This window comes from Streptomyces sp. NBC_01264 (assembly GCF_026340675.1).
Taxonomy (GTDB): domain Bacteria; phylum Actinomycetota; class Actinomycetes; order Streptomycetales; family Streptomycetaceae; genus Streptomyces.
In genome coordinates, this window is the sequence record NZ_JAPEOX010000002.1 from 114474 (window position 1) to 574738 (window position 460265).

Annotated in this window: 413 protein-coding genes, 1 tRNA gene and 32 pseudogenes (1 of these 446 only partly in view); 222 read left to right on the plus strand and 224 right to left on the minus strand. The window is 70.3% G+C overall.

What is annotated here, in order from left to right:
* Positions 1-43: 43 nt before the first annotated feature.
* Genes OG435_RS33310 through OG435_RS33320 form a run of 3 tightly spaced genes read right to left on the minus strand, consistent with a single transcriptional unit; the run spans position 44 to position 2045 of the window.
* On the minus strand, positions 44-274 hold the full coding sequence (locus tag OG435_RS33310) for a hypothetical protein (protein WP_266882576.1): 231 nt from the start codon (positions 272-274) through the stop codon (positions 44-46).
* On the minus strand, positions 271-951 hold the full coding sequence (locus tag OG435_RS33315; protein WP_266882578.1) for a helix-turn-helix domain-containing protein: 681 nt from the start codon (positions 949-951) through the stop codon (positions 271-273). The genes OG435_RS33310 and OG435_RS33315 overlap by 4 nt, the downstream gene beginning before the upstream one ends.
* 5 nt (positions 952-956) lie before the next feature.
* The gene (locus tag OG435_RS33320) at positions 957-2045 is read right to left on the minus strand and encodes a zinc-dependent alcohol dehydrogenase family protein (protein WP_266882580.1); all 1089 of its coding nucleotides are present in this window, start codon (positions 2043-2045) and stop codon (positions 957-959) included.
* A gap of 179 nt (positions 2046-2224) precedes the next feature.
* On the opposite strand from OG435_RS33320, the gene OG435_RS33325 reads away from it, so the two are divergent.
* The 3 genes from OG435_RS33325 to OG435_RS33335 all read left to right on the plus strand — a co-directional run bounded on the left by OG435_RS33325 (position 2225) and on the right by OG435_RS33335 (position 4636).
* Positions 2225-3652 carry an MBL fold metallo-hydrolase RNA specificity domain-containing protein gene (locus tag OG435_RS33325; protein WP_266882582.1) on the plus strand — a complete coding sequence of 476 codons (1428 nt, stop codon included), beginning with the start codon at positions 2225-2227 and terminating at the stop codon, positions 3650-3652.
* A 178-nt stretch (positions 3653-3830) separates the two neighbouring features.
* Positions 3831-3971, plus strand: coding sequence for a hypothetical protein (locus OG435_RS33330; protein ID WP_266882584.1), 141 nt, complete (start codon positions 3831-3833; stop codon positions 3969-3971).
* Positions 3968-4636, plus strand: coding sequence for a CBS domain-containing protein (locus OG435_RS33335; protein ID WP_266882586.1), 669 nt, complete (start codon positions 3968-3970; stop codon positions 4634-4636). The genes OG435_RS33330 and OG435_RS33335 overlap by 4 nt, the downstream gene beginning before the upstream one ends.
* Here the strand turns inward: OG435_RS33335 and OG435_RS33340 are convergent.
* Both OG435_RS33340 and OG435_RS33345 read right to left on the minus strand, forming a co-directional pair.
* Positions 4633-5403, minus strand: a complete 771-nt coding sequence (locus OG435_RS33340) for an ABC transporter permease subunit (protein ID WP_266882588.1) — start codon at positions 5401-5403, stop codon at positions 4633-4635. The genes OG435_RS33335 and OG435_RS33340 overlap by 4 nt on opposite strands.
* A 47-nt stretch (positions 5404-5450) precedes the next feature.
* On the minus strand, positions 5451-6359 hold the full coding sequence (locus OG435_RS33345; RefSeq protein WP_266882590.1) for an ABC transporter ATP-binding protein: 909 nt from the start codon (positions 6357-6359) through the stop codon (positions 5451-5453).
* Positions 6360-6903: 544 nt separating this feature from the next.
* On the opposite strand from OG435_RS33345, the gene OG435_RS33350 reads away from it, so the two are divergent.
* Positions 6904-7779, plus strand: coding sequence for a slipin family protein (locus tag OG435_RS33350; protein WP_266882592.1), 876 nt, complete (start codon positions 6904-6906; stop codon positions 7777-7779).
* Positions 7780-7874: 95 nt separating this feature from the next.
* Positions 7875-8150 (plus strand): isoamylase early set domain-containing protein, encoded by a 276-nt coding sequence (locus OG435_RS33355; RefSeq protein ID WP_266882594.1) that lies wholly within the window; start codon positions 7875-7877, stop codon positions 8148-8150.
* Between the two features lie 268 nt (positions 8151-8418).
* Here the strand turns inward: OG435_RS33355 and OG435_RS33360 are convergent.
* Positions 8419-8907: pseudogene (locus tag OG435_RS33360) on the minus strand (transposase); the annotation flags it as partial.
* Between the two features lie 51 nt (positions 8908-8958).
* Here OG435_RS33360 and OG435_RS33365 point away from each other — a divergent pair.
* Positions 8959-10154, plus strand: a protein-coding gene (locus tag OG435_RS33365; protein ID WP_266874684.1) for an IS3 family transposase whose coding sequence is annotated in 2 segments (ribosomal slippage) — positions 8959-9238 and positions 9238-10154 — 1197 coding nt in all. Because the reading frame shifts where the segments join, the coding sequence is not laid out codon by codon here.
* A gap of 38 nt (positions 10155-10192) precedes the next feature.
* Here the strand turns inward: OG435_RS33365 and OG435_RS33370 are convergent.
* A pseudogene (locus tag OG435_RS33370) lies at positions 10193-10480 on the minus strand (helix-turn-helix domain-containing protein); the annotation flags it as partial.
* 113 nt (positions 10481-10593) lie between these two features.
* Here OG435_RS33370 and OG435_RS33375 point away from each other — a divergent pair.
* Positions 10594-10947, plus strand: a complete 354-nt coding sequence (locus OG435_RS33375) for a DUF5655 domain-containing protein (RefSeq protein ID WP_266882596.1) — start codon at positions 10594-10596, stop codon at positions 10945-10947.
* Positions 10948-11205: 258 nt separating this feature from the next.
* A protein-coding gene (locus tag OG435_RS50790; protein ID WP_430625547.1) for an IS630 family transposase occupies positions 11206-12284 on the plus strand; the annotation gives its coding sequence in 2 pieces (ribosomal slippage) (positions 11206-11707 and positions 11707-12284; 1080 coding nt in all).
* Positions 12285-12519: 235 nt separating this feature from the next.
* Here the strand turns inward: OG435_RS50790 and OG435_RS33390 are convergent.
* Positions 12520-12792: a hypothetical protein gene (locus OG435_RS33390; RefSeq protein ID WP_266886331.1), complete on the minus strand. Its 273-nt coding sequence runs from the start codon at positions 12790-12792 to the stop codon at positions 12520-12522.
* Here OG435_RS33390 and OG435_RS33395 point away from each other — a divergent pair.
* A complete protein-coding gene (locus tag OG435_RS33395) occupies positions 12730-12891 on the plus strand; it encodes a hypothetical protein (protein ID WP_266886588.1) in 162 nt (53 codons plus the stop codon). The genes OG435_RS33390 and OG435_RS33395 overlap by 63 nt on opposite strands.
* Before the next feature lie 103 nt (positions 12892-12994).
* Here the strand turns inward: OG435_RS33395 and OG435_RS33400 are convergent, their stop codons facing one another.
* Positions 12995-13837, minus strand: coding sequence for a CBS domain-containing protein (locus tag OG435_RS33400; RefSeq protein ID WP_266882598.1), 843 nt, complete (start codon positions 13835-13837; stop codon positions 12995-12997).
* Positions 13838-13916: 79 nt separating this feature from the next.
* Here OG435_RS33400 and OG435_RS33405 point away from each other — a divergent pair, with 79 nt between their 5' ends.
* Both OG435_RS33405 and OG435_RS33410 read left to right on the plus strand, forming a co-directional pair.
* The gene (locus OG435_RS33405; protein ID WP_266874686.1) at positions 13917-14225 is read left to right on the plus strand and encodes a transposase; all 309 of its coding nucleotides are present in this window, start codon (positions 13917-13919) and stop codon (positions 14223-14225) included.
* A complete protein-coding gene (locus OG435_RS33410) occupies positions 14222-15139 on the plus strand; it encodes an IS3 family transposase (protein ID WP_266874687.1) in 918 nt (305 codons plus the stop codon). The genes OG435_RS33405 and OG435_RS33410 overlap by 4 nt, the downstream gene beginning before the upstream one ends.
* Here the strand turns inward: OG435_RS33410 and OG435_RS33415 are convergent, their stop codons facing one another.
* Positions 15140-15496 (minus strand): hypothetical protein, encoded by a 357-nt coding sequence (locus tag OG435_RS33415; RefSeq protein WP_266882600.1) that lies wholly within the window; start codon positions 15494-15496, stop codon positions 15140-15142.
* A 500-nt stretch (positions 15497-15996) separates the two neighbouring features.
* Between OG435_RS33415 and OG435_RS33420 the strand changes: the two genes are divergently transcribed.
* On the plus strand, positions 15997-16188 hold the full coding sequence (locus OG435_RS33420) for a hypothetical protein (RefSeq protein WP_266882602.1): 192 nt from the start codon (positions 15997-15999) through the stop codon (positions 16186-16188).
* A gap of 554 nt (positions 16189-16742) precedes the next feature.
* On the opposite strand, the pseudogene OG435_RS33425 reads toward OG435_RS33420, so the two are convergent.
* Positions 16743-18155 (minus strand): annotated as a pseudogene (locus OG435_RS33425) (hydantoinase B/oxoprolinase family protein); the annotation flags it as partial.
* Positions 18156-18244: 89 nt separating this feature from the next.
* On the opposite strand from OG435_RS33425, the gene OG435_RS33430 reads away from it, so the two are divergent.
* The gene (locus OG435_RS33430) at positions 18245-18709 is read left to right on the plus strand and encodes a cyclic nucleotide-binding domain-containing protein (RefSeq protein ID WP_266882604.1); all 465 of its coding nucleotides are present in this window, start codon (positions 18245-18247) and stop codon (positions 18707-18709) included.
* Between the two features lie 40 nt (positions 18710-18749).
* The gene (locus tag OG435_RS33435) at positions 18750-19394 is read left to right on the plus strand and encodes a CBS domain-containing protein (protein WP_266882606.1); all 645 of its coding nucleotides are present in this window, start codon (positions 18750-18752) and stop codon (positions 19392-19394) included.
* Positions 19395-19470: 76 nt separating this feature from the next.
* Here the strand turns inward: OG435_RS33435 and OG435_RS33440 are convergent, their stop codons facing one another.
* The 7 genes from OG435_RS33440 to OG435_RS33470 form a co-directional block, all read right to left on the minus strand.
* A complete protein-coding gene (locus OG435_RS33440; protein ID WP_266882608.1) occupies positions 19471-20364 on the minus strand; it encodes a universal stress protein in 894 nt (297 codons plus the stop codon).
* A gap of 981 nt (positions 20365-21345) precedes the next feature.
* Positions 21346-22221, minus strand: coding sequence for a potassium channel family protein (locus tag OG435_RS33445; protein ID WP_266882610.1), 876 nt, complete (start codon positions 22219-22221; stop codon positions 21346-21348).
* A gap of 237 nt (positions 22222-22458) precedes the next feature.
* Positions 22459-22749, minus strand: a complete 291-nt coding sequence (locus tag OG435_RS33450) for a DF family (seleno)protein (protein WP_266882612.1) — start codon at positions 22747-22749, stop codon at positions 22459-22461.
* 113 nt (positions 22750-22862) lie between these two features.
* Positions 22863-23486: a DUF305 domain-containing protein gene (locus OG435_RS33455; RefSeq protein ID WP_266882614.1), complete on the minus strand. Its 624-nt coding sequence runs from the start codon at positions 23484-23486 to the stop codon at positions 22863-22865.
* Between the two features lie 78 nt (positions 23487-23564).
* A complete protein-coding gene (locus OG435_RS33460; protein ID WP_266882616.1) occupies positions 23565-23987 on the minus strand; it encodes a DUF6153 family protein in 423 nt (140 codons plus the stop codon).
* A 52-nt stretch (positions 23988-24039) separates the two neighbouring features.
* Entirely contained in the window at positions 24040-24756 is a 717-nt protein-coding gene (locus tag OG435_RS33465) for an HAD-IC family P-type ATPase (RefSeq protein ID WP_266882618.1), read from the minus strand.
* A gap of 134 nt (positions 24757-24890) precedes the next feature.
* Complete coding sequence (locus OG435_RS33470; RefSeq protein ID WP_266882620.1) at positions 24891-25286, minus strand: DUF302 domain-containing protein; 396 nt, start codon at positions 25284-25286, stop codon at positions 24891-24893.
* Between the two features lie 158 nt (positions 25287-25444).
* Here OG435_RS33470 and OG435_RS33475 point away from each other — a divergent pair, with 158 nt between their 5' ends.
* From OG435_RS33475 to OG435_RS33500, 6 genes and pseudogenes are all read left to right on the plus strand, one after another.
* The gene (locus OG435_RS33475; protein WP_266882622.1) at positions 25445-26824 is read left to right on the plus strand and encodes an MBL fold metallo-hydrolase; all 1380 of its coding nucleotides are present in this window, start codon (positions 25445-25447) and stop codon (positions 26822-26824) included.
* 41 nt (positions 26825-26865) lie between these two features.
* Entirely contained in the window at positions 26866-27225 is a 360-nt protein-coding gene (locus tag OG435_RS33480; protein WP_266882624.1) for a rhodanese-like domain-containing protein, read from the plus strand.
* Positions 27222-27962: pseudogene (locus tag OG435_RS33485) on the plus strand (sulfite exporter TauE/SafE family protein); the annotation flags it as partial. The gene OG435_RS33480 and the pseudogene OG435_RS33485, both read left to right, overlap by 4 nt.
* 91 nt (positions 27963-28053) lie before the next feature.
* On the plus strand, positions 28054-28626 hold the full coding sequence (locus OG435_RS33490; protein WP_266882626.1) for a rhodanese-like domain-containing protein: 573 nt from the start codon (positions 28054-28056) through the stop codon (positions 28624-28626).
* Positions 28627-28686: 60 nt separating this feature from the next.
* Positions 28687-28953, plus strand: coding sequence for a metal-sensitive transcriptional regulator (locus OG435_RS33495; protein WP_112446465.1), 267 nt, complete (start codon positions 28687-28689; stop codon positions 28951-28953).
* Between the two features lie 114 nt (positions 28954-29067).
* Positions 29068-29514, plus strand: a complete 447-nt coding sequence (locus tag OG435_RS33500; protein WP_266882630.1) for a hypothetical protein — start codon at positions 29068-29070, stop codon at positions 29512-29514.
* On the opposite strand, the gene OG435_RS33505 is transcribed toward OG435_RS33500, so the two are convergent.
* Together OG435_RS33505 and OG435_RS33510 are read right to left on the minus strand one after the other, a co-directional pair.
* Positions 29495-30421: an IS5 family transposase gene (locus OG435_RS33505; protein WP_266882632.1), complete on the minus strand. Its 927-nt coding sequence runs from the start codon at positions 30419-30421 to the stop codon at positions 29495-29497. The genes OG435_RS33500 and OG435_RS33505 overlap by 20 nt on opposite strands.
* A gap of 287 nt (positions 30422-30708) precedes the next feature.
* Positions 30709-31899 (minus strand): IS110 family transposase, encoded by a 1191-nt coding sequence (locus OG435_RS33510; protein WP_266882634.1) that lies wholly within the window; start codon positions 31897-31899, stop codon positions 30709-30711.
* Between the two features lie 534 nt (positions 31900-32433).
* Between OG435_RS33510 and OG435_RS33515 the strand changes: the two are divergent.
* From OG435_RS33515 to OG435_RS33525, 3 genes and pseudogenes are all read left to right on the plus strand, one after another.
* Positions 32434-33662, plus strand: a pseudogene (locus tag OG435_RS33515) (IS110 family transposase).
* A gap of 289 nt (positions 33663-33951) precedes the next feature.
* Positions 33952-35147 (plus strand): IS3 family transposase gene (locus tag OG435_RS33520; protein ID WP_266874684.1). Its coding sequence is split into 2 segments (ribosomal slippage): positions 33952-34231 and positions 34231-35147, totalling 1197 coding nucleotides; the frame shifts between segments, so codons are not numbered across the junction.
* Between the two features lie 367 nt (positions 35148-35514).
* On the plus strand, positions 35515-36405 hold the full coding sequence (locus OG435_RS33525) for a hypothetical protein (protein ID WP_266882636.1): 891 nt from the start codon (positions 35515-35517) through the stop codon (positions 36403-36405).
* Between the two features lie 180 nt (positions 36406-36585).
* Here the strand turns inward: OG435_RS33525 and OG435_RS33530 are convergent.
* A pseudogene (locus OG435_RS33530) lies at positions 36586-36711 on the minus strand (carbonic anhydrase); the annotation flags it as partial.
* A 54-nt stretch (positions 36712-36765) separates the two neighbouring features.
* Positions 36766-36963, minus strand: coding sequence for a hypothetical protein (locus tag OG435_RS33535; RefSeq protein WP_266882638.1), 198 nt, complete (start codon positions 36961-36963; stop codon positions 36766-36768).
* 102 nt (positions 36964-37065) lie between these two features.
* Here OG435_RS33535 and OG435_RS33540 point away from each other — a divergent pair, with 102 nt between their 5' ends.
* Positions 37066-38109: a 1-phosphofructokinase family hexose kinase gene (locus OG435_RS33540; protein WP_266882640.1), complete on the plus strand. Its 1044-nt coding sequence runs from the start codon at positions 37066-37068 to the stop codon at positions 38107-38109.
* A 176-nt stretch (positions 38110-38285) separates the two neighbouring features.
* Positions 38286-38486, plus strand: a complete 201-nt coding sequence (locus OG435_RS33545) for a DUF5988 family protein (protein ID WP_266882642.1) — start codon at positions 38286-38288, stop codon at positions 38484-38486.
* Positions 38487-38736: 250 nt separating this feature from the next.
* Here OG435_RS33545 and OG435_RS50795 read toward each other — a convergent pair whose 3' ends face one another.
* Positions 38737-38949, minus strand: a complete 213-nt coding sequence (locus OG435_RS50795) for a hypothetical protein (protein WP_430625792.1) — start codon at positions 38947-38949, stop codon at positions 38737-38739.
* A 1595-nt stretch (positions 38950-40544) separates the two neighbouring features.
* On the opposite strand from OG435_RS50795, the gene OG435_RS33555 reads away from it, so the two are divergent.
* Positions 40545-40724, plus strand: coding sequence for a hypothetical protein (locus OG435_RS33555; protein ID WP_266882644.1), 180 nt, complete (start codon positions 40545-40547; stop codon positions 40722-40724).
* Between the two features lie 10 nt (positions 40725-40734).
* Here OG435_RS33555 and OG435_RS33560 read toward each other — a convergent pair whose 3' ends face one another.
* The 4 genes from OG435_RS33560 to OG435_RS33575 all read right to left on the minus strand — a co-directional run bounded on the left by OG435_RS33560 (position 40735) and on the right by OG435_RS33575 (position 44270).
* Complete coding sequence (locus OG435_RS33560) at positions 40735-41226, minus strand: cupin domain-containing protein (RefSeq protein ID WP_266886333.1); 492 nt, start codon at positions 41224-41226, stop codon at positions 40735-40737.
* 257 nt (positions 41227-41483) lie between these two features.
* Positions 41484-43418 (minus strand): hypothetical protein, encoded by a 1935-nt coding sequence (locus OG435_RS33565; RefSeq protein ID WP_266882646.1) that lies wholly within the window; start codon positions 43416-43418, stop codon positions 41484-41486.
* A 1-nt stretch (position 43419) separates the two neighbouring features.
* Complete coding sequence (locus OG435_RS33570; RefSeq protein ID WP_266882648.1) at positions 43420-43992, minus strand: hypothetical protein; 573 nt, start codon at positions 43990-43992, stop codon at positions 43420-43422.
* Complete coding sequence (locus tag OG435_RS33575; RefSeq protein ID WP_266882650.1) at positions 43989-44270, minus strand: hypothetical protein; 282 nt, start codon at positions 44268-44270, stop codon at positions 43989-43991. Before OG435_RS33575 ends, OG435_RS33570 begins: the two co-directional genes overlap by 4 nt.
* Positions 44271-44468: 198 nt before the next feature.
* Between OG435_RS33575 and OG435_RS33580 the strand changes: the two genes are divergently transcribed.
* Together OG435_RS33580 and OG435_RS33585 are read left to right on the plus strand one after the other, a co-directional pair.
* The gene (locus OG435_RS33580) at positions 44469-44777 is read left to right on the plus strand and encodes a transposase (protein WP_266874686.1); all 309 of its coding nucleotides are present in this window, start codon (positions 44469-44471) and stop codon (positions 44775-44777) included.
* On the plus strand, positions 44774-45691 hold the full coding sequence (locus OG435_RS33585) for an IS3 family transposase (protein ID WP_266874687.1): 918 nt from the start codon (positions 44774-44776) through the stop codon (positions 45689-45691). The genes OG435_RS33580 and OG435_RS33585 overlap by 4 nt, the downstream gene beginning before the upstream one ends.
* Positions 45692-45721: 30 nt before the next feature.
* On the opposite strand, the pseudogene OG435_RS33590 reads toward OG435_RS33585, so the two are convergent.
* A pseudogene (locus OG435_RS33590) lies at positions 45722-46131 on the minus strand (transposase); the annotation flags it as partial.
* Positions 46132-46601: 470 nt separating this feature from the next.
* A pseudogene (locus tag OG435_RS33595) lies at positions 46602-47537 on the minus strand (ABC transporter transmembrane domain-containing protein); the annotation flags it as partial.
* A 377-nt stretch (positions 47538-47914) separates the two neighbouring features.
* On the opposite strand from OG435_RS33595, the gene OG435_RS33600 reads away from it, so the two are divergent.
* The gene (locus tag OG435_RS33600; RefSeq protein ID WP_266882652.1) at positions 47915-49123 is read left to right on the plus strand and encodes an MFS transporter; all 1209 of its coding nucleotides are present in this window, start codon (positions 47915-47917) and stop codon (positions 49121-49123) included.
* Positions 49124-49479: 356 nt separating this feature from the next.
* Here OG435_RS33600 and OG435_RS33610 read toward each other — a convergent pair whose 3' ends face one another.
* Together OG435_RS33610 and OG435_RS33620 are read right to left on the minus strand one after the other, a co-directional pair.
* On the minus strand, positions 49480-50778 hold the full coding sequence (locus OG435_RS33610; protein WP_266882654.1) for a hypothetical protein: 1299 nt from the start codon (positions 50776-50778) through the stop codon (positions 49480-49482).
* Positions 50779-51617: 839 nt separating this feature from the next.
* Complete coding sequence (locus OG435_RS33620; protein WP_266882656.1) at positions 51618-52997, minus strand: MFS transporter; 1380 nt, start codon at positions 52995-52997, stop codon at positions 51618-51620.
* A gap of 802 nt (positions 52998-53799) precedes the next feature.
* Here OG435_RS33620 and OG435_RS33625 point away from each other — a divergent pair.
* Positions 53800-55209: a DHA2 family efflux MFS transporter permease subunit gene (locus OG435_RS33625; protein ID WP_266882658.1), complete on the plus strand. Its 1410-nt coding sequence runs from the start codon at positions 53800-53802 to the stop codon at positions 55207-55209.
* 129 nt (positions 55210-55338) lie between these two features.
* Here the strand turns inward: OG435_RS33625 and OG435_RS33630 are convergent, their stop codons facing one another.
* Entirely contained in the window at positions 55339-55788 is a 450-nt protein-coding gene (locus tag OG435_RS33630; RefSeq protein ID WP_266882660.1) for a MarR family winged helix-turn-helix transcriptional regulator, read from the minus strand.
* A gap of 45 nt (positions 55789-55833) precedes the next feature.
* Here OG435_RS33630 and OG435_RS33635 point away from each other — a divergent pair, with 45 nt between their 5' ends.
* The 3 genes from OG435_RS33635 to OG435_RS33645 all read left to right on the plus strand — a co-directional run bounded on the left by OG435_RS33635 (position 55834) and on the right by OG435_RS33645 (position 58346).
* Positions 55834-57144 (plus strand): MFS transporter, encoded by a 1311-nt coding sequence (locus OG435_RS33635; protein ID WP_266882662.1) that lies wholly within the window; start codon positions 55834-55836, stop codon positions 57142-57144.
* Between the two features lie 35 nt (positions 57145-57179).
* Complete coding sequence (locus OG435_RS33640; protein WP_266882664.1) at positions 57180-57944, plus strand: SDR family oxidoreductase; 765 nt, start codon at positions 57180-57182, stop codon at positions 57942-57944.
* 141 nt (positions 57945-58085) lie between these two features.
* Positions 58086-58346 carry a DUF4404 family protein gene (locus OG435_RS33645; RefSeq protein WP_266882666.1) on the plus strand — a complete coding sequence of 87 codons (261 nt, stop codon included), beginning with the start codon at positions 58086-58088 and terminating at the stop codon, positions 58344-58346.
* 68 nt (positions 58347-58414) lie between these two features.
* Here OG435_RS33645 and OG435_RS33650 read toward each other — a convergent pair whose 3' ends face one another.
* On the minus strand, positions 58415-61030 hold the full coding sequence (locus OG435_RS33650; protein WP_266882668.1) for a CehA/McbA family metallohydrolase: 2616 nt from the start codon (positions 61028-61030) through the stop codon (positions 58415-58417).
* A gap of 972 nt (positions 61031-62002) precedes the next feature.
* On the opposite strand from OG435_RS33650, the gene OG435_RS33655 reads away from it, so the two are divergent.
* The 5 genes from OG435_RS33655 (at position 62003) to OG435_RS33675 (ending at position 63859) form a co-directional block, all read left to right on the plus strand.
* Complete coding sequence (locus tag OG435_RS33655; protein ID WP_266882670.1) at positions 62003-62170, plus strand: hypothetical protein; 168 nt, start codon at positions 62003-62005, stop codon at positions 62168-62170.
* A 287-nt stretch (positions 62171-62457) separates the two neighbouring features.
* Positions 62458-62616: a hypothetical protein gene (locus OG435_RS33660; protein ID WP_266882672.1), complete on the plus strand. Its 159-nt coding sequence runs from the start codon at positions 62458-62460 to the stop codon at positions 62614-62616.
* 98 nt (positions 62617-62714) lie between these two features.
* A complete protein-coding gene (locus OG435_RS33665; protein ID WP_266882674.1) occupies positions 62715-62900 on the plus strand; it encodes a hypothetical protein in 186 nt (61 codons plus the stop codon).
* 155 nt (positions 62901-63055) lie between these two features.
* Positions 63056-63418 (plus strand): transposase, encoded by a 363-nt coding sequence (locus OG435_RS33670; protein WP_266882676.1) that lies wholly within the window; start codon positions 63056-63058, stop codon positions 63416-63418.
* 153 nt (positions 63419-63571) lie between these two features.
* A complete protein-coding gene (locus tag OG435_RS33675; RefSeq protein ID WP_266882678.1) occupies positions 63572-63859 on the plus strand; it encodes a hypothetical protein in 288 nt (95 codons plus the stop codon).
* A gap of 31 nt (positions 63860-63890) precedes the next feature.
* On the opposite strand, the gene OG435_RS33680 is transcribed toward OG435_RS33675, so the two are convergent.
* From OG435_RS33680 to OG435_RS50430, 3 genes and pseudogenes are all read right to left on the minus strand, one after another.
* Positions 63891-64382: a DUF4265 domain-containing protein gene (locus OG435_RS33680; RefSeq protein WP_266882680.1), complete on the minus strand. Its 492-nt coding sequence runs from the start codon at positions 64380-64382 to the stop codon at positions 63891-63893.
* A gap of 240 nt (positions 64383-64622) precedes the next feature.
* Positions 64623-65693: an SDR family oxidoreductase gene (locus OG435_RS33685; protein WP_266882682.1), complete on the minus strand. Its 1071-nt coding sequence runs from the start codon at positions 65691-65693 to the stop codon at positions 64623-64625.
* 138 nt (positions 65694-65831) lie between these two features.
* Positions 65832-66092 (minus strand): annotated as a pseudogene (locus OG435_RS50430) (hypothetical protein); the annotation flags it as partial.
* A gap of 1259 nt (positions 66093-67351) precedes the next feature.
* On the opposite strand from OG435_RS50430, the gene OG435_RS33690 reads away from it, so the two are divergent.
* The 6 genes and pseudogenes from OG435_RS33690 to OG435_RS33710 all read left to right on the plus strand — a co-directional run bounded on the left by OG435_RS33690 (position 67352) and on the right by OG435_RS33710 (position 72232).
* Complete coding sequence (locus OG435_RS33690) at positions 67352-67861, plus strand: hypothetical protein (protein WP_266882684.1); 510 nt, start codon at positions 67352-67354, stop codon at positions 67859-67861.
* Positions 67862-67936: 75 nt separating this feature from the next.
* Positions 67937-68468: pseudogene (locus OG435_RS33695) on the plus strand (IS6 family transposase); the annotation flags it as partial.
* 57 nt (positions 68469-68525) lie between these two features.
* Positions 68526-68831, plus strand: a complete 306-nt coding sequence (locus OG435_RS33700) for a transposase (RefSeq protein WP_266882433.1) — start codon at positions 68526-68528, stop codon at positions 68829-68831.
* 35 nt (positions 68832-68866) lie between these two features.
* A pseudogene (locus tag OG435_RS50435) lies at positions 68867-69442 on the plus strand (IS3 family transposase); the annotation flags it as partial.
* Between the two features lie 61 nt (positions 69443-69503).
* Positions 69504-70898 (plus strand): IS30 family transposase, encoded by a 1395-nt coding sequence (locus OG435_RS33705; protein ID WP_430625793.1) that lies wholly within the window; start codon positions 69504-69506, stop codon positions 70896-70898.
* A gap of 129 nt (positions 70899-71027) precedes the next feature.
* A protein-coding gene (locus OG435_RS33710) for an IS3 family transposase (protein WP_266875513.1) occupies positions 71028-72232 on the plus strand; the annotation gives its coding sequence in 2 pieces (ribosomal slippage) (positions 71028-71319 and positions 71319-72232; 1206 coding nt in all).
* 498 nt (positions 72233-72730) lie between these two features.
* On the opposite strand, the gene OG435_RS33720 is transcribed toward OG435_RS33710, so the two are convergent.
* Positions 72731-74626 (minus strand): ISAs1 family transposase, encoded by a 1896-nt coding sequence (locus tag OG435_RS33720; protein WP_266882686.1) that lies wholly within the window; start codon positions 74624-74626, stop codon positions 72731-72733.
* Between the two features lie 344 nt (positions 74627-74970).
* On the opposite strand from OG435_RS33720, the gene OG435_RS33725 reads away from it, so the two are divergent.
* The 3 genes and pseudogenes from OG435_RS33725 to OG435_RS33735 form a co-directional block, all read left to right on the plus strand.
* Positions 74971-75822 (plus strand): IS5 family transposase, encoded by an 852-nt coding sequence (locus OG435_RS33725; protein WP_266875534.1) that lies wholly within the window; start codon positions 74971-74973, stop codon positions 75820-75822.
* A gap of 90 nt (positions 75823-75912) precedes the next feature.
* Positions 75913-76721, plus strand: a protein-coding gene (locus OG435_RS33730; RefSeq protein WP_266874839.1) for an IS5 family transposase whose coding sequence is annotated in 2 segments (ribosomal slippage) — positions 75913-76252 and positions 76252-76721 — 810 coding nt in all. Because the reading frame shifts where the segments join, the coding sequence is not laid out codon by codon here.
* Between the two features lie 10 nt (positions 76722-76731).
* A pseudogene (locus OG435_RS33735) lies at positions 76732-77224 on the plus strand (IS6 family transposase); the annotation flags it as partial.
* A 984-nt stretch (positions 77225-78208) separates the two neighbouring features.
* Here OG435_RS33735 and OG435_RS50800 read toward each other — a convergent pair.
* From OG435_RS50800 to OG435_RS33760, 4 genes and pseudogenes are all read right to left on the minus strand, one after another.
* Positions 78209-78497, minus strand: a pseudogene (locus OG435_RS50800) (DDE-type integrase/transposase/recombinase); the annotation flags it as partial.
* Positions 78498-78677: pseudogene (locus tag OG435_RS33750) on the minus strand (ISL3 family transposase); the annotation flags it as partial.
* A gap of 8 nt (positions 78678-78685) precedes the next feature.
* Positions 78686-79084: a hypothetical protein gene (locus OG435_RS33755; RefSeq protein WP_266886593.1), complete on the minus strand. Its 399-nt coding sequence runs from the start codon at positions 79082-79084 to the stop codon at positions 78686-78688.
* Positions 79081-79935, minus strand: coding sequence for an IS5 family transposase (locus OG435_RS33760; RefSeq protein ID WP_430625544.1), 855 nt, complete (start codon positions 79933-79935; stop codon positions 79081-79083). The genes OG435_RS33755 and OG435_RS33760 overlap by 4 nt, the downstream gene beginning before the upstream one ends.
* Positions 79936-80347: 412 nt before the next feature.
* Here OG435_RS33760 and OG435_RS33765 point away from each other — a divergent pair, with 412 nt between their 5' ends.
* From OG435_RS33765 to OG435_RS33825, 13 genes and pseudogenes are all read left to right on the plus strand, one after another.
* Positions 80348-81304 (plus strand): asparaginase, encoded by a 957-nt coding sequence (locus OG435_RS33765; RefSeq protein ID WP_266882688.1) that lies wholly within the window; start codon positions 80348-80350, stop codon positions 81302-81304.
* Between the two features lie 83 nt (positions 81305-81387).
* Entirely contained in the window at positions 81388-81540 is a 153-nt protein-coding gene (locus OG435_RS33770) for a hypothetical protein (RefSeq protein ID WP_266882690.1), read from the plus strand.
* Positions 81541-82120: 580 nt separating this feature from the next.
* Positions 82121-82660: a cyclase gene (locus OG435_RS33775; protein ID WP_266882692.1), complete on the plus strand. Its 540-nt coding sequence runs from the start codon at positions 82121-82123 to the stop codon at positions 82658-82660.
* A 1260-nt stretch (positions 82661-83920) separates the two neighbouring features.
* Positions 83921-85000 (plus strand): phosphatidylinositol-specific phospholipase C, encoded by a 1080-nt coding sequence (locus tag OG435_RS33780; RefSeq protein WP_266882694.1) that lies wholly within the window; start codon positions 83921-83923, stop codon positions 84998-85000.
* 149 nt (positions 85001-85149) lie between these two features.
* Positions 85150-85870: pseudogene (locus OG435_RS33785) on the plus strand (IS5 family transposase).
* Positions 85871-86034: 164 nt separating this feature from the next.
* The gene (locus OG435_RS33790) at positions 86035-86508 is read left to right on the plus strand and encodes a hypothetical protein (RefSeq protein ID WP_266882696.1); all 474 of its coding nucleotides are present in this window, start codon (positions 86035-86037) and stop codon (positions 86506-86508) included.
* 261 nt (positions 86509-86769) lie between these two features.
* The gene (locus tag OG435_RS33795; RefSeq protein WP_430625794.1) at positions 86770-87069 is read left to right on the plus strand and encodes a helix-turn-helix domain-containing protein; all 300 of its coding nucleotides are present in this window, start codon (positions 86770-86772) and stop codon (positions 87067-87069) included.
* Between the two features lie 290 nt (positions 87070-87359).
* Positions 87360-87599, plus strand: coding sequence for a cold-shock protein (locus OG435_RS33800; RefSeq protein WP_266882698.1), 240 nt, complete (start codon positions 87360-87362; stop codon positions 87597-87599).
* 1355 nt (positions 87600-88954) lie between these two features.
* On the plus strand, positions 88955-90007 hold the full coding sequence (locus OG435_RS33805) for an FUSC family protein (protein WP_266882700.1): 1053 nt from the start codon (positions 88955-88957) through the stop codon (positions 90005-90007).
* 515 nt (positions 90008-90522) lie between these two features.
* Positions 90523-90783 carry a hypothetical protein gene (locus OG435_RS33810; RefSeq protein WP_266882702.1) on the plus strand — a complete coding sequence of 87 codons (261 nt, stop codon included), beginning with the start codon at positions 90523-90525 and terminating at the stop codon, positions 90781-90783.
* Between the two features lie 137 nt (positions 90784-90920).
* Positions 90921-92116 (plus strand): IS3 family transposase gene (locus tag OG435_RS33815; RefSeq protein ID WP_266874684.1). Its coding sequence is split into 2 segments (ribosomal slippage): positions 90921-91200 and positions 91200-92116, totalling 1197 coding nucleotides; the frame shifts between segments, so codons are not numbered across the junction.
* Positions 92117-92170: 54 nt separating this feature from the next.
* Positions 92171-92365 carry a YncE family protein gene (locus OG435_RS33820; protein ID WP_266882704.1) on the plus strand — a complete coding sequence of 65 codons (195 nt, stop codon included), beginning with the start codon at positions 92171-92173 and terminating at the stop codon, positions 92363-92365.
* Complete coding sequence (locus OG435_RS33825) at positions 92366-92500, plus strand: hypothetical protein (protein ID WP_266882706.1); 135 nt, start codon at positions 92366-92368, stop codon at positions 92498-92500. It abuts the gene before it with no gap.
* Between the two features lie 301 nt (positions 92501-92801).
* Here OG435_RS33825 and OG435_RS33830 read toward each other — a convergent pair whose 3' ends face one another.
* Positions 92802-93245, minus strand: a complete 444-nt coding sequence (locus OG435_RS33830) for an acyl-CoA thioesterase (RefSeq protein WP_266882708.1) — start codon at positions 93243-93245, stop codon at positions 92802-92804.
* A gap of 306 nt (positions 93246-93551) precedes the next feature.
* On the opposite strand from OG435_RS33830, the gene OG435_RS33835 reads away from it, so the two are divergent.
* Positions 93552-94490 carry an NADP-dependent oxidoreductase gene (locus OG435_RS33835; RefSeq protein ID WP_266882710.1) on the plus strand — a complete coding sequence of 313 codons (939 nt, stop codon included), beginning with the start codon at positions 93552-93554 and terminating at the stop codon, positions 94488-94490.
* 835 nt (positions 94491-95325) lie between these two features.
* On the opposite strand, the gene OG435_RS33840 is transcribed toward OG435_RS33835, so the two are convergent.
* Together OG435_RS33840 and OG435_RS33845 are read right to left on the minus strand one after the other, a co-directional pair.
* A complete protein-coding gene (locus OG435_RS33840; protein ID WP_266882712.1) occupies positions 95326-97065 on the minus strand; it encodes an NAD-dependent malic enzyme in 1740 nt (579 codons plus the stop codon).
* A gap of 237 nt (positions 97066-97302) precedes the next feature.
* Entirely contained in the window at positions 97303-98406 is a 1104-nt protein-coding gene (locus OG435_RS33845) for a hypothetical protein (RefSeq protein ID WP_266882714.1), read from the minus strand.
* A gap of 395 nt (positions 98407-98801) precedes the next feature.
* Here OG435_RS33845 and OG435_RS33850 point away from each other — a divergent pair, with 395 nt between their 5' ends.
* The 4 genes and pseudogenes from OG435_RS33850 to OG435_RS33865 all read left to right on the plus strand — a co-directional run.
* Positions 98802-99212, plus strand: a complete 411-nt coding sequence (locus OG435_RS33850; protein WP_266882716.1) for a hypothetical protein — start codon at positions 98802-98804, stop codon at positions 99210-99212.
* A 65-nt stretch (positions 99213-99277) separates the two neighbouring features.
* A pseudogene (locus tag OG435_RS33855) lies at positions 99278-100079 on the plus strand (IS5 family transposase).
* A gap of 50 nt (positions 100080-100129) precedes the next feature.
* Positions 100130-100945, plus strand: a pseudogene (locus OG435_RS33860) (IS5 family transposase); the annotation flags it as partial.
* A gap of 131 nt (positions 100946-101076) precedes the next feature.
* Positions 101077-101812, plus strand: a pseudogene (locus tag OG435_RS33865) (IS5 family transposase); the annotation flags it as partial.
* Positions 101813-102372: 560 nt separating this feature from the next.
* On the opposite strand, the gene OG435_RS33870 reads toward OG435_RS33865, so the two are convergent.
* On the minus strand, positions 102373-102672 hold the full coding sequence (locus tag OG435_RS33870; protein WP_266882718.1) for a transposase family protein: 300 nt from the start codon (positions 102670-102672) through the stop codon (positions 102373-102375).
* Between the two features lie 168 nt (positions 102673-102840).
* Here OG435_RS33870 and OG435_RS33875 point away from each other — a divergent pair, with 168 nt between their 5' ends.
* Positions 102841-104493 carry an ISAzo13 family transposase gene (locus OG435_RS33875; protein WP_430625795.1) on the plus strand — a complete coding sequence of 551 codons (1653 nt, stop codon included), beginning with the start codon at positions 102841-102843 and terminating at the stop codon, positions 104491-104493.
* Between the two features lie 100 nt (positions 104494-104593).
* Positions 104594-106246: an ISAzo13 family transposase gene (locus OG435_RS33880; protein WP_430625795.1), complete on the plus strand. Its 1653-nt coding sequence runs from the start codon at positions 104594-104596 to the stop codon at positions 106244-106246.
* Positions 106247-106299: 53 nt separating this feature from the next.
* Here the strand turns inward: OG435_RS33880 and OG435_RS33885 are convergent, their stop codons facing one another.
* Entirely contained in the window at positions 106300-108102 is a 1803-nt protein-coding gene (locus OG435_RS33885; RefSeq protein WP_266882720.1) for a M35 family metallo-endopeptidase, read from the minus strand.
* A gap of 437 nt (positions 108103-108539) precedes the next feature.
* On the opposite strand from OG435_RS33885, the gene OG435_RS33890 reads away from it, so the two are divergent.
* The 5 genes from OG435_RS33890 to OG435_RS33910 all read left to right on the plus strand — a co-directional run bounded on the left by OG435_RS33890 (position 108540) and on the right by OG435_RS33910 (position 112663).
* Entirely contained in the window at positions 108540-108707 is a 168-nt protein-coding gene (locus OG435_RS33890) for a hypothetical protein (protein ID WP_266886595.1), read from the plus strand.
* A 312-nt stretch (positions 108708-109019) separates the two neighbouring features.
* Positions 109020-110114, plus strand: a complete 1095-nt coding sequence (locus OG435_RS33895; protein ID WP_430625548.1) for an IS5 family transposase — start codon at positions 109020-109022, stop codon at positions 110112-110114.
* 465 nt (positions 110115-110579) lie between these two features.
* Positions 110580-111413, plus strand: coding sequence for a hypothetical protein (locus OG435_RS33900; RefSeq protein WP_266882722.1), 834 nt, complete (start codon positions 110580-110582; stop codon positions 111411-111413).
* The gene (locus OG435_RS33905) at positions 111410-111547 is read left to right on the plus strand and encodes a hypothetical protein (protein ID WP_266882724.1); all 138 of its coding nucleotides are present in this window, start codon (positions 111410-111412) and stop codon (positions 111545-111547) included. Before OG435_RS33900 ends, OG435_RS33905 begins: the two co-directional genes overlap by 4 nt.
* A gap of 117 nt (positions 111548-111664) precedes the next feature.
* The gene (locus tag OG435_RS33910) at positions 111665-112663 is read left to right on the plus strand and encodes an amidase family protein (protein WP_266882726.1); all 999 of its coding nucleotides are present in this window, start codon (positions 111665-111667) and stop codon (positions 112661-112663) included.
* Between the two features lie 44 nt (positions 112664-112707).
* On the opposite strand, the gene OG435_RS33915 is transcribed toward OG435_RS33910, so the two are convergent.
* Positions 112708-113748, minus strand: a complete 1041-nt coding sequence (locus OG435_RS33915) for an FUSC family protein (RefSeq protein WP_266882728.1) — start codon at positions 113746-113748, stop codon at positions 112708-112710.
* The gene (locus OG435_RS33920) at positions 113745-114419 is read right to left on the minus strand and encodes a hypothetical protein (protein ID WP_266882730.1); all 675 of its coding nucleotides are present in this window, start codon (positions 114417-114419) and stop codon (positions 113745-113747) included. The genes OG435_RS33915 and OG435_RS33920 overlap by 4 nt, the downstream gene beginning before the upstream one ends.
* 562 nt (positions 114420-114981) lie before the next feature.
* Between OG435_RS33920 and OG435_RS33925 the strand changes: the two genes are divergently transcribed.
* From OG435_RS33925 to OG435_RS33935, 3 genes are all read left to right on the plus strand, one after another.
* Entirely contained in the window at positions 114982-116193 is a 1212-nt protein-coding gene (locus OG435_RS33925) for a Kelch repeat-containing protein (protein WP_266882732.1), read from the plus strand.
* A gap of 670 nt (positions 116194-116863) precedes the next feature.
* Positions 116864-117508, plus strand: coding sequence for a DUF4360 domain-containing protein (locus OG435_RS33930; RefSeq protein ID WP_266882734.1), 645 nt, complete (start codon positions 116864-116866; stop codon positions 117506-117508).
* A 65-nt stretch (positions 117509-117573) separates the two neighbouring features.
* A complete protein-coding gene (locus tag OG435_RS33935) occupies positions 117574-118236 on the plus strand; it encodes a DUF4360 domain-containing protein (RefSeq protein WP_266882736.1) in 663 nt (220 codons plus the stop codon).
* 205 nt (positions 118237-118441) lie between these two features.
* Here OG435_RS33935 and OG435_RS33940 read toward each other — a convergent pair whose 3' ends face one another.
* On the minus strand, positions 118442-120208 hold the full coding sequence (locus OG435_RS33940) for a putative adhesin (RefSeq protein ID WP_266882738.1): 1767 nt from the start codon (positions 120206-120208) through the stop codon (positions 118442-118444).
* Between the two features lie 310 nt (positions 120209-120518).
* On the opposite strand from OG435_RS33940, the gene OG435_RS33945 reads away from it, so the two are divergent.
* The 4 genes from OG435_RS33945 (at position 120519) to OG435_RS33960 (ending at position 124730) form a co-directional block, all read left to right on the plus strand.
* Positions 120519-121619 (plus strand): LLM class flavin-dependent oxidoreductase, encoded by a 1101-nt coding sequence (locus OG435_RS33945; protein ID WP_266882739.1) that lies wholly within the window; start codon positions 120519-120521, stop codon positions 121617-121619.
* Positions 121616-122272: an FMN reductase gene (locus OG435_RS33950; RefSeq protein WP_266882741.1), complete on the plus strand. Its 657-nt coding sequence runs from the start codon at positions 121616-121618 to the stop codon at positions 122270-122272. Before OG435_RS33945 ends, OG435_RS33950 begins: the two co-directional genes overlap by 4 nt.
* A gap of 203 nt (positions 122273-122475) precedes the next feature.
* A complete protein-coding gene (locus OG435_RS33955; RefSeq protein WP_266882743.1) occupies positions 122476-122946 on the plus strand; it encodes a universal stress protein in 471 nt (156 codons plus the stop codon).
* A 332-nt stretch (positions 122947-123278) separates the two neighbouring features.
* Positions 123279-124730: a hypothetical protein gene (locus tag OG435_RS33960; protein ID WP_266882745.1), complete on the plus strand. Its 1452-nt coding sequence runs from the start codon at positions 123279-123281 to the stop codon at positions 124728-124730.
* A gap of 59 nt (positions 124731-124789) precedes the next feature.
* Here the strand turns inward: OG435_RS33960 and OG435_RS50805 are convergent.
* The 5 genes and pseudogenes from OG435_RS50805 to OG435_RS33980 all read right to left on the minus strand — a co-directional run.
* A pseudogene (locus OG435_RS50805) lies at positions 124790-124924 on the minus strand (IS30 family transposase); the annotation flags it as partial.
* Between the two features lie 13 nt (positions 124925-124937).
* On the minus strand, positions 124938-125918 hold the full coding sequence (locus OG435_RS33965; protein WP_266886339.1) for an IS110 family transposase: 981 nt from the start codon (positions 125916-125918) through the stop codon (positions 124938-124940).
* Positions 125892-126083, minus strand: a pseudogene (locus tag OG435_RS33970) (IS30 family transposase); the annotation flags it as partial. The gene OG435_RS33965 and the pseudogene OG435_RS33970, both read right to left, overlap by 27 nt.
* Before the next feature lie 22 nt (positions 126084-126105).
* A complete protein-coding gene (locus OG435_RS33975) occupies positions 126106-126291 on the minus strand; it encodes a helix-turn-helix domain-containing protein (protein WP_323188022.1) in 186 nt (61 codons plus the stop codon).
* A 228-nt stretch (positions 126292-126519) separates the two neighbouring features.
* Positions 126520-126741, minus strand: a complete 222-nt coding sequence (locus tag OG435_RS33980; protein ID WP_266882747.1) for a hypothetical protein — start codon at positions 126739-126741, stop codon at positions 126520-126522.
* A gap of 578 nt (positions 126742-127319) precedes the next feature.
* On the opposite strand from OG435_RS33980, the gene OG435_RS33985 reads away from it, so the two are divergent.
* Genes OG435_RS33985 through OG435_RS34000 form a run of 4 tightly spaced genes read left to right on the plus strand, consistent with a single transcriptional unit; the run spans position 127320 to position 131273 of the window.
* Entirely contained in the window at positions 127320-129212 is a 1893-nt protein-coding gene (locus OG435_RS33985) for an amidohydrolase (protein ID WP_266886343.1), read from the plus strand.
* Between the two features lie 47 nt (positions 129213-129259).
* Positions 129260-129922: a hydrolase gene (locus OG435_RS33990; protein WP_266882749.1), complete on the plus strand. Its 663-nt coding sequence runs from the start codon at positions 129260-129262 to the stop codon at positions 129920-129922.
* 48 nt (positions 129923-129970) lie between these two features.
* Positions 129971-130495, plus strand: coding sequence for a DoxX family protein (locus OG435_RS33995; RefSeq protein WP_266882751.1), 525 nt, complete (start codon positions 129971-129973; stop codon positions 130493-130495).
* Complete coding sequence (locus OG435_RS34000) at positions 130476-131273, plus strand: YoaK family protein (protein WP_266882753.1); 798 nt, start codon at positions 130476-130478, stop codon at positions 131271-131273. Before OG435_RS33995 ends, OG435_RS34000 begins: the two co-directional genes overlap by 20 nt.
* A gap of 18 nt (positions 131274-131291) precedes the next feature.
* Here the strand turns inward: OG435_RS34000 and OG435_RS34005 are convergent, their stop codons facing one another.
* On the minus strand, positions 131292-132506 hold the full coding sequence (locus OG435_RS34005) for a hypothetical protein (protein WP_266882755.1): 1215 nt from the start codon (positions 132504-132506) through the stop codon (positions 131292-131294).
* A gap of 284 nt (positions 132507-132790) precedes the next feature.
* Here OG435_RS34005 and OG435_RS34010 point away from each other — a divergent pair, with 284 nt between their 5' ends.
* Both OG435_RS34010 and OG435_RS34015 read left to right on the plus strand, forming a co-directional pair.
* Positions 132791-133609: a class I SAM-dependent methyltransferase gene (locus OG435_RS34010; RefSeq protein WP_266882757.1), complete on the plus strand. Its 819-nt coding sequence runs from the start codon at positions 132791-132793 to the stop codon at positions 133607-133609.
* A gap of 31 nt (positions 133610-133640) precedes the next feature.
* Positions 133641-134075, plus strand: a complete 435-nt coding sequence (locus OG435_RS34015; protein WP_266882759.1) for a VOC family protein — start codon at positions 133641-133643, stop codon at positions 134073-134075.
* A 24-nt stretch (positions 134076-134099) separates the two neighbouring features.
* On the opposite strand, the gene OG435_RS34020 is transcribed toward OG435_RS34015, so the two are convergent.
* From OG435_RS34020 to OG435_RS34030, 3 genes are all read right to left on the minus strand, one after another.
* Entirely contained in the window at positions 134100-134861 is a 762-nt protein-coding gene (locus tag OG435_RS34020; protein ID WP_266882761.1) for an SDR family NAD(P)-dependent oxidoreductase, read from the minus strand.
* Between the two features lie 39 nt (positions 134862-134900).
* A complete protein-coding gene (locus OG435_RS34025; RefSeq protein ID WP_266882763.1) occupies positions 134901-136058 on the minus strand; it encodes a serine hydrolase domain-containing protein in 1158 nt (385 codons plus the stop codon).
* 354 nt (positions 136059-136412) lie between these two features.
* Complete coding sequence (locus OG435_RS34030; protein WP_266882765.1) at positions 136413-137894, minus strand: MFS transporter; 1482 nt, start codon at positions 137892-137894, stop codon at positions 136413-136415.
* A 208-nt stretch (positions 137895-138102) separates the two neighbouring features.
* Between OG435_RS34030 and OG435_RS34035 the strand changes: the two genes are divergently transcribed.
* The 3 genes from OG435_RS34035 (at position 138103) to OG435_RS34045 (ending at position 140290) form a co-directional block, all read left to right on the plus strand.
* The gene (locus tag OG435_RS34035; protein ID WP_266882767.1) at positions 138103-138978 is read left to right on the plus strand and encodes a helix-turn-helix domain-containing protein; all 876 of its coding nucleotides are present in this window, start codon (positions 138103-138105) and stop codon (positions 138976-138978) included.
* Positions 138979-139119: 141 nt separating this feature from the next.
* A complete protein-coding gene (locus tag OG435_RS34040) occupies positions 139120-139356 on the plus strand; it encodes a hypothetical protein (RefSeq protein ID WP_266882769.1) in 237 nt (78 codons plus the stop codon).
* Between the two features lie 205 nt (positions 139357-139561).
* The gene (locus OG435_RS34045) at positions 139562-140290 is read left to right on the plus strand and encodes an enoyl-CoA hydratase/isomerase family protein (protein ID WP_266882771.1); all 729 of its coding nucleotides are present in this window, start codon (positions 139562-139564) and stop codon (positions 140288-140290) included.
* A 54-nt stretch (positions 140291-140344) separates the two neighbouring features.
* On the opposite strand, the gene OG435_RS34050 is transcribed toward OG435_RS34045, so the two are convergent.
* Positions 140345-141073, minus strand: a complete 729-nt coding sequence (locus OG435_RS34050) for an SDR family NAD(P)-dependent oxidoreductase (RefSeq protein WP_266882773.1) — start codon at positions 141071-141073, stop codon at positions 140345-140347.
* Positions 141074-141477: 404 nt separating this feature from the next.
* Here OG435_RS34050 and OG435_RS34055 point away from each other — a divergent pair, with 404 nt between their 5' ends.
* The 3 genes from OG435_RS34055 to OG435_RS34065 all read left to right on the plus strand — a co-directional run bounded on the left by OG435_RS34055 (position 141478) and on the right by OG435_RS34065 (position 144360).
* On the plus strand, positions 141478-141852 hold the full coding sequence (locus tag OG435_RS34055; RefSeq protein ID WP_266882775.1) for a hypothetical protein: 375 nt from the start codon (positions 141478-141480) through the stop codon (positions 141850-141852).
* 153 nt (positions 141853-142005) lie between these two features.
* Entirely contained in the window at positions 142006-144054 is a 2049-nt protein-coding gene (locus OG435_RS34060) for a PIG-L family deacetylase (RefSeq protein WP_266882777.1), read from the plus strand.
* Between the two features lie 159 nt (positions 144055-144213).
* Positions 144214-144360, plus strand: coding sequence for a hypothetical protein (locus tag OG435_RS34065; RefSeq protein WP_266882779.1), 147 nt, complete (start codon positions 144214-144216; stop codon positions 144358-144360).
* 5 nt (positions 144361-144365) lie between these two features.
* On the opposite strand, the gene OG435_RS34070 is transcribed toward OG435_RS34065, so the two are convergent.
* Positions 144366-145241, minus strand: a complete 876-nt coding sequence (locus OG435_RS34070; RefSeq protein ID WP_266882781.1) for a hypothetical protein — start codon at positions 145239-145241, stop codon at positions 144366-144368.
* Between the two features lie 180 nt (positions 145242-145421).
* On the opposite strand from OG435_RS34070, the gene OG435_RS34075 reads away from it, so the two are divergent.
* Positions 145422-146738 (plus strand): sensor histidine kinase, encoded by a 1317-nt coding sequence (locus OG435_RS34075; RefSeq protein WP_266882783.1) that lies wholly within the window; start codon positions 145422-145424, stop codon positions 146736-146738.
* A gap of 591 nt (positions 146739-147329) precedes the next feature.
* Here OG435_RS34075 and OG435_RS34080 read toward each other — a convergent pair.
* The 8 genes from OG435_RS34080 to OG435_RS34115 form a co-directional block, all read right to left on the minus strand.
* Positions 147330-148496 (minus strand): hypothetical protein, encoded by a 1167-nt coding sequence (locus OG435_RS34080; protein WP_266882785.1) that lies wholly within the window; start codon positions 148494-148496, stop codon positions 147330-147332.
* Positions 148497-148610: 114 nt separating this feature from the next.
* Entirely contained in the window at positions 148611-150140 is a 1530-nt protein-coding gene (locus OG435_RS34085; RefSeq protein ID WP_266882787.1) for a class I adenylate-forming enzyme family protein, read from the minus strand.
* A gap of 3 nt (positions 150141-150143) precedes the next feature.
* Positions 150144-150467 (minus strand): hypothetical protein, encoded by a 324-nt coding sequence (locus tag OG435_RS34090; RefSeq protein ID WP_266882789.1) that lies wholly within the window; start codon positions 150465-150467, stop codon positions 150144-150146.
* Positions 150468-150484: 17 nt separating this feature from the next.
* The gene (locus tag OG435_RS34095) at positions 150485-151483 is read right to left on the minus strand and encodes a D-2-hydroxyacid dehydrogenase (RefSeq protein ID WP_266882791.1); all 999 of its coding nucleotides are present in this window, start codon (positions 151481-151483) and stop codon (positions 150485-150487) included.
* A complete protein-coding gene (locus OG435_RS34100) occupies positions 151483-152322 on the minus strand; it encodes a thiamine pyrophosphate-dependent enzyme (protein WP_266882793.1) in 840 nt (279 codons plus the stop codon). Before OG435_RS34100 ends, OG435_RS34095 begins: the two co-directional genes overlap by 1 nt.
* The gene (locus OG435_RS34105) at positions 152319-153422 is read right to left on the minus strand and encodes a hypothetical protein (RefSeq protein WP_266882795.1); all 1104 of its coding nucleotides are present in this window, start codon (positions 153420-153422) and stop codon (positions 152319-152321) included. The genes OG435_RS34100 and OG435_RS34105 overlap by 4 nt, the downstream gene beginning before the upstream one ends.
* Complete coding sequence (locus OG435_RS34110; RefSeq protein WP_266882797.1) at positions 153419-153652, minus strand: 4Fe-4S binding protein; 234 nt, start codon at positions 153650-153652, stop codon at positions 153419-153421. Before OG435_RS34110 ends, OG435_RS34105 begins: the two co-directional genes overlap by 4 nt.
* The gene (locus tag OG435_RS34115; RefSeq protein ID WP_266882799.1) at positions 153649-154275 is read right to left on the minus strand and encodes a 2-oxoacid:acceptor oxidoreductase family protein; all 627 of its coding nucleotides are present in this window, start codon (positions 154273-154275) and stop codon (positions 153649-153651) included. The genes OG435_RS34110 and OG435_RS34115 overlap by 4 nt, the downstream gene beginning before the upstream one ends.
* Positions 154276-154367: 92 nt before the next feature.
* Between OG435_RS34115 and OG435_RS34120 the strand changes: the two genes are divergently transcribed.
* From OG435_RS34120 to OG435_RS34130, 3 genes are all read left to right on the plus strand, one after another.
* Complete coding sequence (locus tag OG435_RS34120; RefSeq protein WP_266882801.1) at positions 154368-155063, plus strand: TetR/AcrR family transcriptional regulator; 696 nt, start codon at positions 154368-154370, stop codon at positions 155061-155063.
* Between the two features lie 846 nt (positions 155064-155909).
* Complete coding sequence (locus tag OG435_RS34125; protein ID WP_266882803.1) at positions 155910-157772, plus strand: hypothetical protein; 1863 nt, start codon at positions 155910-155912, stop codon at positions 157770-157772.
* Between the two features lie 145 nt (positions 157773-157917).
* Entirely contained in the window at positions 157918-159321 is a 1404-nt protein-coding gene (locus OG435_RS34130) for a PIG-L family deacetylase (RefSeq protein ID WP_266882805.1), read from the plus strand.
* On the opposite strand, the gene OG435_RS34135 is transcribed toward OG435_RS34130, so the two are convergent.
* Positions 159291-159491: a hypothetical protein gene (locus OG435_RS34135; protein ID WP_266882807.1), complete on the minus strand. Its 201-nt coding sequence runs from the start codon at positions 159489-159491 to the stop codon at positions 159291-159293. The genes OG435_RS34130 and OG435_RS34135 overlap by 31 nt on opposite strands.
* Positions 159492-160058: 567 nt before the next feature.
* Between OG435_RS34135 and OG435_RS34140 the strand changes: the two genes are divergently transcribed.
* The 4 genes from OG435_RS34140 (at position 160059) to OG435_RS34155 (ending at position 163019) form a co-directional block, all read left to right on the plus strand.
* Positions 160059-160379, plus strand: coding sequence for a GYD domain-containing protein (locus OG435_RS34140; protein WP_266882809.1), 321 nt, complete (start codon positions 160059-160061; stop codon positions 160377-160379).
* A 255-nt stretch (positions 160380-160634) separates the two neighbouring features.
* Positions 160635-161378 (plus strand): isochorismatase family protein, encoded by a 744-nt coding sequence (locus OG435_RS34145; protein WP_266882811.1) that lies wholly within the window; start codon positions 160635-160637, stop codon positions 161376-161378.
* Positions 161379-161571: 193 nt separating this feature from the next.
* Positions 161572-162348 carry a hypothetical protein gene (locus OG435_RS34150; RefSeq protein WP_266882813.1) on the plus strand — a complete coding sequence of 259 codons (777 nt, stop codon included), beginning with the start codon at positions 161572-161574 and terminating at the stop codon, positions 162346-162348.
* A complete protein-coding gene (locus tag OG435_RS34155; RefSeq protein ID WP_266882815.1) occupies positions 162345-163019 on the plus strand; it encodes a class F sortase in 675 nt (224 codons plus the stop codon). Before OG435_RS34150 ends, OG435_RS34155 begins: the two co-directional genes overlap by 4 nt.
* Before the next feature lie 130 nt (positions 163020-163149).
* Here the strand turns inward: OG435_RS34155 and OG435_RS34160 are convergent, their stop codons facing one another.
* Complete coding sequence (locus OG435_RS34160; protein ID WP_266882817.1) at positions 163150-164871, minus strand: FG-GAP-like repeat-containing protein; 1722 nt, start codon at positions 164869-164871, stop codon at positions 163150-163152.
* 386 nt (positions 164872-165257) lie between these two features.
* Here OG435_RS34160 and OG435_RS34165 point away from each other — a divergent pair, with 386 nt between their 5' ends.
* Entirely contained in the window at positions 165258-166205 is a 948-nt protein-coding gene (locus tag OG435_RS34165) for an NADP-dependent oxidoreductase (RefSeq protein ID WP_323187969.1), read from the plus strand.
* Positions 166206-166407: 202 nt separating this feature from the next.
* Positions 166408-166701 carry a putative quinol monooxygenase gene (locus OG435_RS34170; protein WP_266882819.1) on the plus strand — a complete coding sequence of 98 codons (294 nt, stop codon included), beginning with the start codon at positions 166408-166410 and terminating at the stop codon, positions 166699-166701.
* 48 nt (positions 166702-166749) lie between these two features.
* Here the strand turns inward: OG435_RS34170 and OG435_RS34175 are convergent, their stop codons facing one another.
* From OG435_RS34175 to OG435_RS34220, 10 genes are all read right to left on the minus strand, one after another.
* Positions 166750-167217, minus strand: a complete 468-nt coding sequence (locus tag OG435_RS34175; protein WP_266882821.1) for a hypothetical protein — start codon at positions 167215-167217, stop codon at positions 166750-166752.
* A complete protein-coding gene (locus OG435_RS34180) occupies positions 167202-167690 on the minus strand; it encodes a hypothetical protein (protein ID WP_266882823.1) in 489 nt (162 codons plus the stop codon). The genes OG435_RS34175 and OG435_RS34180 overlap by 16 nt, the downstream gene beginning before the upstream one ends.
* Before the next feature lie 283 nt (positions 167691-167973).
* The gene (locus tag OG435_RS34185; protein ID WP_266882825.1) at positions 167974-168432 is read right to left on the minus strand and encodes a YbhB/YbcL family Raf kinase inhibitor-like protein; all 459 of its coding nucleotides are present in this window, start codon (positions 168430-168432) and stop codon (positions 167974-167976) included.
* Between the two features lie 50 nt (positions 168433-168482).
* Positions 168483-170666 (minus strand): FUSC family protein, encoded by a 2184-nt coding sequence (locus OG435_RS34190; protein ID WP_266882827.1) that lies wholly within the window; start codon positions 170664-170666, stop codon positions 168483-168485.
* Positions 170667-170821: 155 nt separating this feature from the next.
* The gene (locus tag OG435_RS34195; RefSeq protein ID WP_266882829.1) at positions 170822-171142 is read right to left on the minus strand and encodes a hypothetical protein; all 321 of its coding nucleotides are present in this window, start codon (positions 171140-171142) and stop codon (positions 170822-170824) included.
* 349 nt (positions 171143-171491) lie between these two features.
* Positions 171492-171857 (minus strand): transposase, encoded by a 366-nt coding sequence (locus OG435_RS34200; protein WP_266882831.1) that lies wholly within the window; start codon positions 171855-171857, stop codon positions 171492-171494.
* Positions 171854-172018: a hypothetical protein gene (locus tag OG435_RS34205; RefSeq protein ID WP_266882833.1), complete on the minus strand. Its 165-nt coding sequence runs from the start codon at positions 172016-172018 to the stop codon at positions 171854-171856. Before OG435_RS34205 ends, OG435_RS34200 begins: the two co-directional genes overlap by 4 nt.
* A 235-nt stretch (positions 172019-172253) precedes the next feature.
* Positions 172254-172811, minus strand: a complete 558-nt coding sequence (locus OG435_RS34210) for a transposase family protein (RefSeq protein WP_323187970.1) — start codon at positions 172809-172811, stop codon at positions 172254-172256.
* A gap of 72 nt (positions 172812-172883) precedes the next feature.
* Positions 172884-174656: a hypothetical protein gene (locus OG435_RS34215; protein ID WP_266882836.1), complete on the minus strand. Its 1773-nt coding sequence runs from the start codon at positions 174654-174656 to the stop codon at positions 172884-172886.
* A gap of 30 nt (positions 174657-174686) precedes the next feature.
* Positions 174687-175427: a hypothetical protein gene (locus OG435_RS34220; RefSeq protein WP_266882837.1), complete on the minus strand. Its 741-nt coding sequence runs from the start codon at positions 175425-175427 to the stop codon at positions 174687-174689.
* A 310-nt stretch (positions 175428-175737) separates the two neighbouring features.
* Here OG435_RS34220 and OG435_RS34225 point away from each other — a divergent pair, with 310 nt between their 5' ends.
* Both OG435_RS34225 and OG435_RS34230 read left to right on the plus strand, forming a co-directional pair.
* Positions 175738-176277 carry a transposase family protein gene (locus OG435_RS34225; protein WP_266882838.1) on the plus strand — a complete coding sequence of 180 codons (540 nt, stop codon included), beginning with the start codon at positions 175738-175740 and terminating at the stop codon, positions 176275-176277.
* Between the two features lie 144 nt (positions 176278-176421).
* On the plus strand, positions 176422-177069 hold the full coding sequence (locus tag OG435_RS34230; protein WP_430625837.1) for an ISAs1 family transposase: 648 nt from the start codon (positions 176422-176424) through the stop codon (positions 177067-177069).
* 193 nt (positions 177070-177262) lie between these two features.
* Here OG435_RS34230 and OG435_RS34235 read toward each other — a convergent pair whose 3' ends face one another.
* The 4 genes from OG435_RS34235 to OG435_RS34250 all read right to left on the minus strand — a co-directional run bounded on the left by OG435_RS34235 (position 177263) and on the right by OG435_RS34250 (position 180656).
* Positions 177263-178168 (minus strand): amino acid ABC transporter permease, encoded by a 906-nt coding sequence (locus OG435_RS34235; RefSeq protein WP_266882842.1) that lies wholly within the window; start codon positions 178166-178168, stop codon positions 177263-177265.
* Positions 178165-178839, minus strand: coding sequence for an amino acid ABC transporter permease (locus OG435_RS34240; RefSeq protein WP_266882844.1), 675 nt, complete (start codon positions 178837-178839; stop codon positions 178165-178167). The genes OG435_RS34235 and OG435_RS34240 overlap by 4 nt, the downstream gene beginning before the upstream one ends.
* Positions 178840-178920: 81 nt before the next feature.
* Positions 178921-179769, minus strand: a complete 849-nt coding sequence (locus OG435_RS34245; RefSeq protein ID WP_266882846.1) for a glutamate ABC transporter substrate-binding protein — start codon at positions 179767-179769, stop codon at positions 178921-178923.
* Between the two features lie 116 nt (positions 179770-179885).
* Complete coding sequence (locus OG435_RS34250; protein WP_430625796.1) at positions 179886-180656, minus strand: amino acid ABC transporter ATP-binding protein; 771 nt, start codon at positions 180654-180656, stop codon at positions 179886-179888.
* Between the two features lie 533 nt (positions 180657-181189).
* On the opposite strand from OG435_RS34250, the gene OG435_RS34255 reads away from it, so the two are divergent.
* The 4 genes and pseudogenes from OG435_RS34255 (at position 181190) to OG435_RS34275 (ending at position 186947) form a co-directional block, all read left to right on the plus strand.
* Entirely contained in the window at positions 181190-183505 is a 2316-nt protein-coding gene (locus OG435_RS34255) for a hypothetical protein (protein WP_266882848.1), read from the plus strand.
* 57 nt (positions 183506-183562) lie between these two features.
* Positions 183563-184664: pseudogene (locus tag OG435_RS50810) on the plus strand (IS630 family transposase).
* A 161-nt stretch (positions 184665-184825) separates the two neighbouring features.
* On the plus strand, positions 184826-186097 hold the full coding sequence (locus OG435_RS34270) for a sensor histidine kinase (RefSeq protein WP_266882852.1): 1272 nt from the start codon (positions 184826-184828) through the stop codon (positions 186095-186097).
* A 136-nt stretch (positions 186098-186233) separates the two neighbouring features.
* The gene (locus OG435_RS34275) at positions 186234-186947 is read left to right on the plus strand and encodes an alpha/beta fold hydrolase (RefSeq protein ID WP_266882854.1); all 714 of its coding nucleotides are present in this window, start codon (positions 186234-186236) and stop codon (positions 186945-186947) included.
* A gap of 78 nt (positions 186948-187025) precedes the next feature.
* Here OG435_RS34275 and OG435_RS34280 read toward each other — a convergent pair whose 3' ends face one another.
* The 5 genes and pseudogenes from OG435_RS34280 to OG435_RS34300 form a co-directional block, all read right to left on the minus strand.
* A complete protein-coding gene (locus OG435_RS34280) occupies positions 187026-188432 on the minus strand; it encodes an MFS transporter (protein ID WP_323187972.1) in 1407 nt (468 codons plus the stop codon).
* Positions 188433-188578: 146 nt separating this feature from the next.
* Entirely contained in the window at positions 188579-189100 is a 522-nt protein-coding gene (locus OG435_RS34285) for a hypothetical protein (RefSeq protein WP_266882856.1), read from the minus strand.
* Positions 189101-189287: 187 nt separating this feature from the next.
* A pseudogene (locus OG435_RS34290) lies at positions 189288-189572 on the minus strand (integrase core domain-containing protein); the annotation flags it as partial.
* 55 nt (positions 189573-189627) lie between these two features.
* Positions 189628-190479, minus strand: coding sequence for an IS5 family transposase (locus OG435_RS34295; RefSeq protein ID WP_266875534.1), 852 nt, complete (start codon positions 190477-190479; stop codon positions 189628-189630).
* A gap of 117 nt (positions 190480-190596) precedes the next feature.
* Positions 190597-191114: pseudogene (locus tag OG435_RS34300) on the minus strand (helix-turn-helix domain-containing protein); the annotation flags it as partial.
* A 288-nt stretch (positions 191115-191402) separates the two neighbouring features.
* Here OG435_RS34300 and leuE point away from each other — a divergent pair.
* Together leuE and OG435_RS34310 are read left to right on the plus strand one after the other, a co-directional pair.
* On the plus strand, positions 191403-192053 hold the full coding sequence (gene leuE, locus OG435_RS34305; RefSeq protein ID WP_266882858.1) for a leucine efflux protein LeuE: 651 nt from the start codon (positions 191403-191405) through the stop codon (positions 192051-192053).
* A 230-nt stretch (positions 192054-192283) separates the two neighbouring features.
* On the plus strand, positions 192284-193714 hold the full coding sequence (locus OG435_RS34310) for a sugar porter family MFS transporter (protein ID WP_266882859.1): 1431 nt from the start codon (positions 192284-192286) through the stop codon (positions 193712-193714).
* A gap of 307 nt (positions 193715-194021) precedes the next feature.
* Here the strand turns inward: OG435_RS34310 and OG435_RS34315 are convergent, their stop codons facing one another.
* Entirely contained in the window at positions 194022-195875 is a 1854-nt protein-coding gene (locus OG435_RS34315) for a beta-1,3-glucanase family protein (protein ID WP_266882861.1), read from the minus strand.
* Between the two features lie 347 nt (positions 195876-196222).
* Positions 196223-197017, minus strand: coding sequence for an SDR family NAD(P)-dependent oxidoreductase (locus OG435_RS34320; protein WP_266882863.1), 795 nt, complete (start codon positions 197015-197017; stop codon positions 196223-196225).
* A gap of 147 nt (positions 197018-197164) precedes the next feature.
* On the opposite strand from OG435_RS34320, the gene OG435_RS34325 reads away from it, so the two are divergent.
* The gene (locus tag OG435_RS34325) at positions 197165-197914 is read left to right on the plus strand and encodes an amidohydrolase family protein (RefSeq protein ID WP_266882865.1); all 750 of its coding nucleotides are present in this window, start codon (positions 197165-197167) and stop codon (positions 197912-197914) included.
* On the opposite strand, the gene OG435_RS34330 is transcribed toward OG435_RS34325, so the two are convergent.
* Positions 197902-198660: a lysoplasmalogenase family protein gene (locus tag OG435_RS34330; RefSeq protein WP_266882867.1), complete on the minus strand. Its 759-nt coding sequence runs from the start codon at positions 198658-198660 to the stop codon at positions 197902-197904. The genes OG435_RS34325 and OG435_RS34330 overlap by 13 nt on opposite strands.
* 572 nt (positions 198661-199232) lie before the next feature.
* On the opposite strand from OG435_RS34330, the gene OG435_RS34335 reads away from it, so the two are divergent.
* From OG435_RS34335 to OG435_RS34380, 10 genes are all read left to right on the plus strand, one after another.
* The gene (locus OG435_RS34335) at positions 199233-200240 is read left to right on the plus strand and encodes a LysM peptidoglycan-binding domain-containing protein (protein WP_266882869.1); all 1008 of its coding nucleotides are present in this window, start codon (positions 199233-199235) and stop codon (positions 200238-200240) included.
* A 306-nt stretch (positions 200241-200546) separates the two neighbouring features.
* The gene (locus OG435_RS34340) at positions 200547-201272 is read left to right on the plus strand and encodes a CAP domain-containing protein (protein ID WP_266882871.1); all 726 of its coding nucleotides are present in this window, start codon (positions 200547-200549) and stop codon (positions 201270-201272) included.
* Positions 201273-201594: 322 nt separating this feature from the next.
* On the plus strand, positions 201595-204204 hold the full coding sequence (locus tag OG435_RS34345) for a sensor histidine kinase (protein WP_266882873.1): 2610 nt from the start codon (positions 201595-201597) through the stop codon (positions 204202-204204).
* The gene (locus tag OG435_RS34350; protein WP_266882875.1) at positions 204201-204680 is read left to right on the plus strand and encodes a roadblock/LC7 domain-containing protein; all 480 of its coding nucleotides are present in this window, start codon (positions 204201-204203) and stop codon (positions 204678-204680) included. The genes OG435_RS34345 and OG435_RS34350 overlap by 4 nt, the downstream gene beginning before the upstream one ends.
* Positions 204677-205048 carry a DUF742 domain-containing protein gene (locus tag OG435_RS34355; protein ID WP_266882877.1) on the plus strand — a complete coding sequence of 124 codons (372 nt, stop codon included), beginning with the start codon at positions 204677-204679 and terminating at the stop codon, positions 205046-205048. Before OG435_RS34350 ends, OG435_RS34355 begins: the two co-directional genes overlap by 4 nt.
* On the plus strand, positions 205048-205647 hold the full coding sequence (locus OG435_RS34360; protein ID WP_266882879.1) for a GTP-binding protein: 600 nt from the start codon (positions 205048-205050) through the stop codon (positions 205645-205647). Before OG435_RS34355 ends, OG435_RS34360 begins: the two co-directional genes overlap by 1 nt.
* 58 nt (positions 205648-205705) lie before the next feature.
* The gene (locus OG435_RS34365; RefSeq protein WP_266882881.1) at positions 205706-206083 is read left to right on the plus strand and encodes a roadblock/LC7 domain-containing protein; all 378 of its coding nucleotides are present in this window, start codon (positions 205706-205708) and stop codon (positions 206081-206083) included.
* Between the two features lie 452 nt (positions 206084-206535).
* Positions 206536-208791, plus strand: coding sequence for a M4 family metallopeptidase (locus OG435_RS34370; protein WP_266882883.1), 2256 nt, complete (start codon positions 206536-206538; stop codon positions 208789-208791).
* Positions 208792-208872: 81 nt separating this feature from the next.
* Complete coding sequence (locus tag OG435_RS34375; RefSeq protein WP_266882885.1) at positions 208873-209499, plus strand: hypothetical protein; 627 nt, start codon at positions 208873-208875, stop codon at positions 209497-209499.
* 81 nt (positions 209500-209580) lie between these two features.
* On the plus strand, positions 209581-210135 hold the full coding sequence (locus tag OG435_RS34380; protein ID WP_266882887.1) for an SRPBCC domain-containing protein: 555 nt from the start codon (positions 209581-209583) through the stop codon (positions 210133-210135).
* Between the two features lie 9 nt (positions 210136-210144).
* Here OG435_RS34380 and OG435_RS34385 read toward each other — a convergent pair whose 3' ends face one another.
* The 3 genes from OG435_RS34385 to OG435_RS34395 form a co-directional block, all read right to left on the minus strand.
* On the minus strand, positions 210145-210885 hold the full coding sequence (locus tag OG435_RS34385; protein ID WP_266882889.1) for a hypothetical protein: 741 nt from the start codon (positions 210883-210885) through the stop codon (positions 210145-210147).
* A gap of 211 nt (positions 210886-211096) precedes the next feature.
* Entirely contained in the window at positions 211097-211507 is a 411-nt protein-coding gene (locus OG435_RS34390; protein ID WP_266882891.1) for a PAAR domain-containing protein, read from the minus strand.
* A 44-nt stretch (positions 211508-211551) separates the two neighbouring features.
* A complete protein-coding gene (locus OG435_RS34395) occupies positions 211552-212946 on the minus strand; it encodes a hypothetical protein (protein ID WP_266882893.1) in 1395 nt (464 codons plus the stop codon).
* A gap of 134 nt (positions 212947-213080) precedes the next feature.
* On the opposite strand from OG435_RS34395, the gene OG435_RS34400 reads away from it, so the two are divergent.
* Both OG435_RS34400 and OG435_RS34405 read left to right on the plus strand, forming a co-directional pair.
* On the plus strand, positions 213081-213476 hold the full coding sequence (locus OG435_RS34400) for a hypothetical protein (protein ID WP_266882895.1): 396 nt from the start codon (positions 213081-213083) through the stop codon (positions 213474-213476).
* Positions 213477-213649: 173 nt separating this feature from the next.
* Positions 213650-214279 carry a helix-turn-helix transcriptional regulator gene (locus OG435_RS34405; RefSeq protein ID WP_266882897.1) on the plus strand — a complete coding sequence of 210 codons (630 nt, stop codon included), beginning with the start codon at positions 213650-213652 and terminating at the stop codon, positions 214277-214279.
* Positions 214280-214538: 259 nt separating this feature from the next.
* On the opposite strand, the gene OG435_RS34410 is transcribed toward OG435_RS34405, so the two are convergent.
* The 19 genes from OG435_RS34410 to OG435_RS34500 all read right to left on the minus strand — a co-directional run bounded on the left by OG435_RS34410 (position 214539) and on the right by OG435_RS34500 (position 233023).
* Positions 214539-215861 carry a sensor histidine kinase gene (locus OG435_RS34410; protein ID WP_266882899.1) on the minus strand — a complete coding sequence of 441 codons (1323 nt, stop codon included), beginning with the start codon at positions 215859-215861 and terminating at the stop codon, positions 214539-214541.
* A gap of 1 nt (position 215862) precedes the next feature.
* Complete coding sequence (locus OG435_RS34415; RefSeq protein WP_266882901.1) at positions 215863-216555, minus strand: response regulator transcription factor; 693 nt, start codon at positions 216553-216555, stop codon at positions 215863-215865.
* 298 nt (positions 216556-216853) lie between these two features.
* On the minus strand, positions 216854-217492 hold the full coding sequence (locus tag OG435_RS34420) for a response regulator (protein ID WP_266882903.1): 639 nt from the start codon (positions 217490-217492) through the stop codon (positions 216854-216856).
* Positions 217493-217596: 104 nt separating this feature from the next.
* Entirely contained in the window at positions 217597-217914 is a 318-nt protein-coding gene (locus OG435_RS34425) for a WhiB family transcriptional regulator (RefSeq protein WP_323187973.1), read from the minus strand.
* Between the two features lie 97 nt (positions 217915-218011).
* Complete coding sequence (locus tag OG435_RS34430) at positions 218012-218251, minus strand: hypothetical protein (protein ID WP_266882905.1); 240 nt, start codon at positions 218249-218251, stop codon at positions 218012-218014.
* Positions 218252-218269: 18 nt separating this feature from the next.
* A complete protein-coding gene (locus OG435_RS34435; protein ID WP_266882907.1) occupies positions 218270-218899 on the minus strand; it encodes a transglycosylase family protein in 630 nt (209 codons plus the stop codon).
* Positions 218900-219062: 163 nt separating this feature from the next.
* Positions 219063-221003: a zinc ribbon domain-containing protein gene (locus OG435_RS34440; protein ID WP_266882909.1), complete on the minus strand. Its 1941-nt coding sequence runs from the start codon at positions 221001-221003 to the stop codon at positions 219063-219065.
* Positions 220987-221532, minus strand: a complete 546-nt coding sequence (locus OG435_RS34445; protein WP_266882911.1) for a phage tail protein — start codon at positions 221530-221532, stop codon at positions 220987-220989. The genes OG435_RS34440 and OG435_RS34445 overlap by 17 nt, the downstream gene beginning before the upstream one ends.
* Entirely contained in the window at positions 221529-223490 is a 1962-nt protein-coding gene (locus tag OG435_RS34450; RefSeq protein WP_266882913.1) for a putative baseplate assembly protein, read from the minus strand. The genes OG435_RS34445 and OG435_RS34450 overlap by 4 nt, the downstream gene beginning before the upstream one ends.
* On the minus strand, positions 223490-223903 hold the full coding sequence (locus tag OG435_RS34455; protein WP_266882915.1) for a GPW/gp25 family protein: 414 nt from the start codon (positions 223901-223903) through the stop codon (positions 223490-223492). Before OG435_RS34455 ends, OG435_RS34450 begins: the two co-directional genes overlap by 1 nt.
* Before the next feature lie 25 nt (positions 223904-223928).
* On the minus strand, positions 223929-225860 hold the full coding sequence (locus OG435_RS34460) for a VgrG-related protein (RefSeq protein WP_266882917.1): 1932 nt from the start codon (positions 225858-225860) through the stop codon (positions 223929-223931).
* A gap of 20 nt (positions 225861-225880) precedes the next feature.
* Positions 225881-226597 carry a LysM peptidoglycan-binding domain-containing protein gene (locus OG435_RS34465; protein ID WP_266882919.1) on the minus strand — a complete coding sequence of 239 codons (717 nt, stop codon included), beginning with the start codon at positions 226595-226597 and terminating at the stop codon, positions 225881-225883.
* An 8-nt stretch (positions 226598-226605) separates the two neighbouring features.
* Complete coding sequence (locus tag OG435_RS34470) at positions 226606-227139, minus strand: phage tail protein (protein ID WP_266882921.1); 534 nt, start codon at positions 227137-227139, stop codon at positions 226606-226608.
* Positions 227140-227141: 2 nt separating this feature from the next.
* Entirely contained in the window at positions 227142-227585 is a 444-nt protein-coding gene (locus OG435_RS34475; RefSeq protein ID WP_266882923.1) for a phage tail protein, read from the minus strand.
* Between the two features lie 11 nt (positions 227586-227596).
* A complete protein-coding gene (locus tag OG435_RS34480) occupies positions 227597-230350 on the minus strand; it encodes a DUF4157 domain-containing protein (RefSeq protein ID WP_266882925.1) in 2754 nt (917 codons plus the stop codon).
* 85 nt (positions 230351-230435) lie between these two features.
* Complete coding sequence (locus OG435_RS34485; RefSeq protein WP_266886597.1) at positions 230436-230594, minus strand: DUF6760 family protein; 159 nt, start codon at positions 230592-230594, stop codon at positions 230436-230438.
* The gene (locus OG435_RS34490; RefSeq protein WP_266882927.1) at positions 230588-230968 is read right to left on the minus strand and encodes a hypothetical protein; all 381 of its coding nucleotides are present in this window, start codon (positions 230966-230968) and stop codon (positions 230588-230590) included. Before OG435_RS34490 ends, OG435_RS34485 begins: the two co-directional genes overlap by 7 nt.
* Entirely contained in the window at positions 230965-231417 is a 453-nt protein-coding gene (locus OG435_RS34495) for a phage tail protein (RefSeq protein WP_266882929.1), read from the minus strand. Before OG435_RS34495 ends, OG435_RS34490 begins: the two co-directional genes overlap by 4 nt.
* Positions 231418-231508: 91 nt before the next feature.
* Complete coding sequence (locus OG435_RS34500; protein WP_266882931.1) at positions 231509-233023, minus strand: phage tail sheath family protein; 1515 nt, start codon at positions 233021-233023, stop codon at positions 231509-231511.
* 202 nt (positions 233024-233225) lie between these two features.
* Between OG435_RS34500 and OG435_RS34505 the strand changes: the two genes are divergently transcribed.
* From OG435_RS34505 to OG435_RS34515, 3 genes and pseudogenes are all read left to right on the plus strand, one after another.
* Positions 233226-233843, plus strand: a complete 618-nt coding sequence (locus tag OG435_RS34505) for a Pvc16 family protein (protein ID WP_266882933.1) — start codon at positions 233226-233228, stop codon at positions 233841-233843.
* Positions 233840-235387 carry a hypothetical protein gene (locus tag OG435_RS34510; RefSeq protein ID WP_266882935.1) on the plus strand — a complete coding sequence of 516 codons (1548 nt, stop codon included), beginning with the start codon at positions 233840-233842 and terminating at the stop codon, positions 235385-235387. The genes OG435_RS34505 and OG435_RS34510 overlap by 4 nt, the downstream gene beginning before the upstream one ends.
* An 11-nt stretch (positions 235388-235398) precedes the next feature.
* A pseudogene (locus OG435_RS34515) lies at positions 235399-235524 on the plus strand (transposase); the annotation flags it as partial.
* A gap of 25 nt (positions 235525-235549) precedes the next feature.
* Here the strand turns inward: OG435_RS34515 and OG435_RS34520 are convergent.
* From OG435_RS34520 to OG435_RS34535, 4 genes and pseudogenes are all read right to left on the minus strand, one after another.
* Positions 235550-235720 (minus strand): annotated as a pseudogene (locus tag OG435_RS34520) (transposase); the annotation flags it as partial.
* Between the two features lie 105 nt (positions 235721-235825).
* A complete protein-coding gene (locus OG435_RS34525; RefSeq protein ID WP_266882937.1) occupies positions 235826-236287 on the minus strand; it encodes a hypothetical protein in 462 nt (153 codons plus the stop codon).
* Between the two features lie 207 nt (positions 236288-236494).
* Entirely contained in the window at positions 236495-236905 is a 411-nt protein-coding gene (locus tag OG435_RS34530; protein WP_266882939.1) for a transglycosylase SLT domain-containing protein, read from the minus strand.
* Between the two features lie 663 nt (positions 236906-237568).
* Entirely contained in the window at positions 237569-237841 is a 273-nt protein-coding gene (locus OG435_RS34535) for a hypothetical protein (protein WP_266882941.1), read from the minus strand.
* Between the two features lie 311 nt (positions 237842-238152).
* Between OG435_RS34535 and OG435_RS34540 the strand changes: the two genes are divergently transcribed.
* Positions 238153-239043 carry a C40 family peptidase gene (locus OG435_RS34540; RefSeq protein WP_266882943.1) on the plus strand — a complete coding sequence of 297 codons (891 nt, stop codon included), beginning with the start codon at positions 238153-238155 and terminating at the stop codon, positions 239041-239043.
* A 106-nt stretch (positions 239044-239149) separates the two neighbouring features.
* On the opposite strand, the gene OG435_RS34545 is transcribed toward OG435_RS34540, so the two are convergent.
* Both OG435_RS34545 and OG435_RS34550 read right to left on the minus strand, forming a co-directional pair.
* On the minus strand, positions 239150-239596 hold the full coding sequence (locus OG435_RS34545; protein WP_266882945.1) for a cupin domain-containing protein: 447 nt from the start codon (positions 239594-239596) through the stop codon (positions 239150-239152).
* A gap of 130 nt (positions 239597-239726) precedes the next feature.
* Positions 239727-240152 (minus strand): ATP-binding protein, encoded by a 426-nt coding sequence (locus OG435_RS34550; protein WP_266882947.1) that lies wholly within the window; start codon positions 240150-240152, stop codon positions 239727-239729.
* 383 nt (positions 240153-240535) lie between these two features.
* Here OG435_RS34550 and OG435_RS34555 point away from each other — a divergent pair, with 383 nt between their 5' ends.
* The 6 genes from OG435_RS34555 to OG435_RS34580 all read left to right on the plus strand — a co-directional run bounded on the left by OG435_RS34555 (position 240536) and on the right by OG435_RS34580 (position 247400).
* Positions 240536-241987, plus strand: coding sequence for a penicillin-binding transpeptidase domain-containing protein (locus OG435_RS34555; protein ID WP_266882949.1), 1452 nt, complete (start codon positions 240536-240538; stop codon positions 241985-241987).
* 253 nt (positions 241988-242240) lie between these two features.
* Positions 242241-243035 carry a class E sortase gene (locus OG435_RS34560; RefSeq protein WP_266882951.1) on the plus strand — a complete coding sequence of 265 codons (795 nt, stop codon included), beginning with the start codon at positions 242241-242243 and terminating at the stop codon, positions 243033-243035.
* Positions 243032-243430, plus strand: coding sequence for a hypothetical protein (locus tag OG435_RS34565; protein ID WP_266882953.1), 399 nt, complete (start codon positions 243032-243034; stop codon positions 243428-243430). The genes OG435_RS34560 and OG435_RS34565 overlap by 4 nt, the downstream gene beginning before the upstream one ends.
* 246 nt (positions 243431-243676) lie before the next feature.
* Positions 243677-245203: a peptide MFS transporter gene (locus OG435_RS34570; protein ID WP_266882955.1), complete on the plus strand. Its 1527-nt coding sequence runs from the start codon at positions 243677-243679 to the stop codon at positions 245201-245203.
* A gap of 72 nt (positions 245204-245275) precedes the next feature.
* Positions 245276-246478 carry an MFS transporter gene (locus OG435_RS34575; RefSeq protein WP_266882957.1) on the plus strand — a complete coding sequence of 401 codons (1203 nt, stop codon included), beginning with the start codon at positions 245276-245278 and terminating at the stop codon, positions 246476-246478.
* A gap of 19 nt (positions 246479-246497) precedes the next feature.
* The gene (locus tag OG435_RS34580; RefSeq protein WP_266882959.1) at positions 246498-247400 is read left to right on the plus strand and encodes a putative adhesin; all 903 of its coding nucleotides are present in this window, start codon (positions 246498-246500) and stop codon (positions 247398-247400) included.
* A 71-nt stretch (positions 247401-247471) separates the two neighbouring features.
* Here OG435_RS34580 and OG435_RS34585 read toward each other — a convergent pair whose 3' ends face one another.
* Complete coding sequence (locus tag OG435_RS34585) at positions 247472-248017, minus strand: ATP/GTP-binding protein (protein WP_266882961.1); 546 nt, start codon at positions 248015-248017, stop codon at positions 247472-247474.
* A gap of 405 nt (positions 248018-248422) precedes the next feature.
* Here OG435_RS34585 and OG435_RS34590 point away from each other — a divergent pair, with 405 nt between their 5' ends.
* The gene (locus tag OG435_RS34590; RefSeq protein WP_266882963.1) at positions 248423-249235 is read left to right on the plus strand and encodes a thioredoxin family protein; all 813 of its coding nucleotides are present in this window, start codon (positions 248423-248425) and stop codon (positions 249233-249235) included.
* A 147-nt stretch (positions 249236-249382) separates the two neighbouring features.
* The gene (locus tag OG435_RS34595; protein ID WP_266882965.1) at positions 249383-249994 is read left to right on the plus strand and encodes a protein-disulfide reductase DsbD family protein; all 612 of its coding nucleotides are present in this window, start codon (positions 249383-249385) and stop codon (positions 249992-249994) included.
* 27 nt (positions 249995-250021) lie between these two features.
* Here the strand turns inward: OG435_RS34595 and OG435_RS34600 are convergent, their stop codons facing one another.
* Complete coding sequence (locus tag OG435_RS34600; protein ID WP_266882967.1) at positions 250022-250627, minus strand: chorismate mutase; 606 nt, start codon at positions 250625-250627, stop codon at positions 250022-250024.
* Positions 250628-250829: 202 nt separating this feature from the next.
* Here OG435_RS34600 and OG435_RS34605 point away from each other — a divergent pair, with 202 nt between their 5' ends.
* Together OG435_RS34605 and OG435_RS34610 are read left to right on the plus strand one after the other, a co-directional pair.
* Complete coding sequence (locus tag OG435_RS34605) at positions 250830-251102, plus strand: hypothetical protein (RefSeq protein WP_266882969.1); 273 nt, start codon at positions 250830-250832, stop codon at positions 251100-251102.
* Between the two features lie 195 nt (positions 251103-251297).
* Positions 251298-251885 (plus strand): hypothetical protein, encoded by a 588-nt coding sequence (locus tag OG435_RS34610; RefSeq protein WP_266882971.1) that lies wholly within the window; start codon positions 251298-251300, stop codon positions 251883-251885.
* Positions 251886-251943: 58 nt separating this feature from the next.
* Here the strand turns inward: OG435_RS34610 and OG435_RS34615 are convergent, their stop codons facing one another.
* From OG435_RS34615 to OG435_RS34625, 3 genes are all read right to left on the minus strand, one after another.
* Complete coding sequence (locus OG435_RS34615) at positions 251944-252180, minus strand: hypothetical protein (protein WP_266882973.1); 237 nt, start codon at positions 252178-252180, stop codon at positions 251944-251946.
* A gap of 133 nt (positions 252181-252313) precedes the next feature.
* The gene (locus tag OG435_RS34620; protein ID WP_266882975.1) at positions 252314-254002 is read right to left on the minus strand and encodes a S1C family serine protease; all 1689 of its coding nucleotides are present in this window, start codon (positions 254000-254002) and stop codon (positions 252314-252316) included.
* A 132-nt stretch (positions 254003-254134) separates the two neighbouring features.
* On the minus strand, positions 254135-255016 hold the full coding sequence (locus OG435_RS34625; protein ID WP_266882977.1) for a methyltransferase domain-containing protein: 882 nt from the start codon (positions 255014-255016) through the stop codon (positions 254135-254137).
* A 165-nt stretch (positions 255017-255181) separates the two neighbouring features.
* Between OG435_RS34625 and OG435_RS34630 the strand changes: the two genes are divergently transcribed.
* Positions 255182-255254 (plus strand) — tRNA-Arg (locus OG435_RS34630).
* 38 nt (positions 255255-255292) lie between these two features.
* Here OG435_RS34630 and OG435_RS34635 read toward each other — a convergent pair.
* Positions 255293-255856: a hypothetical protein gene (locus tag OG435_RS34635; RefSeq protein ID WP_266882979.1), complete on the minus strand. Its 564-nt coding sequence runs from the start codon at positions 255854-255856 to the stop codon at positions 255293-255295.
* A 203-nt stretch (positions 255857-256059) separates the two neighbouring features.
* On the opposite strand from OG435_RS34635, the gene OG435_RS34640 reads away from it, so the two are divergent.
* Entirely contained in the window at positions 256060-256851 is a 792-nt protein-coding gene (locus OG435_RS34640; protein WP_266882981.1) for a polysaccharide deacetylase family protein, read from the plus strand.
* Positions 256852-256917: 66 nt separating this feature from the next.
* Complete coding sequence (locus tag OG435_RS34645) at positions 256918-258156, plus strand: L,D-transpeptidase (RefSeq protein ID WP_266882983.1); 1239 nt, start codon at positions 256918-256920, stop codon at positions 258154-258156.
* A 107-nt stretch (positions 258157-258263) separates the two neighbouring features.
* On the opposite strand, the gene OG435_RS34650 is transcribed toward OG435_RS34645, so the two are convergent.
* A complete protein-coding gene (locus OG435_RS34650) occupies positions 258264-261461 on the minus strand; it encodes a hypothetical protein (RefSeq protein WP_266882985.1) in 3198 nt (1065 codons plus the stop codon).
* A gap of 407 nt (positions 261462-261868) precedes the next feature.
* On the opposite strand from OG435_RS34650, the gene OG435_RS34655 reads away from it, so the two are divergent.
* The 5 genes from OG435_RS34655 (at position 261869) to OG435_RS34675 (ending at position 267362) form a co-directional block, all read left to right on the plus strand.
* Complete coding sequence (locus OG435_RS34655; RefSeq protein WP_266882987.1) at positions 261869-262519, plus strand: response regulator; 651 nt, start codon at positions 261869-261871, stop codon at positions 262517-262519.
* 133 nt (positions 262520-262652) lie between these two features.
* Positions 262653-263981: a sensor histidine kinase gene (locus OG435_RS34660; protein WP_266882989.1), complete on the plus strand. Its 1329-nt coding sequence runs from the start codon at positions 262653-262655 to the stop codon at positions 263979-263981.
* A gap of 285 nt (positions 263982-264266) precedes the next feature.
* Complete coding sequence (lepB, locus tag OG435_RS34665) at positions 264267-264902, plus strand: signal peptidase I (protein WP_266882991.1); 636 nt, start codon at positions 264267-264269, stop codon at positions 264900-264902.
* Between the two features lie 197 nt (positions 264903-265099).
* Positions 265100-266287 (plus strand): carboxylate-amine ligase, encoded by a 1188-nt coding sequence (locus OG435_RS34670; protein WP_266882993.1) that lies wholly within the window; start codon positions 265100-265102, stop codon positions 266285-266287.
* A gap of 163 nt (positions 266288-266450) precedes the next feature.
* Positions 266451-267362 carry a hypothetical protein gene (locus OG435_RS34675; protein ID WP_266882995.1) on the plus strand — a complete coding sequence of 304 codons (912 nt, stop codon included), beginning with the start codon at positions 266451-266453 and terminating at the stop codon, positions 267360-267362.
* Positions 267363-267368: 6 nt separating this feature from the next.
* On the opposite strand, the gene OG435_RS34680 is transcribed toward OG435_RS34675, so the two are convergent.
* Positions 267369-269426: a hypothetical protein gene (locus OG435_RS34680; RefSeq protein WP_266882997.1), complete on the minus strand. Its 2058-nt coding sequence runs from the start codon at positions 269424-269426 to the stop codon at positions 267369-267371.
* Between the two features lie 134 nt (positions 269427-269560).
* A complete protein-coding gene (locus OG435_RS34685; RefSeq protein ID WP_266882999.1) occupies positions 269561-269941 on the minus strand; it encodes a hypothetical protein in 381 nt (126 codons plus the stop codon).
* Between the two features lie 334 nt (positions 269942-270275).
* Here OG435_RS34685 and OG435_RS34690 point away from each other — a divergent pair, with 334 nt between their 5' ends.
* The 3 genes from OG435_RS34690 (at position 270276) to OG435_RS34700 (ending at position 273277) form a co-directional block, all read left to right on the plus strand.
* Complete coding sequence (locus OG435_RS34690; protein ID WP_266883001.1) at positions 270276-270836, plus strand: GNAT family N-acetyltransferase; 561 nt, start codon at positions 270276-270278, stop codon at positions 270834-270836.
* A 67-nt stretch (positions 270837-270903) separates the two neighbouring features.
* Complete coding sequence (locus OG435_RS34695) at positions 270904-271413, plus strand: deaminase (protein ID WP_266883003.1); 510 nt, start codon at positions 270904-270906, stop codon at positions 271411-271413.
* 406 nt (positions 271414-271819) lie between these two features.
* Complete coding sequence (locus tag OG435_RS34700) at positions 271820-273277, plus strand: LCP family protein (RefSeq protein WP_266883005.1); 1458 nt, start codon at positions 271820-271822, stop codon at positions 273275-273277.
* A gap of 110 nt (positions 273278-273387) precedes the next feature.
* Here the strand turns inward: OG435_RS34700 and OG435_RS34705 are convergent, their stop codons facing one another.
* Positions 273388-273621 (minus strand): cold-shock protein, encoded by a 234-nt coding sequence (locus OG435_RS34705; protein ID WP_266883007.1) that lies wholly within the window; start codon positions 273619-273621, stop codon positions 273388-273390.
* 115 nt (positions 273622-273736) lie between these two features.
* Positions 273737-274900: a serine hydrolase gene (locus tag OG435_RS34710; RefSeq protein ID WP_266883034.1), complete on the minus strand. Its 1164-nt coding sequence runs from the start codon at positions 274898-274900 to the stop codon at positions 273737-273739.
* A 312-nt stretch (positions 274901-275212) separates the two neighbouring features.
* Here OG435_RS34710 and OG435_RS34715 point away from each other — a divergent pair, with 312 nt between their 5' ends.
* Positions 275213-276037 carry an alpha/beta fold hydrolase gene (locus OG435_RS34715; protein WP_266883036.1) on the plus strand — a complete coding sequence of 275 codons (825 nt, stop codon included), beginning with the start codon at positions 275213-275215 and terminating at the stop codon, positions 276035-276037.
* A 40-nt stretch (positions 276038-276077) separates the two neighbouring features.
* On the opposite strand, the gene OG435_RS34720 is transcribed toward OG435_RS34715, so the two are convergent.
* The gene (locus OG435_RS34720) at positions 276078-277133 is read right to left on the minus strand and encodes an EAL domain-containing protein (RefSeq protein WP_266883038.1); all 1056 of its coding nucleotides are present in this window, start codon (positions 277131-277133) and stop codon (positions 276078-276080) included.
* A gap of 364 nt (positions 277134-277497) precedes the next feature.
* On the opposite strand from OG435_RS34720, the gene OG435_RS34725 reads away from it, so the two are divergent.
* Positions 277498-278064, plus strand: coding sequence for a TetR/AcrR family transcriptional regulator (locus OG435_RS34725; RefSeq protein ID WP_266883040.1), 567 nt, complete (start codon positions 277498-277500; stop codon positions 278062-278064).
* On the opposite strand, the gene OG435_RS34730 is transcribed toward OG435_RS34725, so the two are convergent.
* Positions 278039-279697 (minus strand): beta-N-acetylhexosaminidase, encoded by a 1659-nt coding sequence (locus OG435_RS34730; protein ID WP_266886353.1) that lies wholly within the window; start codon positions 279695-279697, stop codon positions 278039-278041. The two genes, OG435_RS34725 and OG435_RS34730, sit on opposite strands and share 26 nt — an antisense overlap.
* Positions 279698-280186: 489 nt before the next feature.
* Between OG435_RS34730 and OG435_RS34735 the strand changes: the two genes are divergently transcribed.
* The 3 genes from OG435_RS34735 (at position 280187) to OG435_RS34745 (ending at position 284515) form a co-directional block, all read left to right on the plus strand.
* Entirely contained in the window at positions 280187-282313 is a 2127-nt protein-coding gene (locus OG435_RS34735; RefSeq protein WP_266883042.1) for an aminotransferase class I/II-fold pyridoxal phosphate-dependent enzyme, read from the plus strand.
* A gap of 102 nt (positions 282314-282415) precedes the next feature.
* Positions 282416-283228 (plus strand): SDR family NAD(P)-dependent oxidoreductase, encoded by an 813-nt coding sequence (locus tag OG435_RS34740; RefSeq protein WP_266883044.1) that lies wholly within the window; start codon positions 282416-282418, stop codon positions 283226-283228.
* Between the two features lie 12 nt (positions 283229-283240).
* Positions 283241-284515, plus strand: coding sequence for an enoyl-[acyl-carrier-protein] reductase FabV (locus OG435_RS34745; protein WP_266883046.1), 1275 nt, complete (start codon positions 283241-283243; stop codon positions 284513-284515).
* On the opposite strand, the gene OG435_RS34750 is transcribed toward OG435_RS34745, so the two are convergent.
* A complete protein-coding gene (locus OG435_RS34750) occupies positions 284505-285782 on the minus strand; it encodes a YhgE/Pip domain-containing protein (protein ID WP_266883048.1) in 1278 nt (425 codons plus the stop codon). The two genes, OG435_RS34745 and OG435_RS34750, sit on opposite strands and share 11 nt — an antisense overlap.
* 174 nt (positions 285783-285956) lie before the next feature.
* Positions 285957-287582, minus strand: a complete 1626-nt coding sequence (locus tag OG435_RS34755) for a Na+/H+ antiporter (protein WP_266883050.1) — start codon at positions 287580-287582, stop codon at positions 285957-285959.
* Between the two features lie 326 nt (positions 287583-287908).
* On the opposite strand from OG435_RS34755, the pseudogene OG435_RS34760 reads away from it, so the two are divergent.
* A pseudogene (locus OG435_RS34760) lies at positions 287909-288983 on the plus strand (hypothetical protein).
* A gap of 71 nt (positions 288984-289054) precedes the next feature.
* Here the strand turns inward: OG435_RS34760 and OG435_RS34765 are convergent.
* Positions 289055-289762 (minus strand): response regulator, encoded by a 708-nt coding sequence (locus tag OG435_RS34765; RefSeq protein ID WP_266883052.1) that lies wholly within the window; start codon positions 289760-289762, stop codon positions 289055-289057.
* On the minus strand, positions 289759-290919 hold the full coding sequence (locus OG435_RS34770; protein WP_266883054.1) for a sensor histidine kinase: 1161 nt from the start codon (positions 290917-290919) through the stop codon (positions 289759-289761). Before OG435_RS34770 ends, OG435_RS34765 begins: the two co-directional genes overlap by 4 nt.
* Positions 290920-291205: 286 nt before the next feature.
* Here OG435_RS34770 and OG435_RS34775 point away from each other — a divergent pair, with 286 nt between their 5' ends.
* A complete protein-coding gene (locus tag OG435_RS34775) occupies positions 291206-292129 on the plus strand; it encodes a hypothetical protein (protein ID WP_266883056.1) in 924 nt (307 codons plus the stop codon).
* Positions 292130-292138: 9 nt separating this feature from the next.
* Here OG435_RS34775 and OG435_RS34780 read toward each other — a convergent pair whose 3' ends face one another.
* Complete coding sequence (locus OG435_RS34780) at positions 292139-293596, minus strand: MFS transporter (RefSeq protein ID WP_266883058.1); 1458 nt, start codon at positions 293594-293596, stop codon at positions 292139-292141.
* 160 nt (positions 293597-293756) lie between these two features.
* Between OG435_RS34780 and OG435_RS34785 the strand changes: the two genes are divergently transcribed.
* On the plus strand, positions 293757-294404 hold the full coding sequence (locus tag OG435_RS34785) for a TetR/AcrR family transcriptional regulator (RefSeq protein WP_266886356.1): 648 nt from the start codon (positions 293757-293759) through the stop codon (positions 294402-294404).
* A gap of 61 nt (positions 294405-294465) precedes the next feature.
* On the opposite strand, the gene OG435_RS34790 is transcribed toward OG435_RS34785, so the two are convergent.
* The 4 genes from OG435_RS34790 to OG435_RS34805 form a co-directional block, all read right to left on the minus strand.
* A complete protein-coding gene (locus OG435_RS34790; protein WP_266883060.1) occupies positions 294466-295977 on the minus strand; it encodes an oxygenase MpaB family protein in 1512 nt (503 codons plus the stop codon).
* Positions 295974-296660, minus strand: coding sequence for a polyprenyl diphosphate synthase (gene uppS / locus OG435_RS34795; protein ID WP_430625838.1), 687 nt, complete (start codon positions 296658-296660; stop codon positions 295974-295976). The genes OG435_RS34790 and uppS overlap by 4 nt, the downstream gene beginning before the upstream one ends.
* Positions 296661-297091: 431 nt before the next feature.
* Positions 297092-297493 (minus strand): hypothetical protein, encoded by a 402-nt coding sequence (locus tag OG435_RS34800; protein ID WP_266883064.1) that lies wholly within the window; start codon positions 297491-297493, stop codon positions 297092-297094.
* Positions 297494-297862: 369 nt separating this feature from the next.
* Complete coding sequence (locus OG435_RS34805; protein ID WP_266883066.1) at positions 297863-298258, minus strand: PPOX class F420-dependent oxidoreductase; 396 nt, start codon at positions 298256-298258, stop codon at positions 297863-297865.
* 172 nt (positions 298259-298430) lie between these two features.
* On the opposite strand from OG435_RS34805, the gene OG435_RS34810 reads away from it, so the two are divergent.
* Positions 298431-300620 carry an FG-GAP repeat domain-containing protein gene (locus OG435_RS34810; RefSeq protein WP_266883068.1) on the plus strand — a complete coding sequence of 730 codons (2190 nt, stop codon included), beginning with the start codon at positions 298431-298433 and terminating at the stop codon, positions 300618-300620.
* Positions 300621-300709: 89 nt separating this feature from the next.
* Here OG435_RS34810 and OG435_RS34815 read toward each other — a convergent pair whose 3' ends face one another.
* Positions 300710-301285 (minus strand): helix-turn-helix domain-containing protein, encoded by a 576-nt coding sequence (locus OG435_RS34815; protein ID WP_266883070.1) that lies wholly within the window; start codon positions 301283-301285, stop codon positions 300710-300712.
* Between the two features lie 799 nt (positions 301286-302084).
* On the opposite strand from OG435_RS34815, the gene OG435_RS34820 reads away from it, so the two are divergent.
* Together OG435_RS34820 and OG435_RS34825 are read left to right on the plus strand one after the other, a co-directional pair.
* Positions 302085-302732, plus strand: a complete 648-nt coding sequence (locus tag OG435_RS34820; RefSeq protein ID WP_266883072.1) for an FMN-binding negative transcriptional regulator — start codon at positions 302085-302087, stop codon at positions 302730-302732.
* A gap of 44 nt (positions 302733-302776) precedes the next feature.
* Entirely contained in the window at positions 302777-303484 is a 708-nt protein-coding gene (locus OG435_RS34825) for a B3/B4 domain-containing protein (protein ID WP_266883074.1), read from the plus strand.
* 71 nt (positions 303485-303555) lie between these two features.
* On the opposite strand, the gene OG435_RS34830 is transcribed toward OG435_RS34825, so the two are convergent.
* A complete protein-coding gene (locus tag OG435_RS34830) occupies positions 303556-304098 on the minus strand; it encodes a DUF3291 domain-containing protein (RefSeq protein WP_266883076.1) in 543 nt (180 codons plus the stop codon).
* A 32-nt stretch (positions 304099-304130) separates the two neighbouring features.
* Positions 304131-304820: a helix-turn-helix transcriptional regulator gene (locus tag OG435_RS34835; RefSeq protein ID WP_266883078.1), complete on the minus strand. Its 690-nt coding sequence runs from the start codon at positions 304818-304820 to the stop codon at positions 304131-304133.
* Positions 304821-305108: 288 nt separating this feature from the next.
* On the opposite strand from OG435_RS34835, the gene OG435_RS34840 reads away from it, so the two are divergent.
* Entirely contained in the window at positions 305109-305282 is a 174-nt protein-coding gene (locus tag OG435_RS34840) for a hypothetical protein (RefSeq protein WP_266883080.1), read from the plus strand.
* Here the strand turns inward: OG435_RS34840 and OG435_RS34845 are convergent.
* Complete coding sequence (locus tag OG435_RS34845) at positions 305272-308562, minus strand: hypothetical protein (protein WP_266883082.1); 3291 nt, start codon at positions 308560-308562, stop codon at positions 305272-305274. The genes OG435_RS34840 and OG435_RS34845 overlap by 11 nt on opposite strands.
* A 324-nt stretch (positions 308563-308886) precedes the next feature.
* Here OG435_RS34845 and OG435_RS34850 point away from each other — a divergent pair, with 324 nt between their 5' ends.
* The gene (locus OG435_RS34850; protein WP_266883084.1) at positions 308887-311229 is read left to right on the plus strand and encodes a M9 family metallopeptidase; all 2343 of its coding nucleotides are present in this window, start codon (positions 308887-308889) and stop codon (positions 311227-311229) included.
* Positions 311230-311313: 84 nt separating this feature from the next.
* Here the strand turns inward: OG435_RS34850 and OG435_RS34855 are convergent, their stop codons facing one another.
* Positions 311314-312915: a hypothetical protein gene (locus OG435_RS34855; protein WP_266883086.1), complete on the minus strand. Its 1602-nt coding sequence runs from the start codon at positions 312913-312915 to the stop codon at positions 311314-311316.
* Positions 312916-313150: 235 nt separating this feature from the next.
* On the opposite strand from OG435_RS34855, the gene OG435_RS34860 reads away from it, so the two are divergent.
* From OG435_RS34860 to OG435_RS34875, 4 genes are all read left to right on the plus strand, one after another.
* Positions 313151-313621, plus strand: a complete 471-nt coding sequence (locus OG435_RS34860) for a cation:proton antiporter regulatory subunit (RefSeq protein ID WP_266883088.1) — start codon at positions 313151-313153, stop codon at positions 313619-313621.
* Positions 313622-313626: 5 nt separating this feature from the next.
* A complete protein-coding gene (locus OG435_RS34865) occupies positions 313627-314880 on the plus strand; it encodes a cation:proton antiporter (RefSeq protein WP_266883090.1) in 1254 nt (417 codons plus the stop codon).
* A gap of 165 nt (positions 314881-315045) precedes the next feature.
* Positions 315046-315243, plus strand: coding sequence for a hypothetical protein (locus OG435_RS34870; RefSeq protein ID WP_266883092.1), 198 nt, complete (start codon positions 315046-315048; stop codon positions 315241-315243).
* A 212-nt stretch (positions 315244-315455) separates the two neighbouring features.
* The gene (locus OG435_RS34875) at positions 315456-316202 is read left to right on the plus strand and encodes an alpha/beta hydrolase (protein WP_266883094.1); all 747 of its coding nucleotides are present in this window, start codon (positions 315456-315458) and stop codon (positions 316200-316202) included.
* A 77-nt stretch (positions 316203-316279) separates the two neighbouring features.
* On the opposite strand, the gene OG435_RS34880 is transcribed toward OG435_RS34875, so the two are convergent.
* From OG435_RS34880 to OG435_RS34895, 4 genes are all read right to left on the minus strand, one after another.
* A complete protein-coding gene (locus OG435_RS34880) occupies positions 316280-317131 on the minus strand; it encodes a PRD domain-containing protein (protein ID WP_266883096.1) in 852 nt (283 codons plus the stop codon).
* A 164-nt stretch (positions 317132-317295) separates the two neighbouring features.
* On the minus strand, positions 317296-319410 hold the full coding sequence (locus OG435_RS34885; RefSeq protein ID WP_266883098.1) for a glucose PTS transporter subunit IIA: 2115 nt from the start codon (positions 319408-319410) through the stop codon (positions 317296-317298).
* A 273-nt stretch (positions 319411-319683) separates the two neighbouring features.
* On the minus strand, positions 319684-320313 hold the full coding sequence (locus OG435_RS34890) for a class I SAM-dependent methyltransferase (protein WP_266883100.1): 630 nt from the start codon (positions 320311-320313) through the stop codon (positions 319684-319686).
* A 99-nt stretch (positions 320314-320412) separates the two neighbouring features.
* Positions 320413-321447: a helix-turn-helix domain-containing protein gene (locus tag OG435_RS34895; protein ID WP_430625797.1), complete on the minus strand. Its 1035-nt coding sequence runs from the start codon at positions 321445-321447 to the stop codon at positions 320413-320415.
* A 165-nt stretch (positions 321448-321612) separates the two neighbouring features.
* Here OG435_RS34895 and OG435_RS34900 point away from each other — a divergent pair, with 165 nt between their 5' ends.
* On the plus strand, positions 321613-321987 hold the full coding sequence (locus OG435_RS34900; protein WP_266883104.1) for a PadR family transcriptional regulator: 375 nt from the start codon (positions 321613-321615) through the stop codon (positions 321985-321987).
* Positions 321984-322583 (plus strand): HAAS signaling domain-containing protein, encoded by a 600-nt coding sequence (locus OG435_RS34905; RefSeq protein WP_266883106.1) that lies wholly within the window; start codon positions 321984-321986, stop codon positions 322581-322583. Before OG435_RS34900 ends, OG435_RS34905 begins: the two co-directional genes overlap by 4 nt.
* A gap of 50 nt (positions 322584-322633) precedes the next feature.
* Here the strand turns inward: OG435_RS34905 and OG435_RS34910 are convergent, their stop codons facing one another.
* Positions 322634-323026 (minus strand): TOBE domain-containing protein, encoded by a 393-nt coding sequence (locus OG435_RS34910; protein ID WP_266883108.1) that lies wholly within the window; start codon positions 323024-323026, stop codon positions 322634-322636.
* 272 nt (positions 323027-323298) lie between these two features.
* Between OG435_RS34910 and OG435_RS34915 the strand changes: the two genes are divergently transcribed.
* Together OG435_RS34915 and OG435_RS34920 are read left to right on the plus strand one after the other, a co-directional pair.
* Complete coding sequence (locus OG435_RS34915; protein WP_243336897.1) at positions 323299-323502, plus strand: cold-shock protein; 204 nt, start codon at positions 323299-323301, stop codon at positions 323500-323502.
* Positions 323503-323638: 136 nt separating this feature from the next.
* On the plus strand, positions 323639-324427 hold the full coding sequence (locus OG435_RS34920; protein ID WP_266883111.1) for a GNAT family N-acetyltransferase: 789 nt from the start codon (positions 323639-323641) through the stop codon (positions 324425-324427).
* A gap of 434 nt (positions 324428-324861) precedes the next feature.
* On the opposite strand, the gene OG435_RS34925 is transcribed toward OG435_RS34920, so the two are convergent.
* Genes OG435_RS34925 through OG435_RS34945 form a run of 5 tightly spaced genes read right to left on the minus strand, consistent with a single transcriptional unit; the run spans position 324862 to position 329746 of the window.
* A complete protein-coding gene (locus OG435_RS34925) occupies positions 324862-326124 on the minus strand; it encodes an ABC transporter substrate-binding protein (RefSeq protein WP_266883113.1) in 1263 nt (420 codons plus the stop codon).
* A complete protein-coding gene (locus tag OG435_RS34930) occupies positions 326121-327212 on the minus strand; it encodes a branched-chain amino acid ABC transporter permease (RefSeq protein ID WP_266886358.1) in 1092 nt (363 codons plus the stop codon). The genes OG435_RS34925 and OG435_RS34930 overlap by 4 nt, the downstream gene beginning before the upstream one ends.
* A 43-nt stretch (positions 327213-327255) precedes the next feature.
* A complete protein-coding gene (locus OG435_RS34935; protein WP_266883115.1) occupies positions 327256-328146 on the minus strand; it encodes a branched-chain amino acid ABC transporter permease in 891 nt (296 codons plus the stop codon).
* Positions 328143-328952: an ABC transporter ATP-binding protein gene (locus tag OG435_RS34940; protein WP_266883117.1), complete on the minus strand. Its 810-nt coding sequence runs from the start codon at positions 328950-328952 to the stop codon at positions 328143-328145. The genes OG435_RS34935 and OG435_RS34940 overlap by 4 nt, the downstream gene beginning before the upstream one ends.
* Positions 328949-329746, minus strand: coding sequence for an ABC transporter ATP-binding protein (locus OG435_RS34945; protein WP_266883119.1), 798 nt, complete (start codon positions 329744-329746; stop codon positions 328949-328951). The genes OG435_RS34940 and OG435_RS34945 overlap by 4 nt, the downstream gene beginning before the upstream one ends.
* Before the next feature lie 187 nt (positions 329747-329933).
* On the opposite strand from OG435_RS34945, the gene OG435_RS34950 reads away from it, so the two are divergent.
* Positions 329934-331121: a PucR family transcriptional regulator gene (locus tag OG435_RS34950; protein WP_266883121.1), complete on the plus strand. Its 1188-nt coding sequence runs from the start codon at positions 329934-329936 to the stop codon at positions 331119-331121.
* Between the two features lie 127 nt (positions 331122-331248).
* Here OG435_RS34950 and OG435_RS34955 read toward each other — a convergent pair whose 3' ends face one another.
* Both OG435_RS34955 and OG435_RS34960 read right to left on the minus strand, forming a co-directional pair.
* A complete protein-coding gene (locus tag OG435_RS34955; protein WP_266883123.1) occupies positions 331249-331653 on the minus strand; it encodes a transglycosylase SLT domain-containing protein in 405 nt (134 codons plus the stop codon).
* Between the two features lie 483 nt (positions 331654-332136).
* On the minus strand, positions 332137-332484 hold the full coding sequence (locus tag OG435_RS34960; RefSeq protein ID WP_266883125.1) for a hypothetical protein: 348 nt from the start codon (positions 332482-332484) through the stop codon (positions 332137-332139).
* A gap of 160 nt (positions 332485-332644) precedes the next feature.
* On the opposite strand from OG435_RS34960, the gene OG435_RS34965 reads away from it, so the two are divergent.
* The 5 genes from OG435_RS34965 to OG435_RS34985 all read left to right on the plus strand — a co-directional run bounded on the left by OG435_RS34965 (position 332645) and on the right by OG435_RS34985 (position 337983).
* Positions 332645-333328, plus strand: a complete 684-nt coding sequence (locus OG435_RS34965; protein ID WP_266883127.1) for a GNAT family N-acetyltransferase — start codon at positions 332645-332647, stop codon at positions 333326-333328.
* A 75-nt stretch (positions 333329-333403) separates the two neighbouring features.
* Positions 333404-333853 (plus strand): SRPBCC family protein, encoded by a 450-nt coding sequence (locus tag OG435_RS34970; protein ID WP_266883129.1) that lies wholly within the window; start codon positions 333404-333406, stop codon positions 333851-333853.
* Between the two features lie 189 nt (positions 333854-334042).
* The gene (locus tag OG435_RS34975) at positions 334043-336481 is read left to right on the plus strand and encodes a bifunctional serine/threonine-protein kinase/ABC transporter substrate-binding protein (protein ID WP_266883131.1); all 2439 of its coding nucleotides are present in this window, start codon (positions 334043-334045) and stop codon (positions 336479-336481) included.
* A gap of 122 nt (positions 336482-336603) precedes the next feature.
* Positions 336604-336765, plus strand: coding sequence for a carbohydrate-binding protein (locus tag OG435_RS34980; RefSeq protein WP_243337014.1), 162 nt, complete (start codon positions 336604-336606; stop codon positions 336763-336765).
* A 180-nt stretch (positions 336766-336945) separates the two neighbouring features.
* Complete coding sequence (locus OG435_RS34985; RefSeq protein ID WP_266883134.1) at positions 336946-337983, plus strand: LacI family DNA-binding transcriptional regulator; 1038 nt, start codon at positions 336946-336948, stop codon at positions 337981-337983.
* Between the two features lie 94 nt (positions 337984-338077).
* Here OG435_RS34985 and OG435_RS34990 read toward each other — a convergent pair whose 3' ends face one another.
* Positions 338078-340831: a glycosyl hydrolase gene (locus OG435_RS34990; protein ID WP_430625839.1), complete on the minus strand. Its 2754-nt coding sequence runs from the start codon at positions 340829-340831 to the stop codon at positions 338078-338080.
* A 269-nt stretch (positions 340832-341100) separates the two neighbouring features.
* Here OG435_RS34990 and OG435_RS34995 point away from each other — a divergent pair, with 269 nt between their 5' ends.
* The 6 genes from OG435_RS34995 (at position 341101) to OG435_RS35020 (ending at position 347027) form a co-directional block, all read left to right on the plus strand.
* Entirely contained in the window at positions 341101-342405 is a 1305-nt protein-coding gene (locus OG435_RS34995) for an ABC transporter substrate-binding protein (RefSeq protein ID WP_266883138.1), read from the plus strand.
* A gap of 145 nt (positions 342406-342550) precedes the next feature.
* Entirely contained in the window at positions 342551-343552 is a 1002-nt protein-coding gene (locus OG435_RS35000; protein ID WP_266883140.1) for a carbohydrate ABC transporter permease, read from the plus strand.
* The gene (locus OG435_RS35005) at positions 343549-344469 is read left to right on the plus strand and encodes a carbohydrate ABC transporter permease (RefSeq protein WP_266883142.1); all 921 of its coding nucleotides are present in this window, start codon (positions 343549-343551) and stop codon (positions 344467-344469) included. Before OG435_RS35000 ends, OG435_RS35005 begins: the two co-directional genes overlap by 4 nt.
* A gap of 103 nt (positions 344470-344572) precedes the next feature.
* A complete protein-coding gene (locus tag OG435_RS35010; protein WP_266883144.1) occupies positions 344573-346000 on the plus strand; it encodes a GH1 family beta-glucosidase in 1428 nt (475 codons plus the stop codon).
* Between the two features lie 56 nt (positions 346001-346056).
* The gene (locus tag OG435_RS35015; RefSeq protein WP_266883146.1) at positions 346057-346386 is read left to right on the plus strand and encodes a hypothetical protein; all 330 of its coding nucleotides are present in this window, start codon (positions 346057-346059) and stop codon (positions 346384-346386) included.
* A 209-nt stretch (positions 346387-346595) separates the two neighbouring features.
* Positions 346596-347027 carry a VOC family protein gene (locus tag OG435_RS35020; RefSeq protein WP_266883148.1) on the plus strand — a complete coding sequence of 144 codons (432 nt, stop codon included), beginning with the start codon at positions 346596-346598 and terminating at the stop codon, positions 347025-347027.
* 66 nt (positions 347028-347093) lie between these two features.
* Here the strand turns inward: OG435_RS35020 and OG435_RS35025 are convergent, their stop codons facing one another.
* Positions 347094-348350 carry a saccharopine dehydrogenase family protein gene (locus tag OG435_RS35025; protein WP_266883150.1) on the minus strand — a complete coding sequence of 419 codons (1257 nt, stop codon included), beginning with the start codon at positions 348348-348350 and terminating at the stop codon, positions 347094-347096.
* Between the two features lie 117 nt (positions 348351-348467).
* Between OG435_RS35025 and OG435_RS35030 the strand changes: the two genes are divergently transcribed.
* Positions 348468-349220, plus strand: a complete 753-nt coding sequence (locus tag OG435_RS35030; protein ID WP_266883152.1) for a TetR/AcrR family transcriptional regulator — start codon at positions 348468-348470, stop codon at positions 349218-349220.
* A 50-nt stretch (positions 349221-349270) separates the two neighbouring features.
* On the opposite strand, the gene OG435_RS35035 is transcribed toward OG435_RS35030, so the two are convergent.
* Positions 349271-350275 carry an ArsR/SmtB family transcription factor gene (locus tag OG435_RS35035; RefSeq protein WP_266883154.1) on the minus strand — a complete coding sequence of 335 codons (1005 nt, stop codon included), beginning with the start codon at positions 350273-350275 and terminating at the stop codon, positions 349271-349273.
* 263 nt (positions 350276-350538) lie between these two features.
* Positions 350539-351756: a hypothetical protein gene (locus OG435_RS35040; RefSeq protein WP_266883156.1), complete on the minus strand. Its 1218-nt coding sequence runs from the start codon at positions 351754-351756 to the stop codon at positions 350539-350541.
* A 587-nt stretch (positions 351757-352343) separates the two neighbouring features.
* On the opposite strand from OG435_RS35040, the gene OG435_RS35045 reads away from it, so the two are divergent.
* The gene (locus tag OG435_RS35045) at positions 352344-353468 is read left to right on the plus strand and encodes an acyltransferase family protein (protein WP_266883158.1); all 1125 of its coding nucleotides are present in this window, start codon (positions 352344-352346) and stop codon (positions 353466-353468) included.
* Positions 353469-353531: 63 nt separating this feature from the next.
* Here OG435_RS35045 and OG435_RS35050 read toward each other — a convergent pair whose 3' ends face one another.
* On the minus strand, positions 353532-357536 hold the full coding sequence (locus OG435_RS35050; RefSeq protein WP_266883160.1) for a DNA-binding protein: 4005 nt from the start codon (positions 357534-357536) through the stop codon (positions 353532-353534).
* 365 nt (positions 357537-357901) lie between these two features.
* Between OG435_RS35050 and OG435_RS35055 the strand changes: the two genes are divergently transcribed.
* Entirely contained in the window at positions 357902-361282 is a 3381-nt protein-coding gene (locus OG435_RS35055; protein WP_266886360.1) for a S8 family peptidase, read from the plus strand.
* Here OG435_RS35055 and OG435_RS35060 read toward each other — a convergent pair.
* A complete protein-coding gene (locus OG435_RS35060) occupies positions 361267-362325 on the minus strand; it encodes a GlxA family transcriptional regulator (protein ID WP_266883163.1) in 1059 nt (352 codons plus the stop codon). The two genes, OG435_RS35055 and OG435_RS35060, sit on opposite strands and share 16 nt — an antisense overlap.
* A gap of 70 nt (positions 362326-362395) precedes the next feature.
* Between OG435_RS35060 and OG435_RS35065 the strand changes: the two genes are divergently transcribed.
* The 5 genes from OG435_RS35065 (at position 362396) to OG435_RS35085 (ending at position 370373) form a co-directional block, all read left to right on the plus strand.
* A complete protein-coding gene (locus tag OG435_RS35065; protein ID WP_266883165.1) occupies positions 362396-363748 on the plus strand; it encodes an MFS transporter in 1353 nt (450 codons plus the stop codon).
* Between the two features lie 644 nt (positions 363749-364392).
* A complete protein-coding gene (locus OG435_RS35070) occupies positions 364393-364884 on the plus strand; it encodes a hypothetical protein (protein WP_266883167.1) in 492 nt (163 codons plus the stop codon).
* A gap of 502 nt (positions 364885-365386) precedes the next feature.
* A complete protein-coding gene (locus OG435_RS35075; RefSeq protein WP_266883169.1) occupies positions 365387-366589 on the plus strand; it encodes an IS110 family transposase in 1203 nt (400 codons plus the stop codon).
* A gap of 152 nt (positions 366590-366741) precedes the next feature.
* Positions 366742-369687, plus strand: a complete 2946-nt coding sequence (locus OG435_RS35080) for a discoidin domain-containing protein (RefSeq protein WP_266883171.1) — start codon at positions 366742-366744, stop codon at positions 369685-369687.
* Positions 369688-369830: 143 nt separating this feature from the next.
* Positions 369831-370373 carry a DapH/DapD/GlmU-related protein gene (locus tag OG435_RS35085; RefSeq protein ID WP_266883173.1) on the plus strand — a complete coding sequence of 181 codons (543 nt, stop codon included), beginning with the start codon at positions 369831-369833 and terminating at the stop codon, positions 370371-370373.
* 52 nt (positions 370374-370425) lie between these two features.
* Here OG435_RS35085 and OG435_RS35090 read toward each other — a convergent pair whose 3' ends face one another.
* From OG435_RS35090 to OG435_RS35145, 12 genes are all read right to left on the minus strand, one after another.
* The gene (locus OG435_RS35090) at positions 370426-371529 is read right to left on the minus strand and encodes a hypothetical protein (RefSeq protein ID WP_266886362.1); all 1104 of its coding nucleotides are present in this window, start codon (positions 371527-371529) and stop codon (positions 370426-370428) included.
* Between the two features lie 188 nt (positions 371530-371717).
* Positions 371718-372143, minus strand: a complete 426-nt coding sequence (locus OG435_RS35095; protein WP_266883175.1) for a hypothetical protein — start codon at positions 372141-372143, stop codon at positions 371718-371720.
* Positions 372140-372463 carry a hypothetical protein gene (locus tag OG435_RS35100; protein ID WP_266883177.1) on the minus strand — a complete coding sequence of 108 codons (324 nt, stop codon included), beginning with the start codon at positions 372461-372463 and terminating at the stop codon, positions 372140-372142. The genes OG435_RS35095 and OG435_RS35100 overlap by 4 nt, the downstream gene beginning before the upstream one ends.
* A complete protein-coding gene (locus tag OG435_RS35105; RefSeq protein ID WP_266883179.1) occupies positions 372460-373518 on the minus strand; it encodes a GTPase family protein in 1059 nt (352 codons plus the stop codon). Before OG435_RS35105 ends, OG435_RS35100 begins: the two co-directional genes overlap by 4 nt.
* Before the next feature lie 152 nt (positions 373519-373670).
* Positions 373671-376019, minus strand: a complete 2349-nt coding sequence (locus OG435_RS35110; RefSeq protein WP_266883181.1) for an ATP-binding protein — start codon at positions 376017-376019, stop codon at positions 373671-373673.
* Positions 376016-376699: a response regulator transcription factor gene (locus OG435_RS35115; RefSeq protein WP_266883183.1), complete on the minus strand. Its 684-nt coding sequence runs from the start codon at positions 376697-376699 to the stop codon at positions 376016-376018. Before OG435_RS35115 ends, OG435_RS35110 begins: the two co-directional genes overlap by 4 nt.
* Before the next feature lie 193 nt (positions 376700-376892).
* A complete protein-coding gene (locus tag OG435_RS35120; RefSeq protein WP_266883185.1) occupies positions 376893-377969 on the minus strand; it encodes a hypothetical protein in 1077 nt (358 codons plus the stop codon).
* Between the two features lie 94 nt (positions 377970-378063).
* Positions 378064-378504, minus strand: coding sequence for a hypothetical protein (locus tag OG435_RS35125; RefSeq protein ID WP_266883187.1), 441 nt, complete (start codon positions 378502-378504; stop codon positions 378064-378066).
* A 62-nt stretch (positions 378505-378566) separates the two neighbouring features.
* Complete coding sequence (locus tag OG435_RS35130; RefSeq protein ID WP_266883189.1) at positions 378567-378785, minus strand: hypothetical protein; 219 nt, start codon at positions 378783-378785, stop codon at positions 378567-378569.
* Positions 378786-379244: 459 nt separating this feature from the next.
* Complete coding sequence (locus OG435_RS35135) at positions 379245-381908, minus strand: DUF6493 family protein (protein WP_266883191.1); 2664 nt, start codon at positions 381906-381908, stop codon at positions 379245-379247.
* Positions 381905-383317, minus strand: coding sequence for an SWIM zinc finger family protein (locus OG435_RS35140; protein ID WP_266883193.1), 1413 nt, complete (start codon positions 383315-383317; stop codon positions 381905-381907). Before OG435_RS35140 ends, OG435_RS35135 begins: the two co-directional genes overlap by 4 nt.
* Positions 383318-383428: 111 nt before the next feature.
* Positions 383429-383761, minus strand: a complete 333-nt coding sequence (locus OG435_RS35145; protein WP_266883195.1) for a hypothetical protein — start codon at positions 383759-383761, stop codon at positions 383429-383431.
* A gap of 207 nt (positions 383762-383968) precedes the next feature.
* Here OG435_RS35145 and OG435_RS35150 point away from each other — a divergent pair, with 207 nt between their 5' ends.
* Complete coding sequence (locus OG435_RS35150; RefSeq protein ID WP_266883197.1) at positions 383969-385231, plus strand: FAD-dependent oxidoreductase; 1263 nt, start codon at positions 383969-383971, stop codon at positions 385229-385231.
* 172 nt (positions 385232-385403) lie between these two features.
* Entirely contained in the window at positions 385404-386873 is a 1470-nt protein-coding gene (locus OG435_RS35155) for an amidohydrolase family protein (RefSeq protein ID WP_266883199.1), read from the plus strand.
* Between the two features lie 55 nt (positions 386874-386928).
* Here the strand turns inward: OG435_RS35155 and OG435_RS35160 are convergent, their stop codons facing one another.
* From OG435_RS35160 to OG435_RS35180, 5 genes are all read right to left on the minus strand, one after another.
* Positions 386929-388626, minus strand: coding sequence for a carbohydrate binding domain-containing protein (locus OG435_RS35160; RefSeq protein WP_430625798.1), 1698 nt, complete (start codon positions 388624-388626; stop codon positions 386929-386931).
* A 176-nt stretch (positions 388627-388802) separates the two neighbouring features.
* A complete protein-coding gene (locus tag OG435_RS35165; protein WP_266883203.1) occupies positions 388803-390299 on the minus strand; it encodes a UDP-N-acetylmuramoyl-L-alanyl-D-glutamate--2,6-diaminopimelate ligase in 1497 nt (498 codons plus the stop codon).
* A 227-nt stretch (positions 390300-390526) separates the two neighbouring features.
* Positions 390527-390682, minus strand: coding sequence for a hypothetical protein (locus OG435_RS35170; protein ID WP_266883205.1), 156 nt, complete (start codon positions 390680-390682; stop codon positions 390527-390529).
* 97 nt (positions 390683-390779) lie between these two features.
* Positions 390780-390977 (minus strand): hypothetical protein, encoded by a 198-nt coding sequence (locus tag OG435_RS35175; protein ID WP_266883207.1) that lies wholly within the window; start codon positions 390975-390977, stop codon positions 390780-390782.
* A gap of 155 nt (positions 390978-391132) precedes the next feature.
* Positions 391133-391795, minus strand: a complete 663-nt coding sequence (locus tag OG435_RS35180) for a deoxynucleoside kinase (RefSeq protein ID WP_266883209.1) — start codon at positions 391793-391795, stop codon at positions 391133-391135.
* A gap of 473 nt (positions 391796-392268) precedes the next feature.
* Between OG435_RS35180 and OG435_RS35185 the strand changes: the two genes are divergently transcribed.
* Positions 392269-393684 (plus strand): amidase, encoded by a 1416-nt coding sequence (locus OG435_RS35185; protein WP_266883211.1) that lies wholly within the window; start codon positions 392269-392271, stop codon positions 393682-393684.
* Between the two features lie 47 nt (positions 393685-393731).
* Here the strand turns inward: OG435_RS35185 and OG435_RS35190 are convergent, their stop codons facing one another.
* From OG435_RS35190 to OG435_RS35200, 3 genes are all read right to left on the minus strand, one after another.
* On the minus strand, positions 393732-395678 hold the full coding sequence (locus tag OG435_RS35190) for a DUF2264 domain-containing protein (RefSeq protein ID WP_266883213.1): 1947 nt from the start codon (positions 395676-395678) through the stop codon (positions 393732-393734).
* 74 nt (positions 395679-395752) lie between these two features.
* Positions 395753-396484, minus strand: coding sequence for a hypothetical protein (locus tag OG435_RS35195; protein WP_266883215.1), 732 nt, complete (start codon positions 396482-396484; stop codon positions 395753-395755).
* A 225-nt stretch (positions 396485-396709) separates the two neighbouring features.
* Complete coding sequence (locus tag OG435_RS35200) at positions 396710-397378, minus strand: TetR/AcrR family transcriptional regulator (protein WP_266883217.1); 669 nt, start codon at positions 397376-397378, stop codon at positions 396710-396712.
* A 104-nt stretch (positions 397379-397482) separates the two neighbouring features.
* Here OG435_RS35200 and OG435_RS35205 point away from each other — a divergent pair, with 104 nt between their 5' ends.
* Positions 397483-398517, plus strand: coding sequence for an aldo/keto reductase (locus OG435_RS35205; protein WP_266883219.1), 1035 nt, complete (start codon positions 397483-397485; stop codon positions 398515-398517).
* Positions 398518-398575: 58 nt separating this feature from the next.
* Here the strand turns inward: OG435_RS35205 and OG435_RS35210 are convergent, their stop codons facing one another.
* The 6 genes from OG435_RS35210 to OG435_RS35235 all read right to left on the minus strand — a co-directional run bounded on the left by OG435_RS35210 (position 398576) and on the right by OG435_RS35235 (position 401497).
* Complete coding sequence (locus OG435_RS35210; RefSeq protein WP_266883221.1) at positions 398576-398836, minus strand: hypothetical protein; 261 nt, start codon at positions 398834-398836, stop codon at positions 398576-398578.
* Entirely contained in the window at positions 398833-399138 is a 306-nt protein-coding gene (locus tag OG435_RS35215) for a DUF6247 family protein (RefSeq protein WP_266883223.1), read from the minus strand. The genes OG435_RS35210 and OG435_RS35215 overlap by 4 nt, the downstream gene beginning before the upstream one ends.
* Positions 399139-399202: 64 nt before the next feature.
* Positions 399203-399478, minus strand: a complete 276-nt coding sequence (locus tag OG435_RS35220; RefSeq protein WP_266883225.1) for a hypothetical protein — start codon at positions 399476-399478, stop codon at positions 399203-399205.
* A 5-nt stretch (positions 399479-399483) separates the two neighbouring features.
* Positions 399484-399828, minus strand: coding sequence for a hypothetical protein (locus OG435_RS35225; protein WP_266883227.1), 345 nt, complete (start codon positions 399826-399828; stop codon positions 399484-399486).
* Complete coding sequence (locus OG435_RS35230; RefSeq protein WP_266883229.1) at positions 399825-400448, minus strand: TetR/AcrR family transcriptional regulator; 624 nt, start codon at positions 400446-400448, stop codon at positions 399825-399827. The genes OG435_RS35225 and OG435_RS35230 overlap by 4 nt, the downstream gene beginning before the upstream one ends.
* On the minus strand, positions 400445-401497 hold the full coding sequence (locus OG435_RS35235; protein WP_266883231.1) for a TlpA disulfide reductase family protein: 1053 nt from the start codon (positions 401495-401497) through the stop codon (positions 400445-400447). Before OG435_RS35235 ends, OG435_RS35230 begins: the two co-directional genes overlap by 4 nt.
* On the opposite strand from OG435_RS35235, the gene OG435_RS35240 reads away from it, so the two are divergent.
* Positions 401496-402290 (plus strand): NAD-dependent protein deacetylase, encoded by a 795-nt coding sequence (locus OG435_RS35240; protein ID WP_266886364.1) that lies wholly within the window; start codon positions 401496-401498, stop codon positions 402288-402290. The two genes, OG435_RS35235 and OG435_RS35240, sit on opposite strands and share 2 nt — an antisense overlap.
* Positions 402291-402378: 88 nt before the next feature.
* Entirely contained in the window at positions 402379-402930 is a 552-nt protein-coding gene (locus OG435_RS35245; protein WP_266883233.1) for an EF-hand domain-containing protein, read from the plus strand.
* A 13-nt stretch (positions 402931-402943) separates the two neighbouring features.
* Here OG435_RS35245 and OG435_RS35250 read toward each other — a convergent pair.
* Positions 402944-404004 (minus strand): annotated as a pseudogene (locus tag OG435_RS35250) (oxygenase MpaB family protein).
* A gap of 97 nt (positions 404005-404101) precedes the next feature.
* Here OG435_RS35250 and OG435_RS35260 point away from each other — a divergent pair.
* From OG435_RS35260 to OG435_RS35310, 11 genes and pseudogenes are all read left to right on the plus strand, one after another.
* Positions 404102-404743 carry a TetR/AcrR family transcriptional regulator gene (locus OG435_RS35260; RefSeq protein ID WP_266883237.1) on the plus strand — a complete coding sequence of 214 codons (642 nt, stop codon included), beginning with the start codon at positions 404102-404104 and terminating at the stop codon, positions 404741-404743.
* Between the two features lie 55 nt (positions 404744-404798).
* Positions 404799-405008, plus strand: a complete 210-nt coding sequence (locus tag OG435_RS50440) for a helix-turn-helix domain-containing protein (RefSeq protein WP_353962791.1) — start codon at positions 404799-404801, stop codon at positions 405006-405008.
* Positions 405005-405592 (plus strand): transposase, encoded by a 588-nt coding sequence (locus tag OG435_RS35265; protein WP_266883239.1) that lies wholly within the window; start codon positions 405005-405007, stop codon positions 405590-405592. The genes OG435_RS50440 and OG435_RS35265 overlap by 4 nt, the downstream gene beginning before the upstream one ends.
* Before the next feature lie 9 nt (positions 405593-405601).
* Positions 405602-406946 (plus strand): annotated as a pseudogene (locus tag OG435_RS50815) (IS701 family transposase); the annotation flags it as partial.
* 319 nt (positions 406947-407265) lie between these two features.
* Positions 407266-407736, plus strand: coding sequence for a hypothetical protein (locus OG435_RS35285; RefSeq protein ID WP_266883247.1), 471 nt, complete (start codon positions 407266-407268; stop codon positions 407734-407736).
* 2 nt (positions 407737-407738) lie between these two features.
* Positions 407739-408983, plus strand: a complete 1245-nt coding sequence (locus OG435_RS35290; protein ID WP_266883249.1) for a hypothetical protein — start codon at positions 407739-407741, stop codon at positions 408981-408983.
* 382 nt (positions 408984-409365) lie between these two features.
* Positions 409366-410149 (plus strand): annotated as a pseudogene (locus tag OG435_RS35295) (IS30 family transposase); the annotation flags it as partial.
* A gap of 200 nt (positions 410150-410349) precedes the next feature.
* Entirely contained in the window at positions 410350-410715 is a 366-nt protein-coding gene (locus tag OG435_RS50450) for a helix-turn-helix domain-containing protein (protein WP_353962792.1), read from the plus strand.
* Positions 410673-411032, plus strand: a pseudogene (locus OG435_RS35300) (transposase); the annotation flags it as partial. The gene OG435_RS50450 and the pseudogene OG435_RS35300, both read left to right, overlap by 43 nt.
* A 149-nt stretch (positions 411033-411181) precedes the next feature.
* Positions 411182-411316: a hypothetical protein gene (locus OG435_RS35305; RefSeq protein WP_266883251.1), complete on the plus strand. Its 135-nt coding sequence runs from the start codon at positions 411182-411184 to the stop codon at positions 411314-411316.
* A gap of 8 nt (positions 411317-411324) precedes the next feature.
* Positions 411325-412611 (plus strand): MFS transporter, encoded by a 1287-nt coding sequence (locus tag OG435_RS35310; RefSeq protein WP_266883253.1) that lies wholly within the window; start codon positions 411325-411327, stop codon positions 412609-412611.
* Between the two features lie 51 nt (positions 412612-412662).
* On the opposite strand, the gene OG435_RS35315 is transcribed toward OG435_RS35310, so the two are convergent.
* The gene (locus OG435_RS35315; protein ID WP_266883255.1) at positions 412663-414300 is read right to left on the minus strand and encodes a glycoside hydrolase family 13 protein; all 1638 of its coding nucleotides are present in this window, start codon (positions 414298-414300) and stop codon (positions 412663-412665) included.
* Positions 414301-414340: 40 nt separating this feature from the next.
* Positions 414341-415363 (minus strand): helix-turn-helix domain-containing protein, encoded by a 1023-nt coding sequence (locus tag OG435_RS35320; protein WP_266883257.1) that lies wholly within the window; start codon positions 415361-415363, stop codon positions 414341-414343.
* 143 nt (positions 415364-415506) lie between these two features.
* Here OG435_RS35320 and OG435_RS35325 point away from each other — a divergent pair, with 143 nt between their 5' ends.
* A complete protein-coding gene (locus OG435_RS35325) occupies positions 415507-416535 on the plus strand; it encodes a saccharopine dehydrogenase family protein (RefSeq protein WP_266883259.1) in 1029 nt (342 codons plus the stop codon).
* A 47-nt stretch (positions 416536-416582) separates the two neighbouring features.
* Here the strand turns inward: OG435_RS35325 and OG435_RS35330 are convergent, their stop codons facing one another.
* Both OG435_RS35330 and OG435_RS35335 read right to left on the minus strand, forming a co-directional pair.
* Entirely contained in the window at positions 416583-417164 is a 582-nt protein-coding gene (locus OG435_RS35330; RefSeq protein WP_266883261.1) for a hydrolase, read from the minus strand.
* A gap of 40 nt (positions 417165-417204) precedes the next feature.
* A complete protein-coding gene (locus OG435_RS35335) occupies positions 417205-417642 on the minus strand; it encodes a MarR family winged helix-turn-helix transcriptional regulator (protein WP_266883263.1) in 438 nt (145 codons plus the stop codon).
* Between the two features lie 186 nt (positions 417643-417828).
* On the opposite strand from OG435_RS35335, the gene OG435_RS35340 reads away from it, so the two are divergent.
* Positions 417829-418446: a GOLPH3/VPS74 family protein gene (locus OG435_RS35340; protein ID WP_266883265.1), complete on the plus strand. Its 618-nt coding sequence runs from the start codon at positions 417829-417831 to the stop codon at positions 418444-418446.
* Between the two features lie 39 nt (positions 418447-418485).
* Here the strand turns inward: OG435_RS35340 and OG435_RS35345 are convergent, their stop codons facing one another.
* Entirely contained in the window at positions 418486-419583 is a 1098-nt protein-coding gene (locus tag OG435_RS35345) for a terpene synthase family protein (protein ID WP_266883267.1), read from the minus strand.
* 206 nt (positions 419584-419789) lie between these two features.
* Here OG435_RS35345 and OG435_RS35350 point away from each other — a divergent pair, with 206 nt between their 5' ends.
* A complete protein-coding gene (locus OG435_RS35350; RefSeq protein ID WP_266883269.1) occupies positions 419790-420770 on the plus strand; it encodes a hypothetical protein in 981 nt (326 codons plus the stop codon).
* Positions 420771-420836: 66 nt separating this feature from the next.
* Positions 420837-420971, plus strand: coding sequence for a hypothetical protein (locus OG435_RS35355; RefSeq protein ID WP_266883271.1), 135 nt, complete (start codon positions 420837-420839; stop codon positions 420969-420971).
* 98 nt (positions 420972-421069) lie between these two features.
* On the opposite strand, the gene OG435_RS35360 is transcribed toward OG435_RS35355, so the two are convergent.
* Entirely contained in the window at positions 421070-421312 is a 243-nt protein-coding gene (locus OG435_RS35360; RefSeq protein ID WP_266883273.1) for a hypothetical protein, read from the minus strand.
* A 258-nt stretch (positions 421313-421570) separates the two neighbouring features.
* Between OG435_RS35360 and OG435_RS35365 the strand changes: the two genes are divergently transcribed.
* The gene (locus OG435_RS35365) at positions 421571-422611 is read left to right on the plus strand and encodes a vWA domain-containing protein (protein ID WP_266883275.1); all 1041 of its coding nucleotides are present in this window, start codon (positions 421571-421573) and stop codon (positions 422609-422611) included.
* A 108-nt stretch (positions 422612-422719) separates the two neighbouring features.
* Here the strand turns inward: OG435_RS35365 and OG435_RS35370 are convergent, their stop codons facing one another.
* Both OG435_RS35370 and OG435_RS35375 read right to left on the minus strand, forming a co-directional pair.
* Entirely contained in the window at positions 422720-423112 is a 393-nt protein-coding gene (locus tag OG435_RS35370; protein WP_266883277.1) for a YciI family protein, read from the minus strand.
* A 161-nt stretch (positions 423113-423273) separates the two neighbouring features.
* A complete protein-coding gene (locus OG435_RS35375) occupies positions 423274-423810 on the minus strand; it encodes a hypothetical protein (RefSeq protein WP_266883279.1) in 537 nt (178 codons plus the stop codon).
* Between the two features lie 179 nt (positions 423811-423989).
* Here OG435_RS35375 and OG435_RS35380 point away from each other — a divergent pair, with 179 nt between their 5' ends.
* Positions 423990-424604, plus strand: a complete 615-nt coding sequence (locus OG435_RS35380) for a hypothetical protein (protein WP_266883281.1) — start codon at positions 423990-423992, stop codon at positions 424602-424604.
* 233 nt (positions 424605-424837) lie between these two features.
* Entirely contained in the window at positions 424838-425101 is a 264-nt protein-coding gene (locus tag OG435_RS35385) for a hypothetical protein (RefSeq protein WP_266883282.1), read from the plus strand.
* On the opposite strand, the gene OG435_RS35390 is transcribed toward OG435_RS35385, so the two are convergent.
* The 6 genes from OG435_RS35390 to OG435_RS35415 form a co-directional block, all read right to left on the minus strand.
* Positions 425098-425838 (minus strand): class I SAM-dependent DNA methyltransferase, encoded by a 741-nt coding sequence (locus tag OG435_RS35390; protein WP_266886366.1) that lies wholly within the window; start codon positions 425836-425838, stop codon positions 425098-425100. The genes OG435_RS35385 and OG435_RS35390 overlap by 4 nt on opposite strands.
* Before the next feature lie 330 nt (positions 425839-426168).
* The gene (locus tag OG435_RS35395; protein ID WP_266883284.1) at positions 426169-427731 is read right to left on the minus strand and encodes a multicopper oxidase family protein; all 1563 of its coding nucleotides are present in this window, start codon (positions 427729-427731) and stop codon (positions 426169-426171) included.
* 81 nt (positions 427732-427812) lie between these two features.
* Complete coding sequence (locus OG435_RS35400; protein ID WP_266886368.1) at positions 427813-428208, minus strand: 2'-5' RNA ligase family protein; 396 nt, start codon at positions 428206-428208, stop codon at positions 427813-427815.
* A gap of 31 nt (positions 428209-428239) precedes the next feature.
* A complete protein-coding gene (locus OG435_RS35405; RefSeq protein ID WP_266883286.1) occupies positions 428240-429631 on the minus strand; it encodes a M1 family metallopeptidase in 1392 nt (463 codons plus the stop codon).
* A 114-nt stretch (positions 429632-429745) separates the two neighbouring features.
* The gene (locus OG435_RS35410) at positions 429746-430225 is read right to left on the minus strand and encodes a DUF3515 family protein (RefSeq protein ID WP_266883288.1); all 480 of its coding nucleotides are present in this window, start codon (positions 430223-430225) and stop codon (positions 429746-429748) included.
* Positions 430226-430279: 54 nt separating this feature from the next.
* Positions 430280-430945, minus strand: coding sequence for a lysophospholipid acyltransferase family protein (locus OG435_RS35415; protein WP_266883290.1), 666 nt, complete (start codon positions 430943-430945; stop codon positions 430280-430282).
* Positions 430946-431120: 175 nt separating this feature from the next.
* Here OG435_RS35415 and OG435_RS35420 point away from each other — a divergent pair, with 175 nt between their 5' ends.
* Complete coding sequence (locus tag OG435_RS35420) at positions 431121-431558, plus strand: DUF2809 domain-containing protein (protein WP_266883292.1); 438 nt, start codon at positions 431121-431123, stop codon at positions 431556-431558.
* Between the two features lie 15 nt (positions 431559-431573).
* On the opposite strand, the gene OG435_RS35425 is transcribed toward OG435_RS35420, so the two are convergent.
* The 9 genes and pseudogenes from OG435_RS35425 to OG435_RS35465 all read right to left on the minus strand — a co-directional run bounded on the left by OG435_RS35425 (position 431574) and on the right by OG435_RS35465 (position 441869).
* The gene (locus OG435_RS35425) at positions 431574-433133 is read right to left on the minus strand and encodes a serine/threonine-protein kinase (protein WP_266883294.1); all 1560 of its coding nucleotides are present in this window, start codon (positions 433131-433133) and stop codon (positions 431574-431576) included.
* A gap of 104 nt (positions 433134-433237) precedes the next feature.
* The gene (locus tag OG435_RS35430; RefSeq protein ID WP_266883296.1) at positions 433238-433957 is read right to left on the minus strand and encodes a DUF4232 domain-containing protein; all 720 of its coding nucleotides are present in this window, start codon (positions 433955-433957) and stop codon (positions 433238-433240) included.
* 325 nt (positions 433958-434282) lie between these two features.
* Positions 434283-435110 (minus strand): ribulose-bisphosphate carboxylase, encoded by an 828-nt coding sequence (locus OG435_RS35435; RefSeq protein WP_266886370.1) that lies wholly within the window; start codon positions 435108-435110, stop codon positions 434283-434285.
* The gene (locus OG435_RS35440) at positions 435038-435664 is read right to left on the minus strand and encodes a hypothetical protein (RefSeq protein ID WP_266883298.1); all 627 of its coding nucleotides are present in this window, start codon (positions 435662-435664) and stop codon (positions 435038-435040) included. The genes OG435_RS35435 and OG435_RS35440 overlap by 73 nt, the downstream gene beginning before the upstream one ends.
* Positions 435665-435716: 52 nt before the next feature.
* Positions 435717-436754 carry a 2-hydroxyacid dehydrogenase gene (locus OG435_RS35445; protein ID WP_266883300.1) on the minus strand — a complete coding sequence of 346 codons (1038 nt, stop codon included), beginning with the start codon at positions 436752-436754 and terminating at the stop codon, positions 435717-435719.
* 66 nt (positions 436755-436820) lie between these two features.
* The gene (locus tag OG435_RS35450; RefSeq protein WP_323187981.1) at positions 436821-437543 is read right to left on the minus strand and encodes a histidine phosphatase family protein; all 723 of its coding nucleotides are present in this window, start codon (positions 437541-437543) and stop codon (positions 436821-436823) included.
* Positions 437540-438907: pseudogene (locus OG435_RS35455) on the minus strand (FGGY-family carbohydrate kinase). The gene OG435_RS35450 and the pseudogene OG435_RS35455 overlap by 4 nt, the downstream one beginning before the upstream one ends.
* Positions 438900-440477 (minus strand): FGGY-family carbohydrate kinase, encoded by a 1578-nt coding sequence (locus OG435_RS35460; protein WP_266883304.1) that lies wholly within the window; start codon positions 440475-440477, stop codon positions 438900-438902. Before OG435_RS35460 ends, OG435_RS35455 begins: the two are co-directional and overlap by 8 nt.
* 6 nt (positions 440478-440483) lie before the next feature.
* On the minus strand, positions 440484-441869 hold the full coding sequence (locus OG435_RS35465; protein WP_266883306.1) for an MFS transporter: 1386 nt from the start codon (positions 441867-441869) through the stop codon (positions 440484-440486).
* 284 nt (positions 441870-442153) lie between these two features.
* Between OG435_RS35465 and OG435_RS35470 the strand changes: the two genes are divergently transcribed.
* Positions 442154-442951 carry a DeoR/GlpR family DNA-binding transcription regulator gene (locus OG435_RS35470; protein ID WP_266883308.1) on the plus strand — a complete coding sequence of 266 codons (798 nt, stop codon included), beginning with the start codon at positions 442154-442156 and terminating at the stop codon, positions 442949-442951.
* Between the two features lie 45 nt (positions 442952-442996).
* Here OG435_RS35470 and OG435_RS35475 read toward each other — a convergent pair whose 3' ends face one another.
* Positions 442997-443539 (minus strand): hypothetical protein, encoded by a 543-nt coding sequence (locus tag OG435_RS35475; protein WP_266883309.1) that lies wholly within the window; start codon positions 443537-443539, stop codon positions 442997-442999.
* Between OG435_RS35475 and OG435_RS35480 the strand changes: the two genes are divergently transcribed.
* Complete coding sequence (locus tag OG435_RS35480; RefSeq protein ID WP_430625799.1) at positions 443538-444191, plus strand: sensor histidine kinase; 654 nt, start codon at positions 443538-443540, stop codon at positions 444189-444191. The genes OG435_RS35475 and OG435_RS35480 overlap by 2 nt on opposite strands.
* Positions 444192-444195: 4 nt before the next feature.
* Positions 444196-444734, plus strand: a pseudogene (locus OG435_RS35485) (response regulator transcription factor).
* Here the strand turns inward: OG435_RS35485 and OG435_RS35490 are convergent.
* The 3 genes from OG435_RS35490 to OG435_RS35500 all read right to left on the minus strand — a co-directional run bounded on the left by OG435_RS35490 (position 444723) and on the right by OG435_RS35500 (position 448890).
* A complete protein-coding gene (locus OG435_RS35490; protein ID WP_266883311.1) occupies positions 444723-445886 on the minus strand; it encodes a zinc-binding dehydrogenase in 1164 nt (387 codons plus the stop codon). The pseudogene OG435_RS35485 and the gene OG435_RS35490 overlap by 12 nt on opposite strands.
* Positions 445887-445891: 5 nt before the next feature.
* On the minus strand, positions 445892-447397 hold the full coding sequence (locus OG435_RS35495; RefSeq protein ID WP_266883313.1) for a flavin-containing monooxygenase: 1506 nt from the start codon (positions 447395-447397) through the stop codon (positions 445892-445894).
* A 146-nt stretch (positions 447398-447543) separates the two neighbouring features.
* The gene (locus tag OG435_RS35500; protein ID WP_266883315.1) at positions 447544-448890 is read right to left on the minus strand and encodes a spinster family MFS transporter; all 1347 of its coding nucleotides are present in this window, start codon (positions 448888-448890) and stop codon (positions 447544-447546) included.
* Between the two features lie 169 nt (positions 448891-449059).
* On the opposite strand from OG435_RS35500, the gene OG435_RS35505 reads away from it, so the two are divergent.
* Both OG435_RS35505 and OG435_RS35510 read left to right on the plus strand, forming a co-directional pair.
* Positions 449060-450262 (plus strand): PucR family transcriptional regulator, encoded by a 1203-nt coding sequence (locus OG435_RS35505; RefSeq protein ID WP_266883317.1) that lies wholly within the window; start codon positions 449060-449062, stop codon positions 450260-450262.
* Positions 450263-450391: 129 nt separating this feature from the next.
* Positions 450392-450961, plus strand: a complete 570-nt coding sequence (locus OG435_RS35510; RefSeq protein ID WP_266883319.1) for a MarR family transcriptional regulator — start codon at positions 450392-450394, stop codon at positions 450959-450961.
* Here OG435_RS35510 and OG435_RS35515 read toward each other — a convergent pair.
* The gene (locus tag OG435_RS35515) at positions 450949-451197 is read right to left on the minus strand and encodes a hypothetical protein (RefSeq protein ID WP_266883321.1); all 249 of its coding nucleotides are present in this window, start codon (positions 451195-451197) and stop codon (positions 450949-450951) included. The two genes, OG435_RS35510 and OG435_RS35515, sit on opposite strands and share 13 nt — an antisense overlap.
* Before the next feature lie 92 nt (positions 451198-451289).
* Between OG435_RS35515 and OG435_RS35520 the strand changes: the two genes are divergently transcribed.
* On the plus strand, positions 451290-452471 hold the full coding sequence (locus OG435_RS35520; protein ID WP_323188024.1) for a DHA2 family efflux MFS transporter permease subunit: 1182 nt from the start codon (positions 451290-451292) through the stop codon (positions 452469-452471).
* A 79-nt stretch (positions 452472-452550) separates the two neighbouring features.
* Positions 452551-453123 (plus strand): YbhB/YbcL family Raf kinase inhibitor-like protein, encoded by a 573-nt coding sequence (locus tag OG435_RS35525; protein ID WP_266883325.1) that lies wholly within the window; start codon positions 452551-452553, stop codon positions 453121-453123.
* Between the two features lie 76 nt (positions 453124-453199).
* Here OG435_RS35525 and OG435_RS35530 read toward each other — a convergent pair whose 3' ends face one another.
* The 4 genes from OG435_RS35530 to OG435_RS35545 form a co-directional block, all read right to left on the minus strand.
* The gene (locus OG435_RS35530; protein WP_266883327.1) at positions 453200-454045 is read right to left on the minus strand and encodes a helix-turn-helix domain-containing protein; all 846 of its coding nucleotides are present in this window, start codon (positions 454043-454045) and stop codon (positions 453200-453202) included.
* A 355-nt stretch (positions 454046-454400) separates the two neighbouring features.
* A complete protein-coding gene (locus tag OG435_RS35535; RefSeq protein WP_266883329.1) occupies positions 454401-454997 on the minus strand; it encodes an NADPH-dependent F420 reductase in 597 nt (198 codons plus the stop codon).
* A 43-nt stretch (positions 454998-455040) separates the two neighbouring features.
* Positions 455041-455859 (minus strand): inositol monophosphatase family protein, encoded by an 819-nt coding sequence (locus OG435_RS35540; protein WP_266883331.1) that lies wholly within the window; start codon positions 455857-455859, stop codon positions 455041-455043.
* Positions 455860-455975: 116 nt separating this feature from the next.
* Complete coding sequence (locus tag OG435_RS35545) at positions 455976-457481, minus strand: GMC family oxidoreductase (protein WP_266886373.1); 1506 nt, start codon at positions 457479-457481, stop codon at positions 455976-455978.
* A gap of 224 nt (positions 457482-457705) precedes the next feature.
* Here OG435_RS35545 and OG435_RS35550 point away from each other — a divergent pair, with 224 nt between their 5' ends.
* Positions 457706-459181 carry an NF041680 family putative transposase gene (locus OG435_RS35550; RefSeq protein ID WP_266881490.1) on the plus strand — a complete coding sequence of 492 codons (1476 nt, stop codon included), beginning with the start codon at positions 457706-457708 and terminating at the stop codon, positions 459179-459181.
* A gap of 445 nt (positions 459182-459626) precedes the next feature.
* Positions 459627-460265 carry the 5' portion of an AraC family transcriptional regulator gene (locus OG435_RS35555; protein WP_266883333.1) on the plus strand. It continues 417 nt past the right edge of the window, so only the first 639 of its 1056 coding nucleotides appear in the window; the start codon lies at positions 459627-459629; its stop codon lies beyond the right edge, outside the window.

Below are 460265 nucleotides of genomic sequence, written 5' to 3' on the forward strand. Positions count from 1 at the left end.
GCCACGCCCGCCGCCAGTCGGAACCATCGCTTCGCGGCCACGGTCACGATCCGTTTGCCGGCCAGGCATATCCCAACGCACCGTCATGGCGAGGCAGGCCGTCGACCAGGTCCCGGTACTCCCGTTCGGCGTCGAAGGGCCGCTGCCTCCCCCCATCCGATGCCCAGGTGTCCAGGCAGCCGTCGAATGCCGTCTTCCAGGCGGCTGCGTGAAGTGCCGCCGAGTCGAGCAGCACCCCGTCGGTGTCGAAGATGACCGTGCGGAGTGTGCTCACCAGTGCACCACACGGCGTCCGGTGATCCGGATCGGTGTGACCTTCATCCAGTGGGACCGCTTGCCTCCGGCCCAGGGCATCGAGCGCGCAACGGCATCGAGCCGCTGCTTGCCCGCCGCATCCGTGACGCCTTCGGCCTCGCCCACGGCCATGACGCTCCAGCCTTGTTTCATGGCGTCGTCGATGTGGTCGACCTCGAAGGCCACCTCCGTCCCCGCGGCCCGCGCGAGAACCGCCTCTTCAGACGTGCGGAACGCGATCTCGCTACCGGCCATGACGTAGTTGACCGGGAAGATCGCAGGTCCCTCGGGAGTGAAGACCGCGACTCTGCCGACGCCGTGGGTGGACAGCAGGCGTCGGCACTCGTCGTCGGTGAGCGCCATCAGTTCCGCGTTCCGAAGAGCTGTGCCCCGACCGGGCGGATACTCGGTGGTCGCGCCGGTCAGTTCCGCCACGGTCGTTCCCAGCGCGTCGGCGATGCGGGCGAGGGAGCCGATGGCGGGTGCCGCGGCGTGTTCTTCCAGGTAGGCGACGTACGTGGCATCCGCCCCGCAACGCTTGCCCACCTGTTCCCTGGTGAGGCCGAGTTCCTGACGGCGCGCGGCGATCCGGCGCCCCAGGTCGGTACGACCGGCGGGCACCTCGGTGGAGGCGGGTCCGGACTTGTTCCTGCTCATGACCTTCACGTCCTCTCGGCTTCGCGTTGGGTCGCCTCGGCGACCACGTCGTGCCGGGGGCCACCCAGCACCACCTTCAGTGCACCGGTGTCGCCGGCGCGGGCGAACACGTCGTACGCCTCTTCCATCTGTCCCAGCTCGAAGCGGTGGGTGACCAGCGCGCTCCCCGGCAGGCGGCCGGCCGCCATCATCCGGAGCAGCATCGGCGTGGAGTAGGTGTCCACCAGCCCCGTGGTGATGGTGATGTCCTTGATCCACAGGTCTTCGAGGTGCAGGGTGGCGGGCTTGCCGTGCACGCCGATGTTGGCTACCCGGCCGCCGGGGCGCACCATGCGCGTGCACATCTCGAAGGCTTCCGGAACGCCGACGGCCTCGATGACCACGTCGGCGCCGAGCCCGTCGGTGAGGTCGGCGACCAGCTGTTCCGGTTCCTCGGTAGCGCTGGCGGTTGCGTCCGCGCCGAGTGCACGGGCCGCCGCCAGCCTCGAGTCCGCGAGGTCTACGGCGACGATCCGCCCGGGACTGTACAGACCGGCGGTGGCGATCGCCGCGAGGCCGATCGGGCCCGCTCCGACCACCACGACCGTGTCGCCCGGCTGCACGTTCCCATTGAGCACGCCGACCTCGTACGAGGTGGGGAAGATGTCCGCCAGCAGCACCGCGTCGTGGCTGTCCACGGCGCTCGGAAGCGGGTGCACGGAGAGATCGGCGAAGGGGACACGGACGTACTCGGCCTGGGTGCCGTCGATGGTGTGGCCGAGCACCCAGCCGCCGCCTCCGCGGCACTGTCCGTAGTGGCCTTCGCGGCAGAAGCGGCACCGGCCGCACGAGGAGATGCAGGAGATGAGGACCCGGTCCCCGGGTCGGACGGTGCGGACGTCGCCGCCGGTCTCCACCACGGTCCCGACGGCCTCATGGCCCAGTACGCGGCCGGGCGTCACCTCGGGCACGTCGCCCTTGATGATGTGCAGGTCGGTGCCGCAGATGGTCACCGCGTCTACGCGGACGATCGCGTCGGCGGCGTCCTTGATGCTCGGATCGGGTACGTCCTGCCAGGCGGTCTGCCCCGGTCCGTGGAAGACGAGTGCCTTCATGGCTTCGCCCTTCTTCCTGCTCTCTCTTCGAGTAGGGGACAGTGCCAGGTTGGCCCGATCTCCGTTTCGGGCGCATGGGCCGGTCGGTCCCGTCCTGGACCCTGTCGGCCCCCTCGCCGCCCCCTGCGGCGAATGCGATGGTGAAGACCGGTACCCGCCTCGAAAGGAGGGCTGCCGCCATGGCCGAGACAGCCCCGATACCCCTGCCCTCACCCTCCCGCCCAGCTCTGCTGCGGTTCCTCGGGGGCGTACGGACCGTGACCGGAAGCAAGTTCCTGATCGAGAGCGACCACGCCCGGATCCTCGTCGACTGCGGTCTCTTCCAGGGTTTCGCGGACCTGCGACGGCGCAACTGGGAGAAGCTGGCTTGCGATGCCGCCGACATCCACGCCGTGGTCGTCACCCACGCCCACCTGGACCACTGCGGCTACCTGCCACGCCTGGTCCGGCACGGCTTCCGGGGACCCATCCTGACCAGCGCGTACACCGCCCGCCTCGCCGAGATCGTCCTGCGGGACAGCGCGAAACTGCAGATGGAGGCAGCCCGGCACGCCAACGAGCACGGCTGGTCCAAGCACCGGCCCGCCTCGCCGCTCTACGACGACAACGACGTGGACCAGACGATCAAGTACTTCGACCCCGTGCCGGTGGGCGAGGAGGTCGAGATCATGGCCGGGACGAAGCTGAAACTGCACCACGGCGGCCACATCCTCGGCTCCGCCTGGGTTCACCTCACGCTGGAGGACGGCCACACGTTCGCGGCCAGCGGCGACCTTGGCCGTCCCGGACACCCCCTGCTCCTGCCGCCGGAACCGTTCTCCGGTGCCGACGTGCTGTTGATGGAGTCCACGTACGGGGACCGGCACCACGATCACGAGACTGCTCAGCGAGAGTTCGCCTCCGTGATCACACGAACCCTCGCACGGGGTGGAACCGTCGTGATCCCGGCCTTCGCGATCGACCGCACCGAGGTAGTGCTCCACGAGCTCTCCGGCCTGCGCCGCGAGGGCGTCCTGCCGCAGAACGTCCCCGTGTATGTGGACAGCCCGATGGCCCTCGCGGCTCTGGACGTCTACCGCGACGCACTTCGTTCCCGCTCACCCGAGCTGCGCCCGGAGGCCCTGGCGCGGGGCGAGCAGGCGATCAGCCCGGACCCCTTCCTGGCCGCCCGGACGGTGCAGGAATCCATCGACATCAACAACGCCGAAGGTCCGGCCGTCATCGTCTCCTCCGCCGGCATGGCGACGGGCGGGCGTGTCCTGCACCACCTGAGCAGGGTCCTCCCCGACCCGCGCAGCGCCGTGGTCATCGTCGGCTTCGCCGCCGCCGGCACCCGCGCCCGCGACCTGGTGGACGGCGCCCGCACGCTCAAGATGTTCGGCGAGTACATCCCCGTACGAGCCGAGATCGCCGACGTCCCCCACTTCTCAGCTCACGCCGACGCCGGCCAGATCATCGACTGGCTGCGCAACGCACCCGCACCCCACACCACCTACCTCGTCCACGGCGAGGAGGCCGCGGCCGAGACACTTCGGGACCGGATCGACCGCGAGCTGGGTTGGACGGCCGTCGTACCCAAGTCCGGGGAGGCCGTCCTGGTCCGCTGACCGGGGCCGCATGGCCCCAAGGTCGGTCCCACGAGGCCCTTCCGGAGCCCAGTACCGGGCGCGAGTCTGTGGGAAAGGCCGGAGGCACCCCATGAGGACCAAGAGGGCTCTCCTGAACGACACGGCATCCGAAGCCCGGATGCCCTGCTCGCTCGCTCCCGTTGGGTAGGAGGATTCCTTGGTCGGACGCGGCGCCTCGGTCACCATCGCGGCCGTTGCAGCACAGCGCCTCTCCTCCGCAGGCATGCGGACCCTCGACCTGTTCGCGGCCACGGCAGCGGTCAGCCGCTCGCCTACGCCCGCTAAGGACCAGCCATGACCTCCACCCCGTACACCGTCAACGACGTCATGACGAAGCCCGTCACCACCGTCGCCCCCACCACCGATTTCAAGGAGATCGTCGCTGCGATGGAGCGTTGGCAGGTCACCGCGGTCCCCGTCATAGAGGGAGAAGGCCGTGTCGTCGGCGTCGTCTCCGAAGCCGACCTCCTCCCGAAGGAGGAGTTCCACGAGCACCGCCCGGGCCTCATCGAGCAGATGCGCCGCCTCGGCGACACCTCCAAGGCCGGCTCCGTCCGGGCCGAGGAACTGATGACCAGTCCCGCCGTCACCATCCGCCCCGAGGCCACACTCCCCCAGGCCGCCCGCCTGATGGCTGAGCGCCGCATCAAGCGCCTCCCGGTCGTCGACGCCAACGGCACCCTCAAGGGCATCGTCAGCCGCGCCGACCTCCTCAAGGTCTTTCTCCGCACCGACGATGAACTCGCCGCCGAGATCCGCCACGAAGTCGTCGAGCAGCTCTTCCCCGTATCACGGAGGGCAGTCAAGGTCGGCGTCACGCACGGAATCGTCACGCTCACCGGCCAGGTACGCGACGCACACCGCATCCCCGTGGCCACGCGCCTCGCTCAGGCCGTCGAGGGAGTCGTCAGCGTGCGCAATCGCCTGGAATTGCTCGAGTCCGCCTCGGATGACGGAGCCTAGGGAGCCAGATCCCGCCTCATCAGCAACGTATGGGCCGCGAAGAGTCCGAGCACTCCGACGCCTACGAGAACTCCCAATTGCGGCCAGAGCACATGCCCTTGGGCTAGCGCGTCACCGGGTGTGTAGTAGTGGAACGGGCTGATGAAGCGCAGCGGCGCTGCCTTCGACCACGCCAGGGCGATGAAGTTCAGCGCAAAGCCCACTGCCCCGATCGCGATGGTCGCCCCGACCACCTGGGCCCGCCTGCGGCCCCACGCCGACACGGCAAGAGCCGGTCCCATCAGGCACAACGCAAAGCCGCAGCCCATCACCCCGGCGGCGAAAACTCCGCCGAGCGATACCTGCTGATGGATGTCGGGCGACAGCACAACGCCGACCGCCACCGTCAGCGTGGCCGCCGCGTTCAAGGCCAGCGCGGCGAGTCCCAGCGCCACCGTACGTTCGGCCAGGAGGCGGTGCCGGGACACCGGGCGCACCATGAGCAGCTCGATCGTCCCCGACTCCACATCGGCGGCGACGGCCGCAGCCGCGAGCGAGCCAATGGCGGTGAGCTGCATGGCGATCCAGAACGGATGCACCAGTCCGGCTCCCAGCAGGCCCGGATAACTCGCGAGCGACACGTCGCCGCTCGATCCGCTGAAGGCCCGGTACGCCGACGGCGGCCCCTTCCCGTTCCCGGAGAACAGCTGCCCCGGCGGGATCGTATTGGCCACGACGACGATCAGCGCTTCGAAGACCATCATCCCCACCACCAGGGCCACCAGCATCCGGCGACGCCGGTGCAGTGCCAGCCACAACAGGGGCCACCGAGCCTTCATGGTCCTTCCCCCTCGTCGCTCTCCCGGTAGAGGTCCAGGAACGCCTCGTCCAGCCCGGCCTCTTCCACGGTCACGTCGGCCACCGCCAGCTCCAGCAGCCCCCTCAGCGCGCCCACCACCGCACTGGGCGGTACGAGCAGTTCCACCCGGTCGCCGTCCCACTGCGGTGACCACTGGTCGGCACGTCCCAAGGGCCGAGGGCCCGCACCGTCGCCGAAGGCGAGCCGGATCTTCCGGGCCCGGGCCTCGCGCAGAGCCGCCACTCGTTCGACGGTGACCAGCCTCCCGTCCCGCACGATCGCGACGCGCCCGCAGGCCCGCTGGACCTCAGGCAGTACATGACTGGACAGCAACACGGTCCGCCCTCCTGCTTCGGCCTCCCTCAGCAGCTCGAAAAATGTCTCCTGCACCAAGGGATCCAGCCCCTCGGTCGGCTCATCCAGCACCACCAACTGCGGATCGTGCTGCAGCGCCTGCACCAGTCCGATCTTCTGTTTCATGCCCCGGGAGTACTCACCCACTGTCCGCCGCAAAACCGCCGGAGTAAGCCCCAACCGCTCACACAACTCCTCCTGCCGACGCGCGGGGACGTCCTGCAGATCCGACAGCAACCGCAGGGTCTGCTCCCCGGTGAGCTCGGGGTACAGCCGCAGCTCTCCGGGCAGGTACCCCAAGCTCGGAGCCACCCGCCGGTGATCGGTGAACGGGTCCATCCCCAGCACCTGAACCCGGCCCGCCGTCGGCCGTAGCAACCCGGTCAGACACCGCAGCGTGGTCGTCTTGCCGGCCCCGTTCGGCCCGAGGAATCCGAACACCTCCCCCGCCTGCACAGTCAGGGTCAGTCCTTCCACGCCGACCACACGCCCGAATTTCTTGGTCAACCCGCTGAATTCGATGGCGTGCACAGATCCCATAGAACCAGTCTGTCCGCACCGGCACCGTTCACCCTTGACTGTCACGAACAGCCTGCCCTCTACCGCCCAAAGGGACCAAAGAACGGCCATGAACAACGGCACGGATCTCCGGTGGGTCTGCGCTATCCACCCACCGGATCCCTCATCCCTCCGGCTTCGGCCAGCCCTCAGGGTGGGCGCGGCATCGAGTCGGCCGAGGTCATGCGTTGGAAGTGCCAGGCGGCCGCGGCAGTGAAGGTGACGGCCCGGAACGAGGGACTCCCCGGATGCGGCCGTAGGCCGCGCTGAAGGCCCTTCCCAAAGGGTGGTGGGCATACGGCCAGCGCTCCCGTTCTTCTTCCCCGTCCGGGTGGGAATGTGGACCGTTCGGCCCCTGCCGGGCACATGAACCGCGCGCAATGCTGGAAGGCGGCAGGGCTCGTCGGCACCGCCAGACCCGCGCGGCCCTGCGGTCGGAACAGCTCTGCTTGGGGTTCCGCCGCCGCTCAGGGACCCGCGCGGGCACGACGTGGTCCTCGTTCTGAGGAGCATTGCCGTGGGAGTTCTGGTCTTCGTTCTGATCGTCATTGCCGTCGTGGCCCTGGTGGGGCTGGCGATGGCCATCAAGGTCGTCAGGCAGTACGAGAAGGGGGTCCTGTTCCGGTTCGGCCGGCTAATCGGCACCCGGGAACCGGGCCTGCGGGTCATCGTGCCGTTCGTGGACATCCTGCACCGCGTGTCGCTGCGGATCGTCACCATGCCCATCCAGTCCCAGGGCATCATCACCCGGGACAACGTCAGCGTCGACGTCTCCGCGGTCGCCTACTTCCGCGTCGTCGACGCCACCAAGTCGGTCATCGCCATCGAGAACGTCGGCGCCGCCATCAACCAGATCGCGCAGACCACCCTGCGCAAGGTCGTCGGCCAGCACACCCTCGACGAAACCCTGTCGGAAACCGACCGCATCAACATCGACATCCGCGAGATCCTCGACATCACGACCACCGACTGGGGCGTCGAGGTCACCTTGGTCGAGCTGAAGGACATCCAGCTGCCCGACAGCATGAAGCGCGCGATGGCCCGCCAGGCAGAAGCCGAGCGCGAGAAGAGGGCGAAGATCATCAGCGCCGAGGGCGAATCGATGGCCGCCGCCGCACTCGGCGACGCCTCCGACACCATGATGGCCCACCCCCTCGCCCTCCAACTGCGCAACCTGCAGAGCCTCGTTGAAATCGGGGTCGACAAGAACAGCACCGTCGTCTTCCCCGCACCGCTCATGAGCACCATCGGCGAACTCGGCGCCTTCCTCGCCCGCGAAACGGCCGCCGCTGCACGCCAGACCACCACACCGGTGGACATCGGCAAGACAGTTCCCGTCCCGCCCCTCAGGAACGGAGCTGCCAAGTCGTCACTGAACGTGGCGGGCGAGTGACGCCGCGGCCGCGCTGGCCGGGTCGGCGTGCGACCCGCGCGTTCACCACCGACGATGGGCGGCGTACCCATCCACTGCCGCTGTCAGGAGCACCGATGCTGGAGCGCACGCTACACAAGGACCGTACCGAGGTCACCTTCGTCCTCCCCGCCGACACCCCGCCCGGCCCGGTGAGCGTGGTCGGCGATTTCAACGACTGGCGGCCTGGCGTCCACGCCCTCAAGCCCCGCAAGGACGGCAAGCGGGCGGTCACGGTCGCGCTACCCAGCGCGAGCACCCACACGTTCCGGTACCTGGCCGCGGGGGACTACTGGTTCAACGACGCGAGCGCCGGAGACCAGGATGGCCCCAACAGCCGCCTCCACACCTGAGGCCTCCGTCGGCGTGCCCCCGCCTCGGGATTGGCCGTTGCACCGGCGCCACGATCCCCCGCGCCTGCTGGCCAACGCACGGGGTACCGTCACCTCCGAGGGTGACTCAAGGTTTGCGGCACGAGGCCGACGACCTGCTGTGTCTGCCGGCGCCACGTGCCTTCGCCTCCGTGAGCGAGTGGTACGAGGTTTTCGCTTCCTAAGGGCTGTCCCGTAAATGATCTTTTGGTTGGCGCAGACGCGGCTGTTCGTCGTGCGGCCTGCCGCCCTATCCCGCGAGGACCAGGTTGTGCAAGCGCGCGATGCCGAGCATGGCGTGGTGGACACCGTCGCTTTTGAGGCGGCAGTCGCGGAGGATTTTCCAGGTCTTCATGCAGGCGAAGACGTGCTCCACGCGCGCACGGACCTGCTTGTGGGACTTGTTGTGCGCCTGTTTCCACTTCGCAAGCTGTTCTCCCTTGCAGCGACGGTGGGGCATGGCGAGTCCGGTGCCCGGATAGCCGCCATCGGCGATCGTGAGCGTCTGACCGACGGCGGCTTTCGCGCCGGACTCGTCCCATGCCTTGCAGTCGTTGCGGTTTCCGGCGAGCGGCTGACCCACCACGACGACCAGCCGGGTGTCGGCGTCGATGACGACCTGGTGGTTGGTGGAGTAACGGTAGTTCGACTGCGCAGCCACCGAGTGGTCGCGGGTCGGGATCAGGGTGCCGTCCACGATCAGCACGGTGTCCTTGGCAAACCGCTTGCGGGGCCTGAGGTGCCCCGAAGTTCTCGGACAGGGGCCCAATAGGGTTGTCCTGTCAAGGGAATGAGGAAGCACGAAGTGGCACCGCCCAGCAAGTACACCCCGGAGTTCCGCGAGGAAGCAGTCCAGATCGCGCTCCGCTCCAGCAAGACCGTCTCGGAGACAGCCCGAGAGCTTGAATTGAACCCGGAGACACTCCGGGGCTGGGTGAAAAAGTTCCAGAAACGGCGTGAGCCGGCCGCTGACGCTGAGCTGACGGTGAGTGAACGCGCCCGGTTGAAGGAACTCGAACGCCGCATTCGCGAAGTCGAGATGGAGAACGCCTTCCTGAAAAAATGCGCGGCGTACTTCGCGAAGGATCCCCGGTAGCACGCAAGTACGAGTTCATCGAAACGATGCGACTCGACACCGCGGAGTACGTATTTTCTGTCGAGTTCATGTGTGAGCGGCTCGACGTGTCCAAGTCCGGCTACTACGACTGGCGACGCCGTCCTGATTCTGCGACGGCTCAGCGGCGCGAGGAATTGAAACTGCTCGTCAAGAAAGCCTTCGAGGTGTCCGACAGTACGTACGGATACCGGCGCATCCGCGCCCAGCTGGCGCGCTGGGGGCACGCCGCCGGCCTGGAGCTCGTGCGCCAGCTCATGCGTGAACTGGGCCTGATGCCCTGCCAGCCCCGCCCGAAGCGGTTCAGCCTGACCCAGGCTGCGGCGGGCGCAGTGCCCGACCTCGTCGGCCGGAACTTCACCGCCGACACCCCGGGTGAAAAGCTCGTCGGAGACATAACCTACATTCCGACTGGCGAGGGCTGGCTTTATCTCGCGACGGTCATCGACTGCTGCACGAAGGAAGTCATCGGGTATGCGATGGACGACCACTACCAGACGCCTTTGATATCCCGGGCCATACGCAACGCAGCCCGCAACAGGAAGCTCACCAAGGGGGCAATTTTTCACTCCGATCGCGGAAGTAACTATATGTCAGCCGAGTTCGGGAAGGCGCTGAACCGGCTCGGCCTCCGCAGATCGTCTGGGCGCACCGGGATCTGTTTCGACAACGCGATGGCCGAATCGTTCTTCGGAACTCTGAAGAACGAGCGTGTCTCACGTGTGACTTACCTGACCCTCGAGGCCGCCCGGCAGGACATCACTCGCTACATCGAATTCTGGTACAATCGCAAACGCCTTCACTCGGCTGTCGGTTACCGGCCTCCGCAGGAAGTCCACGCCGAGTATGCAAGGTTGCGAATAGCCGCGTGAAATGAACGGTCAGATCCCTGTCCGAAAAACGCGAGGCCCCTCAGCCGGAGCGCGAGCATCGGCCCAAGATGATCGATGATGCGGTCCGCCGCCGACTTCGACACCCCGAACAGCGGAGCGAGCTGCCGCATGGTCAGGTTCGTGCGCCAGAACGCCACGACCAGCAGGGCCCGGTCCTCCAGCGGAAGGCTCCACGGCCGGCCCTTGCGCACCGCGTCCGCACCCTTGCGCCGCAGAAGCCTCACCAGCTTCCCGAAGGCACGCGGAGTCAGCCCGGCGAACGGGGCGATCCAGGACGGGTCAGATGCCGTGATCACACCAGCCATAGCAAGATCATTACATCGCCATCAATTACCCAAGTATTCCTGCGTCCTGCTCAGCCTTCGAGGACGCCCGCTCAACGGCACAATGGCTGGACCGTCCCGGCCATGATGGCCGGGTGACAACTGCCGAAGAGTTCTTTGGGAGCGACAGCCTCGGCTTGGCGGTCTTCGAGCGAATGAGCTCCTTGCTGGAAGAACCAATCGAAGTCCGGGTGTCGAGAAGCCAGGTCGCGTTCCGGCGCAGACACGGTTTTGCCTACCTCTGGATGCCCGGACGGTACCTTCACGCCCCGACCGCCGAGGTGGTGCTGTCGATCGCCCTCGGCAGACACGACCCCTCACCACGCTTCAAGGAAGTCTCCCACCCCACCCCCCGACACTGGATGCATCATCTGGAAGTGCATTCACTGGACGACATCGACGAACAGGTGACCGCATGGCTCATCGAGGCCGCCGCGCGCGCGACTTGAGCGGTGCACACGGCCGGGAGCGTTCGACGTCGCCGTGCGCCCGCCGCCCTGGCACCTGGCACCTGGCACCTGGCACCTGGCACCTGGCACCTGGCGAACCCGACCTCGCGTGGTGACGAGCACAGCACTTATTGGCCAGCCGTACCGGACACGCCTCCCATGGATCTTTACGGGACAGCCCTTACTGACTTCAGCTCTTTGGGGTGAATGTTTGCGAAGTCCCTGATGGGTCTGGGTGGGTGGCTGTATCCGTGGTGTGTGAAATATGCGGATGGGGGCGGGCTGACTCCTGCGGGACGTCGGCGCCGGGAGACGGTTCGTATGCAGGCGGCTGAGCTGTTCGAGCAGAAGATCAATCCGTCGGAGGTCGCACGGCGGCTTCGGGTGAGCGTGAAGTCGGCTTATCAATGGCATCAGTTGTGGCGGGATGGTGGTGTTCAGGCTCTGGCCTCCCGCGGTCCGAGCGGTCCACGGTGCCGTCTGTCCCCGCGGTGTCTGGAGAAGCTGGCCGCGTATCTGGAGCAGGGCCCGGCCGCTCATGGCTGGGTGGAGGACCAGGTGTGGACCGCGTCGAGGGTGGCCACGCTGATCGGCCGGAAGTTCCACGTCACCTACAGCGTCTCGGGCGCTACCCGGTTGATGCACCGGCTCGGCTTCAGCCCGCAGGTCCCCGCCCGGCGGGTCGCCGAACGCGATGAGCAGGCCGTGAGTATGTGGCGGGAGGCGACCTGGCCGGAGGTAAAAGGGCGAGGGCGGCCTGCGGGGGCTACGTCTGCTTCGAAGACGAAGCCGGGTTCACCCGCAGGCCGCCCCGGGGGCGTACCTGGGGCCGGCGAGGAGTGACTCCGGTCGTCACCATCAGCGGCCGGCGGTCGGGACGGCTGTCGGTGGCCGGGCTGATCGCGATGCGGCCAGGCTCGAGGACCCGGCTGTGTCACCGCCTACGGACCCATCCCGCGGGCAAGGGAACACGTCGCAGCATGAGCGAGCGGGACTTCATCGCGCTCGTCGACGGAGTCCACCAGCTGGTCAGGGCACCGATCGTGCTGGTCTGGGACCGGCTGAACACCCACGTCTCCCGCAGGATGCGCGACTTCGTCGCCGAGCGTGAATGGCTGACCGTGTTCCTGTTGCCCGCCTACTCACCCGAACTCAACCCAGTCGAGTGGGTATGGGCCCACGTCAAACGCAGCCTCGCCAACCTCGCCGTCATGGCCCTCGACCGCCTCGAAGCCCTCGTCCGCAACCGCCTCAAACGCCTTCAATACCGGCCCCACACCCTCGACGGCTTCATAGCCGGCACCGGCCTGACCCTCGACGCACCACCCTCACCCTGAAAAGCCGAAGTCAGTAGGCGGCCGTCCGGGCCGCGGGCCCGAAGCCGTCTTCTGAGGGCGGCCGTAGCCGGACACGGCGCTCCGATTCCCGAAGGGGCCGGATCAGCCGAAGAGATCAAGCACGCGGATCGTGTGTACGGGACGCAGCCCGGGTTGGGCCCTCCCCTGCTCCCGGGGAGGAGGTGTCAACGTCGTGCGCGTGGGCAGCTTGCCGCTCGGGCCACGCCCAACTGGTTCATCGTGGGCTACCACGAGTTCCCTGCGTGGGGTCGCATGCGCCGTCACGATCTCCTCCTATCGATGGTTCTGGGGGTCCGCCGGCGGGCCGCCTGGCGTAGCACGTGAGCAACCGGTCGGCCGGGCCCCAGACCCACTGCTGCCTGCACAGGGCTTCAGTGGGCGGCGCAGACACCCTCGACGAAGTGCCCACCTGATCCTCGGACAGATGACGTACCAGGTCGGCTTCGCTGATCGTGCCGACGAGCCGGTGGTCTTCGATGACGGGCAGTCGTCGGACGCGGTGCTCGGGCAGGAACTGCAGGACCTGTCCGCTGCGGCGACCGTGAACGGCTTGTCCTGGGCCGGCATGCCTGCCGTCATGTGGTGAGGGTCCTTCCCCTTGGCCAGGTACTTGAAGGAGGCCTGTGGACATACGGGTGCCTCGGAACTGCCCCAGGCCGGTCCACGGGCCGACATCAAGGCGCTGCCTGTCAGGTTGTGTCGGCGGGGCCGCTGCCGGAGTCGCGGCGGCCCTCCGGCGTAGCGGTCATCAGCCACGACACCGTGCGGCTGATGTCGGAGGACGCGACGATGCCCACGAGCGTGCCGTCCTCGTCGAGCACGAGAGCGCGCTGCCCGGTCGCGGCCAACATCCGCGGAAGGATTTCGACCAGCTGATCGTCCGGGCCGACGACGATGACCTGCGACAACGGGATCATCACCTCCCGAACGCCCACCGCCTCACGTTGCTCCTCGGGCACCCGCCCTGCTGTCTTGAGAGTCACCAGACCCTCCGGAGAGTGACCGTCGTCGCCGGTGACGGGGAAAGCAGAATGGCGGTAGCGATAGCGAGGATCGGCCAGAAACGCCGCGACACTCAGCTCGGCGGGCACGGTGACCGGCCCGAACGTCATGGCCTGGCGCACCGGGACACCGCGGAGCACGGCCCGAAGTTCTGCCTGCTGCCCCTCTGCGGTCGCCGCGGCGATCAGGAACCAGGCGATCATAGCCAGCCACAGCCCACCGACCACATCACCTCGCGCGAACAGCAGCAGACCCCCAAGGAGAAGGAACCAGCCGAACCCGCGGCCCGCCGCCGCCGCTCCGGCAGTCGCCCGTGCCCGGTCCCCGGTCCGCCACCACAGGAACGCGCGCAAGAGCCGTCCGCCGTCCAGCGGAGCGGCCGGCACAGAGTTGAACACGGCCAGCAAGAGGTTGATCACCGCCAGCCAGACCAACGCCTCACTGGCCAGCCCCGGCCCCACGGCGCTGTCGACCAGCCATGCGGCCAACGCAAAGCATCCGCCCAGGCACAGGCTCACCAGCGGTCCCACGCCCGCGATATGAGGTTCCCCCGGGATGCGGAGAGTGTTGACATCGGGTCAGATGGGACTCATGAGAGGACCAGTGGCCATGGCTGCACCCCGGAAATACTCGCTCGAGTTGCGTGAGCGTGCGGTACGGATGTATCGCACCGCGGAGCCGAAGCCCCAGATCAAGAAGCTGGCTGTCGACTTCGGCGTGCATCCCGAGGCCCTGCGCGGGTGGATCCGCCAGGCGGAGGCGGATGCCGGCGAACGCGATGACCGGCTCACCACCGACGAACGCGCCGAGCTCGCGGCCCTGCGCAAGGAGAATGTCCAGCTCAAGCGGGCCAACGACGTACTGCGGACGGCCTCGGCGTTTTTCGCGGCGCAACTCGACCCGACCCGGCCCAGGTGACGGCGCTCGTTGACGAGCACCCGTGCCTGGGAGTCGAGTGCGTACTTCGGGAACTGCACATCCCCTCCTCCACCTACTACCGCTGGCGCCGTGCAGAGGCCGAGCCGTGCGAGCGAAGGCGCCGTGACGTCGAGCTGACCGAGCGGATCAAAGAGATCCACGCGGATTCCGGCGGCAACTACGGCTCGCCGCGGGTACACGCCGTCCTCAAGCGTGAGGGTGTCCACGTGGGCCGCAAGCGGGTCGAGCGCCTGATGCGCGAGGCCGACATCGCGGGGGTCAGCCCACGGCGCAAGGGCTTCACGCGCCGGGACCCGAAGGCCACCCTGGCCCCGGACCTGGTCAACAGGGACTTCACCGCACCGGCTCCGAACCGGTTGTGGGTCACCGACCTCACCATGATCTCCACCGGTGAGGGGCCTCTGTGGCTCTCGGCGATCCGCGACGCCTTCTCCCGCCGGGTGGTCGCCTGGGAGACTTCCGCCCGCGCGGACGCCGACCTGGTGCTGACCACCCTGGAGTACGCCCTCGCGTCCCGCGAGGTCGAGCCCGGCCAGCTGATTCATCACGCGGACCACGGCTGTCAATACACGTCTATCAAGCTCACAACCCGGCTAATGAGAGCTGGAGTTGAAGCGTCCATGGGCTCGATCGGCGACTCATACGATAACGCTCTCGCGGAGAACCTCTGGATGCTCATCAAAACCGAGGGCCTCCGTGGCCGGACCTTCACCACCCGGGCTGAGGCGAACCTCGCGCTCTTCGAGTACATCGATGGCTTCTACAACTCCCGTCGCATCCAGGAACGGCTCGGCTTCCTCAGCCCGATCGAGTACGAAGAGAAGCACTACGCCAACCAGGCGACGGCCGAACCAGCGAACCTGAACACCCGTCAACCCCTCCTGACCAGCTAATCAGCAACTCCCGAACAACGGGGGAACCTCAATACGCAGTTCCGCAGCGGGCGTGGACGCCTCTGACCTGAGCCTGGCCACGCCGCCCAGGAGCCACAGCACGATGTCGTCCACCGCGACGTTGTTGCGACGGGCCACGACGGCGTGTGCCAACTCGTGAGCGAGCAGGGAGGCGAAGAACACCGTGGCGGTGATCAGCCCGATCAGCCAATAGCTCCACCAGGACCGTCCCGGATACACGTCCGGCAACCGTCCCTCGGCCAGCCCCAGCGCGATGAGGGTGAAGATGATCAGGATGCTCCAGTGCACCCCGACCCGTACCCCTGCGATCCGTCCCAGTGTGAATGTCGCCCTCACGGCTCCTCCAGATGTCGCGGCCCCGCGGGGCCCGCGAAGCGGGGATTCGCCGGTTTCTGCGGTCCGTTACGGCGGCGGCAATCAGCCGCGTTCCGCCGCCCCACGCGGACCCAACGACCGGCTGGATCCGTAGGAGCTGTGCCTGCCCAGCCGAGCCGACCGGGCCTCCGTAGCCGATTCGCAGGCCTTTCACCAGCGTAGACACCCTCCCACTTCCATGGAGGGGCCGCATGGTCCACACCTCGCCCGGACGGTCCTACGAGCCGGGCGCTCGTCGGCGCACGACCGTGCCGAGCACCCTGGCTCCGGCGGCAGTGGCGCGAGGCGGGCGAAGCCCCGTATGTAGTCGTCCGTTATGCCCTCGACCAGGCCCATCACCAGGGGCGGGAAGACGCCGCCGCCTACCTCCAAGCGAGCGGGTCCGGTGGACCGTCACCTTGCCGTGACGCATGGTGACAGGTGACGCCGCATACTCGCCGTCTTGATCACGGAGGCTTGCCATGACACAGAGCACCCCCTCTGAGCACGACCGTTTGTCCCTCGTCGAAGCACAGGTGCAGACGCTCGCCCAGGCGGTCCGGGCACTGGCCGAAGGCCTGGAGGCCAACCCCGCACAGGACACGGACGCGTCGACCCACGCGGCGCGCGGTGCGCGGCTCGCTCACGAACTCCTCCTGGCCCAGGGCTTGTAGCGCCACAGCCGAGGACCGGTTGACAGAACCCAAGCTCGCGCAGTTCGGCAGGCGAGGATTCCGCCGAGGCAGGTGACCTCAGGTCGCTGACCTGGGGCTTTGCCGCAGAGCGGACGGTGGGAATCGAGCTTGAGGAACGCCAGGAGCCAGGTCGTCGGCATCCGCCATGTGGACCTGGCGCCCGCGCAGGCATCGACGTGGTCGCTCGTTCCGATCTGTCCGGCAGGAGCATCCGGGCCGCCAAGGCGTACACGGCCGGTGCGGCGGCGGCCAGGTCGAAGGGGAAGCTGCGCCCTGCCGCGTCGGCCAGCCGTTGTCAACGACGACAGCGCGGTGTCACGGTGCCGATGCCTTGAATTCCGCCCCGGCGGTCGGTGAGAGCGCGGAGGAGGATGCGGCCGAGCGAGCCCCGATGACCGGTACGGCAACGACCAGGACTGCTGGAACGACCCGAGATGCAGATCATCGCGGAACGCCGGCCCGAGAGGCGCCAGCAGAGCCCACGCCCAGAACCAGATCCCCAACAGGATCCCCAGGCCTGTCGGCGTCCCGCATCACCGCTCTCCCTTACGGCCCTGCCCGCCATAGCCACCGCCTCCTGGCGTCTCCACCACGAGCACATCGCCGGGCTGGACCTCGACGGAGTCGCAGCCCGCCATCGGCAGGGAGGTTCCGTCGGCCCGCTCCACGTGGTTGACGCCCAGCGCGCCCGGGGCTCCGCCGGCCATGCCGTAGGGCGGGACCCTGCGGTGGCCGGAGAGGGTGCTGACCGTCATCGGTTCGCGGAAGCGGATCTTGCGTACGGTCCCGTCGCCGCCCCGCCATCGGCCCTCGCCACCAGTGCCAGTACGTACGGAGAACTCTCCAGCAGCACCGAAAGGCGCCACTCGAGAACCTCGGGATCGGTGAGCCTGGAATTGGTCATGTGGGTCTGCACCGCTGACGCCCCGTCGAACCCCGGTCCCGCACCGGAGCCGGAGGCGATGGTTTCGTAATACTGGTGGCGTTCGTTGCCGAAGGTGAGGTTGTTCATCGTGCCGCTGCCCTCGGCCTGGGCGCCCAGGGCGGCGTAGAGGGCCCCGGTGGTCGCCTGGGAGGTCTCGACGTTCCCAGCGACGATGGCCGCGGGGTAGACCGGCGCGAGCATCGATCCGGCCGGGACGATGATGCGCAAGCCAGTTGTCGAAAAGGACTCCCTCCTCGTCGATCTCGTGGCTGTTCGCCGGCATGGATCCCGGTGTCAGGCCGCCGATCTCCGCGTGGTGGCCGCGTGAGGCGACGAAGAACAGGATCTCCGCGCCGGGCGCCTCGCCCCGCTCGTCGAAGACCGGGGTGACCACGGTGATGTCGGGCAGGTGAGTGCCGCCGTGGTACGGATCGTTGACCGCATAGGCGTCGCCCGGCCGCATCGCACCGGGGCGGCGGCGGATCACTTCCCTGACGGCAGTGCCCATCGAGCCCAGGTGCACCGGGATGTGCGGGGCGTTGGCGACGAGACTGCCCTCCGGGTCGAACAGCGCGCAGGAGAAGTCCAGTCGTTCCTTGATGTTGACGGACTGGGCCGTCGCCTCCAGCCGGCCGCCCATCTGCTCGGCGATCGACACGAAGAGGCTGTTGAAGATCTCCAGCATGACCGGGTCCACCCTGGTCTCGACCCCGGCCTCGGAGGGCCCGGCCACGCGTTCGAGGCGCAGGTGCCCCATGGCGGTCGGGGTCGCCCGCCAGCCGGGGTCGACGACGGTGGTGGCGTCGGCCTCGGCGATGACGGCCGGGCCGGTCACGACGGCGCCCGGTCCCAGTCGCTCCCGCTGCCACAGGGGGACATCGCGCCACGCTCCGCCGGTATGGAGCGGGACGGTGTCCGCCGGTACGCCGTGGTCAGCGGTTCCGGTCGGGGCGAGGCGGCCGAGATCGGGCTGCGGGGTCAGCCCCGTCGCCTCCACCGAGAGGGCGTCGACGATGACGGGGCTTATCGGGCCCACCGGGGGGCCGGTCGGCCCATGCCCCGCGTGGGGCCGCAGGACCAGACTGGTAGCGGACTCGAACGGAGGCCGCCATGAGCACCCCTTCCCCCATCCGGATGAGCGCCGCCCTCTCGGCGGAGCACCGCGCACGGCTGATGAGCATGGCCCAGGAGGTGAACTTCGCGGAGGGAAAGCGGATCTTCAACGAGGGCGGTCGTGCGGACCGGTTCTGGATCGTGCGGACCGGCACCGTCACCCTCGACGTTCACGTACCCGGCAGGCAGCCTGCGGTGATCGAGAATCTCGGTCCCGGCGAACTGGTCGGCTGGTCCTGGCTGTTCCGCCCCTATACCTGGCACTTCGGCGCCGAGGCGATGACTCCCGTGCGCACCCACGAATTCGAGGCCGCGGCCGTACGGATGATGATGGACGCCGACCCGGCCTTCGGATCCGCGATCGGGCACTGGGTGGGCCAGGTGCTCGCCCACCGGCTTCTCGCAGCCCGGATCCGCCTGCTCGATCTGTACGCCCCCCACGGGAGCGGCGGCACGTTGTGAGCCGCCCCACCGACTGAGAGAAGTACCGAAGGAGCCGGTCATGCCCGCAATCCGCTACACCGTCAGCGACGTGATGACGCATACGGCCATCGCCGTGGGCCGCGAGGCCCCGTACAAGGAGATCGTCGAGCTGATGCACCAGTGGAAGGTCAGCGCCCTCCCGGTCCTGGAGGGCGAGGGGCGCGTCGTGGGCGTGGTCTCCGAGGCCGATCTGCTGCCCAAGGAGGAGTTCCGGCAGGACGATCCGAGTTTGCCGGAGCAGCTGACGGAGGCGTCGAAGGCCGGCGGGGTGCTCGCCGAGGAGCTCATGTCCAGCCCTGCCGTCACCGTCCACCCGGACTCCACGATCGCCGAGGCCGCCCGCATCATGGCCAGGAAGGGCGTGAAGCGGCTGCCCGTCGTGAACGGCATCGGCCTGCTGGAGGGCATCGTCAGCCGCAGTGATCTACTGAAAGTGTTCCTGCGGCCGGACGAGGAGATCGAGGAGGAGATTCGCGACGCCGTCCTGGCGGAGCTGGCGCCGCCGGTTCGCCTGGACTGCTCTGTCGAGGAGGGTGTGGTGACTCTCCGGGGCAGCCTCCACAACCATGCCCTGGTCCCTCTGGTCGCGCGCGCCGCCCGCGCCGTCGAAGGAGTCGTGGACGTGCGAATGGAGCTCACAGGAGCTGCGGGGGCCGCCGCCTGACGGACCTACCGCGGCCAACCCGAAGGCGTTTCTCGACACCGACGGCCGATGCAGCGACCTTCCTGGATGGCCAAGCCTATCGGCCCTCGTCGTCCTGCTTGCCACGGCGCGGAATGAGCTCCACGGGGCAGTGTGAGTGGTGCAGGAGGCTGTGCGTCGCCCAGCTAAGGGTGGGGCCGAAGTATCCGGGGGTGCGGCGGCCGCCCATCACCAACAAGTCCGCATGACGTGACGCCTCCACCATCACCCCTGCGACCGATGAACCCTTCTCGGTGTCCACGTGCACGTTCAGAGCCGGGAACTCGTCACGGACCCGGTGTGCCACCGACGTCAGCCTTCGTACGTGCACCTGCACCACTTCGTCCACGTCGTCGAGCATGGTCACGACCTCCCCCACGGACTCCAGCACATTCCAGACGTGCAACAGCCGCAGTGACGACTTACGCAGCTCCGCCTCACTCGCCGCGTACCTCGCGCACTCCACATCGTGTTCGTCGCGGATGGCGGCCAGGACGATCCCCACTTCGGCGGTGTTCTCGTCTCCCCGGACCACGACCACGGGCGTCTTGGCGCCCGCGGCGACCTTCAGACCGACCGAACCCAACATCAGCGACTCGAACCCTCCGAGGCCTCGACTACCGACCACGATGGTGTCGGAGGCCGCAGCCGCAGCGTGCAGGCCGGCGACCGGTTCGTGGGGGCTGAGTTCGGTCGACACGTGCAGCCCCGGATGGCGTTCGGCGACCTTGGCGGCGGTCTCCTCGAGCAGGTCCCGGCCCGCCTGTCGTATCCGCTCGATGGCGTACATGGACGCATACAGCATCCGGCTGTCGGTGTCCGCGCCGTGCACGAGGTGCAAGGAGCCCTCCCGCCGTACGGCCTCCACTGCGGCCCAGAACACCGCCCGCTCCGTAGGCAGGGACCCGTCCACTCCCGCCACCACCGTGCCGAGTTCAGGACCGTGCGTCATACCTGCTTCCATGAATCCTCCTCACCGAGCGCCATCGAGGGGTCATCCATCACACCTCAGACCGGACCGACCCTGGAGAGCTGGGCAGACCGAAGGTGCCCGTAGGAAGCACATCAAGGTCAGAAACCTGATGGCGAACGAGGTCGCCCCGGTGGATCCCGTCGCCCCCTTCAGGATGTCGCGAAGCTGCACGCCGCGCACGACATCACCGGGCTTTCCCTGGTGGCCGGGCAGGAGCGACGACGCCCGACCCGATGACAGCGCTGCGGTCGGACATCGCCCGCGTCGTGCCGTGGCTTGAGACAACTGGCTGATGCCATCCAGTCCCGTCCCGGCCGCATGACAAACCAGGTGACGGCCTCGACGGCTGCGGCGCGAGCAACGCCGCGGCCCACCGGCCCGCGCGCGGGGCCGAGCTCAGGAACACGGCACTGGAGCTGGTCCGCTCCACGGAATGGCTGGATCAGCCGCCGAGCAGTGGCGGCCGGCGTGGACACCCGTCGGCCCCATGACGTGAAGAATTCCCCTCGGTCGAGGCCAAGGCGCGTGCACCCGTCGGGCAGGCCGCGATCCAGCTCGTGGAGGCCGGCTCCGACGCGGCTCTTCCCGTCGTCGGCCGCCGGATCCGCAGCTCCACCCTCGGCCCCCGCGTCGGACCGGTCACCACGCGGCACTGCGTCACTCCACCGCACCGGTCGCCGTCGTGGCCCACGGCTGAACGGTTCCGCCGTTCGTCCGCCTCCCCGCGCAGGAACGAGCAGCACGCTGGGGATGGGGCTGACGATCTCCTCGTACGCAATCCTGGGCCTCGCTCTGGTTTCGGTCCCCTGGATCTGTCCGGCTGGCGGCCGCCACCAATCTCGTCTTCTCCCTACCGTTGCTGGCCTGGCGTCGTGGGGGGCGACTGACTCTCCGGGAAGCGGCGGGGCGCGGCCATATGCTCCCTGGGTGGCACGAAGCATTCCTCGGGACGACGTGCCCTCAGACACCAGCATGGCGTCCGTGGTCACGGGCAAAGGCATCGAAGACCGTTCGCGTCACGCCACGGGTGTGAAGGAAGCGCTGGTCGAGGATGACGGCGAGGTCCTCCAGAGCGGCGCTGAGCACGGCGGCCGCGAGGCGGACATCAGGATGGCGGGCGAAGGCCGCCTGATCGGCCAGGTCGTCGGCGTACATGATGTGGAATGCCAGGGACGTCCGGTCTTCACCGTCGTAGAAGTAGTAGGACTCGGCGTACTGCATGAAGTCGACTGAGATCACCGAGATCGCGGCGGCCAGGCTGTCGAGGACCGCCGCCGCCGCGTCCGTGTCGATCTGCTCCGTCGTGGGGTGTGTGCGAGAGAGATGGGAGAGGCGCAGCGCCAGCGCGCGGCGGCGGGCCAGGGCCGGGTAGATGCCGAGGGTCCACGAGACGGTCGCTGTCAGGAGGGCGAAGCCGACCAGGGCCTCCAGCGGGGCGAGGATCCGCAGCCACCCTTCGGTGGGCGCGATGTCGCCGAGACCGAGGGTGGACACGTTGACCAGGGAGATGTACAGCGCGTCGACGAATGAAGCGTGGTCAGCGGGCCTCAGTCCGGCGGTGTACGTGAACGCCTCCGGCATGTGCGGCCAGTAGATCAGCGCCCAGCCCACGACCACGGTCAGGGCCCACACCGCGACCACGGCCACCATGGCCACGGGGCCTGCCAGACCGGCGGCCCGACGCTGTGCCGTCATGAAGGAGGACAGCCGCCACAGACCGGTCATGACCAGTCGACTCAAGCCACCGTGGCGCGTGGGATGCCAAAGTGTGTGGAACACGTCCCTGAGGACGAACAGCACCAGGGCCGCACCCGCGATGTTGAACAGCCAGATCATCCGGCTCCCCTTCCTTCGTCAGCCACTCACCCTTCCGCACGGGAGCGCCGGTCGGCCGGAGCCGCGCACAGGATCGAACCATTCGCCGCAGGGGTATGCGTCTCTGGTCCGGCGCCGGCCAAGGTGTTCAGCAACCTGGCCATGGCGTCTGCGGTGACCGGCGCCCTGCACGTGTTCCTCAGCTCCTCTGTACCCGAGCGGGGGGGCGATTCGCAGGTCAGTCTGGAGGGGTGTCGGTCAGGGCCCGGTGCAGCTGGTCACGGCTGGGGAAGCGACCGGGCCGTCCGAGGTCTGGTACATCCGGCAGGCCAGCCCGGCGGGGCGTCCCGGTTCGGGGAAGGGGTCGCGGCCGTTGATGAGGACGGTCGGGGAGCCGATGAAGCCGATCCGTTCCGCCTCGGCCTGGTCGTTGATGACCCTTGTGGCGATCGTGGTGCTGCTCCCGATGTCCTCGAGCACACGCCGCAGCAGCTCGGCTGCGGGCTTGTGGTGCGGGCAGTCAGGCACGACGAGGAGGTGGATCCGCATGTCTTCAGGATCCCCCTACCCGGCCTAGAGCCCGTACGTCCCGCGGTCCGTGCCGGCCGGTGCGGCTTGCCCATGAAGCCAGGACGCCGCACCAGACCGGGCTCGGTTGGCGTTCAGCCGGCAAGCATCGTCCGCATGAGGGCGATCTCGGCGGTCTGGGAGGTGATGATGCTGTCGGCGAGGGCCTTCGCGGGACCGTAGGCGCCTTGCTCTTTCTCCGTCTTGGCCATGTCGATCGCGCCCTCATGGTGCTCGATCATCATGGTCAGGAACATCGTGTCGAAGGCATTGCCCTTGGCGTTCCCGAGCCGGTTGATGTCCAGGTCACCCATCATCCCGGGCATGCCGGAGTCGTCGTCGCCGTGCCCCATCCCGATGCCGGTGGGGACCTTCTCGCCCCATGCCTTGAGCCAGCCGGTCATGGTGTCGATCTCGGGCTTCTGCGCCTTCTTGATCTTTTCCGCGAGTTCCTTGACCTCGTTGGAGGCGCCATGGGATTCGACCATGTCGGACATGACGATGGCCTGCCGGTGGTGGGGGATCATTCCTTGCGCGAAGGTGATGTCCGCCTGGTTGTGCCGGTCGGCCTCCGTGGAAGCCGGGGCGGTGGTGGTCGCGGCGGTCGTGCCGGGCGTGCTCGTGCTGTCGCTGCTGCCGCAGGCGGCCAGGACCAGGCCGGCAGCGGCCGCGGTGGCCGCCAGGGCCGCGCGACGCGGCAGGGATCGGTTCGTGTTCATTTCGCTGAGCTCCAGTGATCGGATGCGAACAGGAAGCGCGGTGTGCGGCACCGTGGGGGCGGGCCGCAGACGGGGCTCCTATATCCGCAGGAGCTGCAGTCCGGCGAGTGAGGGCGGTGCCCGCCCTCCAGCCGGCTCGTAGGCCAGCGCGATCGGCCACGGGACCGGGGCATAAACGCCATGCGCCGTGGTGGTGACCGACTCGGTGTCTGCTGCGGCGATACCGGGGGAACCCGGCACGGCAGCAGACGCGCACATCTGGTCCGTGTGGACGACATGGCGACCCGTGTCGCGATCGTCGTCGGGGCAGCGGTACTGCGAGCCGGGGTCGGCGGGGGCTGCCGCCACGTGGTGGGAGGTGTGCTCGGTGGCGCCTGCCGGCGGCAGGGCGGCGGCGCCCAAGGCGTGCATGCCGAGCAGCCCGACGATGACGGCGAGGACGAGCAGCGTGGTGAGCCGCAGCAGGGGCTGCGGCTGCGTGCGGGGCTCGCGGCCGGTCACATTTCCCACGGTAGGACGCACCCGGGTACTGCGCAGCGCGGCCCGGGCCGCACTACGTGCCACCTCGAACGCCTCCCTCGGCCGGGCCCGTGGGGGCTGGGCGGGGCAGGCGCAGGCGCTTGAGGGCGAGCGCGTTCAGGGCGACGATGACGCTGGATCCGGACATGGAGAGGGCAGCGATCTCGGGGCGGAGGATCAGGCCGGTGGCGGGTTCGAAGACGCCTGCGGCGATGGGCAGGGCGATGGCGTTGTAGCCGATGGCCCAGCCGAGGTTCTGGCGCATCGTGCGCAGAGTGCCGCGGCCGATGCGCAGGGCGGTGGGGACGTCGAGGGGGTCGGAGCGCATCAGGACGAGGTCGGCGGTCTCGATGGCGACGTCGGTGCCGGCGCCGATGGCGATGGCGATGCCGAGCTCGGCCTGGGCGAGGGCCGGGGCGTCGTTGATGCCGTCGCCGACCATGGCGACCTTGCGGCCGCCGCGCTGGAGCTCGGCGATGGTGGCGGCTTTGTCGCCGGGAAGGACCTCGGCGATGAGGGTGTCGATGCCCAGGCGCTGCGCGATCCGTTCGGCGGTGGCCTGGTTGTCGCCGGTGAGCATGACGACCTCGACGCCCAGGGCGTGCAGTTCACTCACGGCGGCGGAGGAGGTCTCCCGGGGTGCGTCGGCGATGCCGATCAGGGCCGCCGCCCGGCCGTCGATGGCGGCGATGGCGACGGTGCGGCCGGTGGCGGCTAGCCAAGCCGAGCGCCCGCCTGCCGCCGCACTCACCGAACGCACCGCCCTCGTCTCAGCCGACCAGTAGATGACCGCCCCGTCGGGGGCCGAGCGGGCGGCTTTGGGTTACGGACGCCGCCCACGCCGACGCCCACCCCAATGGACGGGGAGCGACTGGAGCGAAGAGCTCAGACACCGTCGCGCAGAGCGGCCAGGGCGGCATCCAGGCGGCGGCCGGCCTCTTCGGCGACCGGCTGGAGGGCGGGCAGGCCGGTGAGGGTGACCATCGTGTCCGGGTCGAGCGCCTGGACCACGGTCTCGCCCCCGTCGGCGCGGACGACGACGTTGCACGGCAGGAGCAGTCCGATGGTGCGGTCGACATCCAGGGCCTGGTGGGCGAGCGGCGGGTTGCAGGCTCCGAGGATGAGGTAGCCCTCCATGTCGTGGCCGAGTTTGGCCTTCAGGGTGGCGGTGACGTCGATCTCGGTGAGGATCCCGAAGCCCTGCGCAGCCAAGGCCTCTCGGACGGCGGCCACGGTGGTGGCGAAGTCACCGGTGAGGCGGACGGTGCGGTCGTAGCGCATTGGTTCATCCCTTTCATGGCGGTTGCGGCCTTGCTCGTAAGCAGGCCCACCCACGGGCCTCCAACGGGTCGAGACTCCGCCAAAAATACCCCCGGGGGTACTAATGCTACGCTCGAGATATACCCCCGGGGGTAATTCTCGCGAGAAGGAGCGACAGCGTGTTCTTCATCGACACCCTTGACCTGGAAGGGCTCGGCAACCGCAGCTACCTGGCAGGCGGTGCCCACAAAGCCGTGGCGGTGGACCCGCCGCGCGACATCGACCAGGTGCTCGCCGCCGCGGCCCGGCGAGGGGTGCGGATCTCCCATGTACTGGAGACCCACATCCACAACGACTACGTCACCGGCGGTCTGGATCTGGCACGCCTCACCGGCGCGGAGTACCTGGTGCCGGCCGCGGCCCGGGTGTCCTTCGCCCGCACCCCCGTCCATGACGGCGACACCGTCACGGTGGACGAGGGCATCACATTGCGGGCGCTGGCCACCCCCGGGCACACCCCGCATCACACCTCCTACGTCTTGGAGGAGCAGGGCGCGGCCGTCGCGGTGTTCACCGGGGGTTCCCTGCTGATAGGGACGGTCGGGCGGCCCGACCTGGTCGAACCTCGACTGACCGAGGAGCTGGCCCGCGCCCAGCACGCCTCCGCATACCGGCTGGCCGCCGAACTCCCGGACGAAACCGAGGTGCTGCCCACCCACGGGTTCGGAAGCTTCTGCTCCTCCGCCCAGGCCGACGGGGACACCAGCACCATCGGCAAGGAGAAGGCGGGCAACGACGCCCTCGTCCAGGACGTCGACGCCTTCGTCTCCGCCCTGCTGGCCGGGCTCGACGACGTGCCCGCGTACTACGCCCACATGGGACCGGCCAACGCCGCGGGCCCGGCTCCGGTAGACCTCACCGCACCTCCCGTGGCGGACGCCGCCGACATCGCGGCCCGTCTGGCAGCCGGGGAATGGGTGGTCGACCTGCGCAACCGCATCGCATTCGCCCAGGGGCATGTCGCAGGTGCCTTCAACTTCGAGGCCGACGGGAAGCTCGCCACCTACCTCGCGTGGCTGATCCCCTGGGGCAAGCCCGTCACCCTCCTCGCCGAATCCCCCGAGCTGCTGGCGAAGGCACAGCGTGAACTGGCCCGGGTCGGTATCGACCGGCCGGCCGCCGCGGCCACCGGAGAGCCCGCCGACTGGCTTCCGGAGGGCGAGGATCCGCGGAGCTTCCCGCGGGCCACGTTCGCCGACCTCGCCGCCCTGGACCCGTACGAGCACAGGATCGTGCTGGACGTACGGCGGGACTCCGAGCGAGCGGAGGGCTGGATCAAGGGCTCCGTACACATCCCCGTCCACCAGCTCCACCGGCGCCAGGACGAAGTACCGGGCGGAGTGGTCTGGGTGCACTGCGCGGGCGGAATGCGCGCGGGAATCGCAGCCTCCTTGCTCGACGCCGCCGGACGCGATGTCGTGGCCGTCGACGACTCCTTCGACGCCGCCCGGAGCGCAGGTCTCCAGGTAGTCAGCGGGCCCGGCCGCCTGGGCAGTTGACGACTCGTCCTCCCCCATTCCGCCGAGAGAAAGACCCACAGATGTTCCTCTTCCGGCGCGGCCCCGCCCGCGTGACTCCGACCCAGGCCCATCAGCGCACGCGCGACGAGGGCGCCGTCCTGCTCGACGTACGCGAGCGCGCCGAGTGGAGCGCCGGACACGCACCCGGGGCCGTACACGCCCCGCTCTCCGCCCTGACGACCAGTGACGGCCTGCCCCCGACCGCCCAGGGCCGGCCACTGGTGGTGATCTGCCGCTCCGGGCACCGCTCCCGGCAGGCCGTGAAGATCCTGACCGCGCGCGGGTCGGACGCCGCCGACGTCAAGGGCGGCATGAGCGCCTGGGCAGCGGCCGGGCTACCTGTTGTCGACGACCGTGGAAACAGCGGCTCGATAGCGTGAGCACGCTCCTCCTCGCCCTGATCGCAGGAGCAGTCATCGGCCTCGCACTCGGAGCTCTCGGCGGCGGCGGCAGCGTGCTCGCGGTCCCGGCCCTGATCTACCTGCTCGACTTCAGCCCGGCCGCCGCGACCACGGCGTCGCTGATCATCGTCACCGCCACATCCGCCACCGCTCTCTACGCCCACGCCACCTCCGGCAACGTCCGCTGGAAAACCGGCGCCCTCTTCGCAGCCGCCGGCATACTCCCCGCCATGGCGGCGGCCACCCTCGCCGCACGACTGCCCGAACAGGTGCTGACCGCCGCGTTCGCGGCCATCGCGGGCCTCGCCGCCCTGCGCATGCTCAAACCCCCCAAAGCCGAGAAGGAGTTCCGCCCGGCACAGCCGCTCCGGGCAGCCGGAGCCGGCGCGGGCCTCGGCGCGATCACCGGATTCCTGGGCGTCGGCGGCGGATTCCTCGCCGTCCCCGCCCTCGTGGGAGTCCTGGGCCTGCGCATGCGGACAGCCGTCGGCACCAGCCTGCTCGTCATCACCGTCAACTCACTCGCCGCGCTCACCGCCCGCACCGCCACCCCCGCACCTCTGCACTGGGCGGTCATCGCACCCTTCACCGGCTCCGCGATCCTCGGCGCCTGGGACGGGAAGCGCCTCGCCGCCAAGATCACGGACCCCACCCTGCAACGGATCTTCGCCGTCACACTGCTGGCCGTCGCGGCCTTCATGCTCACCGACGCGATCCGCTGCCCCCCCCCCCCCCCCACGGCACACCCCAAGCTCACCCGGCGCCCGCCCCCGGCCCCCGCCGCCACCCAGGAAGGACTACTCCGCCATGACCACCCGTCACACCCTCGACTCCGCCCAGGCCCGCACCCGGCTACACGAGCTCACCGTCCTCGACGTCCGCACCCCCGGTGAATACGCCGCAGGCCACCTGCCCGGCGCCCTGAACATCCCCCTCGACCAGCTCTCACGCGCCCTGCCCGACATCCGTCACGCCGCCGACCGCGGCGACATCCTCGTCGTCTGCGCCTCCGGAGCGCGATCTGACCGCGCCTGCACGACGCTCGCCGAGCACGGCATCAGCACCGCCACCCTCGCCGGGGGCACCGGCGCGTGGACCGCCGCCGGCCACGACCTGCACTACCCCGAGCACCCCACCCGGACCACGTGGGGCATGGAGCGCCAGGTCCGCCTGACCGCCGGCGCCCTCGTCCTTGCAGGCCTCGCGCTCGGACTGATCCACCCCGCCTTCCAGCTCATCTCCGCCGCGGTCGCCGGCGGCCTGACCTTCTCCGCCCTCACCAACACCTGCGGCATGGCAGCCGTCCTCGCCAAGCTCCCCCACAACCGCCCCCGCCAAGGGGACCTCGATGCCGCACTCGCGGCCCTCCGCAACCGCTGACCCCCACATATACCCCCTGGGGTACCATGAGGGGACAGCACGTCAATCAGGAGGCACCTGGTGAAGGTCGACGAAGCAGCGGTCAGCTCGGTCCTCAACCGTCTGCGCCGCGCCCAGGGACAGCTCGCCGGAGTCATCGCCATGATCGAAGCCGGCCGCGACTGCAAGGACGTCGTCACCCAACTCGCCGCCGTCTCCAAGGCACTCGACCGCGCCGGCTTCAAAATTGTCGCCAGCGGCATGCGCCAGTGCATGAACAACGCCGACGGAACCCAGCCGCCCATGACCGAGGAAGAACTCGAGAAGCTCTTCCTCGCCCTGGCCTGAGAGCCTGGTGATCAAGGGTTAGCCAGTGCGAGTGGGGCCGCTCTGGCGGGTGGGTGCGGGCTGGATTCCGGATAGAGGCATCGAGAGGTTCCGGGAGCGATGCGGGAGGTCTCGATGGTGTCCGTGGTGTCGTTGATGACGGCGAAGGCCGAGCTGGCGCGGGGGAAGGCCATGGAGTGGCAGGCGTTGCTGGCCGAGGCCCAGGAGCAGGTGGACTTCTGGCTGACGGAAGCGAGCGCGGAGGAGGACGCGGTGCGCCGGCTGCGCCTCGCCTTGGAGGAGCGGTTGGAACTGACGGATAAGGCGGCCGTGGTGCGTGGAGCGGTGGCGTCGTGGGAGCCGGGACGGGACGAGAGTGTGCTGCCCGGGGTGTATCGGGCGGCGCTGGCGGTCGTGCGGGAGGTGAAGGGTCCGGTGCTGGCGCGGCAAGTGGCCGAGAAACTGGGCTGGGAGGCGACGCCGGCGCGTCAGCAGCGGGCGCGGGACGTGTGTTCCCGGCTGGCGGCCCGAGGGTGGATCGTGAAGCGAGGCGACGGGAGGTTCACCAGGCTGCCCGGCTGACCCGCCGGGCAGGGGCGTCGGCACGGCCGGCCAGTCGGCGGCTCATCGCGATGCCCACCGCGAGCAGGACGAAGGCGGCGTGGTGGTCCAGGCGGCGTTCGTAGTCGCGCACGCAGCGACGCCGCCGAGTGATCCACGCCAGCGTGCGTTCCACGACCCACCGCTTGGGGATGACCTTGAAACCCTGCGCCTTGCGGCGGCCGGGGTGCACAGGGATCTCCAAGTCCAAACCGAGGTGCCGGCGGGCCCAGGGCACGAGTTCGCCGTCGTAGACGTGGTCCGCCCAGACCTTGGTGACCTGGGAGAAGAGCAGCCGCAGACGGTCGAAGAGGGCCATGGCCGCGGTGCGGTCGTTCACGTCGGCGGCGGTGACGGCCACCAGCAGGACCAGGCCGAGGGTGTCGACGACGATGTGCCGCTTGCGCCCGTTGACCTGCTTGCCGCCGTCGAACCCACGGCTCGCGGCACCCACCGTCTCGGCCGCCTTGAGCGACTGCGCGTCGATGATCGCGGCCGTCGGCTGTTCGGCACGGCCCTCGCGGCGGCGGATCTCCTTCACCAGCAAGGAGTGGATCATGGCGAACACGCCCTGGCGTACCCAGCGGCGGAAGAAGTCGAAGACCTTGCGCGGCGGCGGGAACGGCTCGGGCAGCGAACGCCACTTTCCCCCGTTGTCCGCGAGATAGCGCAGCGCGTCCAACATTCGCCGGTGGCAATACTCCTCCGGCCGGCCCCCGCGCCCCTCCAGCCACGGCGGCGGCGGGATGGCCGCGCGCACCTCGTCCCACTCGGCCTCGGTCATATCCGTCTCGAAGGCCCGCTCGTGCACCGGCGCCCCGGACGGCACGTTCCCGAACCGGCACGGCAGACACCTGCACGCGGGGCGGGTGAAGCTGTCTGCGGGCACGGCAAGTTGGTACAACTGCGGCACGGGGTCCTCCGGGGTTGTTCGTGGCAACGAAAAACTCTCCAGAGGGCCCCTGTTCTCATGCCCACCGAGCCCCAGAAACGACCCCTCGAACTCCAGAGCCCATGATCACCAGCCTCTGAGGGCCATCCGGAAGACGGCCTGACCGCCCGAGCGGGCCAGGCCGTGCGCCATCTCGTGCACCAGTTCGCGCCCGTCGGGCCCGACACACTCCGCCCGGACCGCTTCGGCCAGTGTCCTGTGCCGTCGATTCCTAATGCGGTCTGTCAAGCCGCGAGGGCGGTCGGCGGCGCGAGCTCGTAGCACCGTCCGTCGCGGAGGAGGGCCCAGAGGACGTTGACGCGGCGGCGAGCGAGGGCAAGGACGGCTTGGGTGTGACGCTTGCCCTCGGCTCGTTTGCGGTCGTAGAACCGGCGGGATTCCTCGGACCGTCGGATGCTGAACAGCGCGGAGGTGTAGAGCACGCGCTGGAGCCGTCGGTTGTATCGCTGCGGGCGCCGCAGGTTGCCGCTGATCTTGCCCGAGTCGCGCGGGACCGGGGCGACGCCGCCGAAGGCGGCGAGGCGGTCAGGGGTGCCGAAGACGGTCATGTCGCCGCCGGTGGCGGCCACGAACTCGGCGCCGAGGATGGTGCCCAGTCCGGGCATGCTGGTGATCACGTCGAAGTGGCGGTGGTCGCGAAATCGGGCCTCGATGAGCTTGTCGAGCTCGGCGACCTGCTCGTTGAGGGCCATCACCTCCTTCACGAGCGTGTGCACCATCTGGGCGGTCAACTTCTCCCCGGGCAGGCTGGTGTGCTGACGTTCGGCAGCCGCGACCGCGGCCTCGGCGAGCTGGTCAGCGCGGAGAACCTTGCGGTTCCGCAGCCAGGTCTCCAGGCGTTTGGCGCCGAGCCGGCGGATGGCCGCAGGGGTCTGGTAACCGGTCAGCAGGGTCAGCGGGCCCTTGTTCGTGAGGTCCAAGGCCCGCTCCAGGCCCGGGAAGATTCCGGAGAGCTGGGCCCTCAGCCGGTTGACGGTGCGGGTGCGATCGGCGACGAGATCCATGCGGCGACCGGTGAGGATCTTGAGGTCGATGACGGTTTCGTCGCTGGCGCGTAAGGGGTTCAGATCCCGCCTGATACGGACCTGGTCGGCGATGACCGCGGCGTCCTTGGCGTCGGTTTTGCCCTCGCCTCGATAGCTCTCTGAGGCGCGGTGGATGGCCCGGCCGGAGATGTAGTTCACCGGCTGGTCGTGGTTGAGGAGGATGCCGATGGCCAGGGCAGCTCCGCCGTCGGCCAGGTCGATGCCCCAGGTCACCTCGTCGCCCAGGGCCAAGACGTCGATGAGGAGTTCGAGCAGTTCCGGCTCGTCGTTGGCGACTCGCCGGGACAGCAGCCGACGGCCGCTCTCGTCGATCGCGACGCAGTGATGGTGGGTCTTGCCTGCGTCGATGCCGGCCCAGATCGCGGCCATGGTGCCTCCGTGCGGTGGGTGTGCTGATGCCTCCCGACGGACGACCTCGCTGTCGATTCCCTAATCCCTTGTTAAGGGCGGTGCTGGAGGAGATCGAGTTCCTCGGGCCTGTTCGAGTGCAGGCTTGCGACATCTTTCGATTCCCGGGCAGCAGGAAGCCTCTCCGTAGATCGGTGCGCATGCCTGCACTGAAGTGCGGCTGATAGTGCCCGCGGATGCCGGACGGACGCCTGGACATCACCTGGCCCCGCGCCCATATGTAGAGCGGCGACGTCCGGCACCTCCAGGCGTCAACACCCAACTCTTCATCACTCGTTGGTGTTGGTGGTGCGAGCCCGCGCCATGGTGACCTCTTGCGAAGCCCGAGCTGTTCAGAGCTCCCGTTTAGACCGAGGCCCGTGGGGTGAGCTGGTGCCACGAACAGCTACTGAGGTGGCGGACCAGCCGAGCCGGCTGAGTCCTGGGATTAGGTCGCTGCGTGGTTCCGCATGAGCTCGTGACCAGCCCAAATAGACAGAATCACTGGGAGGGGCCTTGATCTACTGCGGCATCGACTGGGCGGAGAAGACACACGACGTCGCCCTGGTTGACGACAGCGGCCAGCTGCTGGCCAAACGGCACATCACCGACGACACCGCCGGCTACCGGATCCTGCTGGACCTGCTCGCCGAGTACGGCGACAGCCAGGAGGCCCCGATCCCGGTCGCGATCGAGACCTCCCGCGGCCTACTGGTAGCCGTGCTCAGGACCGGCAGGAGGCAGGTCTTCGCGATCAACCCGATGGCCGCCGCCCGATACCGCGATCGGCATTCCGTCTCGCGCAAAAAGTCCGACCCTGGCGACGCCCTGGTCCTGGCGAACATCCTCCGCACCGACATGCACGCCCACCGGCCTCTGCCCCAGGACAGCGACCTGGGCCGTGCCATCGCCGTGCTCGCACGAGCCCAGCAGGACGCCACCTGGAATCGTCAGCAGATCTCCAACCAGCTCAGGTCCCTCTTACGCGAGTACTACCCCTCAGCCCTCGCAGCCTTCGACCCTTGGCGCAACGGCCTCTGCCGGCCCGAGGCCCACGAGCTCCTCAAAGCCGCCCCGACACCGGCCAAGGCCGCACGGCTGACCCGCACGCAGCTTCAGGCCGCACTCAAGCGGGCTGGCCGCCAGCGCGGCATCGACGCCGAGGCCGAGCGGCTCCGGGAAGTCTTCCGCGCCGACTGGGCCCACCAGCCACCACTGGTCGAGGACGCGCTCGGCAGGCAGATGCTCGCCCTCCTAGTCCAGCTGGAAGCCGCCTGCAAGGCCGCAGACGACCTCGCGAAGGCGGTGGAGGAGACGTTCCCTCAACACCCCGACGCTGAGATCATCCTCAGCTTCCCCGGCCTCGGCACCCAGCTCGGGGCCCGGGTGCTCGCCGAGATCGGCGACGACCGCAAGCGGTTCGCTGACGCCCGCGGCCTGAAGGCATACGCCGGCGCCTCACCCATCACCAGAGCCTCGGGGAAGAAGTCCAGCATCACCCGCCGATGGGTCAAAAACGACCGCCTCAACCACGCCGGATACCTCTGGGCCTTCGCCGCCATCACCGCGTCACCCGGCGCCAAACCCACTACCGCCGACGCCGCGACGCCCACGGAGACTGGCACGCCGCCGCCCAGCGCAACCTCTTCAACCGCATGATCGGCCAGCTCCACCACTGCCTACAAAACCACCGTCTGTTCGATGAACACACCGCCTACCCGACCGAACTCGCCGCCGCCGCTTGACGAGATACACGCCTGAGGTGTCTACGGAGCGATCATTCGCAATTCCTAATTGGCAGCCGAGTCGTCGTGGGGCGTCGGGCGGCCAATCGATGGAAGCCACAGGCGGCAGAACATTGAAAGCCACACCCGACGCCCCTGGGTGGGCCAACCATACGAAGGGCTCGCCCGGTCCCGCAGAACAACGTAGGGAACATTGATCGACGCGAGTTCGTGCCATCGAGGGTTAAGCACGCTTGAGGTGCCCCGAAGTTCTCGGACAGGGGCCCAATAGGGTTGTCCTGTCAAGGGAATGAGGAAGCACGAAGTGGCACCGCCCAGCAAGTACACCCCGGAGTTCCGCGAGGAAGCAGTCCAGATCGCGCTCCGCTCCAGCAAGACCGTCTCGGAGACAGCCCGAGAGCTTGAATTGAACCCGGAGACACTCCGGGGCTGGGTGAAAAAGTTCCAGAAACGGCGTGAGCCGGCCGCTGACGCTGAGCTGACGGTGAGTGAACGCGCCCGGTTGAAGGAACTCGAACGCCGCATTCGCGAAGTCGAGATGGAGAACGCCTTCCTGAAAAAATGCGCGGCGTACTTCGCGAAGGATCCCCGGTAGCACGCAAGTACGAGTTCATCGAAACGATGCGACTCGACACCGCGGAGTACGTATTTTCTGTCGAGTTCATGTGTGAGCGGCTCGACGTGTCCAAGTCCGGCTACTACGACTGGCGACGCCGTCCTGATTCTGCGACGGCTCAGCGGCGCGAGGAATTGAAACTGCTCGTCAAGAAAGCCTTCGAGGTGTCCGACAGTACGTACGGATACCGGCGCATCCGCGCCCAGCTGGCGCGCTGGGGGCACGCCGCCGGCCTGGAGCTCGTGCGCCAGCTCATGCGTGAACTGGGCCTGATGCCCTGCCAGCCCCGCCCGAAGCGGTTCAGCCTGACCCAGGCTGCGGCGGGCGCAGTGCCCGACCTCGTCGGCCGGAACTTCACCGCCGACACCCCGGGTGAAAAGCTCGTCGGAGACATAACCTACATTCCGACTGGCGAGGGCTGGCTTTATCTCGCGACGGTCATCGACTGCTGCACGAAGGAAGTCATCGGGTATGCGATGGACGACCACTACCAGACGCCTTTGATATCCCGGGCCATACGCAACGCAGCCCGCAACAGGAAGCTCACCAAGGGGGCAATTTTTCACTCCGATCGCGGAAGTAACTATATGTCAGCCGAGTTCGGGAAGGCGCTGAACCGGCTCGGCCTCCGCAGATCGTCTGGGCGCACCGGGATCTGTTTCGACAACGCGATGGCCGAATCGTTCTTCGGAACTCTGAAGAACGAGCGTGTCTCACGTGTGACTTACCTGACCCTCGAGGCCGCCCGGCAGGACATCACTCGCTACATCGAATTCTGGTACAATCGCAAACGCCTTCACTCGGCTGTCGGTTACCGGCCTCCGCAGGAAGTCCACGCCGAGTATGCAAGGTTGCGAATAGCCGCGTGAAATGAACGGTCAGATCCCTGTCCGAAAAACGCGAGGCCCCTCAGCTGGCCAGAGGGGTTCGATCGCTGGGGCGCGGCCTGACGGGGTGTACGGCCCAGGGGTGCACCACACCGGTACGGACGTGACCAGGGGCCTCGCCGCGCGCGCTCCCGCTTGGAGGCGTGCGCAGGGTGGATATCGGCGGGATACGAGCATCCGAAGCCTGTGGAACTCTCGCCCCGGTGTCGGGCTTCGCGAGCGTGGGTTTCGGCCAAGAAGACCGGGTCTGCGCGCCAAATCATTGCCCGGTGTATGCAAATGGTAGCGGTGAGTGACGACACTCTGTAAAGATCGATTACGGCACGCCACCCCGATGAAGGGCTGACCTATGACGACTGCGGAGAACACCTACGAGCTGCAGATCGGCGATGAAGACGGTGACGGCATCCTGAACTACGCCGACCCGGACTTCGACCTTGAGGCCGCCCTGGCGGCAGCCCGGAGGCGCGAACTGGAGGAGTGGAAGCAGTACCAGGCCGATGAAACGGCGAAGCTCGCGGACTGGGCCGAGCTGACGGCCGAGGAGATCCGACTGATTCCCCGGGCTGACCGGACGGAGTTGCTCGGTCGGCTTCCGGTCAAGACACGTGAGGGCTTGGTGGCGAAGCTGACCCCGGCCGAACTGGACGGGGTCCGGGCGGCGGTCCTGGAGTACTACACGGTGCGCCACTACAAGGGCGTCACGCAGACATGGCAGCCGGCCGTGGACTGGCTGAACGCCGCCGTCGCGCAAGACATGCACTTTCCGGGCACCGTCCTGGCGTACCTGCCCGCCGAACGTCTGGCGGAGTTGATCGAGCCGCTGGACGACGACACCACCCGCGGCCTGTCCAAGTTCCTTGTGGACAAGCAGCAGGCCATCGTGGAGGAGGCGAACAAGCGCGCGGCGATGGGCGCAGAGGACCGCCGGGTGTACGACGCGTTCAACAGCGCGCCGGACGCTCCGGTCAAGGCGACGACGCCGGCGTGGAAGGTCTCGGCGTTCCGCTGGCACAAGAAGGTCGACCAGTGGGGCGGCTTCATGTGGCTGGTGGACCAGTTCCCGCCGAACTACGCGTTCACGGACGTCTCCAGCACCGATGAGGACTGGTACGCGCCGATGGACGGTCCGAACTGGGAACAGTGTCTGCGTGACCGGGGAACAGCCGAATGGCTCAAGTGGACGTTCGACAAGCGCAGCGGGCTCTACATCCGCTCGGAGTACCTGACCGCGAAGTAGCCCGCCGTTATGCGCCGCGCCCTATCCCGGGAACTGCCCCAGGGTGGGGCGTTTGGCGTCGTCCAGCTCGCTCGCGCGGAGGAAGCCTTGCCCGGCCAAAGCTAGGACAGCTCACCCCACAGGCCAGCAGGTGATCAAACCTCGATGGCACGCGCTCAACATTCGGTGTCACGGAACAGCCAGGACCTCGCCGGCCGAGCGCACGGTCAGTAGATCACCCAGGCCCTGGTCGAAGACCAGTTCCGGAGGCACCCGGAAATCGACGCAGCCCAGGACCACGGCGAAGGGATGCTGCCCTGCGGCCAGCGTCTGCTGACCAAAGCACGGGTTACCGGCACCTCCGAGGGTGGCCCTTGGCACTCAGGCCGCCGAGTGAGCGCCCCAGGGCTTGATCGGCGGGCTCGTCGGCCCCTTCGGCCCCTTCTTGAGTGCTCCTGCCGCACCGACCTGAAGCACCCTTCCCGGTCCCGGCACCTCGATCCAGACCGGCCCGAGCACGTTCTTGCTCCAGATGCCGCAGCTGCCACCGCCCACCCGATGCTCCTGGTAGATCGACATGCCGAGGAACAGGCCCAGCCGCGGGCCGCCATGCAGGTGACGTCAAGTTGTTTCAGTATGGAAGTCGGGTCGGACGTGTCGCTGTCCACGGAGGTGAGTGCGATGAGTACGGCCTCGACGCCGCCCCCCGTCACAGCCGGGACTACCGGCGGCGCGGAGGGATCGGGGAGGGCCTCCGGGCCGTCGATCCTCACCTTGACGATGAATCCCGCAGTCGATCTCTGCTGGGAGGTCGGACACCTGGAGGGCATCGGCAAGAACCGTGCCCAGGTCAGGTCGGTGGCCGCCGGGGGTGGAGGGATCAACGTCGCCCGTCATGTCGTGCGGCTCGGAGGACGAGCCACCGCCGTCCACACCGCCGGAGGCGAGGTCGGCCTGCGCCTGAACCGGTTGCTGGACGAGGAGGGCATCGACCACGTCGCCGTCGACATCGACGACGACACCCGAGAAGCACTCGTGCTGTTCGAGGCAGAATCGCGCCGCGGCTACCACATCGTGCCACCCGGCCCGCACCTGCACAGCCACGAGGGGCGGCGATCCCTGGATGCGCTGGTGCAGGCCGTTGACGGTTGCCCGTACGTCGTGGCTAGCGGCAGCCTGCCCGGTGGCTTGCCAGACGATTTCTACGCGGCCGCCGCCCGCCGTATCAGGGAAGCCGGATCCCGACTGGTCCTGGACACCTCCGGGCCGGCGCTTCGCGGAGCACTCGCGGAGGGCGTGTTCCTGCTCAGGTGCAACCGGACAGAGGCCGAGAGCCTGACCGGCCAGCCGGTCCGCGGCTTCGACGACGCCCGGGCCCTCAACGAGCACCTGCTCACCACAGGGGCCGCCGAAATCGCCGTCACCACCCTAGGAGAACTGGGCGCACTGTGCTCTACCAGCCACGGCCACACCGAGCTCTACGCGCCGCCGCTGCCTGGCGAGCCTCTGAGCGATGCCGGGGCGGGAGACAGCATGGTCGCCGCCCTCATCACGCAGCTGGCCGCTGGCGAGGATCCCGTCAGCGCCTGCGCACTGGGGGTGGCCGTAGCCGCCGCAGCGATGCTCACCCCCAGCACCGAGTCCTTCGACCTGGACGTGGCCCGATCCCTCCGCTCCCAGGTGAGGACCAGGTTCCAGACCAATGCACGACGCCAGGACGTTTGACCCTGCCCAGCCACGTGCCGTTTGATCAGCCCTCTCAACCACATTGCGTTCCCCGTGCTCACAAACCGACCCCGCCCCCACAATCGAGTCGGGGCGGAGCGCTGCCGGTGGTGCCGAAGCGACGCCAGTGCCGACCTCGTGATGCGAGCGGTCCCGTGGTTGTGAAGACTGGAAGCATGGCGACAAAGGCAGTGCTTGAGGGCGGCCCGGACGATCTGCCCGAGCGGATCGTTCCGATCTCCGACCCCGGACAAGACCTGAAGATTCCACACCGCGGTGGGTACGAGCATTTCAAGATCACGTCGCGGCGCCAGGATAGCTCGGAGGGGCAGCTGGCGGTCTACGAGTGGTGGGAACGGACAGAGATCGCCGAATAGCACGGACGGTCAAGGCTGACTCCTCAGGGCAGCAAACCGATGATCCACAAGTCGTCGCACAACGCTTCTCGTGCCCGGACTCAGCCTGCTGGCCTTCGTACCTGACGCGGACGTCCGGGTTCCTCAGGTCCGGGATGCGTTGACGAGATCCAGTCGGACGCGGGTCGCTCGCCGAGCGCAGGAAAGCCATCACCTCCGATGGATCTGGCGGTGGACCATGTGCTGGACGCGTCGACGACGGCGCGGGCGATCAGCCGTCGCTGCCGTCCGTGTTCGCGATGCCGACGGTGAAGGGCTGGGCCTCGCGGTCAGCGTCGACAATGCGGTCGCCGTCGGCGCGGGACACACCGGTGACACGGGCGGCGACGCGGACGTGCTCGCCCAGGACCTCGGCCAGCGGCTGCAGGTACTGCTCGACCCAATCGCCACCGGTCAGGTAGGTGGCTGCCTCCGACTGAACCAAGATCCCGGCCATTCACGGGCCAGTCGCCAGCCGACACCGCCACAGATGGCCATCTTTGCTGGTCAGCTGGGGTGTCACCCGTGTACCACCAGCACACGAGGTTCCTTTATTGCAGCTATTACCCGAAAGCAATCGGGTTCTCCTAGAGCGCCAAGTCGAGCTCCCAGAAGGGGAACTACCCTCGCGAAGTCAGCTCTGGAACGTCACCCACCGACACAGAATCATCATGCCAAGTGCGGAGCAGAGCATCTCAGTCGCGCCTCCCGGACCAGTCGCGGCCAGACTCCCGCCCGGAGTGAAGCAGGCGACCACCCTCTGGCACGTGTGGTGGCACGACGCAGCGGGACGGCTCGACTCTGCAGCGCGCCGTGGGCGTGGGCACGCCCTTCGTGCCCCACCGCTTTCATCACATGGTCCGCACGACCACCATCGTGACGGCGTCCTGCGCCTGGTCTGGTACGTCAACTCACCCCAGAGTGGCGGGGACCGATTACCCGGCGGGCTGGCAGTGGCTGCGCATAACCTGCCGACATGCCCTCGACTCCCGGTGAGCTCCGCCACGTCATGCTCGGTTCGATCTTCAAACCCGAGGTTCCCCTGGGGCCGACCCGGGACATCCTCATCACCTGCCACGCATCGGCAACGGGCAAGGGCAAGCTCCACGGAAGCCCCGAGTGCCGCACGCTGCGGTCTGCCGCCTCCGTGAACCAGATCGACTTCCCGTTCGGCGAAGCCGTCGAGCGGCTCTGTGCGAACTGCCGGTGGCCTCTGTCCACGGACAGCCCGATCCTGCCGCTCGGCGCAGCGGTGAGCGAGGTGGACTCTCTCACCATCTGGCTCGACAGGGAGCCCAGGGACGAGGAGGACATCCAAGCCGGGCGTGACGCCGCCATCGCCCTCGCCACCGGCGATTACCCGCCCCACGCCGATGACGCCCGCGACTCGGAAGAGGAAGTCGACGAGGCCGGGCGCGACGAGGAACGGGAGCGCTACGACCGCGCCCGTAACTTCCGCTCCGGACGGCACTCACATTGGCGCCGACTGCACTCCTACCTGGCACGGAGCAACGAAGCAATAGCCGAGTACCCGTTCCTCGCTCCGTGGGCCGACGGGCTACAGAGTCGGCTCACCGCCGTCCTCGACGCAGAGCGTCGGGCCTTCGCGGCACTCGTCCAGCCGGCCCATCTATTGGACGCCGCTGCCGTACGCGTCCTGCCCACGCCGCAGTTCTCCGGCGATCCCGGCTTCGCCGGGTTGGGAGCGGAGGCGGAGAAGACCTTCCGGCGAGCGTGGTACGAGTGGAGTCGCCGAGCCATCTGGTCCTGGCAGCGCCTGGAAGATCAGGACTTCTCGGTGTACACCGTCGTCAGTAACGCCTTCGGGCGCCGCCGCAAAGGGAAGCCCGAAGCCCACGCCGCGTTCCGCGAGCTCACCGCCGACTGGATCCGCCAGGCACGCGAAGAAGCCGATCGCCCCGCCAGCGCCCCGTGGCAGCTGATGGCCGTCAAAGCACCCGCCCTCCCCCGAACCCTCCACAGCGAGCCGGAACGCGACCCCTCACCCTGTGGGAGGCATCAGTCATCGCCACCTACCAGGTGGCCTTCAACCGAAAGGCCGGCACAACGGCCCTGCTCGTTCCCCACCTCGTCGCCGAGCAACTGTTCGCATGCGCCTCCCACGACATGCCGGTCCAGCTCCTCGCTCCCGCGGGCAGCGCGCTGCCCGCGGAGACACTGCTGGAGCAGTGGGACCACGAGAGCCTCACCCACTCGTGACCTCGCGCTGTCAGGTCATCGCCAACGCGACCGTGATCAGGTCCCGGGCAGTTGCCGGGGAGATCTGCGCCTCGGCAAGGGCGCGCGGCAACCTGACCGGAGACGTGTGCGCCTCGGCCAGGTAGGTGCGCAGGACCTGGACGAAGAGGAGCTGGGCCAGGAGGTCGGCCACGAAGGAAGCCCCTGACCCATGGAACGCCTGGTTGAGGAGCCAGCAGGCGGCAGGGGCCTCGGTTGACGCCCGCCTGTGCATCACGGGTGGCAGAGCGCCGATGAGCAGGTCCTTCCCGACTGCTTCGAGTTCGATGTGGCCGCCGAGCGCCACGGTCTCCCGGATTCCCGGCGCTCCCGTGTGGTGGTGGGGCTCGGTCGTCGCTTTCAGCAACGGCAGCGCCTCGACCGGGGTCAGATCCGGATCGCTCGCGAGCACGTACCGCCGGTCGCCCGCGAACACCACGACGTCCCCGGGCTCCAGCAGGAGCGGCTTGCCGATCTCTTCCATCACCAGTCAAGGGACTTCCTCGATGACGGCGTGGATCTTCAGCCGCCCGGTGCTGGAAAGGCCAGGGCCCACGCGCCGGCGAAGGTGAATCCCCGGGTCAGCACACATCGCGCACCCGCCAGTTCGAGCGTCTCGGTGAGAGAATCACCCCAGCCAGACGGGCGGGGCGACGGCGGAATGTCCATGACGGGACTGCCCGCATGTCTAGGGAACCGGCAAATGCCCCGGATGGCCGAAACGCAGTCCGAACAGCCTGATCAGGACTCATCCTCGGCGCGGTGGGTGTGCTCGGGTCCGGGGTGGGCTACGCCTGGGACAAGAGGATTGTCGTAGTCAAGTTCGATCTTGCCGAAGGCTGCGCCTGGCGTGGGCGCCGAGTCGTTGTCAGCGATGATCAGCTGGACCTGTGAGTCGTGGACCTCGGCGACTGTTTGAAAGCGCTGGTAGGTCCGATGCCCGCGCGCCTGGTCGTCCAGGTTGCTCCCGGATGCCTTTCGAGGCGAGTCGATGATCAGCAGCGACGGCACTCGGACGTCTGGGTGCGTGATGCCGAACTCAAGCAGGGAGAGGCTGTACGCGACGTTGATGCAGGTCACGATGCCCCCGCCGTCGGCCTGAAGACTTTCGAACGAGACGTTGTCCACTACCGGCAAATAGGACGACGCGTCGATGGTCGCAGACTGGATCCACGGCGCAGGGCGCAGCTGAGAGATCATCGTGTTGAAATCTCGGCCAAGGTCGCTCACTAGGGTTTGCCGCACAGCGAGTTCGGCTGTGCGGGCCTTCCATTCAGCGGTTGTGAGGCTTCGCTGCTCCTTGATAGCTCGGACATCTCGTGCGATCGCGTGTGCCCTCGTCCAGGAGTCTCGTAACTGGGTGACGGAGTCGATGGCTGCCCTGAGTGAGGCCGCGCGGCCACTGGCGTCTGCAATGGCGTCGAAGCGGGGCGCCACGAGGTCGCGGGTCTGCGCGTCGAGTTGACGGCGCAGGCTATGGGCGAGGAAGTCGGTTTGCTGGGCTCGTTGTTGTGCGGCTTCCAGGACACCGCTGTCGGCTTCGAGTACGGCTCGGGCGTCCTGGAGCTGAAGGTCAAGGGTACTTCGGGTCTGCGCGATGGCGGCGGGATCGACGTCTTGATCGTGTGGGTCGTCCTGCAGACAGACCACGCAGTGGTCTTCGGGAACGGGGCGGGCGCTGAGGCGCTGCATGCAACGTGGGCAGACAACGAAGTCGAACGGTGACAGCTTCTCAATGGCAGTGGTGGAGCGGTCGAGTCGGGAGAGGTCGAGCTCGACCTGGGCGACAACCGCAGCACGGGCCTCCACGAGCTCTTGTGCCGCAAGGACGTCCTGCTCGGCGTCGCGGGCGCCGTCCAATGCCGCACGCAAGTCTCGGCGAAGGACGGCGTCGGCTGCGGTGTTCTCCTCCAGTTCGTGGCGCAGGGATGCCAACGCTGCATCTGCTCGCTCCAGCATGTCCCGCAGACTGGTGAGCTCAGCCCGCAGTTGGTCCTCGGTTCGAGGATCAGTCGCACCGAGGAAGTTCTTGACGTTCTCGTACTCGTCCGTCTTCTTGCGGAGCTCCTCCTTGAGTTCGCCCAGCTTCCGGCTGAGTTCCAGCACGGTGCTGTCGGTGAGCGCGAACATCAGCTTGAAGAGGGCGGTGCGTTTGCTCCTGAACCAGGTGTCAAGGTGTCCCACGACTTCGCGGTCGATGTTGCGGGCTTCCCGGTACACGTAGGCGAAGAGGTCGGTGAAGGTGAGGTCCCGCGTTGTTGCTTTGCCGTCCCGGCTGGAGGGGATCGTCTCGCGGGGGAAGCCGAGGGCTGCAAGAAGGTAGTCCGACAAGGGCGGCAGGTCGCCGTCCGCTTGTACGGCGTAGGTGTTGCGAGTGGCCAGGGTCTGTGGGTCCAGGACATCGACCTGTCCGGAGCGGGCGTCGTTCACGGTCCTCTTGAGGATCACGTGCTGCTCGCCGATGAAGACCTCGGCACGGGCAGAGATGACGTGATCGCGGACGGCCGGGGTCAGTACGGCTTTGCCACCCACCACATGCTTGAGCAGCATCAGGAGGCTGGACTTGCCGGTGCCACTGGGACCGCTGACGACAGTGGCCGGCCCGTCGAAGCGGTAGGTCTTCTCGGCGTCGGCGGTGGTGACGGTGAGGGAGCGGAAGCGAAGGTGGACTGCCATTTCAGATCTCCGTCCGCCAAGGCCTGTCGACCGCGTCCGGCAGACGGTCGTAGATGAGGGTCTTCAGCGTCGTACCTGACTTGTTGAAGTGCTTCTTGAGGAGAGTGATGCGTTTCGCCACCACGGACCACTCGTCCGTTTCTGCCAGCATCGCCGCGGCGACCGCGCCGGATGCTGTGATGCGGAACTCGGCCCGGTCACCCCCGCTGTAGGTGATCAGGTCGCGGGCAGCCAGGGATCCCAGGACGGTGTAGTAGCGGTGGTCCCAGGGCCCGTACTTGTAGCGGGTCATGCGGCTTTCGACGGAGAGCCTTTCAGCGGAGGTGGGTTGGGCTCCGTCGGGCCACGGAATTCCCTCCTCGGCCAGGAGGCGCTCCAGCATGGCCGGGTAGCGCAGCAGGAAGTCGAGCTTGGCAAGTTTGGTCAGGCCGTCCAGGCCCTTTTTCGCTCCGGTGAAGCGGTCGATCAGCAGCAGCACTCGGGCCTCGTGATAATGAGCCTCATACTGCTCCTGTCGACGGGCCCGGTCCCTGAGGCGCGTGGTCGCCACGAGACGGTCGCCGGCGCTTGTCACGACACCTCTTCCTCAGAGGGGTCGAACACGTCGGAGAAGTAAAAGTCGCAGTCGTCACAGAGCTGGTAGGCCAAGCCCCGCAGATGCCGCCCGTTGACCGGAAATGGAAGCCCGGCACCGAATAGGTCTGGTGTCAGGAGCCGCGTCATCAGCTGGTTCATGCGGCGCCCGAAGGGTGCACCGTCGGGCGCTTGCTCTTCGGCCTGCTCGCGGCAGGCGAAAACGGTGTCCAAGACCTCGTAGCTCGCGTTGACCAGCTCCGTGGTGTCTCCCGCCAATCCCGACCGGTGCTGGGACCAGGCGACATACCAGGCTGATCGAAGGCGCTCAGCGTGGGCAGCCTCATCCGCCGGAATACGCCCGCGGGCCATCTTCTTGCGCAGGTTGCCGCCACCCGGAGCGACGATTGAGGTTCCCCCGGGATGCGGAGAGTGTTGACATCGGGTCAGATGGGACTCATGAGAGGACCAGTGGCCATGGCTGCACCCCGGAAATACTCGCTCGAGTTGCGTGAGCGTGCGGTACGGATGTATCGCACCGCGGAGCCGAAGCCCCAGATCAAGAAGCTGGCTGTCGACTTCGGCGTGCATCCCGAGGCCCTGCGCGGGTGGATCCGCCAGGCGGAGGCGGATGCCGGCGAACGCGATGACCGGCTCACCACCGACGAACGCGCCGAGCTCGCGGCCCTGCGCAAGGAGAATGTCCAGCTCAAGCGGGCCAACGACGTACTGAGGACGGCCTCGGCGTTTTTCGCGGCGCAACTCGACCCGACCCGGCCCAGGTGACGGCGCTCGTTGACGAGCACCCGTGCCTGGGAGTCGAGTGCGTACTTCGGGAACTGCACATCCCCTCCTCCACCTACTACCGCTGGCGCCGTGCAGAGGCCGAGCCGTGCGAGCGAAGGCGCCGTGACGTCGAGCTGACCGAGCGGATCAAAGAGATCCACGCGGATTCCGGCGGCAACTACGGCTCGCCGCGGGTACACGCCGTCCTCAAGCGTGAGGGTGTCCACGTGGGCCGCAAGCGGGTCGAGCGCCTGATGCGCGAGGCCGACATCGCGGGGGTCAGCCCACGGCGCAAGGGCTTCACGCGCCGGGACCCGAAGGCCACCCTGGCCCCGGACCTGGTCAACAGGGACTTCACCGCACCGGCTCCGAACCGGTTGTGGGTCACCGACCTCACCATGATCTCCACCGGTGAGGGGCCTCTGTGGCTCTCGGCGATCCGCGACGCCTTCTCCCGCCGGGTGGTCGCCTGGGAGACTTCCGCCCGCGCGGACGCCGACCTGGTGCTGACCACCCTGGAGTACGCCCTCGCGTCCCGCGAGGTCGAGCCCGGCCAGCTGATTCATCACGCGGACCACGGCTGTCAATACACGTCCATCAAGCTCACAACCCGGCTAATGAGAGCTGGAGTTGAAGCGTCCATGGGCTCGATCGGCGACTCATACGATAACGCTCTCGCGGAGAACCTCTGGATGCTCATCAAAACCGAGGGCCTCCGTGGCCGGACCTTCACCACCCGGGCTGAGGCGAACCTCGCGCTCTTCGAGTACATCGATGGCTTCTACAACTCCCGTCGCATCCAGGAACGGCTCGGCTTCCTCAGCCCGATCGAGTACGAAGAGAAGCACTACGCCAACCAGGCGACGGCCGAACCAGCGAACCTGAACACCCGTCAACCCCTCCTGACCAGCTAATCAGCAACTCCCGAACAACGGGGGAACCTCAAGGTGGTGCTTGCTGCCGGTTCTGCCCCGGTCCACGGGGCTTCGTCCCGTCTTGGGCCCCCTTTTAGCGCCCGGATATGGGATCCGTCGACCGCTGCCAGGGAGAAGTCCAGGGCGTTCGCACTGCGGAGCTTGGAGAGGAGGACCTGGTGAAGCCGGGGCCACACCCCGGCCTCAGTCCACTCGGCCAGACGGCGCCAACAGGTCATCCCCGAGCCGAAGCCAAGCTCCTGCGGCAGGTGTTCCCAGGAGATTCCGGTGTGCAGCACGAACAGGATGCCCTGGAACACCAACTGGTCCGGATGCCGCTTGCGTCCGGGGTACCGCGACCGGCGCTCTACCTTAGGCAGAAGGGGTTCGATCACCGCCCACAACTCGGCATCGACAGCCCATGGCTTCGGCCGCGCCATTCCACACCCCCGGCTCCCCAGTTCCGGAGTGATCCAACCACGTCAAAGATCATTTCGTTAGGAGTTCTTAGGGGGATCAGGGCTGGAAGCCCCCGCCTGACGAGCACCTTCCAGGAGGCGCGCCCCTCGTCGCCGTCAGCTCATCTAACTACTCGTCAGCAAAGTCAGCAAAAGGTCAGCATCCGTCCGACTAGACCTGACCACACCCTCACCTACACGGGACACGATTTCAAGATCAGATACCTGCCCCATAGGCCCACCACTCACCATCCATCGCAAAGAAGCGGAGCGCGAGCTGCGCCACGGCGCAACTCGTAGCTCGCATGACATCAAGGCAGTTCAACGCGTTCTTCCCTTGCGCTTCAAGCACATTGGGGGAGTTTGAGGGCAGGAATCGGAGGGCCGTCGTAGCCCTTGACCTCGCTGGAGCGGGTGCCGTTCACCCAGTCTTCACGGAAGCCTGCGATATCCTCTTGGGACCGTCCGATCCAGTTGAACTCGAACATGATCCGGGTGGCGTTGGAGAAGTACGTGAAGGCGACCACGACCGCCTCCACCCCGTGCCCGCTTCCGCCCACTCCCCCGCCGGTGCTCCCGGCGACCGTGACGGCGATCAGCAGGCCCAGCGCGTTGGTCACGACGGACATCGGTGCGACCAGGGTGTCGATGCGCAGGTTGCCGTAGTCCCACGACCGCAGCGTGAGCGCGCGCGACTGCGCGACCCGGGACCGGTGCTCGGCCGCCTCGCGTTCCTCCGCGGCGAACGCGCGGACCGTGTCCATGTTCATCAGGCTGTCGGAGACGTGCCCCGACACCCGGGCGATCGCCTCCTCGCGCCGGGCGACGAGCGCCTGGCGGCGCCGGATGAGGGGCAGTACGCACACCCCTGTCACCACGATCATCGCCAGGAGCTCCACGACGAGCAGCGGTTCGTAGTGCCAGAGCACCACCGACCCGAACAGCAGCGGTACGAACCGGCCCACGACCGAGAAGGTCAGCGCGTCGACGAACTCCTCGAAGCGGGAGGCGAAGCTCAGCACCCGCTTGGTCAGCGACCCGGCGAAGTTGTCGGGGAAGAACGCGGCGTCCTTCGCGAACAGCTCGTCCATGCCGACGATGTACAGCCGCTCGATGCCGAGGGCGTCGAGCCGGTTCAGGCAGTGCAGGCCGAGGCGCCACGCCGCTTCCGAGAGCAGCAGGACACCGGCGAAGCCCAGGACGTACGGGAGGCAGGCGCCGAGGCCGAGCCCGGCGCCGCCCGCGATGCGCCCGACCAGCTTCGCGACGACCAGCGGGGCGATGTAGTTGATGCCGATGTTGCCGAGGGCGGGCATCAGCATGGCGGGCGCGGTCAGCCACCGCAGCCGCGCCAACTCCCGCCCGTAGTAGCGGAGTGCGAGGACCACCGGCCCTCTGCCTGGCGGACCCCCTCGTACCAGAGACGCTTTTATGGCCACCCTACGTAGTCACTTGCTTACGGAGATCGCAGTCTCCCGCGACGCCGTCCGCGCCGTCCAAGCGTTTTCCGTACGGGTGACGACCGCCCGGGATCCGGCCGGCCCGCCATCCGTTTGGGGTGAACGACACCGGCAGGGCCGGCGGGCGTACGCGACCAAGCCCAGCGCCGCCTCCCCCACCGCGTGGCGCCACCTTGATCTGCGGGACGCCGGAAACCCGGGCGCCAGTGGGTGATCGTCAAGGGGAGCGTGCGCGAGCCCTTCGGCGGGGCGGTCCGTGCGGGTTTCGGGTGGTGGCGTCGGGGCTTCGTGCTTAGCGTGGCTGCATGGACTCGACGGGTGACACCCCGGCCCCGGCAGCCGGCCTCGCGCCCAAGCTTGTCGTTTTGGCCTGGCTGACGCAGTTCCTGGTGGGTACAGACCTCTTCGTGGTGGCTCCGCTGCTTCCCGCCATCGCGACGTCGCTCGATGTGCCGGAGGCCGGCACCGGGCTGATGATCACGGTGTTCTCCATCGCCTACGTGGTGGCTTCGCCCTTCGCCGGCTGGCTCTCGGACCGGAAGGACCGCGCCACGATCCTGGTGTGGGCCCTGCTGCTGTTCTCGGTGGCCAACATCGCCACGGCCCTGGCCACGGACTTCGGCCTGCTGCTGGTGACCCGCGTGGTGGCCGGAGTCGCGGCCGCGGCCACCGGCCCCACCGTGTACTCGCTGGTCAGCACCCGTGCACGGCCCCAGGCGCGGGCCCAGGTGCTGGCCATCGTGGGCTCGGGACTGCTGACCGCCCTGTGGGTGGGTGCCCCGGCGGGGGCGCTGCTCAGCCAGCACGTGGGCTGGCAGGCCACCTTCGTCATCCTCGCGGCGGGAACGTTCCTGCTGGCCCTGCCCAACGCGTTCGTCTGGCGGGGCGGACCGGCTTCCGTAAGCGGCACGCCGCAGGAGGCGGCGAAGGGCGGGCGCAGCGGTACCGGCGTCGCGGTGTTCGGAGTAGCCGTCACCACCCTGTGGGCCTTCTCCGTCTATAGCCTCTACACCTTCCTGGCCATCGCCCTGCACTCCGACGGCAGGAAGGGCGACGTGACGTGGCTGCTCGTCGTCTACGGGGTCGGGGCCGTCATCGGAGGGCAGGTCGGCGGGCGGGTCGCCGACCGGGCCGGCGCCGTACGCGTCACGAGGGCGGCTCTGGCCCTGACGGCCGTACTGGAGGCGGCGGTGGCCCTGGTCTATCCGGCCACCTGGGCCCTGGCCTGCGCGCTGGGACTCTTCGCTCTGGCCGCCTACGCGTTCTTCCCCGCCCAGCAGCGCCATCTGGTGGACATGTTCCCCGAGCGGGCGACCGGCATGCTGTCCTGGAACAACAGCGCGCTGTTCGTGGGCCTCTCCCTGGCGGGCGCCGTCGGGGGACAGGCGGTGGACGTCCTCGGGTACCCGACGTTCTTGTACATCGGCGCCGCCGTAGCCGTGGCGGCATGCCTGGTGGCCGGCGGACGACCGGCCCGCCCGGCCCCGGCCACCGGACAGGAGGCCCGGACTTGACGGACCCCCTCCTCCGACTCCTCCGAACATCTGTACCGGACACGGACCAGCCACCCTGCGCAACCCCGTCATCGACACCCTGCGGGGACGCCGGACACCACAACATCGCCGTCGGACTCCGGGAGACCGCCGACTCCAGCGAGTCTTCTGCATCTCCGCGTTGTTTCAGCATCCGGCACTGTGAGGCTCGCGCCGGTCTTACGAATGCAAGCGCGCTGAGGGCAAGCGTCACATCCAAGCGGCCCTCGCCCTGGCACGCCGCCGCGTCAACGTCCTGCGGGCACTTCTCCACTACGGGCGGACCTGCCAACCCCAGCCGCTCACCCCACCCGCTGCTTAACAGAACGCATGAAGAATCACTTTTCGGGTAGTTCCATGCATTCCAGAACATACACCCCGATCTCCGGCATTTGCACCACGCGCCAGCGAACGTCTCCCAGGAGCACCTCCATGCCGATCTTCTTCGGTCCCGCAGGCTTGAGTGCTCCGTCCTTGGCCTTCAGTACGGTCGTGGCGTACGCCTTGAGGAGCTGAAGATTTCCCTTGATCCTGTCACCTGGATTGGGGTACCTGTCCTGACCCTCAGGGATGCCTAGCTCCTTTCGGATCTGAGGAGTGAGCGGAAGTATCTTCTTCGTCACCCGCTCGTAGTCGGCCTTGAACTCCCTGTAGAAGTAAGTCTCGTCGTGGATCTCTCTGAGCGATTCAGCAAACTCTGCACAGCCTGGCGTGAACTTGAACGGATAATCCCTCAGGTAACTCGCATTGCGATTGGTGGTGAACCAGCTCCTTGCGAAATTGGCACCCAACAGTTGCTTGATATATTGGAGCTCCAGTGTAAAAACCGCGCCGCATTCGGTCTTGTTCTTGGAGACGATGTGCCCGGCCTCGTGCAGCAGAATGCCGATTCCATCCTCGCTGTCCAGACAGCTCGCGGCCAGCACGATGACACCGGGGGTCACGCGATCGCACCACCCGTCGAAATCGATGTGCGCGCCGCGCTCGGCCGCATACTTCGGGAAGTACATCTCCTTGATTGCCTTCTGGATGTTCTCGGCGGTCGCATCGAGCATAATGGCAATTGCGACATTCTTGGATGCTGCGGCGTCCGGCATCACGATGATGTCCTTGCAGCTCACGCCCACAGCATCGAGTACCTCCCTGGCCTTGCCATCCAGTTCCCTGCTCCAGCCGGGGTACTTCGGGGCGGCCTGCTTCGGGGCGGCCTGCTCCATCTGCTTCCGCCTGAGTCGTACTTCGTTCCGACGGATATCAGCGATCTCAGCGGGCGTGGCACGGACGAACTGCTCGGACGTCGGGGTCGACACGCGGGCCAGGTGGCTCTCCCCGCCGGGGGCGCCGGGGGCACCCAGGGCCTCACAGTCCTCGAACAGCACCATCCGGGCGAGACGGAACCACTCAGATGCGACGCCGCTCGCCTGGAGGAGGGAATCCGGCCCCAGGGCCGCCTGCCGCAGGAGCCGCGACGAATAGTGTCCGCCGTTCGCGCGGAACTGCATCAGGCTATGATAAACACCGGCGGCGAAATTCGGGAACTCTACGTCGGTGGGTTCCCGGTAATAATGATCGCCGCACGCCAACCTGAGATGCTCCAGGAGGCTTTCCGGGTCGCCGTTGCTCTTGACGACCTCCATGGCACCCCGAAGGAATATCTCAAATTCTGCTGCCGTGGAGGGTACGGTGTGTCGCGTTTCCATTGCAACCTCATTTCTTTGATTACTGTGCACGGTGGATGGGGCAGGGTGTCGGCAGCAATCTAGAGGGGGCACGGGTTGCGATGCCATACCTGAAAAGTCAGGGGTTCGGGCACGTTTGTACGGGCGGTGACGTTCGGCCACCCACGCGAACGCGCTAGGCCGACGGCACCCACAGCCCAGCGACACATGACACCTGAACGAAGCCTTCAACAAGATCAACGGCGTGCAGAAGTGCTTGTGGCGGGCCGTGGATGCCGACGGCAACTTCCTGGACATCCTGGGAACTTCAACCCGTCGGAGGCCGACGAGGCCCAGGGGCTCCACCGCTACCTCGAGGCCGGCCGAATCGCCTTCGACGACCGCAACCGCCGGGTGGGCGACCTGCCTCCTCGGACGTTCCCGCCCAGGAGCTGCTGTCCCAGGGCTTTGCCAAGGATCGGGCCTGCCTGATCCGTCCCGACGCCGCGCTGACCAGCCCGCCGGCACCGGAAGACCCGCGCGTGCCGGGCTCGGCCTGCACCCGCGGCAAGGGCGGCGAGAAGCCGTACGAAGGTCGCTCCACCGCCCGCCTGGTCACGGCGGACCACTGGGGCGGCGTCGCCTCCTACACCTTGACGATCGAGCGGTCGGACGGCCGGGTCACGGTGATCGCCGAGCCGAAGCACCGCGGGGTGGTTCCGCGATGGTGGTGTGCGGGAGCCGCTGACACCGCTACGGCTCCGCGGTGCCCGGCACGTGCTGCCGGGCACCGCGGCCGCATGTCAGCAGGGCGGGGTTCAGACGGCGGCGCCTGCGCTCTCACGGGCCGGGGCCTGGCGGGCCGGGCTCTGCGGCTGGTGGCCGAGGCCGCGCCGGCTGGTCTCCGGGAGGAAGCAGAGGCAGGCCAGGGACACGACGCCCGCCGCGCCCATGTAGAGCCCCACGGAGAACGAGCCGAACGAGGCCTGCAGGTGGGTCGCGATCAGTGGGGCCGCCGCCGCCCCGAGCACACCGCCAAGGTTGTAGGCGAGGCTCGCCCCGGTGTACCTGATCCGTGCGCCGAAGAGTTCCGGCAGGTAGGCACCGATTGGCCCGTAGGTCAGGCCCGTGCAGAAGTTCAGTGCGCCCAGCGCGAGCGCGATCAGGACGATCTGCCGGGTGTCCATCAGCGGGAACACCACCAGGGCGCAGGGTACGGACACGGCCGCTCCGAGCAGCATCATCCGCTTGCGCCCGATGCGGTCGGATCCCGTCGCGGACAGCCAGATTCCCGCGGCGAAAGTCAGGCAGCCCAGGAGGGAGATCGTGAGCATGTCGCCACGCGCGATCTTCAACGCACCCGTGGCGTAGGAGAGGCAGAAGGCGGAGCCGGTGTAGAAGGTGCAGAAGACCACGACCATCGCTCCGGCGCCCAGTAGGAGCTCCCGCGGGTTCCTGCGCAGCACCTCCTTGACCGGGACCCGGCTGAGCACCTGCGCCTGTGCCATCGCGCGGAAGACCGGCGTCTCGGCCACCTTCAGCCGCACCACGAGGCCGACGGCGGTGAAGGCGAAGGACAGCAGGAACGGAATCCGCCAGCCCCACGCGATGAACGCACCGTTGGGCAAGGCGCAGGACATGGCCCAGAACACTGCGGTGGCGACCAACAGGCCCAGTGGGGCGCCTAGCTGTGCAGCCGAGCCGTACTTGCCGCGGTGCCCGCGAGGCGCGTGTTCGACCGCCAGCAGCGCGGCCCCGCCGAACTCGCCGCCAAGTCCGAGGCCCTGGACGAACCGGAGGAGTACGAGGACGACGGGTGCGGCGAATCCCCACTGCGAGTAGCCCGGCAGGAGGCCGACGAACGCGGTCGACAGGCCCATCAGCAGCAGAGAGACGACCAGGACCGACTTCCGCCCGAGGCGGTCGCCGAAGTGGCCGAACACCATCGATCCGAGGGGGCGGGCCACAAACGCCACGCCGAACGTCGAGAACGAGGCGAGCAGTGCGCTCGTCGTCGAGAGGTCCGGGAAGAACACGTGGGTGAAAACGAGGGCGGCCGCCATGCCGTAGACGTAGAAGTCATAGAACTCGATGGCGGTGCCGAAGAGACTGGCGGCTGCGATCCGGTGCATGCGCCCATGCCCTGCGCCGCCCTCGGGGGCGGGAGTCGCGGACAGCCCCTCTGCATATTCGACCATGACCTACCCCTTGCGGATATTTATCGATCCAAACCGGTCAAACCTCACCGAGGTTATCGATGCGGGCAGGCACGGATGATCCGCCGATCGGGGGGCGCGCAGGGCCACGGGAGAGTCGGCCACTCGCGGACACGCGCGGCCGCGTTCACGGCGCTGACCGCGGCCACCGCCGTCGTGGACACCACCGGAGACTTCATCGTCATGCCACGACATGACGCAACCGCTCCTGGGCGGCATCGTCACCGACCTGCCCGGCGACCACGGCCGGCGCGGCCAGGCCCTGGGCCTCAACGCGTTCTGCCTCTTCGTCGGATTCGGCCTGGGCACCTGGCGTTCCGGTCCCTGCTGCCCGTGGGCTTCACCGTGGCGTTCACCGTCTTCGGCGTCGCCACCCTGCTCGCGGCCGTCGCCGCTGTCCCCGCGTTCCGCGACGAGCGCGTGCTCTGAGCCAGGCGCCCCCACCGGCCGAGGTCCTCCCGGAGCCGCCGACTGACCGCCCACTGACCGGGGGAACTGGGTGCTCAACGCCCGCAAACCCGTCGGAGGACGGGCTGCCGTCGGCGGGGCATCCGCTGCCGCTCCCCCGGCCGGTCAGCCGGTCAGCGGATGCCCTGGGGCGGCTGCCCGCCGAGGATGGTTCCAGATCCAGTTGCCCTGGTGTTTCGTCGCGTCCCCGGGAGTCCTGCCGTGCTGATCGAAGCGTGCTTGAGCGTCATTGCCCCTGGAGGGCTTCCGTTCCCCGCTCCGATTCTCCGCGCTGCCACGTGCGGCCGGGGCGGGCATGCCAAGGACACGACCGACAATGCGACGCCTGCTCCGTAACCCCTCCCCTCCCGGCCCGACCGCGAGCCCCCAGGCGGCGCTGTACGCGCTGTGCGTCAGCTTCTTCATGATCTGCCTGGACGCCACCGTCGTGAACGTGGCCCTCCCCGACCTCCGCGGGTCCCTCGGGGCCTCGCTCAACGATGCCGTCTGGGTCAACAGCGCCTACGCCCTCTGCTACGCCGTACCCCTGATCCTCGCGGGCCGGCTCGGTGACCGCTACGGCCCCAAGCGGCTCTTCCTGGCAGGCCTGGCCGGATTCACCCTTGCCTCACTGGCCTGCGCTCTCGCTCCGGACGCGCCGACGCTGATCGCCACCCGGGCCGTCCAGGGCCTGGCCGCGGCGCTGATCGCGCCGCAGATCATGTCGCTCATCGTGCACCTGTTCCCTGCCGAGCGGCGGGGCCGGGCGCTCGGTGTGTTCGGCGCGGTCGGGGGCGCGGCCATGGCCGCCGGGCCGGTGATCGGCGGACTGCTCGTGGCCTGGACCGGCTGGCGGGGCATCTTCCTGATCAACCTGCCCATCGGCATCGCCGGGTGGATCGCCGCGTACCGCCTGCTGCCCGACTGGCGACCGTCCAAGGACCACCGGCTTGACCTGTGGGGCATCGCGCTCAGCGGCCTGGGACTGACCGCGCTGGTCTTCGGCGTACAGAGCGGGGAGGCCTACCACTGGGGCACCGTCGCCGGACCCGTCACGACCCCCTCAGTGCTGGCTTTCGGCGCCGTGTGCCTGACGGTGTTCGTGTGGTGGCAGCACCGCAACACCCGCGAGCCGCTCCTGCCGCTGCACCTCTTCCGCAACCGGGCCTTCTCCGCCGCCGCCACGGCCGGCGGAGCCATGGGAGCCGCCATGATCGGCATGTTCCTGCCCTTGATGATCTACCTGCAGAGCGACCTCGACTACAGCCCGCTGGCCGCGGGCGCCGTCACCGTGCCCATGTTCGCCCTGTCCTCGCTGTGCGCGCGCCTCGCCGGCAAGCGGTCCGACACCACCAGCCCACAGCTGCTCGCGGCCCTCGGCTTCGTGCTCTTGATCGCCGGAGTCGGTTCCCTGACCTGGCTGCTGCACCCGGGCATCGGCCCGTGGACGCTGATGCCCCCGCTGCTCGTCACCGGCATCGGGATCGGGCTGGTCTCCGCCCCGCTGGCCGGCATCGCCACCCGTGGCCTGGAGCCTGCCCTGATCGGCGCGGCTTCGGGGGTCTTCAACACCACCCGACAGCTCGGCGGAGCCTTCGGCAGCGCGGTCACCGGCGTACTCCTCCAGGCTCAACTCGGAAGCACTCCGACCAGTGCCACCCAGGCCGCGCTCGCCTTCCCGGTGGCGATGCTCCTCGTCGGCCTCGCGTGCTGCGCGGCCGTCCGGCCGGTGGCGGTCAGGACGTGAGGATGCGGGTGGCTCCGGCGAGGCGGCCGCTCCACTCGGTGCAGGTGCCGATGGATTCACCCGGGCGGAGGTCGCCGGTGCCGGCCACCCGGGAGCCGAATCCACTCGCTCCTCCCCACAGGCACGGCGTCAGCGGACGGGCGTCGCCTGGTTCAGCGCTTCGAGGAGTCTGGCGGCGAGGTTGAGATAGGTGTCGAGGTCCTCACGCCCGAAGTGCTCCAGGGCGGGCCGCAGTGCAGCGTCTGCCCTGGTGACCGTCTCGTCCGTCACTGCCGTGCCGTGGGCGGTGAGGCGGTTCTCCACGATCCGGCCCCGGCCTGCAGCCCGTTCCACGATGCCGTCGGCCTGGAGCTGCTTGAGGATCGCCCCGCAGGCCTGCGGGGTGTGACCCGCGGTCCGGGCGAGCTCGGAGGCGGACGCTCCGGGCGTCCGCCTCAGCTCCCGCATCACCGTCCACTGACTGAGGGTGAAGCCCATCGGCTGGACGACGGCTTCGATGCGCACCGCGAAGGCGTGCTGCACGGTGCGTGACAGTGCGCCGGTGTCGACGGTGACGGGGAGGTCGCCCTGGAAGTCCATGGATCCATCATATACACTCCTTTCCATATAGAAATTTTCTTCTATATGGAAGATGGATTCATCACCTCGGAGGTGCCCGTGTCCACGCTCCAGATCCAGGGGGCCAGCCCCACCCCGACGACCGCCCCCACCCCGCGCCGCACTGTCAGTGGCCCGCCCGGCTGGCTGGTGATCCTCCTCGCGGCCTCCTGCGGCCTGACCGTCGCGAACCTCTACTACGCCCAGCCGCTGCTGGAGATGCTCCAGCACACCTTCCACCTGGGCGAAGGCACCATAGGCACCCTCGTCACCGTGACCCAGATCGGCTACGCCGCGGGCATGCTGCTGCTGGTACCGCTGGGCGACCGGCTGGAGAACCGCCGCCTGGTATCCGTCCTGCTGGTCATCGTCACCGTGGCCATGGCCGCCGCCGGGCTCGCGCCGAGCTTCCCGCTGCTCCTGGTCGCGGCCATGATCGCGGGGGCGACCTCCGTCGTCGCCCAGATCCTGGTCCCCTTCGCCGCGGACCTCGCGCCCGACCACACCCGCGGACAGGTCGTCGGCCGCGTCATGAGCGGACTCCTGGCCGGCATCCTGCTCTCCCGCACCCTCGGCAGCATGCTCGCCGAGGTCGCCGGCTGGCGCATGGTCTACCTGGTGTCGGCCGCGCTGATGGGCATACTCGCCCTGACCCTGCGCCTCACGCTGCCCCAGCGCACGCCCACCGCGAAGGGAAGCTACGGCGCTCTGCTGCGCTCCACCGCCTCCCTGGTCCGCACCCACGCCGTGCTGCGCCGCCGCGCCCTCTACCAGGCCGCCATGTTCGGTGCGTTCAGCGCCTTCTGGACGACCGTCTCCTACGTCCTCAGCGACGCCCCGTTCCATTACTCCCAGCTCGGCATCGGCCTCTTCGCCCTGGTGGGCGCCGCGGGCGCGCTGGTGGCCCCGCTGGCCGGCCGCTGGGCCGACCGGGGACACGGACGCACGGTGACCGCGGCCGGTTTCCTCCTGTGCATCTGCGCGATGGGCCTGGCCGTGATCGGGCGGCACGACATCGTTGTGCTGGTCGTCGCCGCCGTCCTGCTCGACCTGGCCGTACAGAGCACGCTCATCGTGGGCCAGCACGCCATCTACCAGCTCGACCGCACCGCGCGCGCCCGCCTGAACAGCATCTACATCGGGACGTTCTTCATCGGCGGGGCGGTGGGCTCCCAGGTCGGGGCCCTGGCCTTCCACTTCGGCGGCTGGACAGCCGTCGCCGGCAGCGCCGCAGTACTGCCCGCCCTCGCGCTGCTGCTGTGGCTAACCGATCGGACAGGACGATCGGTGGATGTGCGCCCCGCCGACGGTTCGGATGATGGCTGCCCGACCATCTGACCGCGCCCGCCCCGGGCCCTCGAGAAAAGCGAGCCATGCAACTCAAGAACAAGAACGTCGTCGTCACCGGTGCCGCGAGCGGCATAGGTCTTGGCCTCGCCGCGCGCTTCGTCACCGAAGGCGCGCGGGTGGTCATGTCCGACCTGGCCACGAGCGCCGGCGCGGACAGGGCGAAGGAGATAGGCGCCCGGTTCGTCGCGGCCGACGTCTCGCGCGAGAGCGACATCGCGGCGCTGGTCGACGATGTACTCACCCACGAGGGCCACATCGACCTGTTCTGCTCGAACGCCGGGATCGCGACGCGGATGGACGCGCTGGCGGACGACAGCACCTGGGAGCGGATCATCGACGTGAACCTCAACGGCCAGATACGGGCCGCCCGTCACGTCCTGCCCCACATGCTCGAGCGGGGGGAGGGGTACCTGCTCAACACCGCGTCCGCGGCCGGCCTGCTGACCGAGCTGGAGAGCGTCGGCTACGCGACGACCAAGCACGCATCGGTCGGGTTCTCGGAGTGGCTCGCCTTCACCTACCGCGACCGTGGCATCGGCGTATCGGTCCTGTGCCCCGAAGGGGTGCACACCCCCATGGCCGAGCAGGCGCCCTACCTGCTGCACAACGCCATCACGGTCGAGGACGTGGCCGACACCGTCGTCGAGGCGCTGCGCACGGAGCGCTTCATGATCACCACGCACGCCTCGACCCTGGAGCGCTTCCGTCTGAAGGCCGTCGACTACGAGGGCTACATCAATGCCCTGGTCGGACGCCGCTCTCAGGTCCTGGGCGGAAACGCGCGCTGAACGTGGCCCTCAGGTCACGGCGGGGGTGCTCGCTCCAGAAGGAAGCGCGCCCCCGCACCGGCACCCCTCCCAACCCCCTTGGAGAGGTGCCGGTGCGCGGTGCCGTGCCGGTGGCCCCATCCACAAGGAGGACGATCCGCAGTGCCGGCACGTGAACTGGAAGAGCAGTTGCGCATCCTTCGGGAGCTGGGAGGGCACCCCTCGGTCCAGGTCGAGGAGCACGCACACCTGCGGGAACTCATACGGCGCCTCGAAGATCCGAGCGTGCCCGATACCGCTTCCGGCGACGAACACCTGACGGACAGCGTGAGGCTCGCGGCGGAGAGGTTCGAGATCGGCCATCCCGCCGTGGCCGCGACCCTGCAGAGCATCGGCCTGGCTCTCGCCAACATGGGCATCTGATCCAGGATCGACCGGCCCGGCGTCTCGGCTCCCGCTCCAGCGGCCCCGTCGGCCGGATCGGGAGATGCTCAGCTCGGGGCGATGACGAGGACCTGAGAGGTCCCGTCGCGCATGCCGGCGATGCTGAGCTGTCCGCCGCGCAGGCGGTCGGCCCCTTGCGGACCGCTCAGCGGTCTGAAGCCCTGCCAGGACGCCGGGAAGCGGATGTCGTGCCAGACGTTTCCGTCCGCGCCGACTGCGAGGACCTGTGCCGTTCCGTCAGGCATGCCCGCGATGGCGATGGCACTGGCGGACATCGTCGGGGTCGTGACCCCCCGCGGGGTCGCGAACCCGTCGAAGTGCCCGTCAGGATGTCGGACCTGGTGGTAGACCATCCCGTCCATGCCGATCGCCAGGAGCTGGGAACTGCCGTCCGGCAACCCCGCGATGTCGAGGGCCGGTCCGGCGAAGGTCGCGGCGCCGCGGGCGCCGGGGACCGGATTCCAAGTGCCCCAGGAGCCGTTGGGCTTGCGGATGTTGAGGTACATGTTGCCGCTGGAGCCGTAGCTCAGGACCTGGACGCTCCCGTCGGGCATGGCGGCGATGGCCACCTTCACCGCCGTCCAGGTCTTGCCGCCTGCGGCGCCGGGAACCGGGGTGAACCCTGTCATGCGTCCGCCGACCTGCCGAACCTGGTGGTAGAGCGTGCCGTCGAGGGAGACGGCGACGATCTGGGCCGATCCGTCGGGCATGCCCGCGATGGCCGCGTCGCGGAAGGCCGCGCCTGCCTGGACGATGCCCGCGGCCGCTCCCGCCGGTCCGGCAGCCGTGATCCCTGCCGTCGCGCCGGAGGACACGATGCGCGCCGCCGGTGCGGACGCCCCCCGGGCGGCCCGCAGGGCCCGCCGGAACGCGGCTTCCGCGGCCTCGCCGAGGTCGAGTATCGGCCGGCCCTGCGCGCCGGGGCCGGCCAACTGCTGCCAGGACTGCCACTGGCCGTTGGTCTGGCGTTCGTTGATCCACAGGCCGTTGTCACCGCTGAGGCCGACCGTCAGGGCGGACCCCGTGGACAGGCCGGTGATGGACGCTCGGGGGCCGTTGAACGTGGGCGCGCCGCCGATGCCGGGCATCGGGGCCACCGCGCTCCAGCTGTTCGGGTACCGGACGGTGCTCAGGAAGGTCTGTCCTCCCTGGTAGACGGGTTTGGGGGTCGGTGCAGGACCGAACCACACGGGGTTGCTGAGGGCCACCATCTGGTCGAGCGTGCTGCTGCCGGGCTTCGGGCGGCGCACTTCGACACGGGCGAAGACCGACCCCAGCCCCCAGCCGCGCCAGTTGAGGTGGCCGACGCCGTCGCCCCCGATCCAGGTCGCCAGCATCAGACCCCATTCGGTGTACAGGGTCAGGAAGGAATTCGGGGCGCCGTAGACGCTGACCGAGACGTCCACCGCGTCGAAGAACGACACCGGGAGCGAGTCGCCCGGCCCGGCGTGCCGGCCGTTGCAGCTCGCGCTCAGCGAGACGCTGACCTTCGAGGACTCCGCCAGGTAGGAGTGGCCGCGGCGCACCCCGTCCAGTATCGCGTCACGGGACAGGGCGGTGGAGCGGACGACCGTCTGCGGGAGCCCGACGACGTCCGAGGGAGCGTGCGTGTCGCTGTTCGCGACGGCGGGGACGCGCTGGCCGAAGAACAGCATGGCGGCCCACATGGCGACGGCCGCCTCGTCGTCGAGCGTCCACGGACCGTTCCACACCTCGATGGCGTCGACGTCGCCGAATCCGAACTCCCAGAAGGATCCCGGGGCCGGAGTGAGCGGGTGGGCCGCGACCACGAGCCCGCCCCGGTCGCGCAGGTAGTTGGCGTGCTGGGCCATCACGCCCGTGTTCCCGGGGCCGAAGTGCCAGTCCATCACCTCCCCCTGGGGCATGCCGAGGGCGAGCCAGTGGCCGTGGCGGGTGGTCACCTCCTCACCGTTGATGACGAGGAGGTCCGACGGAATGCTGCCGGCCCATGAAACGCCGGCCGCGCTGGTGTTGTGATCGGTGGAACCGAGGAAGTGGAGACCGTTGTCGCGAGCCGCGCCCACGAGCTCGCCCAAGGTGCGTCCCCCGTCGGAGTGGACGGTGTGGGTGTGCATGTCTCCCCGGTACCAGAACGGGAGCGGGACCGGGAACCCCGGGATCTGCCCGCGGCTCGGCGCGGACGTCGGCAGGACGGCGAAGGGTGTGCTGGATAAGGGAGGGCCGTACTCGAGGGTGACCTCGACGCGCCAGTTCATCCCGGCCGGGTTGAACACGACGGGTCCCAGCGCCACCGACCACCGGCCCGGCTCGACGGGACCGGGTACGTAGCCCGGTGTGGCGTCCGCTCCCGAGACCGTGAAGGCGTCCCGGGCTCCGCCCGACCAGCCGCGGAACCCCGACGGGCCGAAGAGACCGATGTCGAGGACGTCGGACATGATCCCCGGAAGGCCGTCGTAGTGGTCGAAGGTACGGGTGACCGATATCCGGTTCACTCCCGCCGGTACGACGAAATCGACCGAAGACCACTGGTCGAACCCGAAGGGCGAGTGTCCGGGGTAGGCGGTCGTGACCCTGGCTCCGGGCCCCGGCTCGGCAGCGCCGGCCGAGGTCTGAGCCCGCGCCGTGTCCACCGGGACGAGCGCGGCGAGCCCGCCCGCCGCCATGAGGGCGCCGAGCCGCAATACGTCCCGTCTCCCCCGTCCGGTCGCGGAATGCTCCCGATCGGCTGCGCAGGTGCCGCCGGAGTCCTCTTGCTCACCGTGATGACCACACACAGGTCCTTCTCCTTCCGAGGAAGAAACGCCTAAGTCACATCGAGGAAGCTCGCTCGCTCGTCCGTCCTGTTCGTTCGAACGAACCGTAAGGGATCCTTGCGTGTTGGAGAACCCGTTCGAGCGTTCTTGTTGCGCGCGGCGTTGCTAGACATAAGAACATGTGACGATCCGTCAATCTGGTGAACGGATCGCATTCAGTGTCGGGAAGCCGGTCTCAGTGGATATGGATACCCGACCGAGCCGTACACGACCTCGAGTCACCAGGGATGGACGATGCAGACGTATCGCCGGGCACGAGCCCGCCGGTGGAGTACGTACACGCTTGCCGGAGCAGCGGCCTCCTTGGCGCTCGGCGTCGCTGGAGCAGCCGACGCCCACGCACTGATGGGAGGGGATACCGCAGCGCCCCCCGGCGCGTCGTCGGCGTACGCGGACCCGTGCCAGGAGGTTCCGTGGCTCGGCGGCTCCCCCGAGGAGTGCCACCCCGCGGAGAACGGACGACCCGAACCGGGCCATGAATCCTGGCCGGAGGGACACAAGCCCGGGGGTCACGGCGGCTCGGGGCCCGCCGGTCCCCCCGGGCCGCCCGGTCCGGCCGGAGCTCCCGGGCCCGCAGGAGCCGCCGGAGCTGCCGGACCCGCCGGGGCCGCCGGACCGGCCGGAGCTGCCGGACCCGCCGGGGCCGGCGGACCGGCCGGCCCTCCCGGCTCCACCGGGGCGACGGGTGCGACGGGAGCGACCGGCGCCACGGGTGCGACCGGCGCGACCGGTGCCACGGGCGCCCCCGGCCCAGTGAACACCTACTTCCGGCGCTCCGAGAACCTCGTCGTGCAACCGCAGCAGTTCGGCTTCCTAGAAGTGGCTTGCGATACGGGGGACATGCGCACGGGGGGCGGAGAGAGCTTCTTCGGTGCGCCCACGGACCTCTACCAGAGCATTCCGATCGGCATCCGCTCATGGCAGGTGGCCGCACGGAACATCGCCCCGCTCGGGGGCGGGTCCCTCACCCTGACCTCGTACGTGGTCTGCGCCGATACCACACCGTAGCACCCGTGGCGGACCGGCCCCCGGACTGGGCCGGGGCGCCGCGAAGCCCATCACTGTTGATCCGTCCGCAACGCGAAGATCGACGCGGGTCCTGGCGATGCTGCGCGAGCAGCCCGCCCGGACCTCCGAGGGCCGGTAAGTGCGCGTGGTGGGCGGATGGCCGGCCGAGCCGTCCGGACCCGGAAGCCGCAGTCAAGACCGCCGTGTCCGTCCCACGTGATGCAGCGGTCCAGCAGGTCCGCGCTCCTCTACTCCACCTCCCGAGCCAGGAGCTGTCCGGTCGATCATTGCACTGCCTCGTATTCGGGTTCCGCGCCGCGGTGGCGAAGTACTACGGCGTAGGGGTCGACATCTGCCCGCCCCGCCGCGGCAACCGCAAGGGCGTGGTGGAGAAGGCCAACACTCGGCGGCTCAACGCTGGTGGCGCACCGTTCCGGACGGGCTGAGCATCGAACAGGCTCAGTCCGGCGTCGACAAGCTCGCGCTGCGGACGGACGAGCGGCGCCGCCGGATCGAGGGCGCGTCGGCGACGGTTGCCGACCTCGTGGCGGCCGAACCTCTGCTGGAGATCCCGACCCGGCCCTTCCCCACCGAACTGGAGGTCGAGCGCACCGTCAGCCCGCAGGGCCCGGGCTCCTTCGACGGCAAAAAATACTCCGTCCCGCCAGGCCTGCCCGCGCCCAGGTCAAGGTCCTGCACCGCCTCGGCGAGGACTACCCCCACGTCCTGACCGCCGGCCGGGCGGTGGTCGTCAAGCACCGCCCCGGCGGTCGAGCTGGGTGGGCGGGCCGGTGAACGGCTGTGCCGCCGTATGCACCTGACGGCCGGACGGACACGACTGCTGGAGCTGCTGGTTCCTCGCCGGTGCCGGAGGGTGCCCCGCGAGTGCTCGGTGTCGACGAGTTCGCCTGCCGCAGGGGGCGCACCTACGGCACCATCCTCGTCGACGTAGAGGCCGGCCAAAGCGTGGATGTTCTGCCCGACCGTACCTCCGAGACCTTCGCCGCCCGGCTGCGCGAGCATCCCGGCGCCGAGATCATCTGCCGTGACCGGGCCTCGGTTTGCACTCGCGCAATCAACGAAGCGGCACCGGACGCTGTGGAAGTCGCCGACCGCTGGCACCTGCTCCAAAACCTTGCCGCGGCAGTGGAGAAGACCTGCCACCGGCACCACGCCTGCCTGCCTGCCTGCCTGCCTGCCTGCCTGCCTGCCTGCCTGCCTGCCTGCGCAAACGCGTCGACGAAGTGACCTGCCCTATCCCGGAGGCACCGCCCCTGATGCAGCTCCCACTCCACCAACTACCGCGGACACCGATCCCCGACCGGAAAACCGTTCGACGCTTCCGCGGCACCGACCTAGACCAGCCCCCTGGCCTCGGCATACGAACGCCAGCCGGCCGGAGTGCTGGAACCGTTCAAGCCGTACCTGAACACCCGCTTCACCGAAAGCCTAGGCCAGGTCAGCGGCAGCCGCCGCTTCCTGGAGATTTGCGAACGCGGCTACCGCGGCAGTCGCCAGGTCGTTCGCAAACACCTCGCCGCCCTCCGGGCCGGCAATGCCGAACCGATCCGCGCGGACATTCCCAGCCTTCGCAAGATCACCTGCTGGATCATGCGACCACAAGACATCCTTCCACCCGGCCGTGCAACGTTCGCGCTTCTCCGAACTCGGATCCTCACGAAGTCGTGAGGAGGCTGTGCTCCAGGTCCCGCGCGACGGCTCAGTGTTGGGTGGAGAACGGCATGGCGTCAGCCCACTCCCAGAAGGCCCGGCCCTGGGACACCTCGCGTCGCATGATGTCGAACAACGTCGAGGGCTTCGCCTCGGGCGGAATGTCGACGGCGACGTGGCGGTCACCGTTCCACTCGCTCAACAGACCTGCGGCAGCGATTTCGGTCCGGATCCGATCTATCGTTTCCGTCAACTGCTTCGAGGCTGGGACGGGCATGAGGAGCATCCGCAGGACACGATGGGAAGACGGCCCCACGACCTCGCTGACCTGGTCGTTCGCTGACAGGTGTACAGGGTCGCCGAGAGCAAGTCCGTACGTTTGGAACGGGATGCAGGCGATGGAGAAAGTGCCGTCGTTGAGGGGCTTCAGCCACAGCTGTTCCACCTGGCCGTCCAGACCGAACGGCGTCAGGCCGGCTTGGGCGATGTAGTTGCTCTGAGCCCGACCAACCGGTTCGTCATGGACGATGAACTTGGTCATGGCATGCCCGCTCGATCACTCTTCGCCTCCATGATGCCGTGGCCGAATGCCCGCATCGTGAGCGGGGTCGCTCCATGCGGCCCCAGGCCGCTTCACGGAACTCTGGTCAGAGCCAATTCCGCAGATTCTCATCACGGCCGCAAAGGCCCCGATGCCCCCTTGTGGGTGTCGCAACGGTCCGTCGGGGTCAGCCCGCGGTTCCAGCGCTTGTACAGGTCCCGCTTGCAGCCCTCTCGTGGCTCATCGCCGACCGGGATCAAGTCGACGGCAACGGACAGAGCCAGCGGCGCCCGCAGCCCGCGGACGGGGCGCGGGCGGGGGCACGAGCGGCGTACGCCTGGCCGGGATGCGGCCGCGTGCAAGGCCGGTGAGAGGGAGAAGGGCGGCGAGGGCAAGCGCGGGGAGACCGCGTTGCAGCAGATTGTTGATCACTCCCCGCCTTGTAGCCGCCCACCCGCCCCGGCCCAACAGGTCAGCCGCCTCGCCGATCCGTGCCTCCGCCCGCGCCCGGTCGTCCACGCCCAGTCGTCCGCGCCCACGGGGACGTCGTAGCGCTCGCGGACCTGCCGCGCTCGTCGCGTTGCCGAAGGTGCAGCAGTAATCGAAGGGCAGGGCCCGGAAGGCCTCGTCGACGAGTCGGCGACGGCTGTGACAGGCAGATCTCTTCCGCGATCCGCTGTACCGCTGTTGTCGTTGGATGCACCGGTCACGAGGCGAGGAACCCTTCCCGGTCACGGCCGACGATCCAGGCGTCGTCGCTGGTGAGGTTGGCGCCCGCCGGTAGGCGCGGCCCACCTTGCCGGGGAGTCGGACCGGCAGGGTGCGCCGCGGCTTGGCACCGGCGGCGACACGCTGCGCGGCGGCCAGTTCGGGCAGCGTGTACACGCCCGGACCGGCCAGGTCGGGTACCCGTCCGGCTGGAGCTCCGAGGGTCAACTCGGCCAGCTGGGCGGCTGCTTCGGCGGCGTCCACGGGCTGGACGCGCAGTCCGCCCGGCGCCGGCACCAATGGCATCCGGCGCATCGCCCCGACCATTTTCAGCAGCAGCTCGTTGACCTGCGCCGCCGGCAGCACGGTCCAGCCGATCCCCGACTCCATGACGGCTCGCTCGGCGCCCGCCTTCGCCCGGAAGTACCCGAGCGGCATCGCGTCCGCACCGAACACCCACACCAGGATCAGGTGCTTCACCGTCCCGGCGGCCCGCGCGGTCCGCGCGGCCCGCACCAGTCGAGCAGTCGCCGCATCGTCACCCTTCGGGCCACCGGTCAGGTGCAGTACGGTCTCGGCGTCGCCGATCAGGGCGGGGTCCACGGTCTGATCCTTTGCGGTGGCCAACAGACGGCCGTCCGGCGCCACGGCCAGGGCCCCGACACCGCCCGCCCTCGCTTCGCGAGGGGTCCCGGTTCCGGTGCTCCACACCAGCACCGTACCGTTCGTATCCGCGCGTGCCAGCCAGGACCCGTCGGGGGCGAAGCACAGTGACGTTCCGCTCGTCCAGGTGGTGCCTTCGAGCGTCGCGGCCACGCGCGCGCCATCCGCCTGGTGCAGCAGGACCTCTCCGCGGTCCCCCGGAGACCCAGCCCCGCAGTATGGGTGTTCGGCCCCGTCGAGAAGAGCGTGATGCCGTCCGGGGCGTACGCGACGGCGGACGCCTGTCGAGTCAAGTGACCTCCGGCCAAGTCTTCCGGCGGGCCGGCGGGGGTGTCCCACACCCTTAGCGCGCCGAACTCTCCTACGGCCGCCAGCCAGGAGACGTCCGGTGCGACCGCCAGCCGTACGACGGGGACCTCCGGTCCGAGTGATGACCTCGGAATCGTCGTCCTCGTAGAGCCGGCAGGTGGCCGGTCGGAGGGGCGGCGAGCGTGTCCGCTGGGCTGTCGCCGCCTCCGGAGCGCCGCCTCAAGGGCAAGACCTTGGTGCCCGCCGTCATGCAAAGGTGCCCGTGGCGCGTCCGCGCTGCGTACCAACTGCCGTCAGGGGCGGCAGTCAGCCGACGCAACCGTTCGGAGGCGGTGAACAGGGGCACGGCCTGCTCCGGCCGCAGCGGGTCAACCCGAACCACGGTCCGGCCCTAGGCCATGGGTAGCGACCCGTCCGCCGGGCCGGCCAGAGGGCATCCACACCGTCGGTGAACCTGCGCCTGGCCAGCACGATACCCGTACGCGGATCCCGCACCACCAGCTCACCCATGGCGTCGCCCGTCGCCAACCAGGCCCCGCCCGGGCCCGCCGCGACGGCGAGCACCGGCTGCTCGAGGTCCCCGGGCCAGCTGAGGTCGCGCGGCGGCGCCGGGACCGGCGCGTCGGGCAGTGGCCAGTGGTTGGCGAGCAGCGGCCGCAGACCGGGCTGGGTGGCCTGCCGTGCGGCGACCTGCCGATCCCAGTGTGGGAGGCCGGCCAGGCGGCTGTGTAGGACGGCGGCCAGGATCCGGGCCGGCTCGATGGGGGCGAGGAGGCGGGCAATCCGGCTGAGGTCACGGGCGAGGGTGGCGGCGGACCCGTGGGGATGCGGGCGAGGGCCGACCACCGCTCAGGGGTCGCGATGGGGCCGCCGGCACCCCCCGCTGGAACAGCTCCCACGACGTGTCCGCGGCTGCCTCGGCCGGGCGGAGGCCGCGACGACCGGCCGAGGGCATCGCACCGGAACTGGTCGAGCTCCTCAGCGCCGAGGGCTTCAAGGCCCCGCTGACCGATCCGCGCGTCACGGGTGTCTTCGCGAAGTGGTCTTCGTACATGCGCGCCAAGGGCGACCACTACCTGGACCCGCTGAGGGCGAACGAAGGCCCCCGGTTCGCGGGAGGTGTGATCTCCCAGCTGGAGAAGGACCACGCACGAAGGGCTAGGCCAGGTGGGGCGGTCGCTCACTCGTTCACCACCTCGTGGTCGCCGCCTGCGTGTCCGACTCGTAGCGTTCGTAGCACGGTGCGGGCTGAATCCGCATTGAGCCGAGGAGACCGAGGAGACCTATCCATGCTGTCCAAGCTGCCCGCACCGCCGTCCCTCACCACATGTCGTCTGCTCGCCGTCACGGCCGCGGCGCTCGCAGTCACCGCTACCGTGCCGGTCACCCTCGCCCAGGCAGCTTCCAACGTCACGGTCTCCCCAGCCTCCGTCACTCGGGGCTCTTCCGTCACCCTGGCCATGGAAGGCTGCGGGAGCAGCACCGTCCGGGCCGTGTCCAGCGCCTTCACCACGGTCAACCTGGCCCCCGGCACGACAGCCGGCTCCTTCTCGGGAAGCGCCGTTGTCATGAGCAATGCTGCTCTCGGTACCCACCAGGTCACCTTCGAGTGCGGGACGGGCACGCTCCACCTCGTCGCCTCCTTCCAGGTGATGTCTGGTCCCGCGCGTGGAGGTGTCGGCGGCAGTATCGGGTCCATGAACCCGAGTGCGATCGCTGCGGGCGGCGCCCTCTTCGCGAGCGCGCTCGGCGCGGGCATCTGGGCGGTGTCCCGCCGAGGGCAACACCGCTGCGTCTAGAGGTCCCAACAAGGGCGTTGGAGGTGCCGGTGGGTGATGAGGCAGGTGGCGAGCCCGAGGAAGGCTTCGCGGGCGCTGTACTTCCGCTGCCCGCTCAGCTTCCTCGAGGCCGGGGAGCTCATGCTGGAGCGGGGCGTCGTCGTCTCGTACGAGACCGTCCGGCGCTGGTGTCTGGTTCGGCCAGGCCTACGCGAAGGCGCTACGCCGACGGCGCCCGCAGCCTGGCGACGAGTGGCACCTGGACGAGGTCTTCATCAAGATCAACGGGGTGCGGAGGTACGTGTGGCGGGCCGTCGACACCTACGGCAACGTTCGGGACATCCTCGTTCAGACCCCGCGTGACAAGGCCGCGGCCAGGCGCTTCTTCCGCCGGCTCCTCACCACCATGGGACAGGTGCCTCGGGTGTTCGTGACGGAGGAACTCCACTCGTACGGGGCTGCGCACCGGGTGGTGATGCCCTCGGTCGAGCACCGCTCCCACAAAGGATCGGACCACCGGGCGGAAGACTCAGACCGGCCCACCAGGCAGCGCGAACGCGCGATGAATGACTTCCGCGGCGTCGGCGGGGCGCAACGGTTCCTGTCAGCCTTCACTGAAGTTCCCCCTCTGAGCTGGACAGCCTGATACTGGGACGGACAGTCCCGGAGGAAGCAGTCCCAGGTAGTGAGCAAGAAGAGCAACACGAGCAAGCGGTACACGGCCGAGTTCAAGCGCGACGCGGTGGCCCTGGTGCACTCGTCGGGCAAGACGGTCACCGAGGTCGCCCGGGAGATTGGCGTGAGCCCCGAGGGACTGCGTAACTGGGTCAACCAGGACAAGACCGACCGCGGCCAGGGGCCGACGGGCGCGCTGACCACGGCCGAGCGCGAGGAGCTGGCGCGCCTGCGCCGCAAGGTCCGCGAGATGGAACAGACCATCGAGGTACTGGGAAAAGCGACCGCCTTCTTCGCGAACCGCAAGACGAAGTAGACGCAGCCACGCGCTACGCGTTCGTCGACGCGGAGAAGGCCGGCCCCGAACGCCCTGACGGCTACAGTGTCTCGCTGTTGTGCCGGGCCCTGGAGATCTCCCGCTCCGGCTACTACGCCTACCTCGCCGCCCGTCCGGCCGCCGCCGTCACAGCGCGCGAGGAGGACGAGCTGGTGGCCGAGATCCGGCAGGTCCACGAGGAATCCCGTCGTGCCTACGGCGCCCCGAGGATCACCGCGGCCCTGCGCCGAAAGGGCCGGAGGGTCAACCGGAAGAAGGTCGAGCGGCTGATGCGCGAGCACGACATCCGCGGGATTACCCGCCGCAAGCGCCGAAACCTCACCAAGGCAGACCGCAGGGCGGCACCCTCCCCGGACCTGGTCGGACGCGACTTCACCGCGGCTGAGCCGGGCACGAAGCTGGTCTCGGACATCACGTACCTGCCGACGCTCGCCGGCTGGTGGTATCTGGCGACCGTCATCGACCTGGCCACTCGCGAGGTGATCGGGTACGCGATGGCCGACCACCACCGCGCCGAGCTCGTCACCGGCGCCCTGAAAATGGCCGCCGGCCGCGGCGCCCTCAAGCCGGGCTGTATCGCCCACTCGGACCGCGGATCTGAAGGCGGATTCAACTGGTCGTCGCAACACCTCGTGATCGTGGAGGTGTGGGGTGGTTCGTCGTCAGCAGGCAGCGGACAGGGCGGTGCGTCCGAAGTTGAGGTCTCCGGGGCATCCGAAGTACCAGCGTCATGTCGAGGCGGCGTTCTGGACGGAGATCGCCAAGGGCCTTCTTGCCGAGGAGGCCGCGGCCGTCGTCGGCGTGGCGCCGGCGGTCGCGACGCGCTGGTACCGCCAGTGTGGCGGCATGCGACCGTTCGATCCGAAGCCGCCTTCGGGCAGATACCTGTCGTTTCGCGAGCGGGAAGAAATCGCGCTTCTCAAAGCCCAGGGCAAAGGAGTGCGCGAGATCGCTCGAGATGTCGGTCGTGATCCTGGAACGATTTCCCGGGAACTGAGGCGCAACGCGGCCACGAGAGCCGGCAGGCGTGACTATCGGGCGTCCGTTGCCCAGTGGAAAGCCGACATGGCTGCACGCCGCCCGAAAGCGGCAAAGCTCGTTGCCAACCCGCGGTTGCACGCCTACGTCCAGGAGCGACTGTCCGGTCAGATCAGCACGCCATGCGGCAGGGCTATCGCAGGTCCTGCAACAGGCAACTGGACGGGACGGAACAAGCCGCATCGCGCGGATCGGGCATGGGTCCAGGCTTGGAGTCCGGAGCAGATCGCGAACCGGATCAAGCTGGAATTCCCGGATGATGAGTCCATGCGCATCAGCCACGAGGCGATCTACCAGGCCCTCTACATTCAGGGCCGCGGAGCGCTGAAACGCGAGCTCATTCTGTGTCTTCGAACCGGTCGCGCTCTGCGTGCGCCGCGGGCGCGTTCACGCCGGAAGACCTGGGCGCACGTGACGCCGGAAGCGTTGATCAGCGAGAGGCCCGCCGAGGTCGAGGACCGTGCTGTTCCCGGCCACTGGGAAGGGGACCTGATCATCGGGCTGGAGCGTTCCGCGATCGGCACCGTAGTCGAGCGGTCGACCCGGTTCACGATGCTGGTCCACCTGCCCCGCGAGGAAGGGTTCGGGACAATCCCCCGAACGAAGAACGGCCCCGCCCTGGCCGGTTACGGAGCGATCTCCATGAAGAACGCACTCGCCAACACGATGTCGACGCTGCCCGAGCAGCTGAGGCGCTCTGTGACATGGGACCGCGGCAAAGAGATGTCGGCACACACGCAGTTCCGCATCGAGACCGGTATCCCTGTGTTCTTCGCCGATCCACACAGCCCATGGCAGCGAGGCACAAACGAGAACACGAACGGGCTCCTGCGTCAGTACTTCCCGAAAGGCACCGACCTTTCACGCTGGTCCGCCGAGGACATCGAAGCTGTCGCCCACGCACTGAACACCAGACCACGCAAGACACTCGGCTGGAAGACCCCAGCCGAGGCACTCAACGAGCAAGTACTGTTGCTCCAACAGGCCTGTGTTGCAACGACCGGTTGAGTCCAAGGAATACACATCAGGCGAATACCGCACGCTCATATGGGAGTTGAACCTGAGACAGAGGGGCCTTGACCCCTGATTTTGCACACACGAGACACTGGATCCTGAGGATCTGAGAACGGACATCTCGTGGTCATGAAGAACTACCCGCCGGAGTTCAAGGCGGACGCGGTCGCGCTGTACGAGTCGCGGCCGGAGGCGACGATAACGTCGGTCGCCGCCGATCTGGGGATCAACCCGGAGACGCTGCGGAACTGGGTCCGGGCGGCCGGAGCGAGTCGGCCCCGCGGACGCCGGACGCAGGAACCGGCCCAGCCGCCGGCCCCGCTGGAGGCAGAGAACGCAGCTCTGCGGAAGAAGGTCCGTGAGCTGGAAGAGGAACGCGAGATCCTGCGGAAAGCGGCGAAGTATTTCGCCGGGGAGACGCGCTGGTGAACCGCTTCCAGTGCGTCGCCGACCATCAGCGCCGCTACGGCGTGAAGCGGCTCTGCAGCATCCTTGGTGTCAGCCGCTCGAGCTTCTACTACTGGCGCCGGACAGCCACGGGCCGGGCCGCCCGGCAGGCAGCCGACGCGAGGCTCACCGTCCGGATACGGGCCGTGCACAAGGAATCGGACGGCACTTACGGAGCCCCGAGGATCACCGCCGAGCTCCGCGAGACGAGCGGAGAAGCGGTGAACCACAAGCGGGTCGCCAGACTCATGCGGGCGTCCGGGATCGAAGGAGTCCGGTTGCGCCGCCGGCACCGCACCACCGTCCCCGACCCGACCGCGGCCAAGGCGCCGGACCTGATCGGCCGCGACTTCACCGCCGAAATCCCGAACACGAAGTACGTCGGCGACATCACCTACCTGCCCATCGACGGCGGGAAGTTCTGCTACCTGGCGACCGTCATCGACCTCGCCTCGAGCCGGTTGGCCGGCTGGGCGATCGCCGGCCACATGCGCGCGGACCTCGTCACCGACGCCCTGGCCGCAGCGATCCGCACGCGCGGCAGCCTTGCCGGATCGATCATGCACACCGACCACGGAGCCCAGTACACGAGCAGGGCATTCGCCGAAGCCTGCAGGTCAGCAGGGGTCCGGCGAAGCATGAGCGCGGTCGGGTCCAGCGCGGACAACGCACTCGCCGAGTCCTTCAACGCGACCTTCAAACGCGAAACCCTGCAGGGACGAAAGAGCTGGCCAGACGAGTGCGAAGCCCGACTCGACGCCTTCCGATGGCTGACCCGATACAACACCCGACGCCGACACTCCCGCCTCGGACAACGATCACCGATCGCCTTCGAAAACGCCCTCCACCTCACACCAACTACGCTGACACCAGCCGCATAACCCGTGTTCAGGATTCGGGGTCAAGGCCCACCCACGACCTCACCCCCGCAGCGTAACCACCCGCTGTCCAGGTTCAGGGGGGAACTTCATCACAGGGATCTCCCCCCGCTTCCGGCCCCACCGGCACCTGACGACCGCCAGCCGGAACCGCTTCGAGATGACGATCCGCTTCACCGTTTGGAACCACATCACCGACAACACCGGTCTGCCTGCCGGGGCCTGAACCACATTCCCGTCCAGGCCCCGGCACACCTTGACCCACCATCAAACGATCACGCCGCCGCCGACGTGACAACGCCCCCGCCGGCTTCGACACGCTCGACCTGCACCGCGGCAATGGGTCCCCCCACCCTCACGACACAAACAGTCGGCCCATAACCGCCAACCAGCCGACACCACAGCTGAGTTGCGGCGATCAACGCCTACGAAAATCTCGTAAGCGCCGTTCTTCCTACAGTCCCCCGGAACGGTTCACTTACTCTCTGGCCTGTCCGGAGGTCATGACGCGCCGTGGAACGTCTGGGCGTTGTTGATTTTGGCCCCGGGGCTGTTGACGTTGCTGTTGGTGTTGATGTTGTTGTAGACGGTGAACAACCCGTTGAGGTTGATGGGGAGGATGGATCCACCACCACCGCTGCCGCATCCGGTGCCGGTGCCAGTGCCGTTGACTGTCGTGGGGTCGTCGGCCACGACGGTGAACGGCGGCTGCCCAGGCGTCGTACCGGACACGCTCACCCTGTTGGTGACGCTCGAGCACGGGATGTCATTCGCGATGCGCACCGGGACCGTGATCGTCGCCGATTCGCCGGGCTGCAAGCCAATGGCGCTGTCGCAGGTGACCGAAGCCTGATCACCCGCCACCGTGCAGGTGAACGGACCCTGTACCTGAACGCTGCCGGAGGCCGTGATCCCTGTTGGGAGGTTGTCCGTCATCTGGAGCGGCGGAGTTGCGTTCGTGCCGTCGTTGTTGATGGAGATCTGGTACGACCCGGTTCCACCCGGCGCGAACTGCGTCGGTGTGTGCGTCTTGGCGACTGTCGGCACGCCGGTGTCGGTCCGACAGCCGATGATGTTCGTGGGGTCTTCTGCTACGACGTCGAGGTTCGGGTTCCCCTGCTCTGGAAGTGTGTCCTGCACCGCGACCAGGTTGGTGACGGTCCCGCAAGGGGCGTTGGCACAGGGCTTGATCAAGTTCCGTGGGTGTCCGGATCGTGGGTGATGCCCAGGATGCCGAGTGCTCGTTGCGGTTCGTGGCGGATGGCTCGGGTGGTCTTGGCGATGTTGGCGGCGCCGAGGGTTTTCAGGGCGCCGATGGCGAGGTTGCGGAGAGTTGCCATCGCGCGGGGTGCGGTTCGGGTGTGGACGGTGGAGGCGGTCCTCGGCGAAAGTGACGTCCCTGGTGTGGTGCGAGGAGTTCTCGATGCCCCAGTGCCCGCGGATTGCGGCGGCCAGGTCGGCTGGGGTGGCTTGGTGGGCGTCGAGGCTGGTGACGGCGTAGACGCTCTCCCGGGTCTCGCGCTGGCCGGTCTGCTTGCGGCGCCGGTGGATGCGGATGGCCAGGCGGGCGTGGGGAAAAGCGATCCCGCCGAGTTGGTCGGGGACGGCGCAGGTCTTGACCGAGCGGGACTCGCGCCTGCCGTGCCCGGTGGCGGAGGCGGTGTGCTGGATGGAGATGTCCCGCCACGGCAGGGATGCGAGCTGGCGGTGAGCCGTCGGCTGGTTGGTCTTGATCACGGCGATGTAGTGGGCCTTCTTGGTCTCGACCAGCCAGGTGATGTTCGCTCGGACCGAGTGGAGGGCGTCGAAGGTGACGACGGTGCCGGCCAGGTCCAGCGGTGTCAGAAGCGGTTGGAAGTGTGTGGTCTCGTTCGTCTTCGCGCCGACCTCCACCTGGGCGATGGTGACGACGGTGCCGTGTGTGACCGCGGAGAGCAGGTGTCGGCGCTTCGCGGTGAGACGGGCTGATCCCTTGAGTGCTTTGCCGTCGACAGCGATCACACGCAGCCGCTCCGACGCCGAGGGTGGTGTCCGGGTGGGCTCGGTGGCAGCACGGTGCCGGTCGGCCAGGTAGGCGCCCACCGCCCGGTCCAGCACATCGCCGTCGACAGCCCCCAGCACGCGACCGATCGTGGCCGGCGACGGGGCGCGCCGCCATCCGAGCAGGTGACGGCGGATACCGATCACTGTCAGGAGTGTGTCCGAGGCGCGCTGGCCCCACTCGGCGAGCTCGTCGATGCTCCTGGCTCCCGAGACGACCGCGCAGGCACACACCAGCAGGACCGCGGTCAGTGAGTACCAGCGGCCCCGCAGTGAGCGCGGATCGGGCACTGCATCGAAGTAGGGGCGCAGATCAGCGACCCGGTCAGCGTCCAGCGGACCCAGCCTCACAAGCACAGCCGGGACGGGAGAAGATATGGCAGCAGGCACGGGCCACCTCATGATCAACGGGCGTAGACACCCAAATGATCACGAAGCCCGCGCCTGCTCCTCTAACCACCCCAACCCGCCACAACACCGACCGGCTCGCACGACCCCGGAACTTGCAACCGCCCTGGCGTTGGCATCAATGGCCACGTTGATGAAGAACACTTCCGTCTGGCCGGGCGTCAGGACGACTCCGTTTAGACCGACCGGCAATAGGCAGCCTCTGTCGAGTGATCGAGCGCGGTGGATGCAGTGCGGGCACGGGTCCACGTGATCATGGAGTTCTCTACGCTCAGTGATCACGAAGGACGGCCGTGCCCGCGCTGCCATCTTGCCTGCTCGAACCCCTCTGGGACCAGTTCTCCGCCCTCCTGCCCGCCCGGCGAGAGTTCGCTGCGGACCACCCGCTGGGCTGCCACCGCCGCCGGATCGCTGACCGGACGGTCTTCGAGCACGTCGTGCTCGCGCTGGTCCACGGCTCAGGCTACGAGCGCATCTCCACCCCCGGATGCTCCGACCGCACCATCAGACGCCGCGTCAAGGAGTGGTCTGAACTGGGGATATCCGAGAAGGTCCACGCACTGGCTCTCGAGGCGCACGACCGGATGATCGGTCTCGGGCTGGGCGAGATCTCGGTGGACGGCTGCATCACCAAGGCCCCGTCCGGCGGTGAGAAGGCGGGACGCTCCCCGGTCGACCGGGGCAAGCAAGGACTGAAACGCTCGGTCGCCTCCGACGCCTGCGGTGTCCCGATCGGAATCGTCTCCGCCGGCGCGAACCGGCACGACTCACCCCTGCTGGGCCCCACCCTGGAGGCGGCGAAGGCACAGGTCGGCGCAATGCCGACGGCGGTCAACGTCAACCTCGACCGCGGCTACGACAGCACCACGTCCCGTGCGCTTATAGCCGAGTTGGGATTCACGGCCGAGATCGCGCGTAAGGGCGTGCCAGCCCCGATCCAAGCCGGCAAGCGCTGGGTGGTCGAGCGCACGCACTCGTGGATGAACGACTACGGCAAGCTGCGGCGCTGCACAGAGAAGAGCGGCAGCATCGTGGACTTCTACCTGTACCTGGCCGCCGCCCTCGTCACGCTCCGCATGCTCATCCGTCGAGCAACGAGCCGCTACCGCTGGGCCGACCGCCCCACCACCCGACGCCTCAAGTGATCCATTTGCCGGTCGGTCTAACTGATCGTTTCAGAATGAGATTGGTTGCGGGGCTTGGCAGTTGGGTGTGGTGTCGGCAGGATCTGGGGTGTGTCTGCTGATCTCGTGCCTGATGACCTGTGGGAACGTGTGGCCCCATTGTTGCCGGAGCGGCCGGCCAGGCGGTTTCGGTATCCCGGGCGGCTGCCGGTAGACGATCGTGCGGCGTTGAGGGCCATCGTTTACGTGCTGTGCAAGGGCGTGAGCTGGCGGGACGTTCCCGCTGAGCGGTTCGGCTGCAGTGGTGTGACGGCCTGGCGCCGGCTTCGGGACTGGACCGAGGCAGGCGTGTGGCCCCGCCTCCACGAAGTCCTCCTGGCCGAGCTGCGGGCCGCCGGGCTGCTGGACATGGATGACGCCGCGATCGACGCCTCGCACGTCAGAGCCCTCAAAGGGGGGCTCACACCGGACCTTCGCCAGTCGACCGCGCCCGCCCGGGGAGCAAGCACCACCTCATCGTCGACCGGCACGGAACCCCACTCGTCGTCTCCCTGACCAGCGGAAACCGTCACGACGTCACCCAGCTCATGCCTCTGCTCAACGCGATACCCCGCATCCGCGGGCTTCGAGGACGGCCACGTCACCGACCCCGCCGACTCTTCGCCGACCGCGGCTACGACTTCGACAAGTACCGGCGCCTGATCCGGGCCCGCGGGATCACCCCCAGGATCGCCCGCCGCGGCACACTTCACGGCTCCGGCCTGGGCAAGACCCGCTGGGTCGTCGAGCGCACCTTCGCCTGGCTCCACCAGTTCAAACGCCTTCGAATCCGCTACGAGATACGAGCCGACCTCCACCTCGGACTCCTCCAACTCGCCTGCAGCATCATCTGCTTACGGCGACTCCGAACCTCATTCTGAAACGATCAGTAAATGGCATCTCGACGAGGTGTTCGTCAAAATCGGCGGGGTGCAGAAGTACCTGTGGCGGGCGGTCGATGCCGACGGGAACGTCCTGGACATCCTGGTGCAGAGCCGTCGTGACAAGGCTGCGGCCAGGCGTTTTCCGCCGGCTCCTCACCACGACCGGGCAGGTGCCGAGGGTGGTCGTCACGAACACCCTGAAGTCGTACGGGGCTGCACACCGGGAGGTGATGCCTTCGGTCGAGCACCGTGCGCACAAGGGGTTGAACAACCGGGCGGAGAACTCGCACCAGCCTACGAGGCAGCGGGAACGGGCGATGAAGGGGTTCCGCAGCCCAGGATCCGCGCAGCGGTTCCTGTCCGCGTTCACCGGGATCTCACCCCACTTCAGACTCCACCGCCACCTCATGACCGCCGGCCGCCACCGCTTCGAAATGATGATCCGCTTCACGATCTGGAACCACATCACCGGAGCCGCAGGCATGCCCGCCACGGCCTGAACCACAGCCCAGCCCCGGCCCCACCACACCCTGATCCACCATCAAACGATCATGCAGCCGACAACGTGACAAGGCCGCGGACCAGGACATCTCGGCAGATCGTGTTACGAGCTCGTAGGGATGTAGCTGGAGTTAACCAATGCCTTTTTGATGTCGCTGGTACAGGTCAGCGTAATTGTCACCGATTCGTTGTATACAGACCAGTTATGATACGTTCCGCGAGCGGATCTGTAGGTGATATAAGGGAGAGCTGCAATTACGTGTCTATCTTTCCCGTAGATCTGACTGGGAGGGGTTGTTATGTCTCTGTGACTTGCAGACACGCGGACGCGCTGGCCGTACTTCCCGTTCACCATCCATCTATGAGATGCCGGGCACGTGACATCGTACGACCGGGTATTCCACCAAGGTGCCGACTGTCTATGGGCTACCTGAATAACGTCATTAGAAATCATCGTGACGCTGGACCGTGGGGGGCCAGCGTCGGCCTCCGCTGCAGCCGCTACACCCACGGAAAGTCCAGTCCAGCCCACCGCTGCGCCAGCCGCGACGGCTATTAGTTTCCACACGCAAGAATGCCTACTTATCATTATCACGAAAAATCCTTCATAATCATGTCGGCCGAATTACGTCCGATTTCTGCGACCATGCCCGAATGCCGGATTTCACTCCTACTGCATTATTCCAGATCTTGTGCACAGAATAAGAACCTGGCTAATATTTTGCCATGTTCCGCGAACGGCGAGCTGCACTTCCGGGCAGCCTATCGGTCACGATCCCGCCAGGTATTGACCTCGATCCTTCAGCGAGGTTCGGGCTCTGATCGACTCGGCGGTTCGCCCGTAATGTTTTCGCGCCTGTCGAGGTGGGCCGTCGCGTGACGCTGCGGATGCACCGGGTTCCACGGGGGTGCTGTCAAGTTGTTCGTGGGCTGGCTGGCTGATGGTGCGTCAGGGCATGGTGGGGCAGAGTGGTCGCGCTGGGTCAGGCCGTGGTGGGCATGACGGTGACCCCGGCGATCTGGTCCCATATGGCGAAGCGGATGATCATTTCGGCGCGGTAGCCGGTGGCGGTGGGGCCGGAAGTGGGGTGAGATCCGGCTGAATGCGAACGGGAATCGTTGGGTCCGGCCCGCATCACGGAAGCCCTTCATCGCGCGTTCGCGCTGGCGGGTGGGCTGGTGGCTGTTCTCGGCCCGATTGTTCAGTCCCTTGTGCGAGCGATGCTCGACCGAGGGCATCAGCACGCGGTGGGCGGTGCCGTAGCTCTTCAGGGCATAGCGGTGCCGTCGGCGAAGAGCGAAGTCATCGACGCCGACCACTCGAGGAATCCGGTTGGTCGGCAGAGGAATCCCCAGCAGGGCGCGGAGGGCTGTGTGGCGGGAGAGGTCCATGGCAAGTACTGCCAGCAGACGCACGCCCGCCCGGCCCGCTAACTCCTTCACCACCGCCTTAGAGGACGTTAAGTCCGTTTCTGGTAGCGGCCGCGTTCGGCTTGGGTGGGGAAGCCTCGGCGGGTGAGGCGTCCGAGGCGGCTGCGGGTGATGTTGACGGACGCCTCGTGGGTGGGCAGGCCGAGGAGTTCGTGCAGCTCACGAGCCCTGAATGCCTGGTCGGGGTGCTGGTTGAAGGCGTTCACGATGGTCTGGTAGGCGGTGTTCGTCTCGGTCGGATCGGGCTCGTCTCCGGTCGGCGCGAGTTCCGTGACGACCTTCCGGGTGGTGGTCAGATCCGCAAGTCGCGCTTCGATCTCGGCCAGGGCGGCGGTGAGGTGCTCGATCTGGCCGCGTAGTTCCCCGACTCGGGCGGTGGCCTCGTCGTGCTGGGTCTGGAGGCCGGCGAGGAGTTCGGCGACGTTCACGCGGCCAGTCCGAGAGTGTCGCGCCAGGCGGGACTCGGTATCGTGAGGCGGCGGGTCATGTTCGCGGTGGAGGCCCAGTAGACGCGTGAGGCGGAGGTGTCGGGCCGGTGGTCATACTCACGGGTCAGACGCCGGTGCAGCATCAGCGTGCCGTTCGTCTGCTCGACCACCCACCGCTTGGGCTGCGGGACGAACCCTTTGCCCTGGTCAGCGGGGTTGCGGTGGACGACCTCGACGTCGATGTCCAGCAGGGCGCCGTGGATGATGACCTCGTCCTTGAAGCCCTGGTCCACCAGGGCTTTCTCCAGGCGCATCCCGCACCGCTCGGCAGCCTGGTCGAGCAGGATGGTGCCGGCGGCGTTGTCGTGGGCGGAGGCGGCCAGCACGACAACACCGATGACCAGACCCAGGACGTCCACGGCCAGTCCCCGCTTTCGCCCCGACACCTTCTTGTTCGCGTCCAGCCCCGTCGTGGCCTTCGGCACACCGGCGGCCGCGCGGACGGACTGGGTGTCGATGATCACGAGGGACGGGTCCTCTAACCGGCGGGCCTTCTCACGGACCTGGCAGCGCAGGAGTTCCTGGATCCGCTGGTCCAGCCCGTCCTCGCGCCACAGGCGGAAGTAGTAGAACACCGCCGACCAGGCCGGTAGATCGTGCGGCAGCAAGCGCCACTGGCAGCCCGTCCGGTTCTGGTAGAAGATCGCGTTCACGACTTCCCGCAGGTCGCAGGACCCGGGATCTCCGGTCGCCGACCGGGCCACCCGGCCCTGCTTCCAGGCCGTGACCATCGGCTCGATTAACGCCCACTGCTCATCCGATAAGTCGCTGAGGTACGGCTCTCTCTTCACGCCCCGCATCTCAACATGGACATGCCCACGAGGCGGTCCGGACCGCGATCAGTACCACGATCGAGCGATCACGAACCGAGGAAGATCGGACTTAACGCCCACTCAGAGGAATTGGGCAGATGCCGTGAGCGACACAGGACAAGCAGCACCTCGATGGCCTCGGTGGCTTATTCACGAGGTTGCGGGAAGGGTCTGGGGGCTGCTTGAGGTGCGTGGCCCTCACCGCTGATACAGACGCGGAGGAGATTTCGCCGAGTCGCAGCCGGCGGCTGAACCTGACAGCGGACCCTCCCGTGGTGGATGGGTGAGTCGCAGTGGGTAGAAGCCTGCCGAGAGTTTTCCGTACTGCATCTGCACCGACGGGCGACGTGATAACTGTTGTCGGCCAGTGGATGGACGTGGGGAGACAGTCGTGCACGTGGTGGTGGCGGAGGTCTGGCGTGGCGACTTTCTGGAGTCGGTGCACCATGGAACGCTCCTTGCGGTCGGCCCGGATGATGAGACGGTGTTGAGCGTCGGCGAGGTGGACCGCCCGCTGTACCCCCGGTCGGCCAACAAACCCCTGCAGGCACTCGGCATGTTGCGCTCAGGGCTCGACCTGGACGGTGACTTGCTGGCGTTGGCCTGCGCCAGCCACTCTGGCGAAGCCTTTCACCTCGACGGGGTGCGCCGTATCCTTGCACGGGCGGGGCTCGACGCCGACGCGCTGCAGTGCGTCGCCGGGCTGCCTATCGGTGAAGCCGCGCTCCGTAGTCATCTTGCCGGCGGGGGTGGCCCCACCCGGCTGACGATGAACTGCTCGGGCAAGCATGCGGCGATGCTCGCCACGTGTGTCGCCAACGGCTGGGACACTACGGCGTACCTGGATCCGTGCCATCCACTTCAGCAGGCCTTGCGTGCCACCATCGAGGACCTGACCGGTGAGAAGGTCTCCGCGACCGGTATCGACGGTTGCGGAGCCCCACTCTTCGCTTTTGGATACCGAGGCCTGGCAAGGGCGTTCGCCAAGTTGGCGACAGGCGCACCGGGTTCCCTGGAACGGCGCGTTGCCCAAGCGATGACCGAGCATCCCGAGTTCGTGGGCGGGACCGGCCGAGACGTGACCCGCCTCATGCGCGCACTTCCCGGATCGGTCGCCAAGGACGGAGCAGAAGGTGTCCTCGTGATGGCGTTGCCTGATGGGTCATGCATCGCTTTGAAGATCGCGGATGGCTCAGTCCGGGCCCGCCCTGTCGTCATGATCGCCGCGCTCCGGCATCTCGGCATCGCGGCCGAGACCAACCACACCCTCGCTGAGCTGGCAACGCCCCCCGTCCTCAAACATGGCCAGCCGGTCGGCGCCATACACCCAGCGCGCACACTTCAGTAGCCATTCACCCCTGGAGGCCTTAAAATACGGGGCTCAGGATTCGCGACCCTCGATCGCTAAGGCGATCCCGTTCGGATGGCCTGATGAGTTCGACCGGCGCCCTGGTCACAACCTGGGACTGGACAGGGCACGGCACCTCCCTGTGGTCGGGCAAGCCCTACGACCCCGGCTGCAACCTTCAGATCGCCGCCGTCCTGGCCGGCGACCTGATCGCCGCGTCGGCCCCGTTGGGCTGATCACAATCAATTCGGAATGACTCGTCTAGCGCTACCGCTCGCCGCCCGAGGGCGAGCGGCTCGCCGTACGCAAGAGCAGTTGTGTCTACGATGTCGCGCTCCGGCGCCGCATCGACCTGACCGCGGCCGACCCGAACGTCGAGGTGGACGTCGCACTCGCCCGCGTGATGAGTTCTGTGGAAGGCAAGCTCGATCATGTCCGCGGCTACTTCGAGTGGCTGCGCCCACAACCGGGCGACGACCGGCATCCAGATGAGGTTCTTACCCGATCAACGACAGCAGAAGAGTATTACAACGCGGCCGTCGAAGCCGGCGGCAGCGGCGTCGACACCCCCGTCCGCAATCGAGGCGACAAGGCCGCCTCGGCCTGGACTTCCACCGCGGGGCGTGCTGACATGTACACGGCTAGACCCACCCATTCCGGTTGTCGGGCCCCGCGCCGCCCGCTCCCATCCCCTGGAAGGTGAACATGAGATCAGCCACCACGCACCCACGATTACCGATCGTCCTCGCCCTCGTCCTCACCGCAGTCAGTGTCGCGGCCACATCGGCCACGTCGGGCTCCACTGCCGAGACGCCCGTGGACTTCGCCTGCCAGGCAAAGCCGCCGATCGTCGGACCGCAGGCCTTTGCCATCCCTGCCGGCGTGACCGCAACCGCTCCTGACGCAGCCGCGGCGGGCAGCACTTTCCCGGTGTCGCTGGCCACCGCCCCGATCACCGTGCCGGGAGGGGTCAACGGTTACACCGTACGGTCCATCAGCAACCTGAAGCTGAGCATGCCGATCCCGGCCAATGCAGTGCTGACCGGGAAGTCCTTGTCAGGCGGTTCCGGACTGGGATCGGGCGTCCCAAGTCTCACGACCAGCGGCAGCACCCTGCTCCTGACAGTGCCCGGGCCGATCGGCGGCGGCCAGACCTTCACCCTGCCCGTCGTCCACCTGGACTTGACGGCGGGGGAAAAGGGCACCACCGTCAGTACCCAACTCGCCGGGAGCAGCTACTCGAACCCGGGCCTGACCTTCAACGCCAGCGTCCCGATCTTTGGCTTCCCCGTCAACGTGCCCACCGCCTGCTACCCGTCACCGAACCCAGTGCTCAGCAGCACGAATGTGAGCTGACCCACAGCGCACCGCTGCTGCCCAGACGCCCCGTTCCGGGATGCCGTCACGCTGTCGGTGACGTGATCGTTTGATGGTACGTCAGGGTGTGCCCCGGGCCCGGCACCACAACCGTGAGTCGTGGCCGCCAGCACGCTTCCGCGTTTCTCATCGACGCCACCGACAGCAACCCCGTGGAGGCCCCCGCTACGGAGGCATCGCCCGCAACTGACCCGGTCACCGCAGTAGGGCCGATCACCGAGGCCGCCGGCAAGCGCGCGAGATCCATCACACGATCACCCTGATCAACCGCGAAGAGAAGAAGCCCGGTTACGAGATGCACGTCGAAGCCGGTGTCGCGTTCAACGCCCGGCACGAGCGGACCTCACACCCCGGAGAACGGGCCACCGATCAGAGCATGGCCCGCACCCCTATGTGACGCCACCCACTCGGCCTCCGACCGAGGTGCCCGCCACCGCCCGAACCACACCCCTACCAGGCCCCGCCGCAGTCTGACAACCATCACACAATTACACCGGGTCACCGACTGACGGCATATCGAGGCTTCGGTTCTGAACGGCGACCGGCAAGGTCATGCCTTCGCAACAGGAGCCTCGATGCGTCCGTAGCAGCCCCCACCGACATCGTCACCACGCCGTGACCGGCTCATACGCCCACCCGCCAGGACTTGGGAACGGCCCTGGATTTCCATCAGGCCGCGCTCGTGCATGCCGGTGGCGGCCAGGGCGCCATCGAAGAGATCAGGCAGACGGCGTAGGTACCACAATCACTGCACGGGCGCGTATGACCGCGTCAGAGCACACAGATCCGCCACCAGGGCCTTGCGTATGGCGGTGAAGTGCTGGCACGCCTCCGGCGGAGTCATCGTGCCGTGCGAGGGTGGACACTTGGCGATGGCGTTCTCAACAGCACGTACTCCCCGGAGAGATACGACAGCAGGCCACGCCGCCATAACTATGGCCTGACCGTCGTCGCGGACGGATCAAGAGCAGCCCGCTTGGGGTGCTCAATCAAACGGCGGTGTGCGTTCACCACCGCAGGCACTGTCACGTTACCCATGTATGACATGGCCGTCCCAAGAGATCATTCCGCTGAGCTGCCTGGGCTACCGCATCGAGCGAGAGAACTTTCGCCCCAGGCACCCGGGGCGTCCAAATTTTATGACGCGGACACGTCATCTTCGATAATGTGACAGTGTCGGCGCGGCTCTTCGCCCCGCGTCACAACGCCGCCGTACGTCGAGAAGAGGAGGAGCCTCACATGATCAAGGTTCGCCGCGTTGCCTCACGGTCGGCAGTTCTGGCGGCCGTACTGGCCGGCCTGACCTTCGGCCCGGCCGTACCTGCCCTCGCTGACCAGACCACGGGATACTCACACGACAGCAGTATCGGACTGACCTCCACCGACTGGATGGCCCGACTGCCCAACTCGACACTCCTGAGTGAAATATCCATCCCTGGCACCCATGACAGTGGCGCTTCACTCTCCGGGGGAGACATTGCCCTCACGCAGTCGATGGACCTGGTGACACAGCTGAAGTCGGGGATCCGCGCCTGGGACATCCGGCTGGGAGACTCATCAGGCCGGCTGGTCGTCTATCACGGCATCGCACGACAAGGACAGGACTTCCAGAACGACGTACTCGGGGCTGCCGACGCCTTTCTCAAGGCGCACCCGACCGAGGTGATTCTGATGCGGGTCGCACAGGAGCAGCCCGCATCCGACTTTGCCGGCCGGGTGCACAGCTATGCGTCCGCGGACCCGCGCGTCTACCGCGGCCTCAGCGACAACCCGCCGTTGAGCGAAATCCGCGGCAAGATCGTCATCCTCCAGGACTTCCCTTCGCCTACCCGGGAGGGCATTCCCTGGGCCAACAGCGGCTGGTCTGTCCAGGACGACTACAACATGTCCAACAACTGGGACTTGGCCCGTAAATGGCGCGGCGTTGCAGCCCAGATGGACGCGGCAAGCTCCGGACCGGCCGCGAAATTTTATGTGAACTTCCTCAGTGCTTCGGGCGGGTCATTTCCGTATTTCGCTGCCAGCGGTCATTCCAGCCCAGGTACCGGTGCACCCAATCTACTGACCGGCTGGACACGAGGCATCATCAACTCATGCAGCTGGTCTGCCAATTGCATAAAGGAGTACTCCAGTGTGAACTGCTTCCTGGGCACGTGCTCGGTGGCTTTCCAGGGCGTGAACATGCTGGCTACCCAGAAGATCAATGAAGCCCAAAGCGTGCACCACCGCTACGGGATCGTCTACGCCGATTTTCCCGGCGCCGGGCTGATCCAGAGCGTCATCAACTCGAACGCCGGCCCTGTCACGACTACGTCTTGACGCCGCCCCGTGGTCACGGGCACGCAGGGCTTAGAGGCCCTAACAGAAGCTGTTGATCATGTGACTTTCGGTCCGGCTGGTCGTTGGTCTGGCCGTGGGGAAAACGTCAGCCGCGACCGTGGATCGCGTCAGATGAACTGTGGCCGCTCATGAAGCCGTTGCTGCCCGAGCCGGCGCCGAAACAGGCGCAGGGGCGTCCTCGGGTGCCCGACCGGCAGGCACTGCGCGGGATCCTGTTCGTACTGCACACCGGGATCCAGTGGGAGTACCCGCCACAGGAGCTGGGCTTCGGCTCCGGCACGACCTGCCGGCGGCGCCTGACCGCCTGGAACGACGCCGGCCTGTGGGATCAACTGCCTGTGGTGCCGCTGAAGAAGCTGCGGGTCGCGAAGCAGGTGGACTGGTCGCGTGCGGTGATCGACTCCTCCACGTCAGGGCCGCCCGGCGCGGCCCAAAAGCGGGCCCGGCCCGGTCGATCGCGAACGTCCGGGCAGCAAGCACCACCTCATCGCCGACGGCCAGGGCATCCCGCTCGCCGTCTCGCTGACCGGCGGCAACCGCAACGACGTCACCCAACTGATACCCCTGCCGAAGAAGATCCCGTCCGTCGCCCGCCTGGTCGGACGGCCCCGCAACCGCCCCGACAGCCTCCTCGGCGACCGCGGCTACGACCACGACCAATACCGCCGCCTGGCCTGGGCGCTGGGGATCCACCGCTGGGTCGTCGAGCGGACCATCGCCTTGCTCCACGGCTTCCGCCGGCTCCGGATCCGATGGGAACGACGCGACAACATCCACGAAGCCTTCCTCGGCCTCGCCACCTGCCTCATCACCCACCCACACGTCCAACGCCTTTGTCAGGACCTCTAAGTCGCCAAACTCGTTCCGACCGGGCCGCGCGGGGGTTTCGCAGGGGTGGGGCGGTTGCTGGGTTGTAAGTGTGGTGATTGTTTCAGTGGCGTGTTGATCACGTCGAGCGGCACGGCCGGAACGAGACTGGCCATCCCCCCAGTCACGAAGCAAGGCGAGAATCCATGACCCCCACTGCAAAGCTTGGCCTGCCCATCCTCGCACTCGCGATTTCCGCTGCTGCGTCCGCAGGGCCCCTTGCCTACGCGGGCCAGGCCCCGCACTCCGAGGCATTCACGTTGATCGCGACAAAGACCGGCGAAACCCTGATCGACAGCGGCCAGCCCACAGGCATCGGCAACGTGTTCATCGGCACCTCGAGCTTCGCCCGCGGCCATGACAGCGACTACGGAACCGGCTCAGCGCTCTGCACGAACGTATCCGCCGAGGGCGCGAAGCTGTGCTCGGGAACCTACGAACTTCCCGACGGGCAGATCACCTGGCAGCGCGGCCAGCCACCCGTCGACGCCCCGCCCACCGGATTCGACGCCGCCATCACGGGTGGCACCGGCAAGTACTCCACCGCCCGTGGCTACATCCACGTAATCGTCCCCTCCAGGGAGGGGCCGACGGAGGAGACCGTGTACCTCCAGCACTGACCATTCAGTTGTAGATCGGTGGGTCCGCTGCAGTTGGGCGCTCGGTTGATGGGGGTGGAGGCCGTCCGGTTGGCCGGGGGGCCTCCCCCTGAGTGGTGGGCACGCTGCTACTGGATCTTGATTGATCCGGAGGAAGCGAGAAGACCGCCTTGATGAAGCGGATCACCTTTCGAAGCGGTGGCGGCCAGCGGTCATCAGGCGTCGGTGGTTGAACCTGCTGGCCGCAGTCTTGTCACGCTGGTTCCGGAGGGGCACTCGGTCATGGAGGTGTCGCGGCGGCTGCGGATCGCTCCGGATACGGTCCGCACCTGGCGGCGGCGCTTCCTCGAGCACGGCCTGGACGGTTTCGGAGACGAGCCACGGCCCGGCGTCCCCCGAAAGATCACCGACGCTGATGTCGAGCGGGTGATCGTGAAGACGCTGGAGGAGACGCCGAAGAACGCGACGCACTGGTCGACGAGGTCGATGGCCGCGGCCACGGGGATGTCGCAGTCGACGGTATCGAGGATCTGGCGGGCGTTCGCGCTGGCCCCGCACCGCTCGCAGACGTTCAAGCTGTAGCCGACGGCAACAGTGACCCACCGCTCGCCGACCGGACCCAGCTGCCCGGCCGCTGCCGCTGCCGCTCCTCCGCCGGTCCGCAAGCCGGGCGTGGCGAGCATCCAGGAGCCCCGGGACCAGCCCGGGGCCTGCGGTCGGATCGTGGCCCTGCGCGTTCGGCTGCCCCGTCCGTTGGCCGAACGGGAGCCGGAACTCGAGCCGGAGAATGTGTAATGGAGGCATCGGACACCGGCGGAATCCGGGGATGTTTCCCCACGCCGGTTCCCCCATCCTCAACGAGTGGAAAAGCAATGCCTGCAGGAACAGTGAAGTGGTTCAACGATGAAAAGGGTTTCGGGTTCATCGCCCCAGAGAACGGTAGCGCCGATGTCTTTGTTCATCACAGCGCCATCATCGCCAAGGGTTTCAGGACGCTCAATGAGGCGGACCGGGTGACCTTCGACGTGGAGAAGGGCCCGAAGGGCCTCCAGGCCGTGAACGTGGTCGTCACTCCCCTTGTCCGGGCCGACGGTCCCATCCCCCGAGGCTGACTGCCTCGCCAGGCTCCACCCCGGAATCCTGGCACCCTCAAGCGACCCCGCCGCTGGCGTGACGATCCGTTCGTCGCGACGACGACGGGGTCCGGGTCGTTCAGCCACTGAACTGGATCGGGCGTATTCACGTCGCCGGAGGTCACTGGCCCGGCTCGTGCACGCCCGCAGCCACGACCGAGACCCGAAGGCCTCGTCCAGCACTCCAAAACCCTGATCACCTGGGCCGCAGTCACCCTCCGGACCAGGCGAATCGAGCTCCGGGTCATGCACCCCTCGATCGAGCCGATTCATCGCGGCGGCTGTCTCGCGCTCCGCCTCACAGGAGGGCCGTGAGGGCTGCAGCCAACTGGCGCCGTTCCCTCCCCCGGCAAAAGGGCCGATCGGAGGGCCGACCCGCCTGCCTGACCGGGCCAGGATGGAGCGGAGAGTACGTGCAATGCCGCGTGCCTCCGACCTACCCTCCACGTCCGCTCTCCCGCGAGGACTCTCATGGCTTCTCTCCGCCGCCTGGTGACACTCTTCACCGTTGCCCCCGTGACCGCCGGCACTGTAGCCGCTCTCCTGGCCTGCGCCCCGCCCCCCGCAACCCCTGCCCACCACGGACGCGCACCAGCAGGCCACGCAGCACCCGTCCAAGCAGGTGCAGCATCGGCATCAGCTTCAAAGCCCTCATCCCAGCCGCAGCTGACGGACAGGCGCACCGGTCGGATACTGAACCGCCTGGTCACCCTCAGTGCCGAGAAGGTCTCACTCGACGTCTGCCTCCCCTTCCAAGCGCCCAAGAAGCCTCTGCTGGGCGGGTTTCCGGGGGGGTTCACCCCGTCGGCCAGCCTCAACGCCAAGGGGGAAACGCACAAAGACCTGCGAACCCTTTGCACCACCTACGAGGCCCGGTGGAACGCCAACGACGCCAGGCTGAGGCCGGTCGCCCTACAGGCACGCCCCATCCTCTCCACCCCCGAGGGCAAGAAGGCACTTGAGCCGGTCATGGACCACGTCGCCAAGGAGTTCCACTTCAACGGGGCGCAGAGGGACGCGCTCCCCTTCGCCGTAGCCGTCGCGACCGGTGTCACCATCGTCCCGGTCGGCTGACCAGTCCTTCGGCCAGGGCCGTAGCCCCAGAACGACAGCTCGCTTCCCGGCCCGAGTGGTGAATCCCGCCCTGAGGACGAACCCCGCTGTGGCGCGGCGTCGACGGCTGGTGTCCAGAGCCCCGTCCGCGACGGTGCTGTCCGCGTCGCGAAGTGACCGCCTGCACCTCGGTGCGGGTCAGCAGTCCCCGGGCGGCCCGAGCGGCGGCGGGCACAGGTGCGCCGTACGGTGGCAGGATGGGCGCCCCAGCACCTTCCTCCATGCACTCACGGGCCGTCGACCGGCTCCGCGACCAGGGTCCCTTCGCCGCGCGCATCCTGCTCATCGCGGCGATCGGATGGCAGCTGGCGCTCTGGGCGGGAGCCCACAACCCACCCATCTACGCCGCCCTGGCCCCGCTGATGGCGCTGCGCAGCGACCCGTTCTCCTCGATGACCGCCGTGGTCATGCGCGTCGGCGGCGTGATGGCAGGGGTCGCCCTGGGCCTGTCCCTGGTCACCCTGCTCTCTCCGACCCTGCCCGCCGTCGTCCTCGTGCTGGGGCTGGCTCTGCTCATCGGCATCTACGTCGGGCCCGGGACGGCACTCAATCCGCAGGTCGGCCTGTCCTCCCTGCTCGTGCTCTCCAATCCGGCTCCGGACGCCTACGGCATCGCGCGCGTGTGGGAGACCGCGCTGGGAGGCCTGGCCACCATCGTGCTGGCGCCGCTGCTGTGGCCTCCGCACCCGCGCCGCGAGCTGGAGGCCATCGCGCGGGACTGCAGCACGCGCCTGTCGGCGGCGCTCAGGAGCAGTGTGGGCGCTCTGGGTGATCCCTCCGCGGCCCGCGCCAATCGCATGCTCGTGGCGGACGAGGCGGAGCGCCTCAGGCACTGCCGCGAACAGTCGGACCAGGCGCAGCACGCGATGCGGTTCAACCCGCTGCACAGGCGTGACAGGAAACTGGTCGCCCACCTCGCGGGCCGGGTGCGGACCGTGGCCCAGACCGCGCCCTACGTGGACCTCCTCGCGGTGGAGGCCGACGCGCTGAGCACGCGCGACGGGCCGAGCCCGGTCCTGCTGCGGGCCAAGGAGGAGCTGCCCGCCATCGTCGAGGCGACCGCCCGCACCATCGAGTCCATGGTGCGGGGGCGGGAGCCGGACGCCGATGCTGCGGCTGCGCGCCGATTGCTCGACCGGTACCGCGAGACCGACCCGCAGGCCATGGCCGTGGCCCTGCGCAGGCCGTTCCACAAGATCCTGGACGCGTGCGTACCGCTGCCCCCGCTGTCTGCCCCGCCGGCGGACCCGGACGGGCCGCACCCGGCGGGGTAGCCGGATTCAGGAGGGTGCCGAGAGCATCGAAGGACGGAGCCTGAAGGCTTCACGGGCTTACCGAAGGGCTCAGGAGTACGTGTCCGGCTCTTCAAAGAAAGTGGCCTCTGCTCAGGGAGCGTCAGCGATCACCCAGAACTGTGACGTGCCCCGTGGAGGTGACGTGCCACGCAGTTGCGGCAGCCGTGTCCGGGGACTGCCCGCCTGAGTGGGAAGCCATCACGAGTGCCGAGGCCGCGGCCACCGTGCACACGGCGGCAGCCAAGGCGGTCCCGATCTGGGACTTCAGCCTCCGAAAGGCGGCTCCTGCTTCTACCTGTCGAGCGTCCACGTTCATAGCCGTATGGTGCGCATGCCTTCCTCCCCCACCCATCCACCAATCAGCGGAAGAGCTGGGGGGGCCGCCGCCACCACCACCCGAATGGACGCAGGACAGGCGGCAGCGGTGGCAGCCCGCCCCGTCTCACCCGAGACTCGTCGCCAGAGACGACAAGCGCGAGGAAGGACCACAGCCCGTGCCGCGAGCCGAAGAGGAAGACGTCGCCGCCCGCCCTGTCGGTACGGTGGACCAGCGCCCGGGGAGAGCCGCCGGACACTTGCTGACCGCGCTCAGGAGGACCAATCTGCTCCCGGCATTCATGGTGCTCACCGTCATGATGGTGGCCTTGTGGCTCATGGGCATGCCGTTCCTCCAGGCCCTGACGATTTCGACCGCGGTGAAGATCGCGGTGGCCCTGCTCGAACTCCGCAGGCTGCCCGGCCCTCCTTCCGACTGACGTGGACCTGCGGGGAGGGTGGGCCGCAGCCGGGCCAGGCTGGTCCTGGCCCTGGTCCTGGTCCTGGTCCTGGCCCTGGTCCTGAGGTGCCCCGAAGTTCTCGGACAGGGGCCCAATAGGGTTGTCCTGTCAAGGGAATGAGGAAGCACGAAGTGGCACCGCCCAGCAAGTACACCCCGGAGTTCCGCGAGGAAGCAGTCCAGATCGCGCTCCGCTCCAGCAAGACCGTCTCGGAGACAGCCCGAGAGCTTGAATTGAACCCGGAGACACTCCGGGGCTGGGTGAAAAAGTTCCAGAAACGGCGTGAGCCGGCCGCTGACGCTGAGCTGACGGTGAGTGAACGCGCCCGGTTGAAGGAACTCGAACGCCGCATTCGCGAAGTCGAGATGGAGAACGCCTTCCTGAAAAAATGCGCGGCGTACTTCGCGAAGGATCCCCGGTAGCACGCAAGTACGAGTTCATCGAAACGATGCGACTCGACACCGCGGAGTACGTATTTTCTGTCGAGTTCATGTGTGAGCGGCTCGACGTGTCCAAGTCCGGCTACTACGACTGGCGACGCCGTCCTGATTCTGCGACGGCTCAGCGGCGCGAGGAATTGAAACTGCTCGTCAAGAAAGCCTTCGAGGTGTCCGACAGTACGTACGGATACCGGCGCATCCGCGCCCAGCTGGCGCGCTGGGGGCACGCCGCCGGCCTGGAGCTCGTGCGCCAGCTCATGCGTGAACTGGGCCTGATGCCCTGCCAGCCCCGCCCGAAGCGGTTCAGCCTGACCCAGGCTGCGGCGGGCGCAGTGCCCGACCTCGTCGGCCGGAACTTCACCGCCGACACCCCGGGTGAAAAGCTCGTCGGAGACATAACCTACATTCCGACTGGCGAGGGCTGGCTTTATCTCGCGACGGTCATCGACTGCTGCACGAAGGAAGTCATCGGGTATGCGATGGACGACCACTACCAGACGCCTTTGATATCCCGGGCCATACGCAACGCAGCCCGCAACAGGAAGCTCACCAAGGGGGCAATTTTTCACTCCGATCGCGGAAGTAACTATATGTCAGCCGAGTTCGGGAAGGCGCTGAACCGGCTCGGCCTCCGCAGATCGTCTGGGCGCACCGGGATCTGTTTCGACAACGCGATGGCCGAATCGTTCTTCGGAACTCTGAAGAACGAGCGTGTCTCACGTGTGACTTACCTGACCCTCGAGGCCGCCCGGCAGGACATCACTCGCTACATCGAATTCTGGTACAATCGCAAACGCCTTCACTCGGCTGTCGGTTACCGGCCTCCGCAGGAAGTCCACGCCGAGTATGCAAGGTTGCGAATAGCCGCGTGAAATGAACGGTCAGATCCCTGTCCGAAAAACGCGAGGCCCCTCATCCTGGTCACCATGGCGGTACTCGCGCCACGAACCGCCGACACGTACACCTACGTCGCCAACACGGGCCCGGGCAAGGTGCGGGTGTTCGACACAGCCACCAACGCCCTCGTAGCGAGCATCGACACCGGGCCGGGTAGCGGTCCCGTCCAGGTGGCCGCATCTCGGAACGGGAAGCTCGTCTACGTGACGGAGCGGGACTCGTAGATGGTTTCGACGATCGACGCCCTCACCAACACCGTGGTAGCCGAAGTCCCCACGGGGACCGGCACTCCGGAAAGTGTGGGCTGGACGCGTGACGACATCACCCTCACCCCGTATGCCCTCTGCGCCGCGCCGTGACAGCCCTACGGCGACGCCCGGGGGCCGGGGACCGCACAGGGACCCCGGAGCCCTTCGAACGGACAACGATCGGGAGCCGAGTACATGCCATCTGACAGCACAGCAAGAATGTGGTGCAGCGGTTCGCCACGGCGGACCGGTTGGGTCACCGGAGCCGCTGTCTCCCTGACCCTCACGGCCGCCGGGTTCGCAGCCCCCGTAGCAGCTGCACCACCCCGGTGGACCTCCGTTTCCTGACAGCCCGCCCGGCCAGCCGGGACCTCCCGGACCGCCGGGAGCCCCAGGGCCCGCCGCAGCCCCCTCAGGGTTTGATCGCCTCCAGGGCCTGGTGGGCCTGCTTGAGGTCGGTGGCGTACCTGGCGAGCCGGTGCTCGTGTGCGGTCCGTGGCTCGAACGGCGGGACGGGGACGGGGGCCCCGTCCCCGTCCACGGCGACGAAGACGATGAGGCAGTCGGTGGTGCGCTCCAAGGCGTCCGCACGGGGGTCGCCGGCCGCCACCGTCACGTGGATGTGCATGCTGGAGCGGCCGGTCGCCGCGATGCGTGCCTGGATCTCGACCAGGTTGCCCACCCGGACGGGTTTGCGGAACTGGATGTTGCCCACGCTGACAGTGACGCAGTAGTGACGGGACCACGCCGCCGCACACGCGTATCCGGCGGCGTCGATCCACTTCATCAACGCACCGCCGTGCACCTTCCCACCGAAGTTCACCGAGCTCGGTTCGGCCAGGAATCTCAAGGTCATCGTGCCTCTGTCCCCGGGTGGGATCTGCGGCGCATCCCCAGGGTCCCCGACAGTGCCGTGCGGATCACGGGTCATCCCCTCACATTACGGCGTTTCGCACCGGCCGACATCCCGGCGGGCGGCGGCCTGGGGCGGTCTTGGATTCCGGAGCGCACAAGGGCGAGAACGGGGTGCTGCACACCCACAGCCGCAGGGCAATCCCCCCGCCGGCTCCTCCCCACGAGGGTGCTTTCGCATGAGCACGCCCCGGCTCTGCGCGGTTAGCGTGACGGGCGCCCACCCCTCGAGGAGAGAAGAAGAGCCGTCGTGCGTGCTGTTGTATCGAAGTCCCACGGAAAGATCGAAGAAGTCGTCGGTTTGGCTACCGTGGACGAACCCCCGCTGCGCCCCTCCGACCTGCGGGTGGAGATGCGTGCGGCCAGCGTGAACCCCATCGACTGGCTGATCGTGGCCGGGGCGCTGCGGGTCCTGCCCGACGAAGCCTTCCCCCTGCGGCTGGGCAGCGACGGCGCGGGCGTGGTCACTGCCGTCGGTGCTGACGTCACCGGCTTCTCGGTCGGTGACCAGGTCTTCTTCCGTGTGGCCCCGGACCGTACCGGCACCTTCGCCACCGTCGCCGTGGTCGATGCCGCGCTGGCCGCGCGGATGCCGGCCTCAGTGAGCTTCGCCGAGGCCGCCGGCATCCCGCTGGTGGCGCTCACGGCATGGCAGGGCCTGGTCGAGCAGGCCCGGGTGGAGGCGGGGCAGCGGCTGCTGGTCCACGGCGGGGCCGGGGCGGTCGGTGCCGCGGTGGTGCAGATCGCCCGGCACCTGGGGCTGCACGTCACGGCGACGGCGGGAGCGGAGGACGCGGACTGGGTCCGCGACCTGGGCGCGGAGCAGGTCATCGACTACCGCACTCAGTCCTTCGAGGACGCCGCAGAGGCATACGACGTCGTGTTCGACACGGTCGGCGGGCAGACACAGGACCGCTCGCTCTCCGTCCTCAGGCGCGGGGGCACCTTGGTGTCGGTCCTCGGCGTCCCGGATGCCGAGCAGAAGGCGAAGCTGCATGACGTGACCGTCCGGCCGTTCTTCATGCGGCCGGACGGCGCACAGCTGGCCCGGATAGCGGCGCTGGTCGACACGGGTGGGCTTCGCTCCCGCACCGACCGCGTCTTCCCCCTGGAGGACGCCCCCCAGGCCCTCATCCGCAGCGCTTCGGGTCACGCCAAGGGCAAGGTCATCATCTCGATGGGCGGGTGACCGTCCGACACCCCGTCCCAACGTCGGTGATCCCGCTCTGCTTGGATCGGGCGGAGGAACCCAGGGCTCCTCCGCCCGATCCAAGGGACTGAGCCTACGGGCAGAAGAACCCCGTGCACTCGCCGGGAGGCCCTTGCGGCCCCTGCGGCCCCTGCGGCCCCTGCGGCCCCGGCATTCCCATGGGCCCGGCCGGGCCAGGAACCCCTTGGGGTCCTGCGGGACCGACCGCGCCAGCAGCCCCATCAGCACCCGGAGCACCCGCGGGACCAGCCGGCCCGGCCGCCCCATCGGCACCCGGAGCACCCGCGGGACCAGCCGGCCCGGCCGCCCCATCAGCACCCGGAGCACCCGGAGCACCCGCAGGGCCGGCGGGACCCGCCGGGCCCGCCTGTCCGGACGGCAGCGTGAGGATCCCCAGCAGGTCGACTGAGGGCGAGTAGTTGTACTGGGTGTTCCCCTGCCCGTTCTGACAGTTGAGGACGGCGCTGGACGGGTCTCCGCTGACAGGGAACGCCACGTCGTTGCACGTCCTCGGGATACCGCCGCCCTCTGCTGCCACGGCAACGTTGAAGGATGCGCAGCACGCAATGAACGCGGCTGCCATCACGGAGGCGGCCTTGGTTTTGGCAGTCATCACTTGATCCGCTCTGGTGAGTACTCAGGACGTTCAGGATGCGGCTTTGCCGGGGTCGTGACGCTTTGAAACCCCGGCGAGTCACCAAAGCACAGCCAGAATCAACCATTTGAACCATCTGCGCCCCGCTGCTCTGTCACCACCCTGAAGACCGGCCGCCATGCCAGGCGTGCGGGCGCGACAGCTCCGCGGCGCCGGGCGCTACATGGCGCGGACCGGGTGGTAGTGCGGCCACCACATCGCCCGCTTCACGTCCGCGCGCGTGACTGTCGTGTGCCTGGCTACACCATCCTCGGCTGCGGCTGAGGCGACCGCGAGCGCGACCTCTTCGGAAGTGGCGCGCAGGTCGTCGACCAGTGGCAGGAGGGGGGCGCCGCGGCCGGAGGTGTCGGTGCGCGTGGCGACCGCCCTGGCCGCCGCGGCGATCATGCCGTCCGTGATCCGGTTCGCTCCGGCGACGAACGCGCCCAGCCCGAGACCGGGGAAGACGAGGGCGTTGTTGGCCTGCCCGATGGCGTAGGTGACGCCCTGGTGCGTAACGGGGCCGAACGGGCTCCCCGAGGCTACCAGGGCCCTGCCGTCCGTCCAGGTGATCAGTTCCTGAGGTGTGGCCTCGCTCAGGGAGGTCGGGTTGGACATGGGCAGGATCACCGGGCGGTCGACGTGAGCGGCCATCTCCCGGACGATCTGCTCGGTGAAGGCGCCGGTCTGGGCCGAGGTACCGATCAGGATCGTCGGGTGGACCTGGCGGACCACCTCGGCGAGCGGGATGCCCGCCGGGGTGCCGGCGCCCTCCCAATGCTCCACCTCACCGGCCGGACGGGCGTAGGGGAGCTGGAAGTCCCGCAGGTCCGCGACGGCGGTCGTGAGCAGCCCCGGGCGGTCCAGGCACCAGAAGCGGGCCTGCGCGGCGTCCGTATCGAGGCCTCCGGCCGTCATGGCGGCGCACAGCTGGTCGGCGATGCCTATGCCGGCGGTGCCGGAGCCGAAGATGACGATGCGCTGCTCGACGAGGGGGGTACCGGAGGCCCTTGCTCCGGCGAGAACGGCGGCCAGGTTGACTGCGCCGGTACCCTGCATGTCGTCGTTGAAGGTGAAGAGCGATGCGCGGTACCGGTCGAGGATACGGCGGGCGGTGGGGGCCGCGAAGTCCTCCCAATGCAGCAGCGCGTTGGGGAAGAGGGTTCCGGCCGCCGTGACGTAGCGGTCGATGAAGGCGTCGTAGGCGTCGGCCGTCTCGCGCGGGTGGCGGTTGCCGAGGTAAAGGGGGTCGTCCAGCAGTTCGCGCCGGTCGGTGCCCACGTCGAGCATCACGGCGAGTGTGCGGGCCGGGTCGATGCCCGCCGCGGCCGTGTACACGGTGAGCTTGCCGACCGCGATGTCGATCCCGCCCACGCCCCAGTCGCCGATGCCCAGGATCGCCTGCGCGTCGGTGGCGACGATCAGGTCGATCTCGTCCGGACCTCGCCCGCAGGCGGCCAGCGCGCGTTCGACGTCCTCGGGGGCGTCCACGCTGAGGTACACACCGCGTGGCGTGCGGTATTCATGGCTGTAGTGCTCGATGGCCAGGCCGACCGTGGGGGTGTACACGATCGGCAGCATCTCCGCGAGGTGGTCGAGCAGCAGCCGGTGGAACAGGACCTCGTTGCGATCCTGCAGGGCAGTCAGGTAGGCGTTCTTGTTGATGTCGTCGGGCAGTTCCCCGAACTGCCCGTAGGCGCGCAGCACCTGCTCGTCGAGCGTGAGCACGGCCGGCGGCAGCAGCCCGGTCAACCCCAGGGCCGCACGCTCGGCGGCGGTGAACGCCGTGCCTTTGGACAACCTGGGATCGGCGAGGACCTCGTGGCCCCGGGCCGTCGTCTCCCATTCCTGACTGTCCGGGTTCCACCGGGTCACCGGCGGCGAGGCGCCTGTCCCGGAGCGGGCGGGTATCGCGGCCATCCTGCTCTCCTTCCCGCTCGGGTGATCGCAGCCGACCGGCGGCGTGGCCCGGGATGCGGGTGTTCCACGTACTCCCACCGTAGTCGCGCCCCGGCAGGTGGGCACCTCCGGCCGGGGCGCGGCCGGGGCACGCCCGGGGGGGGCCTGCCGGCCCGGCTTTCCGCCTGCATTCTGGCGGGGAGGGGCCGGGCGCCGCATGGCCTGTCACCGCGGCGCCCGGCTCGGTGGGGCTGGGGCTCAGAGCGACCGGGTCACGCCGCCCGAGAGCGGGCAGAGCTTGGGGTCACGGAGTTCCGCCGCGGTCAATGGGATCTCGTCCCACGTCAGTCCGTCCGATCCGTCACTCACGGCCTGCTTGACCGACCAGGGCACGTCCACCAGCACTCCGCCGTCCTTGATGCGGGCCGTGGCGGTGCCGGTGAGCACCTGGAAGGTCGGCGTCTTGTAGAGGACGCTCCGGTACTTGCCGGGGATGGTCACCGAGTCCTGCTGCTTGAATGTGGTCGTGTTGGTGGTCGCGTGGCCGTAGGTCTGCGAGAACGCGAGCTCGATGCCGGTTTTGAGGTCGCCGAACTCCAGCCCGAGAATGAGCTTCTGTCCGTACTCGGTGGTGAACGAGGTCTCGTTGGCGACGCTCGTCTCCCACCACAGGGCCCTGTTCTGCGGGACGGACGTGCAGTTGGTGCTGAAGGCGACCGGGTCCGAGTCTCCGGACACGAGCGAGGTCCGGTAGTTCTTGAGCGTGCAGTCCGCGGCGCCGGAGGCGCATGCCTTCACGGCCTCCTCCCTGGTGGGTGTCGGATAGTAGTAGACCGACGTGATCTCGTTGTAGAGGCTCGTACCGGGGTTGTGCCAGCCGATCGGGCGGGCGTCCCCGGTACTGCCGGTGTGGTTGGGGTGCTGAGCGGGGCTGACCTGGCATCCGTTCATGCCGAACTCCGAGTTGACCCGGTTGTCGAAGCTGGGGTCGATCACGTTCAGGTTCATGACCCCCGGGCGGTTCATACCGCCCTTGCAGCCGTTGGCCGCGATGGACAGCGCGTTCCCCGTCCAGTCGGGGTTGGAGAAGTGCATGGACGAGAGGTACGGGTTCGCCGCTTCCATGCGCAGCCCGAGCGCCTGTGCCGTCTGCCAGCTACCCGGGGGCGTGAGCGGCCCGTCCGTCACCCGGCCGAAGGTCGCGATGCTGACGAGCCCCCGGAAGGTGTCGGCGCACTGCAGGACACCGTTGTAGTGGCAGTAGCGGGGGGGCGGGGCAGCGGCGGCGGCGGCGCTGGTCACGCCGGCGGACGACATGAAGGACAGGGCGGTGAGTGCCGATACAGCGATCCTGCGTCTCATGGGTGCTCCGTGGATGGGAGAGGATGCTTGCTGGGATTCACCGGCTTGGCGTGCGAACCCGTCACAACCGGCCGGCGGGACCCGTTGAGAGACTGCAACTCCCCCTGGACGTAGCGACATTGACCGATCGCATGGCCTTACGTACTAGTCCCTGTCGGGGGTGGTGTGCGGGGCGCGCGGCAGCCGGGCCTGCCGCTCGTCCATCGCCACCCCTCCAGGCCGCGGTCGGGCGCGATGAGTCGCCGGAGCCCCACACCTCGTGGCGCCACTCATGTCCCGCGGCGACTCCACCCGTGCCGCAGCCCGCTCTTCCCGCCGTGAGCCTTAGAGTGCTGAGTACCGTCAGCATTCGCCATCAGCTGTGCGCCCATTCCCCAAGAAAAGAGGCCAGCCCGATGTCCGCCAGTGAGATGCGTCAACTCGTAGGGAAACATTCCGACTGCGAGACGCGCCTCGATCTGCACGGCACGTTGAACACCCTGGTCGAGCATCCCGTCTACGAGTTCCATCCGGCCCGCTTGAGGCTTGAAGGCAGGGAAAAGGTCGAACGGTTCTACCAAGAGCACTTCGACAACTTCTTCCCGCTGATCGAATCACACACGCCCGTGAACGAGTGCTGGGATTCGTACAGTGCCTGCCTGGAGTACGATCTGCGACTGAAAGCGCCACATGACGCGCAGGTGTACCGCATCACGGTCGTCCTTACCAGGGAAGGGAACCTCCTCAGAGGCGAGAGGTTCCACGTGGGCGATGAACTGGCCCGGCTCATGGCCGGGGCGAGTTATGGAGATTTCCTCCACTTCTAGGCTCGCGGCACCTCCCTTGCCCCTAAGAAGTCATCTCATTGGGGCTTCGCGGTGGACTGTCGGCCATGGTGGGGATCGCCGAACGGCTGGTGCCGGACGAGTTGTGGGAGCTGTTTCAGCGCGTGGTGCCGCAGGCGCCGTCGCGGCCGCAGGGCGGTGGTCGGCGCCGGCACGGCGACCGGGAGGTGCTTGCCGCGATCGTGTTCGTGGCGACGTCGGGTTGTACCTGGCAGCAGCTGCCTTCGGCATCGTTCGGGCCGTCGGGGGCGACAGCTCACCGGCGGTTCACCGAGTGGAGCAAAGCACGGGTGTGGGCCAAGATCCACCGCCTGGTCCTCGACGAACTCGGCACCCGCGGCGAGTTGGACTGGTCTCGCTGCGCGATCGACTCCATGAACATGCGGACCCTGAAAAAGGGGACCTGACAGGTCCGAATCCTGTCGACCGGGGCAAGTTCGGATCGAAGATCCACTCAACCACCGAGCGGACCGGTCTGCCCCCTGTCCGTCGGCATCTCGGGCGCCACCCTGCACGACAGCCAGGCCCTTGAGCCCCTCGTCCGCGGCATACCGCCCATCCGATCCCGCAGCGGACGCCGACCACGCCGACCCGGCAAGCTTCACGCGGACAAGACCTACGACTACGCCCACCCGCGGCGATGGTTACGTGAACGCGGAATCACGCACCCGCATTGCCCGCCGAGGCGTTGAATCCTCGCAGCGGCCGGGCAGCCACCCCTGGACCGACGAGCGCACCATCGCCTGGCTCTCCGGCAGCCGCCGCCTACACCGCCGCTACGAACGCAAAGCAGAGCATTCCCTCGCCTTCGCCAGCATCCTCATCTGCTACCGCCGACTCACCAAATGAGATGACTCCTTAGACCGTGTCCTATGTGGTGAGGCGTCGTTGAGCTTTGCATGGGGCGGGGTACTTGGAGTTGGATTGTTCCGGACGGGCTGTGGGATATCGCGGAGCCGCTGATCCCGCCCTCGAAGGTGCGGGCGCAGGGTGGCGGAACTGCGGATACGCCTGATGAGACGCTGTTCGCAGCGATCATCTACGTGCTGGTCAGCGGATGCGCTTGGCGGTCACTGCCGCCGCGCTTCGGGATATCGAAGTCGACCGCCCACCGCAGGTTCCTGATCTGGTCGAGAGCCGGAGTCTGGGGCCGGCTACACGAGGAGATCCTGCACCGCCTCGACGACGCCGGCCTCCTCGACCTCTCCCGCGCAGTCCTGGACTCCGCCCACGTCCGCGCTAAAAAAGGGGGCGAACTCACAGGTCCGAGCCCCGTGGACCGGGGCAAGCCGGGCTCCAAGATGCACGTCCTGTCGGATGCGAACGGACTGCCCCTCCTCGTCGGCATCAGCGCCGCCAACACCCACGACAGCCTCGCGCTCAAGCCCATGATCACGGGCCACCAAACGAGACACGACCCCCACCGTGGCCGCTACTTCAAGCCCCGGCGCCTCCACGCCGACAAGGCCTACGACATTCCCCACCTGCGAAAATAGTTACGCGGGAAACGGATCGGGGTCCGTATCGCACGCAAGGGCGTCGAGTCATCGGAACGACTCGGCCGGCGCCGGTGGGTGATCGAGCGGACCATGTCGTGGCTGACCGGCTACCGCCGCCTCAACCACCGCTACGAACGCCACCCCCGCAACTACCTGGCCTTTCTGGGCCTCGCCGCAGCCATCTGCTGCTACAAACGGCTCGCCCGCCTCACCACATTGGACACGGCCTTAGAGGCCCTAACAGAAGCTGTTGATCATGTGACTTTCGGTCCGGCTGGTCGTTGGTCTGACCGTGGGGAAAACGTCAGCCGCGACCGTGGATCGCGTCAGATGAACTGTGGCCGCTCATGAAGCCGTTGCTGCCCGAGCCGGCGCCGAAACAGGCACAGGGGCGTCCTCGGGTGCCCGACCGGCAGGCACTGCGCGGGATCCTGTTCGTACTGCACACCGGGATCCAGTGGGAGTACCCGCCACAGGAGCTGGGCTTCGGCTCCGGCACGACCTGCCGGCGGCGCCTGACCGCCTGGAACGACGCCGGCCTGTGGGATCAACTGCCTGTGGTGCCGCTGAAGAAGCTGCGGGTCGCGAAGCAGGTGGACTGGTCGCGTGCGGTGATCGACTCCTCCACGTCAGGGCCGCCCGGCGCGGCCCAAAAGCGGGCCCGGCCCGGTCGATCGCGAACGTCCGGGCAGCAAGCACCACCTCATCGCCGACGGCCAGGGCATCCCGCTCGCCGTCTCGCTGACCGGGGGCAACCGCAACGACGTCACCCAACTGATACCCCTGCCGAAGAAGATCCCGTCCGTCGCCCGCCTGGTCGGACGGCCCCGCAACCGCCCCGACAGCCTCCTCGGCGACCGCGGCTACGACCACGACCAATACCGCCGCCTGGCCTGGGCGCTGGGGATCAAGCCCGCGATCGCCCGCCGCGGCGTCCCACACGGATCAGGACTCGGAATCCACCGCTGGGTCGTCGAGCGGCCTCTAAGTCCGCTATTTATTAGAGAAAGTGAACGTCCTCTGCGAGCCAAGTTCTTTATCTACGCATCGATATTTTGGCCCATTTTCCCCAGAAATTCTCGAATTGGTAAAACCCCACCCGTTCCCGAAGACGCCCCGAGATTCGAAGACGATCCGATCGCTAGGTGACGATCCAATCTTTGCGGATACTTCTGTGACGTTATCGCCTGCGAAAACATAATAATCGACGTTGTAATAGTATTCACCATTCGGAGGGTGACGGTGCCCACCTTGGGTGGCTTGTCTCCCCATTCTCCGCTTTCAGAGCGCCTCGCCGACAGAATCGTGAGCGGCTGATTCGAATTATTTCGTATGGTTACGCCGTAATTGAAAAGTGCTTGAACCCTACTCCGGGACTCCTTCGCCTCATGCCCGTGGGGCGTTGCGGGGGGGGGCGGCCGCGTGGGCAAGCGCAGGTGTGACAGCAAGCATGAAAGTTGAGGCCGCCAAAGTGAACAGTTTAGTAAGTTTACGCATTTATAGATCCCATTTATCGTCGACCGCAGGCGAGTAAACATAGACGCGCGGCAGGTGTCCGCCGATCGGTGGACGACGTGGGCCCCTATGGGTTTGGTCAGGCTGCAACTGGAACGTCCGTCTGATCGGGCTCCAGGCCACCGAGCTCACGGCAGACGGCGCGACCTTGCCGGACGTGCCGAACCACCGCGCGAGCGTCCGCACCCACCCCAGCGTGCGGCCAGCAACCGGATGCCGGTCAACGGGCAGCGACGGGCGCCGATGCGGTGCAGGACCGCCAATGACGCATCGGCAGCCCACTCGCTGATGGCCAGGAGCGAGGTCGCGCCGGTCAGCACGGCGCAGGCGGCCAGCGCCAGCACATACACCAGGCCGTGGCGCACACCGCGGGGCTTGCGCGGATCGGAGAGGATACTGCGGCAGGCACGGACTTCCGCAGGGGTCACTGGACTCGACACCCACATGATCTTGGAAGCTCGTGCCTGTCCTGCGTCCGGGCCACCGCCGGCACACATTAGGAAAACCCACTCAAGCCGCGACTACGCCGAAGCCCTGGGGGCTGTCGTTTAATAACTCCTCGGTTTCTGGGGCTGGTTGCCCCGTAGGATTCCGGTGTGGCGGAGGGAATCGAGTCGGAGCTGGCGGAGACGTTGGCGTTGTTGTTGCCGTGTCTGGATGAGCGTCAGCAGCGGTTGGTGCTGGGCGCTGTCGCCCGTGTGCGGGGGCACGGCGGGATTCGGCTGGTGGCTGGTGCTGCGGGGGTGGCGGAGTCCACGGTGTCGCGCGGGCTGCGGGAGCTGGTACAGGGTGCGGTGCCCGATGGTCGGGTTCGGGCGGCGGGTGCGGGACGGAAGCGGCTGAGGGACATCGATCCTGACCTGGTACCGGCTTTGCTGGCGCTGGTCGAGCCGGAAGAGCGGGGGGATCCGCAGTCGCCGCTGCGGTGGACGGTGAAGTCCACCCGGGCCCTGGCCGCCGAGCTGTCGCGGCAGGGCCACTGGGTCGGCCATGACACGGTGGCCGGGCTGCTGAGGTCCGAGGGTTTCTCCCTGCAGGGCACCTCCCGGACGACCGAGGGCGCCCGGCACCCGGACCGCGACGCCCAGTTCCGCTATATCAACGAGCAGGCCACCGCACATCTTGCGGACGGACAGCCGGTGATCAGCGTGGATGCCAAGAAGAAGGAGACCCTGGGCCGGTACGCGGTCGGCGGGCGGGAGTGGCACCGGGCCGGGCAGCCGGTCGAGGTCCGCGCTCACGACTTCCCGGAGAAGGGCGCGCTCAAGGCCGTGCCATACGGGATCTACGACATCGGCACGGACGCCGGCTGGGTCTCAGTGGGCTGCGACGGCGATACCGCGGCGTTCGCCGTGGCCACCCTGCGTCGCTGGTGGGACGGTGAGGGACGGCACCGCTACCCGGACGCGTCCCGTCTACTGATCACCGCCGACGCGGGCGGCTCCAACGGATACCGGGTCCGCGCCTGGAAGCGACACCTCGCCGAATTCGCCCTGGCCACGGGCCTGTCAGTGTCGGTGTGCCATTTCCCTCCGGGCACTTCGAAGTGGAACAAGATAGAGCACCGGCTGTTCTCCCAGATCAGCATCAACTGGCGCGGCAGGCCCCTGACCAGCCACGAAGTCGTCGTCAACACCATCGGCGCCACCCGCACCCGCACCGGGCTCACCGTCCACGCCGAACTCGACCCCGACGCCTACCCCACCGGCGTCACCGTTCCCGACGACATCATGGAGCGGCTTCCGCTCACCCCGCACGAGTGGCACGGCACTTGGAACTACACCCTGCGCCCCGAACCTCTGGCACCGTTCATTCAGCAGCCCCGTGACCGGGCTTTCGGCCGATTCCCCGCCGGCGACAAGCTTCCCGCCTGGCTCCGGCATCCCAGCCTCACCGGCCTGGAACCCGCCGCCTTCGACGACCTCGTCACCCGCTACCGCACCTGGTGCGACGAACACCCGCCCATCCTGCTGCCCGGCAAACGCCCCGACGGCGGCCCTGGCGCAGGCGGCCGACGACTCTCCGCCGCCGACCACCTCACCGTATTTCTTCTCGCCAAGCGCTGGACCATGGCCCAGGCCCCGCTCGCCGAGGCGACCGGCCTGACCAAGAACAGGATCGGCGCGACCCTCCGGGAAACCACCCCCGTCCTCGCCGCACTCAGCCACACCGTTCCCACCGGCCCTCTCACCGTGACCTCAGCTCAGCAACTCGCTCAGATCGCCGGACACAACCTCACAGCCCCATGACACCCACCAAGATCCATGAGTTATTAATCGACAGCCCCCTGGGGGCTGTCGTTTAATAACTCCTCGGTTTCTGGGGCTGGTTGCCCCGTAGGATTCCGGTGTGGCGGAGGGAATCGAGTCGGAGCTGGCGGAGACGTTGGCGTTGTTGTTGCCGTGTCTGGATGAGCGTCAGCAGCGGTTGGTGCTGGGCGCTGTCGCCCGTGTGCGGGGGCACGGCGGGATTCGGCTGGTGGCTGGTGCTGCGGGGGTGGCGGAGTCCACGGTGTCGCGCGGGCTGCGGGAGCTGGTACAGGGTGCGGTGCCCGATGGTCGGGTTCGGGCGGCGGGTGCGGGACGGAAGCGGCTGAGGGACATCGATCCTGACCTGGTACCGGCTTTGCTGGCGCTGGTCGAGCCGGAAGAGCGGGGGGATCCGCAGTCGCCGCTGCGGTGGACGGTGAAGTCCACCCGGGCCCTGGCCGCCGAGCTGTCGCGGCAGGGCCACTGGGTCGGCCATGACACGGTGGCCGGGCTGCTGAGGTCCGAGGGTTTCTCCCTGCAGGGCACCTCCCGGACGACCGAGGGCGCCCGGCACCCGGACCGCGACGCCCAGTTCCGCTATATCAACGAGCAGGCCACCGCACATCTTGCGGACGGACAGCCGGTGATCAGCGTGGATGCCAAGAAGAAGGAGACCCTGGGCCGGTACGCGGTCGGCGGGCGGGAGTGGCACCGGGCCGGGCAGCCGGTCGAGGTCCGCGCTCACGACTTCCCGGAGAAGGGCGCGCTCAAGGCCGTGCCATACGGGATCTACGACATCGGCACGGACGCCGGCTGGGTCTCAGTGGGCTGCGACGGCGATACCGCGGCGTTCGCCGTGGCCACCCTGCGTCGCTGGTGGGACGGTGAGGGACGGCACCGCTACCCGGACGCGTCCCGTCTACTGATCACCGCCGACGCGGGCGGCTCCAACGGATACCGGGTCCGCGCCTGGAAGCGACACCTCGCCGAATTCGCCCTGGCCACGGGCCTGTCAGTGTCGGTGTGCCATTTCCCTCCGGGCACTTCGAAGTGGAACAAGATAGAGCACCGGCTGTTCTCCCAGATCAGCATCAACTGGCGCGGCAGGCCCCTGACCAGCCACGAAGTCGTCGTCAACACCATCGGCGCCACCCGCACCCGCACCGGGCTCACCGTCCACGCCGAACTCGACCCCGACGCCTACCCCACCGGCGTCACCGTTCCCGACGACATCATGGAGCGGCTTCCGCTCACCCCGCACGAGTGGCACGGCACTTGGAACTACACCCTGCGCCCCGAACCTCTGGCACCGTTCATTCAGCAGCCCCGTGACCGGGCTTTCGGCCGATTCCCCGCCGGCGACAAGCTTCCCGCCTGGCTCCGGCATCCCAGCCTCACCGGCCTGGAACCCGCCGCCTTCGACGACCTCGTCACCCGCTACCGCACCTGGTGCGACGAACACCCGCCCATCCTGCTGCCCGGCAAACGCCCCGACGGCGGCCCTGGCGCAGGCGGCCGACGACTCTCCGCCGCCGACCACCTCACCGTATTTCTTCTCGCCAAGCGCTGGACCATGGCCCAGGCCCCGCTCGCCGAGGCGACCGGCCTGACCAAGAACAGGATCGGCGCGACCCTCCGGGAAACCACCCCCGTCCTCGCCGCACTCAGCCACACCGTTCCCACCGGCCCTCTCACCGTGACCTCAGCTCAGCAACTCGCTCAGATCGCCGGACACAACCTCACAGCCCCATGACACCCACCAAGATCCATGAGTTATTAATCGACAGCCCCCTGGCCGGCGTGGAATTACCGATCGCCAGCGGCAGCTTCGGCAAAGTACTGAAGCGTGTAAGCCGAAGTCAAACAGTTTTTCATTCCGGCCAGCTCCAGAACTGCCGCCTCAGGGGGATTTGCAAGACCATAGTCGACGATTGCCGCGTCAATATAATGCGTCCCCTCATGCATGATGATCCGATGAGCATATCCCGGGTCGGCGATATCGAAGAACTTGCCCGTGACGAGGATGCGCTCTCCCGGATAGGTCTGGGCAATAGTTGTCCGAGTCAGAACGTCGGCGCCGCCCTTGACGTAACGCAGCACCTTAGCATGAGGGATTTCTTCTATCATTTTCTTGTAGTAGCCTGCAAGCTCACCCCTCTCATCTACCCCTATATCACCAAACCATTTCCTCACCATCTTCGTGCTGGCATTGGCTGCGTCGTTTGGCCTCACACTCCCCAGAACCCGCAGCGCCGCCTGGTAATACGCCAATGCTTTCGTTTTGCCGGCCTCTACTAGATCCGCCTTTGCGCCCTTTAGCTCCCTGGCTTCCAGCTGCGGGGCTCCGACCCCTGGCGCTGCAGCCCCTTCGTTACGGACTGCTCTGGCAAAATATTCGTAATTGTACGCACACTTAGAGGCGAAACCCGAGCCCCGGTCAGCCCACTTTATCGCAGCCTCGACACCACTTCCTGAACCAACGTCGGTTCCGGCTAGTGCGCGCGTTATCTCGTGAAGCAGGTCTGCCGCCTTCTGGGCGTCGCTGGCTTTCCAGAACGCACCAGTGAGCACAATCGGATTGCTTGAGCCACTGGTGAACGCCCTGATGGAGTCAGTGACCTCAGGCCCTGGCTTCAGGGGATGGTTTCTATCGTAATTTACAATCTTAAAATCGAGGATACCGTTAGCCGCAACCTTATAGGTCTCAACTATCGCTTCCGCTGCCTGTCGATTGTATTTTCCGAAATATGTTTCGTACTGCCAACTCGCCTTCCCTGCGTCAACAATGGCCTGCACGGCCGCCATTGCGTTCTCTGCCATATTCGCAGCCGAGTTCCTGAGGCCGTCGATAATGACCACTTGCTCAGGTGAAAGGTCGGGATTGTCGGAACCGTTCAGCGGCTTGCGCCAACGAGCCTTGGGGGCGGGCTTCTGGCGGCTTTTGATGAAGGCCTGGAATCCGTCTTCAGCGACCGCCTCATAGGTCCTACCATCTACCGGCTTGATGGTTTCACTCTTGACAAATACGTCAGGACTCATGTGTTCCATCGCACCTTTCCCGGTAGCCAGTTTAAGTGACCGAAGGTAGGACGTCAGCCACTCACTGAGCTCCTCTGCAGGATGATACTGCCACCACGGAAGAACTTCCCCCAAGATTCGATACAGCGAAACCGCTTCATCTTCATTTACATAGATGCTTCTCAATAGTTTCCGCTGCCTCTCCGTAACCCACTTAAAGTCAGCTGTTTTCACCTCCGGCCTCTCGGTCCCCCAGGCGTCACCGTAATTTGAGTTATCGACGATTTCTTTTGCCTGGTATGTGTTTTCCTCCAGCATCTGCACCAGGGCCGGCGTGAGGATGGCTGTATTCTCATACCCGGGGCGCCAGCAGTCTTTCCAGTGGACCTCACTCAGCGCCGCCAGGAAAGCCACGACTTCCGTCTTTTGCGGCCTAGTGAGAAATGCATCCTCAATTCTATTCCAGATGGTTTCGGCAGACAAAGTTTCCTGATAAAAACTCTCCCTAAGTTGGCCGATTATCCGACCGTGCACTATGTAGGTTCCCGCATAGGCCGAATTTCGTTCGACATCGGTGGGGGTGGATTCCATAATTTCCCTCGCAAAACTATGCAGATGAGTTCTGATCCGCCCACGCGGCCGTAACGCGGTCCGCTGGCGAGTGGGTTGATTCATCTCATGATGCAAGGACCTGAAGGGCCAGACTGGCGCGTAAGTGCAATCCTCAGCGCAAATCTGGCCGGTACTCAGGCAGGGCGATTGCATAGTCGCGGTGATCTCGTGAGTGTGCAGGTCGCGGCGGTGTGACGACTGGGCTAATTCAAAGTCGATGATCGACTACATCGTTGCTGGTCAGGGGCTTGCATCCTGAAGCCGCACAACTGTTGCCTGACGGCCAATCAGGCGCACCGGACCCGTGAGACGCTCGACGACCTGCCGTGATGTCTTATCGAACGCGTGGGCGAACCAGAATTCGGCCACGCCCGTCTCGACTTTGAATCAGCCCTGGGTTCCGGATCGCGTAGTGCGTGGTCAGCAGCGCCCAGATTTCCTGGCGGACCATCTCGGGCGACTTGGACCGCAAGGGGCGGGCCGGCCCGCTCCCGCACCCTTTCGCCAGACTTCTTGCCCTCACCCGCCTCGACACCCACCTCCACATCACCCCCACCCTGGCCGCAGCAGCCGAGCAGCCCTGACAAACAGTTGCGCAGGGTGATGTGAGAGCCTGGTGATGATGGGGCCAGCGGTTCGAATGGGAAGTTCCGGGGCCCAGGAGGCATGAAGAGAGGGGCCCTCTGGAGAGTTTTTCGTTGCGACGAAACAACCCCGGAGGACCCCGTGCCGCAGTTCTACCAACTCGCCGTTCCTGCCGACAACTTCGCCACCCGTGCGTGTCGGTGTCTGCCGTGCCGGTTCGGGAATGTGCCGTCGGACACGCCGGTGCGCGAGCGGACCTTCGAGACGGATATGACCGAGGCCGAGTGGGACAGGTCCGCACCGCGATCCCGGTGCCACCCTGGATGGACGGGCGCGGGGGCCGGCCCGAGGAGTACTGCCACCGCAGCATGCTGGACGCACTGCGCTATCTCACCGACAACGGAGGCAAGTGGCGTTCGCTGCCGGAGCCGTTCCCGCCGCCGCGCAAGGTCTTCGACTTCTTCCGCCGCTGGGTGCGCCAGGGCGTGTTCGCGCAGATCCACACCGTGCTGGTCAAGGAGATCCGCCGTCGTGCCGGACGCTCCGAGCAGCCGGCGGCCGCGGTCATCGACGCGCAGTCCCTCAAGGCAGCCGAGACGGTCGGCTCCGCGAGCCGGGGCTTCGACGGCGGTAAGCAGGTCAACGGCCGCAAGCGGCACATCGTCGTCGACACTCTCGGTCTGGTCCTGCTGGTGGCCGTCACCGCGGCCGATGTGAACGACCGGACCGCCGCGATGGCCCTCTTCGCCCGCCTGGCCCTGCTGTTCCGGCAGGTCACCAAGGTCTGGGCGGACCACGGCTACGACGGCGAACTCGTGCCCTGGACCCTGCGGACCCTCGGTATCGACCTGGAGATCCCCGAGCACCCCGGCCGCCGCAAGGGCCACGGTTTCAAGGTCATCGCGAAACGGTGGATCGTGGAACGCACGCTCGCGTGGATCACCCGGCGGCGCCGCTGCGTCCGTGACTACGAACGCCGCACCGACCACCACGCCGCGTTCGTCCTGCTCGCGGTGGGCATCAACATGAGCCGGCGCCTGGCCGGACCCGCCGACGCCGCGGCGCGGAAGGTCAGCCGGGCAGCCTGGTGCACTTCCCGTCACCCCGCTTCACGATCCACCCCCGCACCGCGAGGCGGGAACACACATCCCGTGCCCGCTGCTGACGCGCCGGACTCGACTCCCAGCCCAGCCGCTCGGCCACCTGCCGGGCCAGCACCGGCCCCTGAGCCTCCCGCACGACGGCCAGCGCCGCCCGATACACCTCCGAGAGCACGCCCTCTCCCAGACCCGGCTCCCACGAGGGCACCGGCACACCCGCCGCCGGCCCCTTCCCCGCCGCCTTGGCACCTCCCACCCGGACCGGCACGGACTCGACCGCATCGGCGGCTTCCTCCACATCCGTGATCACCGGGCTCAACGAGGCCGCGGCCTCGACCAGTTCCGACCGTTCCTCCAGGGCCAGACGCAGCCGGCGCACCGCGTCCTCCTCCGCCGTGGCCTCTGCCAGCCAGAAGTCAACCTGCTCCTGAGCCTCGGCCAGCAACACCTGCCACTCCGTCGCCTTCCCCCGCGCCAACTCGGCCTTCGCCGTCATCAACGACACCACGGACACCATCGAGACCTCCCGCATCGCTCCCGGAACCCCCTCGATGCCTCTCCCGACCCTCCGACCACCACCCGCATCAAGAAAACGATCACCCGCCAGAGCGACCCCACTCGCACCGGCCAACCCTTGATCACCAAGCTCTGAGGGTGTGGCGTGCACTGGCACGACGCTGCTCCTGGGTGAAGCTGAGCCGGTAGACGGTTTTCAAGCCCAGGGGGCAGCAGTAAGTGTCAGTGACCACGAGAGTCGGGACCGGGGCCAGCATGACGGTGCGGCCGTATGTGCCGCAGGACCGGGAGCGGGTGCTGGAGCTCTTCGAGAGCGACCGGCTGCCCGGCCGGCCTGCGGTGACAGACTCGATGCTCGGGCATGTCCTGGCCGGGTGCTGTCCCGGTGATGCGGCGGCCTCGCTGCTGGAGGAACCGCGCACGGACGTGGCGGTCGACCGCAGCGGCGAGGTCGTGGGGGGCATCGGCTGGGCGGTCCGCGCACAGGGCAGTGACGGGCTGCTGCTATGGCTGCACTGCGTTGAGGATGACCAGATGATCGCCGGGGTTCTGGTCCGGCACATGCTGGAACAGGCCGGACGGCGGACCGTGCACGCGTTCCAGGCCCCCACCGCGATCTCGTTCGCGGGCCTGCCGGTACGCAACCGCCGGGGTACCGCCGTAGCGCTGGAGGCTGCAGGATTCTCCCGCCAGGACGGCTGGAGCTACCTCCACCACCGCCTCGACACGCTGAGGCGCCTGCCGTACGAGGTCATCGACATCACCGAAAGCGCCGACCCGTACGGCTGGTACGTACGACTGCGGGAGAAGGACGGCACCCACGTCGGCCGAGCCGTCGTCAGCCAGCCCGTCGAGGGGACCGCCGTCCTGGAATGGATCACCCTCGCCCCGCAACCGGACGGGACCGGCCACATTCTCCTCCAGCAGTGCCTGGCCCACCTCGCCGACCGAGGCGTCCGCGAACTCACTCTCCTCCTCGACACCCCCGCCGACCACACCGACCACAGCTGGGGACCGGTCAGAGACCTCCACCAGCACGCCGGATTCCACGAAATCGACCAGCTGCACCCCTACATCCGCCGACCATGAACCGCTTCAACTCTCCGCATCCGGGCCTGATGGATGGCGCCGCGCTCGGCACAGCGGATGCCGCGGGCCAGCTTGTGCCATTGCACCCGCCGGGGCCGATCGCCGCGGAGTGGACACTCTGTCAAAACTTCTGACAGCAACACCGGTTTCCTGAGCCGTTCCTACTCGGCCCCCGTACGCCGCGAACGTTCCCCAGCGTCTTCCGTCGGCGATGCGAGACCGGCCCGCCGCGACGGCTGCTCGACGTCATCGTGGCCGACGACCCGCAGACCCGCGGTGACCTCTGGCGCGCACAGCTCTGGGTGCCACTGCCCTCGTCGTCGCAGGTACGCCCCGCCTCCTACCCCGCCCTCGCACCCGTCGACGCCGAGGCCGCGTCCGACTCGCTCTCCGGCAAGCGTGTTGGGGTGCCCCGCATGTACATCAACGCCGACGCGGACGCCGGAACCAACCCGGACGGAGGGATCGGCGGGCAGACCGGGCAGCGCGTCGACACACGCCCATCGGTGATCACCTTGTGGGCAGCCGCCCGCCGCGACCTGGAGGCCGCCGGCGACGAGGTGGTCGAGGTCGACTTCCCGGTCGTGACCAACTACGAGTCCGACCGCCCCGACGCGCCTTCCCTGTTCACCCGCGAGTACCTCGCCTTCGAGATCGAGGACCTGTCCGCCTGGGCCTGGGACGACTTCTTGCGCGGCAACGGCGACCCGGCGCTGCCCTCCCTGGCCGAGGTCGACGCCACCCGCATCTGGCCCAAGCAGGACGGCGAACTGCCCGACCGCTACGAGGGCTTCGACGACACCATCGGGGATTACCCCCGCTTCGTGCGCGAGCGCCCGTACGCCTCCCTCGCCGACATGCCGCACCTCGAACAGGGGCTGCGCGGGCTCGAAGAGACGCGCCGGGCCGACCTCGAGGCATGGATGGACGGACTGGGTCTGGACGCGGTGGTCTTCCCCGCGGTCGCGGACGTGGGCCCCGCCGACATGGACGTCTCCGTGTCCTCCGCCGACCTCGGCTGGCGCAACGGCGTCTGGGTCGCCAACGGCAACCTGGTCCCCCGCCACCTCGGCATCCCGACCGTGACCGTACCCATGGGCGCCATGTCGGACACCGGCATGCCCGTCGGCCTGACCTTCGCGGGCCGCGCCTACGACGACAACGCCGTGCTGGTCCTCGCCACGGCCTTCGAGAAGACCGGCAGCCGACGCACGGAGCCGGTGCGTACGCCGCGACTGTCGGCACAGTGACCCGCTCGTGGCACCGCACTCCCGGAGGGGGCGGGGCCCCGGGTTCATGGCGCGAGGTGTTGCTCGAGGTCGTCGAGGATGCGCTGGAAGGGCCTGCGCAGGACTGCGGCGGCGGGGTGACTGTCGGCGCGGGCGTAGGCGGCGAGGCTTTCACGGGCTGTGGTCCGCGCCTGCTGTGAGTTCGCCCCGTCCAGGGTGGCGGTGATCGCCTCCACGGTGGATGCGGCCAGTCCGGGCAGGTACCGACGGGCGTTGGTGAGGACGGAGGCGAGGTCGTCCCTGCCGGTGAACGCGACGGTCTCTCCGGCCAGGACCGCCAGGTGCGGGGTGAGCCGGTCGGTGGTGATGACGGCGCGGGTCAGGTGTGCGACGGTGTCGCGGTGGCGGCGGCGCAACGGATTGAAGCGCATGGCGCGTTCGGCCTCGCGGGCCCGGACGGCGTGGCCGTGGATCGCTTCGATGTCGCTGGTGACGGCGGCCAGGTTGTCACGGACCGCGCCGGCATCGGTGCCGAGGATCGCCGTGGTGCGGGTGAGGGCCTGGATGAGGCGGGTGCGGGAGTCCACGGTGAGCGTGGCAAGGGTGCGGCGGGGGTCCGGGGGCCACAGCAACGGCGCGAAGAGGATCGTCACGGCGGCTCCTGCTGCGGTCTCCCAAAGGCGGTGCAGGGCGTAGGCGTCCGGGGAGGTGCTGGCGAAGACGAGCAGGGAGGAGGCCGCGACCTGGACGTTCAGGGAACCGCCGGCTCGCAGGACCATTCCGGCAGCCAGCCCCAGGGCCACGACCAGGGCGAGTGCGGCGGTCGAGGGGTGCAGGACATTCAGGACGGCGATTCCGATGCAGACGCCCGCAACGACGCCCAGCACCCGTTGGAGAGAAGTGGTCAGGGCGGTCATGGAGTCGCCGCGCAGGGCCACGAGCGGGACGACCGCGGCATAGACGGGCGGTTGGTCCGCTCCCAGCCACAGCGCGGTCTGCCACGCGGCAACGACCGTGACGACGATCCGTGCCGCTAGAGGTCCCTCGGCGACGAGGATGTCCCGGGCCCGGCCGGTGCGCTTCGTTCGTGCGGCGGGGCTGTTCACCGGTGGGTCCCTGAGCGGCATTCGCTCTTCGTGACCCGGTGGCCGCAAGGGTCGGTGTCCGCCTGGAGCGGGATGCAGCGGGCGGTGATCCGGTGGGCGATCACGGAGGACGGGTGGCGGTTGGAGCCGGCTTCGGCGAGCTCGTTCACCAGCGCCGAGGTGGTGCCGCGGCGCAGTGACAGCCCGGTCTCGGCGATCGCGGTGCCGATGGCGGTCAGCAGGCGGGACCCACGGGTGCCGGAGTCGCCGACCAGAACCAGCGGCCGTCCCTCGCCGACCGAGGTCGGAGGCTCCGGGTCCGCCACGGCCTCGGGGGCGATCTTCGAATTCCTGGCGAAGGGGACGCTGCCGGCGTCCTGCTCGTCGCCCTGATGGGTGACGCTCATGGTCGCGCTCATGGGCCGTGGCCTTTCTGGGTCTGACGGTCGCGGCGGGCCGGGCACCGGGCTCAGCGGCCGGTCCTCCTTGCTCACGTCGGGCAGTGCCCTGCCCGGCTCGATGGCGGCAGAGGGCGCGCGCAGGGAGATCACCCGAGCGCCCGCGCTCTCGGCGATGCGGCCGGACGCAGCGGCACCGGTGTCGTCGAGGCGTTCCGCGTCCCCGCGGTCGGTCTGCTTCTTCGCCTTGCCGACCTCCACGGCGATGAGGCCGGTACTGACCGAGCCGCTCACCAGGCAGGCCGCATCGTCCGCCGCGACACCTTGAAGGGAACCGCCGGCTCCCGGCACGGCAACCCCATCTCACAGCGGGCCTGCCGGACCTCTCGCACACCACCTCGCGCGATCTGTGCGCCATCGGTCTCCCTGGCCTGGACCGTGATCAACAGCCACAGCGTGACGGCCGGAGAGCCCGCAACCGCCGATTACGCCGAAAAGTGGCATGTCATGCACCATCGCACCCCGTGGAGCCCGGTCCCACGGGACATCGGTGGTTCCCGGATCCACCGGGAACGCGGCGCTCTGAGCGCAGGTGGCGAAGTCGCGCGGACCCGAGGTGGAGCAGGCCGCCCGCGCGAACGTCCTGTTCGACGCCCTGGACAACGCCGTGGCCCGGCGCGAGCACGTCGCCGGAGGGATCAGCTGCGTGCGGCCGCAACCGTGCCGCCGGTTCCGGACCGGAACCCGGGCGGCCGTACGCGTTGCTGTATCCGGCCGATCACAACGCGCGACCACGGCGTTCATCCGTGCAAGGTCGGAATGCGTCCGTTCCCGCCCGTGAAGAGAAAGGCCCCCGATGAGGTACCTGCCCCCCACCGACCAGCACGACCCGCCGCAGAACCGGTCCCGCCGCCCGGCCGTCTGGCGCCGCCTGGCCGTCCTGGCCCTGGCCCCCGTCCTGGCCCTGTGCACCGTCAGTTCCGCCGGCGCGCAAGGTGTGTGGGTGACGCTGCCGGTCAAGCCCACGGCTGCAGCGAAGCTGGGTGCGGCCGCGGCGGACTGCCCGAGGGGATTGGAGGGCACGTGCGTCTACGCGGTCGCGGGGAGTGGCGCCGAGGCCAAGCTTGAGGCCTACAGCCCCGCTTCGGGGACCTGGACCACGTTGCCGGACCTGCTGTCGCCGGCGCGAACGAGCGTCGCGTCCACGACCGCGGACTGTCCCGACGAGAAGCCCGGCGACTGCGTGTACGCCATCGGCGGCACCACGGGCGGGGCGAACCGGCTGAACCTCAACGAGGGCTACAGTCCCCGGACGAACGCCTGGCAGTCGCTCCCTGCCATGCCGACCGCCCGGATGAACGCTGGCGCGGCCACGGCCCCGTGCCCGAAGGGGTACGGCCTGCGCGGCACCTGCGTGTTCGTCACCGGTGGCGATGCCGGCACCCCCACCACCACGGTGGAGGCCTACAGCCCCGAAACCGACACCTGGGCCACCCTGCCACCGCTCCAGCACGCGCGCGCCTTCCACGGCAGCGCCGCGGCCGCCTGCCCCAGTGCGCTGGGACTCAAGGGGGTCTGCGTGTACGCGATCGGCGGTGTCGATTCCACCACGACCGCCCTGAAGACCGCCGAGGTATACAGCCCCGCCACCGACAGCTGGCAGTACCTGCCCGACCTGCCGGCGCCCCGCAGGGGAATCGGCGCCGCGGCGGCGCCCTGCCCCGAGGGAGTGAAGGACGGCTGCGTCTACGCCGTCGGCGGCCTGAACGCCGCTGCGGAATCTGTGGCGACGCAGGAGGCGTACAGCCCGGCCAGCAACACCTGGCTCACCCTGCCGTCGATGCCGACTCCCCGCAGCGAACTGGGTGTGGCCGCGGGCCCGTGCTCCAAGAACACCAAGCAGCGCTGCGTGTACGCGGTCGGCGGCTTCCTCACCTCCGACGCGGAACCGACGAACGTCACCGAGGCGTTCGCCATCGAGTACCCGCACAGCCGGCCCAAGCCCTCGTCGAAGCCGAAGCCCGCTCCGACCGATGACAACGCGGACGACGAGTCGGAGGCCAGGTGAGGGTGTCGGTATGACCGGGAGGAAGATCGCTGGGGAAGGCCCCCAGAGAGGCCGTTGATCATCCGACTTTCGGTTCGCACGGTTCAGTGACCGTACCGACGCACGCCAGGGCCGACCCTCGGGGCCGGCCCTGGCGTCGTCCGTCCGGCAACGCCCTGCGCGCAGGTGCCGGCCACGCCGGGTGTGAACTCCGCCCAGACTCACCCCACCGCCGGGTGGATTTCCGCCCAGACTCCCCCACCGCCGGGTGTGATGTCCGCCCGGACTCCTCCACCGTCGACGGAACCGGGTTCCGGCTCCGCCGTCCGCTGTGGGAGGGACCACCGTCGCCAGCCGCACCATTGGCGACGGCCGGGCTCCGCCCGTCCAGGATCTTCCGCCCCCGGTCACCGCCGCTGTGCCCACGCGAGTCCACGCGACCCTTTTCGGTCGTTCGAACGAACAGGACGCTTGAGGATCTACAGGGCCGCCCGCGCCGGGCCCACGCGTTGTCACGTGGCACGACGCCGACGGGGCGGCCCCGCCCGGAGTCCGGAGGCAGCGGTCAGCTTCAGCCGACGTAACGGAGTGCCTGATTCGACTCCTCTTCACAAAACACGCACACACCTGTTGTCATGTGCCCGCCACACACCGGGTCTCCGGTGTGTGCAACCGGAAACGAGGAGACACCATGGCATTACGTAGTGCTCTGTTCGGCGGAACGCTGGCCCTGGCATCGGCTCTCTCCGCATTCCCCGCGCAGGCTCAGCCCGTAGCCAACCCGCCGGGACACATCACCGTCGAGGTTCAGACCGTCAACGGCTCGGGCTGTCGGCAGGGCACCGCGTCCGTGGCCGCTGCCGAGGACAACACCGCCTTCACCGTCACGTACAGCGACTACCTCGCGCAGGCGGGTGGAGGCTCCAGCCCGATCGACTCGCGCAAGAACTGCCAGCTCGGTCTCCAGGTCCACGTGCCCCAGGGCTTCACCTACGCGATCGCCCGGGCCGACTTCCGGGGCTTCGCCTACCTCCAGCCCGGAGCCTCCGCCCTGCAGCGCGCGAGCTATTACTTCCAGGGCATGTCCCAGACCACGCGCAGCACACACCAGTTCAGGGGACCTCTGGTGGACAACTGGCAGTCCAGCGACGAAACCGATTACGCGAGCCTGGTCTGGGCGCCCTGCGGTGAAGAACGCACCCTCAACGTCAATACCGAACTGCGCGTCACCTCCGGCACCGACCCGCAGAACCTGAGCTTCATCGCCATGGACTCGACCGACGGCAGCGTCAGCACCAAGTACCACCTGGAATGGAAGCAGTGCCCGGCTTCCTGACCCCCGCTCCGGTTTCGACCACAGTCCACGGTCCACGCACTCACGTACCCCGGAAAAGGATGAAGATGAAGCGAGCTATGACCGGCGGCGCCGCCGTCGCACTCCTCCTCGCACTGGCCGCGCCCGCTCACAGCAGCACCGCCGACGTGAACGTTCTCCCCTCCCCGCCCGACAAGATCGTCATCGAGCTGGTGACCGTGAACGGGTCCGGCTGTCCGGAGGGCACGACCACGGTCGACATGGCCCCCGACAACACGGCGTTCACCGTCACCTACAGCGACTACCTCGCGCACGTCGGCCCCGACTCCGCCCCCACGGACTTCCGCAAGAACTGCCAGCTCAGCCTCCGAGCTCACGTGCCCGGTGGCTTCACCTACGCCATCGTCCAGGCGGACTACCGCGGTTACGCGTTCCTCCAGCCTGGCGCGAACGCCGTGGAACGCGCCGGGTACTACTTCCAGGGCATGCCGCAGACGTCCCTGCGGTCCCACCAGTTCAACGGTCCCTACGACGACAACTGGCAGGCCACCGATCGGACCGAGTACAGCGACCTGGTGTGGGCACCGTGCGGGGAGAAGAGAAACTTCAACATCAACACCGAGCTCCGGGTGAACGCCGGCACGTCCAACCCGCGGACGCAGACGAGTTTCATGGCCATGGACTCCACGGACGCCAGCGTCAGCACCATCTACCACGTAGCCTGGAAGGAGTGCCCGGAAAGTCCGTGACGGCCACGGAACATTCCCGCGGTGGCTCAGCGGCGGTCTGAGTTCACTCCGCTCTCCCCGGATCCAGCGCGACCACTGACCGGGTGATCAGATCCACGATCGCGACGCACGAGGCTCCTGCGCCCTGGAGCGAGATGTCCGGCATCTCAACTCAGGAGCGCAGGAGCTTCGTTGATCCCCCTACCCGCCGGGCACGAGCGTGCCGCTACCACGGCAGCGGCAGTTCCCGTTCCACCCGCCCGAGGGCCTGCTCGGTGGGCGTGGGCCCCAACAGGTACTCGAGCCCGGCAGCGAGCGCCTCGACCGCGGCGATTGCCATGGTGCCCTCCGCGGCGCACCGGAGGGACGCGCAGAAGCCCGCGAGCTCGATGCCGGCCTCACTGCCCGGCTGGTAGTAGAAGTAGCTCTCGACTGCAGACGCGAACGCCTTGAGGCAGCCAAGACCTGCGTCCATGACACCGGTCGGCAGGTTGCAGGGCCCCGCGGCCTGTACGCCGAGGATCAGCCCCCTGAAAGCTTCGGTGGCGTATACCTTCCGGTCGCGCCGGTCGCACAGCTCGCCGTACGCCTGCTCTACGTCGCGGATCAGCACCCTGAAGGTTTCGGTGGCGTACACCGCCCGGTCGCGCCGGTCGCACAGCTCGCTGTACGCCTGCTGCCACGTGGGGCGCTTGAAGAGGTTCTCCTGCTCCCAGGGCTCCAGATCCTGCAGACGGGCCCACACGAGGCGTATCTGCTCGGCGCGCTCCGCCCGGTCGAGCGAGAGGAGGTCGACTCGCGGCTCGGTCCGGTTGAGGATGTGAGTCGCGGCTTCCTTGCTGTCGAGCGGCACCACGTCCAGGTCGTAGCGCGTGCCGTGGGCGGTGCTCGCCATCTGGAGGTAGGCCAGGACCGGGTTCGTCTTCCGTAGGTCGAGGAGCGACTGCACGTACGCGGCCATCTCGTTGTGGTAGTCGGATTGCTCCTGGGTGTACTCCTGGCGGGGATCGGACTCCTTCGGGGTCGTCATGCCCTTCTCCCGGCAAGTCCAGAAGTTGATCACACCGCCCTGGGTGATGACGTCCTTCAGGGGGCCCTTGCGGCCCAGCAGGCCCTGGCAGTCGGGGTGGTGGTGACCATCGACCGCGTCGTAGAAGTAGCACTTGAGTGTGCCGTCCATCGAGTCGCCGCAGAGGTAGATGTCGCCGTCACCACTCCCTACTTCGTAGTGGTTCTTCAGGTAGCGGGTGGCGTGAGCCGATTCCTTGGCCTCCCCGGGCTTGAGCGGGGAGACGAGGAGGTTCTCCACCGTCTCGCCCGGGCTCTTCGTGTCGACCGGCGCGCTGTCCGTGATGATCGCCCGAGCCTTTTCGATCTTGTTGAGCACCCGGTCCCGGTGGGTCCAGAAGTGAATCGTGACGCCCTTGGGGACGGTGACGTCGTCGTCTACCTCGCTGTAAGTCCCGTGTCCCAGGACGTTCTTGTCCGCCTCCTTCGGCGTACTCACCGCCGGCTTCCGGGGGCCGGGGCCCGCGTGCGCCACGTCCTCGGCCCGGGTGTGGTGGTGGTGCCCCACCCCGGTCCTGAAGGCGAGGCATTTGTCGCCCAGGCACCGCACCTTCGTGTCCTCGGCACACTTGCCCCAGCACCAATGTCTGAGGGAGGGATCCAGGACCGACTCGTCGATCTTGTTCGCTGCCCCGGCCATCACCGCCGCAAGGAACTCCCCGCTGCTCCCCGGCGTCCGCTCGGCGAGGAATCCGAGATGCTGCACGGCAGCGGATTCCGCAGGGACGGTGAAGATGTTCTTGCGCAGTGCTTCGGACACCCAGTCCAGGAGAGCGGTTTCCTCCTGCTTGGCGAGGGCGCGCTGCAGCTCAGAGTCCCTCGCCCACAGCTGCAGCCAAAAGTCTCCCTTGGGGCGGATCAGTTTCAGCCTGTCAGTCGCGAGGTCGTACATCGTGGCGTACCGGTATGTGGGGGCGAACGGCATGGTTGGTCTCCTGGAGTGTCTTCGTGAACGCGGGTGACGTCGCGGCGAGCCCGACCGTGCGCGCTCTCCGCCGAACCTACGGCGCCCGCAGCCGGAGCCGGCAGGGCGCTCGGGCAGCACGTCGGGCAGCCGTCCAACGGCACTAGAACTCGCGACCGGCCCAAGTGGGGATCCCGGACGACTGCCCTTCCAGGACACTTGCCCTGATCACCGGTTGCGGAGGGCAGTTCTCCCCCGTGGCCGGCTTCCTTGGGGACCGGGCCGGCAGGGCCGGCCCAAGGTCGTGTCCGGAAATTGTGGAAGGAAAGCCATGCAGTTCGGGATCTTCACCGTCGGTGACGTCACCGCCGATCCGACGACAGGGCGGACGCCCAGCGAGCATGAGCGGATCAAGGCGATCCTCAGGATCGCGCAGAAGGCCGAGGAGGTCGGCCTCGATGTCTTTGCCACCGGGGAGCACCACAATCCGCCGTTCGTCCCGTCCTCGCCGACCACGATGCTCGGATACATCGCCGCCCGCACCGACAACCTGATCCTGTCCACCTCGACGACCCTGATCACCACGAACGACCCGGTGAAGATCGCCGAGGACTTCGCGATGCTCCAGCACATCGCGGACGGGCGCGTCGACGTGATATTGGGCCGCGGGAACACCGGGCCGGTCTACCCGTGGTTCGGCAAGGACATCCGTGACGGAATCGACCTCGCGATCGAGAACTACGCGCTGCTGCGCCGCCTGTGGGACGAGGACGTCGTCACCTGGAAGGGCAAGTTCCGGACCCCGCTGCAGTCCTTCACCTCGACCCCTCGGCCGTTGGACGGGGTCGCACCGTTCGTGTGGCACGGCTCGATCCGCTCGCCGGAGATCGCCGAGCAGGCCGCCTACTACGGCGACGGGTTCTTCCACAACAACATCTTCTGGCCCGCCTCCCACACCAAGCAGATGGTCGACCTGTACCGGCAGCGCTACGCCCACTACGGACACGGCGCCGCCGAGCACGCCATCGTCGGTCTCGGCGGCCAGGTCTTCATGCGCAAGAACTCCCAGGACGCGGTGCGCGAGTTCCGCCCGTACTTCGACAACGCTCCGGTGTACGGACACGGCCCGTCGCTCGAGGAGTTCACCTCCCAGACGCCGCTGACCGTCGGCTCGCCGCAACAGGTCATCGACCGCACCATGTCCTTCCGCGACTACGTCGGCGACTACCAGCGCCAGCTGTTCCTCATGGACCACGCGGGCCTGCCCCTGAAAACCGTCCTGGAGCAGCTCGACATCCTCGGCGAGGAGGTGGTGCCCGTACTGCGCAAGGAGTTCGCGAACCTGCGGCCGGCCGGCGTACCGGACGCGCCCACCCATACGTCCCGCGTCGCTTCCGCCCGGCAGGCCCCGAAGGACGGGGCCCGGTCATGAAGCTCCTCGTCGTATCGGCCGGCCTGAGCTCCCCCTCCTCGACCCGGCTGCTCGCCGACCGTCTCACCGCCGCCACCGTCGAGCATGTGGACGCGGAGCCCGAGGTGATCGAACTGCGGGACCTGGCAACGGAGATCGCGCAGCATCTCGTCACCGGGTTCCCGGCCGCCCGGCTGGCCGCCGCGCTCGACGCAGCGGCCGCCGCCGACGGCCTCATCGCCGTCACACCGGTGTTCGCAGCCTCGTACAGCGGGCTGTTCAAATCCTTCTTCGACGTGATCGACAAGGACGCCCTCACCGGAAAGCCGGTGCTCCTCGGCGCCACCGGCGGGACTCCCCGGCATTCCCTGGTCACCGAGCACGCCATGCGTCCGCTCTTCACCTACCTCCGCGCACTCGTCGTACCGACCGCCGTGTACGCCGCTTCGGAGGATTGGGGCGAGGAAGGGCTGGCCCACCGGATCGCCCGCGCCGGCACGGAATTGGCACGCTTCATGACACCCACGCCCCAGGACTCCGCCCCGGACGTCGACACCACCGCTGCCATTGCACCCCGTTCACTGACGGGGGCGATCACGTCGGTGGAACCGGTGCACGGCTTCGCTGTGGTGCCCTTCGCACAACGGCTGGCCGCACTGCGGGGCGATCTCTGAGGCGTGCCGTGCGGCACGGCCCGGGGCTCCGTCAGGGGTGTCACGGGGCGCCGCCGTCTCGGGCGCCGGGTCGTTGACCTCGACGCGTGAATCGCTACGGACCTCCTCCGCCGCCGCAGGGGCCGACCGGGGGAGGTCCCTAGCGGGTCACGCGTCCTACCGTTCTCACGAAGGCCGACCTCTAGCAGAAGGACGTGGTCTCCGTGATCCATCATGCCTACGGGCGAGTCATCGTGGGCGTCAGCGGCTCCACGGGCAGCATCACAGCCCTCCATCGGGCCGTGAGCGAGGCCCGGCGTCTCGATGCCGAGGTGCTGGCCGTGCTGGCCACCACCCCGGATATCCATACCGCCGACCACATCGCGACCGAGCGGACCATGGCGGAACGCATGCTGACCTCCGTGCTCGAATCCGCGTTCGGAGCGGGCGGGCGCCCTCCCGGGGTGCGTTTCTCTGCCCTCGCCGCCCTGGGCGGCGCCGGGCCGGTACTCACCCGGATCGCCGACCGAGACGATGATCTCCTCATCGTCGGAGCGCCACGGCGACGGATTCTCCCCGGGTTTTCCACGGCGCGGTACTGCACCACCCACGCGACGTGTCCGGTGCTCGTCGTCCCCCTCCCGGTCCTGCGGAAGCAGCTGGGCACCGCTCCCTTGCACACCTCGGAATTCTGACCGGACCCGGCGCGGTCACCGCAGGCCGGGACGCGGGGGTGGTGTCGGGCGCACTGCTTCCCTCCCGCCCGGTGATCACCCCGTCCGAGTCGGCTTCCGCCGGGCGCCGGTTCCCCCGGGGCGGCCCTCCGATCGGTGGAGGGGCACTCCTGCCGTGCTCCCTACGGTGATACTCCGATCGCTCGTGCTCCGTGAGCCACCGTGCCGCTGGATGCGTTGCTTTCGTCCTGTCCTTGGCCTCAGGCCACTGGAGAGCATGGGCTGCACGCTCCGCCACAGCCGGTCCGCCTCATGCCCGAGCCGACATCTTCACACCACGGAGACCATCACCCATGTCCCGCCTCTACGTCTTGGCCCACGGCAAGCACGCACCCAAAATCAACATCGAAACCGCTCAGCCCATCCCCGTGAAAATCCCCGCAGGCATGAGACTGCATCTCGCCTCGGAGCCCGGGCAGACCATCTCGCCCGAGACGGCGTTCACGTATGTGAAGGATAAGGGCCTCCCCGGGAAGGCCCGCACGGACACGTCCCCGCGTCTGTACTTGACACCCCTCCTGGGCAGCCTCAGAGAACAGGCTCAGCGCCAGGTCGGCGATCGTCACAACGTGGAGATTCTGTCGGAGGGGACGTCCCTCAAGCAATTCATGAGGGACAGGGCCAAGCAGGGGTTCACCGAACTGTGCATCCTGTCCTGCGCCGCGACCGGCAGTAACACTGACCGGAAGACACGGGATCCCAAGGTGGAGAAGCAGAGGAAGGAGGTGGGCAGGATCACCCAGATCGCCAAATTCGACTCGCTCGACGATGCCTACGCTGCTTGGCAGAGGTCCAACGACAAGGACGATCTCCTCGTCTGGCCGGCGATCGCCATCATCCGGGCGGCGCACAAGGTCCGCCTGCTCCCGGAAGGACGATCGGCGGCCGAACTGTGGACGCTCGCCGATCTGATCTGGTACTCCGAACAGGCGGCGGCCATGGTAACCGGGCGGGCTGAGGCCGACGATGGCCTGGCCCCCTTCATAAAGACGCTCAAGGAGAGGCTCGACGATGCAATCGAGAGCTACCACTGGCCCAGCGGCCAGAAGGACTTCTGGCTGGCACAGGAGCAACGCAATGGACGCATCAGTGTCGGCCTGACCACCTATCTCATGCGCGACTACAACGGATCGTCGGGGGAGGTAATCAGGAGCGCGCTCAAAAAAAAGATCTACCTCAAAGAGGCACGAGATGAACTCGCCAGGCAGAGGGACCATCTCAAGCGCAAGGACTTCGACGACAAGGTCACCGAGCAGATTCGGCAGAACAAAGCGAGGAGGCAGCAGGCCGGCGATGCGGTGAAGCTCGGTGGGGCCCCCCTGCGTGAGAGCATCATCGTGGGCTCGGAGAACCCGGTGCCCCTCGCCACGGTACTGACGTGGTTCGCAAGCCAGAGCTCCGTGGTGCTGTACCCCTACCCCCCTGGCCAGGGCGAGGTAATCCAGGCAACGGTTGAGCCCGGGCATTGGCAGGACGTGCTGTGCAACGCCGTGGCACTGCATGACCGGCCTACTCATCTGGACAGCTATAACAGTGTGTACGAGGCCACGCTCACGTTCAAGGACGTCCGCGGCGATACCCAGAGCTCCTCCCGTTGCTGGATAGGGGCCACGGACTCTGTCCAGCACACCGAGCAGGTGGAGGGGTACCACTGGCTCCACAGCATCTTCATCGCCCCCGTATTGAGCGACGCTGTCGCCCCTGTTGAGCGACATGAAGATGAGCATGGTGACGGGGCGGGATGAGACGGCCCCCGGCGGCCGTTGGAGAACTCCAGCGATCGTCGCACCACGTGATCGTTGTGTCAGCTGGCGAGCAGTCTATTCAGGCGGTCAGCTGGGGTTTCCCAGTCGAGCGTTTTGCGTGGTCCGGAGTTGAGTTCGGCCGCGACGGTTTCGAGGGCGTCGCGGTTGTGGAGGGCCAGGTCGGTGCCCTTGGGTGCCTCTGTGTTGTCAAGCCAGTCGGGCTGGGGGCATAGGCTCGGTTTTGGCGGGTCCGGGAAGTGACTCGTCCGAAGAGCCGGCCGTCGGGGTTTGAGCCAGCCGCGCTGGATTTTGTAGCCGCCCCTGCTGTCCTCCCGGGCCCTTCGTTCGGGTGCGTCGGCGCTCGTCAGCGATCATGGTGCGCCAGACGTGATCGGCCAGACGGCGTTTGAGTGGGTTTCCGGTGCGGCCGAGGAGGCGGGCGGCGGTGACGGCCCCGATGCCAGGAGTGTCGGTGAGCCGGCTTTCGGACTCGGCGACCAGCGAAGCCCTGGCTTTGGCGTTGTCCTTCAGCTTCACGTCCCAAGCACGGATCTCGGCGATCAGGTCAGCGGCGAGGTCGTGTCGGGTGAATTCGGCCGGGCCGCAGGGAACGGCCGACTCCAGCAGCAGCTCGGCTTTGGCCGCAGACAGATCACGCGGTGCCCCTCCGGGCAGGAGCGCCCGAAGCAGCGCGTGAGGCTGGTTCACCGCGCGGACTCTGGCCTGAGCGAGGTTGTTGCGTCGTTCGTCCAGCAGCCCCAGGGCATCCGTCGAGTTCTCGGGCTGCACCGGCCTTGCGTCACCTTGCAGGGCAGCGACGCATGCCGCTGCCGCGGCGTCGATGCGGTCGTTCTTCCGACCTCCGCCGCGTGAGAGCTGGCGAACCCGCGCGGTCGCGCTGGGCGCGACGTCAACGACCTCTTCTCCCCGCGCGATCAGCCATGAAGTCAGGTGGCGACCCAGGCCCCTGGCGTTCTCGACGGCCCATCGCCGCTGCGGCCACTGGCGGGCCACCCCGATCACGACACCGCTATCCCCCATACAATTCGGGAAGCACTGGCGGAGCAGGCCGTTGTTGTTCGCGTTGAACCGCGCTGCCAGGGGCTGGCCGGGTTGCGGAAGTAGACCGGCATGTTCGAGGACATCGCGAACTCGTGGTGCCGCTGAGCGGCCTTCGCGGCCGATGATGAAGTCGCCTGCCCAGTGGCCGGGGACCGCGCGGTCGGCTACTTCCGCGGGTCGGTCGCTGATCATGACCATGGGGTGGGTGTAGCGGCCGGTCCGCAGGGCACGGGCGAGCTCGCGGCGTAGTTCGCCGCGGCCCTGGAGGTAGAGGGCCTGGTAGATCGTCTCTGGCGCTGTCCGATCTGCTCGGCTACGGGCGAGGCCGGCGGCCCTCGGCACGGGCTTGGGATGCGTAGGGCCGGTAGAACCACTTCTTGCCGGTGCCCAGCGTGCGGTTGCGGCGTATCTCGCGACTGATCGTGGACGGGCTGCGGCCCAGCTCGGCGGCTATGACGGGGACCGTCGCCTTCTCCCGTAGGCGGTCGGCGATGTGGATGCGTTCACCTCGCGCAGGTACCGGGACGGCGACCTGTCCGTTCGCTGATGCCGATGATCGTGCATGCTTCTCGGTTGCTCATCCCTTGGCCCATGAGCAGCAAGCACTGCTCCCGATCCTTCCGGAGCTTCTTGTGCCCGCCGACACCCCGGGACTCTCGAATCTTGGAGCCCATGGCGGTCGAGCAGATGCGACTCGTCGATCACGACGGCCGACGTCCTTCCCCGTTCATACCTCGGCGGCCAGCGCGGCGGACTCCCGCGTCACGAGAGCGGCCAGGTGGAACGTGGGGGTCCCGCCCAGCCTGGTGACGATCCGGTCATAGCCGCGCATGCCGACGTCGGGGTTGGGCTGGTAGATCACCGTGAACCGGGCCGAGTCGAGAGAGGCGACGGCGCCGTGAGGGCGACCGTTCTGCCGGATCCGAGCTCGCCGGTGACCACGCCGCATGGGCGGGTCCAGGTTGCGGCCGAAGGGGGCACGGGCGGTGAAAAGCCTGTGCAGCTCAGCAAGATGCTCACTACGGCCGTCCGGGCTTGGAATGCGTGAGCCGGACGGCCGGAGACGCGCACGCCGCAGCGGCCAGGTGCCCACGAAAGCCGACCCGTCGTCGACGTAGATCGACTTCGGGACCCAGAGGCCTCATGGACCACGGCTGCGACAGGCGTAACGGACCTCACCGCTCGACACCGCCGTGCAGCCACCCGGCACTACCGCGGTCCTCAAGAAGGAATGAGGGGCACTCCCCTGTTCCGCGACGAGCGGGAACGTTGACGTCGCTGCCCCGGAAACGGTCCCGCGCCGGGCTCCGGGCCTGGGCCGTCCCTTTCGGAGGGTTTCGCAAGAGGTGGCCTAGTCACGACTCCTGACGAAGATCGTCCCTTCTGGACCGTCGTTCGGTGGATGTGGGGCGCAGAAGCCGGTGGCTACGTTGTGTTCGCATTCACAAATCGCGCATTCGGGCCATCCGCTCCTCCCTCAAGGGAGCACGTGCCCACGTCACAGGAGGATTCAGGAACGTGTCCACAATGCCGGTCGGCGGGCTGCTGCGCGGCGCGACCGAGAACGCGGCCGATCTCGTCGTCCGCAACGCAAAGGTGCACACGGGAGATCCGGCCCGGCCCGCGACCCAGGCGATCGCCGTCCGTGACGGCCGCATCCTCGCCGTCGGCGACGACCACGACATGTCCAGTCACGTCGGTCCCGCGACCCGGGTCGTCGACGCACTCGGCCGCCGGATCATTCCCGGGCTCAACGACTCCCACCTCCACGTCATCCGGGGCGGCCTGAACTACGTACTGGAGCTGCGCTGGGACGGTCTGCGCAGCCTCCACGAGGGTCTGGCGCTGCTGCGCGAACAGGCTGCCCGCACGCCCAAGGGACAGTGGGTGCGCGTGGTGGGGGGCTGGTCGGTCGAACAGTTCGCGGAGCGCCGGCTGCCGACCGTCGCCGAACTCAACGCCGCCGCCCCCGACACCCCGGTATTCGTCCTGCACCTGTACCAGTCGGCGATCCTCAACCGGGCCGCGCTCAAGGCCGCGGGCTTCACCCGGGACACCCCCGACCCCCGCGGCGGCCAGATCGTACGAGGCCGGGACGGCGAACCGTCCGGCATGCTGCTCGCGGCGCCCAGCGCACTGGTCCTGTACTCGACGCTCGCCAAGGCCCCGGTGCTCGACGGCGAGGACAAGAAGACCTCGACCCGCCACTTCCTCAGGGAACTCAACCGCTTCGGTCTGACCTCGGCCATCGATGCGGCCGGCGGCTTCCAGAACTTCCCCGACAACTACGCCACGGTCGTCGAACTCGCGAAGGCGGGGCAGTTGTCGCTGCGCATCGCCTACCACCTCTTCCCCCAGACCGCGGGCCAGGAGATAGCCGACCTCACCCGCTGGATCGAGACGGCCCGCCCCGAGGACGGGGACGAGTGGCTGCGGCTCAACGGCGCCGGTGAGAACCTGACCTGGGCCGCGGCGGACTTCGAGAACTTCACTCAGCCCCGTCCCGAACTCACCGACGGCTACGAGGCGGAGTTCGAGAAGGCCGTTCGTCTCCTCATGGAGAACGGCTGGGGGTTCCGTCTGCACGCCACCTACGACGAGACGATCCGGCGGGATCTGACCGTATTCGAACGGCTCGCCTCCGAGGGCCTCTTCCCCGCGGGCAACCGCTGGCTCTTCGACCATGCGGAGACCGTCACCACGGACAGCCTGGACCGGATCGCCGCCCTCGGTGGCGCCCTGTCCGTACAGAACCGGCTGTCCTTCCAGGGCGAGGCCTTCGTCCGCCGCTACGGCGTCGGCGCCGCGGCCGACGCGCCGCCGATCCGCGCCATGCTCGAGCGCGGCCTGACCGTCGGCGCCGGCACCGACGCCACCCGTGTCTCCACCTACAACCCGTGGGTCGCCCTGCACTGGCTGGTCTCGGGCCGCACCGTGGGCGACCTGCTGGTCCGTCCGCCGTCCAACCGGGTCGACCGCCGGACGGCACTCGACATGTTCACCACGGCGGGCGCGCGACTCACCGGTGAACAGGACATCAAGGGCATCCTCGCCCCGGGCCGCCTCGCCGACTTCGCCGTCCTCTCCGAGGACTACTTCGCCGTACCGGAGCCCGAGATCGCTCACATCGAGTCGCTGCTCACGGTCGTGGGCGGCCGCATCGTCTACGCCGCCGACGCGTACGAGGGCATGGACGAGGAACTGCCACCCGTGAGCCCCGCTTGGAGCCCGGTCGCGCACTTCGGCGGCTACCGGCCGACCGGCCCCGCAGGCCTGGGCGGCGTCCGCCAGGCCGAGCTGATCGGAGAGGCCGCCGCCGAATCCGGCGAGCACCTGCGGTGGCGGGCCGGCCGCGGCCTCACGCCCCCCACCCGCGACGCGCACGGGGACGGCTTCTTCGACGCGTGCGTCTCCCTCTGACCCCAGACCGATCCACCCCTATGCCCACCATGAAAGGCAGTATTCCCGTGTTCGACATCACCCAGGTCACCGCGACCCCCGGCTCCGGCCTGCTCACCCCCGACAACTGCGCCGTCCTGTTCGTGGACCACCAGCCGCAGATGTTCTTCGGCACCGGCAGCGGTGACCGCACCTCGATCATCAACGCCACTGTGGGTCTGGCGAAGGCCGCCCGGATCTTCGACGTCCCGGTCGTGCTGAGCACCGTGGCGGCGGAGTCCTTCTCCGGCCCCATCCTGCCGCAGCTCGCGGATGTCTACCCCGACCAGAAGATCACCGACCGCACCACGATGAACGCCTGGGAGGACGAGGCCTTCGTCGAGGCGGTGAAGGCAACGGGGCGCAGGAAGCTCGTCATCGCCGGCCTGTGGACGGAGATCTGCGTGGCCCTGCCCACTCTTTCCGCCCTCGAGCAGGGCTACGAGGTGTACGTGGTGACCGACGCGTCCGGCGGTGTCAGCCCCGAGGCGCACGAGAACGCCGTGCAGCGCATGGTCCAGGCCGGGGCCGTGCCGATGACGTGGGTACAGGTGCTCCTGGAGCTCCAGCGCGACTGGGCCCGTGCCGAGACGTACGTCGCGACGACCGACCTCGTCAAGGAGCACGCCGGCGCCTACGGCCTCGGGGTCGTCTACGCACAGGCCGTGATCGGCGCCCACGCCGCCGGCTGAACCGGCGGCTCACGCAAGACGGAACGGACAGGGACGGCGGGAACGGGTATGGACACCGGGCTATTGATCCTCCGGTTGGTGACGGGACTGCTCGTCGCCGGGCACGGAGTGCAGAAGGTGAGCTTCTGGCTGGGCGGCGAAGGCCTCGCCGGAGGGAGCGAGGAGTTCCGGCGGGACGGGTTCCGCGGCGGCCGGCTCACCGCGCTCGCGGCGGGCACCGGCCAGATCGGCTCCGGCCTGTTCCTGGCCGCCGGGCTGCTCACTCCCGCGGCGGCGATGGCTGCCGCGGGAGTGATGACGGTGGCCACGACCGTCAAGTGGCGCCACGGGTTGTGGGCGCAGCACGACGGTTACGAGTACCCGCTGTTCCTCGTCGCCGTGGCCGGGGTGCTCGCGCTCACCGGCCCCGGGCGCTGGTCGGTGGACCATGCGCTCGCGTTGTCGCCGTGGCCCCTGTGGGTCTCGGTCGCCGCCGTCGTCGTCGGTCCCGCCAGCGGGCTGCTCACGCGCGTACTGCTGCACCGCCCCGCCGACGTGGAAGGAACCTCCGAGGATGCGCTCGCTCTTCCGTGACGTCGTGCGGACGCTGGTCCCCGGGAAGGGGGACCAGCACGGTCCGCTGCCGCCGGTGCTGCTGGTCCTCACGGTGGTGACGGGGTTGGTGGACGCGGTGAGCTATCTCGGCCTCGGACACGTCTTCATCGCCAATATGACGGGCAACGTGGTGTTCCTCGGATTCGCCCTGGCCGGCGAGCGCAGCCTGTCCGCAGCCGCCTCCCTCGTCTCGCTGGCGGCCTTCCTGACCGGCGCGCTGGCCGGCGGCCGCTTCGGCGTCCGGTTCGCCGCTCACCGGGGCCGGCTGCTCGCCCGGACCATGGGCGTGCAATCGGTCCTGTTCGCCGGGGCCCTCGCCACGACCCTGGCCGTGCACGACAGGGCGGACGCCACCGTCCGTTACACGCTGATCGTGCTGCTCGGCGTCGCGATGGGGCTGCAGAACGCGGTCGTCCGGCGGCTCGGCATCCCGGACCTGACGACGACCGTACTCACCCTCACCCTCACGGGGCTCGCCGCCGACTCCGGTGCGGCCGGCGGCACGGGGCCCCGGCCCGGCCGGCGCCTCCTGTCCGTGCTCGCGATGCTGTCCGGCGCCTTGGCCGGCGCCCTGCTCCTCTTGACGACCGGACTCTCGCTCGCGCTCGGCGTGGCCGTGCTCCTTCTGGCCACGGGAACGGTGGTGCTGTGGCGGCTCTCGCTCCCGGCCGCGGGGTGGGCAGCCACGCCACCGGTCACCCGTTCAGCGCCTCCAGTTTCTCCACGGCTGCGTGGAGATCAGCCAGGGAGTCCGTGAGGTCCCCGACCATCGATTTCAGCACGGGTACCGACTGGACGATTTTTTGCAGGACATCGTACGGAACCGGCGGAAGCTCGGCACCGTGCGGCTTGCTGTAGAAGGGTCCGGCCGCAGAGGTGGCATCGATGAAACCGAGCGACACGAGACCTTGGAGCAGCGTACCGAAGAACGATGAGGCGATCTGGAGATTATTCCGTACGGCCACACCCTGGTAATACCAACGATATACGCTGTCCCTCTCACCCTTGGACAGATTCTCTTTTCCTTGCCAGGCCTTCCTGAAAGCTGCAACCGACTCGGCGTGGCCGACTCCCCCGCCAAGGTCTGGCCGTTCACGTAGCTCAGGGCATCCACTACTCCAGAGTTCACCAAGAGCTCGAGGATTTCCGACGCCGGGCGAGTCTCATTCGCCATCATGCACCCGGTGAATTCAGCGTCTACCTGACCGTCCTGCAACATCGCATAAAACGCGTTGTATACGGTGACGTACGCATGCGCGAGAGCATGGAGCCTGTCGTCCCGGCCCTCTCCGGAAATCGCCAGCTGGACGCCGCAGACCCCTGTCTGCGCATCGCCTATCAGCTTCTTGCCCTCCTTCGTGGCGTTGGCTGCGGCCTTGGCGCTTCGCTGGTTGATGCTCTTCTCGTCAGCACCGCACTCGAGCATGGTCGCCACGAACAGGTGATATTGGTCGATGAAGTCCACGACGCGGCGCACATCAGCCCCGAGCGTCCCGACAGAGTTGCCGATCTTCGGTGCGAGCTGCTTGACCGGATCCTGCGCCTCCGTAGCGGCCTTCGAACGCTTCTCGATCTTCTGGAGGCTGGCCTGCGATGCGGCGAGGGAGGCGATGAGGCTCCCCTTCACCTCTTTCAGATGAGTGAGGGTCCGTTCCTCGAAGACCGAGAAATTGTGGGCGAGGACGAGGCCTCCCTCGACCCTCGGCTTGAGTGGCGCCACCAGCTCCTGCGCATTTTGGGCCTCTATGCGCGCACATGTGGATACTTCGATGAAAGCTTCACAGATCTGCTTCACGCCCTTGGCCACCGGACCACCGAAGGTCCTTGTGGTCGCCGAAGTGTCCACGTACGACCACAAGGGCTTCGAATGCCCTTCGAGCGTGGTCACGCTATCTGCGAATGCATCACTGAGCCTAACAAATTCCTTTACGGCCTCATCGGCGCGCCGGTACAGAGGATCCTTCGTATAGCGAAGGTCGATGTTCTCCATCGCATGTCCTTTCGACGGTTCCCAGAAAGCGGTATTCCCTGGACCGGACATGCGTCGGACAGGGAAATCCTCATGCGGTCACGACGGCATCCGGTCCGGGACCCGGGGGCTCCTGGCCGGGCAGTCTTACGCGCACAGCGGGGGCAGACAGCGCCGGGGGTGAAGGGCGACCAACCCCCCTGGATCCACCGATCGGAGGATCCCGCAGCGGCAGGGCAGCGACCACGCTTGACATACGGCCGCCCGCACTGCCCCTGGGCTCCGACGAGCGAGGTATTCGACTGATGAGCACGACACTCGAAACCCAGTACGCCTTCCACGGTGCGGTGGAGGTGCACGACCAGCTCGACGCGTTGGAGACCATGCTGGATCCCGGAACCGCCGAATGCCTCAGAACACTGGGGATCCCTGCCGGAGCGCGGTGCTGGGAGGTGGGCGCCGGCGGGGGCTCGATCGCCCGTCACCTCCGGGCACTCGCGGGCCCCGGTGGTCACGTCGTGGCCACCGATCTCGACACGTCCCGGATCGTGGCACCCGGCGCGGAGATACTCCAGCACGATGTCCGCTGTGACCCCGCACCGCCCGGCGGTCCCTTCGACGTGATCCACGCCCGGTGGGTGCTCATGCACCTGCCCGAACGCCGGGACGTGCTCAGCAGACTGGCCGACGCGCTGGCCCCGGGAGGATGGCTGGTCATCGAGGAGAGTGCCGTGACCTCGGACGGCCTCCCCGTCCTGACCAGTTCCGTCCCGGCCGACGCCGAACTGTTCGGCCGGTTCAGCGGCGCCGTCGTAGGGATCCTCGCAGACGCCGGCGCGGACCCTCAGTGGGGGGCGCACGGGCTGCACTCCGCCATGGCCGAATCGTCGCTGGAAGACGTCCGCACCGTCCATCGCACGGACAGTTGGACGGGCGGCGGCCCCGGCAGCCGCCTTCACTCCATCCACACGCGTCAGCTTCGTGAGCCTCTGGGTGCGCGGGGTTTCACGGACGGCGACCTCGCACGCGTACGGCACATCGCCTCAGACCCGGCTTTCAGCGCCCTCGGGTATCCGCTCGTATCCACCTGCGGACGCCGGGCACAGCGAACCGCTCAGCGCTGAGCGCCGGCCCACAAGAAGGCGGTACACAATCATGCTCAAGCACTTCGACCATGTCACCGTGGCGGTGAGCGACCCTGCCGCGGCCATCGCATTCTTCACCCTGCTCGGTTTCGCACCCGACAAGGACGTCATCATCAAGGGTCCGGAGATGGACCAGTACATGGGAATCGACGACCTCGAGGCCCGCCACATCACTCTGGTGCTCAGAGATTCGTGTCCGCGGCTGGAGGTGCAGCTCCTGCACTTCCTGAAGCCGGCCGCGGAGACGGCGGGCGCCACGGCCCCGCCGGAACGCCTGGGTTTCCACCACATCTGCTTCGCGGTCTCCGGCATCGACGACCTGATCGACAGGGTCACGGCCGCCGGATTGAAGGTCCGCAACCAGCCGATGACTTTCCACGACCGCAAGCTGGTGTTTCTCGAGGGGCCGGACGGCATCACCGTGGAGCTCGCCGAATGGACCTGAGACCGCGTTCCCGGCAGGCGATCGTCAGAGGAGCTGCCCCGTCGGCCGGACGAGCAGTTCATTGACCGCCACGTGGCTGCTCCGCGTGACGGCGAACACGATCGCCTCCGCGATGTCGCCCGGCAGGAGCGGCGCGTACTGCATCTCCCGCAGGAGCCGTTCGCGGATCCCGGGATCGATGTGGTCCGCCAGCTCCGTGTCGACGGCCCCGGGCTCCACCACCGTGACGCGGACCTGGCGGCCGGCCAGCTCCTGACGCAGCGCTTCCGACAGACCCACGACCCCGTACTTGGTGAGGGCGTAGACCGCGCCCCCCGCGACCGCCTTGCGGCCGGCCACGGAGCTGACGTTGACCAGGTCGGCGACACCCCGCCCGTTCTGCGCGGCCGCCTCGACGAGGTGCGGCAGTGCCGCCCGCGAGATGTTCAGCAGTCCGTCGACGTTGAGGCCGACCATGCGGTCGGACAGCTCGGCCGGAGCGCTGCCGAACTCGCCGAGCAGCATTTGCCCGGCGTTGTTGACCACGATGTCGACGCCGCCGAAGGACTCCACGCTCCGCCGTACCGCGTCCGTCGCGTCCCCCCGGTCGGTGATGTCACAGGGGACCGCGATCGCACGGCCGCCTTGCGCCTCGATCTCCGCAGCCAGCCGGCCCAGGCGGTCGGCCCGCCGTGCCACCAACACGACAGCCGCGCCTTCGGCGGCGAGCGCCCTGCCCGTCGCCGCGCCGATTCCGCTGCTGGCTCCGGTGACCAGCGCGACCGTTCCACTCAGTCCTGCACCCATGATCGTTCCCCTCTCCTGGACCGTGCGGCCTCAGGGCGCTCAGACCGCACCGGCGGCGTCGAAAACGGCGGCGACGTAGGCCGCCGTGCGGTCCGACCCCACGACGCCGGCGCCCATCCTGTTCATCGTGTAGGCCATCGTCATCCGGCGTTCGAGGTCCATGCAGACGACAGAACCTCCCCATCCGCCCCAGAAGCACCTGCGTCCGCGGGGTACGTAGGGGAACGTCTCGGTCCCGGGAAGCGCGAAGCCCATGCCCCAGCGCATCGGGAGCCCTATGACGAGATCCACACCGGAGGCCTGCTCCTCGAAGATCAAGTCGATCGTCTCCGGCGAGAGCAGGCGCAGACCGTCCACCGTGCCCCCGCGTGACACGACCGAGAGCAGACGGGCGATCCCGGCTGCCGTGCCGTGGCCGTTCGCCGCGCCGATCTCGGCACGCCGCCACCCTTCGGTACTCACCACGTCCGGGCCCGCCAGGGGGCTCGTCAGCGTCTTGTACATGGGGCTCTCGGGGTCGAGGGAATCGAGGGCATGGGGATCGACGGCCGGCGGGACGAGGTCGGCAATGCGGTTCCAGACGGCCGGCACGGCCCCGATCTGGAAGTCGGCTCCGAGCGGACCGGCCAGCTCCGTCGCCACGAAGGAGCGCAGCGATCGTCCGGTGGTCCGGCGGACGAGCTCGCCCACGAGGTGCCCGTAGTTCAGACCGTGGTACCCGGAGGCGGTTCCCGGCTCCCACCACGGGGCCTGCTCCGCGAGCCGCGCCGCGGCTTCACGCGTCCGGTAGATGTCCTGCAGCCTGCACGGCTTCTCCCAGCCCGACACGCCCGACGTGTGCGAGAGGACGTGCCGCACGAGGACGGATTCCTTGCCGTTGGCGCCGAATTCCGGCCAGTAGGTGCTCACCGGTGCGTGTACGTCGAGCAGTCCTCTGTTCACCAGTACCAGTGCGGCGAGCGATGTGACGGCCTTCGTCGTCGACCACACGTTGGTGAGCGTGTCCCTCGTCCAGGGCTCGGCGCGGTCGACGTCACGGAACCCTCCCCACAAGTCCACGACCGCCTCACCGTCGATGTCGACGTGGAGCGACGCCCCCAACTCCTCGCCGGACTCCAGCCGCTCTTCCAGGACGTCGAGCACCGTCTTGAATCGTGCGTCGCACGTACCGCTGACCGTGGCCAATGTGTGCTCCATTCCCGCTGGATGCTCCGACAGCGGACCCAACGTAGGCAAACCGGCCCCGGGACCACCATCCACCGGGCGGCGGTCCCTCACGACCCCGTCGGTCTAGACCCATGGCGACAGCACCAAGACTGCTCCGGCCGTGCCGAGGATCCTGGCGGTCGGGATACCGCCAAGGACCGGCGCGGCCGCGAGAAGTACGGGCATCATGCCGGACGTACTCGGCATAGGCCTCTTCGGCCGTCCGGCTTCCGCGGCTGGTCGGGCGGAACCCGCGACCGTCGAGATGACCGGTTGGCCTCGATCATGGGGTCGCGCGCCGCGTCCCGACGGACGGGGCCCTTCCGGGCACGCTGACCAGCCGCCTCAGGCAGCCCGGGCCTCCGCGCCGAGCCGGGCACCGGCCGGGAGGCCGACGAGGAGCAGGAAGCCGGCTGCCACGGCGTAGGCGAGGTGCAGGCCCGGCAACGAGAGGGCATGGGGTCCCGTCCCTCCGATGGCCTGTGCGACTCCGGCGAGGACCGTGGGGCCGATGCCACTGCCGATCTGCAGGGCGGTGGTCGTGGCGGCCGAAGCGGTCCCGTGGGCATCGCCGGGCACGTCCCGCAGGCCGGTGGCGACGAGGGCGGGGAAGGCCAGCCCCTGTCCGAACCCGCTGACGCACAGACCCGCCAGGACAGCTCCCCCGTACGCACTGTGGGCTCCGGCCGTGCACCACAGGAGCACGCCACCGGCGGTGAGCAGGATGCCCCACATCAGGAGCGGGCGCGGTCCGCGGGTCTTCATCAGGCGCCCCGAGAGCAGTGCGGCCCCGGTGACGGCAACGCTGACCGGGAGGATGGCCAGTCCGGATGACGCGGGTGTCATCCCCCGCACCTGCTGGAGGTAGAGCGGCAGCAGGAACAGTGACCCCGTGACGCAGAAGTAGAAGGCGCCCGCGATCACCGCCGCGGTGCGCACGCCGTTCACGCGGAGCAGACCCGGGTCCAGAAGAGAAGCTTCCCCGCCGCGGGAGCGGCCACGGCGCCACCACAGGCACCCGGCGACGGCGGCGGCCAGGACGGTGAGGGCCGCGAGCAGGCCCCCGCCGGGCCGGGACGCCAGGTCGGCGCCGAGGACCAGCAGCACGATGGCGGCGACCAGTATTCCGGCCCCCGTCCTGTCGAGGCGTGCCCGGTCGTCCCGGGCGCCGACCGGCAGCCACCGCATCGCGCCGACGACGGTGGCCGCTGCTGCCAGGGCCTGCAGGGCGAAGAGCCAGCGCCAGCCGAAGGCGCTGGTGACGAGACCACCGAGCACCAGGCCGGCTCCGTAGCAGCCCGCCTGCGCGGCCGAGAACACGCCGAGGACCCGGGAGCGCATCGGACCGTCGGGGTACACGGCGGTCAGCAGGGCCGTGGCCGCGGGCAAGGTGAGCGCCGCCCCCGCTCCCTGCAGGACGCGGCCCGCCACGACCATCCAGAACACGGGAGCGGCGAAGGCCAGCGCGGCTCCCGCCGCCACGGTCATCAGACCCGCGACGAGCACGGGCCTCTGCCGCAGCCGATCCGCCATCGCTCCCCCGCACAGGAGCAGTCCCGCGAAGGCGATCGCGTATCCGGTCGCCGCCCACGAGAGGCTCTGCGCCGACGTGGCGAAGTGCGCGCCCATCGAGGGCAGTGCGCTGTTGAGCACGGCGACGCCGCCGGCGTCCAGGCCGGCCGCCGCGCTCAGCACGGCCAGGGGCGCGTACCGGACGAGCACCGGTCTGAGGCGTGCCGGCCCGTCGGGACGGCCGGCCGCGCGGGCGGCCGCCGTCGGAGGGGGCGGGCAGGAGGACGCGGACGTCGCTCCAGGGTGTGGGGGCATGGGAGGCTCCGGGGAGTGGCGGTGGCAAGGGGGATGTCCCGGCGCCGTTGGACGGCTCCCGGATCGAGGGCCGTCCCGCGCCGTCATCTCTGTCTGCACCAGCCTGTTCCGGTGCGCCGGATCGCACGAGACACCGCGGCGAGCACGTATTGAGGGGGGTGGCCCCGCCAGGGCCACCTCCGGCCGCCAGCGGGCCGATAATCTACGTATGGCACCGTCCGCCGCACAGCACGAGCTGGCCCATTTCCTGCGCTCGTACCGCGCCCGGCTGACTCCGGAGGCCGCAGGCCTGCCGCGGAGCAGTACCCGGCGGCTCAAAGGGCTGCGCAGAGCCGAGGTCGCCTCGATGGCCGGCATCAGCCCCGAGTACTACACCCGTCTCGAGCAGGGCCGCCAACGTCACCCTTCGCCCGACGTACTCGACGCGCTCGCCACCGCCCTGCAGCTCGACGACGACGCCCGCCTCCACCTGAACCGTCTCGGGACCGCCGGCCCCGCACGACAGGCCGATCCGGTCTTGGTCAGCGCCCCCTCCGTGCCGCTGGCGACACTGCAGCTCCTCCACTCGCTCGGTCCGTGGCCCGCACACGTGGTCAGTCCGATGCGCGACATCCTGGCGTGGAACGACGCCGAGGCCTGGCTGCTGTTCGACTTCTCCGAGCTTCCCGCCTCACACAGGAACTTCGCCTGGTTCGCCTTCTGCGACCCGCGCGCGCCCGAACTCCTCGCGGAGTGGGAAGAGACGGCGCGGAGCAACGTCCACCGTCTGCGTCACGCCCTGGCCGCCGACCCGCACAACGAACGCGGCCGGCAGCTGGTGGCCGAACTGTCCCGGCGCAGCACCCGGTTCGCCGCGATCTGGGAGGAACACGGGGTGCGAGGACCGACCACCGGAAGGCATCTCTTCCACCACCCCCGAGCGGGCAGTCTCGACCTGGTGTACACCGCCTACGTCGTCCCCGGCCCCCACAACCTCGAACTCGTGGTGCTGACCGCGGACGAGGGCTCCCCCACGTACGAGGCATTGCAGCGGGCTGCGGCCGAGCGCCGCGCCCCTGACGCCGACGCCGGACGAGCCGGCTGAAGTATCTGCCCGGGCGGCGGGCACCGCGAGGGTGATCGCCACCGGAACCCTCCCCCGCCGCGGGGGCCGGTCGGAGGATTCGGGCAGGCCCTTCTCCTCGGATGCTGGAGGACATCACTCCTCCGTGGAAGGAACCCGATCATGCGGCCCAACGCCTACCCGATTGCGGATTTCAAGATCAAGGAGGAGCAGGTCTTCGACTCCTGGTGTGCGCAGTGCGACGGGCTCCCCTCCCGCAAGGTCGCGACGTACCCGATGTCCGCGGCGTCCCGAGCGGACCGTACCGCCACCTCTCTCGGCGAGGGGGCCCACACTCATTACGTGGCCAGGGGCGACCGCCTGATGGTCGTCGTCCCCACCGCCTCACGAGCGGCCTGAACCCATGGTCTGCCTGTCGGGCCTCCAGGTCGTAGACCTGCAGAGCTGCTGACGCGCCGGGACCGGGGACGTAGGTCCTTACTCAGGCCGATCCGTGGATGCCCGGCCGGCGCACGGGCCGGACGATCAAGGAGGTCTCGACGCTCACACCCCGAGCGGAGCCGAGGCCTCCGGCCCTGCACGCGCACCGCAAGGAGACACCACGATGGGCAACTGGACAGCCGAGACCCGCGAGAAGGTCGCCGTTCTTACCTTCCGCCGGTTGCCGGACAACCAGATGGACCTGGCGTCCCTCGACGAGCTGGCGGTCCTCCTGGAGGACATCGCGCAGCGCACCGGCGAAGTCAGCGTCGTCCTCCTCAAAGGCGGTGTCGACGGCATCTTCGTCAAGCACGCCGACCTGGACATCCTGCGCCGCGCGGCCGCGGGAACACTCAGCGCCGAGGATGCCGGGACATGGCCCCGCACGCTGGGCCTGCTGGAGTCCCTTCCCCAGCCCGTCGTCGCCGCCATTGACGGCCAGGCCTGGGGCGGCGGCCTGGAGACCGCGCTCGCCGCCACGCTCCGCATCGCTTCGGTCCGCTCCCACTTCAGCCAGCCCGAGATCCGCAATGGCCTCATCCCCGGAGGCGGCGGCACCCAGCGTCTGCCACGCCTCATCGGCTCGGGCCGTGGCGCCGAGCTGATCCTGACCGGCCGTACGATCGGGGCCGAGGAAGCCCTGCGGCTGGGCATCCTCAACGCGGTCCTCCCGACCGAGGACTTCGACCGCCGCGCCGAGGAATGGGTGGCGCAGGTGGCCCGCAATCCGGCGCCCGCGCTGTTCGCCGCGAAGCGCGCCGTGCTCGACGGCCTGGCACTGCCCCTCGCCGAGGGGCTCGCCCTCGAAGCCACCTTGTTCGGGCAGGTCATCCCGCTGAGCGCGTTCGGTTGATCGCGTAGGGGCGGTTGCGGCGCAGCCGGCCCGGAACTCGCATCCGCCCTGCTTTCAGACCTGCGCACTTCCACCATCGACGAAGAGTTCGATCCCGGTGACGAAACTGGAATCCTCAGAAGCCAGGAACAATGCCGCTTCGGCCACTTCCTCCGCTCTCCCCGTACGTCCCATCGGAATCGCGGACAGGATGCCGGCCATCGCATCCCGGGGTTGTCGCCGCATGACCGGAGTGTCGATCGGCCCCGGGCTGATGACGTTCGACCGGATACCGCGATCCTTCAGTTCCATGGTCCAGGCACGTACCATGTGGCGGATCGCCGCCTTGCTGGCTCCGTAGACGGAATATCCAGGCGCGCCCTTCACGGCGGCGATGGAGCCGGTCAGGATGATCGAAGCGCCGTCGTTCAACAGGGGCAGCGCCTTTTGCACCGAGAAGAGCACGCCCTTGACGTTCACGTCGAAAATCCGGTGGAAATGCTCTTCGTCCACGTCCTCGAGCGAAGCCATCTCGCTGGTGCCCGCATTGGCGAAGACCACATCGATTCGCCCCTTCGTCCGTACGATCTCGTACAGGTGATCAAGATCGGCTGGATTGGTGACGTCGGCCCGGACCCCTTGAACATTGACTCCGACGGCCCTCACCGCCTGCGCGAGCTCTTCCTCACGACGGCCCGTGATGAAGACGAAGGCGCCTTCCGCGGCGAAGAGTTTCGCTGTCGCGAGGCCGATTCCTGAACTTCCGCCCGTGACCACGGCGGTTTTGCCCTCGAGTTTCCCCACCGACAACTCCCCTGCCCCGCCTGAGGGGGAGGCATCGCCCCCTCGGTCAAAGATCCCGTTCGCCCCGCGCCGCCGACGTGTCGACGGACGCCGGGGCCCGGCTGTCGCGCGATCATGCCGCACGGACGACGTCTCTTCGGGTAAGCCGCTGCGGCCGTCACCCGGATGGACGGGGAAAGCGACCGGGTCGCGTCGTCCGGCACCGGCGGGTTCCGGCGACCGCCGGGCCCGTCCGGGAACAGGGCCCCACGGGCCGCCTCGCCCTCGCGTCCTGATGAGCCCCCGGTCAACCCGTCGGGGGGGCTGGTCGGGGGATCCGGCCGGAACGGCAGCCGATGACCATGCCATGGAGCGAGCGACCGCACCCGTCTCAGGGGGGCGGTTCGGGACCCCAGGAGGAGTCGATGGAGACCAGGCAGGCGATGTGCGCACCGAGTCCGGAGTTCTGGAGGCGCTTCATGGAGGTCGCGGTCGTCCTCAGGGAGGAGGCGGGCGGGCAGCCCGGAGCGGATCGGGCCCTGGACGGACTCATGGAATCGATCGGGTACTGCATCCAAGGCGGCCACTCGGCCCACGTGGACGGCGGGCGGCTGAAAGGACTGGTCGTGCAGGCCCACGCCCGTGTATCGCAGAGCGCTCCGGCGATGCCCGATCCGACGTCTTCGTGGGTCTCCTACAACGACTTCATGGCCGAGATCGCACGCTGGACGCCTGCCGACTGGAACCTCGACCTGATCGATCGCCGCCGGCATCCCTTCAGGGGGCAACTGACCCTGTAGGCCCCGACGCCGCTTCATCCGGCGGGTGGTGGACGCCCGTTCCCCCACCGGGTGGGCCGATCGGCTGCTGCCGCCGTCCCCGGGTCCGGCCTGTACTGGTGGGGGCCCGCCTCCGGCGCGGGACCCCGCGAACGATCCCGGAGGACCGCCCCGATGATCCCGTCCGTCCTGCGCAGCCCGGCCCGCCTCAAGGGCGTGACCGCAGCCCTCGTGTTTCTGCTCTGTCTCGCCGTCACCCTGGGCATCGTCATCGGCGGACCGCAGGCATCGGCGGAGGCCTCGGCGCAGGTGCAGCGGTCCGCCACCGTGGCTTCCCTCTCCACCGGCCCCACCAGGGTCGTGCAGATCGTCGCGCACCCGGACGACGACCTCTTCTTCATGAATCCCGACATCCAGCAAGCGGTCTCCGAGGGGATCCCGGTGACGTCCGTCTACCTCACCTCCGGTGAGAGCGACGGCGTCAACATGAACAGCACCGGCATCGCGGCCCTGCACCGGGAAGGACTCGCACCCGTCGCCGACCGTCCTCTGTACGCCGAGGCACGGCAGAACGGCATCCGCGCGGCCTACGCCCTGATGGCCACCGGCATACGCACCAGCCCCTGGCAGCGCACGGTCATCGCCACCGCGGGCGGTGGGCAGGCGGAGCTCGACGTCCTGCGGGCGAAGCCGTCCGTGCAGCTCGTCTGGCTCGAGATGAAGGAAGCGGGGTCCGTCAGCGGGTACGCACCTGTGAGCCTGCACGGCCTGTGGGACGGCGTCACCCGCCGGATCCCGTCCCTCCTCACCACCGGCACCCCCGTCCGCAAGCCGTTCTCGTACACCCGGAACCAGGTCGTCTCCACCCTCGTCGGGGTGCTCGAGCGGTACCGGCCCACCCTGGTCCGGACCCAGGACCCCACCCCCGGCAAGTACCCCAACGCCGACCATCAGGACCACGTCTACGGCGCACGATTCGTCCAGGCGGCCCTCGCACGGTACGCGGCCGCGGTTCCCTTCGGGCAGCGGCCGCACTTCACGGTGGAGAACTACCTGGGCTACCAGACCCACAACTACGCCGAGGTGCTGGATGCGCCCGCCGCCGGGCGGAAGCTGCGCACTCTCGCCGCGTACGCCTGGAGCAACGGCATCGACGACTGCGGCAGTCCCGCGGGCTGCGGAGACCGGAAGCTGGCCACGGGCATCGGCGAGTACCACTGGGCCGACGACATCCGCTACGCCCGCGGCGGCAGCACGTCCTGGCTGGCTGCCGGCCCGGACGGTACGACCTGGGCCTTCTCGGTGCTCGACGGGCAGCTGGCCGTCTGGCACGGCACCGCCGGGGGCGCCTGGAGCGACGCGCGGCTGCTGCCGGGTACGGGAATCGACCAGGGCGCCGACGCGGTCACCCTGCCCGACGGGAGGATCGCCGTGTTCGCCACCCGTACGGACCTGGGTGCGACCGCCGCGGACTACAGCCGTCAGGTCGTGTACACGGTCCAGGAGACCCCTGGCGGTGAAGGCTTCTCGCCCTGGCAGTCCCTCGGGGCACCCGCCACGGACAACGTGAACGGCACCCTCGACTTCAGTGCCCCCGCGGCTGCCGTGGGCCCGGACGGCCGGCTGAGCGTCTACGTGCGTGACGGAAACTACACCCTGCGCGGCCGTACCCAGACCGCAGACGGTTCGTGGACCCCTTGGGAATTCCTCGGCGGAAGGGGGCTCGCCGGTGACCCGGTGACCGCCACCGCCGCGGACGGCACGCGCTTCCTCTTCGCCGCCACCGCCACCTCGGTGACGGCATGGACTTCGCAGGGGCCGGACGGGGAACTCGGTTCCGCCGTCGCCACCGGTCTGCCCGCCACGACGCTGCCGCTGACCGCCGCGCCGAGCGGTGAAGGTGTCGGCCTCTGGTTCCGTGAGCCCGTCTCGGGCGATGTCCTGCGGACAGAGGCGACGACGGGACCGGAGGGGCTCCAGCTGTCCCCCGTCACCGGCGCGGGTGGCGGAGCCGGGGGCTACGGTCCGACCGCCGCGTGCGCCGACGGCGTCACCGCCCGCGGGGCGGGCGGTTTCCTCGGCGAGGGGAACGCGAGCGGCCGCTCGTGGAGCCGTAGCCCCCTGCCCTTCGTCGGCGGACCCGCCGATGTCTGCCGGGCCGCAGGCCCCACGGTGGGGGTGGTCGGGTGGGACGCCCGGCTGCACGTGGCGTACTCCGCCTGATGGTGTCGGCGGATGGGCCGCCTGCTCCACCGATCGGCGTATGAAACCGGCCTCGGGTGCCGCGTACAACAGAAGGACGTTGTCTCACCGAAGGGCGGAACGGACATGATGCCGGAATACGGATTCGCAGGTCAGGGTCAGGAAAACGGGGCCGGTCAGATGCCGGCCGGGGCGCCGTCCACGCGCCCGGCGGCCGGGGGCCTTCCCGCCGGTGACCCCCACCGGATCGCGGTCGACACGGCCTACGACTTCGTGATCGAGTCGTACGGTGTGGGCCCGGCCGCAGTGGCCGCCCTGGCGGGCTGACGGCATCAGGCCGCGGGGATGCGCGGCACCGGAACGAGCGGCTCGTTCCTGCTGCGGACGAGGCGGCAGTACCGTTCGCCCGTGTCGCGGAGGGTCCAGTCGTAGCGCAGACGTGCGGCCACGGGTTCCCCGGTGGCGGTGGCGCCGTTCCAGTCGAGGTCCATGCCCACGGTGTAGAGCCCGTCCTGGGCCGTGACCACCTGGAACCCCTCGACCGTGTGCCGGCTGGTGCCGGCCGCCAGCCGCTGCGAGGACTCCGCGAGCCACCGCGCCAGCTCACCGCGGCTCGTGACCGTCGCCGTGCCGAGCACGAGGTCGAGCTCGCCGTCCGGCCCCAGGAACTCGTCGTAGGCACTCCCACCCAGGTCGGGGGCCTCCACCAGGGACAGGAAGCGGTGGATGACGGAGAGCGCCCGGTTCGCCGGGTAGGCGTCGGTGAAGGTCCCTTCCGCGGACCGGTCCGCCACCGTCATCTTCAGCGTGGTGAAGAGCGGCTCGAAGTCCGCCGAGCCGATCAGTTCGCCTTCGTAGGCGATCGTCGCGCGCGTGGTCCGGCCCGATGCGTCCAGGCGCTCGTAGTGGACCTCGGCGTCGAGCCTCAGGTGGTCCGGGTCGATCTCGGTGACCGCCAGGTGTCGTACGTGGTGGGCGTGCCGCTCCTCGGCCCCGTACGCGGTGATGCCCTCCCGGTACGCATCGCGGCTGGTGATCCGCCGGCCGTCGGCGGTGGTGATCTCGAACCGGTCGGCGAAGAGCCGGAGCTGGCGCTCCACGCGCTCGGCATCGCGGGGACGCTCGTAGAGCTGGAACCAGCGGTGGAACTGTGCGGTCGCCGCGTGCCGGCGACGGGACAGACGGTGCGGGGCTGAAGGGTCGTTCACGGAGGGCCTCCTTGGGGATGCGGACCGCACCCGTGTCTACCGGACCGTGCGGCCGGGCCACTCGCCCGATCGGCCGGGAATCGGTCTAGGCCCTCCACCGCCCGCTGCCCGGCGACGGCCGAGTTGCGGTTGGCGCAAGGGGAGCAATGCTGGGGAGAGACGCGATAGGGGCAATGGATCATGGCACCGTTCAGCCGTCCTTCCCACCCGGAGTCGTTCCCGAGGGACCTGCCGAGTCCACCCGAACTCGTCATTCGGGTGCAGCGGCGGCTCGCCCTCCAGACGCAATGCCTGTTCAGGATCGCCGTCATCCTCTTCCTCGGGCTGGAGCTCTGGCTCTTCCCGCCCCGGGAACGCACGGCGGCATCGATCGCGGTCGTGTCCGCCTACGCGGTGTGGGCCGTACTCCTCTGGGTGCTGGCGGCGAAGCGGCGGCTCGGCATCCAAGCGGTCTGGTGGACGGTCATCCTCGACCTCGTCGCCCTGACGGCGCTGCTGGCCGTGTCCGGAACGTTCTCGGACACCTCGTGGTCCTCCCCCCTGATGGACGACGCCCTGGCACTCGTACCGATCATGGCCTCCTTCCAGTTCCTGGCACGCTTCACTCTGGCGATCACCCTCTGCGCCGCCACCCTGTACGTCGTCGGTATCAGCGTCGGGCAGAGCCGCGCCGACCCGTACTGGGACTACACGGGCGCCCACGCCCTGTTCATCCTGTTGCTGGGTGCGGGATGCGCCCTGCTGTCCAGGGTGCAGCGCAAGCGCGTCAGGCTGATCGGGTCCCTCTTCCACCACCGGGCCTGGCTCCTCGCGCGTGTCATGGATGCCGAGGAACGCGAGCGTGACGGGCTCGCGGAAGCGCTGCACGACGGTGCCCTGCAGACGGTGCTGGCCGCCCGGCACGACATCGAAGAAGCCGTCGCGGATCACCCCAGCGATGCCCTGTTGCGTGCCGAGAGGGCTCTGGAGGACGCCACCGCGCAGCTCCGCTCGACCGTCACCTCCCTCCACTCCGAGATCCTCGATTCGCAGGGCATCGCCGTCGCCCTGCGCTATCTCGCCGAGCGCACGGCGCAGCGCTCGGGGCTCGACGTCCGCGTCGAATGCGAGATCGCCACGGCCGGGGCGGCGGACAGGATGCTGCACAGGACCGCTGTCGAGCTGCTGAACAACGTGGTCAAGCACGCCCGGGCGACTGTGGCCCAGATTCGGCTGAGTTCACCCAAGGAGGGCTGGGCCCGACTCGAGGTCTCCGACGACGGCATCGGGATCACCTCGGGGACCCTGCGCGAGAAGGCGGAATCGGGACACCTGGGTCTCAGCTCGCACCGCGGCCGGATCGAAGGAGCCGGGGGCGCCTTCACCCTGAGCAACAACGTTCCCTCGGGCACCTCGGCCGAGGTGCTGGTCCCCATGGACCAGAGCGATTTCGAGGGGCCCCCGCTGTCCGCCCTCATCGAGGAGGAGCGGCGTTCCGGGATGCGGTCGTGGATCTGATGCGAGGGGCGGCGGCCGCCGACGGGACCTGCGAGCCGCCGGTCCCGGTGCGCAGTGCGTGGTGCGGTCCGCGCAGGAGGCTGTCCTTGGTTCTCCTGCGCGGACCGTCCGTCCGGCCCGGGGCCCGTGCGGACCCGGCCGGGGAGGCGGCGCTCCGGCGCCATTGACGGGCGCTCCCCGCAAAGAGGCTAACCACGCGAACCCGCGTGGTGCGGTGGCCGGAGCGGATGGTGCCCGTTGAGCACTCCGGTCCGCCCGTTCGCGCGTGGCCAGATCCTCGTGAGGGGCCGGACCATCCGGGGTCCCCCGGCCGGCGCACGGGGACTAGACCTTCGGACCGTTCCGCCGCCACGGCTCCCCATGGCGGCTGCGCCCCCTCTAGGGTCGACGACAGCCGACCGGGATCCGGTCGAGGTACTCCGCGTGGGGGTCCCGGTCGGCGCCACAGGTGGCCGTTCCCATGGGTGACGGACGGCCACGGCGCACGAAGCGGCACGCCCCGTCACTCCCCCCTGATGGTGGGCCGCTTCCCGCCTCGCCGGGTCCCCTCTCCCCCGAAGGAGGGGGCCCGGCCCCTCCCCGGCCACGCCGTCACTGGACGGAGCAGCCGGGATTCCAGTTGCTGCGCGGCACGTCCCATTCGGTCACCGGGTCCCCTTCGCCCGCCGGCCCCCCGGCGGGCCCCATGGTCCCGGCGTCGAAGACCTTGAACGTGTCGAAGCCCCACTTCGTGTGCCAGTCGGCGAGCTCCAGGGAACCGATGATTTTCTGATGCCCGCCGCCCAGACCGATGTCGATGTAGCTGAGTTCTCCTGCGCGGCAGATCACCGTGACGCCGTGGCCCACGTTCAGCTTGCGGCCGGTCATCTCCACGATCCAGATGCCACCGTCCCGTGCGTTGGCCTCGATGTGCCTCCGCAGCGCGCCGTGGCCCTTGAGTGTCACCCCCGTACCGTAGGTCTCGGCCGTGCCGGACTCCGTGTACCGGTAGCGGGGGCCGGGGACCCGGGTGGGGAGCGTCGCCGTTCCCTTGAGACTGGCGACCACGCTGTGGTTGAGGAGCGCGCATCCGCCGCCCTCGAAGCCGAGGTCCAGGGACTTCTTCCTGATGGTTCCGGCGATCAGCTCCGGTGATCCCCATAGTGCAGGGTGGGGCTCCGCGACGGGAGCGCAGTTCTCCAGCAGGTACACCTCCGCCTCCGTCACCTGCCAGGAGTCGACCAGCTCCTCGAGCCACTCGTGCAGGCCGCGCACGGTGCCCCGCACCGCGGTGAAGTACGTCTCCAGCACCGGCCAGGCGAACTCCTCCCAGAGGGTCCTTGCGTCGGCGTCGCGTTCGAGTTCGAGGCAGGCCTCCATGACCCTTTCCGCAACGGTGTCGCACGCGAACGCGGAAGCCTGGGCCATGTCGCGGAGCCGGCGCAGGGCGGCGCGCGTCTCCGTCTGACTGTCCGAGGACGTGTGCGGGCTCTGCGCCAGCCCGTGCAGGAAGAGCGAGACGGGCTGGAAGGACTCCTGCCAGGCGTAACCGTTCAGCGGGGTGAGTCCGGTCCACCAGGCGCCGCATTCCCAGAAGTCGCGCAGGATCCCCTGCACGGATTCGGCCGCTTGCGGCTGCGTGTCGGGGTGGAGCAGCGACGTGCCGCTGGACCAGGTGTCGAGTGCCACCTTGAGCCGGTCGTACTCGGTCCAGTGCTCGTCGAGCCGGGTCCACCAGAAGGCGGCGAGTCGTTGGTGTCGAGAACTGAATCGGGGCATGGGCCACCTCACTGGTCGGGGTTCTGCGGGGCAGCCTGCCGTGGACGCGAGGGATGAGGAGCGGCTCGGGGGCCAGGCGATGGGGCAGAACCACGTGCCCGCGCCATCCCGCCCCTACCCGCGGTTCCCCGGCCCGGGGGGCGGGGGCGGTGCGGTCTCCTGGAGCATCGCGCGGATCCACTGCCGCCTGGGCTGTCCCGTGGCCGCGGTGCGCGGGAGGGTGCGCGCCACGCGCAGCAGGCGGGGGTGCTTGTGCGCGGCGAGGTTTCCCCGCAGGTAGCGGCGCAGTTCGTCCAGGTCCGGCGGTTCGGCTTCCGGGTCCTGCGGTACGAGCAGGCAGGCGACGACCTCGCCCCATACCGGATCCGGCAGCCCGACCACGGCGGCGTCCGCCACCGCCGGATGCGCGGTGATGGCGGCTTCCACCTCGGCGGGGGCGACCGTCTCGCCTCCGGTCCTGATCAGGTCCCCGGTCCTGCCGACGAGGGTGATCCGCCCTGCGCCGTCGAGTCGTGCCAGGTCGCCCGTGCGGTACCAGCCTTCGGTGAAGGCCGCTTCGGTGGCCTGCGGATCGTCGGCGTATCCGTGGAAGAGGAGCGGGCCTCGGACCAGCAGTTCTCCGGACGGGTCGAGGCGGATCCGTACGGACGTGCCGGGACTGCCCGCGCTCTGCGGGTGTGCGAGGAGTTCGTCGCCGCCGATGGAGGTGACGTTGCCGGCTTCGGTCGAGCCGTAGAACACGCGCAGGTGTGCGTGGGGGGCGGCGGCACGGATGGAGTCGAGGAGTGCGGGGGTGACCGCGGAGGTCCCGGTGTCGGCGAAGCGGAGCGTGGGGAGCGGTCCGGGGCCCGCCTCGAGGACGCGGTGCCAGACGGCTGGTACGCAGTAGAGGCGGGACGCCCGGTGGACGGACACGGCCTCACGGATCGCCGCGCCGTCCGCGCGCGCCAGATGGACGACGGTGTCCCGTGCCTGCCACTGCTGCAGCGAAATCGTCCACGCCGCCATGTGGAAGAGCGGGAAGGTGCACACGGCCGCGCCGCGAGGTTCGAGCTGGGAGCCGGGGTGCGAGCGCAAAAAACCGGCCCGGTGCGAGAGGACGATGCCCTTGGGCCGGCCGGTCGATCCCGAGGTCATGAATATCGCGTGCGGGTCCGTCTCGACGAGTTCCGGGTCCTCGTAAGGCACCGTCGCCGCCGGATCCGCGGTTCCGGCGGCGGCGGCAAGCTCCCGCAGGCTCGTCACGCCGCCACCCGGCGCGACGGTGTGGAGGACCGGGCTGGTCCGCTGGCCCTCGCCCGCCACCACGAGCGCGGGACGGAGCGAGGCGAGGACTTCCGCGGCCTCGGCGGCTTCGAGGGTGCCCGCGACCGGGGCGAACACGGCTCCGAGTCTGGCCAGGGCGGCGAACAGCACGACGAGGTCCAGGTCCGTGCCGGACCAGCAGGCGACGCGGTCGCCCCGGCGCAGGCCGCGGGTGTGGAGCAGGGCGGCGAGGCGGTGGGCGCGGACGTCGAGCTGCCCGAAGGTGATCGAGCGGTCGCCCATCACCGCCGCGGCCCGGTCGGGCACCGCCCGGGCCGCGTTGGCGAAGACGTCGCCGATGAGCAGTTGATCCGGCGCGCCGATGAGGGAACGGTCCATGCGTCAGGCCGGCTTGAGTTCGACGATGACCTCGAGGTAGGGACGCCGTCCGGTGTTGACTGCCGTTTCCACGCCGCCGGGGCCCACGGGGATCACCGCTCCCGGCACCACCTCGGCGTCCAGGTACTCGCGGTACGGGCCTTCGGAGTCGGGCTCCGGACGGACGGCGATGCGGTCACCGGAGATCTGTATGAGGACGTGGTCCAGTTCGTGCCGGTGTACATCGCTGTGTTCACCCGGTGCCAGGCGCAGTTCCCAGATCCGTACCCGGTCGTTCTCGAAGAGGATGCTGGTTCCGATACCGCCGAGTCGACGCTCTTGAGACATGGTCTTCCTCCCTGATGTCAGTACCCGAGTACGGGGTCGACCTCGTTGATGAGCGGGCGTCCGTCCAGGAAGCGCGTGAGGTTCTCCCGGAGCAGTCCGTACAGGCCCTCGAAGTGGACGTCGGCGGCCGTGGCGCAATGCGGGGACACGGCCAGCCCCTGCACGTCCCACAACGGGCTGTCCGCGGCGAGCGGCTCGTCGCGGGTCACGTCGATGGCGGCTCCGCCCAGGTGCCCTGCGCGCAGGGCCGCCACGAGTCCCTCCTCGACCACGGCCGTTCCGCGTCCGACGTTGCAGAAGAAGGCGCCCGGGCGCATGGCCGCGAACGCCGCGGTGTCCATCACGTCGACGGTCTCGGCCGTGTCCGGGAGGCACGCGACGACGGCATGGCATTCGGCGAGCATGGCGTGGAGGTCCGCCGGCCGGAAGAGCCGGTCGACGTCCGGGGAGCGCATGCCGGTATGCCGGCGTACGGCTGTCACGTGCATTCCGAAGGCCCGGGCGCGGCGGGCCAGTTCGGTGCCGATCGCCCCGAGCCCGAGGATGCCCAGGGTGCGTCCGGCGAGCTGCGTGCCGTGGCGGGGGATCCAGCGGTGCGCCCGCTGCTGCAGCGCCAGTTCGTCGAGCCTCTTGAAGTGGGCGAGGACCCGCGCGAAGGCGAACTCGGCCACGGCCACCGCGTTGACCCCGGAGGCGGACGTCACGCGGATGCCGGCGCCTGCCAGGTCCCGGGACATGAGGCTGCCCACGTCCGCTCCCAGTGACTGGACCCAGCGCAGGCGGGGCGCGATGCGGGTGACGTCCGGGGGTACGGTCAGGGCGACCGCGACGTCCAGCCGGTCGACCCCGATGGCCGGGGGCCCTGGGCGGGGTCGGTCCAGCGAGCAGTGGGCGACGACCACGCGCCGGTCCACGGCCTTCAGCGCGCCCACGTCGCGGGCGATCGTTCCGGGTGGCCGCCGGTCCCAGGCCGCCGGATAGGCCAGGCCCACGACGATCTCGTCCCTCGGTGCCATTACTCCCCTTCCTCCGGTACGCCGGCGGGCGTTCCCTCCGGCACGCGCTCCACCTCGTCCTTGAGGACGCCCACGCGGTGGACCTTGGCGTGGTGGTCCGCGAGGTAGCCGGGGGCCCGGGTCGTCTCCACGAACCAGCCGGTCGGGCACATCGTCAGCACCTCCACGAACGAGAAGCCGTACTGCTGCGCCGTCAGCGCGCGCAGCACCATCCGCTTCGTGCGGCGCACGTTGGCGCCGCTGTCCACGGATCCCCGGGCGACGTAGACCGCGCCTTCCATGCCGGCCAGCAGAGTGGCGAGCCGGATCGGGTGGCCGTGGCGGGCCGCGTCCCGGCCGTCGAGGGTGTTCTTCGTGCGCTGGCCGAGCACGGTGGTGGCCGTCATGTGCCCGCCGGTCTCCCCGAGCACACCGTTGTTGAGCATGACGCAGGTGATGCGCTCGCCCCGGGCCGCCGCGTGCAGGACCTCCTGCAGTCCTTCGCTGACCATGTCGCCGTCGCCCTGGACGGTCACCACGGTCAGCTCCGGGCGTGCGCGTTTGACCCCGGTGGCCACGGACGGCGCGCGTCCGTGCAGGGCTTGGACGACCTCCAGGTCGAGGTTGTTGGAGAAGGCGGTGTAGCAGCCGATGCCGAAGACGGCGACGCTCGAACGGGTCAGGCCCAGTTCGGCCACCGCCTCGACCACGGTCCGCATCGCGATGGGCTCGCCGCAGCCGGGACACAGCTGGTGCGCCCCGACCTCGATCAGGCCGGGTGTGAAGTCGTGCACCAGCCGGGCAGCGCATGCGGGCGGACTGTCGGTCGGGACGACGGGCAGTGCTCGGCGTTCGGTCACGGGGTCACCTTCCGATCGTAGAGGTCCGCGATCCGTCGTCCGATCAGATGTACGTCCAGGTCCGGTGCCACACCGAAGCCGGAGGGATCCGTGGAGAGTTCGCCGATGAACTCGACGGGGACGCGGCCGTCGACGGCGAGCCGGACGTCGTCGACGGCCTGGCCGGTGTTGTTCTCGTACACCGCGACGCGCCGGCTGCCCCGTGCGAGTCGGGCGATGTGGTCGTAGGGGAAGGGGACCAGGGTCACCGGCCGCACGTAGCCGACGCGCATGCCCCCCGCCCGCAGGTCCCTGACCGCGGCGCGGACGTACGCGGCGGGCGTGCCGTACGCGATGACGAGCAGCTCCGCGTCCTCCACTGATTCCGCCTCCACCCGGGACTCGATGGTGCGGAGCATCTCCCCGGTACGGGCGGCGCAGGCGCGGTAGTGGACGGCCAGGTCGTAGCCGGCCTCGGCGCCGCGGGCGTCGCGCTGTTTGACCGAACCGAGAGGTGAGAGGAGTTTGGCCGCGCCGGTTCCACCGCTGCTGCCGTCCAGGGCCCAGGGCGGCGGGAGGGGTAGGGGCGCGGGTGCGGGGAGGGCGACGGACCGGTGGGTGTGGGCGAGGTAGTAGTCCCCCTGGACCAGTACGGGCGTGCGCCACCGTTCGGCCCACTCGAAGGCCAGCGCGACGTGCTCCACGGCCTCCGTCACGTCGACCGGCGCCAGGACGGGCAGGCGGTAGTCGCCGTGGCCGCCGCCCCGAGTGGCCTGGAAGTAGTCGCCCTGCCCGCGCGCCATGTGCAGGACGACCAACGGGAGCCGGGCGAGCGTCATCTCCGCGAGGGACTCCTGCATCAGGGCGAGGCCCTGGCCGGTGGATCCGGTGGCGGCCCTGGTTCCCGTCGCGGCGGCGCCCCAGCACATGCCGATGGCTTCGATCTCGCTCTCGGCGTTCATGCACACGCCGCCGGCTTCGGGCAGGAGGCGGGCCATGGCTTCCAGGACCTCGGTGAAGGGCGTCATCGGGTAGCCGGCGAAGAAGCGGCAGCCCGCCGCCACCATCGAGCCCGCGAGGGCGTCGGACCCTGCCGTCAGCCGGGCGGGGCGGCCGGTCACCGGGACGCCTCCGCGGGCCCTTCGTAGCGGTAGACCTGGAAGACGAAGTCGGGGCAGATCGCCGTGCACGCGTTGCAGGCGATGCAACCGGGCAGCAGGCGCGGGTAGCGGTGGCCCCGCGCGTTGACCTCGTCGGCGGTCATGAAGAGCACGCCCGGCGGGCATGCGTCGACGCAGAGTTCGCAGCCCTTGCAGGCCTCGGTGTCGATGACGAGCGTCCCGGCGCTCATGCCGCGACCCCCGCCCAGGCGGGGCTGCGGACCTCGGGCACCGCGCTGTGACCGGCGTGCAGTGCCTGGATGTTGACGGCGATCGCGCCGTGCCGGTAGGGCGGCAGGACCTCGGTCAGGGCCCGCTCCAGCGCGTCGGGTCCGACGATCGCGGTGGCGCGGGCGTAGGCGCCGAGGGCGACCAGGGTGCCGGCCGCCACGGAACCCAGCCCGGCCGCGATGGCTGTTGCCGGTAAGTCGAGGAGGACGACGTGGTCGGGGACGGTGTCCCCGGGCCGCCCGCACAGGGTGCTGTTGCGCACCAGCAGGCCCCCGGGGCGGAGCCGGGCCGGCAGCGCGGGTGCGTGGGCGTCGTGCATGACGATCGCGGACCAGGCCAGGGAGACGGTCGGGGGGCTCTGTACCTCCCGGTCGCCTGCGACGAGCGTGGCGTCGGTGCTGCCGCCGCGCATCATGCCGCCGTAGCTCCCGAAGAGCTGTACGTCGCGGCCTTCGGCCGCCAGGGCCCGCGCCAGGAGGTGGGCGGCGAGCTGAATGCCCTGTCCCCCGATGCCCGTCAGCAACAGTTCGCGTTCCATCGTGCCACCGGTCCTCGTCGTCGCCCGCGGTATCTGACGTTCCATCAGAACACTGTTCTCAGAATAGGGACAGCCGTTCCGCCGCACCAGGGGCTGTGCCAACATCGTCTGAGGAAAGACGAGTTGCGGAGGACACCATGACGGACAGCGCGGACGTGGAGGGGTTGGCGGCGCGGGCCGTGGACCGGTCCCTGGCCGAACGCAGCCGGGCCTCGGCGCGGGACGTGCGCCGCCTGGTGGAGGCCGCGTACACGGTCGTCGAACGGACCGGCGCCCTCGACCTCACCATGCGGGACCTGCTGCGCGAGGCCGGTATGTCCAACCAGGCCTTCTACCGCTACTTCCGCTCCAAGGACGACCTGTTCATCGCGATGCTGGACGACGGGCGCCGGCGGATGACGGCCCACCTCCGCCGGCGGATGGCCCGCGCGCAGACACCGGCGGAGGCCGTGCGGGCCTGGGTGGAAGGGGTGCTGGCGCAGGCGGACGATCACCGCAGTGCGGCACGGACGCGGCCGTTCCTGGCACATGCAGACAGGCTCGCCGCCCGGTTCCCCGAGGAACAGAGCGCCTCCGAACAGGCCATGATCGAGCCCCTGGCCGAGGCCCTGATCGCCGATGCGGCCCGGAGGACGCCGCCGCGCGCCCATGCCGCCCGCGACGCGCGGACGGTCTACCTGCTGGCCGTCGCCGCCCTGCACCAGCACCTGCGGGCGGGGACCGCGGCGACCCGGGAGGACACCGACTACCTGGTCGCCTTCGTCCTCGGCGGCCTGGACGCGTCCGCACAGGCCGACGCGGCAGGCGGCCCCTGGCACGTCGCGGGACCCTGAGCAGGACGGCCGGAGGCAGGCGGCCCCGCCCGCTACCCCCCACGGGTACAAGGGCGCGGGCCGCCTGCCGTTCGTGCGGGCCGAGCGCGATCGTTCGCGCCCCGCCGTACCGGGCCTTGCCGGCACCCCCACCGTAGGCGGGTTCGTGCGCCCGATGGGGTCCTCCCGCGAGGTCGGCCCGATCGGCGGACCGCTGTCCGGCCGTCCGGTGGAGGTCCGTACGGAGCCACGGGCCGGGCCGTTCGGCGGGGTCGGGGTCGTCTCCGGGACGGGATCGCGGCCGTGACGTTCCCGCCGCACCCGCCAGCGCCTACCGTGATCTTCGCCCGGCCTTCGGGGACTCCCGTCCGCGAAGGCCGGGCCCCTCTCCCCGCTGCCGGAAGAGGGGCGTCCTGCACTGCCGCGTCGAACACCACCGACCCGGCGACCTCGCGAGCGGTCCGGTCCCACCCCTCCCCGGACGCTCCACGCCGTCCCGCCCCGCCGGCACCGATCGTGCCGGCGCGGCGGAGCGGCCGGCGGGTCGCCACCCGCGGCCGGTGCGCCTCCAGCACGGCGAGGTGCTCCGCCGCCGGGCGCGGTGCGGGGTTCGGCACGACGGGTCGTCAGTCAGGGGGACGTCCACGGGAATCTGGATTCGGTGAGCCGGGGTTCTGCCAGCACGATGGCACCCTTCGAGGGGCGAACCGGTGCGTGGATCGGCCCATTGGCCGCGGAACACCCACCTGACCGGGCTAGTGCCCTTACGTGTCGCGCTCGGAGGAGGATCACGCGGGGCAGGCTTTCGGAGCGGCCATCGCTGCCGCACCGGACAGCCACGAAAGGTCGTGCCCATTGACCGTCCCGATGACCTGCGCTCTGGCCCCCGTACTCGCCCTTTCACTGATGGGCGTGGCGGCCCCCGCAGCCGTTGCCGCCACGCCCTACGACGGACAGTCCCTGCGCGGCACCGCCCTGTTCAGCATCAAGGCGACGAACAACGCGGCCGCGCAGCAGTTCACCACGTCGAAGAGTCACCTCACCCGCGTCAGCGCCTTCGTGGCCAGTGGGGCGGCGACCGGCCAGATCACGGCGCAGATCCGCAGGATCAGGACTGACGGCGCGTCATCCATCGCCAACCGGACGATCAGTCTGGCCTCGCTCGGCGGGGCCGGAGCCGGCTGGATCGAGTTCCCCGTGAACGTCGACGTCACGCCCGGTACCACCTACTACCTGCACCTCCAGGCAACGACGACGGAGAACAAGCCGATCGCCTGGCACGGAACGACTTCTGCCGTGCCGAACTCCCTGACCAGCTGGAACTACGACCGGTCCTACTGGGGCGGCTGGCACGCCGACGAGAAGCGGCTGGCGTTCTACGCGGAGCCCACGGGCAGCGAGCGGTGCGGCGAGGCGGACCAGTGCTACGTCCCCTCCACGGCACTCGCGGCGCGCACCTCGGGGCTGCTCGGCAACGGCACCGCAACGGAGGCGGTGCTGCCCACCTTCGCCGTCGGCGCCGCCTACGTGGGTAACAGCAACGTCCTTCGCCTGCCCTCGGGGCGCTGGCGGTACGTGCCCGCCGGAGCCAGGACGTCCGTCGTGGTACCCGCGAACGATCCCGGCGCGCTCGCCCAGATCGACGCGAGCGAGCGCTGGCTGGCCGGAGGCACGATCCCGGGTACGACGGACGCCCAGCGCGCCGCCGCACGCCGGTCGCTCCTGTCGATGCGTGCGCTGCTTCAGCCCAACGGCGCCAGTGCCGCCGCGTGGTCACCGGCGTGGCAGAACTCCTGGCCCCGGGACGGCGCCTTCGTCTCGGCCGCGTTCGCGGCCACCGGCCACGAGGAGGAGGCGTACCGCATCCTGCAGTACGACGCCCGCACGCAGCGGGCCGACGGGACCTGGGACGCACGGACCAAGCTGGACGGCAGCGGTCCACCGGACGGACGTGCCTGGCAGCTCGACGCCAACGGCTGGGTCCCGTGGGCGACCTGGCAGTGGTACCGGGCGGCGCCGGCCACGGAGCGGGACTCCCGGCTCAGCGCCCTCTACCCGATGGTGCGCAAGGCGGCCGACCACGCCGCCCGGTCCCTGGGCTCCAACGGGCTTCCGCCCGCGTCCCCGGACTACTGGGAGCTGTCGACGAGTACGACCAACATCGGCACCGCAGCGCCGCTCCTCGCCGGGCTGAACGCGGCCGCCGACCTCGCCGGCAGGCGCGGGATGGAGGCCGACCGGGTGAGGTGGTCCGAGGCGGCCGGACGGCTCTCCGCGGGCATCGCCCGGTACTTCGCACCCCTGGGGTACCAGCGGACCGTCGACGGCCGGCACGGCCGGGACAGCGCGGCAGCGTTCATGGCGCCGCCCTTCAACCGGGCCCCTGCCGACCTGCCCGCCGCGCTGGTCTCCACGTACAGGGCCCTGCTCCAGCCCAACGGTGGCCTGACCCCGGGCAACGACCCCGGCGCCCCGTGGGGTTCCTACGCGTGGACCCCCAGCACCAGCTTCTTCGCGCTGGCCTGGGCGCATCTGGGCGACCGGTCGCGGGCTGACGCGGTGCTGGGCTGGCTGCTCTCCAAGCGCAACGGTCTCGGTGAGTTCCACGAGACCGTCAACGGTGCGGGGAACCCGTCGTCTGTGGCACCGCTCGGCTGGACGGGCGCCCTGGTGGTCATGGCGCTCAGCGCACGACAGGGAGACCCGCTCCCCACTCCGCCGCTCGGATAGCGCGGCGTCCGGCCCCGGCGGGCGTCCTCCGGACGGCCCGCCCGTGTCGCGGCCGGTCCGGACCCGCTCGTAGCATCGAGCGCACGCACCGGGAACGCCCGGTGCCGTGTCGCACGTTGAGCGCCGACCGGCCGAAGGGGGCTCAGTGGGGTCCCGACCTCAGGGCAGCGGTGGGTCGGCGGGACCCGGGGCGATTGCCGCCTCGGTGCGCCGGGCTCCCGGAAATCGGCGGCGCACGGCTCTCGCGGCGCTCGCCCTGGTCGTCGGCGGGATCCCTCCGCTGCCGTACACGGGCGCCGTCCAGGCCCGTGGCGTGCAGCCCACCGCAATCCTCCGGGGCGCGGAACCGGAAGGCGGGTGCCGGCGCACCCTGATCGGCGTGGCCCACCAGGACGACGACCTGCTCTTCATCAACCCGGAGATCCAGCGGCTGGTACGCGCCCGGTGTTTCGCCGGCACGGTCTACCTGACGGCCGGCGACGCCGGGCTGTCGTTCACCGCGGACTCGTACGTGCGGCGCAGGGAGCAGGGCCTGCGGGCGGCATACGCGAGGATGGCGGGGGTCCCGGACCGGTGGATGCGGGTGGACCTCCCCGTGCGGGGACGCACCCTCGTGTCCTACGTACTGGCTGGGCGTCCGGACGTACGGCTGGTCTTCCTGCGGCTGCCCGACGGTTTCCCGAAGGGGACAGGCAGCCCGCGCCACGCGCAGCAGAGCCTGCTCAAGCTGTTCCGTGGCCTGATTCCGGCGATGGGTCCGGTGGACGGCAGCGCATCCTTCACCGGCGAGGAGCTGGTCTCCGTACTCGCCGGGGTGATCGCGGAGCGGAAGGCGGAGCGCGTGCTGACGCTCGATTTCGACAGCGCCACTTTCGGGGTCGGTCCGCCGAATCCGGCGGACCACAGCGATCACGAGATGGCCGGACGGTACTTCAGGCGCGCGGCCTTCCGCACCACGCCGCGGTTGGATGCCACACCGTACGTCGGCTACGGCCTGCCGCTCCTTCCCGGCAACCTGACGCCGGAACAGCGGCGGGACAAGCTGGCCGTGTACGACGTCTACGCCGGCTACGCGGGCTGCACGGCGGGCCCGTGTCCGCCCCGGGTCACCCTCAGCCAGACCTTCCGGCAGTGGACGGAAAGGGAGCACCGCAGGCTGCACCGCGGGCCCCGACCCGGAGAGATCTTGTCCGCGATCAGCCGTACGGGGGCCAGGGCCGTCGTCGAGCGCTGTCTCGCGCGCAGCGGCCGCCGGGCGGCGGCCGGCTCGGTCATGACAGCCGACTGCGACGACGGTCCGGCCCAGCAGTGGGTGTTCCTGGACGGCGCCGTCAGGTCGGCCCCGACCGGTGCCTGCCTCACCGCCGGCGCCACGGTCACCGTCTCCCCCTGCGACGGGTCCGGCCGTCAGATCTGGTGGAGCGACGCCGACGGGAGGATCGGATCGGGCACCCTCTGCCTCCACCAGGACGACCTGGCGGCACTGGGCCCCCGCCTGGGCATGCGGGCCTGCAGCCCCTATCGGCCCGAGGTCCGCTGGCGCTGGTAGCCGCGGCCGTCCCGCTCCTGTCCCCCGGGACCGGGTGGGGAGGTGCGCGGCCCGGCCGGGGGCAGCGGGGCCGAGGCCTCGGGAATCCACCGGCCCGAGAAGGCGAGCGTCTCGAAGAGGGCTCGGCCGAAGGCCTGCCTGGTCGTGCTGCGCTCGATGGGGGTGTACAAGGGATTGCTCCGTTCGCTTGGGTGTTCCCGTGAGCCTGCCCTCCGGGCGATCAGTGCCGCCTCCCCCGACCGGTGGTCCCGGGGTACCGCTGCGGGGGCCGACCCGGGGACCGCTCCGCCCTCCGGCGCCTCGGCCGACCGGGGCCTGCCGGACGCCTGCTGCCGCACCTAGTGTTGTCATTGCCGGTACACGCCAGCCGGTGAAGGACGACAGGTCAGGCGACTCGACATCAGGACCGTCCCGTGACATGAGGAGCATGCACGGCCGCTACGGCAACCGCTCTCCGGGGTGAGAAGACCCGGCAGTAACCAGTCTGCGAGTAGACCCGTACGGAACAGTCCCCAAGTCGGGCGCCCCCACAGGCAACAGAACCCGCATCGTGCGGAGCAGTTGAGACGGCTCTCGGGACCCCGGCCCCTGCCGGGGTCCGGCGCGATCGTCGGCAGCCCCACCGCCCCGGCCGTGCCATGGCGGCCCCGGGCGCAGCTGTCGGCACCGCCGGTGGGCCCCTGTGTCCCGAGCCGGCCACGGCTGCCGGTCCCATCGACAATGCAACGGGAGTCCCCATGCCCAAGTACCTCATCCACATCACGTACACGAGCGAGGGCCTCAAGGGCCTGCTGGCCGAGGGCGGCTCTGGCCGGCAGCAGGCCGTGGAGGAATCCCTCGCCTCCGTCGGCGGCACCCTGGACGCCATGTACTTCGCCCTGGGGCAGGACGACCTGTACTGCCTGGTCGACGTGCCGAACCAGATCACCATGGCCGCCCTCGCCATGACCGCCCGTTCCTCCGGCGCCGTCGTCTCCAAGGCCGTGCCGCTGCTCAGCGTCGCCGAGGTCGACGAGGCGGCCCGGATGGCGGTCGGCTTCCGGCGCCCCGGGGCCTGAAGCACCCGCGCCGGGACCGTTCGCGCGGCCGTTCCCACGGCCGTTCGCGTCTCCGTGCGTTCGCGTCCCCGTGCCACCGTCCGCCGTGGCACGGGGGCGCTTCCGTGTCACCGCCTGGACCCGGGCGGTGACACGGCCGCATTCCCCTCATCCGATCGTCCGCCGGGCGTGCGACCCGATGGGGCGGCCGTCCTCCCCCCACATCCACCGACAGGGCCGTGACCGGGCCACGCGACGCGGGCGACCATCGACGTCATGAACGCTCCCCGTATGGCAGCGCCCCCGAAGCAGCCCCCTCCCCGCCCGGCCACCGCGGCCCGCGCCGCACCCGGGGGCGACGGCAGCCTCAGCCCGGGGAGGGGCTTCTCCCTGCGGGCGGAGGACTACGACGTCACCCGCCTGCCGTGCCCGCGCGGCGGGCCCTCCTGGGCCATCGATCCCGCGCGGTCGGCGCTGCTCGTGCACGACATGCAGCCCCCGTACGTCGACGTGCTCTCCCCGCGGTCCCGCCGACGGCTCCTCGAACGGGTGCAACGCGTCGTGGACTGGGCCGACGCCTGGGGCGTGCCCCTCCTGGCCAGCGGCCCCCGGGCGGCCGCGGAGCCGGCCCAGCGGGGCCTCCTCGGCTCCTGCTGGGGCATCGGTCTCCTCCCGGAACAGGCCGCCGCGACCACCCTGCCCCGACTGGCCGCCGCGGACGTCACCCGCATCGCCAAACGCAGCTACAGCGCTTTCCATGCCAGTGACCTGGAGACGGAGCTGCGGCGCCGGGGCCGCGACCAGCTGGTGATCGTCGGCGTCTACGCCAGTCACGGAATCCTGGCCACGAGCGTGGACGCCATCGGCCGGGACGTCCGCGCGTTCGTCCCCTTCGACGCCACCGCCGACTACACGGCCGGCCGCCACGCCGCCGCTCTGGAGCTCATCGGCACCATGAGCGGTCGTGTGCTGGGCGTCGGCGACCTGCTCCGGGAAGCACCGGTCCGCCGTTCCGTGTGACGCCCGCCGTCCCACCCGACGGGCGCCGCGACGAGGGCCCCGAGCACGGGATCCCCCGGCCGGTCCACCGATCGGCCCATGCCCGGGCAGTGGCCCGCGGACGAGAGTGGGACTGGCGTTCCCGACCGTCTTCCGCCCAGTGGAGCGGCCACGGCCGGTGAAGCGCACACGCACTCAGAAGAGGAGACCGGGCATGAAGTCCATCCTGGTGACGGGTATCGCCGTCACAGCCGTCGGAGCGGCGGCTCTGGCAGTCGGCGGCACCGCACCGGCGTTCGCCGCACCGTCCGTCCAGCACGCCGTCGTCGAGCCGTCGCCGACGCCGACACCGACGCCGACCCCGACGCCGACGCCGACGCCGACCCCGACGCCGACCCCGACGCCGACGCCGACGCCGACCGCCCCACCCGCCACCGTCGTACCCGGGTATGTGAACATCCAGGTGACCGACCCGCCCGAGAACGTACCGGCCGACAGGGCTCCCCTCCTGAGCCCCGGCGAGGTCACCATCACGGGCATGTGCCCCTCCGACGCCACGGCCATCGCCGACAACGCCATCACGTCCCCAGCCTTCGAGAACGGAATGGCCCAGCTCGGCCCGGCACCCGGCATGTCAGCCGGATCGCCCGGAATCAAGTTCACCGCCAACGCGGTGATCAAGTCCAAGCTGGAACGCAAGTTCTACGACCTCAGCGTTGCGTGCACCGGCGGGGAGCCGATCACGACGCAGATCTGGGTCCAGCCGGCCCCGCCGGCCCCGCCGGCCCCGCCGGTCAAGCCGGTCCAGCCGGTCCAGCCAGCCCCCCCGGCCGATTCCCACATTCCCAAGGGCGCACCGGACACCGGTGTCGTGGCGGCGAGCGGGCAGAGCCCGCTCACCCAAGCCGGTGAGGCCCTCGGCATCGCCGCAGTGCTCGGCGGAGCCGGATTCTACGGCCACCGCCGCTGGCTGCGGGTGCACAAGCGATGAGCACCTACCGGCTGCCGCCGTCGCCCTACCCGGGTGACGGCGCCAGCCGCCCGGGGCGCAACCGGCGGCGCACCCTGTGGATGTGGGCGGGTGCCGGCCTGGTCCTGGTGCTGCTCTTCCTGTCCGCGATAGCGGTGACCCACTACCTCATACCCGACTCCGCTCCCTCGGCGGCGACGGACCAGGTCGCCGCGGCGCCCCCCATGGGCGCGTCCGCCCCGGAGCGGATCGAGATCCCGTCCATCGGCGTGGACAGCCCGGTCGTCCCGCTCGGGCTGGCTGCCAACGGAACCGTCCAGGTGCCGCCGATCGCCAAGCAGTCCCCCGTGGGCTGGTACCGCCACTCCCCCACTCCGGGTGAGAACGGGGGCAGCGTGATGCTCGGTCACCTCACGGTCGGCAAGTTCGGCAACGGCGTCTTCTACCGCCTCGGCGAACTCCACCCCGGGTCGGAGATCAAAGTCGTCCGGGCCGACGGCAGCACCGCCGTGTTCACCGTGACCAAGACCGCCGAGTACGAGAAGGCCGACTTCCCGGCGCAGGACGTCTACGGGCCCACGAACACGCCGCAGCTGCGGCTGGTCACCTGCACCCGCCCAGCGGGCCCGGCAGGCAGCGGCTACCTCGCCAACCTGGTGGACTACGCCACTCTCACGTCCTCCACGGCCTGACACGCCCTCCGCCCCTCCCCGGAGAGGGGCGGAGAACAGCTCGTACGAGGCCCTTGTCGCGACGGCGGCCGCGCTCGTCGTCCTCGGCCCGGTACCGGGTGTGACGCACGCGGCCGGCCGGTCCGGGACGTCACAGCAGCAGTTCGCCTGCCGGGTATCCGGCACCGACCCTGACCCGTGGACGATACGAGCCTGCGCCGTCACCCCGGTACGACCAGAGCACCCCCGACCCGTCGCGGGCCAAGAGGTCGCTCCGCCCGTCCCCGTCGACATCTCCGGGTGCCGTCAGTGCGTTGTAGATGTTCCAGCCGCTGCCCGCCCTGGTGCGCGGTCCGAAGCCGCCCCTGCCGTCCCCGCGGAACAGCCACAGCACCCCGGAGCGGTCGCGGGCCAGGAGGTCCGGCAGTCCGTCGCCCGAGAAGTCCCCGGGCGCCACCAGCGCGCTGTACGTCTGCCATCCGGTGCCGGTGCGCACCCGTGCGGCGTACGTGGTCCCGTCCGCCCTGCCGGCATGGAGCCACAGGGCGCCCGCGGCGTCACGGCCGAGGAGGTCGGAGAAGCCGTCTCCGGTGATGTCGCCCGGGGCGAGCACCGCGTCATAGCCCTGCCAACCGCCGCCCACCCGGGTCCGCGTGCTGCCCGAGTAGCTGCCGGCGGCGTCGGCCGGGTAGCGCCACAGGTCCCCGGCCGCGTCGACGCCGAGAAGCACGTCGGTCTGCGGCGGGCGCACGACGTGCCGCATGATCTGCCAGCCCGTCCCCACCTTGCACGCGTCGGCGAAGGTCCCGGCGCCGTTCCCCGTGATGCGGAACAGGGCTCCGGCGGCGTCGCGGCGGAAGAAGGCGGCCCGGCCCGCGTCGAGCCGCCCGCAGTCGGCCCAGGCCGCCGCACCCCGCAGCATCCGGTGGTCGGAGACCAGGGTGTCGCGGGGCCGGACGTCGGCCGCGGGATCCTTGAAGTCCGCGGCGGTGAGGAAGAGGTAGTCCAGCTTCTTGTTGAGGCCGGGCACCGTGGCCTCTCCCGAGCGGCAGGCCGGGGTCACCCCGGGAGTGCAGGCCGCCGGGTCGAAGAAGTCGGCGTCGGACTGGTCGGCCTCGGCGAAGTCGCCCCTCGCGCCGTCGCCCATGGCCCGGTCGTAGAACCGGGTCAGCGTGGAACTGCGGGGCGAGTGGTTGAAGTCCCCGCCCAGGACCACCGGGATGCCCTGGTCCTCCCAGCTGCGCGCCCGTGCCGCCAGCCGGTCCGCCTCGGGGACGGCCAGTGTTCCGTCATCCCAGTACAGGTGCACCGAGCAGGCCCAGTTGGTGCGGTACTGGGTGGTGCTCTTCAGACAGGGGACCCGGATCGGTTCCTTCTCCCCGCCGACCGTCAGGTCGAGGTCCAGGCTCTCCTGGACCTCCCCCTTCACGAAGACGGCGTTGCCGTAGTCGGCATTGCCGCAGATGCCGGGCCGGCCCAGCACCGTACGGCTGAACAAGCCGCGGTAGCCGAGCCCGCGGAGCCGTGCCAGGACGGCGTCGTACTGCGGCCGGCACACCTCCTGGAGGAAGATCTGGTCGGCGTTCCAGGTGGTGACCGCCGCCTGGGCCACGATCGTGTCGATGCGCCGCTGGTTGTCGTAGGAAGCCGAACCGCAGCTGTTTCCGCAGATGTTGTAGCTCACGAACCGCAGGGGCGGTGCGCTGCCGGGCGTCACCGTGTCGGCCGGCCTGGCGGATCCGGGACGGTCCCGCACCACTCCGTGCACCGGACTGCCGTCCGTCGCGGACGCGGGTACCGCGGCCGAGGTACCGCCCGCCACCAGCAGGCACAAGGCCGCGGCGGTCCATCCGGATCTGGTCTTGCGTGACATCTGTCCTCATGGTGGGTGAGGGCGGACCAATCGGGCCGCACGACGGGACCACCGCTTGCGTGGAGAACGCCGCGCACGGCCGAACGAAGGTGATCATCGGACCATCCGAGGGGCCGCGACACGTGCAACGGCAGCCCCGTCGTCTCCCGTTTCACCCGCGCGGCCCCCGCGGCAAGGCCGGGGACCCGAACTAGGACATCGGGAGGTCCGATGGGCGGAGGACCGGCAAGGGCGTTCTGCATACCTTGAGGAGGCCGTCCTCCGGCGCATCCGGTCGCGCCCCGACCGGGAGACGGTACGAGGTGCAAGGCGGCAGGAGCAGTCCCTTTCCGGTCCGCCGCCTTGCACCTCGGCGCCGGAGGAGCGCATCGACGGAGAGGAACCCTGTGACTGTGCAGCACACGATGACGGCGGTGAGCCAGGACCGCCTCGGTGGGCCGGAGGTCCTCCGCGTCATCGAGACTCCCCGCCCCAGCCCCGGTTTCGGCGAGGTCCTCGTCCGGGTGCTCGCGGCGGGCATCAACCCCATCGACGGCAAGACCCGGGAGTCCGGTGCCTTCCTGGGGGAGCCTCCGTTCATCCTCGGCTGGGACGTCTCGGGCGTGGTCGAGGCGGTCGGGCCGGGCGTACGGCTCTTCGCGCCGGGTGACGAGGTGTACGGGATGCCTCTGTTCCCCGCGCAGGCCGGGGCCTACGCGCAGTACGTCGCCGCACCGGCCCGGCACTTCGCGCCGAAGCCGGACGGTCTGACCCACGTCGAGGCGGCTGCCCTGCCGCTGGCCGCGCTCACCGCGCGGCAGGCTCTGGTGGACGTGGGGAGCGTCGGGAAGGGCGATCGCGTGGTCGTCCACGGTGCGGCCGGCGGGGTGGGACACCTGGCGGTACAGCTCGCCGTGGCGCTCGGCGCCCATGTGATCGCGACGGCCCGGCCGGCCCAGCACGCCGCCGTGCGGGGCCTCGGAGCCGCGGAGGTCATCGACTTCGGCGGGGGCGACGTGCACACGCGGATCAGGGATGCCGACTTCGTCCTGGATCCGCACGGCGGTGCCGAGGCCTTCCGTGCCCTCGGCACGCTGAAGGACTGCGGCGTCCTCGTCTCCCTGTCGTCGCCCGAGGACGACGCGGTGGTCGCCTCTGCCGCGGAGCGCGGGATCCGGGCCGGTTTCATGCTCGTGCAACCGGATCCGGTGGGCCTTCACCACATCGCCGCGCTCGCGGCCTCCGGCGCCCTGCGCCCCGTCGTGGCCGCCACCTTCCCGCTCGGGGACGTGGCCCGGGCGCACCGCTTCGCGGAGGCCGGCGGCGTCCTCGGCAAGACCGTCCTCGTCGTCTAGTGCCGTGAGCGGAACCGTTCACCGGGTCGTCGCAGCGCCCGGTGCGGTGCATCGCACGGCGGTGGACCGGGCCTCATGCTGGACGTACCAGCGCGGCCCGGCCACACGGCCGGGCGCCGTGCCGGCCGCCGCGTCACCGTGAACCGTTCCTATCGCGGCACCAGACCACATCCCACCCCGGATCATCCACTCGGAGAGAAGAATGTTCAGCCTGATCGCCCGCTTCACCTTCACGTCGGAGGCCGCCGTGCGCGGTTTCGACGCCCTGGCCGTGGAACTGGCCTCGGAAGTCCGCCGGTCGGAGCCCCGCACGCTGACCTACCTGGTCCATGCCGTGGCCGACGATCCGCTGGTGCGGGTGTTCTACGAGGTCTACCAGGACCGGGAGGCGTTCGAAGCCCACCAGAAGACGCCTCACACGCAGCGCTTCTTCGCCGCCTACGAGCAGTTCACGAACGATCTCCAGGTCGACGTCCTCACTCCGCTGGAGGCCTGACCCCGACCGGCGGAGCACCGCCAGTGAGAACGGCGGGCGCCTGCGCGCTCACTTGCGCAGCAGGTTCCACACCTCGTCGCTGAGCAGCTTGCGCAGGGCGCCCAGATCGACGTCCCCGTTCTGCGGCCGGGCGACGAACTGGGCGAACTCCGCCTTCTCCGAGAGGATCCGCAGCCGCGCCACCAGGTGCAGGATGGCTGCGAAGTGACGGCCCGTGGGCTGGAAGGTACCGCTCTGATTGTCGATGTAGGTCACCTTTCCGGCGTTGACGTCGACCTCGCCGGCGCAGGCGATCTGTCCCTCGATCTGGGCGTGCGAGTCCAGTGCTCGGTACTTGACGACGCTCGCACCACCGGCGGTCCCGGAGTCCTGCGCGCTGACGTACTGGTCGACGAAGATCACCGGATCGCCGTGCTCGACCGCGATCACGTAACGGACCCGTGTCCCGTCGGTATGGATGGGGTACTTGCCGTCATGGGTCATGAGCCGCCCGCCCGAGATCACTGCCCGGAACATGTCGGCGTCCACATGGCTGACATCGCTTGCCAGCACCCGGGGCTCGAGGTCGAGGTTCTGGAGTCCGCAGTCCTGCTGCAGTGTCTCTCCCAGACTTCCCGTGCCCCGGTGGCATGGAGAAATCCCGTCGCTGGCTCTGTGTGCTGCGCGATGGGCATGACGGAGGAACGCTGATATCCGTAGGTGTGCTCGTCCTCGGAGGACGCGCCCGAAGAATGCGAGGAGTCCACGAACTTCGCGGGGAAGCTCCGCCTGACGAACGCGTTCCAGGAGTCCTCGGTGAGCACGGCCGCGGTGCTGTGGATCACGCGCGCCATGACCGCGGCGGACAGGATCTTCTGCATCGATGCCTCAGCGGTGGACGCGTGCACGGCGAGAGCACCGGCCACCCCGGAGTAGAGGAGGTCGGAGGCTTCCATGGCCACCAGGTTCTGCAGGTCGTCCCAGGTGTCCTCATCCAGGTAGGGCTGCAAACACCGGGTCCACACCCGTGATCGTGTTCGTGTGGCCCCCCGTGTTCGTGGTGGGAAGATCCATCGGGAATTCCATGTGCGCTCCTGCTGTCTGCCGGGCCGCTCACGACCTCGTACATATCGCGAGGCCGGCTCCGGTCCGCCGGGAAGCTGTGGGTCACCCCGCACGGAGGAACCTCGGTGCGGCCGCCGTGCCGCACAGCAGGCGCAAGGTCAGCCTTGTGGGCAGCGTCCGGCGTCGCCCAGGGCGCTCACGGCCGCCGATGGACCCGCGGCGCGGGGGTCACGCGCGCTGGAAAAGGCCCGTAAGTAGGGCGCGCTCGAGCACGTGCCCCCCGATGGCCGCCTCCAGCTCGGGCCGGCCCGCGGAGTCGGAGAGGTCGAGCAGCGTGTCCAGGGCGTAGAGCGTGAAGACGTAGCGGTGTGCACGGTCGCCGGGCGGAGGGGCCGGGCCGATCCAGGTGTTCGTTCCCCGGGTCGTCCTGCCGACGACGCCGACCGGGCCGTCCTGCTCGGTCAGCAGGTGCTGACCGGGCGGAATGTTCCACATCACCCAGTGGTCGAAGTTCCCGTCGGGACGGCGGTCCCGGGGAACGTCGGGGTCGTGCACGACCAGCGCCAGGCTCAGGGCTCCGTCCGGCACTCCCGAGAATTCCAGTGGAACCTGGGACTCGCGCCCGTCGGCCGTGTACTCGACGGGGATCCAGCCGCCGTCCCTGAAGGCAGGACTCTCGATCCGCATACGTCCATGTAACCGCGGTCCGGCCCGTCGGGCGCGCCGGGCGGCCGTGCTCACCGGGGCAGCCGCGCCAGTTGCCCCACGCGTACGCCGATCCGCTCGAGGAGCTCGACGAGGGGGCCCGCTTCACGGATGGCCCTGCGGACCGGTGTGTCCTCGGCCTCCCGGCCGGCCGCCAGCTCGGCCTGTCTCCGTGTGTGCAGATCCTCCAGATGGATCCGCATCTCATCGAGGGCCCCCGTCAGGACGGCGAGGTCCCTCGCACGCCGGTCCGCGTCCGGACCGGTCAGCGCGGGCACGGCGTGCGCGGCGAACACGGGCAGCACGGGGACGTGGGCCCCCGCCGGTCCCGGGCCCGTCACGGATGCCAGCGCGGTCACGTCCGCCACCAGGCCGTACAGGGTCGCGATGACTGTCGCGGCACGGTCCGCCGCAGCGCGGTCGGGTAGGGGTTCGCGCCGGGCTCGCCGCTCGGCATCGGCAGCGGCCGCCAGGGCCTCCTCGGCTGCAGCCCTCGCTCGTGCGGCCCCTTCCGGGGCGGTCCCGAGCCCGTCCGGCGAACCGGCCGACAGCAGGCGGCGGAGCCCCGCGTCGAGGTACGCGGCGGCCGCGGCCGCCGCATCGGCGCTCCGGGCGGCGAGCCGGCCGCGCTCCCAGGTGGGCCACAGCAGGTAACCGCCCAGCAGTGCGGCGGCGCTGCCCAGGACCGTCATGGCGATCCGTTCCAGGGCGGATCGCCAGTCGCCGGGATCTGACACGTCGCCGATGAGCAGGACCAGAGGGGTGCCGAAGACGACCCAGAAGCCGTAGTTGACGGGCCTCAGGGCGAAGCCGACGGTGATGACGGCGAAGAGCAGGGCGGCGAGGACATCCGGGTCGTGGATCCAGGCGATGGCGAGGGCGGCGCAGGTACCCCCGATCAGGTTGCCGGCGACGCGCTGCCCGGCCCGCTCCATCGTGTCGGCGTAGCGGGGGCGCATCACCCGCAAGACGGCCAGGGTGGCCCACTCCCCGTGCGGCAGGCCGAGGGCCGAGACCGCGGCGAGCACGGCTGAGGCCACCAGGGTCACGCGCAGGGCGTGCCTGGACGTGGGAGAGCCGGCGCTCAGCACCGCGCGCAGGCCGGCCCGGTCGAAGCCGCGCCGAGGAGGCGGCGCGGGATGGGCACGGGTGGTGCGCAACGATTCCGGCAGTCCTGCGGCCCGCACGTGCGCCCTGTCCGCCTCGTGGGCGATACGGACGAGGAGTCGGCGCTGCCTGGACGCCCTCGCCACGGCGGAGTACGGTTCGGCGCCTGCGGCGGCCCGGGAGCGCAGGAGATCACAGGCACGAGCGAGCTGGTCGAGGGCCTGCCGGGGCGACGCCGCGGGCGCGGGGCCGGTCGGCGCGTGCGCGAGCAGGGCGCCGATCCGGAGGAGTCGCGCGGACAGGACGGTGGCGGCCCGTGCGCACGCGGAAGCCACTGCGGGCGGCGGTGAGCCGGTGGTGTGCAGGGCACCGGTCTGGTCGGCCAGGGCAGCGGCTCCGGTGAGGAGCGGATCCAGCCGGGCGGCGAGGTGTTCGTCGCCGCCCTGACCGCGCAGGGCCTTGACGGCTGCCGCCGCGCGGGCCTGCGCCTGTACCGCCTGCGCGTGGTCCTCCGGTGCGGCGGGCCGCGCGGCCGCGATGCGGGCGAGGCGTTGTCCCGTAAGACGGTAGGGCTCGGCGAGCGCGAGCAGGACCGGGCCCAGTCGCGGTGCAGGGGTGAGGAGGACGGTGGCGACCGCGTACCAGAGGCCTCCGCACAGGACGAGCAGGGCCGTACCCGCGGCGGCACCTTGATCGGGCGCCGTGTTCCCGGCTCCGGCCAGCAGGGCGGTGGCGGGCATGGTGCCGAGGCGGCCCGCCCAGGGATGGAGCCGGTCCCCCAGGGATGCGATGAGCACGAGCACGGCGAACAGGACGAAGGTCAGCGGCCACACCCCGAAGGCCGGTTCCCCGACCGCGAAGGCTGCCGCGTTGACCACCGCGGCGACCGCCAGCCCGAGGGTCCGGCTTCGTCGCGGGCCTCCCTTGTTCGTGAATGCCGTGACGTACGCGCCCAGGCAGACCCAGGCTCCTGCCACGGGATGCTGGAACGCGATCCCGGCCGGCAGCGGCAAGCCGACGGCCACCGCGTTGACGAGTCCGGCGACCACCGCGGGCCGCATTCCCGGTACCGGAGCGAACAGCTGGGGCCAGGACCGGCGTCGGCTCACGTCGGCGCAACCATGGCGGTGGGCGCGCCGGGCCGCGGCCCGGAAGCCCGCACGAGCGGGGGGTGCACCCCTCCATGGTCACATGCGCAACCCGGGCCGGCCGGACTACGGATCTCCCGGCGAGGCGCTGAGGGCAGCCCGCGGGCGGTGAAGTGCTACTGGCAGTACTCGTGCGCGAAGGCGTCGGTGACCAGGCCATCGGCCCGGCAGCGCCGGACGTACCAGCGTTCCCGGAGCGCTGCCGCGGCATCCTCGTCGGACACGCCGCGAAGGCCGAAGTCCTCCTGTGCGCAGAGCTGTACGTCGGCTACGGACGCCGACCGCGGGATGCCCGAGTACCCGCCTTCGTAAGCCCGGGTCACGCACCAGTCGGCCGCCCCCACGAGGGCCGTCCAGCGTTGCGCCTCGGGTGAGGGCGGCAGCACGGCGTCGCCGCGCCGCTGGTTCCACTGGTTCCACCAGGATCGAACCGTCATCGCACCGCTCCTCGTCTTGTCCCCCTCTTCGGCCTGTACGGCCTGAACGGCTCCATCGTGCGAGCCGGGCGGCCGCTCCCCCTCCCCCGATCGGTGGGCTGCACCGGCCGTTCCTTCCCCCGCCCGCCGAGGGCCGCACTCGACAGGGAACCGACGGAGCCCCACCGGTGAGCAGCTGAGTCTGGACAGCTCGCTCAACACCGATGGGGCTCTGCCCGTTCCGCGGCCAGCCTCACGTCACTCGATTGATTTGCGCGGCATGCAGGAGGAGGACGTATAGCTCGCGAGAGCGGGCTTCTTCGGCTCGCCGATCGGTGGACAAGACAGGGCTGATTCATAGTTGTGTTGATCATGCTGCGGTGCAGGTCAGGGGTAGTCCGAGGAGGTCGAGTGGGCGGGTGAATGGTGTGTAGGAGAGCTCTCGGAGCCCGGCGACGATGTTGCGGTGGCCGGCGTCCCGCAGGGTGTTGATCGCGAGGTTGCGCAGGGTGGCCATGTTCTCCGGTCCGTGTCCAGTGCGGATTTTGGAGGCGTCCTCGGTGAACGTCGTGTCTCTGATGTGATGGACGGCCTCGATGCCCCACTGTGCTCTGGCGATACGTCCGATGAGCTGGGGCGATGCCTGTGACGATGTCATGTCGGTGATCGTGTAGATGTCGGTCTGGCGGGTGACCTTGCCGGTCTTCAGGTCGGTGCGGTGCCGCAGGATTTTCACGGCCTGGACGGCGTGGGGGAAGTCCAGGCCGAGGCCGGTGACACCTCAGCGTGGAGGTTCGGCTGGTTGCCCTTGACGACCATCAGGTAGTGGGCGTTCTTCGCCTCGACCAGCCATTTCGCGTGTTCGCGCTGGGTGTGCAGGGCGTCGGCGGTGACCACGGTGCCGGTCAGGTCGAACGGGGCGAGCAGGGCGGTGAAGCCGGTGATCTAACCCGAAAATACCCACCTCGATCTCGGACGCCTGTCTGAGCTGAGGGGCCGAGGGCGGCGAGGGTTGTGGCTATGCGGCCTTCGCGGTGAGGGTCACATCGTGACCGAGGGCCGTCGGACAGCCGCCACACGGCCCCATTTTCACGGCTGCGCCGACGTCCGGTATGCCGGATACAGAAACTCGTTAGTTTTTGTTCGGCACTCTCAGCTGGCTGACGGTGCGGCCGGTGGCCGTGACGGCGGACAGCAGGTGGGCGGCCGGAGCCACGTCGGTGCGTGATCCGCGGGCGCTCTTACCGTCGACCGCGACCGATTCCGTACCGGCCGGGCTGTGTCCCAGGAGGTCGGCAAGGCCGCCGGGGCACACTGCGATCAGTACCCGGCGCACCGTCGAAGGCGATGCCGCACGGCGGACCCCGAGGGGGCTGCGCGGATGAAACCCCAGGCGGGCCAGGGTGTCCTGGGGTGCGCGGCGGGCCCACTGCCCGATCGCGGCGTAGGAGCGGGCGCCGGCCAGGACCGCGCACGCGGCGGTCAAAAGCACCGAGACGAGGCTGTGAAGCCGACCCCGCCGGGCGCGTGGATCCGGCAGGCAGGCCAGCCGCGCCGCCGCGCCAGGAAGCTCACGCAGTTCACGCGAGGGCGACTTGAACAGACAGACGATGTCAGACTGACGGCACATCGAAGCTCCGGTGATCGGGTGACTTGGTCGGTCTCCTTGATCATCGGAGCTTCGGTGCATGCGCCAATGCTGTACTGAAGATTCGTCACGTCCCTGTGACCAGCAGTTTCTCCCGGCCAGCAGGACTATGAATCAGCCCTGTAGGACGTGCTGAGCAGCCCTGTCGAGGAGGGATGCGTAGTCCTCCCTGGCCCACTTCTCGACTCGGTTTCCGGTGGGAATCCCCAAGCTGGTGAGCAGGCCGAAGAGCGTGTCGTACAGGTCACGGGACCTCACCGATATCTGGTAAAGCTCGAGCAGTTTATTGACGGGGTCGGTCTGCCTTCCCCCGTCGACCCAGGCATATACCACCGCCTCCAGCAGTTCACGCTGCGCCACCAGCCTGTCCTGATCCGTGGCGAACTCATTGTCCACGATGACGCCCGAGTCGGGCTTCGTCAGCCGGCTCAGTCGGACCTGCTCGAATATGTCCCGCAGCACCTCCCGCGAGTCCATCTTCTTCCTGCCGGAGGTGGGCATGACTACCTTATATCCCCGCGCCGGAAGATTCACCAGGAGGTACTCCACCATCGTCGCGTGTCGATTGTGCTTCACGTCCGAATTGATGATCTTCAGCTGCCGGTACGCTTCGTCGTCCTTGCCGTCGAGGATGCAGGTGATGACCTTGTCGAGCAGGAATCCGCCGCGCTGCGACTTAACCCATTCGCACATCACGGTGAAATCATGCGACTCGCCGACGAACTTAGGAATGCCGAGATGGTAGACCCGTTGCACGACTCCGAGGGAGAAGTCGAAGAGGCTGCCGGACTCCGGGTTCACCCGCTTGAACAGGGCCGAGAAGCCGTCCAGGGGGATAGTGTAGTCGGATCCCTTCACATTGATGATCATGTCGACCAGGCTGCGCGCTTCCTGTTCCGATACCTCCGTCCCCTCTTCGCCCTGGAATGCGTCCAGGATGTCGTCGACCGTCATCTTCCCTGTATCGGACAGGCGAATATCTGGGAAGTGGGCATCGACGCGCTTGTCGTTCTCGTGCGCTTCCCGGATATGGTAGGGCTTCTGGTCCGGAAGCAGGTCGGCGACCGGAATGCGCTTCGCCTTGCCATCGGCGGTCGCCAGGAATGCAATCTCGTAGACCTCCTGCACCTTGTCGTCGAAGAGCAAGCAGCCGGAAGAGAAGGCGGTGACGATCAGCTTGATATAACGGCCCTCCCGATCATCGGTGTGGCCCTCGTTGCAGATCACCGCGACCGCGAGATCCAGCTTCTCCGAATTGGAGTTTACGATCTTGCCACCGCACTCGTGGACATCGACGGCGCCGATTCCGAGGTACGGCTTGATGGAGTCGCCGTCGTATGCTGGGAGGTCGATGCGGCCGAAGCTCTCGTCACTGTCGCTTTCCTCCTCGAGTTCCTGCATCCTCCTCTTGGCCTTGACCGCTGCTATGGCCTCGATCTCCGCCAAGTACTTGTCGTAATCCACGGCACTGTGGCGATCAATCTGCGTCAAGTCGAACTGAACCTCGACAGGGATGCGAAATCGGACCTTGGTAGAGTATTCTTCGATCTTGTTCTGCAGCTCGACAACGGCGAAGTGATGGGGACCGAGCTTCTTCTTCAGGTTTTGCAGCTTGACCTTCCACGCCGAAATCTTCGCAGCCCGCGCAGCCATGTAGACACTGTTGACGGTCATGATGGTGCTGTGCATCTTGACATAGGTGAAGCGCACTTTGATCAGGCGGCTCGCAGGATTCTTCTTCTTGCGATCAAGCTTGAGTGCCGTACCGAACAGGTCGGGCACGACCTTCTTGTAGAGGGTGTGGTGTTCCGTCTTAGGTACGGCACCGCGAACTGCCGAGAATCCCTGAAAGGCGATCTGCGTGGGGTCGGTCGGGTTTAGCTCCATGGCTGGATCCTATTTCTTATAGCGCTGAAATTATGCGGGCGAGTTGGCTGCGCTTTTCGACGTCAGCTCGCACTCGATGGGCGAAGTGGCCTCGTCGCACTCGAGGTGGTTCACCTTGGAAATGAACGGGATCTCCTCTATCTTGATGACCTCTTCGCCCAGTCGCTTGTTCAGCGCCGCGACTTCCTTCATGACCTCGCCATGGATGGCATCCGATACACTCTTGCCATCACTTATCTTGTCGAGGATTTGGAAAATCCGGTTCAGAGCCTTGGTTTCCTCGTTGAAGGCGAGAAGCTCTGCCTGCTCCTCCTCGGTGAGGCCCGGAACGCTGTGCGTAGGCTCCTTCTCGGCGAGGCCCGGAACGCTGTGCGTAGGCTCCTTCTCGGCGAGGCCCGGAACGCTGTGCGTAGGCTCCTTCTCGTGGGTTGCCGGAGCAGTGCCGACAGTTTCCAGAGCGGTGCCGACAGAATGCCAGCCGAGAAGTACCGGGAGCGTGGGTATGGCATACACGTCGAGGAAATCGACGAGCAGGCGCCCTTCCGCTTGGCACCTCTCCGTCAGTGCGAGCAGCACCCCCTGGGTCCTCGCGTCGTCCCCGGCGGCCCAGTCCTCGACCAGGGTGAGTCCGCTCCACCGGACGTCGTAGCGGATGCGCTCCAGGGTGACCCCGAAGAGTTCGTTCCCGTAGACGGATGGGTCGTAGTACTTGCCGATCAGCGAGTTGTACAGACCGTTCGCAAAAAGGGTGAATTCATGGTTCTCATTCATATGCATGACTCTTTCACCGAGGAAACTCGGACGATCGATCGAGGGAAGGGGTGCGCCTTCCCGGAACTCGCGCCGACCGTGGTCGAGGCGCTTGATGCAAAGAAGTGAAGCAAAAGGGGACACACGCAAGGTAGTGCCGCCCGGGCATCACCAGGGGCACGCTTTCGGGCAGGGCTGATTCATAGCCCTAACAGCCTGGAGAACCTGCTGTTCACAGGGATGTGACGAACCTTCAGTACGGCGTTGGCACATGCACCGGAGCTCCGATGATCAAGGGGACCTACCAAGTCACCCGATCAGCGGAGCTCCGATGTGCCGTCAGTCTGACACCGTCTGTCTGTTCAAGTCGCCCTCGCGTGAACTCCGTGAGCTTCCCGGCACGGCGGCGCGGCTGGCCTGCCTGCCGGATCCCCGCGCCCGGCGGGGTCGGCTTCACAGCCTCGTCTCGGTGCTCTTGACCGCCGCGTGCGCGGTCCTGGCCGGCGCCCGCTCCTACGCCGCGATCGGGCAGTGGGCCCGCCACGCACCCCAGGACACCCTGGCCCGCCTGGGGTTTCATCCGCGCAGCCCCCTCGGGGTCCGCCGTGCGGCCTCGCCTTCGACCGTGCGCCGGGTGCTGGCCGGGGTGTGTCCCGGCGGCCTCGCCGACCTCCTCGGCCACAGCCCGGCCGGCACGGAATCGGTCGCGGTGGACGGCAAGAGTGCCCGCGGCTCACGCACCGAGACCGCCCCGGCCGCCCACCTCCTGTCAGCGGTCACGGCCACCGGCCGGACCGTCAGCCAGCTCCGAGTACCGGACAAAACCAACGAGTTTCTGTATCCGGCATACCGGACGTCGGCGCAGCCGTGAAAATGGGGCCGTGTGGCGGCTGTCCGACGGCCCTCGGTCACGATGTGACCCTCACCGCGAAGGCCGCATAGCCACAACCCTCGCCGCCCTCGGCCCCTCAGCTCAGACAGGCGTCCGAGATCGAGGTGGGTATTTTCGGGTTAGATCACCGGCTTCACCACGCTGCTCGCCCCGTTCGACCTGACCGGCACCGTGGTCACCGCCGACGCCCTCCACACCCAGCGCGAACACACGAAATGGCTGGTGGACGTGAAGAACGCCCACTACCTGATGGTCGTCAAGGGCAACCAACCCAACCTCCACACGGCCATCAAGGCCCTGCCGTGGAAGGAAGTCACCGCCCGCCGCTACGACCGCGAGCGCGGACACGGCCGACGCGAGACCCGCTCGATACGCACCCTCACCGTCACCGGCCTCGGCCTGGACTTCCCCCACGCCGTCCAGGCCGTGAAAATCCTGCGGCACCGCACCGACCTGAAGACCGGCAAGGTCACCCACCAGACCCTCTACACGATCACCGACATGACATCGTCACAGGCATCGCCCCAGCTCATCGGCCGAATCGCCAGAGCACAGTGGGGCATCGAAGCCGTCCACCACATCAGAGACACGACGTTCACCGAGGACGCCTCCAAAATCCGCACTGGACACGGACCGGAGAACATGGCCACCCTGCGCAACCTCGCGATCAACACCCTGCGGGACGCCGGCCACCGCAACATCGCCGCCGGGCTCCGAGAGCTCTCCTACACACCATTCCCCCCCCACTCGACCTCCTCGGACTACCCCTGACCTGCACCGCAGCATGATCAACACGACTATGAATCAGCCCTGCGGAACAGGCCCACACAGGCACTTTGAAGGGCACGTCTGAAGGCCCGGGCCGGCTCGAGGGTGCCTGCGCAGTTGGGGATTCCCTGACCGGGCAAAAGCGGCAGCCGCCGTCCGCGGGTGCGGACGGCGGCTGCCGGGGGAACGGGGCTTGTCAGCGCCCCGCTGGAATACCGGAGGGTGGCGGGCCTGCGAGCAGCGCGGACTCCTCCGGGGTCACGTCGCCATCAGGCTCGGGGGTCCGCTTCGAGGTGCGCAGACGGCTCTCCAGACGGGCAGCGAAGGCGGTGAGCAGGAAGTTGACGGCGATGTAGATCGCAGCGATCACCACCAGGGAGGCGATGGTGTTCGCGCCGTAGTTCGCCGGGATCGTCTGGTAGGCGGACAGCAGGTCCTCGACGCCGAGGAGGGCGCCGCCGAGAGCGGTGTCCTTGAGGATGACCACGAGCTGGCCGACCAGGGCGGGCAGCATGACCGTGACCGCCTGGGGCAGCAGGACGTAGCGCATGCTCTGGCCCTTGCGCATGCCGAGCGCCTTGGCCGCATCGCTCTGACCGCCGGGCAGGGAGTGGATGCCCGCCCTGACGACCTCCGCGATGACCGACGCGTTGTACAGGACCAGGCCCGCCACCACCGCACAGAACGGACGGAGGTCGGAGCTGATGTCCGTGAAGCGCACCAGGAGCGCGAATCCGAAGAGCATGAGCATCAGGACGGGGATGGAGCGGAAGAACTCCACCACGGCACCGGCCGGGACCCGCACCCAGGCGTGGTCGGAGAGCCTGCCGATACCGAGCAGGGCGCCCAGCGGGAGGGCGATGGCGATCGCGACGGCCGCCGCCTTCAGCGTTTCGGCCAAGCCCGGCAGGAGGAAGGTGGTCCACACGTCGCCGTCGGTGACGAACGGGGTCCACTTCTCCGATGCGAGTTGGCCCTTGTCCGCCATGGCCCTCAGGGTCCAGGCCAGGGCGCCTGCGAAGGCCAGCAGGAAGACCACCGTGTAGAGGACGTTGCGCCGCCTGGCCCGGGGACCGGGGGTGTCGTAGAGGACGGAGCTCATCGCTTTACCGCCATTCGCTTGGCTACCCGGCCCAGGATCAGGCCGGTCGGCAGGGTGAGCACCATGAACCCGAGTGCGAACACGGCGAACACCGCGAACAGTGCGTCGGCTTCGTTCTCGATCATTTCCTTCATGAGCAGCGACGCCTCGGCGACGCCGATGGCCGCCGCCACCGTGGTGTTCTTGGTGAGCGCGATCAGTACGTTGGCGAGCGGCGCGACGACCGCGCGGAACGCCTGCGGCAGCACGATGAGCGCCAGTACCTGGTAGAAGCTCATCCCCAGCGCGCGTGCGGCTTCGGCCTGGCCGGCCGGGACCGTGTTGATGCCGGACCGCAGCGCCTCGCACACGAAGGTGCCCGTGTAGGCGATGAATCCGAGGACCGCGAGCCTGAAGCTGATCTCCTTGAACGTGCCCCCGCCCAGGGTGATGCCCAGGGTCTGTGACAGGCCCAGCGAGCAGCCGATGATCAGCAGCGTCAGCGGGGTGTTGCGGACCAGATTCACGTAAGCGGTACCGAAGGTCCGCATCAGAGGGACCGGGCTGACCCGCATCCCGGCCAGCAGGATGCCCCACACGAGGGATCCGGCCGCGGACAGGAGGGTGAGCTGGACGGTCACCCAGAATGCTCCGAGCACGTCGTACTGCGGATTGTTAAGAAAATCGAACACGTTGTTGCCCTGCGCTCCCCAGGATGGCGGGCGGGGCGCTCCCCCGGCGGCAGTCCGCCGGGCGGGGCGCCCCGCCCGGAATCAGTTGCCTTCGGTGACCTGCGGGGCAGGTGCGTTCTTGTAGCCGGCCGGGCCGAAGTTGGCCTGGACCGCGCGGTCCCAGGAGCCGTCCTGGACCATCTTCTTCAGCGCCGCGTTGATGCCGGTCTGGAGTTCGCTGTCGCCCTTCTTCAGGCCGATGCCGTACCGCTCGTCGCTCAGCGACAGACCGACGAGCTTGAACTTGCCCTGGTGTTCCTGCTGGGCGGCGTATCCGGCGAGGATGGAATCGTCCGTGGTGAGGGCGTCGACGACCTTGTTCTCCAGGCCGGTCAGACACTCGGAGTAGGTTCCGAACTCCTGGAGATCGGCCTTGGGTGCCAGCTTGTCCTTGACGTTCTGCGCCGAGGTGGAGCCGGTGACCGAACAGAGCTTCTTGCTGTTCAGGTCCCCGGGCTTGGTGATGGACTTGTCGTCGGCGCGTACGAGCAGGTCCTGATGGGCCAGGAAGTAGGGGCCGGCGAAGTCCACCTCCTGCTTGCGCTTGTCGTTGATGGAGTAGCTGGCGACCACGAACTTCACGTCGCCGTTCTTGATCAGCTGTTCGCGCTGCGCGCTCGGCGCCTTCTTGAACTCGATCTGGTCCGGGGCGTATCCGATCTCCTTCGCCACATAGCGGGCGACGTCCACGTCGAATCCGGCGTACGTTCCGTCGGGCTTCTTGAGCGCGAGGCCCGGCTGGTCGAACTTGATGCCGATGACTATCTTCTTGCCGCCGTTCGCCGCGGGGGACGCGGAAGGGGACTTCTCGTCGTCACCGCCGCAGGCGGTGGCCGTCAGGGCGAGGGTGGCGATGACTGCGGCGGCCGTTCCGGCCTTCGAAAACTTCACAGCAGGGCTCTCTTCGTAAAGAAAAATGAGGATGAGAGGAAACCCCGGAGGGGGGATCGGGGGAAACCCCGGCGCGTGCCGGGAATATCAGAGGAGATCTCGGAAGCAACGAGCGTTCAGTGCTTGAGGATCTTCGAGAGGAAGTCCCTGGCGCGATCGTTGCGCGGGGCGCTGAAGAACTCCTGGGGAGTCGCCTCTTCGAGGATCCTCCCGTCGGCCATGAAGACGACGCGGTCGGCGGCGGAGCGGGCGAAGCCCATCTCGTGCGTCACGACGACCATCGTCATCCCTTCCCGGGCGAGCTGCTGCATGGCTTCCAGCACCTCGTTGATCATCTCCGGGTCGAGAGCCGAGGTCGGCTCGTCGAAGAGCATGACCTTGGGGTCCATCGCCAGGGCACGGGCGATCGCCACGCGCTGCTGCTGGCCACCGGACAGCTGAGCGGGGTACTTGGCGGCCTGTGAGCCGACGCCGACCCGGTCGAGCAAGGCCCGTGCCTTGCGCTCGGCCTTCGCCTTGTTCGTGCCACGGACCTTGATCTGGCCCAGCATCACGTTCTCGAGCACGGTCTTGTGCGCGAAGAGGTTGAACGACTGGAACACCATGCCCACGTCCGAGCGGAGCCGGGCGAGTTCCCTGCCCTCGTTCGGCAGGGCGTTTCCGTCGATCGTGATCGTCCCGGAATCTATCGTCTCCAGCCGGTTGATGGTCCGGCACAGGGTCGACTTGCCCGAACCGGACGGCCCGATCACGACGACGACTTCGCCCCGGGCGATGCTGAGATCGATGTCCTTGAGGACGTGAAGCGCACCGAAGTTCTTGTTCACGTTCCTCAGAACTACCAGGCCGTCGGTGTCGGGAACTGCACCCTGATCACCCCTGGTCATTGCCACTACGTTCACGGCTCATTGGCTCCGTCCTACTTGGGAAACAGGACACTAAGAGCAAATTGCCGGTAAGTCATCAGCGCTGAGGTTAAATTGAGCTTGATCTGCCAGGTCCGTACCATCGGGTGCGATCCGGCGACGAAAGGGACTAGTCCCTTTGGCCGGCTGGATGCCGAGGACCCTGCCTTCGGCCGGGGCCCTCGCTTTCACATGGCGATCACCACTGCGTTCCAGGTGGGGCCGGTGGATCTGCGCGCTGCTCGTCCCGGCGGTCGTGTCCGTGTCCGGGCGGGCAAGCGCCGCGTTCCGTCCGTCCTCGGTCGCACAGGACGGCCGGGCTTCGCACTGCTAGGGCGCTGCAGCACGCCTGGGCCCCCGGGGAGCAGGCGCACGGCACGAGCCCCCGCGGGCGATTGCCATCACCCGACCGGAACCGCATGCCTGAATGACTAGCCCCTCGGGATAGCCGGATCGTCCGTGGGCGCCCCACCCTGGATCCACAGATTTAATGGCTACACGAAAGGCTTGCAACCATGGAGACACCCCGGAAGTCCATCAGAACGGGCACCTGGCTCGGCGTACACACAATCCCCTCCGGTAAGCTGGATGCGGGCATGCCGGCCTCGAAGGTTCTGGTTTCCGAATGGGGGCCTCTCTTCCTGTCCTGGCTGCTCGACTGCGAGCAGCCAGGAGGTAGGCGATATCAGGACGACGAGAAGGTCATGTATGCCCTGACCATTGTCGACCGCCACCGCTCTCAATACCTCAAGGTCAAGAAGATATCCGAGGAATCGATATCCGAGGACCACCAGCAGAAGGTCCAGGAATTCCTTGATCTCTACAAGAACTGCGACAGGACACTGACCAGATTGGTGGCCAGGTTCTGGAAGGCACTCCAGGAAGAGATCGAGAGCGGAGTCGATCTTTCACCCCTCGATCGAATCAACAAGAGCAGCCGAACTTCCCCCGAGCAGATACTTCAGTTCCACAAAGAGAACTGGGCCGTCGCGAAGGGTTACGCAGCCCAGTACATCGAGATCGGAGAGGCGCTCACCAAGATCCCGGAAGAGGTGCTCAATTGCCCTAAGCCGGAAAAGAACTTCCTTGGAAGATCAACCGCCCCGAGGGACGTCGACTTCAAGACCGAACAGGTCAAGCAGTTCAAGAACCTCGAAGGTCACGCAAAGGACCTCCTGAAGATTTCAGTCGCTCACCTTGAGCTGATGAACGCCCAGTACCGCATCACTGCCGAGGGGGGTGGCATCGACAGCAGGCCCATCTGGTCCCTCGACCAGCAGCGGCTGGGCGAGCTGGTTCCTTCGCCTGAATTCAACGACAAGCTGCGGGCCTGGTACGACCTCACCACGGAAGCGACCACTCAGTTCATCGCGGCGGCACAAAAGCTGTTCAAGTCCTGCGAGAAGTGCCTGATCAAGGTCGCGACGCCGGAACTCATCAAGGTACTCGACGACATCAAGCCGTTCTATGCGGGTGCAGGCCTTGCCCTGAGAGGCCTGGCCGGCGCCGTCGGCGTCGCCGCAGCCGTGGTCAGCCCGATCATCGGCCCGGCTTCCATCCCCATCGGACTAGCCGCGGCTGGCATCAACCAGGGCGCCAACCGGCTGGAGAGGAGCGCTGCCCGGCAGTCACTCAAGAAGAGCGACGACCTCCTGGCGAAGGGCGTCACCCAGCGCGTCAAGGTGTCCAGTGTGACCAAGAAGCTCTTCAAGGGCAGTAAGGGCGCCACGGCGGCGCTCGAACAGGTCGACAAGTGGGGAACTCAGATCGAGGCTTGGACCTACACCCAGCCCATCGGGGACGCCGCAACCATGGCCGGGCCGTTCGTAACCGCCATGGATGCGGCAGGCACCCCGTTGGCTGGCATATCGGGCGCGCTCGGAGTCGGCATGACCGGCGCCATGTATTTTTCCGATAAGGAAACCGTCGGAAGATTCAAGGACAAGGAGGTGGAATCGGGTGTGAGCAGACTTGTCAGCACCGTCACGAAAACCAGGCACAAGACGCACTCGGAGCAGGCACTCCGAGCCAAAGGCAACTCCGGCCGAATTGCGGCCATGGAAACCTTCACGAAGTTCCACCGTAATCGCTCCATCACCGTGGAAATCAGCCAGAACCGAACAGTCACCTTCCTCGGCGCGAGTCTGACCGCCGACCTTCGCCGACTCAGGCGCGACGGCCACTCCGCCGACGGCCGATTCTTCCGCTTCGTCAGCACGAACGTTCCCATCACATTGGATCAAAGTTACGGAAGCTCCGTCAAAAGCATCACATGGCAGTGCTCGGCTGACGGAGATTACGAAATAATCGCCGTACACCCCGGCGTGCAGTTCATGATCCCTGAGACGAATCCCGCCGCGTTCCGTAGAAACCGGGAGGAATTCATCAGCAGCGGGGCGAGCCTCGTCGACTTCATCAGGGAGGGGGTTGCCAAAGAGTGGGTCTACCTTGAGGGATCGGCGGCCTGGATGGCCAATATCGACTTCGGGCACCAGTTCGATGTCGTTAAGACCCGAATCTACAGCTGGAACGAACGAATGAGGGACCTGAGTTTGAAGTACGCGAAGTTGGCAGTTGAAAACGGTGGTGACACCCAGTGGACCGGTTCGGTCCAAGAGCTCAATGCCATCGCCAATGGCAATGACGTCGAGATAGCGGCAATTGAGCCGAGGGAGTCCGGAATGAATCTACTGCAGCCGACGGCCGAGCGCCAGATTGACAGGGCATTCTGCCTCAAGGTCGCATTCATGAATCGCACGGCCGGCTACGCCGACGGGGACACAAACACCTCCACCTGGGACAAATTCATTTTCGGAGACTACTCAGGTTGAACTCGTAGTGTCGGCGTGGCTGCTGACGGGTCGTGATCCCTGCGGTATGTCATAGGGATGAGGTCTGCGCAGGCGGGCGGGTATACGCCCGAGGAGCAGGCGGCGCGTGAGCGGTTGAGGCTGGAGGCGGCCGGGCGGTTCGCACGTGGGGAGACCACGGCCAAGATCGCCCGGGAGCTGAGGGTGTCCGATCGCTCGGTGTTGCGGTGGCGGCGGGTGTGGGAGTCGGGCGGGGTGGAGGCCCTGCGCTCGAGGGGGCCGGTGTCGGTGGAGAGGCTGTCCGCGGGGCAGTGGGCCAGGCTGGAGGCGGAGCTGGCGCGGGGTCCGCTGGTGCATGGTTTCGAGGACGACCAGCGGTGGACGCTGAAGCGGATCAAGCTGCTGATCGGCCGGATGTTCCATGTCGTCTATACGGTGCAGGGGGTGTGGAAGCTGCTGCGTCGGCACGGCTGGAGCTGCCAGGTCCCGGTGCGTCGGGCCGTCGAGCGGGACGAGGCCTCCATCGAGGTGTGGAAGGAGCAGGTGTGGCCGGAGGTAAAAGAGTGGCGGCGGACCTGGGTGCCCACATCTGCTTCGAAGACGAAGCAGGACAGGCCCTGAGCCCGCCGCGGGGACGCACCTGGGCACCACGCGGCCGACGCCCCACCGTGCGGGTGCGGGGCCGGGGCCGCGGACGCGTGAACATCGCCGGCCTCGCTGCTACCGGCCCGGCCACCGCACCCACTTCTTCTACAAGCTGCACGTCTACCACGGCCGTAAGAATGAGCCGAAGAGTTTCTCCTGGCAGGACTACCGCGACCTCATCACGGCCACCCACCAGCAGCTCGGCACCCCGATCGTGTGGTGCTGGGACAACCTGTCCGTCCACCTGCGCCAGGAGCTGGCGCACTACGCCGAAGAGAACAAGGACTGGCTGCGGATCTACCAGCTCCCCAGCTATGCGCCCAACCTCAACCCCACCGAAGGCGTCTGGTCCCTATTCAAACGGTCGATCACCAACTTCGTCGCTGCCGACCTCGCCGGTCTCACCCGCATCATCAAGCGCAAGCTCAAGAAGATCCAATACCGGCCCGAGCTGATCGACGGCTGCCTCGCCCAGACCGGGCTGACCATGGGGTCCACCATGATCAGCCCCGTCCGACACTACGAGTTCACCTGAGTAAGAGAACAGACCAGGATCCGGCGACCTTCCTGAAAGCTCTCTCCGTGCCCCCCGCCGACGGCTGGGGGCACGGGTCCGGCCCGCGACATGCGGCCGGTTGCAGAGGCGGACGGGAGCGGGGTGGGCGACAATGGGCAGGCCGGACCCGGGAGGCTCGCATGGGGCGCGACGGACAGTCGATCCGGTTCGTAAAGCCGGCCTTCAGGCGGTCGGTCGGCCAGCCCTGGGCGTCGGTCTCCTCCGCGATGCGGGACCACGCCTGGCTGGCCCTGAGGATCAACAGCCTGGTCCGGGTATTCATCACCACCGCGCTGTTCATCATGAACATCACGGTCTTCCCGCCGCGCGACCACCCGCTTCTCTGCTACACGATCATGTGGTCCTACGCGGCGGTGAACGTGCTGCCACTGGTGGTGCGATGGGACCGGGTCACCCCGTTCGCCGCCTCACTCGTGCCGGTGATCCTCGACCTGGTCGTGATCACGACGGTACTGACCCTTTCCGGCGGATTCCCCAAGGACACGTCGAACTACATCACGCTCTTCGACGACCTCTACTTCCTCGTGCCCATCCTCGCCGCCTTCCAGCTCTATCCATCCGTCACGGCCTTCGCCGGCGTCGCCTCGGTCGCGGTCTACATCTCCGCGGCGGTCGCGGCCGCTCCGGCGCCCGACTGGGTCTATCTGATCACCCACGCCGTCTTCATCGCGATGTCGTCCCTGTGCTGCGTGGTCTTCTCCTCCCTCCAGCGCTCCAGGGTGACGACCATCGCCGCCCTCGTGCAGCAGCGTTCGGTGCTGCTGGGACGCGTGATCTCGCTGGAGGAGGACGAGCGGCGAAAGATCTCGGAGGTGCTCCATGACGGGGCCCTGCAGAGCGTGCTGGCCGCGAAGCTCGACGCCGAGGAGATCAGCCAGGCCGAACCGGGCGAGGACATCGCCGGCCACGTGACGCGCCTGGAATCCGCACTCGCGGACGCGGCCAGGCAGCTCCGCTACTCGGTCACCGAGCTCCATCCCGATCAGGTGGAGCTCGCGGGGCTCGAGCGCGCGCTGAGGGCCATGTTCGAGGAGGGCGCGGCTCGCGGCGGGTTCGAGGTGGACCTGTCGTGCGAGGTCGCGGGCCCCACCCCCATCGATGAGTTGATCTTCCGTGCCGCCGGCGAGTTCCTCTCCAACACCGTCAAACACGCGAAGGCGAAGCACGTCACGGTGCGGTTGGAGCTGACCGCCTTGCGGGCGCGCCTGGAAGTCACCGACGACGGAGTGGGCATTGCCTCCGGCGTGCTCGCCTCCAGGGCCGCGGAGGGACACATCGGGGTGTCGTCGCAGCGCGTGCGCGTGGAGGGCATGGGCGGGAGCTTCTCCCTCGAGAACGTCGCCCCGCACGGAACGAGGGCGGTCATCGAACTGCCCGTACCCGCGTCGTAGCGACGGGGAACTCGGGCGTCCGCTCTCCCTAGTCCTTTCGGAGACCTCGCGTCGTGCCTTGTCCGGTCCGGAAGCAGGAGGGCGCGGCCGGGCGCCGATGAAAGGCTCGACGCCCTCCCAGTAAGGATTGAAGAAAATGACCTATCCCAGGATCGTCCTCGTGCACGGGGCCTTCGCCGACGCGTCCAGCTGGAGCGGTGTGGTGCGCAACCTGCAGGACGCCGGCCACCAGGTGACCGCTCCCCCGAACCCGCTCCGCGGCCTTGCCCGGGACTCCGCCTACCTGGCGGGCTACCTCAAGACGATCGAGGGCCCCGTCGTGCTCGTGGGGCACTCCTACGGCGGCGAGGTGATCACCAATGCGGCCGAGGGCCTCGACCACGTGAAGGCGCTCGTCTACGTCGCTGCCATCGCTCCCGACGTGCAGGAGAGCGCCGACGACATCTTGGGCCTGTTCCCGGGAAGCGGCCTGCCCGACGCCCTGGCCCCGGTCCCCTACGTGACGGAGACCGGCGGGGAGGGCGTCGACCTGTTCATCAAGCCGGAGGCCTTCCGGCCCGTCTTCGCCGCGGACGTCGATCCCGCCGGGGCCGCCGTGCTCGCCGCCGTACAGCGTCCGGTCGAGGCCGCGAGCCTGTCCGAGGCCAGCTCCGGTGCGGCCTGGAAGGACATCCCCTCCTGGTATCTGGTCGCCACGCAGGACCGGGCCATCCCGGCAGAGGCGCAGCGTTACCTGGCCCTGCGGGCGGGAGCCTTCACCGTCGAGGTGGACGCCTCGCACGCGGTGGCCGTCTCCCGCCCGGACGAGGTGGCCGACCTGATCCTCACCGCGGTCAAGGCCGTCGCCTAGGGCGGTCGTACGCGGTGAGCGGTTCCGGCACCGCTCGTGCACCGGCCGGGGCCCCAGCGGGTCCCGGCCGGTGCACGTTCACTCCCTGGTCAGGGTGGCGCGCGGGACGCACAGGGCGGCGATCAACGCCGCGAGCAGGTAGGCGGCGGCTCCGATGCCGAGGCTCAGACGTACTCCCTCGGTGAAGTCCGTGGACGACACCAGGAGGGAGCCGCCGAGGGCCACGCCCGCCGCGCTGCCGATCTGGCGGGTGGTGTTGAACAGCGCGGAGGCCGTTCCGGCGTGGGTGTCGGGTGCGGCGGACATCACGGTCGCCGTGGTCCCGGTCAGGGCGAAGGAGGTACCGAAACCCGCGGCCATCATCGGAGCGAGGAGCAGCAGGTACGCGGGGTCGTTCCCTGCGGCCGCCCAGCCCGCGAGGCCCGCGGCGCCCGTGAGCATGCCGGTGATGATGAGGGGACGGTGCCCGGTGCGACGTGCCAGGCGCCCCGACAGGGCTGAAGCGAACATCGACATGGCCACCGCGGGGAAGAGCGCGGCGCCGGCGCGCAATGCGCTCATGCCCCTCACGTGCTGGAAGTACAGGCTCGCCGTGAAGACCATCCCGTAGAAGGCGAAGTTGAACAGCATGCCGATGGCGGCCCCGCCGGCCACGGGGCGTCTGGTCAGCAGGGAGAGCGGAAGCACGGGGCTGCGGGCCAGGTGTTCGCGTAGGACGAAGAGGGCGCATGCCACCAGGCAGAGACCCGCCGAGGCCAGTACCAGGGGGGCTGTCCATCCGAGGCGGCCCGACTCGTTCAGCGCGGTCGTCAGCAGGGTGACCAGAGCGACGAGCGCCACCTGCGCGGGCCAGTCCAGCGAGCGGCCGGCCCGGCGTTCCGAGGCGGGGACGTGGAGCAGTACGAGCACGATGCACAAGACGCCGACGGGCAGGTTCACGAAGAAGACCCAGCGCCATCCCAGGGTGCTGACGAGCAGGCCGCCGAGGAGCGGACCGGCGGAGGCTCCGATCCCGGCCATGGAACCCCAGAGTCCGAAGGCACGGGAGCGGTCGGCGGCCGAACGGTAGGCCTCCTGCAGCAGGGCCAGCGAGCCGGGCACGATGAGCGCGGCACCGACCCCCTCCAGGATCCGGGCGGCCGTGAGCACGACGACGTCCGGAGCGAGGCCGCAGGCCGCGGAAGCCGCGCTGAACACCACGATCCCGGTGCAGAAGACGCGGCGGTGGCCGAGCCGGTCCCCGAGGGCCCCTCCGGTGAGCAGGAGGGCGGCGAAGGCGAGGGTGTAGCCGTTGGTCACCCATTGGACGGCGGTGAGGGAGGCGTCGAGGTCCCGCCCGATGACGGGGACGGCTACGTTGATGGCCGTCACGTCCAGGATGACCATGAAGTAGCCCACGCAGACCGCGAACAGTGGGGCCAGCCGCCGCCTGGCAACGGGGGTACCCGCAGGACGGTGGGCCGGTGGTCCCGCTCCGGACTTCATGACGGCATGCTAGGCGCGCACGGGTCCGGAACCGGTTCACCGCCCGGCGGAGTGACCCGGATGGCGGGCAGGGGTCTTCGGGGGAGCCCGTGCGGAGCCGGAGCGGAGCCGGGCACAGGGGCCGCGGCGCCGATGGACGTACGGTTTCAGGAAGCGCGGGCGGAATCCTGCCCGGTCCCCCGACGGGCGGTGTGTGCAGCGTAGAAGAGCTCGCAGAGCCGGTCGAGTACCTCCATCGTCGCGTCCGGCCGCGGCGCCTTGTCGGAGGGCACCTCGAATCCCGCCATGCCCCGCAGGACCGCGCGTTCGGCGGCGGACAGCCGTTCGTCGGTGCAGAAGGCCACCGCCTCGACGATCCGGCCGCGGTCGGTGTGCAGCGGAACCCCGCACAGCCACGTCGCCAACTGGTGCAGGGCCGGGTAGGGGAAGCAGGCGCTGAGGAAGCGGATGCGGTGCGCCTCCTCGATGGCGCGCCGGGTCCGGGTGCCCAGGTGCCAGTAGTCGATCACGCCGCCCGAGCGGAGAACGCCGACGACCTCCGCGGCCGGCCCGTCCTGCAGGTGTTCGAGAAGGGCCGACAGAGCCCTGATCCGCACGTACGGGTCGCACCCAGGTGCGAAGTAGGCGTCAGGATAGCGCTCTTGTTGCGAAGTGGTTTCGGACTGCACGTGCTCCTGCTCCGGTACTGCGCCGACTCTGCGGCCGGGAGACGGCTGCGCGACCGCGGCGTGCGCGGGGGCCGGTCCTCGCGGCCCCCGCGCACACGGTTCCGGCCCAGCGGAGGAGGCCGCGTCGGGTCGGAGGGGGTGTGCACGGCGGGCGGCCCCACCCGGCCGCCGTGCCCTGCTCCGCACGCTATCCGGGGCGGGGTCCCGCGGGCGAGGGGGAGACCACAGGTGTGGACGATCGGGCTAGACCCGCGGGGTTGTTCACGCGGCTGATGGGTGGGTGTCCGTTCAGTGCGGTGTGGCAGCGGTGGTGGTTGTAGGTGTGGAGGAAGTCTGCCAGGGCTTCGGTCCGTTCCTGGTTTGAGGTGTAGGGCCGTAGGTGGGCCCACTCGTCCAGGAGGGTGCGGTTGAAGCGTTCGACCTTGCCGTTGGTCTGTGGCCGGTAGGGCCGGGTTCGTTTGTGGGAGATGCCGGCCGCGGTGAGGGGCTGGGTGAAGAGTCTGGACTTAGACCGACCGGCAAATGGATCACTTGAGGCGTCGGGTGGTGGGGCGGTCGGCCCAGCGGTAGCGGCTCGTTGCTCGACGGATGAGCATGCGGAGCGTGACGAGGGCGGCGGCCAGGTACAGGTAGAAGTCCACGATGCTGCCGCTCTTCTCTGTGCAGCGCCGCAGCTTGCCGTAGTCGTTCATCCACGAGTGCGTGCGCTCGACCACCCAGCGCTTGCCGGCTTGGATCGGGGCTGGCACGCCCTTACGCGCGATCTCGGCCGTGAATCCCAACTCGGCTATAAGCGCACGGGACGTGGTGCTGTCGTAGCCGCGGTCGAGGTTGACGTTGACCGCCGTCGGCATTGCGCCGACCTGTGCCTTCGCCGCCTCCAGGGTGGGGCCCAGCAGGGGTGAGTCGTGCCGGTTCGCGCCGGCGGAGACGATTCCGATCGGGACACCGCAGGCGTCGGAGGCGACCGAGCGTTTCAGTCCTTGCTTGCCCCGGTCGACCGGGGAGCGTCCCGCCTTCTCACCGCCGGACGGGGCCTTGGTGATGCAGCCGTCCACCGAGATCTCGCCCAGCCCGAGACCGATCATCCGGTCGTGCGCCTCGAGAGCCAGTGCGTGGACCTTCTCGGATATCCCCAGTTCAGACCACTCCTTGACGCGGCGTCTGATGGTGCGGTCGGAGCATCCGGGGGTGGAGATGCGCTCGTAGCCTGAGCCGTGGACCAGCGCGAGCACGACGTGCTCGAAGACCGTCCGGTCAGCGATCCGGCGGCGGTGGCAGCCCAGCGGGTGGTCCGCAGCGAACTCTCGCCGGGCGGGCAGGAGGGCGGAGAACTGGTCCCAGAGGGGTTCGAGCAGGCAAGATGGCAGCGCGGGCACGGCCGTCCTTCGTGATCACTGAGCGTAGAGAACTCCATGATCACGTGGACCCGTGCCCGCACTGCATCCACCGCGCTCGATCACTCGACAGAGGCTGCCTATTGCCGGTCGGTCTTAGCCGATCACTGGCTTGCAGCTCTTGCGTGCGTCGGCGGTGGCGATCTTGTTGTCCATCGCCGTTCGGCGGTCCATGACCCGGTGGCCTCCGCCGTCGGGGATCCGGCCGAGCTTCTTGATGTCGACGTGGATGAGTTCGCCCGGGTGCTCGCGTTCGTAGCGGCGGATCGCGGTGCCGGTGGGCCGGTCGAGCCGGGCCAGGCGGCCCAGGCCGTGACGGACGAGGATGCGGTGCACGGTGAGGCGGGCAGGCCCAGGACCGGACCGATCCGCGCGGGCCCGAACTTGCGGTCCCGGCGCAGTCGGCAGACCTGTGCCTCGACCGCGGCACTCGTGCGGTGCGGCGTCGTGCGCGGCCGGCTGGACCGGTCGTGCAGGCCCGCTTCGCCCTCGGCCCGCCCTCGGCGGACCCACATGTGGGCGGTGGCCCGCGATATACCCGTCTCGGCCGCGACATGCGCGACGGGCCGCCCCGCGCGGACACGTTCGACCAGCAGTCGCCTACCGAAGACGGTCAGCCGGGCCTCCGTTGTGCAATGGGTTCCTAGACAGCTCCCACCACACCGGAGGTCTTCGCCATGTTCAAGACCTACCGAGTGTCAACAACGCTCGTGATCAATACACCTAGGCCGTCCAGGCAGTCTCCATGAACTCCGCGAACGGGCCGGTCCCTTCAGGGCGGCCTCGTCCACGGCCGCTCCTCCTCCGGTGCCACCCCCCGATCGGGGGAGGGCCGGCCGCTGCGTGATCCCTAGCGTGGCCCGGACCGACCAGCCGCCTCAGCACAGGAAAAGGACCCAGCCAGCATGTGGGGAACCCAGAATCTGCCCACCTTCGCGCTCGGGGCACTGGTCTTCGTCCTACTCCCGGGCCCGAGCTCCCTCACCACCCTGGGCTGCGCGGCCCAGAGCGGTGTGCGGGCGGGTCTGCGCTGCGCACTCGGTGTCGTGTGCGGCGAGGTCACCCTGATGGTGCTGACCGTCGTCGGGGCGGCCGGACTTCTGCGGGCCGACCCCCAGATCGTCGTCTGGGTGCGCTGGTTGGGCGCCGTATACATAGCCTGGCTCGGGATCGGCATGCTGCGCGCTGCCTTCGGGGCCCTGCGTGCTGCCCGGGAACGGAACGCGGAACCCGCACCTGCACCGCACGGCGCGGTGGCTACGGCCGGTACCCGACGGGCGTACGTCATCACGGTGCTGAACCCGAAGGCGATCCTGTTCTTCCTCTCCTTCTTCCTCCAGTTCGTCGACCCGGCGGCTCAGCGTCCCCATCTGGCCTTCGCGACCCTCGGTGCGGTGTACGAGCTGTTGAGTGCCTGCTACTTGTCCTGCCTGGTACTGGCCGCGGCACGGATCGGCCGTGCGGTGGACGGCCGCCTCCGGCTGACGGCCGTCCTGCGCGGATCGGCAGGGGTGGTGTTCCTCGGGTTCAGCACGGCCCTCGCGCTCGGTCTGTAGGACTCCGCTGCCCGCTCCCCCCACCGCATCCCCCGGTGGGGGGAGTTCCCGGCTCTGCCCACGGACTACAAAGAGGGCGGGCCGCGCACGGCCCGGCTGCAGCGGCTCCTGACGCACCGACGTCGCGGCCCGTGCATCCCCCCGGGGCGGTCCGCAGGAAGCACAGGCTTCGCCGCTTCACGCCACCGCGTCCCTCGCGCACTGGCGTGGCTCCCCACAGAGGAGTACCCATGTCACGCGTCCACCCCCTGCCCCGGGCCGACGGGTCCGCCCGCCCCGCCGCCCACGGTCCCCGCCGCGCCGCTCTGATCGCAGCCGCGGCGGCCATGGGCGGCTTCCTCTTCGGCTACGACAGCTCCGTCATCAACGGCGCCGTCGAAGCCGTCCGCGACCGCTTCGACGTCGGCTCCGGCACTCTCGCCCAGGTCATCGCCGCCGCGCTCATCGGCTGCGCCCTCGGTGCCGCGGTCGCCGGCCGCATCGCCGACCGGATCGGGCGGATCCGCTGCATGCGGATCGCCGCCGTCCTGTTCACCGCGAGCGCCATCGGCTCCGCCCTGCCGTTCGCCCTCTGGGACCTCGCCCTGTGGCGCGTGATCGGCGGCTTCGGCATCGGCATGGCCTCGGTGATCGGCCCCGCCTACATCGCCGAAGTGTCCCCGCCCGCCTACCGGGGCCGCCTCGCCTCCTTCCAGCAGGCCGCGATCGTCATCGGCATCGCCGTCTCCCAGCTCGTCAACTGGGGCATCCTGAAACTCGCCGACGGCGACCAGCGCGGAAAGCTGGCCGGGCTCGAGGCCTGGCAGTGGATGCTCGGCGTGATGGTCGTCCCCGCCGTCCTGTACTGGCTCATGTCCTTCGTCATCCCCGAATCACCCCGCTTCCTGATATCCGTCCGGCGCACGGAGGAGGCCAAGTCGGTGCTGCGCGAGGTCGAGGGGCAGGGCATAGACGCCGACGCCTGGGTGCACGCCATAGCCCGCGCCATGGACTCGGAGCAGAAGTCCACCTTCAAGGACCTCCTTGGCGGCCGCTTCGGCTTCTTGCCGATCGTCTGGATCGGCATCGGCCTCTCCGTCTTCCAGCAGCTCGTCGGCATCAACGTGATCTTCTACTACAGCTCCTCGCTCTGGCAGTCCGTCGGCATCGACCCCACCAGCTCGTTCCTGTACTCCTTCACCACGTCGATCATCAACATCCTCGGCACGGTGATCGCGATGCTCCTGGTCGACCGGATCGGCCGCAAGCCGCTCGCCCTCATCGGCTCCGTCGGCATGGCGATCTCCCTCGGCCTCTGCGCCTGGGCCTTCTCCCAGCGGACCGGGGACGGCTCGACGGTCCATCTCGTCGGCGGAGCGGCCATGACGGCCCTGCTCGCGGCGCACGCGTTCGTCCTCTTCTTTGCCCTGTCCTGGGGCGTGGTGGTCTGGGTGCTGCTCGGCGAGATGTTCCCCGGCCGGATCCGGGTGGCCGCACTCGGTACCGCCGCCGCAGTGCAGTGGGTGGCCAACTGGGCCATCACCGTCACGTTCCCGAGCCTGTCGCAGTGGAACCTGTCCGGTGCCTACGTGCTCTATACGGCCTTCGCCCTGCTCTCCATCCCGTTCGTCCTCAAGTGGGTGCCGGAGACCAAGGGCAAGTCGCTCGAAGACATGGGCTGATGCGCTCCCCCTCCCCCGCATGACAGCCGGCTGAGCCGAGAACGCCTCGGCATCCCACACGTCACCACGGCGGCCCTCCACGACACGCCAGTCGTTCCCGGAGGGCCGCCGCTCTTTCGGGCCGGCTCGGTGGCCTACCGTCCGATCCGTGGTGCGCCCGACCCTTACGCCGGGGGCCGGCGGCCCGGTCACAGCACCGGACGGTGCTGCGGCCTCGCGGAGGCGAACGCGCCGCACAACGCGAAGGAGCCCCTCCCGGCCGCCATCCTGGAGGGATGTCGGCCGGGAGGGGCTCCTTCGAGCGGGATCAGCCGCCGATGGTCAGCGTCAGGCTGTCCGGGGCGTTGAAGTTCGGCAGGATCATCACCGAGCTCATGTCGTGGACGTCGTCATAGGCGAAACCGTAAGCGGGGTGGATCGCGTCGCCCTTGGAATCCGTCTTGTCCGGGGACGGCATGGCGATGGAGTGGAAGAACGCCGCGTACTCGTTGAACCGGTGGTCCGCCACGTTCTTGAGGTAATCGGGGTCAGTGGGGTCCTCGGGGGCCTTCGGCACCTGGAAGTACGTGCTCGCGTCGCCCCAGGTGTTGACGGGATTCGTGAGGATGCCGCGGTTGACGGCGGCACACAGGTTGGCCTCGACCTTCTTCTCGTCGTCCGATCCCGTGGCGAGGCTGTTGGCGCATGCCACGGAGTCCGGGGTGTTGGGCTTGGCGACCTCACCGGTGCCCGAGTCAACTCCGTTCACATACTTCGTGAACGTCAGAGGACCGGTGCCTTCGGACCCGGTGTCGCCCTTGTAGACGACGCCGTCGCCAACGTCCAGGACGAAGGGCGGCGTCTGGTCCGCAGTGGGGCCACCGGACTTCCAGTCGCTCCAGGCATCATTGATCTCCTGGTCGAAGAAGTGGGCACCGGGCCCGTCCTTCGTGACGGGCTGGCCGTTCTTGCCGTCGTTCCCGAGCTGGAACACAGCGGCCGAACGCGGGGCGATGATGTGGGGAGCGTGGTACTTGTCCGAGCCGATCCCGACCACTTCCTTGGCGAAGATAGGGTCGACCGCCTTCAGGTACTTGGCGATGACCGTGGCGGTGTCCATGTCCGTGATGCCGACCGTCCGGTCGAAAGAGCCCTGCTTCAGTTCGGCCGTCATGGGGATGCCGAAACCGTCGACCTGGGTGGTGTTGCCACCCCAGGCGACCGGGCCGGTGGGAGCGGAATTCGGGTCCTTGACCGTTGCGTTCTTGAAGGTCTGCTCGAAGAAGTCGAACTTCGTCTGCTGGTTCGGGTCGTTCGGGTTGTTCAGGTCGGGCTGCTGGTAGCCGGTGTCGTTGGGCGTGCCGGCCGCGTCCGTTGCGGGCGGCATGATCATCGGCTTGTTGGAAATGAAGATGCGGCCGCCCTCCAGCCACGATGGCATCTGGAACTTCCCGTTGATCTTGTTCAGCTCGTAGCTCATCCCGCTCGCTCCGTTCGAGGCATCCCCGGTGGGCTGCTGTTCGGTGACCGGTGCGGACGTCCCGTCGGGCTTGATGTAGACGTAGTGCCCCTTGTTCTGCTGCTGGCCGACCACGGTCACCCAGTAGTCACTGCCCTGGGGCGTGTTGACGTTCAGCGGGAAACCGCCGCCGTTGGCCGGCGGAGCCGGCGGAGCCGGCGGAGCCGGCGGACCCGGGACGGGGTAATCCTGGGTGGGCTGAGACTGGGGCCCGCCCTGCGGCGTGTACACCCAGTGGTAGGTGAACTTGGCCGAAGTGTCGCTGACGGGCTCCTTGAAGGTGTACTCCGTACCCGAGACGGTGACCCCCGAGCCCTTGATCGCGGCGAGGGCCACCAGGTCGAGGCTCTGCGGCGGCGGCGTCTTACCGTCGACGTTCGCCTTGGGGGTGAACATCAGGCCGAGGTAGGTGAGGTTCGCCTTGGCGTCGAAGGTCCACGTCGCATTGTTGGAGTCGACCTTGGCTCCCTGGGTGAAGGGTGCGGCGTCCGCCGGGCCGCTCGTGGCCGCCGGCGGCGTGGTGGTGTCGGCGGCATGGGCGAGCGCGGCACCACCGAGTGAGACGACCGGCACCGACAGCAGGAGTGCGGCGCAGGCTGCCGTGCGCATCACGGAGCGCTTGCGGCGAGGGGAGTGGGGGGCCGGGTTCGGACGAGTGTGCATGACGTTCCTCTGCTGGGTAGCTGGCTTGCTCCTCCAGCTTTACCGAGCACCCCGTGCAAAATCCTGCGTCAAAAGGCATCTGAAGGGGCCGGCCGTCTAGGGCCTCGGTCCTGCTCCGTCCTCGCAAGAACCGCTGGTGGAGGGCGTATTCACCCCTCCGCTCCCCCGATCGGCCCCTGGTCTCGGGGGCCGTCCTGCCCATCACCTGCCGGCTGAGTTCCGTATCCTCTCCGGGCGGGGCCGCGAGGAAGAGCCGGTGGCCTTCGGACGCCCCGGTGCGGCGCCGCGCACACCGGCTCCTCCCCGCGGGCCGGGCTCTCGGCCCGGCACGATCCGGCCCCGACGAGTCAGCGGCGCTCGCGCTGGGCGGTGACGATCTGGCTCAGCGTCTCGTCGATGCCGCCCATGCGGGCCTGGACCCGTTCGGCGAAGCGGGGGAACTGGCCGGCCACCGCGCTCAGCAGCTTCAGTTCCAGCGGAGCCACGTTGACCTCGCAGAGGTCGCGCCGGACGGCCCGGACGACGCCGGCCGCGACGTCGCCCGGGACCACCGTACGGATGCCGCCCGGCGCGGCCGCGCCGGTGGCCGCGAACATCCCGGCGTCGCGCACGAATCCCGGCTGGACCAGTGAGACTCCGACACCACGGGGGGCGAGGTCCTGGCGCAGGGCGAGGGCGAAACCGCGGAGGCCGAACTTCGTGGCGTTGTACAGGGAGGAGGAGCGGCTCGCCGCCTTGCCCGAGATGGAACCCACCAGCACGATGTGGCCGCGTCCCCTGGCCACCATGTGCGGGGCCAGCCGGCGGACGAGTTCGACAGGCGCGCGCAGGTTGACGTCCAGCGCGCGGTCGAGCTGCTCCTCGGTGTACTCGAGGAGGTCGCCGCTGGCCGGCAGGGCGGCATTGGCGACGAGCACGTCCGTGTCGGCGCACTCCTCGGCGAGCCGCGCGACGTCTTCCCTGCGGGAGAGATCGGCGACCACGGTGTGGGCGTGCAGGCCGCCGGCGACGTTCTTCAGGACTTCCTCGCGGCGACCGGTGACGGTCAGCCTGGCCTTCTCGGCGGCCAGGGCCACGGCGAGGGCCTGACCGATCCCCCCGGTCGCGCCGGTGAGCAGGACGTTCTTCCCGGCGATGCGCATGACGACCCCTTCGGCACCAGAACCATAAATTGTTCGTTCGAACGAACAGTAGAGAGGCCGACCCCGCGCTGTCCACCACTCCCGCGGGGCCGGGCTGGCGGGATCGCCCACCGGGCGTAGCCTGAAATCAGCGGAAGGAGCGCCCCCATGCCCTCTCAACCGTTCTTCGACGCCCACTTCCACGTCATCGACCGGCGGTTCCCGCTCGTCGAGAACGACGGATTCCTCCCGGAGGAGTTCACCGTCGACCAGTACCGGGACCGGACCGCCGGGCTGAGTGTGGTGGGCGGCGCGGTCGTGTCCGGATCCTTCCAGCGATTCGACCAGGGCTATCTGCTCGCCGCCCTGGACCGTCTGGGCGCCGGCTGGGTGGGGGTCACCCAGATCCCGCACGACCTGCCGGACCACGAGGTCACCGCACTCGCGCAACGGGGCGTGCGCGCCGTGCGGTTCAACCTCCGGCGCGGCGGGTCGGCGGGGATCGAGCACCTCGACCGGCTCGCCCGCAGGGTCCACGACCTCGCGGGCATGCACGCCGAGCTCTATGTCGACGCCCGCGACCTCCCCGCCATCGCGGGGACGCTGACGGCCCTGCCCGCGGTCAGCATCGACCATCTGGGCCTGCACGCCGACGGGCTCCCCCACCTGCTGGGGCTGGTCGAGCGGGGCGTGAAGGTGAAGGCGACCGGGTTCGGGCGCGTCGAACTCGACGTACGGGCGACCGTCCGCGCCGTACTCGATGTCGATCCGACCGCCCTGATGGCCGGAACGGACCTGCCGTCGACCCGGGCGCGGCGGCCCTTCGAGGACTCCGATCTCGACCTGCTGGCCGAGGCCTCCGGGGAGCACCTCGAGGCCGTCCTCCACGACAACGCGGCAGCGTTCTACCGGATGTGAGGCGTCGGGCTCCCTCCGTCCCGCCCGGGCGGGGCGAGGAACCCTTCGACGATCAGCCACTGCGCGGCGTTGTAGGAGACGAGTACGAAGACCTGCGCCGCCGCGCGGGACCGTGCGCCGGTGAGCAGGGTGCGCCGCAGCAGTATCGCCGTGTCGGAAATGGCGAACAGCGCCACGCCGGCCGGCAGCCAGGTCCGGCGGTCGCGGCCGGGACGGATCAGGCGGGTCACGGGCCCCGGGGCATCTGCCGGACCGGGGTCCTGCGCGAGGGTCAGCGTGCCGGCGAGTACCGCCGCGTACGAGGCGAGGACGGCCGGGACCGCACCCCGGCCCGGCTCGCGGCGAACGGCCAGCAGGGTGGCGGCAGCAGCCCACAACGCGGCCGGCAGCGCAGCGGTGCGCAGGTGAGGGCGGTGGCCGCGGCGCAGCAGCAACGCCGAGTAGAGCGTCTGCATCGCCCCGAACGCCGCCGCGCCGCGCACGATCTGGCCATCCTCGTCGGAGCGGGACATGTAGTAGTCGCCGACTCCGGCAGCGAGCAGCCCCGAAACGAGCAGGCGCGTCTGCGCGGGCTCCAACGTGCCGCGCCGGAGGGCGGCCTTGAGACCGAGGAGGGGTACGGCCACGGGTTTGGTCATCAGTTGCAGCGGCCGGTTCCCCCGGTGCGCAGCCCAGACCTCTCCCCAAGCCGTCGCCTGGAAGAGCCCCTCCACCGCCATGCGGCCGAGTCCACCCGTCTCCCTCATTCCTTGCTCCCTTCCCTCGCGCGCCGAGAGTCGGCGCGTCCGTAGATTCCTACGCCGTGGTCCCGTTCGCGGTCCAGCCCCGGACCCGTTCTCGTCTCCATCACCACGTGGTCGCAGCCGTGTCGCAGCCGTGTCGCAGTCGTGCACCAAATCTGCCGCGACCCGCTGGACTCCCCCAGACGGACAGGTCGGGGCTCCACCAGTCGGAGGAGCCCCCGCCTCTCACCGTCTTGTGATGCCCGTCACACCACCGGTGCAATGTCACGAAGAGATCGGAAAGAGTCAGCCCCGCCTCCCCACGGATTCCGACTCGAACTCCGTATGCGCGTCCACGTCGGCCGGCCCGTCCGCTTGCCCGAAGGCGCACGTCAGGCCCATGGGGGGCCTTGTAGCCGAACTCACCCCTTGCCTACGGTCACACCACCCAAAAGGACCGGTACTTCGGACCTCCCCACGAGGCCACGTACCGCACCGGCCAGGAACGGCTCGCGCCGCACCACACAAGGTCCCGGCCAGGACTCGTACTCCGAGCCGCACCGCCCGACCCCCGCCGGTAACTGAGAGGAACATGCATGCCGTCCAACGGAAAGCACCGCCGACCTGACAACAGCCCGCTCAAGCGAAAGATCGTCGTCGCGGGCACGGGCCTGGCCCTTCCCGTCATCGCGGTGGGCACCGCCCACGCCGCCACGAAGGCGCCCGCCGCCACCACACTCACGACCGAGCACCAGGCTCCTCAGCAGGACGACCCCGCCGGTTCCGGCAAGGCCTCGGGACACGACGCGGCTGCCCCCAAGCACCGCACGCACGTCGTCAAGGTGGGCGAGACGCTCTCCGGGATCGCGGTCCAGGAGCACGTGAGCCTGTCCAAGCTCTATGACGCGAACCAGGCGAAGATCCCCGACGAGAACCTGATCCACACCGGCCAGGTCCTGACCATCCCCGACGGCGGGACTCCGAGCGCCGAACTTCCCGCCCAGCCGCACCACCACCAAGCCCACTCGACGCACGGGAAGCCCGCGACGCACGGGAAGCCCGCGACGCACGCGAAGCCCGCGACGCACGCGAAGCCGGTGCAAGCACCGGACACCGCGCAAGCACCGGACACCGCGCACCACTTGGGGCCGAAGGCCCCGCGGCAGCACTCCGGGACGCACGCCCGGCCGCACCAGAGTCCCCACCAGACCCCTGCCACCCCGGCCGTCCCCTCAGCCCCCGACAACACCGCGCAGCCGACTGCGCCTGCGCCTGCGCACGGGAACACCCTCGACAGCTGGATCCGCCAGTCGATCGTCGTCCTGGAGGCGCACGGCATCTCGGCCTCGTACAACGGCATCTACCGCAACATCATGCGCGAGTCGTCCGGCAACCCCAACGCGCAGAACAACTGGGACGTCAACGCCCAGCACGGCGACCCGTCGAAGGGACTGCTTCAGGTCATCCCGACGACCTTCGCCGCCTACCACGTGCCGGGTACGTCGAACGACATCTTCGACCCGGTGGCGAACATCACCGCGGCGTGCAACTACGCGGCCCACAAGTACCAGGGGGGAATCGACTCGATCAACGGCGCCTACTGACCCGTACGCACGGCGGATCCGGCCCGCCTCCCGTTTCCGGGATCGGGCCGCCGCCTGCGCGGTGGAGCAGACCGCGCCTCGTGGAGAACGATGCGCAGGACGAGGGCGGACACCGCTCCCGTGCGCAGTCGAGGGTGAAGCCCCAGGTCCCAGGGTCGCGGGAGGGGTGGCGGTTCCGGGCCCGCTCCGGGACGCAGACCCGTTTCCAGCAGCATTCCCCCTCTCCCCACCTCATCATCACCTACATTCGCATCAGCGAATCAGCCCCTCCAGACGGACGGGACACGCAGCCAGGAAGGGCAGCACATGGCTCGGCACAAGACATCCGTCGGAAAGACCGGCCGCAGGCTGCCCACGGGCGCGCGACTGGTGGCCGCAGTCGCGGTGACGGCAGCGGGAGCGGGCGCGCTGGCCGCGGCGCTGATCCCCGCCGGGGGCAGCCCGGGCCTGCACGAGGACTTCCGCCCCGCCCATGTCGCGGCCTCGCGGCCGGCACCGGCGGGACCGGCCTCCGGTCAGGACGCCCCCGCACCCCCCACGACCGCGCAGGGGACCGCCGCACCGGGCCTTTCGCAAGGTTCCGGGGGCGCGGCGGAGGCGACGCCGGCCTCCCCGTCGAAGGCGAGCCTGATCACGCAGGCGGACGCCCAGCAGAAGCAACTCGACTCCACCTCGCCGAGCGAGGTGCTAAAGCTCGTCAACGAGGTCCGCATCACGGCCGGGATCGCCCCCCTCACGCTCGACTCCAGCCTGGACGCCCCGGCCGCGCAGGCCGCCGACTATCTGTCGTCCCACGGTTCCCCCGGGGCGGCCGGTCCCGTCAGCGGTACCGGCTGGCGGCAATCCGGTGCCACCGGGGCCACCACCACGATCTTCAGCCGCAACGAGGTCGGTGCTCAGGCCGCGGTGAACGACTGGATGAAGCACCCCGCAGAGCGGGCCCAGCTGCTCGACCCCAACCTCCGCACCATGGGCGTGGCCAGCCGGACCACCCCGGACACCATCTGGTGGGCCGGCTTCTTCGGCAGCTGACCGCCGGCGCGACACTGCGCCCTGTGCCCTCCGGATCCGCGGCTCCCGCCCCGGACCCGGAGGGCACAGGGCTGTGCACACCCGGCCCCCGGGCGGCTCGTCCCCCGGTCGGGGGAGGGGCCTCTCCCCCGGCACCCTCCCGTGACCGGCCGGTCCCGCGGGCCCGCCACCGGCCTACGGTCGGATGCAGGTGGTCTCGCCGGGCACCGCGGTGGCAGTTCCCGCGTCGGCAGACCCCCTCCGCCGCCAGTCGGCGGAGGCTGTCAGATCCCCGCGTGCCACTACGGCCGCCGGGAGGTCCGAGCTAGCGGAAGTGACACAGATGCGCGTGCAGCGACAGGGCAGGAACCGGCTCCGCAAGGCTTCCCCGCCCCCGCGCCGGCCTGGTCGGCAGGAACAGGACACGTCCGGATCCCCCGAGTCCGGGGCATCGCGACGGCAGCCCCGGCGCGGGCCGCGGCTGGGGGACCTGCGCGTCCGTACGCGGCTCCTCGCGGTCATCGCCATCCCCCTCATCGTGGCCACCGGCCTCGGCGCCCTCAGGGTGAGCGGCTCGCTCGACGAGGCATCCCGCTACGAGCAGTTCCACGAGGTGGCCCAGCTGGCCCGTACGGGAACCGCACTGGTGCAGCAGCTCCAGCACGAGCGGGACGTCACCATCGATCCCGCCGCCCGCTCCGCGGCCGGAGCCAACGGTCTGGCAAATGTGCGACAGCAAACCGATACGTTGCAGCAGCGGCTCGAGGGCGAGAGTGCCCAGCTGTCGCAGGACGGCCAGATCAAGACGCGCCTGGCGGCCGTCAAGGAGGCCTTCGCCGCCTTCCCGCGGATTCGCGAGGCGGCCGACGGCGGTGCCACCGGGTCGGCGACGGACACCGGCTACCTGAGCCTGATCATGCCGCTCCTGGGCATCGACAACGCACTCGACGGTCAGCTGGCCCAGTCCCACTCCCAGGGCTGGGGGCTTTACACCCTCTCCCTCAGCACGTCGATGCTGTCCAGCGAACGGGCCCTGATGTCGCAGGCCGAGGCCCAGGGCAGCCTCACCTCCGCCCAACGCGCCTCCCTGCTCGCCACCGTGAAGATCCGTGACATGGCCCAGCGCGAGTTCACCATGGCCGCCCCGCCGGGCGACCGCACCGCCTTCGCCCGCAGCGAGCAGTCCCCCGCCTCCCGTACGGCGGAGCAGGCACTGCAGCAGATGCTCCAGGCCCCGCAGGACCTCTCGAAGGGGTCCGCACCGGCTCAGAACTGGTACGCGGACTTCGGCACGAGGGTGCAGCAGCTGGACAAACTGGCCCTTCAGGTCTCCGATCAACTGGTGTCCCGGAGCTCGGCCCAGTACGACGACGCCATGGGCCAGGCGCGGCTCGACGCGGGGGTCACCGCCGGGCTGCTGGTCGCCGCCCTCGGCCTCGCCTTCGCGGTGTCGCGCAGCATCTCGCAGGGCCTGGCCGAACTGCACGCGGCGGCCACCGACGTGGCGGAGGTCCGTCTGCCGCAGCTGATGCGCGAACTCAAGGACAACGCGCCGGCCTCCGTCGACCTGACGGTGCCGCCGAGCGGCATCACCACCCGGGACGACATCGGCGACGTGGCGCAGGCGTTCGACGCCGTCCACCGCGAGGCCGTACGGCTGGCGGGCGACCAGGCTCGGCTGCGTGAGTCGGTCAGCACGCTGTTCCGCAACCTGTCGCACCGCAACCAGAGCCTGGTCCAGCGCCAGTTGTCGATCCTGACGACCCTCGAACAGAACGAGGACGACGGCGTCCAGCTCAAGCGCCTCTTCGAACTCGACCACCTCGCGGCCCGGATGCGCCGCAACAGCGAGAACCTGCTCGTGCTGGCCGGCGGACAGAGCACGTCCCGCACCTCGCGGCCGATGTCCCTGCTCGACGTGCTGCGCACGGCGATGTCCGAGGTCGAGCAGTTCGAGCGGGTGGGACACCTCGCCCTGCCGCCGGTGTTCGTGGCCGGGTACGCGGTCGGCGACATCGCCCACTTGCTCTCCGAGCTGCTGGAGAACGCACTCATGTTCTCCAGTCCCCAGACGGAGGTCCGGGTCGGTGCCCAGCAGTTGCCCGACGGCCGCGTCCTGGTGGAGATCCGGGACCAGGGCATCGGGATGGACGCGACCCGACTGGCGCTCGCCAACGACCACTTCGTCTCCGGTGAGGCCCTCGCCCCCGACGCCTCGGAGCACATGGGTCTGTACGTCGTCGGTCTGCTGGCCCGCCGGCACGCCGTGGACGTGGAGCTGCGTGCCGCCTCGCCGGGAACCTCGGCGGTCGTCGTCCTGCCGCAGGAACTCGCCGTCGCCCTCCCCGCGCGGCAGCCGGCCGACGACCAGGCCGCGGAGGAAGTTCCCACGGAGGAAACCGAGTTCGCCGCCCTGGAGGACCAGCCCGCTGCGCCGGGAGCCGGGGAAGCATCCTCGCGTCCGCCGCAGCGCCCCGGGCCGACCGGGCCCGGGCGGCCGCGCTCGCCGCGGAACCCCGATTTCGGCCGGGCCGCGGACTGGTCGGCCACCGCCTTCCCCCCGCTGACGGCGGCGCCGGAAGCGCCCGCCTTCGACGGGGCCACCGAAGAGGACCACCAGCCCGTCGGCGGCCACCCGTCGGCTCCCGCCGCGGAGTCCGCGGACGCCGGGGGTCGCGCGGACGCCGGCCTGCCGCGCCGCGTCCCGGGCGCGCTGCTCAAGCCCGGCAGTGCCACGGCCCCGGCACCCGCCGTGGGCGCGGCACCGCAGTCCGCGGCACCGGCCCCCGCGTACGCGCCGGAAGCCGGCACCACTGAAGTACCGGAGGCGTCCGCACGGTTGCGCAGCAGGCTCGGCGCCCTGCACCAGGGCATCGTCCGGGCCGACGACGAGGACGGCGGCCTGCCGCAGACCCAGCAGGTCCAGCAGGTCCAGCAGGAGGAACAGCGATGAGTCCCGTGACCCAGCCGGCATCCGCCGCCCCCGCCCTGCCGACGTCCGAGGGCCTCGACTGGATCGTCAACCGGTTCACCGAGAGGGTGGTCGGCATCCGGGCGGCCGCCGTGGTCTCGGCCGACGGACTGCTCCTGGCATCGTCCGCGGGCCTGGTCGGCGACGCCACCCGGCTGGCGGCCGTCAGCAGCGGCCTGGTCGCCCTGAGCGCCGGCGGGGCCCAGCTCCTCGACCGGGGCGGAGTCTCCCGCACCATCATCGAAATGGCCCACGGCACCATCGTCGTCATGGCGATCTCGGACGGCTCGCTGCTCGCGGTTCTCGCCTCTCCCCAGTGCGATCTGGGGGTTGCCGGCTACCACATGGCCCGCCTGGCCCGGCAGTGCGGAGACGTGCTGACGCCCGCCCGCCGGGGCCAGGGGCCGGACGGGCCCGCCGGGAACACGACGCCGCCACGCCCCTGGACCGCGGCATGAACACGGCGCACTTCGAACCGGGCAACCGGGACGCCGAGGCCGACTCCTTCGGACCCCGGCCCTACACCCTGACGCGCGGCCGCACGCAGGCCAGCCGTCTGCTGCGGCTGGAGACCCTGGTGAGCACGGTGCCTCAACTCCGCGATCACCGAGGGCCATTGCCCGAGTACGACCGGATCCGTGAGATGTGCGTCCGGCCCTGCTCGGTGGCCGAGATCTCCGCCGTCCTCGGCATCCCGGTCGGCGTGATGCGGATCCTCGTCGCGGACCTGGCGGACGGCGGCCTGGTGCAGGTGCACGAACAAGACGAACACGGCGCCTCCACGACCATGCTCGAACGCGTGCTGCGCGGACTCGAACGCCTCTGATGCCCTTCCGTGAGGAGAGAACAGTGAATACGACGGGCAGCCGCCTGACCACCAGTGCCAAGATCGTCATCGCCGGTGGCTTCGGCGCCGGCAAGACCACGTTCGTGGGGTCGATCTCCGAGATCGAACCACTGCGCACGGAGGCGGTGATGACGGCCGCGTCGGAGGGCGTGGACGCGCTGAGCCACACCCCCCGGAAACGGACGACGACCGTCGCGATGGACTTCGGGCGCATCACCATCGACGAGGACCTCGTTCTGTTCCTGTTCGGAACCCCGGGCCAGGACCGGTTCTGGTTCATGTGGGACGACCTGGTGCGCGGCGCGGTGGGCGGGGTGGTCATCGCCGACACCCGGCGGCTACAGGAGAGCTTCGCCGCCGTGGACTATTTCGAGAACTGCGGGCTGCCCTACGCGGTGGCCATGAACCCCTTCGACGGGCGAAGGACCCACACGCCCGAGGAGGTCCGCGCCGCTCTGGGCGTGGGCGAGTCGGTACCCGTGCTCTACACCGACGCCCGGGAGCGGCGCGATGTCCAGCAGATGCTCATCGAGGTCGTCCGCCAGGCCCTGCGGTCCCACGCCGGGGCACCCGTCTAGGGCTCTGCGCCCTCAACGGAACGTCACGCACGTACGGATTCGATCCGGAGGAACTCCAGTGAACAGCACACTCATGCAGACGACTTCCCCTCAGACGGGGTTCGCCGACTTCGTCTCCCGCACACCGGGCATCGAAGAAGGAGTGGTCGCTTCCGCCGACGGCCTCGTCGTCGCCCTGTCGCGCGGGCTGCCCAGGGACCGCGCCGACCAGCTCGCGGCGCTCGCCACCGGCCTGGCCAGTCTGGCGGCCGGCGGATCCGCCCTCCTCGGCGGCGGCGACGTCGTACAGACCCTGGTCGAGATGGACGGCGGCGTCCTGTTCGCCGCTCCGGCCGCCGGTGGTGGGGCGGTCGCGGTCGTCGCCGCCCCCGGCTGCGACCTCGGTTCCGTGGGCTTCGCCCTGTCGCTGTACGCGCACGGGGCGCCGGCGCACTGACCCGCGCCGGACCGCCGGCCAAGCGTGGGGCGTCGGGCCCCGGTCGGACCGCATCGCGGATCCACCCGGCGCACCACCCGGCAACCACGGCTCAATCCCGGCACGACGCCCGGCAGAATGGCGAAGCCACGGGCGGGCGATGGGACTTCGCACGCTCCGGGACTTCGACCACAGCGCACCCGCGGGCCACCTGGCCCGCGAGCCGCCGAAGCGCCCGCGCACACGCGCCGGCCTGCCCTTTCGCCGTGCGGGCGGTGCTCTGCCCGCGGCGCACCCACCGCCGCCGGTCCAGCGGTCCCTCCAGAAGGCGACCGGATGACAACGACTTCGGCCGGGTGGACGGGTGGACGGTTTCCGGTCCATGAGTTGGCAGGGTCATGACAGTTAACGCATGTGGGTGCCACGCTTGCCCTCGGACGTTCACCGTTCCTTCACACCCCCCTGGAGACGCCTTGTTACGGCGACACCCCCCTCAGCTCCGCAGACCGGCCACTGCCGTCCTCGCCCTGGCGACCGTCACGGCCCTCTTCGCCCTCGGCGCACCCACGTCGGCCGCCCCTGTGGACCCAGCGCCCCGGACGGAAACCCCGCGGGCCGGCGCGGCTCCCATCGCCCTCTCGCCGGCGGACCGCGCCTCCCTCATCGGGCAGGCCCGGGACTCGCAGCAGTCCACCGCACGCCGGATCGGCCTCGGGCCCCGCGAGCAGCTCCTCGTCAAGGACGTCATCCAGGACGCCGACGGCACGCGGCACACCCGGTACGAGCGCACCTTCGCCGGGCTCCCCGTCCTCGGCGGCGACCTGGTCGTCCACGAGGGGAAGGGCCGGACCACGCTGTCGCGGGCGAGCGGGGCAACGCTCACCGTCCCTTCCCTGACTCCGGCGGTACGGCCCTCCGGCGCGGCCGCGGCCGCGGTCACCCAGGCCGAACGGGCCGACGTGGTCCGGCCCAAGGCCGGCGCGCCGAGGCTCGTGATCCGCATGGCCGGTGCGGCCGAACCCGTGCTGGCCTGGGAGACCCTGGTCAAGGGCGTGCAGGAGGACCGCACCCCCAGCGAGCTGCGCGTCCTCACGGACGCCGGCTCCGGCAAGGTGCTGAGCACCGAGGAACGCGTCCACACCGGCCGCGGCATCGGCCAGTACAACGGCGAGGTGTCCATCGGCACGACCCCCTCGGACCCGGGGTACCAGCTGATCGACGCGGACCGCGCGGGCCACCACACCTACGACCTCAACCAGCGGACGTCGGGAACGGGCACCCTCTTCACGGACGACGACGACGTCTGGGGCGATGGCACGCCCGCCAACCGGCAGACCGCGGGCGTCGACGTGGCCTTCGGCGCCGCGGCGACCTGGGACTTCTACCAGCAGGCCTTCGGACGCAACGGCATCCGCGACGACGGCGTCGCCGCCTACAGCCGGGCCCACTACGGCAACAACTACGTCAACGCCTTCTGGTCCGACAGCTGCTTCTGCATGACCTACGGGGACGGCGCGGCCAACACCCACCCCCTGACCTCCCTCGACGTCGCGGCCCACGAGATGACCCACGGCGTCACCAGCGCCACCGCGAACCTCACCTACGCGGGCGAGTCCGGCGGGCTGAACGAGGCCACGTCCGACATCTTCGCCGCCGCAGTGGAGTTCCACTCCGGCCTCGCGGCCGATCCTGGCGACTACCTCGTCGGAGAGAAGATCGACATCCGCGGCAACGGGACACCGCTGCGCTACATGGACCGGCCGTCCCGGGACGGTGCCTCCCGCGACTACTGGGACTCCTCGCTCGGAAATGTGGACGTCCACTACTCCTCCGGCCCCGCCAACCACTTCTTCTACCTCCTGGCCGAGGGCAGCGGCGCCAAGACCGTGAACGACGTCGCGTACGACAGCCCGACCTCCGACGGCCTGCCCGTCGCGGGCATCGGAATCGAGAGCGCCGCACAGATCTGGTACCGCGCCCTCACCACGTACATGACCTCCGGCACCGACTACGCGGGAGCCCGCACCGCCACCCTCCAGGCGGCGGCCGACCTCTTCGGGGCCTACGGCCCCCGCTACCTGGCCGTCGCCGATGCCTGGGCCGGCGTGAACGTCGGCAACCGCATCGCACTCGGTGTGAACGCCGCGCCCATCCCCGACCAGACCAGCGGCATCGGCCAGGCGGTCAGCCTCCAGGTCGAGGCCTTCACCACCCACACCGGCTCGGCGCTCACCTTCGAGGCGACCGGGCTCCCCGACGGCTTGACCCTCGCCGCCGACGGCCTGATCTCCGGTACGCCGACCACTCTCGCGACCAGCGAGGTGAGCATCACGGTCCGGGACGACACCGGATCCTCGGTCACGCGGTCCTTCACGTGGCAGGTGGCCTACATCTACGCCGCCACCACCCGCGTCGACATCCCGGACAACGGGGCCGCCGTCGAGTCGCCGCTCACCATCACCGACCGCTCCGGCAACGCGTCGGCCACCACCCGGGTCCACGTCAAGATCACGCACACCTACCGGGGAGACCTCACCGTCGACCTGGTCGGCCCGGACGGCACCGCGTACCCCCTGCTCAACCGCAGCGGCGGGCCGGCCGACAACGTCGACCAGACCTTCACCGTCGACGCCTCCGCACAGCCGGTCGAGGGCACGTGGAAGCTCCGCGTCCAGGACCGCGCCTCCATCGATGTCGGGTACATCGAGCGCTGGGAGCTCACCCCCTGACCCTCCCGGCCCCCCTCCGTGTCGCCCCGCCGCACCCTCCCGGCGGGGCGACACCCCTTCCCACGCAGCACGAAGGATCCGATGACCGAGAACGCCCGTGCGGCCCTGGAGCACCTGCGAGATCCCAGCCGGTTCCAGTGGTACCTCATACCTCTCCTGCTCCTGGTGATCTACGTGTACGCCGCCGAGGTGGAACGCCGTAACTGGAACGTCTTCTTCGCCGGGCTCGCCCTGTGGGGCATGGACTGGTTCAACGAGATCTGGAACGCCCTGGTGTTCCACTTCACGCAGCGGGCCCCGGCCTGGGGGGCGGGCGGGGACAGCGCCTTCCAGATCCTGATCGGGCTCAATGCCGAGATCTGCCTCATGTTCGCGGTCATGGGTGTGGCGGCCGCCAAGCTGCTCCCGCCCCGGGGGACACGGCTGCTCGGCATTCCCGGCAGATGGCTGTTCGTCCTGCTCAACTCCCTCGCCTGTGTGGGCGTCGAGGTACTGCTGCACAGGGCGGGCGTGCTCACCTGGGACTGGCCCTGGTGGCAGGAGGGGTTCCCCTTCCTGATCCTTCTGATCGGCTACGCCCCGTTCTTCGTGGTGTGCGCCGTGGTCCACGACCTCCCCCGGGTCCGCGCCAAGGCGGCGGTCGTCTCGGCCCTCTTCGCCATCGACGCGGCGGCCCTCGCGGCCTTCGGCGCGCTCGGCTGGCTCTAGGGGGTGTCTTGGCCTTCTGTTTCGAATCTGGCCGGGCCCGTCGGCACCGGTCGTCACCCCACTCGAGAACCGGGAACCTTCATGCATCGCGCATTGACCCTCGCCACCGCATGTGCCGCACTGACCTTGCTGCCCCTGCGGCCGGCCGCGGCCGCCGAGGCGGCCACGGACTCCCCGGCCCCGCGGGAGCCCGGCCGGCACTCGGTGGTCCACCGCGAGCAGGCGGTCATCGCCGCTCCCGCGGAGCGGATCTGGGACGTACTCGTCGACCTGCCTTCCTACCAGGACTGGAACCCGTGGGTGCTGCGCGCCGACGGAGAGGTCCGGCCGGGGGCCACCGTGCACGTGACGGTCGCCCTCGGCACCCACGTGATGCCCGCGGAACACACCGTCCTCGTGGTCGAACCGAACCGGCGCTTCTGCTGGCGGGACGCCGGGTGGAACGCCTCCTTCGTCTACGGACAGCGCTGCCGCACCCTCGACCCCCGAGCCGACGGCACGGTCCTGGTCACCAACGAGCTGCTGCTCGACGGCATCTTCAGCTCGGCCACCGACCTGGTCATGGGCACCGCCCTCCGGAAGGGCCTCGCTGCGGAGACCCGGGCCCTCGAACTGCGGGCGGAGAGCATGCACTGACCCCGCCGCTCACTTGCCGCCGAGCGGTACGGTGCGGTCCGGGTGGGGCCTCGGCGCCCGCCCCGCGGCAGGAGGAAGCTGCGAACCGGTGCGTGCGACGATCGCGTGCGGTGGACAGGTGCACGCCGGCGGTGGACCGGCCGCGGAGACCTCGGCGCGCAGACGGATGATTCCCTGGCGGTCCGGCCCGTGGGCGGCCCGGGCCCCGCAGGCTGGCAGCAGCGGATCCCCGTACTCCAGGGTGACGTCGACCTGCCAGTCCATCCCCTGCGGATCGCTCACCGTCGGGCCGAGCGCGACGGACCACTTGCCCGCCTCGATCGGTCCGGGCAGGTACCCCGGGGTCGCGTCGGCTGCGGACAGGGTGCACTCGCGCCGGGCCTCGCCCGACCAGCCGCGGAATCCGTCCGGCCCGAAGACCCCGGTGTCCAGGCCGCTGGGCCAGGTGACGCGCCGGGACGGGAACTCGGGTGGTGCGAACGAGGTGCTGACGGAGATGCGCCGGACCCCGGCCGGCACGTCGAAATCGAGGGAGGCCCACTGGTCGTAGCCGAACGGCGAACTCCCCCGGTAGGTCGTCGTGACCGTTCCGCGCGCCCGGTCGCAGCGCCGCCCCCAGGCGATGCCGACGGGCACCAGAGCGGACATGCCCCACGCGGCCAGCATGGTGCCGAGCCGGAGCGCGTCCCTGCGCCCGAGGCGCACCGCCAGGGGACCCCGGACGCGAGAGCCCTGGTGTACGTCGGCCACATCAACCAACTCGCTTCCCTCGTGGGGCGGGCCCCGGTCGGGACCCTGCCGAGACGTGCCGACGCGGATCGCGCGTCGGCACGGGCGACGGCAGCGCCCCGTCACTCTGTGAGACTGAGAAGCTACCGTGCAGTTCGTTCGAACGAACAGTAGGGGATGCTCCGGACGCCCGGAAGGGGAACGCCCGGGGCCGGCCACATCCCGCAGGGATTCAGCCGATGAGCACACCGTGGTGCGGAACCGGAGGCATGATCGTGCCGTTGGGTGCCGGCGCCGGGTCACTGCAGGTCTGGACGGTGTCGCTCGCGCGCGCCGCCGGCTTGCCGCCGATCCGTACGGTCGCACTGCCCTTCAGCACGGTGCCGGTGTGCGTGGGCGGCACGGAGAAGGTCGCCGGGGCGGGGGCGATGTGCGGGGGGCTGATGGCGGCCGTGCTCGACAGGGTCGCCGCCGGCTTGCCGCCGATCCGTACCGTCGGACAACACCCTCCCGTCAGCGTCGCCTGGTAGGGGAAGGGCATGGGCTGGGGTGTGGGCGGACCGGGTGGGGCGGGTACCAGCACGATGTGGATGTCGGTTCCGGTGACCTTGTCACCGAGTCGTGCGGCGGGAAGTCCGGGCATGTCGGCTGCCTTTCGAAGAAGGAAGAAGTGCGGGATCCGCGAGTTCAGGAAGCGGTGACCTTGGCGGGGAAGAGGGCGCTGGGTTTGCAGGTGCCCGAGGTGCACCGCACCGCCACCACGATCTCGTCCCCCGCCTTGAAGGTGACCTCCGCGCTGAAGCGGACGCGCTCGTGCGTCAGCTTGGAGAGGTCGCGCTCGACTAGCTTGGTGTCGTTCTTGCGGATCTCCAGCGTGCCGCTGGAGCCCTGCGGATTGTCGAGGACGACCTCCGCGACCTTGATGGTCTGGCCCGCCTGCACCGTGCGCCTGCGCGTCGTGAAGCCCGAACTGCCCGCGATGGACGTGCCTTCGATGCGGATGTTTTCGGCGGTCGGCTCCGCCGGGCCGGGCGCGGGGGGCTTCGGGGGTGCGGGCTTCTCCGGCGCGGGCTTCTCCGGCGCGGGCTTCTCCGGCGCGGGCTTCTCCGGCGCGGGCTTCTCCGGCGCGGGCTTCTCCGGCGCGGGCTTCTCCGGTCCGGTGCCGTTGCCCGAGGCCCCGGAGTCGTTGGAACCGCCCTGGGGCCCGGGCTGGTTCTGGCCCCCGGGAGGCGGCGACGGGTCCTGCTGCGGAGTTCCGGGCGCCGGCGTGTCGCCCGGGGCCGGCGGAGGCTGGGGTCCCCCCGAGGGATCCGGAAGCCCACCGGTGGTGGCCTTCGACTTGGGCGCGTCGTTCAAGAAGGTCGGTACCAGGACGGCGAGGAGGATCACCCCGGCGATGGCAAACGTCAGCGCCCTGGGCAACCAGCGCGGCAGCATGGGCGGCTGGATCACCACACCGGCGGTGTCGAGCACGGTCCCGTCCGAGGCCGTCAGGCTGATCTCCACCGGCAGCGTCTTGGGCTGACCTGTGAGGAAACGCTTCCGCATCCGTATCCGGACGGGGATCAACTGCGTGGTTCCGCCTTCGATGACGGTCTGGACCGGCTTGAAGGCGAAGTCGATGTCCCCGCTCTCGTCCTTACCCGTGAACTGGACCGTGACCGGCCCGTTCCCGAAGTTGTCCACGGCCAGCTTGGTGCGCGCCCTGCGCGCTCCGCGAGCCGTCCGGGGCACGAGCTCGGCCGCCAGGTCCGCGTAGCCCCCGACCTCGACGCTGCCCTCTTGGATGACCGAGCCGTCGGTGTCCTCCTGGGCCATGATGCGCAGGGCGAAGGCCTTCTTCCCGCACGGTACGTCCGCCGAGCGGGGAGGCTCGAAGGTGAGGACGGCCACCGCGTCGTCGCCGGGGAAGACGTTGACGCTCGCCGGCCGCACTGTGGCCCATTCGGCCGTCTCCCCCAGAACGTCCAGGGTGAAGGTGTCCACGGTGCGACCCGTGTTGTGCAGCCGTACGGAGCAGGTGACGCTTTCACCTGCCTCGACGCTGACATCCGGTTCGTCCAGTGATGCGATGACTCCCATGCGTCCACTGTCCCGGGCCGGGCCAAGTGTGGACATACATGTTCGGGCAGCGGTGAGGGAAAGCTCCCGCCTCCCTTCGCGCAGAATCGCGGCCGAGGGCCGGACGGAGCGGCGTATGGCGGGACAATGGGCGAATGGACATCAGAGAGTCGGAACCACCGACATGGAATCCGGCCCAGCTGCTGGAGTTCGACATCACGAGCAACGAGATACGGGACGGACTGGTCTCCTTCCGTGCCGATACGCTGGCCTTCCGCTTCACTCCCCGGCCGCAGACCGCGCCTGTCACGTGCACGGTGGAACTGCGGGAGTACCTGGGTGGAGGGTCGGAGGGCAGCGTTCTGCTGAACGGCACTGCCAGCGCCACCGTCAAGCGGAACCAGTCGTCCGACACCTGGCTGAGCTTCAGCGGGTTCGGCTGGCAGGACGCGACGCGGACCAGGCCGGTGACACGGTGCTACTACCGGGTGTCGCTGGACTGCGACTCCACGGTGCGGGTGGCGATCTGCGGCGAGGAACGGCTCTTCTAAAGTGCCCTTACGGCGGCCCGCCGACGCCTCAACGGACAATCCTTCGCACCGGCTCCGCTATCCCTCCTTTAACCTTCGCGGCCACACCATGGATGCATCGACCTCGAACCGACCGTCCCACAGGACGTCGACCGGAGGCCACTCCTCAGTTCTACGCATCCAAGAGGGAATTCATGCCGAACAGGATCAGTGTTTTCGTCCACGCCCTGGACTCCATTTCAGAGCTGGGCGTCATCGCCGCCCTCCGTCTCCGCCCCGAAGTACACATCGTGGAGCGCCAGGACGCCGACCCGGACACCGTCGCCGTCCTCGTGGTCGACGAGATCGACGACGCCGCCGTCTCCCTGGTCAAGTCGACCCGGGGCCAGGGCATCCAGCGCATCGTGCTCGTCGCCTCCTCCCTGGAGGACAACGGTGTGTTCGCCGCCGCCGAAGCGGGCATCAGCGGTCTCGCGCGTCGCAAGGACGTCACGGCCGACGGACTCGTCCAGGTGATCACCTCGGTCAACCGGGGCGCCGGCGTCCTCCCGCCCGACCTTGTCGGCAGCCTCCTCAAGCAGGTGTCCAAGCTCCAGCACCAGGCTTCCGTCCCGCGGGGCGGCCAGCGGTACTCCGGCATCACCGACCGTGAGGCCGACGTGCTCCGCCTGGTGTCCCAGGGCCTGGACACCAACGAGATCGCCCAGGAGCTGTGTTACTCGGAACGGACGGTGAAGAACACGCTCCACGCCATCAACAACCGGTTCAACCTGCGCAACCGCCCCCACGCCGTCGCCTACGCCATCCGCGAGGGTCTGATCTGACCGACGCGCGGTACAGCACCGGAGCGGGTGGGGAGACAGAACGGAAGTTCTGTCTCCCCACCCGCTCCGGTGTGTGTGGCCGCCCCCGTGTGAGGCCACGGCGCACGCCGGTGCACCTCACTCGTGGCGCGCACCCGCCTTCCGCTCCCTGCGCCAGCGCTCGAGTTCCCGGCGCGAGCTGCGACAGGTACGCCAGTGACGGTAGATCAGATGAAGCATGGCTCCCACGAGCTGTCCTCCTTCGAACGGTCGGCAGAACTCAGGACGCTCCGCCGGAGCCCCTGCGGGTGTCGGCCGGGCGGTGCGCGGCCTGGGGTCCGCCGAAGGAGACCGTGACGCGTGCGCCTCCGGTCGGCGAGGTACTCAGGACGAGCCGGCCACCGGAGATCGTCGCCGTGCGGCGGGCGATGTCCAGGCCGAGTCCACTCGATCCGCCGGTGCTCCGGCCGCGTTCCACCACACGCAGGTCCGAGAACCCCGGCCCGTCGTCGTCGATCGCCAGCTCGGCGCCACCGTCCGGATCGGCTCGTACGGTGATCCGCACGCCCGCCGTTTCCGGGGTGTGGGTGAACACGTTCTCGAGCAGGACGTCCACGGCCGCTTCGAGTTCGGCCTGCGGGACATACACCTGGCAGCCGGTGTCCTGCACCGTCAGCTCACAGGCGCGTCCCTGTTCCTCGGCCAGCACCTCCCAGAACGCGACGCGTTCGGCCACCACCATGTCCAGGAAGGCCGTCAGACCACCCTTCGCGGCGATGGGTTTGCGGGCATGCCGAATGACCCTCGTGACCTCGGTGTTGAGGTCGTGGAGGGCCGAGAGGATTCGTTCGCCCTGCCGGCGGTCCTTGAGGGCCTCGGCCTGGAGCATCAGGGAGGTGATCGGGGTGCGCAACCGGTGGGAAAGGTCGGCCAGCGACTCGCGTTCGTTCGCGACGAGGGCGTCGAGCCTGGCCGCCAGCGCGTTGAGGGTGATGCCGAGTTGGTGGAGTTCCGGTGGGCCGGCCCCGGTGAAGCGGGAGTCCAGGCGTCCCTGGCGCAGGTCGGCCGCGACGTCCGTCAGCTCCTGCGCGGTGCGCACGACCGAGCGTGCGAGGCGGTCGGCGAACACCACGGAGACGGCGGGCAGCACGACGGCGGCAGCGGCGAGCAGGGCGATGACCCTCAGTGTTTCCTCGCCGGCCTCCGCGGTGTCCACCGCGACGTCTATCTGGGCCTCGCCGCCGGGCATGGGTACGGCAAGACTCGCGACCCTGTCCCCCCGGCACGTCCACTGCTCCAGGTCGTCGGCGTGTGGTTCCGGTTGCTGCAGGCACGGTACGGGTGCTCCGTAGCGCGTGCCCGAGGGCATGACCACGGTGGCGCGGACGTTGCGCTGCTGGGAGTCGATCCAGGAGGTGAGCTGCCCGGTGCCCGAACCCGCCGACTCGCGCGTCAGGGTGGCGAGGGTCTGGGCCTGCAGGACGGCGTCGTGATCGGCTTGCGCCAGGTGGGCGTATGCCGCGTAGAAGGTCAGCGGGATGCCCAGCAGAATCACGGTCAGCAGCGTGGTCAGCACACTGACCAGCGCGAATTTCGTGCGCATGCTAGGCCGCAGGTGCGGCGATCTTCACTCCGACGCCGCGCACGCTGTGCAGGTAGCGCGGCTCGGCCGCGGTCTCCCCGAGGCGTCGGCGGAGCCAGGACAGGTGAACGTCGATCGTCTTCTCACTCGCGCCGAAGGCGTCGTCCCAGATCTCGTTCAGCAGTTCGTCCTTGCTGACGACCCGCCCCGCATGGCGCGCGAGGTAGGCGAGGAGCCGGAACTCCTTGGGCCGCATCTCCAGCTCCCTGCCGTCGAGGACGGCGGTGTGTGCCTCCATGTCGATGCTGAGGCCGCCGACGTGGTAGACGCTCTCCTGGTGCCGGCCCCCGGAGCGCCGCAGCACGGCGCGGATCCGGGCGTCGAGGTGCTCCGCGGAGAACGGCTTGACGACGTAGTCGTCGGCGCCGAGGTTGAGGGCGCGCACGATGTGGCTGTCATCGTCCCGGGCGCTGGAGACCAGCACGGGGGTGTTCACCGTGGCACGGAGCATCTTGAGCACGTCGAGGCCGTCGATGTCGGGGAGCCCGAGGTCGAGCACGATCACTCCTCCCGGAGCGGCCGCGGCGGCGTGGCTGAGGCCGTCGGCGCCGCGCGAGACGGCGTGCACGTCGTACTTCATCTTTCGGAGTGAGGCGGAGAGGCACTCGCGGATCTCCGCGTCGTCCTCGATCACCGTTACGCGCGTCCAAGCCATAGCTCGTCTCCGTGCCTCGGTGGCGCCTCGGACGGCGCCCTCGGACATCAGAGTCCCGCGGACGGGGGTGGTCCGGGATCGGGGGATCGCTGGACTCGACCGGAGTGGGGCGTGCCCACCGATAGGGGGACGGCGTGCGGCCCTCGGCGTCCCCCGCCCCGGCTACGGGGCGGCCGTACGGAGCCGCACGGGAGACTCCCGTCCGTGCGCCGCACGGACGGGAGGACGGGTAGACAGGACGACGGGAGCACGGGAGTGCAGGCAGCAGGCGGATCACCCGGCGCGCCGTGCTCGGCGCTCAGTCGAGCAGGCCGCGGCGCATGCCCTCGGCGACAGCGGCCGCGCGATCGCCGACCCCGAGCTTCTCGTACAGGTGCTGGGCGTGCGTCTTGATCGTGCTGGGCGCCAGGAAGAGCTTCTGCGCGATCTGCGGGATGCTCATCCCTTCAGCGAAATCGCGCAGCACTTCCAGCTCCCTGGAAGTGAAGACCGGGCCGCCCGACTGGGCCCGCATGCGGATCTCATCGGCGACTCCGCCCGCGAGTTCCGCGGGGATCACCGTCTTGCCCGCCGCCGCCTGACGCACCGCCTCGACCAGCTCGGTCCGCTTGGCGTCCTTGAGCATGTAGCCGGCGGCGCCTTCCTCCAGGGCTCGGAAGACCAGCTCACTGTTCTGGAAGGCGCTGACGATCACCACCCGGGTCTCGAGCTTCCACTGGGCGACCGAGCGGGTGAGGGCGATGCCGTCCATGTCCGGCATCCGGAAGTCGACGAGCGCGACGTCCGGGGCAAGATCCTTGATCATTTTGAGGGCTTCGCGTCCGTTCGAGGCTTCACCCACCACCTCGATCGTTCCGCTCCAGGCCAGCGCCCTGCGGACGCCCTCGCGGTAGAGCGGATGGTCGTCCGCGATGACGACCCGCGTGCGTTCCGTCATGGAAGGCTCACCTCGGAACTCCTGGCGCCTGCGAGCGGGGCGGGTCAGCCCCGTGCCTCGAGGATAGTCCCGGAACGCAGCATCGGCCCGGCGAGGCGTACTGGTCAGGGCCACCCTCGCTCGGCAGCGGTCAGCCCTCCCCAGATACCGAAGGGCTCCTTGGCCCTCACCGCGTGCGCACGGCATTGCGCCCGCACCGGGCAACCGCGGCACGCGCGCAGCGCGCTGGCCGCCCGCACCGCGCTCTGCGCGTAGAAGGCCTCGACGTCCATACCGCTGCAAGCGGCCGAGTCCGTCCAGTCCCCAATGCGTCGCCCATCCTCGTTCAAGGCCGTTCCCCTCCCGCGTGCGGACCGAGCATGCGGCCGGACGGCCGTGGGGTGGCCGCTGAGCCCCGCAGCCACCCGCCGTCGGCCGGTCACGGTCCGACGCTACGGCTCGCCGCCGGGCGCCGGCATCGGCCGTAGGGCGATGCGCCCGGCTCCCGTGTGGCGGACTCGTGGCGTAGTACGTCGGGGTTCACCAGCCTTTTTCCCGGCGTCCGTCCAACAGCGGAGGCAGGAGGTGGAGGAGGGGGGTCTGCGCTTCCGGCTCGTCGGCTTCCGGCCCGGGGAGCAGGCCCAGCATTCCCAGCAGCGTCTCGCAGTCAGCGGCGTCACGGGACCGGGAGGCGACGACGGCGCGAGCGAGACGGAACTCGTTCTCGTCCGGCGGCGCCATCCTGAGCATGTCCTGCTGGAACACGTCATGTCGGATCATGGTGGATGCTTCCGTTCCTCAGGTCGTCCGGACGGGGCCGGGTACGTGCAGGAGCTGGCCCACCCGGATCAGGTTCGGGTCGGGGACGGTGGCAAGATTGGCTTCGTGCAGCACTTCCCAGTCCGGCAGGCCGTGCGACCGCGCGATGCCCGCGAGAGTGTCGCCGGCCTGCACGGTGTACGTGCCTTCGGCGGCTTCCGGGATCGTCTGCGTCGCCGGCGGCTCCTGCGCCGGGGGCTGTGCCGGCGGCTGCTGCGTGACGGAGGCCCGCTGCCCTCTCAACGCCTTCGAGCAATTCCCCCACGCGTCCTTGCCCTGGCCGGCGAGCACCTTCTCCGCAATGGCTATCTGCTGTTCCTTCGTGGCCAGGTGGGCGTTCGGGGCGTACGCATGTCCGCCGAATGCCTGCCAGGTCGAGGACGAGAACTGCAGGCCGCCGTAGTAGCCGTTTCCGGTGTTTATCGCGTACTTGCCGCCACTCTCGCACTGCGCCACCTGCTCCCAGGCGTGTGCCGTGGCCGCCTGTGCGCTGCCGCCGAGCAGCAGCGGGAGGGCGATACCGGCGCCGGTGACTCCTGCCGCGGCGGCCACCCGCCGGGTGCGCGAGACATTCGGTCGTCTTCGTCGGCCGGTTGCTTTTCCGAGCATGGTCGGTTCCCTTCTTCACCGCCTGCACGGCGGAGCACTGATGGTTCTTCACCTCCTGCCCGCGCTCTGCGCGATGCCCGGAATGTGATCTGGTTCCACGCTAGGCGGGCGTCTCCTAACGGCCGCCTAGCAGCGTGCCGTCCCCACCACATCGCCGGTTCCGTCAGAACAGGTATCCACGGACCGTGGTGGAGAACTCCAGCTCGGAAATGGCCACCTTGTCGGTCTTGTGGCTGCCATAGGCGTCGAGAACACGCACCTTGACCCACGTCACCATGCCGTGGGAGCCGAGGCTCACGGGCTGTTCGTCGGGCTTGTCGGTCAACGTGATGGTCTGCTTCTGACCGTTGGAGTAGTCGAGCTCCAGCGACTTCGCCCGGTCGTAAGCCTTGAAGTCCGGAGAAGCTCCGTTGCGTACCACGAGGTGACTCAGGTCGACCGGCGCGTCGAACTCCACCATGACGCCCTGGGTGTCCTTGGTCGAGGTCAGCCAGTAGGTGTCGGCCCACAGGTCGAAGGCGTCCAGCGCCGAGTGCGCAGGGTCGCTGCGGCCCGGATCAAGCACGTCCTTCGGGTTCACCGGGGAGTACTCGGGCTTGACCGTCGCCTTCAGCCTGTTCTGGATCTCCTTGGCCTCGGTCTTGACGAACTCCTTGAAGGGCGGATGGACCATGTAGAGCGTGGTCAGCGTCAGCAACGCGACACTGGCCACCAGACGTACCGGCCCGATGAGCACGGACGGGGCGAAGCGTCGCTTGTCGCGCACACCGGCCTGGCCGGGGCGCTGCCCTGCGTCCAGGACGGCAGGCCCCGGGCGAAGCCGGGCACACAGGCGTGGCCACCACGGCAGGGTCGCCGTCTCGGCCTGCTCCAGGGACGCACCGCACCTGCTGCAGAACTTGCGCTCGTCGTCATTGTTCTCACCGCAGTCGGGACAGACGACATCGCCCGGCATGGCCAAACGTGTGGCCTTCCGGCGCTGCGGAGCGGGCCGGCGCCGTTCCTCCGGCTCGGCGGGAGCGACCAGGCCGGGCTCCCTCTCGGCCTCCTCGCCCTCGTCCTCATCAGCGTCCTCGTCGGACGCCTCCTGGTCGCCGTCGCCACCCTCGGCTTCCTTCAGGAGGGAGGCGAGCCAGTCGTCTTCTTCGTCGTCTTCATCGTCGTCGTCTTCATCGTCGTCGTCTTCATCGTCGTCGTCTTCATCGTCGTCGTCTTCATCGTCGTCGTCTTCATCGTCGTCCTCCGCGTCGGCGACCGCAGCCCTGCCGTCCTCAGCATCGGCGTCAGCGTCGCCCTCGTCCTCGGCGTCTTTCAAAAGGTCCGCGAGCCAGTCGTCCTCTTCCTGGTCCTCGTCGGCGTCTTCGTCTTCGTCTTCGTCTTCATCCTGGCGCGGGGCGAGCCCGTCGTCAGCATCGTCATCGTCATCATCGTCATCGTCATCGTCGTCATCGTCATCGTCATCGTCGTCATCGTCGTCATCGTCATCGTCGCCGCCCTTCAGGAGCTCGGCGAGCCAGTCGTCCTCGTCGTCATCGTCATCGTCATCGTCATCCGTCGCACCCCCTGGCCCCTGGGCCCCCGGACCCGAGCCCTTCTTGAGCAGCGACGCGAGGAACTTGTCGTCCTCGTCCTCATCGTCATCGGACCCTCCGAATCCACCCATGCCCGGCGGACCACCCATACCGGGCGGCCCGGACATGCCCGGGGGTCGCCCCATGCCCGGCGGACCACCCATACCGGGCGGCCCGGACATGCCCGGGGGTCGCCCCATGCCGGGAGGACCACCCATACCCGGCGGGCCACCCATACCGGGCATCCCCATGCCGGGCATCCCCATGCCGGGCATCCCCATGCCCGGGACACCCGCAGGGCCAGTTCGTCCCGGGAGGCCGGGGCGGCTGCCGACGTCGGAGTAGAGGCCCCGCTGGAGCCGCTCGAGTGCCGAGGGCGCGGGACCGGCCGCCTGCTGCTCGGCCTCCTGCCGGAGGTCATCCGGAAGGTCGATCTTCTGCTTCTTGCCGGTCCATTCGAGGAACGATCCGCACGAGCCGCAGAACTTGTCGCCGACACCGTTGTTGAAGCCGCACTTACGACAGGTGGTCATGATCCAGCAACTCCACGGCACGGTGTACATGGGCGGGGACCGCGCCGGCGACCAGCGCCTCGACGGCCTCCCGCTGATCGGCGAGCGAGCGCGGCAGCCGGACGATGACCGCCGGTTCCGCGTCGGTCACCAGGCACCCCCCGGACCGGTCCGAGCACCGCACGCCGCCGCTGTCCCTGACCTCCAGCCAGGCCCCCGTCAGGGTGTGCAGCGCCGCGCGCAGTCCCTCGTAGGTACCACGGACCACGAACGATTCCGCGGCGTGCTTGAGGCGGGCCCGACGGGCCTGCGCGGGCAGGGTCTCCTCCACGGTGATGCCCAGCCAGCCGGCCAGCCAGGGCAGGAAGTCCTCCGGGGTCGTGTCCGGGTCCGCGTACGCCTCGAGCGAGTCGAGCACGGCGATCGCGGGTGCCAGTACGTCGTCGAGCCCGCTGGTGAAGCGCTGCGCGAAGTCGTCCTCCTGGTACACGGCCGGCAGGTACCGGCCGATCGGGTAAGGGGTGACCAGGTCGGTGACGGTGCCTCTCATATCCCGCCCGCTTCCACGAGGACCTGGTGCTCGAAGGAGAAGATCAGGCTGTCCCGGTCGAGCGTGACGCGGTCGGTCTCCTCACCCCGCGCGCCGGTCACCGGGTTCGCGTTGAACAGCCGCACCTCCTCGACGATCCCCACACCGTCGACCTGCTGCAGCACCGCGTACAGGTCTCCCGCCTGCACGGGCCGGCCGAACGGCCAGCCCGTCCCGTCGGGTCCGCCGCTCACTGGGTTGAGATAGCGGTAGAGGGCTTCCAGGGCGTCGTCAGTGACGCGATCGGCCTTGGCCCCCGGAACGGAACGCAGCCGCGCCACGGCCGTCACGCCCCGGTAGAGCGGTGGCTCGACCAGGACCGTGGTGCCGACCAGCCTGCACTGGTCCAACCGCTCGGCCACCGCGTCGAGCGTGCTCTGCCGGGGCTTGAGCGCAGCGAAGCGGGCGGGTCCCGGCTCGTCGGGAAGGCCCGGGACGACGAGCACCTTGACGGCGCCGGGCGGAAGGCCTGCCTCCTGGGCGGTGAGGCAGCGCACGCGTGCCAGCTCCGGCGCCGCCTCCCGGGTGATGACCTCGAAGTCCTCGGCCGTCACCGCCCGCCCCCTCGTGTGCATGAGCAGGGGGGCGCGCGACTTGACCTCCTCCACGGTCTCCCCGTCCACTCCCCCGGTCGCCGACTCGGGGTTCTCCACGCGCGCGATGTACGGGATCGAGGACTTCAGGGTCTGGATGGCCCCCTGGCCGACGTTGCCGACGGCTCCGCCACCGGTGGCGTAGCGGGTGAGGCGCACCATCGAGTCCTTGGGCGGTACCGCGCCGTAGCGGCGCATGGTGCCGTCGGACTGCCTGACCATCGGCCCGAAGCAGACCGTGCCGTGCGTGCTGTCGATGACGTAGTGCCGGTCGTCCGGACCGCTGTGGGCGAAGTGGTCCACTTCGGTCCAGCGCGTCCAGCCCTCGTCTCCGCTGACTTCCAGGACGGCCGGTACGGCGCTCGCGAGGATCGGGGCGTGGGACGCCGCGAACCGCTGGTTGCTGGTGCCGTCGGACGGGCCGAGTTCGTCGTTGTCGATGATCTCGGCGTGGACCGCGTCGACGGTGCCGCCGATCACCGTCGCGTCCATCGAATCGATGACCGGCGAGGTGCTGTATCCGGGGCGGTCCGGGCGGGGGGCGGTGACCCGCGCGCGCAGCCAGCCGGCGCGGCGCCCGTCGAGGATGCTCGCGTGGTGCCCTCCCGGTATCTGGAGCACGATCGCTCCCGGGCGGTTGAGACCGCCCGTGGCGTCGGAGTCGACCCGGCACGACTCCCAGTCGTCCCCGTTCCAGGCCTCCCACACCAGCGGGGGGTAATCCGGGTCCACGCCGACGCCCTGAATGCTGCAGGTGAAGTCCAGGCTCACCAGCGCGCGCGGTACCGCGTCCGACAGACCGACCAGCAGGCAGTCGTCCACGACGGGGGTCTGCGAGCCGAACGCGGGGAATCCCACGCGCAGGCGGTGCTGTTCGTCCCGGGCGAGCAAGGTGTTGGACTGGGACTCCAGGGTCATGAGGTGCTGCAGGCCCGCGGGCGGAAGCCGCAGCTCGTGGCGGGTGGCGAACACCACGGAAGGGTCGGTCTCGGTCCGCAGGGTCGCCACGTTCGTCCCGGCCGGTACGGACACCAGGGTGGCGGCCGGCGCGGAGAGCCAGAACGTCACAGGTGCCTGTGCCGGTACCGGCGGCAGCAGCCTCGCCCCGAGCAGTTCGAGGAACTTCACGTACATCCGGTCCGGCACCCGGTTGAGGCGGAAGAGGAGCTGGTCGGTCATGAAGGCGAACGTCTCGATGAGCGTGACACCGGGGTCGGAGACGTTGTGGTCCGTCCACTCCGGGCAGCGGCGCATGACCATGCGCTTTGCATCGTCCACCAGGTCCTGGAACCGGCGGTCGTCGAGGTCCGGCGAGGGCAGCGCCATCAGTAGTCTTCTTCCTCTTCGGGAATCGTGTAGAACGGGAACACCAGGTTGCGTCGGTCGTTGGTGGCCTTGATCGCATACACGATGTCGATGTGGACCAGGCTCGGATCGTCCTCGGCCGGTGCGGCCCGGACGCCCTGGATGTCGACCCGCGGCTCCCAGGTCACGAGGGCGGTGCGCACCTCTTCCGAGAGCATGGCCATGGTCTGGTGGCCCGTGTCCCGGAAGACGTAGTCGCGCAGCCGGCAGCCGAAGCCGGGCCGCATGGGGCGCTCGCCCGGGTACGTCGACAGGATGATCTTCATCGCCTGCTCCAGCTCGGTCTCCCGGCGGACCAGGGCGATTCCTCCGGTGGGACTCACCCCGAGGGGGAAGGCCCATCCGGCGCCGATGAAGTCGTCTGCTCTGTTCACAGCCTTGAAGTCCTTGCGTCGCGTGTCAGTTGAGCTCGATCAGGCGGCCGGTGATCTTGACGTTCTGACCCTTGAGGGTCAGCTGGCCGTCGCTTTCGAGGTTGAGGGCACGAGCGGCACGCACGTTGACGTTGCCGCCGGTGACGTTCACCGACCCCTTGGGGCCGCTGTCGATCGTCACGGTGCCGTTGCCGTCCGTGGAGATGGTGACGACTCCCTGGCCCTTGCCCCTGCCCGTCTGGGGCTTGCAGGTGAGCAGGACCTGGCCGGTCGTCTTGTCGAGGGTCAGCCCCATGTCGTTGAGCGCCGTGGCCAGGACGATCGCCGACTTCTCCACCAGCGGGGTCCGGTTGGCGGGGATCTCGACGAAGGCCAGCCTGCTGCCGCTGCTGCTGACCAGACCGCGGCGCATGACGGAGGCCGTCTCGCCCTTGCGCTCGACCGCGGGTCCGCCCAGCCCCAGGGTGCTCGCGCCATTGCGCATGCCACCGATGACGATCGGGCGGTTGATGTCGTCCCATTCGAACGCGACGAGGACCTCGTCGCCGACTTCCGGTACGAAAATCACGGCGCCGCGGTTCCCGCCCGGCTGCACCACCCGGACCCAGTCGGTCTCGAAGTCCGGTGCCAGCAGCGGAAGTCGGACCTTCACGCGGTTGCGGCCGGCGGGGTCGGCCAGGTTCGTGACGATGCCGCACATCATGCCGCGCGCCCGCCGGTCCGCCCCGGCGTCCTGCTCCTGCATGGTCAGCCCGGGCAGGGAGCGGTCGTTTCGGCCGGTGGCCGAGAACTCGGTGAAGTAGCCACCCTCGTCCTCGCAGAACGTGTGCCGGGCGTTGGTGACCATCCAGCGGCCGGCGAAGGGTGCCGGGACGCCCTCGACCTGGACCTCGGTGCCCGCCTGGATGGCGCTGTTGCCGAAGGCCCGGCCCTCCGCCTCCGATGCCGTACCTCCCACCCGTTCGGCGATGCCCCGGGCGAGCGATTCCGCGGCGACGGCGATGTCGGCGCCGGCGCCGACGGGCAGGTCGACGAGGAGGTGGGCGTCGGTGGCCGGCGCGGAGCCCTTTGCCTTGCCCACTCCGGCGAGGCTGCTGACGGCGCCCACCGCGGCGACGGCCCCGGCCAGACCGCTGCCGGCGCCGCCGTCGGGGGTGACGGGCTTCACGGGTACGGTGGCGACCACGACGTCGGTGCGCTCCTCGTCCCAGGTGCGCACTTCGACGCTGGCCGGGAGCGTGTCCGCACCCGACACCTTGGGGCGAAAGGAGAGCAGGTTGCCGCCGAAGGCGAGGGGCGGCGGAGTGGCAGTGCCCTTGAGGGGCACAGCTCCGGGCGTCCCGGACGCCCGGCGGAAGTAGAGCTTCCGGTCGGTCACACCCATCTCGAAGCCATTGGCACGGGCCCGTGCCTGGAGGAAATCCCAGTCGGTCTGGGCGATCTGCGCCAGGTGGCGGTGCACGTACTTCGTCTCGTCGATCTTCTCGATCTTGAGCTTTGCGTCGGCGGCGACCCGGCCGGCGATGTCGGAGTCCTTGGTGTTGACGAAGGTGCGTGTGCGCCGGGAGCGCTGGAGCACGTGGGAGTGGTCGTAGCCCCGGGCCACGATGTAGATCAGGTTGTCCTCGCAACGCGCTTCCAGGGAGGTGATCTCGCCCCTGATCAGCGGCGTCGCGGACGGAGCGTCCTTTCCGCTCCTGATCTCCACCTGGTGGCCGATCTTGATCTCCTGCGTCACCTTCTCGCCGGCGTCGGCGGTGTACAGGCAGGTGATCTCGAACATGTCCGGCAGGTACAGGTGGGTGTCCACCAGGACGCGGATGATCGACGGCTCGACCTGCGAGGACACCTCGCCGGTCGGGGCCATCGAGCCGATCTTGATGTGGGCCCGGACCGTGGCGGAGCTGTCGTCCGTGGGCGCACCGCCGGGGGCCGCCCATCGAGGCTTGCTGTTCACAACGGGGTCCTTTCCGGCCGTCAGTCGAACTCGTGCGGGTTGGGCAGGTAGACGGTGGTTCCCGGCCGCATGCGCAGCGGGTCGTCGATGGCGTTGGCGTCGGCGAGGCGGCGCCAGTGCGAGGTGGTTCCGTACTGGGTGCGGGCGAGGTTCACGAGGTCCTCCCCCTCGGTGACCGTGTAGCTGCGCCGTCCGGGAAGGCCTCCCGAGGTCGGGTTGGTCGGCAGGGTGCCCAGCAGGCTCGGCTGTTCCTTCAGGTCGATGGACACCTTCGCCCGCACGGGGACTCCGAAGGGGGTGAAGCGCGTGTAGCTGATGTGCACGTGCGTCAGGACCACCTGGTAGCAGAAGCCCAGCATCGGGGGGCCGTAGATGAAGGAGAGAACGGGCAGCCGGTTGACCATTCCGGAGTTGACGAGGCCCTTAGTCGCCAGCACCCCGGCAAGGGCTTGTCCCGCCGCACCTGATCCGGGACTCAGCCAGTTCAGCAGCTGATCGCACAGGGCCTTGGTCTCGGGTCCGGCGAACGTCACGTCGCTGAGCTTGATCAGCAGCGCTTCGGCACGCTGGAAACTGGTTCCCGTCGCACCGTTGTTGCCACCGTTCGGGGAGCTACTGCCGTGGGAGCGGTAGCTGGCGCTGCGGTCGATCGAGATCTTCTCCGGGTTGAAGAGCATCGGCACGGAGCCCGGCATGGGTCCGCTGGTGCACGTCAGCACGGCGGTCGTGTTCGTCATGGCGTCTCCTACAGGAATCCCTCGTGGGCCAGCTCCAGGGACTCCAGGGCGACCTTGTTCGTGTCGGCGTCGAAGTCCGGCCCCTTCCAGCTCTTCGGGAACACGTTGCGCAGCTGCCAGTCGAAGACCGGCTCGTTGTGCGCGTCCATCAGCTGGATCTTGAGGCCGGTGCCCGTGTACTCGGTCCCGCCGATCTCGTAGCTGTACCAGTCACGCATCACCTGCCGCAGCCAGGCCTGGAGCCGCGCCGTGTCTTCCTTCTTGATCGCCCTCTGCAACGTGATGCTGCCGTACTTCAGGCGCTTGGGGAGCAGGACCGTATGCTCGTAGTTGCCGCCGTACTCGATCTCCTCGTGGTCGAACGTCACGTTCAGTCCACGACAGGAGGACCAGTACCCCAGGTCCCCGAAGGCGTCCACGGAAACCTTGAACCGCATGGCCATACCGAACAGGGCATTGTCGACGTGCCAGTCGCCCTGTGCCCAGCGGCTGCCGGAGCCGGAGGACGACTGGGCCTTACCCGCCGTGCGCGTGTTCGCCATCGCTAGGCCTGGTCGTCGTCGAGGAAGCCGAGGTGCTGGAGCTCGAGGGTCTCCAGGGCCACCTTGCTCTGGCCCGCCTCGAAGCCGGCGATGGACCACTTCACCGGGATGAGACGGCGCAGGTTCCATTCGACGACGGGCTGGTTGCTCGGGTCCATCAGGACGATGTTGCCCGTCTGCGCCTTCATCTTGAAGGAGTTGCTCGACAGCCACTTGCGGACCACGGCGGACTCACTGCAGGCGGCCCGGGTCAGCTTGATCGGGGTGTACTCCGTGAACCCGGGAAAGAACCAGCGGTCGTTGCCGGCGTCGCCGGCGCGGTACTCGGCCATCTTCCATTGCACGTCGAGTCCCTGGACCTGGGTCCAACTTCCCAGGTCGTACGATTCGATGTGGACGGCGAAGCGGTTCGCCAGTGCGAGGGTGCTGTCAACATTCAGTGGCATGGGGCCAACTCCTAGTTCTTTCCGGTTCGGTGGCGGTGCACGAGCAAGTCGCTCCGCAGGTCGCTCATGAGGCGGGACCGCACCCTGCCGTAAAGGCGGTGGGACAGGGCGTCCAGCTGGTCGTCGTTGATCGCGTCGAGGTCGAACACAGCGCCGCGGGCACTTTCCTCGGCCTCCCTCTGCTCGGCTTCTCGCTTCTTCCTCTCCTCCGCCTCCGCCGCGGCCTGGTCGTCCGGACCGCCGAGGAAGGCACTGGTCGCCGCCGCCCACAAGGAGTTCTTGATGTCCTTCGCGAGGGCGGAGCCCGGGCCGGCGGCGGACGTCTCGGCCTCGGGAGCCTCCTCGTCCGCCTGGCTGGCGGGCAGCGAGAAGACCGAGTCCCAGTGGGGCAGTGCCCGGCCTTCCCACTTCTCGCCGTCGGCTTTGTCGGTCTGTAGTCCCATAGTGGACGGTGGATGGTTAACGGAACCCTTACCGGGTGCTACGGGCGACTTGTCCGGAGCCACCGGGGAGGAGGCCTTGGCCGGAGACGGGGGCGCGGCCGCCGGAGACTGCTCCGGCGTCCCGCCCAGGTCGAATACGTACCCCTCGGCCTCCTCGTCCTCTGCCTTCGGCCGGCCGGCGAAGTACTCCCTCACCTCCTTGCGCCGCTTGGCGTCCATGGTGACGCCGAACGGAGAGCCGAGGGCCTCCACGAGGCCGAGTCCGAGCTGGCCCTTGAGCCAGTGGAAGTCCTGCGTCTCGGATACGTCGTCGACTTCCTCGGCCGCCAGCCTTCCGCGCCGCTGCGCCTCCTTGACCCGGAACTCGACCGCGTCCTGAAGCTCCGGGTTGCCGGACAGGTCACCGGCGGTCAAGCGCTTCTTGTCGCTGCCTTCGCGTGCCAGCTCGTCGTTCTTCTCAGCGAGGAACTCGGCGATGATCTGATCGCGGGTACCTCCCTGGAACTGGCGCTTGAGTCGCCAGTCGACCACTTGGCGCCACTTCTCGTTCTTCATGAGGGTGTCGGGCGTCAGTGTGGACTGGTTCTGGTTCCGGATGCGGCGCAAGTGGTTGAGCTCGCCCAGGTACTCCTCGATGATCTCCTCACGTGAGGCCCTCTGCACTCCGTCCAGCAGGCTCGCATCCGCCGTCCACGACACACCGACGGGGCCGGTGTAGGCGGGCTCCGGGGCGGCCTGTGGTTCATGCTGCTCCGGTTCGGGTACCGGTTCCGGCTCGGGCGGCGGGGGCGGTGCGGCGGGGGTCATCTCGGCGATCAGCCGGCGGATCTCCTCGGGATCGGGGCCCGCCGTGACGGGCCTGCGGTGTACGAGGGGCGCCGGTGCGCCGGGGTCGCCGCGGAAGAAGCGCTCGGCCGAAATCGCCTCGGCCTCCAGGGCGCGCCCGGCCGGCGAGTTCTCGGGCGGCAGGCTGCCGCCGTACCGCTTCTGCTGGGCGACGTGCGTCAGCTCGTGGGCGATCAGACCGCGGGTACGGGGGGAATCAGGTGCGGACGCGGTGTCCGGCAGGTAGACCTGGCCGTTCTTCGTGAACGCCTGGGCGGCCATGCCGGCGGCGCGCCGGGTGACCTCGGCTCCCGTGTGCAGCGCGGTTCCGGTGACGTCGACACCGTGCAGCTCGGAAACCGCGCGGGCCAGGTCCGCGGGGGCCCGGGAGGCGGGCGGGGTGGTGCGGTGGCGCAGCGCTGGGGTGGCCGGGCCGTCCGACGCGGCCCGGCGGGGGCTGACCCGGAGCGGGTTCGCCGGCAGCGGGCTCGGGACGGGAGGGACGGGCGGGGGCACCGCGGCCGGTGTCTGCGGCGGGGTGGCCGATGCCGGCTCTTCCGAGGGGGGCGTGGCCACCACCGGGGCGGCGGGGAGGGGAGCGGCGGGCGGCGGGGGCCTGCCCCCTTCCGCCTCCTCACCGTGGGACGCCGGGTCGGGGTGGGACGTGTGGGACAGCGCCGGCCCCAGGCCGAGCCGTCGGCTCTGGCCGAGGTTGCGCCGCTGGGAGAGGTGGGGCGGGGCGGTGTGGGCGCGAGGCGCCGGGGCGGGGGCGGAGGGGGGCTGCAGGAAGGACGGGGGCGCGTCGCCCGGCATCGGGAACAGCAGCGAGGCCAGGTCGGTGCCCTGACCGATCGCGCCCGCGTTCATCCACGTGGGGGGATGGGTCGAGACGGTCGCCGGGCGGGCTTCCCCGACGCTGCCGTCGGTGACCCTGGTGAGGTCCGCGGCGGTCCCGGCCGACGGCACGGCTGCGGCCCGCCGCGGAGCGGGGGCGGGTGCCGGTGCGGGCACCGGAACCGCAGGGGCCTGTTCCGCCGGCGCAGCAGCGAGGGCAGGCGTGAGTGGAACGGTGCCCTCGCGTCCGGCCCCGGCACCGGCGACGCCCGTCCCGGCGGCCGGACCGCCGGTCTCCGTAGTGCGGTGCGGCTGAAAATGGCGCAGGGGCACGGCCTTGGCCAGGCCCTCGACGCGCCCGGCGGGCACCTCGGAGGGGCGATCGGCGGCGGCGCCGGCCCCCGCCGCGGTCGCGAGCATCGAGGCGGCGTCGCGGACGGTGTGGTCCGTGACCGGCGCGGCCGTGAGCCGCCTGGCCGCGCCCCCCGCACGGGTCAGGGGTCCCGTGAGCGGGGGCAGCCGCCGCCAGGCCGCGGGCTCGTCGGGATACGCGGGGCCGAGCACAGCAGGGGGGACGGCGGCGAGCCCGGCGGGCTCTGGTGCGCCGGGCTGCTGCCCGGCGGGTGCGGTCTTGCCGGCACGCCGGCGGAAGGGCCAGTTCATCGTGTTCCTTGTCCGCGGGTGCGGGAGGTCGTGGGTGCGGGGGCCGGGGAGCCCGGTGCGCACGGATCGGGCGGCGTCGCGCCGGTCACTCGTCGGAGAGCTGGCGGTTGATCTTGCCGATCTCCTCGATCATGCGGGCGCGCACCGGGTGTTCAAGGTCGAGGACCGAGTCCAGCGACCAGTGGAGGTAGTACGCCACGTACGCAGCCTCCTCCCAGAGGCGGTCGGCTGCGTACGTCAGCATTCCCCCGCCGCATCACCGGAGACGTCCACCGCGAACTCGTGGCTGCACTCGGGGCAGGCCACGGCCGCCTCGGTGGTCCCCTGCTGGTTGATGCGCTGGTAGAGGTCCTGGAGGAAGGCCAGGTCGGAGGCGAAGAGGTTCTCGATGACGTACCCGGTGACCTCGGGGAGTTCGCCCAGCTCGATGACGGTGCGTTCCAGCAGCAGGACGGTGAGGTACGCGGGGTTGCCGCGGACGCGCGAGTCCGACTGCGGGCTGATCTCGTCGCGGGCCGTGGCCAGGCGCATGACGCCCTGGCGGTGCACCGTGCCGCTCTGGTCCACGTAGCCGCGGGGCAGGGTGAAGGGGTACTCGGTGCGCAGCGTGTCCGTCATGCCGACACCCGCTGGATGCTCTCGCACACGAGCGTCGTGGTCTCCATGAGGACCTCGGTCGCACCCGCCTTCAGCGCGCCGATCTCCAGCTTGGAGGGCCAGGCGTTGAACAGGTAGTAGCGGGCGACCGGCTTGCCGTCGAAGCTGTACATGACCAGTGAGCAGCTCCTGCGGGCCGTGGCGATGTTGCCGGCGATGACCGACTGGTGCCAGGCCCAGAGCTCCATGCCTCCGGTCTTGCCGCGCCGCAGCACGACCGTGGGCGGCTTGGCCTTGCCCGGCAGCTTCTTGAAGATGACTTCCTTGTCGTTGGACGACAGGTAGTCGACCGGTTCCACCTCGGTGGTGATGCCGGAGAGTTCGGAGAACGAGGCGATCTCGTGTCCGTCGATGGTGATGGAGAAGCGCGCCGCTGTGAGCGCGTCGTGGTCTCCGAGTCCTGCCGACATGGGCAGTCTCCCTTCGTGTGGTTACGGCTGGGGGAACGGATGGCGGGGCGGGTGCCCGCCGGTATCACGCGGCGGGCCCTGCGGGGTGCTGCTACTCGTCGAGCGAGGCGCCTTCGGAGTACTGCGAGATGCGGAAGACCACGAACTCGGCGGGCTTGACGGCCGCGATGCCGACCTCGACGGTCATGACTCCGCGGTCCCGGCTGTCCTCGGGGTTGTTCTCCTCGTCGCACTTGACGTAGAAGGCGTCGTCGGGCGTGCGGCCGTAGAGCGCGCCGTCTCGCCAGACCCCCCGCAGGAAGCTGGTGATGGTGCGCTTGACCGAGTCCCACAGCTTGGGGTCGTTCGGTTCGAAGACCACCCAGTTCGTGCCCTGGAGGATCGACGTCTCGACGAAGTTGAACAGGCGCCGGACGTTGAGGTAGCGCCACTCGGGGTCGCTGCTCAGCGTACGGGCGCCCCAGATGCGGATGCCCTGGCCCGGGAAGACCCGGATGCAGTTGATGCCGAGCGGATTGAGGAGGTCGTGCTCCCGACGCGTGATCGCCAGTTCGAGGGCGAGCGGGCCGCGCACCGCCTCGTTGGCCGGAGCCTTGTGGACACCGCGCGTGTCGTCGCTGCGCGCCCAGATGCCCGCCACGTGGCCGCTGGGCGGCACGAAGCAGGGCTTGCCGGACGCCGGGTCCAGGACCTTGACCCACGGCCAGTACAGGGCGGCGTACTTGGAGTCGTAGCCTGCCTCGTCGACCCGCCAGTCCCGCACCTGCTTGGCATTGAGGCCGGCCGGGGTGTCGAGCACCGCGACGCGGTCCGCCATCAGCTCGCAGTGCGCGATGACCGCCAGTTGAACGGCCTTGGCCTGGTCGCGGTCCAGCGCTCCCGATGCGAGGGAGGCCATGGCGTCCGGTACGGCGACCATGGTGACCTCGTCCACGGCCTCGAGGGCAGCGATACCGGTGCGGTCCAGGGCGTCGCCGATAAAGTCGGCGGGGCTCAGGGCGGCCGGTCCGGTGCCGCCGTCCGCGCCGCCCTCGCAGGGCACACCCTGCTGGGCGGGGGTACGGGCGTCGTCGGTGAGGGCATCCAGGCGGACCAGCTTGGAGCGCTGGTTGACCGCGGCGGCCGCCTTGGCCGGGGAGAGCTTCTCGAAGGTCTCCGCCGGTCGCCCGTCCTTGAGGACGGTGAGCTTGAACAGGCTCTCGTCCTTGTCGTGTGCGGGTTCGGTCACGACCCGCAGGCCGTTGCCGGCCACGCCGGCCTCCGCGGCCCGGACCGAGAAGGCCGGGTCGCCCTGCGCGTCGCACAGGGTCGCCCCGGCGGCTGCGGGGGCGGTCTCCTGACCGGACGGCTCGATGCGCACGATGTAGGCGCTGCCACCGCCGTTCAGGAAGTAGCCGTACGCGCTGTGTGCCAGGGCGCCGCCCCCGGTGAAGTCACCGAAGGTCTGCGCGAACTGGGTCCAGTTCGTCACGAGGGTCGGCTCGTTGACCGGGCCCTTCTGCGTGAGGCCGACGAAGGCGCACACGGCCGTGCCGACGCCGTCGATGGGCTTGGAGCCCGACGAGACTTCCTCTACGTAAACACCTGGGGATAGGTAGCTGGGCAATGTGTCCTCCACGCTCGTTTGTCGTAGCTACACGATCGCCCGGCGCGGGCCGCGGCAGCAGAAGCGAAGGGGCGGCCGAAAGGCCCTGTCGGGTGCCCTTAGGGGCAGCCCGCACGGGGGGTCCGGAGGGGCAGGGGGCCGGCCCGTCGGTGTGCCCTTCCGCCGGGAGCGGACCGCGATCGGCAGTCCGACAATTGCGTACATGATCCTCACCGACGCCACCGATTCCCTGTGCCGGATGCTGCGCCCCGTACTGCCGGACCGCGGTGCGGTGTTCGCCGGCTCCCTCGCCCACTGGCAGGCGTCCGCCGCCGAGTCGTCGAGCGGCATCGGGCTGTTCCTGCACCGGGTCGAGGAAGTCCCGACCGGTTTGGGCGGCGACTGGTACGACGTGCGCGACGACGCCGGCCGGGTGGTCGCCCGTGGCGGGCCGGTGCGCCGCTTCCGCCTCGGCTACGTGCTCTGGACCTGGTCCCAAGACGGTCCGCAGGAGGAGACCCGGCTGCTCAGCGGCGCACTGGAGGTGCTCGCCACGCACCACCAGCTACCGGACTCGTGCCTGACGGGCACCCTCGCGCAGGGTGCCGGACCGGCGCGGCTGACCGTGGCGCCCGAGGGTCTGGCGCCGCCGGACGGGCTGTGGACCGCGGCAGGGCTGGCCCACCGCAGCACCCTTCAGGTGGCACTGTCCGTGGATCTCGTGCCCGCCACCGTGGCCCCGGCCCCGCTGGTCGAGGAGCGGCGCCTGCGCACCGTCCCCACCACGGCCCGTCGTGGTTCCGGGCCGGGTGGCCCCGTCCGTACCGATCAGAGGAGGTGAGCGGCATGCAGGGATGCATCGACGCATACCGGACGATCCAGGAGACCTACTACACCGAACTACTGGGTGCGCAGGTCATGCTGGACTTCCGTTCACAGCAACAGTACGAGCAGATCAACGACGCGCTCTGGAGGCCCCTGCTCCAAGACGTCCGCACGCTCTACGACGAGACGCTCGCAAATGACGCGACCCAAATGGCCGTCCGCGCCTTCGCGGCGACGCTCAGCATGCAGGACGCGCAGGCGCTGTGTACGGCGCTGACCACTTCCCTGCTCGAGTTCGACCAGAGGTTCGTGCTGGAATGCCTCGCCAAACGGACGCCGGAATGGAACGCGATCGAGGAGTACTACGGGAACCCGGGCAACGGGTCCGCGGAGGCGCGATACGCGGACCTCAAGTCCGTTTACGACGAGGTCGACTCGCTCCTGTCCGCCGTGAAGCGCATCGTCGTCCTCATGCTGGACTGGACGTACGCCGCCCCCTGTGAGCACCTGAGCTCTCTGGAGGCGCACCTCGCCTACACCACCCAGCTCGTGGGCATGCGTTTCAACAAGGCCGCCAACCGGATCACGCAGCCCGCACCCGTCGCGCGCACCACGCCGGCCGCCACAAGCGCGCCCCCCGCACAGGCCCGGACACAGCACACCGCAGGCGGACCCACGGCGGCCGGGCAGGAGGACACCGCTCCCTCCGCCTCTCAGCCCGCTCCGCGCAGGGGGCCGATGGCTCCGGTTCCGGTCATCAAAAAGGCGCGCAAGCTGCCCCCGAAGCCCATGTTCGGAAGCCGTTGGGGGGGGACGCCGAAGATCCTCAAAAAGGACCACGCCGAGGATATCGCGAACGCTATCAAGTACAACTCCATTGCCGTAAAACTTCTGTTGATGAGGATTCACAGGGATCTCATAGATCCCCGGGGCGCCGTGGAGAAGCTCCTCACTGACGTGAATGCATCCAGCGATTTCAAAAACGTTGGCGTAGCCGATATCGGCACCCTTCGACTCCAGCTCCGGGAGGACCTCACCATCGCCCACGAGCACCTGGACGAGTTCAAGTTCCTCGACCCCATCATCCGCGGGGGGGTGCGCAACCGCGCCACGCTCAAGGAGGTCGGCAAAGCTGCCGAGGGCCTGAACCGGCAGCTTCGGACGATCGGCATGAAGATCGCCATGCCGAGCGGTCAAACGAGCGGTAAACCGACCGAGAAGAGCTTTGCCGATGCGGTCTCGCTGCGCCTCGTGACGGAGCAGATGGGATTTCTGGCCATCGCCAAGATGGATGACTGGTACAAGCTACGTAATGACGTCAGTCTGCTCCAGACCAGCAGCCGGAACGCGGGAAAGAAGTGCCGCAAGATCCTGGGCCGCATCAACCAGATCATCCAGGACGAGGACTTCACCCGCAGCGGAATGAGCTTCCAGAGCGTGGAGGGCGTCACGACATGGAGCGTTCAGCAGTCGGCCCTGCATGAGGACATGACCGTCGTGGACACCTATCTGATTCAGGCCAATAAGACGGTCAACAGCCGGAAGCCTAAGGGGCCCTGACAGATCCGGCCGGAATCCACCGCCGGGTTGTCGAGCGGACCGTCGCCTGGCTCCACGGCTTCCGCCGGCTCCGGATCCGATGGGAACGACGCGACGACATCCACGAAGCCTTCCTCGGCCTCGCCACCTGCCTCATCACTCACCGGCACGTCCAACGCCTTCGGGGCGGTTGCGTGGCCGTCCGACCAGGCCGGCGACGGACGGGATCTCCTTCGGCAGGGGTATCAGCTGGGTGACGTCGTTACGGTTGCCGCCGGTCAGCGAGACGGCGAGCGGGATGCCCTGGCCGTCGACGATGAGGTGGTGCTTGCTGCCCGGACGTGCGCGGTCGACGCACCCGGCCACGGCGTCCACCAACTGGTCGTGGTGTGGTGTCCCAAAGCGGCCGGCCCCTGTCACCCGCGCACGTCCGGTACATGCCCTGGGGACCCCCGGATCTCAGACCACGTAGTACGCGGGCCCGTGCGGGCCCGCGGGGTCCTTGCGCAGCAACCCCTCGCTCAGCAGGTGACCGCAGGCGCGGTGCACGTGTTCGGGATGCAGGGCGAACTCCGCCCCCAGCAGACCGGTCGGCAGCGCCTGCCCCCGTGAGTAGCTGCCCGCCCTGATGCGTGCGCGCACCGTGTCGACCAGGGGAACGTCCCGGGGATGCACCTGGCCGGGGCCCAGCACAACGCGGACGCGGGGGCGGCAGATCGCCAGCTCGCCGAGCGTGTCCAGTCTGCGGATCGCCTGCCGTACCGCGTTGTGGGGCAGCCCCAGATGCCGGGCGACGGCGGCTACAGGCCCCAGGAGCTCGCCGGGGGCGTACGAGGTCCGTACGTGCGCGCGCACCAGTTGGAACACCTCGGCCTCCCGGCCCCCCATCCAGGCTTCAGTGATGCGGTCCGCATCCGCCATGCCGCCACCCGCTTCCGTACGGACGTGGGACCCGGCGTCCCACGCGGTTGCACGACCACGCCGCGACGGGCCGGTCCGGCCGCGTCACGGCGTGGTGAAGATCGCTGGAATTGTGCTCATCACCGGAGAGGGCGGGGGCCGGGCTTCAGGTTGCCCTCATGCACCGCTGAGGTTCTCCGCTGGTAGAGACCGCCGTGGCGGGGCCCCTCAGTACCACTGGTGCGCCTGCCAGAAGCTCCAGGCGGCCTCGGGGCTGCCGTACCGGGTGTCCATGTAGTTGAGGGCCCACTTGATCTGGGTCCTGGGGTTGGACTTCCAGTTCGGGCCGAACGACGCCATCTTGCTGGCGGGGAGGGCCTGGCCGAGACCGTAGGCGCCGGAGGCGTTCACGGCGCGCGTTCGCCAGCCGCTCTCGTGCTGGATGATCGCGTTGAAGGCGGCGTACTGGCCGGCGTTCGGGATCAACTGGTGGGCGATCTGCTGCGCGCCGAGGGTGGCCGCCTGCGCCGGCGCCGCCCCCATCAGCGCCGCCCCCGCCGCCACGACGGTCACGGCGGCCGTAAGGCCGGCCCTGGCCGTCGTGCGGCGGAGGAAGCTGGGCATCGGGACGCGGGACATGGGGGAACCTTCCGTGGGGTACAGGGGCGGTCCATCGGACTTCGCACCGGCCGGGGCCGGGCGGCGGAACCGCTTCAACCGTTGTAGCGAGCCCTTCCGGGCCGCACAAACACCCTTTGCTGCTAAGCGGCTTCGTAGGACCCGGGACCGCGCCGCCGGCCGGTCGGGCCAGGCCCGGCGCAGGTCGACGCCGCAGCGGGACCCGGGCAGGACGAGTACGAAGCGGGATAGTAATGGGACCAAAGGCCTGTGACCTGGGTCACAGTCGATGCGGCCTGATTGGAGAAATGCCTGGTGAGAGGACATGTCCGATCGGCGGGCACGCTCCCTCCCCCGGCCCGGTCCGCCGATCGGGGGAGAGGCGGGCGCCGCTGCTGCGGGGCGCGGCCGTGCCCGCCTCGCACGGACAGAACCCCCGTGCGCGGGCTGCGTACGGGGGTTCTGCGAGTGAGTGTGGAGCGCGCCGGCGGTTGATTCGGGGGCCGGGCCCGCCCCGGTCACCTTGTCCAGGCCCTGTCCTGGCCCTGCCGGAGCCCTGATGTGCCCGATCGCCTGGCCGGAGGCCTGCCCGCGCGCTTGCCGTCGCGGTCCGTGCCGGCCGCACGGGACCCATGGTCAGTACCGCGGCTGCACCGCGGCATCCGGAAGGGGAAGGCCTGTGGACTACCACGGCGCCCCGCTGGCGGCATCCTCGTCGGCTCCGGGGTAGTGGCGGCCGAATGCCGCCCACTCGGCCACCAGTCCCTCGTAGAGGGGCGTGGCCACCGCCGGCTGCGCGGGAACGGGCTCCGGCAGGTGCAGCGGCTGGAACGGCACGGGAACCGGCTCCGGACGGTGCAACGGCTGGAACGGTGCGGGCACCTCGGCCGGGACCGTGACGTCGTCGGTGTACAGCTGGGGAAGCAGGACGGTGGGGAACTGGGCGGTGGGAAGCACGGCGGCGTCCTCTCGTTGCGTGCGGGTGGGGTGTTTCCGATGCTGCGACGCCCGGCCTCCGGTGTCGAACCGCGCTCCCGTTGCCTGCCGCGGTGCTGGGGACAACCTGCCCTTAGGGCGGCCCTCCGTAGCCTCTGGGCCATGCGTCCGTCCCTCGGACTCCCGTGCGCCCGGCGGCCTTTCGCCCGTGCGGTCCGTTCCCCAGCCGGGACGGGGCGCCCGGCTGACGGATCCGGGGCCCCGGCCCCCTCTGAGCCCCACTCCCCCCGCCGCCGACGCGGCCGCCCACCCCGAAAGGACGGACCACCTCCATGTCCGACAGCAGTACGTGGCAACCCCATTCACCATCTCCGCAGCGTGCGACCTCCGGCCGCCACCGCAAGCCCGCCGGCCCGGGACCGCTGACCGCGCTGCGCGTCGGTGTCACCACCGGGGTGCTCGGTACCGTCGCGGCGATCACCCCGGTGGCGGCCGACGCCGTCACCAACCCGGCTGCCGGGGAACGCGAATCCGTCACCATGGAGCTGGACCTGACGTCGTTCCTGGACTCGATCACCGCCGAGACGGCCGACGCCGTCCGGCAGACGGGCGAGGCCCACGCCCGCGAGGCGGCCGCGAAGCAGGCGGCGGCGGAGGCCAAGGCGGAAGCGAAGGCGGCGGCGGAGAAGGCCGCCGCCGAGGAGGCCGCGCGGCAGAAGGCCGCACAGGAAAAGGCCGCACGGGAGAAAGCGGCCAGAGAGAAGGCCGCACGGGAAAAGGCGGCCAAAGCCAGGGCCGCGAAGGCGGCCGCCGCGCAAGCCGCCCGGACCTCCGCCGTCACCCCGGGCTCCGGCACCACCACTTCCGGGACCGGAGCGGCGGCCGTGATCGAGTTCGCCCGGGGCCAGTTGGGAACCGCCTACATCATGGGCGGTACCAGTGCGACGGGTTGGGACTGCTCCGGGCTGGTGCAGGCCGCCTACCGACAGGCGGGGATCGAGCTTCCGCGCGTGTCCCAGAGCCAGTCGGCCGTGGGCTCCTCGGTACCGCTCGGCGACCTACGGGCCGGTGACATCCTCTACTGGGGCTCTCCCGGCAGTGCGCACCACGTCGCCCTCTACATCGGCGACGGCAAGTTCATCGGTGCGCAGAACCCATCGGTCGGCGTCGTCGAGCGCGACTTGGCCTACGACGCCCCCTCGGGGGCGGTCCGGCTGCTGTGAAGCGACAGCCGGGCACCATGGAGAGGGCCAGGGCCCCCGTGCCGGAGCGGCAGCCATATGGCTGCCGCTCCGGCACGGGGGCCCTGGCCCTCCGCGAAGTGGCCGGTCAGCCGACGCTCACCGCGAGCGGACCGGCCGAGGAGTTGAGATAGGTCACGAGCAGGACGACCTCGTCGCCGCCCGTGTTGATGCCCTCGTGCACGTGCTCCTCTCCCCGGGGCTCCAGGAGGGCGTCACCCGCGTGGTAGACGTGGGTCGGGCCGTTGTCGGCGACGTGCGTCAGCTCGCCCTGCTCGACGACGGCCAACACGTCTCCCGGGTGGAAGTGCCGGCCCGTGCTCCCGGACACGGGGATCGTGATCCGCCGTATGAGCACTTCCGACACGCCGTCGGCGTGCAGTTCCATCGGCTCCGGGGCGGTTCCCCGGGCGAGGTGCCGGGCCGTCGGGGCATACGGATGGTCGTCGTACTCCTCGGCACGGACGTCACCGGCCGGCACGGTCGGCCGGCGCCTGGCGCGCAGGGGGCGGATGCGGGGGGATGTGGTGGCCATGGGAGCCTCCGGGTTCGAGTCGTCTTGCTGCCCCCTCAGCCTCCGGCCGGACCGGCCGGCCGGCACCCCCCGGGCGGGGGACGTCAGCGGTTGACGGACCGGTCCCCCGGTGAGGGCCGCAGGCCGGAGCTCAGTTCAGCGCGAAACCCGCGTACACGGTCTTGCCGCACCCCTCGTCCTGGCGCGGCGCCACGCCCCAGCGGTCGGCGAGGGCGGTCACCAGCTGGCAGCCGTAGCCGCCGGTCTCGCCCTTCGCCTCGTCCACGGGTTCCCGGGGCGTGGTCTCGGACCCGTCCTCGACCTCGACCACCAGCTCGCCCCGCTCGCAGCGCACCCGCACCTCGTCGGCGCCGCCGGCGTGCCGGCAGGCATTGGTGACCAGCTCGGAGACCACCAGGAGGACGTCATCGGCCCGGCGCACGGCCTCCTGACACCCGGCGCGACTGCACCCGTCGATCAGGTCGGCCACGAGCTTGCGGGCCTCCCGGACCGCCAGGCTCGCGCAGCCGGGGCGAAGCAGTGACGATGCGGTGCAGTGGGGCTCGAAAGCGCTCACGATCAATCCCATTTCAGACGATTGAGGCGGAGGTCTGCAGATTTCGCTTCTTATGACCCGTCAAGCACACCCCAGCGGCCTCGTCCGGGTATCCACCAGCGGGCCATCCCGGCGTCCGAGAGCGGGTCGTCCGGTGGCCGCGGCCGGGTCCCCCGAACGGCCCTCCCCGGATCGGCGCCGCGGCCACGCCCCCGCGGCCCTGCCCCGCCGCCCCGCCCGGCCCTGCCCTGCCCTGCGGCGGCACCGCCCCGCCCTGCCGCCCGGGCTCGCTCCCCCGGTCCCTTCCCCCGTGCGGTGGAACCGCCCTTCTCCCCCGCACGGCATCCTCGTCGCACCAGCGACACGAGGAGCCCCGGAGCCGGGGACGGACGGGAGCCCCTGACGTGAACAGAACGGTCCGGCGCACGGCCGTGCTGCTGCTGCTCCTTCTCCTGGCCCTGCTCGTTCGCGCCACCTGGATCCAGGGCCCCGGCGCCGGGGCCCTGGCCGACAACGACCACAACCGGCGGTTCGCGCTGCGCCGCTACGCCCGGCCCCTCGGCGACATCTACGCGGGCGGGCAGCCCCTGACAGGTTCGGAGCACACCGGGTCGGGGCCCCTCGCCTACCAGCGGACCTACGCCGACGGTCCCCTCTACGCTCCCGTGACCGGCTACGACTCCCAGCTCTACGGCAGCACCCTGCTCGAGCGGCTCTACCGGGGCGATCTGGACGGCACGGACACCCGCATGCAGTCCCCCCTGGACGTGCTGACGAAAAGCCCCGGCCCCCCGGGCGCGGTGATGACCACCATCGACCCCGCGGTCCAGCGGGCCGGCTTCGCCGCCCTGAGCGGTGCCTCGGGAGGCGCCGTGGCCCTCGATCCGGCGTCGGGCGCCGTCCTGGCCATGGTCAGCTCACCCTCCTACGACCCCGGACTCATCAGCGGCGGCCCCGGCGCGGCCGCGGCCTGGAAGAAGTTGTCCGCCGACCGCGGCCGCGCCATGGCCAACCTCGCGCTGCGCGAACCCGTTGCACCCGGCTCCGCGTTCAAGCTGGTCACCGCCGCCGCGGCGCTGGAGGACGGGCTCTACCCGTCGGTCGACACACCGACCCGCAGCCCCCTCCCGTACACCCTGCCGGGCACGCGGACCCCCCTGCCCAACGAGGACGCGTCCGCGCCCTGCCGCAACGCCACGCTGCGCACGGCCCTGCGGTACTCGTGCAACAACGTGTTCGCGAACGTCGCCCATGACCTGGGGCAGCCGAAGATGCTCGCCATGGCCCGGAAGTTCGGCTTCGACGAGCCCCGGCAGGACTTCCCCGTCCGGGCCGCCACCAGCGTGTATCCCACGTCGGCGATGACGGAGTCCTCGCTCGCCCTCACCGGCATCGGGCAGTTCGACGTCACCGCGACTCCCCTGCAGATGGCCATGGTCTCGGCGGCCATCGTGAACGACGGCAGGCTGGCGGCACCGTACCTGGTCTCCGAGGTCACCGATCACGGCGGACGCCCGGTGCTGAGCGTTCCCCGGGGCGGCACCTCCCAGGTGATCAGCCCGCAGACGGCCGAGCAGCTCCGCAGCGCGATGGAGACCGTGGTCGGCAAGGGCAGCGGCGCGGCGGCCCGCGTGCCGGGGGCGGAGGTCGGCGGCAAGACCGGCACCGCCCAGCGGGGCGTCGGCAACAGCGGGAACCCGTACGCCTGGTTCACCGCGTACGGTCGCAAGGGCGACCGGCAGGTGGCCGTCGCGGTATGGATCCGGGACTCCGCCGCCGCCCGCTCCGAGGTCTCCGGAGGACGGCTGGCCGCGCCCGTGGCGGCACGGATGATGACCGCGGCCCTGAACCACTGACCCGGGCGGCCGTGGCCGCGGCTCCGTAGCGCCTCCCCCAGCCGGAACCGCTCCGGGCCGTCCCCTCCTGCCGGCCGCCCCTGCCGGACCCTCCTGCCGGACCCTGGCCAGGCACCCCTCCGGCCGGATGCGCACGCACGCTGCCCGGACGTCTACCCCGGAGGCGGCTGCGGCCGGGGCATCGCCGGACGCATCGTACGGAGGACCACCTGTGCTGCACGCCCACCGGGCAGTACCGCTCCAAGGAACCGACATGCCTCGTTCGCCCTCCCCCCGAACCCACCGTTCGGACGGCCGCACCACGCACCGGGCCGCACCACGCGGCAAAGCGGCGCGCCCCGCCACCGCCCCGCGCAGACGGGCGGCTCCGCGCCGCGCGGCAGGCCGGGGCGGCTCGGTCGCCGGCCGGCTCGGTGTGTTCCTGTGCGTACTGGGACTGCTCCTGGGCCTGTACACCGCCTACTCGGTGTGGGGGACGGACTACTTCGCGAACCGCAAGGCCCAGAGCAATTCCGCGGATCTGCGGGCGCAATGGAAGCAGGAGGGCACGACCGCGAAGGGGCGCACGCCGCCGCCGGGCAGCGCGATCGGCTTCCTGTACGTGCCCCGGATGAGCAGGGACCCGGTCCTCATCAAGCCCGGCACGGCCAAGAGCGTCCTCGACAAGGGCGTGGCGGGCGTGTACACCGATGCCGCCAGGCCCTGGGACACCACCGGCAACTTCGCGCTGGCCGCGCACCGGGACGGGCACGGGGCGAAGTTCCACAACATGGACCGGATCCGTCCGGGCGACACGGCGGTCGTCGAGACCCGCGACACCTGGTACGTCTACACGATGGACAAGGTCCTGCCGAAGACCTCCATCGACAACACCGGGATCCTCCAGGCCGTGCCGAAGGGCTCCGGCTACTCGGGTCCCGGCCGCTACATCACGCTGACCACGTGCACCCCGAAGTACACCTCGAAGTTCCGCATGGCCGTCTGGGGCCACCTGGTGCGCACGATGCCCGTAGACCCCGCCGGAACCCTGCCGACGGAGCTGCGGTGAGGAAGCGCACGCGGATCGACGTGGCACTGGGCCAGGCCCGCGCCGCGGCACTTGTCGAGCGGTACCGGGACCGACTGGTGGAACAGGACCTGATCCCGCCCGACCGGGCGCTGCGCCTGGCGTGCCAGGCGTACTGCGAGGGCTACGTGTACGTCACCGCGGCGCCGGGACAGGTCTGGGAGCGGATCGAGAAGGAGGACGGGGGCAGCGACCACCTGCTGATCCTCTCCTTCGACCAGTCCTGGCTGGGACGCACGGCCCTGTGCGAATTCACCGACGGGGAGCACGAGGAGCTGCTCCTCGACGAGCTGGACGAGCAGTACGCGCTCCACTCCTGGCCCGCCGATGAGGGCGGCGAAGCGTCGTGGACCGGCCCCGGGCAGCGTCCCTACTGACCTTCCGGGCAGCCCCGGCGGGACTTCCCTCACGGCCTCCCGGGCAGGTGCTCCCGGGAGGCCTCCCGTGCCTGCGGGTGAGGTGACCGTCCACCGGCCGGTCCGTCGACCGGGGGATCGGCGGTGCCGCGCCCCACGCACAGACTTGGCGGACAGGCCCCACAGGCCCCCGCCCACCCCGTGCGACCCGCCCCTCGAGGCCGGTCCGTAGGGGCAGAGGCGTCACTGCGGCCCCCGAGGAGCACGATGTCCCTCCCCCTGACGCAACCGTCGCCGGCCCGGCCGTCCGCCTCGGGCAGCGGCTTCCGTGGCCACCCGCGGGGCCTGGCCACCCTCTTCATGACCGAGATGTGGGAGCGCTTCAGCTACTACGGCATGCGCGCCCTGCTCGTCTTCTACCTGATCTCCGGCGGCCACGCCGGCCTGACGGCCCACCTGCCCGGCGGCGGCCTGGGGATGACCCTGGCCGCGGCAACCGCCGTGTACTCCGTCTACCTGGCCGTCGTATACCTGATGACGATGCCCGGCGGATGGTTCGCGGACCGGGTCTGGGGAGCCCGGCGGACCGTGGCCGTCGGCGGCGTCATCATCGTGATCGGGCACTTCGTGCTCGCCGTGCCCGGTACCGCGGCCTTCCTCATCGGCCTTGCGCTGGTCGCCATCGGTTCGGGCCTGCTCAAGGCGAACGTGTCGGCCATGGTCGGCCACCTCTACCCGCGCCTCGACGACCCCCGGCGCGACGGCGGCTTCACGCTCTTCTACGTCGGCATCAACATCGGCAGCCTGCTGGCCCCCCTGGTGATCGGCACGGTCGGAGAGACGGTGAGCTGGGCCCTGGCCTTCATCCTCTCCGGCGTGGGCATGGCGCTCGGCCTGGCCCAGTACCTGAGCGGCACGAAGCACCTGGCCGAGGCCAGCAGCCGTGTTCCGCACCCGCTCAGCACGGCTGAACGCCGCTCCCTGGCCCGCAGGACGCTCGCCGTCCTGGCCGTCGTCGCCGCCTTCTACACGGCGGTGTCGGCCACCGGCCACTACACCCTCACCTGGGCCCTGCTGCCCCTGACCGTGATCGGTCTGGCCGTACCCGTCGCCGTCCTGGTACGGATGAAGCGCGACCGCAACCTGACGGCGGACGAACAGGCGAAGCTGCGCGGATACATCTGGCTGTTCGTCGCCGCCGCCGTGTTCTGGATGATCTACGACCAGGCCGGATCTACACTGCTGGCGTTCGCCAAGACCAGCGCCTCCGCGACGATCGGCGGGTTCGCCGTCCCGGGCTCCTGGTACCAGGCCCTCAACCCGGTGTTCATCATCGTTCTGGCTCCGGTCTTCGTCTGGCTGTGGCTGCACCTGGCTCGCCGCCGTCGACAGGCCAGCAACGCGGGCAAGTTCGGCATGGGCCTGCTGCTGATCGGCGTCTCCTTCCTGGTCTTCCTGGTCCCCATGCACCTGGCCTCGGGCGGGGCACGGGTCAGTCCCTGGTGGCTGGTGATCATCTTCCTGGTGCAGACCCTGGGCGAGCTGAGCCTGTCCCCCGTGGGACTGTCCGCCACCACGCAGCTGGCACCGCGCAAGTACTGCAGCCAGATGATGGGCGTCTGGTTCCTGGCGGTCACGGCGGGCGACTCCGTGACGGGCCTGCTGTCCATAGCTCACGTGAACCTGGCGGACACCCCCGCCGTCGCGGTGGAGGGCGCCGTGGCCGCCCTGGCCGGTCTCGCCGTCTACCTGTCGCGCCGCGGCATCAGCCGGCTGATGGGCTCGGCGGCCTGACCGCCGCGGGCCCCCGAACCCCCGGTCGCTCCCCCTCGTTCCCACTCGTTCCCCCGAAAGGCAACGCCCCCCATGACATCCGAAGCCCGGCTCGCCCGCGCCGCATTCGCCACGATGACCACCTTCGGCCTGATGGGCGCCGTCAGCGCGGTCTGGGTGGTCCGCATTCCGGCACTGCGGGACAAGTTCGGCCTGACCGAGTCCCAGGTGGGCCTGGAAGTCCTCGCCTGGGGGCTCGGAGCGCTGGTGGCCATGCAGTTCTCCACCCGGCTCCTCGGCCGGTACGGCAGCCACCGCGTGCTGCGCGTGGCCGTCCCCGCCTCGGTGGCCGGTCTGCTGCTGCTCGCCTTCGCCCCCGGTTTCGGCTTCCTCCTGGCGGGGGGCCTGCTGTTCGGGGGCCTGTTCGGTCTCGTGGACGTGGCGGCCAACGCCCAGGCCTCGTACCTGGAGCGGGTCGGCGGCCGTCCGCTGATGGGCCGGATGCACGCGGGCTGGAGCCTGGGTGCGGTGGTCGGCGGCCTCCTCGGGTCCGGACTCGCCGCCGCCGGACTGGGTTTCACGCCCTCGGTCGGTCTGGCTGCCGTGATCGCCCTCGTACCGGCCGTGCACACGGCCGCCCACTTCCTGCCCGAGGCTCCCTCCCCGGCCGCCGCCGGGGGACGTGCCCGCCGGGCGCGGTTGCCGCGGCCCGTGCTCGTGCTGGGCGCCCTGATGTTCTGTGCCTTCCTCGCCGAGGGGGCGGTCGCCGACTGGAGCGGCCTGCACCTCCATGACGGGCTGGGGGCCTCCGAAGCCGTCGCGGCCCTCGGCTACCCCGCCTTCGAACTGGCCATGCTCGGCGGACGGCTGCTGTGCGACCGGCTGACCGGCCGCTGCGGCGCCCGGCTGCTGCTGACCGGTGCGGGACTGGCCGGTGCGGCCGGGTTCGCCCTGTTCGTCGCCGCGTCCAGCGCGCCGCTCGCGGTGGCGGGGCTCGTCCTGGTCGGCGCCGCGGTGTGCGTCGTCGTACCGCTGACCTTCTCCCTGGCCGGTCTCACCGGCGGCGAACACGCGACGGCGGCCATCGCCCGGGCCGGCACCCTGGGCTACTGCGGGCTGCTGCTCGGGCCGGTGGCCATCGGCCTGGTCGCGGAGCACACCTCGCTGCGCACCGGCTTCCTCCTCCTCGTACCGGTCTGCCTGGCGATCGCGGGCGGCGCCTGGTCCCTGCCCGACCTGCGGGTCCCGGCCCACCCCGACACCACCGGCACGAAGACCGCTCTCCACCGCACGTGACACGAAAGGCAACCACCTCATGCCCGATCTGTTCCTCATGGCCCACGGCAGCACCCCTTCCCTGGGAGCACGGGCCCGCGTCCCGGCCGGGCGCAGCCTCGTTTCCTACGCCGATCCCGGTACCGCCCTGGCGACCACGGAGATCCAGCTGGGCCTCTCCGGGGCAGCCGGGGCGCCTGCGCCCCGGGTCCGGAGCGGAGCCATGGTCGCCAACGCACAGTTCTTCCCCGTGACCGACTTCGAGCTCTCCACGGTGTACGCGCACTTCAGCGAATGCAAGGGCGAGTTGATGACCTTGCCGGGCCCGATGTGGCTCTGCACGAACCCGGCTCTGTGCACGGGCCCCCGGCACGTGTGCGGCGGGGTGCTCGGCCCGCAGTTCGCCGCGTACGACAGGATCCACCTGCTGGCCTGTCGTGGTGGAGCCGAGAGCGGGAACTCCGTCGTCGAGGCCCTGTCCAAGGAGACCGACGCCTTCCTGGAGGGCAACTACGCGACGACGCGCATGCACTGGGCGAACCTGGACCAGACGCATCAGACGCGGTACCTCGGGTTCGAGGGGGTGCTGCTGTGGTTCCAGGTGCACAGCTGCGAGCTGCGCGCCGCGGCCGCGGTGGGCGAGTTCCACCGGCTGCTCGACTTCCAGACGGCCATGCCGAAGAAGTACCGGGACGTCCTGCTCGGGGCGGGGGACGACGACTGGCCCTGGGTCGGGGAGTTCATGGCCCAGTTGCGGACCGAACAGCAGGCACTTGTGGGCCTGGAGCAGTGCTTCGACAGCACCGTGTGGTCCGCGCTGAGCGAGGCCGGACAGCTGCGGGCCCTGGAGGTCTACCGGCTGTGGGGTCCCACGTACCTCGAGTCCGTGGAGGACAGCATCACCGCCGCCGGCCTGGTGGTGCCCGGACAGCTGACCCTGTGACCGGCGGACGCGGGTCCGAGCAGCACGGACATCATGGCCCTACTGGCCGGTAAGAGCGATACCGGGACAGATCAGGCCAGACCCGCCAAGGCCGCCAGTACCGCCTCGACCCTGCGATCCAGCGGGCCTGCGAGTTCCAGGATCGGCACCCGCTCCCACGCGTCCAGCGGATCTCCGTGCAGGATCTCCGCGAGGGCCTCGTCCATCCTGCCCCGCAGGCCCGGCAATTCGGCCCCGGGCAACAGCCGCTCCGTCTCGGGCGTCACCGGCAGGAGCACCAGGAGGTCCAGGCTCGACATGGCCGACTCCAACGCCTGCTGCCCGGCCTCGTCGACCTCTCCCTCGACGGAGCGACCGCACGCCACGAGGTAGGCGAGGAAGTCCGCCGGTGTCCGGTCGAAAACGACATCGGCGGCACCGGAACCGAGCTGCTGCACGGACAGGGCGAGCTGTGCCCGGTAGTCCGCGGACGTCGGGGGGTCCGCGAAGGGGTACCCCTCCTCCTCCAGCACGAGGTACGGCTCTTCCACGGCCATGTACCCGGGCAGCGCCGCACACAGCTCCTCGACCAAGGTCGTCTTCCCCGTACCGTGGGTGCCGGACACTCCGATGCGCATCGCCGCCTCCTTCCCTTCCCGGAAGGCGAGGCCCCCCCCGGCCGCCGGGGCGGCCCGCACCGCCCGCACCGGGAATCCCGTGCGGCACGACCTCCGGCCACCTTACGGCGCACGGACGGCTGCCGCGCGGCGGCCCCGGCGTCGCCCGCCACCCTCTGCGACGACGGGTGTGCGCACGGCTCACTCCGGACCACGGAAGGCGATGCGAACCTGCGCAGTTCCTTAAGGGCTCCTGATGCGAACCATCAGAACCGCCTCGAACCCCGTCGGCAGCCCTAGGCTCGCGATCGGCCAGAACGGCTAGATCCACTTCCCGTCGGAGACCTGACGCCGGGTCCGTTCCGGCCGCTCCGTCGGCCTCCTCCCGGCCACGGAGAAGTCTGCACTGACAAGGGGTACACCGTCATGGCCGCACACCGCCGACAGCGCGCCTACCGCATACCGGGGCTCGTCCGCTTCTCCGCCGTCTCCCTGACGGTGGCCACCGCAGCGTTCGCCACCGCGTGCGGCGCCAATGCCGGGAAGGGAGAGCACACCGAGAACGCGGCCGCCTTCTCGGCCCCGGACCTGTCCGCTCCGGAGAGCCCGGCCGGCACCGTGACGGTGCTCGAGTCCGGGGCTCCCACCCCGTCGGCCTCCGCCGGCACCTCCGCCGCCCCCACCCCGTCCGCCTCGGTCAGCGCCTCGGCAGCTGCCCGCGCAGCCGCGGCCGCAGCGCCCGCCGGCGCCGCCGCGAAGCCCGCAGCCAAGAGCCCCTCGAAGCCCGCGGCGTCCAAGCCTGCCCCGGCGCCGAAGACGAGCACCCCCACCGGGGGCGGCTCGGCGAAGGGCTCCTCCGGTTTCACCCCCGGCTACCGGGAGGGCGCCAATGTCTCGTCGGCCGTCAAGGCGGCGATCGCCGCGGCCAAGGCCGACGGCAAGAAGGTGCTGATCGACTTCGGGGCCAACTGGTGCGGCAACTGCAAGGCCGCCGACAAGGTGTTCGGCGGCAGCACGGTCGGGGGGATCCTCGACTCGTCCTACCACGTGGTCAAAGCCGACATCGACTCCAATTTCGACGTGCTGCGCAAGTACTCCCCCAGCACCGGTGAGGCCTACAAGATGCCGGTCCTCGTCATCCTGGACGGGAACGGCAAGGTCGTGACCGAGACCCACTCGACCGGAAATCCCCCCCTCACCAACGACGGCCTGGGCGCGTTCCTCCGCAAGTGGGCTTGATGACCCGGCGCGGCGAGAGAGCGCGCGCCCGGCGTCGCGAGGCCGACGGGAGACCGGCAACGGGCCCCCGCCCCTCGTCGGCGCCTCATCGGCCCCACTGCGAAGCCCGGCTGCTTCCGCACCATCCACCTCAGAGGAAAACGACACGTGATACGACACGCACCTGACGCACGCCCCGGTACGGACCCGAAGGGCAGTCCCGGCCGAGCGGCACGGCGCTGCGCGGCCCGGGCCGCGGCGGGTCTCCTGCTCGCGGGCACCGCCCTCACCGGGTGCGGACAGGAGCAGGACCAGCAGCCCGAACATCCCGCTGCCGTCGCCGAGTTCAAGGAGAACGGCGTCACCGTGAAGCTCAGTGTCTCCGACTGGAAGGCGTCCTCGGGCACCCTGGTGGCCACGTTCACCCCGGACAAACCCGGATATCACCTCTACAGCACCGACCTGCCCGCGGACGGCATCGAGGGGGTGGGCCGGCCCACCGAGATCCGCGTCAGCGGAACCGCCGCCGCTTCCGGGGCCCTGCAGGCCGACGCGGCCGTACGGACCATCACCGTCCCCGGCGTCGACAGTCCCGTGCCGGTCTACCCGGACGGGCCCGTGACCACGAAGCTGGCGATCCGGGCGACGGGCGCGGGCGAGGCGGAGGTGGCGGTCGGCTACGCGAGCTGCAGCGCGACCGAGGGCTGCACGATCCCGGTCGCCGGCCGGAAGGTGGCCCTGCGCACCGACACGGACCACGTCTCGCTCACGGCGGGCTGACGGCCGAGTCCGGGTCCGCCCGCGCCGCTACCGCGGGCGGACCACGCACGCGTCGGCCAGGGCCTGGTCGAGACCGATCCGGTGCGGGGCGTCGAGGTCCATCTGGCCTGCCGTCGCCGCCTTCGCCCTGTCGAGCGCCACCCCGCACCCGGGGCTGCTCAGGAGGGGCTGGGCCTCCTGGATCGCAGTGAGCAGGTCGCCGTCGATGCGGTCCAGGACCGGACGCACCTCCGTGCTGAGGTCGGGGCGGGCCGTGGGCCGTAGCGCCGGGGCGCTCTCCCACGCCGCGTACAGTGCGCGCTGAACGGTCTTGTTGGCCGTGATCTGGCCCTCGAAGATCCGCTGTACATCGGCCCGGTCGATCCCGCGTTCGGCAGCCTGCGAGGTCGCGGCATCGAGGACGGCCCGTTCCCGGGCCGGGTCGTCGATGGGCTGCGCGGTTCCCCATTTCGCCGCGGCCACCGTGTCGGCGGTCATCACCCGCTCGGCGGAGAGGCGTACAAGCTTCGCCAGTCCCTGCTGTTCGGGCCCGGTGACGGCTTCCGGGTGCTGCGAGCTTCCGCAGGCGACCAGGAGTGCCGCGCTCCCGCACGTCAGGGCGATCAGCACGATGGAACGTCGGAAAGTGCGCATGCGCACCACTGTCCGCCGCTTTCCAGCCGGGCACCGCCGCCGATCGGCCCGTTGGGGCAGAGGGCGCCCCGACGGGCCGTTCAGCGTGCGCACGGACCCCGTGGCGGGGCTCCGCTCCCCCAGCCGGGGGGTCCGCCGCTCCCCCTCAAGCGGGTCTGATCGGCCCAGTCGGCGGTGCCTGCGCCCCTCGTACTGTCACCGTATGGACAAGAGGTCTCCTCTGGACGCGGCCGACCATGCCGAGTTCTCGCTGATCTGGTTCGACCATGCCCGGCGGGAAGGCGACTGCGCTGAGATGCGCCGCGCCCTCCTGAGCATGGCCCAGTGCATGCGCGACATGAGCGACCCGGCGACGGCCGCCGCGCTGCAGGCCCTGGCGGACCTGCACGGGAACCACACCGCCACGGCGCCGGGCGAACCCCGCCGCGTTCCGTGGCAGGGCCGCGGCCGGCAGGACGGACCGCAGGCGAACTGACCGGTTCCCTCCCCGATCCGCCGGTCGTGCCGGCACGCCGGGTTCCGGAGGGGTGCCTCCACGTTCCACGGGGGACCCCGGTCCCGTACACGAGAGGGAAACACATGTGCACGCACGGACCCACCTGTCCGTACTCCACCTCACCCGGCAGCGACGCCGCCGTCCGCGGGGCGAAGCAGACATGGGGCCACGGCCATGCCGTGTCCTGAGTCCGCCGGGGCCGAGCCCGCGTCGGTATTCGCCGAAGCACTCGTCGAGATCGAGGATCTCGCCCGCGCCTTCACCTCGGACAGCCTGCGCCTGGAGCAGCTCGCCCTTTACCCGGGCCGCTCGGCGGGAGACGGTCCGTCCCCCCGCAAGCGGTGGCTCGAGCGGTTCCTGCTCCTGGACATCGCTTACGGCGAGCCCACGTCCGCCATCGTCCGCCTCGTCTCCGACCTGAATCGCGACTCGGGCGCCCTGCGCCCCGCCCGGGATCTCTCCCGGGCGATCCTGACCGGTGCCGGCCCCACAGTGGAGCCGGCCCGGGGGATCTCCCGCACGTACGGCTCGATCGCCCGCTACGTGGTGGACAGCTTCCGGCCGAACCTCGTCAAGGCCCGCGCCCTGTGGGCCGGTCCGTCCGCCGCAGAGCGGGCCCGCTTGTCTGCGGACGTCACCGCTGTACTGGACCAGGGCCGCGGCCGGCTGGCCGCCCTCGAGGAGGCGTTCCGTACCGCCGAACACGCGGCCTGGCTCCTGCAGACCTCGGAACGGACCGCGCGGCACACCGTGACGCGCTGAGCGCGCGTACGGCACTCTCCCGCAACCGCACCCGCCACTGCCCCTGTCGCCCATGGCGTCAGGGGCTCAGCCGGCGCACGGTCTCCTTCCATGCCTTCGCCGCGGACGCGTGCAGCGAGCCCTTGCCGCGGCCGTGCTCCCCGGGTCCGCCGGTCGGGTGCCAGGCCGTGTGCAGGGCTCGCCAGAAGTCGTTCCAGGCCGCCGTCTCCGTGGGCCCGTGCCCCTCGATGCCTGCCAGCGCGTCACAGGACACGACGTATCCGTCGGGTGTCAGGCGAACGGTCGGAGCGGACATGGCTCACCCTCCCTGGGCGGTGTCGGGCAATTCCAGTTTGCGTCGGCACCGCCGGATGCGCATGCCGTCGGCGGACATCCGGAAGCCGGGCGTCCCGCCTGTCCGGCGGGGCGCCCGGCCATGGGGAGCGTCCTCAGGCGTCGCCCGTCCGGTCGCCCAGTACCAGCGTCGTGGTGTGGGCGGTCCCCTCCCGCTTGTACGTGATGGTGGTCCGGTCACCGGGGTGGTGCGCCCAGACCGCGCCCATCAGCGCGGGCACCCCGTCGACGGGACGGCCGTCGAACCCGGTGATCAGATCCCCGGGACGCAGACCCGCCTTGTCCGCGGGACCTCCGGGCGTGATCGCCTGCGCGGCGTCCTTCGTGGGCTCCGCCACGATCTGCACCCCGTTGCCCCGGTAGCCGTTGTTCACCTTGAGGCCGAGCTCGGCGTAGTGCGCCTTGCCCTGTTCGAGAAGGCTGTCGGCAACCCACTTCGCCTGGTTGATGGGAACGGCGAAGCCCAGTCCGACGCTCTCGGCGGGACCTCCCTCTGCCGCGGGGACCCCGCTGATGGCGGAGTTCACTCCGATGACCTGGCCGGCGTCGTCGAGCAGCGGCCCCCCCGAGTTGCCGGGGTTGATGGGCGCGTCGGTCTGCAGCGCGTTCAAGAAGGCGGTAGCCGTGCCGTTCTGGGTGGTCACCGGACGGTCCAGGGCGCTGAGGATGCCGGAGGTGACGGTTCCGGACAGGTCGAAGGGGGCGCCGACCGCCACCACGGGATCCCCCACCTCGCTCTCGTCCGAGTTGCCGAGCGCGAGCGGAACCGCGGCCGGGTGCGGACCGCCGAGCTTGAGGACGGCGATGTCGTAGCCGGGGGTCGCGCCGACGACCGTGGCCGGGCTGGTGGAGCCGTCGGCGAAGGTCACGGTGAGTTTGGCGGGCTTGCCCCCCGGGTCGACGACGTGGGCGTTGGTCAGGATGTGGCCCGCGGAGTCGAAGAAGAAGCCGGCACCGACCGAATGGACACCGGGGCGGGTGGCGTCGATCGTGACCGTGCTGCGCAGGGCCTCTGCGGCGACCCCTGGAACCGGGCCCGCGTCCTGTCCGCTGCCGGACCGGTGGTACGACGCCGGGCCGGCGTGCCGGGCCTCCACGGATGCCCCGGCACCGGCCGCGAGGGCACCGGCCGCGCCGCCCGTCGCGCCGACCAGCAGCGCGGCGCCCAGCCCGGCCACCACGAGGTTGCGGGTGCTCAGCCGCTTGCCGGCGGGTGCGGGAGGGCCCGGCGCGGTGGCGCCGGGCGAGGTCGCGCCGGGGGCGGGGGATCCTGGCGTCGGCCCGGACGGGGTGCGCGCCGTGGAGGCCGTGGAGGCCGTGGAGGCCGTGGAGGCCGTCGGGGCCGGAGCCGGGGCAGCGGCCCGATCGGTCTTCGGGTCCGGCGCCCCGGCCGGCACGCGGGACGGGGCGCAGAGCGCGGCGGCGGTGACACACGTCGCGGCGTTGCCGCCCGGGCTCCCGGGGGCCGGGGCATCGGGGGCCGGACTCGCCGTGGCGCGGCCCTCCCCGGCAGCAGTCTCCGCAGCCGGGCGAGCGGTGGCAGGGGCGTTGGCGCCCGCCTCCACCAGGGGCGGGCGGGCGGCCGCAGGGCCGTGCGCGGTCGGGGCCGGGGCCTCGGCCTCCGTCGCCGGGGGCTCCGGCGCCGGTGCCGGGGCCGGGGCCGGAGCCTTCGAGGCCTGAGGCTCCGGGACGTCCGCCGCCGTGTGGGGGACTGGGTCGGTCGCCGGTGGCGCCGGGGGCGCCGGGGGCGCCGCCGGGTTCTGCTTCTCGTCGGGCGTGCTCACCGGGGACCTGCCTTCCTCGGCCCGCAGGGCGGGCGCGGCGGTGGAGTGACCGCCCCAGCATGGGTTCCGTCGCGGATCTTCCGGTTCCGCCGACCGGCGGAGCCTCCCGGCGGATCCGGTCCTCCCCCACCGTCACGGCCCCCGGACCCTCCCGGAGGCGCAGAACACGGTCACCGTGGCCATGAGCGTGCCCGCCCGGTCGCGGTGCAGCACGCGTTGCCGCCACTGCTCCAGCCTCTCGCGGTCGTCGCCGGCCCCGGACAGGAGCCCCCGCACGGTACCGGTGAGGTCGAACACCGCGTCGATCTCCGCGTAGCCCCGCGCTGTCAACAGGTGGCCCGTCAGCCTGACGTCCCGCACCCCGGCCGCACCGAGCAGGGCGGGCAGTTCCCGGCCGATCCAGCCGTGCCGGAACCCCGCGCACCAGGCGTGCGCCACGGCACGCGTGGTGTCCCGGTCGTCGTCCGTGACCGTGAAGGTCTCCCAGTCGGGCTCCGCGCACGCCACCCTGCCTCCGGCCCGCACGGCGCGGGCCAGTTCGCGAACCACCTGCGCGGGGTCGCGTACGTGCTGGAGGGCGCGGTCCACGCGGGCCGCGTCGAGGACGCCTGTGGCCAGGGGGAGCCGGTGCGCGTCGCCGACCGCGTAGCGGACCTGCGGCATGTCGGCGGGCGCGAGGGCCCGTGCCCGAGCCAGGAGCTCCGTACTGCTGTCCACACCGAGGGTGAGCCCGCGGGTTCCCACGCGGCGGCCCGTCCGTACGACGTCGAACCCCAGGCCGCACCCGACGTCGGCCACCCGGTCACCGGATGCGGCGGACAGGCGTCGGGCGAGCTCGGCCTTGTAGTCCGCGGTGCAGCTCATGCCTTCGAGCACGCGCAGGCACGAGGAGAGCGACGACACGTCCTCGGCGTCGGCTTCCCGGAACGCGCGCGCCAGGCTGCTTCCTTTCGAGGGCCCGGCCGCTCCGGGCCCGGTGGGGCCCGTGCCGGGGCCGGTCGGGAGAGGTCCCACGGCCCTTCCTTCCGCCGTCCGGACGGTTCCTGCCGTTCCAGCTTCGCCCTCCGGCAGGTGCGGCGCACAGGGGGAGGGCCCGGCGCACCGCACGGTGGCGACAGGGCCCCTGAGTAGGGTTGCGGAGCGGCACGGGGCCATCCGGCTCGGGCCCTCCGCCGCCCAGCCCCTGTAGCTCAGTGGACAGAGCAGGCGCCTTCTAAGCGCTTGGCCGCAGGTTCGAGTCCTGCCCGGGGCACCCCGCACCGATTGCCGGCGCACCGTGATCCGCACCCCTCAACCGTCCTCCGGGTCGGCCTGGCGGGCCGGGCCGGACGCCGTGCGGTGGGCATCGGCGGCGATCAGCGCCTCCAGGTAGCGGGAGAGCCCCTGGCCCCGGGACGACGCGGCGATCCGCGCGGTGGCCAGCAGCCGCCTCTCCAGCCGGACGGCGATCTGCACCCGCTCCATCACCGGCGGCAGCAAGGGAGTCCGCGCTGCGGAGGACACCTCCTCCCCCACGGCTCCGGCGGCTGCCGGCCTGCGATGGTGGGCCGTGGCGCAGGCGTGCGAGCACAACGTCCGCAGCAGCAGCGGATCGTCGTTGCGGATGACCGGCTGACGGCACTCGGCGCACGGCGAGGGGGGCAGACGCGTGCCGCGCCCCGCGAGGGCGCGCCAGGTGACGGGAAGGCCGCCCGGGTCGGGGTTGTCGCGCCCCCGCCCGGCCTCGAAGCATTCCTCGCACAGCAGCAGCCTGCGCGGCAGCCAGTGTCCGCGCCGCCACAGTGCTCCGGCGGCCAGGTAGCCGGCCTTGCCCCGAAAGGGCACCCCGCACGCATCGCATGATCGATCGCTCATGAGCGCAAAGTACGGGCGGTCCGCCCGCGCCGAATCCTCCGAAAGACCCTCCGATCGCCCCGCGGTGGGCCGCCGTGCCCGGGGGATGCGGCAGCCCCCGGCATCCCCCGCCCGAGTGGGCCGATCGGTGGAGGCCGTTCGCTTGGCCGTCGGGACACGATGGGGACATCACCCCCGTTCGAGCCCCCGCAAGGAGCACCGGCATGCCCCGTACGACCGCCAGCCCGCGTTTCCGGATTCCCGCCCTCGCCGCGACGGCCGCACTCGCGCTCGGGGCGCTGGCGTGCGGCGCCACATCGGCCTCGGCCGCTCCCGCGACCCCGCCGCCCGCCGCCACCGCCGCGAGCCCCTCGGCGGACGCCGCCGCCACCCCGCAGGTCATCCCGAACAGCTTCACCAAAACCTCGCAGGGCGGGCCCCGTACGGTCGACATCACCATCGATGACGGGCCGAGTCCCGAGTGGACTCCCCAGGTCCTCAAGGTCCTTCACGACAACGGCGCCCACGCCACCTTCTGCATGATCGGCAACAACGCCAAGAAGTACCCGTCTCTGGTCAAGGAGGTCGCGGAGGCCGGCAACCGGCTCTGTGACCACTCCGTGGACCACGACATGACGATGGACCACAAGAGCGTCGCGTACCAGCAGGGGGAGATCCTCGGCGGGGAGAACAGCATCGACGCAGCCGCGGGCGGCGTCGCGAAGGCCCAGTACTACCGGGCTCCGGGCGGTGCCTTCACCCCGGCCAGCCGGGCGTTCGCCGCGTCGCACGGTCTGCGCCCGCTGGGGTGGAACGTCGACCCCAAGGACTGGAGCCGCCCGGGTACGGACCAGATCGTCTCCGCCGTGAAGGAGCAGCTCGGCAACGGGCCCGTCGTCCTGTTCCACGACGGTGGCGGCAACCGGTCCGAGACGGTCGCGGCCCTCACGCAGTTGCTCCCCTGGTTCACCCAGCACGGGTACGGCTTCTCCTTCCCCTCGACGACCGCGCCCTGACGTCCTGCGGCGTCCCGGTCTCCCCACATCCCGCAGAACATCCCGCAGAACCCGTCGGAGTCACGTATGAAGAAGCCCTCCTCGACCATGACAGCCGTGCTCTCGGCGGGGGTGTGCGCCGCTGCCGCGGCCACGGCCCTCACCCTGCCCTGGGGCTCCGGCGCCGGGACGTTCGCTGCCGCCGGCCCGGCCGCGCACCAGTCGGCGCGCATTTCGTTCAACCCGCCCGACGGAGCCACCGGGGTCGCTCCCGGGCAGAACGCCTCGGTCTCCGTGAGCGGCGGGCACCTGGAGTCGGTGGCGATGGACCCGGCCGCCGGAGGCGCCGACGGTTCGGGCGCGCTCTCGCCGGACGGGACGCACTGGTCCTCCGGTGGAACGCTGGCCCCGGGGACCGCGTACACCGTGCACGCCGCGGCCCTGGCGGGCGGCGCATCGGGCACTGCGGTGACCCAGGACGCGTCCTTCACGACCGTGCCGGCGTCCGACGTGCTGCACGCCACGGTGACGCCGTCCGACTCGTCCACGGTGGGCGTCGGCATGCCGGTCTCCGTCACCTTCGACAAGCCGGTGGCCGTGGCCGACCAGGGGACGGTCCAGCAGCACATCAAGGTCACCTCCACTAGCGGCCAGCAGGTGCTCGGCCACTGGTTCGGGCCGAACCGGCTCGACTTCCGGCCCGAGGCGTTCTGGCAGCCCGGCTCGAAGGTCGACGTGCAGCTGGCCCTAGGCGGAGTGTCCGCGGGACCGGCCGCGATGGGCGTCCAGAACAGCTCGGAAGAGTTCACTGTGGGGCGCTCCCAGATCTCGACGGTCGATGTCGCCGCGAAGACGATGGCGGTCGTGCGTGACGGCACCCCCCTCAAGACGCTGCCGGTTTCCGCGGGTTCGCCCGAGCACGCGACGTACGACGGCACGATGGTGATCTCCTCTAAGAGCCTGACCACCGCCATGGACGGGGCCACTGTCGGGCTGCTCGGCCCGGACGGCAAGCCTCAGTACGACATCCCCGACGTGCCGCACGCCATGCGTCTGACCGATTCGGGAACGTTCGTCCACGGCAACTACTGGGCGGCTCCGCAGGTGTTCGGCCAGGAGGACACCAGCCACGGCTGCATCGGGCTCAGCGACGTCGAGGGCGGGAAGGACCCGAACACCCCGGCCGCGTGGTTCTACGACAACTCCCTGGTCGGTGACGTGGTGATCGTCAAGAACTCGGGCGGCACAGCCGTCCAGCCGGGCAACGGGCTGAGCGACTGGAACCTGGACTGGAGCCAGTGGAACGACGGTTCGGCCGCCGGCTGAGCCTCCGACCGGGCACGGGCCGGCCCCGGAAGTGACCGCCCCGCCTCCTTGGTGGAGGGGGGCGGCCCTTCCGGGGCCGGCCCGTGCGCGGTCCACGCAGCAGCGGGTCAGCGGCGGCGCCGGGCAGCGATCATCAGGGCCGCGCCGATGCCGGCCGCACCCAGGGCCCCGCCTCCCCACCACAGGGCGTTGCTGCCCGTGGACGCCAGGACCTGGTCGACGAGCGACTTACCACCGTCGTCTCCCTTGCCGCCGTCGTCGGCGGGCGGGTTCTGCCCGTCGCCGGGCGGCGGGGTCGGATCACCGGGCTTACCCGGGTCATCCGGGTTGCCCGGGTCGTCGGGCTTGCCCGGGTCATCCGGGTTACCGGGGTCATCGGGGTCATCGGGCTTGTCGGCCGTGACCTTCACGCTGGTACTGCCGCAGATGTCCTGGCATTCCTGGGGGTTGGCGGCGTCCGAGCGCGCCGCCAGTACGTCGAACCGGAGCTCCTCCGCCTCCGCCGGGGTGAAGGTGAGCGTCAGTGACTTCTCCTCCCCGGCCTTCAGGTCTCCGACCTTCCAGGTCCCGAAACCCTCACCGCCCGGCTCACCGTTGAAGTCCGCGCCGCCGTCGTGGGTGAGGCCGTTCACCGTCGGCATGCCGACCTCGACGACCGTATTGCGGGCCGTCGAGGGGCCCTCCTTGTTGGCGACCGTGACCTTCACCTTGGCCTGCTCGCCCACCTTGACGGCATCCTTGCCGTCCACCGCCGCGATGGACACGTCGAGGCCCGCGACCTGCTGCACGTCGACGCTCTTCTCCACCGAGTCTCCGATCTTGCTGCCCTTACTCTCGTCCAGCGGCGTCTTCGACTGCTTCAGGGTGGCCCGGTAGTCCAGCTTGTCGTGGTCGGGGAGCACCGTACCGGTCATCTTGATGACGGCCTGGCCACCGATCGGCACATCCGCCGGCTTCCAGAGACCGTCCTCGTACGTGCCCCCGTTCGACCCGGGCGTCGCCTCGGAGTCCCCGACCCCGGCAGGAACCGGAACCTCGATCTCGAGCCCCTGTGCCTTGGACACGCCGGGATTTGCCGTCTTCACGGTCCACGACACCTTCTCGCCGGGCAGCGGACGGCTGCCCGTGCCGGCATCCGGAGTGACCGTGAGGTCGGCGGCGGCCAGCTGCACCACGTTGAGCTCGTTCACGGCCACGTGACCCTCGGTCTTGTTCGAGTCGTCGCAGGGCCCGTAACCACGCGGGTCAGGGATGTCGGCGCCTGTGACGCACACCCGGTACAGAGTCTTCTCCTGGTCGGTGGGAACGATCCCCTTTACCGTCAAGTCGGCCGTCTGCTTGAAATCGATACCGGGGACGGTCCACGTGCCGTCCTTGGACGTGTACGACGTGCCCTCCGGACCGGTCCACTCCTCCATCTTCATCGCCGTGGGCAGGACGTGGGAGATCTTCACCATCGAGGCCTTGGACGGGCCGTCGTTCGAAACAGCGATCTTGTACGTGACCTCGTCACCGGGCGTGTAGTCCTTCGGATCACCGGCAGGAGGCACGACCGAAACACCCACGTTCAACGTGGCGCTTCGCTCGATGTCCACGGAGGTCTGGGAAACATTGTTCCCGAGTTCGACCTCTTCCAAATTTTTGTACGACTCCGGATCGACTTCCGCTCTGAGGGCAACCTTGCTCTCATCGGCGAGAACGGTAACCGGAAGCGTCAAAGTCGCATCCTTCTGGGGCTCCATCAAGCCCACAGCCCACATTCCGGTCGTCTTGTCGTAGCCGTCCACGCCTTCATCGAGCTTGACGCCGGCAGGGAGCGGCAGATCCACGCGGAAATTCTGCGTGCGGGCAGGCCCGGCATTGTCGGCCTTCACGACGAGCTTTAGCTTGTCGCCCGGTTTCACCACACTGCCCACCGGGAGCGAGACACCGTCATTTTTCTGAATTTCAGCCTTGACACCAAGGTCGATACGATTACTCGAGGTGGTCGAATAGGTAGCAGAAATATTCTTCCTCTTCAAGTTGATGGTACTCGACGTGAGATTGGCTTCAACTTTGAGAGAGCCCGAGTTTTTCACTTCACCGGAGAAGGTGAGTTTGCTCGATCCATGTTCTGCCAGCGATCCGAGCTTGCACTCGTAGGTGTCGCCCCCCTCGCTGCAGGTAACACCCTGCGGCAGTGGCGCGATCGGCTTGAAATCCTGAAAACCGGTCGGCTTTTCGACATTGATGACAACGTTCTGCGCATTATTCGGGCCATTGTTCTTCACAACGAGGTCGACATCGGCCCTGTCGCCGACCTGATATCCCTTCTCATTGGTGAAGCCACCACCATCGAACCCGACATCAGCGCGAGGCGTCACAATGACGGCCGAACTGAGCCACTTCGACCCGCCATTGACCAACAGGCTCGATGGCAGGACCTCACTTCCGGTATCGCGCAGATCGCTCACCTGGTCGACCTGTACCGTGTACTCAGCTCTGTAGCGCTCACCCAGCCTAATCTCCCCCCCCGACCCTCCGGGTGTGCTGCCAATCGGGATCGTGAGTTTTTTTCCAGCGACCTTGGCAGTGACATCCGCGAAGTTCACGTCATTGCCCTGGACGCGACCAACTTTCGCGGAGCCCGCATATTTGACTCCCGCTGGAAGCTGCACTTCGAGGAAGGCTGCATGACCTGGCCCGCCACCAGTCTGAGTTACATCGGCGGTCATCGTTACGGATTTATCGACGCTGAGGGACGGGGCGCTCGCAGGATAAGCACCTTCCACCTCGGGAAGGTACTCGACCTTGACATTGTCGATTGCTATTTCCTGCCCGGGCGCCGACTTGAATGCCATGATGCCGCCGCCGCTGTCCGCGGTGATGCCAGAAAAGTGTTCCCACTTGTTCCACGGCACTTGCACGGTTTTACTCTGTCGCCAATCCGCCCCCGCAAGGTAAGTGAGATCCTGCGGCACGCCACCATAGGCGGAGCGCGCATCGAAACTGTAGCGCAGCTCTTTACCCACCATATTAAACTTCTGCATAATACCGCCGCTGCGCACCACGACGGTTTGAAACTCATCGCTCGGCGAATATATCCCATGGGTCATGATCGGACCCTCTCCCCCGGAAACCCAAGCCGTCCAATCCGTCGGCATTGCCGGATGCCTTTCCACACTGACAGCCGGATTTTCGAAGCTTCCGTTCTTGAAATCAGGAGTCGCCGGAAGAGCTGCCGCCCCCTTGGTTTCCGCCTTCGCATACTCAAGTGCCAGTGTGGATGCGAGTAGTGCAAACAGCACCGCTCCGATCCACGCCAACTTGCGTGAAGCTCGACGCTTTCCGCTTCCCATGTGCGGGCCTTTCGTCCGTCTTTCCGATGGTGCATCGCAGGACATCCTCAGAGGTACGCGCGTCCGGCACAGGCGCCGGAAGGGCAGCCATTCGGGACTGTCTGACGCGCCCTCGGGCGGTCCGACCGGTGCGCCGAAGAAGGGGGCGATGGCTCGTCCGGGTACGGTCGGCCTCGCTCGGCAGTCACCACGCGGACGGACGTGACCGTTTCGCCGGCTAAATCACGAGGGTCGAAGTCACTACGCCGATGGGGTATTTGTCAATCCCCCGAAGGGGTCGACTCGTATCGGCCGATTCGCTGCCCGTATGCCTCCTCCGGCTCCGGGTGGTGGCGGAGAGGATGGGGCGTCATCACCCTACGGAGGCTTTTTACATGAACACCACGCCCCGGTCGCGCATTCGCGTCCTGATCGCGGATGACCACCCCGTCTACCGGAACGGGGTGCACCGGGAGCTGGAGTCCGACGAGGGCCTCGACGTCGTCCGCGTCTGCCAGGACGGCAAGGAAGCCCTGTCCGGCATCATCGAGGACGAGCCCGACGTCGCCGTCCTCGATCACCGCATGCCGGGCCTCGACGGTGCCCAGGTCGCCCGGTCCGCGGTCCAGTCCGGTTCTTCCACCAGGATGCTGATCCTCTCCGCCTTCACGGAGAACGCGACCGTGTACCAGGCGCTGCGGGACGGAGCCTGGGGGTACCTCACCAAGGACGTCGAACCCCACGAGATCGTGCAGGCCGTCAAAGCATGTCACCAGGGTGATCCGGTGCTGCCTCCGCGGCTCACCGCGGGGCTGATCTCCGAGATCCGTACCCGCACCGAGATACGCGACCCGCATCTGACCCAGCGGGAGAAGGAGATCCTCAAGATGCTGGCGTCGGGGATGTCCACCCCGGACATCGCCCGCTCGGTGTACCTGGCACCGTCGACGGTCAAGACCCACATCCAGCACGTCTGCGACAAGCTCGGAGTATCGGGGCGGGCTGCCATCGTCGCGGAGGCCATGCGGCGGGGGATCCTCGATTAGCGGTCACGAGGGCAATCCGGCCGCGGCCCTCCGGTCGCGGTCACGGGCCCCCGCCACGGAACACCACCACGGGAGCACGTCCGAGCGCTCCTCCGGGCAGTCGATAGCGGTCCCCCACATCCGGGATTGTCCTGTGAACGACGCATCCGAGCCCCCGCTCCGCACCCGGACCGCGGGCACCCTTTCCGGCGGCGGACTGGCCGCCGTCCATACCTGGCACCTCGCGGACCTCCTACGGATCGCCGCCTGGCTCAGGTTCGGTTTCCTGGCCGTCCTCGTGCTGGCCTGCGCACTCGAACGGTCCGGCGGCTTCTCTCTGCCGTGGCCCGAGACCGGGTTGGTCGCCGGCTACGGCGCCCTCGTGGCGGCGGCGCTGGCGGCCCGCCCCCGCCTGCCGGTGCTGCGCCCCTACACCAGGTTCGCCGCCGCACTGCTGTGGGGAGACCTGGCGGTCGTGGTCGTCCTCCAACTGATCTCGGACGGGGCACCCGCGCTCGCGCTCGCCCTGTTCCTGGTACCGATGTCCGCTGGATTCCAGCTCCCGGTGCGGCACACCGCCACCATCGCCGGTGTCTGTCTCGCCACGTACGCGGTACTACTGACAGCGGACACACGGCTGCGGGTGCGCACCGACGAGAACACCGTCGCGGTCCTCGCCCTGTTCCTGCTGACCTGCCTCGCGTGCCTGGCCGTGGCGCGGCAGCACCAGGAGCGGTCCGAACGGATCGACCAGCTGACCTGCGAGCGGGCGCAGCTGCTGGCGGAGGTCATGTCCGCCGAGGAACGGGAGCGTGCCGTCCTGGCGGAGCTGCTCCACGACGGTCCGCTCCAGTCCGTGCTGGCCGTACGGCTGGAGCTGGGAACCTCTCGGCGGCTCGGCGGACCGGACGACGTCGCCACGGCTCGGGTCAGGCTGCTCGACATCGCACGGCAGCTCCGGTGCCTCACCGCCGAACTGCACCCGCTGACTCTGGAGGCGACGGGCATAGGGCACGTGCTGGAGCTGCTGGCCGACACCACGGTGGCGCGGGCGGGCCTGGAGGGCGAGTGCGTGGTGACCGTCGACCACGATGCGCGGCACCCCGACCCCCGCGAGGCCATCGTGTTCACGGCGGCCCGCGAACTCCTCAACAACGTCGTGCTGCACGCGCAGGCCACCCGTTTCAGCGTCTCCCTGACGGACGAGGCGGGCGTGTGGCGGCTGGAGGTGCGCGACGACGGCCACGGCATCGCCCCGGGAGAACCCCAGGACAAGCTGCTCGACGGACACATCGGGCTCGCCTCGCTGCGCGTGCGCACGGAGGCCGCCCTCGGCACGCTCACGATCGACTCGGGGCCGGCGGGTACCTGCGTCGGGATCTCCCTGCCGCCCGTCACCGGCTCCTCCGCCGCGGCTCCGGCGTCCGCCGGGCGTGGCCGCCGGGCCGAGCAACCGTCCGGCGGTACGCGCCGCCGTCCTTGAGCCCGCGCCGCCCCTGAGCCCGCACCGGCGCAGGGCACGCCTTGGGGCGGCGCCAGCGTCCCGTTAACCCTGCGGGTCGCACGCTGGACACGTCTTGTGTCCGCCCTCGCAGTCCGTCGGCTCTGCCGGCAGTTTGGCCCCGCCATGCGTCTCACCGCCCCTTCCGGCCGTCGGCGCCGGACCGCTGACAGCCCCGGAGCAGGAGCAGGATCCTCTTCTGCCGCCGGGCCCCGCCCCGTGGCACCGCGGCCCGGCAGGGCGCAACGGCGTCGCCTGGCCCGCAGGGTGCGCAGGCGCCGTGCGGGCCGGGTCCCGCGCCGCCTCGCCGCGATCCTGTGCGGTGGCATCCTGCTGACGCTGCTGCTCAAGACCTTCGTCGCGCAGGCCTTCGCGATCCCTTCCGCCTCGATGGATCCGACCCTCCGGGTCGGTGACCGGGTCCTCGTCGACACGTTCAGCCGATGGACCGGGAGCGCTCCCTCACGCGGTGACGTCGTCGTCTTCACCGACCCGGGCGGCTGGCTGCAGCACGACGTCACCCCCCGCTCCGGCGGATTCCCCGGCCAGGGGGTGCTCGCCGCGCTCGGGCTCATGCCCAGCACGGACGGCCGGAACCTGATCAAGCGCGTCGTCGCGGTCGGTGGGGACACCGTCGAAGGGGATGCGCAGGGGCGCGTGCGCGTCGACGGCGTGCCGGCCGATCCGCCGCCCGGGACGCCCTCCGGGCCGGCCCGCGCCGCCGCTCCGTTCCGCGTCACCGTTCCGCCCGGGCGGCTGTTCGTACTCGGCGACAACCGGGGGAATTCGGCGGATTCACGTGCGCACCTCGACAACGGCCACGGGGGCTCGATACCGGACGGTGCCGTCGTCGGTGAGGCCTTCGCCGTGGTGTGGCCCGGTGCGCACTGGCGGTCGTTGTAGCCGCATCCACCGCCCGGGCCCGCCGATCGGTGGAGCCCCGACGGCACGTGCCGGACCAGCATGGGAACGTGCCCGGCCGGGACTCCGGTCCCCCGAATCCCGGCCGGGCCGCCACACCGCGGCGTGCGGCCGGCCTGTCGGCCCCATCAACGCCGGAAACCCGTGCCGTTCCGGCCCGTCCGATTGGCGAGAATTCGTTGAACACCAGAATTCTGTCTCCCCTGCCGGGTACCGGCACGCTGACTCCCCTCCCCCGCACCCCCCTGCTCCGCGCAGCGGACCGTCCGGCGCCCACCCTGACGCTGGGCGTCGAGGAGGAGTACCTCCTCCTCGACGCCCGGACCTGGCAGCTGGTACCCGCCGCCCCCCAGATCCTCGCCGACGTCGCGGACTCCGGCCACGCCTTCCACGGGGAGGGCACCCTCTACCAGGTGGAGACGGCCACCCCGGTGCACCACACCCTCGAGGGCCTGCGCGACAGCCTGACCGACGCACGCCGCGTCCTCGCCACCGCCGCCCGTGCCCGCGGCTACCGCCTGGTCGCCTCGGCCTCCCCGGTGCTCGCCCCGCCCTCCCCGCTGGCTCTGAACCTCGACAGGGAGCGGCGGCAGACCCGCCAGGCCCTCTTCGGTCCGCTGACCGACAACCTCGTCCAGTGCGGTCGCCACGTCCACGTCGGAACGCTCGACAAGGACACCGCCGTGCGCGCTTCCAACCGGATGCGCCCCTGGATCCCCACCTTCGTCGCCCTGGCGGCCGGCTCGCCGTTCTGGAACGGACGCGACACCGGACACGCGAGCTGGCGGACGGTCGCCTGGTCGTCCTGGCCGTCCGCCGGGCTGCCGCCGCACTTCCTGTCCACGGCCGGGTACGACGGCGCAGTACGAAGCCTGATCGACTCCGGCGCCGCACTGGACGAGGGAATGGTCTACTGGGACCTCCGCCCCAGCGCGGCCTGGCCCACCCTCGAACTCCGCGCCCCCGACATGTCGCCCCGCCTGGACGGTGCCCTCCTCCAGGCAGCCCTGTCCAGGGCTCTGGTGGCCCACTTCGCGGCAGAGGACCCCGGCATGATCACCAGCCCGGCGGTCTCCGACCGGGGACTGCGGCTCGCGCGCTGGCGCGCGGCGCGGGACGGCCTCGAAGGCACGGGCCTGGACCCCTTCACCGGCGCGGAAGTGCCGGCCGCGACCCTCGCGTGGCAGCTCGTCGACCTCCTCGGTCCGCACCTCGAAGCGGCCGGGGACTACGACCACGTCGCGCGGACCCTCGGCGACATGCTGCGCAACGGTTCGTCCGCCGCACGACAGCGGGCCGTGTTCGCCCGGCGCCAGTCCCCCACCGACGTACTGCGCCACCTGGCGGACGAGACCGAGGCCTGCTGAGGCCGATCCGCGCAGGTGGTCCACCCGCCCGGCCGCTCCTCCCCCGCCCGGGACCCCCGATCGGGGGAGGAGCGGCCGGGCCGCGGTGCCTACGTTGGGATTACGGGCGCCGTCGGCGCCCTGCCACCGCCCCCCACCGAGCCATCGCCGAAGGGTGAAGACATTGTCCAGGTACACGCGCCGGGCCGAGATGACCGCGGAACAGAGGGCGACGGAGCGTCGCGAGGTCAAGCGGCGCAGGTACCTGGTAGAGCGCGGCACTCCGTCCCGGAGCAAGGACGTCGCCGCCGTCCGGCGGCACTGCCACAGCCTGTACTACGAGGGCGGCATGACCTCCCACGCGATGGCCGCCCAGAGCGGTGTGAGCCGGGATACGATCATGCACCTGATCAAGGGCTACCGGGTCGTGCGCGGCGAGCGCGTGACCGTGGACTGCCTGCTCCAGTCGACGATCGACAAGCTCTGGGGCATCCGGCTGGAGCGGCCCGCGCCCCGGATCCGCTCCGGCGCGCACCTGCCGCCGCTCGGCACCCGCCGTCGCCTCCAGGCGCTCAACGCCCTGGGGTACGACTGCGTGTGGATGGCGGAGGAACTGGGCATCTCCGCGGGGAACCTGAACACCCTGATGCTGGGCCACCGCGGCCGCCGGTTCGTGTACGCGGCCACGGCGCAGCGCATCGCATCCTTCTACGAGAAGTACCAGCACACCGACCCCACCGAGGTCGGGCGCAGCGCCTGGCACATCAGCACGACGAGGTCCCGGGCCCGGAAGAACGGTTATGTCCCGCCGTGGTGCTGGGACGAGGAGACGATCGACGACCCGGCCGCCGAACCGGAGTGGACGGGCGCCTGCGGGACGGCCGAGGGATACGCGATCCACCGCCGGGAGCAGATTCCGCTCTGCCGGCCCTGCCGGAACACCCAGCGCCGCCGGGCCGCGGACGCGCCCGCGGAGCCTCTGGCCGAGGCCGCGGCAGGCTCTGTTCCCGCGCCCGCCCGCCGGGGCACCGGCCGTCGCCCCGCGCGTCTGCCCGCCCCGGCGGCGGAGCCCCGGCGCCGGGCCGTGGCCGCCTGAGACCCGTCAGGAGCGGGCGTCCTCGTAGTCCTGCCCGACGGCGGCCTGGGTGCGCGTGCGGGCCGTCTCCTGTGCCTGTTCCAGCCAGCGGGCGAACGGCTCGGCCTCCACCTGGGGCAGCGTCTCGTACAGGTTCTCCACCTGCCATGCGTACGAGTCCTGCTCGCCCGGGCCGGCGTAGGACACGTGCAGTCGCGCGTACCCCAGCTGGTAGTAGGGGGTCGCCGGGTCGAGGACCCGCCCCGGGTACTGGGGGTCGAGCAGGGAGCAGGCCTGGACGACGTCGATCTCGTCGGGCAGGAACCGTTCGGGGTTCAGCAGCTCCACCTCTCCCGTGGGGTCGACCCGTGCCGCGCAAAGCGTTCCGCCGACCGCGGAGGCCAGGTCCGTCACCAGCACCCCGGCGACCACCGACGTACGGCTCAGGTCCATCGGGCGCACCGTGCCGTACACGTCGTCGAAGTCCACGGTCAGCCCGTCGACGACCATGCAGGGCCCGTACTCGCGTAGGGTCGCCGCGTCGGCGCGGTGGAGCGTGAACACGGCCCTGCCCACGAACCAGCTCAGGGTGACCTCGTTCCAGAGCCGGAAGGCGTGCGCGGCGGTGCAGCGGTTGGGTAGCGGAACTGCGCCCGGCCGGTTCGCCGGGGTCTGCGCTCGCGCGGGGCGCACGAGGGAAGGGTCGGCCGCCCGGACCACGGCGCGGGCGTCACCGGGCAGCTTCCCGCGTGCCTCCTCGTCGCCGACCGGAACCGGGGTCCGCAGTTCGGATGCCGCCGCGTCACGGACGACGGAGACGAGGCCCACGGCAGCGCCGGCCGGTGTCGTCGTCATGAGCAGGACGTTCTCCGCCAGAGCGGCCGCCGCCGTCGCCATTTCCTGTTGGAAGGGCGATCCCGCGCTCAGGACGTTGGAGCCGACGCCGAAGGCTTCGTTCGTGGTGTCCAGTACGTCAGCCGACCTGTTCGCGGCGCTTCGCAGCCCGTTCTTCGCGGCCCGGCCCGTGCCGCTCCTGTCCCGCGCCGCCTCGTCCAGCTTGCGCGTGGGAACGACCTTGGTCCGCAACAGTTCCACGACCCTGGTGGGGTCGGCCGTCTCCCGGGCGGCACGGCTCTTCAGAGCCGCCCCCGGCCCCAGGAATCCGGCGACCGCGATGCCCACGGTGACGGCCGACAAGGGCGGGCAGACAGCCGATGCGGCCGTGCAGGCGGCGCTCAGCACCGTCACCGCCGCCTTGAAGGTCGTGATCTTCAGCGCGAAGGCGGGGTCGTAGTGGTCAACGGCTCCGGTGAACTCGGCCCGGGCGGTGTCGACCGCCCGTTCCCACAGGTCCCCGCAGAGCTGCGCCATCGTGTCGTGGTACTTCTCGACGGCCGTCCGGAGCCCTGCCAGGTCGCCGCGCGCCCGGCCGAGCGATGCCCTCAGATCCGCGTCGTGCCCAGCCTCCCCGGGATCGGACCGCAGAGTTCCGTCGAGTGCGCGGGCGCTGTCACGCAGTGCGCGTTCCGCTTCCAGGAGGCCGGACAGGAGGCGGGACAGGAGGCGGGACAGGTCCTGCTCCGCGGTGTGCGCCCCGGCCTTGGCCGGGCGGGCGTCTCCGGGAGCGCGCCAGGCCAGGCTGTCCTCCAGGCGCAGCGCGGACATCAGGCACTGCGCCATGTCCTCCTTCGACGCCGCCAGTTCCTTGAGCAGGCCGACGGCCCGGCCGAGTGCGACGCGCGCGTCCTGCTCCGTGCGGACCGGAACGGGAACCGAGCCGGCCTTCCCCGGACCGCCGGTCCGGGTGCCGCCCGCCAGCTCGGCGTGGAGTTCGGCGACGGCCTTGCCGAGCAGCAGGGCCTCGGCCTTCTGCAGTTCCTTGCCGGCCATCACGCGGGTCAGGTGGTCGGCGGCGGTGAACCGGCCGACGGCCTCCAGGTGCGCTCGCACCAGCAGCGCGTGGCGCCGCGCGTCCTTGCGCCGGTACCCGTACACGGGCAGGGGGCCGCGCTTCCTCACGTACGCGGCGTCCTCGGCCGTCAGGCCTGCGGGGACGTGCCCCGTCTTCTTTTCGTTCGTCTCCATGCGGTGCTCCTCCGTGCGGACGATCCGGTGTGCGCACCGGTGGTCGGACGCACGCTAGGCGGACCGGTGTGCGAGAGTCCTGCCCGATCGGACAGTCCTGCGGCCCGTTCCACGCCTCCGGGCGGCGTGGACGATCACCAGCTGTTCAGCTGGTCCTGGTCCTGGGGCCAGCGGGAGAGTTCGAAGTTCCGGCCGAGTGCGTCCAGCGGCACCCTTGCGACGATGCCGCAGGGCTCGCGGCACACCGCGAAATGGCCGGCTTCGCTGTTCTCGACCTCCAGGACGAGCAGTTCCTTCGCATCGGGGCCATCGCCGTCGTCCACGGCCGTGCTGCGCACCCATGCCTGGCCCGGGGCGACGAGGAGATGGACGCAGCCGGAGGCGTAGGCGTAGCAGGCGACTTCGAGCGCGGCGGACGGGGGGAGGAGGTCCAGTCGCTCCAGGCGTTCCCGGTAGGCGTTGACCAGCTCTGCGGCCCGTACGCCTCCGACGACCAGATCTATTCTCGAACCCATGTCAATCAACTCCGTTGCAGTGGCGGAAATATGTTTCCTCGTCACCGCGGCGCTGGTCCGGCGCTGCGGTGTCCGGGTTCGCCATGCTGCTGTCAGAGGCGGGTCCGGGCCGATCCCTTTGGGGCACCCGTGCGCGCAGTCCTTCCGCCATGGCGCCGCGAACGCGCCCGGGGTCGCGGGAGCCCCGGGAGGTCTGCCCCGGCGGCTGCCCCGACGGCACTGCCCCCGGTCCGCCTGACGTGATCGGCTGGGTGAGGCCCACCCGACGGGCCACCGCGGCACCGGGCTGTCCGGTTCCGCGCATCAGCCGTCTCCTGCCGTAAGGGTCCGCACCATGCACGTCCGCACCAGAAGGTCCGCGCCGGCCATCCAGGGCATCGACATCTCCGCCCGGCCGGAGGAAACCCTCCGGATCCAGGCCCAGGCGCTCGGGCTGCCCTCCGACGCGCTCGACGCCCAGCTGGCCGTACGACGCGCCCGGGGAGCGTGCGGTCTGACCGCGCTCGGCGCCTTCGAGGGCGGACGGATGGTGGGCTTCGCGTACGGCGTCGGGGCCGACGAGGACTATCCGTGGCGGGCACCCGTCCTGGCCCGCCTGCACCATGCGGGCCACAGCTCGTGGGCGCAGGACACGTTCTACGTCTGCGAACTGCACATGCTGCCGTCGTTCCAGCGCCGCGGGCTGGGCACGCTGCTGCTCACCTCGCTCTGTTCGCGCGCTTCGGAGCGTCGCGTCGTCCTGACGACCCCGGACGGACCGACGGCCGCACGGCGGCTCTACCAGCGCTTCGGATACCGCGACCTGGTGGTCCCACCGGCCGGCTCCGGGGAGTACACGGTGATGGGTGCGAGGCTGCCACTGGTCCCCGAGGTGTTCCGCTCCATGGCGGCCTGAAGCGTTCACCGCGCCGCTGCCCCTCCACCGACCGGAGGAGCCCCTCCACCGCGGCACCGTCCGGCCGGTGGATCCCTCGGGGCTCCGCCGGCGCGACGCTGTGACCGGCATCCGCCACGCCACGGACTCCCCGCCGCCCGTCCCCGGTCAGGCGCCGTCCCGTTCGCAGGAGAAGCCCATGCTCGCCGTCGAGGTCCCCACGTCCCGTCATTCCCGTACCGGCTGGATGCAGGCCGCACTGCGCCAGGCGGCACGGTCGGGCTGCCGGTACACGATGGGCGCCGTGCTGGTGCGCGGGAACCGCGTCGTCGCGGCCGCCCCGAACAAGAAGCGCAACTCGCCCTTCGTCGACTTCCGCAACAGCACCTTCCATGCCGAAGTGGCCGCCCTGCGACGCGCCCGGCACACGGAGGGGGCCACCCTGTACGTGGCCCGCCTGGACGCGCGCCTCCGTCCGGCGATGGCCCGGCCGTGCCCCCGGTGTCAGCGGGCCCTCTGGGAGGCGGGCGTCCAGCGTGTCTTCTATACGGACGCATGCGGGTCGGTGCAGTGCATGGAGCTCGTCGAAAGCCCCTGATCCGCCCCCCGCCGGGCCGGACGGGGGGACGGACACCCACGGCCGTCGTCGTCGACCCGGCCGTCGCCGGCCCGACGGTCCCCCGGTCCTTCCGGGTGTCCCCGCCCCCGGTCTTCCACCTGCCGGATTTCCTGGCCGGCATCACCTTCCCGCAGTCCCGCGTCAAGGAATCCCTAAGGTCCGGACCGCCAGCATGGAAGGCCCCGTGGCGCAGCTGCGCCTCGCTCCCTGAAAGGCTCCGCCCCGAAATGCTGCACGCCTCCACCGACACCACCTGCACGGACGGCCCGCTCCCCCGGCCCCGGGAGGCCGGTCCCTCCGCGACGCGGCGGACCTTCTACCGGCTGCGCCAGGAGGTCTGGCACCTCGTGACTCCCGCTCCCCCCCGACGCAAGCGGCGGGCACGATGAGCAGGGAGCACCGTCGACGGGCACCCAGGTCCGGCGCCGGCCGGCCCGCACGCGCCCCGCTCCCCGGGCAGCCGCGGCGGGCCTGCGGCCGCTCCCGGCGGCGGCGCCTGCTCAAGGCCGGCACGCTCGCGGCCCTCGTCATGACCCTGGGAGGCGGCGCGCTGGCATACGCCTGCTACGAGAAGCTGGACGGCAACATCACGTCGGCCGACCTCGCCTCCGCGCTGGGGGACGACCGGCCCGCCCGGTCTCCGCGGGGGGCCGTCAACATCGCCCTGATCGGCTCGGACAGCAGGGCGGGCACCGGCGGCGCCTACGGGAAGGGGTACACCAGCCAACAGTCGGACACCCTGATGGTGCTGCACCTTTCGGCGGACCACCGGCGGGCGACGGTGGTGTCACTGCCGCGTGACTCCTGGGTGGACATCCCCAGCTGCGACCTCGGCGACGGCAAGACGTCCCGGCCGACCAAGGCGAAGATCAACAGTGCTTTCGCGAAAGGCAGTTCGCACGGCGGGGTCGCGGGCGGCGCGGCCTGCGCCATCAAGACCGTCGAACTGAACACAGGTCTGCACATCGACCATTTCATGGAGATCGACTTTTCCGGCCTCAAGAGCATGGTGGACGCGCTCGGAGGTGTCCGCATGTGCCTGCCGCAGGCCATCCACGACAAGAAGGCCTCCGTGTCGCTGCCCGCCGGCTGCCAACAGCTCGACGGCGAGCAGGCCCTGGGCTTCGCCCGGGCACGCTACTCGCTCGGCGACGGCAGCGACATCGGACGCATCGGACGCCAGCAGGAGCTGCTGACCGAGATCTTCAGGTCCGTCCGGGACAAGAAGCTGGACGCTCCCGCGATGTACCGGCTCGCCGACGCGGCGACCACGTCCCTGACCGTCGACAGCGAACTGGGCGGTCTGTCCGGCCTGCTGGGGCTCGCCCAGGACTTCCGGGCCATGCCCGAGGGCGGCCTGACGTTCGTCACCGTACCGAACCAGCCGCGCTCCCTGGAGGTTCCGGCCGACAAGGCCAATGTCGTGTGGAAGCCCGCAGCCGCCGAGCTCTTCGCCGCGCTGCGCGAGGACCGGCCGGTCGACGGGGCCGGGAAGCCCCTCGTCGGGTCCGGGACGGGCGCCCGGGACGCGGGTGGTGCCACCGCCGCCGTACGAGCCGCCACCGAGGTCGCCGTGCTCAACGGGAGCGACGAGACCGGCAAGGCCGCCGGGATCGCCCCGAAGGTGACCGCGGCCGGCTTCGGCAAGGTCACCACGGGCAACACCGCCGCGCCGGAGCCGGCCACCGTGATCCGGTACGGACCGGGCGGCGAACCGGCAGCGCGCGCACTCGCCGACGCGCTCAACCTCGACCCGTCCCGGCTGCGCCCGGCCAGCGCGGGTGCGCCGGGCACGGGCCTCACCCTCGTCATCGGGGCCGACCACTCATCGGCCGGGCTCTGAGCCCGTAGCGCGCGGACGGACACCTCACGGGTACGGCGGACGGCCCGGCCTCCACGGGGACGTGGGGCCGGGCCATCCGTCGTGCCGGTGCCCGCGAGGCGGCTCCCCGGTCAGGTGCGACGGCGGACGCTGCGGGCCCGCGGGCCCTGGGCGTCCGTGCACAGCTCGTAGAGGACGGCGTCGCCCTCGGCGGGCATCGCCGCCTGAGGATCCGTCACCATGTCGGAGCGGTGGACCAGCAGGTCGAGGCCCTCCCGGTCGTTCGGGCGCACGAGCCCGTACTCGCCGTCCGGCGCTCGCCAGAGCAGCGTCCCCAGCACGGTCGTGTACGTCGTCTCCGGCATCTCCGGCTCCTTCCCGCGCGAACGCGTCGTCATTGAGGGAAAGCCCATCACGCGCACGGCGCGCGCACCATGCCGTTCCGGGCAGCACGTCGCGCAGCCGCTCAGAACCGGACGGTCAGCTGTCGTCCTTCACGGGGGTGGGGAGCAGTACGCGGCGGCCCACCAGGACCGCGGCCAGTCCTGCCCCCGCCAGTCCGCCGTCCAGGGCCCACTGCGCCGGGCCGTCCGCGGCCCGGCGGGGCTCCGCCGCTGCGGCAGCCGCACGCGGCGGCGCCGTCCCGGCGGTCGGGGCATCCGGTTGCCCCGGCCGCGGTGGGCCGGCGGACGGACCGGCATTCAGAGCGGAGTGCACCGCCTTCGCCACGCCCTCGACCGTGGCGATGCCGTACCGGTAGCCCTCACGAGCGGGCTGCCCCGCGGGGGCCCGGTTGTTCTGGGTCAGTACGACCAGGTCGTAGTCGTGGCCGGCGCCGGTGAAGGCGGCCATGCTGTTGATCCTCCAGTCACCGCGGTCGGCGGGCTCCTCCGCCTTGTCGGACCGCTGCAGCCAGCCGTTCTTGACGTGGACCTCGGCATCCCGGGGCGCCGAGGCCGGCGTTCCCCACCGCTGGTCGTTGCGGACCTCGTGCATGAGGCCGAGTGCGTACGAGCCCTCGGCGGAAGTGAGCACCCCGCCCTCGCCGCGGAAGACCCTCAGCAGCCTGACCAGGTCCTGTGCGTCGACCCGGGTGAGTCCGAAGGCGCCGCCCGGGCCCGGTGCGATCCCGTTCAGGCCGGCCGCCTTCAGGAACTGCTCCACGCCGGTCGGCCGGGTGACCCCGTCGCTGCCGGTCGTGGACAGTTCCTTCCACAGTGCGGACGCGGCGTCGTTGTCCGACGTCACGATCATCTTGCGCGCCAGTTCCTCCTCTTCGGCGGAGAGCCGTCCGCCGCGGGCCCGCAGCAGGGCACCGAGGATGATCGGTTTGGAGACGCTCGCGGCGTCGTACTGCCGCTGCGGCGCGAGCACGCACGTGGTCGCGGTTCCTCGGTCGTCCAGGGCGAGGGAGACGGTGCTCCGGCGCGTCCGTAGTGCCTCGGCTATGTCCGTGGTGAGTGTCCGCGCCGTGGCCCGGTCCGCCGAGGTGCAGCTGACGGCGCCATCGGCCGTTTCGGCGGTGGCCGTCGCGACCGCCCGCGGCGCCTCCAGCGCATGGGCAGGAGGCCCGCACACCAGGAGGGACACCGCGCTTGCCAGGCCCGCGCACACGACGGCCGGCCGCGTCACCTTGCTGATCATCCTCGGGGCCTTTCGCAGTACGGCGGATCCGCCACGGGCGCGTCTCTCCCGGATCCCCTTCATGCTCCGGACCACGGCCCGCCACCACCTCCACCGATCGGAGGTGCGGCGCGGATGAGCGGCGTCGTCCGGAGGGGCCGCGCACCGCACGCACGGTCCGGCAGACGCACACACGTCGTCCCGTACGGACAACCCCCGGCAGCCGGTGTTTCCGGGGGAGGTGAGGTATGGCGTCCGGCCGCGCCCGATGGACGATGGCAGCGCGGTCGGACCCGCGCAGGATCGGACAACGATCCTGAAAGGAACGGAACGTTGAGAATCAATAGAACTGGTGCAACCCTCACCGCCGCTGTCGTCCTGAGTGCTGGGACGATCGCTCTCGGCACTTCGGGGGCCTTCGCGACGGACGCGCCCCGGCAGAAGCCCACCATCGTCCTGGTGCACGGGGCCTTCGCCGACTCCTCGGCGTGGAGCGACGTCGTCCAGCGCCTCCAGGCCCGGGGGTACAAGGTGGTCGCCGCGGCGAACCCGCTGCGCGGACTGGCCTCCGACTCGGCCTACGTCGCCGAGGTGCTGAAGGGGATCCCCGGACCGGTGGTCCTGGCCGGCCACTCCTACGGCGGTGAAGTGATCACCAACGCCGCTGCCGGCTCCGCGCAGGTGAAGGCCCTCGTGTACGTCGCGGCCATCGCCCCGGACACGGGCGAGAGCGCCAACGACGTCCTCGGCCGGTTCCCGGGCAGCCAGCTCCCCGAGTCACTTGCCACGGTGCCCTACACCCGTGCCGACGGAACCGCCGGGACGGACCTGTCCATCAAGCCGGACAAGTTCCGCCAGGCCTTCGCCGGGGACCTGCCCGCCTGGAAGGCGTCCGTGCTCGCGGCCACGCAGCGGCCGGTCGAGGCGTCGAGCCTGGGCGACACCAGCGCCGCCGCGGCCTGGCGGTCCATCCCGTCTTGGTACCTCGTGGCGAAGCAGGACAAGGCGATCCCCCCGGCGGCCCAGCAGTTCATGGCCGAGCGCGCTCAGGCCCACACCGTGGAAGTGGACTCCTCCCACGCGGTCACGGTCTCGCACCCCAAGGCCGTCACCGACCTGATCCTCGACGCGGCCGTCCAGGCCGCCCGGGCCAGGTAGCGGTCCGACCGTCCCGGGCGGTCGGCGCCGCCCGGGACGGTCATGCGCACCCCGGCGCCGCCGTACGGCGCAGCCATCCGGTCGCGTCGGCGGCCGACAGGGCCGGGGCCACCAGCCATCCTTGGATGACGCTCACTCCCATGCCCTCCAGCAGGCCGCGCACCTCCTCCGTCTCCACTCCCTCGGCCACCACGTCGAGGCCGAGGGAACGGGCCAGATCGACCGAGCAGCGCACCACGGCCTCGTCCTTGGGGTCAGCGGACATGCGCGAGACGAAGGACCGGTCGATCTTCAGCTCGTCGACGGGGAGCTCGCGCAGCCGGGCGATCGAGGAGTGCCCGGTGCCGAAATCGTCGAGGGAGACGCGCACACCCTGGCGCCGCAGGTCGGCGAGGGCCTCTGCCAGAGCCCTGACGTCGCGCGTCTCGGCGCTCTCGGTCAGCTCGATCGTCAGCGCGTCTCCGGGCAGGTCGTTGCGACGCAGACAGTCCCGCACCTCGGCGGGGAATCCCGGTACGAGCGCGTCGGTCGGCGAGACGTTGACGGCCACCGGAACGGCCAGCCCCTCCCTGCGCCAGGCCGCCGCCTGCGCGACGGCCGTGTCGAGCACGAACTGGGTCAGGCGGGGCATCAGGCCGGCGCGCTCGGCCTCCTCGATCAGCGGGCCGGGCGGTTCGCGACGCCCGTCGCGGCCTCGGTGCCGGAGCAGCGCCTCCATGCCCGCGGTCCTGCCGGCCCGGGTCGTCTGGGGCTGGTAGCAGAGTTCCAGCCCCTCCGCGCCCAGGGCTCGTTCGAGGTCGGAGGCGCCCGCCCGCCCGGTGCGCCGCGACGGTCCGGCGAGCAAGGGTGCGGACGAGTTCCAGACGATGTGCACGAGCATCAGCACCACGCAGACGCCGCCCACGAACGCCACCGCGTCGAGGTCCCGCAGACGTGCCACAACGCCCAGGACGCCCAGCAGGGCGGCCAGCGCCAGGAAGCACAGCGCCGCGCGGTCAGCGGTCGCCAGACGCCGCCCCCGCTTCGGTCTTCCCCCCGAGCCGTGTTCGCGGCCCCGCTCGGTGTGCCGTTGGACTCCCACTGTCGTGCTCTGCACTCTCTCTCCGTACTGCCGGAAGGCCCACGTTCGCCGCCCCCGGGGCGACACACCATGGGTGAACGGGCAGTCCGGCGGGCACATGTGCCGTCAGATTCCGCTCCGGGGCACCTCGCAAGCGCCCCCCAGCCTGCCCGCACGACCGGACGGTCCGCCATGGGGCTTTCGGCCTCCTCCTTCCGCCTCCACCCCCGAAGAGGTCCGGGCCGCTGAGGGAACGCGGGCCGGGCGGGGTGCGGGCCGGGACGTCGTGGACGCGGCGGCGGACCCGGAGCAGCGGTGGGAGAGGGCCTTCGAGGGGGCGCGGTGAACCCGCCGCCACCGGCATCGGTCCCCCTCACCCGGGATGCGGCAGAATACGACCATGCCCGCTGCCTCCGGTACCCGCCAGAACATAGTCGACGCCGTGCTGCGGATCATCGGGCAGGACGGGATCGCAGCCGTGACGAACCGGCGCATCGCGAAGGAGGCGGGTGTCTCGCTCGGATCGGTCACCTACCACTTCGCGACCCAGCACGACCTGCTGCGCGAGAGCCTCCTGCATTTCGTGGCCGAGGAGACCCGCCATTTCACGGCACTGGCCGACGAGTGCTCGGACGACGGTCTCGACGTCCGGCAGGCGGTCGAGACGGTGGCGCAGGTGGCGGGCGGCGGCGATTTCGACACGCGGCGCATCGCCCCGTTCGAGCTCTACGTGCAGGCGGGCCGCGACGAGCGGCTGCGGGCCGCGGCGGCGGAGTGCTTCGCCGCCTACGACCGGCTGGCCACCCGCATCCTGGCCCATCTCGGTGTCCCCGATCCGGAACCCCTCGCCGGAGCCGTGGTCGCGCTCGTCTTCGGCCAGCAGCTGCGGCGGCTCGCCACCGGGGCCCCGGCCGAGGATCTGGTCGACGCCCTGCTGGTGGTCACGGCGCCGTGGACGCGCCGCTGACCGGACCGGACGGGGACGGGCTTCCGGGGGACGCCCTGCTCACGAGGGCCTGGAAGTCGCTCCAGGCCTGCGACGGTTGGGCGCCGGACCAGACCTTCTGAGCCAGCGCCGCGAGGGGCATTCCGATGCCGGCGGCCACCTGCTGTTCCGTCTGGGCCTTGGCGAGGTCGCCCCAGACGGCGAGCCGGCCGCCGAGGATACGGTCCTGGTCCTGGGCGGCGTTCTCTACCTCTGCCGTGCCCCTCAGCACGGACGGGGTCCACTGCTCGTAGATGGCCTGTCCGGTGGGGTACGTGAAATCGTTGGGCTGGCCCAGGACGTAGTAGAGGTAGGCGTCGTTGAGGTTGACCACCTTGCGGCCTGCGTCGAGGTACTCCTCGGGCGGTCGGGCACCGATCTCCTTGCCGGTCCAGTACTCCACCTCGATCGCCGGGTCCGCCTGGACGAGCGTGCCGGCGTAGAAGCCGTCGTTCCACGCCTTGGGCTGCTTGCCCGCGGCGGTGACCGTCTTCGCCCGGGCGTTGAGCCAACCCGTGGCGAGGTCCTTGATCTTGGCCGCCGCGCCGTACTGCTCGATGGCTGCCGCCGCCAGGTCCGGGAAGGCCTTCTCGGGGTTCCTGCGGACCAGTGCCTGGTACTCATCGCCCCCGAGGTGCCAGGCACTGCCGGGGAAGAGCGGCAAGAACTCCTCGACCAACCCGTCGACGAGAGCGCCGGCCTTTTCGTTGGAGATGTCGATCGCGCCTTGCACCGGCGACCCATACGCGTCCTTCAGCTGGAAGCCGGGGAAGAGCTTTAGCAGCGCGCCCAGGTGGCCGGGTGAATCGAACTCCGGGACCACACTGATGTGGAGGGAGGTGGCCAGCTTTACGATATCCGCGAGTTGGACCTGTGTGAGGTACTTGTCCGGGAGCATCCCCCGGTACTTCCGCTGCTTGGTCTCGATCCCCAGGCCCTGGTCGTCGGAGACGTGCAGGCCGAGCTGGTTGAGTTTGAGGTCGGCCATTTCCCGCAGCCTGTCCTCGATCCACCCCGGTGTGAAGTACTTCCGGGCGATGTCCAGGTTGAGGCCCCGCTGGGGCTTGGACGGCGCGTCCTCGATGGTGCCCGCGGCCAAGGACCCCGTGGTGCGCACGGCCTGCTTGACGGTCCGAGTGCCGTAGAAGACCCCGGCCTCGTCGGCGCCCGTGACGGTGACGCCGTTCTCGTCCACGACGATCTTGTACGACTCGGGTGCGCCCTGTCCGCCGGGGGATGCGCCCTGTCCGGCGGGGGACAGCGCGAGCCGGATGTCGCCCGCCTCCGGTGCCGCGGAGCCCCCGTACCCCAGGCCGAGTTCCTGCGCCAGGAGCTTCCCCTCATCGGCCAGCCCGGGACTGCTCGCGTCGATCACGACCTCCGTGCCGCCGTCCGCCGAGACCCGACTTGGCGTCCAAAGCTGTCCGGAGGCGGGAGTGAAGGTCCCCACGGACGGCACCACGGACGGTGTCCCGTCTGCCGGGGAGGTGGCTGCCGGGGGTGGCTGCGCTGCCGCCTCGGCCGGGGCCCCGGCCCCGTAGCCGATCGTGGTCAGCGCGAGGGCGACAGCGCTCGCCGCCCTTACGACCCTGTGCTTCGCGCAGTACGTGGCCATGCTCACCGCTCCGCTCCAGTCCCTTCCCACGCTCGCACGCCGGATGGCCGCCCGCGACCGGGAGGCGTGCGCACCGTGGCGGGCCCGGCCGCGTCCGCGCGGGGATCCCTGGCCGGCGCCGCCCGTGCCCGTACGGAACACCGTGCGGGGTTCCGGGGCCAGGACGACGTGCACGAACCGGCTCACGCCGGGGCCGCGATCGCGGATCCGCTCTCCAGCCCGGGCCTCCCTGACCCATCCTGACCTGCACGTACGCCCTGTGCTCCCGCGCCGGCCGGCCCGGGCCGGGGGGAGGTCCACATCCCCCGCCGGGGCCCCCGATCGGGGGACTTCCGCGACGGGGGCGTGCCCACACCATGGAGGAACGCCGCCCACGAGCCACGAGAAGGCAGCAACAGACGGACGGCAGTGCTTCCCGGGAACACCGGCCCGCAGAGATCTGCGGGGCGCGAGCGTCCCCCTCGCCATCAGAGCCTCTGGAGCATCCCGATGACCCTGCACACCGCGATCGACTGCGACGTCTGCATCAAGTCCACCGTGATGGAGGCGGTCGGCAACCCCTACTACCCCCAGGTCACGGCGAAGGAGAGCAACCGCATCGACTTCGACGGAGTCCCCGCCCTCCTCGCTGCGGGCAACGACTACCTGGACCTGTCGACCGACCCCCGCGTCCAGCAGGCGGCCCACGACGCGATCGACCGGTACGGCGTGTCCGCACCCGTGCCGGGAGACTCGCTCCGCGACGGCGAGAAGCCGCTGCGGCGCGCCGCCCACGACGCGATCGACCTCTACGGGGTGGGCATGTGCGGCTCGCCCCTGATGAACGGCTACCTGGCGATCCACCAGGACCTGGAGGCCGAGATCGCCGCCTGGACGGGGCAGGAGGCCGCCCTGCTGTTCACCGCGGAGGACCTTGCCCTGGTCGGTCCGATGGCCCAGCTCGTGCTGCTCAACCGGGACACCGCCGTCCTGGCCGAGGACTCCGTCCCTGACCGGGTGCTGGGCGGCACGCAGGTCGTCCAGCCTCGCTGGACGCAGCGGTTCCGGCACAACGACCTCGAGGGGCTGCGCGAACTCCTGGCGGAGACCGCCGAGCGGACCGGTCACATCCTGCTGGTGGTGGAGGCCACCGGGACCGGAACGCCCGCATCCCTCGCGCTGACCAGCATTTGCAAGCTCGCCCGCGAGTTCGGGGCAGAGATCTTCATGTACGACCCCGACGGAATCGTCAGCCGCGACGGCGCGGCCGCCCTCCTGGGGCACTCCGGCCACGTCGACTACCTCGTGGGGACGCTGTCCGGGGCGTTCGGCTCGTCCGGTGCCTACCTCGCCACCTCGCGCGAGATGGCCCGGCACCTCATCGCGCAGTGCTCGACCCGGATGTTCGCGGCAGCCCTGCCTCCGTTCCTCACGGCCGCCGCCCGCGCCGCCCTGTCGGCCCGGCGGCTGGCCCCGGGCCGGGGCGCCACGTGTGCCGCACCGGAGCCGCGGCACGGTTTCATCGACCGTGGCATCGACAGCTCCCGGTGGGACGACTACCGCACCATGCGGTCCACTCTGGGGCGCGAGCTGGCCCAGTGGGCCGGCAAGGAGGACGGGATCGTCTTCACCGCCGGTTACCTCTCCAATCTGCACGGCCTGGCCGGGGTGATCCGGATGAACCAGGACGTGACGGTGATCACCGACAGGTCCTCGCATGCGTCCATGACCGACGGCATCCGCCTCGGCGGTCCGCGCCGGAGCGTTCGGTTCCACCACAACGACCTCGACGACCTGCGGCTCAAGCTCACCGAGGCCAAGGAAAGGACGGCACGGGCGATCATCCTGGTCGAAGGGGCGTACTCCGTCGAGGGCGACCTGGCCGCCCTGCCGGAGATCGTGTCCCTGGCCCGGGAATTCGGTGCCGAGATCTTCCTCGACGGGGCGCACGGCGTGGGAGTCACCGGCGGAGGCCGCGGCACGGCCGCCGGATTCGGCCTGGCCCGGGACGTCGACTACATCACCGGTACGTTCTCCAAGGCGTTCGGTGCCACGGGCGGCTTCCTGCTCGCCTCGGCCGAGGTGATCGCCGCGCTGGACACCTTCGCCCCGGACGACCCCGCCATCACCCTGGCACCCGCGCTGATCGCAGCCGCCCAGCGGGCGCTCGACATCATGAAGGCGGAACCGCACCGTGCCGCCCATGCCCACGCGATGGGCGACAACCTGCGCAGGGAACTGAGTCTGGCCGGTTTCGAGCCCCAGGGAACGACCCCGATCGTGTCACTCTCACTGAACGGCATGTTCCGGTCCGCGGAGAGCCCGGAGGTACGGGCCATCACACACGAGAACCCCCGCCGACAGGCGCTGGAGCGGGCCAAGGCCCGGATCCAGCGGGACAGCCTGTGCACGGTCCGGGCGCACAACTGGCTCCTGTCCCAGCGCGGCGTGTACACCAACGCGTTCATCGCGCCCGGAGTGGACGAGCCGCTGCTGCGGCTGAGCACCACCGCTGCCTTCACCGAGGCCGATGTGATGACCATCGTGGACGCCTTCGTCGACCTCCGTGAGGCGTACCGCAACCACGGCGCGGTCCCGGACGCACCCGCGGCCGGCCTCGCTCTCCCGGTCTCGTGACCCGTGTCCCGTCACCCCGCAGGCCGGCCCCCGGCCCCTTCCGTCTCCTCTTCTTCCGTTTCCTCTTCTTGCGCTTCTTCCGCCCCTGAAAGGACCACCGCCATGCCCGTCGCTCTCATCACCGGTGCCAGCGCCGGAATCGGCCTGGAGTTCGCCCGTCAGCTCGCCCCCACCCACGACCTCGTCCTCGTCGCCCGCAACGTCGAGAAGCTGGACCAGATCGGTGCCGAGCTCTTCTCCGCCCATGCCACCCGGATCGAGGTGCTCGGCGCCGACGTGGCCACCAGGACCGGCCGTGAACCCGTACTGGCACGGCTCAGCGACCCGGAGCGGCCCATCGACCTGCTGATCAACAACGCGGGGATGGGGTACTCCACGGGCGCCTCCCAGAACCCGGTGGACGACGAGATGTACATGCTCGAGGTGAACGCCGTGGCCAAGGTCCACTTCTCCCTCACCGCCCTGCGGGCGATGCTCGCCCGCAACAACGGCGGCATCATCAACGTATCCAGCGTGTGCGGCATCGCACCGGCGTGGACCGACTCCCTCTACGGCACCAGCACCGCCACCGTCCTGCGGCACACCGAGGAAATGGCCTACAGCAAGGCCCTGCGCGCCTCCGACGTCAAGATCATGGCCCTGTGTCCCGGGGACGTGAAGACGGAGTTCAACGACCGGGCGGGCATACCGAACAAGACCGACTGGGGCTGGGTCGACGTCAGCCTCCTCGTCCGGGTCGCCCTGGCCGATCTGCGCAAGGGGAAGGTCGTCTCCGTCCCCACGGCCCGCTACAAGTTCCTGTCCTCGCTGATGAAGCTGGCACCGAACAACTGGTCGAAGATGTACGCATTCGACCTCGGGCAGCAGAACCCCGACCGCCCGGACACGGCCCACGCGTCCGCGTCCACCGCCTGAGGGAGCCACATCGTGAGCGAGCGCCTCATCACCCCGCGAAACCGCGGATTCCTCTTCCTCGACTCCCATCCCGCCGGCTGCCGGCGCCTGGTCCGCGACGCCTGGGCCTCCGTCCCGCCCCTTCAGGACACCCGGGGAAGCGAAGACGGCCCCGTGGCCCTGATCCTGGGGTCCTCGGCGGGCTACGGGATGGCCGCCACCATCGCCGGGCTCGCGCGCACCGGAATCCGGGGCATCGGGGTCTGCCTGGAGAAGGAGCCGGGCCGGCGGACCGCCACGGCCGGCTGGTACCGCACCGCGGCCCTCGCCGAACTGGCCCGCGAGCACGGTCGCGACATGGTGTTCGTCAACGGCGACGCCTTCGGGGACGACACCAAGGACGAGGTGGCCGCGATCCTGCGGGAACGGTTCGACGGCCGGCTCGACCACCTCGTCTACGCGGTGGCCGCACCCCGGCGCGCCGACCCCGCGACGGGTCTCGTCCACACCAGCGTGCTCAAGCCCCTCGGTACGCCCCACCACACGAAGACCCTGGTCTTCGACGCGGAGGGGAACCCGGACGTCCAGGCCGTCTCCATCCCCGCCGCCCAGGGGGACGACGTCCAGCAGACGGTCGCCGTCATGGGCGGGCACGACTGGCAGCGCTGGATCGACCACCTCTCCGACCGGCGCCTGCTGGCCGACGGCTTCACCACCACGGCCCTGTCCTACATCGGCGCGCCGATCACCGAGCGCGTCTACCGGCAGGGAACCATCGGCGCGGCCAAGGCCCATCTCGAGGCCACCGCCCGAAGCCTCGACGTCCGCCTGCGCGAGCAGCTGGGCGGTCGGGCACTGATCTCGGTGAACGGCGCGGCCGTCACCCAGTCCTCGACCGCGGTGCCCTCCATCGCCCTCTACACGGCGATCCTGCGCGCCGTCATCGGCGAGCGGATGATCTCCCCGATCGGCCAGTTCGTCGAACTCTGGGACCTGCTCACCTCCCGCCGCACGCTTCCGCTGGACGCCGAGGGCCGGGTGCGGCTGGACACCTGGGAGCTCGACGACGCGGTCCAGGCCGAGCTCAACAGGCGCTGGGACGCCGCCACCACGCAGAACATCGCCGGACTCGCCGACCTGGACTGGTTCACCGCCCAGGTACGCCGGTTGTACGGGTTCGCGGCGCCCGGCACGGACTACGGCCAGCCCGTCCGTACCGATGTCCCGTGGCCGGAGGCCGAACGCACCGCCGCGCCCCGGTCGGTCCTACTCCCCCGGACGGGAGGGCCGGCGGTACTCAGCGGCTGACCCGGCGCAGCCCCCGCCGGTCGTACACCGTGGTGACCGCCAGGCCGAGCAGCACCGCCGCCACCAGGCCGGCGCCGGTCATCGCCCATGCCCGGGCAAGACCGGCGTCGGCGCGCGCACCGAAGTAGAGGATGGACCTGACGCCGTCGGTCACCTGCCGCATCGGCTCGAATTCGGCCAGGATCCGGTAGGCGTGGGGGACCGCCTGGATGGGGACCGTCCCCCCGGATGAGGGCAGGGCCAGGGCGATGAACACCAGCATGGCCACCGGCTGCCCCAGCGCTCCCAAGGCCGAAGTCAGCGCCTGCGCACCCACTCCCACCGCGGCGGTGGCACACACGGAGTAGACCCACAGCAGCGGGAGGTGCTGCGCGTCCATGTCGAGGAACCCCACGGTGACGGCCATCAGGATCGAGGACGTCACGAACGAAAGACCGACCGTGAAGGCACTGTTGACCAGGAAGGCCCGCCGTCGGCTGATCTCCACCAGCGGCTTGTGCCGACGGAGCGGGCCGAAGTCGCTGGCGGCGTAGCCCAGTCCGATGTCGGTGCCGCTGCTGACGATCCCGGCGCACAGGAATCCGATGAGCACCAGCAGCAGGGCGTAGTAGAAGGCCGACAGCCCCATGCCGCTCCGGGTGCCGATGGGATGGCCCACCGACACGGCCACCTCCACCGGATCGGCGAGCAGCAGCCGGGCCGCCGGATCGACCGGGCGGCTGCCCCCGGTGCCGGCCGTCGGGGCCGTCAGGGACTCGCCCAGCCGCACGGACGCCTGGCGGGCCGCCTGCTGCATGGCCGTCGAGGCCAGCGAGGAACCGAGGCTGCCCGCACCCGGGCTGGTGAGGACGTCGATGCGGGGCCGCGCCGACGGTGCGCCGGACTCCACCGCGAGACCGCTCACCCTGGCGGTGAAGTCGGCGGGCACGGCGAGGATGCCGTAGAGCTTGTCGGAGGCGAGCTGTCGGCGCGCCTCGGCCATGTCGAGCACCCTCCAGTCGACGTGGTGCTCCGGGTCCGACGCCCGGACGGACTCCACGATGCGCTGCCCGAGCACCTCCGTGTGCCCGGCCGCGCCGCGGTCCTCGCTCACCAGGCCGACCGGGAGGTCCTTCATGTTGCCGCGCGGGTCGAGGATGCCTCCCATGTAGATCAGCGACAGGAGCAGGGCCAGAACGCTGATCAGGCCCGCCGGCGCGACCCAGAGGGACGGATGGGTGAGCACCCCGCGCAGCGTGCGGTCGGCGTGCCTGTGCGTGGACGACATGTGACTTTCCGGGCCTTTCGAGCAAGGGCGGCGGCGAACGCGGACGGTGGACGTCGGCACGCCTGGACGACGTGCGCATGGTCCCCCCTGGCCCGACCTCCGGACATCCCCCTACCGCGGCCGTCGGAGGCCTAGGCCGTCCGGGTTCGCCGGAGCCGCAGGCTCCTGTCCGGGTCAGCCCTCGGCCGCTCGGGCGCTGTGCAGGATCGCCTCCTCGAGGTCCAGCCGGCGTACGAGCAGCCGCATGGTCTCGCTGTCGAGCCGGCCCCGGTCCCGCAGGTCCACCAGGGCGCTGCGCTCCTCGGCGAGGAGTTCGCCGGCCAGCCGCCGGTAGGTGGCGTGCGCCTGTTCGACATCGGGCGACGGCGGTGTTCCGGGCCCTGCCGAGTCCCCGCCCACCGCACGGAGCCTGCGCCCGGGAACACGGCGCAGCCGCTCTTCCAGATCGGGCGGCAGGGTGTTGGCGGTGTCGGCCAGGAGTTCGTCGAGCCGGGCGACGGCCGCGCGGGACGCCGCTTCCTGGGCTTCCAGTGCCGCCCTGGCGTGCTGGTCGGGGTCCGGACCGGGCAGTTTCAGCCGCCGCACCAGGGGGGTGAGGGTCAGCCCCTGAACGAGCAGGGTGGAGATCACGGTGGTGAACGTGAGGAAGAGGATCAGGCTGCGCGCCGGGAAGGCTTCCTCCTCCCCCGAGGGTCCCGCGACGGTCATCGGCACCGAGAAGGCCACGGCCAGCGAAACCACCCCGCGCATCCCCGACCAGCCGACCGTCAGAACCGTACGCCAGGTGGTCTCCCGGTCGCGGTTGCGGATCCTTGCGCTGAGCATCCGGGGCAGGAAGGTCGAGCCGAAGACCCACAGCAGCCGTCCCGCCACGACCAGCAGGAAGACCAGGACCGCGTACCGGGCCAGGCGGCCGGGGCCGTACGGCTCGAGTCCCCCGATCACGTGCGGCAACTGCAGACCGATGAGGGCGAAGACCACGGATTCGAGAGCGAAGACCACCATGCGCCAGACGGCGGCTTCCTGGAGACGGGCGGCGAAGTCCACCTCCCACGACCGGTGGCCGACGTAGAGGGCGACGACCACCACGGCCAGGACGCCGGAGGCGTGCAGGTGCTCGGCGAGCGCGAAGGCCCCGAACGGCACCAGCAGGGACAGGGTGTTGTGCAGCAGGGGCTCCCGGATCCGGCGGCGCATCCATTGGACGGGCAGCATGAGCGCCAGCCCCACGGCCGTTCCGCCCACCGCTCCGGTGAGGAACTCCTCGATCCCGCCCATCCAGCCGGCCCCCTCCCCCACGGCCAGCGCGAGCATGACCTTGAACAGGGTGATGGCGGTCGCGTCGTTGACCAGCGACTCCCCTTCCAGTACCGCGGTGATCCGCGGAGGCAGTCTCAGCCGGCGTGCGATCGCCGTGGCCGCCACCGCGTCGGGCGGTGCGAGAACCGCCCCGAGCACGAGGGCCGAGGTCAGAGGAATGTCCGGCACCAGCAGGTGCACGCCGTACCCCACGGCCAGGGAAGCGAAGAGCACGTACCCGACCGCCAGCCACAGCACCGGCCGGATCGCCGCCACCAGATCCGGGTACGAGGTGCTCGTGGCGGACCCGTACAGCAGTGGGGGGAGCAGCAGCGGGATGACGATCCCGGGGTCCAGGGCGTAGTGGGGCACACCGGGCAACGCCGTGGCGGCCAGCCCCGCCAGGACCAGCAGCAAGGGTGCGGGCACCGGGCCGCGACGTGCCGCCGCGCCGATCACCGCGCTTCCCGCGACGAGTGCGATGACGTGCAGAGTGTCCATGCGTGCCTTCAAGGAGGGAGGGCCGGATGCCCGGTCCGCGCATCTCGCGGACGGCAGGACGACCTGCTTGAGCTCCGTGCACCGACGCGGACCACAGCCCGGGACAGCGGGCACGGTACGCGGCTCGCCCCGCCCGGCACCTCCGCCACCGGGCCCCCCGTCAGCACGACCCCGGCGCGCGGAAGGGTCTAGGCCGTGCACCCGATGCGGACAGAGCCGGAATGCGAGATCCGCGTCAAGGGTGCCTTTCCGCCGTGTCATCGCCACCCCGTACTCTCCCGCTGATCAGGAAGCACACGGGGTGCACGACCAAGCGGGGGCAGTACATGACATACCGGCGCGCTGCGATACCGGCATTGGCCGGAGGGCTGCTCCTGGCGGCGCTCCTGTGGTGGGCGGGGGCGAGTGCGGCCGCGCTGCACCTGCCGGGCAGCAGCCGCGTCCTCGGCATCGGTACGGCCGGCGAGCTCGAACACTGGCTCGCCCCGTGACCGGCGACACGGCCCGCTACCTCTCGCTGTACGAGACCGCGGTCCAGATCCGGTTCGGTGCGGTCTTCGCCTTCTTCGTGCCCGGATCGCTGCTCCTGGTCCGCAGGCTGCCGCCGCTGCGCGGCCGCATGCCGGCGGCGCTGCTCGCCGTCTGGGCCTGGGGGCTGGTCGCCGGAATGCTGGCGATGGCCGTCTCCGCGCCCTGGCTGATCGCCGGGCAAGGGCACGGGAGCTATCGCTTCCTCCCCCAGGTCGCGAGTGTGATCTCCTCCGGAGCCCAGGTCCTGGTGGTGGCCGCGCTGCTCGCGGCGACGGTGACGGTGCTCCTGGCGCGGGTCACCGCCAAGGGCGCGGGCCCGCTGCCACAGGCCCTCGTACCGACGCGCGCGGCCCGGTTGGCCGCCACCGTGGGAACCTCGTTGATCGCCGTGTCGCTGGTGGTCCTGTCGTACCAGCCCGTCGCCGCCGCCATCCAGGAGGCCTTCACCGGCTCCGGGCTGCTCTCCGAACCCGGCGACCTCCTGCGGCTGTGGCTGCTGCTCGGCGGCTGGGCGGGTCCGGAGGGCGGCTCGATCGGCAGCTGGCTCCTGTACCGCCTCCCCGACGTGGCGCTGCTCGCCGTGGTGTGGGGGCCCTGCGCAGGCTGCCGGGGCTGCTCACCCGGGTCACTGGCCCGGCCGTGGTGGTGGGCGCGGTCTGCGCGACCGTCCTGGGTCTGCTGGCGAGCCAGTTGCTGCAGGTGCTGATGGAGGCGGCCGACTCGGGCGCGCGCTGGGGGGCTCCGCGCCTGTTCGCCGGCCTCGGCAGCGGCGTTCCGGCCGCCCTGACCTGGGGTCTGGTGGCGGGAGTCGCGGCTGCCGTGACCCTGCGGGTGGTGACGGACCGCACGGCCCGGGCGGAAGGCGCCTGACCCGCCTGAACCCGCACACCGATCGCATCGGACGGGCGTGCGTGGGGTCTGAGTGCGTGCGGTGTCAGCCCTCAGGTCGGCATCAGGCCGCTCTGGTACGAGATCGCCACCGCCTGGGCCCGGTCGCGGGCGTCGAGCTTGGCCAGGATCCGCTTCACGTGGGTCTTGACGGTGGATTCCGCGAGGGAAAGCAGCTCGGCGATCTCCGTGTTGGACAGGCCGTGGGCGACCTGCCGCAGCACTTCCCGTTCCCGGGCGGTGAGTCGCTCGAGGCGGGTGTCGGCCGGTGCCCGCAGGACCCCTGAGCGCGCGGGTTCGGGCTGAGTGGCGAGCCGGGTCAGGATGTCGCGGGTGACGGCCGGATCCAGCACGGCGTGACCTGCCGCGACGGTCCGTACGGCGTCGATGAGGCTTTCGGGGGAGGCGCGTTTGAGGAGGAAGCCGCTCGCGCCGGCCCGGATCGCGCTCCATACGTATGCGTCGTGGTGGAACGTCGTCAGGACCAGCACCCGGGTCGGCAGACCGGCGGCCACGATCCGCCGGGTTGCCTCGACCCCGTCGATGCCGGGCATCCGTACCTCCATCAGGACGACGTCGGGGACGAGTTCGTGGCACAGGCGGACGGCCTGGATGCCGTCCGCCGCCCGCCCGGTCACCTCCAGGCCGTCCTCGGTCCCGAGGATCAGTTCGAGGCCGGCCTGGAGCAGGGCGTCGTCGTCGGCCACCACGATCTTGATCCGGCGCTCGTCGTCGGCCGCTGCCCCGACGTACCGGGTCATCGGACCGGGAGCGAGACGTGCAGGCGGAACCCGCCCTGCTCGCCCTGCCCGTGCTCGAGTCTGCCGCCCAGGATCGACACGCGTTCGGCGATGCCGAGCAGACCTCGTCCGGGCTCGTAGCCGTTGGCCGCGCCCTGGCCGTCGTCGCTCACCTCTATGTCGAGGCGGTCCCCCATCCGGCGGACGGTCACGTCGGCGGATCCGGCACGGGCGTGCTTGACCGTGTTGGTGAGCGCCTCCTGCACGATCCGGTACGCCGACATGTCGATGCTGCTGGGGAGTTCCTCCCGGCCCGGATCCACCTGCGCCGCCACGCTGATCCCGGCCTGCGCCATCCGATCCGTGAGACGGCTCAGGTCGCCGAGCTTCGGCTGGGATCCGCCCGGCGCGGCGCGGCGCAACAGGCCCAGGACCCGGTCGAGTTCCTCCAGTGCCTCGCGGCCGGAGTCCTCCAGTTGCCCGAGCACCTCGCGGGCGCGCTCCGGATCGCGGTCGAGCAGCCGCCGGGTGGCACCGGCCTGAATGAGCATCACATTGACGGTGTGGCCGACGAGGTCGTGCAGCTCACGAGCCATCCGGGCGCGCTCCCCCGCGATCACCTCCTCGCGAAGCCGGAGCTGGGTCGCGTCGCGTTCCTCCAGGCGCCGCGCGGCGCCGAAGCCGATGGCCCAGACGAGGAGCCACAGGAAGAGCACCCCGGCCGGCACCACGGACCAGCCGTCGCGTTCCTCCTGTCCGGTGAAGTAGGCGATCATCCCGAGGAACGCGGCGAACGGACCGGTCCAGGCCCGGGTGCGGCTCGCGTGCAGGCCGAGGGAGTACAGGCCGATCAGGTTCGCGTACGGGGAGAGCGGGTTCTCCAGACCTCCGAGCGCTTCGACGGACAGGGCCGCGGTACCCACCAGGTACGAGGCCAGCGGCGCGGTCCTGCGGCAGGCCAGCGGTCCGGCGACCGCCGCGGCGAACATGACGGTGCGCGCCGTGCTCGTGTCCGCCCCTGCGGCCGGCCCCAGTCGCTCGACGAGGATGACGGCGAAGAAGGCCGCGGCGAGTACGGCGTCCGCGACGGCGGGGCGGGCGAGCAGCGGCCGTCCCGTCGGCATCCGCCACGTACGGGGCGGCCACCACGTGCTCAGGTGGTGCGCGGATCGGCGCATCGCTGCCAGGTCCTTCCAGCCGGGGCGGGCTCCGGAAGCCCGCCCCTGAAGGCGGCTGTCCCCCTTTGCCCTGTTGCCCGAACGGTAGCCGCGGAACGCGGCGGCGCGCATCGTCCCTGTGGGGTACGCGGCCCCCGGACAGCCCCCTTCCGGGGTCCGCCGGGTGCCCCCGGCAGGGGACGCGGCCGAGGCGGCTCCCTTCCTAGCGTGGCGAGCACCGACCGCACCCGCTCCTGGAGGACCCGTGAACCGCTCACCGGCCGTGTCGCGATGGCATCGCCCACTCATGCTGAACTCCGCGCTGATGTTCGCCATTTCGCTGCTCTGCGCCGTCGCCGCGCTGCTCGACGACCGTCGGCTCCTGGGTGACTCGCTGTGGTTCAAACCGATGAAGTTCGGCGTGGCCTTCGGCATCTATGGAGTCACGCTCGCCTGGCTCCTGAGCAGGCTCGACAAGGGGAGGCGGGTGGGCTGGTGGACCGGCAGCGTCATGGCGGTTGCCGGGGTGATCGACGTCTGCGCCGTCGTCTACGCCGCCGCCCACGGCACCTACAGCCACTTCAACGAGAACACCGACGCCGTCGCCCGGAATGTGGCCGCCGCCTTCTCGATCGGCGTCATGCCGCTCCTCGTGGCCACCCTGGTCATCGCGACGCTGGTGCTGTTCCAGTCCGGCACCGACCGGGCACTCACCGTCGCCCTGGGCGCGGGGCTCGCGCTCGCTGCCGCCGGGATGGCCGTGGCGCTCTGGCTCAGCACGCTCTCCGGTGAGCCCCGTACGGTCGCGGACGCGGCCGGTGACCCGGTCGTGCTGAGCGGCGCTCACGGGATCGGCGATCCTGACGGGCGGGGGATGCCGCTCACCGGCTGGAGCCTGACCGGCGGAGACCTCCGCGTACCGCACCTCGTCGGCATGCACGCCATCCACGTCCTGCTGCTGCTCGTCGCCGTGATGCACCTGCACGGGACCCTCTCTCGCCGGCGGCTCGACGACCGGGCCAGGACCCTGATCGTCTGCGCGTTCGCGTGCTGGTACACGGGGTTGTTCGCCGTACTCACCTGGCAGGCACGACGCGGCCAGTCCGTGGCGCACCCGGACCGGCAGACGCTGGTCGCCCTCGCCGCGGTGACCCTGCTGACCCTCGCCGTCACCGCCCTCGCCCTCGCCCTCACCACACGGCGTACGAGGGTGCCGGTGGCTCAGAGGTGACCCCGCGGTTCAGGCGTGCTCCTCGGTGGCGCGGGAGTCGGTGAGCGTGAGCGCGCCGCCTGCCGCGATGAGGCCGACGACGGCCGCCAGCACGACGTAGGTGATGCGCTCGCCGTGGAAGAAGGAGGCCACGAGCTCGGCGCTCCAGGTTCCTTCGGGGAGCTGTGTGGTGACGAGCACGGCGATGAGGGTGCCGACCACGGCGGTGCCGATGCTGCTTCCGATCTCCTGGGCGGTGTCGTTGAGCGCTGTGCCGATCGACGTGCGGTTGCTCGGCATGGCGTCGACCAGGGCGATGGCGCAGATCGTCATCACGGTGCGCAGTCCGATGGTCATCACGATCATGCAGAGGGCGATGGCGGCGTAGCCGTGGGTGACGCCCCAGGACAGGCCGGCCAGGGAGCCGGCCAGGCAGGTGGCGCCGATGAGGCAGGCGATGCGGTGGCCGAACCTTCGCGCGAGCCACTCGGACAGGGGCGTTGCGGCGATCATGGTCATGATGATCGGCAGGTTGGCCAGGCCGGCTCGTACGGGGCTCCAGCCGTAGGCGTACTGGAAGTGGAGGATCAGTCCGAACATCACGGCCGCCATCGCGATGGACGTTCCGATCTGCGCGATGGCGGCGCCACGGACGGTGCCGTTGGAGAAGAGGCGCAGGTCCAGCATGGGCGAGGCGCTGCGGCGCTCGTGCCACACGAACGCGATGCCCGCGGCGACGGCGCCGAGGACCGACGAGAGCGTGGTCGCGGAGAGCCAGCCGTGCTCGACGCCACTGGTCAGCGAGTAGCAGGCGAGCCCGATGGCGGTGACGCTCAAGGCGGCGCCCGGCAGGTCGAGCTTGTCGCGGGTCAGGTCCTGCGGCCGGTCGGCCGGGACGCCGAGACGGACGCCGATGGCCGCGATCAGTGCGATCGGGGCGTTGACGATCAGGAGCCACTGCCAGCTGACGTGGGCCAGGGCGGTGCCGCCCAGCAGCGGGCCGAGGACGAAGCCGGACATGCCGACGACGATCATCAAGGTCATCGCGCGCATCTGCAGCTTCTTGTCGTCGAACAGCCGGAAGACCAGCGAGTTGGTGATGGGCGCCATCGCCGCCGCGGCCATGCCGAGGCCGGCGCGCAGGGTGATGAGCTCCCCCGCGCTGGCGACCGCGACGACGCACAGGCTCAGCAGGCCGAACACCGCCAGGCCGACCAGCAGCACACGGCGGCGCCCCAGCCGGTCGGCCATCGATCCCGCTGTCAGCAGGAGGCCGCCGAAGGTCAGCGAGTACGCGCCGGTGACCCATTGCAGCGCGGTCGTGCCGCTGCCGAGGTCCCGGCCGATCGTGGGCAGTGCGATCGAGAGGAGCGTGTTGTCGACCATCTCGACGAAGAAGGCCAGGCAGAGCGCGGCCAGGGGAATCCATGCCGCGCGCAGGGACGGGTACGTACGCGATGCGACGGGAGTGGTATCGGTCGTGGTCATGGCGGCCTCCTTCCGGAACGTCGCCGACTCTCGAACGACGTTCGACAATAGAACGCGGTTCGATAAATCTGCAAGCTGTGATTGGATGGGCACCATGACAGGCCCCCGCCCACGACCCGCCGACCGCCCTTCCCGGGGGCGGCAACGCGCCTCGCACTCCATCGAGACCGTCCTCACGGCGGCCGTGGCCCTGCTCGACGAGGCGGGCGAGCCGGCGCTCACCCTTCGCGCCCTCGCCGCCCGGCTCGGCACCGGCGTCGGCAGCATCTACTGGTACGTCTCCGGCAAGGACGACCTGCTCGACCGCGCCGTCGACCACGTGCTCGGCGGGGTGCTGACCGCGGTCGAAGGGCAGACCGGCAGCGCGGACCCGATCGACGACCTGCGCGTCATGGCCGTCAGGATGTTCGACGCGATCGTGGACCGGCCCTGGCTGGGTGCGCGCTTCATGCGCAACATCGACGTCGAGGGCAACTCGCTGCGCCTCTACGAGGAACTGGGCCGGCAGACGCTGCGTCTCGAACTCACCCCACGCCAGCGGTTCCACGCCGTGTCGGCGATCGTGGGCGTGGTGGTCGCCAACGCCGCCGACGTGGGGCAGGATCCGCCCCCGCAGGTGCTCGACGGCACGGTGGACCGAGACGAGTTCCTCGGCCACTACGCCGCGACGTGGCGTGCGCTCGACGCGGAGGCCTACCCCTTCTTGCACGACATCGTCGAGGAGTTCGACGGCCACGACGACAAGGACCAGTTCCTCGCCGGGCTGGAGCTGACCCTGGCGGGCCTCCGCCTCCAGGCCGGAGCCTGAGGACTCGGATGACGCCGGGGGCCGTGATGTCCCGCGCCGCCACCAGTCGCTTGGCGACCGGTCAGGCGTCAGCGAGCAGGGGGTCGTACGGCGTGCCCGTGCGGCGGCCCGCCATGAACGAGAGGAAGTCGCCGACGAAGGCGCTCCGGCCGTAGGCGCCGTCGGTGGTGGTGGTGAGGTCGCGGTGGAAGGCCGTGCGGAAGAGGGTTCGGTACTCGTCCGCGTCGATGCTCCCGTTGTGGTCCTTGTCGGTGGCGTCGAAGAGGACCTCGGCGACGCGGATGAGCGCGGGTCCCGCGAGGGACGGGACGGCGGTGGCGTACTCCTCGGCGCTGACCCGGCCGTCGCCGTCCGTGTCGAGGGCGGCCTGCAGCTCGCGCCACCAGGCGGCGAAGGCGTCGTAGAGCCGGGTCTCCTCGGGTTCGTCCAGGTCGAGGCGGGTGGAGAGTTCGCGTGCCATGGCGGCGAGGTCGGGCCAGTCGAGGTGGCCGTCGCCGGTCTGGTCCAGCACCCGTCGGAAGAACTCCTCCGCCGGGCGCCGGTTCCCGTCCGTTCCCCTCGGGGGTGCCGGTTCGAAGCCAGCGTCGCCGCCGAGTGGGGTGATGAGGCGGAGCAGGGCCGATGCGCGCTTCATGCGGGCCCGCAGCGCGGCTACGGTGCGAGCGCGGGGGTCGTCGCTGTCGGGCGAGAGCGAGAGGGCTTCGATGATGCTCTCGGCGTTGATCCAGCCCCCGGGCAGGAATCGGGTGAGCCCGGCGGCGAGGTAGGCCCCCTGCATGAGGGTCGCGGCGCCTGGCATCTCGGGCAGGCCGGCCCGGCGCCGGTAGGACTCGGGGAGCGAGGCGACGGTGATCGCGCCCAGGAGCGGACCGACCACCGCGCGGCCGGCGGCCCACAGCGTCGGCGCGCCGTCGAGCAGGGCGGGGGCGGGCAGGTGGTCGAAGAGCCGGTAGAGGATGACGCGGGCCGCCTCGGTGTTCTCCAGCTCGTTGTCGACGATGCGGTCGAAGTAGGGCCAGAAGTCGTTCAGGTCCTCGGGGAGTTCCGCCGCGTCGCCGTCGAGCGCGGCGAGGTACGCCCGGTACTCGGCGTACATCCGCTCCATCGTGTCCTGGTCGAGCGGCTGGCCGCTCAGCCGGCACATGGTGACGGCGCTCTCGAAGAGGGTAGCGACCACCCAGGCGCGGGTCGCGCGGTCCATCGCGTCGTAGGCGCGGCCACGGGAGTCGGAGCCGCTCATGCGGGCGTGCAGCCGGTTGAGGCGGGCGGCCTCGCGTTCGCGTAACGCCGGGTCGGCGGCGAACATGCGCCGCATGCTGAGGAAGGTGTTGCGCAGCCGGCGCCAGGGGTGCGTGACGAAGGTGGAGTTGTCGGCGAGGGCGGCGCCGATCTGCGGGTGAGCGGCCTCCAGTACGGTGGCGCGGATGATGGCCAAGGCCCAGCGCGGGTCGTCGAAGAAGCTGCCGAACTGCGATTCCGAGCCGAAGAGGGGTGCCTCGTCAGCCCTTTCGGTGGCTTCGGTGCCTCCGGTGGCTTCGCTGGCTCCGGTGGCTTCAGTGGTTTCGGCGGTCATGACGGGTCTCCGTTCGTTCGGGCGGGCACGCCGCCGAAGCGGCGGTCGCGGCGCCGGTAGGTGTGCAGGCAGGCCAGGAAGTCAGGGGCGCGGAAGTCCGGCCAGAGCACCTCGGGGAAGACCCACTCGGCGTAGGCGACCTGCCAGAGCATGAAATTGGAGATGCGCTGCTCACCGGAGGTACGGACGACCAGATCGACATCGGGGGTGTCCGGGAAGGGCAGGTGGTCCGCGAAGAGCCGCTCCGACACCTGGTCGGCGGGCGTCCCGCTACGGATCAGCGACCTCGCCGCCTCGACGATGTCCCGGCGTCCGCCGTGGTCGAAGGCGACGGTCAGCGTCATCCCCCGGTTCTCGGCGGTCAGCGTCGCCACGTCGTCGAAGTCCTGGGCAAGCGCACGGGGAATGCGCGGGTCGGTGACCCCGAGGAAACGGCATCGGATGCCGCGCGCGAGCAGCAGCGGCGCGTGCTTGCGTACGACCCGGCGCACCAGACCCATCAGGAACTCGACCTCGGTGCCGGGACGGTTCCAGTTCTCGGTGGAGAAGGCGTACAGGCTGAGCCACTCCACGCCGGCGGCCCGGGCCGCCTCGATGACGTCGATGACTGCGGTCTCCGCGGCCCGATGACCCGCGGTACGGGGAAGCGAGCGGCGCTGCGCCCAACGACCGTTGCCGTCCATCACGCAGGCAACATGCCGCGGAACCGCGCGCGTCGCCCCCTCGTCCCGCCGCTGCCCGTCGGATCCGCCACCAGGTTCTCGCCCGCCCGGATCCTCCGTCACCGCGCGTGCGCGCGGAACTCCGTGGTCGGTCACGCCCGGCCCCGCCCCGTCCGGAGCGGCACGACCGGCCGTACTGTGCTCGGTCACGCCCACCCTGCCCCGCCGCCCCCGCCTCGCCCACGCCCCACCGGCGCGTTCCCTCTGGGAAGTCTGGCAGCGCGCAAGGTCCTTGATCGGCCGAACGAAGGGCCGTCACCTTTGGCCCGCGTGTTCGGATCTGACCGCGTGATCGATGCCTGGCGGACGATCTGCCGGCCGATGCGCCATGAGCGGGTTCGAGTGCGGGCCGCAGGCGCGGCCCTCACCCCGAAGGGTTCTGGTGACCGGCCTCAGCCAGGGCCGCAAGGTGATGCCGGACCGTCGCGGTAGGTGTTGACGACGCGCGCCGAAGCGACGTCGACGAGCGCGTGGTGAAGGACCGGGTCCTCCCTGGTACCGGTCTCGTACTCGAGGACGAAGGCGCCGTCGGCGTACGCGACTACGTCGACTCCGAAGTCCAGGATGCCTCTGGGCAGGCCGCTGATCGCCCGGTCGGCCATCCCCTTCCGGGGGTCGCTGAGCAGGTGGAGCAGCGGGGTCTCCCCGGGCCGGGGACCGAGAGCGCTGAGCGTGGTGCCGACTGCGCCGAGGTAGTTGTAGCCCATCCCGAACACGTCCGCCTCGCTGGTAGTCCCGGTGTCCATGTGGTGCAGCCGCACGGGCCGGCTGTCCTCGACCACTGTGCCGGACATGGCTCCCGCTTCCTCGTCGGTGCTCGATGGGAAGTCGAACCGTGTGACCGAGCCGTCGGAGTAACGCGTCCAGGTCAGATCCTGCCCTCGGTCGTTGCTGTTGGCCCGCATCAGGAAGCCCCCCGGGCCCCCGCCCAATACCCGGGCGTCCCTGGGAATCCTCGGCAGTGCCGCCAGAGCCGCAGCATCGGCAGACGATCCTGGCGCGGCCGCCGCGGGAAGGACCACCGGGCCGCCGGCGGCCGCGAGGGCGGTGTGCAGCCGAGGCGAGCACGGCTCGCACGCAGCCCCGTACGACAGTGGGACCGAGGTGGATGGACAGGGTTGCCCGCCGTTCGGGTGCGGCGGGCAACCGGGCGTCTGTACGCCTCAGACGGAGAAGCCGGTGATCTTCTGCGGGGTCACCCGGACCATCAGCCGGACCACCTCCTCCGGCTCGGCCGGCGGGTCCTCGCCCAGGTACTTCTGCGAGAGTTCGCGCGGCAGGGCTTTCTCCTCATCGTCGATCAGTTCGGCGGTGCCGCGGATGTCGACGGACCGGTACGGGTTCGCCGTGTCGTAGACCGTGAGGCTGATCCGTGGATCCCGAGCGAGATTCCGCGCCTTCTGGCGTCCGGCGGTCGTGGAGAACAGCACCGCATCCCCCTCCCTGACGATCCAGACCACCGAGGTCTGCGGCCCGCCGTCCCGATTCAGGGTCGCGACGGTGGCGAAGTTCCTCCCGTCCAGCAGCTTGCGCGTCTCCTCATCGAACAGCTCTGACACAGCCTCGCCCCTCTGCTCACCTCGGGATCACTCCTTGCGCGAACAACTGCGGAGCCCGGGTCCTTCCCGGGATTCCTTCGGATCCCGTACAACCCTTCCGCGGGATCGCGGGTCCTTTCTCTGTAGCGCCTGGTGCGCTTGATTCGTTTGTGGATTCGAGGGAGAAGCGTCAGTGCTCCAAGCCCGATCGCCCCGGCGTCCGGTTCTGTTGGCCGCCACCACCACCGTCCTCGCCGTCACGCTCGGTGTGGTCGGGCCCGTCGCCGGTTTCCCGTACGGCGCGGATTCCGCGCACGCGGCCGCAGTGGCCGCCGCGTCGGCCCCGATCGCGTTCCCGAAGGGCTCGGAGGTGACGGAGGCCGGGCTGACCGGATTCATGTCGCGGCCGAAGGGCGGTACGGAGAAGCGCTGGACCCGGTATTCCGACGGGTCCTCGCAGGGGTACGGGGCCAGGACCGTACTGCGGTCCTCGCGGACCGCCGACTATCTGGTCACCACCGGGGACTCCCGGGTGACCTCGCAGAACCTGTCGACGACGGCCTCGTTCGACGTCCTGGTGGGTCCGACCGGCGGTGCGACGTACCGCGGGGCGGCGGGCAACGCCGTGTTCACCGGGACGGGTGCCGGTACCGACCTGCGGATGCACCGGCACGCCACGGAGGGCGGCACGGTGGCCGTGACCGGGCTGCCGGCGGGCGCGAGCGCCGTCGCCGTCTCCCCCGGTACCCCGGAGGACGCCCTGGTGACCTTCGACGACGGCGCGGTCGCCAAGTGGGGGCTGGTCGATCTCGCCACCGGCACCGTCGGCGGGATCCGCCCGCGGACCGCGGGTTCCCCCGGTGGCACCATGGCCGTCTCGGACACGCGCGTCGCCTGGACGGAGAAGGTCGGGACGGACGATCCGTCGCTGCTTCTGCTGGACCGGTCGGCGGGCACCGTCGAGGAGGTCCCGCTCGCGAAGACATGGGCGAGCGGCCTGCGGTTCGGCCTGGTCGGCGGCTGGGTGGTGTACGGCGAGGCGGGCGGCATCTCCAACGGCGACAGCGATCCGCTCTACGCCCTGACCGCCTACGATCCGGCGACGAAGGCGAAGGTGAAGCTGCTCGACCACCTCACCTCGCTCGCGGCGGCCCCCGACGGCCTGTACGCGCGGGGCGGGACCATCGGCCTGGGTGAGGGTCTGTACAAGCTCGCGCCCGGCGCGGCCGGCGCCGCCCCGGTCGTCACCATGGTGGCGAGCACCGGCGAGCCGACCCGTGTCGTCATCGAGGGCAACAGCATCCCCGCCGTCGTCGACCTCGACGAGAACGGCGGGAAGGCGGACCTCACCTGGCAGCTCTCCCGGCACAGCGTGGAGGTCAAAGTCACCCTGCGGCACGTCCGGACCGGGAAGACCCGGGAGTTCGGCGTCGCCCACCCGTACAGCCCGACGGTGACGTTCGCCTGGGACGGCACGATCGGGGCGGACTTCACCAGCGCGTACAACGGCGCGTACACATGGGAGATGACGGCCGCGCCGATCAACGGCATCGGTCCGTCCACCTCCGCGTCGGGCACCTTCCAGGTCTCCCGCAGGACCGTGCCGCACGACTTCGACGACAACGGCAGCCCGGACGTGATCGACCGGGACTCCGCCGGCCGGCTGTGGCTGAGCGACACCGCGTACTACAAGGAGTTCGGCCAGCTGACGGCACAGTCACGCCGGCTGGTCGGCGCGGGCTGGAACGTCTACGACCGGATCGAGGCGACGGGGAACGTCGGCGGGACGGCGGTCGGCGACCTCGTGGCCCGCGACAAGGCCGGAGTGCTGTGGCTCTACCAGGGCAACGGCCGGGGCGGGTTCGCGGCGCGCACGAAGGTCGGCGTCGGCTGGCAGATCTACGACCGGATCGCCGCGGGCAGCGACCTGAACGGGGACGGACGCCCCGACCTGCTCGCCACCGACAAGGCCGGCGTGCTCTGGTACTACAAGGGCACCGGCTCGGCCGCCGCCCCCTTCGCCGCCCGTACGAAGATCGGCGGCGGCTGGCAGATCTTCAACGAGCTGACGGCCGTCGGGAACGTCGCGGGCGGCCCGGCGGGCGATCTGCTGGCCCGTGACAAGGCCGGGGTCCTGTGGCTGTACCTGGGCAAGGGCGACGGCACGTTCACGGCGCCGACGCGGATCGGCGCCGGCTGGGGCCAGTACGAGCACCTCGTCGCCATCGGCGACGGAGACCGCGACGGCCGCCCCGACCTGGTCGCGCTCGGCCCGTCCGGCGGGTACCTCTACGGGGGCACCGGCGCGTGGCGGGCTCCGCTGCGGGCCAGGCAGTCGGCGTCGCTGCCGTACGCCGGCGACGCGGGACATCACGTCGCCTGACGCTTGGTCTCTCGGACGCCCCCGCCCGGTCCGTGGGACCGGGCGGCGGCCCGTACGGTCCGGTTAGGCCGCTCGGGGTCGCTGAGGCGCTACGCGGGGCCGGGGGGTAGGTGGACCGTCATGATCAGGTGGCAGGGCTCGGTGCCTGAGCCGCGGTAGGTGTGCGCGTGGTCGGCGTCGAAGGTGGCGCTCTGCCCGGCTCGGACGGGGTGTTCGGTGCCGTCCACGATGAGCACCATGCGTCCGGCGGTGACGCTGATGGTCTCCACGACGCCGGCCTGGTGGGGGTGGCTGGGGTACTCCTCGCCGGCTTCCAGCGTCCATCGCCAGATCTCGGTGGCCGCCGGGCCGCTGGTGGTCAGCATCAGCCGGGCCTCGCTGCCGCGCTCGCCCTTCCACAGGGGCATGACGGCGTCGGCGCTCACCACCCGGACGCGCTGTTCGGAACCGCCTTCCATCAGCGCGGAGACCGAGATGCCGAGGGTGTCGGCGAGGCGGACCAGGGTGGCGAAGTTCGGGTTGCCCTGCGCCTTCTCCAGAGCGACCAGGGCACCCTTGCTGACCTTGGCCCGGCGGCCGAGTTCGTCCAGGGACAGGCCGGCGCGCGTGCGGGCCGTCCGAACGTTGTGCCCGAGCGTCCGCAGCGCCGTCCCGGTCTCGGCCATCGCTGTCACCCTTCCGTCAGTGGACTGGTTCATTGCACCGTGCGGTCGGTCGGTTGACCACTCCCGGTCGTTGCGTTGTACGGTGTAGTCGTTCCACTGATACTAGGGGATGTACCCGTGATCGCTCCGCTGCTGGCCCTGGGCAGCTCCTCGGCCTACGGATGCGCCGATTTCCTCGGCGGTCCCGGTGCCCGGTGCCGGTCTGGTGCAGGGCGAGCGGTCGGGTCCGGCCGGGCTGATCGGCCTGCCGCCGGTGAGCGCCGGTGAGCGCCGGTGAGCGCCGGGCACGGTACCGGCCGTGTGCACCCGTCGCGCACCGCGCCGCTGTCGGCCCTCGGGGCCGGTGCCGCCATCGCCCTGCAGTCGGCCTTCCCGCACCAGGCGCCCTCCGACAGCGGTGTCGGCCCGCCGGCCGTCGGCCGCGCCGCGTCCTCCGCCGTCACGCCGGCCGCTGCCGGTGTGACGGTGCGGCGGCCGGGCCCGGAGAAACCCGCGTACGCGATCTCCGCGACGGCCGGTGCGCTGGACTCGATGGCCAGCCTGCTGTTCCTGCCCGCCGCCCGCAGCGGCGGCCTGGCTGTCGTCGCGGTGATCACCGCCCTGCATCCGGCGGGCACCGTCCTGCCCGCCCGCAGGGTCCTGGCCGAGCGGATCCAGCGCGGCGAGCTGATCCGCCTGGGCACCGCGGCCGTCGCCGTCAGCCTCCCAGGCAGTCTCTTCCGGATCTTGCCGGGCCCGCAAGATCCGAGAGAGACGACCCAGCCCTCCCCTGATCCACGCTTCCCGAAAGGAACCCGACATGTTCATCCATCCCTGGGACGACGCCCTGGACGACGCCGAATGGCAGACCTGGATCGCGGACGGCCACGACTTCGGCATCCTCAGCGCCAACGGGCTGCCCGGCCGGGCTCCCATGGCCGTGCCCACCCACTTCACCGTCGACGACACCGCGCTGCTGGTGCACCTCGCCCGTCCCAACCCCGTCTGGAAGGCGATCGAGGCCGACCCGAAGGTCACCTTCACCGTCACCGGCGATTACGCCTTCATCCCCGGCCCCTGGCGCGCCAAGCCCGGCACCCCGCCCACTGACGGTGTCCCCACCAGCTATTACGCGGCCGTCCAGTTCACATGCCGGGCCACGGTCATCGACGAGCCCGGCGCCAAGGCCGAGCTGCTGCGCCGTCAGATGGCCCACTTCCAGCCCGAGGGCGACCACGCTCCCATGGACCCCGGCCAAGCCCCCTACGGGCGGATGCTGCCGGGCATCCGAGGACTGCGCCTGGACGTCACCGAAGTCCACGCGAAGTTCAAGTACGACGACCACAAGCCCGTCGAGCAGCGGACCGACACCGCCCGCCGGCTCACCGACCGCGGCGCCGCCCTGGACTCCCCCACCGCCGCACAGCAGCTGCGCCGCGTGGATCGCGTCGGCACCTGGAACGCGTAACCCTGCCACCCAGCCCGCTCTCCCTGAACGGATCTCCTCTCGCGATGACCACCATCCGCCTCAGCCCCGCCGTCGCCGACGCGTTCCCCGACGTCCTCGTCGCCGTGGTCACCGCCACCGGCCTGCGCGGTCACGAAGCCTGGCCCGCCACCGTCGCCGCCCAGGAAGACCTGGAACAGCAGCTCGCCGCCGGCACCTGGGCCCCCGCCGACGAGAGCGACCCGCGCATCGAGGCCTGGCACACCGCCTACCGCTCCTTCGGCACCAACCCCCGCCGCGTCCGTCCCAGCGTCGACGCCCTCGGCCGCCGCATGGCGAAGAAGGGCTCCCTGCCCCGGATCAACCCGGCCGTCGACTCCTACAACGCCGTCTCCGTCCGCCACGGCCTGCCGGCCGGCGCCTTCGACATCGACCGCGTCACCGGCGACGTCGAGCTCCGCCACGCCGACGGCGGCGAGCCCTTCACCCCGCTCGGCGAACCCGACACGATCGAGAACGCCAAGGCCGGGGAGATCGTCTACATCGACACCACGGACGTCCTCACCCGCCACTGGAACCACCGCGACGCCCACCGGACCCGCGTCACCGAAGACTCCACCCGCGTCGCCTTCGCCCTCGAGACCCTGCACGCCATCCGCGACGGCCACCTCCTCAAGAGCGCCGCCGGCGAGCTGCGGGACCTGCTCGCCGAGCACTGCGCCGAGAACACCGTCCACTACCTCAGCCCCGCGAACCCGCAGGTCACCATCTGAAACCCGGCCCGGACACCCCGGGTGAGGGCGCCGGCCGATCGGCCCCTCCCCGGTCCGGGCGGGCAGGTGCCTCAGCGCGATTCGCCCGCCCGACCGACCGGGGCCGTATGCCGTGCGGCGGCGTCGGGGGCCGCGGGGGCGTCGTAGGAGGAGGCGAAGGTGAAGGCGCGCGGGGACGGGCCGTGGGCCCGCAGGTGCGACAGCCGCTCCAGGGCCTCCTCGACGGTCGGGACGTGCCCGGCGGGGATCCACCAGAGCACCAGGTGCGCCTCCACGTGCCGCTCGAACCATTCGCGGCGCCGCCGCATCGCTTCCAGGTGCCCGCTGCGGTAGGCGAAGTCCCACAGGGCTTCCTGGGACTCCCACACCGTCAGGTTGACGATGACGTCCTCCCCTGCCGGGCGCAGGGAGGTGGCGTCCGAGGCCCCCTCCCCCACCAGCCGCCAGACGAAGCCCGGCGCGCCTTCGGCAGCGGCGTTGACCGAGTCGAGCATCTCGACGAACGGCGCCAGGCGCGGGTGGTCGAGGGGGTGGAGGAGGGTGGAGACGTTCAGCTGGGCGAGACGGGGAGATGTCGGGAGGGCAGGGACGTCTGGGTGCGTGGATGCGGTCATGACCTCATCCCAACACGTCCGGGTTTTCTATGTCAACGTTCATTGTTTTTAGAAGTTTCCAGCACCACGCAGCATTGCCCGGGGCGGGCGTCCATCCGGGCACGGACGGGACCGTCCTCGCCGAGCATCCCCTCCAGCAGGGCGAGGTTCATGCCGCAGACCAGCGGCGGGAAGCGCTCGGCGACGGCGTGGAAGGGGCAGTTGCGCATGCGGACGACCCGGGCGCCCGGTCCGGTCGCACCGTCCTGCCCCTGAACGGCTTCCAAGTGAGGTTCGTAGCCGCGTGCGGTCAGCATCTCCGCGGCCTCTTCGAGGCCGCCGCAGGGCGCCGCCGAGCCGCGCAGTTCCTCGCCCCGGCGGCGCGCGGCGGCGCAGAGTCCGGCATCGAGACCGGCCTGTTCGGCGGCCTCGGCGAGCAGTTCGGCGACTGTGCGGTAGTCGCGGGCCGGCAGCGACACCGCCCACTCCGCCCGCGTCCGCGTGTACACCTTGGCGGGGCGGCCCGCGCCCGGGCCCGAGCGACCCGTGAGGCGGCGACTGCCGCTCTCCAGGAGGCCGGCCTCGGTCAGTTTGTCCAGGTGGTGCGCAGCGAGCGTCCGCGTCACCCCGGCCGCCTCCGCGGCCTCGTTGCGGCCGACCTCGCGGTCCTGCGCCGCCACGTACTCGTACAGGCGGCGCCGGACGGGGTCCTGCAACGCCGCGATCACATCGATGTCCTCCACCCGGCCATTCTAAGAACAACGCGGATGGGAGATAGAAAGTACGTGCGCGCCAGGGCCCTTCGACACGGCCGCGCGCCGGTGCCCGTAGCAGCGCGGCCGGTACGGCCGCGCGGGCGCGCGAGGGCCGGGGGCCAGGGGCATCCACGCATGGGAGAGGGCGGCCGGCGTTCACGGGCCACCGGAAACGCCGGTTCGGGCGGGCTCGGAGGCTCGGGCGGGCCGAGGGGATTCGGCCAGGGGCCGGTCCCGCCAGGGGCGCAGATGCCTCAGCCCGCTTTCAAGTTCCCCATGCGTCACCCCAGTCTGCGCGTCTCCGCCTTCGTCTACGGGTGGACGGCACTGCCCTCCACCCTGGCCTTCTTCCAGGTGGCACCCGTTCTGGGACTGATATGGCTCGTGCCGGCCATCCTGGCGATCGTCCGCACCAACCAGCCGGAAAGCCGGACCTGGTTCAGCCTCTGAGAAGGAACACGGCCACGCGGACCAGGACCGACGGGAAAGCCCCCGGGGTGGCCGACGGCCGCCCCGAGGGCTTTGCTTCGAGCGAGTGGGTCAGGTGGCCGGTGCGGGTGGCCGTCACCTTTGCAGTGATGCGCTTGCCGCGTTGGGCACTGGTCAGGGTGAAGGTGGACTTGGTCGCGCCGGTGATCAGCTTGCCGTCCGCGTACCACTTGTAGGTGTACGCGGTCGGTGCCGGAGTCCACGTCCCGCGGCTCAGGGTCAGGACGCGCCCGACTTTGGCCGTTCCCGTGAGGGAGGGTGCCTTCGTCGCCTTGGGCGCGACCCCCTTGACGAGCACGGCGGCGCTGGTGGCCTTCACCGTCGGATGCCCGGCCTTGCGTGCCGTCACGACAAGGGTGAGCTGCTTGCCCTGGAGCGTGGAGGGCAGGGTGTACGAGGCTGCCGTGGCCCCGGCGATGGCCTTCCCGTCGGCCTGCCACTGGTAGGTGTGGGAGTCGGCGACCGGCGACCAGGAGCCGGTCGTCGCCGTGACCTTGCCGCCGACGACCGCGGTGCCGCTGACGGTGGGGGCCGCGGTGGAACGGATCGGAGCGACGGCGGTGACCGAGCCCTTGCCGTACTCCATTCCGTGCGCGAACACGCTCACGGACAGCGGGCCGAGCGGGGCGTTCGTGAGGTCCAGGGAGACCGTCATGCTGCGCCGGTCGGGAGCTACGGAGGTCTTCGTCGAGCGCACGTTGAAGCTGCCGCTGGTCAACTGGACCACGCTGTCCTCGCGCAGGGCGCTGCCCGTGACGGTCATGGTGACCTTGCCACGGCCGACCGTGGACGGGCCCACCGTACCGACGGTCCGCTCGTCGGGACCGCAGAGGGAGGTGGCGCACGTCGCGTCAGCGCGGACCTCGGTGGTGGCCTGTGCGGGCTTCTCCGGCAGACCGATCACGAGCGTGCTCGGCCTGGAGGCCTTCGGGGAGGCGTTCGGCAGAGAACAGGTGTAGGTCTGGCCCGCGCTGGAATACGACCCCCAGCAACCGTTCTTCAGACCGGACCGGTCGTACAGCCACGGTGTCGGAGACTGCTCGAACGTCCCGGCGGGCGTGAACCGCAGGTTGAACTGGTCGCCGGTCGCCGTCGGGAGCACGGCGCAGATCGCCGTCTTCTGCTCGCTGAGGGTGGCGGTCAGCGGCCCGAACCCGTAGCTGGCGTTCGGGACCTTGACGCACTGGGGGGCGGGCCCGGCCGCCGTGCCGATGCGCAGTGCGTCCAGCCGGTAGGCGGGTGCCGCGGTCTTGCCCTCCGGAACCTGGACGAGGACCTGGTAGCGGGTGGAGCCGGTGGCGGCGCAGCCTGCGGCGAAGTAGTCGCAGGCGATCTCACCGTTCGCCTGGTACGCCAGGAGCCGGGTGGATCCCTGCGCGTCACGGGCGTTCAGGTGAATGGTGTCCGCGGCGTCAGCCGTGGTCACCAGGTGACACAGGAACGTGCCGGGCGCGGCCGGTACGCCGCCTGTGGACGGGCCACCCACCGCCGCCGCCGCAGTCGGAACGCAGCCCCGCGCGGTGGAGGTGACGTCGAGGCGGGTCAGGGCGAACTCGGCGGGCACGTTCCGGCCCCGGACGAGGACAGTGTGCGCGGCCTTGGCCGTCAGGGAGCAGCTGGCGAAGGAGCCGTACGTACTGACGGAACAGACCGGCTTGCCCTTCTCGTCGAGGACCGTGACCGTCGCCTGCGAGTCGCCCGAGATCCGCTGGATCTGGAAGATTTCACGTGCGGAGTGGTCGCCGGCCGCGATGGACAGGCAGTCGGCGAAGACCTCCGTGCCGGTCTTCACGCTCATCCGGACCGGCTTCCCCGAGAAGTCGCCGGGCAGGAAGGTGCGGCAGGCGCTCGGCGCGTCCGTGCGGTGGACGACGAGACGGTAGGCGTCATCCTCGTCGGACGGGTCGGCCTTGGTGACGAGGGCACGGTACGGGGCCGTGCCGCCGAGGACGCAGGTACCGTCCGTCAGCGCGTCCGTGCAGAAGCCGGCCCCCTGGGCGTCGACGACGGTGATGGATGCGCCGCCGTCGGACAGGACGGCGACGTGGGCGCCTTGGGGTACGGGCAGGTTCAGGCAGTCGACCTCGCCGGGAGCGGCGAACGTGCCCTTGTGGTCGCGCGCGAGCGTGATCACGTTCTCACAGCCCGCCGTGGCGGTGCGGGACAGGATGCGCACGGCGCTGTCCGTGAGCAGGGTGTACGGGGTACCGGCGGCGAGCGGGCAGTCCTGGCCGTTCGCGCAGACGGTGGATCCGTCCGCCGCGTACACCGCGATGCCGGAGACGCTGCCCTGCGCATCGACGCCGTGGGCGTCGTAGCGGCCGGTGACGGTAGGGGTGAACGTCCTGCACCCGGTCTGCGGGGCGGCCTGGGCGGGCGCGGAGCCGTACGCGGTCATCGCGACCGGCACGCAGCCCGCGGGGTTCGAAAGGCGCCGGACCTTCAGGCTGTACGCGGCCGGGAAGCCCCCGGTGGGGTTGCGGACCTCGGCGAGGACGCGGTAGCCGCCCACCCCTGCGGGCAGGACGCAGTCGGCACCGTCACAGAGGCGCTTGCCGCTGCCGTCCGTGATCCAGTACCCGAAGTCTCCGTACTCGGTCAGCCGGAAGTCGGCGGTGATCCGCTCACCGGGAGCGGCGGTGAACTCGTGGCACACGATGCCCAAGCGGTCCACGGCCAGCCCGGTGGTCGGGGCGGAGTCGTAACTGGTGCCCGCGACGGGCGGACAGCCGGGGGCGGCCGTCAGCGGGACGAGGGAGACCCGGTTCGTGATGGGCTCCCAGAAGCTGTTGTAGACCGAGAGCGTGTACGTTCCGGCCACGAGCTCGCACCAGGAGCCGTCCCACGGGTCCCCGCACGCGACCTGGCTGCCGCCGGAGTTCAGCGAGGCGGAGGCGTACTGGTCCGAGACGAGGAGCCGGTGCAGGCCCGGCTTCGTCACGACGACCTCGAAGCAGGCGGTGCCCTGGGGCTCGATGGTGGCACTGCCGACCGCGTCGCCCGGATCACCGAGGGGCGCGAGCGCGAGGGGCGTGCAGGGTTCGGCGGCCGAACCTGCCGGGGCCGGCCCCCGCTTCGCGGCCTCGTTCGCGCGGACCGGGCTCGCCAGGGGCTTGGGCGGGTCGACCTGCCGCACGGGTGCGGATGCGGGTGCGGATGCGGCGCTCGTGGGCGCGGCGGCCGACGGCGTCGCGGCGAACGCGTTCCCCGCCGGGACGAAGGGCGTCAGAAGCGCCGCCAAAAGAGCAGGGACCAGTAGCCGTCTCGCGGATCTGGACCCGGCGCGCGAACGCGCGGAGTTGAGCATGTCGTTCCCCCCGGAGCGATGTTCTCGATGTGGCGTCCACATCGGCGACACACTTTACGGCCTGCCGCCGACGGGATGCGCGCGGCCACCCCCGTTCACCAGGCCGAACGCTGTCCACACGGCAACGTTTCCGTCGCGCCGGGTGGCAATCCGGCCGAAAGACTTCCGGTGCGGTGCGACATGTGAAATTTTACATGTCACACATCAACCGCCCGTGTTTCCAGCACGCGGCCCCAACGGCCCCGGAGGCCCCCGCAGATGCATCCCTTCCGGATATCGAAGGCCACTACGCGCAGACTTCCCGCGCTGGGCGCGGCCGCCTTCCTTGCGCTCGGCCTGCTCGCGCCGCAGAGCCAGGCCGCCTCCGCCGGCCCCACGACCCCGGCCGCCGCGTCCGCACGGGGAACGGCGACGACGGCGCCCCGGTCGATCCCGGTCCCCAAGTCGCCCGACGCCATGAGCAACAGCTCCCGGTTCCGGATCTCCTCACAGGACAGCACCGAGGAATCCGCCCCCGCCCCCGCCCCGACCGTCAAGCCCGTGCCCCCGTCCAGGTCCGGCAAGGACGGCGGGCGGTCCTCGGCCGCCGCCGGGGACGAGTGCGGCGACCTCGCCGGCGTGATCGACGCGACCGGCGCCGTCCTGGTCCAGCGGCTCAAGGCACTCCCCCGGATCACCTGTACGTACCCGCTGTTCGGCCTCACCGGGGTGAACGCCCGCAAGGCCTTCAACGAAGCCCAGATGGTGACCGTCGCCAACGCGCTGCGCGAGGCCTCCGCCACCTATTCGGGCGGCAACAGCGCCTCCGTCGGGCAGTTGGTGCTGTTCCTGCGGGCCGGCTACTACGTGCAGGACAACAACGGGGACGCCGTCGGCCCCTACGGCTCGGCGCTCGACGGCGCCGCGCTCGGCGCGCTGGACGCGTTCTTCGCCTCCCCGCGCAGCAAGGACGTCACCGACGCCAACGGTGAGATCCTGGGCGAGGTCGTCACCCTGATCGACAGCACGCACGCGGCCGGCCGCTACGCCGGCGTCGTCAAGTGGATGCTCGGCAGCTACGACGGCACGTGGCCCGGCCAGATGAACCTGGCGATGCAGCACGTCGAGTGGGTCGTCGAGAACGGCTTCAAGGCGAAGAACGACGACCGCGGCTGGCGGGCCGCCCTCAAGGCCGACCCCGCGATCCTGAACACCTGGGCCGGATTCGTCACGCGCAACAGCGCGCAGCTCAACCGCCTGGACGTGGTCAGCAACGTCGGCCGCTTCCTCGGATACGCCCTCGACGTCCCCGAGCTCAAGGAACGGGTCCGCCCGCTGATCAAGGACCTGATCAACCGCTACCCGAACGTCGGCCCCACCGCGCCGATCACCATGAACCTGGGCTGGTACACCCGCCAGTACGACAGGAACAACTGCGCCGCCTACGCCATCTGCGACCTGGGCGCACGCGTGCTCCCGGCCGTCCTCCCGGTCCAGCACACCTGCACCCCGGGCCTGAAGATCCGCGCCCAGGACATGTCCCCCGGCCAGCTGGAGGCCACCTGCACCAGCCTGGTCAACCAGGACGCCTACTTCCACCGGGTCATCGGTGACAAGGGCGCGATCCCCGGCGACGTGAACACCAGCCTCGAAGTGGTGGTGTTCGACGACTACACCCAGTACTCGCTGTACGCCTGGGCCATCTACGACATCGACGTCGACAACGGAGGGATGTACGAGGAGGGCAACCCGGCCGTCGCCGGCAACCAGGCCCGCTTCATCGCCCACGAGGCGCACTGGCTGCGCCCGGAGTTCCAGATCTGGAACCTCAACCACGAGTACACCCACTACCTCGACGGCCGCTACAACATGGCCGGGGACTTCGAGGCCACCCTGACCACGCCGACCATCTGGTGGGTCGAGGGCATCGCCGAGAACATCTCGTTCGGCTACCGGGGCGAGCGCAACGCCGACGCGATCGCCGAGGCCGGCAAGCTGACCTACAAGCTCAGCGAGCTCTTCGACACCGTCTACGGCCAGGACGCGGACCCCGAGGTCAACTCGAACCGGGTCTACCGCTGGGGCTTCCTGGCGGTCCGCTACATGCTCCAGGCCCACCCCGCCGACGTCGAGACCGTGCTGGGCAAGTACCGCACCGGCGACTGGAACGGCGCCCGCACCTTCCTGAAGCAGACCATCGGCACCGGCTACGACGCCGGCTTCTCCACCTGGCTGACGACCGCCTGCGCGACCAGCGACTGCGGTCCCCTGCCGGATGCCGTCACCACGCCGCCGTGCACCGTCGTCGACCCCCGTCAGTTCGACAAGAACTGCCGCAGGGACAACCTCGCGGCCACCGCCGGGAACTACAGCTACCACTTCGTGTACCTGCCGGCCGGCGTCAAGCAGCTGACCGTCACCAGCAGCGGCGGCGGCGGCGATGCCGACCTGTACTACGGCGGCAGCAGCTGGGCCACCACGAGCAGCTACCGGGCGAAGTCCACCAACGCCGGCAACTCCGAGACCCTGACGGTGGACAACCCGCCTTCCGGGTGGGTGTACTTCAGCCTCGCCGCCGCGCAGGACTTCAGCGGGGTGAGCGTCTCGACGCAGTCCAAGTGAGCCGGTCCACCGCCGGGTTCTGAACGGGACGCCTGTCCTTGCCGTCCGATCGCGGACGGCAAGGACGGCAAGGGAGCGCATCCCTTACGGACGCCAGTCGGCCTCCAGGTCATGGGAGACGGTCTTGGTCAGCTGGGTGAGCGCGGCGCCGTCCGCGTTCACGAGGTAGAGGTGTTCGGGGTCCGCGTCGTCCCCTCCGCTCCTGGTGAAGACCAGACGGGTGCCGTCCGGAGACCAGGACGGGCTCTTGTCGTTGGCACGGGCGGCGGTGATGCGGTGGACTCCGGTGCCGTCGGGGCGGACCAGGTAGAGGTGCGCGAAGCCGGAGGAGTCCACACGGCTGAAGGCGATCCGGCCGCCCGCCGACCAGTCGGGCGTCCAGTCGTGGGAGCTCGCCCCGGTGACCGCGGTCACGGTCAGGGTGGACAGGCGGATCCGCATCACCCTGCTGTGTCCGCTCGCGTCCGCGCGGTTGAACGCCAGGTACTTCCCGTCCGGGGACCACGTCGGGTGGAGGTCGTCCGCCGCGGTGTGGGTGAGCCGGGTGGCGGACGTGCCGGCGACCCCGGCCACGTAGATCTCGCGCTGGGAGCCGACCGGCTTGGCGTACGCGATCCGTTTGCCGTCCGGGGACCAGGCCGGATCGGAGGCGCCCTTGGTGCCGGGGACGGCCTTGAGGTCGCCGCCCGCGGCCGCCATCGTCCATATGCCGTCGATGGCGCCACCGGATCCGTAGCGGACGAAGGCGATGCGCTTGCCGTCCGGGGACCAACTGGGCATCACGTCGCTGACGGTGGAGGTGTGGGTGAGTTTGAGGGAAGTGCCACCCCCGGGGGAGATCGCGTAGAGGTCCTCCGTGGGCGCCGTCGCCGTGGAGCGGGCGAAGACGATCGAGCGGTCGCCCGCCGCACCCGCGTCTCCTGCGGCCCCGAGGGTCAGCGGTACGGCCATGGCGGTCACCGCGGCGGTCACCGCGGCCCAGCGGCGCCGGGCCGTACTGCGTGCGCCAACCCTCCGAGTCCTTGCGGCAGTTCTGCCGTCGCCCACGTGGCGTTGCCGGCGTGTCGAGGTGTCCACTTCGCTCCCTCTCCGAGGCCCTGCTGCGACTGCGGGCTGCTCCAGCCCGTAAACATCCCACCGACGGGGCTCCGGGGGAAGCGACGGGGCACCTGTCCGCCCGAAGCCCCGGGCCCGCGGCCCGGGGCTTCTTCCTCCTGCGTGCGGGGGGGGGCAGCAGGTGAGGGTGACCTCGTGGACCACGGGACGGGCCGCGCGGGGGTACGCGGCCACGCCGAAGGTGCCGCGGACGGTCGAACCGCACGCAGCGGCGCCGGCGGGTGCCCGTACCTCGATGGTGGCGGCGGTGAAGAGGACCGGCCTGACCTGCGTCTGCGCCGGGGCGGCTCCGACGAACTCGACGGACAGGGTGGTGAGCAACTCCTTGGTCACGGGCTGCGGGCCGCCCGGGGAGGGCGGGCCGGCGAGTCCGACCTTCCCGTAGAACGTGACGGCCGTACCGGTGACCTCCGCGCACACCCGTGTGGCCAGACCCGCCTGGAGGCCGGAGCTCCCGCAGGAGGTGACCGTCCCGATCGGGTCCGCGGGCGGGGTGGCGGCGGTGGCCGGGGTGATCGTGCAGACGGCCAGACCCATGGCACCGGCCGCGAGCAGGGCTAAGCGGTTCATCGTGGTTCGTTCTCCTCGTGAGGGAGCACCGTCCGAGGGTTCTCGTTCCGCGCTCATGTCATGTGATATTTCACATCGCACAAGAACGGAGCGCGTTCAGGAACTGAACTCCACCGGACGGAAAGTGACACGATGGGCCGGCCGAGCGGTTCCTCGTGCCCGGAACGGAGCAGGCGCCGCAGCAAGCACCACGTACGGAACGAAGAAGAGGGGAACAGCTGTGCCTGCTCCACGGATGAGCACCACGCCACTGCCCGGCATCGGGGTCCAGTACGACCTCACCACCCGCGAGCACCGCCATCTGTCGGTCGTCGCGCACCGCGACGGGACGCGGACCGTGAACGTCTACCGGGCCGACGACCCCGACGCCTGCGCCCAGTCGCTGCACCTGACGGGCGCGGAGACGGCCTCGCTGATCGACGCGCTGATGCCCGCCCACCACAGCCCGAACGTGCTGCACACCACCGATCTGGGGCTGGTGGCCGAGCGGTTCGAGCTGTCCGGGCATGCGTACTGGAACGGCCGGACGCTGGGCGAGACGAGGATGCGCACCGAGACCGGCGTGTCGATCGTGGCCGTACTGCGCCGCGCGGAGGCCCGCCCCTCGCCCGCGCCGGACTTCCGCCTCGCGGGCGGGGACACCCTCATCGTCATCGGCACCCGTGAGGGCGTCGACGCCGCCGCCTCCATACTCGGACGGGAGTGACGGCCGTGCATTCCGCTGTGTTCCTCATCGAGTTCGGCGCGATCATCCTCGGCCTGGGCCTGCTCGGCCGGGTCGCGGGCCGGCTGAAGTTCTCCCCCATCCCCCTCTACCTCCTGGCCGGCCTGGCGTTCGGCACCGGCGGACTGCTGCCCATGGGTGCGAGCGAGGAGTTCGTGGCGATCGGCGCCGAGATCGGCGTGATCCTGCTGCTGCTCATGCTCGGCCTGGAGTACACCGCCTCGGACCTGGTCTCCAACCTCAAGACCCAGTACCCGGCCGGGCTGGTCGACTTCGGCCTCAACGCGGTCCCCGGTGCGGTCGCCGCCCTGCTGATGGGCTGGGGCCCGGTCGCGGCCGTCGTCCTGGCCGGGGTCACCTGGATCTCCTCCTCCGGGGTGATCGCCAAGGTCATGGGTGACCTGGGCCGGGTCGGCAACCGCGAGACCCCGGTCATCCTGTCCGTCCTGGTCCTCGAAGACCTCGCGATGGCGGTCTACCTGCCGATCGTCACCGCCCTCCTCGCCGGGGTCGGCCTCGCCGCCGGAAGCCTCACCCTGGCCATCGCCCTCGGCGTCGCCGGGGCGGTGCTGTTCGTCGCGGTCCGCTACGGGCGGCTGATCTCCCGCTTCGTGTCCAGCGACGACCCGGAGAAGCTCCTCCTCGTCGTCCTGGGCCTGACCCTGCTCGTCGCGGGCATCGCCCAGCAGCTCCAGGTCTCGGCCGCCGTCGGCGCGTTCCTCGTCGGCATCGCCCTCTCCGGTGAGGTGGCGGAGGGCACCCATACCCTGCTGAGCCCGCTGCGCGATCTCTTCGCCGCGGTGTTCTTCGTGTTCTTCGGCCTGCACACCGACCCGGCGAGCATCCCTCCCGTGCTGCTGCCCGCGCTGGCACTCGCCGTCGTCACGGCGGGCACGAAGATCGCCACCGGGTACTGGGCGGCGAAGCGGGCCGGGATCGGGGTCAAGGGGCGCTGGCGGGCCGGCGGCACGCTCGTGGCCCGCGGCGAGTTCTCCATCGTCATCGCCGGCCTCGCCGTCACGTCCGGGATCGAACCCGCCCTGGGTCCGCTCGCCACCGCGTACGTACTCCTCCTCGTGGTGATCGGCCCGCTCACGGCCCGGTACACCCAGCCCGTGGCGGCCTGGGTCAGCAGCCGCCGTCCCCTGCGGGGATCGACCGCTCCGGCCACGCTGCCGATGCGGCCTCAATCCCCGGAGGACCTCAGGGACCAGGCTCAGGATCCGGCCGGCCGCGCCTGACCCTCCCGCCCTCTCCGGCTCCTGAACGGGGCGAGGTGAGTGACGTTTCGAGTGCACCGTTACTGTGTGCCCGTCGTCGTCCGGGGTGATCCCCCGGTCCGAATGAGGGGTGGGAAAGTGGACAAGACGTTGTTCGAAAAGTTGTTCCGCAGGAGAGCGCATCCCGTGCTGCGTCTCGTGGGAAGCCTCGTACTCTGTGCGCTCCAGATCGTCTTCGTCGTCGCCGTGCTCACGCACTTCCACAGTGCCTGGCGGTGGCTCGTCGTCCCGCTGGGTGTCTGGGGAATGGTGGGCGACGGACGGGGCGTGACCTCGGCCGTGCGGGACCTCCGGCGGCCCGACGCCGTCCCGACGCCGGAGTGAGCCGGTCCCGGCCGCCGTTCGGCCGCCGGGAGCGAAAACACGTTGGCCGGCGCGGGAGTTCGCTGCTACGTTTCCGGAGGCCGTGCGAAAGATCGAGGAGGTGGTACCCGTGAACGCAGTATCGACATGGGTGCTCCCCTCCGGGGTCACGGTCGGACGGTAGACAGGTCGTCCGGGAGCGCCGTCACAGTGCACTCCCGAAAGGCACGACCATGCATTTCACTTCCGAGCAACGCCTCGACGACGGCGTCCTCGAACGCGAATTCACCCTCGGTGATATCCCCGGCATCCTGTGGACCCCCGCAGCGGCGGCCGCATCCCCCTCCGCCCCGGCGCCGCTGATCCTGCTCGGGCACCCTCCCCTCGGGCTGCGCAGGATGTACCCCCGGCTGGTGGACCGTGCCCGGAGTTCCGCGGCGGACGGCTTCGCCACGGCCACCATCGAGCTTCCCGGAAGCGGTGACCGGCCCCGCCTGCCCGCCACCGACCGGGCCCGCGCCGAGTTGCGCCGGGCGATGGAAGCTGGCGAGCCGGTCAGCGACGAGGTCGTCGACGCCCTCGTCCTCCCGCTGGTCGACCAGGCGGTCCCGGAATGGCAGGCCGCCCTGGACGCCCTCCTGGCGCTGCCCGAGCTCGGCGGCCCGGTCGGGTACTCGGGAGGAGTGATCTCCATCGGCGTCCGGCTGGCGGCGGTCGAGCCGCGCATCGTGGCCGCCGGCCTCTTCGCCGGGAGCGTCGTGCCGCGCGCCGTCTTCGAGGAGGCCCGGCAGGTCACGATTCCCCTGCATGTCCTGCTCCAGTGGGACGACGAGGGGAACGACCGGCAGGCCGCCCTGGACCTGTTCGACGCCTTCGGCTCCAAGGAGAAGTCCCTGCACGCCAACATGGGCGGACACACCGGCGTCCCGCAGTCCGCGGCGGACGCCATGGCCCGGTTCTTCACCCGGCATCTGAAGTGAGGCCGAGCCGTAGGACCGGCGGCGAACGCTAGCCGAGGCCGGCCGGCACCCTCGCGCGGACGGCACCACCGCGGGTCCTACGCGGCGGTGTCGTCCGGCTCCGTGGTCATGCGGGCCACGTGGAGTGCCAGGTAGGAGACCTCGTCCTCGCTCAGGTGCTGCCCCAGGCGCAGCTCGACGATCGTCGCCAGCTGCTGCGCGGTGCGGGTCGCCTCCGGGTAGTGCCGGCGGATGCCCTCGCCGATGGTGGACTCGTGTCCCTTCAGCTGCCGGTGCTGCTGGATCCGTACGAAGAGGTAGCGCACGTGGGTGATGAACCGTGCCGCGCTCATGGACTCCTGGGAGACGGACAGCCCGTACCGCTCCTTCACCACGGCGAGCATCTGCTGGATGACCCCGGTCATCGTGTACGTGAAGGACAGGTCGCCCGTGGCGAAACCTGCGTTGACCAGGTGCAAGGCGAGCGCGATCGCCTCCGAGTCCTCCAGGCGCGGGTCGAGGCGCTCGTTGATGGCATCGAGCAGGCGCTGCGCCTGGGCGTACTCGGCTGCGTACAGGGCCTGGACCTCGGCGCGCAGCGGGTACTCGATGACGATGCCCCGGGCGGCCCGGTCCAGAGCTCCGGTGACGTGGTCCGCGACGGCGATGGCGAGGGTCGGCCGGGTGGACTCGCGGCCCTCGACGCCGGCTTCGTCGAGGGCGATCACGACGGCCCGCAGGACCTCCTCGTCGATGAGGGCCAAGACCTCGCTGAGGTGATCGGGGTCACGGCCGTCCGCCGGGACGAAGACGCGCACGATCAGCGCGGGGTCGACGGGCTTGCCCTGACGGGAGCTGAAGCCGATGCCGCGCCCGGTGAGGATGACCTCCTGGCCCTTGTCGTCGCGCGCGAGGACCACGTTGTTATTGAGGACACTCAGCGCCTTCAACGCCTGCTCTCCTTCTCGTTCGCGGTCCGGTACTGCCCAATGATCCCGCATTGTCCGCCACCCGTACGCCACTCACACGCCACCCGCCCCCTCCCCCGACCGGTACGACGCGGGCACGTGCCCCACGAGGTGGCACGTGCCCGCGTCGTACCGGTGGCCGGATGTCAGCGCCTTACGGTCACCACGGGGGCGCCGGCGGCGACGGTCTGCCCGGTGTGCGGCTCGACCGAGGTGAGGTCGGCGGTGTTCGTGACGGTCATGAGGGTGACCGTCGGGTGCTCCGCCGCGCGCACGGCGTCGAGGTCGACCTCGACGAGGAGGTCGCCGACGGAGACCTGCCGACCGGCCTCGGCGCGGACGTCGAAGCCCTCGCCCTTCATCTGCACCGTGTCGATGCCGATGTGGATGAGCACCTCGATGCCGTCGGCGGTACGGATGCCGAAGGCGTGGCCGGTGGCGGCGACGATGATCAGCTCACCGTCGACCGGGGCGACGACGCGGCCGTCCGCCGGCTCGATGCCCACGCCCTCGCCGAGCGCGCGGGAGGCGAAGACGGGGTCCCCGACTTCGTCGAGGCCGACGACGCGGCCCGCGACCGGCGCGGCGAGTTCGGTCGCCTTGCCGGCGGTGGGGGCGACGGGAGCGGGAGCGCCGGCCGCGGATCCGGGGGCGGCGGTGGTGGTGGCGGAGGCACCTGAGGTGGTCGCCGCGGCACCGACGGTGACGAGCTCGCGCTCATCGGTCACCGCGGCCTCGCCGCGGGCGGCCGCCTCGGCGGCATCGCGCTCGGCGTTGGCCTGGATGCGGTCCTCCGGGGTGCGGAAGTCGGAGAAGTACACGAGCGCCATCGAGACGAAGAAGGACGCGGTGATCGCGATGCCGTAGGTGCCCATCGGGGAGAAGACCGGGATGGTCAGCAGGGAGGTGAAGGCGAAGGCCTTGGTGTCCACGCCGCCCAGGACGCCCACGATCACGCCGCCCACGAGGCAGCCCACGAGCATGCGCGGGTAGATCCGCTTGAAGCGCAGGTGGATGCCGTACAGCGAGGGCTCGGAGATACCGCCGAGCAGACCCGCGGCCAGGGCGCCGACGGAGGTCTGGCGCATCTCCTTCTCACGGTGACGGATCGAGAGCAGCAGCACACCGGCGGTCGCGCCGAAGCAGGCGAAGTTCCAGGCGCCCATGGGGCCCTGGATGAAGTCGTAGCCGAGGGTGTTGATGTTCACGAGCATCAGAGCGTTGAGCGGCCAGTGCAGGCCCAGCGGGACCAGGAAGGGATACAGCAGCGGAATCATGATGGCGAAGACGATCGGGGCGTTGCCGTTCATCCACGACAGACCCGATCCGAGGCCGTTGCCGGCCCAGACGCCCATCGGGCCGATGAGGAAGGCGGTGATCGGGATCATGATCAGCATGCTGAAGAACGGCACGAAGACCAGGTGCACGGTCTCGGGGAAGATGCGCTGCAGTCCCTTGTAGACCAGGGCGAGCACGGCCACCATCAGCAGCGGCACGAAGACCTGGCCGCCGTAGTCGTTCAACTGCATCGGCAGGCCGAAGACGTGGGCGACGCAGTCCTGGGTGCCCAGGGTCCCGTTGGTGGTGCAGGTGATGCCGGGGATCCCGGACTTCGGGTTGAGCATGCCCGTGAAGTTCGGGGTCATCACCGCGGCCATCACCGCGGCGCCCACCCAGGGGTCGACCTTCAGCTTCTTGGCCGCGTTGTACGCGACCATGATCGGCAGGAAGTACAGCACCGAGCGCCACATGGCGTCGACGAACACCCAGGTGGCGGACTTGTCCGCGGCGCGGAAGTCGACGAAGCCCAGGGCGTCGAGGACGGAGGCGATCGCGATGATCAGCGAGGAGCCCAGCAGGACGCCCATGAGCGGGCGGAACGAGTCGGAGAGGTACTCGAAGAAGTTGTCGACCCAGGCGTAGCGGCCGCGGCTCTTGGCCCGCATCGAGGCCTTGACGTCGGCGTCGGACTGCGGGCGGGGTGCGCCGCCGCCCGCCATCGACGGCAGGTTCATGATCTCGGAGTAGACGCGTGCGACGGCTCCGCCGATCACGATCTGGAGGCGGTCACCGGACTGCGGCACGGTGGCCATGACACCGGCGAGGGCGTCGAGCCCTGCCGTGTCGGCCTTGGCACCGTCGTGGAGCTGGAAGCGCAGCCTCGTCGCGCAGTGCGTGAGGCTCTCGATGTTCTCGGCTCCGCCGACGCCTCGGAGGATCTGCTCCGCGAGCGTGCCGGGTCCGGCTACGGGTGTGTTCATGATGCGTCCTTGCATCCTGGGGCTCTTGCCATCCTGCTTCGGTTCGCGATCTCTCACGCCCGGATCCGGGCAACAAAAAAGGCCCGGGTCGCGCCAACGGCGCTACCCAGGCCTTGCCTCCCTTCGAGCGGCGCACCGCCTTGACGTCGCGGGGCGACGAAGGTGGTGTCCTCAGGGAGTAACAATCCTGCGATCGAGATCGATCAAACAAAACCTTAACACCGGGAACTGCCTGGTGGGGGCCTTGTCGTTGTGGTCCAACTCACGCCGTCCTTAAGGACGGCGGGCCAGCAGGTGGGCGTCCAGGAATCCGCGCTCCGAGGCCGGGTCGTGGATCAGCCGGGCGAACGGGACGAGGCCCGCCCCGGTCAGCAGATCCGCGAACCGGTCCACCGGCCAGCTGTAGGCGGGCGCGACCTTGTGGTCGAAGCGGACGGGTTCCGGGCCGTCGGTCCCGAAGAACGACGCCAGGAGCAGGCCTCCCGGCGCCAGGACGCGCACCTGCTCGGCGAGGAGCGCGGGCAGTTCCCCGGGCGGGGTGTGGATCATCGAGTAGTGGGCCAGTACGCCGCCGAGCGCGGCGTCCTCGACGGGCAGGGCCTCCATGCGTGCCTCGTCGAACCGCAGTGCCGGATGGGCCCGGCGGGCGTGGTCGACCATGGCCGGGGAGAGATCGAGTCCGAAGGCGTCCAGCCCGAGGTCGTGCAGCATGGCCGTCAGATGGCCGGGGCCGCACCCGACGTCCGCCGCTCGCGGGTTCTGCGTTGCGCGCGCCAGCTCCGCGAAGGTGTTGATCATGGCTCGCGAGAAGGGGTGGGTCTCCAGCCGGTCGGCGAACATCGACGCGTACAGCTCGACGACCCCGTCGTAGGCCGCCCGGGTCACGGCTTGGTGATCCGTCATGGGGAGGAAGCTAGCATCCGGCCCGGCCCGCGCCCGGGGCCGATCCCTCCGGCCGGTCTTCGGCATCGCCTTCGGGGGCCGCCTCGCCAACAGTCAGCTCTACGTAGCCGATTGACGCGCCCGCACCGAAGACTCCGCGGGCTCCCACGAGCCCGGGAGAGCGCGCCCCGGGGCGGCGGCCGGGGAGGCCGCGCGGTGTTCGGTGGGGGTGATTCCGTAGGCCTCGCGAAAGGCCCGGCTGAACGCGGTGGCGCTGGCGAATCCCCAGCGCGCCGCGATCGCCTGGACGGGCCGGGCTCTCGACTCCCCGCGGGCGAGGTCGGCGTGGGCGCGCTCCAGCCGGCTTTCGCGGATGCGTGCCGCGACGCTCCGGGGCTGGTCGGCGAAGAGGGCGTAAAGGCCTCGCAGGGACATGTTGTGCCGGTCGGCGATCACCTGGGGGGTCAGGCCCGGGTCGCCGAGGTTGTTCTCGATGAAGCGGTGGATCCGCTGCAGGGTCTCCTGTGCGCGCACCTCGGCCGGCGCCTCGCCGATGTCGCCGAGCTGTCGCGCGAGGCACGCGGTGGCCAGGTCGAGGGCGATGGAACCCATCCCGCGCAGCTCCTCCGGGCGGCAGTGCGGGCCGTGCGCGAGCAGCGTCCTCAGGAAGTCGGCAAGGACCGCCCCCGAGCCCCTGTCCGCGGCGAGGCTCCGCGCGAGGAGGCGGTCCACCCGGTCGGGGCGCAGCGCCACGGCGGGGCGGGGCATCTGGAGCACGACCGCCTCGCCCTGTCCGCCCGCGCTGACCCCCTCGCTCGGCCGTGAGGTGTCCGTGAGCACGAGTCCCCCCGCGACCACGGCCTCGCTGCCCCGCTGAGAGATCCTGAAAGCGCCTTGGGTGACGAGGGCCAGCTGCAGGTGCTCGGGGTCGCCGCGCCGAACGTGGGCCGGGGTGCGGCGCGAGAGGACCGGTGAGCACGCCACGGAGGACAACCGCACCACGCCGAGATCCAGGTCCGTGATCCTGGCGCGGAAGTCGGCCGCGTGCCGGGTGGTGAGCATTACGGGCATCACATCGCTGGACACCGTCTCGCAGAACCAGTCGAACCTGTCCTCACGTGCCACGACGGCTTCGGACGTCACCGACGAGCCCATGCGATCACCGACACCCTTTGACCTGGCAGGGAACCAGTTCCTCACCGGTTGGCCCACAGCCGCGCTTCCCCCCGTCCCATGATCGAGTATCAGCGACACGAGCGTGTGACCCGTGAATGCATCCCCCCTGCACGCCTGGTTGCCTCGCCAGGTATCTTGCATCGCATGGAACCAGGTGATTCGACCAAGCAGGCCCGGGCCGCCGCCCAACTGCGCAAGGGTGTCCTGGAGTACTGCGTGCTCGCGCTGATGCGGGACCGCCCCCGGTACGGCGTGGAGCTCCTTCACGCCCTGGAGGACTCCGGCACCCTGGCCACCAGCCAGGGCACGGTCTACCCGCTGCTCTCCCGGCTGCGCCGGGACGACCTGGTCACCACCACCTGGCAGGAGTCCGCCTCCGGACCGCCCCGCCGCTACTACGCGCTCACCGACAGCGGCCGGGCCGCACTCGACGAGTTCACCCGCGTCTGGCCCGGCTTCCGCAACGCCGTCGACGCCTTCCTCGCCACCCCGCACCACTCCACCGGAGACTCCGCATGAAGACCTCGGCCGACCCCGTACGCGACTACCTCTCCGCCGTCGAGCGCGAGGCCTCCGCGCTGCCCGCCGACCGTCGGAGCGAACTCCTCGCCGACCTCGCCGAACACATCGAGGTGACGCGCGCCGAGCGTCCCCGCGTCACGATCGGCGAGGTCCTGGCCGAGCTGGGGGACCCCCGTACGATCGCGGCGACGGCACTGGCCGAGGCGGGAAGCGGGGGCGTCGCAGTTCCGGCCCCCGGCGGCGCCGACACACACCTCCGGCGCGGCAAGGTCCACCCGGTGGTCCCGCTCCTGATGCTCACCGTCCCCTTCCTGTTCGCCGCGGTCTTCCCCTCCGTCCCCGCCGCTGGGTTCTGCAGCACCGTGTTCCGCGTCATCGGCGCGGTGCTCCTCTGCACCTCGGTGCGCTGGACCCCGGTCCAGAAGGCGACCGGTGTCCTGCTCACCGCCGTCCTGCCGACCGCCGCCATCGGCATCTGGACCTGGTCCAGCGCCGCCCCGGCGGGCGATGCCCCGGCCAACCTGGCCAACGCGGCGACGCTCGTCCTGCTGGCCGGCACGACGGCATGGCTCTGGCGGGTCCGCCGCGCCTGAGGCGCCGTTTCCGGTCCGCGATCCGAGCGGACGAGCGCGGGCAAGGGCGATCAGTCGCGGTCGACGTGCACGCTGGTCGACTTCACCCGGGCCGTGACCGTCACGCCCGGCTGCAGGCCGAGCTCCTCGACGGCCTCCCGCGTCAGCAGCGAGACCACACGGTGCGGGCCCGCCTGGACCTCCACCTGCGCCGATACCTCGCCCAGCTTGATCGCGGTCACGATCCCCGGGAACGCGTTGCGCGCCGAGGTGTACGGGGCGTCCTCGCCATCGGCGCGCTCCTGCGCGACCTCCACGCAGAACGCGGCGAGGGCCGGCCCCTCCACGATGCGCCGGGTTCCCTGCCGGTGGGTCGGGAAGCGGCCCGCGTCGGCCCACCGCCGCACCGTGTCAACGCTCACGGCCAGCAGCTCGGCGGCCTGTCCCATCGTGTACGACTCCATGACCACCACCCTAGGGGCAGGAGGTCATGAGCCTGTTGATCATCCTCCGACCCGGGCCGTGGCGGGCTCGATCGACCGGCTTCGGGGTGCCCGATCCGGGGCAAACCGATCATCGGTTTGCCCTCGTCGTGCAAGTGGGTAGATCATGCCTCGTGATCGGCAGTCGTGTGTCCGAAGTACCGCTTCACCAAGCGTCGGAGGACCAGGGCAAGCAACCCACACCCAAGGGTCCTCACAAGCGAGGACCCTCGTCCCCGACAGGGAGCAAAAAGATGGCCACCGGAACTGTGAAGTGGTTCAACTCGGAAAAGGGCTTCGGCTTCATCGAGCAGGACGGCGGCGGCCCCGACGTCTTCGCCCACTACTCCAACATCAACGCCCAGGGCTTCCGTGAGCTCCAGGAGGGCCAGAAGGTCGAGTTCCAGGTCACCCAGGGCCAGAAGGGCCCGCAGGCCGAGGACATTCGTCCCCTCTGAGCCACGGCTCTGAGCCGCAGTACCCAGACGCCCCGCACCGGTACGGTGCGGGGCGTCGCCGCGTCCGCCGCCGCCACCTGTGGCTCTGCCCTACCGCGCCGTCGAGCCGGGCCGGGGCCCGCCGTACTCTGTGCGGGTGATCCTGCACAGCCTTCACGACCGATCCGACCTGGCCGCCCGCTTCGAACGGGACCCGGCCATGAACCTGATGGAACTCGGCGACCTCGACGACCTGCCGTGGCCCCACACCAGCTGGTACAGCGTTTCCCAGGACGGACCGGTGGCGCTGCTCTACGCCGTCGGCGACGTACCGACGCTGCTGGGGTTCACCCGCCCCGGGCAAGCGGCCGCTCTGGAGGAGCTGGCCGAGGCGCTGCTGCCCGTACTCCCCCGGCGCTTCCTCGGGCATCTGACCGGAAAGGCCGCGAAGGTACTGGAATCCGGGTACGTCGCCCAGTCACACAGCACCCTGCTGCGCATGGTGCTGACCGAGCCCGACCTGGCCGACCGGTATCCGGCCGGACCGTGGCGGCCCGCCCCGCTGAGCCGGGATGACCTCCCCGACCTGCTCGAACTGTTCGAGCAGGCGTATCCGGGCAACTGGTTCGACGACCGCATGCTCGACACCGGCCAGTACCTCGGTGCCCGGCAGGACGGGCAGCTGGTCGCCGTGGCCGGCGTCCACGTGCACTCGGCCGCGTACCGGGTCGCCGCGGTCGGGAACGTCACCACGCATCCACGGGTCCGTGGGCAGGGCGCCGGCGGCGCCTGCGTCGCCGAGCTGTGCCGACGGCTGAGCAGGACGGTGGACCACATAGGGCTGAACGTCCGTGCGGACAACGCCACCGCCGTCCGGCTCTACCGCCGGCTCGGCTTCAGCGAGGTCACGGAGTTCACGGAAGCCCTCTTCACGGCGCGCCCGTAGGAAGCCCGCCCGCGGGGCCGTTGGCAGGCCGGGAGCCGTTCTGCCACCGCCCGGCAGGGCCGTCACGGCGACGGCCTCTGCCGTCGCGATGTCCACGGCCAGCGGATGCCGTAACGCCGGGCGGATCCGCGGGCGGGCGGCGCGGGCGGCGCCTCCGCGAGACGTGCGAGGAGCTCCGCCTTGAGGCGCTCCTCGAAACCACTGGGCCTCTCGTTCATCGGGCTACCTCCAACTGGCTTCGGTGTCGTGGGCTGAGCACCCGGTTCCTCCCCTGCGCGGGAACCCCGACGGTCCCCTCGTCCAGTACTTGGGTGAAAGCGCCTCAAGCGTTTCATCGGGAGCCGACGAGCGTGTTGGCCGGAGGCACGGAGGCTGCCGTCCCGACGCGTGTCGGGACGGCAGCCTCCGTCTCCTGCCCTCTTCCTGCCCGCCGCTCAGGAAGCGGGCGTGAACTTCGTCGCGGCGGGCACCGCGGTGGCTTCCTTGACCACCTTCATGCCGCCCGGGACCGTGGCGTCGGGCTTGAGGATCACGCTCTTCCGGGTGGAGGGGGCCTTCGGGTCCGAGAAGTCGTGCGTGATGCCGAAGCCGTTGTCGTAGGACTTCAGGCTCAGCAGGGCCGCCCGGATGCCCTCGCGGGTCAGGTCCTTGTCGGCGCAGGCCTTCTTCAGTACCTCTCCGAACAGGGCGCCGGCCGAGAATCCGGCCACCACGCCGTTGTCCAGGCCCGAGTCCGGGTACTCCGCCTTGTACGCGGCGGCCAGCGCGGCCGGGCCCGCCTCGGTCGAGCCGATCGGCAGGGCCGAGGAGGCGACGTAGTAGTCCTTCTGCAGGGCCGCACCCGCCGGGGTCGCCAGGAGCTGCGGGGCGAAGGCCGAGTTGTTGCCGACTACGGGGACGTTCCAGCCGCCCGCCGCGGCGACTCCGACGAGCGAGGCGGCCTGGCGGGGGCCGGCGCTGACGACCACGGCCTTGACCCCGGCCTGCTTGAGCGCGGCCACCTGGGCCGTCATGTCGTTGTCGGTCGGCTTGATCTTCTGTTCGACGACGGTCAGCCCGGACTCCGCGGCGATGGCCTTGGCCCCGGTCAGCGCGTTCTCGCCGTAGTCGCCCTCGAAGTAGACGTGCCCGATCTTGTCGCCCGAGGCGATCCGCTTCTGGTCGAGGAGGTAGCCGACCGCGTTGATGGTCTCGATGTCGTACGTCGCCCCCACCGTGCGGATGTACGGGCTGCCGAGCAGCGAGGCGGACCAGGCCTGCGGGATGACCAGCCCCTTGTCCTGGCCGTCGATCCGCTGCTTGACGGCGGAGACGAACGGGGAGCCGATGAACTGGGCGAAGCCCAGCACCGAGGGCTCCAGTTCGGTGTAGGCGGCGAGGGCCTTCTGCGGGTCGTAGCCGTGGTCGCGGACCGTCAGCTCGATGGTGCGACCGCAGATGCCGCCCGCCGCGTTGGTCTGCTTCGCCCACAGCTGCTGGGCCTGGGTGACGCTCTTGCCGAGGGAGGCGTAGACGCCGGTCATGTCGGTGAGCGCGCCGAGCTTGATGGCCTTGTCGCTCACCCCGGGGCCCGCCTTGACCCCGCCCGCGGCGGGCTTGTCCCCGTCGGCCGGCTTGGCCTTGCCACTGCACCCGGCGGCGCCGGTCAGGACGAGTGCGACCGCCAGGACCGCGGCGGCGTGCCTTCTTCTGTTCACGTTCGCTCCTTCGAGGGTGTGGTGCGGGTGCGGGTGCGGAGGATCCGGGTGATGCCGGTGAGACCACCGGGCAGGAACAGGACGGCCACGACGACGGCCGCCCCGTACAGGTAGCGGGAGGCCTCGCCCGGGGAGACCCCGCCCGTTCCGGGGGCGGACACCAGCGGGAGGGCTTCGCTGTAGCGGGTGAGGAGTTGGGGCAGCAGGGAAACGAAGACCGCGCCCACGACGGCCCCGGCGACGGTGCCCAGGCCGCCGATCACGATCATGGCGAGGTACTCCAGTGACAGCACCATGCCGAAGTAGTCGGGCACGGTGCGCTGGAAGACGAGGGCGAGCAGGACGCCGGCGAGCCCCGCGTACATGGACGACAGGACGAAGACCGCGGCCCGGTACCGGGCGACCGGCACGCCCATCACCCCGGCGGCGATGCTGTGGTCGCGCAGGGCGTTCATCGCCCGGCCGGGCCGGCCCCGCAGGACGCCGCGCGCGAACAGGGCGCCGGCGAGGAGGGCGGCGAGGGCGACGTACCAGAGCTTCTCGGCGGACTGGAAGGGGACGGCCGCGACGACGGTCTCGGTGTCGTCGAAGGTGAAGCCGAAGAGGGAGAGCGGCTCCACCTCCCGGCCGTTGAACCCGCCGGTGACGCTGGTGGCGTTGAACAGCACGTGCTGGCCGATGAAGATCAGCGCGAGCGTGGCGATGCCGAGGTACGCGCCGCGCAGGCGGCCCGCGATGGGGCTGAAGAGGCCGCCCGCCGCCCCGGCGAGGGCGACGGCCAGGACCGCGGCGAGCCAGCTGGGCAGGCCGAGCCCGACCAGCTCGTGACCGCCCGCCGTGCTGCCGTCCCCGGCGAGCGCGCAGTACCCGTAGGCGCCCACGGCGAGGAAGAAGGCGTGGCCCATCGACAGCTGGCCGGTGGCTCCGGTCAGCAGGTTGAGCCCGATGGCCCCGATGGCGGCGGCGATGGCGAACAGCCCGGCCTGCAGCCAGAACCGGTCGAGGTAGAAGGGCAGCGCGAGGAGTACGAGGACGGCGCCGGCCACCACCGCGTTGCGGCCACTGAGCCATCGGGGCCGGGAGGCCACCGCCGGGGCGAGTGCCTCGGGGTGCAGCACGGGGCTGCGGGTGTCAGACACGGGCGAGCTCCTTCGTGCCGAGGAGTCCGGCGGGACGGATCAGCAGGACCGCGACCATCACCAGGTACGGAGCCAGGTCGCCGATGCCCCGGCCGAGGAAGGTCAACTGGCTCTGGTAGCCGGTGGCCAGTGCCTCGGTGACGCCCACGATCAGACCGCCGGCCAGCGCGCCGGAGGTGGAGTCGAGACCGCCGAGGATCGCCGCCGGGAAGGCCTTCAGGGCGGCGAGGGACGTGGCCCGCTCCAGGCCGGGCGTGGGGAAGACGGTCAGGAAGAGCGCGGCGACGGCGGCCAGTGCCCCCGCCACGGCCCACGCCGCCAGCGAGACCCGGCCCAGCCGCACGCCCATCAGCGCGGCCGTTTCCGGCTGTTCGGCGGCGGCGCGCATGGCCACCCCCCAGGAGGTGTGCCGGAACACGAGCAGGAACACGGTGATCAGCAGGCCGGCGGCGAGGATGGCGGCGATCCGGGTCTGGGGGACGGTGACCGCGCCGAGGTGGACCACGCGGTCGCCCCACGGATCGCCCAGCGAGAGCACGTCGGTGCCGAGACGCCGGGTGAGGTCGGTGATGAGGAGGATGTCCACGCCGATGGTGACGATGGCCAGCACGCTCTGGTCCTGGCCCCGGTAGCGCCGCATCACCAGGAACTCGATCGCCGCCCCCACGGCGGCCGCCGACAGGGCCCCGGCCAGGAGCGCGCCCCAGAATCCGAGCTCCTCGTGCAGGGTGGCGGTGACGTACCCGCCGGCCAGAAGCAGGGAGGCGTGGGCGAAGTTGACCACTTCGGTGGCCTTGAAGATGACCACGAAGCCGAGGGCGATGAGGGCGTAGACGGAGCCCATGGAGAGCCCGCCGAGGAGCAGTTCGAGGAAGGTGGTCATGCGGCCGGTTCCTCCTCTCCGAGGTACGCGCGGACGACCGCGGGATCGTTCTGCACCTGCGCGGGAGTTCCGCCGCCGATGCGTTTGCCGAAGTCGAGTACGGTCACCGCGTCCGCGAGCCGCATCACCACCCCCATGTCGTGTTCGACCAGCACGATCGAGATGCCGAGGCCGTCCCGGACGCCCGCGATGACGGCGGCCGTGCGCTGCCTCTCGTCGGCGGTCATGCCGGCGACGGGTTCGTCGAGGAGCAGCAGCCGGGGCTCCATGCACAGGGCCCGGGCCAGCTCGACGAGTTTCTGCTTTCCGTACGGGAGCGAGCCGGCGGGCGCCGCGAGGTCGCCCTCCAGGCCGACGAACTCGGCGATCTCCCGGACCCGTTCGCGGTGCCGGCGGTCCTCGCGGGCGGCGGCGGGAAGCCGCAGTCCCGCGGCCAGGAAGCCGGTCCGCATCAGCCGGTGGCGCCCCAGCAGGAGGCTGTCGGCGACGGTGGTGTGCGGGGGCAGCGCCAGGTTCTGAAAGGTGCGGGCGACGCCGAGGGCCGCGACGGCGTGCGGGGCGAGGCCGGTGAGCTCGGCGGCGCCGAAGCGGACGCTTCCGCCGGTGGCCCGGTACACCCCGGACAGCACGTTGAAGCAGGTGGACTTGCCCGCTCCGTTGGGTCCGATGACGGCGTGCACGCTGCCGGGGTCCACGGTGAAGGAGACCGAGTCGAGGGCGGTCAGGCCTGCGAAGCGGACGGTGACGTCGGTGACGGTGAGCGGCGGCGGGGAGGCGTGTGGCGGTGGGGAGGCGTTCGCGTTCATGCCGTCCACCTGCGCAGTTCCCGCCGGGTCCCGTCGGTGGCCGCCTCGGGCGCGGCCTCGTCGGTGATGCCCAGGTAGCGGCGCCGCACCTCGTCCGAGGCGGCCAGCTCGGCGGCCGGGCCTGCGAGGGTGACCTCGCCGACCTCCAGGACGTAGGCGTGGGAGGAGAGCCGCAGCGCCAGGGCGGCGTTCTGCTCGACGAGGAGCACCGAGGCACCCGAGGCGTTGATCTCGGTGATCGTCTCGGCGATGGTGGCGGCCATCTTGGGAGCGAGCCCGAGGGTGGGCTCGTCGAGCAGCAGCAGGCGCGGGCGCGCCATCAGGGCGCGGCCCAGGGCGAGCATCTGCTGCTCACCGCCGGACAGCAGTCCGGCCCGCTGCCGCGCCCGCTGGGCCAGTACGGGAAACAGCTCGTGCACCCGGGCCAGGGAGCGGGCCGTGGCCGCGCGGGATCCCGCGCGGCCGCCCAGGGCCCCGGCACGGAGGTTGTCCGCGACGGTCATGCGGGTGAAGATCTTGCGTCCCTCGGGTACTTGGACCACCCCGGCGGCGACGACCCGGTCCGGGCCGATCCCGTCCAGCGGCCGGCCGTCGAAGGTGACGCTCCCGCCCGTGACCGCCCCCCGGTGGAACCCGAGCGTCCGGGACACCGCGCGCAGCAGCGTGGACTTCCCGGCGCCGTTCCCTCCGAGTACGACGACCACCGCGCCGGCGGGCACGTCGAGCGATACGGAGCGCAGTGCCCGGACCGCACCGTAGCCGATGGACAGCTCACGCACTTGTAGCGAACCCACGTCCTCTCCTTCCTCTGGGCGGCCTTGTGCTGGCGCACAGACCAGCACCGGGCCGGGGCGGACGTCCACGGGCCGATGCGGAATCGCTGCCGATGACCAGCCCGGACAGGACCGTGTTGTGCACGCGCACAGACCTGCCGTACGCGCCCCTTACGGCGGCGGAGGCGGGGTGACATCCTCAGCGGCCATGGGTGGACGCAGAACGCGCACGGAACAGGAGTGGTCGGTCCTGGGGTCGGCGGCGGACGTACTGATCGCCGACATCCCCGGGCTCACCGACCAGCTCATCAGGGACCTGGCGAAGCACTCGCCGCTGTTCGACCTGGCCGTTCCGCGGGACGAGCACTGGCAACAGGTCAGCAAGGCCATGCACTACGGGATCGAGGCCTTCGCCGCACCCCGGTCAGCCCCGCGCAAGGACCTCTCGTACGCGGAGGAACTGGGCCGGCGACGGGCCGAGCAGGGGCTGCCGCTGGACCTGCTGCTCTACGCGTACCGCAGGGCGGGCCGGCTCACCTGGGACGCGCTGCTGGACATCGTCACCGAGAAGGAGCCGGAGGCGCTGCCGGTCCTGGCCCGCGCCGCCGGGGCCATGTGGGCGGGGATCGAGCAGCAGGCCGCCGCGACCGCGGAGGCGTACCGCACCGCGGAGGTCGAGATGCGCCGGCGCAGCGACGAGCGGGTGCAAGCCCTCCTGGACGCCCTGCTGGAGGGGGACAGCGCACCGGCCCTGGCCGCCCAGGTGGCGCTCGCCCTGGACCTGCCGGAGCAGGGGCGGTACGCGGTGGTGGTGATGCCGGCCGACCGGGGCGATTCGGTGCACCGGGTGGTGGCGGCGGGCGGGATGCGGCTGTTCTGGCGGATGCGCACGGAACGGGAGCTGGCCGTGGTGGCACTGGGCGACTCCTCGCCGGCCGAGCTGGCGGCGGAGCTCGCGGACCGCTGTCCGGGACCGGGCGGGATCAGCCCGGTGGTGGACGGACTGGCCGAGCTGGGCCGGGCCCGGCGGCTGGCGGAGACGGCGCTGCGGACCTGCGGGCAGGACGAACGGGTGCTGGTGCAGCTGTCCGACCGGCTGCCCATGGCCCTGGTGGTGCGCCAGCCCGAGCTGTCGGCCGAGCTGGTCCAGGCGGTGCTGGGCCCCCTGCTGGAACTCGACCCGACGGACCGGGCGATGCTGCTGGAGACCCTCGACGCCTGGCTGGCGGCGGAGGGTTCCGCGGGCCGCGCGGCGAGCCGCCTGTACTGCCACCGCAACACGGTCTTCAACCGGCTGCGCCGACTGGAGCACCTGACGTCGAAGTCCCTGTCCCGCCCCCGGGACCTGATCGCGCTCACGCTGGCGCGGGACGCGTACCGGCTGTCGGTCGGCTGAGCGGGCCCGGGCGGCGTGACCGGCTGGGCGTGACCGGTGGGCGCGACCGGTGGGCACGCGCGCATGCGAAAACGCTCGGCCGGAATATCCGGTCGAGCGTTTCGTGGTGCCGTGATCCGCTGGTGGTTTAGTACCAGTGGTGGTTCTGCCAGAAGGTCCAGGCGCCCTCCGGGCTGCCGTAGCGGGAGTTCATGTAGTCCAGGCCCCACTTGATCTGGGTGGCCGGGTTGGTCTTCCAGTCCGAGCCCGCCGAGGACATCTTCGAGGCCGGCAGGGCCTGGACCAGGCCGTAGGCGCCCGAGGAGGAGTTCGTGGCGGTGTGGTCCCAGCCACTCTCACGGGACACGATGTTGTTGAAGGCCGCGAACTGCGCCGGGTCCTTGATCATCTGCTGGGCGATCGCCTTGGCACTCAGCGGGGCGGCCTGCGCGGGAACCGCGGACAGCATGGAACCGGCGACGCCCAGGGCGAGGACGGTACCCGCGAGGGTCTTCTTCGAAGCGGCGATGCGGCGGATGACAGTGTGGGACACGGACGGACCTTCCGAAGGGGACAAGGGCAGTCGCAGGCATGGATGAGCCACTCACGTGAAGAAGAGGGGTTCGTCGGCGGGAGCGGGGATCCGGGGGACCTCCGTCCGCCCTGCGACTCATCCAGTTCTACGGGGGTAGAGCCCGCCTGGCAACGACCCCTCTTACTAGTGGTCCTCGCAGCCCGGGTGCAACGACCCCCTTTGGGGCGGGACGACATCACCGCTGGTGGGGAGTGGTGCGTGGGGGTGGGTGCGGGACGCCTAAGGACTACTATCCCGCTTCGTATGTGACCTAGGTCCTGTGGGGCGGGTCACCGCCGGGGGGCCCGGATCTCACCCTCCGTGGCTACCCGTACCCCTCTCGGGAGAAGGTTTCAGGGCGTTCGCGGCCCCCGGATCGAAGGCCAGAGGACCCCGAAGGCTGCCAAACCGCGCGGCCGGCCGCCGTAGCGCGTGGTGGCGGGACGTACGTCGGCTGCCCGGTCAGTGTTCGCCGTGGTCGCCGGCCACGCCCACCACAGTGGGGGGCCAGCTCCCCCGCTCGATGAAATGTGCCACCGCCTGCGCGGCCAGGTCGAAGGCGAAGCCATCGGCGGAGCCATCGCCGCGCGGATCGACGAGGTGCTCACCGGGACCGCCTTCTGCGGCCACCAACGTGACCGTCGCGCGTTCGCCATCGGTGATGACGCCCAGGAGCTGCCCCGCGTCGCTCTCGAACCACGTCTCCGGGTTCCCCCAGTCCCATCGGTGGCGCAGCAGATTGCGAGCCTCGTCGCCGGAGTAGGCGTAGCCGGCGGATCCTCGCAGGTGCCAGCGGTTCTCGGTGGTCAAGGTTCCCCTGCCTCGATCTGACGTCCGAAAAGGGTGCTCCATTCTCACACCTGTGATCACGGGGCCGGTCGCCGTGACGATGGCGTCGCCGGGTGGTCCGTGCGGCGTGTCCGCCGTGCGCGACCGCGGAAGGCCCGGGACCGCTGCCTAGCGTGGCCGCATGAGCACCCGTACGACACTGCCCATTGCCGGGTACGGCATCCGGTTCGCCCGGTCCTCCGAGTCCGGGGCGGTCGCCTCCCTGCTGGCCCGCGCCTTCTCCGACGACCCGGTCATGGCATGGATGGTCCCCGCCTCGGCCGACCGGGAACGCCGGATCGCCCGCTACTTCGAGCTCGCCCAGCGCCAGCAGCGACCCCGCGCCGGCGGTGTCCGGGTCGCCGCGACCACCGACGGGCGGTTGCTGGCGGCCGCGCTGTGGTCGGGGCCCGGGCGCTGGAGGACCTCCGCGTCAGCAGAGCTGGCGGCGCTCCCCCATTACGTACGCGTCTTCGGTCTCCGAGGGATGTCGAGGGCCGGCGAGGTCCAGAACGTCATGCACAGCGCCCATCCGGACACTCCGCACTGGTACCTGCCGTCCGTGGGAACGGACCCGGGGCTCCAGGGGACGGGAGTCGGTTCGGCGCTGTTGCGCCAGCAGTTGGCCGACTGCGACGGGCTCGGGCAACCCGCCTACCTGGAGTCGAGCAAGGCCGCCAACGTTCCGTTCTACGAGCGGATGGGTTTCCGCGTCACCTCCGAACTCCGCCTTCCCCATGGGGGACCCACCCTCTGGCCCATGTGGCGCGAGCCCTCGTCGACGGCCCGCCAGGTCGGGGTGCATGGGCCCGTCAAGCTCGGGTAGCCGCGCCTCCAGACGTCCTGACGGACGACCCGCAGCTGCGGGGTGCGGGCTGCTGACGAAACGGAAGGGGTGCACATGTCGCACGTCGAGGAGTACGTCGAGGTCAACGTCCCCATACGCACGGCCTACAACCAGTGGACACAGTTCGAGGACTTTCCCGCCTTCATGGAGGGGGTCGAACGCATCGTCCAGCGCACGGACACGCTCACCCATTGGGTGACGAACGTGAACGGTGTGCAGCGCGAGTTCGACGCGCAGATCACCGAGCAGCTCCCGGACCGACGCGTCGCGTGGATGACGGTCGACGGTGAGGCCCGCCAGGCCGGTCTCGTCACCTTCCAGCCGATCGACGCGACCACCACCAAGGTCGTCCTGCACATGAACTGGGCACCGGACGGCCTGGCCGAGTCGGCCGCCGACAAGCTCGGCTTCGTCAAGCGTCAGGTGGCCGGCGATCTGAAGCGGTTCAAGCTCTTCATCGAGTCGCGTGGGGTCGCGACGGGTGCCTGGCGCGGCGAGATCTGACGGCGACGGGGCGGCCGGCCCGGGCGGCGACGAGCCCGGGAATCGGCCGGCCTCGGCCGGCCGGTGCGGTTTCTGCACCGTGGTGGCGTTCGCCGTCGGGCCGGCGCTCTTCGGGGGGGCTTCTCCTGGGCCATGGTTCAAGCCAGGGTTCCGTCACCCGACCGGTCCGACAAGTCCTAGAGTGTCGGCGTGACCGAGCAGAATTCCGAACTCATCGCCGGCCGTTACCAGCTCGTCGAACTCATCGGCCAGGGGGGCATGGGCCGGGTTTGGCGCGGCGTCGACCAGCAGCTCTTCGGACGCGAGGTCGCCGTCAAGGAGATCCTCTTCCCGGCGGGGCTGGACGACGGCGACCGCGCGACGCTGCTCATGCGTTTCACCGGCGAGGCCCGCGCGGCGGTCACTCTCAGCCATCCCGGGATCATCACCATCCACGACGTCGTGGAGCACAACGGCGCCCCCGTCATCGTCATGGAGTTCATCCGGGGGCAGTCCCTCGCCGCGGCCATCCGCTCGCAGGGGCGGCTGCCCGTGCAGCGCGTGGTGGAGATAGGGGCCGCCCTGCTCGGTGCGCTCACCGAAGCCCACGGCGCACGGATCATCCACCGCGACATCAAGCCGGACAATGTGCTCCTGTCCAAGGACCGCGTCGTCCTCACCGACTTCGGCATCGCCCATCTGGCGGACGCCACGACGAAGCTGAGCCGGAGCGGGACCGTCATCGGCACCCCGCACTACATGCCCCCGGAGCAGCTCGAGGGCAAGCGTCCGACCCCGGCCAACGACTTGTGGGCGCTCGGCGCCACCCTCTACCACGCCGTCGAGGGCCGCCCGCCGTTCGAGGCCGACGGGCTCCACGCCCTTGCCGTCGCCGTCTTCACCCGACCCCACCGGCCGCCGGTCCACGCCGGCCCGCTGGCGCCCGTACTGGACGCGCTCCTGACCAAGGATCCGGCGCGACGCGTCGGCGCCGCCGAGGCCGCCGAGCTCCTGGCGTCGGCGCTGCGCTCCTCGCGGTCCCGGCCGGACACGAGCGCGGAGTCCTCCCCCCACGAATCCGACCCGCCCAAGTCCGACCCCGGCGAGTCCGACCCCCGCCAGTCCGACCCCCGCGAGTCCGTGCCGGTCCCCTTCCCGGACGCGGCGACGGAGCACGCTCCCACCCCGACCGAGCGGGAGGCGGAGCTGCCGTCCCCCTCGCCCCTGCCGACGCCCACGGCCGAGGAGCCGGCGTCTGCGCCCGGTACGCTCCGCCGGCCCGTACCGGAGCGGCCGACCACCCCGCCCGTGGCCGTGCCCTCCGGCGAGGATCTGATCTCGCTCGGCCGGCCGGACCGGCAGGGGCGGGCCGAGGGCGCGTCCACCCGACGGCGCACCCTCACGCGGCGCTCCGCCGTGTGGGGAGTCGCCATGGTCACGCTCGCGGCCGGCTCCGTTCTGACCTGGAAGTTGACCCGTGACACCCCACCCGACGGCGGGACGCCTGGCGGCGGTTCCGGGGCGGCCTCCTCCGTCACGGTGGTCATCGGGTTGGACGCACCGCTCAGCGGCGGCCTGTCGGCGATGGGGGTCGGCATGAAGAACTCCGCCGACCTGGCGGTCAGGACCTCCAACCGCACCGGGCACGTACCCGGTGTGAACTTCGAGATCAAGGCTCTGGACGACGAGGCCGCTCCCGCCAAGGGCGGGCCGAACGCCACTCGGTTCATCGAGGACGAGAAGGTGCTCGGCATGGTCGGGCCCCTCACCTCCGGGGTCGCCAAGGCCATGGCGCAGCCGCTCGGACAGGCGAACCTCGTCAACGTGTCACCGGCCAACACCGACCCCGTGCTGACGCTGGGCCCCGACTGGGCCAAGGGCTCCAAGTCGCGCCCGTACACGACCTATTTCCGAACCGTCGCCACGGACGTCGACCAGGGGCCGTTCGCCGCCCGGTACCTCCACGGCGAGGCCGGGAAGAGGAAGCTCTACGTCATTCACGACGCGGGCACCTACGGCACTGGGCTCGCTTCCGGGTTCGGGGCCGCGTTCACGAAGCTCGGCGGGACCGTCGTGGGTACGGACCAGATCGATCCCGCGCAGGACGACTTCTCCTACTTGGCCCCGCAGATCCGGGCCTCCGGCGCCGATGCCGTGTACTTCGGCGGCTACTACGACGCCGCCGGGCCGCTCTCCGAGCAGCTCAAGCAGGCGGGTGTGACCATCCCCCTGATGGGCGGCGACGGCATCTTCGACCAGCAGTTCCTGACCACGAACAAGAAGGCCGAGGGCGACCTCGCCACGGGCATCGGCGTTCCCGCCGAGGGCCTGGAAAAGGGACAGGACTTCCTCACGCGGTACCGGGAGGCGGGATACCCGGAGGCGGCCGGCACCTACGGCCCCTACGCGTACGACGCCACCTGGGCCGTCATCGAGGCGGTGAAGGCCGTGGTGGAGGCCAACGGCGGAGCCCTCCCGGCGGACGCGCGGGCGAAGATGCCGCAGGCCGTGTCGGGGCTGGCTTTCGACGGCGTCACCGGTCGGGTGGCCTTCGACGAGTACGGCGACACGGTCAACCGCCAGCTGACGGTCTACGCGGTGAAGGGCGGCAGCTGGACGACCCTGAGGAGCGGCCCCGCCGCCCCCTGATCCGTACCGTCCACCACGTCCGGAATCGGGCCGGCCGCCACCATCGGGTGTCTGACCTGCTCAGGAGGGTGCGATGCTTCATGCACGCCGGCAGTGAGCCGGCCCGATGAAGGGTGGCCCGCATGGCAGCAGGATTCTCGGAGTGGAAGGTCAACCGGCAGTACGCGGAGAACGACCGTGTCGTCCATTTCGGCAGGCAGTACCGGTGCCTGGTGACGCACAAGTCCAATTCCGCGAGCAACCCGGCGACGACCGTCAAGATGTGGCAGCCCTACGCAGGTTGAGCGGCCCGCCCTTTCGGATCGCCACCGGAAGGGGCCACCTTGCGGTGAACTGCGCGACCAGCAATTGGAAGCGCTCTCATCCGTCCGCCCGTCCCGGCGCTAGGCTGTAGCCCATCCGGCGACGGCGCAGGTCCGCACCACCTTGCGTGTCGCCGCCCCCGTCGACGAGGAGCGACCGCCTTGCCCGAGCAGTCCCCCGGGTCCCGCCCCACCCTGGAAGCCGTCGCGGCGCGTGCGGGAGTCTCCCGGGCCACCGCCTCGCGGGTCGTCAACGGGGGCGACGGGGTCCGCAAGCCGCTGGTCGACAAGGTGCTCCGGGCGGTCGACGAGCTCGGCTACGTCCCCAACCACGCGGCCCGGACGCTGGTGACACGCCGGACGGGCGCGGTGGCCGTCGTCATCGCGGAGCCGGAGGTGCGGATCTTCTCGGACCCCTTCTTCTCCCAGCAGATCCGGGGCATCAGCAAGGAGCTGACCGCCCACGACACCCAGCTCGTGCTGCTGCTGGTGGAGGGGCCGGGCGACTTCGACCGGATCACCCGGTACCTGTCCGGCGGGCACGTCGACGGCGCGCTCGCCTTCTCGCTGCACACGGACGACCCGCTGCCCGCGATCACCCGGCGGGCGGGGATCCCGACCGTGTTCGGGGGCCGGCCCGGCTGGACCGCCGGACCCGGCGAACGGGCCGTTCCGTACGTCGACGCCGACAACCGGGGTGGGGCCCGGGCCGCCGTGCAGTACCTGAGGGACCTCGGGCGCAAGCGCATCGCGCACATCGCCGGACCGGCCGACCAGACCTCGGCGACGGACCGCCTCGACGGCTACCGGGACGTACTGCTGGACATGGATCCGACGCTCGTCACCGAGGGCGCCTTCACCGTGGAGAGCGGGGCGCGGGCGATGGCGGAGCTGCTGGAGCGGCGGCCCGACCTGGACGCGGTGTTCGTCGCGAACGACCTGATGGCCTCGGGGGCGCTACGGGTCCTGCGCGAGCGCGGGATCGCGGTGCCCGGGCAGGTGGCGGTCGTCGGCTTCGACGACATGGATCCGGTGGCCAAGGAGACCGACCCGCCGCTGACCACCGTCAGGCAGGACATCGAGGGCCAGGGGCGGCTGATGGCACGGCTGCTGCTGCGCAGCCTCGACCGCACGGCGAACGGCGCGGGACCCGACTCGGTGATCACTCCGACCATGCTGGTGCGGCGGGCCTCCGCCTGAGCCCCGGCGTACGCGTACGGCGGGTCCGCGCCCCGAGGAGCCGCGCACCCGCCGCACCGGTCGTGCCGTACGTCCGGTTCCCGCACGCGGTGGACTACGCGTACGGGATCCTCAGCACCGCAGCGTCCGTACCCGTCTGCACCTGCGACGTGCCGTTGCCCAGCGCGTTCCAGATCTCCAGGCGGACCGTGCCGTTCCTGAGTTCGCCCAGGCTGCCGGTGACGGCCTGCGCGCCGGCCGCCTGCGTGTACTCCTCCCAGCCCGCGACCGGGTCGGTCGCGAAGTAGCGGAAGGTTTCGGTGCGGTCGAAGGTGCCGTCGCCGGTCAGGTCGTAGCTGACCCGGACCTGCGGGGCGAGCCCGACCTGGGTGCCGGCGTCCACCCGGAGGCGGAACGCGGTGGCGGCCCCGGCGGAGAGCTGGGCGCTGACCCGCTTCACCTCGTAGACGGTCGGCCGGTACGGGGTGCCGTCCCGGTTCACGCCGTCGGCGGAGGCCAGGGTGTCCGCGCCGGGCGGGTCGGTGGTGGCGGTGGTGAGGACTCCGCCGGTCTTGAGGCGGAAGGTGTTGCCGGTGGACGGGCCCGGCTCCTCCGGATCCGGGTCCGGATTTCCGGCGCCGGTGCCCGTGGCCGTCGAACGGGCGGGCACGAACAGGGTTTTGCCGTCCGAGAAGGTCACCGTGCGTGCGGTGGAGCCGTGGTTGTGCGCGGCGTAGGTGCGGGTGCCGTTCTTGCTGAAGACGGCGGAGGTGGGCAGGTCCGCGCTGACCGTCATGTCCGGTGCGCCGAGTGTGCCGAGTGTGTTGATCCAGTGGTAGGTGTGCGCCTTGGACTCGCCCTGCTCGGGGGTGTAATTGCCGTTCGCGCCGTCCCATTTGGCCTTCGCCGCAGCCGGATCGGTCAGCGCCTCGAACTCCCAGAGCAGGTCGCGCCACTCCTGGGCCGGGCCGCCGTTCTCGCGCTCCATCTCGGCGATGTTCCTCGTGATGGCGGCCTTCTCTCGGGCCAGGTGGAGGGAACCTCCGGTCACCGGGAGGACGTTGATCCCGTGGATCTCCTCCGGGTTGGCGGTCCACCAGGTGGAGTACGCGGCGCCGCTGCCCCAGACCATGCCGACCGTGCCGTACTTGTACGAGGCGGGGAAGACCTGCTCGTTCGCGTCGAACCAGTACTGGGTGATCGCCTCGGACTCCGTGGTCAGCAGGTAGCTGCCGAGGTCGCGGAGCGAGGTGTCACCGGTCGCCGCGCCCCAGAGCACGAGACCGGCGCTGAGGTTGACGGACTCCGACGAGGACTCCTGGTTGTTGCCCGCCGCGAAGCCCTGGTGGCCGGAGGCCCAGCTGTGGCCCGCGTACACGTCGAAGCCGCGCAGGAAGGGGTACGCCGAGTCGGTGCGGCTCGGGTTGGCGGTGTCGCGGATCAGGTGCTTGGTCATCGTGCCCCAGGCCGAGTCCGCCGCCCAGGCCGGGTCGTACTGGGCGATGACCGCCGCGGCGTAGACGTAGTAGCTGTAGTGGAAGTGGTGGTCGTTGAGTTCGGTGTCGCTGCCGTACGAGGCCGGGTAGCCGGTGAGGGTCTTCCAGTCCTTGTCGTAGCTGAACCCGCTCGCCCCGCCCGCCGTGAACCACTCCTGGAGCCGGCCCTTCATCAGGCCGAGGAGCTTGTCGCGGACTGCGGTCTGGCCGATCTGGTCGGCCACGGGCACCAGTTGGGCGAGCCGGCCGAGCGCCTTCCCGGTCCAGTAGGTGTCGGAGGCCCCGGAGAAGGGGTCCGCCGCATTGGCGACCTCGTTGAGGTAGCCGGTCAACCGGGTCCGGTCGACGCCGCTCGAGGCGGGAAGGGCGGGCAGCACGCCGTTGCTCTTCTGGCTGGTGGTGAAGGAGGCGGACTCGCGCACCTTCATGGTGCCGCGCGGTGAGACGTAGGTGTACGGGGTGAGCGCGTCGGTGGTGTGCAGCCACTGGTGGCGGTAGAGGGCCTGGAGCGTTCCGCGCTCGGTGCCCTCCTTGGCCTCCGTGGTCAGGGTGTAGGTCGCCCGGACGTTGCCGCCGGCGCTCTGCCAGGCCACCTGGGAGCCGGTGACGAAGCTGAACGCGTACCTGCGGTAGGTCGCGAGCGCGTCCGTGGAGGGCAGGACGGCGAGGGAGAAGTAGTCCTTGCCCGCGAGTCCGGCGGTGATCGTGGTGCCCGACACGTTCCAGTCGGCGCCGGTCGGGGCGAAGAGGGCGTAGTGGTGACCGGCGACCGTGATGCCGAGGACGTTGCCGTCGTCCGCGAAGACGGTGGGCGTGGAGGCGGTCGTGATGCGGGCGTCGCCGCCGGAGCCCTTGGCGTACACGAACGGCATGCCGTGGCCGATGGTGGCCCGGAAGGTGCGGGAGCCGTCCGCCCAGTAGGGGGTGACCGTCCAGTCCGACCAGGCATCGGCCTTGGTGTCCGGAGAGTTCAGGCCGGTGAGGCCGACGGTCAGGTCGGCCTTGTGGGCGTACTCGTACTGCCGGCCGTCGCCGACGATCGCGGGCGTGGTCGGGTAGCCGACCTCCAGCCCGGAGGCCTTGGCCTGGTAGGTGAGGGGGTGGCCGTACATGGGGGTGGAGTACGGGTTGTCGCCGTAGCGCTGGTAGGCGAGCGAGGTCCACCAGTCGTTGGTCGGGACCGGCTTGTCCCGGGCGGCGGCGGTGAGCCTGGGGGTGACGGGGGCGCCCGTGTTCGTCGTGGGTCCTGACGTCCCGGCGGGTCGCGCATCGGTGTAACTGCCGGACCCCGCGGGGATGGTGGCGGCGGCCGCCGGGGAGGCGGCCGGGCCCAGGCCGACGGCGGCGAGGCCGACGGCCAGGAGCGTCGCCACGGCGGGTCTGGAGAGGGAGGCTCGCACGAAACTGCACCTCGATCGCGTGGGGGGAAGAGCGCGTTCGAGAGCGCTCTCAAGTGCCATGGAACGTAAATCTCCTGAAACCTGGGTGTCAAGAGAGCGCGCCCAGAGCACAGTTGGGCGGAATGCCAAGCTGTTATGTGTTCGAGTCTTGACGGGGAAGAGGCGGTGGGGGACGCTCCAGACGCACGCACTGAGAGCGCTCTCAAGCGCTCGGTCCATCCCGAAGTCAAGGGAGGCTTCCCATGCCCATCGCCCGAGCCGCCAAGAGAGCCACAGCCCGTCTCGGCGCCGTCGTCCTCGCAGGGGCCCTCCTCGCCGCCTGCGGATCCAGCGACTCGCCGGACTCCTCCGACGGCGCGGGCGGAAAGATCACCCTCACGATCGACCTCTTCGGATCATTCGGCTTCAAGGAGGCGGGGCTCTACGAGGAGTACCAGAACCTCCACCCCGACGTGACGATCAAGCAGAGCGACACCCAGGACGAGGCGGACTACTGGAAGTCGTTCCAGACCCGCCTAGCGGGCGGCGGTGGTCTCGCGGACGTGCAGGGCGTCGAGGTGGGCCGGATCGCGTCGGTCACCCAGCAGCAGTCCGACAAGTTCCAGGACCTGAAGGCGTTCGGGGCCGACAAGCTCAAGGGCCAGTTCGCCGACGCCAAGTGGTCCGCGGCGACCACGAAGGACGGCAAGATCCTCGGCCTCGGCACGGACGTGGGCCCGGAGGCCATGTGTTTCCGCACCGACCTCTTCCGGCAGGCCGGTCTCCCCACCGACCGCGAGGAGCTCGCGAAGAAGTGGTCCACGTGGGACGGCTACCTGGAGCTGGGCAAGGAGTACAAGAAGAAGGCCCCCGCCCAGAGCGCCTGGCTGGACAGCGTCGGATCCCTCTACGGGGTCATGATCGGCCAGGAGAAGGAGCGCTACTACAACGCGGCCGGCGAGATGATCTACGAGACCAACCCGGCGGTGAAGACGGCCTGGGACACCTCCGTGAAGGCGGCGGAGGCCGGTCTGAGCGCCAAGCTCGACCAGTGGTCCCCGCAGTGGAACCAGGCCTTCGCCGCCGGTTCGTTCGCCACCATCCCGTGCCCGGCCTGGATGCTCGGCTACGTCAAGGGCCAGGCCGGCGACGCGGGCAAGGGCAAGTGGGACGTCGCCAAACTGCCCGGCGGCGCGGGCAACTGGGGCGGCTCGTACCTCTCCGTCCCGCGTGCGGCCAAGCACAAGGAGGAGGCGTACAAACTGATCGAGTGGCTCACCGCGCCCGAGCAGCAGGCGAAGGTCTTCCAGAAGCAGGGCAACTTCCCCTCCTCGACGGGCGCGATCGCGAAGATCGCGGACGCCAAGGACCCGTACTTCTCGGACGCCCCGATCGGCCAGATCTTCGGTGACGCGGCCAAGGAGTCCCCGGTCCAGGTGCTGGGCGTGCACGACCAGAACGTGATGCAGCAGCTGACGAACGCGCTGAGCGAGGTCGAGCGCAAGGGAGTCTCCTCGGACACGGCGTGGGCGACGGCGAAGAAGGGCGTGGCGAACGTGACCGGCTGACACCGGTCACGGGACCGGCCACCGTCGCCCCCGACGGTCGGCCACCCGTGCACCCCGGTGGACCCGGCGGCCCCTGCCCTCCCGTCCCCGCACCCGCACCCGCACCCGCATGGCCTCCTGCCCCGATCCACCGAAGGGCCGCATCGTGTCCCCCACCTCCACCGCGAAGGCCGGACCCCGCCCGGCCGGAACCGGATCCGGTCCCGGAGCCGGCCCCGGGACCGGCCCGGACGACGGTCCGGCAGCCGCTCTCCGGCGTACCTGGCGCAAGGCCTCCCCGTACGCGTACATCGCCCCCTTCTTCACCTTGTTCCTCGCCTTCGGCCTCTTCCCACTCCTCTACACGGCGTTCGTCTCCCTCTATCGCGTCGAGCTCCAGACGAGCGGCGAGATGGAGTGGCGGGGCATCACCAACTACACCGCGCTCTTCGCGGACGACTACTTCTGGATCTCGCTGCGCAACACGTTCACCATCGGTGTGCTGTCCACCGTGCCGCAGCTCGCGATGGCCCTGGGCCTGGCTCATTTGCTCAACTACAAGCTGCGCGGCCGGACCTTCATCAGGACCGCGGTCCTGCTCCCCTACGCGACGTCCGTCGCCGCCGCCACGCTCGTCTTCGCGCAGCTCTTCGGCCGCGACTTCGGGCTGATCAACTACGTGATCGGGCTCATCGGTCTCGGCCCGGTGGACTGGCAGACGGACACGGTCGCCTCGCAGATCGCCGTATCGACGATCGTGATCTGGCGCTGGACCGGCTACAACGCGCTGATCTACCTGGCGGGCATGCAGTCGATCCCGCACGAGCTGTACGAGGCCGCGGGGATCGACGGGGCCTCGCGCTGGCGCCAGTTCATCCACGTGACCCTTCCCGGACTGCGGCCGACCATCGTCTTCACGGTGATCGTCTCGACGATCGGCGCGACCCAGCTCTTCGGTGAGCCGCTGCTGTTCGAGGGGTCGATCTCCGGCGGCATCTCGCACCAGTACCAGACCCTCGGCCTGTACATGTACGAGCAGGGCTGGGGCTTCTTCCACCTGGGGCGGGCCGCGGCCATCGCCTGGGTGATGTTCGTCCTGATCGTGGTGCTCGTCGGGGTCAACGCCCTGATCGCGCGCCGCCGCGCACGCAAGGAGGCCGGCCGATGACCGCGCTCGCCCCACCCCCGACCGCGCCCGCCAAGCGCCGCCCGGCGCGGGAGCGGCCCGGCGGGCGCCCCTGGTTCCGCGGGGGCGGCGGGGCCGGGAAGACGATGACGGGCGGCTGGATCGCGTACCTCGTCCTCGGATTCGCGCTGCTGATCTCGGCGTTCCCCTTCTACTGGACGATCGTCGCGGCCAGCCGGTCCAACGCGGACCTGGCGCAGGTGCCGCCGAGCCTGCTGCCCGGCCCGAACCTGATGAAGAACTTCGAGGCGGTCCTCGAAGAGGCCGACATCGGCAAGGCCCTGCTGAACTCGCTGATCGTCTCGGGGGCCATCACCGTGGGCACGGTGCTGTCCTGCACCCTCGCCGGCTTCGCCTTCGCCAAGCTGCGGTTCCGGGGCCGGGGCGCACTGCTGACGCTGACCATCGGGACGATGATGATCCCGCCCCAGCTCGGTGTGATCCCGCTGTTCATGCTGATCGCCGAACTCCAGTGGGTGAACCAGCTCCAGGCGGTGATCCTGCCGGGTCTGGTGTCGGCGTTCGGGGTGTTCTTCATGCGCCAGTACCTGATCCAGTCGTTGCCCGACGAACTGATCGAGGCGGCCCGCGTGGACGGGGCCTCCACGGCACGCATCTTCTGGTCGATCGTGATCCCGATCGCCCGGCCGGGGATGGCGGTGCTCGGGATGCTCACGTTCATGACGGCGTGGAACGACTTCTTCTGGCCGGTCATCGCGCTGTCCTCACAGGAGCCGACCGTGCAGGTCGCGCTGCGGCAGCTCGGCGGCGGCTACGTCAACGACCAGTCGGTGATCATGGCCGGCACGCTGCTCGGCACGCTGCCGGTGCTGCTCGTCTTCGGCCTGCTGGGCCGGCAGATCGTCGGCGGCATCATGCAGGGAGCGGTGAAGGGCTGACGCGTTCCTGCCGGCCCCACCCCCTCCGGTCCTCTCCTCCGATCTTCCCTTCGATCCTCCCCTCCGGTCCTCCCTTCCGCCTACTTCCTGGAGTGTCCGTCCCATGACCGCTGTCGATGCCCGCCCGGCGACCTCCACGGGCACCCGCCCCGCGACCGGGACGGGACTCCGCTTCCCCACCGGATTCCGTTGGGGCACGGCCACCGCCGCCTACCAGATCGAGGGAGCCGCCACCGAGAACGGCCGGACACCCTCCATCTGGGACACCTTCAGCCGCACGCCCGGCAAGGTCCGCAACGGTGACACCGGTGACATCGCCGCCGACCACCTGCACCGGATGCCCGACGACGTGAGGCTGATGAAGGAGCTCGGCGTCACGGACTACCGCTTCTCCGTCTCCTGGCCCCGGGTGCAGCCGACGGGGCGGGGCCCGGCCGTGGAGCGCGGCCTGGACTTCTACCGGCGCCTGGTGGACGAGCTGCTGGCGAACGGCATCAGGCCGGTCGCGACGCTCTACCACTGGGACCTCCCGCAGGAGCTGGAGGACGCGGGCGGCTGGCCCGAACGGGACACCGCACACCGGTTCACGCAGTACGCGGACCTGGTGGCCCGGGCGCTGGGCGACCGGGTGACGACGTGGACCACCTTGAACGAGCCCTGGTGCGGGGCGTTCCTCGGGTACGGGAACGGGGTCCACGCCCCCGGCCGCACCAGCGACCTCGCCGCGCTGCGGGCCGCCCACCACTTCAACCTGGCGCACGGCGGAGCCGCCCGCGTCCTGCGCGACCGCCTCCCGCCGAGCGCCGAGATCTCCCTGACGCTGAACCTCCACGCCCTGCGCCCGTTGACGGACACCGCGGCGGACCTCGACGCGGTGCGCCGGATCGACGCGGTGGCGAACCGGATCTTCCTGGACCCGGTCTTCCACGGGCGGCTGCCGAGGGACCTGGTGGAGGACACGGCGGGGGTCACGGACTGGGCGTTCGTCCGGGACGGCGATCTGGAGGTCACATCCACCCCGATCGACTCGCTGGGCATCAACTACTACTCCCCCAGCGTGGTTTCGGCGGGCTCCTCCGCTTCCCCCGCACCCTGGGCGGGCGCCGAGAAGCACGTGGCGTTCACCCCGGCGGCGGGCCCGCGCACGGCGATGGACTGGCCGGTGGACGCGGACGGCCTGTACGAGCTGCTGACCCGGCTGCGGGACGAACTCCCACACCTCCCCCTCCTGGTGACGGAGAACGGGGCGGCGTACGACGACTACGCGGACCCGGAGGGCCAGGTCCACGACCCGGAGCGGGTGGCGTACCTGGACGCGCACCTGACGGCCGTGCACCGGGCGATCCAGGACGGTGTGGACGTACGCGGCTACTTCCTGTGGAGCCTGCTGGACAACTTCGAATGGTCGTACGGCTACAGCAAGCGCTTCGGCATCGTCCACGTGGACTTCGCGTCCCAGCGCCGGACGGTGAAGGACAGCGCGCGCTGGTACGCGGAGGTGATCGCGCGGGGCGGGCTGGCGCGGGACTGAGGGGATCTCCGACGGCACGGGCTGTCACGGGGCGCTGCCGCGTCGTAGTCTCGGGCGTGCACGAAAACGAGATCAAACTCAAGGCCATCGCCGCGCTGACCGCTCTGCGCGCGGATGTCGGCGAGGGCATCGCCTCCGATCTGCTCGCGGAGGTGACCCCCGATCACTTCCTGGTGCCGGAGGGGGCCGACCCGGAGGAAGTCGGCGGCGCCGTGCTCGATCAGCTCTCCGCGCCGCTGAGCGCCCTGGTCAACGGTTTCATCGCCGCCTTCGCGGCGGTGGCCTACGCGTACGACCAGACCGGCACGGAGCCCGGTACCGACGCGATCCTCCAGGAACTCGCCCTGCGTCTCGCCCGCGAGGAGGACGGCCGGCAGTCGCCCTGACTGCCGGCCTCTCGGCAACACAGCCTTTTTCGGGCCGACTTGGCGGTTGTGCGCCATGGCGGCGATCCGCCCGTTCCGGTCGGGCCGTCGGCCGCGTGCGGCCACCGGCACTCTTTCTCCACCGTGTGCCGCGTTTCGGCTCGCACGCGGGCGGGCTTTGGGCGACGGTGGACCTTCCCTGCACCATTCGCGTTCCGAGGAGGCCCGTCATGAACTGGACGCTCGAAGTAGTTCTGGTCCCTGTCACCGACATGGACCGGTCGAAGGAGTTCTACGCGGACAAGGTCGGCTTCACCCTCGACCTCGACAGCGAGGTCGCGCCCGGCGTCCGCATCATCCAGCTGACCCCGCCCGGCTCACGCTGTTCGATCGCGCTGGAGCACGGGATGCCCCCGGCGCCCGGTGCGCGCCAGATGGCACCGGGCACGCTGCAGGGCCTGCAGCTCTGCGTCACCGACATCGAGGCCGCGCGGGAGGAACTGACGGCCCGCGGTGTAGAGGTGTCGCCGGTGCGGCACGTGGGCGAGAAGGGCTGGGAGGACGGCAAGGGCGACACCTGGAACTCCTTCCTGACCTTCTCCGACCCGGACGGAAACGGCTGGGTGGTCCAGGAAGCGCCCTCGGAGCTGTCGGAACGCTGACAGCCCTCGGCGGTACGCGCCGGCCCCGATGGCCCGCCGGCTGACACGGGGCGCCAGGGGCCGTTCTCAGCGCCCGCCGGCGCCACCCGCCGGGCTCGGGTCCTGTTCCCGCATCGCCCAGGGGGATCCGTACGCCGTGAGGAGGTCCAGGAAGGGGCGGGGCGGCAGGGCCTCCGGGCCGAGCACTCCGGATCCGGACCACACCCCGGCGGCGAGCAGTTCCAGTGCCACCACCGGGTTGACGGCGGTCTGCCAGACCACGGCCTGGGAGCCGTACTCGCGCATGGACCACTGGTTGTCGACCACGTGGTAGAGGTACACCTCGCGGGGCAGGTCGTCCTTGGTGCCCTTGACCCAGGTCCCTGCGCAGGTCCGGCCGGTCATCCGGTCCCCGAGGGTCGCCGGGTCCGGCAGGCAGGCCGCGACCACGTCGCGCGGTGAGACGCGGACCGGACTGCCGTCCTCGCCACGGACGGTGACCGGTTCGGTGGAGTCCAGGCCGAGCGCGTGGAGGGTCTTGAGCTTGCCGATGAAGTCGTCGCCGAGGCCGTACTTGAAGGTGACCCGGCGGGCCCCGACCCAGCGCGGGACGAGGAGGACCTCCTCGTGCTCGACGTTGACGCACTCGACGGGGCCGATGCCCTCGGGGAAGTCGAAGACCTCGGGCTCGCTGAACGGTTCGGTGGTGAACCAGCCGCGCTCGCGCTCGTACACCACGGGAGGGTTCAGGCACTCCTCGATCGTCGTCCAGATGTTGAAGGACGGTGCGAAGTCGTAGCCCTCGACGGACAGATCGGCTCCGTCCCTGATGCCGATCTCCTCGATGTCGTCGAAGAGTTCCTCGGCGGCGTAGCGGGCGAAGACGTCCGAGAGACCGGGCTCCACACCCATGCCGACGAGTGCGAGCCGGCCCGACTTCTCCCACTCGGCGGCCCGTTCGAACTGCTCGTCGCCGAGCTTCACCCCGCAGGTGCCGTACGGGTCCCCGGGGTGCGGTCGGGACAGGGACATGGCCATGTCCACGTAGTGGGTGCCGGCCGCGAGCGCGGCGTTGAACAGCGGCATGACGAACCGCGGGTCGGTGGCGTTCATCAGGACGTCGCACCCGTGCTCGGTGAGCAGGCGGGCGATCTCCTCCTCGTCGGAGGCGTCCGCCCGGCAGGCGAGGAAACGCTGCTCCTCCGCCCCCAGGGCGGCGACCGCGGCCTCGGCCCGGGCCGGGTCGTAGTCGGCGACGACGAATCGGTCGAAGAAGCCGCGGCGGGCGGCGATCTTGGCGATCGCGCTCCCGACACCGCCGGCGCCCACAAGCAGAACACGCATGACGAGGTCCTTTCTCGGTGGGGCGTGTGCCCCGGGGCCTGATGGAACCGCGCGCCAGGAGTTAAGGTCAATGGTGTTGGCATAAGGGCACCGGACGGTTCAGGGGGTGGTTCCGCGATGCCGAAGGACGTGGTTCCGGAGGAGGCCCGACGGCGGCGGCGTCCGACCCGGCAGGGCACGGTGCTCTCCGAGCGGCTGATCGTGGAGACGGCGCTGCGGATGGTGCGGGAGCACGGAAGCGCGGGGCTGACCGCCAGGCGGCTCGGCGCCGCCCTGGGCGCGGACCCCAGCACCCTCTACCGCTACTTCGACGGCATGGACGGGCTCACGCTGGCCATCGGTGAGGAACTCATCGGCCGGGCCCTCGCCGGCTGGGTCCCCACCGGGCACTGGCGCGAGGACCTGCGCTCCCTGGGCCTGCGCATCCACGGCGCCTACCTCGACCATCCCCAGGCCGCCCTGCTGACCGCGAGCCGGGTGACCGGCCGGCCCCGCGAGATCGCCGCCGACGAGGCCATCCTCGGCAGTCTGCGCGGCGCGGGGTTCGGCGACGAGGACGCCGTGCGGATCTACCACGCCTACATCGACCAGTGCCTGGCCTTCGCGGCGCTCGACGCGGGATCCCTGGCGCTGACGGAGCAGGCCCGGGAGTCCGACGAGGAGCGGTGGGAGTCGACGTACGCCCGTCTGCCGGCCGGGACGTACCCGAACATCGCGGCCACCGCCGGGCTCCTCGCGGCCCGGATGCCGCACAGTGCCTATCCGGTCGCGCTGGACATGCTGCTGGAGAGCGCCGGACGCGAGCTGGCCGACGGGGGCGGGAGCACGGGCCGACGCCGCCGTACGGGGCGGCCGGCCGGGCGGCCCTGAGGGCGTACGCCTGGTGTCGTCGGTCGGGTCCCGGCTCGTTCGGCTCCGGGTCATCCGTGCTCGGTCAGCGGGCCTCCCAGCAGTTCGGCGCCCAGCGGGGTGACGGTGTGCACCACGGATTTGCCGCGTCGGCTGGTCGTGATCAGGTGGGCGTTGCGCAGGACCGTCGCATGCTCGCTCGCCGCCGCGATCGACACGTTCAGGCGCCGCGCCAGCTCGGTGGTGCTGCACCCCTCGGTGGCCGCCTTCAGTGCGGCGGCCCGGGTCCGTCCCAACAGTGCGCCCAGCGACTGGTCCGCCGCCCGGGCCGCACCCCACAGCGCGGCGGCCGCCGCCGCGTCGCCGAGGGTCGGAATGGCCAGCGTGGGGGCCGCGGTCACGTCCCGCGAGTCCCACAGGAGTGCCGGGTCACGCCACAGGAAGACCGTCGGCGCGATGACGAGACCGCGCCCGCCGAGGTGGACGTCGAGGTGCCGGTGGTACCGCACCTCCAGTACGGGCGCGCGCCACCGCACCAGCGGGACGCACATGCTCTCCAGCAGGCGCTCGATCCCGCCGTCGAGCAGGGTCCGGGCGAAGGTCGCCCGTACGCCCTCCAGGTGGGATCTCGCGCTGTTCCAATAGGGCGCGACGAGCGCCTCGTTGCAGGCGGTGAGCCCTGCGGCGAAGTCCCTGCGGGCGTCGAGGTCGCCCGCTGCCAGGTTCCGGGCCCACGACAGCTGTGACGGGTGGAAGTCGATGTGCTCGAACTCGGTCCGCAACAGGGCGGGCGATGCCCGGAGCAGGTTGTCGATCCCCTCCTCGACGGACGGCGTGTCACCCATCAGCACCGTCAGGTCGATGTCCGGGCCGTCCAGGGCCAGCAGGCTCGTGAACGGGCGGGCCCGCGCACCCAGCCGTCCGCGGACCACCGCCCGCCAGGGGTGGAAGGGCAGGGCCCGGGCGGCACAGTCGCGCAGCAGCCTCAGGCTGTACATCGTCTCCGCGGCCGCTCCGATCGTCGCGGCCACGCGGGTCCGGGCGAGATCCTCGGCGGTGAAATGAATGCGCAGCACCGGGCATCCCCCCACACTGTCCGCTCCAGAGGCACTTGATCGTCCCGCGCAGTCTGCGTCCTGCCCGGAGCCCCGTCCAGGACCTGTTTCAGCCAAGGCGCCCCACCTGGGCGGGGCGGGGGCTTGACCGGCTCTCGGGCAGCTCGCCGATGCCGCCGAGGGTCCACGCTCACAGTTCGAGAAGCCCACGACGAGCCCGCTACCCGGCCACCGGAAGGCAGGGCTTACCCCACCCCTCAAGGTTCAGGGGGACTCAGGGCCGGTCACAAGGCCAACTGCGCTCCGGCAGCCGCTCGTACCTCTGGTCGTTCCATGGGGTCGTCTCGGAGTACGGCGATGCGGTGCAGGGTCTGGGGGGTCTGGGGTGCCGAGGCGATGGCCAGCAGCCGTGCCCGTTCCTCGCAGTCCCAGAGCGACTCGGTGTGCGCGTCGTCCGATCCGGACGGGTCGATCGCGGCGAGCGCCATCAGGTAGTCGGTGCGCTCGTACGAGTGCGGGGTGTGCCGCCAGAAGCGCCAGAGGACGGGTACGGCGTCGGCGGCTTCGGGTCCGAATCGGGCCAGCCTCTTCGCCGTGGTGTCGGGGCCGCACCACTCACGCGCCTTCCACTGTTCGGCGAGTTCGGTGACGAGCCCCGGTAGCGCCTCAGGCCCGGGGTGGTCGGACAGGACGTCTGCCCCCAGCCGGGCCAGCCACTCCCGCCCGTCCACGGACCAGGCGCGGGCCGCCGGCACGGCGAGGGCACCGAGGCGCTCGACCGCCCGCCGGAGCAGGGGCAGGGGACGGCTGCCGCCCCGGGTGCCGAGCGAGGGTACGAGCGGGATCAGTCCCTCGGCCGGCTCCCGCCCGGCCAGGGAACGCAGCGCATCGACCTTCGTGTTGAGCTCCGTGCTGTCGGCGGCCAGCAGGGCGAGCAGCTCATCGTCGCCGAGCCCACCGAGGGACGGCCGCGGGCGGAACGTGCGGCCGGGCACCTCGATCCCGAACCGGCCCCACGGCTCGGCGGACCACGGAAGTTCCTCCTCCTCACCGATCCGGGCGCGCGCGACATCCCCCAGGTCCTCCCACCACTCGCCCGGCCAGCTGCCCGCGACCGACTGCAGTACCGTCACCCAGTGCCTGCCTACCCGGATGTATGCCCGGAGCCCCTCCCGGGCCTCGTCCGATCCGGCGAGGGCGAGCAGTTCCAGCACTGCGGCGGTCCGCGGACACTCCTCCTCGTCCCTCAGCAACTGATCAACGGCCGGCGCCGGCGACAGCTTCAGGTCCCGGAGCAGCCGTGCCTGGTAGAGGCAGCGGTCGTCGCACTGGGAATCCCACGTCCAGTCCCGGCGGATCCCGTCGTACACGAATGGCGCGGCGGCCTCCGGGTCGCGCCGTGCGCGCTCCGCGCCCAGCCCCCGGCCGCGCTGCAGCAGCCCTTCGAGCGTGTCATGGCGTGCGTAGGACAGGGTGCGGGACATCTCGTCGTGATAGCTCATTGCGCCACACCCTGCCTGCCCGGAGGCGTGGTTGCCATCCGATATCGGGCGCCGGCCCAAAGGGTGTTCCCGTGACCGGTCCGCGGAGACCGGCACGAGTGCGCTCATAGGCGGGGCGTGTTCCTCACGGGGCGGCGCGGCAGGTCGCGGAGGCCGCCAGATCAGGCGCTGGCGGGGTGGCGTCGTATGGGCCTTGCGGTGCCCTCCCCGGGCCCCGGAAGACTCCGCCGGAGGCGAGCCCCGGAGGGTACAATCCCTGCGACGGATGTCCGCTCGAGGTGGCTGCGTGGTCTCGTTCAACGGCATCGGTCTCCCGTGGAAGAGCATGCCGTTGGCGCCGGGGAGCAGACGCTCCTCACGCCGCTCAGCGGAATCGGCAACGGTTTCCGGACGAGGTTCGGGCCGGCTGGGGTGAGGTCCCGAAGGGGGCCTCACCCCTTCGCGTGCCTGGGGTCCGGCCCACTTCCACGCAGTGCGCAGCAGTGTAGAAACCACCAGAAGAATGCGACGGACTCATGACCCATGCCGCAACAAGACCGACGGAGGGGCATGTTCCGCCCACGCCCGCAGCCTCCGGTCCGGCGCCCGTGGAGACGGCCGGGCGGAGGCACGCGCCCCGTCTGTACGCGCTCGACGGGCTGCGTCTGCTCGCCGCCCTCGCCGTCCTCGCGTTCCACTGGACCGCCTTCGCGGGCGTGCCCGAGATCTGGGGCGGCAAGGTCCCGGCCGACTTCATGCCGCACATAGCCAGGTTCACCTCGTACGGCTGGCTCGGCGTGCAGCTGTTCTTCATCATCAGCGGCTTCGTGATCTGCATGAGCTGCTGGGGGCGCAAACCGGGTGATTTCTTCGTCTCGCGGGTCATCCGCCTCTTCCCGGGCTACTGGGCGGCCGTCCTGCTGACCGCGAGCGTCCTCGTGCTGGTGCCCCACCTCGGCCGGCCCAAGGCTCGCGCCGGTCTGGACGTCCATACCGTGCTCGCGAACTTCACCATGTTCGTCACCCCGCTCGACGCCAAGTACGTCGACGGCGTCTACTGGACGCTCTGGATGGAGCTGCAGTTCTACCTGCTCTTCGCCATCGTCGTGACGATGGGCCTCACCTACCGCCGGGTCGTCGCGTTCTGCGGCATCTGGGCCGCCGCCGCGCTCCTCGCCCCGCAGACGAAGATCCCGCTCCTGGAGAGCTTCGCCATGCCGCAGGAGTCCCCGTACTTCATAGCCGGCGTGGCCATGTTCCTGATGCACCGGTTCGGGCCGAACCTGCTCCTGTGGGGCATCGTCGGATTCACCTGGCTCGTCGCGATGAGCCGAATCGGCCCGATGAAGCACACCTACGAGAAGGCCACCGGGCACCCGCTCTCGTGGACGGTCGTCGCCGCCATCATCACCCTCTGCTACCTGGTCATCATCATGGTCGCTCTGGGGTACCTCGACCGGATCCAGTGGAAGTGGCTGACCGTCGCCGGCGCCCTCACCTATCCGCTCTACCTCATCCACCAGGAAGCCGGCTGGACCTTGATCCACTGGCTGCGCACCCTGGGCATCGGATCGGGCGCCGCGCTCGTCGTCGCCCTGGCCGTCGCGCTCCTCACCGCCTGGCTCATCCACCGGGTCGTGGAACGGCCGCTCAGCGGTCTGATGAAGCGCGGGCTGAACAAGTCCCTCAGCACGATGCGCGCCGCGTCCGACGCACCCGACCACCAGCGGTAGCGCTCCGCCGGGCCGGGGTGCGGCGCCCGCCGCCGGTGGTGGCCGTACCGTGCGCGGGCGCTGTCAGCAGGTCTTGCGGTAGGGGAGATCCGGGAGGTACGTGCGCCAGTCGGACCGGGACAGTCCGGTTCCGGCCCGGCCGCAGACGGACTCCGCGAGTCCGGACGGAGCCACCTGATGAGTGCGGACGGTGCTGTGCTCGCCCGCGCTGTGCAGGGTGTGGCCGTCGGGAGAGAAGGCGACGGCGACGATCCCGTCGCCGGGGGTCGGCAGCGGTGATCCCAGCGGCCGGCCCGAGTTCACGTCCCAGAGCCGGAGCGTGCCGCCGGCGCCCGCTACGGCCAGGGTCTGGCCGTCGGGGGAGAAGGCGAGGGCGGTGACGGCCTTGACGGAGTCGGGGCCGACCGCGTCGGACCCGGCCGGGAGGGTGGCCAGTCGCCGCTCGGCCTGCCCGTCCCACAGGGTGACCCCGCCCGTCGTGTCACCAACCGCCAGGCGTGTGCCGTCGGGGCTGTAGGCCAGTACCCCGCCCCGTTCCATGGCGAGGCCCCGCTCGGTGCGTCGGCCGGTGGGGATGTCGAAGGTGGTCGAGGAGGTCGCGAGCAGCCGGCCGTCGGGGCGGACCGCGACCGGGGCGGACCGGGAGCTCCGCAGACCCGCCACGGAGGACGTCCGGTCCCGCGTGAGGTCCTGCGGCCGGGTCCGGCGGCCGCTCGTCAGGTCCCGGACGTCCAGGGTGTCGACGCCGGCGCGCGTCGTGAGCAGGGACCGGCCGTCGGGCGATACGGCCATGCCCGTGATGGGCATCCGGTCGGCGGGTGACGGTTTCGGGTCCGCGGGCAGGGGGCGGGCCGTGTTCGCCGGTATGTCCCACAGAGCCGGCTCCTCGGCGATGTCGCGCCGCTCGGCTGGGTCTCCACCGCCGTCTCCGTCGCCGGCCTCCGGGCCTTCGGCGAGGCCGGTTCGGGCGTGGGCGAGGGTGTGTCCGTCGGGTGTGAGTGCCAGGAGGACACGGCAGGCGGGTTCGGCGGGCGTTCGCGTCAACGGTTCCGTGGATGCCGGTGCGGCCTTCGGGCAGTCCGCCGGCGGGGTGCGGGCGGTGCGCCGGCCGTCGGCGACGGTGTAGGCCTCGAACCAGGTGCTGTCGCCCTTCCGGCGGTCGACCGCGACGGTCGTGCCGTCCGCGCTGAAGGTGCCCGTCGATGCCGGCTCCGGGTTCCAGTCCGGGGTGGTGGCGGGTCCGTAGGAGATCGTGCGCACCATGGTGTCCCCGAGCCGGCGCTCGGTCAGGTACCTGATGACTCCGTCCTTCGGGTCGATCCGGAGCTGGGAGGCGGCCCCGTTGGTGAGGGAGTAGCGGAAGACCGGCCGTTCGGGCGCGGCGAGTCGCCACATCAGGATCTCCCGGCCGTCGACGGCCGCGGCGAACCGGCCGTCGGGGCTGGTGGTCGCCTCGGTCAGGCCGGGTTGGTCGATCCGGGCCGGTTCTGTGTCCGTGATCGGGTCCCACAGGCTCAGGCCACCCGGTGCCTGGGACATCAGGACGGCGCCGTCGCCGGTGAAACGGAACGAGTCGACGGCGCATCCGCCGGATCGGGTGGCCGGCAGTTCCGTGCCCCGGGTCACGTCCCAGACCCTCAGGGGCACGTCGCCCCGTTCGAAGGCGCTCGCCGCGTCCCCTCCCCTGGCGCACAGGGCCAGGTGGCGCCCGTCGGGGCTGAGCGCCCACATCGGATAGCGCCCGGTCGGCACCTCCAGCAGGGTCCGGCCGCTTCGTGCGTCCCGGAGCGAGAGCCTGCCGGTGGCAGCGGCCATGTCCATGTTGGCGACGATCTGCTCGGCGGCCGTCCAGGCGATCGAAGCGCCCGCCGGTCGGGGCGCGGCGTCGAGAGCCGTCCCGGACGCCAGGTCCAGCCGACGGGCCCCGACACCGTCGCCGGGCCCCGCCTTCTCCTCGCCCCCCTGTACCAGGGCGGTGCGGCCGTCCGGTGAGATCCCGCGGAACAGGGTGGCCCGGTCGAAGGCCGTCTCCGGTCCGATCGCCGTCCGCTTCCTGACGTCCCAGGCGCGTACGGAGTCGGCGTCGACGGTGACCGCCACGCGGCCGTCCGCGCTCAACCGGACCGGGAGCGCCGGGTGGGAGGTCCAGGGGCCCGCCTCGTCCGGCACGTCATAGGCGTCGGATTCGGCCTGGACGGACGCCGCCAGCAGTGCCGACCGGGTCTCGGCGGTCTCGGCCACCCGCCAGGCGGCCACGCTCAGCCGCATCGCCAGGGCGGGGTCGGAGCTCCGTAGTCCCTGGGCCACGGCGGCCAGTTGGCCGGCGGCCAGTTCCTCGCCCTTGGCCCGCCGGATCTCGGCGTCGACCCGCTGCCGGACGTTGTCGCGTCCCTGCTGCCAGGCGGTCGTGCTCGCCACCGTGAGGAGGACGAGGAGGAGGCCGACGAACGTGGTGACGCCGCGCCGGATCCGGCGCGTACGGGCCCGGGACGCGAGGCCCGCACGCAGGAACTCCCGCTCTGCCGGGACCAGTTCGGCGGAGCGGCTCGCGTCGGCGGCGGCAGCGTCCTCCGCGAACGTGGCCTCGGCCTCCGCCAGTTCCCCTCCACGCAGGAGCGCCCCGGCGTCGCGCCGTCGGGTCAGCCAGTTCTCGGTGGCCTGCGTCAACCGGCGGTGACGTCGGAGCCGTTCGCGGTCGGTGTCGATCCAGCCGCTCAGTCTCGGCCACGCGGTGATCAGGGCCTCGTGCGCCAGGTCCACGACGTCCTGGTCAAGGGTGACGAGCCGGGCCCGGGCCAGCCGGTCCAGTACGGCCCCGGCCTCGGCGGCCTCCGGCGAGTCCGGGGGCACGAGGGTGTCGCGGGGTACGGGCCGCCGGGTGTCGGGGGTTCCGTCGCCGGGGGCTCCGTCGTTGGGGGCTCCGTCGCCGGGGGTGATCAGGTTCAGCAGGAGGCGACGCGCGACGGGGGCGCGGTCGGGGCCGAGTTCGGCGTACACCTCCTCGGCGGTCTGGGCCAGGGCTCCGCGCAGACCACCGGCCGCCTCGTGTCCGGCCAGGGTCAGCGTGCGTCCGCGACGCCGCCGCCAGGTCTCCAGCAGGGCGTGGGAGAGCAGCGGCAGGCTGCCGGGTTCTCGGGTGACCTCGTCCACGAGCCGGGCCGTGAGGACGCGTTCGACGGTGAGACCGGCCGCCGCTGCGGGGCGCACGATCGCGCCGCGCATCTCCTCGGCGGTCAGCGGACCCACGGGGAGGGTCGCGGCCCGGGCGGCCTCGGCCAGGGCGGGGTGGGCCAGGCAGTTCGCGTAGAAGTCGGCGCGCACCCCGAGCACCACGCGGATCCGGCTTCCGGGGTCACGCGCGGCGAGGAGGGAGGCGAGGAACTCCTCGCGCTCCCCGGGGTCCGCGCAGAGGGTGAAGACCTCCTCGAACTGGTCGACGATCAGCCAGGTTTCGCCGTCCTTGGCGGCCGGGGTGAGGACCGGCGCGCGGTTCCGCATCGGATGTTCGCCGGGGGTGAGGACGCGCAGGGCGGCGGCGGGCGGCAGCGGCGGCGCGGAGCGGCGCAGCCGCGGGATGAGACCGGCCCTCAGCAGGGAGGACTTGCCGCTGCCGGACGGGCCGAGGACGACGGCGAAGCGGTGTTCGGCGACCAGGGCCGTCAGGTCGTCGGTCAGGCGTTCCCGGCCGAAGAACACCGCCTCGTCCTCGGGTTCGAAGCGTGTCAGGCCCCGGTAGGGCGGGGTGCCGCCGTCGGCGCCGCGCGCGAGGGAGGCGGCTTCGGTCTCCGCCTCGGTCTCGGCTTCGGCCTCGCGCCAGCGTCGTTCCCATTCCGTCCGGGCGCCGCCGCAGGCCTCGGCGTAGGCCAGGGTCACGGGCAGGCTCGGGAGCCGGTTCCCGGCGGCGGCCTGGGAGAGCGCCGTCACCGAATAGCCGGCCCGCGCGGAAAGCTCCCGGTAGGGGACGGAGCCGGCCGCGCGGCGCAGGGCGCGGAGTTCGGCGGCGAACCGGGCGGTGGGACCGGCCTGTGGATCGAGTGCCTTCTCCGGCCTGCCCGCACCGCTTCCCATGCTGCTCCCCTCCCCCGGGATCAAGATCGTTTCCACCGTAGAAGGGGAACCCGGCTGCCACAAGGGCCTCTTCAGCCACGGAGAACAATTGTTCAGGCGCTCGGATCGAGGCTGCTGAACAATGCGCGAGCCGGTGGACTGCTGCCGTACGCCGGTCGCCGCACGGCCCGCGCCGCTCGCCCCATCCACCCCCGCCGCTCCCCCTGGTGGCGGGTGGGACACGGACGACCGGGCCCCGGCGATCGGCGTCACCACCACGTCACCACGACGTCAACGCACCCACCGCGTACGCCACGTACGCCACACGACGGGGCGTGCACCACGGCTCCGGCCACCGTGCACGCCGTCCAGGAGCACAGTTGTTCATACGGACCCACAGGGCTCGACGTGCCGCGGGGGCCCTCGCCCTCGCCACCGCCGTCGTCGCCCTCAGCACCGGGCTGACCGGCCCCGCGGGGGCGGCCTCCGCCGCCTCCCCCACGAGCACCACCCCTCCCGCCGGCGACACGGGCACCCCCGTGACCGTCACGCTGATCACCGGTGACCGGGTGACCGTGAACGGCAGCGGCGCCGTCCTGCGCTTCGAGCCCGCCAAGGGCCGTGAGCGCGTACCGGTCCAGATCGAACGCGCCGACGGCCGCACCCTGGTGCTGCCCGCCGATGCCCGGGCCCTGCTGGCCGACGGCAAGCTGGACCGGCGCCTCTTCGACGTCACCACGCTCGCCGACCCGACGCTGCGCGCGCTGCACCGCGGCGGACTCGGCCTGATCGTCCAGTACGAGGGTGACGCCGGGGCGGCGCGGGGCGAGCTGCGGTCCGCCGCCGGCAAGGGTGCGGGACGCACCCTCCGGACCGTCAACGCCGAGGCCGTCGAGGCCTCGCCCGCTGACGCCACGAAGGTCTGGGAGGCCCTGACGAACCCGACGACGCGCGGCGCACGGGCCGCCGACGCCGGCATCGGCAAGGTCTGGCTGGACGGCGTACGCCGGGCGAGCCTGGACAAGAGCACGAAGCAGATCGGCGCCGACCGGGCCTGGCAGGCCGGGTTCGACGGCAAGGGCGTGAAGATCGCCGTCCTGGACACCGGTGTCGACAAGACCCACGCGGACCTGAAGAGCCAGGTCGTCGGGGAGAAGAACTTCTCCGACTCCCCCGACGCCACGGACCGCGTCGGCCACGGCACCCACGTGGCCTCCATCGCGGCCGGAACCGGGGCCGCGTCCGGAGGAGCGCTCAAGGGCGTCGCGCCCGGCGCCAAGGTGATCAGCGGCAAGGTCCTCGACGACCAGGGCTACGGCAGTGATTCCGCGGTCATCGCGGGCATGGAGTGGGCCGTCGCCGAGGGTGCCGACGTCGTCAACCTCAGCCTCGGAAGCAGGGACTTCCCCGGAGTGGACCCGGTCGAGGCCGCCGTCGACCGGCTGTCCGCGGACAAGGGCGTCCTGTTCGCCATCGCCGCGGGCAACGACGGTCCCGGCGGGTCCACGATCGGTTCGCCCGGCAGCGCGGACGCCGCCCTGACCGTGGGCGCCGTCGACTCCAAGGACGCCCTCGCGGACTTCTCCAGCAGGGGCCCGCGGGTCGGCGACGGAGCGGTCAAGCCCGACCTCACCGCGCCCGGCGTCGGCATCAGCGCCGCGGCCGCCCCGGGAAGCAGCCTCGACACCGATCCCGCGGCCCAGCACCCCGCCCCTGGATACCTGAAGCTCAGCGGCACCTCCATGGCCACCCCGCACGTGGCCGGTGCGGCGGCCCTGCTGAAGCAGAAGAACCCCGGCTGGACCGGTGCCGAGCTCAAGGGCGCGCTGACCGCGTCCACGAAGGACGGCCTGAGCGGCGTCCAGCAGCAGGGCACCGGCCGCGTGCAGGTGGACAAGGCCCTCACCCAGACGGTGATCACCGAGCAGCCGTCGGTCTCCCTCGGCACGGCCCAGTGGCCGCACGCCGACGACAAGCCGCTCACCAAGAAGATCGCCTACCGCAACCTCGGTACCACCGCCGTCACCCTCGACCTCGCGGTGACCGGCACGGACTCCCACGGCAAGCCCGCCGCGGCCGGGTTCTTCGTGCTCGGCGCCGACAAGGTGACCGTGCCCGCAGGTGGCCGGGCCGAGGTGGCCCTGTCCGCCGACACCCGGCTCGGCGAGGTCGACGGCTCCTTCTCCGCCTACGTCACCGCCACCGGCGGCGGCCAGTCGGTGCGCTCGGGCGCGGCGGCCGTCCGTGAGGCCGAGGCGTACGACGTCACCGTCACGACGATCGACCGCGACGGCCGACCCGCCCGCGAGTTCTCCCACTCCCTGTTCGGAATCGGGGGCGCCGCCGACGGCATATGGGAGGGCGTCAGCAACGAGACCCGCTCCCGCACCCTGCGCCTGCCCAAGGGGACCTACGCCCTCCACGGCGCCGTGTACCAGGACGGCTCGGACCTCACCAAGGGCGTCGACTGGCTGGTCCAGCCTCGGCTGGAGGTCACCGGAACGACCAAGGTCAAGGTCGACGCGCGCACCGCGAAGCCGGTGGACATCACCGTTCCCGGTCTGGCCACGGCCGACTTCGCCCTGCCGTACTACCAGCAGAAGGTCGGCGAAGGCCACCTCGGCAACGGCTGGGTCCTCCCCAAGGGTTACACCGGGTTCCGCTCCGCCCACATGGGGCCGGCCGTGACCGACGGCTCGCTCACGCAGAGCTGGCTCGCGACCTTCATCAAGGCTCCGGCCTCCCAGTACAACGTCGCCCTCGGTGGTGTGACGAACCGTCTCGCCACCGGGTACAAGCGGCACCTGAAGGCGACGGAGCTGGCGAAGCTCTCCGTGGAGATGGGCGCGCCCGCCCCCGGCAAGTCCGGCTACGCCTACGCCGCCCCCACCCTGCCCGGCATGTCCCAGGGCGACTTCTACGGGGCCGTGCAGCCCGCTCCCGGCACCCGTACGCTCCTGCTCTCCGCCCTCGACGGTGCCACGTGGCGCAGCGGGTTCTGGCAGCTCGGCGCCCCGAACGCCGACGGCGACCAGCGCGTCGAGGCCGACCAGGCCTCCCTGGAGCCGAAGCGCTACAAGGCCGGCTCCTCGTACCGCGAGACCTTCAACACCGGGGTCTTCGGACCGGTCCTGGGCAAGGGCCTGGGCGTGTTCCGCAGCGCGCCCGACCCGGAGACTGGGAAGCAGACCATCACCGGCGCGGTGCCCCTGTTCGGCGACGACGCCGGCCACGCGGGCTCCTCGGCGGCCACCAAGACCGCCACCACCCTCTACCGCAACGGCGTCAAGGTCGCCGAGAACGAGGACCCGCTGAGCGGCTGGGAGCCCTTCACGGTCGACGGCGCCGACGCCAAGTACCGGCTGACCACCTCCGTCGAGCGGTTCGCGGACGTCTCTGCCGTCTCCACCCGCATCGACACCAGCTTCACCTTCCGCTCCCGCCAGGTCGCCGCCCACACCGCGCTCCCGGTCTCCACGGTGCGCTTCGACGCTCCGCTCGACATCGCCTCCCGCGCTCCGGCGGGCAAGGTCACCCGAATCCCCGTGACCGTGCAGGGCGCGGCCTCCGGGAAGAACCTCAAGGCGCTGACGGTCTCCGTGAGCCTCGACGGCGGCACCACCTGGAAGCGCGTCACGGTCACCGACGGCGCGGTCTCCGTCCGGAACCCCGCCAAGAACCAGGGGATCTCCTTCCGGGCCAAGGTCACCGACAAGCAGGGCAACGTCTCCGAGGTCACGATCATCAACGCCTACCTGGGCAAGTGATCCCGCTCCCTCTCCCCCGCCCCCCTGCCCGCCACCTCGTGTGGCGGGCAGGGGGGCTCCTTCGCGTCCGCCCGGAAGGCTCGCCGGTAGGCGGCGGGCGTGGTGCGCAGGGCCTCGTGGAAGCGTCGGCGCAGGTTGACGGCCGAGGAGAGGCCGACCCGGTGCGCGATGGTCTCCACGGGCAGGTCGGTCTCCTCCAGCAGGGCCCGGGTGGCGGCGATCCGCCGGTCCAGCAGCCAGCGTCCGGGGCTGATCCCCAACTGGTCGGTGAAGCGCCGGGTCAGCGTGCGGGCCGAGACCTGGGCGCGGACCGCCATCTCGGCGACGCTGACCGGCTGGTCGAGCCTGCCGGTCAGCCATTCCAGCAGCGGGGCCAGTGAGTCCGCGACCGGTCCGGAGGTGGGCAGCTCGGCGTACTGCAGCTGGCAGCCCTCGCGGTGCGGGGGCATCACCATCCGGCGGGCGATCCGCATGGCGTACGCGGCGCCCTGGTCGGTGCGTACCAGGTGCAGGCAGAGGTCGACGCCGGCGGCCGACCCTGCGCTGGTCGCGACGTCGCCGTGGTCCACGTACAGCACGGCGGGGTCGACCCGGACCCGCGGGAACCGGTCGGCCAGTTCTGATGCCTGCGCCCAGTGGGTGGCGGCCCGCCGATCGTCCAGCAGTCCGGCGGCAGCGAGCACGAAGGCCCCCGAGCAGATGCCGACGATCCTCGCGCCGCGGCCGTGTGCCCGCTGGATCGCCGCGATCAGCGTGGTCGACACCTCGGTGCCGGCGGGCTGTTGCCAGCCCGGGATCAGTATGGTGTCCGCGCGCTCCAAGGCGTCGAGGCCCGCCGTGACCAGGAGGTCGTACCCGGCCTGGGTCCGTACCGGGCCGGGGTGCTCCGTACAGACCTCGAAGGCGTAGCGGGCGGGGATGGCCGGGCTGTGGTCGGCGAACACCTCGGTCGCGCAGGCCAGCGGGAAGGTCGACTGCGGGGGCTGCAGCACGGCCACGACCCGGTGGAGCGCCGGGGACTTCGGCGGCGTACGAGACGTCATGGCGCGAAAGTACCCCATCGTGTCGTTCGGGACACTGGAGTGAGGGATTGGTCTAGTCCAGCATCGATGTGTGACGACCGCACAGACTCAGACGCCGACACAGACGCCGACACGGACACAGACAGCGGGGACCGGTCCGCCGACCGCCAAGCCCTCCTTGTGGGACCGCCGGTTCACGCTCTACTTCACCGCCCGCGCGGTCTCGTTGGTCGGTGACGCGATGATGCCGGTGGCCGCCGCGCTCGCGGTCGGCCCGCTGTACGGGATCTCCGGGGTCGGCCTGGTGCTCGGCACCTGGACCGGGACGTTCGTGCTCCTGGTCCTGTTCGGCGGGGTGTTCGCCGACCGGGTGGGGGCGCGCCGGATGATGGTGGGAGCGGACCTCGTCCGGGTGGTCACCCAGGGCGTGCTGGCTGCCGCCTTCTTCGCCGGGACGCCGCCGTTCTGGCTACTGGTGACCATGGCGGCAGTGGCCGGCGCGGCCGTCGCGATGTTCCAGCCCGGCGTCAACGGCATGGTTCCGCTGGTCGCACGGGAACCGCAGCGGGCCAACGCCACGCTCAAGGTGGCCGACGCGCTCGCCCAACTGCTCGGCCCGGCCCTGGCGGGACTCCTGATCGTGCTGACCGGCGCCGGAACCGTCTACGCGATCGACGCCGGCACCTTCGTGCTCAGTGCCCTGTGCTTGGGGCTCATCCGCCTCTCCCCCGCCGCCGCGTCCCCGGAAGCCCCGGCCGACACCGACTCGACCTCCGTCTCCGCCTCCGTCTCTGCCTCCGCCGAGCCGAGTTCACTCCGTCGCGACCTGCGCCAGGGCTGGCGGGAGTTCCGCTCCCGCACCTGGATGTGGGCGGTGATCCTGATCTGGGTGGCGTACGGCGTACTGCTCTTCGGCCCGATGGTGCCGCTGAGTTCAGCGGTGATCGGAGCCCGGCTGGGCCCGAACGCGTATGGCCTGGCCGTCTCCTCCCTCGGTGTCGGAACGGTGCTCGGCGGCTTGCTCGCCCTGCGACTGCGTCCGGCCCGGCCGCTGGCCGCCGGCGCGCTGGCCATGGTGTTGTTCGCGGTGCTGCCGCTGTGCGTGGCACTGGGCGCCGGACTTCCGGTGCTGCTGGCGGGCCACGTCATCGGCGGTGGCGCCTGGGCGTTCTGGTCGGTGATGTGGGCGACCAGCGTGCAGACCCATACGCCGCCGGATGTTCTCAACCGGGTCACCGCGTACGAGCTGGCCGGCTCGGTGTCCGGCATCGCGCTCGGCCAGATCCTGGCGGGCCCGGCCACCCGACTGGCCTCCCCGACCACACTGCTGCTGGTCTCGGCCGGCACCTGCCTGGCCGGCTGCGCGGCCCTGCTGTCGATCCCGGCCATCCGCACCCTGCACCGCATCGCTCGCACCGAAAGTACGGAACCGTCCGATCGGTAGGCTCTCGGAGCCGAGAGAAGCGCCGCCGGCACCGCCGCCTTCGGAATCGAGCCCCACAACGTGCTGCCTGCGGCCTGTCGAGCGTTTCTCACCGCACTCGGGGGCCGCGGCTCCGGTCCCTTCTACGGTCTTCTTCCGCTGCACGGGTGCAGGCTGTTCACGATGAACCGGCAGCCGGCGGACGGCAGCCCGCGGGGTTCACTCACGTGGACTGCTCGGACGCCATGCGGGGTGACCGGTCCCCTTGCCGGCCGCCTGGTCACCGGCAACGTGGACGGTCGCCGACCCCCGAACGTCCCCTCGACCCGGGACTTCCTCAGCTGGTGCGAGCGTTAGCTCAACCCCGTGCGGGGCGCCCGGGACAACTCCGCGCTGGGCCCGTCCTCCCCGGCGATCGCCGCCAGCGCGCCATGGGGTTCCCGGGCCCGGGCCCTGAGCATCCATGCCATCGGTCCGCAGGACGAAGGCGACCTGGGTCAACGGGGAAGGCGGGCCGGAGCGGCTTCGGCCAGGCCAGGCCGTCCGTCCAGGGCGGCAAGGGAGCCGCCTCGCCTCGTCGGGCGGGGGGGGGCGGTGCCCCCGGCGGCGGTGGTTCGGGGGTGGTCGATAGGCTATGGCGTCCTCGAACAGACCGACCGGAGAGCATGATGGACCTCGTCCTCGACCCGCCGAACGGTGTGCACCCCCTGCGTTTCGGCATGGCCTTCGGCGAGGCGATGGCCGCCGTGGGCCCGTGGGGCGAACCGCGGGTGATCGGGCCGCGCCCGGGCCGCCCCGAGCGGCGGGCGGTGGGCTCCTTCGACGGGGTGGGCTACACCGCGTACTTCGACGGGGACGGGTGCCTCAGTGCGGTCGAGCTGTGGTGGCCGGGCCAGGGGAAGGCCACGGCCACGCGGGTTGTGTTCGACGGCCACGACGTGTTCGCCGACCCCGCCGAGGACGTCCTCCGCCGGGTGCGCGAGCGCGGCTGGGCCGTGGCGGCCCCGGACGCCGAGAGCCTGGTCGTGCCCGGCGTCTCGCTCGGCTTCACCCGCCGCACCTCGCAGGAGGTCCGCCGCGATGCCGCCGGGCTCCCGCTCTCCTTCACGTCCGTGCTCGTCGCAGGCGCCGACTACTACGCCTTCCTCGACGCCTGAAGGCGAAGGAACCGGCCTGCCTCGTGAGGCGAGTGGCAGCTCGGACGTGCGACCTCACTGCCCCGGCCCGATCGAGATCGAAGCCGGCGACGCTTCGCCGACGGAAGCGCGACCGCGTTCCGGCGTCCGCCCGTCGCACGCGACCGTACGGTGAGCCGCCCATCGACCGCTCCTGAACCGGCGCACCGGGCTTGGACCTTCTCCGAGACCGTCGGGACTTCGACGGTCGGTGTCAGTCATGACCGGCAGCTGGATATCCCCCCCCCATTACCGTTTTGGTTGCCCCGCAATGGGGCGCCCGGCCTCCGGAGTTGGCATGACTTTCTCCCCCTGTCGATCGCATGTCTTGGGGGGTGGTGTCACCAGCTCCGGAGGCATCGACAGACCGCTGATTAGGGGCATGACCACCGGCCTTTCTGCAGGTCGGGAGGCTCTTCGTAATGTGGATGTGGCGATCGGTGCCGTGGGACGGTCGGGCGAAGAGGACGACCGGAGGACGCACGTGATCGACATCAGCGGCATCGGTGCTTTCCTCGGCCTGGACGTCGGCAAGGGCGAACACCACGCCACCGCCGTCACCCCAGCCGGGAAGAAGGCCTTCGACAAACGGCTGCCCAACAGCGAGCCCAAGCTCCGCGAGGTCTTCGGAAAACTGCAGGCCAAGCACGGGACCGTGCTGGTGGTCGCGGACCAGCCGGCCTCGATCGGTGCTCTGCCGCTGGCGGTGGCCCGTGACATGGGCTGCCCGGTGGCCTATCTGCCAGGGCTGACGATGAGGCGGATCGCCGATCTCTATCCGGGCGAGGCCAAGACCGATGCCCGCGACGCGTTCGTCATCGCGGACGCGGCCCGCGTCATGCCGCACACGCTCCGTTCGGTCGACCTCGAGGAAGAGACCATCGCCGAGCTGGAGATGATCGTCGGCTTCGACGACGACCTCGCCGGTGAGGCAACCCGGATCAGCAACCGCCTCCGCGGCCTTCTCACGCAGATCCACCCGTCTCTCGAACGGGTCCTGGGCCCGCGAGTGCAGCACCCGGCCGTGCTCAAGCTCCTCGACCAGTTCGGCTCCCCGGCCCAGATCCGCAAGGCCGGACGCCGTCGCCTCGTCACGTTGATACGTCCCAAGGCGCCGCGGATGGCCGAACGCCTCGTCGAGGACATCTTCACCGCGCTGGACGAGCAGAGCGTCGTCGTCCCGGGCACCGACGCGGCCGCACTGATCGTCCCCAGCCTCGCCAACTCACTCCAGGCAGTCCTTGACCAGCGAAAACTCCTCGCCGCCCGGATCGAGGAACTGCTGGAGGGCCACCCTCTTTCCAAGGTCCTGACGTCCATGCCGGGGATCGGCGTCAGGACCGGAGCCCGCATCCTCATCGACGTCGGCGACGGATCCAGTTTCCCCTCCGCCGCCCACCTCGCCGCCTACGCTGGCCTCGCCCCAACGACCCGCAGCTCCGGCTCGTCAATCCGCGGCGAACAGCCGTCCCGGAGAGGAAACAAGCAGCTCAAACGAGCCTTCTTCCTCTCCGCCTTCGCCGCTCTGGCCGACCCCGCGTCCCGGGCCTACTACGACAAGAAGATCGCCCAGGGCAAGCACCACACCCAAGCACTGCTCTGCCTCGCCAGACGACGAGCCGACGTCCTCTTCGCCATGCTCCGAGACGGCACCTTCTACGAACCCCAACCCGCCCCATCACCTTGACCAAACCCATAGGGGCCCCCCGGAGAGGCGGATATTGCGAGACCACGTCTGTTTTTTGCGCAGGATCATAGACTTCCTCCATGCGGAGTCGTAGCGTCCCGGGTTGAGCCACTCCCGCTCCCGCCGATCGAGCCGCAAGGACGTGCGTGCCCGTGCCCCAGCCCCCACAGAGCAGTCCCCCTACGCCCGAGCAAGTCCGCTCCCTCAGACGGCGGGCCAGCGCCGTCTTCCTGGCCCTCTCCCTGACCGGGACCGCCGCCCTCACCGCCCTGACCTTCGGCGCCGCCCCCGCCGCGCACGCCGCCGGGGTGCCCGCGCCCTCCCCGATCGGCATAGCCGGGCGGGGTGCGAGCGTGCCGTTCACGGAACTGGAGGCCGAGTACGCGGCCACCAACGGCGCGCTCGTCGGCCCCGACCGGCTCTACGGGAACCTCCCGTCGGAGGCGTCCGGCCGGCAGGCCGTGACACTGAACGCCGTCGGCCAGTACGTCGAGTTCACTCTGACGAAGCCCGCCAACGCGATGTCCCTGCGCTACAGCCTCCCGGACACCGGCGACGGGAAGGGGCGCGACGCGACGCTGGACGTACGGGCGAACGGCCAGTCGGTGAAGACCCTCCCCGTCACCTCCAAGTACAGCTGGTACTACGGCGGTTATCCCTTCAACAACAACCCGGGCGACACCAACCCGCACCACTTCTACGACGAGTCCCGCACGCTGCTGGGCTCCATCTACCCCGCGGGCACCAAGATCCGCGTGCAGGTCACCTCGACCGCGCAGTCACCCACCTTCACCATCGACCTCGCCGACTTCGAGCAGGTCGCCCCCGCGACCGGCAAGCCGGCCGGGGCGCTCGACGCCGTCGCCGACTTCGGCGCGGACCCGACCGGCGCCACCGATTCCACGGCCCGCATGCAGGCCGCCGTGGACGCGGGGCAGGCGCAGGGCAAGACGGTCTACGTCCCGCCGGGCAACTACACCCTCTACGACCACGTCGTCGTCGACGGAGTCACGGTCCAGGGCGCGGGCCCCTGGTACTCCGTCTTCGGCGGGCGCGACCCGGTGAACCGCAACCGCGCCGCCGGCTTCTACGGAAAGTACGTCCCCGGCGGCGGCTACACGGGTCCCGTCAGGTCGCACGAGGCGAACGGGCCCAGCAAGAACGTCACCCTCAAGGACTTCGCGATCATCGGCGACATCCGCGAGCGGATCGACGACGACCAGGTCAACGCCCTGGGCGGCGCGATGTCCACCTCCACGGTGGACAACCTCTGGATCCAGCACGTAAAGGTCGCCGCCTGGATGGACGGCCCGATGGACCGCTTCACCATCCAGAACAGCCGCTTCCTCGACATGACGGCAGACGGCGTGAATTTCCACACGGGTGTCACGAATTCTCGCGTCACGAATACTTTTGTGCGCAACGCGGGTGACGACGGTCTGGCCTCCTGGCCCCAGGACAAGCCGAACACCAACATCAGCTTCGACCACAACACGGTCGTCCTGCCGATCCTCGCCAACAACATCGTCACGTACGGCGGCAAGGACTTCACCATCTCGGACAACGTCATGTCCGACACCATCAGCAACGGCGGCGGCCTGCACATCGCCAATCGCTATCCGGGGGTCAATTCCGGCAAGGGCACCGCGGTGGCCGGCACCATCACCGCCGCGCGCAACACGCTCATCCGCACCGGCAACAGCGACTTCAACTGGAACTTCGGGGTCGGCGCGATCTGGTTCTCCGGCCTGAACGAGGCCGTCCAGGGCGCCAGCATCAAGATCTCCGACACCGACATCCTGGACTCCTCCTACGCGGCGATCCACTCGATCGAAGGCCCGATCAGCGGGGTGGAGTTCTCAGACGTCAACATCGACGGGGCCGGGACCTACGCCATCCAGGCGCAGTCCAACCTCGCCGCGAAGTTCACCCGTGTCACCGCCAAGAACATCGCCCAGTCGGCGACCCCGATCCACAACTGCATCGGTGCGGGCCTCCAGATCACCGATGGCGGCGGCAACTCCGGCTGGAACACCGGGCAGACGTGCTCCGGGCTGTGGCCCGCGCCGGTGTGGACCAACGGCGGTGTTCCCAGCAACCCGACCACGCCTCCCACCACTCCCCCGACGACCCCGCCCACGACACCCCCCACCACGCCGCCGACGACCCCGCCGACGACTCCTCCCACCACCCCGCCGAACGGCAACCTCGCCCAGGGCAGGCCGGCCACCGCCTCGTCGGCCGTCCAGTCGTACGCGGCGTCGAACGCCGTCGACGGGAACGCCTCCACCTACTGGGAGAGCAACGGAAACTCCTTCCCGCAGACCCTGACGGTGGATCTCGGCGACACCAAGCGCATCGGCAAGGTCACCCTCAAGCTCCCGCCCTCCTCCGACTGGGCCACCCGGACCGAAAACCTCGCGGTGCTCGGATCCACCGACAACTCCGCCTGGTCCACGCTGCGTGCCGCCGCGGGCGTCACCTTCAACCCCGCCTCCGGCAACAGTGCGACGCTCACCCTGGACCCGGCCGACGTCCGCTACGTACGGCTGAACGTCACCGGCAACACCGGCTGGGCGGCGGGACAGATCTCGGAGTTCGAGGTCTACGCGGCGGCCGACGGCACCCCGACGACCCCGCCGACCACTCCCCCTCCGACCACTCCGCCGCCGACCACTCCGCCGGCCGGCACCAACCTCGCCCAGGGCAAGAGCGCGACCGACACGACCCACACCCAGGGTTACGTGGCCGCCAACGTCACCGACGGGAACGCCGGCAGCTACTGGGAGAGCAACAACAACGCCTTCCCCCAGTCGCTCACCGTCGACCTCGGTGCCACCCAGACCGTCGGCCGCCTGGTGCTGAAGCTCCCCGCGGCCTGGGGCACGCGCAGCCAGACCCTGTCGGTGCTCGGATCCACCGACAACGCGGCATGGTCGACGCTGAAGGCCTCCGCCGCCTACACCTTCACCGAAGGATCCAACACGGTCACCCTCACGCTTCCCTCGTCCGGCGTACGCCACCTGCGCCTGACCTTCACCGGCAACACCGGCTGGCCCGCGGGCCAGCTGTCGGAACTGGAGGCGTACACCTCGTAGCGCGTCCGCGCACCGACGGCCGGCCCGGGCTCCCCCCGGGCCGGCCGTCGGCGGGGCAGCACAGGACCGGACGGCCGGACGGCCAGTCGGCTGGACGGCCGGTCGGTCTTGCCGGTCGCCGCCGCATCCGAAAGGATCACGGCATGTCCAGCGACCGTCTCATGCGTATCCACAGCGCCGAGTTCCAGGCCATGGCCGAAAGGGTCCTGCGGGTCACCGAGCTGACCTCGCGCCTGAACGTCCTGCCTTTCGAGGACGAAGAGGGCAAGGCGCGGCTGTTCGAACAGATCCTCGGCAAGCCGCTGCCGCCGCGGGTCACGATCTATCCGCCCTTCTTCACGGACCACGGCCTGCGCCTCGAGCTCGCGGAGCGCGTGTTCATCAACCAGAACTGCACGTTCCTGGACTACGCCGGCATCCGGCTCGCCGCGCGGGTCATGGTCGGTCCGAAGGTCACGTTCATCACCAGCGGACACCCGGTCGATCCCGAGGAGCGGCGCCTGTACCTCACCGGCGCGCCCATCGACGTGGCGGAGAACGTATGGATCGGTGCCGGTGCCACGATCCTTCCCGGCGTCACCATCGGCCGTGACGCCGTGATCGCCGCCGGCGCGGTCGTGGCCGATGACGTTCCGCCGGCGAGCCTGGTGACCGGCGGCAAGGCAACGGTGAACCGACGCTGGTGACGTCTCCGCCCCGGATCGAGCTGGTCGCGGGGAAGCTCGGGTGCAGCGCCCGCTAGGACCGCGTCGCCGTCCCGCACTCGTCCACGGAGGACTCGCTCCGCGTGACCGGTGCGCTGCGGTCATACGGGTCCATCTCCGTGCCCGGCTCGGTCGCTCGGCGGTCCGTGCCGAAGGGCGGGGTCAGGTACCCGGTGGGGGCGCCGCAGCCGGCGTTGGTCATGTTGTATTTGTACGAGACGACCGAGAAGGTGCCGGCCTCGGTGAGCACCTTGTCAGGGTCGTCCCAGCTCAGGACCAGCTCCCGCCGGACGATCGTACGCTCGATCTCGTGGTCCTCGCCGCCCCCGCCCGCGCGGGTCACCGGGTAGACGAAGGTGACGTCGGCGGTGACCTGGAGCCCGCCGTGCTCGCCCTCCTGGTAGGCGAGCCGGCCCCGGGTCTTCACGACGTCGCCGACCAGCTGGGTGTGGGAGGGCCGGAAGCGGCTGAAGAGGAGGAGGGGGTCGTTCTTCTCGCCCGGGCTGGTGAAGGCGTGTGCCAGAAGGTCCTGGACGTCCTTCTGGTGCGGGTTGATCAGTGCGATCGCCTTCGCGGGGCGCTCGCCCCGCAGCACCCCGGGGTCCAGGTTGGACGTGACGAGGAAGTCCAGGCTCCGCCCCAGGGCCTGCTCGACCTCGGCGGCACTCATCCGGCCGACAGGGGCGGCCTGCGGCACGGTGATCCCGGCCGCTCCGCTCGCCCAGCTCTCAGCCGGCGAACCGCGGAACGGCTCGTCCCTGGTGGGGCGTTGCGCGGATGACGACGGGGGGCCCTGCGTCGGGCGGGCCGTTTCTCCCGCCAGCGGTGCGGAGCCGGAGCCTCCGCCGGCGAACAGGTCCAGGACCCGCTCCGGCGCGAGGGCCACCAGCAGCAGGACGATCGAGAGCAGAAACCCCGCCACGTACCAGCCCGTACGCCGTTTGGGCCGTGCGGGCGTGTAGGTGCGCCAGCCCGCCGGGCCGGCCGCGGGTTCCGAGCGCAGCCGCTTCGCCACGGCTCGTGCCCGCGCCGACGGTTCCTTGGGGGCGTCGACGGCACCGGCCACCGACTCCCGCAGGAACCGCTCCCACTCCTCGTCGGATCTGGAAGAACCGTCCGGCTCCGTGCCCGCGCCCATCCCCATGCCCCCGTGATCAGTCGTCAGTAGTCGATCGTCAGTCGTTGGACGTGGTCCGTTCCCCGACTCACGTTCGAATCATGGCATGGGCCTGCCGAGCTGGATCCCCTGGCCCCGGAACGCCCGGGGACCCGGCGTCCGTTCCCCGATGGGCAAGGGTCGGGGCCGTGTCCGGGTCCGCGGACGGTTCAGAGCAGGGTCCGCACGATGCTCCCCACGACGCGTCCCGCCGCCGCTCCGAGCGCGCCCGCCAGCGCGTCGGTGAGGCGCCCGAGCCACGAGCGGAAGGACGCCTCGCCCGCCCGGCGGATCTCGGCGAGGTCGCGGCCCTGCTGGACCAGGATCTCGACCAGCAGGGATGCGACCCGGATGATCTCCCGCAGGGCGGCGTCCATTTCGGCCGCCTCGAAGCGACGCCCGCAGCCGCAGTGGAACCGCGTCTCCCACACGCTCCAGGTCCCCCGGCAGGCCGCGCACCGTACCCGCGCCGCGTTCGGGTCGACGTCCAGCGTCCCGCCGTCCCGGCCCCCGGCGGGGCAGTCCCGGTGCCTGCTCGCACTCCACGCGCGGGAGCAGGCCGGACAGGCGGGGAAGGGGAACTCCACCCACGTCATCTGCGTGCCCCTCGCGGCCGATTGCCGGGCGGCGGTACCTTGCGCGCCCTGCGGTAGCCGTCGTGATAGGCGTCGGCGAAGGTGTGGCCCGCGCGCCGCGCGATCGAGCCCACGTCGTCGAGGAACGCGTGCACCCGTGCCAGGGAGAGCCCCAGGGCCGCCGAGAGGCGCTGAGCCACGCTGTCGACCCACAGGCGGAAAGAGACGTCCGAGAGCCGGACGATCTCGCTCATGTTCTCCTCGTCCTCCCTCATGGCGGCCCACACGCGGTCGAGCAGTTCGTCGACGTCCACCTCGACGCCCGCGGGTTCCGTGTTCATCGGCCGCTCTCCAGCTCCACGCGCCGCGTGAACTCCAGGAACAGGGCCCGGTCCTGGCAGAGCGCGCGCCACTTCTCCTCCGGCAGCGCCGCGAACGCCTCGGAGAGGCGGGCGGCGGGTGCGGGTACGGGTGCGGGTACGGGTACGGGTACGGGTACGGCAGCATGGCGGGGCCCGGTGTCGACCGCGGCGGCCCGAGCCTCCTGCGCGGCCTGCGCCGCCTCGAATGCGGCCTGGGGCCGGACTTCGGCGAGCATGCGGGCCGAGGCGGCCTTCAACAGCTTCCGGTCCACCTTGGCCGTGAAGTCCGCCAGGTCCATCCGCTGCTCCAGCACCCAGCGCCGCTGCTGCGGGACCGCCCGCATCATCTCCTTGAACAGCGCCGTCAGGTTGTAGTGCTGGCGTGCCGAGTAGGTCACCGCGCCGCCCTGCCAGCCGGGCAGGACCCGGACGATCTTCTGGGTGAAGTCGGCGGCCCGCTCCCGCAGGACCTCCAACTGGCGGGCGGACGGCAGGTTGGCGCTCCGGTTCCAGTCGTGCGGATCGACCTCGTCGGCCTTGTTCAGGGCCAGTACGAGCCGCTCGGACAGGTCCGGTGCGCCCTGGTCGAGGAGTTCCAGGAGCGCCTGCTGGACGAGTTGGACGCTGCGGTCCTCGGCCGGGTGGACCCAGACGATCGCGTCGGCCGTCGGCAGGACGCGTAGATAAAGGTCCAGGTACCGGCGGTAGTTGGCCACGTCGTCGCCGATGCCCGGCATGTCGACCACCTCCAGCAGGCCGCGCCGTCCGCTGATCTCCTCGACCTGGATGGCGTAGGCGTGGTCGGTGGTCGCCCTGGTGTGTCCGACCGGCTGGCCCGCGTTGAAGAGGGCGTTGACGGTGGTCGACTTGCCGACGCCGGATTCCCCGATGAGGACCAGGCGGGGCGGGCGCTCCCCGTCGAGGGCCGCGTCGTACCCCCGCAGCAGCGCCTCCTGTTCGGCCGGGGTGAGGGCGTCGGACCTGCCCGATGCCGCTTTCAGTTCCTTGCGGAAGGTGTGGACGAGCCTCTTCACGGTGTCTCCCTGGTGAGGTGCGCCGGGTACGTGCTCCGGGGCTCCTCCCCGGGCCTCTCGGCACCCCTCGATGCTCCCGGCCCGGACCCCCTCCTGACTGTCCCCGCCATTGGTGACAACGCCCCGGCAACACCCCGTGTCCCGGCTCCGGTTCAGGCCGTACGGACGCGGGCCTCGACCCAGGTGGACTCCGCGGCGTCCTCCACTACCGCGCTGAGCCCGGCGACCGCCGCGTGCAGGGCGCCGGCCCGCCGCCGGTCCCCCGGCAGCACGACCAACGCCGCGTCGACGGTGTCCGCCGAGGCCGTCACGCTGAGGACCAGCTCCTGGGGGGTGGGCCCGGTACCCAGGGCGGTGGTCAGCAACAGGCGCAGCAGGGCGGGCGGATGCGGGTCGTCCGCGTCCGACTGGATCGTGACGACGCAGCCCGCGGTGCGCGCCGTGCTCAGCAGGTCGCGGGCCGGGCGGTCGAGTACCCCGGGAATGTGGATCTCGTCCCGGACGGCGTAGCCGAGGAGACGGGCCGTGTCGCGGACCTCGGGGTCCCGCGGCGAGCGCCGCCCGGTGGCGACGGCCTCGAGGAAGGGCAGGATCTCCTCGCCCAGGTCGGCGAGACGCCCGCGGTGCAGGGCCTCGCGGGCGTCGCGTTCGGCCTGGCCCGCGAGGGCCGCGGCGCGGTCCGCGTTGGCGTGCGTGGTCACCGCGCCGAGGCGTGCGACCGTACGGCCGATCGCCATCCCCATGAACACGCCGAGGGCCGGGGCGGACAGGGCGGGGAGCGTCATGGCGACCGTGCCGCCGAAGGTGGGGGCGACCGGCGGGCCGGTGAGCACGAGGACGACGACGCCCGCCTGTTCGAGCGCCATGGCCGTCAGCGCCTCCCGTGCGGGCCGCACGATCACCAGCAGCGTCAGCAGCGGCGTCACCGCACCTATCGGCCAGGAGGTGTAGTCGGCGAGGCCGGACAGGGGCAGCACCAGGAAGCTCCCGAGCGCTCCCGCGACGGCGAAGGCACAGGCCGCCCAGGCGGCGGCCGGGCCGATCCCGCTCCGGGCCCGCAGCAGGAGAGCCACGGTGATCACCGCCAGGACCGCGTACCAGGCCGTCAGCCAGAGCGCTCCGGGGACGTGCCGGGTGTGGATCACCGCGATGACGCCCATGACCAGGAGGAAGGGCAGGCAGACGGCGGCCAGCGGGCGCCGGACGTCGCCGATGGCGGCGTTCATCCGCCGCACCTTCACGGAGACGTGCCGGCCCGCCCCCACTCCCTCTTCCTCTTCGCCCGCCCATCCCGATGCATCCGATCCATCCGATCCGCCCGATCCGCCCGATCCGTCCGGGGCCCGCGCCTCGTGCCGTTGCGCGCCGGCCGGCGCCGGCCACTCCAGGCGTACGACCGTTCCGCGTCCCGGTGTGCTGCGGACCTCCGCTTGCCCGCCCACGGCCTCCATGCGCCGCAGCATCGAACGGCGCACGCCCACGGACGACTCCCTCAGCTCCTCCCTGTCGAAGCCGGTGCCGTCGTCGGTGACGCACAGGACGAAGCCCGTACCGTGCTCCCGGACCGTCAGGTCCACCTGTACGGTCCGGGCACGGGCGTGGTCGGCCACGTTGCGCAGGGCCTCCCGAGCCGCGCCGATCGCGGCCGTCGCCACCTCGTACGGGACGGCGGGGACGTCGTCGGCCACGATGCTGGTCCCGGTCCCTTGCGGGGGTGTGAGAGCTCGGACCAGGGAAGCGAGGTCGGTGACGCCCCGGCCGCCCTCGTCGAGCGGGGTTCGGGCCCCGGCGACGGCGGCCGCCGCGCCGCGCGCGGCCTCCCGCACCCGGTCGACCGCGATCCCCGGTTGGCCGATGGCTCGCAGGGCGGCACTGACCTCGTCGTGCAGCATCCCCTGGAAGTCCCGGTGGGCCTCGCGCCGGGCGGCGGCCCGCGCGGCTTCGGCGCGCGCCGACGCGGCCCGGCGTTCGGACCGGTCGGCGCCGTCGCCGGCGGTGCGCATGAGCGGGGCGAGGACCGCACCGGCCACCGCCGTCGCCAGGGGCGGCCAGATGCCCTCCACGGCCGCGGCCGGACCGTCGGCGGGCCAGCTGGTGCCCAGTTGGGCGGCGAGAGCGACGAGGGCGGCGAGCCCGGACCACCGTCGGGCGGTCCGGGGCAGGAAGCCGGTGGCGAGGAGCACGGCGGGCACGGTCAGCATGCAGCGCTGCCCGATCAGGATGTACGGCGATCCTCCGCCCAGGACGAGGAGGGGGTGCGCGACGACGGCGAAGGCCAGGGCCGCCAGGGCGTCGGCCCCGTTCAGCCGGACCCGTACGCCCCTGACCACGAGGTGGAGGCTCAGCGCGACGAAGGCGATCGCCACCACCGTCACGGCGAGCGGCGGCCGGTCGCCGGAGAGCGGGACCGTCGCCCAGTTGAGGGCGAAGAGGACCGAGACGGCGGCGACGGCCCGGGAGAGCCCGGCTTCGACCCCGTCCCGGTAGGAGTTCCCGGTCATCGTCCCGGCGTGCCGGGCCGCTCCGGGCTGATGTCGATGTGCCCGTCGGCGACGGCCCGCCAGACGATCTCGCTGTTCTCCCGGAGGAGACCGTCGCCTGCGTCCGTGTACGCCTCGATGGCCCGCTTGCGGTGCGTGCGGACGGTGTCTTCGGTGATGTGGAGGAGCTTCGCTATCTGCCCGTGCGGCAGGCCCCGCGCTATCAGCTCCAGCACCCGGTGCTGTTGCCGGGAGAGCCGGATGCCGCCGCGCGGGTCGCTGACGATCTGGTGGGCGAGCCGGCTGGACACGTACGCCTCCCCCGCGTGCGCGGCGCGGACGGCCTCGGCGAGCCGGGTCTGCGGATCCTCCTTGAGGACCAGCCCCAGTGCGCCGGCGTCGAGCGCCCTGCGGATCAGGGCGGGCCGCTGCTCGGTGGTGTAGGCGAGCACGCGGGCCCCGGTGGCCCGTATCCGGCGCACGTTCTCACCGATGTCACTGTCGTCGCGGAGCCTCAGGTCGAGCAGGACGACCGAGGCGGTGGCCCCGTCCTCCTGGGCGAGGAGGGAGTCCACGTCCTCCGCGATCGCCACCAGTGCGATGTCGGGCGTGGTGTCGGCCAACGAGGCGCGCAGGCCGACCAGGACGATGGGATGGTCGTCGACCGCGGCCACCCTGATGGGGGTGACAGGGCCCTGCACGGGTAATGGATCCACGGTTTCCCCCACGGCGCGGCTCGTGCCGGAATCGTATGCTCCGTCGCTCCGGCGCGTGAGGCTTTCCCCCATACCGTCTCCGGACCCGGCCCCGGACCCGGGCCCCGACCGGGACCAGGACCCGGGAGCGTGCCGAAGGCTCCGCGCAGCTCCCCGTCGCAGTGCCGTGCTCCGTCGGCTACTGCTCCGCGCCGGGGTTGGCGATGGCGAGGAGCACCGTGGCGAGTTCGTGCGTCAGCTCCTCCACCGCCAGGACCTGTTCGCGCACCGGCGGGGGAAGGTGCGCTCGCTCCCACCGGGCCACGGACTGGTCCGCCGGGCGGGCCGCCCACAGCTGCTCGAGGTCCGCGGCCGGCTTCGCCAGCGAGTGCGCCGCCTGGTGCGCGACGGCGTCGACCGCGTTGCCCAGCGGGTCCGCGGTGTCCCCCTGCGGGCCGAACATCGCGAACTCGGGCAGGTCGGTGAGGGTGCGGACGGTGGAGGTGATGTGGGGCATCCTCAGTACGCGCTGCACCCAGAGAGGGCCGGGCACCGAGGCGGGCAGGCTCGGAAAGTCGGGGGTGGCGACCAGCGTGCCGTGCAGGATGCCGGCGAACGCCCGGTGCCGGGGGCCGGGGCTCCAGAGGCCGCCGCTCAGGTCCGCCGAGAGCCGCTCGAGCCGTGCGCGGGCGCGGGCCACGTCACCGGCCCACTCCGGTTCGAGATCCGCGATCCCCGCGGCCCGGACCGCGCGGGCCCGGTCCCCGATCGTCAGCGGAAGCGGCTCCGTACCGCCGCGGGTGTCCGCCGGTTCTCCCTCTTCGGCGCCGTGGGCCCCGAGGTGGTCTTCGAGGACCTGGCGGGCCCGGCGCCGGCGCTTCTCGTCCCCGACCAGGTCCAGCCATCCCTCCGCGGTGCGGCCCCGTCGCTCGCCGGTCTCCAGCGGTCCCTGGTGCAGGCGCCCGGTGTACCCGCCGTCGACCCAGCCGACCAGGCCGGACAGCTCGACGTCGTCGACCAGGACGTCCGCCTCGCGGGCGACCCGGCAGGCCGCGAGGGCCAGCAGCGCGACGACGGGCATCCACCGCGACGTGAACTGCGCGCCGTCGGGTGCGTCCGGGCGGCCGGGACGCGGGCCGGCCGGGCCGGGCTCGGTCCGGTTGTCGTACCCGGTGTGCCACACCACCAGCGCGCCGCAGGTCAGCACGGCCCGCCGCCACGCCACCGTCCCGTACGCGGCACGGTTGCGGTCTTCCCAGTCCTGCCCGTCAGCCACGGTTCGTCCCTCCCAGGAGCCGGCTTGGTTCCGTACCCCTGGAAGGCCGACCGCCCGTGTCCCAGGCGCGGGCGATCCGGTGGGGCGCTCCCGATCAGCGGCGGCCGGCGGACAGGACGACGAGGAACTGGCCGCCGCCGGCCTGGACGTCGGCGGTCACCGGGAGGCCCGGTACCAGCCGGGAGAACCGGTCCACCAGCCAGTCCGCCGCCTCCTGGGCGTCCTTCTTGGTAGGGCAGCGTCCCACCATCTCGCGGCCGCCCTTGCGCTCCAGCCTCTCGGCAACGGTGATCAGCGGCGCGGGTTCGACCACGTAGAGACGCTCCGGCCAGGCGATGACCACCTTGACCGCGCCCTTGCGGGTGTTGCAGCCGCGGTGCGCGAGCCGCTCGGCGACCTTGGCCTTCTTGTCGGTGGTCCGGCTGTCCACGCTGGGCCCCCGCGGGTCGTTCACCGACTCGTCGGGGTCGACCGGTTCGTCACAGACCCAGCACAGCCAGCCGTCGCGTTCGGCCACATCATCAAGGAGACTCATCCGAGCAAAGTACCTGCCCGGCGGCCACCCCGCGCACCAGGGCCGCCGTAGGTACCTGCTCCTCAGTTGAAGACGTCCAGGAAGTCCGCCCAGGAGCCCGCGTCGTCGGCCGAGCGGCGGGGCCGCGGCGGGCGCGGGTCCGGGTAGGTCTCCGCCGCGGCCCTCGCGCGGACGATGTCCGGTCCGCCGCACGCGGCGACCGCGAAAGCGCCGAAGACCTTGGCGAACGCGGCCGGGTCGCTGAACTCGACGCCGAAGGCCCGGCCGTCCAGCAGCGGCACCCACACCACCCGGTCGGACCGTGTCTACTCCGGCACCAACTCGCCGTCCGCGGTAGACCGTCCAGCCACAGCCGTGCCACGTGCAGCAGGTTCACCTTCTCCATCGGCAGCCGCTTGCGCCGCACCCGCAGTTCACGCGTGGTCAGCTCGACGCGCTGGTCCTTCTTCGGGTACCAGACGACGCCGATCCCGAACGGCACCCAGAGCACGATCCCGATCATCGGCCAGACCACGGCGTGGCCCCACGAGCGGAGCAGGGCACCGTCCAGCAGGGACACGGCCCCGAAGAACAGGGCCCACTTCGCCGTCATCCGCCAGAACCCGCTGCCCTGCCGGTACAGGACCCGTCGCTTCGCCGTCATCTCCATGCCCGAACGCTATCCGCCGCCGCGCGGCGGACCGCGGGCGCCCGGGGCTCGCGACGGCTCGGCGTGGCGGCGGCGGTGGCCGCCACCCGCGTCACCCGGCTCCGCACGCGTTGCGTCGCAGGGCGTCGCGGAGGCGGGCGGCCTGGGTGACCAGGCGGGAGCGGCCCGGGCGGACCGCGACAGCGGCGAGGCCGTCGGGTTCGGGCGACGCCGCTCCCGACTGCTCCACGCAGTCGGCGGCCGTCGCGAGGAGGTCCCCGGCGCCCCTCGGGTCGACCGTGCCGGTGAGCAGCGCGGGGAGTACGGCTGCCAGGACGGCCCAGGTGGTCGCGCAGGCGCCGGTCGCGGCGGCGGTGCGCAGCGAGTCGGCGAGCCGGTTGGCTTTGACCGTGCCCAGGTCGAGGAGTTCACCGAGGTCCCTGCCCATGAGCCCCGCGTCCAGTTCCTTCCGGGCGGCCAGGGTGAGCAGCGCGTCCACGGCCCGCAGCCGGTCCTCGGGGTGGCGGGCGCCCAGCCCCGTGGCCACGGCGAGGTGCAGGGCCGGACCGGCGGGTCCGCCGGCAGCGGCGAGCCCGGGGAGTGCGGCGAGGCCGCCGCGCCCTTCGTGGACGGCGCAGGCCGTGACCTCCGGGAGCCACCAGGCGGCCAGTGTCTCCCGGTCCTCGGGCAGGGCCGCGATCAGCAGGGCCTCCTCCCCTCCGTCCCAGCAGCGGCCGGTGGCCTCGCGGGCCTGCGCCAGTTCATGGAAGGCGTCCGGGAACTCCCGTAGCACGGTGGTGCGTTCCGCCGTGTCGAGTACGAGGTGCGCCGGGGTCTCCCCGTACGCGTGAGGCATGGCCGACGCGGTGCGGCGGGTGATCGCCGCGCCCTCTCCGGCCTCGCCGAGCCAGGCGGCCAGTCTGTCCCCCTCCGGTGTGCCGAGGGCGGCCGCGGCGGGAGCGACGGCGGCGTCACGGCGGACTCGCAGCAGGGCCTGCCCGAAGTCCACCTGGGCGGGCCGCTCACCGAGGCGCCCGTACTCGGTGAGGCGCTCGACGAGCACCCGGGGATCCAGGGTGCCGGTCTGCCCGGTGGGGGTGGCGAGCAGGAAGGGCAACGGCCGGGTCGTGACGTGCCGCGCGGCTTCGACCAGGCGCGCGTGGCCGACGACGGCGAACGCCGTGTGGTGGCAGTCCCTGCGCCAGGTCGCGAGCGGCTCCCGTGCCACCCCCGTGGGACGCGCTCCGAGAACGGCGGCGGCGACGTGATCCAGTCCGGCCAGGTCGCCGGTGTACCAGCGGGACCGGGCGGGGTCGAGCCACCACTGGTCCACGAGCGCGGGGCGCAGCGCCTCGGCGAGGGCGGCGCGGTCCCGGTGTGCGTGCCGGACCAGGCCGTCGAGGGCTCGCTCGAACTCCTCGACTTTCTTGGTGCGGGAGTTGACGACGGCGGCGACGAGCTCGACGGTCTCCGCCACCGTCCCGGGGGCCGGCGCGAGCGGGGCCGGAACCGGGGGCGGCGGAAGGATCTCCCGGTAGGGGGCGGCGTCCTCGGCGGGGGCGGCCGCGTCCGGCCCGAGGAGTTCGACGGCGCGGGCCCGGTGGGCCGGGCTCAGCAGCCTCGCCTGCTCGGCGAGTTCGGCGCGCAGGGCGGGGTCGTCGGTGAGGTGGGGAGCGGCGAGCTTGAGCGCGCGCTCCTGGATGTCGGTGTCGGTGTGCCCGAAGGCTTCGCCGAGCACCGGCAGCAGCTCGGGGGCGGCGGCCGGGTCGCGGCGCAACTCCTTGCCGATCAGTACCAGCTGGGCTCGGACGAGCTTCTTCTCGGGGCGGAAGAGGACGGCTGCCGACATCTCGGCCAGCAGGCGGGGGGTGAGGTGGCCCGCGGCGGCGAGCCGGGCCAGTATCTGCTGGGCGTGCCCGGCCACCGGGGACGGGGCGTCGGCCGTCAGCGCGATCCAGTCGGCGGCACGCTCGCGCTCTTCCGCCTCGGTCGCACGGAGCGCCTGCCAGATCGCCTGGTAGGGCTTCAGCTGGTGGTGCTTTCCCCCGCGCAGGAGGCGGGCCGTACATCCGTCGAGGAGGGCGGTACGGTCCACGACGCCGTCCGCGGCAAGTCCTGCCAGGGCCGCCGGCCAGTGGTGGGGATCGTGCGGATCGCAGCGCCAGCCGAGGGCGCGGACCGGCTCGGCGGTCTCGAAGAGGCACGGTACGAGGGCGCCGGCGTGCGGGTCGCCGCGCAGGGCGTGGGCGAGCGGGGCGCGGGAGGTGCCCACGGCCATCGCCCAGCCCTCGACGCAGCCGTCGGTGGTGGGCATCGGGCAGTCGGCGAGCCGGACGAGTTCGCTGATCAGGGGGTAGTCCTGCTCGACGGTGGAGGGCCGCGCCGCCAGCCGGCGGGCGAGATCACCGAGCCATCGGGGGTCCCGGTCGGTCAGGACGTCCAGCAGTACTCCTACGGGCACCTGCTGCCAGCGGCGCATGTCCCGGGCGCCGATCCAGGCGGCGACCGCCGCCGCGCCGGTGTGGCAGCCGGCTCCGGCGACCACCAGGGTCGGGCTCATCAGGTCCCGTTGCTGCCAGCCGTCCCAGCCCTGGGCGCGCAGTTCACCGCGCACCCGCTTCAGGCCGACGAGCAGCTCCCGGCGCTGCAGCCGGTCCAGCGGCCGGAGCAGACCGGGCAGTTCGGCGGTACGTCCCCTGCGCACCGCGTCGAGGACGCCTTCGGTGGAAGGCTGCGAGGAGGCGGAACCCAGCTCGGGGGCGGTGGTGGTGTTCATCGTGCGGCTCCGGTGGAAGCGGCGGTGGTGGAACGGGCGGTGTCGGTGGCCGCCCGGAGCGCCATGCGGGTGGCGAGGGCGTGCTTGCAGGGGCCGCGGCGGCCGCGGTGGTCGGCCCACCACTGGCAGGTGCAGCTGAGGGCGCCTCCGGACTCGCGGACCTGGTAACGGCGTTCGCCGGAGGCCACGACGGAGGTGCCGGGGCGGTCCAGGGTGATCGCGCCGGCCTCGAGGAGCGCGCGGGCGGCGACGAGGCGCGGGTTGTGGCGCTCGGCGCGCCGGGCGTCGTAGGGCAGTTCGCGGTGGAAGTACGCGGCTTCGGCGATGTCGTACCCGACCCGTCCGGCGGTGCCGAGGCGGGTGAGTGCGGCCCGGACCCGCTCGACCGGCAGGCCCGACTGGTCGGCGAGGTCGGCCGGGTCGATGCGGGGTTCCCAGGCGAGCAGGACGGAGATCAGCTCTGCGTCCTCGGCCGCCGCGTCGGTGGCGAGGGCCTCCAGGACGGCGCCTTCGCCGGAGAATCCGCGGTCGGCCTCCGGGGAGAGCGTCAGGGTGAGCCGCATGCCGGGCAGGCCTATCTCCCATGCGGAGGCGGTGGGGTTGGCGCCGTCCGCCGCGGGACCGTACACGCGCAGGCCGGTGGCCTGGCGCAGGACCCGCTGGAGGGCGGCGAGGCGCTCGGGGCCGGGCAGGCAGACCGCGCCGGGGACCGGCCGGGTGGTGGGGCGCAGCGCACGGCCCGCGGGGACCACCCAGAGGGGGCCGCCCGCGGATCCACCGCCGGCCGTGGTGCGCGGGAGGGAGCGCAGGAACCGGGCCGTTTCGGCGGCGCCCAGTTCGGCGCGCAGGTCGAAGCCGGTGGTGATGGCCTGGGACTCGGCGAAGCCCCGTAGCCAGCGGTCGGGCAGCGGCACCTTCTTCTCGACGACCGCGCCGTCCAGGGTGGTGACCGCCATCCCGTCGGGGCCGACCCGCAGGTGCAGCGGATCGTCGCCGGTGAGCCGGGACAGCGCCTCGCGCAGCGGGTTGTTGACGTCGACGTTGGTGGTGCCGTGCCCGGTGTCGGCGCCGCGCAGGCCTTCGGGCAGCACGTCGAGCCGGGCGTACACGCCGCAGCAGCCGGAGAAGGATTCGAAGCGCAGCCGGTCGCCGTTGCCCGTGACCACCGGATCGAGGGAGGCGCGCAGGGTGCGGCGGTAGTAGCGGGCCGCGGCCACGTCCGCGACGGCGAGCAGCGCACGTGCGGCCGCCTGAGGGGCACTCAGGAACCCTGCGAAGAACTGCGGGTTGGCCTCGGCTCCGGCCGGGGTCAGACCGCCCGCGGTCTCCAGCCCGAGGGACTGGCCCGTGGCGGCGGAGGTCAGCGAGGAAGGACGGACATAGGCGAAGGTGTGTGCGGTTCGCGTCATGAACGGGACGTTAGGCGGACCCACTGACAACGCCGCGGCGTGCCCACAGGGACGCCTCCCCGACGGCCGGGAGCGGACCCGGTGGGCCGGCCGGCTCCCGGCCCGGGTCGCCTAGGAGGACCTGCGGCGCAGCAGCATGCGGACGCCGAAGAGGATCACGACGACCACGATCACGAGGAGCAGGACGATGACGAGGCTCTTGAACAGCCCGCCCTTCTTCTTGCTCTTCTTTTTCTTCTTCCCGGTGATGGCCTGGGCCCGGGAGGAATCCGGCGCCCGGAGTACCGTCACCGCGCCGGTTCCGGCGAGAAGAGGGCTCTGCGAGAGCACCGCGGACGCGGGAGCCTGCCGGGTGACCGACCCGGCCGACGCGGCCGCCGTGGCGGTCCCCGCCGGGCCCAGCAGCAGGCCGGCGAGCACCAGGAGCGGTACCAGTGTGGACATCGCCCCACGGGAACTCTTCCTCGGAATGCGGTTCTTCGTCACTGCGTCCCCCTGTTGGTCGACTTCATCGGCGCCCCGCCGGGGGCCCGGAGGAACCGGACGAAGGGGCTTTGCAGCATCGTCCGCGAGTCTGACCGCCCCGGCAAGAAGATGAGCGAGGGTATACGTCATCGGACTCGGCCGGGACCTGCGAAGGGATGGGTTGCCATGGAGCGTACGACCTGTTGTGTGGTCGGGGGCGGGCCCGCCGGGATGGTACTGGCGCTGCTGCTGGCCCGGGCCGGGGTGGAGGTCACCGTGCTGGAGAAGCACGGCGACTTCCTGCGCGATTTCCGCGGTGACACCGTGCACCCGTCCACCCTGTCGCTGCTGGACGACATCGGTCTCGCCGAGCGGTTCGCGCGACTGCCCCAGCGGCGGGTCACCTCGGTGCAGCTGCCCATCGGGCCGGAGCGTTCCCTCGTCACCATCGGGAACATCGGGGCGCTGCCCGGGAAGTACAACTACATCGCGATGGTGCCGCAGTGGGACCTCCTCGACCTGTTGGCCGACGAGGCGGGGAAGGAACCCTCCTTCCGTTTGCGCATGAACACCGCGGCGACGTCCTTCCTGATGGAGCGCGGCCGGGTCGCCGGCGTGCGCTACCGCACCGCGGACGGCGCCACCGGTGAGCTCAGGGCCACGCTGACGGTGGCCTGCGACGGCCGCGGATCCTTCGCCAGGACGCTGCCCGAGCTCGGTCTGGAGAACTTCCCGTGCCCCATGGACGCCTGGTGGTTCCGGATGCCGCGGCACGAGAGCGATCCCAGCGGGCTCGTCGGAGGCCTGGGCGAGCGGTTCTTCAGCGCGCTCATCGACCGCGGCGACTACTGGCAGATCGCCGGGCTCATCCCCAAGGGAACCGACGCCGAGCTCCGCGCGGACGGCCTGGACCGGTTCATGGAACGGTTCACGCGGGCCGTCCCGTGGCTGGCCGACCGGGCGCACTCGGTCGCCTCCTGGGACGAGGTCAAGCTGCTCGACGTACGGCTGGACCGGCTGCGCCGCTGGCACCGGCCGGGGCTGCTGTGCATCGGTGACGCCGCTCACGCCATGTCACCCGTCTTCGGCATCGGCATCAACCTCGCCGTGCAGGACGCGGTGGCCGCGGCCCGCCACCTCGTGGGACCGCTGCGCAGGGGAACCGTGGGGCTGCACGACGTGCGCCGGGTGCAGCGCCGCCGCATGCCCACGACGCTGGCGACCCAGGGGCTGCAACGCCTGGCCCACGCGCAGGTCATCGCACCGCTGCTGGCCGGGCGGACCGCCTTCGGCCATCCGGGGGCGGCGAAGCGGCTGACGGAACTCGTCACCGACTCCCGGTGGCTGAACCGGGTGCCGGCCTACTTCATCGCGTACGGGGCCCTGCGCGAGCGGCCGCCGGCGGAATCGATGCGGAGCGGCTCCGGGGCACGGGAGGACTCCTCGTGAGGGAGGCTGCGAAGCGCCGAAGCCGACGACCCTTCTACAAAATGTTGACGCGCCTCTATCGGAAAGACACCGGCCCGACGGACGATTCTCGTAGCCTGCCCGGCTTCACCTGACCTCCTGTCAGCGCGGGCAAGGGCCGATCGCACCCTCGTTCGTTGGGAGGCCACAAGCCATGAACCCGCTCAGCGAGTGTCCCGAACCCGCCTCGACCTCGATCTCCTTACCGCAAGCCCCCGCGCCGGCGCCGAAGGCGGGGGCGCCCAGCCGTCGCAGCGTCCTGAGCGGCCTCGGCATGGCCGCGGCCGCTCCCCTCGTCCTGGGCGCCGGACGCGGCCGGCCGTACGGGGGAACGCCCCCGGGGCGGGACTTCGTACTCAGGAACGCCCCGCTCGTGCTCACCATGGACCCCGCCCTCGGCGAGGGCCCTCTCGGCACGGTCGAGCAGGCGGACGTCCTCATGCGGGACGGCGCCATCGCTGCCGTGGGGAAGCGGCTGACCACACCACCCGGAACACAGGTGACGGACGCCTCCGGCCGGCTGGTGATGCCGGGATTCGTCGACGTGCACACCCACCTGTGGCAGTCGTCGATGCGGGGCGGCTGCGCCGACCGCGACCTCTTCGGCTGGCTGGCCGACTGCAACCGGGCGACGTTCTCCCGGATCACGCCCGCCGACATGTACCGCTTCGTCCGCCTCGGCGCCCTGGACTCCGTACAGTCCGGCGTGACCACGCTCGTGGACTGGGTGGACGCCCTCCCCTACGAGACGACGGTCCGGTACGTACGGGCCCTGGCCGACACGGGCGTGCGCTTCACCTACGCGATGTTCCAGGCCGAGCGGGAAGCCCCGCTGATCGCCCGGGCGAAGAAGGAGCTCCTCGACCCGCTCCCCCTCGCCTCGGCGCAGGTCGCCACCCACGCGGCGCGGGCCATCAAGGGCCTCAACCAGGCGCATTGGGAGATCGCCCGCGACCTCGGAGTCATGCTCAACAGCCACGTCCTCGAGCGCTCCGAGCAGCGCGCGGACGACCCGATCGGCACGCTCGCGGACATCGGCGCGCTGGGTCCGCGGTTGCTCATGAACCACGCGATCCACCTCACCGACGACGAGATCGCCGCGCTCGCCGCGCACGACGTACGGGTCGCGCACTGTCCGCTCAGCAACATGCGCCTCGGCTCGGGGATCATGCGGCTGCCGGACCTCGGACGGCGCGGCGTCAAGGCCGGTCTCGGCCAGGACGGCGGGACGAACGACACCTCCGACTTCTTCGCCCTCATGAAGACGGCCATCGGTCTTCAGCGCGCCCGCTCGCTGGGGACCTCGGTCTTCCCCCAGGTGCAGGACGTCCTACGGCTGGCCACGCTCGGCGGCGCCGAGGCGATCGGCACGGCGGACACGGTGGGATCCCTGACCCCCGGCAAGCGCGCCGACGTCATCGTGATCGACCCCGCCGCCCTCAACTTCGCCCCGCGCTTCGACTGGATCAACCAGATCGTCTTCAACGGCCGCCCGGAGAACGTCCGCGCGGTCTTCGTGGACGGCCGTCCCCTCAAACTCGACGGCCGCCTCGTCGGCATCGACGCCGACCGTGTCGTGCGGGAGGCGGAGTCCGCGGCCACCCGCCTGCGCGCCGCCTCCTGAATCCAGTGGCAGGGCCCCTGGAGCGCGTTGAGCGCCCCCGGGGCCCTGCCGGCGGTCAACGCCCCTGGAGCGCCTTGACGTTGTCGCCGAAGGTCCAGCCCTTCGAGCCGTCCCAGTTGACCGACCAGGTCATGAGCCCCTTCAGGGAACCGCCGAAGGCGTTCCACGACTGGCTGACCAGGCTCGGCGTCATGTGGCCGCCACCCGCGCCGGGCTGGGCCGGCAGGCCGGGCACCTGCTTGTCGTAGGGCACCTTGATGGTGGTGCCCTGGATGGTCAGGCCGTTGTTCAGGCAGGTGGTCTGGGCGGTGAAGCCCTGCACGGTGCCGGCTTGGTAGGAGTCGCCGGAGCAGCCGTACATGCTGCCGTTGTAGTACTGCATGTTCAGCCACCACAGCCGGCCGTTGTCGGCGTACTTCTTGATGATCGGCAGGTAGGAGCCCCAGATCGATCCGTAGGTGACGCTTCCGCCGGTGACGTACGCGGTTTCGGGAGCCATCGTCAGGCCGAAGCCCGCGGGCATCTGGGCCAGGACGCCGTCGATGATGCGGATCAGGTTGGCCTGGGACGCCGACAGCGTGTTGATGTTGCCGCTTCCGGTGAGGCCGGTCTCGATGTCGATGTCGATGCCGTCGAAGTTGTACTTCTTGAGGATCGGTACGACGGTCGCCACGAACTTGTCCGCGACGGTGCTGGAACTCAGGTCGATGCCGGCGGTGGCGCCGCCGATCGACATCAGGATCGTCGCTCCGGCCGCCTTGGCCTGGCACATCTCGGCGGGGGTGGCGACCTTGACGCCGGCGTCCATGCCGTCCTGCCACTGGACGGTGCCGTCCGAGAGGATCACCGGGAAGGCGGCGTTGATGACGTTGTAGCCGTGCGCGGCTATCCGGCTGTCCGTGATGGGCACCCAGCCCATGCCCGGGTGGACCCCGTTCGCGGCGCCGTCCCAGTTCTCCCAGTAGCCCTGAAGGACCTTGCCCGACGGCTTGGGCTTCGTGGCACAGGTCTCGCCCGGCGGGGTGGTGGTCGGGGGCGTGGTGGTGGGGGGCACCGTGGTCGGGGGCACCGTGGTGGGAGGCACGGTCGTCGGCGGCGTCGTGGTCGGCGGGGTCGTGGTGGGAGGCGCCGTCGTCGGTGTGGGGCTGCCGCCCGGGCCGACGAGCGATACGTCGTCCGCGTGGTACGCGGGCTGCCCGTACCAGCCGTGCAGGTAGACGGTCACCGAGGTGGTGCTCGCCCCGGTGGTGAAGCCGACGCTGAGCTGGCCGTACGAAGGGCTGCTCGGGGTCCAGGTGGACGGGGTCCCGGTGATCCCGGTGCCGGTGGCGCCCAGGTAGACGTAGCTGCCCTGGACGTAAGCACTCAGCGTGTACTGCGAGTTGGGCTGCACGCTGATGGTCTGGGTGCACTGGGCGTTGTCCTGGCCGCTCGGTGTGGCCTTGAGCGCGGAGGCTCCGGAGCGGACCGGACTGCCGACGGCCGCTCCGGAGCCCGCGGAGCAGGTCCAGGCGGAGAGGCCGGTCTCGAAGCCCGGGTTGACCACGAGGTTGGCGGCGACCTCCTCGCTCGTCGCGGCGCCGGCCGTGACGGCCCCCGCCGCGGCGATGCCCGCACCGATGACGGCGGCGGCGCTCACCCCGGCGAGGGAGCGGTTCAGGACGGTCGGTCCGCGCCGGACGCGGCCGGTCCGGTCCCTGCGAGGGGCTGTGTCGGCCGGCGGACGCGGAGTACGTGATCTCCGACGGAACATGGTGCGCTCCATTCCCGGCCGGACGTCAGGGGCATGACGGCGCGTGGGGGCGTGACGCCCGGCTCTGGGTGAGGTGGGGACAGGTGGGGCTGTGCCGACCGGATCGTAGGAGCAACGACACGGCCGGTCAATAGGTCTGGACCAATAAGAGGATCGGATCGGGCCGGGCCGCGCCCTCAGGGAAGCAGCCGGGAGGCGAGGTCGCGCACGGTCGCCATGTCGCTGAACGGGAGCAGGTCCTCGCCCACGATCTGGTGCGGTTCGCTGCCCTTTCCGGCGATCAGGACGATGTCTTCGGGCCGGGCCTCGGAGAGCGCGAAGCCGATGGCCCGGCGCCGGTCGGCGGAGCGCTCGTACGGTGTTCCCGTGCTCTCGATGCCGACCGCGATCTGGTCGAGGATCGTCTCGGGGTTCTCGGTGCGGGGGTTGTCCGAGGTCAGGACGCACAGGTCGGAGTGGGCACCGGCGATGCGGCCCATCTCGGCGCGCTTGGTGGTGTCGCGGTCACCGCCGCAGCCGAAGACCGTGATGACGCGGCCCCCGGCGAAGCCGCGGATGGCGGTGAGGACCTTGTCCAGGGAATCGGGCGAGTGGGCGTAGTCCACGATCACCGAGGTGCCGGCGGGCGTGACGAAGCGCTCGAACCGGCCCGGTACCGGCGGCATCTGGGCGAGCGCGGCGACCAGCCCGTCCAGGTCGTGCCCCAGCACCCGGCAGGCCGCCACGGCCGCCAGGGCGTTGGACACGGAGAACCGGCCCGGGACCGGGATCGCCGCCGGGTACTTGCCGCCGTCGTGGTGCAGCGTGAACCGCGTGCCGGAGGCGTCCGCGATCAGGTCCGTGGCACGGAAGTCGGCCTCCTCGTCGAGGCCGTACGTGGTCACCGCGCCGGGCATCATCGCCCGGATCCCGGCGCCCACGGGATCGTCCGCGTTGACCACCGCGTGCCGGCACAGCCCCTGGAACAGCCGCATCTTGGCGTCCGTGTAGCTCGCCATCGTGCCGTGGTCGTCCAGGTGGTCCTGGGTCAGGTTGGTGAAGACGCCGACGTCGACGAACGTCCGGTCCATCCGGTACGTCTGCAGCGCCATCGAGGTGGCCTCCAGCACCACGCTGCCGGTGCCCTGGTCCCGCATGCGGCCCAGGAGGTACTGCAGGTCGGGTGATTCCGGTGTGGTCAGGACCGTGGGCGGCATCGGGATCATCTCGTCGCCGATCCGGCTGCCCGCCGTCCCGATCACCCCCACCCGGGCGCCCTCGGAGATCTTCAGGAGCGACTCGACCATGTAGGAGATGGAGGTCTTCCCGTTGGTCCCGGTGACCGCCACCATGTCCATGTGCCGGCCCGGCTCGCCGAAGTAGCGGGCGGAGACGACGGCTGCCGCCTTGCGGGTGTCGCGGACCCGTACGAGGCACACCGAGGGCTCCAGCTCGCGCCCGGACGGTGCGGCGGCGGCTCCCTCCTCGTCGACGAGCACCGCCACCGCCCCGCGCGCGAGTGCCGCACCGATGGACGCGGGGCCGCCGCCTCGGTGGCCGGGTACCGCGATGAAGAGGGAGCCCGGTACCACCCGGTCGACGTCGAAGGTGGTGCCCGCGGTGATCCCCACCGACTCGGTGTCGCCCTGGATGACGTGGTGTTCATGGCCGGTCAGCAACCCGCTCAACTTCACGGTGGTCCCTTCGGAGGCGGCTACGGCCCGGCGCGCGGCCCTAGCCTGGTGGCGGCGCCGACGGAGCGTCGGGACCGCGGTGGTGGGACGGGGAGGGCGATGCGTCGCCCGTGGGGCGAAGGGGTGGCCGGGGGCCGGGCGCGGAGATCGGGCCGGGCCGGCGGACGGCGCCCGTCGCTCAGGATCGTGCGGCGCGAGGGACTGGGCCCGGGCGCGGTGGGAGAGCGCTAGCCGTGGCCGTGCAGGACGCCGCGGCCGACCGTGGGGGCCTGGCGGACGGCGGCGGTCCGCGGGCTGATGCCCGTCGCGCCCGCAAAGGCGGCACGCGCGCCGGGGGCGGCCTGCGGCAGGCGCTTCCCCGTGTCACGTCGTGTGCGGCTCATGGGCCGAGTGTACGTGCGTCCGCCCGGCCCGGACGCCGTGTCCGCCCGCACGCCCGTCCGGTGCACCTGCCGGGGTGGCCCCGCGGGCGGCCCTGGTTCACGGCCTGGTCAGCGCGGACCTGCGGGTGGCCAGTGCGGCGTGGACCGGTTCCCCGGTGGGGGCCCGGTGGTCCCGTACCGCGCGGTCCGCTTCCTCGGCCGACTGCCGCAGGGCGGCGGCCAGGGTGACCGCCGAGGGGCGGCTGGGGCTGCCGGGCTCGGGCAGGTGGGCTTCCAGGCGCAGGGTGACGTGCACGAATTCGGCGAGGGCCTGCCCGGCGCCAGCCTCCGTCGTGCGGGGTGTCCGGGTCGCGTCGGTGCGCGCCTCGGGCGGATTCCGGCGGAAGGGCGCCGCCGGCCGGGCCGCCGGCGCCCTTCCGCGTCGAAGCCCGTGCCGTCGTCCCCGGGCCGTCAGGCCCCGAGGGGGCTCGCCGCCAGGGCGTCCCTGACCTCGCGCACCACGCGGGCCGCGTCCTGGGGATCGTTCACCACGTCCGTGTGGTTCATGTCGACGACGAGGACCTCGCTGGCCGAGTAGTGCTTGTGCACCCAGTCGTCGTAGCCGGACCACAGCACCCGGTAGTACTCGACGAGGCTCTCGTCCTGCTCGAAATCGCGGCCCCGCAGCCCGATGCGGTGCAGCACCGTCTCGAAGTCCGCCTTGAGGTAGACCATGAGGTCGGGCGCCTTGCGGTACGGCAGGCCGTCGATCTCGCGCATCATCTCGTTCAGCAGGCCCTCGTACACCCGCATCTCGAGGGAGCTGATCCGGCCCAGGTCGTGATTGACCTTGGCGAAGTACCAGTCCTCGTAGATGGAGCGGTCCAGGACGTTGTCGCCCTGCTTGTACGCCTCCTTGATCGCGGCGAACCGCGTCTGCAGGAAGTAGAGCTGCAGGAGGAAGGGGTAGCGCTTGGCCTGGATCTCCTCGGGGCTCGACGTGTAGAAGAGCGGGAGGATCGGATTGTCGTCCACGCTCTCGTAGAAGACCTCGCTGCCCAGCTCCTTGGCGAGCAGCTCGGCAACGCTCGTCTTGCCGATCCCGATCATGCCTCCGACGCAGATCACTGGCATTCCTCACTTCTCCCTGGGGGTCTTCTTGTCGCGGGCGCGTGGGCCGGGCGCCCCACCCCACTGAGACACGTGTCGGCGGTCGCTCGATTCCCCATGATCTTCATGATCGTCGTGATCAGCGTCATGCGGTCCCCGTCCCGGCCGGGGCCCGGACGCAGGACGCCCTCCCCGACGGGCCGGACCAGCCGTTCCGTAGATGCCGCGGACAGCGACGAGCCACCACCCCGCGGCCGCCTTGAAGCATAAATGACTCCGCGACCCCCTCCCGCCCGGGCGGGGGTGTCCGTCAGCGGGGCCCACCGTCGAGCACCGCGCCTCCGTCGGGCCGCCGGCACGCCTGTTGCGGCACGACCCGTGCAGGGAGGCCGGGTTACCGCTCGCCGGCGCTGAATGGCCGATGAAATCCTGGCCTGTTACCTGCCGGTAGGCAATGATGGCCGACGCACATCCACACGGCGGAGGCTGAGGCAGCGGTGACGACTTTCGACGGACCGACCATCGTGCACGCGTTCCGGGACGACGCCCTGGGAGAGCACGACGCCGTCGGTCTCGCCGCGGCGATCCGGCGGGGCGAGGTCTCCCCCGCCGAGGCCGCCCGGGACGCCGCCGCGCGGGTGCGGGCGGTCGACGCCCGGCTGGGTGCGGTCCAGGTGCACACCGCGAGCCCGGCGCCCGCCGCCGGACCGGGCGGCGCCTTCGCCGGGGTGCCGACCTTCGTCAAGGACAACACCGACTACCAGGGGCTGCCCACGGGCCACGGCAGCTCCGCCTTCCGGCCGAGGCCGGCCAAGCGGCACGCACCGTTCACCCGGCAGCTCCTGAGCAGCGGTGTCACGGTCCTGGGCAAGACCCGGCTGCCCGAGTTCGGGTTCAGCCCGACGACCGAGTACGACGGCGCCGAGCCGGTGCGCAACCCCTGGCACGCGGAGTACTCGGCGGGCGGCTCCTCGGGCGGCAGCGCCGCGCTGGTCGCCGCCGGCGCCGTACCGATCGCGCACGCCAACGACGGCGGTGGCTCGATCCGGATACCCGCGGCCTGCTGTGGGCTCGTCGGCCTGAAACCGTCGCGCGGACGGGTCGTCGCCAGCGCCCTGGGCCGCCAGCTGCCGCTCGACATCATCTCCGACGGGGTCGTGACCCGCTCCGTTCGGGACGCCGCCGCGTTCCTCGCCGCCGCGGAGAGCTACCGGCGCAGTCCCGGTCTGCCGCCCCTGGGCCTGGTCGAGGGCCCCTCGGCGCGAAGGCTGCGCATCGGGCTCGTCCTGGATTCCCCGAACGGCGTGCACTCCGACGCCTCCACCCGGGCGGCGGTCACGGAGACCGCGGAGAGGCTCGGACGGCTCGGACACACCGTGGAACCGGTGGAGTTGGGCATGGATCCGAGTTTCACCGACGACTTCCTCACCTACTGGGGGATGCTGTCGTTCCTCCTCGGCGTCACCGGCCGGACCCTCGGGGCGGACTTCGACCGGCACCGCATGGACGGCCTCAGCCAGGGGCTGCGCGAGGAGTACCTGCGGAACTGGCGCAGGACCCCCGGCGTGCTGCGTCGGCTGAAGCGGACGAAGGTGGCCTACGCGGCGTCCTTCCGCGGGCTGGACCTCGTGATGTCGCCGGTGCTCGCCCACACCACGCCACCGATCGGCCACCTCAGCCCGACCGTTCCCTACGCGAAGCTGATCGAGCGGATCCTCGCGTACGTGGCGTTCACGCCGGTCGACAACGTCGTCGGCACCCCGTCGATCTCGGTGCCGGCCGCGAGCGCGACGCCGGACGGGCTGCCCGTCGGCGTCATGTTCTCCACCCGCCCCGGCGGTGAACGAAAGCTCCTGGAGATCGCGTTCGAGCTGGAGGCGGACCGGCCCTTCCGGCGCATCCAGGACCAGTGACATCGGCGCGAAGAGAGGTACGGCGAGAGGTGCGGGGCCTGCGGCCGCTATCCGGCGGCCGGTGACAGGTGCTCCACGCTCAGGGGCCCGAAGGCGATGCGGGTCAGTGATCCGTCGTGCGCCCACCGCACCTCGATGGATCCCTCGTCAGCCGTCACCACGGTGACCGCCTCGGCCGTGGGCGCCGGATCCGGCTCGCCGGTGAGCGCGGCCAGCGCCGCGTACAGGCGTGTCCCGTCGGCCTCGGCCGTCAGGCGGGGCATGCTCGCCCAGCGTGTGAAGGCGGTCCCGGCGGGCGCCCTCGCCTCGTCCCGCGCCTCCCAGCCGTACACCGGGTGGAGCTCCGAGCGCAGGGGCTCCCCGGGCCCCGTGGCCCAGCCCGTCTGCTCCACGCGTGCCTCGCGCTGGGCTCCGTACGGGGCTCCGGACACCCGGTGCACGCGCAGTTCGTGCGGGCCGCGGACGAAGGTGACGCTCTCCACGCGCAGGCCGGGGACCATGGGCGCGCCGCCCGGGAAGACCGGACGGTGCCAGGACGCGGCCCAGCCCCAGCCGTCCCCCTGCCCGGTGCCCAGCGGGTGGATGCGCCGCCGGACGCTGCGGACGCCCGCCACCACCACGGCGAGGTGGTTGTCCGGGGTGTTGGCACTCGCGGTGGGGCCGCTGCGGGTGGAGTAGGCCTGACGGGAGTAGAGCGGGTCCTCGTCGCGGGCCGCTTCCGACTGATCCGGCCCGACGTGGTCGCTCCCGTGGTTGTGCAGTCGTACGATCCCGTCGGCGCGGGTGGTCTGGATCAGCAACCCGGGGGCCCGCAGGGCCAGCACCCGGTCGGGCCCCTCACTGGGCGCGGGCTCCTCCGTCGCCGTCCACAGGGGGTGCGTCTGCGGGGCGAGCAGGCAGACGAAGGCCTTGGAGGCCCAGTACGGCGAGGCCGGTCCGGAGTACCGCTGCAGGCTCGCCCCGTGCGGGCCGTGCCAGCCGAGGGTGAGCAGGCCGTCGGCTCCGACGGCGCCCCGGTCGAGGAAGTAGCGCAGCGATCCGCTGATCAGGCGGCGCGAGGTGCCGGGGCTGAGCGGGGTGTGGCCGGTGACGGCACCGAGGCCGACGGCCGACGCGGCGGCGAAACGGTAGGTGAGGGAACGCCCGAAGTGGATCGGCGCCCCGTCCGCCCCGAAGAGGAGGGAGAAGCTGTCCAGGTGGGCCCGCAGGCGGTCGCCGTACGGGACCTTCTGGTCCGGCGAGGCGTCTCGGTGGGCATCGGGGTGGACGTCGAGGGAGGCGGCGAGGTGTGCGTCGAGCACCGGATACAGGTGCAGCGCCCAGCCGTTGTAGTGGTCGAAGGCCCGGCCGTCGCCGTCGGCGTACCAGCCCTGACCCTCGTACCAGCCCTCCAGGAGCTCGAGGGCGCGGCTGCGGGCCCGGGCCGTCTCGGCGTCGCCTCGGCCCACGGACTCCAGGAATCCGGCCACGGTGTACGGGAAGAGGTACCAGTTGTTGGGGCTGGGCAGATGACGCAGGGCGCCGCGCAGCCACTCCTCGGTCCGGTCCTGCACCGCGCTGTCGAGGCGGTCCCACAGCCACGGCCGGGTCAGCCGGAGCCCGAGGGCCACCGAGGCCGACTCGACCATCGGCTGGCCCCCCGCGTAGACGTCGCGGATGACCGGCCAGGACTCCGCGTCGTCGCGGCCCGGCGTCCGGGTTCCCGCCGCCAGACCCTGCGCGTACCGCTCCAGCCAGCCGTACGGGTCCGCTCCCGCGGCCCCCGCGACGCGGAACGCCGCGGCGAGGAAGGTGCGGGCATAGCCTTCGAGCCCGTCGGAACGCACCCCGGAGACGGAGGGCGTTCCCGGCAGGTCGAGCAGGGCCCCGCCCGGCGTGGCCCACTGCCAGGCGGAACGCAGCAGCCCGTCGGCCACCGCCTCCCAGTGGGCGCGGCCGTAGCCGGTGTACGGGCTCGACCCGCGGTCTTCGCGGGGCAGTCCGGGAAGGGTCATGCGGGGATCTTGATCGAACGGCCGGATCGGGTCAAGAGAGCCGGTCGAAACGATCGAAACGATCGAACGGGAGGTCAGAGCGAGGCGTTCCAGGCCGTGGTCAGCCCGTCCAGCCACGCGGGCGGCAGCTCCGCCGCGTCCCACTCCTCCCGCAGGGCCTGCGGCTCAGCGAGGAGCCGTTCGAGTACGGCGATGCTCGTGGCGGAGTGGACGAGCGAGAAACGGCCGTGCACCGTGATGGCACTGCCCGCTCCGAACGTCGCGAACAGCCGGCCCAGCCGGGTCCGGTGGGTATCGGTGAACTCGGTCAGCAGCCCGGCGTACCGGGCCCGTTGCCTCGGGCTCATCGTGGCGAGGACGGCGGTGAGCACCTCCTCGGTCGCTTCCGGATCCAGTTCCGAGACCTCTGCGAAGGACAGGTACAGGGGCGTGAGCGCCACCTGCGTCCGCTCCACCTCCATGCGCCTGGCCCGCGGGCGCTGTCCGGCCGCGTCCTGTTCCCCGTCCGGGCTCACCACCCGGAGCAGGGTGCGCTCGGTGACCTCGCCCAGCTCCGCCAGGAGGTCTCCGGCTCCGTCGAGCCATCCCGACTCGTACGGCTCGCCCTTGTCTCCCGGCGCGCGTCGGTCCCGGTCGCTCAGTTCCTCGTACGCGAGCGCCAGCGCGCCCGCTTCCAGCAGGCCGATCAGTTCGCCCGCGTCACCGGAAGGGACCCCTGCTCGTGCGAGGAGTTGCAGGAGCGTCGTCCTCGCGTTGTCGACACTGACCTCGTCCGGCCACTGCCGTCCCTCGTCGGCCCCGCTCATCAGTTGCTCTCCGTTCTCGGCCACCGCACCGCCCAGCGCTTCATTGTCACCGAGCGCCGCCGGGGAGGCCGGACCGAGCGGCCCCCGGTTCGTCCCCGCAGCTTCGGGAACTGGCTTCCTGAGCTGGGACTCTATGCGGCGGCGTGCTGTTGTCGAGCGGTTTCCCCGCATCCGGCAATCTACCCATAACCCGCCCCGGGCCGGGGCGCCGCCCGCACGAGCGCCCTACGGGAGTCCCTGGGCCTCCCGTACGTACGCCCCCGCGCGCGCGGCGGCCACCGCCGCGGCCGCGGAGGCGTCGGCCTGGGCCTCGTCGAGCGGGAGGGTCGTGGTCAGGAGGCGGTAGTAGAGGGGGGCGGACACCGCGCGGATCACCTCGTGCGGATCGGTTCCCTCGGGCAGCTCTCCGCGGGCCACGGCCTCGCGGACGCACGGAGCCCACTCCTCGACGCGCACCGCGTAGAAGCCGTGCAGCGATTCGGCCGCCGTCGGGTCGTACGTGGCGGCCGCGATCACCGCCTTGAACAGGGCCCCTTGCCGGGGGTCGGCCAGGGTGCGGCACACCAGCCGGGCGTTGGCCGTCAGGTCCCCGAGGAGCGAGCCGCTCTCCGCCCGAGGGACGGACTGCTGCGCCATGTCCTGCAGCAGGTCGGACATGAGGCCGGCGACGGTGCCCCACCGCCGGTAGACGGTGGTCTTGCCGACGTCCGCGCGCCGCGCGACGTCGGCGAGGTCCAGGTGGGCGAAACCCCGCTCGGCCAGGACGTCCTCGGCGGCCCGGAGCACGGCCTCCCGCACGCGCGCCGTACGCCCGCCGGGCCGTGCGCTCCCCGGCCCGGCCGCCGGGGCGGCTGGTCCGGTCTCCCTGTCCGGTGCGGCTTCGGCGAACTCCATAACGGGACTCCAGTTCCATTAACTGCCACGACTTGATACGCTCCAGCCATCTTAACGGAACCACAGGCCCATTAGATGGACTGCGGGCGATGAGGGGATGCGTCATGAAGTACAGGCGGCTGGGTACGTCCGGGCTTCTGGTCCCGGAACTGAGCTTCGGTGCCGGCACCTTCGGCGGGCAGGGACCGCTCTTCGGCGCCTGGGGCGACACCGGTGTGGAGCAGGCGCGCCGCCTGGTGGACATCTGCATCGACGCCGGAGTCACGATGTTCGACACCGCCGACGTCTACTCCGCCGGCGCCTCGGAGGAGGTCCTGGGAGCCGCCCTCAAGGGGCGCCGGGACCAGGTGCTCATCTCCACCAAGGCCGGCCTGCCCACGGGCGACGGGCCGGGCGCGGCGGGAACCTCCCGTTCCCGCCTGATCGCCTCCGTCGACGATGCGCTGCGCCGCCTGGACACCGATTACATCGACCTCTTCCAGCTGCACGCCTTCGACGCCGGCACACCCGTCGAGGAGGTGCTGTCCACCCTGGACGACCTGGTCCGGGCGGGGAAGATCCGCTACACCGGCATCTCCAACTTCTCCGGATGGCAGGCGATGAAGTCCCTCGCCGCGGCGGACCGGCACGGCCGCCCGCGCTACGTCGCCCATCAGGTCCACTACTCCCTCGTCGGCCGCGACTACGAATGGGAGCTCCTGCCCCTGGCACTCGACCAGGGCCTGGGCGCGATCGTCTGGAGCCCGCTCGGCTGGGGCCGGCTCACGGGCAAGATCCGCCGTGGCGTGCCGCTGCCCGCCGGCAGCAGGCTGCACGACACCGCCGACTACGGTCCGCCGGTCGAGGACGAGTACCTCTACCGCGTGATCGACGCCCTGGACGAGGTCGCCGGGGAGACGGGCAGGGCCGTCCCCCAGATCGCCCTGCGGTGGCTGCTCCAACGGCCGACCGTGTCCTCCGTCATCATCGGCGCCCGCAACGAGGAGCAGCTGCTCCAGAACCTCGGCGCCGTGGGCTGGACGCTCACCCCGGAGCAGATGGCGAAGCTCGACGCGGCGAGCAGCCGGACGGCGCCCTACCCCTACTTCCCGTACTACCGGCAGGAGGGATTCGCCCGCCTCAACCCTCCGGCGGTCTGAGCCGGTTGAGCCGACCGAGGCGACGGCGGCGTCCGACCGGCGGCCTGTGCGCCGGACTTCAGCCGAGCCACAGGATGTTCAGCACGGACAGGCGGTGCTGCGGCCGGTTGATCCAGTAGGTGAGCGATGTCCGGCCGACGGAGGCCAGCCGTACGTCCTGGCCCTCGGAGTCGTCGGGGTTCCACCGGGGGAACCCCCAGGGGGCGGCCGCGGCGGCGTCCAGAACGCCCCAGACCGCGTGCTCGGCGTGCTCGGGCAGGGTGTCGAGCACCTTCGCGGCCGGCCCGGAGAAACGGATTCCGTACGGCTCTCCGGTCACCGGCGCCTGCTCCGCAGCTCGGCCGCCTCCACGAAGGCGCCGTCGTCGTGGCCGGACGCGACGAACGCGTCGACCGCCGGGGCGGAGGCGAGGCGGGCCTGCCAGACCTGGAGGGTCTCGTACAGCGCGGCCAGGGAGAACGTGCGGCGGGACTCCTCCAGCGCGGCGGTCCACTCCCGCTCGAAGGCCGGTACCCACTGCGGTGCGCGTCGGTCGTCGCGCAACTGGTCGAGGAGTTCGGCCGGGGCTCCCGGCGCGGGGGCGTACGGCAGGACGGTGGCGTGGTCGGGCTGCGCGCTCATCGGCTGTTCCTCCCGGCGGGTCGTACCCCCACGGTACGCGCGCGGGAGTGCGCATGACGGGTGCTCAGGGCGAGCCGTTCGTCAGCAGCAGGTGGAACGTGTGGTCCCGGTGTACGAAGGTGGCGGTATCGGAGCCGCCCCCGTCGAAGTACGCCGGCCACAGCGGTTCCTCCTCCGTGAAGTAGCCGGTGGAGCGCAGGAAGTCGGGGCTGACGTCGGCGCACGACCAGGCCGGGCCCTCGTCCGCACCGAGGAGTTCCCGGGTGAAGTCGCGCACCAGCCTCTCGGCGTCCGCCGCCGGACAGTGGTGACCGTACGGGCTGAACGCCTCGCGGAGCATCCAGCTCAGGCGCGCCGGGAAGCCGGCGGGTTCGAGCGGGTGAGCGTGGCGCGGAAGCCCGGGCGCAGCAGCGGACGACCGAAGGGCTCGTCGTCGTACGCGTCGCCCGGGTTGTGCCGGTCGCGGCGCGCGTCGGCGGCGCGCAGCAGCCGCTCGAACAGCGGGCTGCGCAGGAAGGCATGCAGGACGTCCTGACGGTTTCCGGTCGTGACGGGCACGTCGCAGTCCGCCGTGAGCAGCAGGGTGTTGCTGTTCACGGCCCGGTCCACGGCGGAGAGGAAGGCGTCGATGGCCGGAGGTTGGGGATCGGGCGGCCGCAGCGGCTCGGTGAACACCGTCCCGATGATCACGCCACTCGTCCTGACTGCAGGAACGCGGCCACCGCGGCCCTGGTGAGGGTCTGGTAGCGGTCCTCCGCCGTCCGGGCCGTGAAGTGGCCCGCGAGCTCCAGGGTGATCGAGCCGTGGGCGGCGGCCCAGATGACGTCCGTGACCTCCTCGACGTCCACGTCCGGGCGGAAGACGCCGCTCTGCGCGCAGGCGCGTACGGCTTCGCGGAGGACTTCCAGGCTGTCGGCGGCGATCGCGCGGGCCTCGGGGGTGGGTGTGAAACCGGGGATGAGGCCGGCGAACATCACCTGGTAGAGGTTGCGTTCGGTCAGGGCGTTCTCGCGGTAGGCACGGCCGAGGGCGGCGAGGTGGGCGGGCGGGTCGGCGGACGGGGGGACGGCCTCCAGGCTGAGGCGCAGGCGGGAGAAGCCTTCCTGGTACAGGGCTTCGGCGATGCCGTCCTTCGCGCCGAAGTGGCGGTAGAGGACGGTGGTCGAGCAGCCGGCCGCGCTGGCGATGCGGCGCATGGTCAGGGCGGCCGGTCCTTCCGCCGCGAGGAGCTGGGCGGCCAGGTCGAGGAGGGCCGCGCGCAGCGCCTCCTGGCCCTGGAGCTGGGTGCGGGCGAACAGGCCGTCGCTCATGCCTGCTGCCAGTCGCCGAGGGGGCGGTAGATCGGGATGCCCGCTTCGGTGAGCGCGGTGCGCTTGGCGAAGTATGCGTCGCCCATCGGGTCCAGGCCGCGCAGCGGCATGGTTCCGCGCCAGATGGTCAGGTCCTCCGGTGCGAGCCGCTCGGCCCGCGCGAAGTGTTCCTCGGCTTCCGTCGTACGTCCGGCGCGGTGGAGCCACAGGCCCAGGGCCGCTTCGGTTCGGGCCGACTGCTGGGTCGCCGTGGCCCGGCGGGTGTGCCGGGTGACGTCCTCGTCGGACAGTCCGCTGTCGCCGGTGAGGACCCAGCGGTCGAGGGCGGCCAGCGCCGCGCCGGAGTCCAGACCGGACAGTTCGCGGAACAGGTCCGTCGCGAACTGCGTGTCGTTGGGGCGGGCCACCTGCCCCTCCTCGTCGATCCACAGGACGGTCGGGACGTTCAGGACGTCGTAGAGGTCGGACACGACGCCGTCGGTGTCGATGAGTGCGGGGTGGGTGACGGCGGCCTCGGCGATCCACGGCGCGGCGTCCTCGGTGCGGCGGTCCACCGCGACGCTGAGGACGCTGAAGCCGTGTTCGGCGAGTGCGGCGTGGCGGCGTTCCCACTCGGGAAGGTCGTAGCGGCAGCCGCACCAGGAGCCCCAGAAGACCAGGGCGACCTTGCGGCCGCGCAGGTCGCTCAGCGAGTGCGGCACGCCGTCGGCGTCGGGGAGGGTGAAGTCGGGGGCGGTGACGCCGCCGAGGGCGCGGGAGCGCTCCTGCGCGGAAACCCCGAGGGCGATCACCCCGGTGCCGGTCGCGACCGGGCGGTCGAGGATCCCGGCGAACGCCACCGGGTCGAGCAGACCCTCGTGTTCGGCCCGGGCCGCGGCGGACGAGGGTACGCAGAGGTCGCCCCGGCACCAGCCGTGCGGCTTGCGGACCCAGCCGAGGGCCCGTTCGGCCGCCTCCGGGGTCAGGAGAACGCGGCCCGCCGGGCCCTCGTACGCGGCTACGACGGTTTCCCTGCCATCGTCCAGGATCGTGACCTGCGTGCTGTCCATGACAACCCCCGCCACACTCGTGGAGTCGGGCATCCCCGACTACCGGGGCGAGCGGGGCAGCCTGCGCCGGCACACGCCCATGACCTACCAGGAGTTCACCGGCGGCGAGCGGGCCCGGCGCCGCTACTGGGCGCGCAGCCACCTCGGCTGGCGCACGTTCGGGCGCGCCGCGCCCAATGCCGGGCACCGGGCCGTCGCGGCGTTCGGGCGGCGCGGGATGCTCGCGGGGGTGATCACCCAGAACGTCGACGGCCTGCACCAGGCCGCCGGCAGCGAGGGGGTGGTGGAACTCCACGGAAGCCTCGGCCGGGTCGTCTGCCTCTCCTGCGGCGCCCTCAGCGCCCGCGGGGACCTCGCCCGACGTCTGGAAGAGGCGAACCCGGGCTTCGCGCCGACGCCCGCCGCGCTGAACCCGGACGGTGACGCCGACCTCACCGACGAGCAGGTCGCGGACTTCCGCCCGGCGCCCTGCGCGAGGTGCGGCGGCGTCCTCAAACCGGATGTGGTGTTCTTCGGCGAGAACGTCCCGCCGGAGCGCGTCGGGAGCTGCCGCGAACTGGTCGACGCGGCGACCTCTCTGCTGGTCCTGGGCTCCTCACTGACGGTGATGTCCGGGCTCCGCTTCGTCCGCCAGGCGGCCCTGGCCGGCAAGCCCGTACTGATCGTCAACCGGGACCCGACCCGCGGCGACCGGCACGCCGCCACCCGGATCGCACTCCCCCTCGGACCGACCCTCACCGACCTGGCGGACGGGCTGGGCGTCGCCCTCGAGGAGCCGGCCACACCCCACTGAGGGTGACCTCTCGCCCACATGTGCCCGTGGAGGCGCAGGCGCGCCCGGACCTACAGTTACGCGCTGTCCGCTACGAGGGAGGCCCGTCATGGCCAGCGCGTTTCAGGAGCAGAAGCTCAGGGGGATGTTCGCCGCGTTCGACGCGGACGGCGACGGCTATCTGCGCGAGGAGGACTTCGCGGCCCTCGTCGATCGCTGGAGCCGGCTCCCGGGAGTGGGTCCCGGGACGGAGTTGCGCGTACGCGTCGAGGCGCTGCTGATGGGCTGGTGGGCGGCGCTGCTCGAAGCGGGGGACGCGAACGGGGACGGCGCGGTCGACATGGGCGAGCTGCTCTCCCTCGTCGACAGGCTGCCCGCGATGGTCGCGGAGGTCACCGCGACCGCCGACACCGTGTTCGCCGCCGTGGACTCCAACGGCGACGGCCGCATCTCGCCGGAGGAGCACCATCGGCTCGTCGAGACCTGGAACGGGCAGCCCGTGGACATGACGGGCGTCTTCGAACTGCTCGACCTGAACGGGGACGGGCACCTCAGCCGCGAGGAATTCGCCCTGCTGTGGCGGCAGTTCTGGATGAGCGACGACCCGACGGAACCGGGCAACTGGCTCTGTGGCCGGTTCCCCCACCAGGGCGCCTCCTAGGCCTCCCTCCGCGTCAGGCCAGCGGGCCGAGCACCTCCTGGGATTCGATGAGTCCCTGGTCGCTCGGGGCCCTCCCGTAGCCGAAGACGCGTTCCGCCTGGCGCGCCCTGAGCTCGGCGTGCGCCTCGGCGGGCTTCGCGTAGCCGTATCGGGTGCGGGCCTGCTCGGGGGTGAGGACCTCCTTGGTGCGGGGCGGGACGCCGAGCTTGACGGGCGCGACCACCTTGACCGTGGAGGGCGAGAGCATTCCCAGCAGGAACAGTTCGACGCGGGGGCTGAGGTGGGCGAGCGCGAAGGACGTCCGCATGACCGGGACGATGAGCACGTCCAGGAGGCGTGATTGCCGGATCTGCGCCATCTCCCGCATCCAGCGGGGCATGGTGGCGATCGTCGCGATCCGGTGCGTCCTCGCCACAACCATCCGTCCGGGCTTCATCCACCACGGGGTCGGCGGGAGGACCAGGTCGGTGTTCAGGAGGTGGTTCATGGCCTGCCGGGCGATCGGACTGGCCTCCAGGTGCGGACGCATCTGCTCGAAGTACGCCCGGATTCCCGCACGATCGCGCGGGACGTCGTCGGGCGAGCAGGTCTGGAACTCCGCGGCGAGGGCGCAGGACTCCCAGTACTCCTTCTCCTCCTCGGCGGTGAGCTTGCCCGGCCCGTACTTCTCGTAGGCGTACAGGATGGAGTGCCAGCCGGTGATCTGTATCCACAGTGCGAGGCGGGGTCGTTGGCGTCGTAGGTGCCCTCGCCGTAGGGCAGGTGACCGATGGCCTTCGAGTGGACCTTGACCAGGACGTCCGCCGCCTTGCACACCTGGTCCGAGCCGGCGAAGGCGACCATGGCGAAGTAGCGCAGGGTGCGGTCGTAGCGGGTGCGGGTGCGGTCGTAGATGCCCTGGGTGCCGTGGACCGCGGCCACCAGCGGCGGGTCGAGCTCCTCCACGACCACGGAGCGCTGGAAGCCCACCGTGGGCGCCGTCGGGTAGCTCCACACCTTCCAGACCACCGATCCGGGACCGAAGAACCCGTAGTCCTCGTGCGGTTCGACCTCTGTGCCGTTCAGACGGGCCATCAGGCCGCTCCCTTGTGTTCCGGCAGCGGGTGCGTACCGCTCCCCCAATAAGACAGGACTGTCTTAAATTAAGACACGACTGTCGTAAGATGCCAAGGTGTCGACACCGACCTCTTCGAGCGACAGGCCGCGCAGGCGGCGTCCCTACGCTCCGCGCGTCCCGATCGCCGAACGCCGCGAGCAACTGCTCGACGCCGCCCTCGCCGTGATCGTGAGCGACGGCTACCGCCGGGTCTCGATCGACGCGATCGCCAAGCGGGCGCAGGTCGCCCGCTCGGTGGTCTACGGGGCCTTCGACGACCTCGACGACCTGCTGCTGACCCTCCTCGACCGGCAGCAGGAGCTCGCGTTCACCCGCCTGCTCGCCAGCGTTCCCGACGCCCGACGCACCCGCGACCCGGTCGACTTCGCCTGTGAGGCGGTGCACCGGATGGCCGCCATGCTGCGGGAGGACCCGGACACCTGGCGCCTGATCCTGCTGACTCCGGCGACCACTCCCCCGGCCGTCCGCGCGCGCATCGAAGCGGACCGCGAGCGGTTCCGGCGCCGGGTCGCCTCGTGGATCGAGTCCGCGCCGGACACCGCGGGTCCCGCACCGGACCCCGAGATCCTCGCGCACGCCCTGGTCGCCTCCGCGGAGCATTTCGCGCGCCTCGCGCTCACCTCCACCGACGCGTACGACGCCACCCGGCTCGCCGGCCAACTGCGACTGCTGCTCAGCGGCATCTGGTCCTACTGATCTTTTCGTAAGTTCGGTGGGTGTTGTGTCGAGTTGTTCGAGGACGCTGTCTCGAATGCGGAGATCGCACGCGCGGTGGCGAGTCGGCGCCGTCGTTGAGCGGGTGACGGGAGTGGGGCTGTCGAGGGCGTCGGTGTGGCGGTTGCTGACCGGCCGGCTCGGATGGAGTCTGCAGAGGCCCGAGCGGCGGGCGGCCGAGAGGGACGAGTCGGAGATCGCCCGCTGGATCGCGCATGAGTGGCCGCGGATCAAAAAGGGGCCGTGAACCCACGTGCCTGGATCGTGTCCCCCGACGAATCGGGCGTCTCCCTGCTGCCTCAGATCCGCCGCACCTATGCACCCCGAGGTCGGCCCCCTCTGCTGCGGCACCGGCTGAACTGGAAGCGGGCATCGATGGCCGGGGCCCTGGGATACCACTCCACCGGCCCCGATCGAGGGGCCCGCCTGTGCTTCCACCTCAAGCCCGGCAGCTTCGACACCGCCGCCCTCATCGAGGTCCTGGAGCAGATGAAAGCGTTCTACCGCGGCGAGCGGGTGGTCCTGGTCTGGGACGGCCTGTCCGCCCATTGGAGCCGGGCGATGCGGGCGTGGGGCGCCGGCCAGGACTGGCTCGCCCTGGAGCGATCACCCGCCTACGCACCCGAGCTGAACCCGGTGGAGCTGCTGTGGTCCTACTCAAAAAAACGTGAACCCGGCAACCTCGTCGGCGACCACCTCGCCGACGTCGCGGACCTCGAAGTGGGTGCGGGCGCGTTCGGTCAGGCGGTGGCGCAATCGTGCTGCAGGGACTCGGGCGGGTTCTTGGCCATGGACCCCATCTTGCCGACCGCGCGGCCGGGTGCGCCATGATCAGTCACGGCAGCTGAAGCTCCGTCGTTAGCCGAGCAGGTATGGGGCGAGACATTCGGAAGGGTGATGACGGCGGTCGCGGGCTGTTTCGCAGGGTGTGAGGCACGTGCGACGGCTGTGGAGCTGATCACGGGGCCGTTGCTGGAGCTGGATACGCGCAATTGCTGGACTCTCGGGCAGGCGCTGGGACATCCGGGACCTCACCGGTTGCAGCACCTGTTGTCTCAGGCTCGGTTCGATCACGACCTGGCTCGGAGGGAGATCGTCGGTCTGGTCGTCGATGAACTCGCCGGGCAGGAAGTGGTGTTGGCAGTGGAGGAAACGGGGATGCGACATCGCCCACGGACTGTGTGGGAGTCGGCAGGCAGTACTCGGGGCGATCGGTGGTGTCGGTCTGCGCCAGGTCGCGGTGCACCTGGCAGCGGTCACCGCGACCACGACGGTGATCATTGACCGGGTCCCGTACCTCCCGGCGGACTGGGCCGCGGACGAGGAACGCCGCGAGGTCGCCGAGGTGCCGGAACCGATCGTCCTCGCGACGAAACCGCAGCAGGCCCTGGCCAAGGTCGCAGACGCGCTCGCCACGGGGATTGCAGCCCGCTGGTTCGCGGGCGACGAGGTGTACCGCGGCCGTGAACTGCGCCGGGGCATACGCTCGCCGGGGCTCGGCTATGCGGTCGCCATCCCGGCTTCCTACCAGGCCACCGACGGGGAAGGCCACCGCTGGGAGGCTCCGCAAAAGCTGATCAACAAAGTGCGGCCCGGGCAGTGAATGCGCCGGCAGACCGGACACGGCACCAAGGGCACCCGCGAGTACGACCGGGTCTGGCTCGACGTCCGCCCCGACGACACTCCCGACGAGAACGCGGCCCCGGCCGGGATCGGGATCCGGATCGGGGCGAGTGTGCTGGTCGCGCGGCGGCATCGCTACGCCGATGAGGTGTCCCATTTCCGCTGATGGGCACCCGGCGACGTCTCGCTGGCCACGCCGCTGGAAGTGATCTGCCGCAGGTGGCAGATCGAGGAAGCCTTCCAGTTCACCAAGGGCTTCACCGGGCTCGACCAGAGCCAGGTGACCTGCTGGAACTCCTGGATGCGCTGTTCACTGTTCTCCCTGATCGCCGCCGCCGTCCTCGCCCTCACGGCCACAGCCGTCCATGAAGACTCCGAGCCGCAGCCCGGACTCATCCCGCTGACCTGCCCCCAGCTCATCCGTCTCCTGCGGGCCCTCGTGCTAGCCCCGCCAGCCCGCGACCGTGACCACGTCCCGCACTGGACCGCCTTCAGACGCCATCACCAGGCCGTCGCAACCGCCTGCCACCAGCAGCGACACCACCATCACGACGAGCCATGATCACGAACTACAGCTGCCGTGACAGACAGAAAACCCGATCACGACCCTACCGAATGCTTACACCAACTCACCGGCTGACGAATTCAGCAACAGAGCCGCCCTGGCCGGGGCCCTGCACCTGTCGTGCCCATAAGTGCGGCCTTTGAGGACGCGCTCCAGCCTCATCAGATAATCGATCGGTCAGCCGCGCCGTACGAAATCTTGCCCTTGAGGTAGTGGCGGCCCTTCGGCGCTCAGGACAGTATGACTCACTAATCGGACGCATAGAGCGCATACATCCTAGCTCCGTCCGGAAAACTCTCGAGCGTTGAGGAAAACGATGGACTATACACAGCAGAGATCAGATTTCGGCACTGCGGTCGCCAACATCGACGGGATCGATGCGCTTATCGATAGCCTGCAGCTGGATGCGGAATTCCTGGGGAAGGCAGCGACTGCGAACCAAGCAGTTGATGTTGTTGAAATGATCCGATCCGCCTCTGTGAATGATTCGTTTCAGACTGCACGGACAGCCCTGTGCGCGTTGAGGGAGTGGGAGGCGCACGCGAGCTTGGGTGAGTTCCAGTTCATTCTGGGCGCTCGCGCAGACCGGGGGGACGGGCACTACTGGTACGGATCCTATTTCTCCAATGACCGCTATCAACGCCCCAATGCCTGGAGGGAATGGACGGACCCCCAGGAAACCCACCAGCAGCTGGTTGAATTGGGGGTGTCCCAAGGCATGAGCGAACGGGACGTGAATCAAATCATCGAGAAAATTGTCGCCAAACTCCAGAATGCGAAGGTCTGATCATGGAGATAGCAGTCGCGCGGAATCTCATGGACGTCATCAGAGAGTGTAGCGCAGATGAGCTGAGGGCGTTGGGGGCAATAGCGGCGAAGGGGGTTTATGGCAAAGTTGTCCCGGTAACCAGCTATGAAGAAGTGACTAGGCCTACGACGTCGGTGGCGGTCCAGACCAAGGGGACTCAGGCCAAGGCGACTCCGGCCAAGGCGACTCCGGCCAAGGGGACTCAGGCCAAGGCGACTCAGGCCAAGGCGACTCCGGCCAAGGGGACTCAGGCCAATAAGCCCATTGACAACAATAGGGCGGCGGCGATAAAGATCAGCCAGGGAAAGGGACCGAATCCGAACATCCTGACCCGTCACAGGAAGCTTGTCCTCGGGTCGCGCAAGCTCCAGGAATTCCTGGAGGGGGTGAACAAGGATGAATTCGCTGAATCAATCGAGGCCCTCGCAACGAAAACAACCCATTCCGAGGTGCTTATCAAGAAACTTTTGACCAACTGGGAGGCCGAGCCATTCGATAATATAAACCTACAGCTCCAGGCAATCGTGGATGACTTGACAGCATTCATCAATGAACACAACAGTGGCACTGATGGCGATATTGTTCGCACGATCCGAAAGTCCTTCCGAGGCGAAATTCTCAAAAGTATGACGAAAGAGGCCAGCCTCACTAATAAGGCCAAGAACTCGGCCGAGACCCAAGCTAAGGAAAGGAAGCAGGCCGCTAAGGACCGGGAAACCAAAAATGCTTCGAAACGGGATCCATCGCGTCAAACTTACTATTCGAAGGTCAACGCCGTGGAGGCAGAATATGCGGAGCGGCTGGAATTGCAGCAGCCGAAGCAGGGGGTGTTGTGTTTCGTTAACTTCGATGGCCAGGAGGTCATCGCCAGGTCGACCGGAAAGGACAACAACGATGTGGTCCGCGACTACATCAATGCTGCAGCGGAGCTCCACCGCACGCCTGGGCAAACGGGCGCTCGGAAAAGTGATGGCACCGGATACAGAGACGGGTCCTGCTGCTGTGAGACCAGGGCCCTCATGCGCTACGCGAACACGAAGAAGATCAATTCCGAAGCTAAGCTGATCGAGCTGCTTAAGACAATGACAGTCACGTCGTACTCATTCGAATGGCGCGCTGATCGTGAAAATGGTGCTGGCTGGTCTTACCTGAAGCCCTGTGCGAACTGTGAAGGCTGGATGCGCCTTTACGGTTGGAAGTCAATTTACAATCCGGATGTGGCATGATAGGTGCATCGATTCACTGAGCCTCTTTCGGCTTGAGATTTATCCTCGACGCCTCGGATTCGAACCGGCTGTGAGCGGTCTGTCCGGAACGTCTTTGGGAGAGCCGTGAAATGGAAGCGGCCGTTCCTGTTCTCGGAGTGACTACTCCCGGAACTAGAACGGCCGTTGACATGAGTATCCCGAGGGTCTGTGCGCTGTCGAACTGGCAGGCGCCCTGACCCGCTCCCGCCTCGGCTACTACGACTGTCCCTACCGGCGTGCGGACGCCCTCTTCGAGCTGACCGATGCCGTGCTGTGCGCGGACGGTCCGGTGCGCTCGCCGGTGGAACTGGCCCTGGGCGGTTTCCATCGGTGGTCGCGACTCCTGAAAGGAGTCGGTCCGATGTCGAGGTATCCGCCGAACCGTTTGCCGCTGTCTGTGCCGAAGAGGTACTTCGAACTGCGTAGAGGCGGCCTGAAAGGGGCTGCCGCTGCCCGCCAAGTGGGCGTGTCCACCAGCGCGGGCTCGCTGTGGTTCATCAAGGCTGGTCGCACGCTTCTCCCCGACAAGCCCGTCGATGACCGCTACCTCACGCAGGACGACCGCATCGCGATCGCCGAAGGACTACTCGCCGGCCGTACTCCCGGGCAACCAGGCCATCCTGCGCCGACGCCGGGAGAAGTTCCAGACAAGCAACGAACCGCGTGCCTTCGTCAATGACAAGCTGAAGCAGCACTGGTCACCGCAGCAGATCACCCGTCACCTCACCCGCGCCCTCTACCGCGGACACCTGGACAAGCGCACCGCCCGGTTGAGGACCCGGCGCTCCCGCCGGAAGAAGCAGCGCCGCGGCATACCGTCCAAGAACGCCATCCCGAACATGCGGCCGGTTCACACCCGGCCCGGCGAGGCAGAAGCCAGACAACGAGCGGGGCACTGGGAGGGCGACCTCACCGTCGGAAAGGCACAGGCCCCCGCGATCGGCACCCTCGTCGACCGTGCCACACGCTACGTCCGGCTCATCCACCTGCCTCGAGGCTGGAAAGCTCGACTGCTCCGCCAGTACTTCCCGAAAGGCACGAACCTCTCCCACTACACCGCCCGCGACCTCGCGCAAGTCGAACGTGAGCTCAACGAACGCCCCCGCCTGGTCCTCGGAGACCGAACACCGGCCGAGGCCATGAGACGCTGGTCAAGAGAACTCGCCTATCCGATCGTGTCTTCTACGACGATCCCGGCGAGCCCGTCTACCGGGTCAAGGGCGGCAGGCCCGCACGCCACGGACGCCGGCTCACCCTCGCGTCGCCGGACAGTTGGCGCGAACCCGACCGACGCACCTGCAACGACACCCGCTACGGGCCGGCCACGGCCCAGTGCTGGGACCGCATGCACCCGCAACTCCAGCGTCGCGGCCCCTGGGCCCAGGACGTCCCTGCCGATGCGGAGATCGCCCGACAGCTGCACTGCTCACAAGCGGCGGTGCGCAAGTGGCATGGCCGATTTGCCCGCAGCGGCATGGCGGGGCTGACGGACGCTGCGCGTTCGGGGCGCCCGCGCCGCTATCTCGCCCTCCCACGTCGGCCGGCTCCTGGCCGACCTGGACCGCAAGCCCCACCAGGTGACCGGCTGGCTCACCCGCCGCGACACCCCCGGGGTCGGGGAGCGCGCGAAGGCGATCTGCGAGCTGTACCGCAACCCGCCAGGAGTTCGCGTACGTCCGCCACGGCACCGCGTCCGTCATCGCCGCCCTGAACGTGACCAGCGGAGAAGTCCTCACCGAGGTCATCAACAACGCGGCGACGTTCACCGCCTTCCTGGACCGGCTGGAGGCGGCCATCGACCCGGCCCGGGAGATCCACGTCGTGCTCGACAACGGCTCCTCGCACACCGCCAAGCACACCAAGGCCTGGCTGGCGAAGCATCCGCGCTGGCACGTGTACGGGACCCCACCACACGCCTCCTGGCTCAACCAGGTCGAACTCGTCTTCTCCGCCCTCGCCCGCCGAGTCCTGCGGTACGGCGACTTCGCCAGCCGCGACGACCTCATCGGCACATGGACGCCTACATGATCCAGCGGAACGAGACCGCCCACCCGTTCCGCTGAACCTACGACGGCAGCCCGCTCAAGGCCACCTGACCGCAGCGGGCACCCCTTCACGAACTCTCGCGGAGCAGCACTGGGCCGTATCCGCGATGTCGTTTGGTCGTTCCTCCGTTCGTGACGCCCGAAGGCCCGCCTCCGCCCCGCAGGCGCTACGTCGTCGCGGCCGTGGGGTGCGCCGGGGGGATAGTCGGTCTGGACCAGACCGTCGTCGCGATCGCACTCGATCCGATGGCGCACAGCCTCGGCTGACCACCTTCATGATGCACGGCGTGGTGGTCGTCTACGTCCTCGCGCTGGCCGCGTTCGTACCGGTCGGGGGCATGCTGGCCCGCAGGATCGGCCGGCTGACCACCTTCCGGGCCGGCGCCGAGCTGTTCGCCATCGCGTCGGGGCTGTGCGCGCTCGCCCCGTCGGGTGACGGCGCCGAGCCCTACCTGATCGCGGTGAGGGCAGTTCAGGGCGTCGGTGGCGCGCTGATGATGCCGGTGACCACCTCCGTGATCGCGGACGTGTACGAGGAACAGGACCGGGGCCGGGCCCTGGCCGTCTACGCCGGCCTGGCACAGCTCTTCCTGGTCCTCGGCCCGATCGTGGGCGCGGTCCTCACCCAACTCCTCGGCTGGCGCTCCGTCTTCCTCGTCAACCTGCCCGTCGGCGCGGCCTGCCTGTGGATGATCGCCCGGGCGCGGCTGGGCAATCGGGCCCAGGGCGGCGCCCTGTCCGTGGTCCAGCCCCTCGTGGTGATCTTCTCCCTGGTCGTGCTCGTCCTCGGGCTGTACCAGTGCGGGGTCTGGGGCTTCACCGACGCCAGGACCCTCACCGCGCTCGCGACCGGCGCCGGGGCGATGTACGTGGCGGTGCGGCTCATCCTGAACTCCCGCCGGCCCCTCCTCGACCTGCGACTGCTGGGCATCCGCCCGTACGCCGTGGCCGTGGCGCTCACCTTCCTGGTGCAGGGACCCCAGCTGATCGTGCTGGTGCACGGCACCGTCCACCTGCGCCAGGCCCTGGGCCTCTCGCTCCTCGCCACCGGAACCTCCCTGCTGCCCCTGGTCGCCGCCTCGGCGGCGGGAACCTTCCTCTCCGGGTACCTGCTGGACCACTACCGCTCGGTCCGGGTGCCCGTTCTGCTCGGTCTGACGGCGGCCGTCGCCGGCGCGGTGGCCTGGACGACCGCCCTGCCGTCGCGCGAGTACCTGTGGCAGGTCCCCGGGATGCTCCTCGCGGGAGTCGGAATGGGTCTGCCGTTCCCCGCCCTGAGTGCCGAGCTCATGCGGGCGGTTCCCCCGGACAAGAGGCCCGACGCCTCCGTCCTGCGCCAGAGCATCCGGCAACTGGGCGGTGCGGTCGGGCTGGCGGCGGTGGGGGCCGCCGCTCTGGCCGCCCATGAGAACACCGCCGACCGGACGGGCGTCATCACCGTCGCCGCCACCTCGGCGGCCTTCGCGGTCGCGTGCTGCGTCCTGGCCGCCACCCTGCCCCTGGCAGTCGGCACCCTGCCGCGCAGGGTCCGTACGGGCGGACGGCGGAACGCGAGCCGGTGACCCCCGGCCCGCCGTACCCGTAGCGGCACGACGGGCCTGCGATACGGCTGCTCAGCGCAGCCAGACCGCGGTGTCCGGGGGCAGGGTTCCGTTCTCCATGGAGCCACTGGCGATCAGGACCTCGGTGTGGTCCGGCAGCGGAAGGGGACTTCCCGAGAGGTTCGCCAGGCAGCGTACGGAGGACCCTGCCGCGGTGCGGGCGAAGGCGAGCACGCCCGCCCGGGCGGGCAGCCAGCTGAACTCGCCTTCGAGCAGGGCCGTTCGGGCGGACCGCAGGGCCAGTGCCCGGCGGTAGAAGCCGAGCATCGAGTCCGGGTCCGCGCTCTGCTCGCGCACGCTCAGGCCGTCCCACGCGGCCGGCCGGGGCAGCCAGGACCTCGCGTCCGGTGCCTCGTCCCCCCAGAGGAGGGGGACCCGGCAGCCGTCCCGGCCGAGGTCCTCGCCCCCGGTCTGGAAGAACGCCGGGTCCTGGCGGAGCGCCGACGGGATGTCCTCGACCTCGTCGAGGCCCAGCTCGTCGCCCTGGTAGACGTACACGCAGCCCGGCAGCGCCATCGTCAGCAGGGCCGCGGCCCGGGCCCGTCGGCGTCCGAGGACGAGGTCGGCGGGGACGCCGTGCATGCGGCGGCCGTCGAGCGCGTACGAGGTGTCGGGGCGCCCGTAGCGGGTGACGTGACGGGTGGTGTCGTGGTTCGACAGGACCCAGGTGGCGGCGGCGCCGACCGGGGCGTGCTCGGCGAGGGTGGAATCGATGACCGTGCGCAGGGCCGTCGCGTCCCAGGGGCTCTGGAGGAAGGGGAAGTTGAACGCCGTGTGCAGTTCGTCCGGGCGCAAGTACCGGGCGAAGCGCTCCGGGTCGGCAGTCCACACCTCGCCCACGAAGACCGGGTCGTGGTCGTAGGCGTCGAGGACCTTGTGCCAGGCGCGGTAGACGTCGTGGACGCCGTCCTGGTCGGCCCAGGGCAGGGGCCCGCTCTCGTGGTCGGGCAGCGCCGGGTCCTTGACGAGGTTGTCGGCGACGTCGATGCGGAAGCCGTCGACGCCCCGGTCGAGCCAGAAGCGCAGGATCGACTCGAACTCCGCGTGGACCTCGGGATTCTCCCAGTTGAAGTCGGGCTGCTGGGGAGCGAACCGGTGCAGGTACCACTCGCCGGGCGTGCCGTCGGCCTCGGCCACCCGCCGCCAGCCGGGGCCGCCGAAGGCGGACTGCCAGGTGTTGGGCGGTAGTTCGCCGTGCTCACCGCGACCGGGGCGGAACCAGAAGCGTGCGCGCTCGGGCGAGCCGGGGCCGGCCGCGAGGGCCGCGCGGAACCAGGGGTGCTGGTCCGAGCAGTGGTTGGGGACGATGTCGACGATGACCCGGATGCCCGCGTCGTGCGCCTCGGACAGCAGCGCCTCGGCCTCGGCCAGGGTGCCGAACATCGGGTCGATGTCGCGGTAGTCGGCGATGTCGTACCCGCCGTCGGCCATCGGGGACGGGTACCAGGGGCTGATCCACACCGCGTCCACGCCGAGTTGCCGCAGGTACGGAAGCCGCGCGCGGATCCCGGCGAGGTCGCCGATCCCGTCGCCGTTGCCGTCCGCGAAACTGCGCGGATAGATCTGGTAGATCGCGGCACTCCGCCACCAGGCGGAAGGTGTCGCGGGACGGGGTTCGGTGGCTTCGGGGAGGGCCTCGGGAGTCGCCATGCGGCGAATCTAGGGAGGGTCCTCCGGTGCCGTCAACGGTTCACCTGATTCTTTTGATCGCTATCGATCGATGTGATCGGAAACGTACGGGGCGCTGCTCACCCCGTGGCGTGGGCCGGGGGGGGGTCCGGGAGCGGAACGTACGGCGGTAGGTGTCCGGCGGGACGCCCACCGTGCGGGCGAAGTGGCGGCGCAGGGTGGTGGCGGTGCCCATGCCGGTGGCCGTCGCGATGGTGTCCACGGTGTCGTCGGTGGTCTCCAGCAGCTCCTGGGCGTGCCGGATGCGCTGGGTGAGCAGCCACTGCAAAGGGGTGGTGCCGGTCACCGACCTGAAGTGGCGGCCCAGGTGGCGTGAGCTCATCCGGGCCCGACGGGCCAGGTCTTCCACGGTGAGCGGTTCGTCGAGGCGTTCGAGCACCCAGGGGAAGAGGTCCGCGAGCGGATGGTTGCCGGGGGTGGGCACGGGGGTGGTGACGAACTGGGACTGGCCGCCGTCGCGGTGCGGCGGGACGACCAGCCGGCGGGCGATCTTGTTGGCGACGGCGGAGCCGTGGTCGAGGCGCACCAGGTGCAGGCACAGGTCCATGGCGGCGGCCTTGCCGGCGGAGGTCAGCACGCTGCCGTTGTCCACGTAGAGGACGTCGGGGTCCACGGTGACGAGGGGATGGCGCCAGGCCAGTTGCTCGGTGTGCGCCCAGTGCGTGGTCGCGCGCTTGCCGTCCAGCAGGCCGGCGGCGGCCAGGGCGAAGGCGCCCGTGCACAGGGAGGCCACGCGCGCGCCGGCCTGGTGAGCGGCGCGTACCGCGTCGATGAGCTCGGCCGGCGGGTCCCGGTCGACGTCGGCCCAGCCGGGGACGATCACGGTGTCCGCTCGCGCGAGGTGGTCGAGGCCGTGGTCGGGTTCCAGGCGGAAACGGTCGATGCGTACGGCGTCCGGTCCGCAGAGCGAGAACTCGTACCAGGGGTCGACGAGGTGGGTCAGGTCGGAGCCGAAGACCTCGCAGGCCAGGGACAGTTCGAAGTGCAGCATGCCGTCGGTGACGGCCAGCGCGACATGGGGCATGTCCGGAAGTGTACGGGTCATGTCGTTCCGGACAGTGGTGCGGGGATGCCGTCGCGCGAAAGGATGCTCACGACAGAGGGCGGCGGGCCCCGAGGGTCCGCGGCGGGTCATCCGGGTACGGGCGATTACAGGGGAGCGGGACCATGGGATCAGGTCAGACGGTGGCGGTGTTCGGCGCTTACGGGCACACCGGCCGGTTCGTGGTGGCGGAGCTGGTGGAGCGGGGTTTCGTGCCGGTGCTGTCGGGCCGCGACGGCGAGAAGCTGAAGACGCTGGCGTACGAGACAGGTCTGGAGGCCCGCCCGGCGACGGTGGACGACCCTGACGCACTGGACCGCGCGCTGGCCGGAGCGGCGGCCGTGATCAACGCCGCCGGGCCCTTCGCCGCGACGACGGGCCCCGTGATCGAGGCGGCCCTGCGGGCCGGGATCCCCTACCTGGACGTGGCCGCCGAGCTGGAGGCCAACATCGACACCTTCGCGCACTTCGCCGACCGGGCGCGGGACGCCGGGGCGGTGATCGTCCCGGCGATGGCCTTCTTCGGCGGCCTGGGCGACCTGCTGGCCACGGCGGCGATGGGCGACTGGACCGGGGCCGACGAGGCGCACATCGCGTACGCCCTGAGCAGCTGGCACCCCACCGCCGGGACGCGGCTCTCGGGCGCGGTCTCGCGCGAACGGCGCGGTGAGGGGCGCATGCGGTACACGGGCGGGCAGTGGGAGTACCGCACCGACGCCGCGCCCACCGTCGAGTGGCGGTTCCCCGAGCCGATGGGTGCCCGGCAGGTGATCGGGGAGTTCACGATGGCCGACGTGGTGACCGTGCCCAGTCACCTGTCGATCCCGGACGTGACCACCTACATGACCGTGGAGGCGGTCCGTGACATCGCGGCCCCCGGCACGCCGGCGCCGTCCGCGGCCGACGACAGCGGACGGTCCGACCAGACCTTCCTCGTCGACGTGGTCGTCCGCTCGGGCGGCGCCGAACGCCGCGCCGTGGCCCACGGGCAGGACATCTACGCCGTCACGGCCCCCCTCGTCGTGGAGGCCCTGGAGCGCGTCCTGTCCGGGCGTACCCGCGCGGTGGGCGTCGCCTCCGCGGGCGAGATCTTCGACGCGGCCGACTTCCTGCGCGCCCTGTCCCCGCACATCACCCTGGAGTTGCTCCCGTAGCGGAGGGGGTGCCCGGGTAAACCGCGGTCAGCCGCAGTCAGCCGCAGTCAGCCGCCGAGGTTCTTCAGGGCGGTCAGGATCTCGTCGGTGGAGCGGACCTGCCCGATCCTGGGGAAGATCTTCCCGAAGGTGTGGGCGTGCGCGTCCGCGTCCAAGTCGGTCGTGGCGTCCTCGGCGAGGACGAGGTCGTAGCCGTGCTCCCAGGCGGAGCGGGCGGTGGACTCGACACCGATGCTGGTGGCGATGCCGGCGAGGACGATCCGTTTGACGCCGCGGCGGCGCAGCTGGAGGTCGAGCTCGGTGCCGGTGAAGGCGCCCCAGTGCCGCTTGGTGATCACAATGTCGTGGACCCCGGTGGTCAGCTCGGCCGGGAGCGCGGAGAACTCGGCCGGGGGCGCGGTGGCGGGACCGGGCCGGTCGGTGCGGGTGGGGGGCAGGTCGCCGCCGTCCGGGGACCAGGCGACCTTCACGAGGATGACGGGCAGGCCGGCCGCGCGGAAGGCGTCCGCGAGCCGGATGCCCTGGGAGAGGATCCGCTCGGCGGGGGTGACGACGGGCAGGGCCAGAATGCCCTTCTGAAGGTCGATGAGGACCAGGGCGGTGTGCTGGTCGAGCGTGATCTCGGACATGCGTATGCCTTCCTACGAGGGTCGGGGGCGTGGAGCCCGGTCAGTCCTCGGCCAGCCGTCGCAGTACCGGGAGGGCCTGGGCGAGGACGTCCAGCTGCGCCGGGGTGAGGCATTCGGTGAGGCGCTGGACGAGCAGGTCGTGGCCCACCCCCTCGCGGTGGGCGAGGAAGGTGCGGCCCTTGTCGGTGAGGGAGATGAGCTGGCGGCGCCCGTCCGTGGGATGGGCGGTGCGTTCGACGTAGCCGTCCGCCTGGAGCGCGTTGACCGTGGCCATGACCGACTGGGGGCGGACCCGTTCGGCTCGTGCCAGTTCGGTGGCCGTGTGTACGCCGTCGCGCTTCAGACGCTTGAGGACCGAGGTCTGGGAGAGCGTGACTCCCCCTTCGGCCGACGCGGCCCGCAGCTGGCGGACCAGGAGCCCCACGGTCATCTGGAGCTCTTCGGCGATCTGGTGCAGTGGCGGCTTCTCATCTTCCACGGCACCACCATAAGGGACATATAGGAAAACTGCAAAGGTTATCTTTCTATTTCCGACCGCTGCGGGAAGCCGACGTCTTCGGAAATGTGACGTCTTACGAACGGCCGCGCTCGGGGCCGTCCCCGGGTGACCGCACTAATCGATAATGGGTCAGCGCCTTGCCTGCACGGACGAGAGGAGCCCTTGATGACCACACCGCGGGACTTGCTGATCATTTCCATGGACGCGGAGTCCGGGCGGACCGCCGAACAGGGTGAGCTGTCGCTCGCGCTGGCGGGGGCCGAGGTCGTCGACCTCCTCGCCGCAGGGGCCGTGGGGCTCGACGGCGATGACATCGTGCCGACCCCGGGCGAGCCGGCGGCGCTCGTTGATCCCCTGCTGGACGCGGCAGCGGCATCGCTCGTACGGGAGGCGCCGTACGAGTCCGTCACCGACTGGCTGTGGCGCAGGGGGCTCGGCCTGTCCGCGAACTATCAGGCCGTGCTCGAAGAGGACGGGCAGCTCGTACGGCGACGCCGCCGCGGATTCTCCCTCCGGGCCGGCGAGCTGGTGCCGGCCGATTCGCCGGCCCGGGGGCGCGCCGAGGAGCGGTGGACCTCGCGGGAACCCGTGCTCGTGCTCCTGACCGAGGCCCTCGGGGGCGGCACCGACCGGGGCGCGGACGCTCCGGACGTGGCCGACGACGCCGTCGCGACGGTACTGGCCGCCGTCAACGACGCGGTGACGGAGCTGGCGGGCGTACGACAGCGCCGGGCCATCGAGAACGCGGCCTTCGACAACATCTGGCGCGCCACCGGCGGATGACGACGGAGCCGCGGGGTCCGGTCCGGGTCCGGACCCGGCTCAGACAGAAGCCGGCGGATCACCGTCGACGGCCCACCACCAGGCGATCGATGCGATCGGAGGGGGTGTGAGGGGGGCGTGGTCCCGGGGGTCGTACGCGGTTGCCGTCGGCCGGGGCTGATGGTGGCTGCCGTCCGGTTGCCCGGGGTGGTAGCGGAAGGTCGCACCGCACCAGTCCCGCGCACCGTGGACGTACTGGGTGAGCGCGTCCAGGTACCGCTGGATCCTCGGGTCTGCCGGGGCCTTCGCGGTCTGCCGGCCCAGGTGGACGAACCGGCGCATGATCGAGTCCCGGAGCGCGGACGCGGCTTGCAGTCCCTGCCCGGGTCTGGCGCCCGGTCCTGGTCCTGGCCCGTGGGCTTGCCCCGCCCCTGGCCCTGGCCTATGCGGGCCTTCCAGGAGGGTGATCAGGTTGCCGCTGCGGCTGCCGCGTCGGCGCTCCTTCGCGAAGGAGTGGATGTCGCTGTCGACCACGACGATCCCGGCCGCCATCTCGGTCAGCGCACGGATCCGCCGGTCCTCCCACAGCGGCGCGGGCAGCGCGGAACCGGCCGCGTCCAGCAGTACGGGTACGGCCAGGGCGGCTCCCGAGTGCATGCGGGTGAGCAGGTAGTCGCTCACCTCCTGCGGGCCCGCCGGTACGGTCGCGTCGGCGCCGATGCGGGCCTCGGCGAGGAAGTAGCCGCGCATCGCGTCGACCCACCTCCTGACCTGTACCGGGGTGGCGATCGCGTCCACACGGAGCCGGATGTCGCGCAGGGCCAGGCCGAAGGGGTCCGCGTCGAGGGGGACCTCGGGGGCCTCGATCGTCCGCTGGAGGCGGGTCACCATCGTGAGCATCTCCGTGGAGGTGAGGCTCGGGAGGTCCTCGTCGCAGAGGTCGTCGAAGGCGAACACCCACACGGCGAGATCGCTGAGCAACTGGGCCGCGAACGGGTCGGCGTACGGTGCGATCCGCACCGCGATCCGGTTCAGCCCCGCGCTCATCCGCGCACAGCGCTCCGGCCCCCCGCCCAGGCCGAACCGGCTCATGAACTCCGCCGAGCGTGCGTCGGCGCCGTCGGCGTGGTCGGTGTCGTGCGTCCGCGTTCCTGGCATGCGTCTTGCTCCCCGGGTGACGGTGGTAACGCGCGGAATGGGCGCTCGGTCGACCTCCTTCATTGAACGCGGAACGATTCCTCGGCCACAACGGGCAACCGGGAGCACTCGTGGGGCGCCAGGAGCGCGCCGCGCGCCGCCCGGGCCGGCAGAGCACCGGGGCGGGAACGTGCCTACGCTGGAAGGGATCGCTGAGAGGTGAGGTCATGACAGCGAGACGCGCGGCAGCACTGCGCTCCAGGCGTCGGACGCCGGTCGTCGCCGTGGTCTGCGCCGTCGCCGCGGCGTGTCTGGTTGCCGCAGGCCCGCAGGACGGTTCCTGCCGGACCGCTCCCCCGGACAGCTTCTGGCACGCTCCCGTGGACACGCTTCCCGTCCACCCGGACTCGGCGCGGTACGTCGCCTCGATCGGCGCCGCCGAGCCCCTGCACCCGGACTTCGGATCGGGGCTCGTCGACGGTCAGCCCTTCGGCATCCCCATCACCGTCTCGGACACGACGGTGCCGGAATCGCGGGTCTCGCTGGACATCGCCGAGGAGAGCGACGCGTCCGGGTACCGGATCCCGCGGGACGCCGCGATCGAGAACGGTCCGGCGAGCACCGGGGACCGCCACGTCGTCGTCTGGGACCGCGCCCTGTGCAGGTCCTACGAACTCTGGAACGCGACGCAGCAGGGCGACCACGTCTGGCACGCCGGCTCGGGCGCGGTCTTCGACCTGCGCAGCCACGCGCTGCGCCCCGCCGACTGGACCTCGGCCGATGCCGCCGGCCTCGCCATCCTGCCCGGGCTCGTCCGCTACGAGGAGGCCGCGGGCGGGCTGGTCGACCACGCGATCCGGATGACGGTGCCCCGCACGGACCAGAGCTACGTCTGGCCGGCACGGCACCAGGCGGGTGCGGCGGCGGACGACTCGCTGCCGCCGATGGGACTGCGGCTTCGGCTCAAGAGCTCGGTGGACACCTCGGCCCTGGGACCTCAGGCCAAGGCCGTCGCCGAGGCGCTCAAGAAGTACGGGGCCATCGTCGCCGACAACGGGTCGGCCTGGTACCTCACCGGTGAGGAGAACCCGGGCTGGGACAACGAGCAGCTGGGCGCGCTCAAGGGCTTCAAGGGTTCGGACTTCGAGGCGGTCGACGCGTCCGGACTCCAGCGGTCCCCCGACTCCGGAGCGGTGGCACCCCGCTGAGAGGAATGCCCCTCCTGCCCGCAGAAAGCTCCGCGGCGGCACGGAAAGGGGTGGGGCAGCGCCCGCGTGCTCACCGGCTTCGCGGTGGCGGTGGTGGGCGGCGGGCTGTTCCTGCTGCGCGAGCGGCTGGCCCGGAACCTGCGGCCGGCCACGGTGATGGCGCTGGCCGGGATCGGGCGGGCACGGGGATGTACGCGCTGACCGAGGTCACGGCCTGGTGGCTGTACGTACCGCACCGCGGGGGCGGCGGACGTCGCCGTCCGACCGCCCCCGCGCGCGCCGGCCGAAGCCGGACGGTACTAGGCGCCGAGGTGGCCGCCCTTGAGCCACTCGGCCTCGCCGTCCTTGGCGCAGGAGGAGGTGTAGGCGGGGCCGAACGGCGCCGGGACGGCGGCCGCGGACGAGCAGTTGGACGAGAAGGCCTTGTGGCCGCCCGAGAAGTAGTCGATGTCGACACCGTCGTTGGCGAGGGCCGCGCCGGCGCCGCCGAGCAGGATGCCGGCGGCCAGGACGGAGGCGGTGACGGCAGAGCGGATACGCATTGGTTCCCCTAAGGACTTAAGGATCTGGCGACGCTCCCATGGGCGGACGCGTCAGCCGATTCAACGCCCGGCGGGGCCGACAGGAACGACCGTTCACTCGAACGCCACTGGCGTAACGTTTCGACACGTCATATGAGGTCTCCCGTTGCCCCGTTCGGGTCCGGCCGGGGTCCCCTCGTCCGGGCTCGAAGCCATGATCGATTGTCAGTGGTGGATGAGACGGTAGGAGCATCCAGTCGGAAACGAGGGGGAGCTTCCATGTCCGGAAACCAGAACTACATCAACCACGTCGCTCTTGTGTTGGATGCCAGTTCGTCCATGTCCCACCTGAGCCGCAAGGTCGTCGAAGTGGCCGACCAGCAGATCGCGTACCTGGCCCGCCGGTCGGGTGAGCTGGACCAGGAGACCCGCGTCACCGTGTACGTCTTCGCGGACAAGGTGGAGTGCGTCGTCTACGACAAGGACGTGCTCCGGATGCCGTCGCTCAAGCAGCTGTACCGGACCGGTGGAATGACCGCGCTGCTCGCGGCCTCGCTGAAGTCACAGCGCGAGCTGGCGCAGACGGCTCAACTGTACGGCGACCACAGCTTCCTGACGTTCGTGCTCACCGATGGGCAGGAGAACGCCAGCCACCGCGCCCCGGACGCCCCTTCGCGCAATCCGCGTGAGCTGGTCAAGGCCGTGGCCGAGATGATCGAGACGCAGGAGGACAACTGGACGCTGGCCGTCCTCGTGCCGGACCAGATGGGCAAGCGGGAGGCCATGCAGTGCGGGTTCCCGAAGGAGAACATCGCCATCTGGGACGCCACGAGCACGCAGGGTCTGGAGGAGGCCGGGCAGGTCATCAAGGAGGCCACCGAGAAGTTCATGGTGGGCCGCGCCAAGGGGATCCGGGGATCGCGGGCGGTGTTCTCCACGGGCGCGGAGGTGGTCAACAAGGACACCATCGAGGCGGCCGGTCTCACTCCGGCGGATCCCTCCGCGTACCACCTGATCCCGGTGGCGCGTGACGCGGCGATCCGGGAGTGGGTCGTCGAATCCGGGCACACCTACCGCACGGGTGGCGCGTTCTACCAGCTCAGCAAGGCCGAGAAGATCCAGGCGAAGAAGCAGATCGCGGTGCTGGAGAAGAAGACGGACCGGGTGTACACCGGTCCGCAGGCCCGGGCCCTGCTCGGCCTGCCCGCCGTGGAGGCACGGGTCAAGCCGGACCACAACGAGGAGTTCACGATCTTCGTGCAGAGCACCAGCGTCAACCGGAAGCTCGTATCGAACACCCGTCTGCTGCTGATGGTCTGACACCTCGTGCCCCGCCTCGTCCTCCGCCTCGCACCCCGCCGTCCGGGCCCGGACGGCGGGGTGAAGGGGAGCGAGGGAGGCTGGAGGTACGCGCTCGGCCCGCTCGGCTCAGCACTGGGTCGGGTCCCCGGGGATCGGGTGCACTTCGACCGGGTCGCTGCCCGGCTTCCCTCCCGGGCCGGGACAGGCCGATGCGCGTGCGGCGATTTCCAGAGCCCGGTCCTCGCTCTTGACGTCGACCAGCCAGTACCCGGCCAGGACGGTTCCCTCGTAGGCCGGCCCGTCGGTCACCTGGGGCGGCCCGTCGCCTGCGGCCCGTACCGTCTTGACCAGCGAGGGCCCACCGAGACCCTGCCCGTCCACCCATTCGCCGGCGGCGGTGATGTCCTCGTTGAGGGCGTTCATGTGGGCGAACATGGCCTTCATGTCGTCCTCGGAGTACGACGACATGATGGCGTCCCACTCGGCGGCAGGCACGTTCATCTGGATCATGTACTTCATGTTCCTCACCCTTCCGGGGCGGCTGCTGGGGCTTCGGTCTCTCACAGGGATAGACAGCCGGTCGCCGCGAAACTCATCGGTCTCCCAGCACCAGATCACGGAAAGCCGGTGGGCGCCCCCAGAGCCGCTCTTCCGAGGGACGGGACGGGGTGCGTCATGCGTCAGGCTTCTTCCGCTCCGGCCAGGGCATTGGTGATCAGGCGGGTGGCGAAGTCGGGATCGCCCGTCATGCGGTTGATGTACTCCGCGAGGAGGAAGGCCGTGGCTTCCAGCGGGTTCATCTCCGCCTCCGTCCAGTCTCCGTACTGCTTGCGCCACAGATTGGGGCTCAGGCCGGTGCCCGCGGCGATGACGAGTCCTGCCATGGTGGGGATGGCCTCGGGGCGGACGCTCCTGGGCATCATGCGCATCGTGGCGACGATGTTGGGCACGACGTACTCGATGACGTCCTTGCCGTGCTCCTCGTGCGCCTTGCGCAGCCAAATCATGAACATGTAGATGAGCGTGCACGCCCCGTCCAGCAGGTCGTCGGCTTCCTGGGGGCCGAGGGACGAGGCGTACTGGTCGATCAGCGCCTGCTGTTCGGGGTCCATCCCGGTCTTGCCGTCGTGAATGCCTTTGAGCCGAGAATCGATCATCAACAGCGCTGCGCCCACATCACCCGCGGGAGCGTGCTCGGGGTCGTACTGCGATGCCACAGATTCCTCCACAGGTCACCACGACGGACGGCTCGGCCGTGGTCCGCACACTAGACGGCCCGATCGACGGGGACCGCCCACTTGGCTTTCCGTCACACCCAGGTGCACCGCCCGCCGGGTCGTCCCATTTCCGGACACCCCCACGGAGTCCTGCCACCCCGGAGCTGGAGAATGTGCCCATGGACGCAGAACTCGGCGCGATATTGCCTCGCCGTCGCACGGGGGAAGAACCCCTCCACCTGGACGGCTCCGCCCACGGCAGCCTGCTCGGCTTCTGGGCGTGGGCGTACTCGGGACTCACGGGCAACACGCTCCGGGGAGCGCTCGCCGAGTACATCGTCGCCAGCGCGCTCGGGGTGGCCGCAGGGGGGACTCGGGTGGACTGGGACTCGGTGGACATCCGGGTGCCCGGCGGACCCAAGGTCGAGGTCAAGTCGGCCGCCTACCTCCAGGAGTGGAGCCAGGCCAGGCTGTCCACCATCACCTTCTCCATCGCTCCCGCCGAGGGCTGGGACACGGTCACCGGGGTGGTGGACCCGGCCCGCCTGCGCCGCGCGGACGTGTACATCTTCTGCCTCCTCAAACACACGGACAAGAAGACCCTGGACCCCCTGGACCTCACCCAGTGGTCCTTCTACGTCCTCCCGACCTCCGTCCTCGACGAGCACAGGCCCGGCCAACGCAGCCTGAGCCTCTCCTCCTTGCTCTCCCTGAATCCGGTGCACACCGGCTTCACCGGCCTACGCGCCGCCGTACTCCGCCCGGCCCCGGACCTTCGGGGCCCCGCCATGTGAGGATGCAGCCCATATGGCTTCAAGGTCCGCGAGTTGAGGAGCATCATGCGGATGCGGATACGAACCACCCCGGTCGTTCACGGCTTCATCGGCCTCCCGGTGCCTGCGAGGAGGCTCGCCGGTCTCTCCCTGATCGCCGGCTGCGCGCTGCTCCTGACGGCTGCACGGAACCGGAGCGCACCGCTGCGCCGGTCGGACCGACGGCGACCAGTACGGCCGCGCCGTCGGCCGCCGTGGCGCTGGCCGAGCGCTACCACCGAGCGGGCGGCGACGAGAGCGTGTACGCCATCCAGCAGGAGGCGGGGCCCGACGCGGCTCCGCTCCTCATCCTCCGGACCACGCACACCGATGCGGACCACTCGCTCTTCGAGAAGCAGCGGGATTCCGTCGTTTCGTACCTCACCCGGTTCGAGCGGCTCTCCACGTCCGAGGGCTACCTCATGGACGTGTTCGGCGGGGACGGGTCCCTGCTCCACCGGTTGGACGCCCGTTCCTAGGCAGGCTTGCGCCACACGGAGATGTGCTTCGCGGAGTCCTGGGTGAACGGCGCCCCGCTCCAGTCCGCGACGCGACGTTCCCTCTCGAGCCCGGCGATCCGTGCCATCAGGTCGAGCTCCGCCGGCCAGGCGTAGCGGTGCCGGGAGTCGTCGCGGCGGTAGCGGCCGTCGTCGCCGTCGCGGGTGAGGTGGTGGGAGACGAGAACCTGCTCGACCAGGTCGAAGGTGTCGAAGCCGAGATGCTGCTCGGAGACGTCGAACGGCACCGCGATCTGGCCGGGTGGCAGGAACCGCAGCGGCGGTACTCCCAGCTCGATGACGAAGCGGCCGCCGGGCTCGAGATGGCGTGCGGCGTTGCGGAAGCACTCGACCTGCTCGTCCTGCGTGAGCAGGTTCGTGATGGTGTTGTAGACGAGGTAGACCAGGGTGAACGAGCCGGGAACGACCGTGGTGGCCATGTCGCCGATGACCACCGGGAGGGTGTCCTCGTCGATCTTTCGCCGCAGTACCGCGGCCATGTGCTCGGACAGCTCGATGCCCACGACCGGCACGCCGCGTTCCCGGAGCGGGATGCCCACCCGTCCGGTTCCGATGGCGAACTCCAGTGCCCGGCCGTCTCCGGCGAGCTCGGCGAGGAAGCCGAGAGTCGGTCCGAGAACGGAGGCCGAGGTCATCTCGGCCTCCTCGGCGTCGTAGCGGTCGGCGGTCGCACGGGTCCACAGCTCACTGCTCGTCACGGGCGGCCACTTTGCCGCGTCCCGAGGGGCACTGTCGACGCATTTTCCTCCCCCCAACCCCTTCGGTGCGCCCGCGTCGTCTTCGCCGTCGCGGCCGTAGCCGGATTCGGGTCCGGAGACGAGGGTGGACTGGTCCTGCTGCTCCGGCTCCGCGAGCACCTGCTCCCACTGGGATGGCTCGCCCAGGCCGCGCTGACCGGGGCGGTCCTCCGGGGCATCCACCGCGGGAACGTCGATGGACTGTCGGCTGCTTCAACGGCGACGACGAGGACAACTCGCTCACGCAGACCGTGTGGACGGCTCCCGACCCATCGGCCAGTCGCACCGGCACTAGTGCTGGTGCGCGCCTGAGGTGGGCGGGAGCTTGGGGGGCGATGACGGCTGGCCCGGGTCTGCCACGGTGAACTGGCCCATCATGCCTTCGTCCTCGTGGTAGAGGAGGTGGCAGTGGTACATGTACGGGGTGTCCGGGTCGGCCGGGCCCTCGAAGCGCATGGCTATGCGGACCGTCGTGCCGGACGGGATGAAGACGGTGTCCTTCGGTCCGCGCAACGGCGGTGGCGGGGCAGCGCCGTTGATGTCGAGCACGCGGAACTGGACATCGTGGACGTGGAAGTTGTGCGGCATCCCGTCGTTGTTGCGCAGGGTCCAGGTCTCGGCCGTGCCGCGGGTGACCGTCTCGTCCACCCGTGACATGTCCATCTTCCGGCCGTTGATACCGGACATCCTGAGCTCGAAGAAGCGGCCGCGCACCGAGTCCTCGCCGGTGGGGAGTGCCGAGGCCGCCAGGGCCTCCGGCAGCTCGGCCGACGGTCGCAGGGTGGGGGCACCGCGCAGCTGCAGCACGTCGAAGGAGTCGTCGCCGCCCCCGAAGCGCTGGTTCCAGAAGTCCAGGCCGGCGTCCAGGGGGTGGGAGCGCAGGACCGTACGCTCGCCCGGCCGTATGCGTACGACGATCTCCGCGCGCTCCCCCGGTGACAGGCGCAGGCGGTCGGTCGTGTGCGGGGCTTCGAGGAGGCCGCCGTCCGAGGCGATCTGCCGGAACGCCCGGTCGTCGTCGAAGCCGAAGGTGTAGACGCGGGCGGCGGAGGCGTTCAGCAGGCGCAGCCGGACCAGCTCGTCGCGGACGGTGACGTACGGGTCCAGCGTGCCGTTGACCATCGTCCGGTCACCGAGGAAGCCCACGTTGCGCATCAGTTTGTGGCCGTGGTCGAAGGCCGCGCCGTCGAAGGACACGTCCTGGACGATGACCGGTAGGTCGTCGACCCCGTAGGTCCTGGGCAGGGGCAGGGCCGCCGACTGCGCGTCGTCCAGGAGGAACAGGCCCGCGAGGCCGCGCTGCACGTGCGACTCGGTCGCGCCGTGCGGGTGCGGGTGGTACCAGAGGGTCGAGGCCGGCTGGTCGACCGTCCACTCGGGGGCCCAACTGCCGCCCGCCGGAACCGTCTGGTGCGGGCCGCCGTCCATCGCGGCGGGCAGGTGCATGCCGTGCCAGTGGACGGACGATGCCTCCGGCAGGGCGTTGGCCACCTTCACCCGGACCTTCTCCCCCTTCTTCGCGCGGAGGGTGGGGCCGAGGTAACTCCCGTTGAACCCCCAGGTGGGGGTCTTCGTGCCCGGCGTGAGCTCGGTCCGACCCTGCTGCATCCGCAGGTCGAAGACGCGTGTTCCGTCCGCTGCCACCGTGGACGTCGCGAGGGGCGGCACGGCGAGGGCGTTGCGGAAGTCCACCGCACCGACGGTGGACACCTTGGCTCCGGTGTAGAGCCAGGTGAAGAGCACCCCGATGACCAGAGCGAAGGTCGCGACCAGCGAACAGAGGATCAGCAGCGCCCGTTTCCAGGGCGACATGCGGCGCTTGCCGCCGGTCCCGTTCTTCCCGTTTCTCCACATGGGAACGACGCTACGGACGGCGCTCGCGCCGGACATCGGGGAGCGACCCGGGACCGCCCCCGACACCACCCCCGAGATCGTTCAGGGGCGCTGTCGGGGTCGAGGAGCGGAGTCGGCGAGTGCGAACGATGCCCGTACCCGCCACTCCGTGCCGTCGTGGACCATCAGGTCGACCGACGAGACGCGCGAGGTGAGGGGCAGCCGCCCGCCGAGGTCGGCCTCGATCTCCTCCAGGACCGCGTCCGCCTGGCCCTGAGCGATGGTCAGGTGCGGCACGATCTCGGCGAACCGGCCGCCGTACGGGGGAGCCTCGGGCCAACAGTCGGCGATCGCCTCCGTGAGCCGTAGCAGCGGCGCAGCGGGTTCCGGAGCTAGGTACAAGACGTCCGGGAGCCGTCCGCATCGCTCGAACCGCAGGTCGAACGCCTGGTGGCGGCCCAGCACGTCTTCCAGGGCGGCGTGGACGAGCCGATCGATCCGTTCGCGCCGGGGCCGGTCCCGGACGGGGTCAGAGGATTCTGTGTTCCGTCCAGAACGGGGTGAGGTCCTGGGGCGTTGCCGCCTGGGCCGCGCGTTTGAAGTCGGCGGTCGTCGAGACGCCCTGCCAGTGGTCGCGGACGTAGTCGCGCAGCATGGCCGCCATCGCCGGGGTGCCCAGGACGCGTTCCAGGTCGTGCAGGGCGCAGGAGCCGCGGCCGTAGACGACGCGGCTGTATTCCGAACGGTGGCCGTCCGCGAAGTAGGACATGGGCCGGGTGATCGCGGCCGTGACGCTGGGCCACATCGGCTGGTCCTCCCAGCAGGTGGTGGTGTCCTCCCCGTAGTACGACTGGTTCGCGTACTGGGCGAAGGATTCGTCCAGCCAGGGCGCCGCGAACTGGTCGTTGCCGACGATGCCGTAGAACCACTGGTGGGCGATCTCGTGGACGGCGGCGGACCCGTCGGGTTCGGTCCACAGCAGGACCAGGCCCGGGAACTCCATGCTGCCGAAATCGTCGAGGTTGTCGCTCATGACGAGGTCGAGCTCGCCGTACGGGTAGCGGCCGAACCGCTTCCCGAACGCGTCGACCAAGCCGGTGCCGTCCTGCAGGGCGAGGGCTACACCCTCAGGAGAAGTGGCGGCCGTCCAGTACGCGTTCAGCCGTACTCCGCCCGGCGTGGTCACCGTCTTCGACAGGAACGGGCCCGCCGCCCACGCGAAGTCCCGTACCCCGTGCGCGAGGCTGGTGGTGACCGTGCGGCCCGGTGCGCCGGCGCGGCGGGTGGTGGTGCCCGTAGCGGGGACGACGAGCGCGGCGGGGTGGTCGAGGACGACGCGGAAGTCGCCGCTCAGGGTGTAGAAGCTCTCGCCGAAGCCGACGTCGGGATCGAGGTGGCGGCCCTGGGCGTCGCGCACGGACAGCAGGGGCAGCGCGTTGCCGAGGTAGCGGTGCGCACCGTCCTTGCCGAAGCGGTGGACGCGGTCCGGGACGGTGATGTCCACGTCGAAGGAGATACTGGTCCGTGCCCCGTACGGGAGCGGCGCGGGCAGGTCGATCCGCAGGGCGGTGCAGTCGACGGTCAGCGGTCGCGGGGTGCCTCCGGTGACCCTGTCGACCCGGACCGGGGACGGTACCTCGGGGGCGCCGCAGCCGTCGGCGCCGTTGCCCCACAGCCGGACGTCGACCGAACGCAGCGGAGTGCGGGCGGAGTTGCGGAAGGACACGGTCTGGCGGCCGGTCCAGTGCGAGCCGTCGGCGTCGGCGCGCAGCGACACCTCGTAGGAGGGGCGGTCGGGCGTCGCCGTCCGCGCGGGGGCCGCGGGGGCCGCAGGTGCCTGGGCCGCGGCCGTCTGGGGGGCGCAGAGCAGGACGGATGCGAGGGCGAGCAGCAGGGCCCGCCGAATCCTGAGCGAGATCATGACCGGCACGCTAGAACGTCCGTGCGACCGGACGGGAGGGTTCCCACGCAATCGCCGCGCGGGACTTGGCGGCCCTGCGCGGTGTGGCCGTGCCGGCACGCGCTGTACCTAAGGTCAGGTCTCGCCCAGGCCGATGCATCTGGACTGCTGGGGGATGTCCCGCACGGCCTTGTCCATGACGGCCAAGGCGTCGCCGGCGAGCAGGTCGTCCTCCTCGAAGGCCAACTCCACCGAGGGGACGCGCCCGTAGGTGGTGAGCACCCGCGGCCCCGCGCGCTCGGCCCGCTCCTCGTCGAGGACCCAGTCGGTGCCGTTGACGTTCATGCAGGTGTCGACCGTGGGCGCGAGGGGTTCGACACCGCAGCGCAGCACGATGGTGCCACCACCCCAGCTCGCGGCGCCGGCCCCCTCCACCGAGTCGCGCTGCTTCCCCAGCAGTTCGTCGGGGAGCCGCGCCAGGACCCGGCGGCAGTGGGGATCGGCGGCGAAGGGGCCCGGCTCCACGGATCGTGCGGCGGTCAGGGCGAAGGCCCCAACGGCCGCGAGCCCCAGCACCCCGAGACCGGCCAGGAGGGCCTGCTTCTTCCGGTCCACTTCGCTCTCCCCACCGACCGGCCCTACTCCGCTCGGAACGGCTCCCCGATGACCCTACCCACTCGATGACGCGTGGGCGCAGGCGAGACCGGACAGTGCGGTGTGCCAGGCCGAGGTGACCGCCCCGTGGGCCGCGGCCGTTGCTTCGGGTACGCCGCCCGGCAGGAACAGCGGGGCGCCCACGTGGACGTGTACGCGTGGCCGGCGGACCGGGGCCGTGAGCACTCCGGCGAGCTGTTTGGCCGTCGTCCCGGAGCACACGCGGCGTACGCCGGCCTGGCCGACGGGGCGGACCGGTGCCCCGGTGGCCAGGGCGAGGCGGGCCAGCCCGCTGCGGAAGGGCAGGGGCGCGGCCTCCCCGGCGTCGCGGCGGGCGGGGATCCCGCCCTCCCCGTACATCAGCACGCACCGCCCTGCCGCCAGCGCCCCGGCGGCGTCGGCGAGCGAACGCGCCGCGGAGGCCGTTCCCCGGTGGACCGGGATGTGCCCTTCACGGGCGAGCACCCTCCCGAGCACCGGGATCCGCCACAGCCCGGCCGTGGCCATGATCACGGGGTCGACGCCGAGCCGGCGCAGGGCGGCGACCACGATGACGGGGTCGGCCAGGCTGGTGTGGTTGGCCGCCAGGATGGTCCCGCCGGCCACGGGGCCCGATGCGCCTTCGGACACGGTCATCCGCCCGAACACCGGAGCGAGGGCGGCGGCGACGTGGCTGATCATGGATTCGAACCTCCGGGACGGGGTGTGCGTCTTCCTGCCCCCAGCGTGTCGGCCGTCGGCCGGTCCGTCATGAGTCGCGCTACTCAAGCCGCCTGGGTACGTGGCCCGATCCGCCTTGGAAGCAGGAGCCGGACCCGGATCCGATGGGCGACGGACGTCTGGCAGTGTGGTGCGCGTGACCACCTCCGCCCCCGCACACCGTGCCCGCCCCTCAACCGGCCGGGCCCGTACCCGTCTCGTGGCGGCCGGGGCGGTGGTCGTGATCGTCGGTGCGGGGTTGGGGCTACGGGCCGTGGCCGCGGGGAGCTTCGCCAAGTACGGCGGGGACGCGCTGTACACCCTGCTGATCTTCGCCCTCATCGTGCTGGCCCTGCCGCGGGTGACGGCTCTCCGGGCCGCCGTGGGGGCGCTCGCGGTGAGTTGGGTGGTGGAGTTCCTCCAGCTCACGGGGGCGCCGGCCGAGCTCTCCCGGCACAGTGCGGTGGCCCGCCTCGTCCTCGGGTCCACCTTCAACGCGCCCGACCTGTTCTGGTACGCGGTCGGCGCCGCCGTCGGCGGGCTCGCCTGCACGGCGGCCCGGCGGGGCGGGCCGGCTGCGGACGGGGCCTCCTAGCGGCTGCGGGACCTCTTAGCTGCCGCGGGTCAGGGTGTCGGGGGCGCCCGCCGACTGGGCCCCTTCGGTCTCCAGGGTCAGTCGGTCGGGCTCCGCCATGGTCAGCACGTAGAGGTTGCCCTTGGGGCAGGCGAAGGTCGCGTCGGGGTCGGTCGGATGGCTGGTCACCGCGGCGAAGACGGACCGGTCCCCGCTCGTCTGCCGTAGTTCCAGGGCCTCCGTGCACCCCAGGTCGCGCCCGGTGGAGACCTCCTTCACCTTGCTGACCTGCCGGCCCACGAGGTCTCCCACGGATCCTGCGTTCAGCGTGACCGTGACCGAGAACTCGCCCGTCCTGGCCCGCGTGACTCCGTCGGCGTCGGGGGTGCCGGGTCCGGTGCCGGCCCACGTGCCGACCCAGGACCGCGGCATCGCCGAGAACGGAGCGGACGGAGGCGCCGATCCTGACCCGCCTCCCTTGCCGTCCCCGTTCCCGTCCGCCCTTTCGTTCCAAGGCATCTTGATCACGAGGGTGGCCGCGACCACGAGGACGGCTGCGGCAGCCGCCCCCACCGCCCAGGGCACGCGTCGTGTCGCGCCGGGAAGTGGAGAGGGCAGGGGCGGCGTGGCCGCGAACGCCGAGGGCAGCGACAGGGGTGGCGGCGGCATGGGAACGGGAACCGGGAGCGGCTGGGAGGCCGCCAGGGCGCGGTGGAGTTCGGCCTCCCGGTGGCCCGCGTCCGCCGCCAGCGAAGGCGGTGCCGCCCGGCTCCACTCGTCCCCCGTCGCGCCGATCCGGGCCAGCGCCTCGTCGGCGGTCGGGCGCTCCCGCGGAGCCTTGGCGAGGCACTCCCCCAGCAGCGAACGGAGCCCTTCCGGTACGCCGTCGAGAGCGGGCTCGTCGTGCACGACCCGGTGGAGGAGACCGGGGAGTTCCAGCTCCTCGCCCTCGGCCAGGAAGGGGCTGTGCCCGGTGGCCGCGTGGACGAGTACCGCGGCGAGCGAGAACACGTCCGCCGGGGCCTCGGCCACGGCGCCGGTCGCCTGCTCCGGCGCGAGGAAGCCTGGTGTGCCGATGACCGCTCCCGTCCGGGTGTGGCGCGGGTCGTGCACGGCACGCGCGATGCCGAAGTCGATGAGGTAGGGCCGCTCCCGGCCGAGCAGTACGTTGCCCGGCTTGATGTCGCGGTGCACCACACCGGAGGCCCGTACGGCCACGAGCGCGGCGAAGAGTTCCCGGGCCAGGCTCCACAGGGCCGGCCCGGCCAGCGGTCCGTTCCGGTGCACCCATTCGCCCAGGGAGGGCGCGGCGACGTACTCCGTGGCGAGCCACTGCGGGGACGCCCCGGCGGCGCTGAAGTCGACCACCGAGACCGTCCACGCTGAACGTACGCGGTCGTTGGCGCGTATCTCCCGCGCGAAGCGGTCGGCGAAGTCGGGATCCCGGCTCAGGTCCCGGTGGACGGTCTTCAGGGCAAGCGGCCGGCCGGACGCCGTCCGGGCGAGGAAGACCTCGCCCATGCCCCCCTCGCCGAGCCGTGCCAGCAGGCGGTACCCGCCGATCTCCGGCGGGTCGCCGGGCCGCAGTGACTCCACCGACTCCCCCTTTTCACAAGGCCGTTGTCCGCACACACGGGACGCACGGACGGCCGGTGGAGCCACCTTAAGGGACTGCGGTCACTGCTCGGGGGGCCGGATCCTCAGGACGACATGATGAAGCGCAGGGCCAGACCTGAGGCGGTCATCCAGTGGGTGACCTTGGCGAAGTCGTTCCAGTACACCGTGTCGACGCCGGGGAAGGCGACCTTGATCGGCTCGCCCTTCTTGCTCCCGGGCTTGGTGTCCTGGAGCTGGACGGTCATGGTCTTCGCCGTGTCCTCGTCCATGGGGCCGTTCAGGAGCAGTGCGGCGTGCGTCTGCTTGCCCGGCGCGATGGTCTCGTACGGCGTCCCGGGCGTCGGGGCGCTCTCCTTGATCTCGGGGACCGGGAGCCGGGCGTTGCCGAGCTGGATGAGGGGGTAGCGGTAGACCTGGCACGGCTTCTGGCTGGTGTTGGTGAGGGTGAGGAGGATGTGCCGCACGCCCTGGCTCTTGTCGTCCTCGGTGCTGGAGGTGATCGAGACGTCGCCCGGGGCGCAGAGGGCGACGGCGCCGCCACCGCTGCCTCCGGTCGCCCCCGGGGTCGGCTTCGTCGAGGGGGTGCCGCTGGGCTTCGGCGTGCTCGGGGAGGCGGTCGCGCTCGGCGTGCCCGAGGTGCTCGGCGTGCCCGGGCTGCTCGGCCCGCCCGTGGGCTTCCGGTCGTCCGGCCCGTCGCCGCCGTTCGGCGAGCACGCCGAGGACACGAGCAGCGCGGTGACCGTCGCGGCCCCGATGACGTAGGTCTTCCAGTGCTTGTGGCTCGTGCGGGCAGCAGTGTTCATGGTGTTCCCCCGTTGTCGGCCGTACGCGGCCGCTGTCGACTCCCGATGATGCGCGCAGACCGCGGTGCCCACGAAGGGTTCGGCAGCGGGCCACCGTGGCCTGCGTCCCGAACCGTACCGGCACCCCCGCCGGCCTGCATGAACGGGTTTCCCACATCCGCGGTGCCTCAGACGCCTGTTACAGAGCAGGGACAAGAACGGCACGCTTCGGTCCAGAAGCCCGGCCGTCCGGGCGATGGTGGTCGGGGGTCGGGGCAGGGAGCCGGGGCAACGACGGGGGGGCGACGGCGACACGGCCGCGCCCCCCTCCTGGTCCCCCGGACGGCTACGCGCCGACCCGGAGCAGGTCGCGCCAGCCGGGGTACAGCTTGTCCGCGTCGTCGGTGAAGGAGGTGAAGGCGCCCTTCAGCTCCGGGTGGTCCTGGGCGTACTCCACCAGGCCGATGCCCTGCTGCCAGGCGTCCTGCGCCTGGCGGAGCGACTTCGCGCCCGCCGTGCCTCCGTCACGGTGGCCGAAGGCACCGCCGCCCGAGGTCTGGATGATGTTGGAGTGGCCCAGGTTGTCGAAGAAGCCCGGCAGGCGCAGGGCGTTCATTCCGCCCGAGATGATGGGGGTGGTGGGCTTCATGCCCAGCCACTCCTGGTGGTAGTGGGGGCCTTCGGCCGCGTCGCGTTCCGGCATGAAGGCGATGTTCTTGTCCCTCGCGTCGCCCTCCATCTTTCCGTGGCCCATCGTGCCGGTGTGCATGCCGGAGGCGCCCTGGAGGCGGGTCATCTTGCAGTGCGCGAAGGCGGTGTAGCCGCGCTGGGACTGCGGGCTGGTCACGGCTCCGTGGCCGGCCCGGTGGAAGTGCAGGAACTGACCGGGGAAATTGCGGCGGGCCGTGGTCACCGCGGTCGGGCCGGCCACGTACCCGTCGACGAGGAACGCCACGTGCGGGGCGTTCTCCGCGAAGGTCTCCAGGATGTACTCGCCGCGCGCGATCATCTCGGCCGGGTCGTCCGCGGTGATGTTGGCGGAGAAGAGCTTGGCCTCGCCGGTGGCGTCCTGGGCCCGGCGCATCGCCTCGGCCACCGCCTTCATCGTCTCCTTGAGCGGGGCGAAGACCTGGTTGCCCTGGGGCTCGTCGTTCTTGATGAAGTCGCCGCCCAGCCAGAACTGGTGGCAGGCGTCCGCGAAGGGCTGGGGGGGCGCAGGCCCAGCTTGGGCTTGATGATGGTGCCGACCACCATGCCGCCGTCGACGACGGGGCGGCCGAGCACGCGCCACATGTCCACGATGTTCATCGTCGGACCGTCGAACAGCCGCAGGTAGGCCGGGGGTACGTAGAAGTCCTCCATCTTCGCGTACTCGACGTCGCCCATGCCCTGGTTGTTGCCTATGGTCAGGGTGAGGAAGGACGCCAGCATGGCGCGGCCGTCGATGATGTTGCGGTCGAAGAGCTCCACCGGGTAGGCGATCCTCATGAGCTGCTTCGCCTCGTCGACCTCGTAGACGAGGGCGTCGACGCCCTTGGTGAAGTCGTCGGTGGTGCACACCTCGACGTTGGTGCCGGTGGAGGACTCCGCGGCGAAGTGGGCCGCGGTGGAGAGGTACGCGTAGCCCCCCTTCGGCTTCATGACGTAGGCGCACAGCACGTGGCGGCCGCCCGCGATGAGGTCGGCTTCCTTCAGGTCGAGGCGTGCGTAGCGGTTCGACTGGTCCATGGGGGCGTCTCCTGGTCTGTTCGGTGTGCGGTACGGAGGGCGGACGGGCGGGTTATCGCGTGAGGACTTCGGGGTTCGCGCAGTGCGCGAGCGGTTCGCCCCGGAGGTAGCGGCCCACCTCGCCGGCGACGATGCGGGCCGCCTTGTGCGCGACCTCCTGGCTGCCGCCCGCGATGTGCGGGGTCATGACGATGCCGGGGGTGGTCAGCAGCCGCGAGCCGGCCGGGACGGGCTCCTCGTCGTAGACGTCGAAGCCGGCGCCGGCGAGCTGCCCGGAGTCGAGCGCGTCGCAGACCGCGGGGTAGTCGAGGAGCGCGCCGCGGGCGCAGTTCACGAGGACGGATCCGCGCGGCATCATGGCGATCTCCTTCGCGCCGATCATGCCCTTGGTCTCCTCGGTCACCCGGGCGTGCAGGGAGACGATGCGGGAGCGGGTCAGCAGGTCCTCCAGGGAGGCCTGCTCGACGCCCTCTGCGAGGGTTTCCGGCGTGACGTAGGGGTCGTGGACCAGGACGCGGGCGCCCATGGCGAGGAGGACCCCGGCCACGCGGGAGCCGATGGCGCCGTAGCCGATGAGGCCCACGGTGGCGCCCTCGATCTCGATGCCGCAGTTGTCGTAGTCGTAGTAGTCGCCGCGCCATACGCCGCGGCGCAGGTCGGCGTGGGTGTCGCCGACGCCGCGGGCCGCGGCGAGGAGCAGGGTCAGGGTGTGCTCGGCGGTGGCCACGGCGTTGCGGCCGGGGGCGAAGCAGACGGCGACTCCGTGCTCGGTGGCCGCCGCCAGGTTGGCGTTGACCGGGCCGCCCCTGCTGATGCACATCAGCTTGAGGTCGGGGCAGTTGGCGAGGATGCGCTCGGTGAGGGGGGCCAGCTGGGTGACGCAGACCTCGACGCCCTGGAGCGCCGCGATCAGCTCGTCCTCGGTGCCGGAGGCCTCGATGACCTCGGCGACGGGGCCGAAGGGGGTGTGCGGCCAGGGGAGTTGGATCTCGGTCACCTCCACCGCTCCGCCGGTGGCGGCGACGACCTCCTCGGTGAGGAGGCGCGGAAGGACGAAGTGGTCGCCGGCTGCGAGGACCTTGGTGGTCATGGTTTCTCCTGGTGACGGTGGGGGGGGGGAGCGGGCGGAGTCTGCACGTTCTACGGGAGTACGGGCCTACGGGCCTGCGGGCCGCGGCCCCGAGGGCTGCGCGGGCACGGGCTCGGCGTTGAAGCGCAGGAGCGCCGCCCCGTAGGAGCCGAGGCGGACCTCGGTGAGGGTGCCGTTGTCGAGCACCGGGAACACCCGGCGGTAGGCGGACATCTCGATGCCGAGCAACTCGCACAGCAGGACCCGGAAGAGGGCGTTGTGGGCGACGACCAGGACCCTGCCTCCGGGGAACTCCCGGTGGAGCTCCTCGAGGCAGGCGCGGGCCCGGGCGGCGGCGGCCCGGGGGTCTTCGCCGCCGGGCAGGTGGTGGGTTACCGGGTCGCGCAGGAACGCCGCGTGCCGTTCGGGGAACCGCTCTGCCATCTCGGGCAGGTTCAGCCCCTCGCCCTGTCCGAAGTCGATCTCGTAGAGGCGGGGGTCCTCGCGGGGGGTGGTGGCGAGCACGCGGGCGGCGGGGGCCGCCGTGAGCCGGGCCCGGGAGAGCGGGGAGTGCACGACCGCGTCGATGCCGCGGCCGCGCGCCCAGTCGGCGAGTTCCTCGGCCTGGCGCAGCCCGCGCTCGGTGAGGGCCACGTCGGCGCGGCCGGCGTAGCGGTTCTCGGCGTGCCAGACGGTCTCGCCGTGGCGGACGAGGACGAACTCGGTGGGTCGTGGGCCGGGTGGGGGGGTCGGTTCGGTCATCGATGTGGTCGTCGGCTCGGTCATCGGTGTGGTCGTCGGTTCGGTCATCGCTGGTCGGCCCTTGCTCGTGCGTGGGTGGCCACGGTCCGCTCCAGCCAGCCCCGGCGGACGAGTTCCTCGAGGAAGCCGAGGTAGACGGGGGTCCAGTGGGCGGTGCGTGCGGGGTAGGGTTCGATCCGTTCGCCCGCGCGGACCAGCCGGGCGGCGGCCTCCTCCACGCCGACCCCGCTGGAGGTCGCGGCGAGGACGGCCATGCCCAGGGCGCCTTCCGCCTGGGCGGGGAGGTGGACGGTGCGGCCGAGGACGTCGGCGCGCAGCCGGTTCCAGTACGGGTTCTTCGCGCCGCCGCCGGTGAAGGTGAGCGGGCCGTCGACGGGGGGCGCCGAGCAGGTCGAGGTAGTCGAAGCAGAGCCGCTCGACGCAGGCGACGCCGAGGAGGTGGGCGTGGAAACGTTCGGCCTCGTCGGCGGGGGCGCCGAGGACGAACGGCTCGGCCAGGGGTGTGCGGAAGGGGAACCGCTCCCCTCCGGTGGACACCAGGGGGTAGGCGACGGCGGTGGAGTCGGTGCCGGCGGCCCGGCGGGTGAGCTCGTCGAGGTCCGCGCCGGGGAACTCCCGGGAGATGACGCCGGCGCCGCTGCTGGAGGCTCCGCCGGGCAGCCAGCTGTCACCCGGACCGCGGTGGCAGTAGACGACTCCGCCCGGGTCGCGGACCAGGTGCGGGCTGGTGCCCTTGAAGACCAGGGTGGTGCCGAGGACGGAGTTCCAGGCGCCGGGGGTGAGGGCGCCCGCGCCGATCTGCGCGGCGCAGCCGTCGGTCATCCCGGCGACGATGGCGGTGCCCTCGGGGATGCCGGTCGTCCCGGCGGCCGCCGCGCAGACGGAGCCGAGCACGGTGCCGGGGCGGACCACGTCGGGCAGCAGGGCGGTGGTGATGCCGAGCCGGCCGAGCTCCTGGTCCGGCCAGCGCTCCTCGACGAGGTGGTAGCCGGTCTTGAGTGCGTGGCTGGCGTCGGCGGGGACCTGGTGTCCGGCGAGCCGCCAGGTGATCAGGTCGGGCTGGTGCAGGAGCCGGAGCTCCTCCCCCGCCCGGCGGGTGGGGTGCCGTCGATGGCGAGGCCGCGTACCCGCGCCGGGTCGATGTCCGCGAGCGCCACCCGGCAGGCGGCGGCCAGCGCGGTCCACCACTGCTCGGGGTCCTGCTCGTGGTGGGTGCCTTCGCGGTGACTGGTCAGCGGGCGGGAGGCCGAGGCCAGGACCTCGCCCTTCGCGTCCACGGCCACGCAGCGGGCGGACTGGGTGCCGAGGTCGAGGCCGAGCCATACGGAGTCGTCGGGGAGCCCGGCGGCGGTCGTCAGGGGCGGCGTGTGCAGTTGCACGGTGGGCTGGTCGGTGAGGGGGCGGTCAGGCATGGTGCGCTCCGGTTCGCGGGTCGGCCGCGTACGGGTCCGCCGTGCGGGGTCCGGGGACGGTGGCGGATGCGGGTACGGGGGTCGTGGCGGATGCGGGTACGGGCGCGGCCCAGCCCGCACCGCGGGCGAGGCCGCGCCAGTTGAGGAAGGCCGCGTACGTCTCGTCGTAGTGGGCGGCCCGGCCGGGGTCGGGTTCCCACACCGAGCGCATGCGCACGTACTTCGCGGCGGCGCCGTGCATGCTGCTCTCGGCTCCGCTGAGGACGAGGCCGGTGAGGAAGGCGCCCTTGGCGCCGAGTTCGGTGTCCCCCGAGCGGGCCGTGGGGACTCCGGTGGCGTCGGCGATGAGCTGGCACCAGTCCTCGCTGTTGGCCCCGCCGCCGCACAGCCGCAGCTCCGTGACCTTGGTGCGGGAGGCCTCCAGGGAGTCGCGCAGGACCAGGGAGAGCCCGTCGAAGACGGAGCGGGCGATGTCGGCGCGGGTGTGTTCCAGGGACAGGCCCGAGAAGACGCCGCGGGCGTGCGGGTCCAGGAAGGGGGCCCGTTCCCCGGCGGGCGAGAGGTAGGGCAGGAACATCAGGCCGTGCGCGCCGGGCGAGCCGCTGAAGGCGAGTTCGGACAGTTCGGGCGGCCCGTCGAGGTCGAGGAGACCGGCCGCCCAGCCGAGGACCTCGGCCCCGTTGAGGGTGGGGAACGCGCGCAGCACGCGTTCTCGGCCCCGGTAGGCGATGTTGATGCCGGAGGGCTCCCCCGTGGTGTCCACGTCCTTGCGGACGATCTCGGTGCACAAGGTGGTGCCCAGGATGGAGCAGGCCTGGCCGGGGTTGACGACGCCGACGCCGCGGGCGGTGGAGGCGATGTCGTACGGGGCCATCACGACGGGGAGTCCGGTGGGCAGGCCCAGCTGGCCGGCCGCGTCGGCGGTGATCTCGGCGATGCGCTGCTCCTCGCCGAGGACCCTGGGCAGCAGGCGGGCGTGTTCGGTGAGGCCGAACATCTCGATGATCTGGGGATCGTAGTCGCCGGTGGCGTGGTCGAGGAACGGCGCTGAGGCGTCGGACTCGTCCATGGCCACCTCGCCGGTGAGCCGCAGGAACAGCCATCCGGCGGCGGTCAGCGAGGCGCTGGAGCGGGCGAGCCGGCCGGGGTCGTGCTCGCCGAGCCAGCTGAAGACCGCGTTGGGCATGCCGCTGCAGGTGAGGGAGCCGCTGCGGCGGAAGGCGGCTTCGAGGACTCCCTCGCTCTCCCAGCGGGTGAGGATGTCGCCGGCGCAGCCGTCGGACCACAGGACGGCCGGTCCGGTGGGGCGGCCCGCGGAGTCCACGAGCCAGGCGCCGTCGCCCTGCGCGGTGAAGGTCACCAGCCAGACGGGGTCGTCGATGTCGGCGAGGGCGTTGCGGACGGTGTAGACGACCGTGTTCCACACGGTGTCCATGTCCTGCTCGGCCCAGCCGGGGTGCGGGCGGCGCACTTCGGTGGCGAGGCGGGATACGGCGAGCTCGTTGCCCTGGTCGTCGAAGACCACGGACTTGATCATCGTCGTTCCGACGTCGATGGCGAGTACCGACATGAGGGGTCACGGTCCCTTCGGGGCGGGTGCGGCGAGCAGCTCGGCGTCGCCGGTGGTGGAACGGGTCTCGAACGCAGTGCCGGGGGCGGTGGGCTCCCCGGGGCCGGGGGCGGTCTTCAGCAGGAGCGTGAGCAGGGCGCTCACGGCGTGGTAGCCGGCGAAGATCCAGGTGACTCCGCCGACTCCGATCGGCCCGAGGAAGAGGCTCACGGTCAGCGGGCCGAGGAAGGCGGAGGCGCCGGCTCCGAGGTTGAGGGCGGCCATGGCCTGGCCCTTGTGGCTCGGGGCGATGGCGGTCATCAGGGCGGAGAGCGGGACGTAGCCGGAGAGCGTGGCGCCGTAGAAGACGGCGACCAGGAGGCAGAGCAGGTACTGGGACCCGACCGCGGTCGGTACGTAGTAGAGGACGAGGGTGGAGATGGTGCAGCCGAGGCCTCCGCACCAGGCGACCGTGGTGCGCCAGCCGATCTTGTCCCCGATGACGCCGAACATCAGGTTGGTGAAGATGTTCGTGCCGAACATGACGGCCACCAGCCGCAGCCACTGCTCGTTGGTGAGGCCGATCGTGTTGACGAACCACACGGGCAGCATGACCATGAAGCCGAACTGCGAGGCGGTGTTGAACATGCGCACCGCCGCTCCCGCACCGACCTTGGGGTTGCGGTAGAGGATCGTGAGGCTGCCGACCAGGCCGGCCATCGGGCTCTCGCCGGCCGGTGCGAGCCGCGCCGAGCCGGTGGGCTCCTTGACCAGGAGCAGCGACACCAGTCCGCCCGCCCCCACCACGCCCAGGGCCACCCACAGGGTGCCGTACTCGCCGATGTGCGGGATCAGCAGGCTCGCGCCGAGCGAGCCGAGGGTGGGCAGGCCCGCGGAGAAGGCCGACCAGAACCAGCCCATGGCGCTGCCCATCTGACGGGCCGGGGCGACGGCCGCGATCCAGACGAGGAAGGAGTACGCGAAAAGCGGGAAGGCCAGGCCGCGCAGGGCGTAGGCGAGCAGCAGCAGGGGGTACGACCTGCTCGGGACGGCCACCGCGAGGAAGAAGACGTGGGTGACGGCGAAGGTGGCGAGTCCGAGCCACATCACCTTGCGCGGCCCCCACAGGTCGGAGAGGGCGCCGGCGAACCAGGCGGCCACGGCGCCGGTGATTCCGTAGACGGTGAAGACCATGGCCACGCTGGAGGCGGCTATGCCGAGGCTCTCCAGGTAGGGCGAGAGATATCCGGCCTCGATGCCGACGCCCGACATGAAGACCAGGAGGCCGAGGTAGCCCCAGGAGATGGAGCGCGGAATGCCCAGCCGCGCGAGGACCGAGCCGGGGTGGGCGGCCGCGGGGTTGGAGGGGTTCGGGGTATCGGGGGTGTCGGAGGTGTTCGGGGTGTTCGCCATTGAAGCTCCCCTTCTTGCAATGAACGGATCGGGACGGCTGGTTCGCGGCCCGTACGCCAGACCGGACGGCCTGCGTGAACACGAGATAACAAGCCTCGGGATTCGCCGGTCAACCGCGGTGGAAAACCTCACGCGGGGCGGGTCTTTCGCCATGCGACAAGGACTTTTGGCCCGGAGGCGCATTCCGTGCGGTACTCCAGAATTGGCAGCGTTCGGCCATGTGAGATCCGTGAGAACTTCACTCGGGACACGATCCGGTGAAACTCCGGGAAGGGACGGAATTCATGACGGGCGCCGATCGCTCGGAGGTGCGCGAGGCACGCCGGCGGCACATCAGGGACTCCCTCGCCACGGACGGGTTCCTGCGCGCCTCGGACCTCGCCGACGAGTACGGCGTCAGCCTCATGACCATTCACCGGGACCTGGATTTCCTGCAGTCCCAGGGCTGGCTGCGCAAGGTGCGGGGCGGGGCGACGGGCCTGCATTCGACACAGTTCCACGGCAGCGTCGACACCCGGATGTCGACGATGTCCCAGACCAAAAAGCAACTGGCCCGGACCGCGGCCTCGTTGGTGGCTCCCGGCCAGACGGTACTGCTCGACGACAGCACCACCTGCCTTCCCCTGACACGGGAGTTCGCCGCCCGCACCCCGATCACCGTGATCACCAACTCGCTGCCCGCGATCACGGCCCTCGCGAAGGAGCGCGGGGTCTCGCTGATCTCCCTGGGCGGCAGCTACTTCCCGGCGTACGACGCCTTCATGGGGCTGCTCACGGCCGACTGCGTGGCCGCGCTGCGGGCCGACGTGCTGTTCATGTCGACCACGGCGGTCACCCGGGGCCGCTGCTACCACACCTCGCCCGAGACCGTTCAGGTGAAGCGGGCGATGATGGCCGCCTCGGCTCGGACCGTACTGCTGGCCGACCACACGAAGTTCACCCGCGACGGGATGTACGCACTGACCTCCCTCCGTGACTTCGACCTGCTCGTGGTGGACGACGGACTGCCCGAGCGGGAGGTACGGGCCATCCGCGGCATGGGGACGGAGGTACTGGTCGTCCCGCGCGCGGGGACGGACTGACGAACCGGATCCGGCCGGGGGCGGGGCCCGGCCCTCGGCTCAAGCTCAGCCTCGCAGGAGGACGACCGCGCGCTCGCCCGTGGCGTCCCGGTGGGCCCAGGCCTTCTCGACGTCGGCGAACGGGAAGGGGCGCGGGCGAACGGTGATCGCGCCGGCGGCGATCGCGGCGAGTTCGGGGAACGCGCAGGCTTCGAGTTCGGCGGAGCCGAATCCGCTGCCCTGGATGCGGAGCGCGTGGGATCGCAGTTCGTGGCCGGACAGGGTGAGGGTGGTGCCGCCCATGCCGCCCAGCTGTACCCAGTCGAGCGGGCGGGTGTGGTGCGTGCGGGCTCCGAGGACGGCCTGCATGGCGAGTTCGGTGGGCGGGCCCCATACGTAGTCGATGAACACGTCGACCTCGGAAGCGGCCCGCGCGTAGGCCGCGGCAGTGGCTTCAGCGTCGTCCGTGAGGGCGATCGTCTCGTCAGCGCCGAGGGAGAGCAGCTCGTCCAGGCGGGCGCGGTTACGGCCGGCCGCGATGACCCGGCCGGTGCGCAGGCGGCGGCACGAAGGGGTGGAGTGGCGGCGGCTGGCCGCGGAGGTGGCCATGGTCGACGAACGGGCACGGATCGCTCGTGAGCTGCACGACGTGGTCACCCATCACGTGACGGCCATGGTGGTGCAGGCCGACGCGGCACAGTTCCTGCTCACGTCCGCGCCGGAGAAGGCCGGCGAAGGGCTGGCGGCCGTCAGCGACACCGGCCGCCTGGCGCTGACCGACCTGCGGCACCTGCTCGGCGTACTGGAGGCGACGGGCGAGGGCGCCTCCCGCGACCTCGCCGGTGCCGGGCGGGCGCCCGCTCCGGGCCGGTTGGGAGATCTGGTCGAGCAGGCCCGCAGATCCGGTCAGCCGGTCGAGTTCATCGAGCGGGGTGAGCCGGGACCCCGGGGTGGGGACGTGGAGCTGGCCGCGTACCGGGTGGTACAGGAGGCGCTCACCAACGCGATGAAGTACGCGTCGGGGAAGCCGACGCGGGTCCGGGTCCGGCAGGAGGACGACCGCAAGGAGATCGTGGTGACCACCGATGGCCCCACCGCGGCCCCACTCGCCCGGAAGTCCGGACGCGAACCGGGCGGTCGGGGGCTGGCCGGGTTGCGGACGCGTCTGCGGATGCTCAATGGTCAGCTGGAGGCCGGCCCTCGGCCCGAGGGCGGCTTCGAGGTCCGTGCCACCATCCCGTCCGATCCCCTTCAGGAGTGATGCCGTGAGCGACGCACCACCGCCGATTCGCGTTCTGGTCTGCGACGACCAGGCACTGGTACGGACCGGCTACGTCACCATCTTCTCCGCGCAGCCCGACATGGAGGTCGTCGGGGAGGCCGAGAACGGGCACCAGGCGGTTCGGGCGGCGAGACTGCTGAGCCCCGACGTGGTTGTGATGGACCCGCGGAGCTGGTGAACGGCATCCGGACGGTGGCCCGCGGCGAGGCCCTGCTGGCGCCCACCGTCACGCGCCAACTCATCGGCCACTACGCCGAACACCTGCGGCCGAACGACACGTCCGCGCCGGCCAGACAAGAGGTGGAGCGCGCCCTGGCGCCCCGCGAGCTGGAGGTTCTGCGCCTGCTCGCCGAAGGGATGTCGAACGCCGAGATCGCGGCGGAACTGTTCATCACCTCTGAGACCGTCAAGACCTACGTATCTCGGATCCTGGCCGAACTCGCCCTCCGCGACCGCGTCCAGGCCGTCGTCCTCGCCTACCGAGTGGGGCTCGTACCCGATGGGCCAGGATCACCGCATTGAGATTCCCTCCGTGGCGAGCGAAGGGTCGATGAGGATCTTCGCGTGGACCTCGGGGTCGGCGAGGGCGTCGAAAGCGGATCCGACGCCCGCGAACCCGACCCGTCCGGTGAGGAGGGGAGAGGCGTCCAGGGTGCCGTCGGCCAAGGCGTGAAGGGTGTCACGGAACTCCAGGGGCGTGTATCCGACGGCGAAGCGCAGGTCGAGCTCCTTGTTCACCGCGAGGGAGGGGCGCAGGGTGTCGGGGCCCATGCACACGCCTACGACGACGACACGGGAGTACAGGGGTGCGGAGGCCAGGATGCCGTCCAGCATGCCGGGTACGCCGACGCATTCGAACACCACGGGACGCTTCGGCCGGGTCGCGCCGATCGTCCGCAGGGCGCGCCAGGAGGTCCACCACGGCAGGGGGAGCCGGGCCAGGCCTTCGATGGCGTCGATGCCCGCGTTGTACGCGTCGGGCATCGTGGCCATGAAGCCGTGCCGGGCCGCGACACCGTCCCAGGGCGATGCGACGGCGGGGTCGACGACCACATCGGCTCCGCACTTCGCCGCCAGCGCCCGGCGGCCCGCCGAGTAGTCGCTCGCCACCACGGTCGCGGTGCCGCGGGCCTTGAGCACGGAGATCACCGCGAGACCCACCGGGCCGCAGCCCAGGACGATCGCCACGTCCTTGCGCGTCACCTCGCCGCGGTTCACCGCGTGCCAGGCCACGGCCATCGGTTCGGTGAGCGCCGCGAGATCCGCGGGCAGGCCGTTCGGGACGGGCAGGGTCAGGGCTTCCTGGACGACGACGAGTTCGGCGAAGCCGCCCGGGGCATGCGCGGACAGGCCGATGCCGTCGACCTGCCGGCCGCGGCGCACCAGCGGGACGGTGACGACCGGTGTGCCGGGCCTGAGGGTGCCGGCGCACCACGGCCCCCGGTCGGCCACTTCGCCGAAGATCTCGTGTCCGAGCACCACCTGCTGGCCGGAGCGGGCGTAGCGGGGGTAGCCGCACCGTTCGAGCGAGTCGGCCAGTTCGTCGGCGTGCAGGCGGCTGTGCAGGTCCGAGCCGCAGATCCCGCAGCGCTTGACCTCGACCAGCAGCTGCCCCGCTCCGGGCCGTGGGGCGGGGAGGTCGACGACTTCCAGCTGCCCCCGGGTGAGGCTCACGGCCCTCATGAGGCGTTCACGGTCGTCGCCGGGGCCTGCTGCGCCGTGCCGGGTCCCGCGGCGAGGTGGTAGGCCTCCGGTTTCCAGCGGACCGCCTGACGGCGGTACCGGAAGGTCCAGTCGGGATAGATGGTGGCATTGCGTCCGTTGGCGTCCCGGTAGAAGGCCTGACAACCTCCCAGCTCCCACACCGATTTCGCCAGTTTGCGGTCGAGGTCGCCGTTGTAGGCGTCGTGGGTGCGCCGGTCCACTTCGATGGACGTGGAGCCGGAGACGTCGAGCGCGCGGATCGCGTTCTTCACGTGCTCCGCCTGGGCCTCGATCATGTAGACCATGGAGCTGTGGCCCAAGCCCGAGTTGGGCCCGAGGAACAGGAAGAAGTTCGGGAAGCCGGGAACGGAGACGCCCAGGTACGCGCGCGGGGATCCCGCCCATGCCGTGCTCAGCAGATCGCCGTCGCGGCCGCGCACCTTGTCGGCGAAGGGGATGTCGGTGACGTGGAAGCCGGTGCCGAGGATGATGGTGTCGACCTCCCTCTCGACCCCGTCCGCGTCGATCACGCTGTGCTCGCGGACCTCGCGCAGGGCCCGGGGAACGAGCTCGACGTTCTCCTTCTGCAGCGCGGGATACCAGGTGTTGGACGGTACGACGCGCTTGCAGCCCAGGGTGAAGTCGGGTGTGAGCGTCCGGCGCAGGGAGGGGTCGGCGACCTGGCTCTCCAGGTGCCGGCGCGCCAGGCGTTCGACCAGGCGCACGAGCCCGGGGCGCTTGGCGAAGCCGAGCACCAGCAGCTCCTTGGCCACGTACGCCTTGGCCCGCTCGGCCCGCTGGCGGCGGGGCCGGGACCGGAACCGTTCGCGCTCGGCCTCGGGGATCTCCCGGTTGTCGTGCGGGGTGATCCACGGGGCGCTGCGCTGGAACACGTACAGCCGGCCGGCCCGGTCGGCGATCTGCGGGACGTACTGGATGGCGGAGGCGCCCGTGCCGATCGACGCCACGCGCTCGCCGGTCAGGTCGTGGGCGTGGTCCCACCGTGCCGAGTGCATGAGCGTGCCGCGGAAGCGGTCGATGCCCGGCACATCGGGGAGCTTCGGTTCGGTCAGCGGGCCGACCGCGCTCACCAGCACCTGGGCCGTCCACCGGCCGTCGCTGGTCTCCACGTGCCAGAGCTGGTCCGCCTCGTCCCACCGGGCCTCGCGGACCTCCACTCCGGTGCGCAGGTGCGGCCGCAGCCCGAACCGGTCGAGGCAGCGCCCCAGATAGGCCTGGATCTCCGGCTGGGGGGAGTACGTCGCGGTCCAGTCCGGGTTGGGCGCGAAGGAGAACGAGTAGAGGTGGGAGGGGACGTCGCACCGGCAGCCGGGGTAGGTGTTGGAGTGCCAGACTCCCCCGGGCTCCGGGGCCCGTTCGAAGATGAGGAAGTCGGAGAACCGTGAGGCGAGCAGGGTCCTGCCCAGTCCGATTCCGGAGAATCCGCTGCCGACAATGAGGACCCGGACGTGCTGGATCACGTAGGTCGTCCCTTCTGCGTGAGGTGTCCGTGCTGCCTGCGGTGGTTGCGTGGTGCCGGTGCTCGTGCCCGTGCCCGTGCCCTTGCCCGTGCCCTTGCCCGGCACGGCAGGGGTGCTCGGGCGGGTCACCGGACGGTGTGCGCGCGTCAGGGTGTGGTCACCGGGGAGAGCATCGCTTCGCGGTCGCCCCGGACGAAGCGTGAGGCGAGGAGCATGCCGCTCGCCGCGACAGCGAAGGCGAGCGGGACGGTGATGACCAGCGCCGTCCGCAGACCGTGGGCCGAGGCCCCGGTCGTGGACTGCGCACCGGCGGCCAAGGCGTCGGACAGGACGCCGACGAGCACGGGTCCGCCCGCCCCTCCGAGCAGGTAGCCCACGGCGAACAGCAGGCCCAGCGCACCGGATCGCTGTTCGGGCCGGATGATGTCGGAGACGACGGGTACGGCCGCCGCGAGGTAGACGATGCCGAGCAGGTAACCCAGGCTCAGGAACACCACGAACTGCCACAGCGCACCCCGGCCCGCGGCGAGGCCCGCGAGGGACAACGCCGCGGCACCGAAGAGGCTGTAGGCCGCTACCCGGACCCTGGCCTCGGGTGATGTCCTGGCCGCCCGGTCGAGGATCCTGCCGCCCGCGAACAGGCCGACGAATCCCGTCACTCCGACGACGATCCCGCCCACCGCGCCGGCGCCGACGAGGGAGAGGCCGTGGTAGCGCTGGAGTACGGGGGTCAGGAAGGTGCCGATCGCGTAGGCCGCGAAGTTGTACCCGGCGAAGGCGAGGAGCATCCCGTACATCGAGTGCACCTTCAGCAGCGAACGCAGGGGAGCACCCCGCCGCCCGCGCGGACCGGGAGGCGCGGCCTCGACCGGGTCGGCGGCGCCGCGCTCGGGCTCGCGGATGCGCAGCACGAGGAGGGCGACGACGAAGCCGGGCACGGCCGCGATGAGGAACGGTGCCCGCCAGCTGTCGAACGCCACGGCGAGCCCGCCTGCCGTGAGGAAGGCGAGCAGGGTGCCGAGCGGGAATCCGAGCATGAACAGGGAGTGGGCCCGTGAGCGGCGCTCGCTCGGATAGAGGTCCGACAGCAGCGAACCGGTGGCGGGCGCGTAGCTGGCTTCCCCGACGCCGACGCCGATCCTGGAGGCGAAGAACCCCCAGAGGCTGGTCAGCACTCCGCCGGCCGCGGTGAAGGCACTCCACGCGAACAGGCCCCAGCCCGCGACGGCCGCGCGGGGGACGCGGTCGGCCAGACGTCCCAGCGGGATCCCGGCGAGGGCGGCCACGAGGACGAACGCCGATGCCAGGATGCCGACTTGGGTGTCGTCCAGTCCGAACTCGTCCTTGATCGGCTCCAACACGACCGATGGCAGGGCCCGGTCGTAGAAGTTGAGCAGGTTTCCGAGGAACAGCAGCCCGAGTACGTAGCCCGCCGGGGAGCGCGGCGCGGGCGGACGGTCCGAGGGCTCGGGCTTGGTGAGGGAGCGTGCCACGGGAGAGTCCCTTCGACGGTGAAGAGCGCTCGGTATGGCAGCCGGAACAAGGTCGCCGCGAGCTCCGCCACAGTGTCGCCGCGCCATGGCGGGCGAGCTACGGAATCCGCACCAGCATCGGCGGGACAACCTTGTTCCCCGGAACAACATCCGTGGATAGTCTGCGGACATGGAGCCCGATACGCCCACGGCCTGGCCCGTACGCCGGCGGATGCCGGACCTCGCCGGCCTCGACGAGCCGACGCGCGCCGCGGTGGCCGCGGCCGTCGCACGTCTGCGCACGCTGCACGACGTCTTCGCCGACCGCTTCCTCGCGCTGATCCGCGGCCACGTACCCGGATACGCGGTGCTCTCGGACGACGACATCCGGGCGTCCGCGCGACGGTTCATGGACATCCTCGTCTCGGAGCTGACCTCGCTGCGCGTACCCGACGCGGCCCTGCGCGAGATGCTCGGGGTCTACGCCCTCGAGCGAGCCGCCCGGGGAGTTCCGCTCGACGTGCTCGCCATCGGCTACCAGTTGGGTTCGAGGGAGATGCTCGCCCTCCTGGACGAGGTGGCGGCTGAGGTGGCGCTGCCCGGCGACCTCCTGCTCGCGGTCCACGACAGCACCTGGGAGTTCTCCAACGAGGCGTCCGCGGTCTTCGCCCGGGTGCGGCACGAACTTGCCGTGGAGAGGGCCCGGTTCGATGCGGAACGTCGCTCGGCCTTCGCGGCCGGTGTGCTCGGTGGCACCTTCCCCGCGGAGCGGATCAACCGGGACGCGCACCTCTTCGGGCTGGCCCCTCAGGATCGCCATGTGGCGCTCGCGGCACGTGCGGTCTCCGCGGACGACGCCGACGTGATCCGTCGGGCCGTCGCCTCGGCGGTACGCGTTCCCGCGGACCGGCTCCTGCTCGCCCAAGTGGGGCCGAACCTCGGCTTCATCGCGCCGAGGGCGCCGGAGTCCGTCGGCGCCCACACCGTGGCGGTCGGTCCGCCCCTTCCCCTCGATCAGCTCGACACCGGATTCGAGGAAGCGGTACTGGCGTTGGAGACCGCTCGGCGGTTCGCCATGTCGGGCGTGGTGCACCTCGCCGACCTCGGACCGCGGCCGCTCGTGCTCTCCGGGGAGCACACCGCCGAAGGACTCGTCGCACGCCACCTGACGGCACTCGACGCCGCGGGCCGTTCGAGCGCGGAGATCGAGGACACCGCCTGGGCGTACCTGGATTACGACCAGGACGTACGCGAGGTCGCCCGCCGCCTCGCGGTGCACCCGAACACCGTCCGGTACCGGGTGAACCGGTTCCAACAGCTCACCGGGTTGGACCTGCGGCGTACGGAGGATCTGGTGACGGCGTGGTGGCTGCTCAACCGGAGACGGGGCTGAGGACCGCGGGGCGGGCCGACCACACCTAGGAGCGGTTCGGTCACGCTGTGCGCGCGGCCCGGCCATCGAGGGCGTGCGGGGGTTGTCCCCAGCACGCACACTGGCCCCAGCCGCAGCATCACCAAGGACGTGACCTTGGTGTCGCACTCCCAGGCCGGCGAGATCGCGAACCACTTCGCCCAGGACTACCCGAAGATGCCTTCCGGTGCGGTCCTGATCGACGCCAATCTCCCGCAGTTCTTCACCGACCAGGAGATTCCCCGCCTCGTGGCCGCGCCCCAGCCCGAGGTCGCCGTCGACCTGCTGACCAGCATCGGTGCGCTGCTCAGGCGCGTGCGTCAGGCACCCGTGGAAGGCGGGCTGACCATGCCCGAGCGCGCCGCCCTGTCCCAGTTGGAGCGCACCGGTCCGACCACGTCGTCCGCGCTGGCCCGGCTGGAGCAGATCACCGCGCAGGCGATGGGCGCGACGCTCGGCGGCCTTCAGTCCCGCGGCCTGGTCGAACGCAGTGCCGACCCGAAGGACGGCCGGCGCATCCTGCTGGCACTGACGGACGCGGGGCGGCAGGCACTGGCGGACAAGCGCGGCGCCCGCAGCGAGCAGATCGCGCGCGTGCTGGCGGACCACTTCACGCCACGGGAACGGGAACAGCTCGCGGCGGCCGCACCGCTGCTGGACCGGCTGGCTCAGCGCATCTGATCCCGGCAGACCGCGACCGGAGCGCGGGGGCTCTCCATCCGAACAAGAGAGGCGGAGGCCTCCATGACCGAGGCGACCGCAGCAGACCGTATCGATCCGAACGTCATGAGGATCGCCCTCGCGCTGATGGTCGGCGCGCTCGCCGTGGTCTTCGACACGACGATCGTCAGCGTGGCGCTGGAGACCCTCTCGCAGCAGCTGCACGTACCGATCTCCACGATCCAGTGGGTGAGCACCGGCTACCTGCTGGCGCTCGGCGTGTCCATCCCGCTCGCGGGCTGGCCCAGTCCCGGTTCGGCGGCCGACGGGTGTGGCTGTTGCGCTGACGGTGTTCCTGGCCGGTTCGATTCTGTGCAGCGTGGCCTGGAACGCCCAGAACCTCATCGGCTTCCGGGTCGTCCAGGGGCTGGGCGGGGGGCTGATGCTCCCGCGGTTCTCCACGATGATCATGCAGGCGGCCTCGGGCAGGGCTCTCGGGCGCACGATGTCGATCGTCACCCTGCCGTTCGTGGTGGGCCCGATCGCAGGTCCGGTGATCGGCGGCCTCCTGCTGAACCGGCTGGACTGGCGGTGGCTGTTCTGGGTGAACGTTCCGTTCTTCGTGGTCGGCTTCGTCCTCGCCCGGCGCATGCTGGACCCGGACGCCCCCGACGCGCGTCCTCGCGTCGACACCGCCGGCTGGCTGCTGCTCTCACCCAGCCTCATCGCGATCCTGCTCGGACTCACCAACTCCTCGCAGGCAGGCGGCTTCGGCCGCCCCGACTCCCTCGCTCCCCTGCTGGCCGGCGTACTGCTGCTTCTGATCTTCACCCTGCACTCCGTACGCCGGCCCACAAACGCCCTGGTCAGCGTCCGACTGCTCACGCATCGCCCGCTCGCCTCCGCAGCAGCGTCGATGTTCCTGTCCGGAGCCGCCCTCTACGGCGGCATGACACTCCTGCCGCTGTACTGGCAGCAGGTGCGCGGAGCCGACGCTCTCCAGGCCGGCCTGCTGGTCGCCCCCTTGGGCATCGGCGCGCTCCTGAGCCGCCCGATGGCCGGCGGACTCAGCGACAAGATCGGGGCCAGGACGGTCGCCTTCACCGGTTTCGGGATCGTGGGGCTGTCCACCGTGCCCTTCGCGCTGGCCACGACCACGACCGACAAGTGGTTCCTGATGGCCGTACTGGTGGTCCGCGGCTTCGGTCTCGCCGCCGTGTCCATTCCCCTGCAGGCCGCCGCGTTCGTGGGCCTGCGCCGCGACCAGATACCGCACGCCGGCATCATCACCCGCATCGCACAGCAGGTCGGAGGAGCCTTCGGCGTCGCCGTGCTCGCCGTCATCCTCGACACCGCCCTACGCCGCCACGCTGGCTCCGCCGATCAGCGCGCGCACGCCTTCGACCAGGCATTTTGGTGGGCCGTCGGCTTCACCGGACTCTCCTTGGTGCTGAGCCTGCTGCTGCCCGGCCGCACCTCGACGGAACCCGCCGAGCAGCCGGAGACCGCCACATCACCCGCGACCGTCTGACCACCCCAGGGCCGCTCACCGACACGGCGGTCGAGACCGCCGCCCCCGAACCAACCCTCGACACGCTGGGAGCAACACGATGACCATCCTCGGCCGACTCCTCAAGAACCGCAGGTCAGGCGAGAGCCAGGCCGCCTGGAACCGCCCGAACCTGCACGGACCCGAACTCCTGGACCTCAGCAGCCGCAGCTTCGAGCACGGCGCCACGATCCCGACCGAGCACAACGCCAAGAACGCGGGCGGCCGCAACCTCTCCCCCCACCTGGCCTGGAACCCTCCGCCGGCAGGGACCGCCCAACTGCTGCTCGTCGTCGAGGACACCGACGTCCCCACCCCCAAGCCCGCCGTCCACTGCGTCGTCCTCATCGACCCGGCGGTCCACGACCTCCCTCCCGGCGCCCTCACCGCACGAGACCCCGCCCCCGGTGTCACGGTGCTGCGCTCCTTCATCGGACGCGGCTACAAGGGACCCGCGCCCATCAAGGGCCACGGACCGCACCACTACGCCTTCCAGCTCTTCGCCTTCGCGACCCCGCTGGACACCGCCCCCGGCCGACCCGCACCGGACGAAGCACGGCCGGCCAAGCTGCTGCCGTCCATCACCGCCACCGTCCTCGCCCGGGGCCGACTCATCGGCACCGTGGAACGATGACCCGTACCGGCAACCCCACCGCAAGCGGCCGCCCATCGAAGGCGGACAGCTCCACGTGACCTGCCCGTGCCCTCGATCACGCGCTTTCGGCCGGCCCCCGGCCCTGCGGGTGCCGGTTCGGCGAGCGCGAGGCCGCTCCGGTCGAGCGGGCGTACTCGGTGGGAGTCTGGCCGTAGTGCTTCTTGAAGGCTCGGGTGAAGTGACTGCCGTCCGAGAACTGCCAGTGTGCGGCCAGTTCCGAAATGCTGAGGCGCCCTGACGGCGACTCAAGGGCGAGCCGTGCCTCATGCAGTCGCCGGTGGCGGATGTAGGTGCTCACCTGTTCACCCACCGCGGCGAACGCCCGGTGCAGCGTACGCGCGGAGACGTTGAGTTCACGGGCAAGCATCGCCGGGGAAAGGTCGGGATCAGAGAGCCGGCGGTCCGCGAGGTCCTTGGCCGCCTGGGCGAGCGCGGGAGCCAACCGCGGTTCCACGTCGTCGAACCGGCCCTTCGCCACCGCCTTGGTCATCTCGATCAAGGTGTTTTGGGCAGCTACCACCCCGGCCGGGCTCAGTTCGGCCACGGTCGCGTGAATCATGTCGGTGAGGGCCGTCAGCAAGCGCATCTCGGCCGAGTCCGCCGGCCCGGTGACGACCCGGTTTCCGAGGAGGGGTTTGAGCTCGCCGGGGGGCAGGACGAGGAACTTCGCCGTGAGGTGCGCCGTCGTGTCGAAGGCCGTCAGGCGCCCGAGGTGCCGGACGAGGAACTGCCCGGCCGACACGGTCTGATCGCCGTGACCGTGCGGGCCACCCAGAGTCCATGCGCCGCTCCGGACGACGTACATGGCAACCAGATCCTGATCGCCGCCCGGGACCTCAGCGGTGCGGGTCGCCGACGCGGCGTGAAGATCGGCGATCGCCGCACCGTGCACCTTGGCCACATTGCCCTTGACCCGGAAATCACCGACCGTGTCCGGGCTGAAGGCCGGCAGTTGGAAGACGTCGTCGCCGACCTGCGTCTCCCATCCGCGCCGGAAGGCATCGAGTCCCCGTGGTGCGGAGTCCGGGGCGGTCGAGTCCACCGCGAACACCCCGCGCACACCGTCGACCTCCGCTCCAGTAGCGTGCATGCCTCCGCGACCCTCTCGTTCTCACTGCTTCAACGCCGTCCTGTGGAACTCGTGTTCCGCAGGACGGCGCCATGACCCATGTGGGCACCGTGCCAATCTTCCTATAGACGGATCGCATTGCAGCAGCCGAGAGGCAGAGAGCTGAGTTCGACGTGTGGGCCGGCAGTCAGCGGGCGATGGAGATCGCGAAGGGGGTGAATCCGTTGGCCCGGATGATGTGGGGGACGAAGAGGATGGCGGCTTCGGTGGCGCGGGCGGTCTGGATTCCGCCGAGGTCGGTGATCCATTCCTTCTGCCAGCCGAGGTCGATGAGGAGGTCACGGACGGTGTGTTTGGCCTGCGGGTCTTCGCCGGAGAGGAAGGCGGTCGGTGTCTGGGTGAGTGTGGCCGGTGCGGTCATCACGGGGAAGAGCATGGTGTTGAGGGTCTTGACGACGTGGGTTTCGGGGAGTGCTTCCTGGAGTTGTTCGGCGAGGCTGGAGCCGGGGTGGATGAGGTCGGCGGGCAGTCCGACCGGTCCGTCGAGGGTGGCGTTGGAGACGTCCACGAGGATGGTGTCGCGCAGTTCCTCGCGCAGGGCGGTGAGGCGTTCGAGGGATCCGGCGCCGGGGGTGGCGTTGATGACGATCCGGGCGGCGTGGGCGGCGTGGGCGGCGGCGCCCGGTGTGCGGTCCGCGACGGCCACCTGGTGTCCGGCGCGGGTGAGGGCGGTGGCCAGGTTGCCGCCGACGCGGCCGTTTCCGAGGACTGCGATCGTGGTCATGGTGATGGGGTCCTTGCCTGTGTGGGGGGTGGGGTGGTCGGGGTCAGTGGGAGAGGGTGGTGACGGCCTGGGTGTGGAGGGCGGGGGCGGTGGCCAGGAAGCTTTCGCTCTGCGGGGTCCAGGGGCGGCCCTGGGTGTCGGTGATCCGTCCGCCGGCCTCGGTGACGAGGAGTGCGCCGGGCAGGAGGTCGGCCCGGGCGCCGGCGTACTGCCAGAAGGCGTCGATGCGGCCTGCGGCCACGTTGGCCAGGTGCAGGGTGGCGGGTACGGAGGTGCGGACGACGAGCGCGCCCGAGAGCATCGCGGTGATCGAGGAGCCGACGCGGCGCACGACCGTCTCGTCCTCGTCCGGCCGGGCCTGGCTGGTGGCCACGATGCCCAGGCCGAGGTCGGTGGTCGGGGAGACGCGCAGTGGCCGGCCCTCGAGGTGGGCGCCGGCGCCGGTGAGCGCGGTGTAGGTTTCGCCGGTCAGCGGGAGGCGGACCACGGTGAGCACCGGCTGGTTCTCCCGTACGAGGGTGGCGGTCACCGCCCAGTCGGGCAGGGCGTGCAGGTGGTTGACGTTGCCTTCGGCGGGGTCCACGACCCACCACTCGCCGGGCGGCAGCGCGCCGCCGTCCAGTTCGTCCTCCACCCAGCCGGCGTCCGGGCGCAGGCCGGTGAGGCGGGGCCGCAGGATGTCCAGGGCCGCGTCGTCATTGGCGGCGAGCGCACGCATCAGCTCCTCACGCGTCTCGTAGCGCACCACCCCACCGAAACGCTCACGCAGCACCGAACCGGCCGCACGCACCGCGACCTCGGTCTGCTCGAGCAGGTAGGCGTCGGAGGAGACCACGTCGGTGGCCTGAAGCATTTCGGACATGGTGGTGCTCCTGTCTGAGGGGGGAGAGGGGGGGGAGAGGTCCGGTCGGGGCCGCATGCGGGGCACGACGGGGGTATGTAGCGCGTTGTGGAGGCGCCGTGGGCGCGGAAGCAGCCTCAGCCGAGCAGCTCGGCGGCCCGTTCGGCGAGGGCGTAGACGGTCGCGTTGGTGTTGGCCGAGGGGATGGACGGCATCACCGAGGCGTCGGCGACCCGCAGCCCGGCGATCCCGTGGACGCGAAGGTTCGCAGGGTCGACGACGGCATCGGCGTCGGTTCCCATGCGGCAGGTGCCGGTGAAGTGGAAGTAGGGGCCGGTGGCCTTGCGGATGAACTCGTCCACGGCTTCGCCGCTCGTCCCGGAGCCCGGTACCGCTTCCTGCTTGCGCCATTCGGCGAACGCGTCGGCCTCCCCGATGCGGCGGGCGACAGCCAGGCCCCGGCGCATGACCTCCAGGTCACGGTCGTCGCTCAGGTAGCCGGGGTCGACGACGGGAGCGCCCGCGGGATGGGCGCCCGCCAGGCGCACGGTGCCGCTGCTGTGGGGCGCCATCGCGGAGAAGGCGATGGAGTAGCCGTTGGCCGGCGGCCGGCCCCATGCCGACGGCAGCGGTGCGGCGACGACGTAGACCTGAAGGTCCGGCCGGGCCGCGGCGGGATCGCTGTACAGCAGGCCCATCATTTCGGCCGGCGGGTTGGCAGGAAGGAACGGTACGGGCCGGCCGGCCTCGTACACCACGCCCGCCATCGGATGGTCCTGCAGATGGGATCCCACTCCCGGCAGATCGGCGACGACGTCGATGCCGTGTTCGCCGAGGTGTCGTGCCGGGCCGATCCCCGACAGCATCAGGAGGTGCGCGGAACCGATGGCCCCTGCGGTCAGGATGACCTCGGCGCTCCCGGCGGACAGGTGCTCGCCACCCACGGTGTACTCGACGCCGGTGCACCGGCCGGCGGTGATGCGCAGCCGCCGCACGGTCGCGTCCGTGACGACGTCCAGGTTCGGCCGGTCGCGGAACGAACGGATGTAGGCGTCGGCTGCGCTCTGGCGGGCGCCGCCGGGCAGATTCATGTCACTCCACCCGAACCCGGTCTCCAGCCCACCGCCGATGTCATCGGCGCGTGCGAACCCGGCCTGCACCGCGGCTTCGACACCCGCCGTGGCCAGGGGATGGGGTTCCGGAACCGGGGCGACCACGACCGGCCCGTCCGTGCCCCGCACGGCGGCATCGTGACGACGAGTGCTCTCGCTGCGGCGGAAATAGGGCAGCAGATCGTCGAAACCCCAGCCCGGAGCACCGAGTTCGGGCCATTCGTCATAACCGGAGCGGTGTCCCCGCAGGTGGTAGAGGCCGTTGATGCTCGACGATCCGCCGAGGGCCTTGCCGCGCAGCACGTCGGCGACCCTGCCCGTACCGGCCTGCACGGTCGAGACGCCCGGCCAGAGGGAGGAAGGGTCGAACCCCAGGAATCCCCAAGGAGAAGCCATCGCCTCGGTCGCGTCCCGGGCTCCCGCCTCCAGCAACAGCACCCTCACGTCGGGGCGTTCCGACAGCCGGGAGGCAATCACGCACCCCGCTGTCCCCGCTCCCACAACGACATAGTCATAAGGGCTCCGACCCATCGTGTCTCCGCTTCCCACCGCAGCACTGTCCGACCACCGGGTTCAGGGAAGACCCTCGATGATCAAAGCGCTGATTGCTTGCATGTACTAAACTTGTCGTTTATGGTCCGATGTCGAACGCGACTCGCACTTGGTCGGCGTTTTCGCAGTTCAGCGGACGCGAAGGCGGCCTTCGCTTGATCCTGGGCTCCGTCACAGAGCGGATCAGCGCGAAGGCCGTGGTCATGAGTCTGATGGAGCAGGACGTCCTGCGGGACGCGTTCGCGGAAGTGTCACACTTCCGGTCGGAGTTGTACGCGTGTCTGACCGTGCGGGGCGATGCCTTGTTCGAGTTGTGCGACGCGTTGCTGTGCACGGACGGACCGGTGCGGACGCTCGTAGATCTCGCGCTCGCGCCTGAACACCGCCGTGGTCACGGTGGTTTGTACGGCGGTCTCAACCAGGGCCGGATCGATGTCGCCCGGCTGCGCCGGGCCCTGGCCGGGATGCCACTGCCGAGGGCGGCGGACGGCAGGCTGGTCCTGGCGGTGGACGTCTCGCCGTGGCTGAGGCCGGACGCCAATACCTGCGCTGACCGGGCCTTCTGCCACACTTTCGGCCGTGGCGTGGGCAAACACCAGATGGTGCCCGGCTGGCCGTACTCGGTAGTGGCCGCGCTGGAGAGCGGCCGCACCTCGTGGACGGCAGTGCTCGATGCGGTCCGTCTCCGGCCCGGCGCTGACGTGGCAGCGGTGACCACGTTCCAGATTCGCGAGGTCCTCGAGCGACTCGTTGCAGCGGGCCAGTGGAAGCCAGGCGACCCGAACATCCTGGTCGTGCTGGACGCCGGATACGACGCTCCGCGCATCGCTCACCTGCTGGCCGGCCTGCCCGTCGAGATCCTGGGACGGATGCGTTCGGACCGGGTGATGTGCCGGCCGGCTCCCACCCGCGAGGAGTTCCACAGGCAGCATCCCGCCGGCGGACGCCCACCGAGGCACGGCGGCGAGTTCGTCTTCGGCCAGCCCGAGACCTGGGGCTCTGAGCATGTCGTGACGGCCACGGACACCCGCCTCTACGGGAATGCGACCGCGCGGGCGTGGGACCGGCTGCACCCCAGGCTGACCCGGCGGGCCGCCTGGCTCGCCCACGGGGCTGAACTGCCCGTGATCGAGGGGACCGTCATCCGCCTGACCGTGGAGAAACTGCCCAGCGGCGGGGTCAACAAGCCGGTCTGGCTGTGGTGGTCGGGCACCGGCGCCACCACCGCGGACGTCGACCGCTGCTGGCAGTCCTTCCTCCGACGATTCGACCTCGAGCACACCTTCCGCCTGTTCAAACAGACCCTCGGCTGGACCAAGCCCCGGCTCCGCAGCTCGGACGCGGCAGACCGCTGGACCTGGATCATCCTGGCCGCACATGCCCGGCTCCGCCTTGCCCGCCCGCTGGCCGCCGACCTCCGCCGGCCGTGGGAGAAGCCAGCGGAACCGAACAGGCTGACACCGGCCCGCGTCCGCAGAGGGTTCAGGAACCTGCACGCGCGGACCGGCACACCAGCCCGTGCACCAAAACCGACCCGCCCGGGCCCCGGCCGACCTCCCGGCTCGAAGAACCAGCGTCCCGCCACCCGCTACGACGTCGGACGCGTCCTCGCCACCGGCGAGCCCTACACCCGACCAGCACACCACAAAATCGGGACCAAACCCCGCCGAACTGGATAAACGACAAGCTAAAGCCCGGGCTTCCCTTCTGCTGTTGAATCCTAGGAACGCCGACACGGCACGCACTTGAACCTCCGCGACGTTCGTTCGGAACCTCAGCGCCATACGAGCGGCTGTCGCCACGGCCTCGGCGGTCACAGTCCCGCAGTATCCGGTTCCGTTGCCCCTCGCCATCGGCGCCGGCCCGGGGACCGGCCCCCTGCGGCCGGCTGGCGGGTCCCCCACCCCCGTGGGGGGACTCCGCTCCAACCGGCGTTGCCGTGCCGCCCGTTCGGTGCGGGGACGGTTGCCACGCTATCGCCGGGGGATGGCCTCCCCCAGGGCCGTACGCGCCAGCAAGGGGACCGAGCGCGCCACGGGGGGACCCTGCGCGCCATGTTGGGGACAGCAGGTCGCCAACGCCCCGGGCGACCTGGTATTTCACGCTGGACTACGCTCTGCCACTGTGGTCTCGCACGCACATCAGGGGACAACCTCCTCCGCCCTCGCCCGTCTGAGCGTCAACGTCGCGCGGCTGGTCGGCATAGGTCCGCACGGATACGCCCACTTGCCGGGCATGGCGCCCCAACACCTCAACGACGACCTGTGCCGTACGCCCGCGGCGACGGCCATCCGGATCGCGGAGCTGACCACGGTCCAGGCACCCTGGACCGAGATGTCCGTACTGCTGGCCCGGGAGTCGGGCATCGGCACCCTCGGGGTCTGGGACTACCTGATCACCTCCGCGCCGACTCCCCTGGAGGGGATCCGCGACGCCGCGGCCTACTTCGCCACCGTCGCCGACCCCCTGACGGACGGCATGCGGATCACCGAGGACGGCGAGCGCGTCACCATCAGCCACCTCAATCGGGCCGACATCGCCCACGAGGCGGCCTGCGGAATCCGCGGCTACGCCCTCGGCCTGTACCAACGCCGGCTCGGCGAGGCCGCGGGGCGGCGCCTCGTCCCGCTGCACGTCTCCCTCGCCGCCAAGGCGCCCGCGCGGCACGAGGTCCTGGTCGAGCTCTACGGCACCCGGCGCATCGAGTTCGAGGCCCCGGCCAGCTCGATCACCTTCCGCGCCGCCGACCTCGACTCCCCGACC

Excerpts from the sequence above, each read along its gene's own strand:
- OG435_RS35135 (WP_266883191.1), bottom strand. The coding sequence starts at position 381,908 with ATGAACACCACCACCGCCCCCGAGCTGGGTTCCGCCTCCTCGCAGCCT.
- OG435_RS35180 (WP_266883209.1), bottom strand. The coding sequence starts at position 391,795 with ATGCCAGTGATCTGCGTCGGAGGCATGATCGGGATCGGCAAGACGAGC.
- OG435_RS33680 (WP_266882680.1), bottom strand. The coding sequence starts at position 64,382 with ATGACCAAGTTCATCGTCCATGACGAACCGGTTGGTCGGGCTCAGAGC.
- OG435_RS35020 (WP_266883148.1), top strand. The coding sequence starts at position 346,596 with ATGAACTGGACGCTCGAAGTAGTTCTGGTCCCTGTCACCGACATGGAC.
- OG435_RS33630 (WP_266882660.1), bottom strand. The coding sequence starts at position 55,788 with ATGGACTTCCAGGGCGACCTCCCCGTCACCGTCGACACCGGCGCACTG.
- OG435_RS34210 (WP_323187970.1), bottom strand. The coding sequence starts at position 172,811 with ATGCACCGAAGCTCCGATGATCAAGGAGACCGACCAAGTCACCCGATC.
- OG435_RS35395 (WP_266883284.1), bottom strand. The coding sequence starts at position 427,731 with ATGTGGAGAAACGGGAAGAACGGGACCGGCGGCAAGCGCCGCATGTCG.
- OG435_RS33480 (WP_266882624.1), top strand. The coding sequence starts at position 26,866 with ATGTTCCTCTTCCGGCGCGGCCCCGCCCGCGTGACTCCGACCCAGGCC.
- OG435_RS34430 (WP_266882905.1), bottom strand. The coding sequence starts at position 218,251 with ATGATCCGACATGACGTGTTCCAGCAGGACATGCTCAGGATGGCGCCG.
- OG435_RS34020 (WP_266882761.1), bottom strand. The coding sequence starts at position 134,861 with ATGGGTGCAGGACTGAGTGGAACGGTCGCGCTGGTCACCGGAGCCAGC.
- OG435_RS35245 (WP_266883233.1), top strand. The coding sequence starts at position 402,379 with ATGGCCAGCGCGTTTCAGGAGCAGAAGCTCAGGGGGATGTTCGCCGCG.
- OG435_RS35330 (WP_266883261.1), bottom strand. The coding sequence starts at position 417,164 with ATGTCCGAGATCACGCTCGACCAGCACACCGCCCTGGTCCTCATCGAC.
- OG435_RS34560 (WP_266882951.1), top strand. The coding sequence starts at position 242,241 with ATGCCTCGTTCGCCCTCCCCCCGAACCCACCGTTCGGACGGCCGCACC.
- OG435_RS34220 (WP_266882837.1), bottom strand. The coding sequence starts at position 175,427 with ATGAATGAGAACCATGAATTCACCCTTTTTGCGAACGGTCTGTACAAC.
- OG435_RS34350 (WP_266882875.1), top strand. The coding sequence starts at position 204,201 with ATGAGTCCCGTGACCCAGCCGGCATCCGCCGCCCCCGCCCTGCCGACG.
- OG435_RS35240 (WP_266886364.1), top strand. The coding sequence starts at position 401,496 with ATGACAACCCCCGCCACACTCGTGGAGTCGGGCATCCCCGACTACCGG.
- OG435_RS35340 (WP_266883265.1), top strand. The coding sequence starts at position 417,829 with ATGACCACACCGCGGGACTTGCTGATCATTTCCATGGACGCGGAGTCC.
- OG435_RS33490 (WP_266882626.1), top strand. The coding sequence starts at position 28,054 with ATGACCACCCGTCACACCCTCGACTCCGCCCAGGCCCGCACCCGGCTA.
- OG435_RS34750 (WP_266883048.1), bottom strand. The coding sequence starts at position 285,782 with ATGTCGTCCACGCACAGGCACGCCGACCGCACGCTGCGCGGGGTGCTC.
- OG435_RS35125 (WP_266883187.1), bottom strand. The coding sequence starts at position 378,504 with ATGAGTCTCCTTGATGATGTGGCCGAACGCGACGGCTGGCTGTGCTGG.
- OG435_RS35550 (WP_266881490.1), top strand. The coding sequence starts at position 457,706 with ATGAGTCTGATGGAGCAGGACGTCCTGCGGGACGCGTTCGCGGAAGTG.
- OG435_RS35360 (WP_266883273.1), bottom strand. The coding sequence starts at position 421,312 with ATGCGTATCCGCTCTGCCGTCACCGCCTCCGTCCTGGCCGCCGGCATC.
- OG435_RS34800 (WP_266883064.1), bottom strand. The coding sequence starts at position 297,493 with ATGTCCGGCACAGTGGTCGAGGACAGCCGGCCCGTGCGGCTGCACCAC.
- OG435_RS34445 (WP_266882911.1), bottom strand. The coding sequence starts at position 221,532 with ATGAGAGGCACCGTCACCGACCTGGTCACCCCTTACCCGATCGGCCGG.
- OG435_RS35445 (WP_266883300.1), bottom strand. The coding sequence starts at position 436,754 with ATGACCACCAAGGTCCTCGCAGCCGGCGACCACTTCGTCCTTCCGCGC.
- OG435_RS34710 (WP_266883034.1), bottom strand. The coding sequence starts at position 274,900 with ATGATCAGCAAGGTGACGCGGCCGGCCGTCGTGTGCGCGGGCCTGGCA.
- OG435_RS34310 (WP_266882859.1), top strand. The coding sequence starts at position 192,284 with ATGTCACGCGTCCACCCCCTGCCCCGGGCCGACGGGTCCGCCCGCCCC.
- OG435_RS34250 (WP_430625796.1), bottom strand. The coding sequence starts at position 180,656 with ATGACCAGGGGTGATCAGGGTGCAGTTCCCGACACCGACGGCCTGGTA.
- OG435_RS34075 (WP_266882783.1), top strand. The coding sequence starts at position 145,422 with ATGGCACCGTTCAGCCGTCCTTCCCACCCGGAGTCGTTCCCGAGGGAC.
- OG435_RS34705 (WP_266883007.1), bottom strand. The coding sequence starts at position 273,621 with ATGCCGGAGACGACGTACACGACCGTGCTGGGGACGCTGCTCTGGCGA.
- OG435_RS34155 (WP_266882815.1), top strand. The coding sequence starts at position 162,345 with ATGAGCACCTACCGGCTGCCGCCGTCGCCCTACCCGGGTGACGGCGCC.
- OG435_RS34685 (WP_266882999.1), bottom strand. The coding sequence starts at position 269,941 with ATGGGTTCGAGAATAGATCTGGTCGTCGGAGGCGTACGGGCCGCAGAG.
- OG435_RS34225 (WP_266882838.1), top strand. The coding sequence starts at position 175,738 with ATGTGCCGTCAGTCTGACACCGTCTGTCTGTTCAAGTCGCCCTCGCGT.
- OG435_RS34820 (WP_266883072.1), top strand. The coding sequence starts at position 302,085 with ATGTTCATCCATCCCTGGGACGACGCCCTGGACGACGCCGAATGGCAG.
- OG435_RS34270 (WP_266882852.1), top strand. The coding sequence starts at position 184,826 with ATGGGGCGCGACGGACAGTCGATCCGGTTCGTAAAGCCGGCCTTCAGG.
- OG435_RS33420 (WP_266882602.1), top strand. The coding sequence starts at position 15,997 with ATGACACAGAGCACCCCCTCTGAGCACGACCGTTTGTCCCTCGTCGAA.
- OG435_RS34195 (WP_266882829.1), bottom strand. The coding sequence starts at position 171,142 with ATGACGGTTCGATCCTGGTGGAACCAGTGGAACCAGCGGCGCGGCGAC.
- OG435_RS35090 (WP_266886362.1), bottom strand. The coding sequence starts at position 371,529 with ATGGGCGCGGGCACGGAGCCGGACGGTTCTTCCAGATCCGACGAGGAG.
- OG435_RS34825 (WP_266883074.1), top strand. The coding sequence starts at position 302,777 with ATGACCACCATCCGCCTCAGCCCCGCCGTCGCCGACGCGTTCCCCGAC.
- OG435_RS33640 (WP_266882664.1), top strand. The coding sequence starts at position 57,180 with ATGCAACTCAAGAACAAGAACGTCGTCGTCACCGGTGCCGCGAGCGGC.
- OG435_RS34875 (WP_266883094.1), top strand. The coding sequence starts at position 315,456 with ATGCATTTCACTTCCGAGCAACGCCTCGACGACGGCGTCCTCGAACGC.
- OG435_RS33450 (WP_266882612.1), bottom strand. The coding sequence starts at position 22,749 with ATGCGGATCCACCTCCTCGTCGTGCCTGACTGCCCGCACCACAAGCCC.
- OG435_RS34410 (WP_266882899.1), bottom strand. The coding sequence starts at position 215,861 with ATGCGCACGAAATTCGCGCTGGTCAGTGTGCTGACCACGCTGCTGACC.
- OG435_RS33340 (WP_266882588.1), bottom strand. The coding sequence starts at position 5,403 with ATGCTGGTGGCCCTGGTGGTGGGGATGATGGTCTTCGAAGCGCTGATC.
- OG435_RS33690 (WP_266882684.1), top strand. The coding sequence starts at position 67,352 with ATGCTGTCCAAGCTGCCCGCACCGCCGTCCCTCACCACATGTCGTCTG.
- OG435_RS34900 (WP_266883104.1), top strand. The coding sequence starts at position 321,613 with ATGGAACCAGGTGATTCGACCAAGCAGGCCCGGGCCGCCGCCCAACTG.
- OG435_RS34415 (WP_266882901.1), bottom strand. The coding sequence starts at position 216,555 with ATGGCTTGGACGCGCGTAACGGTGATCGAGGACGACGCGGAGATCCGC.
- OG435_RS35070 (WP_266883167.1), top strand. The coding sequence starts at position 364,393 with ATGATGGACCTCGTCCTCGACCCGCCGAACGGTGTGCACCCCCTGCGT.
- OG435_RS34775 (WP_266883056.1), top strand. The coding sequence starts at position 291,206 with ATGCTGAACTCCGCGCTGATGTTCGCCATTTCGCTGCTCTGCGCCGTC.
- OG435_RS35430 (WP_266883296.1), bottom strand. The coding sequence starts at position 433,957 with ATGAACACTGCTGCCCGCACGAGCCACAAGCACTGGAAGACCTACGTC.
- OG435_RS34505 (WP_266882933.1), top strand. The coding sequence starts at position 233,226 with ATGATCCTCACCGACGCCACCGATTCCCTGTGCCGGATGCTGCGCCCC.
- OG435_RS35145 (WP_266883195.1), bottom strand. The coding sequence starts at position 383,761 with ATGTCCACACTGGTACCGCTCCTGGTGCTCGCCGGCCTGCTGCTGGGC.
- OG435_RS35460 (WP_266883304.1), bottom strand. The coding sequence starts at position 440,477 with ATGTCGGTACTCGCCATCGACGTCGGAACGACGATGATCAAGTCCGTG.
- OG435_RS35010 (WP_266883144.1), top strand. The coding sequence starts at position 344,573 with ATGACCGCTGTCGATGCCCGCCCGGCGACCTCCACGGGCACCCGCCCC.
- OG435_RS34855 (WP_266883086.1), bottom strand. The coding sequence starts at position 312,915 with ATGAACCGCTTAGCCCTGCTCGCGGCCGGTGCCATGGGTCTGGCCGTC.
- OG435_RS34885 (WP_266883098.1), bottom strand. The coding sequence starts at position 319,410 with ATGAACACACCCGTAGCCGGACCCGGCACGCTCGCGGAGCAGATCCTC.
- OG435_RS33610 (WP_266882654.1), bottom strand. The coding sequence starts at position 50,778 with ATGGAGGTCGTCAAGAGCAACGGCGACCCGGAAAGCCTCCTGGAGCAT.
- OG435_RS34490 (WP_266882927.1), bottom strand. The coding sequence starts at position 230,968 with ATGACGGACACGCTGCGCACCGAGTACCCCTTCACCCTGCCCCGCGGC.
- OG435_RS33525 (WP_266882636.1), top strand. The coding sequence starts at position 35,515 with ATGACGACTGCGGAGAACACCTACGAGCTGCAGATCGGCGATGAAGAC.
- OG435_RS33925 (WP_266882732.1), top strand. The coding sequence starts at position 114,982 with ATGAGGTACCTGCCCCCCACCGACCAGCACGACCCGCCGCAGAACCGG.
- OG435_RS34610 (WP_266882971.1), top strand. The coding sequence starts at position 251,298 with ATGCCGTGTCCTGAGTCCGCCGGGGCCGAGCCCGCGTCGGTATTCGCC.
- OG435_RS34325 (WP_266882865.1), top strand. The coding sequence starts at position 197,165 with ATGCCCTCTCAACCGTTCTTCGACGCCCACTTCCACGTCATCGACCGG.
- OG435_RS34470 (WP_266882921.1), bottom strand. The coding sequence starts at position 227,139 with ATGGCGAACACGCGCACGGCGGGTAAGGCCCAGTCGTCCTCCGGCTCC.
- OG435_RS34790 (WP_266883060.1), bottom strand. The coding sequence starts at position 295,977 with ATGACCGCCGAAACCACTGAAGCCACCGGAGCCAGCGAAGCCACCGGA.
- OG435_RS33510 (WP_266882634.1), bottom strand. The coding sequence starts at position 31,899 with ATGGCCGCGATCTGGGCCGGCATCGACGCAGGCAAGACCCACCATCAC.
- OG435_RS35370 (WP_266883277.1), bottom strand. The coding sequence starts at position 423,112 with ATGAAGTACATGATCCAGATGAACGTGCCTGCCGCCGAGTGGGACGCC.
- OG435_RS34175 (WP_266882821.1), bottom strand. The coding sequence starts at position 167,217 with ATGTTCCGGGCAGTGATCTCGGGCGGGCGGCTCATGACCCATGACGGC.
- OG435_RS33600 (WP_266882652.1), top strand. The coding sequence starts at position 47,915 with ATGGACTCGACGGGTGACACCCCGGCCCCGGCAGCCGGCCTCGCGCCC.
- OG435_RS35205 (WP_266883219.1), top strand. The coding sequence starts at position 397,483 with ATGAAGTACAGGCGGCTGGGTACGTCCGGGCTTCTGGTCCCGGAACTG.
- OG435_RS33535 (WP_266882638.1), bottom strand. The coding sequence starts at position 36,963 with ATGTCGATCTACCAGGAGCATCGGGTGGGCGGTGGCAGCTGCGGCATC.
- OG435_RS34060 (WP_266882777.1), top strand. The coding sequence starts at position 142,006 with ATGATCCCGTCCGTCCTGCGCAGCCCGGCCCGCCTCAAGGGCGTGACC.
- OG435_RS34345 (WP_266882873.1), top strand. The coding sequence starts at position 201,595 with ATGCGCGTGCAGCGACAGGGCAGGAACCGGCTCCGCAAGGCTTCCCCG.
- OG435_RS34015 (WP_266882759.1), top strand. The coding sequence starts at position 133,641 with ATGCTCAAGCACTTCGACCATGTCACCGTGGCGGTGAGCGACCCTGCC.
- OG435_RS34005 (WP_266882755.1), bottom strand. The coding sequence starts at position 132,506 with ATGGAGAACATCGACCTTCGCTATACGAAGGATCCTCTGTACCGGCGC.
- OG435_RS34755 (WP_266883050.1), bottom strand. The coding sequence starts at position 287,582 with ATGGACACTCTGCACGTCATCGCACTCGTCGCGGGAAGCGCGGTGATC.
- OG435_RS34770 (WP_266883054.1), bottom strand. The coding sequence starts at position 290,919 with ATGCGCCGATCCGCGCACCACCTGAGCACGTGGTGGCCGCCCCGTACG.
- OG435_RS34255 (WP_266882848.1), top strand. The coding sequence starts at position 181,190 with ATGGAGACACCCCGGAAGTCCATCAGAACGGGCACCTGGCTCGGCGTA.
- OG435_RS34725 (WP_266883040.1), top strand. The coding sequence starts at position 277,498 with ATGCCCGCTGCCTCCGGTACCCGCCAGAACATAGTCGACGCCGTGCTG.
- OG435_RS33885 (WP_266882720.1), bottom strand. The coding sequence starts at position 108,102 with ATGGAATCCACCCCCACCGATGTCGAACGAAATTCGGCCTATGCGGGA.
- OG435_RS35170 (WP_266883205.1), bottom strand. The coding sequence starts at position 390,682 with ATGAGCCGCACACGACGTGACACGGGGAAGCGCCTGCCGCAGGCCGCC.
- OG435_RS33825 (WP_266882706.1), top strand. The coding sequence starts at position 92,366 with ATGGTTTCGACGATCGACGCCCTCACCAACACCGTGGTAGCCGAAGTC.
- OG435_RS34045 (WP_266882771.1), top strand. The coding sequence starts at position 139,562 with ATGGGCAACTGGACAGCCGAGACCCGCGAGAAGGTCGCCGTTCTTACC.
- OG435_RS35505 (WP_266883317.1), top strand. The coding sequence starts at position 449,060 with ATGGAGCCCGATACGCCCACGGCCTGGCCCGTACGCCGGCGGATGCCG.
- OG435_RS34970 (WP_266883129.1), top strand. The coding sequence starts at position 333,404 with ATGTCGCACGTCGAGGAGTACGTCGAGGTCAACGTCCCCATACGCACG.
- OG435_RS34575 (WP_266882957.1), top strand. The coding sequence starts at position 245,276 with ATGACATCCGAAGCCCGGCTCGCCCGCGCCGCATTCGCCACGATGACC.
- OG435_RS33445 (WP_266882610.1), bottom strand. The coding sequence starts at position 22,221 with ATGATCTGGCTGTTCAACATCGCGGGTGCGGCCCTGGTGCTGTTCGTC.
- OG435_RS34640 (WP_266882981.1), top strand. The coding sequence starts at position 256,060 with ATGCCCCGTACGACCGCCAGCCCGCGTTTCCGGATTCCCGCCCTCGCC.
- OG435_RS35215 (WP_266883223.1), bottom strand. The coding sequence starts at position 399,138 with ATGAGCGCGCAGCCCGACCACGCCACCGTCCTGCCGTACGCCCCCGCG.
- OG435_RS35315 (WP_266883255.1), bottom strand. The coding sequence starts at position 414,300 with ATGGCGACTCCCGAGGCCCTCCCCGAAGCCACCGAACCCCGTCCCGCG.
- OG435_RS35480 (WP_430625799.1), top strand. The coding sequence starts at position 443,538 with ATGGTCGACGAACGGGCACGGATCGCTCGTGAGCTGCACGACGTGGTC.
- OG435_RS34390 (WP_266882891.1), bottom strand. The coding sequence starts at position 211,507 with ATGCCCGGACTTCCCGCCGCACGACTCGGTGACAAGGTCACCGGAACC.
- OG435_RS33770 (WP_266882690.1), top strand. The coding sequence starts at position 81,388 with ATGAGTTCGACCGGCGCCCTGGTCACAACCTGGGACTGGACAGGGCAC.
- OG435_RS34940 (WP_266883117.1), bottom strand. The coding sequence starts at position 328,952 with ATGAACGCGAACGCCTCCCCACCGCCACACGCCTCCCCGCCGCCGCTC.
- OG435_RS34120 (WP_266882801.1), top strand. The coding sequence starts at position 154,368 with ATGACGGACAGCGCGGACGTGGAGGGGTTGGCGGCGCGGGCCGTGGAC.
- OG435_RS33995 (WP_266882751.1), top strand. The coding sequence starts at position 129,971 with ATGGACACCGGGCTATTGATCCTCCGGTTGGTGACGGGACTGCTCGTC.
- OG435_RS34910 (WP_266883108.1), bottom strand. The coding sequence starts at position 323,026 with ATGGAGTCGTACACGATGGGACAGGCCGCCGAGCTGCTGGCCGTGAGC.
- OG435_RS35380 (WP_266883281.1), top strand. The coding sequence starts at position 423,990 with ATGGACGCAGAACTCGGCGCGATATTGCCTCGCCGTCGCACGGGGGAA.
- OG435_RS34275 (WP_266882854.1), top strand. The coding sequence starts at position 186,234 with ATGACCTATCCCAGGATCGTCCTCGTGCACGGGGCCTTCGCCGACGCG.
- OG435_RS50450 (WP_353962792.1), top strand. The coding sequence starts at position 410,350 with ATGCACCCGCAACTCCAGCGTCGCGGCCCCTGGGCCCAGGACGTCCCT.
- OG435_RS35470 (WP_266883308.1), top strand. The coding sequence starts at position 442,154 with ATGACGGGCGCCGATCGCTCGGAGGTGCGCGAGGCACGCCGGCGGCAC.
- OG435_RS34170 (WP_266882819.1), top strand. The coding sequence starts at position 166,408 with ATGTTCAGCCTGATCGCCCGCTTCACCTTCACGTCGGAGGCCGCCGTG.
- OG435_RS33635 (WP_266882662.1), top strand. The coding sequence starts at position 55,834 with ATGGAAGATGGATTCATCACCTCGGAGGTGCCCGTGTCCACGCTCCAG.
- OG435_RS33430 (WP_266882604.1), top strand. The coding sequence starts at position 18,245 with ATGAGCACCCCTTCCCCCATCCGGATGAGCGCCGCCCTCTCGGCGGAG.
- OG435_RS33435 (WP_266882606.1), top strand. The coding sequence starts at position 18,750 with ATGCCCGCAATCCGCTACACCGTCAGCGACGTGATGACGCATACGGCC.
- OG435_RS34125 (WP_266882803.1), top strand. The coding sequence starts at position 155,910 with ATGACCTGCGCTCTGGCCCCCGTACTCGCCCTTTCACTGATGGGCGTG.
- OG435_RS34080 (WP_266882785.1), bottom strand. The coding sequence starts at position 148,496 with ATGCCCCGATTCAGTTCTCGACACCAACGACTCGCCGCCTTCTGGTGG.
- OG435_RS35030 (WP_266883152.1), top strand. The coding sequence starts at position 348,468 with ATGCCGAAGGACGTGGTTCCGGAGGAGGCCCGACGGCGGCGGCGTCCG.
- OG435_RS33355 (WP_266882594.1), top strand. The coding sequence starts at position 7,875 with ATGCTGGAGCGCACGCTACACAAGGACCGTACCGAGGTCACCTTCGTC.
- OG435_RS33980 (WP_266882747.1), bottom strand. The coding sequence starts at position 126,741 with ATGCGGCGTGGTCACCGGCGAGCTCGGATCCGGCAGAACGGTCGCCCT.
- OG435_RS34000 (WP_266882753.1), top strand. The coding sequence starts at position 130,476 with ATGCGCTCGCTCTTCCGTGACGTCGTGCGGACGCTGGTCCCCGGGAAG.
- OG435_RS33935 (WP_266882736.1), top strand. The coding sequence starts at position 117,574 with ATGAAGCGAGCTATGACCGGCGGCGCCGCCGTCGCACTCCTCCTCGCA.
- OG435_RS33625 (WP_266882658.1), top strand. The coding sequence starts at position 53,800 with ATGCGACGCCTGCTCCGTAACCCCTCCCCTCCCGGCCCGACCGCGAGC.
- OG435_RS34375 (WP_266882885.1), top strand. The coding sequence starts at position 208,873 with ATGACCGAGAACGCCCGTGCGGCCCTGGAGCACCTGCGAGATCCCAGC.
- OG435_RS34600 (WP_266882967.1), bottom strand. The coding sequence starts at position 250,627 with ATGCGCACTTTCCGACGTTCCATCGTGCTGATCGCCCTGACGTGCGGG.
- OG435_RS33315 (WP_266882578.1), bottom strand. The coding sequence starts at position 951 with ATGAGCAGGAACAAGTCCGGACCCGCCTCCACCGAGGTGCCCGCCGGT.
- OG435_RS34480 (WP_266882925.1), bottom strand. The coding sequence starts at position 230,350 with ATGAACTGGCCCTTCCGCCGGCGTGCCGGCAAGACCGCACCCGCCGGG.
- OG435_RS35095 (WP_266883175.1), bottom strand. The coding sequence starts at position 372,143 with ATGACGTGGGTGGAGTTCCCCTTCCCCGCCTGTCCGGCCTGCTCCCGC.
- OG435_RS34010 (WP_266882757.1), top strand. The coding sequence starts at position 132,791 with ATGAGCACGACACTCGAAACCCAGTACGCCTTCCACGGTGCGGTGGAG.
- OG435_RS34140 (WP_266882809.1), top strand. The coding sequence starts at position 160,059 with ATGCCCAAGTACCTCATCCACATCACGTACACGAGCGAGGGCCTCAAG.
- leuE (WP_266882858.1), top strand. The coding sequence starts at position 191,403 with ATGTGGGGAACCCAGAATCTGCCCACCTTCGCGCTCGGGGCACTGGTC.
- OG435_RS35440 (WP_266883298.1), bottom strand. The coding sequence starts at position 435,664 with ATGGACCAGTCGAACCGCTACGCACGCCTCGACCTGAAGGAAGCCGAC.
- OG435_RS34340 (WP_266882871.1), top strand. The coding sequence starts at position 200,547 with ATGGCTCGGCACAAGACATCCGTCGGAAAGACCGGCCGCAGGCTGCCC.
- OG435_RS33500 (WP_266882630.1), top strand. The coding sequence starts at position 29,068 with ATGGTGTCCGTGGTGTCGTTGATGACGGCGAAGGCCGAGCTGGCGCGG.
- OG435_RS33395 (WP_266886588.1), top strand. The coding sequence starts at position 12,730 with ATGACGTACCAGGTCGGCTTCGCTGATCGTGCCGACGAGCCGGTGGTC.
- OG435_RS34150 (WP_266882813.1), top strand. The coding sequence starts at position 161,572 with ATGAAGTCCATCCTGGTGACGGGTATCGCCGTCACAGCCGTCGGAGCG.
- OG435_RS34655 (WP_266882987.1), top strand. The coding sequence starts at position 261,869 with ATGAACACCACGCCCCGGTCGCGCATTCGCGTCCTGATCGCGGATGAC.
- OG435_RS34765 (WP_266883052.1), bottom strand. The coding sequence starts at position 289,762 with ATGACCCGGTACGTCGGGGCAGCGGCCGACGACGAGCGCCGGATCAAG.
- OG435_RS35545 (WP_266886373.1), bottom strand. The coding sequence starts at position 457,481 with ATGGGTCGGAGCCCTTATGACTATGTCGTTGTGGGAGCGGGGACAGCG.
- uppS (WP_430625838.1), bottom strand. The coding sequence starts at position 296,660 with ATGGACGGCAACGGTCGTTGGGCGCAGCGCCGCTCGCTTCCCCGTACC.
- OG435_RS35040 (WP_266883156.1), bottom strand. The coding sequence starts at position 351,756 with ATGAGCTATCACGACGAGATGTCCCGCACCCTGTCCTACGCACGCCAT.
- OG435_RS35325 (WP_266883259.1), top strand. The coding sequence starts at position 415,507 with ATGGGATCAGGTCAGACGGTGGCGGTGTTCGGCGCTTACGGGCACACC.
- OG435_RS35535 (WP_266883329.1), bottom strand. The coding sequence starts at position 454,997 with ATGACCACGATCGCAGTCCTCGGAAACGGCCGCGTCGGCGGCAACCTG.
- OG435_RS34055 (WP_266882775.1), top strand. The coding sequence starts at position 141,478 with ATGGAGACCAGGCAGGCGATGTGCGCACCGAGTCCGGAGTTCTGGAGG.
- OG435_RS33560 (WP_266886333.1), bottom strand. The coding sequence starts at position 41,226 with ATGGAAGAGATCGGCAAGCCGCTCCTGCTGGAGCCCGGGGACGTCGTG.
- OG435_RS34895 (WP_430625797.1), bottom strand. The coding sequence starts at position 321,447 with ATGGGCTCGTCGGTGACGTCCGAAGCCGTCGTGGCACGTGAGGACAGG.
- OG435_RS33440 (WP_266882608.1), bottom strand. The coding sequence starts at position 20,364 with ATGACGCACGGTCCTGAACTCGGCACGGTGGTGGCGGGAGTGGACGGG.
- OG435_RS35160 (WP_430625798.1), bottom strand. The coding sequence starts at position 388,626 with ATGTTCCGTCGGAGATCACGTACTCCGCGTCCGCCGGCCGACACAGCC.
- OG435_RS34320 (WP_266882863.1), bottom strand. The coding sequence starts at position 197,017 with ATGCGCATCGCCGGGAAGAACGTCCTGCTCACCGGCGCGACCGGGGGG.
- OG435_RS34980 (WP_243337014.1), top strand. The coding sequence starts at position 336,604 with ATGGCAGCAGGATTCTCGGAGTGGAAGGTCAACCGGCAGTACGCGGAG.
- OG435_RS34530 (WP_266882939.1), bottom strand. The coding sequence starts at position 236,905 with ATGTCCCGCGTCCCGATGCCCAGCTTCCTCCGCCGCACGACGGCCAGG.
- OG435_RS33470 (WP_266882620.1), bottom strand. The coding sequence starts at position 25,286 with ATGCGCTACGACCGCACCGTCCGCCTCACCGGTGACTTCGCCACCACC.
- OG435_RS35200 (WP_266883217.1), bottom strand. The coding sequence starts at position 397,378 with ATGGAGTTCGCCGAAGCCGCACCGGACAGGGAGACCGGACCAGCCGCC.
- OG435_RS34495 (WP_266882929.1), bottom strand. The coding sequence starts at position 231,417 with ATGTCGGCAGGACTCGGAGACCACGACGCGCTCACAGCGGCGCGCTTC.
- OG435_RS33325 (WP_266882582.1), top strand. The coding sequence starts at position 2,225 with ATGGCCGAGACAGCCCCGATACCCCTGCCCTCACCCTCCCGCCCAGCT.
- OG435_RS35235 (WP_266883231.1), bottom strand. The coding sequence starts at position 401,497 with ATGGACAGCACGCAGGTCACGATCCTGGACGATGGCAGGGAAACCGTC.
- OG435_RS34830 (WP_266883076.1), bottom strand. The coding sequence starts at position 304,098 with ATGACCGCATCCACGCACCCAGACGTCCCTGCCCTCCCGACATCTCCC.
- OG435_RS33795 (WP_430625794.1), top strand. The coding sequence starts at position 86,770 with ATGGAGGTGTCGCGGCGGCTGCGGATCGCTCCGGATACGGTCCGCACC.
- OG435_RS35365 (WP_266883275.1), top strand. The coding sequence starts at position 421,571 with ATGTCCGGAAACCAGAACTACATCAACCACGTCGCTCTTGTGTTGGAT.
- OG435_RS34395 (WP_266882893.1), bottom strand. The coding sequence starts at position 212,946 with ATGGGAGTCATCGCATCACTGGACGAACCGGATGTCAGCGTCGAGGCA.
- OG435_RS33805 (WP_266882700.1), top strand. The coding sequence starts at position 88,955 with ATGCACTCACGGGCCGTCGACCGGCTCCGCGACCAGGGTCCCTTCGCC.
- OG435_RS34690 (WP_266883001.1), top strand. The coding sequence starts at position 270,276 with ATGCACGTCCGCACCAGAAGGTCCGCGCCGGCCATCCAGGGCATCGAC.
- OG435_RS35415 (WP_266883290.1), bottom strand. The coding sequence starts at position 430,945 with ATGATCAGCCACGTCGCCGCCGCCCTCGCTCCGGTGTTCGGGCGGATG.
- OG435_RS34590 (WP_266882963.1), top strand. The coding sequence starts at position 248,423 with ATGGCCGCACACCGCCGACAGCGCGCCTACCGCATACCGGGGCTCGTC.
- OG435_RS34160 (WP_266882817.1), bottom strand. The coding sequence starts at position 164,871 with ATGTCACGCAAGACCAGATCCGGATGGACCGCCGCGGCCTTGTGCCTG.
- OG435_RS35220 (WP_266883225.1), bottom strand. The coding sequence starts at position 399,478 with ATGCTCCGCGAGGCGTTCAGCCCGTACGGTCACCACTGTCCGGCGGCG.
- OG435_RS34360 (WP_266882879.1), top strand. The coding sequence starts at position 205,048 with ATGCCCTTCCGTGAGGAGAGAACAGTGAATACGACGGGCAGCCGCCTG.
- OG435_RS34780 (WP_266883058.1), bottom strand. The coding sequence starts at position 293,596 with ATGACCACGACCGATACCACTCCCGTCGCATCGCGTACGTACCCGTCC.
- OG435_RS35450 (WP_323187981.1), bottom strand. The coding sequence starts at position 437,543 with ATGACCGAACCGACGACCACACCGATGACCGAGCCGACGACCACATCG.
- OG435_RS34330 (WP_266882867.1), bottom strand. The coding sequence starts at position 198,660 with ATGAGGGAGACGGGTGGACTCGGCCGCATGGCGGTGGAGGGGCTCTTC.
- OG435_RS33960 (WP_266882745.1), top strand. The coding sequence starts at position 123,279 with ATGTCCCGCCTCTACGTCTTGGCCCACGGCAAGCACGCACCCAAAATC.
- OG435_RS35475 (WP_266883309.1), bottom strand. The coding sequence starts at position 443,539 with ATGGCCACCTCCGCGGCCAGCCGCCGCCACTCCACCCCTTCGTGCCGC.
- OG435_RS33655 (WP_266882670.1), top strand. The coding sequence starts at position 62,003 with ATGCGCACGGGGGGCGGAGAGAGCTTCTTCGGTGCGCCCACGGACCTC.
- OG435_RS34965 (WP_266883127.1), top strand. The coding sequence starts at position 332,645 with ATGAGCACCCGTACGACACTGCCCATTGCCGGGTACGGCATCCGGTTC.
- OG435_RS35140 (WP_266883193.1), bottom strand. The coding sequence starts at position 383,317 with ATGACGCGAACCGCACACACCTTCGCCTATGTCCGTCCTTCCTCGCTG.
- OG435_RS34235 (WP_266882842.1), bottom strand. The coding sequence starts at position 178,168 with ATGAGCTCCGTCCTCTACGACACCCCCGGTCCCCGGGCCAGGCGGCGC.
- OG435_RS34700 (WP_266883005.1), top strand. The coding sequence starts at position 271,820 with ATGAGCAGGGAGCACCGTCGACGGGCACCCAGGTCCGGCGCCGGCCGG.
- OG435_RS34840 (WP_266883080.1), top strand. The coding sequence starts at position 305,109 with ATGCGTCACCCCAGTCTGCGCGTCTCCGCCTTCGTCTACGGGTGGACG.
- OG435_RS33335 (WP_266882586.1), top strand. The coding sequence starts at position 3,968 with ATGACCTCCACCCCGTACACCGTCAACGACGTCATGACGAAGCCCGTC.
- OG435_RS33830 (WP_266882708.1), bottom strand. The coding sequence starts at position 93,245 with ATGACCTTGAGATTCCTGGCCGAACCGAGCTCGGTGAACTTCGGTGGG.
- OG435_RS35110 (WP_266883181.1), bottom strand. The coding sequence starts at position 376,019 with ATGACCGGGAACTCCTACCGGGACGGGGTCGAAGCCGGGCTCTCCCGG.
- OG435_RS34440 (WP_266882909.1), bottom strand. The coding sequence starts at position 221,003 with ATGACCACCTGTCGTAAGTGCGGCTTCAACAACGGTGTCGGCGACAAG.
- OG435_RS35540 (WP_266883331.1), bottom strand. The coding sequence starts at position 455,859 with ATGTCCGAAATGCTTCAGGCCACCGACGTGGTCTCCTCCGACGCCTAC.
- OG435_RS35190 (WP_266883213.1), bottom strand. The coding sequence starts at position 395,678 with ATGACCCTTCCCGGACTGCCCCGCGAAGACCGCGGGTCGAGCCCGTAC.
- OG435_RS33320 (WP_266882580.1), bottom strand. The coding sequence starts at position 2,045 with ATGAAGGCACTCGTCTTCCACGGACCGGGGCAGACCGCCTGGCAGGAC.
- OG435_RS35050 (WP_266883160.1), bottom strand. The coding sequence starts at position 357,536 with ATGGGAAGCGGTGCGGGCAGGCCGGAGAAGGCACTCGATCCACAGGCC.
- OG435_RS33820 (WP_266882704.1), top strand. The coding sequence starts at position 92,171 with ATGGCGGTACTCGCGCCACGAACCGCCGACACGTACACCTACGTCGCC.
- OG435_RS34935 (WP_266883115.1), bottom strand. The coding sequence starts at position 328,146 with ATGACCACCTTCCTCGAACTGCTCCTCGGCGGGCTCTCCATGGGCTCC.
- OG435_RS34035 (WP_266882767.1), top strand. The coding sequence starts at position 138,103 with ATGGCACCGTCCGCCGCACAGCACGAGCTGGCCCATTTCCTGCGCTCG.
- OG435_RS34905 (WP_266883106.1), top strand. The coding sequence starts at position 321,984 with ATGAAGACCTCGGCCGACCCCGTACGCGACTACCTCTCCGCCGTCGAG.
- OG435_RS34890 (WP_266883100.1), bottom strand. The coding sequence starts at position 320,313 with ATGACGGATCACCAAGCCGTGACCCGGGCGGCCTACGACGGGGTCGTC.
- OG435_RS34400 (WP_266882895.1), top strand. The coding sequence starts at position 213,081 with ATGGACATCAGAGAGTCGGAACCACCGACATGGAATCCGGCCCAGCTG.
- OG435_RS35195 (WP_266883215.1), bottom strand. The coding sequence starts at position 396,484 with ATGAGCGGGGCCGACGAGGGACGGCAGTGGCCGGACGAGGTCAGTGTC.
- OG435_RS33845 (WP_266882714.1), bottom strand. The coding sequence starts at position 98,406 with ATGAGACGCAGGATCGCTGTATCGGCACTCACCGCCCTGTCCTTCATG.
- OG435_RS34815 (WP_266883070.1), bottom strand. The coding sequence starts at position 301,285 with ATGGCCGAGACCGGGACGGCGCTGCGGACGCTCGGGCACAACGTTCGG.
- OG435_RS35350 (WP_266883269.1), top strand. The coding sequence starts at position 419,790 with ATGACAGCGAGACGCGCGGCAGCACTGCGCTCCAGGCGTCGGACGCCG.
- OG435_RS34525 (WP_266882937.1), bottom strand. The coding sequence starts at position 236,287 with ATGGCGGATGCGGACCGCATCACTGAAGCCTGGATGGGGGGCCGGGAG.
- OG435_RS34450 (WP_266882913.1), bottom strand. The coding sequence starts at position 223,490 with ATGGCGCTGCCCTCGCCGGACCTCGACGACCGCCGGTTCCAGGACCTG.
- OG435_RS34435 (WP_266882907.1), bottom strand. The coding sequence starts at position 218,899 with ATGCTCGGAAAAGCAACCGGCCGACGAAGACGACCGAATGTCTCGCGC.
- OG435_RS33455 (WP_266882614.1), bottom strand. The coding sequence starts at position 23,486 with ATGAACACGAACCGATCCCTGCCGCGTCGCGCGGCCCTGGCGGCCACC.
- OG435_RS34085 (WP_266882787.1), bottom strand. The coding sequence starts at position 150,140 with ATGGACCGTTCCCTCATCGGCGCGCCGGATCAACTGCTCATCGGCGAC.
- OG435_RS35405 (WP_266883286.1), bottom strand. The coding sequence starts at position 429,631 with ATGATCTCGCTCAGGATTCGGCGGGCCCTGCTGCTCGCCCTCGCATCC.
- OG435_RS34950 (WP_266883121.1), top strand. The coding sequence starts at position 329,934 with ATGGGTGGACGCAGAACGCGCACGGAACAGGAGTGGTCGGTCCTGGGG.
- OG435_RS34420 (WP_266882903.1), bottom strand. The coding sequence starts at position 217,492 with ATGACGGAACGCACGCGGGTCGTCATCGCGGACGACCATCCGCTCTAC.
- OG435_RS34280 (WP_323187972.1), bottom strand. The coding sequence starts at position 188,432 with ATGAAGTCCGGAGCGGGACCACCGGCCCACCGTCCTGCGGGTACCCCC.
- OG435_RS33840 (WP_266882712.1), bottom strand. The coding sequence starts at position 97,065 with ATGGCCGCGATACCCGCCCGCTCCGGGACAGGCGCCTCGCCGCCGGTG.
- OG435_RS34635 (WP_266882979.1), bottom strand. The coding sequence starts at position 255,856 with ATGAGCGATCGATCATGCGATGCGTGCGGGGTGCCCTTTCGGGGCAAG.
- OG435_RS34185 (WP_266882825.1), bottom strand. The coding sequence starts at position 168,432 with ATGCGGATCGAGAGTCCTGCCTTCAGGGACGGCGGCTGGATCCCCGTC.
- OG435_RS33945 (WP_266882739.1), top strand. The coding sequence starts at position 120,519 with ATGCAGTTCGGGATCTTCACCGTCGGTGACGTCACCGCCGATCCGACG.
- OG435_RS34735 (WP_266883042.1), top strand. The coding sequence starts at position 280,187 with ATGACCCTGCACACCGCGATCGACTGCGACGTCTGCATCAAGTCCACC.
- OG435_RS34475 (WP_266882923.1), bottom strand. The coding sequence starts at position 227,585 with ATGCCACTGAATGTTGACAGCACCCTCGCACTGGCGAACCGCTTCGCC.
- OG435_RS33620 (WP_266882656.1), bottom strand. The coding sequence starts at position 52,997 with ATGGTCGAATATGCAGAGGGGCTGTCCGCGACTCCCGCCCCCGAGGGC.
- OG435_RS35230 (WP_266883229.1), bottom strand. The coding sequence starts at position 400,448 with ATGAGCGACGGCCTGTTCGCCCGCACCCAGCTCCAGGGCCAGGAGGCG.
- OG435_RS33800 (WP_266882698.1), top strand. The coding sequence starts at position 87,360 with ATGCCTGCAGGAACAGTGAAGTGGTTCAACGATGAAAAGGGTTTCGGG.
- OG435_RS35005 (WP_266883142.1), top strand. The coding sequence starts at position 343,549 with ATGACCGCGCTCGCCCCACCCCCGACCGCGCCCGCCAAGCGCCGCCCG.
- OG435_RS35060 (WP_266883163.1), bottom strand. The coding sequence starts at position 362,325 with ATGACGTCTCGTACGCCGCCGAAGTCCCCGGCGCTCCACCGGGTCGTG.
- OG435_RS35525 (WP_266883325.1), top strand. The coding sequence starts at position 452,551 with ATGACCATCCTCGGCCGACTCCTCAAGAACCGCAGGTCAGGCGAGAGC.
- OG435_RS34995 (WP_266883138.1), top strand. The coding sequence starts at position 341,101 with ATGCCCATCGCCCGAGCCGCCAAGAGAGCCACAGCCCGTCTCGGCGCC.
- OG435_RS34605 (WP_266882969.1), top strand. The coding sequence starts at position 250,830 with ATGGACAAGAGGTCTCCTCTGGACGCGGCCGACCATGCCGAGTTCTCG.
- OG435_RS34860 (WP_266883088.1), top strand. The coding sequence starts at position 313,151 with ATGAGCACCACGCCACTGCCCGGCATCGGGGTCCAGTACGACCTCACC.
- OG435_RS34645 (WP_266882983.1), top strand. The coding sequence starts at position 256,918 with ATGAAGAAGCCCTCCTCGACCATGACAGCCGTGCTCTCGGCGGGGGTG.
- OG435_RS33985 (WP_266886343.1), top strand. The coding sequence starts at position 127,320 with ATGCCGGTCGGCGGGCTGCTGCGCGGCGCGACCGAGAACGCGGCCGAT.
- OG435_RS34335 (WP_266882869.1), top strand. The coding sequence starts at position 199,233 with ATGCCGTCCAACGGAAAGCACCGCCGACCTGACAACAGCCCGCTCAAG.
- OG435_RS34145 (WP_266882811.1), top strand. The coding sequence starts at position 160,635 with ATGAACGCTCCCCGTATGGCAGCGCCCCCGAAGCAGCCCCCTCCCCGC.
- OG435_RS33905 (WP_266882724.1), top strand. The coding sequence starts at position 111,410 with ATGAACCGCTTCAACTCTCCGCATCCGGGCCTGATGGATGGCGCCGCG.
- OG435_RS34570 (WP_266882955.1), top strand. The coding sequence starts at position 243,677 with ATGTCCCTCCCCCTGACGCAACCGTCGCCGGCCCGGCCGTCCGCCTCG.
- OG435_RS33405 (WP_266874686.1), top strand. The coding sequence starts at position 13,917 with ATGGCTGCACCCCGGAAATACTCGCTCGAGTTGCGTGAGCGTGCGGTA.
- OG435_RS35155 (WP_266883199.1), top strand. The coding sequence starts at position 385,404 with ATGAACCCGCTCAGCGAGTGTCCCGAACCCGCCTCGACCTCGATCTCC.
- OG435_RS34065 (WP_266882779.1), top strand. The coding sequence starts at position 144,214 with ATGCCGGCCGGGGCGCCGTCCACGCGCCCGGCGGCCGGGGGCCTTCCC.
- OG435_RS35345 (WP_266883267.1), bottom strand. The coding sequence starts at position 419,583 with ATGCCAGGAACGCGGACGCACGACACCGACCACGCCGACGGCGCCGAC.
- OG435_RS34355 (WP_266882877.1), top strand. The coding sequence starts at position 204,677 with ATGAACACGGCGCACTTCGAACCGGGCAACCGGGACGCCGAGGCCGAC.
- OG435_RS34740 (WP_266883044.1), top strand. The coding sequence starts at position 282,416 with ATGCCCGTCGCTCTCATCACCGGTGCCAGCGCCGGAATCGGCCTGGAG.
- OG435_RS34580 (WP_266882959.1), top strand. The coding sequence starts at position 246,498 with ATGCCCGATCTGTTCCTCATGGCCCACGGCAGCACCCCTTCCCTGGGA.
- OG435_RS34115 (WP_266882799.1), bottom strand. The coding sequence starts at position 154,275 with ATGGAACGTCAGATACCGCGGGCGACGACGAGGACCGGTGGCACGATG.
- OG435_RS34315 (WP_266882861.1), bottom strand. The coding sequence starts at position 195,875 with ATGCACACTCGTCCGAACCCGGCCCCCCACTCCCCTCGCCGCAAGCGC.
- OG435_RS34110 (WP_266882797.1), bottom strand. The coding sequence starts at position 153,652 with ATGAGCGCCGGGACGCTCGTCATCGACACCGAGGCCTGCAAGGGCTGC.
- OG435_RS34405 (WP_266882897.1), top strand. The coding sequence starts at position 213,650 with ATGCCGAACAGGATCAGTGTTTTCGTCCACGCCCTGGACTCCATTTCA.
- OG435_RS34730 (WP_266886353.1), bottom strand. The coding sequence starts at position 279,697 with ATGGCCACGTACTGCGCGAAGCACAGGGTCGTAAGGGCGGCGAGCGCT.
- OG435_RS34380 (WP_266882887.1), top strand. The coding sequence starts at position 209,581 with ATGCATCGCGCATTGACCCTCGCCACCGCATGTGCCGCACTGACCTTG.
- OG435_RS35100 (WP_266883177.1), bottom strand. The coding sequence starts at position 372,463 with ATGAACACGGAACCCGCGGGCGTCGAGGTGGACGTCGACGAACTGCTC.
- OG435_RS35290 (WP_266883249.1), top strand. The coding sequence starts at position 407,739 with ATGGAGATAGCAGTCGCGCGGAATCTCATGGACGTCATCAGAGAGTGT.
- OG435_RS33930 (WP_266882734.1), top strand. The coding sequence starts at position 116,864 with ATGGCATTACGTAGTGCTCTGTTCGGCGGAACGCTGGCCCTGGCATCG.
- OG435_RS33565 (WP_266882646.1), bottom strand. The coding sequence starts at position 43,418 with ATGGCAGTCCACCTTCGCTTCCGCTCCCTCACCGTCACCACCGCCGAC.
- OG435_RS34090 (WP_266882789.1), bottom strand. The coding sequence starts at position 150,467 with ATGTCTCAAGAGCGTCGACTCGGCGGTATCGGAACCAGCATCCTCTTC.
- OG435_RS34915 (WP_243336897.1), top strand. The coding sequence starts at position 323,299 with ATGGCCACCGGAACTGTGAAGTGGTTCAACTCGGAAAAGGGCTTCGGC.
- OG435_RS33850 (WP_266882716.1), top strand. The coding sequence starts at position 98,802 with ATGTCCGCCAGTGAGATGCGTCAACTCGTAGGGAAACATTCCGACTGC.
- OG435_RS34215 (WP_266882836.1), bottom strand. The coding sequence starts at position 174,656 with ATGGAGCTAAACCCGACCGACCCCACGCAGATCGCCTTTCAGGGATTC.
- OG435_RS35310 (WP_266883253.1), top strand. The coding sequence starts at position 411,325 with ATGATGCACGGCGTGGTGGTCGTCTACGTCCTCGCGCTGGCCGCGTTC.
- OG435_RS33950 (WP_266882741.1), top strand. The coding sequence starts at position 121,616 with ATGAAGCTCCTCGTCGTATCGGCCGGCCTGAGCTCCCCCTCCTCGACC.
- OG435_RS35465 (WP_266883306.1), bottom strand. The coding sequence starts at position 441,869 with ATGGCGAACACCCCGAACACCTCCGACACCCCCGATACCCCGAACCCC.
- OG435_RS50440 (WP_353962791.1), top strand. The coding sequence starts at position 404,799 with ATGCGGAGATCGCACGCGCGGTGGCGAGTCGGCGCCGTCGTTGAGCGG.
- OG435_RS34040 (WP_266882769.1), top strand. The coding sequence starts at position 139,120 with ATGCGGCCCAACGCCTACCCGATTGCGGATTTCAAGATCAAGGAGGAG.
- OG435_RS34585 (WP_266882961.1), bottom strand. The coding sequence starts at position 248,017 with ATGCGCATCGGAGTGTCCGGCACCCACGGTACGGGGAAGACGACCTTG.
- OG435_RS34465 (WP_266882919.1), bottom strand. The coding sequence starts at position 226,597 with ATGACGAACACGACCGCCGTGCTGACGTGCACCAGCGGACCCATGCCG.
- OG435_RS34680 (WP_266882997.1), bottom strand. The coding sequence starts at position 269,426 with ATGGAGACGAACGAAAAGAAGACGGGGCACGTCCCCGCAGGCCTGACG.
- OG435_RS33790 (WP_266882696.1), top strand. The coding sequence starts at position 86,035 with ATGACCCCCACTGCAAAGCTTGGCCTGCCCATCCTCGCACTCGCGATT.
- OG435_RS34540 (WP_266882943.1), top strand. The coding sequence starts at position 238,153 with ATGTCCGACAGCAGTACGTGGCAACCCCATTCACCATCTCCGCAGCGT.
- OG435_RS35025 (WP_266883150.1), bottom strand. The coding sequence starts at position 348,350 with ATGCGTGTTCTGCTTGTGGGCGCCGGCGGTGTCGGGAGCGCGATCGCC.
- OG435_RS33780 (WP_266882694.1), top strand. The coding sequence starts at position 83,921 with ATGATCAAGGTTCGCCGCGTTGCCTCACGGTCGGCAGTTCTGGCGGCC.
- OG435_RS33580 (WP_266874686.1), top strand. The coding sequence starts at position 44,469 with ATGGCTGCACCCCGGAAATACTCGCTCGAGTTGCGTGAGCGTGCGGTA.
- OG435_RS34485 (WP_266886597.1), bottom strand. The coding sequence starts at position 230,594 with ATGCTGACGTACGCAGCCGACCGCCTCTGGGAGGAGGCTGCGTACGTG.
- OG435_RS34545 (WP_266882945.1), bottom strand. The coding sequence starts at position 239,596 with ATGGCCACCACATCCCCCCGCATCCGCCCCCTGCGCGCCAGGCGCCGG.
- OG435_RS35085 (WP_266883173.1), top strand. The coding sequence starts at position 369,831 with ATGTCCAGCGACCGTCTCATGCGTATCCACAGCGCCGAGTTCCAGGCC.
- OG435_RS34030 (WP_266882765.1), bottom strand. The coding sequence starts at position 137,894 with ATGCCCCCACACCCTGGAGCGACGTCCGCGTCCTCCTGCCCGCCCCCT.
- OG435_RS33540 (WP_266882640.1), top strand. The coding sequence starts at position 37,066 with ATGAGTACGGCCTCGACGCCGCCCCCCGTCACAGCCGGGACTACCGGC.
- OG435_RS34615 (WP_266882973.1), bottom strand. The coding sequence starts at position 252,180 with ATGTCCGCTCCGACCGTTCGCCTGACACCCGACGGATACGTCGTGTCC.
- OG435_RS33940 (WP_266882738.1), bottom strand. The coding sequence starts at position 120,208 with ATGCCGTTCGCCCCCACATACCGGTACGCCACGATGTACGACCTCGCG.
- OG435_RS34850 (WP_266883084.1), top strand. The coding sequence starts at position 308,887 with ATGCATCCCTTCCGGATATCGAAGGCCACTACGCGCAGACTTCCCGCG.
- OG435_RS34095 (WP_266882791.1), bottom strand. The coding sequence starts at position 151,483 with ATGGCACCGAGGGACGAGATCGTCGTGGGCCTGGCCTATCCGGCGGCC.
- OG435_RS35320 (WP_266883257.1), bottom strand. The coding sequence starts at position 415,363 with ATGCCCCATGTCGCGCTGGCCGTCACCGACGGCATGCTGCACTTCGAA.
- OG435_RS35150 (WP_266883197.1), top strand. The coding sequence starts at position 383,969 with ATGGAGCGTACGACCTGTTGTGTGGTCGGGGGCGGGCCCGCCGGGATG.
- OG435_RS35285 (WP_266883247.1), top strand. The coding sequence starts at position 407,266 with ATGGACTATACACAGCAGAGATCAGATTTCGGCACTGCGGTCGCCAAC.
- OG435_RS34025 (WP_266882763.1), bottom strand. The coding sequence starts at position 136,058 with ATGGAGCACACATTGGCCACGGTCAGCGGTACGTGCGACGCACGATTC.
- OG435_RS33900 (WP_266882722.1), top strand. The coding sequence starts at position 110,580 with ATGACGGTGCGGCCGTATGTGCCGCAGGACCGGGAGCGGGTGCTGGAG.
- OG435_RS33545 (WP_266882642.1), top strand. The coding sequence starts at position 38,286 with ATGGCGACAAAGGCAGTGCTTGAGGGCGGCCCGGACGATCTGCCCGAG.